Genomic DNA, 461373 nt, shown 5'->3' with positions numbered 1-461373 from the left:
TGTTATCTGGGCTAGACAAAACCCCAAACGGGTGCGAAGTATGGTGTTGGTTGACCCCATTTTTATTTGGAAAATGCCAGAATTCTTCAAAGCGACGTTTCCCTTTTTGTACCGCTTTTTATCTTTTCTTAAAGGTATGGGGCCATTTGCTAGTTATGAAGAAGCACAACAAATAGCCAAACAATTAAACCAATATCAAGGCTGGAACGAACTACAACAGCAAGTTTTTCAAGCGGGAATTGAACAAAAACCTGATAGTAGCTGGGGTAGCAAGTTCACTATAGCCGCCCGTGATGGCATTTTTGAAGATGTAATGCGTGTCCCTGGTTTTATCAGCCCCATCGATACTCCCGCCTTGTTTGTCAAGTCAGATAAAGGCCTAAACCGCCAAGAATGGCAACTCAAACCCTACAAAACTAACCTGAAAAACTTAAGCCTGTGTCAAGTTCCTGGAAACCATTGGCCTTTCCTGACCGAACCTGAGACATTTAACCGGACTGTGGCTACTTTTTTAGCAGAGTGTAAATGAGTCAGTAGTCAATGGTCAATTGTCATTAGTCATTTGTCAAAAACCTTTTGACTTCTGACTTCTGCCTTCTGACTTCTGACTTCCCATGAGCTTTTGTATAAATCCAGTTTGTCCCAAACCCGACAATCAAAACAACGAAAAACACCGCTTCTGTCAAAGTTGTGGTTCTCCGTTAGAATTACCGGGGCGTTACCGCGTCATTCGCTTGTTGAGTGATAAAACTGGCTTTGGCAAAGTTTATGAAGCACACACAAAAGATATACCAAAAATTCTCAAGGTGCTGCGAGAGGATCTGTCAGCCAACGCAGATGCAGTGGCAATTTTTCAACGAGAAGCAGCTGTGTTAGGACAATTGCATCATCCAGGTATTCCCAAAGTCGATGGTTATTTTCAATATCAAACACGAAATAATTTGATATTACACTGCACTGCAATGGAAAAAATCGATGGGTTGGATTTAGAACAGTGGATGAACCAGCAGCAATATCATCCGATTTCCCAGACCCAAGCTATTGCTTGGTTACAACAAATAACAGAAATTTTAAACTTAATCCATAGCAAGCAGTATCTTCATCAAAATATTAAACCAGCAAATATTAGACTGCGTGCTAATGGGCAATTAGTATTAGTTGATTTTGGGACATTAAAAGAAGTTGCTAGGCAGTATCTTGCACAATTTAGTAATAGTGGTGAAATGACATCAATTATTTCATCGGGCTACAGTGCGTTGGAACAAATGCAAGGTCAAGCCGTACCGCAATCAGATTTTTTTGCTTTGGGACGTACCTTAGTATTTTTGTTAACAGGGCGGCATCCTTTAGATATGTGTGATGCCCGCAAAAATTTACTGCAATGGCATAATTTTGCGTCTCATATTTCACCTGAATTATTGAATTTAATTGACTGGTTGATGGCAACAAAGGTAGAACAAAGACCAAATAATGCCCAAGAAATATTGCAGCGTTTGGGAGAAATTGAACAACAGCAAGTTAAGTTTAATATAGTAAATAATTTTCAACAACAGCAGTTTTCTCCGACTATTGCCAAAACCGAAATCGGAGAAAAGTTGCCTTTAATAGCATTATTAGTCGCATTATTAGTGTCATTGGGCTTAGTTGGATTCATGGCTTTGGGAATGCGATCGCCTCAACTTTCTTCCTTCATCACCCAAACACAAGCTCCTGTAAAAAAAGGTAAAATAGACTTTTTTTATTATCAAGAAGGCAAAGATAGTCGAGGTAAAACAGCAGAGTTTAGCATTGCTATTTTATCAACAGAATATAAATGGCTTTTGAATAGTAACTTTCAAATTAAACACAAAGATAAAATTGTGAGTATCGATTTTTTAAAATTAAATCTCGAACAAGATGGAATCCAAAAAATCATGGAATACCCTACAGAAATAATATCTGTAGGCACAACCGCGTGTAACGGCGATTTAGCAGTTGCCCAACGTCGTGCTTTAGAACGTGCCAAGCAAGTTCAAATCTTAGCTAAAAAACTATTTAAAAATGCATCTAGTGTTAAAGGTTATCGCTTATTAAATCTTGGTAAGTTTCAGCATGATAAATGTCAACCTAATCAAGATATAACTGATTATCAAAGCAGTATTATGATTATTGGTGTGAGAAAAAAATCCAAAGGCGTAATTTTAGATGAAGCTCTGCGCGATAGGTTAATAAATCAGCCATTTGCAGATTTCAAATTAGATGATTATTCCTTAGGTTCAATTGATAAATTTACAACCATTCCCCAACCTATATTGATACGTGGTAGGTAAAGATTTCTAAGTTTTGCTCCAGGTAACTTAAGGCTGCTAGATATGAACCAATAACCTGGTTCATATCTAGTTTTACTGACCGAACCAAGTAGGGGCGCAGGGGGCAAAGGGGAAAAGCAAAAACTCGAAAATGATTGTCCCCTGTATGCCTGCAATCTGGTCACAAGCCCCCGAATTTATTCGTGGAATCGCCCCTTTTCTCCCTATCCCCCACCAAGCACATCCATTCATGGATGGGGTCTTCTCACCTGCTAAGCGCTCCCTACCTCTCCGCCACGTCTTTGACTAACTAAAAATGCCCATTTAATTTTTCTACTTGACAGGTTTAGCAATATCACCAACTTTCAGTCCTGTACCAGAAATAATCTTGGCTACACTCGATTGAGCATCGGCTTCTGTAATTTCAATTGTGCCAATATCTTGGGTAATTTGACGAATAACTTTACCTGTAGTGGGGTCTTTAACTGTTCTGGTCACTCTTTGAATCGATAGTTTTAATCCTTGACGATAGCCATCACTTGTACCTTTATTTAAAATAATTGTACCTCCAGCAACATCAGCAACTACTGCGTTTACAGTTGGTGCTGTTGTCAGTGCAGTTGCGAGATTTAGCGATTTACTGCTAATTTCTTGTACTACTTGGTCAATAGCGGCAACTGTAGCATTCGTTAATAATTTTGCTTCTTTACTAGAACTTGTATCTACACTAACACCGCGTATACGAACAGCACCTTCACCATCGCTAGATTTACCATTTCCTTCAGCAATGGCCAGAATTTCGGCACTAGAAGTATTTACCAAACGCACATTTAATTTAACATTGGCGCTAGTTTTGCCACCTCCTACAGCTACTCCAAAAATACTCACACCTGCGCCACCACGTTCAATATTAAATTCAGTAATTGAGCCAATCAAGATTGTATCTACACCTAAAATGCGCCCTATTTTAGCTGCGGTGCTGGCATCAATTCTGCCAGAAGCACCTAAATTTTGTTCAGCCAGAATAGCTTCAAGTTTACTGCGTTCAATAACCCGAAAATTACCGCTTTCAAATAGTTTATTTACTAAAATATCGCTGACACCTTTAGCACTCGTGTTCCACCACCAAATCCAATTATTAGAAACGTTGCTATAGTCAAAGTCAAGGACAGCGATACGGGGCTTTTCTTTATTGTTATCTTTGAGGTTGGCAGTTAAATTTTTGGACAAATTAATTGATGATAATTGTTGATTTGCACTTGCTGGTTGAAGATGATTAAAATTGATACCTGCCAACAAAGCGGACGAAAATACGGACAGAACAAGTTTCTTCATAGAAAGCAATTGCCTGCTAAATGATCTAGATTTTTGATAGATTGAAATATTTAACTTGGTGTAATCATAATCACATTCTTGGTGATAATGAAGCTCAAACACACAAATTACATAAAATATTTATAGAAACTCTAAGTAAAAACCAGTAAAGTTAACTTGCTCTATATCAAATCATTATATTTGTCTAAGTGTAAATTACACTTGATTGCTGTACAGATGCAGCTAAGAATCTACTGAGAGATTGTTGAGCAAAAAGAGATGAGCATTAGGTAAATTCATCTATGCATTCCAGTAACAACCCAAAAGATTGGTCATGGCCGTTCTGGCCTGTTGTCCCGTTGTATCCCTACAACAAACGGCGGACACTTTGCCAAGAAATAGTTAAAGATACCATCTGGACATTTGAGCAGTTTCACGGCATTCTCTACACCATTGTGCCGATTCGGATGACTGTCATCAAGCTGACAGGTGGTGGTTTGCTTGTTTATGCACCAGTTGCACCAACAGTTGAATGTGTCCGTATGGTTAACGAGTTGGTAGCAACGCATGGTGAGGTGAAGTATATCATCCTACCAACCAGTTCTGGTCTAGAACACAAAGTTTTCGTCGGCCCCTTCGCTCGATGTTTTCCCCAAGCCCAGGTTTTTGTTGCGCCCCATCAATGGAGTTTTCCGTTCAACTTACCGCTGAGTTGGCTAGGTTTTCCCCAAAAACGGACTCAGGAATTACCTGAAGATTCGAGTCTTGCACCTTTTGCTGATGATTTTGAGTATGAGGTGTTAGATATCAATTTAGGAAGGGGTGCTTTTGTGGAAGTGGCATTTTTTCACAAGCGATCGCACACTCTACTCTTAACCGATACGATCATATCTGTACCCGAAAACCCACCCGCTATCTTTCAATTAGACCCATACCCCTTACTATTTCACGCCAGGGAAAATGCACTCCAGGGTATTGAAGATAACGTAGCAAACCGCAACAAGGGATGGCAGCGTATTTGCTTGTTTGCTATATATTTTCGTCCCAGTACGCTAGAAGTAACTAACCTGGGCGAAAGTTTGCGCGATGCAATTCAAGCACCAGACCATTCTCAAAAAGCATACCTTGGTTTATATCCATTTCGTTGGCAACCAAATTGGCAACAGTCTTTTCACGCCCTCAGTGGTAACGGTCGTCCATTTGTCGCCCCAATTTTGCAAACCCTGATTCTTCCCCAAGCACCAAAATCAGTCCTCGACTGGGCAGACAAAGTTGCAACTTGGGATTTTCAACAAATTATTTCCTGTCATTTTGATGCGCCTATTACCACTAGTCCAAGTCAATTCCGGCAAGCATTTAGTTTCTTAGAAAAGCAGCCATCAGTAAGTGCAGAAAGTCAGCCTTTGTTAGAAGAAGACTGTAAATTTATCAAGGAACTAGAAGCAAATCTATTGAAGCGCGGTATTGCTACACCACCTCAAGAAAAGGTCTAATATCGGAATCCGATTTGATTAAAGATTGTCCTAATCTAAAATCCAAAATTTAAAATCCAAAATTGATTCACTCAGCACTGTATATGGAGCAAATTTCTGTAATACAACGTCATATTGGGTAAATATCACTAAAGTTTAGGTTTTGCCCGATGCACAACAGTCTTAGGGGTAAGCTGCCACTCCTGCTGACATTTTGTTTATTTACTAGCTTGTTACCTGCTTCTGGTTCTATATTATGTCCAGCGATCGCTAATAATAAATACCTAGCTAATCGGGATTATGGCAGAGATGGTAGTGCTGGGACAAGTGGGCGATCGGGTAGAGATGGTCGCGACGGTCAAAACCAAATTATTTTTGTCAATGGTTCATCAGCCAACCTTGATTTATCAGGTCAAGACGGTGAGGATGGCGAAGACGGCGGACGCGGTTATCGACCTAACTGCGGTTATCAACCAGAGTACGTAAATCATGATATTCAAGCCCCCGATGGCGGCGCTGGTGGCAATGGTGGTAAAGGCGGAGATGGGGGAAATGGCGGTTCTCTCACGGCTTATTACACGAATTTAGAAGACCTACGAAAAATTCTTGTGTGTGCTACCCCAGGCGAAGGCGGACGCGGTGGCCGTGGTGGTTATGGTGCGACTGGTTGCAATTGTCGCCGGCGCAGTTGGGAAGTGGAAAGCTGTACAGGTACTCCCGGAAGTTCTAATTACAAATGTACTAAGAAGCGTTACAGATGTTACAACGGCAGGAATGGGCGGGATGGTAGCGATGGTAGAGATGGTAGTACCGGGCGCTTAGGAGTTTTGAGTATTGTAAAAAGTAAAGAACCCTTGGCTGCTGAGACTCCTAGTGTCAAGTTATCAGTTGCTGAACTAACTGGTAAACAGTTCACTCTCTCGAAAAATCAATGGAATCTTCGCACAGGTGCAACTTCGTTACTTGCGCCTGGTTCTATCATTGCCGATGAGTACCGCGAATTCGCCCAGCGTTTGGAAGAATCTTTTCAAATTGTTTGGCAGGAGAAACAATCTAGTGATAGTTTTGGTAACCAACCTGTGACAGTAACCTTAAATGACAGCAAGCAAGTAGAAGTTACTTTTCCTGAAGATTTGTGGGTTGCTGGTAGCAGTAAAAATGAGAATAATTTGACCACCTATACTGTTAACAATGCAATTCTCAAACAAGATGTTACCCGCTTAGCAGTAGCCGAATTTGCGGATGCGGGAGAAAATCTCAATTTAAAAATAGTTGATTTAGCAGCAAAATCTGACGTGCTTCAGACTAAATTTCGCGTCAAATTTCGGGCGCGAGATAACTTTGGCGGTTTTTCTGACTATCAAACTTTTTACGAAGGCGATATTCCTCCTGAATTTGTCACCCGTGACTATAATCGTTTTACTTTAGCTTTAGGCAAGCTAAAAATACCAGACGATGCCTTACGTCCTGGTGTGAATGTTGACATTGAAGTGATAGTAACGCGCTCATTAGGAGAACGTTCGGCAAAGCAAACTATTAACTGGCAGAGTGCAATTCGTAAGCCCAGATAAAAGTTTAACAACACAGAATTCATACTAAGTTGCGTTCAGACATAATATTTTTACTCCCTACTCACCACTCCCAGCCCAAATTACTATCTTTGATAGCAACTCGGTATGAATTCTTACTTTTAACTAGATTTTTTACTCTCAGAAACCATCTGTGCTAATAAAGCCCCCATGAAATCTAAAAACTGATCCAATAAAGTGCCAATAATCCCGATGTAAAGTAAAACCTGAATGATGTTATTAGTATTGCCAGCTTTATAAGCGTCCCAAAGAATAAAACCTAAACCTCTGGGGCCGATTAACATTTCTATGGCAATAACTGTAAACCATGCTACCCAAATCCCAACTTTCAGCGCATGAAATACATGAAATATGGCAGCGCGAAAGTTATTATTTTGCCTACGAAAATGTTGTAAACCTATTGCCACGTTAATGATAATTGTCCAGAGAGTGGCAATAAATATCACAATTACAGAAGCAGGTTCACTATCTTGAAACAGGATGAGGGCAACTGGTAGTAGGGCTAAAGGCGGAATGCTATGAGGTATCTGAAATATCCTTCTAAAAATTTGATACAGTGTGCCATTTATCCCAATGAAATATCCAATGAAGCTACCGAAAATAGCGGCCGGAATGTAACCTACAAACAGTTTTTGCAGGCTGGCTAAAAAGTCTAAAAATATAGTCTGTTCCATGCCTCAGTTGTTATTTGGAACGTTTAGATATTACTGCGGCAATCAACAACAAACAGTCAATAGATAACTCAAGCGAATGATATTATTATGGTTTGATTGAATTTACTTTATCAGCAAAATAAAAGTTAAACCCAAAAAATAAATAAAATCTCAATAATTCATTCGTGAATAACAAGATCCCCGACTTCTCAAAGAAGTCGGGGATCTAAAGCCCACTAATTTTTACTTGATGTCTCAAATATTATAGGCAATTGAAGGTTGTGCTACCTCTTGATGTGGTGCATGATCATCTGCTGATTGATTGACTCGATGTAGCCATTTTTCGGCTTTTGAGTAGTTATCTTTCTGCACTTGTTTGATGGCTTGTTTGTAATTCAGCGTTACACCCCAAACATCAGAAGTGAAGCGTTTTTCATGTTTCATTTTTTCAAAGAACTGGACAGCTTCTAAGTGGGATAAACCACCTTCATTGTTGGCGATCGCTAACATGACTTCATAAACATCATCCGCCATTTTGGCATCACCACAAACATAATAGTGGCATTTCGGATGACTCAGCAGTTGCCAAATTTCTTTTGGTCGTTGCTGCATTAAATGTTGCACGTAAACTTTTTCGTTGCTGAGGCGAGAAAATGCCACGTTTAATTCCGAAAGCACGCCCTGATTGTGCCATGTCTGCAATTGCTCTTGATAAAGGAAGTCATGGTGGTTGCGACAACCAAAGTATAAAATTGCATCTGCTAAGGATTGTCCTTGCTGCAACAGAACTTGTCGGTGTTGCAAAAAGCCAATCAAAGGCGAAACCCCAGTACCAGGCCCTACCATCAGCATAACTGCCTCTGGGTCACTGGGTGGACGGAAGGTAGAAGTGCGAACATCTATTCGGACTTTTGCGCCTGGTTGCAGTCCAGCTAGGTAGTTAGAACACAGTCCTTGACGGACTTTACCCGCATCGGTGGTAATTTGCAATACCCCAACTGTGATTTGAATTTCTTGAGGATGCAGCACCGGACAAGAGGAAATTGAGTACAGACGTGGTTTTTGTTTTGGAAGCAACTCTAGTAAGGCGGCGAGGGTAATTTTCGCTTCAGGAAATTCATCGAATAAATCAGCCACACTCATGAAATTGTCGGTGATGTTTTTGGTGAGCGCAATGCTGTCGGGATGATCTTCCCCTTGGCGGCGAATTTCTAACCAAGTTTCTAGGCGCTGTTTTTCTGCCAAGTTTTGCGTAGCGGAATGTAAATATGCCAACAAATCATTGAGTGGTTCCCGCAAAGCTAAATCTAGTTCCTCATACAGCAGATGACCGACTGTTGTGGGTACAGCTATCGGGGGTTGGTCTTCGGTTTCCGTACCATCGGCGTTGATGTAACTTGCACTAAAGTAGGTGTCTGGTGTGAGATTTAGGCGATCGCAAATTCGCTGGACTAATTCTGGAGGATTATTCGGATACACTGCTACATGATCGCCTGTTTCATAATTCAGGTGAGTATTGGCAATGTCGAAGCTCATAAACCGGGTGGAACGGCTACCAGGAATTACTTGTTGCAGTAGTTCTTGGTTGGCGACTACAGGCACTTCTATACCCCGCTCACCACTACTTACCGCTACAGCCAAGTTCTCTACGTCGCTATCACTCAAGAATTTTACTTGCAATTGCGGAGCATGGGCAGCAGTTGCATCAGCCGCAGTCGCATCTTCGCCCAAGACACGGCTAATTAATCTCTGCCATTGCTTGAAGGTATCAGCTTGGCCTTTGATTTCGTCAGCTTTATGTAAGGGGACGATACAGTTTGCACCGGCGCGAGCTAAGGCTTTATCCACTGCAATTGCCGCAGCACAGAATTGTTCATAAACAGTACTGCCCAGACCCAACACAGAATAATTTAAACTCATCAAAGAACCAGGTGGTTGCTTTTTCAACCACTGCAAGAATTGTTTGCCGTTCCCAGGCATTTCGCCTCTACCAAAAGTGGAGGTGACAATTAGTAAGAGTTTCTCTGAGCCTAAATGGTTTGTGTCGTACTCATCTAGTGCCATCACCTTGGGACGATAACGACTTAAGCGCCGCGCCGCATTCCTAGCAAAACCTTCGGCTGTCCCGGTTTCTGAGGCGTACAAAATCAAGATGCGGTCTTCTTTGTTGTCGTCTTCCTCCACAAATGTTGTGAATTTTTCTAAATCAATACCATCTTCCACTGCCCAGCGATCGGCGGCATGATGATAGGCAGGTTCTAAATAAAAGTCGCGGGTTTGGTGATGCCAAACTGGACAAACACTACCGCCAGCCGGTGGTACAACCCAACCCCACTCCGCTGGACATTCTCTGCCTGCTTTCTTTTCTCGCAAATCGTGGGCAAGGTATTGGCGCGAGGCAGATTGGTGATCTACCATTGTCACCTTGGCTTTTTGGAAGGAGTGCAGAACGGCAATATTCAGTTCTAAGGAGACGCGATCGCGCCATAAGGTATGCTCGGAACTAGTATCTAATTGCAGAACTTTGGCGATTTCTTCGAGTTTGTTGTAACGCCCTTCTTCTAAGAAATCGCGCATGATTTCTGTACCCATGTACCAGCCATTGAAGGGAACGCAACCGTATGTAATCCCACCAATATCCATGCGGAAATTACTGATAGCAGGGATGGCATACCAACGCAAACCTAAAGATTTAAATTCGGCAATGGTGGGATGTTCAATTTCGACTTCTAAAATATCTTCTTTGGGGAATTCATAAAGCTTTGGCTCCATTCCCGGCACTTCAATGACTATCGGTAAAATATCGTAGGGTGTACGCGGTTGGGGTGGTTGCCAACCAAGTTTGATGATAGCGTTGGTCAAATCTAAGTTAGCAGGATCGCCCATAACACTGCCATCTGGTTGTTCGTAGGCGGCATAACGCAGTAATTGGGAATTCCACAGTCGCGGCCCCCAGCGTTCTTTTGGTAGTTTGGGACGGAATGCGGTCATGGTCACTTGAATATTGCCGTCATTTGTTCCCAAACGCAAATGTTCGAGTAATTCTTTGAACATTTCATCGGGGTCGGTGATATGGCGGCAATCGCGCACTACCATATTATTCCACTGAATCCGACCAATACATTTGGAAGCATTCCGCCAAGCTAACTGTGCGCCATAAGCCAGTTCTTCGTAGGTATGATGATAAGTACCTGTAGCTATAACTTCTGCTTGAATTTCTGCCCAACGTCGCGCTTGATGTTCTGGTTCCCAACCTTGTTCACTGGCAATTACTTCTAAAAATTGCCGTGCTTTTTTCAGTAACCGTTCTTCATTCAACTTGGGCAGTTTCATGACATTGGTAACGCGATCGAACAATGTCTGCCATGCCAGCCGTAATTCTGGGGTAAAATTCGGCAAGTATTTTTCAAATAAGGTAAACATGGTGTCCGAAATCGCAGGATAGGCACAAGATGGCACTCCCACACTGCCGTGAATTTGTCCTAATAACCGCAATTCCAGCAACAGTTCGTCTGTACTTTCACTTCTCAAGCAACGCATGAGAAAATCTAATGATTGAAATAGGTGCAGCGACAAGTAATCAATATCTGCCCTGCCAAAAATTGGCAACACAAAGGGATATTTTTCAAACAAAGTTTGATAAAAGACCATCCCCATTTCTTGCTTGTTTTGGCTAAATACTTGCCAAGTATCTGCCATCTGCTTGAGTAATTCTGGTGGTAAGGCATCTTCGTAGCAGTGAACAGCCTCTACCATTGGCACAATAATATTAGTATTGAAAAACTTGTAGAGTGCAGAGTTGACACCTTTAGCTAAATCTTGGCGATCATATTCTTCTAAATATGGAATTGAGGGTAACATCCACATCCATACTTGTCGCGCCTTAACCCAGTGGTGCGGACGCATCCCAATATCTGCAAATAAAGCCCCGTAGTCTTCTACAGTATCGAAATCATCGCCTTTTTCGTAAGGTACACCTGTCAGTGGTTCGGAAATGATAGTTTGGGTGTGGGGCTGGAGTTGGTGAATACAGTAATCAAATAACTCATAAAAGTAATCGGGCATACTGTCGATCGCTTCCCCAAAAATATGCTCTAGTTCTGGTTCTTCTAGCAACAGTCGCTTAAAGAACTTTTCCATTTGCAGTTCTTTCCAAGCCCGCAGCTTATTCCAAACATCTTTGACAATGACTTCTTCGGTAGGGGTGAGGGGAATAGCTTCGGGAAGTTCGACTTCTTTATCTGTTGTTGCAGTTGGTTTGATCTGAAAGCGTGAATGACTGTGCTGATTTGCTAACAGTTTGATAGTACTGCTACTGGCTTCACCGATAGTCTGGGTGATACGTGCTTTCAGGGTTAAGTGGGGTGCCAAACTCCAGGTGGTAATCGGAAATTCTAGTTCAATTGAGTTGTGTCCATGCAGAAAATCTTGAGCTGCAAAGGTAACTGTCCCGGCATCGTGCCAAGGTTGTGTCATGTCGCCTTGACGGTAACATAGAGTAATGGCGATCGCGCAGTCCTTATAATTGGTGACATTCAACAACCAACTTGGCTGCATCCGCGAAAACAGATCCTTGGACAAAATAGACTGTCCATGCTCAGACAGTATCTGTACACGACATTTATATTTAAAATCTCTACCTGCGGGGAAATCGGTGGCGGAGATTTCTGTTAAATGAATAAGTTGTTGATTGTAATCCATGTTTAAAAATTACTGGGATGAATAGCAAGTTCAGGCTGAGGGTATTTTGATTGCCAACTTTGATACCAAAAGTTGCTGCAACATTGGTGTTACTGGAATTTCTGCGGAACGGACACATAAAAAAGAAACATCAATATCTGAGGCGGTTACGGTACAAACCACACTCCAACATGACGCATATTGTTGTGTAAGTCTTGCAGCAGGGAACAGGCTTGAAAGTCTTGTGTTACATACCTTTTTGGTAAAGACTTGTACCTCATTTACCCGCAATCTGCTGTATGTATTTGGTTAGAAACTGCTTTTTACAAGGTAATAGAAGTAAAATTTTTCAAAACAGAATCCAGTAGTTAGCCATCAAATTTCCGCAAAGATGGGAGTCCGCTTGATAAATTAGTTGTGTTGAAAACCTCTAATAATTGACTCTGACCCTTTAACTCTCAGCTTTGTATAATTTTTAAACAGGTATTTGCACATATACACTGACTCACAATTCTTGAAGTGGGCATTAACTAAGTTGAAGTTTGCGTGCTAGATGATACTTAAGGTTGTATTATACAGGTTTTTTAAGTGTAAATCACTACAATCTTGCTACCAAATTTTACTTTTTGTATCAATTAATAAATTAGTTCGCCTTGCAGGATGGTAACTGCTTGACCAGATAGGAGAACGCGATCGCCGCCATCATAATACAACTTCACTACACCGCCGCGACTAGATGCTTGATAAGCCAAGAAGGTATTTTTACCCAAGCGATCGCGCCAAAAAGGAGCTAAACAACAATGGGCGGCTCCTGTCACTGGGTCTTCATCAATGCCGAGGGCTGGTGCAAAAAAGCGAGAAATAAAATCATATTCCGAGCCTGGAGCAGTTTTGCTGGTGACAATTACGCCATCCACAGGGAATGTTTTGAGAATTGGAAAATTCGGCTGCATTTGTCGTACTACATCTTCCGATTCTACCTCTACGAGATAACCGAGGGAATTTTGGTAGACAGCTTTGTAATTTACACCTAAAGCAATACTGAATTCAGGAGGTGCGATCGCTGGTTGCGAGTGATTTGCCGGAAAATCTAGCTCAATCCATTCATCTCGCAGCTTGGCAATCAGTAACCCGCTTTTGGTATGAAATCGTGCCACTTCGTAGCTTGATAAATGCCCCTCCGACCACAGCACATGGGCGCTGGCTAGAGTTGCATGACCGCAAAGTGGTACTTCCACTGCTGGCGTAAACCAACGTAGATGGAAACCATCATCCTGTTTGACCAAAAAAGCCGTTTCAGACAAATTCATTTCCTGTGCAACCTGCTGCATCCAGCGATCGTTTTGTGGTGCAGGCAAAACACAGACAGCAGCAGGATTACCGCCAAAGCGTTTATCGGTAAAAGCATCGACCTGAGTAATGACTTGTCTCATAGAGTTACTCTAGAAGTTGGAGCTATATTATGTTTATCAAAAGTGCATGAGATATTTACGGATTATTACAATAGAATTTAGCAGTCAGAATTCAGTAGAAATTCTGTGCGACGGGTGGATAAATAAACGCTGAAACTTTTTCCCTCGCTTTCTGGTTCTAAATTCTGAATTAAGCGCGAATGTCTTCTTCTCTATGGTTATACACAATATCCCTAGTTCTCTCGCCGATACCCTACGTTACAGACGAGAAAAACTAGCTCAGTTAATTGATTTCCCTGTAATTCTCTGGTCAGGAAGTAGTAGCCCCCGCAACTTTCCTGCTAATCCATATCCATTCCGCGCCAGCAGTCATTTCCTTTACTTTGCTGGCTTACCTCTACACAACGCCGCCATTCGTCTAGAAGCAGGCAAACTTGAGTTATTTATCGATGATCCCCAACCAGGTAGCGCCCTATGGCATGGTGAAACACCCAAACGAGCAGAAATTGCCGAAAAGATAGGCGCAGATGTTGCCAGAACCATGTCTGAGTTGAAACATCGGGGAAGTGGTGCAGCCTCAATTCCGGTGTTGAATTATGGGATTAACCTTGTACAATCACAAATACTAAAAAGACCGATAGCTCCACTTAATGACCTTTATGGACTAGATTTAAAGTTAGCCAAAGCAATTGTCACCTTACGCCTCACCCACGATGCTGGGGCGTTAGCTGAATTACGCAAAGCTGCGGCTGTAAGTATTGCTGCACACATAGCTGGTATGGCAGCTACCCCAAAAGCAAAACAGGAGGCAGAAGTCCGGGCGGCAATGGAAGGAGTAATTATTGCCCAAAATATGACAACTTCTTACAACAGTATTGTCACTGTTCACGGCGAAGTTTTGCATAATGAGCAATATCATCACCCACTGCAACCAGGAGATTTATTACTTGCTGATGTGGGTGCAGAAACAGAAACTGGTTGGGCGGCTGATATTACTCGTACTTGGCCTGTTTCTGGTAAATTTTCGGCCACGCAACGAGATATTTATGATGTTGTATTAGCGGCTCATGATGCTTGCATTGCCAAAATTCGCCCAGGCGTAGAGTACAGAGATATTCATTTATTAGCGGCGACAATTATTGCTGAAGGTTTAGTAGATTTAGGTATTTTACAAGGCGATCCCCAAGATTTAGTCGAAATAGATGCTTATGCACTATTTTTCCCCCACGGCATTGGGCATTTACTTGGTTTAGATGTTCATGATATGGAAGACTTGGGAGATTTAGCGGGATATGAGGGAGAAAGAAAAAGAAGCGATCGCTTTGGCTTAAGTTACCTACGTCTCAATCGTCCCCTACGTCCTGGAATGTTAGTCACAATTGAGCCAGGATTTTATCAAGTCCCAGCTATTTTAAATGATTGGCAAAATCGCTCAAAATACCAAAATTTAGTGAATTGGGAGCGTTTATCACAATTTACTGATGTCCGAGGTATCCGCATTGAAGATGACGTTTTAGTTACCCCAGATGGTAGCGAAGTTTTAACAGCAGCATTACCAAATGATCCTGAGTCAATAGAAGATTTAGTTATAGCAAAGTGCTGAGTAAGAAAAAAATACTCAGCACTTTGGCACTATGGTAAATGCCCCGCCCAAGCGTGGGCAGAATCTTCTTATCGGGAGAAAATCGATACCCCACCCAAATGTGGGTGATCTTTTAACTCAGCACTCAGCACTTTCAACTCAGCACTCTTCATTAAGCTTTGAGGGCAAAAATCTTTTCAATCACGTCTTCGACGACTTTATCTGGTGTCGATGCACCAGAAGTTACGCCGACGACGATTTTACCTGCTGGTAGCCAATTTTCGGCGATCGCTAATTCCCCATTCAACTGTCGATGTTCGATCGCATCACCAGATTTAATCCGTTCTACAGAATCAATATGATAAGAAGGAATTCCCCTTTCAAAGGCAATTTGTTGCAATTGTGTGGTATTCGATGAGTTAAACCCACCAATTACCACCATTAAATCTAAATCATGCTGTACTAATTCCAACATGGCATCTTGGCGTTCTTGCGTAGCATCACAGATAGTATTAAAGCTTTGAAAATGCTGATTCAACTGGTCGGGTCCGTACTTCTGCATCATTGTTCGCTCAAACAGCTTACCAATTTGCTCGGTTTCACCTTTCAGCATGGTGGTTTGGTTAGCAATACCCACTCGTTCTAAATCTTTATCTGGATCAAATCCTGCGGAACAAGCTTTGGCAAATTTCTGTAAAAATTCTTCTCGATTACCACCGTTAAGTATGTAGTCGGCAACATACTGTGCTTCTTTTAAATTCAGAACAATTAAATATTTGCCTGCAAAAGAACTCGTAGCAACGGTTTCTTCGTGTTTATATTTACCGTGAATAATTGAGGTGTAATCGATTTTTTTGTGCTTTTCAACGGTATTCCAAACTTTAGAAACCCAAGGACAAGTTGTATCAACAATTTTGCAGCTTTTCTCATGCAATATCTGCATTTCCTGAACACTGGCTCCAAATGCAGGTAAGATAACTACATCATTGGTTTCTACCACAGAAAAATCTTTTTTGCCTGTTTCCACAGGAATGAATTTGACTTCCATCTCTTGCATTCGCTGGTTGACAGAAGGATTGTGGATAATTTCGTTAGTAATCCAAATGCGTTCTGTGGGGAAGTGCTGGCGAGTTTCATAAGCCATTGCGACAGCACGTTCTACACCCCAGCAAAAACCAAAGGCTTGGGCTAGTCGGATGGTGACATCACCGCGTTGGAGAATGTAATTGCGATCGCGGATTTCTTGAATCAAACTGCTTTGATACTCAGATTGCAACTGGGTTGTGACTTCGGCTTGATGACCAAACCCTTTGCGATTGTAATTTTCTGAATGTTGGAGTGTACGTTTAAAAGCTTTTGTATCCATGTTTAATTCTGTAGTGTCGCCTCTATCTGATTTTCGCCCCTGGAGACGCAATTTAGAAGTATGAAGTATGAAGTGTTGAATCAATAGTCAACAGTCAACCAATTCTGGATTTTAGATACTTCAACAAGCTCAGTACAAGTTTGCGATTTTGGATTGACCCCGACCACGAGGGTTCGGGGCTTAGGGATTTTAGATTTTAGATTTGTTCCACCCACCCTTTGACAAGCCCTTCGACTACCTCAGTAACGCCCTACTCCCTACCTGATTCCAATAATAATTATTTACACCATTTAATTGGTAGAGGGTGATAGATAAGTAGGTGGACGCGAAAATTTATAACTACGTCATTGCGAAGGTCGCGAAGTGGAGTGAAGCAATCATAAGGGTTTTGAAAAATTTACATCCTGTTACATAGTTGAGTTTATTCGTACCTACCTACTTGGTATAATTGATGTCTTTATTAAGAAAAATACTGATTATAGATTCATGTTTATTTTGAAATATTTATATTTTTTGTTTAAACTTTACTGTTTCTTGATGATAATTTTGTAAGTCTCTTTTAGGATGGTGAAAGCACATCCACTGTGTCACTATAAAGGCGTTTTAGCGAAGATGTAAATTCTCTGTGTACGTAATGATGAAAATAGCAGCAGACTCAAAAAACTGGCTGCAAGGAAGCCGTTATAGTAATCGAGGAAATATTTATTTATTTGCTCCAATGGTTAACTTCAATGTGATGGCTGAAGTTGGAGATACTCCCCCCTAATTTAACGTGCTTGTACTTGCTTGAAAATTATACGAGGAATTTGACAATTACATCTTGATTGCAGTGAGTAAATTCGATTCCGACTGCGGAACAGCGTAAACAGATGTAATTGAATTGAAATAACTACTTTGATATTTGATGATTGAATATCTAAATTATATGAGCTTGCCAAATTGCTAACTAGTATATATAGAGAGTTAGGTATTTGATGCTGTGGTAAAGCATTAAGCTTCAATATTCATCATTTCCAAATATAAAAAAGTATTTTCTCTAATTTTCAACTAGTACGCATACCAAATAATAAATACAGTATAATTCAACTTTTGCGAACTACTGTAACTACAAAATTTGCTTGTAAACAGATACAGTATTTTTTGTATAGCTATGTCTAATAATTAAATAATACTTGTATTTAATAGCTTGTAGTCCTAAAAGCTGCCTTGGTTTTTCAAAGATTTGAAAAGCCTATATTAGCTATCTTATTTTCATTAATTTGCAATCTCAAAATGCAGATATAAAAATATAGCTAGTAAATATCAAGCTGAAATACAATATGTCTTTTTTTAGGCATACTTCTACAAATTTCTAAATTCACAATTTAGCTGGGAATAATATAGCCATGAATAATTGAAAATATTTTTCAAAAAAAAGCGGTTTCAAAAAATTTTTTAGTATTTTTTTAGGAGATATTCCAACAATTATGGGAAAAATGAATTTATATAATTTGCTATGACTAAAACACCCAGCTTTTTAGCAGAAAATAGCCATCTTGGCTAAGTCATTCTTACAATGTTCTTCTTAAGGTTAAGCGTACCAAACAGAATTATTAAATATATTTTATTTTTATAATGAAATATATTTAATAATGAATATTTTTATTAATTAAATAATTATTTTTCTAATAATCTGGAGTGAAAGTATCTATCAGTAAAAAGATAATAGGAGATGAATTTTATGACGGAAATCACATCAACATCCTCTGAGAAAAGACTCCATCTTTCCTATTTGGATGGATTAAGGGGATTAGCATCTCTATATGTTGTACTTGTTCACGTTGACCCAGGCATCGAAGAACAATTACCTATACATTGGTTATTGTTTTTAAGAGCTATGAAATATGGCCCATTTAGTGTCATTGGCTTTATTGTAATTTCTGGCTATGTTTTAATGCTGTCAGTAGTCCGTTCTGAAAATGGTCATTTATCAGGAAGTTTAATTAATTATATCAATAGGCGATCGCGGCGAATTCTACCACCATACTACATGGCTTTATTCGTTTGCTTGCTAATAGGAGCAGTTGTCTTCATCTTAGAGAGATGTTCCAGTTTTCAATGGAATAAAGTAGCAGGTTTAGGCCCATTTGATCCTAAATTCTCTTTGATTGATGTCATATCTCATTTGCTATTAGTCCACAATCTAAGTGAGAGTACATACATGACTATAAATCCACCTATGTGGAGTATAGCCATAGAATGGCAAATTTACTTTTTGTTTCCGCTATTATTGTTGCCTATATGGCGACGTTTTGGATTATGGATGCTTGTCATCATCGCTTTTGCTATTGGTCTAACACCTATATACTTTTTCAATGGATTTCTGGAACAAGCTAATCCGTGGTTGTTAGGTATATTCTGTTTAGGAATAGCAGCCGCAGATATTGGATTTTCGCAAAAACCTCAGCTAGTAGCTATGAGAAATTCTCTACCTTGGAGTCGGTTGGCGATTATCTTTACTTGTATTGCCTTTATTACGGAATGGCGACCACTAGGATTGCATATATGGATTAATCAAAGTTTTGCTGGACTTGCCTTTGCTTGTCTATTTATTGGTTTAACCAAGTCAATCATTGACGGAAAAGAGCCACCATTAGCATTAAGGATATTACAACATCCTTGGGCGATCGCACTTGGGACATTTTCATATAGCCTCTATCTAACTCATGGGCCAGTCTTAGTCTTCGTGCGTTATTTCCTGTATTATCTGCCAATCTCACCAGATATGTTTGCTGCTGCATCCTATTTACTAGGCACAGTCTTGTCTCTCATCATTGCTTATTGGTTTTACTTATTCTTTGAGCGACCATTTATGTCGAATTTCTTAAAGAAGCGCAAGGTAAAAGATGCAGTGATGTCGTAACAACTTGAGAGATCACTACAGCATGAACAATATTTCTCTTGTGGTAGAAGATATAGCTACGCAAGTTTTAACAGCATAAATAGTGTAATCGCGGCTGATAATTTATCTTACCGCGATTACTAATGACTATATATTAGTAAGACAAGCTAAATTGTGAAATTTACCGGAATAGCAAGACAGGAATATGACTACTTCGCAATACTTGTGCTGTTGTGCTACCAATAACTAAATGACGAATCCGGCTGTGTCCGTAAGCACCCATAATTAGTAAATTGATGTTTTGGGCTTCTACGTAACTGGCTATTTCCTGTTCTGGATTCCCTTGTCTAATTTGACAAATTGGCGTAAAACCATCTGCTTCTACTTGGTGTTGGGCAGTTTTTAAGTAGGCTTGTGCTGCTTCATCCTGGGGTTTCTTCGCTACAGTCAGCAAATGTAACTCTAGTCCTTTAAAAGCGGGTGAGGTAGCTAAAAACTCCAGTGCTTTTTGACAACTCTTACCACCATCATCAGCTAAAAGAATGCGATTAATTGGTTGATAATTGCGTGATGTCACAAAACAAGGTTTACTACTAGAACGCAAAACCCGTTCTAAATTTGCACCTAAATGTCCTGAAGCGAACTCAGCATTTTCACCGCGTTTACCTAAGATTACCAAATCAGCCTGTGCTTCAAATTCATGGAAACTATCCACCAAAAAGCCAGTATGATGATTTAGTTGTACTTCCCTTACACCTTGTTGTGCAAAAAACTGTTCTGCGGATTGTAGGATTAGTTGGGCTTTGTGGTGGCTGATTTTGGCTTTTTCGTGTTCTAACTCTACTAATCGGTTGAGAAGTTCACGGGAAGCATCTATGCCTATACTGCCACTAAAATCTCCAGTAGAAACAGCTTTTTGGGCGCGAATATCGCTGACATGAAGGACTTCGATAGAAGCTTCTAAACGCGGTGCTAACCAAGCTGCATATTGATAGCTGCTTTGAGAGAATATGGAACCATCTGTACACAGAAGAATTTTTTTCATTGGTAATGCCCTGTATGAAGAATTTAGTGGCCAGCTAAGTCGTCCAAGCCTGCTGATTTATCATGAAGAGCTAATTTTTTTAGTAAGGTAGCACTGGCTTCATTGAGTCCTACTAGGTCTACTTCTGTGCCATTGCGCCGAAACTTAATCACGACCTTATCGATGGCTGTAACTGCTGCCTGATCCCAAATATGGGCATTGGTTAAATCAATCTTCACACGCTCCAAGTCTTCTTTAAAATCGAATGCTGCTAGAAAGTCTTCTACTGATAAAAAGAACAATTGTCCGGCTACATTATATATGCGGTAGTTTTGACCAGAATTCGGAACTTTGTCTACAAAGACAACTTTGGCAATTTTCCGTGAAAAGAAGACTGTACTCATTACTACGCCCACAACAACTCCCAGTGCCAAGTTGTGGCTAAGTACGGTGATGAAAACTGTTGTCACCATCACAGCTGTTTCACTTCTAGGCACTAGATGTAAAGTTTTTAGCGATGTCCAGCTAAAAGTGCCGATAGAAACCATAATCATAACTGCAACTAGGGATGCCATTGGGATTTGCTTCACCCAAGTGCCTAAAGCCAGAATAAAAAACAGTAAGAATACGCCTGCAACCAAGGTAGAAAGGCGAGTGCGTCCACCAGACTTAATGTTAATTACTGACTGTCCAATCATGGCACATCCCGCCATGCCACCAAAGAAACCAGTAATGATATTGGCAATTCCTTGACCTTGAGCTTCTGTGTTTTTATTACTGGATGTATCTGTGAGTTCGTCAACTAATGATGCTGTTAATAATGACTCTAACAAACCTACAATTGATAGAGTAACTGCATAGGGAAAGATAATCTGGAGTGTCTCTAGGTTTAGTGGTACTTGGGGAATTTTGAAAAAGGGTAAAGTTGTGGGTAATTCACCCATATCACCCACAGTTGGCACATCAATACCACCAATAATGGAAATGGCTGTCAGTACAATAATGGCCACTAATGGAGACGGTACGGCTTTGGTAAATCTAGGCAGAATATAAATGATAGCCAGACCGCCAGCTACCATCGGGTATACTTGCCAAGGAACATTCATTAACTGCGGTAACTGTGCCATGAATATGAGAATGGCTAGGGCATTCACAAAGCCAATCATCACGGCACGCGGGACGTACTTTAGTTTACTACCTAACTTCAGCCAGCCACAGATAATTTGAATGATGCCCGTCAAAATCGTGGCTGCGAAAAGATAATCAAGTCCGTGTTTTTTCACCAAAGTAATCATCAGTAGTGCCATTGCACCTGTAGCAGCCGAGATTAAACCAGGTCGTCCACCTACAAAAGCTGTGACTACAGCAATAATGAATGAGGCATATAGCCCAACTTTGGGATCTACACCTGCGATGATAGAAAAGGCGATCGCTTCTGGAATGAGTGCTAAAGCAACTAGTGTTCCTGCTAATATGTCTGTTTTGACATTGGATAACCACTCTCGCTGCAAAACTGTTGTATTCAAATCATCCTCCGCTTTGGTTCAATTTAGGACATAGGCAACTACACAGAGAACACTTTTTTATTCCATTGTTTGTCTAGTAAAAGTTTTACACTCTGAGCAATGTTTGCATGGCTTAAATTTCAATTACCACACACACAACTTCTAACTCACAAGTCAGATTTATATCTTGGTCTCTAGTAATAAATCAAGGACAAAATAACCCAAGATGGTTTTTATTTGAGGTTGTCAAAAGCTTCTAGTTCTTTTACCTGGTTTCTATAGCTTTTAAAGAAAAGTAATCTAAATTTTTACAATCGAGCTATCTTTTATCACCAGTAATGGTTGAATTCAGTTTGTCTAAAAAATTCCTGCTTTACATAAACTACTTAACAATGTCAGGTAAGCAAAGTTAGACCAAACTAATCACTTCAAAGCACACCAGAAGCTTGATGCGTTGAATTCCATCCTGAGATATTTAGCTAAATCTTTAGGGTGGACAGTTTCTTTGTGTAATAGTGACTAGAACCTTATTTGGTCTTAACATCTGACTTAATTTTACCAAGTATTAAAATGCTGAAAATATTTGTTGAAAACAAGTCTAAAATTAACTTTTACAATATCACATAAATCTTAACATTGGCAAGAAAAATATAAAAAACAACCTAAAACAGCAAAAAGCTTCCGGATTGCATATTTAGATACTGATAAAATTTAATATTTATGGCGATGAACCTAATCCAATAAATTGAAAAAAAGCGGCAGCTACTTTAAAAACAAATTCATCAGCACTCAGAGACCATTTATAAAGTACTGGCGTGTGTAAGGGTGTATATATCCAAAACCCTTACACCTCTGTACCCCTACTCCCTACTCCTTGATTGAGTATAAATCTGCAATGCTGTGCGCCAAACCAGATAGCCAGTGGGGTTGAGATGTAAGCCATCGGTAGAAAGTTCGGGGCGGAGATTGCCTTGTTGATTCGCAAACAAGGGATATAAATCCAAATATTTTGCACCACGTTTGGCAGCTATGCTTTGCAGTTGTTGATTCAATTGGCGAATTCGACTATTGGGAATAGCTAAAAGTTTATCTCGCCCTTCCCAAGAGGCTTCTTCTGCACCATGTGGCAAAATCGACTGGACAACAACTTGTGCTGTAGGATGAGCTTTGCGGAGGTATCGGATAATTTGCCGCTGATTATCAAGAATGACCCCATCGCTTTCTCCACGGATGAGGTCATTAATGCCAATCATGACGAAAATTACATCTGGTTTGGTTCTATCAAATATATCTAATCTTTTTAAAAGCCCAGTGCTGGTTTCGCCGGAAATACCTTGATTTAGCCAATGTCTGTCTTCCGGTAATAACTCTACAGGAAACCATAAACTGATAGAATCTCCCGCTAGGATGCTTAAATGCTCAGCATTTTGTTCAGTGGCGGCTTTAGCTTCTTGTTTGAGAATATCTAACCACTGCTGGTAATTGAGTTGATGGCGGCGGCCTAACTCAGGAGTGACAGCTTGGGATACACTGACTGTTTGTTGCGGAGGCGAACTACCAAAAACAGCGGTCAATCTCTGCCGTTGTAAAATCAGCAGGATGACCGCCAACATGAGTATGCAGTTGGTTGCCAACGATAACAATGCCCAAATAGGGAAGGTTTTTACAGAAGTGGTCACGACTAGCGAAATTTGCCAATAATTTGACTCAAATTTTATCCGCTAGTTCGCAAAAGTCACACTATCTTAAGTAATTACTTTGACACTCCCTACTCTCGGAGTAGCTTGTTAAGTTGCTGGCAAATTAAGTAATCGGCCGATCGCCGCCAAATTCTGAATTGTAGCCTTCTTCGCCGTGTTCGTTGATATCCAACCCTTGTACCTCGGCTTCTTCTTTAACCCGCAGACCAACTGTAGCATCGATAACTTTGAGAATAATAAAAGTACCAACTGCGGCGATCGCATAGGCAACCAAAATTGCTGCTAGTTCTACTCCTAATTCCCCAAAATTACCACGCAAGACTCCATCTTTACCGCCGCCGTTAACTTGGGTAGTAGCAAAGATGGCAGTTAAGATTGCCCCAACGGTACCGCCAACACCATGCACGGGATAGGTATCTAAGGCATCGTCAATTTGTAGCTTATGCTTGTAACTCACAGCATAAAAGCAGACAAAGGAGGTAATGAAACCAATTAAAATCGCTGCCAAAGGAGTAACAAATCCTGCGGCTGGGGTAATGCCCACCAAACCTGCAACTGCGCCTGTAGCTGCACCTACGGCAGTGGGTTTACCCCGTAGCGTTGCTTCTAAAATGAGCCACATCAAAGCAGCAGCAGCAGCAGCGGTGTTGGTAGCAACAAAGGCAGTGGTAGCAATGTTGGTTGCTACATCACCAGAAGTTCCACTAGCAACAGATAAAGCACTACCAGCATTGAAGCCAAACCATCCAAACCACAGCAAGCCAGCACCTAACAAGATAAAAGGTACGTTATGTGGAGGGCTGAGGCGGTCGGGATGAGTTTTGCGCGGGCCGAGAACGATTGCTGCTACTAACGCAGAAACACCAGAACTAATATGAACGACTGTACCACCAGCAAAGTCGAGAGCGCCTAAACCGCCATATAAGCCGAGGAATCCACCTTTGGCCCAGACCATGTGAGCTAAAGGGCTATAAATAAGAGTTGACCACAGTAAAACAAACAGACTGTAGGCGCGGAAACTCATACGTTCTGCGATCGCTCCAGAAATCAAAGCTGGAGTGATAATGGCAAACATGGCTTGATAAATCATGTATGCCTGATGAGGAATTGTTGCGGCATAAGAAACAACTTCTTTTGGTTCTGAACCTTGGAGATAATTAGTTGTTTCTAACCCAACACCGTTTAAACCCAGCCACTGTAAGCCGCCAATAATCGCATTCCCTGGGGCAAAAGCCAAGCTATAACCCCACAAAATCCAGGTAACGCCGACAATTGCCATCAACACAAAGCTCATCATCAAGGTGTTGAGGATGTTGCGCGATCGCACAAATCCACCGTAAAAGAATGCTAAGCCCGGTGTCATCAGCAAAACTAGTGCTGCTGAAACTAGCATAAATGCTGTATCGCCTGTATCAGCAGCAGGTGGAGCCGCTGCTGATGTTTGGGCAAAAGCATTGCCCACCAGCGGCCCTCCCAGAAGTAATAGCGTCATGGTCGCGATCGTGAAAACCTTCTTCAACACTTGTTTCTGCCCCCTTCTCCCACAAGTCAAAATTTTTGTATTCTAAAATACATTTCATTCTTTTTTGCTATTCATTATTGTCTTGAAAGTTACTCAACTGGATCTTTTTTCAAAAGATTAACAAAAATATAATCCTTATGACAGTTGCCAAGACATTAATGAATATGTGTTATGCAATTTTCGCATTTTTTGTTCGAGTAATCACATTTTATTTAGGTAAGAAAAATTTTCTGTATTTGAGTTATTTTGCAAACCCATATAAAAGGTTTATTCTGTATCCAAATAACCAAAAAAATCACAAGAGAAAATATACTTAATTTCGCGGTGCAAACATGATTACTAAGACACTAAGCAATGCTAAGAAAGTACCAATCAAGTCGTAATTATCTGGAGTAACTTTATCTACTTGCCAACCCCAAAGCATTGCCATTGCAATAAACACGCCACCATAAGCCGCATAGACTCTACCAAAATTTGCAGGTTGAAAAGTAGCAACTATGCCATAAAGCGCTAAAGTGATTCCACCAAAAATTCCTAACCAGACTGACTGCCCTTGACGCAACCATAACCAGATTAGATAACAGCCTCCCAGTTCAAATAAACCAGTCAACACAAAATAAATTAGGGACTTGAGCATTTAAAAAACCTGAGCTTACAACGTCTCTAGAAAGTTGATTTATTTAATTAAGAAAACCACCCTCTACATAAAAATCAAAATTTGTAGGGGCGGCTATTAGTCAGCAATAAAACTAGAGATTTACCAGCTTACAAGGTACTCGGTACATCACCACCTGATGAAATTCCTCCAGAACTTGTCCCTTCTGAAAATCCACTAGGACTAGCTTCTTTCATGAATCCACTGTAAGCTTCCATACCGTGTTCGCCGATATCTAAGCCTTCTAATTCTTCTTGTCTGGTAACTCTAATTCCTAAAGTCGCTTTCAGCACTAACCAGAAGATGCTGCTGAGCAGAACTGTCATTCCCCCGACTGCGGCCGCACCTAAAAATTGAGTAATCAACTGTCCTAAGCCACCACCTAAGAATAAACCCTTAGCAGGGCCAAGTCCTTCACCATACCAAGAGTAAACGCCAGGGCCAACAGCAAATAGACCAACAGCCAAAGTACCCCACACACCGCAAACTAGGTGAACTGAAGTAGCACCTACTGGGTCATCAATACCGATTTTGTCAAAAAATGGCACAGCGAAAACTACTAAAATACCAGCAATCAAGCCAATAACTATGGAACTAGGAATGCTGACATAAGCACAAGGTGCTGTGATACCAACCAAACCAGCCAAAATACCGTTAATAATCATGGACAAGTCTGGCTTACCCAAGTACAACCAAGCGGTAATTGTGGCTGCAATACCACCAACTGCACCAGCCATGTTGGTTGTTAAAGCAATGTGAGTAATTGCATTTGGGTCAGCAGCCATTACAGAACCAGGATTGAAACCAAACCAACCCAACCACAAAATCAAGCAACCTAAAGTGGCAATGCTCATGTTGTGGCCTGGTAGCGCCACCACTTGCTTGTCTTGATATTTTCCAATGCGTGGCCCAAGAAATGCGGCTCCCATCAATGCAGCCCAGCCACCAACTGAGTGAACTACGGTAGAACCAGCAAAATCCCAAAAACCTCGATCTGCCAGCCAACCAGCACCCCAAATCCAGTGTCCGGTAATGGGGTAAGCAATACCTACAAGTAACAGGCTGAAAATTAAGAAGTCAATAAACTTAATCCGTTCAGCAACTGCACCCGACACAATTGTGGCTGCGGTTCCAGCAAATACTAGTTGGAATAAGAACTTGGCAGCTAAGGGAACACCTGCCCAACTAATTGCGCTAAATACTCCTTGATAAGCATCTCCGGTAGCAGGACTGTTATCTGCGCCTGATAGGAACAAGCCACTGAATCCGATGAAGTCATTGCCATCGCCAAACATTAAGCCAAAGCCGATCGCCCAAAATGCTACGGTCGATAAGGCAAATACAATTAAGTTTTTGGCGAGAACGTTAACGGCGTTTTTCTGACGGCAAAACCCGGTTTCTAACATACCAAAACCGGCGTTCATGAAGAATACTAAAAAAGCAGCGATCGCCACCCACAAAGTATCAAGTGCAACTTTTAGCTCTGCTGTTGTTGGGCCTGCGGGTGTTGGTGTTTGAGCAACAGCTACATAACTCCAGCCTAATACAATTAGACACGCCAAAGGTAAGCAAGCTCGCCAACTTGGAGAAAGTTGCTTAATTGCTAAAGTAAATCGCTTGACTTTTGAGATAAATTGTGTGTTTTTAGCGGAATTTCTGGCGGATAATCGCCTAATTTTTGTTCTCGTTTTATTTCTTTGCATGAGTTTGAACTTCATCCTCCAAACCATCCTAAAAGGAAAAACATATCGAGCAAAAAAAAACTCATGCTCGAAGTTAAATGCAGTGGTTTTTGATATTTGTCTTAAAACCACTTGTTGCCACGCCAGAAAGCCAAATCACCCAGATAGGAGTTTAGAAAACTAAATGCGCTCCTGTAAATATTTTTTACTGTTATCCTTAAGAAATTATTATGTATTATCCGCAACAGTCAAGTCTCCTTCACCTAATCTTTAATCTTGAAATATTTAGCTTCAGTTGCTTAATTGCTGGCAATTGTCAATACAAAGCCGACAAAAAATTACGGATAAAGCAGCAAATCATTTGCACAATACATTAGGATTACCGCAAATTTACTACTGTGAAGTTACCAACAATTACATGACAGGAATTATTAAACAGCTTCCTGTTGTAAACATTAAGCAACTCATACATAAATTTGACTGATTTTCTATTTATCAAAACTGCAATTCTGTATCTTTAGATACGGTTTTTTAAAGTTTGTTTCTTTTACTACCCTGAAAGTGATTAGCTCACGAAACTACATCCTTTACAGGGAATGGATTTATCCTCATCCGTAAAGAAGAATAAAAAATATTATTAAATTTTTATAAAAAAAGTTAATTGATTTTTACTGGATAAATTCGGTAACAATAGTTACTTAAACACAGAAGCGTAAAGGTTGCGAGAAACACCAAATCATGACTTTTACACAAAGTTTAGTTGTAGAGACTGGGTGTAAGGGTTTTGATTACGCACACCTACCCCCAAGTCACTGCGGTTAAAGTTCCTCTTTTAAATATTGTTCATAGCCTAGCTGTTCTAGTTTTGTTTGCTTTGCCATTACCATTTCCGAGAGAGACTGGCGGTATTGCTGCACTTTTTGGAGTAACTCTGGTTGGTGAGTGGCCAGAATTTGCACTGCTAACAGCCCAGCATTTTTAGCATTACCAATCGCTACTGTTGCTACTGGAATACCTGCTGGCATCTGAACAATAGAATATAAAGAATCAACACCTTGTAAATTCCGGGTAGCTACAGGTACGCCAATTACTGGTAAGGGTGTGAGGGAGGCTACCATTCCAGGGAGATGAGCCGCACCACCTGCACCAGCGATAATCACCTTAATGCCACGTTGATGGGCTGTTTGGGCATATTGCACCATGCGTTCTGGGGTACGGTGGGCAGAAACGATCGCTACTTCTGTTTCTACACCAAACTCTGCACAAACTGCGATCGCATCTTTCATAGTGGGCAAATCAGAATCGCTGCCCATGATAATACCGACAAGAAAAGACATAGAATTTTAGATTTTGAATTTTGGATTTTGGATTAGAGGCTGATTGCTAGATTTACAATCGTGTCAGACTTAGACTTAGCTACTTTCAGTCCAAAGTGATGACCCAAGCAAGACAAAACCCCATCGCTTCAAACGTAGATATTATCAATGCGCGTGTACCTGGTTATCAAGATTTACAAATGCTCTTAGTGAACCATAAAGGTGTAATTGAGCAAATCTTGCCAATGGGTACGGTATTTAAGCGGGTTCCACCACCTGATTTACAAGTATGGGATGTAGCTGGTGACTGGATTTCCCTGGGTGGCGTTGATTTACAGATTAACGGCGCGTTAGGGTTGGCGTTTCCCGAATTAACCCAGAAAAATGCCTCGATGCTACCGAAAATTTCCCAATATTTGTGGGATTTAGGGGTTGATGCTTATTTACCAACATTAGTCACCACTTCAGTAGAAAATTTAGGGCGATCGCTTGCCATTATTGCTGATTTTGCTTCTAGTCAAACAGCAGGGGCAAAAATTTTAGGTGTACATCTCGAAGGCCCATTTTTGAATTACGGAAAGCGCGGCGCACATCCGGCTGAATATCTCTTACCTCTGACAATTGAGGAAGTTAAACGGGTGTTGGGAAATTATGCCTCTGTTGTCAAAATTATTACCCTAGCACCAGAATTAGACCCCACAGGGGAAGTCATAAAATATTTGTGTTCTTTGGGTATTATCGTCAGTTTAGGGCATTCTCAGGCAACAGCTGACCAAGCACAACAAGCTTTTGAGTTGGGTGCCACAATGGTTACTCATGCCTTTAATGCCATGCCGCCTTTACATCACCGTGAACCTGGATTACTAGGCGCAGCTATTACCAATCCAAATGTAATGTGTGGTTTGATTGCTGATGGACAGCACGTTGCACCGACAATGCTGCAAATTCTGCTGCGGGCTAAGCAAGAACTTTTCCTTGTCAGTGATGCCCTTGCACCATTAGGGCTACCTGATGGTGTGTATCCTTGGGATAGCCGACAAATTGAAGTAAAAAACGGTACAGCCAGGCTGCGAGATGGCACATTATCAGGCACAACTTTGTCGCTATTGATGGGAGTGCAAAACTTGGTAAAGTGGGGAATTTGTGACATAGAAAAAGCGATCGCTTTAGCGACAAATGCACCAAGACAGGCAATAAATTTACCTGTAATTTACCCAGGGCAAACAGCTAATTTATTACGGTGGCATTGGGATGAAGCAACCAAAGAATTAACCTGGCAAAGATTATGAAGCGAAAACACACTTTTATGGAGTTGTTAACTGTTAACAGTCAATAGTCAAAAGTGAACTATCAACACAATACAAATGCATAAAAAAAGAGTGGGAGTAGGCATACCAATCGCCTAGTTCTCCCACTCAACATTTGCTGCTGTAGCGTCCAGGAATATGTACTAACATTGCCCTTTTATTTAGGGGGCTAAGCTGTGCGAAAATGGCAACGTCTATACATATTGAATTTTCCTGTTGCAGCAAATGTAAAGCCTGATTAATTAATGCATTTTTCCCAATTAATTAGCTAAAATTTGAAATTAAATTTCTATTGTAATAAACTCGTATTTCGTCATTTGATTTTCTAGGTAGACCCTGATAACAAAACCCTTGAAGTCGTTTATCTTTCATAAATTTAACTCAGCTAATTTGAGTTGGGTTGCCATTTTGGCAGGTTTTTAAGATTGTGTTATCAAACAAAATTCAGAAGCGATACCCTGAATTCTGACTTCTGAATTCTTCAATACCCTGATAATTCTTAACTTGAAGGTGGAACGGGGAGTTGGGAAGAGGGAGTAGTGTAAAATTCTTTCATCATTGGTTGTGAAACTTGTTTTATCTGGCTGCTATATCCTCATGACAAATATTCACACCGATATAGTTATAAATATAATTTTGACACTAATAAGGGTACAGCAATGCTGTACCCCCACAATCTAAAGTTGTATTTCAAAAGTTTTTGTCTTAGGGCAACATTAATACTTTTGTAAAAGTGTAGACAAAGAATTGTCTTTGCGGATATCCATCAAGTCTGCTAGTGATTCTTTGCCTTTATCTAGGCGGTAGTGCTGTGCTGGCGGTAGAACTTCAACTAAAGGTTTGCTTTTAATTGGCAGTGGTTGGAAAGTTGCAAACCTTGGCAGATTCTGAGATGTTTGTGGTTGCCATCTGGGTTGCGGAATTGGTTTTAAAGCTTTCTGACGACTGCGAACAGGTTTGGGGATGTTGTGAGACTTGCTTGAACGGTTCAGCAACCGAAAAATTACGTAGCAACCACTACCACAACTGAGTGCGATCGCCATTACCATCCATAAAGGTGTAGGATTGCTACGTTCAGTGGTAATTGGCTGTTCAACTATTACTGGTATTGGCTCTTGTTCTGCCTGTTTTGCACCATCAATATGACTGAGGCTGTAAAATGCTACAGCAGCTGCACCGAGAATCATTGTAAAAACTCCACTTAACAACACCAGAGGGTGCTGCACCAGTAGAGAAAGAAGAATGTTTGAGCGACCTTTTGAACCCAATTTAGGATTTTTCGATTCCCGATTGGGTTCTATCAGTTGGGTTGGCTCATGGTTGAAATTTTGACTATTTTCCATGATCACTTTTAGATTTGTACCCCTTCAGTTCCATGATTGTACTTAAGGAGTAAGTTATCAAGTATCAATAGCCAGATTTTGGCATAAAGAGCCACTTGTTTAGATCATTAGTCACTAAATCTCATCTTTTCTTCAAAAATCAATTTTGTTGGCAAATCTATCAAAAAGCTAGTATTCACAACTTACTCAGCACTCAGCACTTTAACCAGAATGCCTTTCTAAAGCTAGTTGTACCAATCTATCCACTAATTCGGGAAAAGATACGCCGCTATGAGACCAAAGTTGGGGATACATACTAGTAGCAGTAAAGCCAGGTAAGGTATTGATTTCGTTAATTAATATTTCCCCTGTGGCTTCTACATAAAAGAAATCGACTCTGGCTAATCCTGCCGCATCAACTGCTGCAAAGGCTTGCAACGCCATATCCTGAATTTTACGGCTGATATCATCTGGTAGTGGCGCTGGAATAAGTAAATCTGCTCTACCTTCGGTGTATTTAGTTTCGTAATCGTAAAAATCACTGTCGAAGGTAATTTCACCAATAACAGAAGCTTGGGGTTGGTCGTTACCCAACACGGCACATTCTACTTCTCTGGCAACTACTCCTGCCTCAACAATGATGCGGCGGTCATAACTGGCGGCTTGGTCGAGTGCAGTTTCTAATTCTGAGCGCGATCGCACTTTGGCAATCCCTACTGATGAACCCAAGTTAGCAGGTTTGACAAAACAAGGATAGCCTAATGTCGCTTCTATCTCATCGCACAATTTCGGAAATACACAAGGATTTGACCAAATTTGCGCTCTTGTTAACGCTTTATATTTAACTTGGGGTAATCCTGCTTGCTCAAATGCCATTTTCATGGCTATTTTATCCATCCCCAGGGCTGAACCTAGTACCCCAGAACCGACAAAGGGGACTTGCATCAACGTCAGTAAACCTTGAATTGTGCCATCTTCCCCGTTGGGGCCGTGGAGAATGGGAAACCAAACATCCACTTCTGCAACTTGGGAAGGAGATTGCCAACGTTCTAGTGTTTGGCTTCGGGAATTGGTGAGTTGTGTTTCCTCGGAGTTTGGGGAAGTTTCGGATTCTAGTAAAGGCTTACCAGAAATTAATACTTTTTGGGGTGTGTCTCCGGCTAACCAACGTCCGTCTTTTTGAATGTAGAAAGGCAGGATTTCGTACTTACTAGTATTTTGCTCTGCACTTAAAGCTTTAGCGATCGCCCTTGCCGAACTAATTGACACTTCATGTTCCCCAGAACGTCCGCCAAATAACAATCCCACCCTTACCTTAGTCATTTTCGGTTCCTCTACATTCCTATCGCAGATAGCCTATCACAACCTGCTGAAGTTGCTATATTTTCCTTTACTCAGAATTTTCCGCGATTAAGGATGAGCCAAAAATGCCCCATATTTAGGTATGTTTGTTTTATAACTACAAAAAAAGTCTATTAAAAGGGCTTAGTCAGACTTTTATAAATACTGTTAAGATTTTTGAATGTTACAAAAGCCACAAAAATTGGAAAAAAAACTCGGTTGGTCTTTGGATGAGCGAGATCCAAATTTTATTAAATCGATGATGCCTTTATTGGGCTTTTTATATCGTTATTATTTTCGCGTGCAAACTAGTGGTTGGCATCATGTCTCACCTCAGCAAAAAGTTTTGTTTGTGGGTTCTCATAATGGTGGACTTTCGGCTCCCGATATGCTGATGATGATGTACGACTGGTTTCAGCGTTTTGGCGTGGAACAACCAGTATATGGTTTGATGCATCCCAGAGTTTGGGAAGTTGTTCCACCACTGGCACAACTGGCTGCCAAAATGGGAGCTATCATGGCTCATCCCAAAATGGCTTATGCGGCTTTGCGTTCTGGTGCGAGTGTGTTGGTTTATCCAGGTGGCGCAGAAGATGTCTTTCGACCTTATTATTTAAGAAATAAAATTTATTTTGCTGGCAGACAAGGATTTATTAAGCTGGCGTTACGAGAAAATGTGCCGATTGTGCCTGTAATTTCGACGGGGGCGCATGATACCTTAATTGTCTTGGCTGACATTTATAAAATTGTTCGTCAATTCCATGAATGGGGAATGCCTTGGCTGTTAGATATTGATCCGGTGGTATTTCCGATTTACTTAGGTTGGCCTTGGGGATTATCTATTGGGCCACTGCCTAATATTCCGTTTCCTGTATCTATTCACACACAGGTTTGTCCGCCAATTGTATTTGAACGTTATGGAAGAGAAGCTGCAAGCGATCGCGATTATGTTGATGAATGCTACGACTTAGTTGTTAGTAAAATGCAGTATCAGTTAGATCAGTTAGTTTTGCTCAGCGAAAAATCTTAATTGAGGAGACAACGGTATAATATTTGCTCAACTCTCTGTTGCTAACCAAGCGCGTAAAACTTCTGCTACTGTCCAGGCTTGGGCAATACATCCGCGTGGAGTCATCGGCGCATCTCCATCAAAAATTTCGCTGAGACTGCCAACACCATGTGCTGTGAGATGATTGGCCATTGGTTCGAGAAATTGCCGCGCCTGTTCAGGATTTTTGTAAACGCGCAGATGAGCAAAAACGAATGGCCCTAACAACCAACCCCAGACAGTGCCTTGGTGATAAGCTCCATCGCGTTGATACTGATTACCACCGTATATTCCCTGGTATTGGGGATGGTCGGGAGTGAGCGATCGCAATCCATAAGAAGTCAACAGCATTCTTCCACAAGTGTCTACTACACTCTTTTGTTGACTAGGTGTGAGGGGGCTTTCTGGCATTGATACAGTAAAAATTTGATTAGGACGCAACGCTGCATCATCCCCATCAGGGCTATCTATCACGTCATAGCAGTAACCTAGCCCTTCATTCCAGAAGCGAGAAAATCTAGCTAAAGCCCGGTCTGCCATTGCCTCATATTCTTGATGTGGTTTACCCAGTTGTCGGGCAAACTTTGCCATTGTGCGTAACGCATTATACCAAAGTGCATTAACTTCAATTGGTTTGCCAATTCGCGGTGTTACTACCCAATCTCCAACTTTGGCATCCATCCAAGTCAGTTGGACACCTGCAATGCCTGCGTACAATAAACCATCGGTGGGATCGAGGTGGATGTTATAACGTGTGCCGCGACAGTGCCAATAAATAATGTCTCCCAAAACAGGAAACAGTTCACTCAGCAAATGATCGTCTTCTGTGGCATTGTAATAAGCACGAATTGCTTCAAAGTACCACAGTGTGGCATCAACTGTATTGTATTCTGGTTGCTCCCCAGCATCAGGAAAGCGATTGGGCAGCATTCCTTGGTCTACATACCTAGCAAAGGTGCGGATAATTGAACGTGCTAACTCTGGGCGGCCAGTGGCAATTGTCAACCCAGGTAAACTAATCATTGTGTCTCGTCCCCAATCACTAAACCAGGGATAACCAGCGATGATAGTTTTGCCATGAGGTTCTTCTGGCACTGGGCGATCTACAATAAACTGCTCAGCTGCTAATAACAGATGGTTAATCCAGGTAGGAGATTCGGGCGCGTTCAGGGGTCGATTACTCAGCCAAAGTCCTATGAGTTTCTGCTCATGAGTTTGGCGTAACTTGAGGGCGCTTTCACCATGCAAATCTGCCGATTTTTCTGTGCTGGCGACAAAGGTGAGTGCTTCCCCTGGATGAAGTGTCACAGTAAACGTGGCAGCATGAAGATGATCTTCTTTGTCGTTTAAGCCGCGATAACGCTCAACTGCTAAGTCAAAGTTATAGTACCAATTATGAACTGGTGACACACTACCCTTGTCAGTCAACAAATAAAATGGTGTAGCACTTAGATCAGCAGTTACACAAATTCCCTGTTCTACCTGCTCAATAGACATCTGCCAACCGTTGCTGTGGGTATCGCTGTGATAATCGCGGTAGTTGACTATTGCTTTCAGGGTTAGTTGCAAAGGTTGGGTGGCACGACGCACCGTATATTGGATATATGTTGTGTTAGCTCCTTGCTGCATCCAAATTCGCTTTTCTAACAAAGCATCAGCTACAGCAAAACGCCAGATGGGAACTGTACCTTCTAAAGCAAAATGTTCGATATGTCGATAACCGTGGGGACTAACAATTTTATCTGCCCAACGATTTGTGTGTAGCGGATAAGAGCGATCGCCATACAAAACTGTTTCATCTAGTTTTGTCAGCAATAAAGTACGACCTAAAGGTGGATGTAATGCTGCTACTAGTAGGCCGTGATAGCGACGGGTGAGCAAACCTGCCACAGTCCCAGAAGCATAACCACCTATGCCATTGGTGACTAACCATTCTCGTGTTTCTGCGGTGTCGAGATTGCCGCAGATTTCCCGCCCAAATTCCATAAACATAAGGCAACACTCTTTCTAGCGATCGCTATTTTGGATGATCTGTTCTAAATCTTGGTTCTGCAACCGATTGTTACACCACTGGCTACAAAACAGGAGAGAAATCGAGATTGTTCTCCTGAGACTCGAATACAACCTTGTACAGACAGTCCCATAGCTGGTGATTGAATAATTAACTTATTTGATAAGTTTTCTGGAGTTTTTCGGGTGATAACTGAAGCCAACATTATAATAAACTGGCTTTTCAATATACTGGAAGTTTCTCTGCAACTGAGCTTGTTGCTACAAAGTACTTCTTCCGTTGTATCTTATCGTTATTTTGGCATATTAAATTTACTTAGATACTTGCATAATAAATTTCAATATTCATTTACGGCAAGGTTACCTTTTTAGGAGATACTCAAACTATATCTGGTGTTTTTGTAAGTGCGAATTAAAAGGATTCTATCTTTGGATTGGCAACTGCTGTCTGTGTCTAGTTTCTGTAATCTATCTGTCGCCAACATTTTTTCAGTTGGTATTTACCTGTTTTCTACGGTGAATCTGTTCTGACTCAGGTTAGGAAGCTTCCACATAACTGGATTGCATGGGGAGGCAACAGGCAACAGGCAACAGGAAAGCAGGAATAAAAGAATACTGAGTTTTTTTCCCAAATCAAATGTGAGTCTTATATAAGTATTTATTCACTGTGTTGAAAGTTACCTCTTAAGAAAAAAAATGTTGTTTTCAATATTTCAATTTAGGTTTAACTTATTTTTATGTTTATATAATTTGGCTTACTAAATCAGCATATTCAGTTAAGATTAAGCATGTTTTACTATTTAGTTGCTGGTTTTGGATTTCTAGACTCCTTGGATTAATTTCATCTTGTTATTCAATAGCTGTTAGCCCCTATCGCTCCCATGCTGACCTATCATCGCAAGCCTGTGTGCTTATCACTAATTTCCACTGACCTGCCGTTCTGGTCAGTGGTAGAAACTGCTGGAACACTGTATCAGAAAGATACTGAACGATTTCATTTACTGTTAACTGCACCACCTCTGATTACCTGTGAAGTAGAAACTTCTCCAAATACAGAGGAAATTTTGCCCCACAGGACAAACACTGCTTACGCTCCCAGTAGTCCTAGAATTTTGTGGCTGGAAATTTCTCCATATCGGGTAATTATGACTATGCAAGGTAATGGTCAAGTAAGTTACCGCCACTTCTGGGAACAAGGCGTATACGGTGTTAGCCGTTATTGGTTACCAACGGAATCAATACAACCGAATAATCCCATTCGCTTACGTAATTTTACGAAAACATTAACTCTCTCTGGTAAACAATTCCCAGAGCGCTTGCGCCTGGAGTATGAATTGTGGGCAGAAAAAGTTCAACTAGGGTGCTACATCCTCAATCTAGAAATTAAGCACTAATAATTCCATCATTTCTGTCTTGCCTTTCCCAACCAACAATTGGGGAAGGCATAATATTTATATTTTTTATTAAAATTTAACACTCAGGACAAATAACAAATGACCAATAACAAATGACACAAACATTGCAATTTTTTACTTTCCCCGTGTATTTTTGGTTAGGTTCATTACGAATTCATCCGCATATTTTATTTGAATCTTTAGCTTATACGATCGCCTTTCGTCTATTATTGCGCAATGTCCGTAAAGATGCGATCGCTCCTAGTCAACGTAGTGCTGTAATGCTTGGCGGGATGCTTGGGGCATTAATTGGTGCTAAGGCATTAGTCGCTTTACAACATATAGATTTAATTTGGCAAAATCCCCAGCAATTCGGCTTACTGCTGTTACAAGGCAAAACTGTCGTCGGCGCACTTTTAGGTGGATTAATTGGTGTAGAAATCACCAAAAAAATTATTGGCGTTCATCAATCTACTGGCGATGTTTTTGTCTATCCTTTAATTATCGGTACAGCCATTGGCAGGATAGGTTGCTTTCTCACAGGATTGAGCGATCGCACTTACGGAATTGCTACTAATTTACCTTGGGGTGTTGATTTTGGCGATGGCATTCCGCGTCATCCGACGCAATTATATGAAATAATATTTTGCATTAGTTTAATATTTTTATTAAAACTTCGCAGCCGTTATCAATATCACAATGGTGATTTATTTAAGTTTTATTTAATTTCTTATTTAAGTTTTCGGTTTTTCATTGATTTCATCAAGCCAGATTTTCATCTCTTACTTGGTTTAAGTGCAATTCAAATTGCTTGTTTATTTGGTCTCATATATTATTTGCCTAGCATTCCGCAGGTTTTTTCGATAAAAGTCAAAAAATAAGGAGCCAGTATTTTGTATTCTGACTCCTGAATTATTTTTTAAATTTTGGCAGTAACCGGAGTTGGTAAATTCACTTTTAACCGTTTAAACATGGCTTCTCGTGCTTGCATTGCGAGGTCATCATCTAGTGGTTTGAGGGTGATAGGTTGTTGATACTTCAGCCGCAATGCTGTTTGAATTAACCAGTCAGCGACAAAGGGATTTTTGGGTAACAAAGGGCCGTGAGAGTAAGTTGCGATCGCATTTTGATAAAATGCGCCTTCTGTACCATCTTCGCCATTATTGCCTAAACCGTACACCACACGCCCCAAAGTTTCCACTTTTCCTAACTTGGTGCGTCCGCCATGATTTTCAAACCCGACTAGATAAGGTTTGCTACCTGTCATCGCTTCTAAATCTTTTGCTAGGCGTGAAGCTGTCACTTCAATTACCAAGTTACCGATGCAACGTTTGGTATTTTCCCCAGGATGGATAGAAACTAAATCGAGGATACCTAAACCCTCTATCCGCTGTCCAAATCCTGGTTCGTAATAATGTCCTAACAGTTGGGGTGAACCGCAGGTAAAGACTCCTGGTGTACCATTTTCGATTTTTTCGCGCATTGCGTCGGCTTTTGCGCCTTGCAAGTCACGCATGACAATTTCTTGCTGACGGTCTTGTGCGCCTCCACCAACAATCACATCTACAGATTTAATATCTTCTGCGGTGGAGTTTTGGTCTAAAGGTAATACCTTGACACTGTATCCTCGCCATTGGGCGCGGCGTTCTATAGTGATAACATTACCGCGATCGCCATAGGTACTCATCAAAGTCGGATACAGCCAACCAATTGTTAATTCTAATTGTTGAGAACTCATAAACCCTCTCTAATAACTGATAACTCATAATTTTTTCTGGCTGTGTTTACACAATCAGGTGTATCGACAGTTTCTTTCTGCGTAAGCATATCTTATTTTGTGGCAGAAGGCTGTAATATTTATTGGACTCATAGGATTTTTCGTATTTTATGTAACAGTTTTTCGGTAGCAATTTCTCCATAATCCCAAAGGAAACGTAGAAAAGCTTAAATAAATATTTCATAATCAGTTTCTCGTTTCTACTTAACCGTAATATTACAGAGATAAAAAGTTTATTTCATGACCTAAGAAAAAACTAGGAGAGATTTCTTAGTAACGTTGAGTTGTCTTGTTTTGACTTTTAACTTTTAACTTTTGACTTGTTTATTATGGATTGTAAAACTGCTACTTTGGTCTACCTAAACGAAAACCACCTGGAGAAAATGCAAGAAATTTTCCCAGAAGCTTGGAAGTTTTTAGAAGAGCAAACTTTTGCTTATGTTCAGGGTAAAAAAGATGATTTCGATTCAGCAGTCAGAAATTTAGTTGGGGAACCCAAGTTTAAATTTAGAATGGTTCACCGCCAAGACGACCAACTCACACAAGACTTAGCTGATTTATTAGGAGATATTACTTCGCGGCTACTTTTAGAAAAGCATTTTTCGCAATTAGTTGGTCAGCCAATTTTCTTTAGCACAATTTGTTGTAAAAGCCATATTACTTCTGACCACGAACTAACTTTAGAGGAAGTTTTACCTCTGCAACGTGCAGCAGTGAAATTGCAATAGGAATGGGAGTGGTGAGTTGCTTTTGCTACCGTTGGCTGGGGTTGTACGATTAGCCAAGAGCATAGCATTACTATCAGTCAACGTATGTATCACAATTCAGCTTATCCCAAACTCAGGTTTGCAAAGCTAAAAGTTCCAAAATAACTCCATTAGTCCAACCAAAACCTATTTCGTTAGAACTATAGCCGAAGCAAATTTCGTCGGAAACTTGAGCAGAACAGCGTTCTACGTCGTACTTTTCTACGAAAAAGCCATATTTCGTAAATTCCTGAATAGCCATAGTTAGGAACTTGCGAGCAATTTCATTTGCTTCTGTATGATATCCATAGCGGTGGAGTCCCTGAACTGCAATTAATGTTAGTGGGGCCCATCCAAAAGGAGCGTCCCACTGATTTCCGGTAACGCGGGTACTGGTTAAGATTCCTCCTGGTGCTGTAAATAAGTCAAGATTCTGCACAACTTGTTTGGCTTGTACAGGAGAAGCAAGTCCTGTCCATAGAGGATAAAAGGTAGTGGCAAACTCATAATGACGACGTTTGCCACTGTGGAAGTGATAATCTAGATACAGCCCTTTTTCTTCATCCCAAAGGTATTGATTGATACGTTCACGGCGGATGCTGGCGCGATCGCTCCATTGTTGTCCAAATTCTGGATTACCTAAAATATCGTGAATTTGCGCCAAGTCTTGTTCCATTTGATACAACAGACTATTTAAGCAAACAGGCGCATAGTGAATGATATCAACACTGAAGGGGCCAAAGCGGTTGCTGATATCAAAACCAGACTCGCGCATGGAGCGATCGCCTTTGTAAAATAAGTCTGTGAGTTCGTCTTTTTCTTGGTCGTAAAACAGACTGACATCATAATCATCAATCTCAAATGCTTTGTAATATTCTTTGACACGTTCATAATGGCTGCGTCCTTCTTCATCCAGTTCGGAGAATAAGACTTCTGGTGCTGGGCCTTCGCCTAAAGCATAATATCGGGATAAGCCTGTTGCGGGATTCAAATGTGGTGGTACTACCCAGTAGTAATAAAATTGTTCTAGCAATGGCAAAGTTGATTTCAGCCATTCTTTATCTTGGGTGTGTTGGAACAACGCCAACACCATCATACTGAGGACAGGGGGTTGCGATCGCGTCAGCATATATGTACGGTTAGCATTGAGAATAGTCCCGTAATGCTGCACTTGATAAAGTAACTGATCAACTTGACTTTGGGCTAGTTCCCATTCTTCATCTTGCAGTAAGCCCAGCAAAATAAAATAGCTGTCCCAGCCATACATCTCGTTGAAACGTCCACCAGGGACAACATAAGCGCCTGGAAGGTATAACAAGCCGTGTTCTTGGATATCTGCAACTTCGTTAGGTAAGGTGCGAATTTCTATCTGCTGCATTTCTTTGGCAGATAGCGATCGCTCTAATACAGACTTGACTGTATTACAGTCTTCTTGGGGGGATATATAAACTAGCCAGGGGGTGTTGGGTTGGTGTTCTAGTTTGGTGTCTTGGGCGGATTCTAATAAGTGTTGGTGGGAACGGGTGAGGGTTTTCCAGGTTTGTTTGATGTAGGTGCGGATGGCTTGTGTTTGTGTGGTGAGTTGGATAGTCATGAGTTTTGTTTCACGCAGAGACGCAGAGGCGCAGAGAGGAGGGACTAGAGAGTTAGAGTTACTCAGCAATTAATAGGGCTACGGGGAAGTGAGAGAGGGCGGTGGCGATGGGTAGAGTGTTTTCAGTTTGTAGGGTTTGGTGGGTGAGGAGGTTTTGCCAAGTTTTGGCGGGGAGTTGTAGGTGTGTATCTTGCCATATTGACTCGCCTAGTGGGGGTTGTCCGGGTTGGGTGAGGGTGGTGAGGAAACGGGGGACAATGGCGATCGCGGTTTGATTGTGATGTTGTCTGGCAAAGGCGATAATATGGTTGGCGTGAGTTCCGTGAACTTCTAAAGGTAAATATTCGCCGTTTTGGAATAATGAAAGATATTTGGTTCTGGCTTTGAGTGCTTGCAGAGTTAAAAACAGTTTGATTCTACCGTCGGTTTTGTGCGTTAGGAGTTCGGGAATTAAGCTGAGAATATCTGTTTTGATGTTTTCTTGAATAGAGCTTAGGTACGCACGTCGTAATTCAAAATCTACAGGACGGCGATTATCGGGGTCAACTAAGCTTAAATCCCAAAGTTCTGTTCCTTGGTAGAAGTCGGGGACACCAGGAGCGGTAATCTTGAGTAGAGTTTGGGAAAGGGAATTAAATATGCCATATTCGGATATTTTTTGTTGAAAGGGGCGGAAGTTATCTAAAAATTGTCGTGATAAGTTGGGGTCAAGTACTTTTTGAATAAAGGCGGTACAAGCGGCTTCGTATTCGTTATCAGGACGCAACCATGCAGTATGAACCTTGGCTTCTCGGATGGCTTTAATCATGTATTCTTGCACCCGTTCGACAAAGGACGCTTGTTCGTGTTCTGCAAAAGGAAATGCGCCGACTAAAGTTTGATAGAGAAAATATTCATCGTTGCGATCGACTAGGCTACGATGTTCTTGATTAAGTTCACTCCAGTTATTTACCTGTTGTTCCCATTCTTGGGGAATTTCTGATAATACATTTAACCTAGCTCTAACATCTTCGCCGCGCTTGGTATCATGGGTGGCGGTGGCGTTCATGGTGTGAGGCCAGTTCTTTTGGTGTTGTTGGTTAAAGGTATGAAATTGGTTAATAGTAATCCCAAAATGGCTAGGATTTCCGCCAACTTCATTGAGTGAAACTAGACGGTTATAAACATATAAAGTAGTATCTTCCACACCTTTAGCCATGAGGGGGCCAGTGTATTGCTGCATTCGCAAGACAAAATATATCCACTGTTCTCTTTCTGTTTGGGTGAGAGATTCATCAAACTGCAACAGCATGACTTTTTCGATAAAGTTCATTTCATGCTGCAACAGAGGTACTTGTTTTCTCGCGGTCTTTATTACTTCTTGAATGCAGGCTTGATCACTATCTTGAATTCCATCGGGAGTGATATAAGTCCGGTAGATGGGGAAGAGGGTGAGAACTTCTGCGATCGCTCGTTTCAATCCGTTCAATGTAAAATCATTACCATAGCGATATTTGCTGGCAATATTCTTCAGCAAGCTGGCTAAATTATCCACATCACCCGCTAAATTCTTTTCTAGGATGAGATGTTTTTTCTCTCTTACTAGTGATGAATAATCAACCCGTGAGCCAATAAATGAATGGTAGATTTTATCACATGATGTGTGATTTTCAGATTGACAAAATACTCCATTGACATAATTTAGAAAATCATATCCCGAAGTACCTTGAATCTGCCAATTATTTGGTAGCTCTTCCGTTAGTTCTAAAATCTTCTCGACGGTGATATAAACATCACCCATTTTTTCCCGCAGCCTTTCTAAATACTGCGTAGGGTTATATAACCCATCAATATGATCAATTCTTAAGCCAGTGAATACACCCTCTTCTACTAACTTAGAAATTAAACTATGAGTATTGTTAAACACGCGCATTTCTTCCACTTTCACTGAGATAAGTTCGTTCACAGTAAAGAAACGGCGATAGTTCATTTCCTCCGCGCCAACTTTCCAGAAAGCAAGACGGTAAAATTGGTCTTTGAGTAAATCATCTAGTAAGTTAAAACTTTCAGCATTACCGGGTTCTCCATTAAAGATTTTGAGATTTTCGCTAATGAATTCCCGAATATCATCATTATTGCTGTAGAGTTCCCAAATTAAACCTTTGATAAAAGCAATTTGGTCTTGACGCTGTTTGCCAGCAACTTCCGAAGGTACATTTTTTAGAATGTAGAGAATACCTAAAAGTTTAATAAAATCAGGATGATTTCTGCCTAGAGTGCGGGTGAGTTTACCTAAATTGTAAGTCAGAAATTTGCTATAAGACTCCAAGCGCAATGGTAATTTTAAGCTGTAATAGTTAACAGTTAAACCACTCTGCTCATATTGCAGTTGAATATCTCCTTTTTCCAGAGCTTCACCATAAAAATCTCCCAACAAAGGCGCAAGAATTCGCTCTTGACTATTAGCAAAAGGTGAATTCCAACAAACATCAAAATAATCGGTGTAACTAGAATCTGCACCGTGTTCTAACACATCCATTAAGTATGGATTTTCGCTACTATAAGCCATATGATTCGGCACAATATCTTGTAGCCAACCCATACCCAGAGATTGTAATTCCGCCACTAAAGCCTCAAAATTCTCCGTAGTTCCTAATTGCGGATTTAACTGTGAAGCATCTACAACATCATAACCATGTGTACTACCAGTTCTCGCCTTAAAAATCGGCGAAGCATACAAATCAGAAATACCTAAATCTGATAAATAAGATGCGATCGCTCTAGCATCATCAAAACCAAACTGGGGTGTAAACTGAATTCTATAAGTAACTTTAGGAATTCGCATAACCTTTCACTTAATATTAATAAACCTCAAAAAACTCTCCGCGCACCTCAGCGTTAACCTCAGCGCACCTCTGCGTTAAAAAACTCTCAAACCTCATACAAAACCAAACTCATCGCCTCCAACACAACCTCATCCCCCGCAGACAAAAATTCCGCAGCGTCAGAACCAGAATCTAATAACTTCCGCGCCTGCTGCTGAATTGGTAAACTCACCCTCACAGCCGCAGAATTAAAATTCATTGCAAATATCACTTCTTTCGACTCACACCAACGCCGCACCACAACAACCTTTTTCTCTTCATCACTCGTCGCTTCAATACTGTCGCGGTCAAAATTCAACAACGCCGGATGAGTTTTGCGTAGATGAATTAACTGACGATACCAATTCCATAAAACCTTATGCTGACCTTCGTGACGTAATTCCCAGTTCAGTTTACACCGCAAAAATGTCTCCGCAGATTCCGGGTCTGGTGGGTCTTCTGCATAGTGGAATGGTTCAAATTCTTTTTTGCGTCCAGCACGTACAGCTTGAATCAAATCGGGGTCGGAGTGGCTAACAAAGTAGATAAAAGGTGAAGTTTCGCCATATTCTTCACCCATGAACAGCAGCGGTAAATAAGGTGACAACAACACCGCACCAGCCGCTAATTTCAAACCTGCAAATGAAATTCGCTCAGATAAGCGTTCCCCTTTCATTTGATTGCCGATTTGGTCATGATTTTGAATACATACTGAAAACCGAGATAATGGGCGATCGCGGCAAGATATCCCATGAAATCGGTTACGATGAGGTGCATAGCGCCAATCGTAAACAAAAGTATCTTGGTAAGCTTTGGCTAAATCGGCACACTTACCGAAGTCTTGATAATAACCCAAGCGATCGCCTGTTAACAATGTATGCAGTGCGTGGTGAAAGTCATCACTCCACTGTGCATCAATTCCATAGCCACCTAATTCTGGCGGACGCACAACTTGCGGGTTATTCAAGTCACTTTCCGCAATTAAATAACGTTTCCATGTTCCTCCACCAGAGAAGTTATGCACGTTTTCCGCCAATTCCCGTAAAAAATGCTTTGCACCCAAATCATAAATTGCTTGAATTGCATCTAGTCGCAACGCATCTATGTGAAATTCTCCCAACCAATACAAAGCATTTTGAATAAAATAATTGCGTACACCTTGGCTATAAGCATCATCGAAATTCATCGCGTTGCCCCAAGGTGTTTTATAAGTTTTAGTAAAATAAGGTGCGAACTGACCCATATAATTACCTTCTGGGCCAAAGTGGTTATAAACCACATCCAACACCACAGCAATACCATTTTCGTGGCAAGCATTGACAAATTGCTTTAAATCTGATGGGCTTCCGTAGGAATTTTGGACTGCATAAGGATAAACGCCATCATATCCCCAGTTGCGATGTGCCAAATCAGGCTGAATATGATCATCGCCTGGAAATTGGGCAATGGGCATGAGTTCAATGGCATTAATTCCTAATTCCCGCAGTTCTGGTAAACGGGGAATAATCGCAGTGAAAGTTCCTTCGGGTGTGAATGTCCCTACATGCAGTTCATAGAAAATCATTGATTCGAGAGGAACACCAGTCCAAGCTGCATCTGTCCATTCAAACTGATGATCGACAACTTGAGAAGGCCCGTGAACACCTTCGGGTTGAAATTGCGAAGCTGGGTCAGCAAAAGCTTCTTGGTCATTTAATTGATAACGATAAAGCGTACCAGGATAAACATCATTAACTTTTACTTGCCAATATCCGTCTGTTAGAGGTTTGAGAGGAATTAACTGCTTTTCTGGCTTGAGAATTTGCACTGCCAAACTGTTTAATGTTGGAGACCAAACAGTAAACTCACACTCTCCGTTACCCAAGTAGTGAGCGCCAATTTTCACGCAGTATCCTCCCGTTAAATAATTTTTTAAATAAAAGTTTGCTAACGACAAATGTCATCGATTACACACTTTTGAATCATGTGCCACATAGAATCATGGTCTGTTTCTCAGGCAATTTACTACAACCAAAAGGCAGATTTATGTATAGCTAAAAGTAGGAGAAATGCTGCGTTGATCAAATAGAATTCAGGCTTTGTAGGGACGAATAGCCGTTTGCCGATAAAGAGTTCAGTATAAATAACCTAAAGATAGATGTTAAAAAAAATTTTTTGGTTAGATAATACTTATGACTTATAAAAATACCGAATGCAAATTTATGGCATCCGGATAGTATATGCTTTATTGTGCATTAAAAATTGCATTTTATTATAGTAAAAACACTATAAATAAGAAAAAAAGATTTGACTAGGAAAAATCAGTTTAAAGCATTTTTTCTAAGAATTTCTGGGCGCGATCGCACTGCGGATTTTGAAAAAACTCAGATGGCGTGGTATCTTCTGCTAAAGTACCTTGATCGAGAAACATAATTCGACTAGCGACTTCTCTCGCAAATCCCATTTCGTGGGTGACAATCGCCATTGTAATTCCGGTTTGGGCTAAAGCTTGCATCACCAACAATACATCTTTGACCATTTCTGGATCTAAAGCTGAGGTGGGTTCATCAAATAAAATCATCTCTGGTTCCATCGCCAAAGCGCGAGCGATCGCTACACGTTGTTTCTGTCCGCCGGATAATTTGGATGGGTAAACATCGGCTTTTTCTTCTAACCCGACTTTTGTTAATAACTCTAAACCTTTTTGTTGGGCTAACCGATGATTCACTCCTTTAACTTTTATCGGTGCATAAGTCACATTTTCCATCACCGTCATGTGCGGAAACAAATTAAAATGCTGAAACACCATCACTAATTTTTGTCGCACTTTCGCAATATTCACCTTGGGATTGGTAATTTCTTCTGTGTGGAAATAGATTTTGCCTCTACTCGGCTTTTCTAGTAAGTTTAGACATCGCAGAAATGTAGATTTACCACTACCAGAAGGGCCAAGAATCGCCACTACTTCCCCTTGATGAATAGTTGTCGAAATATTTTTGAGTACATCCAAATTCCCAAAGGATTTATACAAAGACTCTGTACGAATGACAACTTCACTCACTTTGTCTCAACCTCCTTTCTAAAACTGATGCACTCTTAGTCAGACCCATAACTAAAACATAGTAAATTAAGCCAGCAAACAGCAGCGGTTCAAAGTAAATGTATTTATTTGCACCGACAATTTGAGCGCTACGTAAAATTTCTACTACCCCAATTGTGGAAACTAAAGCTGAATCTTTCAGCAATCCAATTGTTTCATTCACCAATGCAGGCAAAATGTTTTTCAATGCTTGCGGTAAAATAATATCCCACATCATCAATCTGTAAGGTACACCCATCGACATCGCCGCTTCAGTTTGTCCTTTATCGACTGCTTGAATTCCACCCCGGATAGTTTCTGACATATATGCACCAGAGTTGAGGGTAAATGTGAGTACTCCAGCTTCTAAAGCTGAGATGTCATAGCCTGTGAGTTGCGGTGTGGCGTAGTAAACTAAAGCCAACTGTAACAACAACGGTGTTCCGCGAAATATAGAAGTGTAAGCATTAGCAACCCAGACTAGAGGTTTGATTCCGGTAATTTTGCATAACGACAGAATTGTTCCCCAAATTAATCCGAGAAATACTGACAATAGGGTAAACAACAATGTTAGAGGAATGCCTTTGAGGATAAAGGGGATTTCTGGCAAAATTCTTGTAAAGTCGAGATTGAGTCCGCTTTTAGCAGGAGTGGATGTAGTTGGAGTAGCGGTAGTTTGGGAAAACCATTTAGTGGCTAATTTTTGCAGTTCGCCTTTGTCCTTCATTTGTTGGAGAACTTTGTTAAATGGTTCTACCAACTGAGAATTTTTCGGAAATGCGATGGCTGATCCACTTGTCTGTTGTGGCGGAATTACGTTAAATTCTAATTCTGGGTTAGCTTGGGCAAATCCCTTCGCCACAGTATCCTCAACAATAGCCCCATCAATTCGCCCTGATTTAATTTCCTGGATAATTTCTGGGACTCTATTCAGTTGTTTGAGTTCAATTCCTGGAACTTTTTCGCTAATTTTTTTGGCATTTTGCTCTTGAATAGTTCCTAATTGTACGCCAATTTTCTTACCTGCCAAATCTTGAATTTTTTTGAGATTACTAGTTTTAGGTGCAACGATAGTATCTTTAGCTTCGTAATAAATAATCGAAAAATCAACATTTTTCCGTCGTTCTGGGGTAGGAGTCATCCCCGCCATCACAAAGTCAGCCCGATTTGCTTGCAGTGCAGGAATTAAACCATTAAAATCAGACTCCATAATTTGGAGTTTAAACCCTAGTTGTTGCGCGATAGTATTGGCGATATCAATATCAAAGCCAACGATTTTACGTTCTCCACCTTGAGTATCATAAAACTCATAAGGCGGGTAATCGGGTGAAGTAATCATCGTCAGCGTTTCTTTACCCAAAGATGAAGTTACTTGTAGCGAATTGCTATGACCTGCCATCATGCTGATGATCAGCATTGCGGTAAATAGCATCGGAAATAACCAGACTTTTCGTTTTTTCATGGGGGTCTACCCTAGTTCTTCCCGATTTTTTTGTATCTATTAAATTACCTCAACGTAAACTTACTGGAGAAATATTAAGTTTTTGCTGAAATCTATGCTTGATTCTGCGGTTCCTACTGAAGTTGAGTTTTTGATTTCAGGAGGATAACTTTTCCCAGACGAATATCACTCACTATTGAGACAGCAAAGGAGTCATGATGCAAACTGTACCATTGAATTTTGAGGAGTGTAATGTTGTTATAGTCAAAAATTCAGTAAAACTGAACCAATGTTGGCACAAACGCCTAGCACAAGAATGTCCAGAACAAAGTACAACTACCAGAGAAAGTATTGTTCGTTGGCTTTTGGGAGATAACTTACAACGGTTGGAACTACTGGAACCATTAGAACTGGGGATGGTCAAACAAGCGATGGAATATCGCTGGAAAATTTTACGTCAACGCTACTTAGGGTTAGATAGAGAACAAGCTTATCGCAACTTAATCACACGATTGGGGAGTGTAGTTGTTTTACGCAGCCAGATGCAAACTTGGGTAGCTTCCAGCCGCGATCGCCAGCGTATTGTTATAGATTTATTACAAGAAGTTATCCAAGAATTACTACAAAACGATACTTACATGCAACAGCAAATGGCTGGGATCGCCGAATTGACTACCGACAGGCAACTGCGAGATACACTATTGTTTGCCAGTTTAGAAGAGTATGCTTTGCAACCCGTAGGTAATCAACCGTTGCTGGTGTATCGTTTTGTCAATTACCTACGTCGGACTCAGCCAGATGGTTTAAAGGAACTTAAAAGACTATAACTCTACTATGGCAGCTTTATCTCTTCAGACTTTTGTGATAACGAAGGTGTTGGTTTATTGAGCTTGACTAAACCTAATTAATTCAGATGTATTAAGTTTAAAAATTGCCCCACTAACTCAGCCCAAAGATCACTAACTGGTAGTATTTGGGTGAGGTTAAATTGCTCAAAAACGATTTTTTGAGGGGTACTTTTGGGGATAATGTTATGGGAAGCAAAGAGAACTCTATTTCCTCAGAACAGATAGAACTGATCAATAAAGTTCTGGCAGCTTCCACAGATCATATATATATTAGCGATCGCCAGCAACGTTATCTTTATGCCAGTCCAGCAGCCTTGGCAGCTTTAGGTTTACAACAAGAGCAAATACTGGGTAAAACTTGGCAAGAATTAGGATTCCCTGCTGACATTATGGAAGTATATGATACTCAGCGCCAATGGGTATTTCAGACGGGAAATTCTTTGAGAAGTGAAATGAGTTTCCCGACAGTTAATGGTATCAGGTACTACGAATACGTGGTTGCCCCCATCTGGGGAAATGATGGAGAAATTGAGGGAATCGTCAATACTGGCAGAGATACTACTGAACGCAAGCAGGCCGAAGAAGCATTACGTTTGCTAAACGAGGAACTGGAAGCGAGAGTTACCGCAAGAACTCAGGAGTTGACTGATATCAATGAATCTCTGCGTCTAGAAATTGCCCAACGCCAACAAGCCCAAGCAGCACTCAAGGAAAGTCAAATCCAACTTCAGCGCCAACTAGCAGAAATTGAAACTATCTACCAGTCAGCCCCAATTGGTTTGGCCGTTTTGGATACAGATCTGCGCTTTGTCCGCATTAACGAGCGCCTAGCCCAAATGAACGGTTTTTCCGTCGAGGCACATATCGGTCGTACAGTGCGGGAGTTGCTACCCAATTTTGGCGACACAGCCGAACAACTGTTGTGTCCTATATTGGCAACGGGTATACCTGTTCTCAATATAGAAATATCTGGGGAAACTCCGGCTCAACCTGGTGTGCAACGAACTTGGTTAGAAAGCTTTTTGCCGTTATTTGATGGGGAACGCATTATTGGCATCAGTGCCGTGTGCAAGGAAATTACCGAACGCAAACAGGCTGAGATTGCTTTGCGAGAAAGCGAACAACGGCTACAACTGGCACTTTTGGCTGGTAATGTTGGGACTTGGGACTGGAAGATCCCAACTAATGAAATCACTTGGTCTGAGAGTCTATTTAATTTATTTGGTCTAACTTGCGATACATTTGATGGCAAGTATGAATCTTTTTTAAATCTTGTTGATCCTGAAGACCGCGAATTAGTTGCAAATGTAGTTCAGCAAGCAATTAATTCACAGATACCCCAATTTTGGCTTGAGTTTCGGGTAGTGAGAGCTGATGGTGCAATACGTTGGCTAGAAAGCATTGGCAGCGTTTTCTACGATGAAGCTGGTCAACCCCTGCGGATGATGGGGGTAGAGATGGATATTACTGAGCGCAAGCAAGCACAAGAAAAGATTCGTGAACAGGCTGCCTTAATTGATGTTTCTACCGACGCTATTTTTGTCTGCGATTTGAACAACCATATTCTGTTTTGGAACCAAGGGGCTGAGAACTTGTATGCTTGGACAGCAGAGGAAAGGTTGGGAAAAACAGCCGATGAAATATTCTCTAGAGAAGCATTATCTCAACTTGAACTAGGTATTGCAGCTACTATCGAACATGGTTGTTGGCAAGGTGAGTTAGAGCAAATTACCAAAGCTAGTAGAAAAATTATTGTTAATAGTCGCTGGACACTATTAAGAAATCTATTCGGAAATACTCAATCAATTCTTGTCGTCAACACCGATATCACTGAGAAAAAACAACTAGAGCAACAATTTTATCGCGCTCAACGCCTGGAAAGTGTAGGAACTCTGGCAAGTGGTATTGCCCACGACCTGAATAACGTCTTTGCGCCCATGATGATGATTGCTCAATTGCTGCCTTCAAAATGCAACAATGTCGATGCACAGACTCAAGAACTGTTCCACACACTAGAAATCAGTTGTCAGCGTGGAGCAAATTTAGTCAAACAAATTCTCACCTTTGCTCGTGGTACAGAAGGTCAACGTATACTGCTACAACCTGAAAATTTATTTCAAGGATTAGTCAAAGTCATCAAACAAACATTTCCTAAATCAATTGAAATTATTGCCAATTTTCCTCAAAATCCCCTATGGATGTTGCAAGCCGATCCTACCCAATTGGAACAGGTGTTCATGAACTTGGTAGTGAATGCCCGTGATGCTATGCCTGATGGTGGTAAGCTGATCATCAGCGCCGAAAATCGCACGATTAACGAAAATTCTGCCCTAACTTACTTAGAGGCGAAGGCGGGAGAATATATTGTTGTCAGTGTTGCAGATACAGGGACGGGAATTCCTCCAGAATTTTTAGATCTCATATTCGATCCATTTTTTACTACGAAAGAAGTCGGTAAAGGTTCAGGTTTAGGACTGTCAACAGTTTTAGGTATCGTCAAGAATCACGGTGGCTTTGTGCAAGTATCAACTCAAATAGGCCAAGGTACACAATTTCAGGTCTTTTTACCCAGAACAGAAGGCGCACCAGCCCAGGTAATCACAGAGTTACAGTTATCGAGGAGTAATGGTGAGTTAATTTTAGTTGTTGATGATGAAGCAGCCTTCCGGCAAACTACTCAAGCAACCCTAGCAGATCATAATTATAAAATTCTTGTGGCTAAAGATGGTGTGGAGGCGATCGCTCTATACCTAGAACATCAATCGGAAATTAGCGCTGTTTTGCTAGATATGTCTATGCCCAACGTAGATGGATTAACAGCCATCTATATCCTGCGAAATCTCAACCCCAACGTGAAGATTATTGCGATGAGTGGTTTACCCGCTAACCAACAAAAGGCTCTTTCATCTGGTGCAGACAAATTTCTGTCTAAGCCTTACACGGTAATAGACTTATTGACTGCTTTATCAGAAGTGATTCAACATACTGATGATTGAATATCATAGGTTCTTGCAGCCACTGACAAAATCTAATTTTCGAGTCAGTTTCATGGTAAGTTATTCAAATTCTGGTGGCCACAGTTGCGCGATCGCTAATTCCCAGCCGGGAAGTAACTCTGGTAGTGTTAATTGGTCGTCATCTCTTAAAATGACTGGTTCCTGGTTATGGCGATAAACTGTTACCAAAAGTTTGTCAGGGTCGATGAGAATACCAACTATAGAACCAAGTTCGAGGAATAGTTTAATTTTTTCTTCCAATGGTTTGATGCGGTCACTTTTAGATTTGATTTCAACCGTGAGATCAGGTACTAACTCCACAAAGTCACGCGGAGTCTTTTTGAGTCGTTCTGCTCGAACAAAGGAAACATCAGGAGCGCGTAAGTTTCTTTTCTCAGGATCACCTGTCGTTTCATCAGTTTCAATGCTGGGCAAGATAAAGCCAGCACTAGAACCAGTAACTCTGCCTAACTTGCGCGGCATAACCCAAATATTCAAAAATGTTACCAAACGAGAACCTATTTCGTCTGATTCATAATCGGATGGCCCCATAACAATAATATTTCCCTCTACTAGCTCCATCCGCAAATCAGGATTTTGTGCTTGTAATTTTTCTAAGTCTTTGATTGTCAGCGACATAAGGCATAACTCGCTTACTAGGCGATTCCTTTCTATAATAGGCGATCGCTACTGATTCCATTTCACCAGCACTTTATTCGCTGCTACTCATCCCCACTTTTGAGAGTGGCGCAATCAACTGTTATTTGTAGATAAAAAATTAATTTGTGTTTCTCTGCCATCTTGATTTGTTTGAAAAGCAATAAATTCTTCAATATTATTTTGAATAGTTTGGCAAATTTTATCTAGTGGTAAATCATTATGATCGTAGCCAAAGGGATTTTCGATTTCCACCCCAATTTCTTCAATCCCAAACAAAGCAAAACTAACAAGTGCTACAAATAAACCTGTCCACCAACCTAAATCTTTAACAAATTGAAAAGGCAGAATTAAACAGTAAATGAGTACCAATTGGTTGAGATGAATTACGTAAGCTGGGGGAAGTGGAGTTTTCAAAATGCGTTCGCAACCGCCAACATTATCCATCAAATTATTCATCAAAGTGTGAATACTAGCCAATTGATAATTAGTTAAAATACCTCGCTTGTATTCCTGCTGTAAGTAATTTCCTAACAACCGAGAAATTTCTAACGGCATATTTTGAATATTTTGCAAACTGCTATATTGAGCGGGAGAAACCCAAGGTTTTAATTCTTCATTAGCTGGTTCATAACGCAGATATAGCTTTTTGGCGATCGCAAACGCTGGTAATAAACGTAATGCGGTAATTTTACGTTCTCTATCTCCTGGTTCAACTTCATCAACTGCAACCCAAATTTTCCAAGCTAAATTGCGGATTGTGTTAACTGTACTTCCCCAAAGTTTTCTTCCTTCCCAAAATCGCTCATAAGCTGTATTAGTACGAAAAACTAACAGTAAACCTAAAACAATACTGGGAATTACACTACCTAGAATGGGTTGAGAAACAGGTAATTGCTGGGAGTAAAGAAAAGCAATAAGTATAGCAAATGCACCACAGAAGAAAGAACGTTCCAAAACTCCTGGAATCACAGAACCTCGAAATCTAAATATATCTCTCAGCCAGATTTTTTTTACAGGTGTTTGCGCTTTTTTTACCATAAATTTCTATTTCCTCAAGTTATCATGTACAGATAATTAATGATGAAGCTTTTTGCTTTTCTCAAAGACGAAGCCAAAAATTATCTTGCTGGTATCCAGCCTTTTTCAGAACATACTCCTACTTCACTTCTGGGAGGAATACACCAATAATTCTGTCCATCAAATACTAAACCTGCTTGAATGGACTTTAACTCAGAAATTGGTCTCCATTCTTGATTTCCTTCCTCATCATAATATCGATATTGTTCTCCTTTGACTTCCAAACCTTGATCTGTTCCTCCAAGTATATAAAACCCGTCTGCAATTGGCACAGATGATGGTTCGCTCAAAGATGACTCACAAAGTGTTCCTTCACCTTTACAACCTGTTGCTATTTGTCCATCAGCTGATAAGCTGTAAATTTTTCCATCTTTGAAAAGTAATCCTAAGCCACTGCCATCTTGGAAGATGATGGGATTAGAGAATTTACCATTATATAAAACCGAAGTTTCAAATTTACCGTGAAGCTTAACTATAGTACTTCCGTTGGGTGCGATCGCAATCGATTGACCAGTGCCATTTCCACCGAGAAAATTAAAAAATCGAGTGCCAATAAATGGTGGTTTCTCTGACTGAGTAGAACCCAAGGTTTGTTGATTATTTGTCTTTTTCTCAATCGACCAACGCCAAACAACTCGTTCTTTATTACTGCGGTCAGCCATTGTTGCCGAAATCCACAATAATTCTCCAGCTTGGTTGGTAAACTCAAACAGACAAGCCCCGATTCCCGTCCCCGAACAATCTTTAACCTCTTCATACCCCAAATCATATAATTCTTTCACAGAGGTATCCCGGAGGTTGGGAGAATCGCCTTGTAAATTAGGTTGCCAACCTTGTTGAATCACCAATTCTCGCGCTTGTTGATATGGCATACCTTCTTTGATATCGAGCTTTGCAACTGAATTAGCAGAATTTTTCGTCCTAAACTCAATTTTCTGGGCTTGATTTGCTTTTGTTGAGGAGTTTTCTTGGCGTTCACTTCTAAAAGTTTGACTGGGAGCGTTAAGATTTCCACTGTTATCTGGCTGCACATTTGGAGTTGCAAAACTTGTACAACCACTGGTAATTGCTCCCATTAAACTTGTCAAAATAACTCCTGCGATCGCAGAGCCACAAAATTTCATGTTTTTCAACATACACTACAAACCTTGATAAAAAACTCCAAACTTTCAATCGACAACATCAATATTTAGTTAGAGTCATAACTATATTTCTATGAATAATTATTTATCGCACAAGAGTTTGTGTAATGTCGATTACAATTACTTTTGAATTAATTATCAAAATTAATCTCAACAACTAAATTACTATAGCTAATCAAGCTTACGTAACAAATCAGCCAGCTGATGCTCTCGATTAAATAGAACTAGAAAAGCCAAAATAACTACGCCCATTGTGGCGATCGCTGTGCCGGCTGCTTGTGCAAAAATAATCACAATCTGGTAGCGAATCGCATCACTAGGATTTGCCCCTGCTAGAATTTGACCAGTCATCATTCCGGGTAGGCTAACTACTCCCATCACCATCATGGAATTAATCGTCGGAATCATTCCTGTTCTCAAAGCTTCGCGAATTGGTTGATGTGCAGCTTCCCAACGCGAAGCACCCAGAGTCAATAATGCTTCTATTTCTTCCCGACGATTAGTTAAGTCTTCCATAAACCGATCTAAACACAAGGATGTACCGGTGAGGGCATTACCTAAAACCATACCTAACAAAGGAATCAGATATTGCGGTTCGTACCAAGGCTGAACACCTAAAATCCCACTAACTACAATTCCTGTGACTAAAAAAGAACCACTCAACAGCGAAATAAAATTACTCCAATAAATACTGGCAAATCTTCTGCGAGTGCGGTTAACACTCGATACACCAGCTATAACTGTCATCCCCAAAGCCAGCAATATTACTAATATAGGGTTACTGAGAGTAAATACCCACTGTAATATGTACCCTACCAACAACAGCTGTACAATCATCCTCAAAGCAGCTAGTCCCAGGCTTTGCTCTAATCCCAACCGCAAACCAAAGGACAGCCCCATATTAATTAAAATAAATAAACTTGCTAAAGCTACTTGTCCGTAACCAATTTGGATATAGCTGCTATTCATCAATCTTTTTCCTTCAAAGTAATTTGACGGTTGGTAATACGTTGCAATTGCTTGGGATCATGGCTTGTCCAAAGATAAGCGCGGCGTGAATCTGCATTTTGCCAAACTGCGACTAAAGCCTCTAAATTGTGGGCTGTTTCTGCATCTAATGAAGCGGTGGGTTCATCTAGTAGCAGGATAGAGGGCGAAAGTTGCAAAGCTCGTAAAAAAGCGACAATTTGCCCTTCTCCTCCCGAAATAGCTCTAATGGGACGCTGCAAAAAATCGATTGGTTTCTGCAAAATATGCAGATAATCAAGAATTAACTGGCGGTTGTAAATTTGATGGCGGTGAACTGCTAATTGATAAACTCGCTGGAGGTTTTGTTCTACAGTTCCTTCCCAAAGGGCTGGGCGTTGGTGCAAGTAAATGATTTGGGAACGATAGTTAGGCATAAACCAGGACTTTATTGGTTTTCCTTGAAAAGTGATTTGTCCTGCTTGTACTGCATCTAAACCTGCTAATGCTCGTAGTAGTAAGCTTTTGCCAGTTCCAGAAGCACCAACTACTGCTACTCGCTCCCCTGGAAATATTTGAAAATTGAGATTATTCCAAATCCACTGTTGCTCAATTTTACGACCTAAGTTTTGTACACAGAGGATTGGATGATTGGGAGATAGTTCAAGTTCAGCAGTCTGGCTTTGAGTAAATTTAGTGTTCATGACTGTCTGATTTTTAAGCTAAATTATCGGAAAAATCTGTTATTTTTGGCGATTACGAATTAACAAATAAAGAAAATAAGGTGCGCCGACAGCAGCCGTCACCACCCCACAAGGAATTTCGATGGGTGCAAACAAAGTTCTGCCAAGTAAGTCTGCCACTACAACCAGCATTCCTCCTAACAATGCAGAGATCGGAAGCAAACCTTCATGATTTGTACCTACTAACTGTCGTCCTAAATGAGGTGCAATTAATCCCACAAAACCAATCATTCCCGCCGTAGCAACTCCTGCACCTGCTAAGGCGACACCCACTAGCACCAGCAAACCTCGTTGCCATTCCACACGAGTACCTAAACCTTTAGCGACATCATCTCCCAAATTTAAGGCGTTCAAATGTCTTGCTAATGTCAACGCCATCGGTACGAAAATTATTAACCAAGGTAACAAGGAAAAGACTTGTTTCCAGGTGCGTCCGTAGACACTACCAGCTAACCAGACAAGAGCATCACTAACATTATAAATTTCGCCAAAGGTAATTAATAAGCTGGTGAAAGCACTGGCGATCGCAGACAACCCCACACCCATTAAAATAAACAAAACTGGGGAACTACCATTGTTCCAAGCCAAGGAGTAAATTAAACCAGCCATTAATAAAGCACCGACAAAGGCTGATAAAGGCAAAGTGTAGATGGGTGCTGATGGAAATAGCACAATTACTGTAACTGCGGCCAGACTTGCCCCAGCATTGATGCCAATAATACCAGGGTCAGCTAGTGGGTTACGTGTGAGGCCTTGAAAGATAGTCCCAGAAATTGCCAGTGCTATCCCCACCATCAAAGCAACAAGGGTACGAGGTAGACGCAGATTGTAAATCACGAATGCATGGTCTGGGTTGCCTGTATTTATTCCCAATACAGTTTTGAAGATATCTAAGGGTGAGATGGGATATTCACCCCGCCCTAAATTCATCACCATCGCTACCACAATCAAAATTGCCAAACATAGCAGCATTGGTGGTACACGTCTGTCTATACGAAAAGATATCACCTCGGAACGGATGACCAGCCAATCCAACTTCATTTTTTTACCTTTGATTTAGCCAAGTAGACAAAAAAGGGTGCGCCAACCAGTGCTGTCATCACACCTACAGGTAATTCCTGGGGTTTCAATAATGTCCGGGCGCTAATATCTGCAACTAAAAGTAAAGTTGCCCCCACTACGGCGGAGTAAGGCAAAATCCAACGGTAATCAGCTTTGATGAAAAATCTCACTATATGGGGAACAACTAAGCCAATAAACCCAATTGGCCCAGCCAAAGATACTGAACTTCCCGCCAGTAAAACAATACTGATTGCTGTCGTAATTTTTACCCAAGCTGTTTGTTGACCCAAACCTTTAGCTACATCTTCACCCAGATTCATGGTGGTAATTTGTCTACCAAGGGCAAAGGCCAGCACTAAACCAATCATGACGAATGGTAAGGCTGATAATAATATGTTGAAATCACGCCCAGTCAGGGAACCTGCTAACCAAAAGCGAATTTCTTCTAGTGTGCGTTGACTAACGATGAGAATACCTGTGGTGAAGGAAGAAATCAGCGCTGTGAGCGCCGCGCCTGCTATGGTGAGATTTAATGGTGTAGCACCTCCTCGCCCTAAAGAAGCCAGGAAGTAAACTAATATCGCTGTGGTTCCTGCACCTAAAAAGGCCGCAATGCTTAAAACATCCAAAGAGGAAGTGCCAAACATAAAAATTGTGGCTACTACAGCCAATGCTGCGCCTGATTCAATCCCTAAAATTCCTGGGTCTGCTAAGGGGTTGCGCGTCAAACCTTGCATTAAAGCCCCAGAGACTGCCAAGGCTGATCCTACTAAAATGGCGACGAGCGATCGCGGTAATCTCACTGTCTGAATAACTAAATGTTCATAAGAACCATCAAAGGTGATCAAGGATTCCAGAATCTTGTTTAACGGGATTTCTGCTGCACCCAAGGTAACGCTATATACCAAGCAAGTTAGCAGAATCACTATGCCCAGAATCAGACCCATTAATGGCGATATCTTTAGTTTGTTCCCGTTTCTGGGTGATGCTGTGGTCGCTCTTGTCATTATCTTCTAGTTAATTGAAAAATATAGTCATTAGTTAAAACTTCTTGGATATTTGCAATTTCAACAGCTTAATTGAGAATTTTTCTAAATTTATCCTGTATTTCAGCAAAATGTATTTTCATAACATTGAAACTTACAGCCCAATGTCAGCCGTAAGTTTCAAGATCATACTTTATACTTATTAGTAAAATTTTTCAACTATTGCCGACACATTGGTACACAAAAATCCGGCGTTGCTAAGTTGCAATACCTATCCCGCCTCGGAATGAATTCCGAGTCAATAGCGAAAGTCCTCTCAAGAGGACTCAAAGAGAAATTGATTTCAGTCCACTTGAGTGGACTTCTGCTATCAGCTTGGAACTTTAGTTCTAGGCGGGCTGTGATTTCTTTTAACTTTTGTTTAATATCATGTCCGGTTAATTGTTATGATTCCCACAATCATTAATCCAAAATCTTCAAGCTGTTTCTCCTGGTGGGCGCAGTCAATCTAAAATCTAAAATTGGCTGACTGTTAACCGTCAACAGTTAACAGTCAACAATCAACAATCAACACTACCCTTAATTAATTTGACTGCCTTGAACCTCGATAAATCCGCTCCATTTGCTCTGGAGAAAGGCGTGTCATAGGAACCCTTTCATGTGCTGCATGTGTAATGTCTACTGGCTGGGTTTGATGAGAACGAATTGCCATATCGCAATTTGGAAACGGATTGAGAATCGTATCTTCTGTGTCTGATTCTGTAAGTTGGCTTTGAGGTAACACATAGGCGTGTTTATGAGGATCGTATGCTAGAACTTCTCCTGACTCAATGTGATAAATCCAAGCATAAATTTTGAGTTGACCTTGGTAGAGTTTGGAGTGAATTACTGGATACGTCCGTAAATTCTCAATTTGCGTCAGAACATTTTCCGCAATCATAATTTCTAACAGTTCTTCAGACTGATAGTGGCTGTAGTGGTCTAAAACGAGCCTACGAGTTGCTTCTGCATATTTGAGCCAATCATAAACCAGGGGCAAATCTTCTCTGAGAGTTTGTAATTTCATTAATCCTTTCATTGCGCCGCAATGAGAGTGACCGCAGATAATAATTTGCTCAATATCTAAAGCTTGCACTGCATATTCAATAGTGGCACCTTCACCGCCATTAGTTGCCCCGTATGGTGGTATAATATTACCCGCGTTACGGATGACAAATAATTCGCCTACCTGGGCTTGTGTAATTAGATTTGGGTCAAGACGCGAATCGGAACAAGTGATAAATAATACCCTGGGTTTTTGACCTTGTGAAAGTTGCTCAAACAATTGTTGATGCGTGGAAAAATAGCTAGATTTAAATTCACGCAGACCTTTAATTAATTTCTTCATTACCAAGTTCCAGAAATACTTGTGGGTTAATTACCAAATCAGACCAAATATATACAGACCGATTGGTGTTAGCTTCTCTCTCAAAAAACAGCAGCAGTTTGTTGTCAGAAATCATTGAAAAATGATTTCTCTATCATAGGTTAACTTGGTGCATTGATGACTAGAGCGAATTGTCTTGATATAGCAGGAGACAGGAGGTAATACCGTTTGAATTCTTTTTTGATTAATCGCACCAGCAGGAACCGGGAACAGAGGGTAAAATCACCTGTTCGTCAAAAGTCAACACGTGATAGGTATTACAACCAACGTTGTTGTTTAGCAAATGCAATACTACAAATCACAATTAATACTATTACGCCAATCACAGCCGGATAAGCCCAAGGTTGTTCTAATTCTGGCATATATTTAAAGTTCATTCCATAAAAACCAGTAATGAAAGTAAGTGGTAAAAATATAGTAGACAGGATAGTTAAACGATTAATTCTTTCACTGGTTTTACTAGCAATGTTATCGCGTTGAATTTCCATTAATTCTGACATCCAAGCTCGTAATGCTTGATATTCTTGCCAGAGATTATCAACTTGATGAATTAATTCTTGATTGAATAATACTTTAACTGGCTGAGTAATCCATTGAAAATCTTCATAGTTCATGAGAGCTAGCAGTGTCTTGATATTTTGAAAATTACGCCTACCGGAGCGAGTAGATTGCCTCATTGCAGCAATTTTATGGTATGTTGTTTCATTACCAGAATTCGCTAAAACTTCATCTTCTAAATCATCAAGTTGTCTGGAAATATAATCAAATACACTATGGTAGTTGTTCAAAATATCTTTAAAGATTAAATATAAAATATAATCAACTCCCCATGCTTGAATATCTATATTTCGCTTGTGAATATTATTGATTAATACAGTTAAAACTTTGATTTCTGTGATTTCAAAAGTAATAATAAAATTACTACCTAATATAATACTGCCTCTAGCTACTTGAAACTCTCGATTTTTGATTTGATGAGTTAAGATTTCATAGCCATCAAATAAACAATCTTCCATGTCTTCATCAATTCCCGTAATGGAATGATTGAAAATCATTTCAATCCGAGATGGATCGAGTTTAAAGTGTTTAATAATTCTTGCGGTTCCAGTGCGATCGCGGAAGTGAATACAGCGCAACCAGATATTATGAGAACCATCAATTTTTTTTAGTACAGTATCAACATCTTTACTTGAAAATAATTCTAGGTGATTCTGAGAAAATTTCAAAAGAGTTAGCATATAGCAATCCTGATCGACAAGCGAAAAACCACAAAGGTGAAGGCGACACACTATACAGTATTGGCGATGCTGACTACAATCAAGCCAAATTTACCCATGTAACTGAGTTTTATGGGCAAAAATCTATTTGACCTTCGCCGTACTGCTATTGTTCATAATCCTCATATCTTTGCCAAAATTTTTACTCTCGCTACTGAGAAGGCTGCTACTTAATTCTGATTACTGAATCTGTGTTCTAGTCCGAGTTTTTGCATGGTTGGAGGAGATACCACAGGCTAAAACTCGCTGGTAAGTCATACTACAGTAAAAGCTCTGTAACTAAATCCAGTCAATGCGATCGCACCACTCTCATTTAAAAGTCATTAAAAATTTAACCATATTTTTCTGACTCCACCTCTTTGTTAAGAAAAATATGTGTTCTGCTAAACATAAAAAATAAATTAAATTTAATTTTGGATGAAAAACTTGTCTTATTATTTTCAAAATAATTAGAGTTGAGTTTAAAACTTTTAATTAACTTTTGAAACGGACGTATGTATAATCAACCTTTTTTGTAATAAAACAATCTAATTGTAAAGTGATATTACAAAGATTGCAAAAATATTTAGAAATTGTTTTATAGGCAAACATGGCTCTAACGTAGAACCTATAGGAGAGACTTGAGGCAACTGTGATGAAAATGGGCGATATAAAAAACTATCGGTTTGTCTGTACCCTGACCTTTGGTGATATCTATGGTCAAATCATTGTTTGGCTAATTACAATTGCAGTCAGTTTGGCATCGGCCTTGGCACTGATGGGTGCTAGACGGCCAGTCTATGCTTTAGCAACAGTAGGTCTAATTGTTCTGCTATCGCTGCCTTTCTTGCTGTTTGCTTTTGTGACTACATTGTTAAATCATATTGAACTAATTGCTATAGAACCGAAAACAAAGACTGAACCTATTCCTGGTAATGTCTCTCAGCAAAGACCTGTACAAGCTACGAGTTGATTAGTAGGGAATAGTGAATTTTAATAATGCTTAATTTTGCATCAATTAATTTCCCTGTCAGCAGACGGGGAATTTTTTTGTAAAGATAAGAAACTACGCAGTGAATCGCATCTTTACAATAGAACAGCAGCTTTTTGCAGTTGGGGACTAGTTTATGCTGGAACATGATGTAATTATTGTCGGGGGCGGATTGGCAGGATGTCGGGCGGCTGTGGAAATTGCCCGCACTGACCCCAGTTTAAATGTTGCTGTAGTCGCTAAAACTCACCCTATCCGTTCTCACTCGGTTGCAGCCCAAGGAGGGATGGCTGCGTCCCTGAAAAACGTTGATTCGGAAGACTCTTGGGAAGCACACGCTTTTGATACTGTCAAAGGTTCTGACTACTTAGCAGACCAAGATGCAGTAGCAATTCTTGCCCAAGAAGCACCGGATGTGGTGATTGACTTAGAACACATGGGTGTTTTGTTCTCGCGTTTACCCGACGGACGTATTGCCCAGCGGGCTTTTGGGGGACATTCTCACAACCGCACTTGCTACGCAGCAGATAAAACTGGTCATGCAATTCTGCATGAATTGGTCAATAATTTACGGCGTTACGGTGTGCATATTTATCAAGAGTGGTACGTAATGCGTCTGATTTTAGAAGAAGGTCAGGCTAAAGGTGTGGTGATGTATCACCTGTTAGATGGGCATATCGAGGTAGTCAGGGCAAAGGCTGTGATGTTTGCCACTGGTGGTTATGGTCGCGTTTATAACACCACCTCCAACGATTACGCTTCCACTGGCGATGGTTTAGCGATGACTGCACTTGCAGGTTTACCCCTGGAAGATATGGAGTTTGTGCAATTCCATCCCACAGGCTTATATCCAGTCGGGGTGCTAATTTCCGAAGCCGTGCGGGGAGAAGGAGCGTATTTAATTAATAGTGAAGGCGATCGCTTCATGGCAAACTATGCACCCAGTCGCATGGAACTAGCCCCTCGTGATATTACCTCACGGGCGATCGCTTACGAAATTCGTGCGGGGCGTGGTGTTCATCCCGATGGTAGTGCTGGCGGGCCTTTTGTCTATCTGGACTTGCGCCACATGGGCAAAGAAAAAATCATGAGTCGCGTCCCCTTCTGCTGGGAAGAAGCCCATCGCTTGGTCGGTGTTGATGCGGTGACTCAACCAATGCCAGTCCGCCCGACAATTCATTATTGTATGGGTGGTATACCTGTTAATACTAATGGTCAAGTCCGCAGTAGTGGCGATAATTTAGTTGAAAGCTTTTTTGCCGCAGGAGAAACCGCTTGTGTTTCTGTTCACGGGGCAAATCGTTTAGGTAGTAATTCCCTATTAGAATGTGTAGTTTATGGTAAACGAACTGGGGCGGCGATCGCTCAATATGTCCAAAAACGTAAGTTACCTTCCATAGATGAACAACGTTACATCACAGAAGCCCAAACAGAAATTCAAGCCTTACTAGAACAGCCAGGACAATATCGCATTAACCAAGTCCGCCAAGCTTTTCAAGATACCATGACCGAGTTCTGCGGCGTTTTCCGTACTCAAGAATTAATGAGTCAAGGTTGGGAAAAAATTACAGAAATCCAACAAAAATACTCTCAGGTTTACTTAGATGATAAAGGTAGTTGCTGGAATACCGAACTTGTAGAAGCTTTAGAACTGCGGAGTTTAATGGTAGTTGGGCAAACTATTTTAGCATCAGCCCTAAATCGCCAAGAAAGTCGCGGCGCACACTTCCGCGAAGATTTCCCTCAGCGAGATGATGTGAAATTTCTCCAACATACAATGGCATATTATTCACCCGCAGGGATTGATATTCAATATCGCCCAGTTGTAATTAATATGTTTGAACCACAGGAGAGAAAATATTAACTAGTTTTTGGAATGTTGCGAATATACAAATTTGTAGCACACGCAAAAACAGAGAATAGTATCGTGTCGGTGAAACAGGCTACAAGGGTGCAGAAAAGAAGGTTTTGCGGTTTCTGCACCCTTGCCTCAAATCATAAGCGATCGCCTGGACACGATATGAAACTTTTAGGCATTAACAGGCTGACGATGGTGAGCAGGCGGATAATGGCTAGTAGCCCCAGCATCATCAACAGCAGCCAAAGACAAAGAATCATCGCCAGTAATCAATCTGGCCCCGCGCTTGCAAGTCAGATAATTCCAAGCCCACTGAATCATCACCAACATTTTTTGATTAAACTCAATCAAGAAATAGATGTGAATAAACAGCCAGAACAACCAAGCAAAAAAGCCCTTCAACTTCAGCAAGCCCATATCCACAACCGCCGCATTTTGACCAATCATCGCCAAACTACCGTGATCAGTATATTTAAATGCCGGCAGAGTTTGACCACGCAAGCGTCGCTTAATCAAAGCCGCAACATATTCACCTTCTTGTTTAGCCACAGGAGCCACACCCGGCAGCGGTTGACCATTTTGATCGGCAAAATGCGCTAAATCGCCCACCACAAAAATATTGTTGTAACCCTTAATACTTAAATCAGGTTCCACAACCACCCGCAAAGAGCGATCGCATTCCACACCAGTACGTTCGGCTAACACCTTGCCCATTGGAGAACCTTGAACACCTGCTGCCCATAAAACCGTCTTCGCCGCGATTTCCTTAAATTCATCGCCTTGCTTGAGCGTCACAATATCATTTTCAATATTTGTTACCCGCGTTTTGGTATGTACAATCACACCCAACTGTTTTAAAGACGCTTCCGCCTCTTGTGATAACTCTGGAGCCAGCGTCGGCAGAATCCGCTCTCCGCCTTGCAACAAGATAATTCTGGTTTCAGAAGTATCGATATTGCGGAAATCTTCTTGGAGAGTTTTGTATGCCAACTCCGCCAGCGCCCCCGCTAACTCTACACCAGTCGGCCCTGCCCCTACAATCACAAAAGTCAACAAAGCACGACGTTTTTGCGGGTCAGTTTCGTGTTCTGCCGCTTCAAAAGCTTTAAAGATGCGGCGACGCATTTCAATCGCATCTTCCACCGTTTTCAAGCCAGGGGCAAATTCTTGCCAATTATCTTTCCCAAAATAAGAATGCTTCGCACCCGTAGCCACAATCAAGGTATCGTAGGGGATAACCTTATCACCGAGAATTACTTGTTGTGCTTGTGGATTAATATCATTGACTTCTCCCAGCACTACCTGAGTATTTTTGCTTTTGCTGAGAATTGAGCGCAGTGGAGAGGAAATATCGGAAGGTGAAAGCGCCCCTGTCGCAACTTGATATAAAAGCGGCTGAAATAAATGAAAGTTTCGTTTATCAATGAGAGTAACATTGACATTGGCGTTTTTCAGAGCTTTTGCTGCATACAGTCCACCAAAGCCACCACCAACAATAACAACTTGATGCTGTCGATGATTCTCAAGTGAGGCAACCATAATTAATATTTCCCTTTGTTAAGTCAATGTAACTATTCTTTACAAATATGTAACAAACTCATGATGTGAGTTGCCGTTTGTGTGGAACAGTTGACAAAATCAGGAAATTAATCAAAGTTACCGTTTGAGAATATTCAAGTGATATTTACTCAATTTATGAGTCAAGTAGATGTTATGCTAATTCAAAAAATGTTTGCAACAGATAGGGCATCCAAGATAAAGTCATAGCCAGTTAAAGAAGCAGCAATTTCAGGGGTCAATTGAGCCAGAAGTTGAGTAACTTGAGAGCGCAAATTTTCCAGATTCTCAAATAGCTCCCATTTCAAGTCTTGCTTGAGGTGTTTCCAAACTCGCTCTATGGGGTTGATTTCTGGAGAATGAGGAGGCTGGAACAAAAGAATGATATTCTCTGGAATTTGTAAACGTTTGGCTTTATGAAACAGTCCATTGTCCACTTGTAGTATGTTCAGTGAGTGAGGGTAACAAGCAGCGAACTCGTTCAAAAATTGTTGGTAGCACTCGCTATCAACATGAGAGAATTGCCAAAATAAGCTTTCACCAGTCAATGGTTCAACTGCTCCGTATAGCCAAAAAGCTTGAAATTGCCATTGCCACTTACCAATAGGCTTAACTCCGGGTAAAGTAATCTTGCGTCCCTCAATTGTTTTTAGCCCAAATCTACTTTCATCTTGTACAAAGTAACGAATATCTTCGTATTGAGGTAACATGACACTGGCATATTGGCTAATTAGTTGCAGGTCATCACCGAGGTTTTTTTAAAAGCCTCTAGTTTTTCTTCATCCTGCTTGAGGTTTTGTGGACGTGGCACTTTGAGCTTGGCTTTGAGCCTGTAGCGGAGCAAATGATGTACAGTTGCATACTCGGCTTGAACTCCCAAAGTTTTATCTAACCACTGTTGTATTTGCGTATACCTTTGAAATTTTGCTTCTGGTTGTTCAAGTTGTTTGCTTAGACTTGATACTGCCCAATCTGGTATTACTCTTGTGCGACCTGAACTCGTGCCAAATTCAAGTAATACCAATTTGAAAAATGTTTGCGATAGATGAATTGATAGAAGCTATACGCAGACAGCAATTCTCAATCCAAAATCCAAAATCCAAAATGGTATAACGCTTTAATTTTTCCTTCTCGGTAAGAAGCTAACCATCTCTGTACTGTACTTCGATGTTTTCCTAATATTTTGGCGATCGCACTCACACTCATTCCCTGCCCTTTAATCAGATATAGGGCTTGTATACGTTCTTTAAGCCGAGACTGCTTTTGATGTCTCAGCAAATTCTCTAGTTCTTCGACACTTTCTTCAATCTCGATCTGCGTTACTCCTGCCATCACATACCCTGAACGCTACTTCTGTATATATCTACCATCTGTCGCATTCTTTTTTCAAATTGGTATTATTCAAAAAAATCAAAAAATCTTATTTATGTGTAATAAACAGGTGTGTCTATTATGCAATGTCGTGTGTGTGATTCAGTTAACTTAGAACTTGCAATTGATCTTGGTTATCAGCCTTGGTGCAACCACTTTTTGAAAGCAGAAGAAATTGGTCAAGAACCTTTTTATCCTCTGCGTGTACTCTACTGCCATGATTGTGGGACTGTGCAGCTAGATTACACAGTAAAAAAAGAAATTATGTTTGGAGATCACACATATTTATCAGGTGTGACTCGCTCTTTAAGTGAACATTTCTGCAATGTAGCTGAGGAAGTTGATGGTCGCTTTTTTCAGGATACTCAAAATAAATCTGTGCTGGATATTGGTTCTAATGATGGAACTCAACTCAAGTATTTTAAAAACTTAGGATATGATGTTTTAGGTGTGGAATCTTCTAAAACAACGGCGAAAATAGCTAACGATGCTGGAATTACAACTCTCAACAATTTTTTTAATTTAGATGTAGTAGAGCGATTAAATCGAAAGTTTCATGTCATTAACGCGGCGGGAGTTTTTTTTCATCTGGAAGAACTACATTCTGTAACTGAAGGAATTCGGGAAGCTTTACGGGAAGATGGGGTATTTGTTGTGCAGTTTCTCTACATGAAACGCATTGTTGAGAATTTAGCCTTTGACCAGATTTACCATGAACATTTACTTTACTATAATCTCAATACGATTGAGGTCTTGTTAAACAGACATGGTTTATCGATGTTTGATGCTTATCTGTCGCCAATTCATGGTGGTTCTATTATTGGATTTGTAACACATAAAGGTCAAAAAAAACCAAGCGATCGCCTGCAATCTCTCCAACAATCAGAAGTCGATGAAAAAAGCAACGAACTATCGACTTATTTAAAGTTTGCCCAAAGAATTCAACAAATGAAAACAGAAAATCTTACCTATTTAGCAACAGCAAAACAACAAGGTAAGAAGATTTTCGGTTTTGGCGCACCCGTCAAAGGAAATACCATGTTGAATTACTTTGGAGTTGGGACTAATTATATAGATTGTTTGGTAGAAAAAAATGAATTGCGGCGTGGACTTTATTCGCCAGGAAGACATATTCCAATTGTGATTGAGAAAGAACTTCACGAATTACCAGATATTTATTACGTTTTGGCTTGGAACTTTAAAAAAGAGATTTTGTCGAATAACCAACACCTCATTGATCAAGGAGTTGAATTTTACTTTCCTGTGAATCCCAAGGATACTTAACTATGAAAATTCTAGTCACTGGTGCTACAGGCTTTTTAGGAACAATCCTTTGTTCGCAACTAGAATCTCAGGGACATGAATTAATTCGCTTGAATTCCAAAAATTGTGATCTGACACGGACTGATTCCTTGTGGAAATATAACCATGAAAGCTACGACCAGATTTATCATTTAGCAGCTTGGACACAAGCAGGAGATTTTTGTCTATATCATCCTGGTGAGCAGTGGATTATCAATCAGCAAATTAATACAAATGTGTTGGCTTGGTGGCAAAAATATCAACCGCAAGCTAAGTTAATTAGTATGGGAACTAGTTGTGCTTATGCTCCTGATTTAGCATTAGTAGAAGAAAACTATTTGACAGGAAGTCCAATAGATAGCTTGTTTACCTATGCAATGACTAAGCGGATGTTATATGCGGGTCAATTAGCATTACATAAACAGTATGGTTTAAAGTATCTTTGTTTAGTTCCCTCTACTCTTTATGGCCCAGACTACCATACAGATGGGCGACAAATGCACTTTATTTTTGATTTGATTCGCAAAATTATTCGGGGTAAAATCTATGAAGAATCAGTAATTCTTTGGGGTGATGGTTATCAATCCCGCGAACTGGTTTTTGTGGAAGATTTTGTCAAAATTATGATGCAATTGGCTTTGAGTGTGGATAACCAATTGATCAATATCGGTGCAGGTGAGGAATTTACAATTCGATACTTTGCTAAGTTAATTTGCGAAAAAGTAGATTATGACTTCAATTTAATTCAGTTTGATACGGAACGTTATGTTGGAGCCAAATCTAAGTGTTTAGATATCAGAAAACTGAAACAATATGTGCCTGATGTAAGTTTGACTTCCTTAGAAATTGGATTAAGTAAAACAATTGATTGGTTTGTAACAGAACAAGATAAACTATTACCAAACAACAAGTGAGGCAGGCATAACCTTGGATTATTGGGTGCAGGATAAACTCAAAAGCTTGGAAGCTGCTTTCACGGCAGAGTATTGCCAAGCGATAGATAAAGTAGTTAATTTAATTGTGCAAGGTTTTCAAAAAGGGAACACCTTGTTAATTTGTGGTAATGGTGGTTCGGCTTCTGATGCAGAGCATATAGCTGCTGAGTTTATTGGACGCTTCTTGATCAATCGTAAAGGATTACCAGCGATCGCACTCTCTACTAATTCCGCCACCCTCACAGCTTGGACAAATGATCACGAATTTGCCACCGTCTTTTCCAGACAGGTTGAATCTCTAGGTAAGTCAGGAGATATTCTCTGGGGAATTTCTACATCTGGGAAATCCCAAAATGTTATTCAAGCTTTAACGAAAGCGCGACAAATGGGAATTGTCACTATTGGTATGGCAGGCAATAACGGAGGTATGTTCAAAGAGATTACCGACTATCGCTTATTTGTTAAAGAACAACATACTCCGTTAGTACAAGAAATTCATGTCATGACCTACCATCGTATATGTGAACAGGTAGAACTGCAATTATTTACTAAAAAAAATTCATTAAATTACCATTATTCACCATAATTTTTATCAAAATTATATTTATATATAGGCTTTTTACTTATGAAACGAATTTTATATGGATGCTAATGATAATCATGATAAATATCCTCATATTATTACACCTAACAAAGCTTTATTTCTCGATAGAGATGGTGTTTTAATAAATTATATTCCCTACTTGAGATACCCAGAGCAGGTGAAACTTCTATCAGACGCAGGTGAAGTTTTCAAGAAATGGCAAGATTCAGGATATTTATTAATAGTCATTACCAATCAATCTGGTATTGCCAGAGGATATTTTACCACACATAATGTTGAGTCAGTTCATGCCAAGATGCTTCAAGAATATGAAAAATTTGGCGTGACTTTTCAAGATATTTTCATCTGTTCTCACCAACCCTCTGATAACTGCAAATGTCGTAAACCATCGCCCTATATGTTACTACAAGCCTCAGAAAAGTACTCTATAGACCTTTCGCAATCTTATTTTATTGGTGATGCCATTAGTGATGTTGAGTGTGCCATTAATGCTGGTTGTCATCCCATTTTTTTACTCTCAAGTAGAACTTTGGCTGATGCTCAAACTTTATCTCACAGACCAGAATCTATTGAGATTGTTAATGAATTAATCGAAACAATTAAATTTATCCAATATTGAGCTTTTGATAAGCTACTTATGAATCATAATGATATGGAAAAAAGTCTAATATTGATTTCCTTAATCCCTAATTTGATGGGAGGAGAAGGACATATCATTCCATACCATATATCGGTGAGTAAAGCAGCTCAGATTCTAGGTTGGCAGCATATAGTCATACTTGCACCAGACCAAAAAATTAGCAATTTACCAACCAATTGGTATCCTTGTCTTAGCAGCAAAGACTTAGAAGCAAAAATCAATCCTTTTATAAGAATATTAAAATTTACCGATATTTTGAAATTAAGTTATTCTCTTGCTAAGAAATTACGAAAATATGCTTCAATAAATGCAAAGCCTTCTATTATATTTCTAGAAAGGTTTATTCATGTACAACTTTTGGCGTTGCTGATAGCTATATATTTAATTCCTACACATAATCTATCAGTATGGCTACTTTACCGCAGAGATACACATAAAGATAAAACTGCTTGGCTCTATAAAATTTTAAATCAAGCGATTAAGAAGAAATTAAAACCTGGAAAATTTAAAATACTAACAGATAGTGAAATTTTAGGTAATTCTATATCCTATTATTTTCAGGAATCTGTAACTGTCATGCCAATACCGCACACAGAACTTATTGATCAGAAAGCGATTCCTCAGCAAAATGATGAAATTGTTTGCTGGTGGGCTGGTACGCCAAGATTAGAAAAAGGATGGAATATTATTAAATCTTTGGTTAATTGCACTACTGAAGAAGCAAAAAAAGTATGTATTGTAGCTGCTAAAAGTTCTCAAATTATGTCTATTGTCGGTAATGTTAAGATTAAACTAGTTGCAGATAATTTGAGTCAGCCAGAATATTTAAATTGCTTCAAACAATCAGATATTATATTACTACCTTATGATGCTAATGCGTATAAAGAGAGGACTTCTGGCATCTTTGCTGAATGTATTATGGCAGGCAAAATTCCTGTTGTCACCGCAGGTACTTGGATGGCTGAAGAACTAGCAAAATTTCATCTTCAAGAATTAATTATAGATGACTGGAGTCAATCTGACATTATTATTAGTCAAATTATTAAATTCGCTAATTCATTAGAATTAAAAGCCAAAATTCAAGAAATTCAGCAAATTTATCAAAATTTTCACACTGTCGAGAGTTTTGCGAGAAAAATGGAAACATTGTGGCTTTTCAGCATTGAAGATGCTAAACAATTACGACAGTTTGCCACTAAATAAAGTTCACGAACTATGAAAAATATAGCAATCCCAGATTATTTGGGATTGCTGTAGTTTTAGCTAACTTGGGCGATCGCTCATCATCACTAGACCTCTTGCAAAAGTCGCTTTTGCAAGAGGCAGGGAACAGGAAGAACTTGGGATATTCCCTGTTCCCGACTTCTGTAAGAAGTCTACTGGTCAATTTATCGCATGATTGTTGGTTCTACTGGTTGTGATGGTTGTACCAATTCATACAGTTTGGTTTCAAATTTTCTCATCCCTGCTGACCAATCAAATTCCGCAATTGAGGAACGGGCTTGGCGAGTCATTTCGGCTTTGAGTTCAGGATTTTCCAGGATAGCAATTACTTTGTTCGCCAAATCTACAGGGTTGTTCGCTTCACTTAAGAAACCATTAATTCCTGGAAAAACCTGTTCTGGGTTTCCACCAGCATTGGCTGCTACTACAGGAGTTCCCGATGCTAAAGCTTCCATATTGGTTGTACAGAAGTTCTCCGTAACAGAGGGATTGACAAATATATCGGCTCGTGCAAACCAACCTAACAGTTCTGTCCCGTGAGATTCTCCCCACACAGTAATTCCACTAGGAAACTTTGCAGCACGTTTACGGATTTCTTGATCTAAGGGGCCGCTACCAATAATTACTAAATGCACATCAGGAACTTTAGCCGCAATCAGAGGAAAAGCATCGATAAGTTGAGTAACATTCTTTTCAGCGGTAATGCGTCCGACAAACAACAATGTTGGTCGATTATCTTCAGGAATGGGGTTATGGATGATGTTTTGAGAGTTAAATTTTTCGCTATCAATCCCTTGATACGGAACGTAGTCACTACGTTGACATTTCATCTGATTATATTTAGCCATCAGTTCCCTAGATGGGAAGAGATTGACATCATAAGCTTCACTAAATTGCTTAACGATCAATGGAATGATCATACTAATCAGGTTAAAGAATTGATTGCCTAAATAATATTTAATGTAGGCAACAATATCAGTATGAAAAACCGAAATGATAGGTGTCTTAGTTTGTTTTGCATATTCCACACCCACAGGACGACCATAACCTTGTAAAAAGGCTGAATAAACTCCTCTCATTTGTGCGGCTTCTTCAACCACAATGATGTCAGGTTGGAATTGTGCAAGTAGTTTAGTATCGCTCCAATGGCGATAGTTTAATGGTTGGGGTAGAGACTTATAAAATATTAAAGGTTCTGTGGGAAATGTGTACGAAGAAAAAGTCGGAAAAGCTTTTAATTCATCTAGCCCTGGCATAGGGCGATCGCTAACATTTTTGGGATACTGATCATTGATTTCTGGATGGACAAGTAAAACTTGATGTCCCTGTTGTAGCAACCAGCGAACTCTTTGATGGACTGCAACGGAAACTCCTGTCAGGAACGGAGGGTACAATCCTGTAAACAGCGCAATGCGTAGCTGTTGCTTGTGCATGATTTTAGTTAGTTTGTTAATTTTTTCTGAGAGCCAACTTGCAAAAATGAACTACTTGCTCACACCGAAAAACTTTAATTTGAGGATTTACGCACTGCTATAGAGATTCCTGGAAGAAGAATTCAGAAGCCAGAATTGAGAATTTTAGAGTGAAACTTTGCGATCGCTTGGTTGATCTAGTAACTGATAAGGACGATATTCTACAAGCCGGATATTCCAAGGGCCTTGAACTTGATAAGTCACACCACGCCAATGGACTGTGGGCATTTGAAACGATGCTAACATAGCTAACCCATAAATCCATTGTGTGAAGGGAAGAGCGATCGCTATTTTGCCAATCACAGCTGTTGATAGTCTTGTTACTTGTTGACCTTGAGCGCGAATTTCTGGCTGTACCCCCAACTCTAAAAAGAGGATCAGCATAACTAAGGCCAACATATAAATGACATACCAACTGAGAGCTAAATTTGCACTATCTCCATCCCCAATCAATAAAGCTGCTAAAAACACTACTAGCAAGGTATTCGGCAGCAAGATAGTGAAAATTACATCAGTAGCTACAGCTAACCACAAAGGATGGTAAAGACGAGAAGATAACAATTGACGCTGAAACCAGTATCTTAAACTCGGTAAATCACACTCTTCCCGATTCAACATAATCAAAGAAGGCACAAACTTAACTTTAAGTTTATGCTTACCCAAGACGCTACGAATCATCGTATCTTCGCCAAAAGCTTTACCCCATTTATCTAGTAGTCCTGTTTGATGTAATACAGAAGTTTTGATAGCTAAAGTTCCACCCCAAGGAATGCCATATAAAAACATTTGTACGAGTGCAGAGACATTCCAGATGTACCGCACTAAAGTACCCCAATACCTACCTGTTGGGACATACCAACGATTACCTGTTGTTGCACCTATCTTAGGGTTATTGAGAGGCGACACTAATTCCCGCAACCAATTGGGATGCACCACTGTGTCGGCATCAACTAAAGCTACCACCTCATAGGACTCATCTAGTTCTAAAACAGCTTGGATAAGGGAACTACATTTGAGACTGCAACTATTGCGGACTATTTTGAGTGGCTTAATTTCAACGTTAGTTGCGCCTACTTCGTTGACAGTATCATGAGCTATCTGCCATGCAGGGTCTTCGATACTATCAACAACCAACTTCAAATCATACTGAGGGTAATTCTGATGAAGTAGCGATCGCAAGCAATTAGGTAAAAACGGATCAGCACCACGAAGGCAAAGAATAACTGCCGTTTTTGGCAGTTCTTCATCTGATAATGGGTTTTGTGGTCGTGAAGACAGACACCACAACAACGCCAGCACTGAACATACCTGAATACCTAACCAACTCAACAAACATCTAGACAGGAAGATTATCAACTCATTCATGTTTGATAAATTCTACATAATTGAATCTGAAAAATAAGCCACAAAAGCTTCTTTTGACTGAGCAAAATAAACAGTCAAATAACGCAGGATTTACACAGAGTTTGTCAGACAATTTTAGGGTTTCAAATCCTCGACTTTTCTAAGAATTCGGGGATATTGTCCTAGTCTCTATGGGCTTACAAAGATATTTTGCTATCTACTGGTTGATCCAAAAAATCGTATGCTTGATATTCAACTAATCGGATATTCCAAGGGCCTTGTACGCGATAAATGGCACCTCGCCATTTCACTGTTGATCTCAACAAAGAAGCAAGCATAGCTGAACCATATACCCATTGTGTCAATGGGATGGCAATCAACATTTTTAATATTGCGCCACCTGATAATTTTGTTGCTGTTTGACCTTGAGCTAAAATCACTGGTCTGACTCCTAACTCTAAGATAAGCATGAGCAAGAGTAGTCCCAGTGTATAGATGCTATAAGAGCGAAACAATAAAGCTGCTGTTTCCCATCTTTCATCCCACAACGACACCAGCAACAACACAACAGCTGTAGTCGGAAATAAAATGCTAGAAACCAAATCACCAACTACAGCTATCCATTGGGGATGATAAAGTCGAGAATATAAAAACAGTCGCTTGAGATGATCTATTAAGCCTAATAAATCGCATTCTTCATGATTGAGCATAATTAAAGAAGGCACAAACTTGATTTGCATTCCATGTTTTTTCAGAACTTTGTGCATTATCAAGTCTTCATTTAAGGCTTTACCCCACATATCTAGCATTCCTGTGTGGCGCAGTACTTCTGTTTTTACTGCTAAAGTTCCACCCCAAGGAATGCTAAATAAAAACATCTGCACAACTGTAGATACATTACCTGCATAGCGCACTAAAGAACCCCAATACCTACCTGTTGGTACATACCAACGATTTCCAGTTGTCGCGCCTACTTTGGGGTTTGATAAAGGACTGACTAATTCTCGCAACCAGTTGGGATGAACTACCGTATCAGCATCGACAAAGGCTACAACTTCGTAAGCATCATCTAATTCTGCAAAAACTTGCAAAAGGGCGCTGCACTTCAGGCTGCAATTGTGGCGAATTACCTTTAAATAGTTGATTTCAACGTTAGTTGCGCCTAGCTGATTAATAGTATTGTGGGCAATTTGCCACGCTGGATCTGTTTGACTATCAACAACTAATTTTAAATTGTATTGTGGATAATTTTGCGTGAGAAGCGATCGCAAACATTCAGGCAAAAACGGGTCGGCTCCACGTAGACAAAGAATTACGGCTGTTTTGGGTAGCTGCTCATCTGCTAATGAGCTTTTTCGGCTGAAGTGCAAGTAGAACAAAAAGACAAGTCCTAGACACACCTGAATAGCCAGCCAACTCAGCAAAGACTTAGACAGGAATATCGTCAACTCTTCCATGAAATTAGAGGGAAGGGGTATGGGAGTGTAAAAGGTCTAGGGGTGTAGGGGAGAATTATAATTTGTCTCCCCAGTTTTTCTTACGGATCAAGAGAGTATTTCATTACGATATTGATGCTGGTGTTTTTATTGACTACAAAGCTGGCATCACGAAACTTTGGTGTACCTGTTTGAACAGAAACAGTAGGATTTTTAGAAATTCCAAAGCCTTCTTTAGGGATACCAAAGAAGTCTGTATTTAATTTGCGATCGCCATTTTGATCATCAACAATAGCTACTGCATAAGTGCCATGTTTTAATCCAGCAAATTTCTTAACTACAGTAGAGCCTGTAATTTTAGCGCAGCCACTTTGTACTTCACTTTTATCGCTCATAGGAAAACCTTTTTCTCCAGCGTAAATCCGGAAGCACACATCACCTTTTTGATGACGAATATTTTTGACTACAACAGTGAGCGTTGCAGTTTGTTCTGCGGTTACGGGTTTAATACAATAAATGCTGACTAAAGAAGAAAGCACAAAGTAAGACCAACGTGCAATTTTACGCATGATGATTCATTAAGGGGTAATGTTCGTTGTTTTTAAACGCGGAGTATCGCTGAGGTTAACGCAGAGTTTTGGTTGAAATTTATCTGCGTTTATCCTCTTTCATCGGCGGTTAATTATTTTTTGCTGTACTTCTGAGTTTTGTTGATTAACTATTTGGCTAATTTCTGAATGTCGGTTTTTTGCACCCATTCGTGTGTCCGGCGTAAGCCTTCTTCGAGGTCAATTTTGGGTTTGTAATCTAACAAAGTTTGAGCTTTAGCAATAGAATAGGCGTAGGGACGAGTCATAAAATCAACTGATTCTGGCAGAATATCAGCTTTTTTCCGGAACAGTTTTTGTCCTTGACTGCGGATTTTGAGAAATAGCTTGATTTCATCTTTTGGTACAGACATCGGAGCCTGTAAACCTTCAGTTGCAGCCAAGCGCATAAAATACTCTTTCCAGGAAGTTTCTTGACCGTCGGTGATATTAAAAACTTCGCCGTAAGCTTCTTTTTTAATTGCTAAAAAGATGGCATCAATCAGATTATCTATGTATAAATGATTGATGACTCCTTTACCATCGTTAGCATAAGCAAATAGCTTTTGCCGCATCATCAAAAGCGGTCTAATTATCCAAGGGATACATCCAGGCCCGTAGACATCACCAGCACGAATCACAATAACGCCGAAGTCTGAAGAATTTAGGGGTAATAGTTCTGCTTCTGCTTCGATTTTAGTCTGACAGTAAGGATTATTATCGCCAGATAAAGGGCCAGATTCGGTTACATTATTCGGATAATCAAAGCCGTATACCATCGCGCTAGAGAGGTGGACGAAAGTTTTGACACCAGCACTTTTGGCGGCTTTCGCCATGTTGAGAGTACCGTTGACATTGATTTCCCGAAATTCTTTGATGGGGCCAGCTTCTTGGGTAAGTTGTGCTGTGTGGAGAACGATGTCTACTCCCTGACAAGCTTTTTGAGCAATTTTCGGGTCAGTAATGTTACCAACGATCGCTTCTACATTGAGATTTTGTGGTATTTTGCGATCGCTAGAACTTTGCAGTCCGCGCACCTTCATTCCCTGGGCTATGGCTAACTCGGCTGCACGCAACCCGATAAAATCATCAATCCCAGTAATGAGGAGAGTTTTGTTTTCTAGGTTCATCAGGGGTTATTATCTTACTAAAGTTTGAATTTGATATAGAAATATAAAGCCTAAAGTATGAATTAATTTTCATACTTCACCCTTCATACTTCATACTTCTTAGAAAATATCTGCTGGGTCAGCAGAGCGTAATTTGTTAATAGCAAGTGCGCCAGAGGTAATACACATTAAAACTGCTGAGATAAACACAATCAAGGCATTATTGGCATTCATCATGATGGGTAATTTTGTGGCTTCCATTGCAAAGTCGTACAAAATTATGGAAGTCAAAAATCCGGGAATATAAGCAAAAACTGCTAAGATTAAAGCTTGCTGAAATACCACATTTAACAGATAAGAATTGGGATAGCCAATGGCTTTTAAAGTTGCATAGGCTATAAATTGAGTAGCAATGTTACTGTAGAGAATTTGATAAACAATTACTACACCTACAACAGAAGCCATTGTCAACATCAGGTTAAGAATAAAACCAATTGGTGTTCTATCAGCCCAATATTGTTTCTCAAAATTGATAAAGCCTTGGCGATTAAAAACTAGGACATCATTAGGTAAATTGGCTTGCAAATTTTTTAAAACTTTTTCTTTATCAGCGCCAGGTTTGAGGGTAATTACACCAATATCAATTTTTTCGGCTGGACGAGTATTCGGATTTATCCGCAGAAAAGTTGAGTCGCTGACAATTAAGTTACCATCTACACCAAAGGAAGGGCCTAAGCTAAATAATCCTCCTACTCGCACGTTATAGCCAATTGGGCCATCAAAAGGAAAGATTTCAATTGTTTGTTCAGTATCTCCTTGGTCAAATTTGGCAGCAATTGGCCCAAACTCTGGACGAGAATTCCGGTCAAAAAGCATGACATCAGGAATTTTAAGTTTGTCCAAGTTTTGCTCAACTTCGGGAATATTCATCACAGGATTTCCTGGGTCGAAGCCAATTACATATATTGAATACTTCTCGCCAGTCACAGGATTTTTTAACTTGGCAAATTGCAAGTACATGGGGCTAACAGATTCAACACCTTCAAACCCCAAAGATTGATATAAACGAGTTCGAGAAAAGCTTTGATTGGATGTCAAAGATTTATATTGCGAACTAACTAAAAATAAATCTCCGCGTAAGCTTTGATGCACTGCGGTAGCGCTAGAATATAGTGCATCTTGAAAGCCTAGCTGCACAAACATTAGCAGCACAATAAAGGCAATGCCAGCTACAGCTACGACAAAACGAATCTTTTGTTGGGCTAACTGTAGCCATGCTAAAGGAATCTTGAAATTCATGGATTCACTTGTTATTTTTCATTTGTTATTTGCCATTAGTCATTCGCCATTAGTTATTTTTGCTTGTAACTATTGACCATTGACTAAATTTGAATAGATACATCCACTTGCAAGTTAGTCATCCGAGCTACTTTTTGGCTATCTGCGGGGTTATCGATAGATATTTTTACTTCAACAATTCTCCGGTCTGTATCAGATCTGGGATTAAGGCTAAAGATGCTTTGTTTGTCAATTTGCCAACCAATTTCTTTCACAGTTCCTTGCAATTTTCCAGCAAATGCAGCACTAGTAATTGTCGCTTTTTGGCCTACCCGCACTTTTTGGATATCGGTTTGATATACTTCTGCAATTACATACATTTGCGATATCTTACCGATTTCTGCAAAACCAGAAGTGTTGATGACTTCGCCTGTTTTGGCGTGAATTTTGAGAATTCTGCCGTCAATCGGAGCTTTAATGTAAGTTAAGTCTTGGTCGGCTTTGGCTTGTTTAATTGCGGTGACAGCACTTTTAACTTCAGTTTGTGCTGCTTCAACATCTACAGCGCGTACTTCACTGATACTGTTGAGTCTGGCTTTAGCTTCTTTAAGTTGGTCTTGCAGGGTGTTTTGGGTACGAGTAAGCCCAGCTTGAGCTTCTGTGAGTTGTTGTTGTGCTGTCTTAAGTTGTAAAGCTTTGCTGTCGGCAACAGAAGCCGCGATCGCACCTTGTTTGTATAATTGCTGATAGCGATCGTTTTCGGTTTGAGCATTATCAACTTCAGCTTGAATACGGTTAATTGTTGCTTGTTGTGCAGCAACTTCTCCTTTTAGTTGAGATTCTAATTGTGCAATGGTAGCTTTTTGTGCGTCGATATCTCCTGATTTCGCACCAGCTTTGACCTGTGCTAATTTAGCTTTGGCAACTTGCAGTTTATCTAAAGACTGTTGTAAAGCTGCTGTCGCACGTGCATAATCTTCTAAATATGCCAATACTTGCCCGGCTTTGACTTCATCACCTTCTTTCACGAACAATTTCTCGACACGTACACCGTTGATGGAATTAGGCGCAGACAAATAAGTAACTTTACCTTCCGGTTGCAAACGTCCCAAAGCAGTGATTGCAACTTTCACAGGTGCGGGTTTTGGTGTAGTCGCCTGAGTGGTTTGAACTGCGACACGGTTCAATTTTGGTGCAAAACTGTAGAAAGTTCCTAACCCAGCAGCAGCTACAGTGAGAGACGCTGCCAAAATTATTTGCCACCGACTTAAGGGTTTTGTAAATAACTGGCTGTATTTTTTTAGTGCCATATTTTTATTCCAATTGTGCTATGCCAGGAAACAGCCGAAATGACTGATAATTAAGGTGAAGAATGAAGTCTTAAAAATTACCTTTTACTTCATAATTCATACTTCACACTTCATAATTTTTGTACAGTTCTATGGGAATTGTTGTACGCCTTTACACAACGATTTATTACTAATTTTGCGGAGAAATAACAGAAGGCTTTACTCTAAATCTTTCTCAGTTTTATCCTAATTTCGGATCAAATCCAGTAGTTTAAAATACGATAGCGCTAACCAAAAAATTTAAATTTGCGAAAATGAAGCGTTTAGAAAATCTGGATAAACTGTGTCCAATTATTGCAAAGCGATTTACTATTGTCAACCAATTGACAGTGATTAAGTGAGCTTTTAATGACTATTGGGAGAGGTGATAGGTGACAGGTGACAAGTGATTGGTTATGGGCATAGGCATTATTTTTTTATTACCAAGAATGTGTAATGTAAAATACTTTTGATTTATTAGATAAACAAACATTCATATTTAACCTCACTCGTAAAGTCAATATATAAACGCAACAATTATTTTGTAACCTGTAACCTATAACCTATCACCTCAATTATGTAATCTTCATCACTTTTCATCTATTTCAGGAACAAAAATCTAGATTTAAACTCACTAAATAAAATGTTTCAAATTGACTTTGCGTGTTATCTTGGTTGTTTTAACTGAACTTATATAAAAACAGTAATTATGCCTGTTATTGCTATCAATCAAATTCATATAGGTGCTAACCGCCGTCCTGTGAATGCTCATAAAGTTAATGAGTTAAAAGAGTCAATTAAGGCTAATGGTTTACTCAACCCCATCACGGTAGATCAGAATTTGACTTTGGTTGCTGGTTTACATCGCCTCACAGCTTGTCAGCTTTTGGGGTTAGAAACCATCGAATGTAATGTTGTTAACTATCAAGATGCTGACCAAGCACGGCTGGCAGAAATCGACGAAAACCTGATTCGCAATGAATTAGAACCCTTGGAACGTTCAGAACTTTGGTTAGAGCGTGACCAGATTTTAGAGCGGATGGGGCTGCGGGCGAAACCAGGGGATAACCAACATACTCTTAAAGGTGGTGCAACCATTTCACCACCTAAAAGGACTATCGAGTTGGCAAAGGAAGTTGGATATTCTGAGCGTACTTTTCAACATGGAAAGCAAATTGCTAAAAGTATCCATCCAGATGTGAAACAAATGATTAAAGGTACATCTCTAGCTGACAGTCCTACAATACTACTGAAAATTGCCAGGGCTGGTAGCGAAGAACGCAATTTAGCCGAAGCTGCACAAAAAGCTTTGGAATTAGCCCAAAAACAGGGAGATGAACAAGCCGTCGCGCAGCAAACTCAATTAATTGCAGAAGCTAAGAAAAAGCAAAAAGAGTTACAGATATCAGCTTTTAAAAGTGCTATGGCGGAGAAAGAAGCGAAATTAGCCATCAAAAAAGTGCAACGCCAAGTAGAACAAGCAATTGAGCAACCAAAAGCCAATGCAGAACCAGCAGTAAAAGTTGGTGAAGAATGGATGCTGGGGAGACATTTGGTTTATTGTGGCGATACTTACACTTCACAATTTCGGAATTTGTTACCTTCAGATGCAGCACTGGCGATCGCTACTGTCTCCTCTACATGGCAACATAATTATTTAGTAGACGAAGCTAGAGTTGTGGCTGTCCTCCGTTCTGAAGGACAAATTTACGATTTTTACAAACATAACAAAATGCCATTTCAATATGAATTGTTAGTAAGTAACCTTTATATAGGCATTTTTTCACATCATGCAATTGTTAAACCCCAATCACCTATTCATATAGAGAGTATAGAAGGTGTTGTCAATTATTTAATAAATTTCTACACCAGTCCCAATAATTTTGTCATTGCGCCATTTATGGGGAATGGGGAAATATTGGCTGCTTGTGAAAGGTTGGGACGCATCTGTTTTATCGGCGATGAAAACCAGCAATTAGTTAATCGCGGCGTGATGCGTTGGCAGCAATTAACTGGCAAGTTAGCAAAAAAAATGGTGACTGTTTGATAAGTAGAAGGCAGGAGGAGACTTTTGATATTAAACAGTTTTCTTTGATTTACCTTACACTTAATTCTGTCTATTACTGAGCATGAAATACTAGTGAGAAGTTAGATCCCCGACTTCTTAAAGAAGTCGGGGATCTGGAACACATCTGCTTCTGTAACGTTTTTGGCAGATATTAATTTCAAGCCTTTAAATGTTTGTAATTTATGAAATGTCATCAAAATATTGTTTATGCTGTACTTCCTAAAATTTTAATATTTGCTGATTGCTAACTTCTTGGTGTTGTTTTTTGCCTTATTTTAAAAATTCATCAAAAAGTCGAATCAAATTATGCTGCTCTGTTGAAAATACCAGATATATACCCATGTATTTGTTCATGATTTTCCTACTGAATATGCTAATTTCGCTAATGGCTAGAAAATTAAGCTGTAGTTTGTATAGAGAAGGCGATCGCGTAAATTCACAATCACCAAACATGAGTTCGCAAATATACCTGATTGCTATATTGTGTTTAACATTGCCATCTGCTAAAAGCCAGATTTTTTTCTTAAAATCCCTTGAAGAAATGATTTAGTTTATGTGAAGTGTGCTATTCTTTTTATTAATTCAACTCTTCAAAGCCCAACGGAAACAAAACACATTTATTGCGCTTGAAGATGAGAAACATACTATACAAAGTCGCATCACTATCACCTTGTAAATGTTGGTTAATTTCTTCAAATTGCTGTGAAGTTTAAAGTAGAGGTGATGTTCTTTCAGTAACGAACTTGTCAGCTTTTCTGGGTCGAATTCCGTACAATATATTATCCTGGACGTTGAAACTGGCTATGGCATTTATCAAGATACAGAACGTTGTCATTAATACCAGCTACGTTGCTGCTGTTAAGCTAGATAATCAAACGAGCTTGGGAGAAAAAAGCGTTTCTGTCCTCATGGCTACTCCTAAGTTTCCATTGTTCCAGCAGGATACAATCACACAAAACTTCTACCATTACGAATGGCTTGAATTCACTGGTCAAGCTGCTAACGCGCTTCAAGATTATTTTACCAGTTTCAACAACGTTATTGACCTGCTACCGCAATATCAAGAGAAGTGTGAAGTGTGAAGTATGAAGTCTGAATTATGAAGTATGAAAGGCTTCATTCTTAATCTTTCATCTTGCATTTATTTTGAATTGTGTGGTGTTTGTTAGGAAAAAAGCATTTAGCCTTCATACATAGGATAGCTAGTTGCTTGTCACAACAGACAGATGATTTTTGATGGGTAACAAAGACTACTGTAGCTTCACAATCCACAGTAATTAAAAACTGTCTATGTCCTATGTCTGCTTATTCAATTGATGCTGCTTTGGCAGAGTTAGAAGCCCAGATCAACAGTTGTGAAAAAACTTTGATTCGGTATATAGAGGAAAAAAAGATGACGACAGACAAACCAATGTCGATTAACAAACTTAACAGACAATTGCAACAAAATCCTATAGCTATCGTTGGTATGGCTTCGCTATTTGCGAAAGCCAGAAATTTGCGGGAATATTGGCAAAATATCATTAACAAAATCGATTGTATTACTGATGTACCTCCTACTCACTGGAGCGTAGAAGATTATTACGACCCCAACCCCAGAACCCCAGAAGATAAAACTTATTGTAAACGCGGTGGCTTTATTCCAGAGGTTGATTTTAACCCGATGGAATTTGGTATTCCACCCAGCATTTTAGAAGTAACTGATGTTTCGCAATTACTAAGTTTAGTAGTTGCAAAAGAAGCAATGGAAGATGCTGGTTATAGTGAATCTCGTGAGTTTAGCCGCGAAACAACTGGGGTAGTTCTCGGTGTGGCGATGGCTAAACAATTGGGAATGCCACTGGCTGCACGGTTAGAATATCCGATTTGGGAAAAGGTTCTCAAAAGCAGTGGTTTATCTGACGAAGACACCAAAAAGATTGTTGACAAAATCAAAGCTGCCTACGTCAAGTGGGATGAAAACGCCTTCCCTGGTATGCTGGCTAACGTCGTGGCTGGACGCATTGCCAACCGCTTGAACTTTGGCGGGATTAACTGTGTAGTTGATGCGGCTTGTGCTAGTTCCTTCGGTGCGTTGAAATTAGCTATCAGCGAACTAGTCGAACATCGCGCCGACATGATGCTGACTGGTGGTGTGGATACAGATAACACCATCATGGCTTACATCTCCTTCAGCAAAACCCCTGCGGTTTCTCCTAGTGAGAATGTCAAACCATTCGATGCTAAATCTGACGGGATGATGCTGGGTGAAGGTATCGGGATGATTGTTCTGAAGCGTCTGGAAGATGCTGAAAGAGATAACGATAAAATTTATGCTGTCATCAAAGGTATCGGTACTTCTAGCGATGGACGCTACAAGAGTATTTATGCACCTCGCAAAGAAGGGCAAGTAACTGCTTTGCGTCGCGCTTACGAAGATGCTGGTTTCTCTCCTGCTACCGTTGGTCTGATGGAAGCCCACGGTACTGGGACAATGGCTGGCGATCCCACAGAGTTCGGTTCTTTAAGAGACTTCTTTGGCGAATACGACAACAAAAAGCAGCACATCGCTTTGGGTAGTGTGAAATCCCAAATCGGACACACTAAAGCAGCTGCGGGTGCGGCAAGTTTAATTAAAACTGCTTTGGCACTGCATCACAAAATTTTACCGCCAACCATTAACATTACCGAGCCGAACCCCAAACTCGACATTAACAACTCGGCATTTTATCTCAATACTGAAACCAGACCTTGGATTCGTCCAGAAGGCGAAGCACCAAGACGTGCAGGTGTAAGTTCCTTCGGGTTTGGTGGGACAAACTACCACGTCGTTCTAGAAGAATACGAAGCGGGACAAAATCAACCCTACCGGATACACAGCACACCCCAGGAAATCCTGCTGTTTGCTGATAACCCAGCACAACTACTCAGCAAGTGTGAAGCAGATTTATGGAAGTTGCAATCAGAAGGCGGCGACAGACACTTTTCTCAGTTGGTGCAAGATAGTCAATCATTAGAAATTCCTCAAACTGCGGCGAGAGTTGGCTTTGTCGCGGAGAATTTACAAGAAGCTTGCAAGTTGCTGCAAATCAGCATCGACTGGTTGAAACTCAAAGGTACAGCAGCATCCTGGGAACATCCCCAAGGTATTTACTACCGCGCCTCTGGTATGGAATTAGGCGGTAAAGTTGTCGCCCTGTTCTCTGGACAAGGTTCCCAATACCTAGAAATGGGTCGGGAATTGGTGATGAACTTCCCTGAGATGCAACGGTTACATGGCTACATGGATAGCTTGTTACTCAAAGATAACTTGCAGCCTCTCTCAGAAATCGTCTTCCCCCGCCCGACATTTGAAGAAGCAGAGAAAAATGCTCAAGTTGCAGCATTACAACGTACAGAATACGCTCAACCTGCAATTGGTGTATTCAGTGCTGGGTTGTATTCCATCCTGCAAAAAGCTGGCTTCAAATCTGATTTCGTAGCCGGACACAGCTTTGGTGAATTAACAGCATTGTGGGCTGCGGGTGTGTTAAGTGAGCAAGATTACTTGTTCTTGGTAAAAGCTAGGGGTCAAGCAATGGCTGCACCAGAAGACCCAGACCACGACGCAGGTACAATGTTGGCTGTCAAAGAAGACATCAACAAAATTGAACCAATACTGAAGCATTATCCGCAAGTATCAATTGCTAACTTTAATTCCCCGACTCAGGTAGTGTTGGCAGGGCCGACCGCAGAAATCGCTAAAGTTCGCCAGACTTTGCAAGAACAGGGATACGCTGCTGTACAGTTGCCTGTTTCCGCAGCCTTCCACACTTCACTGATTGCTTTTGCTCAGAAATCTTTTGCGATCGCTACAAAGTCAGTCAAATTCAATACTGCTCAAACTCCAGTTTTCAGCAATGTTACTGGTAAGCCTTATCCCCAAGACCCCACCGGAATGCAGCGCATCTTGGAAACTCACCTCGCAAGTTCGGTGTTGTTTAAACAGGAAATTGAAAATATTTACGCGGCTGGTGGTTCTTGCTTTGTGGAATTTGGGCCGAAAAGAATTCTGACTAATTTAGTTAAGGATATTTTAGGCGATCGCCCTCATATTACCATCGCATTGAATCCTAGCACTCAGAAGAACAGCGATCGTTCTTTGCGGGAAGCAGCAGTACAAATGCGAGTCATTGGGATGCAGTTGAAGAACCTTGACCCCTATCAAGTTCAACCTGCACTACCTGCTGAGAAGAAGAAAACCTTGAGTGTGCGTCTCAATGGTATTAACTACGTTTCGGAGAAAACTAGAAACGGCTTCAAGGAAGCGTTGGAGAGTGGACATAAGGTTTCGTTACCTGCTGCACCTGCACCAGTGGTTAGTGCTATTCCAGAATTTTCTGAAACGAACCTCCAAGAACGCCAAGAAATAAGAGTTTCGGAGAATTCAGGTGTAAGTCTTCAAGAAATAATCAAACCGGAACCAGCACCTGAAGTTACTTCCATAACAAGTATTACTGAACCAGAACCAGAAATGAATCCTGCGATCCTTTCTAATCAACTAGCCCAGGAAACTGATATGCCAACACCTGAAAACTTGGTAAATTACCAGCGGATGCTAGAAAGCTTAGAGTACCTGCTGACCCAATTCCAAAAGAATCAATCTGATAATTTACAAACTCACGGTCAGTATCTCAACCATCAGATGGAATACACGAAAGCATTCTTCCAACTGATGCAGCAGCAAAACGCTTTGTTCGCCAATGCCAAGTCTTCCCAAGAAGCAGCGCAACTGAAGCTAGTTGTGATGGAAGGTGTAGAACGCAGCATGATGCAGTTTCACGCTCAACAAGGTGAAACATTACGCATCCATGAACAATATCTTCTGGAACAGGTAGAATACGCCAAAAACTTTTTCAACCTCATTCAGCAACAATATTCACAGTTAATTGCTGGTGGTGTTGCAGTTGAACCAACCAATATCCCAGTCAGCGATACACACGTACCTACAACTACCAAAATTGTTGCACCAACTCCAGTAGTTGAGCCTGTAGCGAAAAACGGTAATGGTAACGGTCATGCTAAACCTGTTGAAACACCAGTCGCACCAGCACCTCAGCCTGTAGTGGTTGCGCCTGCACCTGTAATTGAAGCACCAGCACCTCAGCCTGTAGTGGTTGCGCCTGCACCTGTAATTGAAGCACCAGCACCTCAACCTGTAGCGGTTGCACCCGCACCCGTAATTGAAACACCAGTCGCACCAGCACCCCAGCCTGTAGCTGTAGTTAGCGCATCTGTTGTAGCTGCGCCTGCGGTTGATGTCTCCGACTTAGACAAAAATCTGCTGGCTATTATCAGCGATAAAACTGGCTACCCAGTCGAAATGCTCGAATTAGAGATGGACATGGAAGCCGACTTGGGTATTGACTCCATCAAACGAGTTGAAATCTTGGGTGGCTTACAAGAAATGTATCCTAACTTACCCAAGCCCAACTTAGAAGAACTAGCAGAAAAACGCAGCATAGGCGACATTATTACATATCTGCAATCTAATGCTTCGGGAAATCCTAGTGTCGGAGTTGCAGTGTTACCCGCACCAGTCGTACCAGAAATGCCAGTTGCGCCTGTAGTTCCTGTAGTAACTGCACCTGAACCAGTAGTAATTGCTGAAACTCCAGTTGTAGAAACTGTAGAAGATACCACCGATTACGCAGACATCGCTCAAACACTGCTAAATATTACCAGCGATAAAACTGGCTACCCAGTCGAGATGCTGGAACTGGAAATGGACATGGAAGCCGACTTAGGTATCGACTCCATCAAACGGGTAGAAATTCTGGGAGCAATGCAAGAAGCCTATCCCAACCTACCCAAGCCAAACGTCGAAGACTTAGGCGACTTACGAACCATCGGTCAAATAGTTGAGTATCTGCAACGCCTAGTTGCGGGTGAAAAAAAAAAGCCTGATTCTAACTGGGACTTCCAGCCAGTCCAAATAATCGAAAATGTTGCGCGTCGTCCCGCGCAACTGAAAATCCTCCCACTACCCGACAGCTTAGAGTTCAGTTTACCAGAGGGACACATCTGCTTAATTACAGATGATGGCTCCCTCACCACCTCCCACGTAGTCCAAACACTGTACGATCGCGGTTGGAAAGTAATAGTATTAAGCTTCCCCCAAGCTATCATCGCTCAACAAGCACCCTTACCTGCTGGTGTAGAACGTATCACCCTTGCAGATATGAGTGAAGAATTACTCCAACACAAATTATCCGCGATCGCAACTAATATTGGTACAATTGGTAGCTTCATTCACATCCATCCCCAGAGTGTAGAACAGGACAAAGCGATAGTTAAGCACATCTTCTTTGTAGCTAAACACCTGAAGAAATCCCTCACCGAAACCGCCAATTACACCCGCAGTTCCTTCCTAACAGTAGCGCGCTTAGATGGAGCCTTTGGGTTAGAGCATAACACCAATTATGGAGCGATCGCAGGTGGTTTATGCGGACTTACCAAAACCCTGAGATGGGAATGGCCAAAAGTATTTGCTCGCTCAATTGACTTGAGTCCAGCAATAGATCCGCAAAAATCGGCTGAACATATTATTGCGGAATTGTGCGACTCGAATCTTTATATCAATGAAGTCGCTTATGGTTCGCAAGGGCGAGTTACTTTGAAGGCTTCCGTAGTTAAGTAAAGTTTCGCGCAAAGGCGCAAAGGCGCAAATAAGAACGCAGAATAATTCTCTCAAACTCTTATCTCTTTGTGTCCTTCGCGCCCTTTGCGGTTCGTTTAAATAAATTCTCAACTTCAAAATAAATATGACAACAGCAACTCAGGTTCGTTCCTCATCAGTATTTCTCGTCAGTGGTGGTGCGAAAGGAATCACCTCCCTCTGTGTTAAAAAACTTGCACAACAACAACCTTGTACATTTATTCTTCTCGGTCGTTCCGAAATTTTAGAAAACGAACCAGACTTCGCCAAAGATTGTTTTGAAGATGCTGCATTAAAAAAACGCATCATGGAAAATCTTCTCACTCAAGGTGAGAAACCTACACCCATGAGTGTGCAGAAAATATATAACAAAATTGCTTCCAGCCGAGAAATTAAACAGACAATAGCAGAAATTAGAGCCACAGGCGCAAAAGTTGAATATCTGAGTGCTGATGTGACAAATGTTGCTGAATTACAACAAAAACTAGCAGCCACAGTTGCACGTACTGGCGCAATTACTGGCATTATTCATGGTGCTGGTAACTTAGCCGATAAATTAATTGAAAAGAAAACAGACCAAGACTTTGAAAAAGTTTATACAGCTAAAGTTCAAGGTTTAGAAAATCTACTGAATTGCGTTAACCCCAACCAACTAGAACAGTTAGTATTGTTCTCCTCCGTAACTGGATTTTATGGGAATATTGGGCAATCGGATTATGCGATCGCTAACGAAATTCTCAATAAATCAGCGCATCTATTCAAACAAAATCATCCCAATTGTCACGTAGTTGCAATCAACTGGGGCGGTTGGGATAGCGGGATGGTGACACCAGAACTCAAAAAAGCCTTTGCTGAGCGGGGAATTGATATTATCCCCGTAGATATCGGCGCACAAATGTTAGTTAATGAACTGCATCCTGCACACCATGACTCTACACAAGTTGTCATTGGTAGCCCCACAATTCGCCCACCCGCACCCTTAGATGCAGAACTCAAAAGCTACCGCATTCGTCGCCGCATTGTATTAGAAGCAAATCCCTTCTTATATGATCATGTCATCGCTGGTTCCCCCGTATTACCAGCAACCTGCGCCATGTCTTGGATGATTAATGCTTGTGAAGAATTACATCCAGGTTATCGCTATTTAAGTTGTAAAGAATTCAAAGTTCTCAAAGGAATTACCTTTGCTAACTCCAACGTCAGCGAACACATTCTCGAAATCCAAGAACTCGCCAAAAAAGAATCAGAATTTGTCGAATTACAAACCACAATCTTAAGTAAAACACCCGAAGGCAAAACCCATTATCACTTCCGCGCCCAAATCAAAATTGTGCGGAAAATGCCAGAAGCCCCAGTTTACGAATCAGTAAACCTCACAGAAGATAACATCATCACCGCCACTGGCACAGACTTTTATCAAAAAGATAGCTCCTCATTATTCCACGGCCCAGCATTTCAAAAAATTACCAGAGTCATCAACATTACTCCTGAAAAAATCACCACCGAATGCTATTGGGCTTCAATTTCTGCTCAAAAACAAGGACAATTTCCTATCAATTGGCATAACCCATACTGCAACGATTTAAGCACACAACCCCTATGGATTTGGCTCAACCATTTCCATCAAGAAATTTGCTTACCAGGACAACTAACCCACTCCGAACAATTCCGCGCCTTACCTTGCGATGAAATCTTCTACGTTTCCTGCGAAGTTAAAGCAAAAACAGCGACAGGCGTAACCGCCGACTATTACATCCACGACCGCGAAGGTAAAATATACTCCCGCATCCTTGGAGCCAAAGCAGTCATTTGGCCTATGAGAATGATGAATAAATAACAGCAGATAAACGCAGACCAACGCCGACCATCCTCCGCGTAACTCTGCGTTTAAAATAGCAATAGTAATACTCTTTCTTTGCGTCTTTGCGCCTTTGCGCGAAACAAATTTCCACTCCGGGGAACACCGTAAATCCAAAAGCCCACCCCAACGAGGACAACAACAGTGGAAAAAATAGCCATCATCGGTATATCCTGCCTATTTCCTGACGCGAATAATCCCGAACAATTTTGGCAGAATATCACCGAACAAAAAAACTCAACCTCAGAAGTTACACTCGCCGAAATTGGCGTTGATCCCACAATATTTTACGACTCTGCTAAAGGCAAACCGGAAAAAATTTACTTCCTCAAAGGTGGATTTATTCGCAACTTTCAATTCGATTCCAGCGAATATAATTTACCACCAACCTTAGTCAATAGCTTAGATAACACCTTTAAATGGTCACTCTACGCAGCTAAACAAGCAGTACAACATAGTGGCTATTTAGGTAATCAACAAGCCCTCGCCAAATGCGGCGTAATTTTAGGAACTTTATCTCTACCAACAAAACTTTCCAATCAATTATTATCCCCCATTTATCGCCGCACAATTGATGGTGCGATCGCGCAACTTCTCCAAGACCAAGATTTCCATTTAGCAGCCATCCCCCCAACCAGCAAACCATCACCCTACAACGCGATGATCTCTGGTTTACCAGCCGCCCTCATCGCTCAATCTCTCTCACTATCAGGCACTCATTTCTGTATAGATGCTGCTTGTTCCTCAGCCTTTTACTCCATCAAACTAGCATCGCATTACCTACAGACACGCAAAGCCGACTTAATGCTGGCTGGTGCAATTAGTTGTTCTGACCCTCTATTTTTAAGAATGCTCTTTTCTGGTATTCAAGGATATCCAGAAAACGGTATTAGCCGCCCTCTAGATAAAGCATCACGCGGCTTAATTACCTCCGAAGGCATCGGTATGGTAGTTCTTAAACGCTACAGTGATGCTGTCAAAGATGGCGATAATATCCTCGCTACTGTTTGCGGTAATGGACTCTCCAACGATGGTAGAGGCAAACACCTACTCAGCCCCAACGCTAAAGGACAAATCCTAGCTTACGAACGAGCTTATCAAGAAGCCCAACTCAGCCCCAAAGACATTGATTATCTAGAGTGTCACGCCACAGGCACACTCTTAGGTGATACCACCGAATGTAATTCTGTAGAAAGCTTTTTTGGTGAACATCAAGCATCACCATTAGTTGGTTCTGCTAAATCAAACGTCGGACATTTATTAGTAGGTGCTGGAATGGTTGGCTTAACCAAAGCAATTTACAGCATGAATCATGGTGTGATTCCACCCACTATTAATGTTGACGAACCCATAGGTACAGAAAATACAGTCATTTCACCCAAAAACATAGTCAAAACAACAATACTTTGGCCTAACAATAATTCAACTAAACGTGTAGCCTTAAGTGCCTTTGGGTTTGGTGGAACTAACTCACACATTATTTTGGAAAAAACCGCGAAGGACGCAAAGGACACAAAGTAAAGAGATTTTTGCATGAGTCTACAAAGTTATTTCTCTTCTCTTTGCGCGCTTTGCGCCTTTGCGCGAGACAAAAAAATATCTGTTTAGGTACTCAGTAATGACACAAGATAATAAAAACAAGATTGCCATTATTGGCATGGATGCCTTCTTTGGCGAATGCCATAACTTAGACGCTTTTGAACGCAGTATTTATGACGGCAAACAACATTTCATACCTCTACCCGAAAAAAGATGGTATGGCATTGACACCGAAAAAGACTTACTCCAAGACTACGGTTTAACTGAAGGCAAACCCCCCGTCGGAGCATATATCAAAGACTTTGAAATTGACACTTTAGCCTATAAAATTCCTCCCAACGAAGTCGAAAAACTCAACCCCCAACAACTATTACTGCTGAAGGTTGCAGAACGCGCCATCAAAGATGCAAACCTACCCGAAGGTGGTAATGTCGCGGTAATTATTGCAGCTGAAACAGAGTTATCTGTCCACCAGCTACAACAAAGATGGGATTTGTCTTGGCAAGTCAAAGATGGTCTGAACGCGGCGGAAATCACCTTACCATCGGAAAAGATTGCTCAATTAGAAACCATCGTTAAAGATAGCGTTCACCAACAAGTAGAAATTGGTGAGTATTTAAGCTATATCGCCAACATCATGGCGAGTCGTATTTCTTCGCTGTGGAACTTTACCGGGCCTGCTTTCACCCTCACGGCTGTAGAGACTTCGGCGTTCAAAGCTTTGGAAGTAGCGCAAATGCTATTGATGACTGGCGAAGCAGACGCAGCCATTGTTGGTGCTGTTGATTTAGCTGGTGGTGTAGAGAATGTGTTGTTACGCAATCAAACAGCCAAAATAAATACTGGTGTCAATACTTTGAGTTATGACCAAAAAGCCAACGGTTGGAATGTGGGTGAAGGTGCTGGTGTAGTTGTTCTCAAACGCTATGATGTGGCACAAGAGAATGGCGATCGCGTTTATGCCACCATTGATGCTATCAGTATCGGACAATCTCTTGTCAATTCAGCTAACGAAGCCTTCCATAGTGCAGGTGTACAACCTTCTCAGGTGAAATATGTAGAGGTTTGCGCCAGTGGTATTCCCCAAGAAGACGAAACCGAAATTACAGGTTTATTGCAAGCATACCCATCAGTAGGTCATGGTTTGCACTGTGCTATTGGTAGCGTCAAAGCCAATATCGGACACACTCAAGTAGCATCGGGAATTGCCAGCTTAATCAAAACAGCGTTGTGTCTTTACTACCGCTACATTCCTGGTACGCCTAACTGGTCTGGTGTGAAAGCACCACAACAATGGGAAGGTAGTCCTTTTTATGTCGCTACAGAATCTCGTCCTTGGTTCTTGGGTAAAGACTCTGACCGTCGGATAGCAGCAATTAACGGTCTTGGTTGTGATGGGACTTTTGCTCATGTGATTATTTCAGAAGACCCCACCCAAGAAGAACGCCCTAGCCGATATCTAGAACAAATGCCATATCATCTGTTCCCGATAACTGCTAACGACAGGGAGAGTATTTTTGCGGCTCTAAATAGTTTGCAAAAGAGCATTGAAGCTAGTTCTTCTTTATCAGAATGTGCGAGTCAAGCCTTTGCTGTATACAAAGCCAACTCCCAGGCGCAATACGCCATAGCCATTAACGGACGGAACAAAAAAGAACTCCTCAAAGAAATAGAGTCAGCGCGTAAAGGTGTTAAAACAGCGTTTGAAAAAGGTACAGACTGGCAAACACCTATAGGTAGTTATTTCACACCGAAACCTCTTGGAAAGCATGGCGAAATTGCCTATGTGTATCCGGCGGCAGTGAATTCATACGTCGGTATGGGTAGAAATCTCTTCCGCCTATTCCCTAGAATCTTCAACGACTACATGGTGAAGAGTCTAAACAAGCGGGTAGCGGATGTAGAACTACGAGTTTTTCCCAGAAGTTTGAGTAAGTTATCCCTCAGACAGCTAGAGACTCTAGAAAAGCAATTGCTAGATGATTCCCTAGCAATGTTTGAAGCGGAAATGTTCTTTACCAGACTGCTCACCACAGTTATTTGTGATGACTTTCAACTCAAGCCGAAGTATGTATTCGGTTACAGCTTGGGTGAAACAAGCATGATGGTAGCGCAAGGTATTTGGAATGATTTCTTCCAAGGTAGTAACTCTTTCAACTCCTCGGCGTTGTTTGGGAATAGGTTATCTGGCCCAAAAAATGCGGTGCGCGAATTTTGGGGTTTACCAAACGCAGATAATTCAGACAAGAACTTTTGGGGTAACTTCGTTTTGATGGCGAGTCCTGAACAGGTACAAGAAGCTATCAAGAACGAGCCACAAGTTTATCTCACACAAATTAATACACCGGAAGAAGTCTTAATTGCTGGTGAGCCAGCCGCGTGTAAGCGAGTTATTGCCGCTTTGGGTTGTAATTCTTTCGTGGCTCCTTTCGATCACGTTATCCACTGTGAAACGATGCGATCGGAGTATGGGGAGTTAGTTAAATTAAATACTCTACCATCCCAGAATTTAGCAGGTGTCACCTTCTATTCTGCGGCTGAATATCAGCCTATTGTACTAGAGAGTGGTGCGATCGCTCGCAGCATCGCCACCGGACTTTGCCAACAATTAGACTTCCCTCGCCTAGTTAACCGCCTCCACGACGATGGCGCGAGAATCTTTATCGAAGCTGGTGCTGGTGGTGTCTGTTCTCGTTGGATTGATAAAATTCTCGAAGATAAAGACCACATCACCGTATCCCTCAATCGTCGGGGTATGGATGACCACACTACTATTGTCAAAGCACTAGCAAAACTTCTCAGCCATCGCGTAGCTGTAGATTTATCACCACTCTATAATCTCACACCTGCACCTAAACAAAATAAAGCCACCTTACGCACTGTGACCGTTGGTGGTAAATCAATCACCGCCAGTATTTTGACAGAAGAAAACCGCAAACTTTTCCAATATTTGCCAGGGAAAGCGAAAGGTATTCAAGCAGAAAATCTGCATTCAAATATACCATTGCCAGATGAAATTGATATCATCAAATCGCTGCAAGATACTCATAAAATCTTAGGCAATGATATTTTGACTCAAAATACCGAAGTTTCAATGAAAAATATCATTGAACACGGTTTTGCAGCAGAAGAAAAAGTAGAATCTTCTGAGTTAATCGCCACACAGACACAAGCATCTGCTACCAATCAAGATTTAGATACCCTAATCAGAATGCTGGAGTTAAATACCTCTCACTGTCAAAAACTGAACGCTAATAATGCTCGGATAACTCAAGCACATACAGCTTTCTTACAAGCGCGGCAAGATTTTAGCAAGCAGATGCGTGAAATTATTCAATTGCAATTAGTTTGCGCTGAAGATTTGCTCAAAGAATAAGCTTGAATGCACGTTACCTCATGGTTTAAGGATAAAGATTTAACACTTTATTCTTAGACCTTTCCTAGATTTTTAATTCTCACGCAAAGGCGCAAAGATTTGCAACAAGTCTATTTTAAGATTCACAAGATATCAGACTTTTGCTAAATGAACAGTTAGTAATCAAATAGTTAACGATCCGAGGGATAACTACTGTGACTACCTTCGATATGCCACTCAGCACTCAAGATAATGGCTTAAGATTTCCCGCCTATACCTACAATCATAATCTTGTTTGGAAAGGTAATTTAGAAACAATATCTTTTGAACAGCAAGCTATCAAACATAAATTACTGCTATTAGATAAACCTTGCTATATTGTCAGAATTGCAGGTAAGGTTGGTGTCACTAATGAAGGATATTTATATCCTGTTGAAAATGGCACAACTTTGCAAGTAGAATTAATAAGTTCAATTGCACCAATTTCTCTACAACAGTTAGGCGACCCTAATTTTCTTTCTTATTATGGCGTGAAATATGCCTATATGACTGGCGCAATGGCTGGTGGTATCGCTTCCGAAGAACTGGTCATTGCTTTAGGAAAAGAGAAAATTTTAGGTTCATTTGGTGCAGGTGGTTTACCCCCAGAAAGAATAGAATCAGCAATTCAACAAATTCAACAAGCTTTACCCAATGGCCCTTATTCTTTTAATTTAATTCACAGCCCTAATGATATGGCGATTGAACGTCGGGCTGTGGATTTATATTTAAAATATGGGGTGAAAGTTGTAGAAGCTTCAGCATTTTTAGATTTAACACCCAACATTGTTTATTACCGTGTTGCTGGATTAAGTTTAAATGCTGCTAATCAAATTGAAATCAAAAATAAGGTCATCGCTAAAATTTCTCGCCGCGAAGTTGCGAGTAAATTTATGCAGCCAGCACCAGCTAAACTTGTAAAAGAATTAGTTGAACAAGGATTAATTACTGAATTACAAGCAAGATTGGCTGAAAAAGTGCCAATGGCTGATGATATTACTGTGGAAGCTGATTCTGGCGGACATACTGATAATCGTCCATTGATTTGTTTGCTTCCTTCACTAATTGCTTTAAAGGATGAAATTCAAGCTCAATATCATTATCCTCAACCAATTAGAGTTGGTGCAGCAGGTGGAATTGCTACCCCAGAATCAGCTTTAGCAGCTTTTATGATGGGTGCTGCTTATGTAGTTACAGGTTCAGTTAATCAAGCTTGTGTTGAATCTGGTGCTTGTGAGCATACTAAAAAACTATTAGCTCAGGCGGAAATGGCTGATGTTACTATGGCTCCCGCAGGCGATATGTTTGAAATGGGTGTGAAGGTACAAGTACTGAAACGGGGTACGATGTTCCCGATGCGAGCGCAAAAATTGTATGAATTGTACCGCACTTATAACTCAATTGAAGAAATCCCTGCGGCAGAAAGAGAGAAGTTAGAAAAACAAGTTTTTCGGAAAACTATTGCTGAAGCTTGGGAAGGAACGGCTGCTTATTTATCACAGAAAAATCCTGAAAAATTGGGTAAAGCTGTGAATAATCCTAAGTTGAAGATGGCTTTGATTTTCCGTTGGTATTTAGGCTTATCTTCTCGTTGGTCTACTGCTGGTGAAAAAGGTCGAGAAGTTGATTATCAAATTTGGTGCGGCCCGGCGATGGGTGGTTTTAATGACTGGGTGCGTGGTTCTTATTTAGCTGAACCTCAAAATCGCCGAGTTGTAGATGTTGCTGACCAGATTATGAAGGGCGCAGCATTTTTATATCGTATCCAAAATTTAAAAATTCAAGGTGTGCAAATACCCGATTACTACACTCAGTATCGTCCAGAAGTTTGTCAATAATTCAAGAGGTAACAATGTCTTATAGCGCAGCAGATATTCAAGCGTGGATGGTGTCTCACCTGGCTGAGTTACTGGGTGTAGAAACTGACGAAGTTGACATCCACGAAAATTTAGAAAACTACGGTTTAGACTCAGCGCAAGCGATGACTCTGGTAAGTAAATTAGAGGAATTGCTGGGTTTTCAACCATCTCCTTTGTTGTTGTGGCATTATCCCAATATTGCATCTTTATCAGAGCGATTAGCTGAGGAATTAGCAGAACAATCTGATGTGCAAGATACAGGGATTGTAAAGCAAACAAGTAGTAATGCGATCGCTGATATCCCCACTCTCGATTTACAAGCTGAAGTAGTCCTTGACCCCACAATTCATCCTGGTGGTGCTGTTTACACCTCTATAGACAAACCCAAGAAAATCTTCTTGACAGGTTCCACTGGCTTTTTAGGCGCGTTCATCATCCGGGAATTGCTAGAACAAACCGACGCAGAATTGTATTGCTTGGTACGCGCCAGCAGCCTCCAGGAAGGTAAAAACAAGCTACAAAAGAATCTGGAACAGTATGGAATTGGTCAGGATGAGTTAGATCCTCGCATTATTCCTGTCATTGGTGATTTGTCGCAACCAATGTTAGGACTTGGTGCAGAACTATTCCAAGCGTTAGCGACCAACATTGACACCATTTATCACAGTGGTGCTTTGTTGAACTACGTTTATCCCTACTCAGCACTGAAAGCAGCGAATGTTTTAGGTACTCAAGAAATATTGCGCTTGGCTTGTCAAATCAAAGTCAAGCCTGTACATTACGTTTCCAGTGTGGCTGTATTTGAATCACCTTATTACGCGGGTAAGGTGGTGAAAGAAGATGATGATTTTAGCCACTGGGAAGGTATTTTCCTCGGTTACTCCCAAACCAAATGGGTGGCTGAGAAGTTGGTGAAAATTGCCAGCGATCGCGGTTTACCTGTTACAATCCACAGACCACCATTAATTGCTGGAGACAGCAATACAGGTATTGGTAACACCCACGACTTCATCAACTTAATGGTGAAGGGTTGTCTACAAATGGGTAGCTTCCCAGATGTAGAGTATATGTTGGATATGTCTCCTGTAGACTATGTAAGTAAAGCGATCGTCTATCTGTCAATGCAGCCAGAATCGATAGGTAAAGCTTTCCACTTACAACATCCCAACCCTGTTTCTTTAAAAGTATTAGTTGATTGGGTTAGTTCTTTTGGTTATCCCGTGCAAATGCTACCCTACGATGAATGGCAAGCAGAGTTAATTAAAAATGCTGCTTCACCAGATAATCCTTTATATACTCTGCGCCCATTCTTGTTAGAACGTTGGTCTGAAGAACAAGTAACAATTCCCGATTTGTATCTGCAAGCTAGAAGACCAACAATTAGCTGTGAAGCAACCGTAAAAGCGTTAGCTGGTAGTTCTATTTCCTGTCCACCAATCGATTCTAAGTTGTTTATGACCTACACAGCTTATCTAATCGAAAGCGGTTTTTTAAGCATCGCTTTGTAAATTCATGAGAATCTAGAGGTTCAGATCCCCGACTTCTTAAATAAGTCGGGGATCTCGTTTTTCAAGGTATTAAATTGCAACATCTCTAAAATGATTTTTTATTTAATAGCCAGGTAGGTAGAAAGTTTCTCCTAATACCACATCGTAATAAGTGCCACGTGCGTCTGGGTTATATTTCAGACGAATAGATTCTTCTTTTTCATAATCTTTCTCTATATATTGTCCATATTCGCCTTCACAAAATTGATAAGCACCTTCTTGATAACACTCGACAATTGTTTTAATCATGTTAGCCAAATTAGTATATTTATACTTAGGTCTAATATCATCCCAATCTTTGTAATCATATAAAAATACAGGAGAAGATTGTTTCTGTTCTTCACTGCATCTAATAAAATAACATCCTTCTTCAATATTAAATATAGGAAACCAAAATTTATTCCACCAAGTGTCAGAACTATCTCTCCCTGATGTTATTGCTTGCTTTTTCGCTGCTTCTATGGTTTTGCAATAGCTTTCAATTGCTTCTTCTAAAGATAGAAAATACAATCCACCAAATGCTTTATAGCCAGCAAAATAAGCCCCATTACTCCAAGAGTACAATTCGTATATTTCTTGAGGTAGATAAAAGGGTAAACAGTTAGTAATTTCTTCTATTTGGGTTATGGTTATTCCTGGATTCAAAATTACATCGCTTTGTTCAAAAGAGCTATAGAAATAATAAGTAAGGCGTTCTAAAGCATCGGTTAAATCTGACATTTATAAATACTGTAATTATTGATAATAATTTATTAAATTGTAACTGATCGCTAGAAGCAGAGCGATCGCACAATATATTCTATACAAAAAAGCCCATCATTTCTAGTATAACAATGTGCTTGATAAGGTCAGGTTTTATTGATAAACGTTCATATCTGACATATCAATTAGTTAGTTGTATATAAGATAGTAATTGTTCGGCGTAAAATTTCATTTATATTATGTGAGTAATTGCTCACTTATTTATCAGTTATAAAATTTAATTGCAACTAATTTTGACCAAGCTTTAGGATATTTATTTCTTAAGTTGAGATAACTGTATTGCTTTGATTCTTTAAAGCAATATCTAAAGTATTCCTAGAGTTTCATTTGTCAAAATTATTGAATTGTTATTAAATAAAAACCTTTGTAACTCCATGACAAAATAGTCAACTTGAATTCACGAATTTTCTAATATGAACACAACAAACCAAACAAAGAGCAAAAAAACTGCTCTAATTACTGGGGCTGCCAGTGGAATTGGTTATGAGTTAGCCTGTATTTTTGCTCATAACAATTATAATCTGGTATTAGTAGATAGAAATGCAGTCAGACTTACAGAAGTTTCAGAAAAATTTCAACAAGAATCACCGATTACCGTTAAAAATATTGTCAAAGATTTAGCCATATCAACAGCGCCAGAGGAAATTTTTAGAGAATTGCAACAAGCAAGTATTCAAGTTGATGTGCTAGTCAATAATGCTGGATTTGGTACTTATGGATTATTCAGCGAAACAAGCTTGAATGCTGAACTAGAAATGCTCCAGGTTAATTTAGTATGTCTCACTCATTTAACTAAATTATTCCTGAAAGATATGCTCAAACAAGGTGAAGGCAAAATATTGAATGTAGCATCAACGGCTGCTTTTCAACCAGGGCCTTTAATGGCTGTTTACTTTGCTACCAAAGCTTATGTATTATCTTTGTCCTTGGCGATCGCTAATGAATTAGAAGGTACAGGTGTTACTGTTACAGTACTTTGTCCAGGTACAACAGCCTCAGCTTTTCACGAAAGAACTGGTATGGCAGATTCCCATCTGGTGAAGCGTAAGAAAATGATGGATGCAAAAACTGTAGCTCAAATTGGTTACGATGCTTTAATAGAAGGTAAAACCCTTGTGATTCCTGGTTTGATGAATAAATTCTTAGCTAAAATTGTCAGGTTTGTACCGAGAAAGGTATTACCAAAAATTGTCAGAAGTATGCAGGAAAATAAATAATAATTCCTCAAAAAATTCCTGTGAATTGCCAACACTTCATATCCCAGCCAGAACCCCCTACAGCCACAGCCGCACGATAATTCTCAGCAGGTGTAAATTCCACAAGACTCCAGTCTTCAGATGTGAGCAATTTAGCACCTTGTGTAGGTGTGAGGGCTATTTCTGCTTGCTCTAACTGCGATATTCCGTCACCTGTAGCTTTTAGATAAGCTTCCTTGCAAGTCCAATAGCGGAAAAATACTTCTTGTTGTTGATCACGAGGGAGCGATCGCACTAAATCATATTCTCGCGGTAAAAAGAACCTTTCGGCAAGAGCTTCTAAATCAGAGAGCGATCGTATATATTCCAAATCAATACCAATTTTGCGTGTGTAATTCACTGCACACAAAGCCAAATCCTGAGAATGCGACAAGTTAAACAATAAACCACTGTTAGCTAAAGTATCTGCTAAAAACGGTTTACCGCGAGGTTCATAATCAAATCGTACTTGTCGCGGCTCAATACCCAAGTAAAGACCTAAAATATTTCTCAAACTACCACGACCTGCAATAAAGCGATCGCAATGTTCCTGAAAACGAAATCGGTTAGCACGAGCGAGTTCATCACTAGAAAGAGTTGCGGCTAGATTTTCTAGCTGTGACTTAGGTATATCCAGAGTAATTCGCCAGACATGAACTTCATTCGGTAATAAAGTTAAATCTGTTGGTGCAGGTAGCCATAAATGATTTTTGCCAGTCATTTAAGTTACATCACCGAAAAAGTACTATCACTCTTCATTCTCAGCAGTTTCCTCCTTAAGTCCCAACCAAAAAAGTAATACTTCTTCTACTTCCACTAACTGTTCTGCGTTTAATTCCCCTAATTTTCGTAATAGCTTTGCATGAGGAATTGTAATGATGTTTTGTACATCAAATACCCCAGATCTAAGAAAGTTAACTTGAATTTCTACTTCAAATCTGGAACTGCGCCGACTAGTAGTGTGAGGAATTATCGTTACTAGTTACTAACGCACGCTCTTGATTTAGAGGAGGAATACTGATGACTAGGCATGGTCTGACTTTTGCTACATAGCCCAAATCGACTAGCCAAACTTCACCACGCTCAGGAATACTCATACATGGCTTCTTGTTCGTCTAATTCTAGAAAAAGTTCTTCAGCATTCACAACTAAATCTTCATCAGATAATGGCGGAAATTCCAAATCAACTGTCCGCTTTAAAATTTCTAATACCAACTCCAACCGCTCTGAATCTGTCAAGCGGTCAAATGTATTTAGAAGTTCTTTTACTATAGCAGTCATAGTTTTTTTCCTAGACCTAGAGAAAGCATAACATGAGCCTAGTTATGACTTAAATTGCTCATCTACCGGAATTTTGTAACCATTAGCCAAGCGATTAGTCATATTTGCCGTGCCAATAATTGCTATCAGTTCACCAAACATAGCTTCGTTCATACCCTTAGCGCGGGCAGCAGCTGTATGAGAAGATATGCAGTAATCACAGTTATTTGTCACGCTCACAGCAATGTAAATCAACTCGCGTACCAGTGGGTCGAGTTCACCAGGGCCAGTCATCACTTCCTTAAGTGTCTGCCAAGTGCGTTGCAGAGTGGGAGGATGATTAGCTAAAGCTTTCCAAAAGTTGTTAATGTAATCTGTTTGGCGTGTAGCACGAATATCATCATAGACTGCTCGTACTTCGTCGCTTGCTTCTTCGTATTCAATTAGCTTGGTCATAATAATTTAAGTATTTTGAGTTCTTGCCTCGTCCAAATTTCAAAATTTGGCATTTTGGCACACTCATATTAAAACGAATAGGTATTCTATGGAAGTGGGATATTTTTAGGTGAAAAGTACTAAATCAATATTATCCCTCGGCAAGCTACCGAGGGATTTTTTATTAAAACGAAAAGGAACATTATCACAGACTATACAAGCAGCTATTTAACATAACTGCTGATTTTGGCCGAGCGTTTTTTATAGATGAGTATACACAATACAGGTGTTAGTAATAGTATGCCAATCAGTGTTGACGGTTCATCTATTCTTTGTGGCGGGGTTGGGGTTGGTGTTGGGGTTGGTGTTGGGGTTGGTGTTGGTGTTGGGGTTGGGGTTACACCTGGAGAAACTTGAACTGGTGGAGCAACCGGAGGAATTGTCACTGCACGAGAGGAACTACCACCATCCCCGCCTAGTAGTAGTAATAGGAGTAAAAGCGAGGGAGTTAAATACAAAGGGTTAAAAGCAGCTCCACCTACAGTGCCAACATCTAAAGCAATGGCAGTATCCGGCTCTAGAAGTAATGACTCTCCATCTAACAGAGCTATATCTGGACTTAGTTCTTCTCCAGCTATTGGTATACCTTCGATATTGTTGAACTCTTGTGGTACGCCCAGAGGCACCCTTCCGTAGTCGCCCTCGGTTGTAGATGCCGATGAGTATGGAAAGGAAACTATTCTTAAGATGCTCTCTTGTAGAGCCTGATCATTTCCTGCCTTCAACGCATTTAACCCACGCGAGAGGTTATTCAAATAAAACTGCGTCATGTCAGGTGGCAGATCTAACCCACGAATTTGCTGTTCTAAATTGGGGATTTTGGAAACCTCAACTAAGAGTTCATGACCGAAAGCGTACTTAAAATCCAGTAACCCTTGGCGAGGACTGAGGGAGTTATCACCTCTGGAGATTGGCGACCAAGTAAAGTTCTTAGTAACTGCTCCCAAACCAGGAACAGGACTGCGGCTTACAGACTGACCTAGTACGTATTGATAACCATCGACAATTGATGGAGATTGCTTTTTCCAAAACGAGGCGAAAGGTATTTCTAAAAGTTTGTCATTATTACCGTAAAAAGTAGAAAAAGCTTTGAAATTTTGTTGCCCCCCTGCTGCTCGAATTGCTAAGTCGTAGTAACTAGGGCCACCATTAATTTCCAGTAATTTTTGTAGGACTGTTCCAGTTTTATTACAGCCAGTACCACTACCTACAATACATCCAGGAATAACTAGTGCATCGCTCAGATTACGGTTTTCAAGTTGATACTGGAGATACTCGCGCTCCAGCCCTCTTTGTACTTTGCGCTGTCCTACGTTTAGTTGTGCGTTAGCAGACTGGCAAACAGATACTACTACTGCCAAAGACGTTAACAAAACCGCAATGCTTTTGACAGTTGATTTTAGCAAGATACATCTCCTGGTCAATAAAATAAACACTACTCACACGCAATTAAACAATGGGTATCATTTTTGATTGGGTTAGATATTCTCCCTCACAGAAGTTAGGATTCCACTCTTTGTGGAGTTGAAATTGACTTTATTAGGTATTTGAATATTGAGAGTAATTGCTGTCCCTTTGAGTTCTCCTGCACCGAGGGTATGGTATATAACTAAAGCACGTTGGGGTTGGTCGAAGAGAAACCCACGACGGGAAGCTTTGATTTTTCCTTGTTTGACTAAAGATATAAAAGATTCTAAATATCTACGTATGCTTTGGCGATTTTCTTGATCTCCATCTAGATGATGCTCTACGAGTTTCATAAAAAAGTCTAGGGTGCGGTTTTCTTGACCTTCAATCAAGGTTCCACCGTCTAAAAAAGAACTGCCAATCAGCTTGCCATTTAGCTCTTGAACTTTAAACAAAGTATAGTAACGCCCTTCTTTTTTAGGGTCGTTCACATAGCATACCCACGAACCATCTTTGCTTTGAGTAAAACCTTCCTGTGCCAGGTATGACAATAGAGAATTACTAGTTTTTGCTTGTGGTGGTGGTAATAAATCTTCAACAGGATCTAAAGAGCAAATCCGCTGTGTTGTTGTTTGGGTATTTGTAGGAGTTTCTTGTGCGTAGGCGCGGAGGGAATTGTTGTTTAATGCTGTCACACTAGATATTGCAGCCAACGCTAGAAATTGCAGAGCAAATGACCTAGACAAACATGCAATTATCTTCATCTTTTTACCTTTTATTTTTGCTTAGGGTGTAATTAATAGAGCTTTTGAATAGATATAGGTTGAGATCTTAAATCATAGAACCAAAGTAACTTTTATTTCTTTGAAGTTTTATCGGTTTTTACTAGGTTTGCTTGTAGCAATTGATAAGATTTCATGAAGCCAAACAGCGATAATAATTTCTTTATGTTCTGTAGTTGTCGGACTTAACTAATAACTCACAAATATGCTCACATCCATCAACGGCTGATTTCAGGTCAGTTTTGCTGACAACATCTGTACAAAAACTTTGCTTACAAAACAAGGAAGTTGGTATTTGAGCGACAATGTTCGAGATTTGACTCTCTTTAGTTTTTTGTAATTTAAGAAAAGGTTATAGATGTTACATATTTATGTGATTTTAGTCAACAAAAAGTTTTAATAGTTACAATTTAACTTTTTGTATTATTAAGTTGATGCCACTGCATTGACAGCTTGTTAACTGCTTAATATCAAGTTAGCAGTATATTTACTTATAGCTAGTAAAGATTCGCTCTGTTTTCATGATTACCTAATTTTATGTGTATTTTTTTATTCATGTTTTTATTTCAGTATTCAATAGTTATGCCTGTATTTTTCGATAAAAAATTCTACCATTGGGTAGAGGTCATTACGACTTTATTGTAGGCAAGTTTAAGAAATTGAACACTGTAGCTTGAAGTTTAGCGGCTTTGTGCCTCAGAATTTTAGACACTTATTAAGAATAATAAGTATATACGTATACAAATATAAAGAAATATAAATGATAGGTTCTAGTTTTTTGGGTTGGCAGTTAAGTGTTGAGCGTTGACTGTTAACAATCAACGCTCAACACTAGTAAATATGCAAGTTTGATGTAGAATAGCTGCTCTGATTAACCCTAGATTGAGTAATACACGGGAAAAGATTTCGCATCTTTGGGTTTTACGTAAACCCGTTGTTGTGGTTCTAACTGCAATTCGTTGAAGCGATCGCGTGTGAGATGGGCTGTTACCACTTGTCCATCGTCTAAAGTTAATTCTACTTGAATTTCCCAACCTAAATGGATCAAGCGACTGACTTTAGCAGATGTAGTCGCGCCGTTGGCTTGCTTTTCAATCAGCACATCTTGGGGACGCAAAAATACTTCTGGGTGTGGTGCATCGAACCCAGCACTTTGAAAAATTCTGGAGGTGCTAGGTAAGACATTCACCGGGCCGATAAAACTCATGACAAATGCTGAGGCGGGATTGTCGTAAATATCAGCTGGTGTACCTATTTGTTCCACTCGTCCTTTATTCATGACTACAACTTCATCCGACACTTCCATTGCTTCTTCTTGGTCGTGAGTAACGAAAACAGTGGTAACATGAACTTCATCATGGAGGCGGCGTAACCATGCCCGTAAATCTTTACGAACTTTGGCATCTAATGCGCCAAAAGGTTCATCCAATAACAATACTTCCGGTTCTACAGCTAACGCCCTAGCTAAAGCAACCCGTTGTCTTTGACCACCAGACAATTGTGAAGGATAGCGATCGCCTAGCCCACTCAATTGTACTAGCTCAAGTAATTGTTCTACCCGTCCTTTAATCTTCTTGGCTGGCGCTTTGCGAATTTCTAAGCCAAAAGCAATGTTTTGCCGCACAGTCATATGCTTAAACAACGCATAGTGCTGAAAGACAAACCCAATATTTCGCTCTTGTACGCTTTGATAAGTAGAATCTTTACCTGTGAGAAAAATTTTGCCACTATCTGGCATTTCTAACCCGGCAATTAGCCGTAGCAAAGTAGATTTGCCAGATCCTGATGGCCCTAATAACGCCACTAATGATCCACTCTTGACTGTGAGATCAACCTGATCAACCGCTTTGAAACTTCCAAAGTTTTTGGATACATTCTCAACTACTATGCCCACCGACCCATACCTCTGCTATAAAAACTACGGCTTTTTGCTAGATTTACCGTGTTATATATATACCATACACAAATTTTTTACTCAAATACTTTTGAGCTAACTTTTCATCTTAATGATTGAAATTAATTAATGTTTTAGACAAATACTTTCAGGCTGATTTAAAACCAAGATATTTTAGTTATTATTAGCTACCACAACTACCACAATCAAGAAAGCTACAATCAGCACCACTACAATCGAGAGAACTACAATCTAAGACGCTGCAATCCATAGCGTGACAATGGGAGAAATCACAATCAGGCAATACATTAACCACCTCAACACAATTGCAACTTAAATCTGCACAATCTGAACAATCAGTACTATCTCCAACACTACAACTTGTATTAAAACACTGACAATTATTACTGCCATTTTGTTTTTTTGGTCGCTGTATATTTGCTTCATCTCCTGATTCGGTGGGTTCTGAATTATGAGATTGTGATTGCAAAATTAAATTAGCTTGTTTGCAAGCTTGAAATCGTATGCGTGACTTAATTAACGCTACCCTGAAACCTTCTTGAGCAATTACTTGCTTGATGTACTGGGAACATGACTCACCCCCATATAAAATCCTATGGGCGCAAACAAAGCCTTTGTGAGGGGAAATATGCTTTTGATACCCAGTAATAGCAGTAACGCTGACTCGTCTAGTTAGAGAGTCTAGTAAAGAAATCTGCATGATGAAGGACTAGAGGCTAGGGATGAAATATTAGATAAGTATTCCCAATCCTGATTCGCTATTCTTTATTACACACTTCACACTTCATACTTCACACTTTCCATTTGTATCGGAATGTTAAGGAATATTGCAGTTCTGTCAAAACTGAGAGGGAGAGCGCAAAATCAGCCAAAAGACCGTGGTAGGATGCTTTCGGTAAATGTCAAGATTGGGAGAAGACCTTTGACACTACGGGTTGCTGTTGTGGGGTCAGGCCCTGCTGGTTCATCTGCCGCCGAAACACTGGCAAAAGCTGGGATTGAAACCTACCTGTTTGAGCGGAAGCTAGATAATGCCAAGCCCTGCGGGGGCGCTATTCCCCTATGTATGGTGGGTGAATTTGACCTACCACCAGAGATTATCGATCGCCGGGTGCGGAAGATGAAAATGATTTCACCTTCCAATCGTGAAGTTGATATTAATCTGGTAAATGAAGAAGAATATATAGGAATGTGCCGCCGCGAAGTTTTAGATGGCTTTTTGCGGAATCGCGCGGCAAAATTAGGTGCAAATTTAATTAACGCCACTGTTCATAAAGTCGATATACCTACAAACAATACCGACCCTTATACAATTCATTACGTTGACCATGCTGATGGCAGCGTACAGGGAGTTGCTAAAACCCTGAAAGTAGATTTAATTATTGGGGCGGATGGGGCCAATTCCCGCATTGCCAAAGAAATGGATGCAGGGGATTATAATTATGCGATCGCATTCCAAGAGCGAATTCGCTTACCCGAAGACAAAATGGCGTTCTACAACGACTTAGCCGAAATGTACGTCGGCGATGACGTTTCCACCGACTTTTATGCTTGGGTATTCCCCAAATACGACCACGTAGCCGTTGGTACTGGCACAATGCACGTCAACAAAGCCAGTATCAAACAGTTGCAAGCAGGTATCCGCGCTCGTGCTGCCAAAAAACTCGAAGGCGGTCAAATTATCAAAGTCGAAGCGCACCCCATTCCCGAACATCCCCGTCCTCGTCGCGTTGTTGGTCGCATCGCCCTAGTAGGAGATGCTGCTGGCTACGTTACCAAATCTTCTGGTGAAGGGATTTACTTTGCAGCTAAATCTGGGCGGATGTGTGCTGAAACCATTGTCGAAACCTCCAACAACGGTAGCCGCATTCCCACAGAAAACGACCTCAAACTCTACATTAAGCGTTGGGATAAGAAATACGGACTCACCTACAAAGTGTTAGACATTTTGCAGACTGTGTTCTATCGTTCCGATGCTACCCGTGAAGCATTTGTCGAAATGTGTGCTGACATGGATGTACAGCGCCTCACATTCGATAGCTACCTGTACAAAACAGTTGTCCCCGCCAACCCCATTACCCAACTGAAAATCACTGCCAAAACCATTGGTAGTTTAATTCGCGGTAACGCCCTCGCTCCCTAAAAGCAGCGATAGACTCATCAATACAGCAGAGGAGGTGAGGTACAGATAATTCAAATGGCAATTAGTGCATTATGAATTAATTTGTGCCTCAACTCCTCTGTAATTTTTTGGTAAATAAGATGGAAATCTTATTTGAGAAGTCAAAAATCTAAGTTTTTCAATTTGTACAAATAATACTAATTGGCACTCTCTCAAAATTTTCTCAAGAGAATGCCAACTTTTCGCTGAGTACAGCGCTATTTTGACTTGTGGCGGTATCAGCGCAGTACTGCTGACAGAATTGCATCGCCTACTAAGCGTCTCCCTCCACAAAAGGATGTCTACTGGAGGGTAGCTTTTTGTAGAGTCAAGTAGGCAAAATTATAGCTTTCCTTGGTATTGCAATAGTCAAGGTAGTTAGGACATTGGTAAATGATACAACTTAGACAGCAAAAGACTTTTAACTCTGTCAGCTGTCACCTGTTACCTGTCCCCTGCTATAAAACCACTAAACCCCATTCCCCTCAGCAGGACACACAACATGATGTATGGAGTAAATTTAGGGCTGAGGTCAAGGAATGTAGTAAGTCACTCAACTGCTTATGCAGAAGCCCCTTCAGCAGAGGCAGGCAGACTGGGCAATTCTAGACAATATCCTGCACCGTATACTGTTTTGATGTAGCGAGGGTGGCGGGGATCGGGTTCGAGTTTAGTTCTTAAATGACGAATGTGGACTCGAATAGTCTCGATGTCATCATCAGGATCGTAACCCCAAACTTCCCGTAAGATTTCACTGGGAGAAACTGTCTGTCCGTGGCGTTGCAGCAAACAGTGCAGCAACTCAAACTCCAAGTGGGTCAGTTTCACCGTCTCACTAAACCATATCGCCTCAAACCGTTCGGGAACAAGGGTTAATGGGCCGTAGTTGAGAATTTCACTGTGTTTGGCGGCTTGAGGAATGCGGTCAGTCCGCCGCAATAAAGCCCGTACCCGCGCCAGCATCTCTTCTACTTCAAAAGGCTTGGTAAGGTAGTCGTCTGCGCCGGCGTTAAAGCCTTCCACTTTATCTTGAGTCTGACTTAAGGCGGTCAACATCAAAACAGGAATTTCCGCAGTACGTTCATCCCGGCGGAGGCGTTGGCAAACTGTAAATCCATCTACTCGTGGCAGCATTAAGTCAAGCATGATCAAGTCTGGTTGTAGCTGGAGCGCTAACGCTTGACCTTTGATACCATCTTCAGCTTGGCTGACATCATATCCAGCCATTTCTAAATTGACGGCAACAAGCTCGGAAATTGCTGGGTCATCGTCTATGACAAGAATCCTTGGCATTCTTAAAAAAATTATTGCTACTTATTAAGGAAAAATAAGAACCTTTGGTCGATACAAAGATTTCTGTCTTGATTATAAAAAAGATTTTAAATCTAACATAAATATTAAAACTAATTCATGAAAAACAAAACTTAAGATACACGAAATTTGCAAAATGATGTGTTATCCGCCCTACAATCCAGCTAAATTCTTAAAAAATGGTGTAGCTATGACAGTTTACACCGCTTATTGGGGAAAACGTTACTGGGAAAGTACAATTTCTCATCCAGAACCGCCCTATCATAAGAAAATATTGATGGGTGGGCAAGGTGTACCAATTTTTAGTTGGGTGGCAATTCCGCCAAATGCTCACAGCACGATTATTGCAACATACGGAATTACGGGCGAGTTAGAGCAAGAATGGTCTTTGAGATTGCTAGGACGCAAAGCTTATGCTCAAGGTTACGCTGTAGTTTTATTTGATTGGCGCGCTCATGGTAAAACAGCCCAATTGTCACCTACTTTAACCTCTGATGGATTGTATGAGGGTGAAGATTTTGTCCGTTTAGCAGCGGCTGCTTCGGCAATGGGATGTCCCAGTAAATTTTGGTTTATCGGGTTTTCTTTAGGGGGACAATTAGCGCTTTGGGGAGTAAAAGCAGCTGCGGAATTAACTCAGAACAATGAAAATTTAGGTATCAAATACAGTGATATTGGTGGTGGTGCAGTTATTTGTCCAAGTTTGGATTCGTTGCGATCGCTCACTTATCTCACAAAAGACCGCTTTGGTAGATTAATAGAAGCCAGTATTGTCCGTGAATTAAAAAAACTCGCTTGGCGAATTCACGATACCCATCCGGGAACTATTGACCCTGAAGCCATAAAAAGAACAAACACCATCTGGGATTTTGACCACGAACTGGTAATTGAAAGGCTAGGCTTTCCGAGTGTAGAGGCATACTACAAAGCCAGCAGCGCTCTGCAATTATTACCAGAACTGAGCAAACCAACCTTGATTGTCTACGCTGCTGATGATCCGTTATTTCATCCAGATATCATCCCCGATTTACAAGCCGCCTGCGACCAAAATTCAGCCATAGATTTGCTACTCACCCATTACGGTGGCCATGTCGGCTATTTAAGTAGCAAAGAGTGCCAGTATCAAGCAAAAGATCCTGACCCTTGGTGGGCTTGGAATCGGATTTTGCAATGGTTAGAACAACAACATACTGCTGTTGTTTAGCAGCCTTGCTATTGTCTATCTTCTAGGCAAAAGTGCGATCGCCCGGAAAATTCCTATCCTAAAATTCCGAAGCTCTCTTGCAAAGAGAGCTTCCGGCTTTTTGGTTAGACAATACCTGGGGAATGAAAGGTAGAATATTGGTCAATTACGATTTTAATCAAGCTGGCATCAACTATTCAGGTTTGCTGTTTAGATAGATGCTTGCTTTTTCTTGAACAATCGCCCCAAATAACCAGCTACTAACAAGCCTAAAACTGCACTAGGTTCAGGTACTGCTGTTGCTGTTAACTGACCACCAACATCTAAACGACAGTTGGGAAATGTAGAACAGACTTCTGGTGAAAGGTCATCTTTCAAAAATATCGTAGCGTTTGGCAATCCTTGGTCAGGATCTACGAAAGTATAAAAAGATAAACCAGTAGTTTCTGTGGCAAAATCAATGCCTAAATCGAAGCCATTGGGTGTATCGAAATTACCTGTTTGCAGAACAGTTCGAGAAACAGTATCAAAATTAAAATTAAAGCTGCTGTTGGGATTGGGAAAATCGTAGTTGAAACTTTGCAATAAAGTGCCAGTCGGGTCGAAAAAGGCAATTCTGAAATCACTTAGCTGATCTCTGGTGACAACGCTGCCTAAAAAACTGTCATCAAAAGAGAAGTTACCTCTAGCTGAATAACCTTGTCCTCCTAACCAAGATAGATCATAAGAAGCAGCATCAGCTTGGGGAATGTTCATCAAAGTAGCCATAGATGTGACAGCAGCCACAGCTACCGTAGCTTTCATTTGGGTAAAAAACTTGTTCATCTTCTTGATAGTCGTCAGATGTTGTGATTTTGGACTTGATCAGTAATTGCTTTTTCAGCATTCCAGGAAAATTTATTGTTCCTGAAAAACATGAAATCTAATCACTTAGTTCATGAGTGGAATGTAGGTGCATAAAAGTCAAGCAAAACTTACACCAAAAATTCAGTTTCCACTACAAACAGACTGATTGATATCTGTGTATTAGGAGAATAGTTGGCAATTTTTGCTTTTTATTAAGCCCTAAAACATTCTTTGTGGAATTTTATCATTAGATTTAATTTCATCCAGGTATCTGAAAATTATTTTTTTAAAATAATCAATAACAATTGCTATTTTTTGAAAAAAATATAATATTTCTATTTTTTAATCAAGAATTAATCTTACCTTAACCATATTTTGTCTGTCTACAGATGAATTGATTAGATGTAAGCAATATTAGCTAAAACCCTTGTATTGCAGGCATATACAGCGTATTAATGTTTAATCAATAAATTATTTATAACTGTTGTTTTATTTGTACTATTTCTGGTAAATGAGAATTTGGTGTAATTATTTCAAAACTTTTATATCTAACTTATATAGATATTTTATATAAACATTTTGCTTTTATGTATGCTCTTTTAGAGCATCATTTGCAGTGTTTTTAGACATCTGCTGATGAGTTTTTATAACTCTGTTTTAAATAAAGCATTACCTATGCTTAATCTACTGCTAATAGCTTTTCCTAGGTATTTCAACATAGTAACCAAATGCAATTATCAAGACGGAAATTCTTTACATTAGCCGGCGCAAGCGCAGCTGGCACTTTATTAGCATCTCCTTTAGAAGCTCTTTATGCCAGACAAGCTAATGGTCAATCGGTGTTTGGTACAGGTTATGGTGCGTTGGTTCCAGATCCTAATGGCTTACTAGATTTACCACCTGGATTTCAATACCGTACTTTCTCTCGTACAGGGGAACTAATGACCGATGGTAGTTTAGTACCAGGCGCTCATGACGGAATGGCAGCTTTTCCTGGCCCTAGAAATACGGTTATCTTGGTTCGCAACCACGAACTTAGCCCTGGTTTAGGTGGTTCACGCGCACAAGGGCCAAGACCTTACGATCCTATTGCTAGAGGTGGTACAACAACATTAGTGATTGGCCCTAATCGCCAGCTAATCAAACACTTCGTTTCTCTCAGTGGAACCATTCGTAACTGTGCAGGTGGCCCAACTCCTTGGGGTTCCTGGATTAGCTGTGAAGAAGATGTCACCATCCCAACCGCAACTAATGGAGTTACTAAACCACACGGTTATAACTTTGAGGTTCCAGCTAGTGCTACCTCTCCTGTAGAGCCAGTACCTCTAGTTGCTATGGGAAGATTTAACCATGAAGCTGTAGCTGTAGACCCTAAAACCGGAATTGTCTATCAGACTGAAGATTCAGGAAGTAGCCTTTTCTATCGTTTTATCCCAACAGTTCCTGGCCAGTTGCAAGCAGGCGGTGTTTTACAAGCTTTGAGAATCATCGACCAACCTGAAGTTAACACCACTACTGGCTTTGTACGGGGACAGAAATTGAGAGTAGACTGGGTGACAATTCCTGAGCCAAACCCCACCACTGTAGATAATGTTAGAGTGCAAGGCCGTACCTTAGGTGCAGCCAGATTTAACCGTGGAGAAGGCATCTGGTACACAGACAAAGGTGGTAAGAGCGAATTTTATTTTTGTGCTACCAGTGGTGGCCCTGTAGGCGGTGGTCAGGTTTGGCGCTATATTCCGGCTGATGAGACAATTGAATTGTTTGTTGAGTCTCAATCCAGAGATGTACTCGATATGCCTGACAATATAGTTGTGGCACCTTTTGGTGATCTTATTCTCTGTGAAGACGGAGGCGGCGACAATTTCTTAAGAGGTGTGACTCCCAACGGTGAAATTTATAATTTTGCCCGTAATGCGTTGAATGATAGTGAATTTTGTGGGGCTTGCTTCTCCCCTGATGGTAGAACAATGTTCGTTAACATTCAAACGCCTGGTATTACTTTTGCCATCTGGGGCCCTTGGACAAGAGCATAGAGATTAAGCTCAAGTTATGACAGCAACATTCCAGAGCTTTTTTAGGCTGGGAATATTGCTGTGATATTCAAAAAAATGATAAACCGGGTTTTAATTGGCTAATATGCCGAGGTTTGATAGCTCAAATCTTGAAAAAACCCGGTTTATATCTATATTTTGATTGATTTGCAAAATAGATTTTTAGCTGAAACTATAGGATTAAGTTACATTAGGCGATCGCTTCATTGAACTAAAGCCTAAAGATATAGTAGGGGACAGGGTACAAGTGACAGGTGACAGAGTTAAAAGTCTTTTGCTGCCCAAGTTTTATCATTAACCGATGTTCTAACTACCTTGGCTATTGCTATAGTTGTAAACTGAATCGTATTAACTTATAAAAAGAAATTAAATCTTAAGATTCAGTGCTAACTGACTTAATTAAAACAATATTTGGTACACCAGAAATGTCTACCATTGCGCTCAGCCAAACTTAAAGAGCGTCTGGTGCTATGAGTCAAGCTGTAGTGGTGTGACTAGTAGCAGCAAGATTTGTAGGTTGGTCAATCTCAATTTCTTTGCAATTATGCCACGTTTGTTGCAATTTGCTAGGGTTGCTCCCATACATCGACGGCTTTTGATTTTATCATTAGGGCTATTGGCCTTGGTGGCCGCACATGGGATGGCACTCATCTACCGCATTCAGCCAGGAGTTTCTTTGTGGTTTCCGCCATCTGGGGTAGCGATCGCCCTCAGTTTTTGGTTTGGCATTGATGGTATTATCCTCACAAGTATTGCATCTTTCCTCATGTCTCCGTTTTGGGGATTGCATGGTTGGGAGAAAGTTGTTGGTTTAGTGGATTTTGTAGAACCCTTAATTGCTTGGTTACTCTACCGTCGTCTCTGGAAAGGTTCCCTCACATTTAATAGTCTCAAAGATGCTGCTATTTTTACCTTAAGTGTGCCTTTAGTCGCCAGCGCTAGTTTAGCTGTGTTAGGCAGTTTTTCTTGGGTAGCCATAGGCAAAATGCCCATTACTAACCTAACTGACAGTATTACTCACTGGTGGTTAGGAAATGCGATCGGTGTTATGGGTATTACGCCTACCGCTTTGTTAGTGTTCACCCCTTATCTGCAATCTTGGGGTTGGTTATCTCATTCTCAAACATCAGATTCTGCTTCACAGACTTTCAGATTTCCAGCTTGTCGTCCTCTCTTACTAGAAGTTAGTACTATCTTATTTTTGTGTATTAGTATTGCCTCGGTGACTGTTTCGGAAGTTTCGGCAAATAGCGACACAGATTTTAGGTTTCAACAGTTATCTTTTTTGAGTTTTGTTCCTGTAATGTGGGCTGCTACTCGCTTCGGTGTGAATACAGGTATGCTTGTCGCTACATTTTCAATTTTAGTCACGCTCTTTTCTTATTTGGTAGCTTATCCTAATGCTATATTATTGCCTCGTTTCCCAGTTCCACCAGAAATTTTACACGTTCACAAATTAAGTTTACTAGTGCAATCTATTGTTACTTTATTAGTAGGAGTTGCTATTACCGAAAGAGCCAAAATCCAAGTAGAATTGGCTGTAGAAAAATTCCGCATCGGAGAGTATCAAGCTCGTGCTGAATTATCAGAAAAACTCATTCAACTCAATGATTCTCTGGTAGAAACAAACTTGCGTTTGGAAGAATCTAATCAAGATAAAGATAGATTGCTGAAAGCAGAAAAAGCTTTGCGTAATCGCCTCAGCAATATTTTAGAAAGCATGACTGATGCTTTTATTGCAGTTAATCAAAATTGGTTAATAACTTATGTTAATCAACAAGCAGCTAAAATCACAGGTTTAAAGCCAGAAACTATAGTGGCTCAAAATTATTGGGAACAGTGGCCAGGTATGAAGGGGACAAAATTTGAACAAGAATATTGTCGGGCGATCGCAGAATTAATACCTGTTCATTTTGAAGCCTTATATGTCCCGAAAAATATCTGGTTAGAAATTCATGCTTACCCTTTTGAAGATGGTCTAGGTATCTTTTTTCGGGATGTGACTGAACGCAAACAAGCAGAAGTAGAAAAAGAAAATCTTTTATCAAGAGAGCAGTCTGCCCGCAGTGAAGCTGAAAAGGCTAATAAAATTAAAGACGAATTTCTCGCAGTTCTTTCTCATGAATTACGAACTCCACTCAATCCTATTTTAGGTTGGGTAACACTACTCAGAAGGCGCAGTTATGAAGATGAAAAACTGAATCATGGATTAGAAACCATTGAACGCAACGCTAAATTACAAATTCAACTAATTGAAGATTTATTAGATGTTTCTCGGATTCAACAAAAAAAAGTAACTTTACATCTTCAGCCTGTAAATTTAATTGAGATTTTGAAAGCATCGCTCGATACTGTCTATCTAGCTGCTGAAGCCAAAAATATTCAAATTCAAAAAATAATTAATGTCGATAGCGCATGGGTTTCAGGTGATATTGATCGCCTACAGCAAATAGTTTGTAATTTACTTTCCAACGCTGTTAAATTTACTCCGTCCGCAGGTAAAGTAGAAATTCGTCTGGAGCGAGTTGATACCTTTGCTCAAATTCAAGTTCAAGACAATGGTAAAGGTATTAGTCCAGAGTTTTTGCCTTATGTATTTGATTATTTCCGGCAAGCTGATGGCACAATTACTCGTCAATTTGGTGGATTGGGATTAGGACTAGCAATTGTACGTCATCTCACAGAACTGCATGGTGGCACTGTACAAGCCGAAAGTACTGGGGAAGGAATGGGTGCAAGGTTTAGTGTCAGATTGCCATTAATGCCTGATTTCTTACCAAAAATTCAAGACAATTTAACCGTTGATGAAAAGCTAAATTTGGCAGGTTTACACATTTTGGTAGTAGACGATGATCTAGATACCGGAGATTTTTTGACTGTGGTATTAGAACAGTTCGGCACAAAGGTGACAGTGATCGCATCTGGCGGCGAAGCTTTAGAAGTTATGGCAACCACCAAAGTAGATTTACTGTTAAGTGATATTGGAATGCCAGGAATTGACGGTTATATGTTGATGCGTTTAATTCGCGCCTTACCACCCGAACAAGGCGGAAAAATCCCAGCGATCGCACTAACAGCCTACGCAGGTGAAATAAATCAAAAACAGGCTTTAGAAGCAGGGTTTCAAATCCATTTAGTTAAACCAGTCCAACAAGAGCAATTATTAAGTGCGATCGCTCAAGTTTTGAAGACTTCACAATAATTCCTAATTAACCCAATGTGTAACTTATTTTTAAAACCCCTCTCCAAACTTCTCCCCTGGAAGGACAGAGGCTTTGATTCTTACTCCCCTTCCCTCGTAGGGAAGGGGTTGGGGGTTAGGTTTGAGATAAATTTGCACACGGCGTTAATGAATACATTGACTTGATAATGGCTTAAATATACGAAAACGGCTGCAAATATTAATTAATGCACGGCATTATTTCCCAAAGGGAAGTTGTCGCCAACCCTCAGCCGTCGTGCGCTTTATCACTGCCAACAACTCATCCTGCGTCATAATTCCAAGCACAAGGGTAAAAGGAAATAAGACTGTTGAAGATGATTTTAGCGGATAAGGGCAAAATTCTATACCATTGCTTTGTAGCGATCGCTGTTTTAGCTATTTTTTGATTTAGGCGATCGCATTTATTTTCCCTTGACGAGCGATCGCTCAAATTTTGACTCCCATACACGCTTAATATATTAAGTATATGTAGCGTTTCTTAACATAATCAGAGATTCAAACTGAGCCAATTTCACACTTCATACTTTAGACTTCATACTTCAAATGACCAAAAAGCAAAAATTTCCTTACCTAGTAGGTTCCAAGTGGACAGCACAGAAAAAAGTAGACGGTTGGCGACACTTCCAAGTTGTTAACCGCAAAAATCAAGGCAAGTGGGTTTATGCCGAAATGGTTGCTTCCTGTGACCCCAATGTTCGTTTCTGGATTAACGCCAAACTTCTACAAGACCGTTCTCAATGGCTGGCTGGTTGGCAATCATTACAAGAAATGGAAGCAATTTATAGCGCTTCTGATTTTGTTGAGGCTAGAGACTAGAGACTAGGGGCTAGGAAGGTTATATGCTGAATTGAGTATAAGTACTTAAAAATAGTAAATTTTAAGCAAAAGCTTGAATTTTATAATTTTTCACAAATGAATTATTGAGCTTTAAAAATCAGTACTGAGACAGTCTGGTTAGTAGCTAACAAAGCCTAATTTGTGCTTTAAAAAACTTGCATTGCTACTTTTAGCATCGGGTTAGGGATTTCTCTCTTCACTGCCAACCCTATACCCATCCTGATTAGGCATCAGAATCAGCAGATTCTATAGAAACTATATACAAAGCCAGTTTTGATATTTTTGTTTATTGTTACTTTTTTTATATAAATAAATGTATAAAATTTATAAAAAAAGATTTTTAAAGCTATAAATGCTTTTTGCAAGGTATTTAGATACATAAAAACAAATTTAATATTTTATAACCTTATTATCTTTGTTTTTCATATTTTACTCCCCTTTCTTTTCTATGTAATTTCGACAATAATGACACTCAACTACCTCACACATTGCCATCGGCGGCTAGGTGAAGGCCAATGTTTGAGCCAAAAGTTTGACAAAAAACTATAAGAGGCAAATAACAGTGAAACTAGCAGTCTACGGAAAAGGCGGTATTGGCAAGTCAACAACTAGCTGTAACATCTCTGTCGCTTTAGCCAAACGGGGCAAAAAGGTGCTGCAAATTGGTTGTGACCCCAAACACGACAGCACTTTTACCCTCACAGGGTTTTTGATTCCTACAATTATCGACACCCTCCAGTCCAAGGATTATCACTACGAAGATGTTTGGCCAGAGGATGTAATTTACAAAGGCTATGGCGGTGTTGATTGCGTAGAAGCTGGCGGCCCACCTGCGGGTGCTGGGTGTGGTGGCTACGTAGTTGGCGAAACCGTAAAATTACTGAAAGAACTCAACGCCTTTGATGAATACGACGTTATTTTATTTGATGTCTTGGGTGACGTAGTTTGCGGTGGTTTTGCGGCTCCTTTGAACTATGCAGATTACTGCATGATCGTTACAGATAATGGTTTTGATGCTTTATTTGCTGCGAATCGGATTGCTGCTTCCGTCAGAGAAAAAGCCAGAACTCACCCATTGCGTTTAGCTGGGTTAATTGGCAATCGCACATCTAAGCGCGACTTGATCGAGAAATACGTAGAAGCAGTTCCCATGCCAGTTCTAGAGGTTTTACCTTTAATTGAAGATATTCGCGTATCTCGCGTTAAGGGTAAGACATTATTTGAAATGGCAGAGTCAGATCCTTCCCTGAACTACGTTTGCGACTATTATCTCAACATTGCTGACCAAATTTTAGCCAGACCAGAGGGAGTAGTGCCGAATGACTCCCCCGATCGCGAATTGTTCTCTTTGTTGTCCGATTTTTATCTAAATCCGCGTAAACCACAGGTTCCTAATTCAGAAGAGGAATTAGACTTGATGATTGTATAAATCACCAAGTTCTCAGGATGAGGAACAAATATGGCTTTCTTTAATAGCTTTACAGATTCAATAAGACAAAAGTGGTTGCAGTTCTTCCAGGCTAATCGTGACTGGATCACCTTGCACATGGAAGTAGAATCGGTGTACACCCCTGATGGCGGGAAGCGACCACCTTCTTACCTCATCCTGGGAGTCGTGAATGCGCTGGAACCAAAATTAGCGCAGTTGATGATGCCCTTTTCTAAATTGAATGCTGATGCTGACACTTTAATTGAAGTGTTGGAATTGCATTTTGACCCAGACATCGCCCTTGGTAATCGCTCAAGTCATCCACTAACAGAACCAGAGACAAGCCAATACGAGTCAACAGTTGTTGCAGATGATGTGATTGCAGATGACAATGTTGACGATGAAACTTTAGCAATTTCGCACACCAGCGGTTTTCCGTTAGATGCTAGTGAATCACAGGAAAACGCCAATGGTAATGGTGACATTTCCTTGTCCAATGGCCAGAATGGCAAACATGAGTCTCCAGTAGCGATGCCTTTGGCAACGTCTTCAACGAACGCACCACCAGAAATCGATGATTTTGGCGATGTTTCCTTTGATGGCGATACTACATCAGCAACCAAGCTGGATGAAGAAATTCTCGGTGATTTGGATACACCAGACGAAAACGCTTTTAGTGATGTTTTGTCTGATGTCTGGGGTGATGAAACCGGATTGCAAAAGGGTGAAGAAAATAATGACTTTTTAGGGGAAGAATTACCAACAGGTGTTTTTGATGACTCAGAAATTGCCCGTCTCTTCCCCAACGCTTAAATAGTTTAAGTTGAAAAAGTATGAAGTATGAAGGGTGAAGTATGAAGTGAAAATTTTCAACCTTCACCCCCTCAAACCTTCAGTAAAAGAAGTTTTGACTTTTGCCTTTATACTTTTAACTTTTGCCATTCAATAATATGGGGGAGAAAACCAAAATGACTGTCGCTCAACAACCAGAAGCTTTAAACTTTGAGTGCGAAACTGGGAATTACCACACTTTCTGCCCGATTAGCTGCGTGGCGTGGTTATACCAAAAAATTGAAGATAGCTTCTTTTTGGTGATTGGGACAAAAACCTGTGGCTACTTTCTCCAAAATGCAATGGGGGTAATGATTTTTGCAGAACCCCGTTATGCAATGGCAGAGTTAGAAGAAGGTGATATTTCAGCACAGTTAAATGACTACGAAGAATTAAAGCGATTGTGTGAACAAATAAAACGCGATCGCAATCCCAGTGTCATTGTCTGGATTGGCACTTGCACCACTGAAATCATCAAAATGGACTTGGAAGGTTTAGCACCCAAGTTAGAAGGTGAAATTGGCATTCCGATTGTTGTAGCCCGTGCCAACGGTTTAGATTACGCTTTTACCCAAGGTGAAGACACCGTTTTAGCTGCAATGGCAAATCGCTGTCCCAGCCAAGCGCCGGTGACAGAAAATGAAAAGAGCGATCGTAATGCCATTCAAAAGCTGCTCAACTTTGGTAAGAAAAAAGAAGAAGTAGTCCAAGAAGAATCAGAATACGTAGATCATCCGCCTTTAGTTCTCTTTGGCTCTCTCCCCGACCCTGTGGTGACGCAGTTAACCTTAGAATTGAAGAAACAAGGCATCAAAGTGTCTGGCTGGCTACCTGCGAAACGCTTCACTGAATTACCAGTGCTAGAAGAAGGATATTACGTTGCTGGTGTTAACCCCTTCCTCAGCCGCACTGCAACTACTTTAATGCGTCGCCGTAAGTGCAAATTAATTGGCGCACCCTTCCCCATTGGCCCTGATGGTACTCGCGCCTGGATAGAGAAAATTTGCTCGGTGTTTGGCATTACACCCAAAGGTTTAGAAGAACGAGAAGCACAAATCTGGGCGGGCTTGGAAGACTACGTAAAACTTATTCGTGGCAAGTCTGTATTCTTCATGGGCGACAACTTGCTAGAAGTCTCTTTAGCGCGGTTTTTGGTGCGCTGTGGAATGACTGTGCATGAAGTTGGCATTCCTTACATGGATAAGCGCTATCAAGCTGCGGAATTGGCAATGTTAGAGAAAGCTTGCCAAGAAATGGGTGTACCTTTACCGAAGATTGTCGAGAAGCCAGATAATTACAACCAAGTGCAGCGTATTTATGAGTTAAAACCAGACTTGGTAATTACTGGTATGGCTCATGCTAATCCATTAGAAGCGCGGGGTATTAATACCAAGTGGTCGGTAGAGTTTACCTTTGCTCAAATTCACGGCTTTAGCAATGCCCGTGACATTTTAGAATTGGTAACTCGCCCATTGCGTCGCAATAACAATTTGAAAGATTTAGGTTGGGATAAGTTGGTGCGAGAAGAAGCGAAGATTTAAGATTTGTGTTGTTAGTAAGTTTATATTTGAGGCGGACGTTAGTTCGCCTTTTTTATTTTTGTTTCACGCAAAGGCGCAAAGAATGTCTAATTTAACTATTCAATACAACACAATATCAGATGCTATTTGCAGAATCTAATTATCCCCATTTAAGTTTTTAGACATCTGCGATCGCTACCCAAAATTGGTAATTTTTATAAAAAATTAAGATAAAACTACGGTTACTTTATCGATTTATGGCTGTATTATTTAATCGTTTGATGTTAGAATTTTACCTGTAGTTAATATATCTAGGGATAGATGAGTAATCAAATTGGACACTCAGGCTACAATTGGGTGCAATCTCATAATCCTGCAAAGTTAGATTTGAAACTGCAACAAGAGTTACAAAAAGAGCCAACATTCTATTATTTTGCTTATGGCTCGTGCATGTGTCCGGTGGATTTAAAGCGATCGCTTGGGGAAAATACCCACCCTTACGTCATCGGCCCTGGAGTATTAAAAGGATATCGTCTGGGGTTTTATCTCTACTCGCCCAGTCGGAAATGTGGTGTTTTAGATGTAGTTAAAGACCCTAATGCCAATGTCAAAGGTGTACTTTATCAGCTACCCTGGCGATTAAGTGAATATTTAGATATACGTGAAGGTGTTGGTCAAGGACTATATCAACACGAAACAGTCGAGATTCACAGCCACAATTCCATATATAAAGATGTGCGTACTTATGTAGTTGTCAGCAAATTACCAGAAGAAGCCGCACCCAATGACTGGTATTTTAACGTGGTCTTGCGGGGTGCTGTTACTTGTGGTTTGCCAGAGGAATACTGCTGGCACTTGTTTAATCATATGTATAACTTACAACAGCGGCATCAAGCACAACCAATCAGGCGATCGGCTTAGCTTAATTAAAATAAATATAAAAATTTAGCAAAAATACTCATAACTAATAATCACTTCCATCCGATTCTACATACAGCTTAATGGCTGTGATATTATGGGAGACTGCTGCATATATTTAGAAAAACTAGAACTTAATCGATCATGGCACTGACGCAACAGCGCAAACAAGAAATAATTTCCAATTTCCAAGTTCACGAAACCGACACTGGTTCCGCTGATGTGCAAATTGCAATGCTGACCGAGCGGATTAACCGCCTTAGCCAACACCTCCAAGCTAATCAAAAAGACCATTCTTCCCGGCGCGGCTTGTTAAAGCTAATTGGTCATCGTAAGCGCCTGCTGGCTTATCTCCAACAGGAAAACCGGGAAAAGTATCAAGCTTTGATTGCTCGCCTTGGTATTCGTGGATAGGAACTACCGCTTATGTCTGCTGAAGAATCTGAACGTAGTCGCTTGCCTTTTGAACCGAACAAAAAACGCCAAAAACCTGTAAAAGTTCAAAAAACTCCCATCAAGTCTAATCCGCCAGAAAAATCAGCCAGCCAGAAGCCGCCATTTACCAAAGAAGAAATGGCTATCCCTCAAGTGGTGAGTCAGCGGATGATTCGGCGGGTAGCATTTTTTTGTGGTGTCCCCACAGCCTTGGGAATTACTACATTAGTAGTTAGCTATCTACTAGCTACCCAAGCCCATATCAAATTAGCTCCCATTGCGGTCTTGCTGGTCAATATGGGGTTATTTGGTTTAGGGGTGCTAGGCATTACTTACGGTGTTCTTTCAGCCTCATGGGATGAAGAACGACCGGGAGGTTTACTAGGAATGAGCGAGTTTACCACTAATTTTGGGCGTATGGTAGCGGTTTGGCGTGAAACTCGGCAAAAGAACGTCTAATAATTAGCGCTCAGGTTTTCAGATAACTTTGGTATTGGGTAATTTGACAGTAAATGTTGAAGTTAAAGTTATATAACTTCAACATTGCTAATTAAAAAATACAGTATTTAATTAAACCCAATATTCAGTAGATAAGTTGCTGAGCGCTCTATTTTCTTATACTGATAAATATTAATTTCACATTTTTGAAAATTACGCTAAATAATTAAAAGTACCAAATATAGTCCGGCTTATTCATTTGAGATTTCATTCAACTCATCAGGTAATTTAAAATGATCGTAGTCATGAAGATTGGTTCCCCAGAAGCGGAAATCAACCGCATTGACGAGGAACTAACTAGCTGGGGACTGACACCAGAAAAAATCATTGGTAAACACAAAGTCGTAATTGGTTTAGTAGGTGAGACTGCCGATTTAGATCCCTTACAAATTCAAGAAATTAGCCCGTGGATTGAGCAAGTATTACGGGTAGAACAACCTTACAAACGAGCTAGTCGTCAATTTCGTCATGGCGAAGCTTCGGAAGTAGTAGTAAATACCCCAGATGGTGCAGTTACATTTGGTGAACATTATCCCTTGGTGGTTGTGGCTGGCCCCTGCTCTGTAGAAAATGAAGAAATGATTGTGGAAACAGCACAACGCGTCAAAGCTGCGGGTGCTAGGTTTTTGCGCGGTGGTGCATACAAACCCCGGACTTCTCCCTACGCTTTTCAAGGACACGGTGAAAGTGCATTGGATTTACTCGCAAAGGCGCGAGAAGTTAGCGGGTTGGGCGTGATTACAGAAGTTATGGATGCGGCTGAACTGGATAAAATTGCCGAAGTTGCAGATGTTGTCCAAGTAGGTGCGAGAAATATGCAAAACTTCTCCCTGCTGAAAAAAGTAGGCGCACAACCAAAGCCTGTATTGTTGAAGCGGGGAATGTCATCCACAATTGAAGAGTGGTTGATGGCGGCTGAATATATTTTGGCAGCGGGAAATCCAAATGTGATTTTGTGTGAGCGAGGAATTCGCACCTTCGATCGCCAGTACACTCGCAACACTTTAGATTTATCGGTAGTACCAGTATTGCGGAAACTCACACACCTACCAATTATGATTGATCCCAGTCATGGTGTTGGTTGGGCGGAATTTGTGCCAGCAATGGCAATGGCTGCGATCGCAGTTGGTACTGATTCCCTGATGATTGAGGTTCATCCCAACCCTAAAAAAGCTTTATCAGACGGGCCGCAATCTTTGACACCAGAGCGTTTTGACCAATTAATGCAAGAATTATCTGTGGTTGGCAAAGCTATGGGACGCTGGCCGCAACCAGCAGTTGCTTTGACTTGAAGAAAAATTCAGGAAGCAGAACAAGTTTTGTAGGGTGGTCATTACAATGCCCACCCTACTTTAGTGTTATGAGATAACATGTTTTTGTATCGCTAGATAGAGTTATTCTGCATATATGGTGTGCTATGCTCCAATCTTGCATAAAAAAGATGCCTGCGATCGCTCAATGCTCATCATCAGAACTCACACAAAAAATTGTCTGTGGAAACAGGGTATCAAGTCTTAACAATTCTAGATTTGAAATTTTGGTTCAAAATTATGAGTAGCAAGCCAAACTAAATCTAATGCGCTCTTGGTTAAATAGCACACTTCGCATTCGCCTAATACTTCTCGTCCTGTTAGCTGTTGTTCCGGCACTGGGATTAATTCTTTACACTGCTTCTGAACAACGGCGTACCGCTACAGTAGAGGCAAAAGAACAGACACTACGACTGGCGAGATTGGCGGCTAATAACCAAAAGCAAGTTGTAGAAGCAAGTCATCAAATGCTGATGATATTGGCACAGCTGCCAGTTGTCCAGCAGGGGAATTCAGCAGAGTGTAATCAATTACTGGCCGATATTCTCAAACAACATTCAAATTACGCTAATTTTGCTGTAGTTGATGCTCAAGGAAACACGATTTGTACTGGGATTCCCTACTCTGGCTCAGCAAATGCAACAGACCGCAGTTATTTTCAACGTGCTGTGCAAACCAAGAAATTTGCCGTTGGTGAGTATCAAATAGGACGCGTCACAAAAAAAGCCACGATAAATTTCGCTTACCCAATTTTAAACAAGATAGGACAAGTGAAAACTGTGGTGATCGCTGCACTTGATTTAGCGCAGTTAAATCAGTTGGCGGCGCAAGTCAAAATGCCACAAGGCTCAGTGCTAAGCGTGATTGACCAAACAGGAACAGTTTTAGTCCGCTATCCTGATTCGCCAATTTGGGTAGGCAAATCTTTACTACCAGATGCTTTCACAAGAATGAAAAATGCTCAGGGTGAAGGTATTGATGAATTAACTAGTCTTGATGGCATATCACGTATCTTCGCTTTTGTTGCTTTGGGCGATAATCCACTCAACCCTGATGGATATATCAGAGTTGGTATGCCCAAGTCGGAAGTTTTGGCTGATGCTAATAGATTATTACTGAGAAATTTAATTAGTTTAGGTGCAGTTACTTTTTTAGCGATCGCAGCTGCTTGGATAGGTGGAGATATCTTTTTTCTTCAGCAGATAAAATCTTTAGTGCAAACAGCCAAGATTTTGGGTAGTGGTGAACTCAACACCCGTACAGGACTTTCTCATATATCGGGAGAATTTGGCGAACTGGCGCAAGCAATTGACGAAATGGCCGCAGCACTCCAAGCACGGGAGGAGGCGATCGCTTCTTTGAGTCAAAATATGCAAACTTTATTTGAGTTAATTCCCATTGGAATTCTGATTACCGAAGATATGGAATTTCAGGAGGTAAAATCTAATCCTGCATTTGCTGAGATTTTAGGTATTTCCCCTGGAGTTAATGTTTCAGCGACTTGCGTAAATGCGCTGCGTCCAGCTTACAAGATTTTGCGTGAGGGAAAAGAACTGTCACCAGAAGAATATCCCCTACGCTATGCAGCTATTCATAATACAGAACTTAAAGGTACAGAAGTTGATATTGTTCGTGGTGATGGCAGTATCTTTAATTTATTTGGTTACGCTGCTCCCCTCCTTAATGAGCAGGGTAATCCTAGAGGAGCGGTAGCTGCATTTTTGAATATTACTGAACGCAAGCAGACAGAAGAACGCACACATCAATTGATGAGACAGGTGCAACATCAAGCCAATATCTTAAATGCGATTCTTTCTGCCTCGGTAGATCATATTTATATTTTTGATCGGCATGGTCGTTATCTGTATGTCAGTGAAGGTGGTGCTGCTGTTTTAGGTTGGAAGCCAGAGGAAATAATCGGTAAGACTTGGCAAGAACTGCATTTTGCCCCAGAAATGTTTGCGACTATGGGGCGGGTAGACAGCCAACGAGAAACAGTAATGAAAACAAGACAACCTTTGAGGGCAGAGGCTGAGTATAATGCTGCTGATGGGCGACATTGTTACGAATATATTTTGGCTCCTCTGTATAGTCCAGAGCAAGCGATCGCAGGTGTTATTGCAGTATCCCGTGATATTAGTGATCGCAAGCAAGTCGAAGCAGAACGGGAAGAATTATTACAACGCGCACAAGCTGCACGAGAAGCAGCCGAAACTGCTAACCGCATTAAAGATGAATTTTTGGCAGTGTTGTCTCATGAATTGCGAACGCCGCTAAATCCCATACTTGGCTGGATAAAATTGCTGCGGACTCGCCAATTAGATGAAGAGAAAAAAGCGCTGGCTTTGGAAACAATCGAACGCAATGCTAAATTACAAACTCAACTAATTGGTGATTTGTTAGATATTTCTCGCATTCTGCAAGGCAAATTAACGCTGAATACTTCTCAGGTTGACTTAGCTGTAATAATTGCAGCTGCTAAAGAAACCGTCAGGTTAGCAGCAGAAGCTAAATCAATCCAGATTCATAGTGAGATAACACCAGATATCCCGCCTTGTATGGGTGATGCTAGTCGTCTGCAACAGGTGGTGTGGAATTTGCTTTCTAATGGGGTGAAGTTTACCCCAACGGGCGGCGAGATTAAAATTAAGCTTGAGTCTACTCCTAATTATGCACAGATTCAAGTCAGCGATACAGGTAAAGGCATTACACCAGAATTTTTACCTTACGTATTTGAAAGCTTCCGCCAAGCTGATAGTGCTACAACCAGAAAATTTGGCGGACTAGGATTAGGATTAGCAATTGTGTGTCACATTGTCGAAATGCATGGCGGTACAGTTCACGCCGAAAGTCTTGGAGAAGACAAAGGAGCCACCTTTACAGTTAAATTACCACTGATCACGACAGTTATACAATCACAGCACAATCAAACCTCAGCTAAAAAATCCTTTGATTTGCGTGGCTTGCGGGTGCTGACAGTTGACGATGAACAAGATACACGAGAACTGCTGGTGTTCACAATTGAGCAGTATGGGGCAGAAGTGACAGCCGCTGCATCTGCTCATGAAGCATTAAAGATATTAAAACAATCTCCGCCAGATATTTTGGTATGTGATATTGCCATGCCAGAAATGGACGGATATACACTCATCCGTCAGGTAAGAACTTGGTCAAAAGAAGGTGGACAAATAAAAGCGATCGCACTTACAGCTTATGCTGGAGAATCTGATCAAAAACAAGCACTCGCAGCAGGTTTTCAAACACACTTATCCAAACCAGTAGATCCCGAAGAATTAATCGAGGCGATCGCAAATTTAATTTCTTAACAGGGACAGAAAAACTATATAACAGTCGAAGCATAGATCGGGATTATTGTGATTACTGAAACTCCTGTAGAAGCGGAGTGGCTTCCCGTAGGGTAAATGCTGGATTTTTACTCAGCACTCAGCACTCAGCACTCAGTACTCAGCACTCAGCACTCAGCACTTTGCTATATTAATTGTTTTGCTACTCTATCAAGATTTTTGCGGATTTCTAAAGTGGCTACACCAGTTATCGCTCCTTCATCTTCAGAAGAATATTGCTCTGCAAACTTTTTAACGGCTGCTACTGTTTTTGGCCCATAAAAGGGATGATCTTTTGGTATGTCTGCTTTGACGACAACATTCAATTCATATTGCAGAATTCTCATGACTTCTTCGGCTTTCGCCATTGTTTTTGGCCCAACTACACCATCCGCTTGAAGTCCATAATCTGCCTGAAAGTTTTTGATTGCTTGTATAGTTTTAATCGTGGTTAACGGAGCATTATCTTTACTAACCGGAAACCCCTTCGATACAGCAGCAAAATCTTGAGCCAGATATCCTAATCCATGTAAGATAGAGCGGAATTGAGCGTTGGTGTAGGTAATCATATTGCTAAAGCTCCAAATCGTAAGGCTACAAAATTTCTAGGTAATTGGGTTTTGTTTGTTGACATTAGCTACACCAACAACTGATGAAATTCCTAATTGAACAAATCACGATTGGGTAGCAGCTGACACTCAAACCGACTGTAAACAAGTTCTGTTGTATACCAGGAAGAAAACCAGTATAAATCTTGAATGACTTTACTGGCAAGGCGTTCATCTGTCGGTTCAAACTGCACTAATGCTAAATTATTCACGCCTACTACTTCTTTTCCATCTTGAAACCATCTGGCTTTCCAAAACATTAAAAATTGTAGCGATCGCCATTTTGCTTTTTCTGGTCGGTTCCAAGGTGCGATAAAACTTAACACATCTGTTTTCAAGTTAGCAGGCCGAGTTTTTTGGCGAGGAACTAACTCTAGCGCACAACGCCAATCAGGTTGACGCAACTGTTGGCGTTGCCATTGTTTGGCGGAAACTTCTACCATATCAGCAGGATGACTCCAACCTAGCCAATATCGCACTTTTTCTGGTAACAGCCAATTTTTCAATTTGGTGTGAATTAACCGCGTGAGGAATTCTTCATTTTTTAAAGCACTACAAGTTAACTGCACTAAAACAGATGATGATGGCGAATTAATATCTTGATGAGATAAACGCACCACAGAACTATAGTGGATATCCCCAGATAAAACAATTACTTGTTGACGTTGGGCAAATAATGTGGTGAGAAACTCTGCCAATGCTTGTTTATGAATGTTCCACGCATCACCAACATCGGTAGAAAAAACTTTGTCGTTTTGTAAATGCCAATGGTGAACCCAATCAATGACTTTTAAGCCGAATACATTGGTGGGTGCGATGACAAATGTGGCGGGAATATTTATTTTTGCTTGTAAAGGAGTCAGGAGTTGTTGTTTTAAAGCTTGCGGCGATAATAATCTTGGTGGTGCGATGGGTTTTTCCTCAGCAGGATAACCCCGCCAAGTCCGGGTATCAAGAACAATCACTTCATGAATTGGGCTGCGAATTGTGTAATGCCAATGCAGGGCTTCGGGATGTCGTGCCAAGATTAATGTTGAATTATCTTCGGCAAAAGTAGGTAAGCCTGTGAGAGAATCTTTAGCTGGTAGACCAACATAAAGTGCGATCGCTTCTTCTGCATCAGTATTTGTTCCGTGAAAAGCTGACCAAATTTCCGCTGCCTTCAACAGTTTTTCACCAGATTGACCAGATGTAAATTGTTCAGGTGTATTTCCCCATGCTTGAAACACGGCGTAAGCTAACAAAGCATTCTGCACGACTCGCCGCCCTAAAGGTTTTTCCAGAACTCGCAAACACCAAGCTTGGTTGAGATTCCAGTCATCGCTGACATCGTGATCATCAAAAATGGTGTATGTGGGAATATTTGCCAAAGCGCGACGGACTTTCCCCAAGGTGTAAATGAATTGCTGTAAATCTTTAACTTCTTTATTCCAAGTTTTGATGGCGCGGCGGTTGCTAGTTACTTCTTTTCCTTGGGGAAATTTCTTCGGCCAGCATACAGGCGACCAAGTTAATAAATAAGCAGCGTAATATTCTCCCAAGCTGAGAAGATGACTGTTTACCTTAGAAAGTTTATTGTGTAATACGGCAGTAAAACCAGCTTGTTCGGTTGCAACTTCCGCACGTTGTCCAGGAAGTAATTGCTTGGGAGTGCAATAAATCGGACTTACGGGTAACTGTTCTTCCCATCCCAGTAAGATATCACCCAATTGAGTCGCCACCCATAACGCCGGATCTGCAACATCATCGCCGTAAATTTGATCTCCTGTGAGAAACAATTGATGGGGACGGTGTTCGGGTTGATTAGCTGTAGTTGCAATTAAAGCATCAAGAATTGGCAACGCATCTAACCCATGACCATGCGGTTTACGACAAGACGCGTGGACAATTTTTAAATCTTGCAGACGACTAGGAGGTAAAGCAAACGTTGGCTTTTGATGGTCAAAATAACTGATACTATCTGCTGCAAAACTAGAAGAACTTAATGCTTGTGATAGAGTTTGCTGTTCTGCACCACAGAAAAATTGTAAGTCATAAGCATAGATGCGATCGCTTACCAAATGATTGACATCTTCACACCGCGCCGTGACAGCTACAACATGCAGATATTGTCCCAAAGCAAATGTAGAACGTTGCCCTGCTAACAAACAATTGCCTAACGTTGCACCATTATTTGTTGTTTCATAAACCTTCAGTTCTACTTGACAAGACTGCTTTAATGCTATCCATACCGTCACTGCTGTTGGTTCAGTACGTTGTAGCATTGGCCCTGCCAAAATTAGCGGCAGTTCTTCAATAAACTCACTTTCAAAGGGGTAATTCATGGGTAACTTTTATTAGCGTGCATCGGCAGTTAATTTATCCCCCTCTTGCTTTTTCTCTGGGACGGGCAATACCAAATTGAAACATGATTGTGAAAGATTGATTGCTTGTTTGACCTCACCCCCAGCCCCTCTCCTACGAGGAGAGGGGTGTAAAACCCTCATTTTTCATTTTTCCTCCCTCACCTTTTAGGAGAGGGAAGAAGTGAGAGAGAGGTCTGTCAAATTCACGTTTATTTAACAATCCAAAATCCAAAATCTAAAATCCAAAATGTTACAGATGCCCATCCCAGAAGAATTATAATCAACTCTTGGCGATACCTTCTTCACGGGCTGCCCTTTGTACTGCTGCCGCTACCGCTGGGGCGACACGTACATCAAACACAGAAGGAATAATATGTTCTGGATTTAAGTCGGCTGGGTTGACTAAAGAAGCGATCGCACTTGCTGCTTCTAGATACATCGTGGTAGTAATTTCTTGAGCGCGACAATCTAAAGCACCCCGAAACACTCCCGGAAAAGCCAAAACATTATTGATTTGATTTGGGTAATCACTACGTCCAGTAGCCATCACTGCTACAGTTTTACTAACTAATTCTGGCTGAATTTCGGGAATCGGATTGGCCATTGCAAACACAATCGGGTCTTTAGCCATTGCTTGTACCATTTCCGGCGTTAATACTCCGGGGGCGCTAACACCAATAAATACATCTGCGCCTTGCATTGCGCCTGCTAAAGTACCTTGGGCTTTAACCGCAAATTCTAGCTTTTCTTCTGTCAAGTCAGTGCGGCTAGTTGAAAGAATACCTTTGGAGTCACACATTAAAATTGTTTGCGCCCCAGCTTTCCGCAGTAACCTGGCAATGGCAACTCCCGCTGCACCCGCACCATTTATTACAATGCGGATGTCAGCCATTGATTTGTGAACTAATTTTAGAGCATTGTATAACGCTGCTAATGTGACAATTGCTGTACCGTGTTGGTCATCATGGAATACGGGAATATCTAATTCCTGACGCAATCGCTGTTCAATTTCAAAGCAGCGTGGCGCAGCAATATCTTCTAAATTCACACCGCCAAACACAGGTGCGATTTGCTTCACAGCCTGAACAATCTCATCAGTGTTTTGCGTAGCTAAGCAAATGGGGAAAGCATCTATTCCTGCAAATTCTTTAAATAGCATTGCTTTACCTTCCATCACAGGTAAAGCCGCCGCCGGCCCAAGGTTGCCCAATCCTAAAACAGCACTACCGTCAGTAACAATAGCAACAGTGTTTTGTTTAATAGTTAGATTGTAAACTTCTTCTGGGTTGGCGGCGATCGCTTTACAAATCCTTCCCACGCCAGGAGTGTAAGCCATTGCTAAATCAGAAACACTCTTTAGGGCAATCCTGCTGGCAATGCTAATTTTGCCACCTCGGTGTAAATTGAAAGTGCGATCGTAAACATCTACAACCTTGATGTGCGGTAGGGCTTTGATAGCTTGCACAATTGTCTCAGCGTGTTCTGTACTAGCAGCATCAACAGTAATATCGCGTGTAGATTCTTGACGGGTTTGCTCAATTAAATCTATTTGACCAAGATTACCACCAGTTGTGGCGATCGCTTGAGTTACCGATGCCAACATCCCGATGCGGTTGGGAATCTGCAAACGTAAAGTCAAACTAAAACTAGAATTAGGAGTGAGGTCTGCCATTTTGATTTTGGAATTGTAAATCTTACATCTTATATTGAATCGCTAAGTAAAAATCTAGACTAAAACTAAAATCTATAAAGCCCTACCTTTCTAAAGCTACGCTGTACACACAAGTTTTATCATCTGCACTGTTAATGCATCGACTTGCACTGTTAATGCATCGACTTGCATTGTTAATGCATCGACTTGCATTGTTAATGCATCGCCTTGCACTGTTAATGCATCGACTTGCACTGTTAATGCATCGCCTTGCATTGTTAATGCATTGACTTGCATTGTTAATGCATCAACTTGTATAGCATTTATTGAGCAGTTTCACGACTCCCTACTCAGCACTTACAAACTAAGAAGCGATCGCATTGATGGGTGGTCAGTGCGATCGCTTTAATTTTGGTTCCGAATTTTTACATCAAAAATTTTACATCACGCAGCTAATTGATGGCTAGACAAACGCAACAGTAATTTACCGATGAGAAAATGGAGAATAATTAACTGATAAGGAGCGATCGCTCATAGTTGAAAGCGATCGCCACTACATTCCTAGGCTGATGAAGTTCTGTCTGCGAATCGCTGTTGATTTGGTTAAGTTGTGTAGTCGGCGTTGATTTTCACGTAGTCGTAACTTAAATCACAACCCCAAGCTTTACCTGTACCATGACCATTACCAACGCTGACGGCAATAATTACAGGATTATCTAAGCGTTGAGTTTTGATATTGCTAGGATAATCGGTGGCTGCTTGTTTTAAATATGCGCTGGCGGCGGTGCGGTCAAATTGCAGAGGTTGACCATTTTCTAATAGTAAGAAATCTCCTAACTTAATTTGCAAGTTATCTTGTTCAAAGGGTACACCTGCACGTCCGGCGGCGGCGGCGATGCGTCCCCAGTTGGGGTCACGCCCAAAGATTGCAGATTTAACTAAAGATGAACCTGCAATAGTTTTGGCGATTTGTCGTGCTGCGAGGTCATCATGAGTTCCGGTAACTTGCACTTCTATAAGACAGGTTGCACCTTCACCATCTCGTGCGATCGCTTTAGCTAAATGCTGGCATACTGCTGTTAGCATCGCCTCTAATTTCTCGGCTTCTGCACCCATCTCGGTAATTGCTGGGGTGCGAGATTGACCATTTGCCAAAGCTATTAAGCTGTCGTTGGTGCTAGTATCGCCATCTACGGTAATGGAATTAAAGCTTTTATCTGCGACTCTACTCAACATTTGCTGCCAAAGATGGGGAGAAACAGCCGCATCACAGGTGACAAATGCCAGCATAGTTGCCATGTTGGGGTGAATCATGCCGGAACCCTTGGCGATACCACCAATTCTGACTGGGCGGTCATGTAATGTTGTTTCTAGAGCAATTGATTTTGTCACTAAATCTGTGGTGATAATTGCCCCAGCCGCCGCATCAGAACCTGTCTCCGAGAGGCTGGCTACTAGTTTGGGAATCCCACTGCGTAAAGCATCCATCTTGATGCGTTGACCAATTACACCAGTAGAAGCGAGCAAAATCAATTCTGGGGAAATATTTAATTCCTTCGCTAACAACTCGGCACTTTCTTGGGCATCACGTACACCTTGACTACCTGTAGCGGCATTGGCTTGTCCGGCGTTGCAGAGAATAGCACGAATGCTAGGTTTGGCTTGTAAGCGTTGGCGACAATAATCTACACAGGCAGCTTTGACTTGAGATGTGGTAAATACACCAGCTGCGATCGCCTCTACATCCGATACTATCAAAGCTAAATCTGGCAATCCCGACGGTTTTAATCCTGCGGTGATTCCTGCGGCTCGATATCCTTTAGGAGCAGTCACACCACCAGTAATTTCTTGCCAGTCTGCCATTTCTACGTTCCCCCACAAAATTAGCGGCTTGACTGGCGATTATACCAATAGTCAATAGTCAATAGTCAATTGTCATTTGTACATTCCCCACTCCCTATATCTATTGAAAAAGGAGAGCTACTTGAGCAGCTCTCCAGATCATCAGGGTGCATCTACTTAACACAGCATATCATTTTTGCCATGAGGAGTATCACCCATTATTTGTTTTTTTGTATAAATATTGTTAAGAATTTAACCGTAGATTACTTAGATATAAAATTTTAAATGAAAACGGTAAATTTCATTACTAGCCTGTGTCACATTCAAAAATGCACATTGAGCTTTGATGGTTATGTTTGATTATTTTTAATTTGTTTTATGGAATGTGTGACTATCTCCTGAATATGAATCCAGTAAGTTAACTGTTCTGCTTACCAAATCAAGATTTTAAATGTGATAGAAACATAACTTCCTAGCTAAAAAATAAGGAGAGAAGCTGGGGCTACTCTCCGGATCATTAGGGTGCATCTACTAAGCACAGGATAACTTGTTATTTGTGAGGGGTATTACTTAGCAGACTGTGATTTTAGTAAATATACTGTAAAGAAATTACTGAGCGAACACAGCATAAAATGCTTGATTGCCAAGAATTTACTGTCAATCAATTTAGCCATTCAGCTTTTTCTCTACCAGTTCGTTAGTTAACTTCGGATCAGCACGTTTGCTGGTCTTTTTCAGCACTTGCCCAACAAAGAAGCCTTTGAGATTAATGTTACCGTTACGATATTTCTCTAGTTCTTTGGGGTTAGCAGCAATCACTTCATCGACAATCGGTTCTAGGATACTGGGGTCGGTAATTAGTTCTTGACCTGCAAAAGCTTTTTCTGGAGTCACACCTTGGAGTAAATCTGGCAATTTTTCTTTAGCTTGGGCGTTGCTAATTTTGCCCTTCTCAATGCGGGTGATGACTTCAGCCAAGTTAGCCGGAGTTAAAGCAATATCAGTAATACTGAGTTTTTGCTTGTTGAGATATGCGGCGATATCTTGAGTAATCCAGTTAGCTGCTGCTTTGGGATTTGCACCTGCGGCGATCGCTGCTTCAAAATATTCGGATACGTAACGCTCTTCTGTCAAGACTCGTGCATCATAAGCCGAAAGCCCTAATTCAGTTTCGTAACGATGACGCTTTTGGGCGGGGAGTTCTGGTAGTTCGCTACGCCATGCTTCTAATTGACTATCAGACACCTCAATAGGTGCTAAATCAGGTTCGGGGAAGTAGCGATAATCGCTGGAACCTTCCTTCGTCCGCATACTAATTGTGCGTTGTGAACCTTCTTCCCATAACCGCGTTTCTTGAATGATGCGTTCTCCGGCTTCCACAGCGGCAATTTGGCGTTCAATTTCGTATTCAATCGCGCGTTGAATGGCGTTGAAGGAGTTCATATTTTTAATTTCTACCTTCGTGCCGAATTTTTCTTGTCCGACGGGGCGCACGGAGATGTTAACATCACAACGCAACGATCCTTCCTGCATATTCCCGTCACTCACACCGAGATAACGCAAAATCCGGCGTAATTCTTGGGCGTATTCTGCCGCTTCTTGTCCCGAACGAATATGTGGTTCTGAGACAATTTCGACTAACGGCACACCTGCACGGTTGTAGTCTACCAAAGAATAGCTCGAACCAGACAGGCGATCGCTTCCCGCATGAACTAACTTACCCGCGTCTTCTTCCATGTGCAGGCGGGTAATACCAATGCGTTTCCGCACAGGATTTCCTTCAGCATCTACCAACTCAATTTCTAACCAACCATGTTCAGCAATGGGGAGGTCATATTGAGAAATTTGGTAATTTTTCGGTAAATCAGGATAAAAATACTGTTTACGGTCAAATTTGCTATATTTAGCGATTTGGCAATTCAATGCTAAACCTGCCTTCACCGCGTACTCTAGAACTTTTTGGTTGAGTACGGGTAAAACCCCTGGTAATCCCATACACACAGGGTCAATGTTAGTATTTGGATCAGCACCGAATGCCGTAGAGCTACTAGAGAAAATTTTGGTATTCGTACTGAGCTGACAATGGGTTTCTAGACCAATAATCGCTTCGTACTCAGTTTTGACCGGAGTAGCAGAAGTCATAAAATTAAAAGTTCGACCAATTTACACGTAAATTACTATTTTAGCTTCGCCTTGACTATTTCTTGCTGTGATGCGTAGACGCTTTGCGGCTTGTCGAGAGACATCGTTGCAGTATGCTCTATGGTAGGAAAAATTGCTACTATAGAGCAAAAAGTTAGTATTACTATGCCTAACGTCGAAAAAATCAGTGTTGCCCTGACCCCAGAAATGGCAGCTTTGGTTCGTAATGCTGTAGAGTCAGGGGAATATGCTAGTAGCAGTGAGGTAATTCGTGAAGCACTGCGCGAGTGGAAGCAAAAACGTTTACCTCAATTACAGAATGTTGAAAAGCTAATAACTAAACCACAATTAGATTTAACAGAAGAAGAGAAATTAGCTAAATTAAATAAATTATTTGGGGCGTGGAAAAATCAACCAGATTTAACAGAAATATTTGCAGAAGTTGACCAGCAACGCCATACCTATCAAGGTAGAATCATAGACTTAATTGATAATCGGGATAAAGACTAATGTATCTGTTAGACACTAACATTTGCATTGCGTTGCTCAAAGCAGACCCCCAAGTAGTAAAGAAATTTAATCTCTACTTTAGTCAATGTTATCTATCCACAATTGTAGTTGCAGAACTTTATAAAGGTGTTTACTATTCTCAACAATTAGCCAAAAATCAAGAAACTTTGCAGCAGTTTCTTGATTTATTACTAATAGAACCATTTTCTCTAAACACAGCTTGTGAATTTGGTAAAATTCAAAGTGAACTCAAAACAATTGGCAAACCAACTGGCGAAGTAGATGCTTTAATTGCTGCTGTTGCTCGTTCTTGCAACGATATTCTCGTGACTAATAACATCAAAGATTTTATTAATATTCCTAATTTACAGTTAGAAAACTGGCTGGACAATTAGAGGATTAACAACATAAAGATACAAACTATGACTCATCAAATATATACAGCTGATATCTTAGTTGTCGGCGGGGGAACTGGTGGAACTGCTGCGGCTATCCAAGCAGCGAGAATGGGAGTTAATACTATTTTGGTAAGTGAGTTTTCTTGGTTGGGAGGAATGCTGACTTCCGCTGGAGTGTCTGCACCGGATGGAAATGAATTAATTGCTTGGCAAACGGGGTTATGGGACGCGTTTTTACAAGAATTACGACAACGCCAACCAGGAGGTTTAGATAACAGTTGGGTAAGTTTTTTTAGTTACGATCCTGCTGTGGGGGCGGAGATTTTTGCCCATTGGGTGCAAGAATTACCAAATCTGCAATGGATTTCTGGATACGTACCATTGGAAGTTTTACAGCAGGAAAATTGTATTACTGGGGTGCGGTTTGCTGATTTTACTGTGCAAGCCAAGGTAATTCTCGACGGTACAGAATTGGGTGATTTATTGGCGTTGGCGGAAATACCTTACTGTTGGGGTTGGGAGTTGCAAAGTGAATGGGAAGAACCCAGCGCCCCAACTAGTTATAATGCTCTGACGGAGAGATATCCAGTGCAGTCACCAACTTGGGTAGTAGTTATGCAAGACTTTGGTGATGCTGTTGCACCTGAAATTCCGGCTGCGCCTAATTATAATCCGGCGCTGTTTGCTGGTGCTTGGGAAAACTATGGTGCAGAGAAATTTTTGAATTATGGACGCTTGCCAGGCGATCGCTTTATGATTAACTGGCCCATTAAAGGTAATGATTACGGTGAAGATGTCGCACGTTTGCTAGAGTCAGAAGCATCTAAAACTGAGTTTCTCCAAGAATGCCGTTGGCACAGTCAAAATTTTGCTCATTTTATCCAAAATCAGTTAGGTCGTCGCTACGGTTTAGCAGAGAAGGTGTTCCCTGGGACTGATACTGCTGTTGCATTACATCCTTATTACCGTGAAAGTCGCCGTTTAGTAGGACTTACAACAATTCGAGAACAAGATATTTTACCTGTAGCTGGAGGTAGAGTTGCATCTTTGTTTCCAGATGCAGTTGCTATTGGTAACTACGCCAACGACCATCATTATCCAGGGTTTGATTTACCACTACAACCAAAATCAATTCGCTGGGGGGGACGCTGGACGGGAACGCCGTTTACTATTCCTTACCGTTGTTTGGTTCCGGCGACTACAGACGGTTTATTAGTGTGTGAAAAAAATATTTCTGTATCGCACATAGCTAATGGTGCAACAAGATTGCAACCTGTGGTGATGGGTATCGGTCAAGCTGCTGGTATGGCTGCTGCTATGTGCGTTGAGTTGGGTTTACAACCGAGAGATTTATCAGTTAGGGCTTTACAGAAAGCATTATTACAAGATAAGCAAGCACCTGCTGCGATCGCACCTTTATTTAATCTAGATTTTTCTCCCAATCATCCACAATGGTTATCGACGCAACTAGATTATTTAAACCATCCTGAAGATTATCCTATCAGCGGTAATTGCCCTAAAATCTCATTGGTTGAGGAAGTATCAACCCAAAATTGTGACTGTTTAACAGGTATTTTCCAACGCATAGATCAGCAGAATTACCAACTTATAGTGACTGAACCATCTGCGTATCAAGGTCAAACTTGGCAACTAGTAACTTTGCGATCGCACGTAGATGATCAGCTACAAATTGCTTTAAATGAACAATTGATTACTGTTTGGGGAAGACTGAATTTCTCTGGTAATTGGTTATTAGTTGATAAAATCAACTGAAATATTGCAAAGTTGTTTGATTTTAAGCTAATCGTCATTTAGAATGCACCATTTTCATGGTAAAAAGCTGCAAACCTCTCCCCTGCTTCCTGCCCCCTTGCGGCCTCAATGTGCAAATTAAATTCTTAACAGCTTAGAAGGGTAAGAACTGAAGTAGAACTGAGCCAAGACCACTGACAAAGTCAAAGAAACTTGCTTTGCCTGTAGTAACATTTTCTTTGTAAGGTGTTTGTAATTCTTTGATAAAAGCCTGTGCTGTTTGGGTTCCAGTGCCATTTTGTTGGGTACTAAATAGTTTTTCGGCTATTTGGGCATCTTCAAACGCACCTTGACGATCAAATAGTTGGTATTTGGCAACACCACGAGCTAAGTAAGCACCTGCGTATTCTGGTTTAGCTGCGATCGCCTGACTGAAATACTTAATTGCTTGTTGGTGGTTGCCTTTTTGCCCTTCGGCTATTCCCCAAGCATAAAACTCTTCTGGTGTCGCGACTTGTAACGGGATACCAATTGCTCCTTGAAAGTTAGCTCCCTGAAGGTAAGCACTAGTAAATTCGGCATTTCCTAAATAAGCATTTCTTAAATCTGCACCTGCAAGATTTGCCCCATTGAATTTAGCTTCTGTTAAGTTAGCACCAAATAATCCCGCACCGCTTAAATTTGCACCTCGTAAATCAGCACCAGTTAAATTAGCACGGCTGAGGTTTGCACCTGTGAGATTAGCACCACTCAAATTAGCCCCAGATAAATCAGCTAAAACTAAACCTGCACCTGTTAAATCGCAGTTTTGGCATTGTTTGGTAGCTAATAACTGTCTGAGATGTTCGGAATTAGCTGCTTGGGCAGTTGTGTTCAGACTGAGGGCGCTGACAAATATGATTGTGGCTAAAATAGGGCTTTTCATACTCGATTTTGTAATATTTACTGCTCAAAACTCAAAATTAGGCTATAAATTTATACTTCAGCCTATGATATGAAGAGTTTGAGCAGTTTGCCCTCAGTATATGCCTAGATTACTTAATGAATTTGCGTGACAGCAAACTCTCTCGGCTGATAAAAATCGGTTTGTTGACTTGTCTTGGTTGGATAAGACCATCCTATCTCTGCAATTAAGCGTAAGACTAATGTTAAAATCGTTGCAAGTAAGAGTTTTTCTAGCATCGTCCTCACCCCACGTCCGCCAAGCAATAATCGCAACTTATACTAATATTAAGTATAATTTATATTTACCCCAAAGGCTAAGTCAGACTTGCTTGAGGCTCAATGATTCAGATCTAGTTTTTGAGTGATATTGATCACACATAAGCCCTAAATTCTTAACCCTCTTGTTGCTGAAACTGGCTCAATAACCAAGCACCAACTTCAGATTAATTCCTTTCATAGCTACGGAGTAAAACTTCTTTGTTACTTGGAAAAAAATTCAAATAAAACTTCCTTCTCTATGAGGAGATAGAGGTTAGGAAAGGTGGATTTTGTTAAACTCAGCTTTCTATTAAGATTATTTTTAGCTGTATTCTCAAATCTTAAAAAATGAGTTTTAGAGACTGGGCAACTAGGGTGCTATTAATTTCTCTAATGTTTACTGCTTTGAGTGTGGCACTCTTGATCGGCAAAATAAACCAATCACAGACTAATGTCATAACGCCATCAAATCAAGAAATTACTACAGATTGGAGTGAATACCCCCACGCACAATTGCAATTATCAAAAAACCAACCAGCAAAATCTCAAGATTTACCTAATTCTTCAATCAAGACGAACCAAAATCCTGGAAGGTATAGAACTACAGAGGCTTTTGCTAGATATAAGCCGAGATATGAAATTGCTGCGGTAGATCCAAGTAATTATGGCGATCGCTATGCTAAAGATATTAATGGTGTACCAGTTACCAATCAACCAATCATAGTACTACATGAAACTGGTTATTCTGCCGCCAGTGCAATTAATTTCTTTCAGACACCGCATGAAGATGAAAGTGTGCAAGCCAGCTATCATACAATAATTAAATTAGATGGAACTGTTGTTTATTTAGTACCACCAGAAAAGCGAGCTTTTGGGGCTGCTAACTCAGTATTTGAAAGTATTAATGGCGTTGAAACTGTACAGACTAATCCTAGTTTGCCACCATCTGTAAATAATTTTGCTTATCACGTTTCTTTAGAAACACCGCCCGATGGACGTGGTGATAATTATATCCAAGCTCATAGTGGCTATACGCAAGAGCAATATCATTCTCTAGCTTGGTTAATTGCTCAAAGTCAAATTCCAGAGGATCGCATTACTACCCATCAAGAAGTTGACCGTTCTAGTCAAAAAATTGATCCAGTAAGTTTTAATTTTGAGCAATTCTTGACTTTACTAAATACCTATCGTGAAATCAGCCCTGTTTATCGAGCGCAGAGATAATCAATAAGTCAAAAGTCAAAACTAGATATTGAGTTAAAGAAGCTTGTCAACAGCACCACTAAACTGCTCGTAGGGTGTAACTCCCACAATTTTTTCTGCTAACTCGCCATCTTTGAATATTAAAACTGCGGGAATGCTGCGAAGACCAAATTTTTTAAACAGTGGCTTATTATTATCTACATCTACTTTAACAACCTTGACGCGTCCTTTGTATTCCTCTGCAAGTTGCTCCATTAATGGACTGACAAGGCGACAGGGGCCGCACCAAGTAGCAGTAAAATCAACAACTAGCACTTTTTCTTGACTTAACAGAGCATCAAATTCACTTTCTTCAATATAAGTAACTATATCGGTTTCGGTAGACATTTTGAAATTCCTCAATATCAAACTAAAATTTCAAGAACTAGGTAACTATACAGAGTATATAGTAAGAGCGATCGCAAAACGGCATAAAAAAATCGCTGGTATGAGCGGGGTTAAATAAATATGCCTACAGATATCTTATTTAAACACTGGCAGCACACACTCCAAAAATTTGGAGTTGACCAATGCAATATTAAAGCCACTTTTGCACAATTAGTTGAGGCATATTCTGCGGCTGGTCGTCATTATCATACATTAAAACATATTCATTATGTTTTAAATAAAATTCAGAGTTTGCAAGCTTATGCCAAAAATTTCCCTGCTGTACAACTTGCAGCTTGGTTACATGATGTGGTTTATGATACTCAAGCTCAAGATAACGAAGAAAGAAGTGCAGAATATGCTTGCCAATTGTTAAATAGTTTGGCAATTCCTACTAAAGATATCATAACTGTTGAACATCTGATTTTGAATACCAAACATCACCAAGCTACTGCTGATGATATTGATAGTCAAATTTTATTAGATGCTGATTTAGCAATTTTAGCTGCTGCTCCAGTTGATTATCAAGAATATGCTAATGCTATCCGTCGAGAATATGCTTGGGTGAAAGAAACTGACTATATTCAAGGTCGCAAACAAGTCCTAGAAAATTTTTTGCAAAGACATCATATATATTTTACACCTCTGATGATTGAAGTGGCGGAAACATCTGCTAGAGCTAATCTGCAAGCAGAAATTCATAGACTTTCTTGTAGTCGGTAGGCTGTTCCACATAAAAATAACTAGCCCAAGAAAGCAAAAGCTAAAAGTCAAAATGCCAAAAAATCATTGGTATTTTGTTAGGTTATTTCCTATTTTTGGATGATGACCTTATTTATACTGCACTCTAATAATTAAGTTAAATTTGTTATTTATTCTTTGGTCTTACCTTAAAAATTAGAAAATTCAGTGGTTTGACAATTTCCACTAGGTTCAAGATGAGTCTTCAGAAAGACTACGGATGTATATTGAAACTTCAGCCATTACTTCCGTGATTTTATCATGGCATATTAAAGAGATACAAAATAAAATTGCGATTAAATACAGTCAATGCTTGCTATTAACTTTTAGTTGAATTATCAAACATTGTAACCTGTTATTCAAAATCATCAATCAACGGATGAGTATTTTAAAAAGTGCAAAATTAAACTTCAAGCTAAATCGGTTGCGCTTCCTGTCATACATAGCAATTGGTGGACTAATTTTTTATGTTAACTCTAATTTAGAATTTAATTATCTAGTTAAATGTTATTTAGCATTAATGGAATCTCAAGTATGTATACTTATATTTTATTTACTAAATTCTAAATATTTCAAATAAATAAAATCATTACAATTTTATCTAATTACTCAAGTCAACAATTTAGGAGACGATATGAAAAGTAAACCTACAGCAATTTTACTTTGTTTTTTCTTTGGTTGGTTAGGAGTTCATAAATTTTATTTAGGAGAAAATGTAGCAGGTATATTGTATTTGCTCTTTTGTTGGACTTTAATTCCTTCATTCATAGCTTTTATTGAGTTTTTCCTGCTAGTTTTTATGACAGATGCAGACTTTGATGCCAAATATAATCAAGGCAGATCAATTACAGTCGGTTCAGTAAAAGATACAACTACTGCATTAGCTGATTTGAAAAATCTGTATGATTCTGGTGTAATTACCGTAGAAGAATATGAAGAAAAACGCCAGAAACTTTTAAAAAATCTGTAATTAAAGATAAATTTTATTTAAGATTGTGATACAAGCTAATTCTTGGTTTCAAAAAACTCCAACTTGGTTATGGTTTACAATAATTCCTACATTTGGGGGTTTGGCTATTACTTATGCAGGCTACAAATCCAAAACTAAGATTTGGATGATACTGGGTATAAGTATAACTGGGATAGCTTTTGTTCTTTCTGGCAATAGCGTGATAGTTTCTTTGACATGGCTATTTCAAATTGCTACTGCTATCTATATCAAAAAAAGTTTTTTAGTTAAAACTTACCCCAAAAATTGGCTTTTGCCTGAGGATAACGAACTGGCTAAATCAATTGCTATTAATCGAGAGAAGATAGATATTAACCAATGCTCTAAACATCAACTAGTCAACTATTTGGGACTACCGATAGTTTATGCAAATAATATTGAATCGCTCCTCAACGAAGGATACATTTTTACCCATGCAGAAGAGTTAATAGAAATTGCCGGGATTCCAGAAAAACATATAAATCGGATTGCCTTGTTAATTACATTTAACTACGACTATAAAAAAGAAGCTGATTTTTCTTGGAGACGCTTAAATAGATATTCAACTTCAGAATTAGTTGCTTGTGGATTAGATTTAGCGATCGCTCAAAAAATTGTAGCTGAAAGAGAACTCCGAGGTGAGTACAAATCAATGATTGAAGTTACTCAACGCACTGGCTTACCCTTTAGTAGTTACTCTCATCTCGCCTAAACTTACCCATCTTTCCGTGTTCTTCATGCAAATTACCAAATTTTATGCCAAGGTTCTTGTTGAACCTTGGCATTTTTTTACGATTTTCTCTCACTCTAAGAGGATGTTTGAAAAGAGGCGATCGCCCCGATGTAAGCGTTCCGCAATTTGGTAAGTTTCTCCTTGAGAACGTATGGTGGGTGAATAAACTGCTAAATACCGTGACCTTTTGCATCTATCCTGGGGTTTAAGTTTTAGGAAGTGCTGAGATTTGTAAACTAATTTAGTCACTTTTTAAAACTTGAATAAAATTATGTTGCAGTCAGAACTGTAACAATGACTGACTCGAATATCATAATTTCCTAGACCGCATACAATCATTGAACAAAGTGGATAGCCATAAAGAAAAAATCTTGGTGGTAGACGACGAAGCAAGCATTCGCCGGATTTTAGAGACGCGCCTTTCTATGATTGGCTACGATGTGGTTACTGCTGGCGATGGCGAAGAAGCATTAGAAGCGTTTCGCTCCCATAACCCGGATTTAATTGTTTTGGATGTGATGATGCCAAAACTAGATGGTTATGGTGTCTGCCAAGAATTACGCAAACAATCAGATGTGCCAATCATCATGCTCACAGCCTTGGCAGATGTAGCAGACCGAATCACTGGTTTGGAATTAGGCGCAGATGATTACTTAACTAAACCATTTTCGCCAAAAGAGCTAGAGTCGCGGATTCGTTGCGTACTGCGGCGACGGGCCAGCAAAACAACTGCTGCTGGAATTCCCAGTTCAGGAATTGTTTCTGTAGGCAATCTCAAAATCGATACGAATAAACGACAAGTCTACAAAGGTGATGAGCGAATTCGATTAACAGGTGTTGAATTCGGCTTGTTAGAGTTATTGGTGAGTCACTCAGGGAAACCTTTTTCTCGTGGAGAACTATTGCAGCAAGTTTGGGGTTATGCGTCTGAACAACATGTAGATACGCGTGTGGTGGATGTGCATATCTCCCGATTACGGGGCAAGTTAGAAGATGATCCAAACAATCCAGAGCTAATTCTCACTGCTAGAGGCGCAGGCTATCTTTTTCAACGAATTACAGAATGAAAAATTGCTACAGTGTTCTCCCTGCCTTAGCTATTCGTGAGTTTAATGGCAAACTAGCTCAAGACGATCGCATAGATTTGAGTTTGATAGCCATTGCAGAGGGACTGACTTTAGCACGCAAGCATAATTAGAAAGTTTTTTCTCTTAAAAAATAAAAACCCGCCCTTGAAAGCGTTGCGACAAGCGGTGGGGTTTTTTCTCTGTCTTTTTATACGGAAATGGTATTAACACTAGAATAGAAATTAATGTGACGTTCTCTAATAGCCAAAGTGTCTGACTCTCTGCCATTGCGTGATCGCTACCTTGCTTTAATTGACGAAATTGTCCAACTCACCCTCCAGGGCAAAATTAGCTCTGTGGAGATGGTGTACCAAATGTTGCAAAAAAGTGTAACATCGGGAACTGGGGAAATTTTTGAGTTAGCGTTGAGCGATCGCTTGAGTACCATCCAAAGCCAAGTAGACAGCGAAACAGATGAACTCAAAAAAGCGAAAGCTAACCGCAGTCTCAGAGCAATTAAAACAATTCAAAGTCAATGGCAACGTTATTGGGAACAAAATAAAGCTATAGAAGCGATCGCTTTGGCAGTGCGAGAAATTACCACAGCCTCAGCCGATGAACGCCTCGCTACATTCTTACGCTTCACTGATCCCAATCAAAAGCAACCGCTCAATTCCTCACAATTGCAGCAGTTAGCCAAAGGTTTACAACAATTTGCCCAAGTAGATGCAGATATAGAACAAATATCACAAGGAATTACTCGCGGTTTAGCTGGTTGGCAAAAACTCCAAGATCATTTGATCAGTTGGATGTACGAGCAAAATCGCGAACTAGGATTTGGCGGCGTACCTGGAGAAAACGGCCCTTGGGCAACTTGGGCCAAGAAAGTTAACAGCGAGTTCCCCCAAGCATTCTTTCGGAGTCTAGCGTTAGAACAATCTCCCATTGAATTTGCCGAACAGCAACGTAGCATTACCCTGAGCGACTGGGTAGAAATAGCGTTGATTTTACAGTATTTGCAACGCGGATTAGTTAATTGGTTTGACCAACAACCATATAATGTGCAAGCAGGCTCAAAATTATCAATTTCGACATTTTTGACCTTTGCCGTCATTTGGAGTCAGTTAGCTAGTGGTTTTGGTAATACTGCGGCGGTATATGGTGATGCTGGTTCGCAAATCATGCTGCAAATTTTGCGAAACTTTGCTCAACGACCATATTTTCCCCTTTATGGCGGGATATTTGCTTCGTTTTCGGGCAGTTATTTAAGAAATGCCCTAGATTATTTAGATGAACCGTTGCGACAAGTGGAAGGAACTCAAGAAAAAGCGAGGATTTTGACACTTTTAGGTTATTCGCAACGTGCTTTAGGGCAATATCAGCGTTCGATTAATTTTCATCTGCAAGCATTAGAAATAGCCAGAAATGCAGGCGATCGCCCCTGTGAAATTGCCAATCTTAACCACCTCAGCCGGACTTATGTCCAAGAAAAAGATTATGGTGAGGCGATTAATTATAGCCAACGGGCATTAATTTTGAGTCGGCAAGCAGGCGATCGGACAGGCGAAGCCAACGCTTTAGTGAATTTAGGTTACAGCGAAGTTATGCAGGCGCAACAACTAGAACAAGTTGAACCTGAAACTTATGAAATGCCAATTAATTATTTAGAGCAAGGTTTAAAGTTATTAGACAGATTAGGCGATATCCAAAGTAAAGCCTTGTGTTTGAGTAGTTTAGGCCTTGCCTATCTTGTAATTGGCGAAGCACAAACCGCGATTAAATATTTAGAAGATGGTTTTAAAACAGCCCAAATTTGCGGCGACTTATATCTCCAAGGCAAAAATTTAGCATCTTTAGCCGAAGCTTATTATTATCTGCAAAATGCCGAAAAAGCCATTTATACTGGCAGTTTAGGAATGTATCTTTTAGAGCAAATTGCTTCTATTGAATGGCGACAACCAGCAGGTTTACTAACAATTTTACAAGGGCAAATAGGACAAGAAGCATTCCAAAATATGTTACAACAACACCGTTCTAAAATTATGGCGATTATTGGTGTTGATGGCTATGATCACATACCAGAATTATTAACGGCATATCAGCAAGATATGTAAAATAGGGAAGAATTCAAAAGTCATTTAGGGTTGATACCGATTCATTCTTACCCAATCTTGAGTCGAGCCGACATTTGGATTTTCACCATAGTCATTCGTACCATATATTTGTCCTTGACGATTTATCCAATAGTAGTTGTAGTTTGTTGGTAACTCGACGCTTGGATAGCCGTAAGGATTTGTCCAAGTTGTGACATTGCCCAGGTTTTCACGAAACTGGAAATTTTGACGCTCTATAGATTCATTGCGTTGGCGGGTTACTTCATCCCAGGTATGTTGAGACCATTCGCGGTATTCTCTGTACCTCTGCCCTTCAACTTGCGAGATTTCAATGTTCTGCGCCATAATTCCTTGCATTCCGAAAGCCGCTCCATTGGTTGCTGCAATTTGAGATGCTACCTGTGGCAACCATGAAACATAATTAGGCCACTGCAATTGGTGGGATGCTGCACAAGTCATCACCATCGTACATATATTGTAGCTATATGCCACACTGCACTTGGCTATCCCTTGACAGAAGATACCATTGGAAATGTATGTGTAATCAAATTCATAAGCCACTGAACATCCAGCAATTGGTTGAGCTTGGCGGGGCTGAATCATTTGCAGGTTATATGGCTGCATTGCCAAGAGCTTCTCGTAGACGAATTGCCAGGGGTTGTAGTTTACAGGCAGTCCAGAATTTCCTACCATGATTGTCAAAGCAGCATTGTCTGGAGAAACAAGGACAACAGCAAACTGGCCATCCTCAACTACTCGCCAACCACTTGGTACTACATAGTTAAAGTAATTTCCACGTCGGATTTCCAGTGAACCAGGGATAGGAAAAAAAGGCTGATTGTTGTTATACATTTGGCTTTGTAGTAAACGTTGGTACTAATGCTGAATACATCGTGAGTATGGAGTTTTACGTACTGGGCGTTAATTTTTCTATATGACAAAAGACCCTAGCTATTTGATATTTATTTCAAATGTAGTGCCTTTAAGTTTTGGATGAGGATAAGTTTCAACATAAGATTTGATGATTTGTTGAAATATATCTGCATAACTTAATGCTGCCGCTAACTGTTCCCAACTAGGAGTACGAGAAAATTTGATTCCTCGTTCTTTAGCTGCTTTACGACAAGCACGGTAAGAACCATACTGTTTGAGTAATTGAGCTTTATCAATTATCTTTGGCGTAGAAGGTAACGCTGCAATAGGCTGTTCTTCCATCTGCAAGCTTTGCTGTTGCAGTTCATTAACAGCAACCTGTGCAACTGTGTATATGGCTGCGGAATTATGCAACTCATAAAGCTGATTTTCTTTTAGCTCTTTTAGCAGTTGAGTAATTCGTTTTTTCCCCATGAGTTTTATTTATCTAAAAGAGAGCGTCCTTGTGAAGCAGAATCTGTATACATTTGTGGTTTTTCTATACGCTCCTGATCAGCATCAACTTCACCAGGAAGATAAGACTGGGAGACAGGTGTAAGTTTTAGCGTTTCTGTTTCTTCACCTTTATCTTCACGCCACCATAGCACAATTGCTTTGATTGCTCGTAGGAACTTGAAAAACCGATTAGGAGCCGATAAGTAACCCCAGTGAGCTTTTTCTGGATTATCAACATCTGAAACAGAATCAAATGCTGCTGAAAGTTGGTCTAAATATCCAGCCATTGAACTAATTTCGCGCTCTAGATCTGTGACAATCTGCCGATTATTAGAAGCAAGCTGTTCTTTTTCTAATTTGAGTTGGCTAATCATAACTTGTAGGCGTTCTACATCTGTTTTTAACCGCAACGCAGATTGTTTATGTTCTTCATTTCTGCGGAGCAGTTGTGAGCGACTACGATTTGTAAAAATTAGACAGTCTCGCATTTCTTTATACAATCTATCTGCCTCAGTATTGCTTAGGCTTTCAATTGTCTTGGGAAACTCTGTAGCAGAGCGAAAACGTTCAGACGGTTGATTCTGTCTAGTCATAGCATCATTAAATTAATCATGATATTGTTTTACAGCAAGCTTTGCTTTTATCCACTTTGGGGTAAAAGTCTTGATGAGATGTAAAAATTTTAACTTAACAGAACAGCATCAAATATGGGTAAATATATCATGTTTACGCAAATAAGGTGCTAAAAATATCACTAAAAAAGTTGTGACTTGAATACAAAATTAAAATGATGTTTGTGTGATCAAGCAGCGATCGCTAAAAGCTGCTACTTTTACCATCACTCTCATCTCTTCTCAGTAAGAAATCTACACGTTAAGATTTTTGCATAAATTAATAATTAACACTTAGAGTGCAGAACACCAATGGAAAAAGCAACTTTTGGGGCTGGCTGTTTTTGGGGCGTGGAGGCGGCGTTTCGCAAAGTAAAAGGAGTAGTATCAACTTCGGTTGGTTACATGGGCGGGCATTTTCCTAACCCTTGTTACCTTGATGTATTATCAAGGGTAACTGGTCATGCTGAGGTAGTGCAGGTAGAATATGACCCTCAAGTTGTTAGTTATGAAGACTTGTTAGCAGTTTTCTGGGATATTCATGACCCAACAACACTCAACCGCCAGGGGCCAGATAAAGGAGAACAATACAGGTCTGTGATATTTTTCCACAATGCCCAGCAGGCAGCAACTGCGAAACAGTCAAAGGCAAAGCTTCAAATATCCGGTAGGTTTGAACGGGATATAGTGACACAGATTCAGCCTGCGGGTGAATATTACTTAGCAAGTGAAGAACATCAACAGTATTTTGAGAAAAAGGGAAGACACTAAAGACTGTTTGGTTTATCCTTATAAGAAAGTGTGTGATTAAGTTTGTCTCAGAAAGTTTGCGGTATTAATTTACACAAATTAAGTTGATTTTTAAGATATCAAGCGCTCGCTTAGTCCAAAACTAAAACTATGAACTATCACATTTGCGACTTGGAAGCGACTCCAGAATGGCTGACAATTGAATCAATTGATTACATTGTCGAATGTTTAGAGGCTTGTAAAACTCTAGAAATGCTGGCTGACTTACGGAAAATATTTCCCAAGGCGGCGCTACGCTCAGCAAGCATTAAGGTATGTGAGGCGCAACGGCAAAGAATTGTTAATTGGTTGCAGGTGTTGAATAAAGAGCAGAAAGCTGCATAGAATTCTGAGAAGAGGAAAAGCGATCGCTTCTCGCCATTATCAGAAATCAAAACTGACTAATTGCAGATGTCAACATTTACATTACATGAAATTTCTACAAGCAAAAATCTAAATTACATTTAGCAAACATCAACACTCTTCTGCCAAGGACAAGAGACAATAAAGACACATATCCCTTAGTCTGCAACGCATGAGCTATTGCCTTAATCCCCGTTGTCCCAGGCCAGAAAATCCTACTGATGTTAAGTTCTGCACGACTTGTGGTTCTAAGTTGCTGCTTAAAGAACGCTATCGCGCCATTAGGCCACTAGGACAAGGAGGTTTTGGCAGAACCTTTTTGGCTGTAGATGAAGATAAACCCTCAAAACCAAGCTGTGTAATTAAGCAATTTTACCCCCAAGCCCAAGGTACAAACACAGTCAAAAAAGCTGTGGAGTTATTTAACCAAGAAGCAGTGCAGTTGGATGAATTAGGTAAACATCCGCAAATTCCCGAACTATTGGCATATTTTACGCAAGATGATCGGCAGTATTTAGTACAAGAATTTATCAATGGGCTAAATTTAGCGCAGGAATTAGCAAAGAATGGGGCTTTTAGTGAAACGCAGATTTATCAGTTATTAAATGATTTATTATTAGTCTTACAATTTTGTCATGCCAGACAAGTTATCCACCGTGATATTAAACCAGAAAATATTATTTTACGTGAGAGCGATCGCAAACTTGTTTTAGTCGATTTTGGGGCGGCTAAATCTGCAACTGGCGCAGCCTTAAATCAAACCGGTACTAGTATTGGCAGTCCTGAATATGTTGCTCCTGAACAAATTAGAGGAAGAGCAACATTTGCTAGTGATATCTATAGTTTGGGAGCTACTTGTATTAACTTATTAACTGGGCGATCGCCTTTCGACTCTTATGATACAAATAATGATACTTGGGTTTGGCAGCAATATTTAACAACTCCCGTCAGTAATCATCTGAGCCGCATTCTGAATAAAATGCTCGAAAGTATCCCCGCTAGACGCTACCAAACAGTAGATGAAGTTTTACATGACTTAAATACACAGTCGCCAGTACCTCATCAGCCACAAATCCCTACAAAACCTCATATTCAATCATCACCGACATTACCTCCTACAGTTGTCGGTAACACACCTAGCCAAATTGATTTAGAACTAGAAGAATTAAAAACTCAATTTATGGGTAAAAAATCTCAACCAAATCAAGTCCAGCCAACAAATCCCACATCTCAGCCTACTAGTAAAAGCGAAATAGAAAAAGAACTAGAAGAATTAAAAGCGAAATATTTAGGTAACAATAACTCTTGAATAAGAATGCAGAATTTAGCAGCATTAGTTGAATAAAAATATAAATTAAAAATCTATAAATCCATGTTTGATTATGTGTAATTTAACGTATAGCAATGCAGAATAGTTACTAATACTATTTCTCGATGAATATGCAATTAATTGTTGTTGTAGAGACGTTATACCTCTTGCATGAATCAGATTCTGCCTATTAAACAAGCGAACTTTCTGTAACTCTTTGCGTCTTTGCGCCTTTGCGTGAGATTTAAAATTAGTGTTTTATAACATTCGTGCAAGAAGTCTAATACCATACAACCGCAGAAATTCACTTATCTACTGGCATTTTCTTAGCATTTAATGTTGCTTTTGGTACTTTTATCAATGGAGTAACTAGCCTCAGCAGTACAGTTATAGAAGTTTTGCAAGTTCTGCCTTTGTGGGAACGGGCTAAACCAATTCTGCAAGCAGAACCAGAAATTACCTTCAACCAAGCAGATCCCGGAAAACTTTCAGGTAGATTAGCGCTAGAGCGTGTCAGTTTTCGCTACTGTGATGATTGCCCGTTGGTATTAGATAACGTTAGTATTCACGCTCAAGCTGGAGAATTCATTGCGATTGTCGGCCCTTCCGGTAGTGGTAAATCAACTTTATTCAGGCTACTTTTAGGTTTTGAAACTCCTAAATTAGGCAAAGTTTACTATGATGGACAAGATTTAGCCTCTGTTGATATTCATGCTGTACGCCGTCAATTAGGTGTTGTACTGCAAAATAGTCGGTTGATGTCAGCTTCTATTTTGAATAATATTACCAGTGGTGCAGCCCTCACAATTGACCAAGCTTGGGAAGCGGCTTGCATGGCAGGTTTAGCAGATGATATCGCTGCTATGCCGATGGGGATGCACACAGTCGTGAGTGAAGGCGGTAGTAATCTTTCCGGTGGACAAAGACAACGGCTATTGATTGCACGAGCTTTAGCATTAAAACCTAAAATTTTACTGTTTGATGAAGCCACTAGTGCGCTCGATAACACAACCCAAGCCATAGTTAGTCAAAGCTTGAATAAACTACAAGTCACTAGAATCGTTATTGCTCATCGGCTGAGTACTATCCGCAACGCTCACCGCATTTATGTACTTCAAGCAGGCCGAGTTGTGCAACAAGGAACTTTTCAAGAGTTGGCAACTACTGAAGGATTATTTGCCCAGTTGATGGCTCGGCAGATGGCATAACATTACGCAGATTAACGTACATTTGTCGTACTTGTTTTGGCATCTAGAAATGGCAATGCTGCTTCTGCAACTTCAGTCGCATATTCTTCATACATTCCTAATGTGCCAGGAAGGGTCAGTGATTCAATTCCCGGCAGTGCTGCCATCGCTGCCATTTCTTGTTTGGAATAGGGCGGCGCTTGCTCTGCCATAATGACCAGAACAGGAACAGGTGAAGATTGCAGCAATTGGAGAAATTGTTGGCGATCGCGCACAGGATCGAGTCCACCTGTGACAAACGCCGCTGGTGCAAATCGCGCACCAGGCTGTCGAGTAATTTGCTGCTTTTGCTCAATAAACTCTGGAGTTAGGCGTGACTGATCTGCATAAACATGCCGCCCATACATCAGACGCAGAAATCCCTTTGTCGTATTTGCTTGATAAAGCGCTTGACCCACAACCGGAAATCGCACCAATTGTCGTACTGCTGCTGCTAGTGGTTGAGGTACGCCCATTGTTGGTAAAGGGCCACGCCAAGTCGGAGCGACTAAAACAATTGCAGAAATAGCCTGGGGTTGTTGTTGAGCTAGTTGTAAAACATAGCCAGCGGTATGACCTGCTGCAATCACCGCCACGGGTTCTGAGAATGTCTGTTTGACAAATGCCTGAAGCATCTCATGCAACAGTGCAGGTTGATAGTCTAAAGCAGGGCGATCAGATTCACCAAATCCTAGCCAGTCGAGTGTCACTGCTTGGTAGCGATTGGCAATTCGCTCTGCAATCCCCTTCATTTCAGAACGGCTGGAAACCGTACTAAATGGAGGTAGCAGCAGGACAGTTTTACCCTGACCTATCGTGTCGTAAGCGATCGCATAACGCTGTTGATTCCACTCAAATAAATATTGATGGTTCGTTTTTCCAGTCATCTCTATCCCCTCCATCTGGAATTTATTAACCGGGGTAGCAGCAACCATTACCATGACATACCTGGGATTTTGGTTTCAGCCACACTGCTCAATAAGTCAACTTTAGCTAATTCAGGAGAAAAGATATCTCTGTATATAGAGTTAAAAGGGAACAGGGAACAGAGGGTTTGGGATGGGGATTTAGATCCCAACCCAAACTAGCAATCTGTAGAGGATGGGGTATTAGACCCGAATGCAGATTTTTACAAAAGAAAAATCTGCGGGGATTGTATTGAATTTTTTCCAATACGCTAGTGCTATCGGTTCTGTTCGGCGGTCACTTTACTCTTTATTGATTAAATAAATCCAGGTCTGTGACAGCACCAACACTGCTAGAGGAAACCAATTTAGCGTATTTTGCTAAAATGCCCTTGGTATAACGTGGTGGACGAGGTTTCCAGTTGGCACGGCGACGGGCTAATTCTTCGTCAGATACGTTTAACTGCAACAAACGAGCATGGGCATCAATGGTGATGCTATCACCTTCCTCGACTAGTGCGATCGCTCCCCCAACTGCGGCTTCTGGCGCAACGTGACCAACTACCATTCCGTAAGTACCGCCAGAGAAACGTCCATCGGTAATTAACCCCACAGCATCACCTAAACCAGCACCAATAATTGCTGAGGTAGGCGCTAACATTTCGCGCATCCCTGGGCCGCCTTTTGGCCCTTCGTAACGAATGACAAGAACATCACCAGCTTTGATTTTGCCAGCTAAAATCGCATCTAAAGATTCTTCTTCAGAATCAAATACTCTTGCTGGGCCTGTAATTATGGGCTTTTTCACACCAGTAATTTTAGCAACAGCACCTTCGGTTGCTAAGTTACCTTTGAGGATGGCTAAGTGACCTTGCGCATACATGGGGTTGTTCCAAGGACGAATCACATCTTGGTTTGCAGGTGGTTCGTCTGGGATGTCTGCTAAAACTTCGGCAATGGTTTTACCTGTGATGGTGAGACAGTCACCGTGCAGTAAATTATGCACTAATAACATTTTCATGACTTGGGGAATACCACCAACTCTGTGCAAATCTGTAGCAACGTAGCGTCCGCTGGGTTTTAAATCACACAGAACTGGCACACGTCCGCGAATAGTTTCAAAGTCATCTAATGTTAGTTCTACACCAGCTGCATTTGCGATCGCAAGAAAATGCAACACCGCATTTGTGGAACCACCCACCGCCATAATTACGGAAATAGCGTTTTCGATAGATTTGCGGGTGATAATCTGGCGCGGCAGAATTTGATTCCGAATCGCTTCTACTAATACTTTGGCTGATTCTTCTGTACTGTCGGCTTTTTCGTCATCTTCTGCTGACATTGTAGAAGAATAAGGTAAACTCATCCCCATTGCTTCAAATGCTGAAGACATGGTATTTGCTGTGTACATCCCACCGCAGGAACCAGCACCAGGACAAGCTTGACGTTCAACTGCTAATAGTTCTTCTTGGCCAATTTTGCCGGCACTGTATTCACCGACAGCTTCAAAGGAACTGACTACTGTCAAATCTTTGCCGTTGTAATGTCCGGGTTTAATTGTGCCACCATACACAAAGATAGCCGGAATATTCATCCGAGCGATCGCCAGCATTGCCCCAGGCATATTTTTATCACAGCCACCGATGGCAATCACACCATCCATACTCTGACCGTTACAGGCTGTTTCAATAGAGTCAGCAATGACTTCCCGTGATACGAGGGAATATTTCATCCCTTCAGTTCCCATCGAAATCCCATCACTGATAGTAATTGTGCCGAACATTTGCGGCATTGCTCCGGCTAGTTTAATTCCCGCTTCGGCTCTTTGTGCCAGTTTATTTATCCCCATGTTACAGGGAGTGATAGTACTGTAGGCATTGGAAATCCCCACAATAGGTTTGCTAAAGTCTTCGTCTTGAAAACCTACTGCCCGCAGCATAGCGCGATTAGGCGATCGCTGCACCCCTTGTGTCACAACCCGACTTCTCAAATTTGCTGGCATTGTATTTTCACTCATTACTTGCACCTTGCTCAAATCTCTGTATGAGTATCATATGTAGACTTTTTTGAGATGTCCAATATATATTTCTTTAAAATTGAGACTTATAAAGTATCAAAAAAAATGGAACTGCGACACCTGCGCTACTTTATTGCTGTAGCCGAGGAATTACATTTCAGTAAAGCCGCCGCAAGACTGCACATAGCTCAACCGCCTTTGAGTCAACAACTTCAGCAGCTAGAAGCCGAACTAGGAGTACAACTTTTTCATCGTAAAACTAAGCGACAAGTACAGCTAACAGAAGCAGGTAAAGTTTTTTTGCAAGAAGCTTATGGACTACTAAAGCAACTAGAAACAGCAGTAGCACTGACTCAAAAAATTGGCAGAGGGCAAACAGGTCAATTAAGAATAGGATTTACTAGTTTAGTAATTTACCATTTATTACCCTTAATTTTGCGAGAATTTCGCCAACAATTTTGGGAAGTAGAACTAGTCTTACTGGAATTAACGACAAGTCAACAGGAACAAGCACTCAGAGATTCTCGAATTCAAGTGGGTTTTGCTCATCCACCTTTAGAAGATCACACACTGTCTTATCAATGTATTTACTTTGAAACCTTAGTTGTAGCTTTGCCTTCAACTCATACATTAACTCAAAAAGAACGCATTCAGGTGCGATCGCTTCTCAGTGAACCTTTAATCATGTTTCCCCGTTATCTAGCACCAGGACTTTATGAGCGCATCATAAGTCTTTTTCAGCAGGCAGATTTCCAACCTAACATTACTCAAGAAGCGATTCAAATGCAAACAATTATTGGATTAGTATCGGCTGGAATGGGTGTGGCTGTTATCCCATCTTCTCTACAAAATCTTCAAAGGTCTGGTGTAGTTTATCGTCCTATTGTAGAAGAAGTACCTGTAATCGAAACTGCTGTCATTTGGCATCAAGACAATTTAACACCTGTTGTTGAGAATTTTGTACAATTTACTCAACAATTTAAAAATGAGAACATGACTATCTAATCCATCTTTAGCAAAAAATTAAAACATGAATGGAGAGAAATATGTCTGATAAATATGAAGGAAAAGGAAGCTGCTTGTGTGGAGCAACTCGTATCTTTGTCAAGACAATGAATCACAACATTGGCGGATGCCATTGTCAAATGTGTAGAAAATGGGGAGGTGGCCCCTTATTAGCGGTAGATTGCGGTAGTGAAGTTTTGTTTGAAGGTAATGAGAATATTAGTGTATTTAGTTCATCTGCGTGGGCTGAACGCGGCTTTTGCAATCAATGCGGCACTCACCTATTTTATAGATTGAAACAAAATAAGCAGTACTTTATGCCTATTGGGTTATTTGATCAACCGCAAGATTTTGTGTTTGATCATCAAATATTTATTGATGAAAAGCCTGCCTATTATTGCTTTGCAAATGAGACAAAAAATCTGACAGGAGCAGAAGTTTTTGCTGAATTTGCTCCACCAACAGCTTGATATTTTTTACTGGCGTGACCGGATTAAAACAATACAATAGAATTAAAAAATTAACTGCAAATAAATGCAGATAAACGCGGATATATTTCTATTATTGTACTATACTAATCTTGCCACGCCACTAAGTTGCATTCAGACATAATTTCTTACTTTCTACCCTTAGCCCAAACTACTATTTCTGAGTGCAACTCATTATCAATCAACATTTAGCATGATTTCGATGCACGATAAAGATGTTACGATTGCGCTCTCCAACTCGTTCATAAATAAATTGATCAACACTTTGCATAGTCAAGTAAATTCCCAAGCCTCCTTCTGACCTTTGTTCTAAAGGCTGATACAAATTTTTTGGGGCTGGTTTTTGAGTGGGATCGTAGAGTTCACCAGTATCTTCCAAAGAAATTTTTAAACATTGCTCGTCAAGATGTGCTTGCACAGTTAAGAAACCTGGGAGTGTTGCTTTTTGATAACCATAGACAATAGCATTGGTCGCAATTTCATCTACTGCCAAACGTAAGTTGTAAGCAGTTTTTTTATCCAACCCTGCGACAGATGCTGCTGTCATAACATATTCTGCGATCGCTTTTAATGATTCTAAAGTCCCAGATACAATTAAAGGTTCCATAGTGTGTAGTTAGTATACTAAAAAATACATTGGGCTGTGTAATCCTTAATACAGCCCAAATGATGAGTAGGGACTACTAATACCGTTGTACTTTGTCAGTATGTTACAAACTTTATTGATCAGTGATTCTTAGTTTGAGAATACTTGTTCATCAATATATTCATCTACAAGAATCACTGCTTGATCAAATCCTGTTTTCTTCAAAGTTTCGACTACCTGCTCTTGTAGTCCTACCATATATATATCAACATTAGCTCCCATTTTTTGCTTAGCAAAAAGCAGCACTCGTAAACCAGCACTGGACATATAATCCAACTTCTGCGTCATCAGAATCAGTTTTTCAGGATGTACCGCCGCAGCTTTCTCCACTTCCGTCTGGAAAAGTGGTGCAGAACTAGCATCCAATTCTCCAGAAACAGTGATTATAGCCGTAGGTTCTTTGATTTTTAATGTTGTGTTGAATGACATGATCTTTTCCTACTTTTTGAGAATTAAAATTTGAATTCTTGATTCCAAATCACTTGCCTACTAGAATAACTACGGAGCGATCGCCGATAAGTAATCCTTGCTGATTAGCCAAAATCTGCTCTGTACCAGGTTCCCAACTATCCTCTGGTGGAATGGCATTAGTATTAGCAAAGACATACCACTTCATTCCTGTTGGCAATTCTGGGATTTCAAACCAGTGTGTCTGCCAACTCATATTAATAGCGACATAAATATAGTTATCAACAACCTTTTCGTGCTGAGCATGTTTGCCGCACAGCATAAATGCGAGAATCCGACTATCATCAGACCAATCAGCATTCCAAGCTTGCGTTCCATGCCAAGTAATGTCAGCGTAGCCACTACCTACATAATCTTGGTTTTGGAAATAGTAACGATTTCGCAGCACAGGATGAAGTTTACGAAAAGCAATGCAATTTTGAAAAAAACGCAACAAATCGCTATTAATTTCTGACAATCTCCAATCCAACCAATTTAATTCATTGTCGTGGCAATAAGTATTGTTGTTACCATTCTGTGTGCGTCCCATTTCATCCCCCATCAAAATCATCGGCACACCTTGGCTAACCATTAACATCGCCACAGCATTTTTAATTTGCCGCTTTCGCAAAGCATTAATATCTAAATCATCAGTAGAACCTTCCCAACCACAGTTCCAACTGTAGTTATCGTTGCTACCGTCGTTATTATTCTCACCATTGGCTTCGTTGTGCTTACTGTTATACGAAACCAAATCCATCAAAGTAAAGCCATCATGGCAAGTAACAAAGTTAATCGATGTTGCTGGGCCGCGACCTTCCCAAGCATAAAGATCAGGTGAACCTTGCAGTCTTTGCGCCATCTCCCCTACTTGTCCCGCATCACCTTTGAGGAATTTGCGAATACAGTCACGATATTTGCCATTCCATTCTGCCCAACGACCAAAAGCCGGGAAAGAACCTACCTGATAAAGTCCGCCTGCATCCCAAGCCTCAGCAATAAGTTTACACTTACCTAAAATCGGGTCAAATGCTAGAGTTTCCAACAATGGTGGATTTTGTAGCGGCGCACCTGATGGATCTCGCCCTAAAATTGATGCCAAATCAAAACGGAAGCCATCAATGTGATATTCTGCCGCCCAGTACCGCAGACAATCTAAAACAATACTGCGAACAATAGGGTTGTTACAATTCAAGGTATTACCACAACCAGAAAAGTTCAAATAATACCCATCTGGAGTCAGCATATAGTAAGTTTTGTTGTCAATCCCACGAAACGAAATGTAAGGGCCATACTCGTTTCCTTCCGCAGTATGGTTAAAAACAACATCTAGAATTACTTCAATGCCATTTTTGTGCAATTCCTTAATTAAAGCTTTGAGTTCATCTACTTGCATCCCGAATTTACCTGTAGCTGCATAACCAGCCTTGGGCGCAAAAAAGCCAACAGTACTGTAACCCCAATAATTTAACAACATCTCTCCCGTTTGGGGATTGAGGCGGCTGTTTTCAAACTCATCAAATTCATAAATAGGCATCAATTCAATAGCGTTGATACCCAGTTGTTTCAGGTAAGTAATTTTTTCGCGGATACCTGCAAAGGTTCCTGGATGCTTGACTCCAGAAGAAGAATCATGGGTAAAACCACGAACATGCATTTCATAGATAATCTGATCCTCTGGTGGAATTTCTAGAGGATGGTCATCTTCCCAATCAAAATCGTCAACAGCAAGACGGGCGCGATGCTGGTAATTATCATCTTTATTTGGTGCTTTTCCCCAAATATCTCGACCGCCGATGACCTTGGCGTAAGGATCTACCAGGATTTTAGTTTTGTCAAACCAGTGACCTTCTTGGGGATTGAATAAACCATCCATCCTGTAACCGTATTCGATATTTTCATAATCTAAATCAAATACCACCATACTGTAGACGAAACCTATGCGAAATTCCTCTGCAAAGGGAATTTCTATCATTGGTTCAAGTGCGTGCTTTTTAAATAGCACTAACGTACAAGATTTGGCATGACTAGAAAAAATCGAAAAGTTAACGCCTCCTGGTACTAAAGTCGCACCAAAAGGAAACGGTCGCCCACGCCGCAGCTTAAAATTGCTGTAAGTATGGGTTGGATGTGTATCGATTCGCAGTTCCATAGAAGTACATGGTGGATTTTGGGGCTGGGAAAATGAGAAAGCGAGGAGAGATAAACAGCAGGAATGAAGTTTTTTTGTAATGGCTAATAATTAATAACCTGACGTGAGTTCGATGAACCTCTCCCCAACCCCTCTCCGAGGCGGAGAGGGGAAGAAATATTTTGATTTTTTACGAAAAAATTAGGGTTTCAAAGCCTCTCTCTGTGGGGGAGAGGTTTGGAGAGGGGTTTTTTATTTACGTCGTATTCACGTTAACCTGGAGGAGCTAGTTGTTGAACAGCTAAAATCGTGATGTCATCAAACGGATCTGCTTCTGATACGTGAGACTCTAGTTGCTTTTTAATCCGGTCTACAAGGGCAATGGCATTAGGAGCAGGTTCTTCTAGTAAGGATAATAATCGTCGCTCGGTGAAGAAATCACCTTGGGGAGACCGCGCATCGGGAACCCCATCTGAATAACCAAGAATGATGTCGCCTGGTTTGAGTTGGACTTGCTTTTCTTGAAAATTGACGTTGTATATTGGCCCCACACAAGGCCCTGTTGGTTTGAGTCGCTCTTTGACACCAGATGAACCCAGAATAATTGGTGGTTCATGCCCAGCATTCACGTAGGTTAATAAACCTGTGGTTGGGTCAAGCACTCCAAAAAAGATGGTGGCAAACATACATAACTCGCTGTGGTTTTGGGCTATGTAATTGTTAGTTAACATCACAGCTTGAGTAGGACTGATGTTGGCATTACTATAGGTTTGCTCAGAAAAAATTCTCAGTAAACTGCGGAACAAACCCATAAACAGCGCGGCTCCAACTCCTTTATCGCAGACATCGCCAATTACTAACCCAATACTGCCATTGGGTAGTAGAAAAGTATCGTAGAAATCGCCACCCAGTTGACGGGCAGGTTGGAAAAAGGAGGCGAATTCCCATCCTGTCAAACCCGGTAATGGTTGGGGGAGAAAATTTTGCTGTATCTGCCGACCTTGTTCTAAATCAAGTTTGAGAGCGTAGGAATAAGTTTCTAGTTGACCGTAAAATCGAGCATACTCTATGGCTAAAGCGATTTGTTTAGCCATCATTTGCATCATACTGACTGATGCGGCATTGAAGAACTCTGGTTGGGAGTGCATCAAGGTCAGAATACCGAGTAATTGTCCTTGTTTAAAGATTGGTACGCTGAGTATTGAGCGAGCAAACGGAGGACAATCAGGACAGATTTTTAAGCGTTGATCTTGAAGAGTATCTGAAATTGCTGTTACTACACGGTTGCTAACGACCCAGCTAAAATATACTTGCTCAAGCACACAATGAATCAAATGTTGTTGCTCTAATGAATCTAAATAAAGGTGTTTGAAAATTTTATCTTTAATGACCCCATTTTCATTGAGCAATACAAGGTAACTGCACTCAGCACCGGTCGCCTGAATAGAAATATCTACAACTTGCTCTAAAGTTACTTTAAGAACATGTTCTAGTTCTGGAGTTTCAGCCATTTCGATGAGCTTTTCTAGCATTTGTGTTTGGGCATCAAGTGCTATTTTGGCGATTCTCAGTTCGCTGATTTCTTGCTGCATCAGTGCTATTTTGCTGATTAATTCTTCTGTTGATTCATGTTGAACTTGCATAGCTATTTTAGTTGATAGTCATCAGGTAGGAATTTTTTAATTGTCAATTCAGATGCTGAAGACTGATCTTGACAATCAACTTCATAGAGAAAGTCTTTTTAGTAAATGACTCTCTTCTGTAGTAATACACTCAGCTACTATGTAAATTCGCAAAATACCTAATGATATCGAAATATATTTTGCTAAAATTGCCACGGTTAGCTCAGAGCCGCTAGTCCTGACTCTAAATTTTCGCAAGTTGCAAAAAAATTGAGAAATCCGGTCACAATCATAGTATCCCGAATCTCTTCAGAAAGTCCTACTAATACTAGCCGTCCGTCTTTAGCAGTTACCTGTCGATACAAACACAGCAGCAATCTAAAGCCTGCACTAGACATATAAGGAACTTTGGCCATATTCAGGAGAAGCTTAGTTCCAGGTTGAGCTAAGGGAATAATTTTTGTTTGTACAGTTGGTGCTGTACTGGCATCTACTTCACCCGTTATATCGATCACTGTCACATCTTTAACTGTATTGATATTTATGTCCATGAATTACTTATCCCGACTTAAGAACTTAGCCAATCCAAAATCTAAAATCTCAAATTAAATTACCTATTGAGGGCTAATTTGCACTTTAACTTTTACTCTGGTTTGTGTGTCTGGCAGTGTGACTGTCAAGGCCTCAGCATCAAAGTTTAAGTAAGGTTCGCCATCGATTTCGCATTGACTAATCTTGATGCTTCCTGGGGGTAAAATATCTGGCGAAACTCGCAAGATATTATCCCGAAAACCACCTGGTAAAGGCTGGAAGTAAAAATCCATTGGCTGTTTAGCTATTAACAAATTTGTGTAAACTGCCGATAGATAGCACAGTTCGGTTGAGTGATAACCACTCATAGAGTGGCTACCTTTAAATCTTTCAGTACCCATCAAAAATGGTAAACCACTGGCTAGGGTATTGAAGTAAATTCCGCCGTCATCGTGGTCGAGGAAATGGGCATTGTAGAATGCTGCTGCTTCATGGGCATGACGCAGATATTCAGAATTTTTAGTAATGCCGTGCAGGATGAGATAGGCCAAAATAGCTTGTTCTTGCTGCCACCAAGCTTTGCGATCGTGCCAGACTAAGCGATGTTGTTCTTCTCCTTTAGCTAAAATCCGTTCAACAACATCATACCAGCCACCTCGTTGAGTATCGCTACCAACTGTGGGCATAATTTGGGCAATTTTTTCTGCCAAATTCAGGTATTGTTCTTTAGGTTTGAGGCTTTGCATCCGCATCAAGTTCCAGGCAATTTTTAAGTTATGCCCAATTACGGCTCGGTTTTGCTGCCAACCCCAGGTTGTATCATGACTCCAATCTTCATAAAACTTCTCTTGAACAAAGGGGCTATTGTCGTAGTCTGGAAAGTATTTTTCGATGGTATCAAAGGTGTACTCCAGCATATCGGCATATTTTTGTTTGCCGGTTGCTAACCACAAGTTAATCAAATAGGCGGGAGCGTGATCTCCAACAGAGTTCCAATTTTTGCGCCCACGATTATGACCTAGAGATTCGGCTCGCGGATCTAAGGTGATGGGGTCGATATGAGAGAAATAGCCCCCAAATTTAGGATCTAAGAAGAATCTGTCAAACAAATCTATGGTCATGTCTGCATCTTTGAGAATGCGCGGATCACCAGTGATGCGGTAAGTTTGAATTGGCCCAGCCAAGGCATAGATTTGTTCGTAAGCAGGAATAGCATCGTAGTCGTCGTTAAATTCTGAGGTGAGGAGTTTTTGCTCTCGATTGCCTGTAACTTTGATGCCGTGATACCAGTAAATTAAATCTTCATCGGGATCGTAAAACCGCATGTGTTCACGCAGATATTCTGTACCTTTTTCTGCACCTTCGAGAAAGCGGTCTTCTCCGGTCATCAGGTAAGCAGAGGCAAAACCATATACTAAACGGGAAATGGTATCAGTTTCTTGTAAGTAGTCGTCAGCACGCTTTTTCACCCCAGTGACTCTCAAGAAGGTGCGATAATCTCGATAATCGATTTCATCTTGAGGATAATTAAACTGCCAATACAAGTAACTGTCAGCAATTGAACGGACTTGCTTAATCCACCAATCTGGTTCTTCATGACGATATTTACCAGGCGCATCACCTGGAAAAACCAAGGATTTAACTTCAAATTTATGACTATCATTTTGTGGGTAAAAAATGCCATAAGCAAAGATATGCTGACCAGAAGTGAGAATTTCGGCCAGCCTTTGGGTAGCGTCGATATAAGATTCTGCTAAATTTTGTGTAATCCGACCCCAAGTGGTAGGGGTGAGATATGCTTGATACTCCCGTCCATCTGATGTTTTGATGCCAAAGCTTTTTTCACTGCGATTAAAATGAGTGACATAGCCTGCGATCGCATCAGAAAAAGAAAAACTCATGCGTTCCATAATTTATCCCAACATAATTGGATAAAAACGTAGAAACTCATACTAGTTGTAGTTTCTATAGCGAGTATGGTTATGCTTTAGAAGCAACTGCTTGTCTAGGCGTATGTTTTTCAATCTCTGCGATAAATACCTCCATAAACTTATCAACCATTCCCGGATGTTTGCCTGTAATTAAATGGCCATCTATAACTAATTCCGCCGTTGCATCACCTTCATAGATAATTTCAGCACCTGCATTTTCGACATCACATATAATGTTATGCGCACAGGTTACTTGCCGATTTTTCAACAAACTAGAATCAGCACATAAAAGCCATAAACTATGGCAAATCGTGCCTATTTTTAAATTTTCTGTAGCCATAGCTTTTCTCAAAAAGACGACAGCAGGCGCTTGATTTTTCTGTCCTTTTTTTACAGAAACTTGATATCTTAAGCGATCCATAGCATAAGCACCAATACAAATTACGCCTTTGTAATCCCCTGGATGGATATCATTTATTTCTGTTGTGACTATTACGTGATCTTCAACTATACCCGTATCTGGGTTACTACCAAAAGTTAACTGCGGATTACCCCAAAGATGAGAAGCATACTCTACTTGATAGCCTTCTTGAGGAAAATATTCATTGAATTTACGAAATTCAGTTTGGTCAAAATGCTCTTCAATTAAAACAGCAATTTTGCCTTTGATTGGTTGCCCAATTTTACTATTTACTACACCTTGAAAAGGTTGAGATGTCATATCAATTACCTTGAATATTATTGTTGTTGGAATAGAATTCAGGAATCAGAAACCAGAACTCAGAATTTATGACTTTGCGACGGTGAATGAATAAACGAGGTTAAAACTTCCTCCAAATTGAAAATTTGGATGTCTTTAATTAGTATCGGGGATGAATCCACTACTATATTGATTCTGGATTCTGATGTCTGACTTCTGAATTCTTCTTCAAAGAGTAATCAGTTTTACTAACTCAGGTGCAGCAAATACATCTCGGTAGAAAGTTAATTGTTCACTCTTAAAATAACAACCACCACGATGTCCTCGTCTTACCCAACAAACCATACCTTTGGCAAGAGTTTCATTAGTTTCATCGTCTTCACATTTCCATTCAAAGTGAACGAATTCACCCCAAAACTGGACTATTGGCCAACACATTGTGACATTAGGTTGTGCGATTAAAGCCCACCAATGTTGTTCTCGTTCTTTTTGTTCTTCTAGTCCATAAAATGGGCCATCTTGACAGAAGTATACCAAGTCTTGGCGATATTCGTCGGTCAAAATATCACCTCTACCTTGTCGTAGTGCTTCACAATGAGTAGGCCACCATTCTTTATTTTCTTGTTCTATTTGTTCTAGTGGATAATCAATACCAATCTGTGGTACTACAGCTTCTTTCATCTGCGCAAACTTTTCACCTAGCTGAATCAGTTTTTGCTTGATGTCATCCGCAACTAACCCAGGACGTGAATAGTCGGCAGCTAGTTCTTTGTAGTAGTTAATCCGCTTAATCATGCTTTTTCTCCTTGAGAATAATTGGAATTTATTTATGCAAGTTATCCAAGCAATATTGATGGAAATTGATATTGACTTTTATCAGCTTTAATAAAAGTCCTCAAAGGTTTTTGCTGGTAGCAGTTTTGAGGATGCCTGGAGTAGCTAGGAATTACGACAAATAATTAGAGCAATTCCATTGAACGCTTATGTTTCAATACTGCTGGAACACCGAATGCTGCTAAAACTAACAAACCCACTAAATTCTTGGGTTCATCAACAGTAGCCGTAGCTTGGCTGGGGACGAAAGCTAGAGCCTGACCATTCAAATTCGGATATTGAGCGAAGACATCAATAAATTCTCCTGTAGTTCCATTGAAGCGGACAACACTTCCTGTACCAGTGCTACTAACGTAGAGGTTATTATCTGGCCCAAAGCCTATACCTCTGGGACGACTTAGCCTCGGTCTTCCTTGTTCGTCTACGCCAGCATCGAGGACAGCTAACAAGTCTCCGGTTTGGCTGTCATAACGGCGAACAGTACCAACAGAGTTATTATTGCCAAATGGGAATTCACTACTGACATAGATGTCGCCATCTGGGCCAGTTATGAGATCTAGTGGACTAAGCTCAGGGTCGTTAACAAAATTAGCGTTTAGTAGCTCTCCAGTTTGACCGTTGAATTGTAAAATCGTACCTCCACCAGTGCCGGTAGTGGGGTCGGCTCCATTTCCCAAATAAAGGTTACCATTTAGCCCAAATGTGAATCCTCTGGGAAATGCTACTAGATTTGGTGGGATAAAGTTATCAATGAATTCCCCTGTTTGTCCATTGAAGCGCACGATAGTACGCAGGGAACGAGCGCCTACATAATAATTACCGTCCGGGCCAAATACGGAACCACCAGGATTGAGATTAGGGAAAGAAGCGAATGTTCCTAAGAAAGCTCCTGTTGTGGAGTTGTAGGTCAGAACTCTGTTATCTCCGCTGTTAACATAAACAACCTCTCCTCCTGGTTCTCTTAAGAGAATATCTCTAGGGTCAGTTACCCCACCGCCAACGGTAAATTGCCCTAGTAATCTGCCAGTCTGCCCATCAAATCGCAGTACTTGATTATTCCCATTGTTAGCAGCACTAGTAACCACTAAGTCTGACCGGAGTACAGCTGCATGTGCTGGTAGTGTATTCAGAAAAATCGTTGTTGCTAAACAACTTACCCAACCTAAACAACCTTTCCAATGTGGCAACAAGGCATCTTTGTACAATGAGTAAAATCGGTCATTCGTCGAAGTGCGAGCATTAATCATGATATCTATCCTGACGATTTTTGGAAGGTTGAATATCGTGTCCGACCGCAGGGTGCAAGGATGAAAGATAGAGAGTTTTGTTGTTCCTACACAGATACATCGAATAACAACTGATTAGCCAGACATGGTGTCAAGAAATTTCTATAACTTCCTCAGTCTCCAGAGTCCGAAGCGTTACGAATGTTACTCACCTTTGTAGTTTTTACAAAGTGGCGAGAACCATCAAACAACAAAATGGTTCAGTATTGATTTAAAAGCCAAATGAGAGAAATCCTCCATCTACTGCAATGCACTGCCCGGTGATGTAAGTTGCGATGGGCATACACAGAAATGCTACTAAACCTGCAACTTCCTCTGGTTCACCAACTCGCTTTAAGGGAGTATTAGCTAGAACTGAAGTCAAAACTTCTGGGTTGTTCAATAAGGGTTCAGTGAGTGGTGTACGAATAAACCAGGGTGCAACGGTATTGACTCGGATGCGATCGCCTGCCCATTCTACAGCTAAGGATTTAGTTAGTTGTACAAGTGCTGCTTTAGTCATTCCATAAGGTGTGCCGGTGCGAATTGAGGTTAATCCAGCGACGGAACCCACATTCACAATGCTGCTGTTTTCGCCAGCTTTCAGCAATGGATGAACCAGTCGGCACATTTCAAACACAGAGGTCAAATTAGTCTCAAAGATGTAGTCATACTCATCAGATGTGTATTCCACCACTTTCTTCCGGATATTCGTCCCCACATTATTGATGAGAATATCCAGTCCGGACAACTTCTCGCCAACTTGGTCAATAATCATCTGACGACCAGTGGGTGTTGCCACATCAGCAGCAATGCCATGTGCTAACCATCCTTGAGATTGCCAGGACTTCAGCAATTCCTCAACTGCTTCCGAATTACGGGCAACAATCATCACCTCCGCACCCAGTCCGAGAAACTCAACTGCGATCGCCAGTCCAATCCCCTTGGTTGCTCCGGTAATCAAAGCTTTTTTTCCCTGTAGTGTCCAGCGATCGCGTAATGTCTGTGCAAAAGAGTTATTCATAGTTGTCCGCTCACAAATTCAACTTAGACCTTGTTAAAAAACAACCTTGGCTTGATTGCATGAGAAATGTTTTCTCATTCAGCTTCCTAGATAGGAAATACTAAAAGTTGTTTTTTGACAGGCTTTTAGGGTTGCATTGCTGAGTAAGGAAAAAAGTACTGAGTTCTTTTAACTCAACGTGAGTCCGATGAGGGCTTTTTTGACCTCACCCCCAGCCCCTTTCCTACAAAGAGAGGGGAGTAAAACCTCATTGTTCATTGCTCCTTCCTCTCCTGACGGAGACCCTATGCAAACGCCTTTTAGGAGAGAGAGAGGCTGGTAGGGAGAGGTCTGTCGAATTCACGTTAACTCAGCACTCAGCACTCTTTATTGTTGAGCGTAGCGGAGGTCAGTTGCAGTAATTCCTTCCATTGCTAGACCATATCCTATGCCTTCGTTGACTAGGCGCTTCAGTCGTTGGGTTAGGGCAACACGGGTGTAGCGCAAAGTCAGGGTTGGTTGTTTTGCTAATTGTCTAGCCAACTCCCACGCACGTTCCATAAGTCTAGAAGACGGCAGAACCTCATTGACAACTCCTAATTCATAGGCTTTTTGGGCAGTTAGCGTTTCTTGAGTCAGCAAGAAGTAACGTCCGCGAGAGGGGCCTAATACCAATGGCCACAGCACATGTACGCCATCACCTGGAACTATCCCTGCATTCAGGTGCGGCATATCCTGAAAGGTTGCATTCTCCGACGCGAGAATAATATCTGTCGTGAGGATGTATTCGCTGTGCAGGAGGGCAGGGCCATTGACTGCTGAGATCATGGGAACTTCAATATCGAGTAGGTTTTGCAATACTTTCTTGCCTTCCCAATAAGTCTTGTCCCACTCACGCGGATTGGTGACATCGCCTAGACTGTTGAAGTCAATTTGAGCCATCCAGGAATCTCCTGTACCAGTCAAAATGACGACTCGATTGTCGCGATCGCGGCTGATGTCATAGAAAGCATCGGGAAATTCTCTGTGAGTTTGTCCAGTAAAGACAAAAGGCCCATTATTGGTGTGCATTCTGACTTCCAGAATTCCATTTTCATCACGGTAGAAGTGTAGGTTTTCGTATTTGCTGAAATAAGCGGGTTGAGTTTGAGTTAAAGTCATCATTGTGGCAATTCTCCAAAGTATATATAAGCCAACACAATCTGCTGATTTTGGTCAATCACAAAGGCCTCCGTACCACATACTATGCGGGTTAACCAAAAATCTCATTGAGGGTGCCAAAACAACCAGCAGCTTTATTGAAGCCTGCATAAACACACATGAATAGCAGGATTTCCTCGATTTCCTCGCGAGTCGCCCCTTGCTTAATCGCCATATTGACATGAGCGGCAAAAGGGCTACCCGGCCCTACTTGATCCTGATTCACAACATCAACTGCGATCGTGATCAAAGCTTTGGTTTTTTGGTCAATTAACGGCAGACCCCACGCTTCACCTGCTACACGAGTGCAAAAATCACCAAATTTTGGATTGATGTTTTTTAAGGCCTTCTGAAGTTCTTTATCGTCTAGAACTGCATTTTTGTCAACCATAATATCCTCAAAATATTACATTAATTTGTAGTAGATGGCAGTGCATAATCTACTTTGTTAACTTCATATACTCTAATGTTTGGCTCTCCATTAATAAACTCAGGAAATTTTTGCATCAGTCTTTCTAAATAAGGAGTTTTAAGGTGAAACTCAAGTGCTTCTCGGCTCTTCCATTCTTCAAAAAATATAAAGTGATTTTTGAGATTTAAATCTTCATAGAAACTGTAGCTAATCACCCCTGTCTCTGCAATCGTCGGCTCTACAACAGAAAGCGAATGCTCGATAAATTCTTCTCTTTTATCAGGTTTTATCTTGAATCTTGCAGCCACTACTAGCGGCACTTCGATTTTTTGTATTGTAGTTTTTGCTTGTTGTTTACTCATCACATAATTTATCAAGATAGCGCTTAAAACAATAAAAGAAATAAACAATATTTCAACAAAAAATTTAACTATTTCCTCAGAATTGGCAAATATTTGATTCAACATAATTAACATCCTGTTAAGAATTGTTTTTGGAGCTATCTAGTCTGACAATTTCAACACTTATGTAGACATTGGTTCTCAATTACATTCCCTGCCTGATCTCCTGTTGCATTCTAGAAGTACAGGTAAGATAGGCTTTGTTGCATGAATGAAAAAAATGACACACCAATTCAATATGAAATTAGAAATGCGTCCAACTTGGGTCACCCGACGCAGATTTTCATTTTTGGGATAGGACTATTGTTTTATTGTTTGGATGTTGTTGAATTTGTGGCTAGGAGGTGGAATTATAGCGTTCACACCTCGTTATCGTGTTCGGTGAAAGACTTATGATTAAGTCGCCTTGGTACAGGGGTGAAGGTTTTACCTTTGCTGCATAGATACTCCTGATAATACCTGAGCAACCAAATTATGCTGATCAATCTCCTCTGGTAAGTTAGGCAGTACTGTGCGATCGCCCACAGTATTAGTAGGATTAACTCTGGAGACGAAAAATCAAGGGTTTGAGCAAGGGTGTAAGGGTGGAGGGGTGTATGTATCCAGAACCCTTTCACCCCTAAACCCAATCTCCACAGACAATCTTTGTGCGTTAGTTCTGATTAGTTTAGTAGTCACCATTGCCACCAAAATTTCACAGGTTTCCATATCCACACTGGTAAAGTAAGTTTTCTATTTGTCAGCACAGCAATGCCTTGTGAGAAGCTATTCTCAACTGATGGGAGTGGGAGCGGCGAGGAATCTACCTCATTTAAAGTGCCATCCTGATTCACCTTGAGTATATGTAGTCCATTGCCCTCAACTGTATTGGGTGAGTTGCGGCGGTCAACAACTTGCAGAAATGATTCTGTTTCGTCTAGAGCTAGTTGGACTGCACTACCAACTCCGTTAAGTCTCACTCTTTGAATCTGTACTGGTGTGGTTGGATCTGCAAGATTATAAACAGTCACACTGTTGTCAACACTGTTTGTTGTGTAAAGACGGGTTCCAGCTTTGTTAGTAATGATCCAGCAGGGTGCCTGGCCAGAATTCGGTACGGTCTTGAGAAAGTTTAGCGCCCCTGTAGTTGGATTGTAGCTGTAGACTCCTAATCTATTGATTGTCACAAAACCAACATACAAAATTGGCAGTCTGGGGTGAACTTGAAGTCCCAGTGGTACAGGCGGTCTGCCAGTTCCAACAAATTCTGATGCAGGAAGCGGTAGTGGTGAATTCGGGCTTTCTAACAAGCGACCCTGCGGCAAAATCCTAAAAGACCGAAGCACACCAGCAAATTGGTCTGCACCAAATAGCAGCTGTTTGTTTGTTGAAACCAGTGCTTGAGTTGGGTCAGAGCCTAGTGGAAGTGAGACAGTAGACCAAGGAACTGGAATGAGCCTGCCTCTGGGAGTGACACGGAAGACAGTATAGTTAGGCAGGGAAGAACTTGCTTCTTGAGATGGGTTCTGAGGATCTCGATTCTTATTGACCACAAAAAGCAAATCATTTGCCAGACCCACGCTGACTGGGTTTGTTCCACCTGAAGGGAATGGAGAACCAGGCACTGGAGAAAGACTGCCATCGGGATCAATGTCAAAAACAGCGATGGTGTTCGATCCGGAGTTGACAGCAAAAAGACGGGTATGTTCAGGATTGACGATAATATTCTGATCTGAGCTAAAGATTTGCAGAGTTGTAAATGCAGGATCAGGAGCGATACCCGCGCCCCCAGTAGGAAAGGGGGAAGTGGGTAATGGTTTTAGGTTGCCATTGACATCACGCAGAAAGCCAAGAATAGAATTACCATTTTCGGTTGGAATGTTGCTTTCTGTATAGACAATACTAGTCTGAGGAGGCCGATATATGTGGTATGCGTGGGCAGAGTAACTGAGAAATGCACCTACAAGTAAGGCAGCTGTGAAACCAGTGATAAAGCAAATTATGCGAAGCCAGTGTTTAGCTAGGCGAGTGCTTTGAACGGGCATCATGAATTTCTCCTAATTAATTATCGGCAAGAGGTGTTTTAGATATGGTGTTAACTCTGGTTTAAATCCAGATTATGGATTGGGCGTTTGACAAAAATTGTTCAACATTTCTAGAACACCTTTAAGTTTTCAGTCCCGATAGATACTGGCAAATAGAGTAGTGGAAAAATAGTATGTTCACTTGATAGAGATTTTAATTATCAAGCTTTATTTGCATAGCAATTATTCAGAGTTTCTTCTAAACTCATTAAATAAGCATTTACGGCAATTGCAAGAGTTTACGCAAATAGATTTTGCGTAAATATCGTTGTATATGCTTATCTCTATTGACAGAACAGTAGAAATCTTAAAGAAGCAGCACTCATACGCTTATTAAGCGCAGAAAAATTCTACCAGCATTTTCCTGATTTTTTTCATAAAAAAAATCTTAAGACTGGCAATAACCATAAATTTTTAATTAACTAAAAAACCGCTTGTTTAATAAAAGTAAACATTTAGTATTTAATATTAATATATAAATTTATATATGATACAATTCTTCTAAATTTATAAGTTAGATTTAGGATATGTAAACACTTATCAATCATTCTAGTCTGTGACTTTATTTCAACAACAGGGAGCTTTTTTAGCCAAACATCATGGTGTTTGCTTAAAAATAAAAGTAATGACCTTACCTAAGTTCAATCGGCTTCATTTCGGAACAATATTGAGGTAGAAAGAAGATATATAACCTCATGTCTTCTCACTTTGGCCATAATTGCTGTACCTCTTTAGACAGATATATCAGGACGTTGTCCTGTCCTGTAAAATTACTCGGATACGTCCTGTTTGTTGGGCTTGTGCGGCTTCAAGCTCCATCATCTGTATATTAAGATTTGCGTAAAATACATAGTTGCAATTACTGCCGTTGTGATTAAGTTACTAGCTGAATACTAACCATAGACTAAACCCACACATATCCATATTATTCTTATATGGAACTTGAGTTTAACTGCCATACATCACTCTGATATATTTCAGTAAATACCAAAGATTGAAAATTACTAAGTTACATCAATTAATTTATCTTTACCTTAAAGACACGATATGCTATTGAGCGATCGCGCCCTAAGGTAATGGAATTTAACTTGATTTGAAACACAGCAACTTAGTCTAAGTTTATTGTTGGGAGTGAGGTAGATTCATGAGCAGAATTAATGGATTTGTGGGGCGGCGTAATTTTTTGAAATTAGCAGGTGTAAGTAGTGTTGCTATTGGTGCGAGTGCCGCTAGTAGTGTAGTTTGGCCAGAAGAACAAGCTATTGCCCAAAAACCATCTAATCCTGAGCTAAAGCCTCAAGAAGTAGATCCCCAAGCCGCTTTAAAAAGATTAATAGAAGGTAATCAAAGATTTGTAGAAGATAAACGCATGAATCCAAATCAATCAAAATTGCGTTTACAAGAAATTGCCCAGGGACAGTATCCGTTTGCAGCAATACTAGGCTGTGGAGATTCTAGAGTTCCAGCCGAAATTGTTTTTGATCAGGGATTTGGAGACTTATTTATTGTACGGGTTGCTGGTAATATTGTTAGCCCAGAAGCTATTGGCAGCTTAGAATTTGCCACAGCTGTATTAGGTGCGCCATTAATAGTAGTTTTAGGACATACAAAATGTGGTGCAGTCACAGCTGCTGTTAAAGGTGATCCTCTTCCTGGGAGAATTGGTGCTTTTGTGGAAGAAATAAAACCAGCCGTAGAAATGGTGAGAAATAAACCAGGTAATTTAGAAGAGAATTCTGTAATCGCTAATGTTCAATATCAGGTAAAAAGGTTAGAAGAAAGCTCAACAATCTTAAAAGGCCTGATCAAAGAAAAGAAACTAAAAATTGCTGGTGGTCGTTATGAGATAGCAACAGGAAAAGTCACATTGGTAGCTTGATTTGTTCCTCTGCTTGTCAATAAAGATTGCAAAATTTTAACAGCTTCAGATTATAGTCAATTTGAGTTGCTGAGTGGACATAATTACAAAAAGAAGAGTAGATATTATTTAGGATGGGTACGACTATGGCTCACCCTATTCATTTAGATGAGATTAACTAGAAAATGACAGAGTTTAGAGAATTACCAGAGTGGGAAAAAGCCCATGAACTCACAGTCGCTATCTATGAAATTACGAGAACCTTTCCAGAAACAGAATTATTAGGAATAACACAGCAAATTCGTTTAGCCTGTGCAGCTATTCCGATTAAAATAGCCCAAGGATGCGATCGCGAAGATAAGACCGAACAAATAAACTTGCTTCAGTTGGCAAAGGATGCAGCCATTGAAGTCGAATATTATCTGCTGCTCTGTTATGAGTTAGATATGCTCAATTCATCTGATTACGATCGCCTGATTAGCAGTGTAGTCGAAGTCAAGCAACTTTTAGTGTCGTTTATTGACAAGCAGAGTCGAAATTTTTGAATAAAGCAGTTATTCATCTCCTCCCAGAACACATCTCAATTATCCGCAGCCACGCCGAAAGCGCCTACCCTGACGAATGCTGCGGTATTATCCTTGGTTATCTAGACAACCAAACCAAAACGGTCGTAGAAATCATCCCCGCAGAAAACGCTTGGAGTGCTGAGTCGGAAAACTTCGCCAGCAACGAAACCCAATACAGCGAAACACAACGATATGCGATCGCACCCCAAGTTATGTTACAAGTACAAAAAACAGCGCGGGATAAGGCTTTAAATATTATCGGTATTTATCACTCCCATCCTGACCACCCTGCGATTCCTTCAGAATGCGATCGCCAGTATGCTTGGCCAGCATACTCGTATATAATAGTTTCCGTTCAAAATGGCAAAGCTGGTGAACTCCTAAGTTGGAGTCTTGACGACAATCATCAGTTTCAACCAGAAGCAATTGATACCATAAATTTAACTACTTAAGTTAAATAAAGACATCGTTTTTCGATAGGATTAATGATCCGCTCGTCCACAGCAAAACTGCTATGTTAAATCCCAATCTGGAAGAAATCCAGCTGACTAAAGACGACTACGAACGTTATTCCCGCCACCTGATTTTGCCAGAAGTCGGGGTAGAGGGACAAAAACGCCTGAAAGCGGCTAGTGTACTGTGTATCGGTACAGGCGGTCTCGGTGCGCCACTGCTGTTATATTTAGCAGCCGCAGGTGTTGGACGCATCGGTATTGTGGATTTTGATGTTGTTGATACTTCTAACCTGCAACGTCAAGTTATTCACGGTACTTCTTGGGTAGGTAAACCCAAAATTGAATCAGCAAAAAACCGCATTCACGAAATTAACCCTCATTGTCAGGTTGATTTATACGAAACTCGCCTGAGTTCCGAAAACGCCCTCGATATTATTCGGCCTTACGATATCGTGGTGGATGGTACTGATAACTTCCCCACCAGATATCTAGTTAATGATGCTTGTGTGTTGCTGAACAAGCCCAATGTTTACGGTTCAATTTTCCGTTTTGAAGGCCAAGCAACGGTGTTTAACTACGAAGGCGGGCCAAACTACCGCGACTTGTATCCAGAACCACCACCACCAGGAATGGTTCCCTCCTGTGCAGAAGGCGGCGTGTTGGGAATTTTGCCGGGAATTATAGGTGTTATCCAAGCCACGGAAACTGTCAAAATCATTCTCGGAAATGGCAATACTTTAAGTGGACGACTGTTGCTGTACAACGCCTTGGATATGAAATTCCGGGAATTGAAACTGCGTCCTAACCCCATTCGCCCAGTTATTGAAAAGCTGATAGACTACGAACAATTCTGCGGTATTCCCCAAGCTAAGGCAGAGGAAGCAAAACAGCAGCAAGAAATTGCGGAAATGACCGTTACAGAGTTGAAAGCATTGCTAGATAGCGGTGCAAAAGATTTTGTATTGTTGGATGTGCGTAACCCTCACGAATACGACATTGCTAAGATTCCTGGTTCGGTTTTAGTACCATTACCAGATATCGAAAATGGCGATGGCGTAGCTAAGGTAAAAGAAATCCTCAACGGTCATCGTTTGATTGCTCATTGTAAGATGGGCGGTCGCTCTGCTAAAGCCCTCAGCATTCTGAAGGAAGCAGGTATTACTGGTACAAATGTCAAAGGCGGTATTACCGCATGGAGTCGGGAAGTCGATCCTTCAGTTCCTGAATATTAACAATTCACCGTAGAGAAGACAGAGAAGATGAGGGAAGTAATTTATGTTACTTCCCATTTTTATTTTTGGCGTTGCATAAATGTGGGATGAATTTTCTCACGCAGAGGCGCAGAGAGAATAAAGAGTTGAATAGTTGAGTACTGGAAATTTCATCCCCTAATTTAGCAATGCCTTATTTTTATATCCCAATACAGTTCAGATAAGTTTTTTTGTCTTTTACTATTCCCTGTTCCCTGTTCCCTTGTTTCTACAGGAAAATTTCTTAACTGAACCGTATTGTTTTATATCCCGTAAGAACGGGGATAGGGTTTGAGAAGTGTCTTGGCCTTGTAAACATAAACAACGTTAACAGCCACACCACCGCGTCGAATGACAATTTTTTCAATCTCATCCAAGCTGCGAAAATGATTGCGATAACTAGCCATTAAGTCTTGTCTCAAATTAAAAGGCGCAGTAGTAATATACAATGCGTCTTTTCCTACCCATTGTTCAGCCTTAGACCAAAAAGCAAAGCCACGTATATCGTTACCAATATCAAAGCAAGTGATGGGAATTTGCGCTAAAGGTTGTAAAGACATGGCAATTGGGCCAGCTAAATAATAGCGATTGGTGAAGATAAAACTAGAATTTTGTAGCGCAGTTTTCAAAATTGCAGATTCATTAAAACTACGTCGTAGTTGCTGAATATCAATTAATTCTGTAGAAGGATCATTATTAACAGGCAAGAATCCGCCCATCAAAGCATATTGACTAGGTTTTTGTAAAATTCCAAGTGTCAATTGCAGCAGTAAAATTAGAACGATACTAGCCACCATAATTCCCGAACCGAAGAGCCATCGCTTTACCCAACGCCGGGATTTCTGCTCCCAAATAACAGCTTGTTGTCCTAGTAATAATGTGATTCCCCAAAATCCTGGCATTGCCCAAGCTGGCAGAATTTGCCTATATCCTCCAATAAAGGTGAATCCTAAAATTAAGGGTAGGGAAACCCATAGAATTAACAGTTTTGCTGTATTTGAATCATCTTTGTAAGAAAGTATTTTCTTAGAAAAAATTTGATTAATTTTTCTTAGCACTGGTTGCAAACTTATATGCCACAGAGGAAATCCTATGCTTGGGAATAAGTAGGCTACCTGAGTTAAATAAACTAATAATACATTCAGGAAATTGTAGCCAGTTTTAGGTACGGCTCGTTCTGATTGAAAACTAAACGATACCCAATCATGCTGCATATTCCACAACACAATTGGGGAGATGGTGATCATAAATAATCCTAAACTTAGCCATGCCCAAGGCGATCGCACAATAACCCGATGCTGTGGGCTGCTTAAACAAAAACCAACTAACCCTAGCCCCAAAATAAACCCATGATACTTGCTATTGCAGGCTAAACCGACCAAAATACCTAAAATGGCTAAACGGTAACTAGGAATATATGAATTAGAGTGACAAGATTCACCTTTTAATGGCTGACGGAGAAATTCAGCTACGGCACAATATAAACTAGCCGACCAGAAAAAGATTAATGGACTATCGGGTAAACTCAGAATACCAAAGCCAATTTGAAAAATTGGGCTGATGGTGGCAATTGCCAAAGTAAAAGCAGCAGCCTTGGCAGAAAATATTTTCTTACTAGTCAGATATAAGAATACCAAACTGCCTGTATAGCAAAGTATCGCTCCTAGACGAATGGTAAATTGTGATACTTCTCCAGTTAACCAAGGCCCAAAGCCAGTAGTGAGAGCAACCATCGCTGGATGATCAAAATAGCTCCAGTTAAGATGCAAACTGTAAAGGTAATAGTATGCTTCATCAAAGGTAGGGTAAAGCCAAAAAGCAATTGTGGCTCGAAACAACAATCCTCCGACTAACAAAAAAAGTACTGATTGATGAGGTTTTCTAGTCAACCACTTTTGAGCTATGTGCATTTATTTATATTTTGTTTTTAAGTATGCACCCCAAATCATAAACTCCAGTTTGCTTAAATAAATACCAAATTCCAAGAATCTCTTAAAAAACTACTCAATCATTGATTCTGACTTCAGAATTCTGAATTCTAAGTTCTTTTTTAATGACCTTTACCTGCACCCAAATACAATTCACCCACTTTTGGGTCTGTTAATAATTGTTGACCAGGGCCAGAAATCGCATCGCGTCCCGACTCTAGGACATAACCACGATGAGCCATTTCTAGGGCTTTACGAGCATTTTGTTCTACAAGTACGATCGCAGTACCACTCTGATTAATTTGTTTAATCTGCTCAAATACTTGGGTGACAAGAATTGGGGATAAAGCCGCAGACGGTTCGTCTAACAGTAATAAACTGGGTTCTAACATTAATGCTTTGCCCATTGCCAGCATTTGTCGTTCCCCACCTGAGAGTGTACCCGCCCGTTGACGACGGCGATCGCTCAACTTCGGAAACATGGCAAATATTTTATCTTTGATGGGTTTGAGCGGCGCATTACTTACAAACGCCCCCATTTCTAAATTTTCTTCCACACTCAAAGAAGGGAAAACATTGGCAATTTGTGGTACATAGCACATACCTTTCTTGACGATTTGATTTGACTTCAGTCCAGCAATATTCTCGCCCTTAAAGGTAATTGTGCCTGTATGCGGTGTTAAAAGCCCAAAAATTGTCTTTGCCAAGGTAGATTTCCCCGCACCGTTGGGGCCAATCACTGTCACTAATTCTCCAGGTTCTACCCGAAAGTTGACACCTTGCAAAATATCGACATCTTTGATGTAACCAGCATGGACATTTTTGACTTCTAGTAATGGGGCAGAGTTATTAACTGAACCTGACATACAATCCTTAAATTAATCAAATTTTATAATGCGATGTCTTCTGTGCGGGACGCTGCGCGTAGCTTGCTTTTCCGTAAGGAGTACGACAAGCCGCAGACCGTCTACGCGTAAATTTTATTTACCATAACCCCTGGAAAGAAAAAAACATAGGTCTTTTACCTATGTTCACTCACAAATACCAGATATAACTCTATTGAAAATTATTTAGACTTGTTTTTTCTTTTGTAACGAACTGCCAAGTATATTCCTGCCAAAGATAAAGCTGCGAGATTACTAGGTTCTGGAACTGGGCTGAGTGGCTGTGAAACAATAACTTCGCCAGTTACAACCTCACCATTATCACCGACTTCACCAATGTAAAGGTATAGTGGATTATCTAAAGCAACAGGACGTAACAGATTAAATGTTACCTGACCACGGTCTCCTAAGCTGACAAACCCGAACATTGTCCTAGGGTTAGTAGTGGAATTACCATCAAAACTTCCCAGGGTAGCTACAGCATTATTGATGTTACTCCCTGTAGTCCCAAACAATGCTGGAGCCGTAGGCGGGCGCTGGGTTCCAGGCGTGAAACTTGTGCCTGCGGAACTAAAATCAAACACATCTAATGATGAGATGGCATTAACATCTGCTGCACGGTTGACAGAAACGTAACTTAGTTTGATTGCATCTAAATCAAAGCCACTTACGTTGCCAGCAGACCCACCAGTGCCATTACTGTTATCTGTAATCACAATGGAAGTAATATCACCGGAATTTGCAGCAGGAATTTCGGCACGGAAAACAGCAGTAGTTGTGGGAGAACCACCAGTCACACCTGTTAGCTTAGTAAAGCCAAGAGCTATTGTTGCTGCTGTAGCACTTTGACTTGAGATCAAACTGATGGTTAACGTAGCTATACTAGACGTTAAAAACTTAACACTAGGAAAACTACTTAGTTCTTTCATGAATTTTGAGATGTTGTTCTAGGTAAAGGTAAATATTATTTATTTTTCAGATTTAGCCTAGGTGCTACCTGAGGTAATCAACTAGATAGCCTACCAATTTTTGCAAAAAATTTGTCAAGATTATATAAATTTTTGATGCGATACTGATTGCAGTTTTATGCTTGAATTCAAAAACAGGCATTGGATAAAATTCTCCAATGCCTGTTTGTTAAATGATGTTAAGTAGAAAGATTAGACTTATTGCAGAAGTCGGGAACAGGGAACGGGGAACGGGGAACAGCTCCAAGTTCTTCCTGTCGCCTATTGCCTGTTCCCTGCAAGAGTGCAAAAGTTGCTTTTGCAAGAGGCCTACTGAGCGACTTTAAAGTCTGTTCCCTGTTGCCTGTTCCCTGTTGCCTGTTCCCTGCTATAGCTTCTGAATTCTTCAAGGTGTTTTTTGCAAATCAGGTCGTTCTTCTGGAACGATCGCACCTTCTACCGGACATACTTGAATACATATCCCACAATCAATGCAGGTAGCAAAGTCAATCCAGTACCAATCGGTTCCTTTAACATTTTTGCCAGGCCCGTCATGGATACAAGCTACAGGACAAGCATCTACGCAGTCGGCAACACCTTCACAGACATCAGTAACAATTGTGTGTGGCATTTGATAGATTCCCTCTCTTTAATTATCAATAGTCAATAGAGTCAATAGTCAATAGTCAATGGTTTTTACTTTTGACCATTAACTCTGAACTATTGACTAACACTTTCTATTGTGGGTGAGCCGTCGGCTTTAATCCAAGCAATTTGGGCAATCCGGCGATCGCGGGCATATTGGCGAATGGCTTGTGCATCTCTGCCTCCTAGTTCCATTTCTACTATTACTAGATGAGTAGAATCACGGAGTTTTTGTGCATAGGCAAAAGCAGCTGCCTCAGCGTCTTCTGCTTCTGGTACTACTAACCAATTGCTGGCTGGGATATCTTGCGGTAATTGCTGGCTAGGTAAAAGAATTTGGTATAAATCTTCAATGTTGAGGACAAAACCAATTCCAGGGATGTTTTCGCCTTGAGGATGATAAAGTCCTAAAAGTTTGTCGTAACGACCACCCCGCCCTAAAACTCTGGCTGGGTAATCGTTATTACTCACAATTTCAAAGACAATACCAGTGTAGTAATCGATGGTTTGGATCAAACTGAGATCCAAAATTACAGGAACATTTCTTTCTACTTCCAGCAAATCTACCAGAGATTTGAGGTTATTAACTGCCTCTTGCTGTTGAGCATCTAAACCTAGACTACTGACTTTTTGTAATACATCTTGACTTTTGCCGCGCAGGTCGAGCATGATTCTGGCGCGATCGCGTAGGTCTTCAGTCAAAGGCAAAGTATCAATAGTCACGCGGTCAAGGTGAGCGATCGCCTGACGCACTTTGGTTTGTAAATTAGCCGGAAAAGCCTGCAACAGCGAGCGAGTGATTCCCGCTTCGCCTAAGACTAGACACCAGTCCCGCAAACCCAGCGCATCTAAACAATCACCCACCAACAGCAGAACTTCAGCATTTGCCCGCAATCCACCCACGCCTAAAAGTTCTACACCAGCTTGATAAAATTCTTGCTGATGATTGTGGCGATTTTCCCAAATGCGCCGGAAGACGTTGGCATTATAGTAAAGTCGTTGCGGATAGGTGACACCTGCCATACGCGTCACTACAGCACGCGCAATGGAAGCGGTTAGTTCTGGACGCAGCCCTAATTCTTCATCTTCAGAATTTTGCAGTTGAATCACCATCTGGCGTTGAATTGCTTCTCCCGCCATCAAGGTGTCCATACGTTCCAGCGTTGAGGTAATAATCTTGTGATATCCCCAACGATGGAACACTTGCTGTAACCTGTCTTCAATCCAGCGTTTTTGAGCTACATCTAAAGGTAATAAATCCCTTGCTCCCGCTGCTGGTTGATACACCATTATTTTTTATTCCCACCAAACAAACCACCAAATAAACCTCCACCCCCAGATTTATCTGGTTGTTTATTCCCAGTTTTGGCAGATGGAGTCGCTTTAGCACCACTGGATTGTTGTCCCAAAGCTTTATCTATTTTAGGTTTCCATGACAACGCTATTTGGTCATTTGGGTCTAATTTTAAAGCATTGTCAAAATGAATCTTGGCCATTTTCAGCTGATTTTGCTTTAAGTAGACTAAACCAATCAAGCTATGACAGCGGCCACTCTTGGGTGCGAGTTTCAGCGCATCCTGTAACTCGACTTTGGCTTGAGCAAATTGGTTTTTATCAATTAAAGTTTGCGCCCGCCGAATATATTGTTCTGCTGCTGAGTCTTCTTTTGCTGCTGGCGGTGGTGGCGGTGCAGTGGCTGTAGTTGAGGGTGTGTTAGCAGTTGGAGCAGGTTTAGGTGCAGGCGGTGGGCTAGAGAAAGCTTTACCCGCACTCCGCATTAAATAAACTAAGTTCAACTCGCTAATGTGAGCAATGATAGGTATTACTTGCTGTAAGGAATTGAATTGAGTTTCAGCAATTTTAGCGATCGCACTTTTATAGGAATGATCAATATTAGGAGCAGCTGCCAGCTGTCTGGCTAAATCTGTGGTAAGTTCTATCGAAGCTGAATCTTGTACCAAACGCTTACCCATCTGCGACAAAATTATCATGTATTCTGTGCGGCTGCGATCGTTAGATAGCGCTTCATAAGCTGGGTTAACCAACTTAGATAATAATTCACTAGCCAGCTTTTTCTCCGCAGGAGTGGCAGAAGCGTTGCTGTCAGGATGCAGGCGACGAGCAATTTGCAGATAACGCTTACGGATATCTTTCACATCCGCATCCACTGAAACGCATAAAACTGCGTGATGATCTATAAAATCATATTTAAACAATCCACGATCTATCTTTAGCGACATAGGTCGGTTTTGCACCAAAAGAGTCATAAGATTCCTTCTAGTTTACTTCGCTAGATCAGTGGATCGTCAGTAGCAATTTTTCATTTATATGACTTATGCACAAAGATTATTTATGGAAATTAGATATCAGGCTGTGAGGATGATGAGGCGTAAGGATTTTATTCAATTATACTCTACATCCTGAGTATAAACACTGAATTTTTCGTATTACAGCGTCAATCCTGTGAATAGCGGTATGATTGTAGGGTGGATAATGCCTTCTCCGCAACAGGCTAAGCCAACGAGCTATGTACTTCATACACAAGAAAACTTTTGTATGTTCTTATGGAAGTGATGCAAGAGCGATATTACTAGCTTAAATATCGCATTACAATTGTTTCTAACTGAACTATCCGAATTGGCTGCAAAATATAGTCATATTTATCTGCTGTTAGCTTTTTAAATTCTGACAAGTCATCTTTTTTAACACCAATAAACACTACAGAAGTATTTGCTAATTCAGATTCTTGCCTCAAAGTTTGCAGCAAACCTAACCCGCTACTCAGTAAAAAGTATGCATCTAGCAAAATTAAATTTGGCTGAAAGTTTTTGACTCTTTCCAATATTTTATCTACATTATCTATCCACTCAACTTTGTAGCCAACTATTTGCAGATAATCTTGCAAAAATATAGCTGTGTTTTCTTCAGGCTCAGCCAAAAGAATACGTTTTTTATGTAAGTGAATTGGTGATGAAGCTAATTTATTGGCATCTTCATCTCTCACATTTATCTCTGTTATTAAATCTATTTGATCTGGTAGGAATAGAATAAAACGACTTCCTTCGCCCAATTTTGATTCAACTGTCACATCTCCACCATGCAGGCGTGCTAATTTTCGTGTTAATGCTAAGCCTAATCCCGTACCTTCATACTGACGATTTAATTGGCTGTCTAACTGTTGAAATGGTTCAAAGAGAAATTGAAATTGATTACTATCTATACCAATCCCAGTATCTGCAACAGTAAAAGTAATACCTTCAGGTACTTTTTTAATTTCTAAACTCACCTGACCGGCTGGTGTAAATTTAATAGCATTAGTCAGCAAGTTAATTAGCATTTGTTTGATCCGCCGTGTATCTCCAATACAGGTATCAGCCTGTGGATCAATTTCACTGATAAGTTTTAATCCTTTTTCTGTAGCCTGATCACGCACTGTTGAAAGAGCATAATTACATAAATCTACTACTGACACAGGCGATAAATTTAATTCTTCTTTGCCTGTTTCTACTTTCGATAAGTCAAGAATATCGTTAATAATTGCTAGTAGGTGTTCTCCACTACTATATATACAACTAATATATTCTTGTTGTTTCTCATTCAAAGAACCAACCATACCTTGTTGCAATAACTGTGATAAGCCCATAATTGCATTCAAAGGAGTTCGCAATTCATGGCTCATGGTGGCTAAAAATTCGCTTTTTGCTCTGTTACCTGCTTCTGCGGCGGCTTGAGATGTACGCAGTTGTAACTCTGCTTGTTTGCGGTTAGTAATATCTTCAATAATTGCCAGTAATAACTCTGGTGTACCATTACTCCCAGGAATCATCGAAATCGAGAGGTTAGTCCAAACTAACTGACCATTTTTGTGGCGGAAATGTCTTTCGATTTCAATGCGATCGCACATTCCTGATACTAGTTGTTTATAAACTTCTAAATCTTCTCTCTGGTGGGAGACATAATCGGTGAAGCACTTACCGTATAGTTCTTCTCTGGTGTATCCCAGCATTTGACACAGCGCCGGATTAATATCTACTATCTGGGCTTTCATATCTGCAAGTCCGATACCGATAGAAGAACGCTCAAAAATTGCTCGAAATTGTGCTTCACTTTTTCGGAGAGCTTCTTGTACAATGTGGCGATCGCTGGCTTCGATTGCTAGTGCTACAAAATCGGCAATTGAACTTGCAAAATTTTCTTCTTCTACAGTCCACTGGCGCATTTCACCAAAGTGTTCATGGCATACTACTCCTACCACACGCCCTCCCAGCCAAATTGGTGCATCTAATAATGATGTGATGCCAAATACTTTTAAATAAGATGACAATAATTCTTGGGTTCTCTGGTCATGAATTGCATCATTTACTGCCAGACTGCGCTCCATTTCCAAACTTTGGAAATAATTAGGATAACTTGCTTTTAATAAAGTCTGACCTGATGTGTGGGTGTGATTACTAAAATCATACAAATTAATACATTCAATTGCGGTGCAATCTTGAGTGTATAACCAGATTCCAACTCGCTCAACAGCAAGGGTTTTTGCTGCTACTTCGGTAATTTCTTGTAATGTTTCCTGAAGATTACCTTTTTGGAATGTCTTACTCCTTGCCAACTGCACTAGGGATTGAATTTGTTTGCGCTGCTCGTTGTGTATAATTTGCACAATTTCTGGTTTACTATCATTCACTACTGCCAACTGCATCTGTTACACCTGTTAAGTAATTACCATGTCCAGCGGAGCTATTATAGAAACATAACCGTCTTTCATAAATACAATTACTCCACAGGATTTTTCATACCCGGATAGTATATTTTTTTTCATCAAAATTTTTGGTATACGTGAAATACCTATCACTAAAATTACATCCTGATAAATTATCCACGTTTGCCAATCATCTAGTATGTAAGTAGGCGCGTAATGGCTGTTTGTTAAAAATTTAAGAATTTGCAGAGATAACTTCCATATAGCTACTATGCTATTGATAAGCTCATACACTTTTAAATTGCACCTTTTTCAGGAAATATTATTTATGCTTACAACCCAATAGCACAAAAGGCACGAAAATAGCATCAATCCTAAAGAAGATATAGTCATCCGATTTTATTCCTGAATTACTTGTAGAGGCAAGGAACAGAGAACGGGCAACAGGCAACAGGAAAGAAATAATCAAGGTCTACTTATTTTTTTTAAATTGAATATGAGTTCTATATTTTATTAAGGGATAGATAATAAACTGCGAGACTATATTGATTTATGTAAATTTCATAAATGTCAATTTACTAATTGAATCATGACTGTAATAACTTTAGGCATTCTCCTACAGAAAGATACCTAATTATTTAAAGTTTGTAAAAATTGAACTGGAAGCAGCTGTTGTGGAGATGCAGCAATGACCAACAACAATATTAGAATTGTTTCTTTGATACCAAGCGCAACGGAAATTTTAGCAACACTAGGTTTAGCTGATGCTATTGTAGGGCGATCGCACGAGTGTGACTATCCTCCAGATATCCAAAATCGTCCTGTCTGCACAGAAGCCCGTTTTAAAACTGATGTGCCTAGCAGCGACATTCACAATAAAGTCAATAATTTGTTGCAATCAGCACTTAGTATTTATCACATCAAAACCGATATATTAGAGCAGTTACAACCTACCCACATTCTTACTCAAGACCAGTGTGATGTCTGTGCGGTTAGCTTACAAGAAGTGGAAAAAGCAGTTGCTAATTTTGTCCCAACTTCACCAAAAATTATTTCTTTACAACCTAATCATCTTGAGAATGTCTGGGCTGATATTGAACGAGTAGCTCATGTTTTTGATGTAGACTCAGTAAAAATACTGGAAAATTTAGAAGCGCGAGTTAAAATTCCTCAGCAAAGAATTCAGGGACTTTCACTCACAGAATTACCCACAGTTGCTTGTATCGAGTGGACAGATCCTTTGATGACAGGCGCAAACTGGATTCCAGAATTAGTCAACTTGGCGGGTGGACAATCATTGTTTAGTGTTCCAGGCAAACCTTCGGTACCCTTGGAATGGGATGCACTCATAGCGAGAAATCCCGATGTGATTGTGTTTATGCCTTGTGGCTTTGATTTAACTCGCACTCGCCAAGAGGCTGAGTTATTAACTCAACGTTCAGAATGGCAAAAACTCCATGCCAGCCAATCTGGTAGAGTGTACATAACTGATGGCAATTCTTACTTCAACCGTCCAGGGCCACGACTGGTAGATTCTTTGGAAATTTTGGCAGAAATTTTGCATCCAGAAATCTTTGACTATGGTTACAAAGGCACAGGCTGGGAACCTTTGTAAAAAAATACTAGTTTTAGTCCCTCTGGTTATCTTTGCTTGGCTGCGTTATTTAACCATTCAATTAAAGGTCTTAAAGTTCCTGGTAAGGCTGCTTCACTAACAGTCACGGTGTGCTGTTTATCGTTGTCTTCTACAGTTAACCTATACTGAAAGCGATCGCTTTGGGGATTAGGAGAAGGAATTTGTGCAGGTAACTGAAATAAATCAGCAGCTTGAACTAATAATGGTAGTTCTTTAGCTTCCTTTGCTGGAAGAGTATTAGTATCAACGGTTGTTTTTCTTGTTATCCCAGCAAAGCCGCCTGTGCGTTCAAATGTGATTCGCATTGTTTTGCTCTTTGTTATATACAAAAACTGGGAGACATAACTATCATCTCCCAGTTTAGCAACAATGAAAAACACAGTAAAAATTCCCAATGATCAATCAGGAATCATCCAGCTATTGTTGATTCATAATTGATCATTACTACCAGCTAAATTACTCCTACCTTTTGCCAAGCATTCTGCACAGCTTTTTGTTCTAGACTATCAGTATCGTAGAGTTCTCCCGCCACTTGGATAGTGATGTTAGCTGCTGTTTTAAATTGTGCTTGGTTACGCAAGCGATCGCGCAAAGCAATATACCAGATTTTACCTGCTTTTTCCCAAGCATAACCCCCAATCTCAACAGCTGCTAAATAAAAAGCATAGTTAGGGATACCTGAATTAATATGCACACCAGCATTATCTTCCCAACCAGTATACTTATCACGCATATGTGCTGGTTGGGGATCTTTGCCCAAAACAGGATCATCATATGCTGTTCCTGGTGCTTTCATTGAACGAATACCAATGCCCTTAACATCAGGTGCTAAAAGACCTTCACCAATAATCCAGTCTGCCTGATCTGCTGTTTGGTTTTTTACCTTCTGCTTCACCAAAGAACCAAAAACATCCGAAAATGACTCATTTAGCGCCCCTGGTTCCCCATAATATTGCAAACCAGCTTCATATTGAGTCACCCCATGAGTTAACTCATGCCCAATAATATCAATACACTTAGTAAATCGCTGAAACAGTTCTCCATCACCATCTCCATAGACCATTTGGTCACCGTTCCAAAAGGCGTTATCATACTTCACGCCATAATGTACGGTAGAATCTAGACGTAAACCCTTGTCATCAATAGAGTTTCGTTCAAACACCTCATAATACAAGTCATAAGTCGCACCAGCAGCATCATAAGCTTCATTCACCGCTTCATCAGTGCTAGGAGGATCTCCCTCACCACGTACCAGAGTACCTGGAAGTTGTTGTCCATTTTTGGCATCGTAGATAGTACGCCGCTTCTCACCAGGAGAAGGAGAGAAGAAAATACTCCCTATAACATCACGCCGTCCTCGTAACTGTGCCGAAACATTTAATGTATGAAACGCCCATGCACGTTGCTGAGGATTACCATTCACCGCCACATGTTCCAACATATGCGGCGGGATAATACAACAGATAGGGCATCTAGTATGCAGTAAATCTTGAAATTTAGAACCAGATGATTTTTTCTTACGAGCCATCTGATATCTTCTCCTTAAAAACTAAGTGATGGTCAATGTTGGCATCAACTCCACGGTGAAAAGAAATAGACTAACTAATGCAAATAACATATCCTCTATCTACATTTTGATTGACTTTTCTACTAGTTCTTTTTGGATATGTTGATTCAGTATATATAATATTGAATCAAAAAAGCTTTAACCCCGTAATTTTAGGCGTAGTATTTGCATCAATCAATCAAAACTCCTTCATAGAGCTAACGAGTTTTCATAATAGTTCCAGTTAAGAAAAATTATGCTATTTTTCAGAGAGTTTTTACTATATATTTCCTAAATACTTTATTAAGTTTTTTCGTATACTTCTGGCATTTTTACAGGTTGTTAAAATTGTAATTAGTATTTTTTAAAGAAAATTTAAATCTAAATTAGTTTTTAAAATTAGTCTCTACAAAATATCTGCCAAATAAATTATCCACAGTTAGTGGATAGGACTAACTGTGGATAATTTATGACTAATTGTTAAGCAAAAGTTTTCTGGAAAATTTATACTAACTTACTCAGAATCAACTTCACTGCCACTGATATACTTCTGCCACATTTGCTCGTAAGCTTTTTCCATCTCACGGGTAAACTGCTTACCATTCCACAAAGGTGCTGTTTTTCTTGATTGTCTCAGTTTCCAAGCAATTTGTTGCCGCAAAGTCTCATCTTTCCCTAAACGCACACCCCATTCTACATATTCTTCATCAGTCCAGGCTATACCTTCTGTAATGCCTGCATTCATCATCATGGTGTAGCTGTTACGTGCTGCAAATTGCTCACCCACTCGCGTTACCATCGGGATGCACATCCACAGTGTTTCTAAGGTAGTTGTAGCACCGTTGTAAGGGTAAGTATCTAAAACTACATCAGCAATATCTAAATTAGCTCGATGAATTGCTTCTGAAGGAACTATAGGCAAAAATCGTAATTTGGAGGGATCTACTCCTTCTTTTTCAGCAATTTCGTAAAAGAAGGTTTTCGTAGTTTCTTCATTACCTAATCCCTTAATTAAAAAGTAGCTATTAGGAACTTCTTTGAGAATCCTTAATTGTAGTTGCGCAATATCTCTATGTCGCTTATAGCCTCGCTGTCCACAAAAATATACTATTGCATCACTAGGAATATCTAATTGCTCACGACTTACAGTAGGTACACTCACCTCAAAACCATCTACAGCCACGTAGGTTTGCGGTAAACGCCAAATTTTTTCTCTGTAATATTCTTGTGCTGATTTTGGCAGAACATAAGGGTCAGCAATAAAATAATCTACTGAGGGGCTACCAGAAGCATCCCAACCCAACCAAGAAACTTGAATAGGTGCTGGTTTTAAAGCTATAACTTCACAGGTAATATCTAGAGTGATGCTATCTAAATCAATTAAAATATCAATTTCATCTTGGTATATTTTTTCAGCTATTTCCCAAGTAGAATCAGCTTTATAAGATTGGTCAAATTTTCTAAAAAACCATTCATGTAAAGCATCACTTGGCGGATTAGTATTAATAAAATATCCATTTATTTGGAATTTATCTCTGTCATGATATTGAAATAACCACCGTGAAAGCCAGCCGACAGAATGACTTCTTAAACAGTAAGAAAGGTATCCTACCTTTAATTTTTTGTCAGCTTGTGCTGATTTTTTTCTTTCTAAATTTCCTTGGGAGTACTTTGCTATTTGTTCAGAAGCATAATTATTTACATTTGTTTGACAAAACTGCAATATTTGATTTTGAATCTTTCTGATTTTTCTAGGATTATCTTCAATATATGGTGCAAAAAAGTTAGCGTTAAATAATTTGGCTGTTTTACCTTCGCCTAGTTCTACATTATTCTCGGCGATGAGTTCTAACAATAATTGTTGATGTTTCTGATTTATAAAGCAAGATTCTTCCCAATACCCTCCTGGAGTCATTAAACCTCGCAGAATCTGGCGGCTGGCAAAAACTTTATCTGGCAGATTCTCTACTAAAGAATATAATAGCTTGGCTGTTTCTATACCTTTCTCAAATTCATTTATATTTTGATAGAAACTAGCTAAATGTCCTAGAACTTCTGGGTTTTTTGGAGTTAATCGTAAACATAGTTCGCATAATTTTGCTGCTACTGCATATTGTTGTTTAGAGTAGCCCATTTCAAAAGCTACTGGCAGTAACAGTATGAGAAACTCTTGAGTATTTTCTTGAAAATACCCTAAACAAGCTTCTAAAAAATCCCATATGGATGCTGAATATAAATAAGCCTCGTTTAAAATACTGCTGAGTACTAATATTAATAATTCTTCTTGAACTTCTACTTCTGTTTGTAGTTGAAGGATTTCAATTAATCCATATTCTTGTAAATCTTCTATATTGAAAGTATGTAGTTCTAGATTTAAATGAATTAAATGTAAAATATTATTAATGTTTTGAGGTGAGAATTCTCTAATATTTTGACGAATTTTTGCAGCAGATGAATATTCTTTCAGTTTTTCTCGGTGTTGTGCTTCTGTTTCTAAAATTTCAACTAATTCTGCATTCCAAGCTTCTAATTCCTCAGCTTCACCTTCCATCATTGCCATAAACCAAGTTGTTTGGGCTTCTACTTCTTGCCCTTGCAGCAGTAACATTAACCCTAAATACCAATAGTGAGATTTAAGATCTGGTTCTGCTTCTATTGCTTGTTCATAGCAATTAGCAGCTTGAGCATAATTACTAGATAGGAAGTAATTCTCTGCTTGGGAAAGCAATTCGTTGGAAGTCGTAAAAGTAATCATAGGATTTATATAAAATTGCTGAGACGAAATACTCGATATGGAAGAAATAATTAGATAGGGAATAAGCAGAAATTGGGTAATGTATTTGCACATTACCCAATTTCACAAAGTCTTTATGTAACACTAGTCAAAAGCATTACCCAGAAAAACTTGTTTATTTTTCTATCTAGCCAAAGAGGTGAAGTTAGTGTCACAAGCTGTACTAAATGTGGTAACGTTCACGACAGTACCGTTTGTAGCTTGAGGTATTTTTGACTCACACGCTATTGCTAGTGTTAGAGCTTCAGCAGTAGCCGAAGTAGATAGTTGTGTACCTACTAAACCATAGTATGTTTTTAAACCAGCTTTAATATTTTCTCCCTTAAATTGAGAGACGGCAGTGTTACCAGCAATAACATACTTGTAGTTATCACTTTGAGTTTTAATACCTACTTGTAATTCGTCGATGGAGGTTGCAAACTTTTGGTATTCTAGGAAGAAAGCTTGCTGAGAACGGTTAGCTGTACCTACGTAGTTTTTAGCTTCAGCTTGTTTAGCTTTGTTAACTTGACCAAGTAGCGAAGGTAGCGCGATCGCAGCCAATACACCGATAATAATTACTACAACTAGCAGTTCAATTAAGGTAAAACCTTCTTCTTCTTGCTTGTTCTTGCGGTTGCTGAGGTAGTGTAGATATTTAGCTTGTAATTCTGGCTTGAGCATGGGGTTTCTCCTGAAAGTTCGGGATGCGAACGTTGATTGGTGAGTTCTAGTTGTAACTTACCCACTTGTAATCTCCGATCTATCATCTCTGGTAAAAAATCTTTCTTCTTCTGGTTGTATCCCCGTTAAATTACGGGGTTGATAATTAGCTAGTTATTCGATGAACGTCAGCTAGACTTTACAGGATGAGGAAAAGTATTTCTTAAATAAGGGTTTGATTCCACTCTCTGGGTTTGCTATGCTATATTAAACGTAGTCGTTATGAGTTTAGTTAAGTTTATGACTAACCCGACTGTAGAAAATGTGGTGATTATCGGTTCTGGGCCAGCAGGATACACCGCTGCCATCTATGCGGGACGAGCTAACCTGAAGCCAGTTGTTTTTGAAGGTTTCCAAGCAGGAGGGTTGCCTGGTGGGCAACTGATGACAACGACAGAAGTAGAAAACTTTCCTGGCTTTCCTCAAGGGATTACAGGGCCGGAACTGATGGATCGGATGAAGGCACAGGCAGAGCGTTGGGGGGCTGAGTTATATACTGAAGATGTGATATCTGTAGATTTAAGTCAGCGTCCATTTACTGTGCGCTCTGAGGAAAGGGAAGTTAAAGCTCACAGCTTAATTATTGCAACTGGCGCAACCGCAAAGCGTTTGGGTTTAGAAAGCGAAAATCTATTTTGGAGTCGAGGAATTTCTGCTTGTGCGATTTGTGATGGTGCGACCCCAATTTTTCACGGTGCAGAGTTGGCGGTAATTGGTGCAGGTGACTCTGCGGCGGAAGAGTCGATTTACCTGACTAAATACGGTTCTAAGGTTAATCTGTTGGTGCGGTCTGATAAGATGCGGGCTTCTAAAGCTATGCAAGACCGAGTTTTGAGTAACCCGAAAATTCAAGTGCATTGGAACACAGAAGTTGTGGATGTGTTCGGCAATGGTCACATGGATGGGGTGAAAGTTCGCAATAATAAAACTGGTGAAGAAAGCAAAATTCATGCCAAGGGTTTATTTTATGCGATCGGTCACACTCCCAATACTTCTTTATTCAAGGGGCAACTAGAATTAGATGAAGTGGGCTACATTGTCACCAAAGACGGTTCAACAGAAACCAGTGTTGAAGGTGTGTATGCGGCTGGTGACGTGCAAGACCATGAGTATCGCCAAGCAATTACAGCTGCGGGTACAGGTTGTATGGCAGCATTGTTAGCAGAACGTTGGTTATCTTCTAATAATTTAATTCAAGAGTTTCATCAAGAACCAACAATTAATAATGAGTTAGAAACTCAGCCAGCACAAAAGAAAACGGAAGCTGAGGAAGCAGCAGGATTTAATTTGCAGGCGACACGCCATGAAGGTGGTTATGCTTTACGCAAATTATTCCATGAAAGCGATCGCTTACTCGTCGTCAAATACGTCGCTCCTGGTTGTGGCCCATGCCATACCCTCAAACCCATACTCAATAAAGTGGTTGACGAATTCGATGGCAAAATCCACTTTGTCGAAATTGACATCGATAAAGACCGCGAGATTGCCGAAAATGCTGGGGTAACAGGTACACCAACTGTACAGTTTTTCAAGGACAAAGAACTGTTGAAGGAAGTAAAAGGTGTGAAGCAAAAAAGCGAATACCGCCAGTTCATTGAAAGCAATCTTTAAAAGTCTGAAGTCTGTAGACGCGCTTTGCGCGGCTTCCCGAAGGGTAGGATGAAGTCTGAAATGCAAGAAAGATTTCATCTTTCATCGTTCTGAGACTTACCAAGCGCACTACATAAACCCATTTAAATAAGAGTTTGAGAGATTTTATGCGTAAGTCCTAACTTCCTTTCATACATCACACTTCAGACTTCACAGTTTATTTCATACTTCACACTTCACACTTCTATAATGGTCAGCGTATCTTGCTTGATGCAGGCGATCGCTCATGACCATAACTAAACGTCAGCTACCAACATTTTTTCGTTTTGCTAAAAGTCCTAACCTTTCCCAGAAGTTAATGATCATTGGGTTAGCCATCACCCTGTTTTTTATCTTCCTAGCATTCTTTACCCCGGTATTGCAGGCTTGGGGATGGCTACAAAACCCTAAAGATTTTCTTTCTAACCCAATTCAAGAAGCACCATCCGCCAAACATTGGTTTGGAACTAGTCGCTTAGGCCATGATGTCTTCTCTCGTACTTTGTTTGGCGCTCAAGCCGCATTGCAAGTGGTGATTTTAGCCACGGCGCTGAGTATGATTATTGGTGTGCCTCTGGGAATGGTAAGTGGTTATCTTGGCGGTAGGTTAGATAAAGTGCTGCTGTTTCTCATGGATAGCATCTACACCTTACCAGGACTACTGCTTTCTGTAACGCTGGCATTTGTTGTGGGTAGGGGGATATTAAACGCTGCGATCGCTATTAGTATTGCTTACATACCTCAATATTATCGAGTCGTTCGCAACCACACCGTAAGTGTAAAAACCGAAGTATTTATCGAAGCAGCCCAAGCAATGGGCGCTTCTACTTGGATTGTGCTGTCTCGCTATTTATTTTTCAACGTTATTCAAAGCGTGCCTGTATTATTTACCCTCAACGCCGCCGATGCAATTTTAGTATTGGGCGGTTTAGGCTTTTTGGGGCTGGGTCTGCCAGAAGAAGTGCCAGAATGGGGACACGACTTAAAACAAGCCCTCGAAGCACTACCTACAGGTGTTTGGTGGACTACACTGTTTCCTGGTTTAGCCATGACATTAATGGTGGTAGGGTTATCCCTACTTGGTGAGGGGTTAAATGAATTTGTCAATCCTCGTTTGCGGGGAGAAAATGGAATCCGAAAGTAGTCAACTGAAGTATGAAGTGTGAAGTATGAAGTATGAAATATTGATTTTTTTTAGATACTTAACGTGATGTGCGACTTATTTCTCAAACCCCTCTCCAAACCTCTCCCCTGAAAGGAGAGAGGCTTTAATTCTTGCTCCCCTTCCCTACGAGGGAAGGGGTTGGGGGTTAGGTTTAAGAGCAAGTTGCACACGACGTTACTTTTGACTTTTGACCATTGACTATTGACTAAGTTTGTAAATTTTACTGAGAGATTCGTGTGAAAGATAACCTTTCTTTAATTGCTGCCGCTGCTGGTGGATTTATGCTTTCTATAGCCTTGGCTGGAATTTTACGCGGTACACCAGTTACAGCTTTGCAGGGTAAATCAGGTGTTAATTATTACCCATCAACTAATTTGCAACTTGCTTCTGTACGTTCTGATGAGTCAACCGATTACATCTTAGAAAAACACAAGTAAAAATATTTCTGTTGAATGTATATCAAAAGCTATGTGATACATTTCTGTATCGCACCTTAAATGTGGGATATGCAGTTGTGGTTAAACCAGAAGTAATTGGGATTGATGTCGGGGGAACAGCAATTAAACTGGGGCGGTTCAGCCAAGATGGTACTTGCTTACAATCTTTAACGGTGGAAACTCCCCAACCAGCCACTCCAGAAGCTGTTTTGAGTGTGATGATAGATGCGATCGCTCAAGTTGACCCAGATAATCAAACTATTGCTATTGGTGTCGGTACTCCTGGCCCGGCGGATGCTACAGGACGCATTGCCCAAATCGCCATTAACTTACCCCAATGGCACAATGTCCCTTTAGCTGACTGGTTAGAAGCCAAAACAGGCAAACCGACTGTAATTGCTAATGATGCAAATTGTGCGGGAGTCGCAGAAGCTTGGTTGGGAGCCGGTCGTCGCTTTCAAAATTTCATTCTGTTGACGTTGGGGACAGGGGTTGGTGGCGCAATTATTCTCGATGGCAAATTGTTTGTGGGATATCGCGGCGCAGGTGGAGAACTAGGTTTAATCACCTTTAACCCTAACGGCCCAATGTGTAACAGTGGCAATCAAGGTTCTTTAGAACAGTATGCTTCGGTGATTGCAATTCGTCGCCGCACTGGTAAGGAACCTGCGGAATTGGGCGCTCTTGCTCAGGCGGGAGATAGTAATGCTTTAGCTTTTTGGCAAGAATATGGTCGAGATTTAGGAACAGGTTTAGCTAGTTTAATTTATGTTTTAACGCCAGAAGCGATCGTGATTGGTGGGGGTGTTAGTGCTAGTTTTGAATTTTTCTTACCAGCCGCTAAGGCAGAAATTGAACGGCGAGTTATGCCTACTTCGCGTTTTGGTTTACAAATTTTGCCAGCTGAATTGGGCAACTCTGCGGGAATGGTAGGTGCGGCAAAGTTAGCTTGGGAATGTTGTACAAAAATTTAGATTATCGTTTCCTGCGTTCTTTATTGACATATCAAGTTTTTTTGAAATAGTATTGCCAACAAATCAATTTTTTTTGAAATGTTAGGCACAAAAGTTCTGAGTAAGAGAATGAACTCAGGTTTACCAAAATTGCTGGCGCATTGCTGGCGAGAAGCTTTAGCTGAAGCAATAGGAACCTTTATTTTGGTGTTTGCAGGTACTGGTGCAGTGATGGTAAACAGCGTCAGTCAAAATGCTGTGTCACATTTAGGGATCAGTTTTGTGTTTGGTGCTGTGGTAACGGCGTTAATTTATGCTTTAGGACATTTAAGCGGCGCACATTTCAACCCAGCGGTGACACTAGCTTTTTGGACGAGTGGTTTTTTTCCCAAACGCCGAGTATTGCCGTATATTTTGGCACAGTTGGGAGGAGCGATCGCAGCCTCCGCTTTACTAGTAATTAGCTTAGGAAAAGTCGGCAATTTAGGTGCAACTTTACCCCTGAATGGTAATTGGTTGCAGTCTTTAGTGTTAGAGTTCGTTCTCACTTTTATTTTGATGCTGATTATTTTTGGTTCTGGACTAGATAGACGCGCACACATTGGTTTTGCTGGGTTAGCAATTGGGTTAACTGTAGCGGTAGAAGCTGCATTTATGGGGCCAATTACTGGTGCAAGTATGAACCCAGCGCGTTCCTTTGCACCAGCTTTGGTAGGAGGAATTTGGCAACATCATTGGGTTTATTGGATAGCACCAATTTTAGGAGCGCAATTAGCTGTAGTAGTATATCGGAACCTTTCCCAAGAGTTTCAGGATTGCCGGAAATAAAAGTTTTTACAGAGTTAAAAGCATTACATCCTACACCCTTGCACCCTTTTACCCAATCTTGACAAATAACCTTTGTGCGTAAGTCCTCAAATAAATGGTTTAATTTATCTCTGGTAAGAGTATAATCACATATTCTTCTTAGTTATTACCCAAAGCTGATGAATTGGTGTGTCATCTATCTAAAGTTTGAAAATAGCTAAATGTCATAATTCTCAACATTTAAGCAGAAAACTGAACTTTAGATAGGTACATTTACCAAAGCCAATTTTGGAGCATGGCTAAGGAAGTAATCAAAAATAGATTTCCCTCAAGGAGGTGTTGGAGTGCGTTTGCATTTTTTAGCAATTTTTGGCTCAATAACGGTTTCTGTGGTTGCTGTACTACCAGTGACAGCCCAGATTCCGTTGTTACCACTGTTGCAAACTCCCAGCAGTCCCAATAATGACTCAGATAATAGAAATGTTTCTGGCTGGATTTATCTAGATGGTCGTCGTTTATTTCAGATAAGCGCAACAAAAACTAATTTGCCAGAGCGTTTACAAAATATACAACGGAATTTGAACCAAATTAGTCAAAGTTATTTTCAATCACCTGAAAAAGAAGTCAATGTAGAGGTGAGCAAAGTTAACGAGATCCCTGTTATTCAGGTCAATGGCGAATACTTGATGACCGTCACCTCGGAGGATGCCCGACTACGACAAGAAGATCAGCTGATATCTGCAAATCAAATTGCCGATGCTTTGCAAGAAGACTTACAACGGGCAAAGCAAGAAAGACAAACTCAATATCTAATCAATCAAGGTAAAATTGCTGCTGGTATTGGACTATTGATGGTGGTCACAAGTTGGGGGGTATATTATTGGCAGCGTCGGTCTCGCAAAGAACCTGCACAATCAGTTCCACCAATCTCGCCGACAGCACAACCAATTACTACTCAGCTAAATCAACAGCAACATCGTCATTTTCAAGAAGTCAAGAAACGCTTGTTTCAACTAACCCAAGTAGGGATTTGGGGAGGTGGAAATTTTATTATTTTGGGTCTATTTCCCTACACACGACCGTTTCAAATCGCCATTCTCTCAGCTGCTCAAATTCCTGTGAAACTAGCTGTTGTGGTATTGGGGACTTATGTAGCTATCCGTTTCAGCTATGCTCTTATAGATCGCTTCACTTCTACACTCATCAGCAGTGGTGCTTTATTAACTTCAGATACTTCTGAACGTCTGCGTTTGCGAGTATCGACTTTTTCTGGTGTTACTAAAAGTATTGTCACTGTTATTTGGGTGGGAGTTGGTGTTTTACTCGCCTTAGTTTCCTTGGGTATTGATATCGTTCCTCTACTAGCAGGTGCAGGTTTAGTTGGTGTTGCTGTATCCTTGGCTTCTCAAAACCTGATTAAAGATGCAATTAACGGCTTTTTGATTATCTTAGAAGACCAGTATGCTTTGGGTGATGTGATTAATGTCGGCAATGTTGGCGGTTTAGTCGAAAATCTCAACTTGCGAATGACCCAGTTGCGAGATTCTGAAGGACGGTTAATCACAATTCCCAATAGTGAGATTAAAGTTGTAGCCAATCTTTCCAGCCGTTGGTCACGAGCCGATTTAACTATTCCCATTGCCTACGAAGCTGATGTTGACCATGCTTTGAACTTGATTAAAAAGGTAGCTTTAGAAATGAATCAAGATCTGCAATGGAAACATCAAATTATTGAAACCCCGCAAGTTTTGGGTATTGATAATTTTGGCGATCGCGGTTTAATCATCCGTGTTTGGATTAAAACCCAACCACTCAAACAATGGGATGTCGCACGCGAATACCGCCGCCGCCTCAAAATTACCCTCGACCAAGCAGGAATTAATATCCCTGTACCACAACAAGCAATTTGGGTGAATGATGTACAGCTATTGAATGCACAGATGAATGGTAAAGGTAATTAGTCCATAGTCAATAGCTAATATCTGATAGGGTGGGCATCTTGCCCGCCTAAATTAAATGGTAGGAGAGACAACCTCTGGGCAATACAGTACAAATGTACTATAATAGATATAGCGTCCACAACTCCTAGTGCAGTGCAACTATGATCAAGCATTACATTCTCAATCTCAATCCAACTGCCAAGCACGAATGGGATCGCTGTATTTTACGTGACCCACTGACGGCAAAACGTCCAGACTTCTCCAGATTAATTGCCGAAGCAGTTGGTGCAGATACAGGAAGTTATTTAATCAGTGTAAATATTGAAATACAGGTATTAGAACAAGCAGCCGTACCACAAGCCGAACAACTTTCACTTTCTTTTCCAGAGGTATCTGTGCCGTCGCCTATGAGAGAAGCAGCGTAGTGGACTGTTTCAGCTAAAATAGGGGAATAGAACAGTAAGATGGTCATTAAATCCAGTATCAATCACAAAATCTAAAGAGAAATTTGGCTGCAAAGGTAAACGAAAAACTACTGGAATTATGGCTTTACCATCAATTACTTTGCCATAAATCATTCAGCAGTACGCTCTATTGCACCACCAAAACTTACTGCAACATCATAACCAATCCGGATAGTAAACAATCTAGTATTCGGATTTTTTTGTTTTAACTTTAATGCTGTCTCTACACTCGTTGGATCGATGCCATATTCACCAGTTTCGGCATCAATCAAAATTATTTTACCGATGTTATCACCATGCTCGACATTTTGACGAATACCATTTTCGTAAAATTGTTGAGCGTGTGAGGCTACTTCTTCTACACTCCAAAAAATAGATTGCATCACAATCACACTACTTTGACTTTTTCAATTATTGTAGTATTTACATATTCACAAGCAATGCCCACCTTGAGAGAGCCTCATACTCTACACTAATTAATATCCTTACTGCAAACCTGCACTAGTTTGAAAGATACTGTCCATGCAGCTACTTAAAACAACCGATAAAGATTTTTATACCGCATTCCAAGCACTCGTCAATAATCGCCGGGAAGCCACGGTTGATGTTAGTGGTACAGTACGCGGTATTTTGGCTGATGTCAAGGTGCGGGGTGATGCCGCAGTCAAGGAGTATACTAGTCGTTTCGACCATTTCAGCCCGGAATCTTTGCATCTGGGTGCCGACTTTATTGCTGCACAAGCAGCCAAATGTCCTGCTGATGTGAAAGCCGCCCTAGAATTAGCAGCAGAACGCATTGGCAGCTTTCATCAAAAACAACTGCCCCAAGATATTGGCTACACTGACGCAACAGGCGTAAAACTTGGTTTAAATTGGGTTTCATTAGCGCAAGTCGGGATTTATGTTCCCGGTGGACGTGCCAGCTATCCCAGTTCTGTGCTGATGAATGCTTTACCCGCCAAAATTGCGGGGGTGGAACGTATTGTCATGACAGTACCCATGCCACGCGGTGAAATTAACCCCGCTGTTTTAGCGGCGGCGCAAGTTGCTGGCGTGACGGAAATATATAGTATTGGTGGGGCGCAAGCAGTAGCCGCCCTTGCCTACGGTACAGAAACTATTACTCCTGTAGATAAAATTGTTGGCCCTGGTAATGCTTATGTTGCAGAAGCCAAGCGTCAGGTATTCGGGACGGTGGGAATTGATAGTATTGCTGGGCCTTCCGAAATTTTGGTGGTAGCTGACGATAAAAACAACCCAGAATGGATAGCTTGGGATTTATTATCGCAAGCAGAACATGATCCCAGCGCTCAATCAATTTTAATTACTGATTCGGAAGTTTTCGCACAACAAATTGTCACAGCAGTTGAACAAGTTCTCACCAAGCTATCTACTAAAGAGGTGGCCAGCGCGAGTTGGCAAAATCATGGTGCAATTATTGTAGTTAGTGATTTAACAGAAAGTATGCCACTGCTGAATCAACTGGCTCCTGAACACGTAGAGTTGTGTGTCGATAACCCGCAATTACTCGCTAGTCAAATTAAATGCGCTGGTAGTTTGTTTTTAGGACGCTACACCCCAGAAGCTATCGGTGATTATTTGGGCGGCCCCAACCATGTCTTACCTACTTCCCGTTCTGCCCGTTTTGCTTCTGGCTTGAGTGTTTATGATTTTCTCAAACGAATTACTTATTTAGAGTGCAATCAAGCAGCATTGCAAGAAATTGGTAAAGCAGCAGTGACTTTAGCTGAGGCGGAAGGTTTACCTGCCCATGCGGGTAGTGTGGCTGTACGTTTGCAATCATAATTAGAAAAATTTCGCGCATAGACGCGGTAGTGGCTTCTCGTTCGCGTAGCGTCTCCGTCAGGAGAAGAGTAGGCGCAAAATCGCAAAAGTTGGTATGGATGCAGAGAAAAGGTCTGAAAATCAAAGTCGGAAACCTGTTTCTTTTATCAAAAATCTGCTGGTAGCTCGTTGGCGATCGCTATTACTCCTTTTTCTGGGAGTATATTTACCATTGCAGATATTTCAAATTCTGGCTGTCCAAGTTTGGCAATATCAAGCGGGTTTTCCTTGGGATGTACCAGTTCTTTTGGCGGTGCATTCTACAGCTAACCCACAGTTAGATACTCTGGCAGTGGTACTGACTAAGTTCGGGTCATTTTGGACTGTGTTGCCAATTTTAACGACGATCGCACTAATTCTACTTTGGCAAAAACGCTGGCGATCGCTAGTTTACTTGCTCATTACTGCCTTGGGAAGCGCCTTTATCAACCGCACAGCTAAAGAATTATGGCATCGTATCCGCCCAGATTTGTGGACATCCCTCGCCCCAGAGTTGGATTTTTCTTTTCCTAGTGGCCATGCAATGACAAGTACAACCCTGGCTATCATTTTGCTGATTTTAGCTTGGCAAAGTTCTTGGCGTTGGCTTGTCTTGACTTTTTGCAGCTTGTATGTATTAGCTATTGGCTGGACACGCCTGTATTTGGGGGTACATTTTCCCAGTGATATTCTCGCAGGTTGGATGGTGGCGATCGCTTGGGGAACTGGTGTGAGTATGATTATTAAACCTTATCTAGTAAAAGTTGTACCCGTCTCAGGTTTTGAACCTGCGGCTGAAACTACTTTGCTACCCGAAGAACAAGAAAAGTTAGCTACTAAAGAGTGAATCTTTCTATTTATCGATCGTACCTTTATTATTAACTCAAATACAAACAAGGCTAAGTTGATACTGGTCATCGCACAGGTAATTATTTACGCTTGTGGTTGTAGTTGGAAAACACGTCTTAGCCTCTCACCTCTACCCCTTTAATTTTCTGTGCCGTAGTGGGTACTCTGACTTATAGGATCTCACTACAAATACAGGCGGCCATTTATGTATAAACAGCATCGACTTCGTCAGTGGTATTGCTGCTTTTCTAGGGTGGCTTTTCACCAAGTGATTAATTGGCAGAAGTCGCAGCTGAGAATGATCTCAGCTGCCTCGGCGTTTTTGGTGTTGGCTGCACCATCAGTAATGGATTTACCAGGAAGCAGGTTATTGGCAGAGAATGTCATCTCTCAGGATTTAGACGCAGCTATTCTTTACCAAAAAGGAGTTACACTCTATAACCGCAAAGATTTAGCAGGTGCGGAATCTGCCTTTCGTCAAGCATTAGAGCATGACCCTAATATTGGCATGGCCAGAAATTATTTGGGGAATATTCTTTTAAGAGAGAATCGCCTAGATGCAGCCGTTCAAGAATATGGCGAGGCGATTAGAATGAACCCGAATCAGAGTGAGGTTTACTACAACTTAGGGTTGGCGTTACATCGACAAGGACAGAAAGAAGCTGCTGTTACTGCTTATCGCCAAGCTTTAGTTATAGATCCTAAAATGCCAGATGCTCAGTATAACTTGGGTGTAGCATTATATGAACTAGGACAACCGCAAGAAGCGATCGCAGCATATCAGCAAGCTGCTAATCTTGATAGCAGTAATGTTAGTACTTTCTTTAATTTAGCGATCGCCCTCCAAGAACAAGGAAAATTAGAAGAAGCGATCGCAGCTTACCGTCAAGTTATACAATTAGATCCAAAAAATACCGTCGCCTACAATAACATGGCTGGTTTGCTGGTAGTCCAAGGTCAGACAGCAGAGGCAATTTCTGTATACAAGCAAGCAGTTCGCCAAAACTCTAAAGATGCCACAGCCTACCATAACTTAGGCATCACTTTATACAATCAAGGCGACCTCAAAAAAGCTAACGAAGCCTTGAAACGTGCGCGTAATAACTACCGCGACCAAGGTAATACCGAGCAAACTGCGAAAGTTGAACAATTAATGCAGCAAATTACTCAGCAAATTGCTCAACAGAAATTACAAGAACAACAACAACGTCAAGCTGGCAAAACCCCCGCACCTGCTGAGAATGTGGCGACACCAGAACAACCAGCCACTCCAGAAGAAACGCCAGCAAAACCAGGAGATGTGCCAGTTTCTTTGGGACAACCAACTAAATAAAAGTATGAAGTGTGAAGTATGAATTATGAAATATAAATTTCAGCTTTCATACTTTATTCTTCATACTGATTATGTACCTGACTTTTCACGGGATCTGGAAAACCCCTCTCCAAACCTCTCCCCTACAAGGAGAGAGGCTTTAATTGCTCCCCCTTCCCTTGAAGGGAAGGGGGCTGGGGGGTTAGGTCTGGCGTTAACTTTTCCACATGACGTGAAAAGTCAGATTATGTACGCGTAAATATTTATAATTACGAATTGCTACAGATATAGGTTGGGTGTGGTTTCTCAACCAAACTTCTAAAAAACGTGTATTTGTTGGGTTTCACTGCATTCAACGCCACTTTGCTCAAGTCGGGAAACCCGCCCAAGCAAGTGGCTCCCCAACCTACTAAACCTAAATCTGGCTGATATTTCATACTTCATACTTCATACTTCACACTTTTTTCTGAACTAAACGGTATTTCCTCATTAATCTCCTCAATTTCTTGCTGTTCTAGTTGATTTACTTCTCTAATATAAGGAAGTAAAATTTGTGCCAGACGGTGGTTGTAAAAGCGATGCAAGCTGTGATTAGGTGCAGCAGGAAACCCACGCCGTTTTTTGTGTCGTCCACCAGCACCGGGATCGAATAATTGGATATTATTAGCGATCGCCCACTCAATTGGTGTGTAATAGCAAGCATCAAAATGCAGGCAATCGATTTCTTGAAAGCTTCCCCAATAGCGTCCGTATAATCTATCACCTTTGTAGAGGCAAAAAGACATACCCACAGGTTGGCAATTGTCGTGTTCGCTATAAGCTGCAAAAAATACCACGCGATGGCGATAGTCAGTATGAAGCTGTTCAAAAAATTGTTTTGTTAAGTATTTGCTGCCCCACCAGCCAAACTTATCACAAGTATCGGCGTAGAATTGATACATCAAGGGAAACAAATATTTGGGAATTTCATCACCAGTTAGTGGTTGAAGTCGTAAACCTGCTTTCTCTACAGCTTTGCGTTCCCGCTTGATGTTCCGGCGCTGATTGGCATTAAATACAGCTAAGTAATCATCAAAAGTATTAAATCCGAGATTTTCCCAGATGTAGCTGTGGTGCAACCAAGCACTAAACCCGTTGCGTTCGAGAATTGGCCGCCATTCGGGATCAACGTAGAGAAAGTGACACCCAGAAATTCGATACTTATTGCAGAAACTGTCAATTTCATGCACCATCATGGCTGTAATTTCATCTTCATCTTCGCCAGGAGCGATTAAGAATCGATAACCTTCAGCCGGAGTAAATGGAGCCATACCCAGTAGTTTGGGATAGTATTGTACACCGATGCGATCGGCTAATTCTGCCCATTGATGATCGAAGACAAATTCGCCATAACTATGTCCTTTCAAATAGAAAGGCGCAGCTGCAATCAAGGTTCTGTCTCGCCACAGCGTTAAGTGATTTGGCAACCAGCCAGTTTTGTCAGTAGCACTGTGGGAAGTTTCCAAATTTTTTAACCATTGCCACTCAAAAAAGGGAGTCTTCAAGGGCAGTGCTAAAGCATCCCAGGCACTTTCGGGGACTTCGGCAATTTTATTAATCCAAGCAACAGAATAGCGCGGCTTAATTTGTTCCACCATCTTTTTCAAGGATGAAGTATGAAGTGTGAAGGATGAAGTATGAAAGATGAAAAATAGAAATTACGCGCTCAAAAATAAGTTATGTCAGGCTATGGGTTGTTAGTTTTAGATCCAAGCGCGATCGCTGGCTAATGGTAAAAAATCAAACTTGAATGCCTGAAAACTCATACCCATATTTAATTATTTTTGTCAATGCACAAGTCTGAGGAAAAATTAATTTCATACTTTATACTTCACACTTCACACTTTTTTTAGTTTAATGTCGTTGTACCTGATAGTGTAAAAAGACTTCCTGCTCGACTTGTTCAACTTCCAGAAGTTTGAGCCGAGGAGCCAATTTCGCCAAAAATCCCTGTCCTTCTACTGGTGTGGGTGCTGTAGCACCGCCTAAAATTAATGGGCAGACGGTAAGCCAAAATTCGTCTATTAAATCTGAGGTCACCATAGAAGCTACTAATTGACCCCCACCTAAGACTGCTAGGCGTGTTATATCTAGAGATGCTAGTTGTTGCAAAGCAGCAACAGTGTCAATTTTTTTTGTTGAGGTTTCAAAAACTAAAATCTGATCAAATTCCGAGCGTCCTTGCCAAATATTTGCTCCCGCTGTTGTTGTTAACAACCAACGTGGGATAGGCTGTTTAAAAAACTTGATTTCCGGATTAAAATCCGCAGAGTGTGTAATGACTATATGAACCGGCTGGGGGGGCTTACCCTCTTTGATTCGATGTTGCAGCAGTGTTGGATGTGATACGGTAAGTGTTGTACCGTAAGCACGGAGAGTGCCAGCACCAAAGAGAACGGCATCAGAGGCAGCGATTTGTTTTTCTAGGTGTGCTTGATCAGCCCCTGAGCCAAATCGAGCAGGCGATCGCCTAAAATCTGCTATTTTGCCATCTGCACTCATTGCCAAAACTACTGTGGTATGAGGACGATGTTGCGCCATTGGGTTGGTTTGATAGTCTAAATGTTTTCCTTGCTAGTGTGTTGATTGTAAAAAATCTCTGTCCAGCAAGCTACTGTTTACCAATTTCGTAACTTGATCTTTATGCAACATAAGTCGCAATTACATCTAGCCCATAAGAGTTTTGGTATACCGTATTTCTTTTTGTGCTTTCAATGTTTGATACTGTTAGGGATTGTTAATAAAACTCTCATCACGTAACAAAATGTCTCATTTAGCTAATCTAATTGCATATCGATTGCTGTTGTGGTTTGCAGATGTGAAGTGAGACACGCGATGGCTAAGTTCCGTCAATCGTCATTTAGACGTATTTTAGTAACAAGAATTTTGCTGCTGTTTGTCCCAGTTTTATTGCTGGGAGAACTCGTAGCCCTCAATAAAGCGCGTTCTAGCTTGCTGAATACTGCGCGGCAAAACCTGACAGAAAGTGCTGTTCTCAAAGGTGAAAAAATAGTTAATGCGATCGCTACCCTCAAAAGCAGTTTATTAATTGCCAGTCAAACATCGGTGTTGCGATCGGGTTCTGAGACTGAAGTACAAGAATTTCTCAATCAGGTAGCACAAGAACTACCAACCTACATTGAGTGTTTACAATTAAGCAATCTGCAAACCGGCGACATCATTGCTAGTAGTTGTGGTGACAAAGCAATTAGAGAACCGAAATTGCCTTTGTTAGCTGAAAATGAAGTTGAAATCAATGCAATATTACCGCCAAAAGTAGGTAAAACTGGTCAAAGAGATACAGTAAATCAACTGCAAATTATACTTTCTGCCCCTGTCTACACTAACAGAGGTCAATTAAAGTATGTTTTAAGTATGCAGTCGGCACTGTACAAGCAAACCAAAAATCATCCCGGCTCACTCACAGGTTCCACGCTAGTGATTGCCGAAGATGGAACAATACTGGCACACCCAATCCCAGAGCGCGTCAGCAGTAATATTCAAGAATACCTTGATGCTGGGCGACTGCAAAGCATTATCAACAATGCAATGGCTGGGCAAAGTAATTCTGTCAACTTATCTTTTCAAGAAAGCGAAGAATTAGTCGCTGGCTATAGTGTCATTAACAATCCAATTACCAAACAGCCACAAAAATGGATTATTTTAGCTGTGACTAGTGTAGATAATGCGCTGTTTGGTTTAGAGGAAATTAAACTAATCTTAATTGTATTGACAGTTGGCTTGATTGGTGCAAGTTTATTAGCATCGCTGTACCTAGCTCCTTACTTGGCAGGCCCTGTAGAAGAATTGCGCGACTATGTGCTGAATATTCATAGTCATCATGTTGCCCAAACAGTACCGCAGAATTTTAAAATCCGCGAGTTTAACCAACTGGCGCAAGCCATCGACCAAATGTTTGAAAGGCTCAAAGCTTGGGCTGACGAACTAGAACTAGCTTGGAAAGAAGCCAAAACTGCCAACCAAATCAAAAGTCAGTTTTTGGCGACAACTTCCCATGAGTTGCGGAACCCACTCAATATCATTATTAATTGTGTGCGCCTCGTCAGAGAGGATATGTGTGATAACCGCGAAGAGGAAATAGAGTTTCTCAAACGCGCTGACGAAACCGCCATCCACTTGCTAGGCATTATTAACGATTTACTTGATATTTCCAAAATTGAAGCAGGTAAACTTTCCGTTGTTTCCGTACCAATGGATCTACGACAAACGCTGCTGGAGGTAATTAATATACAGTCAGTAACGGTGCAACAAAAAGGTTTACAGTTAAAAACAATTTTGGGGGATGAGCCGATTCCGGTGAAGGCAGATGCAGCAAAACTGCGGCAAGTACTAATTAATATTATTGGTAATGCTACTAAGTTTACCGATGAAGGCAGCATTGCGATCGCTACCAAAATTGAACATTACAATCACAATTCTCAAGTAATTGTTTCTGTAAAAGACACAGGTTTAGGTATTGACCCTGCCCAACAACACAAATTATTTCGTCCCTTTGTGCGAGTAGATGGTAGTTCTACACGTAAGTTTGATGGTACAGGATTAGGACTAGCAATTTCTCGCAATTTAATTGAACTCATGGGTGGTACTATTTCCCTAGAAAGTGCAGGGATAAATCAAGGGACAACTGTAAAAATTACTTTGCCGATCATTGATAGTTCAAGTTTGAATGCTGCTCTAGATAGTGAAAATGTGGATAATTTGAAAGTTGCCTCTGAAGACAAGAAAATCTCAGAGGTAAACGCTTATCCTCATGGTAAAGAAACAAAATCCCATGAAGAAAATTATCAACTACCATTAGTAGAAAAAATCTTCAAAAGTTGAATCTCAATTTTTGTACTACCAAAAATCTGCTTAACCAGTTGTTCTATTTTTCTTAACCTTGAGAAACAACTTCAAATTTCATGTCAGTGATATTGCCAAAATATCTACTTTTGAGCGTTGGAGCTTGATCTGATGAAAATAACCAAAAACTTTGCTACTTGGAAAATCCGGGAACCAGGATAACCTGCACCCAACGCTGCAAATTCTACGGAAGAAATTACAAAAGCAGGAATCGGGTTTGTGGGAGTATTTAAAAGTAACGGTATCCATGCACCCGTACCATCGGGATTGTAACGAGCTACTTATAAAGTACCTCGTTCCCGCAAATTACTATTGGCTTTACTGCTTGGCAAAGTCATAACGTAATCAACTCTTTTCAAAGCTGAAAAACAACTCAATCTATGTGAGTTTTTTTAATTTCATACTTCAGTTAACCTACTTCAACGTGCAGGCTAATACTGACATTTGCCGTTAAAGTGCCACAGCATATTCCAGATTTTAATTAACCTAATTATCAAGAATTATTGTTAGGTTATATAATGGTTAACTAAAAATTATCTCCTCATGGCAAGGTGACTGGTGACAGCATTGCCAAGCTATTAACAGCTAAGTAAGGTAGCCAAAAATACTCATTGTGGCTGAGATATTAGCACTAATAAAGAAATATCAGACATTTAAATTTTAAAAATTTTGTTGTATAGTTTTCAAAATTTGCTTAAGTTAAGATTCTCTACACTAAAAGTAAGTTGTATGGTCTGGAAAGGTTGTACAGCACTATTTACCTTGGTGACAGCAGAACACTTATCCAAAACTCATAACTAATTGAGCAATTAATAAGTCAAAAGCACAATTTACTCATTTCGTGTTTTGCATTATCCAATGAAATGGTAAAATTTATGAATTCAGCCAAGGAACCAGAAAAATTTGAACGAAGTAAACCAGTATTTCAAGAATTAAATTTTCAAATTGTTTGTGCAGTTACATTAATTGCTGTTATTGGAGTTTCTAGTGTAACTCCAGCTTTTCCTCTGTTAGCTAAAACCTTAGAAGTAGACCCAAAAAATCTTGGCTTGTTGGTGACAGTATTTACATTACCTGCTGTGATATTAGGGCCTGTGATTGGTGTCCTTGCTGATAGATTGGGCAGAAAGAAAATTATTGTTCCGTCACTATTATTATTCGGAATTGCTGGTACAGCTTGTGGTTTGGTGCGTGATTTTAATTTATTACTTTGGTTGCGGTTGCTGCAAGGGATTGGTGCAGCTTCTTTGCTATCTCTCAGCATTACTTTAATTGGAGATTTATATACCGGAGATCGACGGACTGAGGCGATGGGTTTAAATGCCAGTATCAGTAGTATTGGTACAGCTAGTTATCCGACGATTGGCGGTGCTTTGGCAACATTGGGTTGGTATTATCCCTTTATGCTGCCTATAATAGCTATTCCCATTGGTTTAGTTGTATTGTTTGGCTTAAATAATCCAGAACCTAAAGGCGATCGCAACCTCAAAGAATATTTAATCAATGCTGGGAAAGTCATCAGAAATCGTCGATTATTTGGACTATTTATTGCCAGTGCTGCTAACTTTGTGCTTCTGTATGGCGCTTATGTCACTTACTTACCACAACTAATTAATGATGTATTTAAAGCCCCACCCGCAACCATTGGCATATTACTTTCTAGTGTTTCTGTAGCCATTACAATTACATCGTCTCAGTTAGGTAAGTTAGCTAGAAAATATAAACCCACGACTTTAATTAAAACATCATTTATTTTGTATGCTGTGGCTTTATTTATTGTTCCTTTTATGCCAAGTATTTGGTTTTTGTTAATTCCTACCACAATTTTTGGCATAGGTTTAGGTCTTGGTTTCCCTAGTATTCAAACACTGTTAGCAGATTTAGCTCCTAGAGAATATTTAGCAACGATTTTATCAGTCAACGGCACATTTTTTGGACTTGGGCAAACACTGGGGCCGTTGTTGATGGGTATAGCTTTTGGTTTTGGGGGAATTAATAGTGTGTTTTATGCAGGAGTAAGCTTTGCAATTCTGATATTTTTTGTATTTAGATATTGTACTTGTATGTAGACTAGCGAATGGTAAGTAGAGACGTAGCATTGCTACGTCTCCATATCATTTTGACCCTTGAATTTTTCTTCAACGACTAGAAGCGGTAGTGGTATTTAGCTCAATCAAAGGTTGTTTAGAAATTGCTTCTAATCCCACCGATCGCAAAATATCATCCCAATCACGTACTAATGTCAAATCATTGGGATTGGCAGCTCGTAAATCAGCGAGAGTTTTTAGGGTATCATGCCAATAACCATTTTCTGCATAGATGAGGACACGCTGTTTATTAGTTGCTGTTTGTAACTTGTTAGCGACTGTTGTTGGTAGTTCTACACGTTCTATCCAGCCACTAGCAATTGGATCACCACTGCGATCGCCTCCTGTGGAATCGCACAGTAGAGAAAAGCGCCATCTGTATTTTTTCCCTACTTCTAACCCCGGAAAATCCGCAGGTAAGGTGTAGCTCATAATTCCGGTGCTGGCTGTTAAGGGCAAAGTTTTATCAAGTATCTCTTCTCCCGCTTCATCCCTGAGTAAAAATTCGGCTTGCTGTGCAGAGGTGCGCGGAACATTCACAAAAAATGTCGGGCGATCGCTAATTGTTAATTCTACAGGAATTTGATTGGTTGCAATCTCCGCAGATTTTGGTGGTAAAACTCCACTGATATCTTGCGGACTGCATTTTCCCCGTGCTGCGCCTGCTTCAAGATTGCGAGAACCACGAATTCCAGGGACTTTAAATCTTAATAGGGAACGACGACGTGGAAACAATCTTGGTGTTGAACGCGGAATAGTTAGCTGAGAAATACTATTAGTGGGTGCTGCTATTGTTGGAGGAGTCAGCAGCAAATCTGGAATTACAGTTAAGCCTAGTGTTATTAATAGTAATGTTTTTTTGAGCATATTTTTTACAATATGTATGTTTTTATTAATGACTATCTCATAGTATTTAAAGTTTCATTTTGTGAATCTCATCTGCCTCAATTTAGTGAGTTTTGCATAGCTCTAGCCTCAGTGAAATCACTATAGCACTCTTAAATCAGTTCAATAATCAGATACGATTTCACGAAAATCCTAATACAAATTCATTGGTTGTTTACTTTTTCCCCCTGCACCCTGCTTCCCTGCGGCCTATTTGTATCAAACTTAAAGTCAAACGGTATGAGTCTCTCGATTTTATTACATCCATTTCATTTAGATATATTAAATACCCAATGACAGACTTGAGAAAAACAGGTAATTTGGACGCACATTAACTATTTACAGCAAAGAAATTTATCAAATCTGAATTCCTTGGGTAAGCAGGCTATTTTTTAACATTTACACTTTAGCTAATCGATAAAGAGGTAACGTCAATGGTCGGTCAAGATTCCAGACTCCGCAATTTCCGTCAAACAGTGTTAACCATTGGAGGTACGGTAGTTGTTACCAGTGTAGCGATCGCTGGATTAGTTGTAGGATTGCGAGAACTAGGTAGCTTGCAGGGAATGGAATTGGCTGCATTTGATTGGTTAATGCGATCGCGTCCCGATGAAGGTGCAGATAATCGCTTTCTAGTCGTCGGTGTCGATGATACAGATATTCAAACACGCAAAGAATATCCCATTGAAGACGGCACAATGGCGCAGTTATTAACAAAACTAGAACAACATGAACCGCGAGTGATTGGTATAGATATTTTGCGAGATGTGAAGCAAGGTGCAGCCGCAGGTCGTGAAGAATTAATTCAAACATTATCAGAAAACGAGAATATCGTAGCAGTTTGCGCCTTGAGTAAAGCTGATTCTCCCGGTATCGCCGCCGCACCCGGTATTCCCGAAGATAGAGTCGGAGTAGCCGACTTTCCCGTAGATGCAGGTGGTACAGTCCGCCAAGGAATGCTGATTTCTGTTCCCAAAACCTCAAAATTGCCAAAGCCTAACGAACATATCTGCAATATCGCCGACCCAGAAAATCAACTACCATCTCTGAGTTTTCAAATGGTAGTGCGTTACTTAGCAGCACAGGGAATTGAACCACAACTGACAAAATCTGGTGAATTGCAATTAGGTTCCACAGTTCTCAAACGCTTAACCCCAAAATCGGGTGGATATCACAAAGTCGATACAGCAGATTATCAAATACTGTTGAATTATCGTTCTGCTAAAAATGCCGTCAAACAAGTATCCCTGAGTGATGTCCTTGCAGATAAAGTTGACCCAGCATTAATCAAAGACAAAATTGTCATGATTGGCTACACCGCACAAATTGTCAAAGATACCTTTTACACGCCTTATAGTGCGGGGTCAGCCGATAGCCAAAAAATGCCAGGGGTAGTAGTTCACGCCCAAAATGCTAGTCAAATATTAAGTGCAGTTTTGGATAAACGACCGCTATTTTGGTTCTGGAATGAATGGCAAGAAGGTTTGTGGGTTTTTGCTTGGTCACTAGTAGGCGGATTTTTAGCTTGGCAAATTCGCAAACCTTGGCTATTGATATTAGGTGGAGGAGTGGCGATCGCCATATTATTAGGTAGTACTTATATAATATTTCTCCAAGCTGGATGGATACCTTTAGTACCGCCAGTTTTAGGACTTTTAGGCAGCGCTGTTGCTGTTGTATTAATAGATAGATATGCCGCCACAATTGTCAAAACCGTCAAAGGTTTTCTCAAAATCAACATTGACATTGACGAAGACAAAAAAAATCAAGAAGTAGCTGCAATTACCGAAAGTGATTACTTTTTAGAATTACAGCAAAAAGCTAAAGATTTGCGAGTGCGAGATAATCAAGAAATCTCAACCATCATACCTGAGCCTATTGCCAATAGCTTAGATCCCAATAGTCTTGTACCTGAAACAATAATCACAGATTTCAAATATAGCGAAACTACAGAAGTAGATTATTTACAACAAGTACGTGACAGACGAAACAAAATTAATTCTCAGGAAAATGAGCTTGCCCAAGCTCAAACTAATAACTTAGAAATAACTACAACACCAGCAACAATTGAAGAACCAGACGAATTAGAATACTTAGCAGATTTACAACGTCGCAGTAAAAAATTGAAAGAAAATAAATAGTAATAATATGAATCCCCAAGAATCTCCCGAATTACCCCACCAAAAAAGTCTCATAGATGTTATGAACTTGCCTGACGAGGCGCGACAAATTGTTAACTGGATAATTCACCAGCAAAAAGTTACATTATCTGAAGTAGCAATTTATTTCCATCTTTCTGAAGAACTGGCGCAACAACAGCTACAAAATTTAATCACCCAAGGATTTATTCAAAAATTAGATGATAGTGAATCAATTTACTATCAACCGCTCTTTGCCACTCAAAAGAAAAGTAAGCTGACTCAAAATATATGGGATAAACTCTAGAACGATTATTCTGCTTTTTCTGTGTCTGGTTAATTATCAAAACTTTTCCCATGTCAAAAATTGTATCTATCCACTCATTTCGCGGCGGTACAGGCAAATCCAATTCTACCGCTAACCTAGCAGGAATAGTTGCACGTTACGGTTATCGGGTTGGTATTGTTGATACAGATATCCAATCTCCTGGTATTCATGTTTTGTTTGGTTTTGATGAGCAAAAAATGAAATATTCCCTCAATGATTATCTTTGGGGACGTTGCAATATTGAAGAATCTGCTTATGACGTTAGCTCAACATTAGGTCAACCAGCAGCTAAAGGACGTATTTATCTAATTCCTTCTAGTATTAAAGCCAGAGATATTACTAAAGTTTTGCGGGAAGGATTTGATTTTAATTTACTCAATGAAGGCTTTCAAAAACTGCTGAGTGCGTTGAAATTAGATTACTTATTTATTGATACTCACCCAGGACTGAACGAAGAAACCTTACTTTCAATTGCCATTTCTGATATCTTGGTTCTCATTTTACGCCCCGATCGCCAAGATTTTCAAGGTACAGCTGTCACAGTCGAAGTAGCCCGCAAACTTGAAGTTCCAAAGATGTTACTGTTAATTAATAAAGCACTAACAGCTCTAGATTTTGATGCTCTCAAGCAACAAGTAGAAAAAACATACAATGCACCTGTAGCCGGAATTCTGCCCCTAACAGAAGAATTAATTCAACTAGCTAGTAGCGATTTATTCTGCTTACGCCATCCAGAACATCCTTTTAGTCAAATTATGGATAAAGTTGCTCGAATGATTATGCAATAACCAACGTAACTCTGATTTTCCCCACTTTCTTTTTTGTTACCAAGGATTACCAATCATAGTAAAAGCCGACCAGAAAAAGGGATGACTCAACTTTCTGTCACCAAGTTCTAGTAGCACAGGTGGTAGAGGTACATCACCACGAGCAGTTCTGAGTCTACCCATTTCCAGCCGCACTTGACCTTTGAGCATTGCTACTTGCGCTCGTCGGAGGGCTTCGGCTTTGATCGGAGATATTTTCAACTTTTCATAAAACTGAGTCATCAATCCGAGAGTACCTTCATCAGAAACAGACCATAAACTCGCCAAAGCAGATTTTGTCCCTGCTTGTACCGCAAAGCCAGCAAAACCTAATTCTGCATCTTGATTACCCAAGGCTGTACGACACGCACTCAGCACCACTAGTTCTACTGGGGGGTGATTCCAGCCGAGTTGGCGTATCTGATCCATTCTCAGTTGGGTGTCCCACAATTGAATGAAAGAGTTATTCGGCGCACCTGAGTTGAATTCTCCGTGAGTGGCTAGGTGAACAATCCCGAAAGCTCTTTGTTGTCGTTGGGCTTTGAGATTATTTAAAGTAAAGGCTTCATTTAAAAAGGCTCGACCAGGCCAAAGCTGCTGAGTGATGGTAGTTAACTCCGACGGTACAGATGGTAGGGGTTCTAGGTTCATGAATTGAGATGCACCCATACCCAAAACTTCAGCTTTTTTTATATCAACATAGGTAGTATCTGTGAGGCTGAGACTGGGCATTAAGCCAACACTATAGTTTTCAATTAAATACTGTTGACCATCATAAAGGGCAGCTATGGGCATCGATCGCAAGCCTGCATCCATGATAAAAACTAAATTATTAATTTCTCGTGCTTGCAGGTTAGATTTAATTGGTGTAATTAACCAGTTGTATAGTTCTTTAGCTGGAGTAATATAGTTGTCCCCCAATACTGGTTTGGTTACACGCTCGGTAAACTGTTGATTAACTGCTAACACTTGCGATCGCGTCACATTTGTTAATACTTGTCGAATTGGCTCACCTTTACCTGTTACTACTACCAACTCTAAAACATCATCGTCTTGAGGCGTGATTTTTTGTTCTGGTAATATGTTACGTTTAAGTGTTTTAGGTATAAAAGAAACGTAAATTAAAGCAGGTTTAACACCTGTAGCATTTTCAATGTTTACTAAAATATCACTAGCTTCTTTAATACTTTTAATTTCAGGTACACCTGTACCCAAATAGTGTACAAATTGGTTAGTAAAATTTGCCTCAAGTCTAGATATTTCTTTATCTAGTTCTACATCTAAGAAAGATTTATCTTTTTCCAATATTGGTAAACTAGCAATTTTCTTTTTTTCTACTAAATTATCAAAGTTATTGAGGTCTATATTTAGCAGATTATTTGTTTCTGGATTGAAAAAATTATTTGTTTCTCTATTCGGGGGATTATTAGGGTTTATGTTAGGAGAATTATCCGTAACTCTTGGCTGTGGCGTAATGTTGATTTTGATTGATTGCGCTACAGAATCAGAAACACCATCATTAGCTCTAACAGTAAAAGCTGGTATTTGACCAACCGCGCCTTGTGGTGGAGTATAAACTAAAACTGTATTTGCATCCAGAATTGTCCCTTGGGTAACTGGTGTCCCATCTTGAAAATGAAGAGAACCAGACAATATGCCATCAAACTTGATGTAGCGAACATCATTATTAACATCATTTGTATTAAGATTTAATGAGCCAAAATTAAATGTAAAAGACTGATTTTGTCGAGTATTAAGTAAATTAGAATTACCTGAAAAAGTAGGTGGTGTGTTAACAGAAATTAGAGAGATGAGGCTGGGAGTATCATCTGCACGTCCCCCTAATGTTCTGACTGGGAAAGTATTAACTGTTGATGTAGAAGAAATTTGGGAATTTGTACTATCTAGAACTAGTTCTTTCTTAATTGGATCATAACTAACAATCCGAATCTGACTGACATTAATTGCCGCTGCTGTACCGTTAAAATTTGCATTGCCAACAATAAATGGTAAGTTATCTACTCCTCCATTATGTTGAATATTTACAGCACCAGGTTGATTAAATGCACTAGTAAAAATAGAATTGCCTGTAGGCTGATTATGCTCAAAAATTTCTCCTACTACCCTAACAGTTCCATTTGCCGAAATATTAACATCACCGCCTTGACCAAACAGTGGAATATTTTGCCACCACTTACCTTGATTACCTAGACGAGATTGACTGATTAACCTAAGTTGATCAAAATCAAAACTTATACCTCTGGTGTTGATACTTCCAACAGTAATATTGCCATCAGCGGTTAAAGTGACTGCACCTGCTGTAGCAGTTCCCCAGATTAAAGCTGCTGAAGTATCAATATTATTAGTTGTAATATTACCGCCTGCTGTTAAAGCGATCGCACCTGCTGTAGCAGTTCCAAAACGATTGAAAGCTGAAGCATCAATATTATTAGTTGTAATATTACCGCCTGCTGTTAAAGAAACCGAGCCAGCAGCACCATTAAATCTATCAGCAGTGGTGATATTTTGAGTTGTGATATTACCTGTCGCATTAATAGTGACAGCATCATGAGCAACAATATTACCTGTGCTAACAACATCACCATTTTCAATCTTCAAACCAGAACCAGTTAACTGCACCACACCATCATTCACCACCACACCAGTCGCATTACCGCCACCACCACCAGTTAGTAGCGATGCTAAGGTATTAGCTGGCAAATTACTATTAGTTGAACTTAAAGGTTGAATTTCCAAACTCAAAGGATTATGCGGCATACTCAACCGCAGTAAGCTACTACCAGGCACAGTCGCCACCGTGACATTGCCTTCTGGTGCTGACAAACTCCCAGTACTGACTACTGTGCCTGCAAATAAACTTAAATCCTTGCCTGATACTAGATTACCTTGATTAAAGATAGCACTAGCAACACTGCTATCAAAGGCAAAACTATTGGGTGTGCCGATAAGTTGACTGTAGTTGTTTGTACCAAAGGCATTCAACCAATTGTCATTGCCAAAACCAAGGCGCGTAGCAGTAGTAGCACTAAAAGATGCTGGCACATTCAAACTGGCATGAGAGCCAAAGATAATACCTGCGGGGTTGATTAAATATAAGTTGGAATTGCCGCCACTGACACGAATTAAGCCGTTGATGATGGATGCTTCCCCACCTGTGACTCTGCCTAAGATGTTTTGAATGGATGGTTGCGATAAAAAGTTGGCTGTTTGGTTGGCATCAAGACCAAATTTGCTGAAGCTATGAAACAGGTTGGTCTGATCGCTACTGAGGCTACCGCCACTAATATTGATATTGTTGCCTTGAGTGTTAACAACTGTGCCTGTGCCATCGTTGGCGGGGGTGATGTTTTGCGCTTGTACTGTTGTGGGTATGAGGTATAATCCTAAAATGATGTTAGTAGCTGTTAATATTTTGACTTGAGATGCAGAGAGTTGAAATACTTGCTTGTTATGTTGGAGAAGTATAGGAAAGTAAGATTTTATTTTGCCAAATTTAATATTCAAAAAAAAACTGATGGCATAATACTTTATACTAAAAACTCAATGTCAGCTTCACTTTTTATCATCTAGAGTATACATGAGTTAGTCAGCCATTAAAAATCTTTTAAATATGAAAATGTATAGTTTTTATAAAGGAATTGTAAACAAATCTATTATTTCATCTCTGTTCCCTGCATCCACAAGTAAGCCAACAAATCAAATAAAATTGTTAAGCTTTCCTATTATGAATTAGATTAATCGGTGAAGTATCAACGCCATACGTGCGTGTGTGAGTGTTGTGGCAATTTATAAGCAGCACAGTGGCTAGAAAATATCATCCTAGGACAAGATTTAGGATGGGCAAATAATTATGCACATATAACCCAATACGGTTCAGTTAAGAAAGTTTCTTTGTAGAGACAAGGGAACAGGGAACAGTAAAAGGCAAAAAAACTTATCTAAACTCTATTGATATCATGTCCGGCAAATCAGTTATGATTCAGCATATCTGAGCAGAAAGACAAAACCCTTCCTCGCCCTGCACCCCTTCGGGTTCGCAAGTCCCCCATCGTGACGGAGACCGCCAAGACGGGGGCTGGTCTCACCTGCACCCTGCCCCCTGCGGTCTTTATGATAAGTCTTTTACCGGACACGATATGACATATACCCTATGAAAAACTACCAAATGCGCGAGGGCAACTGAAAACGCTCACTACTATTTAATAAACATTATGTAATCTTCAATTTTAGTAGCCAAGCGAGATGATAGAAATGGGCTTGCTTCCTTCAAGGCTTCATAAATTTCCATACCTTCTTCTCGATATCGAACAATTTTGTCTTGATTCCAATAATGTGGAGGTACTTGTAGATTGCTAATTCTATCTGCTAGTTTTACCATCCATATTTCTCGTGGTTGCGCTTTTATCCTTCGTAAACTATCTGTCATTTGGAGATGTTTTTCTAGAGAATTATCTTTAGTCAATGCCAGTACACCATGAGCTACTGATTCACCAAATTCTGTTTTGATTTGCTCAAAAGTTGTATCAGTATCTTCGATTGTGTCATGTAAAATAGCACATTGAATTGCTAAGTCTCCATCATGTTCTTTTTCTACACTGAGATCTGCAATGATTTCCATGCTCACAAAACTCAAGTGCATGATGTAAGGTATATTTGACCCTGGCATTTTCTGACCTTGATGTGCGTGTGCCGCAAATCTATAGGCTTTGATATAACTTTCTTGTGACCAATTTTGTAAACTTTGATATATTTCCATTTTTACTTAAAATAACAATTAGTTTATAGTTATATTGTAAATTAGCAGATAATCCCCATTTTTAAGTATTGTAAATAGTAAAGATTCAGGTCTAAAATTGCGGAAGTAAAGATTGCAATAAAGGCATATTTAATTGTGTTGACTGTCAACTGTTGACAGTCAACGATCCCATGAAGTGATTAGGCAATGAATATGTGTTTTAGCTGATCTACCAAGGATTGCCAATCATGGTGAAAGCAGACCAAAAATAGGGATGAGTGAGATTTTTATCACCGAGTTCTACTAAAACTTCTGGCAGAGGTAAATCACCATGAGTAGTTTTTAGTTTACCGTTTTCAAGACGTACCTCTCCTTTGAGCATTGCTACTTGCGCTCGTCGGAGGGCTTCGGCTTTTATGGGCGCTTGTTTTAACTTTTCGTAAAATTCGGTCATCAAGCCAAAGGTGCCTTCATCGGAGACATACCACAAACTTGCTAATGCAGATTTAGCACCAGCTTGCACCGCAAAGCCAGCAAAACCTAATTCTGCATCTTCGTCACCCAAGGCTGTGCGACACGCACTCAGCACCACTAGTTCCACAGGTGGGTTATTCCAACCGAGTTGGCGCATCTGATCCATTCTCAGCTGAGTATCCCACAATTGAATATAAGAATTACTGGGCGCACCTTTTCTAAATTCGCCGTGGGTAGCGAGGTGAACAATACCGTAGGGTGTTTCTTGTCGTTGTCCTTTGAGATTTTTCAAAGTGAAGGCTTCATTTAAAAAGGCTCTACCTTGCCAAAGTTTCTGAGTGATGGTGTTGAGTTCTGTGGGAACTGCTGGTAGTGGGTCTTGATTCATAAATTGAGATGCACCCATACCCAAAACTTTGGCTGTTTTAATGTCAACATATTTGGTATCTGTCAGGCTGAGACTGGGCATTAAACCGACGCTATAGCGTTCAACCAGAAATTGTTGACCATCATACAATGCGGCTACAGGCATAGCTCGTAATCCTGTGTCCATCAGAAAAACTAGATTATTAATTTCTCTGGCTTTTAGGTTAGATTCAATGGGTGCAATCAGCCAACTGTAGAGTTGTTTGGCAGGATTAATATAGGTGCGTCGTAGTGCTGGGTCAGTTATGGAACTGGTGAATTGGCGGTTAGCTGTGAGAACTTGCGATCGCGTCACATTTGGTAATACTTTCCGAATGGGTTCACCCTTAGCCGTCACCACTACCAATTCTAGAACGTCGTTATCTTGCGCAATGATCGGTAGTTGAGCCGTTGGTTTGATAGTTGCAGGTACAAAAGAAACGTAAATCAAAGCTGGTTTAGCACCTGTGGAAGATTCGATGTTAGTCAGAATCTCCTGCGCTTCTTTGATACCTTTAATTGGCTGTTTGCCTTCTCCTAAGTATGTTCCAACCTGATCTGTAAACTTTTCATCAATTTTAGATGTGGGATCTTTTACAATTGGTGGTGTTGGATCAGTGATTATCGGTGGGCCTGATGGTAGTGGATCATCAACATTGGTTTGTGGAACGATGGTGACATTTACCTGTTGAGGTGCTGAAACAGAAACACCATCACTAGATCTGACAGTAAAGGCCGGAATTTGACCACCTGCTCCTGATGGTGGTGTATATAATAATACTGTACTAGCAGTTAGAACACTGCCTGAAGTGACTGGTGTACCATCTTGGAAAGTTAAACTACCGGATGAAATCGCATCAAAAATAAAGGTGAGATTGTCATTGTTAACATCAGTGGCGCTCGGATTTAGAGACCCAAAGGTAAAAGTTATAGGTTGATTTGGTATTGTTGAAAAAAGTGCATTTGTAACCGTTAAAGTGGGTGGTGTGTTAATCGAATTAATTGTAATTCCAGCCGGAGTCCCAGATGCAGTACCGCCATTTGGCAGGACGGGAAAAGAATTAATCGGTGAAGCGGCTGTGATAGATGTAGTGCCAGTAGTAATTGCTCCAAATGTACCATTTGTACTGGCATTACCCACAATAAATGGCACATTATTCGGCCCACCATCATGTTGAATTGTAATAGTACCTGATTGGGTATTTCCCTCAGTAGAAATTGTATTGCCAGTGGGTGTTAAAACACCGTCACCATTTATAAATATTTGTCCTAATCCTCTAACAAGACCATTTGCTAAAACGCTGACATTACCACCTTGGCCTATCCCTCCACCTTCTCCAGCAAAACTAATAGCTTGAGTATTGATACTGTTAAAAGTAATATTGCTCCCAAAGGTGGTACGAGTAGCATTGAGTGTAACTGCACCTGCTATTGCAGCATCACCAAAATTTGTTGCTGATGTGTCAATATCATTGGTTATAATACTGCCTCCTGTATTTAACTCTACTTGACCACCATTACCTGATTCACTAGAGGTATTAATATTATTTGTAGTAATGCCACCTCCAGCGCTTAATTGTACTGCACCAGCATTGCCGTTACTATCACCAGAAACTGATGTATTAATATTATTGGTGCTGATGTTACCTCCTGCTGTTATTTGAACTTGACCTCCTGTACCAGAATTATCAACAATGGAAGTATCAATATTATTAGTGCTGACGTTTCCTCCCGCAGTCAATTGAACTTGGCTACTGTCGCCGAAAACATTAGAGGCTGTTTGAATGTCTTGAGTAGTAATATTACCTGTAGCGCTGATAATTACTGGGCCATTAACTACCGGAGTTCCATATCCGGTGAATGTGGGAACTATGGATATATTGCCTGTAATGACATTTGCAAGTGAAGATGGCCCACCTGTTTGACTGAAAGTGATTGGTAGAGGGTCACTAGAAGTTCCTATTTCTTGCAAGCTAGTCACGCCTGCTCTTAAAATCAAAGATGCTCCATTAGCTAATGTTTGCTGGTCTGTAGAACAAGTATTCGCACTACAAAAACTAGCAAGTGTATTATCTCTATTGTTAATTGTGATATTGCCAGTGGTAATACTACCAAGAGATTCTACTTTTAAAGATGGCCCTGTATAATCACCAAAGCTAACGTCTTGAGTAGAACTAATAATTGGGTCAACTAAACTGCTAAAGTTACTTCTGTTTCCTTGAATATTGAGAATTGAAAACTTACCACCACTGATAAAGTGAGCATCTAAAGAAATCTGTCCATCACTAACTAACTTGAAGTCACCACCACTCACAAAAGGTGTTTTATCTGAATGATTAATCGCAAAAATATCAATGCCTTGATTGCCTTGAATAGTGAGTTTGTTCCCTGCAACAGCAGAAAAATCTTTTGCAGCGCTATCACGAACTCTGACTGTATCTTTGGCAAGTAAATTTAAGTTATTAGTGGCTGAAAGTTGACTTTCTGGTAGTGTCAAATTGTTATTAGCTGCAAGGGTAACATTTTTACCAGATGCTTGAGTGACGACAATATCACCTTCTTTAACAGCCAAACCAGAACCAGTTAACTGCACCACACCATCATTCACCACCACACCAGTAGCATTACCACCACCACCACCAGTTAGTAGTGATGCTAGGGTATTCGCTGGCAAATTACTATTAGTTGAACTTAAAGGTTGAATTTCCAAACTCAAAGGATTATGCGGCATACTCAACCGCAGTAAGCTACTACCAGGCACAGTCGCCACCGTGACATTGCCTTCTGGTGCTGACAAACTCCCAGTACTGACTACTGTGCCTGCAAATAAATTTAAATCCTTGCCTGATACTAGATTACCTTGATTAAAGATAGCACTAGCAACACTGCTATCAAAGGCAAAACTATGAGGTGTGCCGATAAGTTGGCTGTAGTCGTTTGTACCAACAGCATTTAACCAGTTACCATTGCCAAAACCAAGGCGCGTAGCAGTAGTAGCACTAAAAGATGCTGGCACATTTAAACTGGCATGAGATCCAAAGATAATACCTGCGGGGTTGATTAAATATAAGTTGGAATTGCCGCCACTGACACGTATTAAGCCGTTGATGATGGATGCTTCCCCACCTGTGACTCTGCCTAAGATGTTTTGAATGGATGGTTGCGATAAGAAGTTGGCTGTTTGGTTGGCATCAAGACCAAATTTGCTGAAGCTATGAAACAGGTTGGTCTGATCGCTACTGAGGCTACCGCCACTAATATTGATATTGTTGCCTTGAGTGTTAATTACTGTGCCTGTGCCATCGTTGGCGGGGGTGATGTTTTGCGCTTGTACTGTTGTGGGTATGAGGTATAATAGCAACGCGATATTGCTAACTGCTAATGTTTTGATGTGCTGTATTAGACTAGTAGACTTCGGGAAAGTTTGCTTCTTGGCGCTAGAGATAGCGGTAAAGTTTACCTTACTGCCAGGAATCAGGGTTTTATTTTGTAAGTCTGGTTTATGATGCTGTCTGCGTTGTCGTGCTTTGATAATTGCTTTATGCGAGTTTCTGATTTGCTCATGTTGCCGTTGCCGCGATATTGTTTCTGGATGGGTGCGGTAGTAGTATAACGGCTTATATATATGCTCTACTTCTGCAACTTCTGAAAGTCGTAGACATAAATCGTAATCTTCTGCGGTTGCAAGTGAATCATCAATTCCCGCTGCTAAGTCCAATACTTCCCGTCTAATTAGCCGGAATTGAAATGTTATAAATCTATTTAACAGTTCTTCACGGCTATAGGGTACAAGACAACGATAGCCATAACTGAGGATTGTATCGTTCTCGTCAATATCTAAATAGTCGGTGTAAACCCAGCCAATATGGGGTTTAGCATCTAACACTGCTGTTGTTTCTGCCAATGCTGTTGGTGCCAGCAAATCATCACTATCTACCCAACCGATATATTTACCACGAGTTTGCGCGATCGCAGCTTTTAAGGCTTTTGCTACTCCCATATTATCTTTGCTTGCTATTACCCGCACACGGCGATCGCGTTTTTCATACTCACGGGCAATTTCTAGGGAATTATCTGTCGAACCATCATCCCAAATCAGCAGTTCAAAGTCTTGCCTTGTTTGTAACAAAACACTTTCTATCGCAGATTTAAGATAATTTTTACGATTGTAAACTGTGATGATTAATGAAATCACTGGCAGCATAAAAATTAGATTTTTTTAATTTTATAGAGCTTAAAGCTTTTAGTTATCGTTGTATCAATAGAATATACATTAACTTATGAGTTTTTCTACAATTATACAAATCTGAATTTTGTTCTTGCTCAAGATGTTAATTTTTGCGAATGTTTGCAAAATTAACTCGGTTGAGATGATTTTGCTAAATTTGATTCGGGCTGAAGTTCATCGCGATCGCCAAGTTAAATATTATTGACAAATTTTAAAAATTATGCGATATTTCCATGCCAAGCCACGACAACTAGCTGTTAATAGCTGGTTTGGTAAAGCAATCACATCAAGTACTATCATCTCAGGACTAACAGCAATTTTTTTATTAGCAAATTCGTTAGTTCCTCCAACTTTGTTTGCTCAAGAAAAGTTAGAAATTAAAGATTTTGACTACTGGGCAAATTTTTGTAAATTGTTGGGAGAGGAAAAGAAATATGAAGAAGCGATCGCTGCTTGTAATCAAGGAATAGCTATTAAGCCAGATGAATCAGAAATTTGGGTAACACGCACAGAAATTTTACTCAAACAAACAAAGTATAGTGAAGCGTTAGTGTCAGCTGATCGCACCTTACGCCTCCAGCCAAAATATTCTTTAGCTTTAGCGCAAAGATGTGAAGCATTATTAAGTTTAAACAAATATGCCGAAGCGATCGCTGCTTGTGATTTAGCTTTGCGTTCTGATAGCAACTGGGGCAATAGTACAGCAGTGGTGGCATGGTACAATCGTGGTTTAGGACAAAGTAAATTAGGACAAATAGAAGCAGCGATCGCTTCATTTAATCGCGCCTTAGAAATTAATCCGGAGAATTCTTTAGCATTAGTCGGTAATTGTCAAGCATTATCAAATTTAAGCAGGTTCGGAGAAGCGATCGCTGCCTGTGACTCAGCAATTAAAATTAATAGTAATTGGGGTGATAGTAACCCTGCGATCGCTTGGTACACTAAAGGTTTAGCACAGAAAAAAAACAGACAATTAGAAGCAGCGATCGCCTCATTTGATCAAGCTGTAGCGATGAATCCCAAAGATGCAGATATTTGGTTAGAACATGGTAGATCATTAGCGGCAATTGGCAAACCAGAACAAGCCGCAGTTTCTTATGAATTTGCTGTGAAACTGAGTCCTAATTATGCTTTAGCTTTAGCAAGTCAAAGTGCCAGCTTCAACAAATTAGGTAAATTTAAAGAAGCACAAACAGCCGCCGAACAAGCACTCCAAGGCGATAATCGCTGGGGTGATGCAAGTCCCGCCTTAGCTTGGGAAGAGAGAGGAATTGCCTTAGCTGGTTTAGGAAATTACGAAGAAGGATTAGCCTCTATAGAAAGAGCGATCGCCCTTAATCCCAACTATGCTGAAGCTTGGAATAATCGTGCAGTAACTCAGTGGTATTTAGGCAGATATTCTGATGCAATAACTAGTAGCGATCGCGCCACAGAAATTAATCCTAAATATGCTCAAGCTTGGTTTAATAAAGGCAGAATTCTCAAAACATTAGAACGCTATTCAGAATCACTGGCAGCGTATAATAAAGCATTAGAAAATGTGGGCAAATTTGCTGATAAATCACTCTTAGCAAATATTTGGGCTAACCGTAGTGTTGTATTGTGGCATTTATCAAGAAATCAAGAAGCTTTAGTTTCAGCAGATAGAGCCATTGGTCTCAATCCTCAATTATCACAAGGATGGTATAACCGAGGCGTAGTACTATTTAATTTAGCCAGATATGATGAAGCAATTAATGCTTACAATCAAGCAAATATTCTTGCTCCTACCGATGCTAATATTTTAGCTGGTAAAGGAGTTGCTTTATTGCAATTAGGTAAATTAGAAGAAGCTGTAACTACTTTTGCCGCCACCTTACAACTTGATCCAAAAAACTCATTAGCATTGACTAATCAAACTATTGCTCAACAAAGATTACAAGCACAACAAGAACAACAAAAACCCAAGCTACCGGCACTACCAAATAGTAGTAAAGTGCGTTAGTTATGTAGCCTGTTTTAAATATTGTTCAGTATGAATTGAAAATAAGATGAGTATAGATAGAATTTTCAAAAGTTCTGATTTTTTTCAACCAACAGATGGTGAACCGATTCGTTCCGTAGTGACGGATTCATCTAATGCTGTTGTTGTTGCTTGGTACATCAAACCTGGACAAGAAATTGCCGCCCACATCCATCCCAATGGCCAGGATACTTGGACAATCTTATCGGGTAGTGGTGAATATTATTTAGATACAGTTGGTAATCGCCAAACAATTACAGCAGGCGATGTCGTTGTCGCACCAATCAAATCTGTTCATGGGGTTTTCAATCATGGTGATGAACCTTTGATGTTTATCTCCGTAGTCACACCTTACGATGCAGGATATGAACCTGTCATTATAGAATCGTCATCACCTAATCAATAAAATTCCCCACATAGCCATTGTTTGTGATGAAAAAAAGAGGAGTTGAATTAGCTACCTGAAACTTTTCAAAACCCTAATTCACCACCCCTCTATCCTTTTCGTGTAACGTGAGTTCGATAAACCTCTCCCTCCCAGGTTCCCTTTCCTAAAAGGCGAGTGAGGAGCAACGGCAAAATAGGGTTTTTACTCCCCTCTCCTCGTAGGAGAGGGGTAGGGGGAGAGGTCAAAACTGCTCTTAATTACTGACCACGACTAGCTGGGTCTACACCAGCAAAGGTCAGGAAATCGATCATGCGGAAATCTTTAGCTTTGCCTGTCTTGGTAGGTACGGTTGGTACCCAATTAGGATTCACATTCAGGTAGGAATTTGAGTCTAGCTGAAGCAGACCGATAATTACCTCACCCACAATGCGACCGCCTACTTGACCTAGATGCAAGCCTTTTTCCCGAAGTTCAGCTTCTTTGAGAATGTAGTACCAGAGTGGTGTAGATCTGTCAAAGGTCGAGTAAATACTCCGAAGCTCGGCCAAGTCGTACCTACTCAGTACTGGTACACCCATCTGTTGGGCGATGTCTTGGCCGGATGGTAGTAGCCAAGTCAGGTGTCGGAGCAGGTTGCGTTGGATGAGTGAAGTCGGAGGAGTACCCGAACCGATAGTTTGGAGCGGCAAGTTAAACAGTGGGCTAGAAATTTTTGTATCGATTAACTTATTTGGTCTGACTTGAGTATCTCCAAAGTCGAAGAATGTCTGCCATCCAATAAAGCGTCGTGGCGCTCTAGCTCGACCGCGCAGGTCATTCGGATCAGGTTTTCCCTCTTGAGAAGGATCGAAAATGAACGCAAAGAAGGGCTGGCCATTGTCACCTGCCAAGTTTGCCCGGTAGGAAGGCCGGATCATACTGTGACCAATACGAAAACCGATTTGGAACTCAACTGGGATGAACGCTCTGTCTGGCAATGGATTATAAAACCTACGCCCATTCTTTAAAATGTCGTTCACCATATCCTGCCCGACAAGAAGTGGTAGAAATTCATGGAGGATTGTCCACTGGTAGTGCCAGGTAGTCAATTGGCGAGCCTTGCGAAAAGCCTCATCGTTGGAGATACCAGGAGAGTTGGATCTAACTAAATCCACCGCATGGTTGTGGAAACGATAGAACGCAGATAACAGTCCAGCGATAATCAAATGTTGATCGCAACGTGGGTCAGCAATTATCGCTCGATTGTTCGCGTCGCGCGGCAGATCCTCGAATAAGCCGCCAGTTTCAAGTCTCAGTTTGATTGGGTCTTTAAGGTCGTATAGGTTTGGCGATCCGATTGGCCCATCACCGTAGACATTATCAAGGTCAAAAGCTGCTGTGCGAGAATTTGGTGCAGTGATTGGGGGTGTGACCTCGCCTAGTCGAGAGGTAGTATCGTGGGTGATGTCAAGATCCATAAACTGGGACATAAACGTCGTACCAGCTGTATGGGTAGGATTATTGGGATTGTTAACGTTGAGGGCAGGATCAGCAATAAGAGCTATTGGCCCTGCGGCTAAATTGTCTTTAGCATCTAAAATACCCCCAGGTTTACCCATTTCCATGAGAGCAGCTCTAACGTTAGAGCTGGGTGGCGCAAAGGGTGGCAAATTATTAAACATGCGTCCGAATTTACCGGGCAGAGTCCGATCAACAAACTGTGCTTTCGCTTGCATGTCGAGAAAACCACCAACCATCACAACGACGGTGATAATGGCAGTAAGTGCGATCGCTAACAGGTAAAAAACCCGATTTTTCCAGCTTTTCGCTTTTTTATAATTCAAAAATTTCATCAGGATTCCTTAACAAAAAACAAAGTATGCGGTATCGTTGCAAGTTCGCCGATAGAGCTACATCGGGTTAACTTGCAAATACCTTTGGCAAAATATATAGGAATAGGTATGCTAATATTTTTACCTTTGTAAAAAAACCACAAAGGTACTTTTAATTTTTCCAGAACAGCCTAACACAATCCTGCACCAAGCTATCAGTTAAAAGACAATACGGTTCAGTTAAGAAAGTTACTCTGTAGAGATAAGGGAACAGATAATAGAGAACGGGTAACAGAACGCTTATCTGAACTATATTGACTAAAAAGGTAGAACTTGGACACAACTTGCAGGGTAGTTAAGGTTACTTATATAAAAACTATACAAGTTTTTATTGATTAAATTCAAAATTTAAACTTAAAGTTACATTGAAGAAAAATACAGAAGTCAAAATTCAGCATCCACAATCAATATAGTGGGAAATTCAGACCAGCCACTAATTGTAGGTGTAGCCTTCCCAAAGGGTAGACCTCTAAATTTTCAATTTGGAGGAAGTTTTAAACCCGTTTACTCATTTATCACTATGCACACAAACCTTGCTGGTACTGCTTTTGGATAATTTGTCTGAATACTATATCCGCGTCTACATAATGAATTCTGCCAACTGACTCCTGAATGCTATTGCGATAACTACTGGAAAATTAATTAATTGATGAAGTGATTATTTTGATTTTAAAATTTAAACGTAGGTAAATACTTTTAAACTCGCTTTGGTAGAATTGAACACAAAAATTAACTACCTAGATTGACAAAAGTTAAAATCTACTGTATTTACTTAAGTATGCTATAAATAAAAACACGGTTTTCTAGCCAGTAATTAGTTAACAAAAAGCAAAACTCTATCGCAGCTAATTTGCGCCTACTGCGACAGAGAATGAAGAAATTGAAACACCAAGGTAAAGCACAAGCGAAAAGTTTATGCTTCAAAGATTAAAGATGAAGCAAAAGTTTAGGAAATAACCGATTTTTTTGCCTATTCTCTCCCTTGGTGCTTCCTACTGTGCTAGACATGCTCAATATATAGTGTTTAATTTCTGGGAACAGTATTCTATCGATCAATTTTCAGGTATCGTAATCAAGGGTAGCGATCGCTGGCTTAGAGAAGAAAGTCGTTAGTAATAATGTTCAGTTGATACAGTTTTTTCTGTTCTCTTTTGCTTACCTAGATACATTATATTTCAAGTAAGTGAAGTACACTATTTAAGTCTCAAAGCTAGGTAAGATATTTTACCTTTATAAGCTCCTTATATTACCTTATATTAACCCATTGCACAGGGTCTATTTGATAATAGCGTTGCAATAACTCATAAAGTTTTGAATGCTTATCTAACAATTGCTGTGGCTTTTCAAAAAAAGTTTCAGTCACCACCGCAAAAAATTCTGCGGGACTAGTTGCCCCGTAACTATCAATTACAGTCGTGATATCTTGTTGAATATCATTGCAGAGTTGTTGATATTCTGCTGTCATAACCTGCGCCCAAACGAAATAATCTGATTTTTTGGGTAAAATAGGTACACCTTCAGCCTTACCATCTTCTTGGTCTAATTGATGGGCAAATTCATGCAGCACAACATTATGTCCATCGCGCCAATTTTTTGTATCTCGTTGCACATGTTCCCAGGATAATATTACTTGGTCTTTCACCCATGATTATCCCAGTCTGGCATCGCGTCTTTCTTCCACAACATAATCACTCACTGCCACAGTTTGATTCACAAAATAAGTGCTAGGATAAATCAAAATTGAACGCAGTTTTGGAAAGTATTCACCGCGTTCATTTAGCAAAAGTAAACAAGCAACAGCAGCAATAGTTAGTTTCATTTCTTCTGTTACTTGCAATCCTTGACAGCCAATGAATTGTTTCTCTGCTAAAAATACTTGAATATGTCCTTGAAGTCGTCGGCGTTCTTCGGGAGTTAGACATAAGTAAATCGGTAGATTATTTTCAATAACAGCACTCCACAGTGGCGGAAAAGGACACTTTTTAATGCGATCGCGCCGTTTTTTAGCCAGAATAGGACTGATGAGAATCGCAGTTACAATTAGCCCCAGAATGAGAAAAATAATAATTGTTGCACCCATTGATTTTGTATGATGCTATGCCATTGCTAGTTAGTATAGCGATCGCACCACACTATTAACCATCAAATTAACTACACTAGACACATACCCAGATCACTTCATCCCCGCCATATCTATCAGTGTATAAGTCCTGAAATTGCTCTTTGATATGCAGTTATATCCCCGATTTATTGAATAAATCAGGGATATAGTAAGTAGTCAAAAAATTAATGACACAGGATACTAACGGAAAAAACTGCAATCAATTTACTAACTTTCGTAAGATAAGTATTGATTTAGTAAGGTAACCCGTTAGGAAATAGAACTGCTAGACGTTTTTCACGAAGTTTAACTGTCTCAAAATAGATTTCTTCAATCTTTTTCAACTCGTCTTCAGAAATCTTGAGTATCTTGGCTGCTTTGAGGACAATAGCCCGTTCTTTTTCGCTATATTCGCCATCAGCAGCACAAGTTTGTATAGCATCAAGAAGTAAGGAACGTCTTGTTTCAGTGATGACAGGATCTCCTTTAAATACTGTCTCTAAATCTTCGTCAGCTTTGTAAACTTTGAGTTTTTCAATAACTTCAGAATCGCGGTTATAGGCAGAGGCATATCCAATCACCCAATCTCTTTCTGCATCTGCCAATGTGCCATCACCATTAGCACAAATAAGCATCGATTTAAAGTAAGCTTCATAAGATGCATTTAATGGAATTTGCGAGAAACCAAACTGTTCGTTGAACAACCATTTAATGCCTAAATCTGTTTCTTTTGCTGTGATATTTGTTGCCATTATTTTCACCTAAAATTACTTGGTTTGATTTATTGTTGACATTTTTATTATTGCATAAGCAACTATTTTTAATTATTAAAAAACCATTGTTTTTCTTATTTAACTATTTTAAAAAACAGCGCTACAAATAGTAGCTTTCAATCTTTAAAAGCTACTATCCAACTAACTAGATATTTATTTTTTGAGATAAATAAAATTCTAATTTTGAGAAAATAAAAAGCTTTGGCTAGGCACATTAGGCAATAAAGTTGCCTCAATACCAGCTTTTTCCATTATGTCTAAAGCATACTCATATTTAACTTTGTAACGTTTTTGTTTACTGTAAATAGCATACTGGTCTTGATAGTTGGAAGGCGTAAAATTCACGGTAATTGTATTTGCCCCTGCTTTCAGTCCTTTTAACTGACCATCTTGACCTAATAAAACATTAAAAGCACTTACACTAGGTATTAAAACTTTTGGCATCATAATTCTAGCTAAAGCCATCCAATTTAAAGTCATATTGGCGTTACCAGGACTCATTTGAGCTAGTGGAGTACCTTTACCAGGGATAAAAGGAGATGCACTACACATATGAATTTTCTTCTTCATGGCAAGTAGGAGATCGTTCGCCAGCATCTTTGGAGTTTGTTCAATTTCGATTTTTCCATCAGCATTTACTGCTTTTAAACCAACAATTGTTCCGCTTCCTACTTCATACCCTAAACTTAACAAATCATCGATTCTATCTAGGCGATCGCCTAAACTATATCCTCTAGCTTGTTGGTGTAAATTCCAATCGCTAGTTTCAAATTTAATAATGTATTGATTTGCGCCAGCTTCTTTGAGTATTTTGTAATCTTCTTTGGGTTTATCACCAAGATTTAACAGGATGATGACGTTATTATCAAAAAGTTGTTTAATTTGAGATATAGCTTTAGATACAGTTCTAGTCGTTGCTCTAATTTCACCAGCTTGAATAAATACAATAGGAACTCTCGATTCTTTGATTTCTGCGGCGGTTTCTAAGATTTTTTCACTTGTAAAGTTATAACGCTCTCCTAATTCTTCATTTTCAATTCTCATTGGACAATAATTACAACTTCTTTCACAAGCATTTGTAATCTCGATTACACCTCTTAAAATTCCTTTATTGCCAAAATACTTCTGACGCACAGAGTTTGCTATTTCAAAAAGTAGTTGCTGATCGTTGTCTTCAAAATGAAGTACTTCTTGGAAGGTTGATTGAAAAAATTGTCTGTATTCTTGGGATTCTCTTGATTCATTTTCTCGATATGGGCTTTCAGTAATAGCATCAATTTGGATGGCTGCTAAAAGCCGCTCTTTTTCCTGTTCTGAAATGTCTAGTAAAGTTTCAATCAAATTTTGCTTCATTTTATTTACCTGAAAACTATGAATGTTGTGCCAAAAAATGATTTACCAAGCCTCTTAGTAGTAAGAACAGACATTTAGACATTTCTTACTTTTCTGTTCCCCATTCCCTGTTCCCCGTTCCCTTTTATAAACGAATAGCTTCAATCACACTGATTGGAGGTGCTACGGGATAAATTTTTGTCAATGAGAAGCCTGCTGTTTCTAGTAGGACTTGATACTCAGCTTCAGTCCGTTCACATCCGCCATAATTGACGAGCATCTGCAAGTCGAGGAGTTTGCCAAAGAATGCTTCGTTGCCTGGAGGGATAACCATTTCAACTAGCAGCAATTTGCTGTTAGGCTGCATCGCTTGATAGCAATTTTTGAGGATGGCGATCGCTCTTTCATCATTCCAATCGTGGATAATATACCGCAGCAAGTAAGCATCTCCACCTTTGGGTACTGACTCAAAGAAGTTCCCGCCGACTAGTTGACAACGATCTTGTAGTCCCAAGTCTTCTATCAAAGGCTTGGCTTGTACAACTACGTGGGGTAAATCAAATAAAATCCCCTGCATTGTCAAATTTTCTTTGAGAATCGAGGTCATTAAAGTACCATTTCCACCTCCAACCTCAACTAAGTTCTGGATGGATGAAAAGTCATAACCAGATGCGATCGCTGCATCTTGTTCGCCAGATATACTACTTATGGCTTGAGTGTATATTTTAGAAGCATCAGGATCAGTAGCTAGGTAATCAAATCTCTCCACCCCGAAGATGTCTTTAAATACAGGCTTTCCAGTTTTAATACTTTCAAGTAAGTTTCCCCAAGGTTGCCATTCCCAAGGTTGACCAGACTTGATCGCATAACCACGTAGGGAATCGGTGCGATCACTTTGCAACCCTTCCGCAAGTGGAGTCAATTCAAAGTAACCTGGACTACCTTCAGCAAATATACCAACACTGGCTAAGGCGCGTAGTAGTCGATAGAGCGATCGCGCATCTACACCAGTTGTTGTTGCTAATTCATCGTAACTTTTAGAACCATCCTTGAGTAAATCTGCAATACCCAATTGAGCAATTACATAAATACCTTGGGTAATCCAAGCACCAGCGATCATTTGCTTTAATGTTTTTGTCGTCTGCATCTTGTTTTGACTTGTAGGTTTTTGTAATTTTGTTTGCAGCATAAAAGCGTTATCTATAGTCTACAAATGGGCAAATCTGACATATTAAAAAATACTTTTTATTTATTTGTCATTTCATTATTCGTATAATTTTACTATCTCTAACTCTGGTGGTTGTGGAAAGCCAAATTTTTCATGATAATGAGGAAACTTAATTAAGAAAAGGCATAAAGGTTGATTTCGATAAAAGGCAGTTAAATGAAATAATCGAATTGCACAATTTTCTCCTTCACCTTCCTCTGACATAGAGAAATTACCAGGAAAAATCTCGTCAAAGTAAACTTCAAACTCTCTTGCTGTTGCTAGAAAATATTTGCCAATTAGTTTAGCAGCATTATCATAAGCTGGATTCGGAATATATTTTCTGTAGCGACTTTCATCAAATCCCACTTGTACAAGAAATTCAAAAAAATCTTGAAATAACTTTTGTTCTTCACTGCTATTAAAATCTTCCCAGCCTTTTTTAAGGCTATCGTATAGTTTTGGATATATCTTTAAAGCTAACATTTTCTCTTTCAATTGAATCTCTGCAATTATCTCCTATCAACTATTTATCAAAGAAAAATAGCATTGCTAAATTCAGACATGAAAAACTTTTTATGTGATTTTCAAGCTCTTATATAGATATGCTATTTCAAGCATATCTATATTCAGATTCCAATCAGCAACACCAGATTGTTAGTATGGGCTTTCTTGAGGATATAAGAGCTTGAGGCGTTTTTGTCGTATTGCTGATTCTTCTTGATATAGCTGCTCTAACTGCTCTACTACGTCTTCTGTTACTCCTAAAATAGAAGCCATTTTTCGGATTTTTGCTTTTTCCTGTTCATGATATTCTCCATCAGCAGCAGAAACCCAAATTGCAGAGAAAATTATGTCTCTCTGTGCCATAGATACTTGAGGAGAGCGAGAAATTACTTCTTCTATGGGTTCATTAGCTTCATAGGTTTTTAAATCTTCAATCACCCAATCTTCTACTCCCCACGATGCACAAAATCCCAGCGCCCATTCCTTCTCTTCTGGTGAAAGAACTCCATCGGCTTTAGCGCAATTTAAAACAGCTTTCATATAAATGTTACTGTCTTCGTTTGTAGGAATCTGGTTAAAACCAAAAAACCAATTCATGATCCAAGATGAGCCAATTTTTCTGATGTCAGACATGAGGTTTACTCCTGTTTACTAATTTGGCGTGAGTTCGATGAGTGCTTTTTTGTCCTCACCCCTAGTCCCTCTCTTTGTAGGAGAGGGAGGCTAGGAGGGAGAAGTCTGTCGAATTCACGTTAATTTGCTGTAGGTTTGTTTAAATGTGACGTGTGAATCCTATTTCAAATTGCTTGATTGGTAACAGTCAAGCCTATTTGTTAGAGGGTGGTGGTATATCCAGCCAACTACTACTAAGAAAATAGGAAAAATAAGTATTAAGTAATTGAGTATTCACTGGAGGACACCTAATTGAACTTCCTATAAGAGCATTTTGTGTTGTCAAACAAGTAATTCTAGGTTCCTTTGATTGCTGATATTGTCTTTGATAAAAAGGCAAGAGATGATACAAAGGATTTTCCCTAGACTGGACAGCATTATTTAGTTGTGCTTGCCAATCTTGATAAGTAATATGCTCTATCTGATAGCCGATAGAGGAGATAAAATCAGTGAGTTCTCTCCAAGAAATAGAGTGAGGATTATTTAAATGAAAAGCCTTACCTAGAGAATCTTTTTGTTGTGATAAATACACAATACTTTGGCTGAGGTAATCTACGGGAGCTAAATCTAACCTGTCAGTGATATCTGTCATGCTCCCCATTTGTATGCAGCCTTTGATGGTGCGACAAATTACATCATCTTTATACCAAGCACCTGTTTGACTATGACCGGAAATAAATGGTGGTCTATAAATCGTAACTGGAAGACCGCGATCGCGTGCTAACATTACTAACTTTTCTGCTACCCATTTACTCTGAGAGTAAGCAAGTTTCATCCCCTCACTATGAGCAAGTGGATCGGATTCAGTTACTACTTTTCCCCAATAAGCTGATGACTCAAAAACTGCGATCGTAGAAATGTAATGTACAGGCTTGACTTTTACACGACTCGCTAATCTTAAAATTTCCTGAGTCCCTAAAATATTAGTTGGCTTTAATGCTGAATAGGGATAAACATAGTTAATCCAAGCAGCATTGTGATAAATCACATCGATAATGCTGCTCATTTTATGAAATTCTTCAGATGATAAACCTAACAGTGGTTGAGATAAATCACCCAACACAGTAAAAATTCTCTCAGCAAAATCATCATGCCAAATATTATATAATTCTAAGTTATTTTTAATCCTGATTTTTCCTGAATTAATATCAGTAGAACGTACTAAGCAATAAATATTTGCCTGGGTTTTTAACAGCAATTCTTGCAGTAAGAAAGCTCCTAAAAAGCCTGTAGATCCAGTCAAAAAAACGGCAGTAGGCTCAGTTATAAATGTCTCACTTGGATATTCGGGAAATATAGTAGAGTCTAAAACAACCTCTGAATTTAAATCTGTTGCTAACTCAGCCGATGATTTTTGTAAGATGGTTGTTTTCTTGGCTGTTATTTGCTGAAGCAATAAATTTACCAATTGCTTGATATTGGCATTACCAAGAAACATTTCTATGGGTATGTCTACCCCTAATTCAGTATCAATACGATTCTTTAAATCAATATTCATGAGAGAATCAAGCCTCAATTCCTGCAAAGGCTTCTCTATATCCAGATTTTGAGATGAATCGATACCTAAAACCTTGACAAATTGCTCTCTAACGTCAGCTATTAATAGCTCTTGACGTTGATCCGAAGAAGCATTATCTAACTGTTGTAGAAACTCCAATCGTTGCTGCAATGGCTGCTTATCAGAAGATGCTTCTTTGATATTTGTCAGTTCTTGTTGTGCTAGTATGCGGCGCAAAATTTTGCCAGAAGGTGATTTGGGAATTTTGTCCACAAATTCAAGTCTGCGGATCATTTTCTGCGGTGCAACTTTTTCAGCGACAAACTCCATAATTTGCTGTGCAGTAACAGCAGTTTTCAGCACAATAAAAGCTTTAGGAACTTCGCCGCTACTGGGATGAGGACTCTTGACTACACAAGCATCGGCAATAGCCGGATGACTCAACAATACTGCTTCTAGTTCGGCTGGTGCGATGGAGTAGCCATTGCACTTAATCAATTCTTTGATGCGATCGACGATATAAAAGTAGCCGTCTTCGTCCATATAGACAATATCACCAGTGTGATACCAACCATCTTGATCAATTGCTCTGATAGTTGCGTCAGGATTATGCAAATAGCCTTTCATCATCTGCGTCCCACGTACCCACAACTCCCCTGGCTGATTCAAACCTAATGGTTCTTGGGTATCAACATCTACGATTTGACATTCCACATAAGGTAGACATTGACCTACTGAACCCGGCTTGATTTTGTCTCGTTCATCTGGCGTGTAGGTAGTTACAAAGGTTTCTGACGTTCCATAGGCTTGCTTGATAACGCAATTAGGAAGACGCTGTTCAAACTCTTCGATTAATTGATGGCTGAGTGGTGCTGCACCAGAAGTCAGCACCCGCAAGCTTGAAAGATTGTACTTATCTACTATTGGTTGCTTTGCTAAGGCCAGTAAAATAGGTGGAACGACGTGGATACGGGTGATTTTATGCTTTTCAATCAGACTCAGAAAGGCCTCTAAATCGAAGCGTGGCATTGTCACAACAGTAGCACCACAAGCCAAGCTGTAATTCAGCATGACCAGGCCGTAGGCATGAAAAAAAGGTAAAACTCCCAAGATTGCATCAGCCTCGCTGACTGGTTCGCAGTTCTGGAATTGGTGAAAGTTCGCTACAAATGAATGATGGGTGTGCATTACGCCTTTAGGCATACCAGTAGTGCCGCTGGAGTAGAGCAAGGCTACCAAATCTGCTTGTGGATTAATCTGTACTTTTGATGTCTCTCCTGCACTTTCCAAAAGCACAGAAAATGGGGTAGTTCCAGCTGCTTCACCAAATACAAATACTTCCTCTACCTTTGACTGACCAACGGCTTCTAATGCTTGTCCTAAAAGCTCAGGGATGGTGATGAGATACTTTGCACCAGCATCATTGAGTTGATATGCAAGTTCTTCTGTTGTGTAGGATGGGTTGACTGTAGTAACAATCCCACCCAAAGTTGCTACAGCATGAAAAGCGATCGCATACTCAGGAAGATTAGGGCTGTAAATAGCTAAAACATCACCTTTGGAGCAGCCACGCGCCGCTAAACCGATAGCAGCTCTATAAATGTAATCTGCTAGTTGTTTATATGTTATTATACTGTTAGTTAGTCCTTCAATAAAAGCTGGTTTTTCACCTAGCTCTACTGCTCGTTGTAGTACAAATTCTGTCAACGGCTGTTCAGAAATATGAATGTCAGGATATGGACTGCCAAAAATCATAGAATTTCTTGATTCGAGCAAATTATTGATAGGACAAAACTGTTCATACTGAAATTGCAGGAAGCCGAAGTAACAAAAGCTTCCTTAATTTCTCCTAGTGCTGATTGCCATTTAGAGATAGAATCTCTTTTGCTTATTGTTGTCGTTTTTACTCCAAATTGCTTGGAATGTATAACACTTTAGTTTTTTAAAAATCTCAGACTTTTAATAACAATGCAAGGACAGTTAAGACAGTTAAGACAGTTAAAATTTTTGATAATAAAATAATAATATTATTTTATTTATTATAATATTATCTTATGTAAGCCACATTCCGCAGATCTATAAGGCTTTGAGAAATCAACACTGTCCTAAGAGGATGTTTGGAAAGTCTCGTGAAAGATACTAAAAACCCCTCTCCAAACCTCTCCCCTTCGAGGAGAGAGGCTTTGAAACCCCTATTCCCTCGTGAGTGTTGGGGGGCTTATCGAAGGGTGGGTGGAACAAATCTAAAATCTACAATCCCTAAGCCCCGAACTCTCGTGGTCGGGGTCAATCTAAAATTGATTGACAGAAATCAAGGTAACAATTTCATCTGGAGAATGAGCAATAAAATCTGCACCGTGAGTTTTTAACTCTTGCTCAGTTCCATAGCCATAAGTTACACCAATTGTCGTAATATGATTATGCTTGGCTCCAATCATATCGTGTAGGCGATCGCCTACCATAATCATAGTTGCAGGTAAAAGATTTTCTGTTACTAAAATATGATGAATTAAGTCTGCTTTAATACTCAGCGTTCCATCAAGTTCACTCCCATACACACCATCGAATAGCGGTGATAAGCCAAAATATTCAATAATCCGCGTTGCGTAAATATAAGGCTTGGAAGTTGCCACAAAAGTTTTATAACCAGCAAAACGAATAGCTTTCAGAGTTTCTTTAATCTGCGGATAAAGAGTATTCTCAAATAATCCAATCGTGGAAAAACGACTACGATACAGTGAAATTGCTTGTCCCAGTATTATGTCATCTGATGTTTTCAGTAGCTGAGAAAAACTGTCTTTGATGGGAGGGCCAATACACCAATCTAATTCATCAGCCTCCGGTGGTATATGACCGAGTTCAGACAGCGCATACTGAAAACAGCGCGTAATTCCAAGTTTAGGGTCTGTTAGTGTTCCATCTAGGTCAAAAAGGATAGTATTAGCAGATATATCTAATAAATAATTGGGCATAAATTCATTGGTGACGATAGGGAACAGCTAACAAGAAAAAAATGTGTAATTAATTCTGTCAGATATAGTAATCCAATTATCTGTAGCATCTCTACAACAACCATTGCCAAACAAGACATTAAATCTTGACAGAAATAAAGAGTACAAAAGTGACGTAAAATTATCATTTATCTGGCATCTGCTACCCTTTGACACCCATGCTTTGTGACTATCTAGTACAAATTCTGACCGCCCGTGTGTACGATGTTGCCCAAGAAACCCCTCTGGAGTATGCCCCAAATCTTTCCACCAGACTGAATAATAAGCTGCTATTAAAGCGGGAAGATATGCAGTCGGTGTTTTCTTTCAAACTGCGGGGTGCGTACAACAAAATGGCAAACTTACCACCAGATTTGTTAGCGCAGGGTGTCATTGCTGCTTCTGCGGGTAATCATGCCCAAGGTGTGGCTTTAGCAGCTAGTCGCTTGGGAACAACTGCCATTATTGTTATGCCTGTAACTACACCCCAGGTGAAAGTAGATGCAGTTAAAGCTAGGGGTGGGCAAGTTGTATTGCATGGCAATACCTACGATGATGCCTATGCTTATGCCCGACAATTAGAAGCAGAAAAAGGTTTAACTTTTATTCATCCTTTTGATGACCCCGATGTAATTGCTGGCCAGGGAACCATCGGCATGGAAATTTTGCGACAATATCAGCAACCCATTCATGCAATTTTTGTTGCTATTGGTGGCGGTGGTTTAATTTCGGGAATTGGGGCGTATGTGAAACGGTTGCGTCCAGAAATTAAGATTATTGGTGTGGAACCTGTAGATGCGGATGCCATGCACCAATCTTTAAAAGCTGGACATCGGGTGCGTTTATCGCAAGTAGGCTTGTTTGCGGATGGGGTAGCGGTGCGCGAAGTGGGAGAAGAAACCTTCCGCCTGTGTCAAGAATATGTGGATGAAATCATTTTGGTGGATACAGATGATACCTGTGCCGCAATTAAAGATGTGTTTGAAGATACGCGTTCTATTTTAGAACCTGCGGGGGCATTGGCGATCGCAGCTGCCAAAGCTTATGTCGAACGCGAACAAATTCAAGGGCAAACTTTAGTTGCCGTTGCTTGCGGCGCTAATATGAATTTTGACCGTCTGCGGTTTGTAGCTGAACGCGCCGAGTTAGGTGAACGCCGAGAAGCAATATTTGCAGTAGCAATTCCCGAAGAACGCGGTAGTTTGCGGAAGTTTTGCGAATGTATTGGTCAACGCAACTTAACTGAGTTTAACTATCGCATCGCCGATGAACAAGAAGCCCACATTTTTGTTGGTGTGCAAATTCAAAACCGCGCCGACCGAGCCAAGATGGTAGAAACCTTTGAAAATTGCGGGTTTAAAACCATCGATTTAACCGATGATGAACTCACAAAATTACATTTACGCCACATGGTTGGCGGACACTCGCCTCTCGCCGGCAATGAATTGCTTTATCGGTTTGAGTTTCCCGAACGTCCCGGTGCGTTGATGAAGTTTGTCGGTTCCATGAGTCCTAACTGGAACATCAGTATGTTCCACTATCGTAATAATGGCGCAGACTACGGGCGCATTGTTGTAGGTATGCAAGTACCTCCTCATGAAATGCAGGAATGGCAAGCCTTTCTGGATACCCTTGGTTATCGTTATTGGGATGAAAGCCAGAATCTTGCTTACAAACTGTTCTTGGGATAGTGCTACAAGGCAAAAGTTAAAAGGCAAAAGTCAAAAGGCAAAAGGAAGAATTTTTAGCTAGAGGTTTACGGTGCGTTACGCTGGCGCGATAATACACCCTACAAAACGAGATTTGCTGGCTTCCTAATAGAAATTTTTCTTTTGCCCGTTGCCTGTTCCCTGTTGCCTTGTTGTTACGATAAACGAAAGTTTCGCTAAAATCAGGGTGTCTACTTATTGTGGTCAAGTTGTGGCTACTGTATCTTGTCCTCGTTGCCATCAACTCGTTGAGAGTCAGGCTATTACCTGTCCTTATTGCCGAACAACACTTAAAGCTTTCGGTCATCCCGGTATTCCATTGCATCGTGCTACCGGGAAAGAGTATTTGTGTGATAGCTGCACCTACCACGCAGACGACACTTGCAACTTTCCGCAGCGTCCCTACGCCAAAGATTGTACCCTTTATCAAAATATTGCCGAATACAAGTTACGGCAAGAACAACAGCGTCAAGACAAAAGTTTTGGGACAACTTTTCAAAGTTGGGTAAAACACAATCAGGCTTGGCTATTATTACTTTGTTTATTACTTATTTGTTTATTTATTGCTTTATCAACATCTTGACAAAAAAGTAATACATTTGAGGTTTAAAGAAGCCATATCCTGCCTTGAACTGAAGTTCAAGGCTCATAGTCAAAGTCCACTCAAGTGGACTGGAATAAATTTCTCGTGATTCATCTTAAGATGACTTGCGCTAGTCGGCGTACTCCTTCTTGAATTTTCTCTTCGCTGAGTTCAGCATATCCTAAGATAAATTCACTACCAGGGCTATGTTTTAAATATTGAGGATATGCTGCTCCAATACTTACGCCTGCAAGATCTGCACGCCGGACTATTTCATCATCACTGAGTTGAGTATGGAATCTTACCATAACGTGCATTCCAGCGTTTTCCCCTAGAATTTCAACTTTATTACCGAAATAAGACAACAAGGACTGCACTAAAGTTTGTCTGCGTTTATCGTAGAGCGATCGCATCTTTCTAATATGCCGTTCTAAATGCCCTTCGGTATATATTCACGGTTCACCTGCTAGTCGAATGTTGAAAACGCTCCAGCAAGGTGTTGATGTCTGCGTAACCGTAACTTTAATTGATGGGTTAATAACCATTCAATGATTCCCATTTACAACCTGATATTCAAATACCTGCACATTTGAGGAATTACAACAGACCACAGAAATTTTATTAAGATGAGTTTTTCTGGCTCAAGCATAAAAGCTCAGATGTTATCAGATTTGCGTAATTACTAATTACGAAATAGTCTGATTCTTCCATCAGAGGGATGTTTTATTAATTCAAAATGAATAATCTAAAATTAACATTTGATTCATAAACATTAGAATTATGCCATCTCCAAAACCATTGTATGGCACAGATTTAGTAGATTGTGCCAGAGCAAATGCCAAGCAAGGAATTGAAACTGCTGCTTATCAATGTGGCTATGGTGATGATCTCAACACATTTGCACAACAACTCCGCGAAGCTTGTGAAAAAATGAATTTACAAGTAAAGGAACTTAGTGAATTAATTACTGAGCAAGATATGATGTTAGAAATAGGTACTGGAGAAATTATTGCTCCGGATACAGCTTCAGAATTGTAGGAAATGCTGATGATTTAAATAGTCAATAGTCGATTGACTATTGACTTATAGTTTTAAGATTATCCGAGCTAAATTGAAATAAATTAAAACACCTAAAACATCGACTGCGGTAGTAATAAATGGTGCAGACATCAAAGCAGGGTCTAAACGCAACAAACGAAATAAAAACGGTAGTGCTGAACCAGAGACTGAAGCTAAAAGCGAAATAGCAATCAAACTAGTACCAACAGCGATCGCAACTTCGATGCGTCCTTGCAAAAAGTAAGCCCAGATAGTAGCGATGATCCCCAGCATACCGCCTAACAATAAACCAGCGATCGCTTCTCTGCCAATTACTTGCAAAGGGCCGAGCGATCGGATTTCTTCTGTATTCATCCCGCGAATCACAACCGTAGAAGATTGAGCGCCGACGTTACCTCCCGTACCTGTCAATAAAGGAATAAAAGCCGTCAGCGTCACCACTCTAGTTAAAATATCTTCTTGGGATTTAATAATTGTGCCTGTAACAGTATTAGTTATTAATAAAACAAATAACCACACCACTCGTTTGCGGGCTACATCCATTAAATTCATCTGGAAATAATTGTCGCCACTCGACTGTACACCACCACCCAAAGCGTAAATATCTTTGGTGGTTTCTTCTTGCAAAATATCAATTACATCATCAACCGTTACAATACCAACTAAAAGCTGTTGTTTATCTACTACAGGCACAGCCAAAAAGTCGTATCTTTGAATTACCCTAGCCACTTCTTCTTGATCTGTATCTGTGCGGACAAACACAACATCACGAGTCATAATATCGCCAATGATTTGTTCCGGCTGAGATGTTACCAAATCTCGCAAAGATACAATCCCTGTTAACCGCCTTTCCGCATCCGTGACGTAGAGGTAGTAAATTATTTCACTAGCATTAGCCAAGCGACGAATCCGCTCTAGAGCTTGAGTAACAGTAATATTCTCCTTCAAGGAAATAAACTCTAGGGTCATAATTCGCCCTGCTGTATTCGGCTCATAACCCAACAGCAAAGCCGTAGCTTGACGTTCTACAGGACTTAATTGTTCTAGCAGGCGGTTGACAACTTTTGCAGGTAACTCATCAAATAACCTAGCTCTGTCATCCGACGACATTTGATCGACAATATCACGGACTTCCTGACTTCTTAATTCCTCAATCAGCCGTTCTTGTACACTGTAGTCAAGATATTCATAAACTTCTATCGCCTCATCCTTAGAAAGCAAGCGAAAAGCCAAAGCGTGCATTGCTTCTGGCAACCCTTCAATTGCTTCGGCAATGTCCGCAGGCTGTACAGGTACAAGAATTGATTTTGCTGCTTGTAAATCGGCTGCTTCTAGCAGCATTTGTAGTTGAGTCCTGACTAAATCGCGCAATTCTCTACGGGACACATCCGAAAAGGAAGAGTTAAAGTTGTTCGTCTCAGTCAATTTCCACGTTCCTCTGCCAGTTTGAATAAAGTTGCTGCCCCTAGTCTATGAGACAATGCGGGAATATGAAACCTTAAATAATGTAATTTTTTTGACATAAAGTTAAGTTCTAATTGATCCCGCGCTATAAATGCAGCGAATAGAGTGTTAATTTTAAGTTCTAAGTTATGGAAATCCCTCTCCAAACCTCTCCCCTGCAAGGAGGAGCCACTGCGTTGCGCGGGTTCCCCGCGTTGTAGCAAGTGGCGTTAGAGACTTTGATTCTTGCTCCCCTTCCCTCGTAGGGAAGGGGTTGGGGGTTAGGTTTAAGGGAAAGTGGCACACGACGTTAAATTATCTATGAACAACAAGATCCCCGACTTTTTTGAAAAGTCGGGGATCTGAGCCTCTCATTTCTTGCCTACTTTTTACTCAACGGTGTCCAATTACCAGAAGGAACAAACGCCGCCCAATATTGCGGATGCTGGTACTCCTGAGAATTGAGCATTTCTAACTGTGCAGTACGCAAAGCTTCATGTCTGCCTTTACCCGCCTGCAAATTTTGGTAATACTTCACCATTAATTCTTTCGTCGCCGCATCATCCACTAGCCACAGACTTAAAACTTGAGTTTGCGAACCAGCAATTACCAAAGCACGGCGTAAACCATAAACACCATCACCGACTTTTACATCGCCCTTACCAGTTTCACAAGCCGACAGCACAACTAATTGATTAGAACGCAAATCTAAGCCAGCAACTTCCAAAGCCGTCAACACACCATCATCATTATTGTTTGTCGCTTGTTTGCGTTTATTAAACCCAGCCAACGCCAACCCAGAACGTAACAAAGGATGTTCAACTTGTAAAATCTTGGGTTGACGCGATGTTAATTCTAAATCTGGTGAAGCGTTGAGATTTTGTTCCACATCAGCAATGAAGAAACCGTGAGTAGCTAAGTGTAAAATACTCGGACTTTGTAGTTGTTTAACTGCTGTTTCTGTAGCATCTTTACTTAAAAGTAATTTGGCATTGGGTAAAACCTTTTTAATCCCTGCGGCTTCATCTTTGGTAGTAGGTAGTGAGTCAAATTCTAGGTTAGCCAAATCACCAGAACGGCGATTTTGAAAACCTCGCACACCAGATGCTTTAGCAGAAGCTACAGTTTGTGTTTGGTTGTTATAGTCAATATCTGCCAGTACCACAGGTGCAGAAGCATTGTTAACATTTGACTGAAAACGCAATAAATCCCGTCCACTGGTGAGGTAAGAAAAAGCATAACGCTGAATCAGAAATTTATCTTGTTCATCTTTTAGAGCTTCAAAGGGAATTAATGTTAATTGCCCATCGGGAGAAATTAAAATATGACGCGCATCGCCCAATAAAGGACGGATGGGTGCAATTAATTTTTCGTCTAAAGTGCGGGCGAGTTTTTTAAATGGTCTTCCTGTGGCTAACTCTGCTCTAAAATCTATGGCTAACTTATCAATTTCTGCCGTTTCACCTAAATCAAGCCACTTCGGTTCGCCAGATGAGCGCAACACCGCCGCCGCATAACGGGGGTTACCCCATTTTTGAGCATCCGTTTTGACTTTGGCGTTGAATGGTTGATACTGGACAATTTCTACCAAGGCTGCATCTGTGGGTATTTTGGCTTGAATAGCTGCTAACTCTACTGGTTGAGTTTGCTGACGGAATTCGGCACTTTTAGCACTAATAGCTGCTTCTAATTTTTCTTTTTCTGCTTCGAGTTGCTCAAGTTGAGTTTTTAGATTAGCAGTTTGTTTTTCTGACTGAGAGTATATTAATGCTGAAAGTTGCTGTTGTACTTGTAGCCATTGAGTAAATAACTCTTGAGTTTCAGGGTTTTTGTCTAGTTGAGCGCGTAGTATTTGGATGCTGTCGGCTACGGCATCTAACACCAGCCCTTTGCGGCGAACTACGGTAGTTAGAGCTAGAGATGCGGCTATTTTTTGATTGCGGGCTTCTTGCAGAGAAAGGGAAATAACAGCGTTAGTTCTCCCTGTAAAAGTTTTAACGTAGTTCTGTTTTCTTTGTTCTGAGCCAACAGCAAAAATCAGATTGAGGTTTTGTGCTTCAACTTCTAACCCACGACGTAAGATATCGGTAGCACGAGTGATATTTCCCTGAGTTTGGTAAAATGCAGCTAAATTATTCAAGCTTTGAGCGACATCAGGATGAAAATTACCCAGCACTTTTTCTCTGATAGCCAGAGAGCGTTGATATAGTGGTTCCGCCTGTTGATATTTCCCCTGTGCATGGTACAGCAAAGCCAAATTGTTCAAGCTTTGGGCGACATCAGGATGAAAATTACCCAACACTTTCTCTCCAATAATTAAAGAGCGTTGATATAGTGGTTCCGCCTGTTGATATTTCCCCTGTGCATGGTACAGCAAAGCCAAATTGTTCAAGCTTTGGGCAACAGCAGGATGAAAATTACCCAGCACTTTCTCTCTAATAGTCAGAGAACGGAGATACAATGGTTCCGCTTGTTGATATTTTCCCTGTTGCCGATACAGTAAAGCTAAATTGTTTAAGCTAGTAGCGACATTGGGATGAAAATTACCCAGCGCCTTTTCTAAAATAGCCAAGGAACGGGCAAATAATGGTTCCGCCTTTTGATAATTACCCTGTGCGCGATAAAGTTCTGCTAAATTATTCAAGCTAGTCGCAACAAAGGGATCTTCTTGACCCAGCGCCTTTTCTAAAATAGCCAAGGAACGGGCAAATAATGGTTCCGCCTTTTGATAATTACCCTGTGCGCGATAAAGTTCTGCTAAATTGTTTAAGCTAGTCGCAACAAAGGGATCTTCTTGACCCAGTGCTTTTTCTCTAATAGCTAGGGAGCGGACAAATAATAATTCTGCTTGTTGATATTTTCCCTGTTCTCGATAAAGTTGTGCTAAATTGTTCAAGCTAGTGGCGACGGCAGGATGTTCTTTACCCAACACCTTTTCTTTAATAGCTAGGGAGCGGACAAATAATGGTTCTGCTTGTTGATAATTACCCTGTGCGCGATAAATTTCTGCCAAATTATTCAAGCTATTAGCGACAAGTGGATCTTCTTTCCCTAAAATTTTCTCTTTGATAGCTAGTGCGCGTTCTGCTAAGGGGAGAGCGATACTGTATTTCCCTTCTTGATACAACTGTAATGCCTGTTGATACAGTTCTGCTGCTTCCTTTAAAGCTGCTTTTTGCTCTGCTGAATATTTAGGTGGCCGCTGTTGCGCTATTCCTGTGACTGGCGTACTTAAAACTAACCCTGTTGTCATTGCACCAGCCATCATCCAAGGTGCTAAACACATACCCGCAGCATTAATTGCACTGAATAGCTTTTTCACAGTCAACTCACAAGCTTGTAGGTTTGGCTATGAAGTAAATCATGCCGTCTTCAGCACTTTCCGCAAAGCACTTGTGATAAAAATCAAAAACTCTCTTCTTTCTCTCCGCGCCTCTGCGCACGCCAGTCGCCTCAACGGGGGGAACCCCCGCACAGCGCTGGCTCCTCTGCGTGAGATAAAACCCCATCCCACAACACCCAACGCAGAAAATTTCCTGACACTTCCACCTCAAAGGCTCAACTTTCACCCTCTGAACCTCAACGTTCAAGCAAAAAGGCTGAAATTTCACCTTCAGAACTTGAGTGTTCACCCTTTGAACTTTAACGTTCAAGTAAAAAGGCTGAAACTTCACCTTCAGAACTCGAAGTTTCGGTCTTTGAACAGCAAACTTGAGCTTCAGAACTTGTAAATTACTTTGGAGATACAAAACATAGGATTTTGGATGTTGGGTTTCGCTATCGCTGCACCCAACCTACTTGCTTACTTTCATGACAGCTTGGTCAAAAATCCGAGAATGCGTTTGGTATTCGCAGTCAAGAGTGTGCGACGGTAAGCATCGGCGGCTTTTTTAATTGCTTCGGCTTGGGTGGGGTAGGGATGAATGACACTGCTTAATTTACTCAAACCTATCTTGTTAACGATCGCAGTTGTAACTTCCGAAATCATCTCACCTGCATGACTGGCAACAATGGTAGCACCAAGAATTTCATCTGAGCCTTTTTTGTGCAGGATTTTGAGAAATCCATCTTCTTCACCATCGGCGATCGCTCGGTCTACACTACTAAAAGGAATCTTAATTGTCGCTATTTCAATACCTTTTGTCCGCGCTTCATGTTCATACATCCCCACATGGGCAATTTCTGGGGATGTGTACGTTACCCACGGCATGATTAAACTACTAAGTTTAGAACGCCCTAACCCAAAAGGCGAAAACAGCGTATTCTTAATCACAATTCGCGCCGCCGCATCAGCAGCATGAGTAAATTTCCAGTCCATGCAGATATCGCCAGCTGCATATATCTTAGGATTTGTTGTTTGCAGATAATCATTTACCTTGACACCGCGCCGCGTGTCGTATTCTACGCCGACACCTTCTAAATTTAAACCTTCTACGTTGGGCGATCGCCCTGCACCTGCTAAAATTTCATCGACTGTCACGGAATCTCGGTAACCGTTAACAGAAAAGTAAAGCCGCTTACCTTCGGTAACAGAAACAACTTCTTCTAACTGGCAATTTAATACAACGCGAATGCCTTCTTGAATTAAAACATTCTGCACAATTTCCGCTGCATCAGCATCTTCTTTATTTAACAGGTGAGAACCGTTATGAAACAGCGTCACTTCACAACCCAAACGCCTAAATGTTTGTGCTAATTCACACCCAATTGGCCCTCCACCAATTACAGCTAACTTATCTGGGCGCTGAATTAAAGAAAAAACTGTTTCATTGGTTAAATAACCAGCTTGTTCAATGCCAGGAATGGACGGACGCACAGCCTTTGCACCTGTAGCAATTACAGCTTTTTTGAACCGCAGAGTTTTGCCTGCAACTTCTACAGTATTATTGCTGGCAAATCGACCACTACCTAAAAAAACATCAACACCAATATTTTTAAAACGTTCTGCTGAATCATGATGGCTAATACCCGCCCGCACTCGCCGCATCCGTTCCATAACTGCGGGAAAATCAACTTCAACTTGTTGTTTAGGAACATTAATTCCCAAATTTTTGGCGTGCCAAATTTCACCAATTACCCGCGAAGACCGAATAATACACTTTGATGGTATACAACCTACATTCAAGCAATCTCCACCCATGAGATGCTTTTCAATTAAGGCGACTTTCAAACCTAAATCTAAACCAGCTGCACCTGCGGCTACTACTAACCCTGCTGTTCCTGCACCAATAACTACCAAGTCATAACAATCAGCAGGCTGTGGATTTACCCAATTTGGCGGATGTACATAAGATACTAATTTTTGGTTGTATTCATCGACTGGGCGAACGATGACTCTTTCTAATTCCATAATGAAGTGTGAAGTGTGAATTATGAAGTATGAAGTGTGAAGTATGAAATGTGAAATGTAAATTATGAATTATAGAATGTTAAGTACTAAAGTTTATCTTTCAGACTTTAGACTTCAGACTTCATACTTCATACTTTGTACTTTCTTCTGCTAAAGCTTTCCGGGCTATGCGGGTAACATAAACTGTAACTGCAACTGTGGCAATAAAACCAATTATGCGAATTGCCCATTGTAGAGTTGGGTTACTTGGTTGACCTTCAGTACCAATTAGTGCCAAATTCCCAGCTAAGGAACCAATATAAACATACATAATTGTGCCAGGAATCATGCCTACAGAACCAATAAAGTAATCTTTTAATGAAACTCCTGTGACACCAAAGGCATAGTTTAATAAATTGAACGGAAATACAGGAGAAAGCCTAGTTAATAAAACAATTTTTAATCCTTCTCTACCTACGGCTCGGTCAATTGCTGCGAAGTTTTGATTATCTGCTATTTTACTAGCAACCCAACCTCTGGCTAAATAACGTCCGACTAAAAATGCTGCTGTAGCGCCAATAGTTGCACCAACAAACACATACAAAGACCCCCAAACTACACCAAAAACAACACCAGCACCCAAGGTAAGAATTGAACCAGGTAAGAAAGCAACGGTAGCAATAATATAAAGTCCAATAAAGGCTAATGCGCCTACTGTTCCTAGGTTATCAATCCATTGCAAAGCATTACGTAATATTGCTTGCGGGTTGAAGGAAGTTGTTGGTGCTGCTGTTTGTGCTAGGGCAGATTCTGGGTGAAATGATATGGCGATCGCCACAGCTATCAGAGCTAATATTGGTAACTGGCACAATTTAATTAATGTTGGCAAATTTCCAAATTTTAATAAAAATATGTTGTTCATTTTATAGTTTAAATAAACTGCCGATAATTAATCATTTAATGTTTTTTGTTTTGTTCTTGAACTGTTTCTGCCACTGCCATACTTTGAGCTAAAGCTTTTTGCGCTACTTTAGTAATATAAATAGTTACAGCCACAGTAGCGATTAATCCAATTCCTTGCATAATTAGTTGATAAGTTCGGGCTTCTGGTGTGAGTGCTTGACTTGGCATATTCGTCATGGCTAAATTTTTAGCGAGTGTCCCAGTATAGACATACATGACTGTCCCTGGAATAATCCCGAAAGAACCTAGTATATAATCTTTGAGAGAAACTTGCGTTACACCAAAAGCATAATTTAATAAGTTGAATGGAAACAGCGGACATAACCGCGTTAACAAAACAATTTTCCATCCTTCTTTGGCAACTGCTAAATCAATGGCTTTTAATTTAGGATGCTTCTCAATTTGCCGTGATACCCAATCTCGTGATAAATAACGTCCAATGAGAAATGCTAACGTTGCACCGATAATCGCCGCAATGAGTACGTAAATTGAACCCCAAACTAAGCCAAATAAACAACCAGCTTTTAAAGTTAAAACCGAACCTGGAATAAATAGTAATGTTGCTAAATTATAAATACCTATGTAAGCAACAGCACCCCAAACTCCAAGACTGTTGACTTGGGTAACCAAAGCATGAAAAATTGTTTGAAAGTTGAAGAATCTACCAGCAATGATTAATGCAGCGACAAACACACTTAATAGTAAAAATTTGAGTTTACCATCAAATCTTGACTTTGATTTTGTCATCATGATATTTACTCAGTAAATCCTATAGGAATCCGATTTGATTACTGAAAATCCTTGTGTAGGTAGGGAACAGGGAACGGGGAACAGATAATAGGAAATTTATTTATGTACTGATTTTTTTCACTAATCAAATATGCGTCCTATAGAACTATATTGTGTATTCTCTAGATAAGTTATCAATTCATTCGCGTTCTATTATCCTACACATAATCTTGCATGAATCAATACTCTTTAAATGAGAAATAGCTTAAATCCTGGTAAATTTTTCCCGGCGATACCAATTACGAATTCGCGTTGGTGAAACTCCAAATAAGTAAGCAAAAACAATAATTTGATTCAGTATTGTAGTTTTCAAAATTCCTTTCTGCAACCATCGCCGTGCAGAAGTAACTACTGGTGTGTTGATAATTGTAATGCAACCAGTAGATTTTAACCGCTGAATTAATTCAAAGTCTTCCATGATGGGTAATTCAGGAAAACCACCAATTTGCTGGAATATTTCTTGAGTTACAAATATTGCTTGATCACCGTAGGGCATTTGCCAAAAGCGCGATCGCCATTTTACCCCCAATTCCACCAATCTTAAACCAAAAGCTGAAGCATCAATCTGCAAATCAAACGCACCAGCTATACTTCCAGGCTGTTGCAGTGCTGTGCGTATCAAAGCATCAAACCCAACTGGTAAACGAGTATCTGCATGAAGAAACAACAATATCTCGCCACTCGCCACCGCCCCACCCGCATTCATTTGCACCGCACGACCGGGAGATGATGAAATAACTTTAGCACCTAATGATTGAGCAATTGCTATTGTGTCATCACTAGAGCCACCATCAACTATAATCACTTCTATATTTGTACTAGATTGAGTGCTGGCGATCGCTCCTTTTATATTCCCGGCTTCGTTGAGAGTGGGAATAATAATTGAAACTTTAGCAGTAGTCAGGTTTACCAAACTCATTAGTATGATTTACACGCTTCATGTAAGCATACTACAGTTATTTAAGATGAAATTATCATCATAGCGATCGCCTACTGCAAAACCATCGCACCTTGATTATTGATGAAACTAGATCCCCGACTTCTTTAAGAAGTCAGAGATCTGAATTTCTCACGTTGTAAACATCACATAATTACAAAGTACAAATTAAGAATTAATTAATACCACAGGTGCTGGCGTAGTTAAATTAGTCTTCAACGCTAATTCATCCGCTACAAAGTCTGGAACTCCGGCTTCTTTACCTTTTGCTAAACAACAATCTCGCACAGCTAACAGAAAACCTTTAATTAATTCCACATCTGATATAGCGTTAACTTGTGTAAGAAAATCTTGCCAAGATGTTGTATCTGAAGCGTAGGTATCTATTAAATATAAACCAGCGAGATATTCTGCTAATGGATCTAATGCCAAGCGAATTTTATCTTGTGCTGCACCGATTGTTTGAATTAATTGCAAACGTTTTTCTAAATATTGTAAACGTTCTGGTGCTGTGTCGCTGTCATCAAGGGCTGTTAAAATATCTTCTAATTTAGCAGATGTAGGACGAAAAGTTGTTTTTAAACATTGCCAAGCAATTACCTTAGCGTCTCTTTGTACAGTGCGATTATTTGGTTCAGTTTCTAATTTATCTCGATTTAGTTCGTTGAGATATGCCAACATTAAATCAGGAATATTGTCTGGTAAATCAATCGCTGTTCCTTCTTTTGTGGCAATCATTTGTTCAGCATAAAGTTTCGCCAGCAATACGGTAATATTGCGTTGTCCTACCATCAATGAAAGACGACGACAAGCATCAAAATATTCCACATCGGTAAACAAATCACGTTTGCAACGTTGGGTTAAATACGCTTCCATAAAAGATGAGAGTTTATCACCTGCAACACGCAACGGTTGAATTGTGGTTTTGGGTACTTCGTCTAGTTTTTCTTCTAAGCGAGAAGTGACAATGAGGGCGTTTACCGGGAAATCTGTTTCGGCTGGATGAATTTTGTTACGTGTCGCTTCACCCATTTCTGAAAAGTGATCTATTATGACTAAAATCCGGCGTTGGCGGAGTAAGTTGGTTAATAATTCATTGTCGATTGCTTGAGCTTCACTAATTAGTGCTTGCAATTGTCCGCCGATAGTTTCTTTTAAGGGATGATCTAATTCTTGTTCAATTAATACTGGTAACATCCGGTGTTTAGCAAGGCGATGAGTTTCATTGTCATTCATTGCCCATTGCGCCAAAGTACAAGCCAGACTCGTTTTACCTGCGCCACCTTCTCCCCAAATTAACAATGTTGCGCGTTTTTGGTTAAATATTGGTTGTAAATCTGTGGCTGTCAGTTGCGCGAGATTGTTATTATCTAAAATTACGGGAATGGGGACATAAACAGAACGTTCTGTAACTGTTTTCTTTTTGTTAAATCCTTGCTTGGCAGAGTCGAGGCGTTTTTCTACCCAAGCATCCAGCACTCTGGGGTGATAGTTAAAAAATTCGATAAATAATAATGTGCGGATAGGGAAAGTTAAACCGCCAAAAACATCGGGTAATTTGAAGTTAGATAAAGGTTTGAGGGCGTTGTTGACGTGTAATATCCACAAAGGACGCACTCGTAATAAGATGAGCCAGAGGGAAGGGAAGAAGATAATGTAAATTAATCCTCCTGTTACCCAAGGATGTTTCACCATCCATTCTAAAGTTCTATCGAGAAGGCGAGTTTGTCTTTTGGTTTTTAAGGCATCAAGGGAACGATTGACATAAGTGATGCTGCCATCTAAATTTTTATCTTTGCTATCCTTTAAAGTTTTGAGTATTGTTTCTAAGTCTGCTATAGCTTTGTCTAAATCGGCAAAAGACATAGTACCTGTTTTGTCTTGAAAGCTTTCACCTATGCGCCCTAAAGCATAAGCAGTATTGACACGAACATTTGGATCTTTGTCGAACTGCAAAGTCTTAATTAACACAGGAATTATCGCCTTTGTTTCCTCTCCTATATTCACTAGTGCATTAGCTGCATAGGAGCGAACACTAGCATTTTTGTCGGACTGCAAAGCCTTAATCAAAGCGGGAATTGCCGCCTTTGCTTTTCCTCTCATGCTTCCCAAGACAGCAGCAGCAGAAGAGCGAATCTTTGCATCTTTATCAGACTGCAAAGCCTTAATCAACACAGGAATTGCTGCCTTTGTTTCCTCTCCTATATTCACTAGTGCATTAGCTGCATAATAGCGAACAGTTGCATTTTTATCAGACTGCAAAGCAGTAATCAAAGCAGGAATTGCCGCTTTTGCTTCTTGTCCCATATTTCCCAAAGCATTAGCAGCAACTTTGCGAATTTCTACATCCTTATCTTTTAACTGTTGAATATAAGTAGAAATCTCTGCATCTTTGTTAGTCTGCGCCCATCCTTCACCCATTGGCACTAGCGACAACCACAGGCAAGAGAAAGAAACTGCACCTACAGCTAATAATCTTTTAACTGTTTTCTTACCCGTTTTTTGTAAGGTTTTAGTGCTGACTACAGAGCCAAGAGCGTAGACGCAAGGCGGCTTGTCGTCAGATATGGCAGCAGTAGTTAACGGTTCCATGTGCTACTTTGTTTAGGTGCATCCTATTTAGGAATACAGTGTTTTAGCGTTAAATTACGCAATTTAACTTAAATAATTTAGATTCAGACAAATAAACCTACAGCATCCTCAGAATAATTTACTCTTAAGGCAATGGACGCTGACGCAATTGTGTACGCTCAAAAACTGTAAAATACCCTTCTAAAACTAATCCTGTAACATTCAATAAATCTAATAAAAGTTGTGCTGGCTCTTCTGGTGTTGCAGGAAAGAAACGAAAATAAACCACACCTTTTGGTACAGGCATCCGCAACCTATATAACGGTTTGCAGTTGAGTAGAATATAGACCTAACCCCCAACCCCTTCTCTACAAGGGAAGGGGAGTAAGACTTAAAGCCTCTACGCCACTTGCTACAACGGAGGGAACCTCCGCAACGCAGTGGCTCCTCCTTGTAGGAGAGAGGTTTGGAGAGAGGTCAAAACTGTACTGCACCCAACCAAGAATTGCTATAAATTAATTCGCCATAATCTCTATCAAAAGTTAGGATAATTCTTTCTTCACGTACAGCCCGTTCTAAAACTAGCAAGTCTTCAGCGCCAGGAGCATCTTCGCTACCATAAGCTACATCATAACCACCATCCCGCAACCTTACCACACTCATCATTGGGATATTTTCATTGGCTAAAAATCGCATCATGCTGACTCAGATACAAAAGGTAGCATATACAAAGATTCCTCTCGCATACACTCAGCTACAAAGACAAACACAGCCTGCACCGCTTGTGGTGTCAAAGTTGGATAGTTCTCTAAAACTTGCTGTACCGTCCAACCATTAGCAAGTAAACCAAGTATAAATTCTACAGATAATCGCGTACCTTTTACTGTAGGTTTGCCTAATAATACTTTGGGGTCAGAATGAATATATTGTCGCCAGTCCATAATCAAAAATTGTTTAAAGCCAAGCCAATAATTTAGATTTTATAGCAGTAAATCTGTAAAGGCGGTGCGTTACGGCTAATTTTGATTTTCTTAAACACTCAAATTTTGACGTAGCCGTAACACACCCTACTATAAAGTGCGATCGCTCGTACACAAAAAGCTCCTTAAATTATTAGATAAGTCTGAGATCTAAATTTTTCCAGAACACAAAACCCTGTCGTTAGTAATCAGAACCCTGTCGTCACGACACGAAACCTTGTCGTTAGTAATCAGAACCTTGTCGTCACGACACGGAACTCTGTCGTTAGTAATCAGAACCTTGTCGTCACAACACAGAACCTTGTCGTTAGTAATCAATCCAAAATTCTATATTCACTTAGTAGTTGTACTTAGCCAAATTCTCAATTTTTTCTAAATTAAATAACTGTTCATAATTGCAGTAATTCTGTTAGGTAGTCTTACTAGGATTACTCTGATGCAACATAATTTTTCTCTGTAAAAACTAGCAAATTGTTAACAAAAATCTTTGCTTTATTGGTTGACAGGTATAAAATTATACATTATATTGAAAGACATGATAAAAGCGATCGCCCAATCCCGCGAAGAAGAAAGCGATCGCCCTAATCAAAACCCTAACATCGATAAAAGCGATCGCCCAATCCCGCGAAGAAGAAAGCGATCGCCTTTATACAAACCCCAACAACGGAGTATAAATATCATGATGGCACAATTACCAAATTTCGCCCAATCAAAATTAGCGCAGTTCTTAGGCGAAGATTGCAATTCCTCCATCCTCAATCAAATTTCTCAACAGCCATTTCCCCACCGAGAACCAATCAAACATTTATTAATTGGTTCACCCAAAGCCGTCACCAGTACAATTCACTATTTGCAAGTAATTGGCTACGCTAATGTCGGAGATTGGAGTCCACTACTCCCAACCGCTAATCCAGCCGAGGTGATGATTATTTTAACTAGGCAAATTTTGATGCAGTAAGCAAAATGTAGAGACGTTGCAATGCAACGTCTTTTAAATTTAAGCAAAAACACCAGTTTTCAGCTAAAAAATCAGATAATAAATATTACATATTGGTGAATTTTGCTGACGCGGAATGCCGTTAGCTTAAGACAAACTAGCTATATATGACTCATATTTGATTGAAGAAAAAACTGAGTATACCTTAGAGAGCCTTATTTCTTCTTCCCTGTTCCCTGTTCCCTGTTCCCTGACTACGTAGATCGTTTCAGAAATCAAACCGGATTCCGATAGAAGTATTATTAGGAGAATAGCTATGTCTTTGAAAAAACGCACACCCCGCGTTTTAGAAAAAGCTGAATTAAGAGTCTCTGGACTGAAAGCAATTGATCCAAATATGGATTTTGGTGACGAGCGCAATTTGCAAAATATGACACAACTAATTGAGCAGTATCGTAGCAAAATTGAGGCTTATAATACTGCTCTAGCTGTGATTGACTCTTCCAAAATGGCAATGAAAGAGTTAGAAAAAAAATTAGGCGCTCTCAATGAAAAAATGCTAATTGGCGTTGCTTTTAAATATGGTAACGACAGTCCTGAATATGAGATGGCTGGTGGTGTTCGCAAAAGCGATCGCATCCGCAAAAGTTCAGCCACTCGCTTGAAAGGAAGCACAGAATAAATTTCTACTAAGACTCAAAATATATAACTCTACACCATACAAGATTTTCGGTGCGTTAGGACTACACTCTTAACGCACCTTACTATTTTTGTACTAAAATCCAAAATGGTATAGTAATTTAAATAGGAAAAATATCAAATGTCAACGAATGCTTCTTTAGAAGAACGCCTCGCAAGAGTGGAAGCGACAATTAAAGAATTGCAAAAACAAATAGCAACTTCTCAATCAACAAATTGGCTGCAACAAATTACAGGTTCATTCAAAGATGAGCCTGCGTTTGAAGAAATACTCATTTATGGACGCGAGATTCGTCAAGCCAACGAGCCAATAATAGAAATTGAAGATTAGCTATGAAATATTTGTTGGATACAGATCATCTCAGCATTATCCAGCGACAAACAGCACCAGCTTACCTCAATCTTTCAACTCGGATAGCTCAATATCCGCTATCTGATTTTGCAATTTCAATTGTGACATTTCATGAGCAGCTTCTTGGCAGTCATACATATATTAGTCGCGCCCGGAACAAAAATGAACTTGTTAAGGGTTATGAAATGATGGTACGTCTGGTAAACGATTTTAAAATTTTACCGCTGTTAACATTTGATGCTGGGGCGGCTACTGCATTGAGTCAATTACAAGCTCAACGTATTCAACTTGCAAGCATGGATGCACGGATTGCAGCGATCGCTCTATCTCGTAAATTAATTTTATTAACTCGCAATCACCGGGATTTTAGCAAAGTACCAGGATTGTTAATTGAAGATTGGACTGTTTAAATAGCTTATTGAATAATAAGGGCGATCGCTCAGATAATATAGTAGAACGTTTACTAGGGCGTTTCATTCATTAAATCTAGCAAGCGGAGTGCGTTGGTTAAACAAAGACTCGATACATTATTAGTAGAGTTAAATTTATGTGCTTCTCGCGCTTTAGCCCAAAGACTAATTCAAGCGGGAGAAGTGACTGTTAATGAACAGATAATTGATAAGCCAGGTACAGAAGTAGATATTGCAGCGCAAATCAAAGTTAAAGAGCGATCGCGCTTTGTTTCTCGTGGTGGCGATAAACTAGCAAAAGCATTAGAAATATTTGCCATTCCTACCGTTGGACGGGTTTGTTTAGATGGCGGAATTTCTACAGGCGGCTTTACTGATTGTTTGCTACAAGCTGGAGCCAGTTTAGTTTATGGTATTGATGTCGGTTATGGGCAAGTTGATTGGCGGTTGCGGAATGATTCTAGAGTAATTTTGCGAGAGCGTACAAATCTGCGACAACTACAACCCGAACAATTGTATAGTGAAGGCGATCGCATTCCTGATTTGGCGGTGGTGGATGTATCGTTTATTTCCTTAACCAAGATTTTGCCTGCACTGTGGCAATTAACTCAACCTCTACGTGAAGCGGTGTTGCTAGTAAAGCCACAATTTGAAGTGGGAAAATCCCGTGTTGGCAAAAAAGGCGTTGTACGTGATCCTGACGACCAAGCAGATGCTATCTTTCAGGTATTACAAGCCGCAAATCAATTAGGCTGGAAATACAAAGGCTTAACTTGGTCGCCAATTACAGGCCCGGCTGGGAATGTCGAATATCTTTTATGGTTAGGAATGGAAAGTGAAACACCACCGCCAAATTTAGATGCTATTAAGCAATTGACGAAATCAGCCATTGCTGATTTCCGCGAGAATTAAACATCGTAGATGAGACACTCTAGCGCGTCTGGGTGGCTGTCACAGAAGGATTCTAGAGAAGTTTTGCGTTGTTTTGCTTGTTGTTGATGAGACTTTTCGGCTTGTAATTCTTCAACGATATCCCAAGCTACAGCACAGTTAGGAGAACCATCGCCGTTCATTTCACAAGTTGAGCGAGCGTCTGCGATCGCTTCTAAAATTGCTTGCTCAATGGTTTTAGTTCCATTTTGCTCAGAGTGATTTACAGTGTCGAATCTGTCGTAGGTTGCTGTCATGAAAAATTTACCTTTGTTTACTGAGATAGAGATTAGTGTGCGCTGCTGATTCATACAGAAGCTAACACTTCTAGTTTAGATAAGCTAAAAAAAGATTGCGGTGGTGAAAACCGCTTTTAATAAACTAAATTGATTGGGATTTCCCTCTTGTCACTTTTGATGCAAAAAGGTAAGCAATCTGAAGTGTGAAGTCTGAAGGCTGAAAGTGTAAAACCTATAGCTGTGTACGAGGCTGAATGTTAGAAACAATTATTTTTCTAGCTTCAACATAGCTGCACCCAACTATAAATTTCATACTAGCTTGCGGCAAGCCGCTAAGAGGTTGTTTGAAAAGTATTATTGTTAACATCAAAATCTGAAAAACCTAACCCCCCAAGCCCCCCTTCCCTACAAGGGAAGGGGGGTTTTAAAGCCTCTCTCCTTGCAAGGGAGCCAGTGCGTTGCGGGGGTTCCCCCCGTTGTAGCAACTGGCGTGAGAGGTTTGGAGAGGGGTTTTTAGTATCTTTCATGACTTTCCAAACATCCTCTAAAAGCGTCTACACACTTCATACTTCAGACTTTACACTTCATACTTTAATGTTGCCGTCTAAATTGGCAATCAAACGGAATTATCAGCAGAATTTGATACAAGTTGACGAAGGCTTATGAACAGCAACAATTAGGTAAATAATTCTTAGAAATTCTCAATATTTCAGTCCTAATTCTTGTTGCAAACGATACAGAATTGTATTTTGGTCAACTTCCGAAAGAATTTCTTGAATCACAGTACTAGCGCCTAATTGTCCCCAAGTGCAGCCTTTTTCAAGATAAACCTGCGCGGCTTTTCCCACAGCGTAAGCACCATAACCAGCAATTCCAGCTTGAGCGATCGCACTACCAGCAAAGCCAGTAATATTAGCTGGGTTATCACCACTTGCGATCGCCGCAGTACTTTTACCTAATCCTAATACAAAACTACTGCCTAATTCTCCTAGTAATAAACCACCAGAACTCAACAAAATAGTTTTGAAAATTTTTCCTGCTTCATAGCTAGTCATTGGTAAACCATACAACCGCGCCAAAGCCCGAATCAATGCTAAATCGGCAAAAGTTCCACCAAGAATATCTAAAAAAGCGATCGGGTTGAGGGCGACAGCTAAAGCTTTATACTTAGTAAATTGCCAAATAATTGCTTCTGCTTCTTGTTCGCGTATATCAAGAGTTTTTTGGGCGATAGTAGCTTCAGCTTCCCGTGCTTGCACAAGTGCATTTAAAGCCAAAAGCGATCGACCTTCACGATTAAGAATATTCAAAATTGTCTGCTGAAGTTCTTCAATTTGTGGTGGTGGTGTTTCCCATTCATAACTAACACGCCCATCCGGCCATTCCACCCGCACTTCCATCGGTGCAGGTTCCGCCGCTACCATCACAATTTCATCAGGTAACAAAGGCTTTGCTTGATGATGTCCTGCACCAAGTTGTTTTAAATTTTGATAAATTGTGGCGCGGTCTGTATCTGGGTAAAGGTCAATTTTGTTAAATACCAAAATCAAAGGTTTTTGTGCTTGGCGTAATTCCAGTAATGCTTGATATTCAGTTCGAGTAATATCACCAGACACAACAAATAAAATTAAATCTGCCTGACGCGCCACCTCTCGCGCCATTTGCGCCCGTGATTCCCCAGCAATTTCATCCAATCCGGGAGTATCAATTAACTCTACGACTATCTTGCCGCCTGGTGGTTGCCATCTCACAGAACGCGGCCATTGAGTTACCCCATTTAAAGGCCCAGTTTGTAAAATCTTCTCTCCCAGCAAAGCATTCAATACTGCTGATTTGCCACGACTGACTAAACCAAAGGCAGCAATGTTAATTAAATTAGAATCAAGTTTATTGAGTGTGGCATTCAGCGTCTCTAATTCCGGCTTCACCAAACCTGCCAATTCTGGGTTGGATGATAACTGCCCTGACTTGCGAAGATATCCATACCAAGATAACGCCTGTCGGAGACTGGCGCGGGCGCGGTTTAAATGTGTTTCTTCCAGATTACGCACAAAGTTAGCTTGATTAAAGGTTGAACAAATAACACGCTATATCTCTATTCTGCTTTAATTTCCAGCTTGTCTGTGTTATTTGTCAACTTCTGAAATCTACTTATGCGGCAATAAGCTTTAGATAAGAATATAGCAGTTCTCGGTTGGATGCAGTAAATTTTTGACCTCTCTCCAAACCTCTCTCCTTGTAGGAGAGAGGCTTTGAGTCTTACTCCCCTCTCCGCCTCGGAGAGGGGTTGGGGGAGAGGTTCTTCCACTATTACTGAATTGGTATTCTAAACGAAAAGTATAGATGCACAATAACTAATCATCCCAAAACCTCTTGATAATATTCCTCAAGTTGATGTGGTAAATAGCTAGTCATTTGTAAACCTTTGTAAACCTTGCTGTTTCACTTGCATACTTTGGTTAATATTGATGCGACTAAGGAAATCAATATCATGGGAAATTACCAATAAAGCGCTTTGATATTCATTGATGCCGATGACCATTTGTTCTACAGTTTCAATATCTAAATTATTCGTCGGCTCATCGAGAATTAGCAAATCAATTTCTGAGATACTAATAATTGCGATCGCAAGTCTAGCCAATTCACCGCCACTTAACACCGATGCCGATTTGTGAACGTCATCATATTTAAATAAGAAGTGTCCTAATTGTTGCCGCAATAACTGATAGCTAAGATTAGGATTGGCAGATTGCATATTTTCCAGAATTGTCTGCTGGCGATTGATCAGTTGATAAGTTTGGTCGAGATATACAGCTTTCATCGCTGGTGCAATCAAAATCTCACCCGACTCTAAAACTACTGTTTCCTTATCCATCCCCAGAATGGCTTTGGCTAAAGTCGATTTACCAGAACCATTTGCCCCAACAATGGCAATACGTTCACCTGAAGAAATATGCAGCTGAATGTTTTTAACTAGTAAGTGATTAGCTACCCAAAGATTTGCACCTTGAATATCAATCAAATTCCGGTGTTTGTGATTTCTTTCCTCTAAATTAATACTCGTGACTTTGGTAGTTTTAATCTTTGTCTCGGTAACTTTTTGAGTAGCTTTAGCAACAGATGCTTCATGCTTTTTTTTAGCTGTTCCAGATGAAGCTTCGGCTTTGGTTTTAATTAATCCCGCAGCCATTCTGTCAATACTACCATTGAGAAACTTCGCTCGACCGTTGCGTTGAGTTTGGGCGGCGCGTTGCTGTTCTTGCATCGCCGCTGTTTGGGTGCGCTTGAGTTCCTTTCTAGCAACTTCGTGCGATCGCATTGCTGCTTCTAATTCTAGTTCTTTTTGTTGGCGATAGTCAGAGAAATTTCCTCCATATACCTTTAATTTATTAGGAGTCAGTTCCCAGGTAACAGAAGTTACCTGATCTAAGAAAAAAGGTTTGTGAGAAACAATTACATAAGCCCCAGAAAATTCTAAAAGAAACTGTCTCAAGCTTTCTAATGCTGGTAAATCTAGATGATTTGTTGGTTCATCGAGTAACAGCAAATTTGGTTGTTGCAATAAACCAATTGCCAAAAATAATTTTGTCAGTTCTCCGCCACTTAAATTAGCTATTGGCAATGATAAATCAATGTTTGTGTTGAATTGTGTTTGTAAAATTTCTTCAATCTGCCACCACTCATCAGAGATAGAAATTAAATAATTCAACACTGTATCTGCATTAATTGTTTGTTGAATAGTGCTAATTTGCGGTAAATAGTAAACAGCACCATGCCGCAATACAGAACCAGCATTAGGATGAATTTGTCCTGTCAGTATTTTTAAAAGTGTTGATTTTCCAATACCATTTCGACCAACAAGGGCAATATGATCTCCTACTGCAATACTTCCTTGAATTCCTTGAAACAAGGGCTGCATCTCGCTGAATTCATAACTTAAATTCTCAGCGATTAATATTGATTTTTTCTGCATTCTTACCAAACCTCAATACATCAGCTTTCACCCGTTTAGGCACGAAGATTACGGGTGAAATAAATACAGCCGTTTGCAGTTGAGTCTAATACAAACCTAACCCCCAACCCCTTCCCTACAAGGGAAGGGGAGTCAGACTCAAAGCCTCTCTCCTTGTAGGAGAGAGGTTTGGAGAGAGGTAAAAAATGTACTTTACCCAACCAATAACCGATATAAACAAAAAATTCAGACGTAGTAAATCACTACGCATCTGCATGAAGAATTAACCGCAGATGGATGCGGATAAATTCAAATTATCTAGGATAAAAACAATATTTTTAGCTCATGACTATTGTGAAGTAACCCTGTCAAACTTGGCGTATCTATTTTTTTGACAATTCTTGTATGGTACTACTTCATTTCAGCTATCTCGATAATGACGTGATGCGGTTTAATATAGACTACAGTGTAGCACAAAATGATTTCGGAAAGATAACGATTAGTTAAGTTATATTTTCACCAATACAATAGTCAATGCGGCAAACCTCAGCCAAGCTTAAACTTGTTCTCCTACTGCTGGCAAATTTACGCCTTCATAAATATCATTTATAGAAATTTCAAACTCTATTGTCTGGAGTAATAACATCGCATCTCGTGATTCGTGTTCTGTTAATACCCATTGACTATTAGCATTTTTAGCATACTGCTCAACCAAGTATTCATATTGGTCAACAATAATATATTCTTTGAATGTGGGAATAGAACGATAAAATCTAAATTTATTGGTTCTGTCATGATTCTCTGTTGATTTAGATAATACTTCTATAATTATTGAAGGGTTGGTAACTGTAGTCGTGCCAGTTCCTTCATATATTGGTTCTCCTTCAATGATCATGACATCGGGATAAGTATATATTCGGTAACGAGGTATCCACAATCTAACATCACCCATGTAGATTTTGTAATTTTTTCCTCGCATCTTCAGTTTAAAATTGGCGTAAAAATTACCTGCTATTTCGTTATGGTTAGTAGTCCCGCCTGCCATTGGTACAATTTCTCCATCGTAGTATTCATTTTTAATTTCAGAGGTTTCTTCTAGTTGGAGGTATTCTTCTGGAGTGAAGTGTTTTTTTGGTGTTTGGATTTGCATAATTTGATATGGAAAATAACTGGTTATTTGGGATAATTTGTAGTTAAAAATTCTTCTGCTTCTGTTTTATTTGTAATTACCCTATCTAATGTAGCTGCAAGGATAGCATCAAGGATTTGGCGATATTGGGGGCCTGGTTTGTAGCCTAATTTCTTCAGGTCATTACCGTTTAAAATTGGTTGGATGTGAGACAGTACTGTTAAGTAATGCCAGATTTTTCTTCTGAGCGATCGCGGACTTTGCAAAGCAATTAAAATTAGCATTGGCAAGTCATACTTTTTCAGCAACTGCACAACTTGACTGGGACGCTGCAACTGAGGCAACAATTCCATAACCTCTGCTTGGGCTGGGGCTAAATTTTGCAAGCGATGAATGCTATCTTCTTGTAATTGCAAATTTTTTGCTACTTTTGTCCTATATTTTGGTGCTAAATGAGCAATTAAAGCTTCTAGGCGCATTTGCCAATGGACAAGTGTTAGTTGTGGGTCAAATCTTTGCAAACACCGTTCTAATAACCGCAGTTGACGCAGGAGTTCTGCATCTAAGGTAAGGGTAGGATGAATGCACTGCAAAGCTTGCAAGTTATCGAGTAATTGCAAAGCCGATTTCCAATAAGGTGCTTCTAAGATATGTTTTAATTCTGTTTTCAGCCGCGTTTGCAAAGCTGGAGTTCTGCTATTGTTTTGAGAAGTGCGATCGTAAACACCACTGTTAATGGCATAGCGGATATATTGTTCTGTTTGTGGTTCAAAATCAAATCCGAAGCGGACGGCAAAGCGCACACCGCGATAAATTCGGGTAGGATCTTCAATAAAACTGTTGGCGTGTAAAACCCGAATTTGCTTTGCTTGTAAATCCAGTAAACCACCAAAGAAATCGAGTAATTCCCCAGCGCGGGGGGAAGTCAGCCGCAGTGCCATTGCGTTGATGGTAAAATCTCGACGATACAAGTCTTGGCGAATAGAACTCGCCTCAACTTCTGGGTTAGCTGCCGGGTAAGGATAAAATTCTGTTCTAGCAGTGGCAATATCCACCCACAATGAATCTAATTCTGGGTCTTTGTGCCACAATAAAGCCGCTGTTTGAAAAGCACCGTGAATTTCTAAACGTGCATCTGGGTAAATATCTTGTAAGGCTTTCGCAAGTTCCACCCCAGCACCAACATCTGCTGATTTGTGGAAGCCATCTACGACTAAATCAATATCCTTAATCATTAATTTGTCGGCTGTTTGGGCTAACAGCAAGTCCCGCACAGCGCCACCAACAAGATAAAGATGCCAACCGCGTTTTTCTGCTGCTTGGGATGCTTTGGTTAGTAATTGCCACAGTTGAGGTGCAAGACGTGACGCGATGTTAAGTGCTGAGTGCTGAGTGCTGAGTGCTGAGTTTTGAGGAGTTAAACTTTGAAACTCCTCACTGTTTTGATGTAACTCGCGTAAGACATCGGTACGGGTGACGATACCAACTAATTGCCCGTCTTCTAATACTGGTAAGCGTCCGATATCATAAGTCACCATCAGCGACTCGATTTGTGGCAGGGTAGTATCTGGGGTGATGGTTTTAAGATTGATAGTCATGTAACCTTTGACGGGTGCATGACTAAAGCCGTGATGAAAGGCAATATCCAAATCTCGCCGCGAAATAATACCTACTAACTGTCCTTGGGCATCGACTACAGATAAACCAGAATGTCCGTAACGTAATAAAATCCGCTGTGCTTCTTCAATAGTAGTTTCGGGGCGAATGGTGCGGACTGGGGAGGACATTAAATCTCTGGCGGTGAGAGGATGGGGAATAGAGGCTTTTAAATTATCTAAAAGTTGTTCTAAGGTTGCTTGTATATCGACTCCCCGCATGTTCAGCGATGCAGCTTGAGAATGTCCACCACCGCCGTAAGGTTGAAATAACAAGTTAAGATTGACACCAGGAATTTGCGATCGCCCAATCACTGTCAATCGTGAATCATCGTCCCCTAATGGATATACATTGGCTAACAATAAAGCATCAATTTCGCTTAACTCTACCAGTTGTGATGCTAAACTTGATAACCCTGGGACAAATTCAACAGTTTTTAAAGTTACCCAAGCAATGGTATAACCGCGTAAACAAAGATATTCTAAGTTTTGCAGCGCTGTCGTTAATAACTGTTGCAACTGCGGCGATAAACCAGGGTCGCGGTAAGTAGAAATTACTGGTAAACTTGCGCCTTGTTCCATCAACCAAGCCAAAGCTAAAGCATCCCTGGCTGTTGATAAATCGTAAGTTAAAGAACCTGTATCAACATGGATACCCAAAGCCATAACTGTAGCTTGGGCTGGTGTGAGAGAAATTTGCTGTTGTTGCAACTGCTCCACCATTAAAGTTGTGCAAGCTCCCACCGGGGCAATATGCACTTGCGTCGCCGGAATATCACCCTCTTGCCCTAAATGATGGTCATAAACTACAATTTCTTTCACACTGGGTAAATCTAACCACTCAGCGGCCTTACCCAGGCGATCGCGATGTTGTGTATCCACCACAGTAATTGAACGAATTGTTTGCGGATTCACTGAACGTCGTTCAATTAACGGATACTCATCCCGATGTAACGCTAAAAAATCTCTTACAGGTGGATGTGCGCCGCCTGTCAATACAATCTTACTTCCCGGTAGCAAGCACGTTAAACCTACCGCCGCCCCTAGGGCATCAAAATCAGCTGTTGTGTGGCAAAGAATTAAGTCCATAGTTAAAAGTCAAAAGTCAAGAGTCAAGAATCAAAAGTCAACATTTGGACTATGGACTATTGACCTTGGACTATTGACCAAAGTGTAGCAATTTCTGCTAGGTTAACAAATAAGGAAAAACTGTCAGTGTCGCCCTTTAGGATATTCTATCTTTAGTATTACGCTGTCTTGGGAGAAGTAAAAATGACCATAGTATTCCAGTTCGCTTTAGTAGCTCTCGTTTTGATGTCCTTTGTATTGGTTGTTGGCGTTCCCGTTGCCTATGCTACCCCTCAAAACTGGGTTGAATCTAAAAGATTATTATGGCTAGGTTCTGGAGTCTGGATTGCCTTAGTACTTTTGGTTGGTATATTAAACTTTTTTGTGGTCTAAGCGCTTGACAATAGTCTAAGAAAATAGCATAAACCTGATGGCAAAAGAAAAAGGTAAATTGATCAATTTACCTTTTTTCTTATTTTTTGTGGTTGTAGCTGCCGTGAAATATGTTAGGACAGCATTGATGGCTCAAAATCTTAAATAAACTAGCTCTATACTCAATACTCAGCACTCAGCACTTTCCCATAATTGTGTGCTTCATCTCAGCCATCTGCAAAGAAGGAATGTATATTGGCAAGAGTATAGTTGATTAAGAGGCAGTCATGGCAGTTTTTGAGGGAACTTTTACTCAAACTGAACCCTTGCGTTTCGCATTGGTTATTGGTCGATTTAATGACCTTGTTACTGCAAAGCTGCTGGAAGGATGTCAAGATTGCTTAAAACGTCATGGTGTAGACCCCAACCCCCACGGTAATCAAGTAGATTATGTTTGGGTTCCGGGAAGTTTTGAAGTGCCAATTGTTGCACGTCAACTAGCACTTTCCCAGCGTTATGATGCGATCATTTGTTTAGGTGCAGTTATCCGAGGACAAACGCCCCATTTTGATTACGTATCTTCGGAAGTAGCCAAAGGCATTGCCGCCGCCAGCTTTCAAACCGGAGTTCCGGTGATTTTTGGTATTTTGACAGTAGACACAATGCAGCAAGCCCTAGAACGGGCAGGGATTAAAGCTAATCATGGTTGGGATTATGCTATGAACGCCTTAGAAATGGCAAGTCTCATGCGGAAATTACGCTCTAACCTCGCAGAACCGTACACTTTAAATCCCCAATCTTTGCCTGCTGCTCACGGTCAAGAGTCAATCATCAACAGTCAGTAGTCAAGAGTCAAGAGTCAATGGTCAATAGTGAGCCAGCGCGGTCTTGGGGGTTTCCCTCATGAGCGACTGGCGAACCCCGAAGGGGTCAATGGTCTAATGAACAAGGGCAAAAGACAAATGACTATTGACTAAAAATTAGGGGTTGACAAATCAAAAAATATCTGACAATATAAATAATGTCAGGTTTGCGGGTATAGCTCAGTGGTAGAGCGCAACCTTGCCAAGGTTGATGTCGCGCGTTCGAATCGCGTTACCCGCTCTTCAAAAAAGAGTTCAGTTCTGATGACTAAAGCAAGTACATTTGCCACCCAAGCAGTTAGCGTTTGACTTTAGCACACTATTTTTTGGGTAGATTACACTAGATTCAGAATTAGCTGGTTGAATAGCAGCGTGATTAGGTAAATCGCACCTGTTGGTAATGAAGTTAGCCTTGCTTGTTGACTTCCAGGTAATAATTAGATGAATGAAAATCAGGTGAAAAAGTCTCCGGCTTTTTGTCTAATGCTCGGTAGGTAGAAATTAGGAAGTGTTGGCAAAAAATCACAGGCTTGTGAAAGCAGCCTTCCCAAATCGTTTGTTTTCGGAGTAGTTGCGGCGTAAGCTTAGAATTGTATTAGATATGTAAGCAAATAAATGCCTAAAAAACTAAACTACATTACCTTAAAAGCTACAGAAGCAGCGCCGGAAATCTTTAAACAAGATTGCCAGCTACAGAACAAGACAACAGACAGATATACCAATTTTCTGAAACTTGGTGATTAATGCTGTTGTTAATGATGGCAGTATTTGCCTAACTTCGCTATTTATATAAACAGTTGATTGATTCTGAGATGACCCAACACCCAACGCATTCAGCAGAGGAGGGAAATCTCCAACTTATGAAAAACACGCTCAAGTTAGTAGAACGCTTGTGCATCCTCAAAAACCCGAAAAAATTGACTTTAACCAGGAATATCCCTGTCCCTGTCGCCGTCGGGGACGGTTAGTTCCGATTACCCTTACAGAAGCATTTGGCTGCGATCGCTGTCAGCAAATCTTTGTTGTCCAAGATAATGGGCATGTCCTAGAACAACTTTCAACTACTTATCCCTACAAGCGAGCTTGGCGCTGGACAGGTAATGGTTGGAATGTTGTCCATCCACGCCTAGGAGAAAGCTATCTGCCAATAGCCCTGGGCATTATTTTTGTGCTAGTGATTATTTGGCTACCATTAGCATTGAAATTAGCCAAGGGTTCCAGCATTATTGCTTGGGCAATGGTGGCAGTGCTATTAGCTATCCTGCCAGCACTTATGGTCTGGCTTACCTACCGACGTTAACCCCATGACTGTTGAAGTTTTGTATGATTACCCCGAACCAATGAAAAGCGCTAAACGCGCTTATCAGGCTTCCCTGAAGTTGGGGTTGACCAAGGGAGTAGACCGCAGTCGTGCTGTGTTGGCAATGGCACAGGCTCTGGAACAATCTTTTGATGATATTTTAGAAGCAAATACTCTGGATTTAGAAGCCAGTAAAGAAATGGCAGTGCCAGAGTTAATTTTAGACTGGCTGAAACTCACCCCGAAACGACTAGAAAATACAGTAGAAATTCTCCGACGCTTGGGTGAACTTTCAGATCCCCTGCGGCGAGTGCGGAACGCTGACTATCAACCAGAAGACTCTCAAAGTTACACTCAATTAATGGCTTTGGGTGTTATTGCTTTCATTTATGAGGCGTTTCCTGATTTAGGGGCGATCGCCGCAGGTTTGTGTATTAAAACTGGCAATAGTATCATTCTTAAAGGTAGTGCAGAAGCCAGTCATTCTAACGCGGCGATCGCAGAGGTACTGCAAAATGCCATTGAAGAAGTCGGACTACCAACAGGTTGTGTCGAACTAGTGACTGCCGAACATGGGGCTTCTCTCCGAGATTTAGTTACCCAAGACCAATACATAAATTTAGTCATTCCCTACGGACGTTCCAGTCTGGCGCAACAGGTGATGCGACAAGCAACTTGTCCAGTGTTAAAGTCCGCAATGGGCAACTGTTACCTTTACTGGTCGCTGAATGGCAGCTTAGAGATGGTACGCTGGATGATTCTCGACAGCCATCAAAGCGAACCAGACCCGGTGAATGCTATCGAAAAGGTATTAATTCACCGTCAAGCTATGCCATCATCTTTGTCTGTACTGTGGAATAGTTTGAAAGAGAAAGGCTTTGAAATCAAAGGTGATGCAGAGTTAGTTGAAGCCTTCCCCCAATTACAACTAGCCAAAGAAAGCGAATGGAGCAGTCCCTACTTAACTAAGACAGTAGCCTTTAAACTAGTGGATAGCTTAGAAGTTGCGATCGCTTGGATTAATCAACACAGTAGCGGTCATGCTGACTGTATCGTGACTGAATCTTATCAAGAAAGTCGGCAGTTTGCTTTAGGGGTCAACAGCGCTTCTACCTACATCAACACTACCCCGCGTTTCTCCCGTAACCCTTCGCGCGGAGACTCAGTTTTTTTAGGGATGTCTAACCAAAAAGGCCACCGACGCGGATTTATTAGCCTAGAAACCTTGACTACGGTCAAGCATATCGTACAAGGCAATGGCAGGTTTTAGAAAATTGCTGGGCCTATTCGTAAGGCTAAAAAAAGTCCGCCTAGGCGGACTTTTTTGTATAATCTCAGAATTTTAAATCTAGGGATTATTTATTGTTAGATGTGTAATACACCTTCCCGCCAGTATCAGGGACAAAATGGCAGCTAACGCAAGAACGCCATAAAGCTTGCCAAATTGGTTCCTCAGACTTGCGGTAGTACTCACCCATAACAGGTTTTATCGACTCAGTCGCCTTCAACAAATTGTAGTGAGGAATATTTAAGAAGATGTGGTGTGCAACGTGAGTCCCAATATCGTGATGGATGTGATTGAACAACCCATAATTGCGATCAATACTAGAAATTGCACCTTTAAGGAAAGTCCAATCTTCACCACGATACCAAGGAATATCAGTGTCGGTGTGATGCAGAAATGTCACCAAATCTAACCAAATCACAAACACGATGTAGGGTGCAGCATAGTATTTCAACAACCACATCCAACCCCACTGATAAGTAAGGAAACCCAACAACCCTACCATACCAATCCAGAGTACGGTACTAGTAATTACATCCCATTTCTCTGATGGTTTGAAGAGTGGGCTATTAGGTGAAAAGTGAGAGCCTTCTTTATTAGGAGAACGCTTAAATAAATACACTGGATAAGCCAATAAAAATAAATAATATCGGCCTATTTTTTGTACCAGAGGCATTTCCTTGTATTGCGATTCCGTCACAGGATACCAGCTTTCATCATTATCGATATTGCCAGTATTTTTATGATGTGTCCTATGGCTGATGCGCCAACCGTGATAAGGCACTAATATCGGTGTATGAGATAAATGTCCAATCAAGTCATTCAGCCATTTATGCTTAGAAAAAGATTGGTGACCGCAGTCATGTCCGACGACAAACAAAGCCCAAAACATTGTACCTTGCATTAACCAAAAAACAGGCCAGAAATACCAAGAATCAAGGTAATGAGCTACTGCATATAGCGCACCAATAATCAGAATGTCACGAAAATAATAAAACAGTGATTTGCTGACATTCGGTTGAAAACATTCATCTGGGATAGCAGTTTTTAAATCCTGAAGAGTAAATGGCAGTTTAGTTGTATCCTCAGAAGCTTCACTGACACGAGAACTGTCAAAAGGGATGGTAGTTGATTGCACTTGATTCTTTGATGAAATATAAATCGGACTTTGTTTGAGGTTAAATTCACCTCTGCAATACCTGCGATGCTTGTATACACGCAAGATAAAAATATCTGGCAATTCACGTAGCAATAATTAATCAGTTAAGAATTGCCAGATCATAATTGAATTTGCAGACGAATAATCTCATCGCTCTAATATATGAGCTTAATTTTGCTCATAGCGAGTTTACTCAGATTTTGACTTATTTACCTGCGTAATATTCGTTAAAAGTTTGATACCCAACATCAGTGACATACAGTTGACATTGGTCTGTAATTTGCTTCATTAAAGACCAAGAGAACTTGGCTTCATCATGCAAATAATTTCCCCAATTGTCTTTAATGCTGCTGTAAGCCAGACGTAAATTATAAGAGGGGATAGCAGTAGAAAGGTGATGAGGTACGTGGACGTTAATATCGTGGCAAAGGAATTCTATCCAACGTGGATAATCGCAATGAATAGTGCCGAATAGCTGCGCCATTGCTTCGTTCCACTTGCTTTTTTCTTCAAACGGAACATCTGGGAATGTGTGGTGAACAATGGTGAAGGTACTCATCCAGAAATGATAAACCAACCAAGGCACAAGCCAGAATTTAACAAATCCCCAAATACCAGTTGTAGCGAGTAGAGTGGGGAAAACAACTGCGGCAAAAATGACAACTACAGCCACAGAAAGTTTAATACTTCCTTGCTCTTTAGTTTTAAATTTGCGCCAATCAAAATGCACAACTGCCCAATGTCCAATGGAACCTACCCACCAAAGACGCTTTTTCATGAACAATTCAAAAGCAGATTGACGAGTTTTATCCCAACTGGCAAAAACTTCTGGTCGGATGGGATGCCAAGCATTATCCTCATCCAACTTGTTGGTATGTTTGTGATGATGATTATGCTTAATTCGCCAACTATGAAAAGGGTAAATTAGCGGCATCATAAAGATATGCCCAACTAAATCATTAACCCACCGCCGATTGGCAAATGAACGATGACCGCAGTCATGACCAATAACAAAAAAACCTGTTAAAGCAGTCCCTGTAAAAATCCAAGCAATAGGCAATAAAAACCAGGGAGAAATTGCCAAACTATAGTAGCCTAAACCCACCATCAAAACATTGATGAAAACTTGTGTCCAAGCTTTGCGACGATTTTTTTGAAAACATTCTTTTGGCAACGTTTTGATAATATCTTTGAGCCTCAGTTGGGAAGTACTAAGGTCTGTGCTTATTTCTTGCGTCTTGATTATTGATGTAGTCATGAAAAACCGAAAAACAACAAACTCCTCCACCAAGTCACCCAAAAGTAACTTGCTGCAAAATTTCTTTACATTAACGCTCTGGATTATAGCAACTTTGGCTACCTCAGCATACCTGAAAGTAGTTTTTGTGGCTATTTGAAAACTGACGAATGGATATTTTGATTACTCAGTAATTCCTTTGTCATTAATCATTGGTCGTCCAATGATTAATGACAAATGATAAACGACTTAGTGTTTTTTGTCTGCAAGTTTCACATTAGTGGCTAAACCAAGTGCTTGCAAAAATTGAATAGTCATCCAAGTTAAATCAATTTCCCACCATTCCAGTCCATGACGAGCAGAGTACTGAAAAGCATGGTGGTTGTTGTGCCAGCCTTCGCCAAACACTAATAAAGCTACCCACCAGCAGTTAGTTGATTTATCACCAGATTCATAGCTGCGATAACCAAATTTGTGGGTAGCACTGTTCACTAACCAAGTGCAGTGATAAACCCAAACAATACGCACAAAAATTCCCCAAATAACAAAAGGCCAGCCACCCAAAAAGAGTAACAATAAGCCTAGAGCTACCTGGATTAAAATGAAATATTTTTGTAAAAACTGATAAACTGGGTCTTCGGCAATATCTTTGGTGAAACGAGGAATGTCAGCGTGAGCAGGACACTTATAAATCAGCCAACCAATATGGCTCCACCAGAAACCTTTATTGGAATCATGGGGATCGGGATCAGTATCGGAATGTAAATGATGAATGCGGTGTGTCCCTACCCACTCGATTGGCCCTCCTTGACAGGCTAGGGTTCCGAAGAAAACTAAGATATATTCCAACCACTTGGGCGTTTGGAAACTGCGGTGAGTCACCAGGCGGTGAAAGCCTAAAGTAATGCCTAAACCACCAGTTACCCAGTATAGGAATAACGCCACGCCAACTGCCGTCCAGCTAAAGTTGCTAGGAACAAAGGCAAATAGAGCGCCGATGTGTAGACCAACGAAAAAGAGGGTATTGACCCAATTGATTTGAGGTTTAGTTGAAGTAGCAATTGTCATGCAGTAACCTGTATTGAAATTGTTCAGCCTAATCTGCGCGATCGCAAAATCCGCACATTTATAATTTTTTATTAATGAGGAAGTAATGAACAGCTTGGAACAGCTGCGGCAAGCAGAACAGGCACTGTTAGAGATTTTTTCTGGAATTGACGCTCAGGTCAAGCATAATCTAAAAAGAGTGCTAGATGCCTTTCGTAATCAGCGTGTTGGAGCGCACCACTTTGCTGGTGTGAGTGGTTACGGTCACGATGATTTAGGACGAGAAACTTTAGACAAAGTTTTTGCGGAAGTAATGGGTGCGGAAGCGGCGGCCGTGCGAGTGCAGTTTGTGTCGGGAACTCACGCGATCGCTTGCGCCCTTTTTGGTGTACTCCGTCCTGGTGATGAGATGTTAGCAGTAGTCGGCTCTCCCTACGATACGCTCGAAGAAGTTATTGGTTTGCGGGGACAAGGCCAAGGCTCCCTTATTGAGTTTGGCATAAAATACCGCCAATTGGAGCTAACTCATGAAGGAACTGTAGATTGGCAAGCTCTAAGTCATGCTGTAGATGACAAAACGCGTTTAGTGTTAATTCAGCGTTCCTGCGGCTATTCTTGGCGGCCTAGCTTATCAATTGCGGATATCGAAAAGATTGTGCATCTAGTCAAACAGCAAAATCCCGATACTGTTTGCTTCGTTGATAACTGCTACGGCGAATTTATCGAAACTCAAGAACCCACCCACGTCGGTGCTGATTTGATGGCGGGTTCCTTAATTAAAAACCCTGGCGGTACTATCGTTACTGCTGGCGGTTACGTAGCTGGTCGCGCTGACTTGGTAGAAGCAGCTGCCTGTCGCCTAACTGCGCCTGGTATTGGTAGCTATGGTGGTGCGACCTTTGACCAAAATCGCTTGTTATTCCAAGGCTTATTTTTATCGCCGCAGATGGTGGGTGAGGCGATGAAGGGAACTTTCCTTACTGGTTATGTTTTTGACAAGCTTGGTTATCCAGTTAATCCTGCGCCCCTTGCGCCGCGTGGTGATGTAATTCAGGCAATTAAACTCGGTTCTGCGAAAAAGTTAATTGCTTTTTGTAAGGCTGTACAACAGAACTCTCCGGTGGGTTCTTATCTTGACCCGGTTCCTGATGCTATGCCGGGGTATGAAAGCCAAGTGGTGATGGCTGGTGGAACGTTTATTGAGGGGAGTACGTTGGAATTCTCGGCGGATGGGCCTTTGCGTGAGCCTTATATAGTTTATTGCCAAGGGGGGACTCATTGGACTCATGTGGCGATCGCATTAGAGGCGGCGATTGATGCTGTAGGCCAGGCTTAGAATTGTTTCGCGCAAAGGCGCAAAGGCGCAAAGAGGTTTTTGCGTCCTTGCGCGAAGTTTTTTTACAGTCCGTTTACGAGACGTGTAATACCGTTTTTAATCAGTTCTTCACCAAAGTTGATAAGTAGTCCGAGACGTTTGCTCGTGAGGCGAAGGTAGGTAAGTAGTTGTTTCTTGTGTACTGGATGTAATGTTTCCAAAGACTTGATTTCGATAATCACTTTGTCTTCGACAATTAGGTCAGCCCGAAACCCTTCTTCCAAGCGTACACCTTCGTAAACAACAGGAATAGCTTGTTGCCTTGCTATCCAAAGACCCTGACTTCCTAACTCGTAAGCTAGAACCGTCTCATATACAGATTCAAATAACCCAGGCCCCAACCTTGTGTGAATCTTGTAAGCAGCATCAACAATCACCTTAGCAATCTCGTTCTCATTCATCTTTCTTTGCGCCTTTGCGCCTTTGCGCGAAAAATCAATCCGGTAACTTATACTGCCCAACAATCCGTTTAGCATAATCCGGCACATGCGCCTCCAACTTCTCCCTATGATTCCGCTTCACATACAAATAATTCCTTGTAAAGTGCGAATCAATCGAGAACCGCGCATATTCCAAACCTTTGGGGCCGATTTTATCAATGACTACGCCCATCATTTTCGCCACCCACATCGGTAAGGTTACGCCTTTGTCATAAGCCGGAATCCCCTGCTGTACAGCTTCTTTGCGGTTTCCTTGGGACATTACAGGTTGCGTGTCTATCTGGTCTTTCACCAAGTCCAGCATTTCTTTGCCTGTATCATTTCTGACTACTATCCACTGCCAGCCGAAGGGTGCGCCCATGTAGCCGACGACTAAATCGGCTAGGGAGTTGACGTAATCAAAGCAACTCATACAGGAGGGAGCAAAGACATCTTTAAGTTGGTTGGTTTTTAAGCCAAAGAATGGTACTTTCTCGATTGAGCCGTCTTCATGCTTGAAGTGAATACGGAAGTCTTGCATGAATTCGTAGTGTACTACTGTCTCAGGCGATCGGCTGGTGGTTTCTAAGAATTTTTGCAATCCGTCGCGGGTAACGTTATCTACGCAAGGTGTGCCTAAAACGTATAACTTTTCTAGACCGAGTTTCTTTTCTACCGCCCTAAGTGCCTGAATTTGGCAACCAACACCAATTACCAATAGTCGCTTCATTCCCGATTTTTCTACCTGTTCCAAGATGGAAAGGTTAGGGGAGAGTGTTGGTTTATTTACCCGTGCTGCCAGTATTTCTTCTGGGGTGCGAGCAATCACAGGCATGGGTTGGAAGCGGTCTTCTTTGGTATTTTGGACGCAGACAACGCCTTCAACTATGCCGCGATTTAACATTTCGATGGCAATGGTGCTGACTATACCTGTCCATTGTGCGCCTTCGATGGGCTGTTGTTTCCGCGCTGCCATCATGTCTTGATGCACACCAAAGTAAAGTTCATCGGGGTCGTCGAGATTCCGAGAACGGCTGTGGGCTTGTGCTTCGAGGGTGTCTATCTGCTGGTTGATAAAAGCACAGGCTTCCTTGACATAGTGAATATAGTATGTATCACATAGTCCGCATTCGCTGCACAGTTCTTTGGCAGGGCGACGGCTACCGGGTTTTAAGGCTTTGGCTTTTGTATGCTTGCTAGAATCAACAGAGGTCATATAAATGTTTGTTTTATCCAGGAATCCTTTTACTACAATACCTTTACAGCTTATGAACTTAAACTATATAGGTTGAAAAATCTGATGACTGCGCCTCAATCAAAAGTTTTTACCAACTTGCGTCTTTATGACCAAGATTTTTATTTGTGGATAGAGACAACTGCTAAACAACTAAAAGAAGGCAGATTTTCTGAGATTGATTTAGAAAATCTTATCGAAGAGATTGAAAGCATAGGGAGAAATGAAAAACGCGCACTTGAGAGTAATTTAGTTACAGCACTTTCGAGGTAAATGAGGTACACATAGTATTGGTGCATCAAGACTTAAAATGAAAGCATACTCAATCGATTTACGAGAAAAAATAGTAAATACTTACGAAAAGGGTGGTACTTCAATAAGAAAGGTTGCTGTGCAATTTGGTGTAGCAAAAAGCTATGTGCAAAAGCTAATCCAACTTCATAGAGTGCAAGGACATCTAGAACCCAAAAAGCAAGGTGGAGCCATGAAGGGTAGGCTAGATGATTTCGCGAGCGAATTAGCCGAAATGGTTCAAATTTACCCAGATGCAACTTTATTGGAATATTGCGAATATTTTGGAGAAAAATACAACGTTTGGGTGTGTGCAAGTGTGATGTGTTGTGCATTACAAAAACAAAAATTAACTCGAAAAAAAAGACTTTGCGTAGCAGCCAAGGAAAAACAGAAAGAGTCCAAAAACTGAGAATAGAGTATTGGGAGAAAGTAAAGCAAGTAGACCCAGAAAACCTTGTATTTATAGATGAAATGGGTGTTTTACTTGGCTTAACTAGGACTCATCAAAGAAGCGAGCGCGGCACTAGAGCGTATAATTTTAAACCATATTACCGGGGAGCAAAAATAAGTGTAATCGGAGGAATTAGCTTAAAGAAAGTTTTAGCGGTGATGACTTTAAACGGCTCAATGGATGGAGATGCATATAAAGTTTTTGTAGAACATTTTTTACTTCCGCAATTATGGGTTGGTGCAGTCGTTGTAATGGATAATCTACCTGCTCATAAAGTCGAAGAGATTCAGCTTTTGATTGAAGGAGTGGGAGCAAGTGTTCTTTATCTATCTCCTTATTCTCCTGAATTCAATCCAATTGAACATTGGTGGTCACAATTAAAAGCTTTTCTGAAACAATTTTCTCCCAAGAGTGCATCTGTCGTTGATGGTTTAATTAAAATTGCGCTGAAACTAGTTGATCCAAAGCATCTAAAAAATTGGTTTACTAATTGCTGCTACTGTACCTCATGAACCTCAAATCTGCTGTATTCTATTAATGCACCTATTAAAATACAAATATCAGACAGAAAAACGTTCTAATAGCTGGAAAGGTACTATCAGAGAACATCGCCGCAGATTGACAAGGACTTTTAAGGACAGTCCTAGTTTACAACCCTATTTTCAGGAAGTTTTTACTGATTGTTATCAAGATGCCAGAAAGCAAGCCAGTGATGAAACTGGTTTATCTGTTGATACTTTTCCCGTAGACTCTCCATTTACTACTGATGAATGTTTAGATGAAGATTTTTTACCTGATTAGTTAAGTATTAATACTTTCCTCACAGCATAATCTTTAACTTGGCGCTCTGTGGTTTTTTGTTCAAATCTCTACAATTACTGGGAAAACTTAGAAATATAATCAGCAATTTCTAAGTTAACTTAAAGCCAATGACACAAAACTCTAAAACGGGTGCAGCATTCATCGCTGGAGGAAGCCTAGCAGGTGCGGGTGTTTCCGCAACAGTTGGCGGAATGGGGTTAGCAGGCGGATTTGGTGCAGTGGGTATTGGAACTGCGCCTGTTGTTGGTGCTGGTGCTTTGGCGGGTGCGGCTGTTTATGGTACTTTTCAAGCCGTAGCTGCGGGAGATGCGGCGGCTTTTGGTGCAATGGGAATTGGTGCTGTTGGTGGTGCTGGCTTTTCTAGTGTTGTTGGTGGTATGGGAATAGTTGCACCTAAAATTGGCCTGGCGTTTGGTATTGGTATTGTACCAATGGCGGGTGTGGGTGCAGTTTTAGGACTGGCGGCTTATGGTTTTGCTAAGTTATTAGATGAGTCTGAGGTTAAGGAAACTCCTGCACAGCTTTTTGAACGGATGGAAGAAAAAGTTTTGCAGATGGATTACTATAACGCTGCCGTTATAGAGTTAGGTTTATTTTTATCTGGTGATGACCTCAACCAAAAATTTGCTGCTTTGGAAGTTGAGGAGGAGTTACAAGCACTTAAGGCTGAATTTTCTAGTGAGAAGACTGAATCTGAAACTGCAACTTCTAATCTTCAGCTTCCTGAAACTTGGAAATGTGTCAAAACTCTTATGGGACATACTGCAAAAGTTAATGCGATCGCAATCACTCCTGATGGTAATACTTTAGTTAGTGGCAGTAATGACACACAAATTAATCTGTGGAATCTGAAAACAGGAAAATGGTTTCATACTTTCTCTGGTCAAGCAGAGGCTGTTCTATCTCTTGCTATCAGTCCTGATGGAAAACAAATTGCTAGTGGCTGTGTTGACCGTAAAATTAGCACTTGGAAATTAGATAAAAAACAATTTCTGCGGACATTTTTTTATTCAAACTCTCCCTACAGCCATAATGGATTTGTAAATTCAGTTGCATTTAGTCCTGATGGCAGATTTCTTGCAAGTGGTAGTGCTGATAAAACTATCAAAATTTGGGGAGGCTATACAGGCAATTTAAAACTTGCTTTGATTGGGCATACAGATGCAGTTTTATCTGTTGCTATTAGTCCTGATAGTAAAATTTTGGCTAGTGGGAGTGTTGATAGAACTATCAGGCTGTGGGACTGCACAACTTGGAAACCTCTTGAGATTTTTACTCAACATTTAGCTGCAATCAATACAGTTGTTATTAGTCCTGATGGTCATACTCTGATTAGTGGTAGTACAGACACTACCATTAAACTTTGGAATCTCTATACAAAAGAATTAATTTGCACTTTGACTGGTCATTCAGAAGCAGTTTCATCTGTTGCTATCAGTCCTGATGGAACAATCTTAGCTGGTAGCAGTCGCAGCACTATCAAACTTTGGCATATCCCGACTAGGAATTTATTACATACTCTTGTTGGTTGTAGCCCTGTCGCCTTTACTCCTGATGGCAAGATGTTGGTAAGTGGTGGTAACGGCGGTACTATTAAAATTTGGAGCCTGCAAGGTCTGAATGAGTTGAATCTCGATTCTTTACTGCATCAGGAATGGTGGGAAGTTTTAGGTGTAGATCCAACTGCACATTCTCAAGATGTCAAGTTTGCCTACCTGCAACTAGCTAGACAATATCATCCTGATATTAATAGGTCTGCAAATGCTAAAGTGTCGATGCAAATGATTAACGAAGCTTATCAACAATTTCAAGCACAACAGAAATTGAGATGAGTGTGCGATCGCTCTCCTTCTTGTAAAAAATTAATTATTATTTACAATACTTAAGATTATGGTAAAAAAGTTACTGTAATCCTTAAAAGAGTGTGAGTATATATGGTTAACTTTAGCGAAGTGCTAGAACCCCTTGCGGCTTGGTTTCGTTCGTTGGGAATACCTGAACCTATTGTGCATTGGGGACATCCCTTGATGATGGGGATCGTAATTTTTGTGATGGGTAGTTATGTTGGCTGGACTGGCTGGCGAGGTAGGCTGGCTGAAGATAAAGATGTGTCGGTTAAAAACCGGATGGGGCATCGTTTACTTGCACCTTGGATGTTTTTCTTTATGGCGGCTGGTTACACAGGTGGAGTTTTGTCTTTGGTGATGCAGCGTCAGCCAATTTTTGAAAGTCCTCATTTTTGGACAGGTTCTGTGTTACTGATATTGCTATTGATTAACAGTGTGATTTCTTTCACTGGCTTTGCTGGTGGTAAAACTGCTTTACGTGCTACTCATGCTTATTTAGGCACTGTGGCACTTGGTCTTATGCTTCTCCATGCTGTATTAGGGTTTAACCTGGGTATATCTTTGTAATCTGAATTACGCATATAATTTGTCTATTGAGACTGGGTATAGGGTGTAAGGTTTGTGAATACCTACACCCATACACCCTCTTTTCTACTCCCTGTTTTCAACTCAGTACTCAGCACTTTGCTATATACTTCACCAAAAGCATCAATATTTTTCTTGAATGCTTCCCAGTTGAGTATTGTAGTTGTCTTATGATTCAGACGAGCGGCGTGATTATTTGCTTAGGTTATATTTTCGGGTTGTTGTTTACAGCCGTTCCTTGGGGTGGGGTATGGATTTTAATTTTGGCGATACTGGGAGCAGTCTTTTTGAGACAACGCAAAACTCCACCTCAGCCAAAAGAAAGCACTGGAAGCAAAAATAAAGTTACAGCAAATATTTGGCAATCATTTCCGCATCCGCGAGTTTGGCTGGCTGCTGGTTTGGTAGGATTGCTGGCAACTATGTATTTTCAATTGCGATCGCCTCAACCAAGTGTAAAAGATATTAGTCAATTCATTCCAGCAGAAAATGTTGCGAATCAAGAACAACTCGTTATTGTTCGCGGCGTAGTAGAAAGTAATCCTCGGTTAACTCGCAGTCAACGCGGACAATTTTGGTTAACAGCAACTCAATTAGATGAAGTTAAAAATGGCAAAGGCCCCGCAAGTGTATCAAAAGGTGTCACGGGTAAGTTATATGTGACTTTACCTTTACTTCAAGCTACTGGGTTACATCCTGGTCAAGAAATTGCTGTCACAGGAATTTTATATAAACCAAAAGCAGCTTCTAACCCTGGTGCTTTTGATTTTCAAAAGTATCTCAAGCAGGAAGGAGCATTTGCTGGTTTGATAGGAAGGCAGATAAATATTATTAATGATGAAAATAAATGGGGATGGTGGCAAATTCGGGAGCGAATTTTAAAATCGCAAGTTCGGAGTTTAGGAATTCCTGAAGGGCCGCTGGTAAGTGCAATGGTTTTGGGTAGTAAAGCTGTTGATTTACCCTACGATATTCGTGATTTGTTTGTCAAAGCTGGTATGGCTCATGCTTTGGCTGCATCTGGGTTTCAAACTTCGTTAATTTTGGGCGTAATCTTACAGCTAACAAAACGTACAAATAAGGCTATTCAATTCACTCTCGGTTTTTTAGGTTTAATTATTTTCCTCAGCTTGTCAGGATTCCAACCTGCGGTACTGCGAGCAGTAATTATGGGTAGTGCTGCATTAATTGGTTTGTTATTAGATAGAAAGGTAAAACAATTTGGTTCACTATTATTAGCAGCAACATTAATATTATTATTTAACCCTTTGTGGATTTGGGATTTAGGATTTCAACTGAGTTTTTTAGCAACATTGGGATTAATTGTAACTGTACCAGCTATAACTGAAAAACTGAATTGGTTGCCGCCTGCGATCGCTTCTTTAATTGCTGTACCTTTAGCGGCCACAATTTGGACTTTACCTGTGCAACTTTCGGTGTTTGGAGTTGTACCTGCTTACAGTTTACTGCTGAATATGATTACTACACCATTTATTTCAGTTATTAGTATTGGGGGAATTATTAGTGCGATCGCCACATTAGCATCCCCCACTATTGGCAGTACAATAGCTGGTTTACTGCATTATCCTAGTGATTGGCTAATTCAATTAGTCGAATTTTTTAGTAATTTGCCAGGAAACTCATTAGTTGTCGGGAGTATTTCAACTTGGCAGATGTTAGCAGTTTATGCTTTAATTCTGTTGATTTGCTTAGTTAAATGGTGGCAGCAACGTTGGTGGTTTGCTGGTTTAATAGCATTTGGTTTAGTACTTGTACCCGCTTGGCATTCGGCAAATACATTATTTCGGGTAACCGTCTTAGAAGCTGGTGCAGAACCAGTTGTAGTGATTCAAGACAAAGGCAATGTCACCTTAATTAACAGTGGCGATGAAGGTACAGGACGCTACACAATTGTACCGTTTTTACAACAGCAAGGTGTGAATAAAATTGAATGGGCGATCGCTAGTGATTTTGACAATAGTGAAAGTAATGCTTGGCTGGAAGTGATGCAAAGCTTACCTATCAAAAATTTCTTTAAATATTCTCTCAAACCAGAAACTAGCATTGCTAGTCAGGAAATTCAACAAGAAATCCAAAAGCATAAAGGTATCTACCAACCTGTTGTCCCAGGACAACAAATTGTTACAGGGTTAACAGTTGCCCAATTAATTAAAGAGCAATTACCTCTGTTATACTTACAAATTCAAAATCAAACTTGGTTATTAGTAGGTGATGTTGAACCTCAAGAAATAGCAAGATTAGCTAAAGCGGGAAGTTTACCAAGTCCGCAAGTTTTATGGTGTAGTCCAGAATCTTTGAAAGACTTGATTAAATTGTTTCAACCAAAAGTTGCGATCGCAACTTCTACTAACCTTGATCTAAAAATCACTAATGAACTCAGTAAAAACACAACACAAGTGTTTTTAACAGGACGAGATGGTGCAATTCAATGGACACCGAATAATCAGTTTGAATCATTTATTCAAGAAACAGAAAATAAATCATCTGTCTTGTAAAATGATTCAACACCATCAGCGTTTGATGTGTCAAAAATTAGCAGAAAGCAAACAAATATTCTGGTTGAATGTAGAACTGTAACATTTCTAAATCATTCGTGAATCAAAAGATCCCCGACTGCTTCAAGAAGTCGGGGATCTGAATTATTTCAGTTTTGACAGTATTTATGATGAGGCTGAAAAAATGCAACAAAGTTATAAGAAAAAGAGTAGTTATTCAAAATCTATTCTAAACTAGTTAAAAAATATAAAGAATATGCAGAAATATCACTTAGGCAAAGTAGTGGTTTTCTTTGGCAATTTCCCTTTAACGATTAAATTACCCGCAGCACCACGGGAAGAGCAGTTAAATTTTTTGCGCGATCGCATAATTTTTCATGCTAATAATCTTGTGGAAGAAGGGCTTTGGGAAGAACCACTGAGTGATTTTGAACTCGAAAGAATTATGTTAGATGTAGAAATTGAGCCAGTATTATTTTCTAGCTTTTGTGATGTTTTTTCTTTATTAGGTTATCCTTGGCAGATTTTCAGAACATTATTTAGACGTTAAAACATTTAGATCATAAAACTGATTCTGCCAAAGCCACAGCGCCCCACAGTGGTGCATCATCACCCAAAGCCGCAGGGACAATTTCAAAATCGATTTCTGGTAACGCTGTCTCACGCGCTGTTTTTTGTACAGTATTCCACCAATTTTCTCCAGCTTTCGTCACACTGCCACCTAAAATAAATCGTTGTGGGTTAATTAAATTCGCTACATTACCAATACCTACACCTAAAGCCCAAGCACCATTTTGCAAAATATTGATTGCTAAATCGTCTCCTTGCGCCGCAGCTTCACTGATGATTTTTCCCGTAATCAAATCTAAATTGTCATTAACTAAGGTGCGCAATTTTTGTCCTAGAAATTGATTTGCTGGTTTTAATAAATACTCTTTTGCATCTTGCGCCATGTAAGGGCCTGATGCCAACCGTTCTACGCATCCTCGCTTACCACATAAACACACTGCCCCCGCAGGATTAACAACCATGTGTCCAATTTCACCAGCTATACCTGCGTTCCCACGCCAAGGTTGACCATTGAGTATCCAGCCACCCCCTACACCAGTGCTGATGGTAATGTAAAACAAGCTATCATATCCTTGACCAGCACCGAAGCGATGTTCACCTAAAGCAGCAACGTTAGCATCGTTATCTATACTGGCAGATACACCATATTCTTTCTCTAGTAAGTCTTTGAGAGGAATATTTTCCCAGCCAGGGACGTGATGGGAGAGTCGGACTGTTCCGGTAGTAAAGTCTACAGGGCCTCCAAAACTGACACCAATGGCATCTGGGGTTTCATCTTGAAGTAAATTATGGATGAGCGATCGCATAATTTCTAAATCAGTGGTAGCATTACCATCTATTGGTGATAGACGACGTTCATAACGCAACCATTCACGAGAACCAAGTTTAGTTATTGCTGCTGCTAACTTAGTGCCACCAAAATCTAAGGCTAGGATTAATGTCATTTATCTGAAGAATACTTAGAGGATGTCTAAAAAGTCGAAAATTATACTAATAACCCCTCTCCAAACCTCTCCCCGAAACGGAGAGAGGCTTTGAAACCCCCATTCCCTTGTAGGGAAGGGGGGCTAGGGGGGTTAGGTTTTTACAACTTTGATGTTAACAAGAATACTTCTTAGACATCCTCTTAGTCTAAAAGCGATCGCTTACTTATTCAGCTTACTAGGCATTCATCTTTGAGTTAACAATTTCTGCAAATATTTAGTCAATTTTTGGTTCGTTTGGCAGATGCACTTACTGTTTTCTTCGGCAAAAAGATATAACTGAACTTTTTCATGTGATGATCACATATTTTTTGATCACAATGAAAAGTACAGCTAAAGCTAATTTGAGCAGATGTTTGATAAACCTAAAGTACTTTTGGACTGTAGATTTTATTAGGATACATACTTTCAAAATAATTAATAGCAACTTCGCCCAATGCCTTAACCGCAGCAGCGCCAATTGCAGGTTGAACCACTAGTCCAATACCAGGAATACATCCTGCTATGAGACTGCCCATTCTGAAAAGTAATTGTCCCCCACCCATTGCAATTATTGCTGCGGCTGTTGCTCCTGCACCACTAGCAGGTATTAAATTAATATCATAAACTTGAGCAATCCGAGTTATTACAACTGCCTGTACACTAGCTAAACCAGTTTGAAAAGTTAACGCACCAATCATAGAAACTCCACCTGCAACTCCTGCTGTTGCTCCTGCTCCCATCATTAACCAAAGTTCATCTCTGGCTTGGTCACGACAATATTTAGTCATAGAAAAGGTTACTGTCCCAAAAATATTGCTGTATACTCAGGAAATTTCAGAGCCATGACTGTGTAGATGCAGCGAACAGTATTGGCTCTCAGAATGCTTTCTATTTCTAGCTTTTAAGAGGTTAAATTTGGTGATTCAATTTCATCTTTATTTAATCTAAACCAAAGATTACCTCATTTGCGAACCCTAATAAGTAAGTAAGTTCCTTATCGAAACTATCTGAACATTATTATAATCAAAAGCCTTGTAATTCTGTTTTTTCTTCTGTCGGCAATGTTTAATTTTCTTGCCATGTTCTTGTCTCCAATTATGTCTAAATATTATGAAAAAGCTACGAATAAAACATCTTTTTCATACAAGACTTTTTTGCTGCGCCACAATTTATGTAACTAACTAGAGCATCGATTCAGTAATCAAAAACCTAACCACCCAGCTCCCTTCCCTACAAGGGAAGGGAGAGCCAAGCTCCCCTCTCTTACGAGGAGAGTGGTAAGGAGAGAGGTTCTTTCAAGATTACTGAATTGGTGTTCTAATTTCCATACAAAAGTATCTGCATATATAGCTTGTCCAGTGAAAATATCTTAAGAATTTAGAAGCTGCCATTCATCATATTCATATTTTTTTTAGAGACAATCCATCCAAAGATATGGTAATTAAGGAAATTAAAGCATTTTTGATACAGTCAACTGGATGCACAGGGTAATCAGTCAACTAATAGCTGTACGCATTTATACTAATTCGTAACTTGTAATTAAGAAAATTTAAATATGTTTTTGATTTTGGGTTTTGAATATATTAATGTTATATAATTCGTATCTTTACAAGAGACGTGAATATTCACGCCTCTATAATCTTGAAGTTGTTGACAGTTTTGTTTACCGATTTCTTGTTTCTAAGTCTCTAGAGCGCACTTCATTTTCATCCTTACCAGTTTTGATGGAATCTTCGTATTTTCTGGTAGCTTGTGGCTGTTGGCGTTCTTTAGTGGTGTAATAAGGTTTGCTAGGCTCAGTTCTGATTATTCTACGGTCTTTAGCGGTGTAATAAGGTGGTACTTTTTCTACTCTGTGACTTTTATCAGAATAATAACCATCAGCCATAACAGAATTAGTAGGTAAGCTAATTAGTATGACTAACCCAGCTAGGATGAATACAGCAATTTTGCGACTTAATTGATGAAGAACGCTTTGAATGTTTAACATGGGAAAATTTTCTCCTATGTTTGAAACAAATGCCTAAATGCTAAAAAATACTCATTAGGCTAACGTCTTCCTCTAGGCTAGTTATGTATATATAAAAAGGAAGGTGAATATTGATCACCTTCCTTTATTGATTATTTAATTGTCCAAGTTTAAGCTATGGTGACATCTGCTGATAAATAAACATCTTGAATGGCATGAAATAGTTTCACTCCTTCTTCAAACGGACGTTGAAAAGCTTTACGTCCAGAAATTAATCCTGTACCACCAGCCCGTTTATTAATGACAGCGGTGCGTACTGCTTCAGCAAAATCATTTTTACCAGATGCGCCACCAGAATTAATTAATCCTGCCCTTCCAGCGTAGCAATTTAGTACTTGATAACGAGTTAAATCGATTGGGTGATCAGTTGTTAATTCTGTATAAACTCGCTCATCTGTTTTACCGTAACTTTTACCTGCGGCTTTGGCAACTGCACCATAACCATTGTTACATTCAGGTAATTTTTGTTTAATAATGTCAGCTTCAATGGTCACGCCCAAATGATTAGCCTGTCCAGTTAGGTCAGCCGCAAGATGATAATCTTTGTCTTGTTTGAACGCATTATTCCGCAAATAGCACCACAGAATTGTGACCATTCCTAATTCATGGGCGCGTTCAAAAGCATGACTAATTTCTTGGATTTGTCTGGTTGATTGTTCTGAACCAAAGTAAATTGTTGCACCTATTGCTACTGCACCTAAATTCCAAGCTTGCTCGACACTTGCAAATAATACTTGATCAAATTGATTGGGAAAGGTTAAGAGTTCGTTATGGTTGATTTTGACAATAAAAGGAATTTTGTGAGCATATTTGCGTGAGACAATACCTAAAACTCCTAAAGTTGTCGCAACAGCATTACAACCACCTGCTATTGCTAATTTGACGATATTTTCTGGGTCAAAGTATATGGGATTTGGTGCAAAAGATGCACCAGCCGAGTGTTCAATACCTTGGTCTACAGGAAGAATCGAGAGATAGCCAGTATTTGCCAAACGACCCGTAGAATAAAGTTGTTGAAGATTACGCAAAACTTGAGGATTGCGATCGCTATTAAGCCAGACTCGATCTACAAAGTCTGGCCCTGGTAAATGCAATAAATCTTGAGAAACCTTGGCTTTGTAATTCAGCAGGTCTTCCGCTTCTTTACCCAACCATGACTCGATAGAATTCGCCTCTATCAAAGTAGTAGTCATAGTACTTTCCTCAAACTTGAGAAAATAAATTTGCCTTTACGATAGCATTCTGACATTTTATCTTTCAGACGACTTACTATCTCAGCAAAAACTTATTTTATACTTCTATTAAATAATGTTTATATTTATTTGAAGAAAATTTACTTTAAGTAACCAGATAAACACAGATAAAATATCGGTGTTTACCCGTGAGTTGTAATAACTTAAGTAGGATTCTAGCCGATAAAGTAATATTATATTTGTTTGGCGAATTAGTAATATACCAAAAGATACAAATACTGATGGCTAAAACTGTATGAGCTTTACAATTAATAAAATCTGCATCTATCAAAAGTAGTATTTAGTTGTAAATGATGAATATTCATCTCTCCAAAATATTTAAGAAGTATGATATGAATGATTCAGGACTGTTATGGCAAAAACTCAACACTAAAATCTATAATAAAAGTTCATCAAGTATACATAATTTCTGTGCTTTAATTTGACGAACTAGTTTTATAAAGTTCACTGTCAACTATCAACTACCCTATGTATTGATTATGCAATGAATATATTTTTTAGCTAATAACTTACGATTGTTGGTTTGAGCATTGCCCAAACCAACAATTTTTTCATCGACTAACTGAATATGATTGATATTTTCAGACATCACTGCCTGATTATAATGGCTTAGTTACCACCAGAAGTCACTGCTTTATTGTGTACAGCTGTGTCTTCAGACTTTCTGTACCATGCACCATCTTTGCCTTGTTCGTATTCGTTTCTTACACTATTCCAAGCAACATTAGTAGCACCTTCTTCGCTCAAGCCATCGCGTTGCGAAGCATTGAAAGCTGCAAAGAAAATTTGCTGAGCGTGTTGAGGAAGTTTTTCTTGAATATCTTGAGGTAATTCTTCTATTTTGTTATAAGGCATAAACTAACTCCAGTAACCTTGACCTGGGTACATACTAAAAAATTTATGAATAAAACTTCCTCTTACTTTCAGCAGAAATAGATAATAAATATAAATAAGTCAACAGAAATATTTACCTTTCATCAAATAGCGATCGCTGTACTGCAAAACTTAAGCCACTAATAAAGCACAAAGCATGGACAGTGCCGTTAACTCTGCCGCCTTGAGCGTTATATGTATTGTATCGTTAGAGTTACTGAGTGGAATATCTCCATTAATTGAGCCTCTGTCATGAACTGTAACGCTGCGTACAGTTCGAGTAATAGCGATCGCTAGTTGTCCATCGCCATTAATTACGCCACTATTGATAATCGAACTAATTAAGATATTTAGCTTCTCTTGGGAAATGATGTAAATACCAATAATAGATGAAATGTAAAATCAAACTACTACAAAGTGACATAATCACGCCATTTATCCAGCATCTTTGTACTCACACCCGAAACTCGTTCTAAATCTTGTAGAGATGTAAACTTTTGTTGTTGACGAGCAATAATTATCTTCTGTGCTAACTTCTTCCCCACCCCAGGAAGAGTTGCTAATTCTTCCAAACTGGCTGTATTGAGATTGACTTTTTGAATGATTTGATTTTGAATAGATGTTGGCGTGCTTATCTTAGGACATTTTTTCGTTTCTGCTTGGATTTTGGCTTGAATTTCTGAAGGTAAACCAAGTTGAGCTTTAGCATAAAGACGGGCAAATTCCCGGACATAGTGAGCAGCTACTTTAGGATTTTCAATAATTATCAATGTTTCATCGTTACCATTGTTAGCAGCATCTGACCAATTATGCGAACCTGTGATAACTCTTGCGTTATCAACAACAGCAAATTTATGGTGTAATAAATCGCCTTTTCCTAAAACAGGTACACCAACACTACTAATTGAATTTGACCAAGGTTGATTATCAATTTCATATTTACATTGATTACTCAAAGCTACTCCCATCATATCCAAGGCTTCACTGTAAGACCGATAGGCAAATTGAGAATCAATTAAAGCGCGAATAGCAACATTTTGTTGATGACGCTGTTCTAAAATTTTGGCAAGCTGCTGTTCAGAAAATACAAATAATGCTAAATCAATAGATTTAGTGGCGGAATTTAATATTTCACCAATTAAGCCATTACTAGTTTTACTCCAAGGTTGAGTGGGAGAAGTCGGAGAAAACTGAACTGTAATTGTACTTTCACCTAAAGTGATTTTTTTCGGAGAACGCAGTGGTTTTTTCAAGCCAAATTGACTATCTGGCTTACCTCCTGGGCCATCACCCCACATAATGTTAAACTCTTGGTTAAACACAGATGCTAATTCTGGACTGTCAATTTTTAGCAAATTATTGGCATTACCTAAACTACTCCGATTGGTAAAATCGCCTGAAGTATCGCTTAAGGTGAAGTTTGCCGAAGTGACAATTACAATCCGATTATCTACAATTACAAATTTGTGATGCATCAAACTACTGCCTGCGGAACCATCAGCTTGATCATCAATTAAAGGAATTTTAGCATTTTGTAAAATTACTAATGCGTCTCTTTGATTAATTTCTTCTGAACTGAGTTTTTTATCTTTATTTAAATCGATAAATTGATGAAATTCATTGTATCTTTCTCGTTCTCTAGGGGCTAGTTTTTTGACTTCATCTGGTGTAAAGCTACTCCAAGGGCGACTGTATGTATTTTCTATAATTACTCGAACTTTCACCCCGGCTTTTTGTCTGTCTACTAATGCTTGGGCAACCTTGGGTAAGCGTAATTCTTGCACAGCTACATCCACTGTAGATTTAGCTTGATAAATAACATCGGCAATAATTTTTTCTAAGTCATCGCCCAGTCGGGTTTGCTGACGGTAAGATTCTTGATATTCTGAAGATTCAGACTGATTAAAATAAACTTGGACTAATGGATCTTGAGGTAAAGGTGATAAACGCTTATTGGATGATTTAGCTTGTTGACAAGCAGTGATAAAAAATATTAAGAAAAATATCAAAAAATGCTTTTGTTTACGAAAAATTTGCACGGTAATCTGCTAAAAGTGGATTGGTAGTGAACATAGTTATAGTTCCCAAAATGAACTACGCCAATTTAAAGAGTTAAACAGCTTAATCAGCAGACCAAAAATCCCTCTATTGATGCACATTAATTCACGTTTTCTCAAGATTTAATGAGAGAACTGTCTATGGTGAAAATAGTGGGTAGCCCATTGTCCGAGTCTTTCCGCTCAAGTGTTGTGATATGCAAATATACTTAGATTACAGTGCTACTACTCCAACTCGCCCAGAAGCGATCGCAGCGATGCAAGCAGTCCTCACTCAACAGTGGGGTAATCCTTCTAGTTTGCATGAGTGGGGACAACGGGCTGCAATAGTTCTCGAACAAGCCAGAGTTCAAGTTGCAGACTTAATTAATGCTGCTAATCCAGAATCAATTATTTTTACGGCTGGTGGTACAGAAGCAAATAATTTGGCAATTGTTGGTGTCGCCCGATTGTTTGCTGTGCCTCAACACATCATTATTTCTAGTGTGGAACATTCCGCAATTTCGGAAACGGTGCGAATGCTAGAAATGTGGGGTTGGGAAGTCACACGCTTGGGAGTGGATGACAAAGGCAGAGTTAGCCCCTTAGCTTTAAAAGCTGCATTGCGACATAACACCGTTTTAGTATCAATAATTTACGGACAAAGTGAAGTAGGCACAATTCAACCGATTACCGAATTGGGCAATATTGCGCGATCGCACGGTGCTATCTTCCATACCGATGCAGTGCAAGTGGCTGGACGTTTATCAATAGATGTGCAGACATTACCAGTCGATTTACTCAGCATTTCCAGCCACAAAATCTACGGGCCACAAGGTGCAGGAGCATTATATATTCGTCCTGGTGTAAAAATTATGCCTCTGTTAACTGGCGGTGGGCAAGAAATGGGGATGCGTTCTGGAACGCAAGCTGTACCAATAATTGCTGGGTTTGGTGTCGCCGCAGAATTAGCAGCGCAAGAACTAGCAACGGAAACACCAAGATTAATTGATTTGCGCGATCGCTTGTTTGCCTTGTTAGCAGATGTTCCTGGTTTAATTCCTACAGGCGATCGCATCCATCGTCTACCACATCATGTTAGTTTCTGCCTAGAATACGCCGACGGCGAAAAACTCAGTGGTAAAACTTTAGTACGGCAATTGAATTTAGCTGGTATTGGTATTAGTGCTGGTGCAGCCTGTCATAGTGGTAAACTCAGCCCTAGTCCGATACTTTTAGCAATGGGCTATTCCCAAAAAGCAGCCTTGGGCGGAATTCGGATGACATTAGGGCGTGACACCACCGAAGCAGATATTGATTGGACTGCAATGGTGTTGAAGCAGGTTTTACAGAGGCTAACACCAGATGTTACTTTAGCTACACGCTGAGATGAACTAAACTTCTGGTTCAACGCCGAGCGATCGCAATTGGGCAATCAGGCGTTCATTTCTTTGGCGTTCCTGTTCGGCTCTTTCTTCACCCGTCAACAACAAATTACCTTGCGAATCCCACCAGCGTAGCCAGGGTAATTCCATATTCTGATATTCTCCCTGCCAGATACCTAACTCAACTGCCAAGGGAGTAATTGCATAATGTCCTCGTTCATTGGCTGGCAATAATTGGTACTGTCCACCAATTAATTCATACACTTCCACACTAGCTTTATTGACTTCATAAATGCCATAAAAAGCCGGATGAATTACTTGTTCATAAATCCAAAATTTACCTTTCAAAGGAGTTTTGTCGCGCTCCTCACTACCATCTCCAGACACAAATTCTAAAGCAATTAATGGGGAAATATACTCTCGCCACAGTACATAAGACAGTCGCGTTTGTCCATCCAGCAAGGGCGGTACATTCGGAACATAAAACCAATCCGGTGCTTCTGCACCTTTTTCTGGTGGTTCAGTCATCCGCCAGTAAATACCGCTATCTTGACCAATACAGTACTGCCCATCAGGATGACGTTTTTGCAATATTGGTTTAATTGAGTCTGTTAGTAGAATGCTTTGGGGATGTTCCTGGAAGTTTTTCACGAAAGTACCATCAGACTCAGGTAGCTGCGTATGGTCTGGAAAAGGCGTGAGTTCTTCAGTAGTTGGATTGGTTGCAGAGGTCATAAAACACCTTTGCAGGAGTGAGGGTTGTTTTGTAGTGTAGCAGTGAAAAGATAGAAGGTGCGATCGCTCCCAAAAGTAAAATCTTAATTTCTAGCTTCTAGTCCCTAGTCTCTTTTTCATTAAATATTTACCACTTCAAAAATGAAGCTTCTATTCCTTGTTCGCGTCTAATTTTGCTATCTTTTTCAAACCAACTAATTATTTGCTGTGTTGTTAAATCTTCAATAGTAACGTTGTAATCTTGAGCAATTTGCTTCAAGAGTTTATGTGATGAAATAGTCAATCTTGTTAAAAACTTTTCTGGTGAGGATAGCAAAGCAGCGTCAACTTTTGCTGACTCTTCTAAGGTTAAAAACTGTGTTGATGGTTGCTGTGATGGTAAATCCATAAAAAGTGTGAAGTGTGAAGTATGAAGTATGGAATTATCTTAATTTAACCATCAACAGATAGTTTACGTACTGTTTTTTATCTTTTAGCCTTTAGAATTCTTGAGTCATTGGTGCTAAGTAAATATTTTTCTGAATATTTCAGACTTCAGACTTCATACTTTATAAATTAATTTCGCTCTGGTTTACGAGCTTGAACTAAATAGCCACAGCGATGTTCACCGTTGATAATCCAATGGGTACGTTCTACTGTACAGTCTGGCAAGACAGCCGCAAACATTTCCAATTCATGGCCGCAGATGCTAGGAAAAGACTCCGCAACGTTGGAAATAGCACAATTATGCTCTATTAAAACAAAGCGATCACTTAACTTATCCGCAGAACTTTCTTTTTTTAAAGAATCATCTGGTTCCACAGAGTGATATTCTGCCATAAAACCTTCGGCTTTTCGCAGTTCGACTAAAGTTTCCACCCGTTCTTTTAAGGAACCGTTACCTAAGCGATCGCGGTACTCTTGGGCTTTGCGTTCCCATTGCTTTTGTAAAATCGTTTTCACTTTGTCGTGGCCGACGGTTTCGGCTAAGGTATCCAGCAGCGAAACTGCAAATTCTTCGTAACCATCACCGAAGCGATCACTCACTGTTCGATGCAGGCGATCGCGTCCTTGACGACTAAGTTGATAGATATGCTGCGGTCGTCCCATTCCCGCCTGTGCAGTGGAGGAATAGATAATCAATTCTTCCGCCTCCAAATCTTTGAGATGACGACGAATCGCTTGGGGGCTAACATTTAAAACTTCAGAAAGCTCAAAAGCCGTTGCTTGAGAGTGTTTCAGCAGATATTCGAGTATCTCTTGCTTCGTTGAGGACTGGTGGGTAGTCGCCATCGTCGTCCCAAATTTTTTTTGAAAATTTGACTTTAACAACATTGTTGTTGTTAATTTAGCGTAAAATGAAGATACATTAAACAACATAGATGTTGTTTTAATCTCTATCCTTATTCTAACAGGCGTGTGAACCGCTCGGTAAAACAAGACCGATATTGGTTAACCCAGCCCGTCTCCCATCCTTAAAGAGAAACCATTTCGGAACACGAGAGATTATTACAGATGAGTGCCACTGTCAAATCCCTAGTCAACCAACCATATAAGTACGGCTTCGTTACTGAAATCGAAGCCGATACAATCCCGCGTGGACTAAGTGAAGACGTTGTCCGCTTAATTTCTGCGAAGAAGAACGAGCCGGAATTCATGCTGGAGTTTCGTCTGAGAGCCTATCGCCAGTGGCAAAAAATGACAGAACCAACCTGGCCTAGCGTTAAGTATCCGCCAATTAACTATCAGGATATCATTTACTACTCTGCGCCGAAGCAAAAGAAAGAAAAACTCAACAGCTTAGAAGAAGTAGATCCTACACTCCTTGAAACCTTCGAGAAATTGGGTATTCCCCTGTCAGAACAAAAGCGGCTGGCTAACGTCGCGGTAGATGCAATTTTCGATAGCGTTTCTGTAGCTACAACCTTCAAAGAAAAACTAGCTAAAGATGGCGTTATCTTCTGCTCAATTTCCGAAGCACTACGCGAACATCCAGAATTAGTGAAAAAATATCTGGGTAGCGTTGTCCCCATCGCTGACAACTACTTTGCAGCGTTAAACTCTGCTGTCTTCAGTGATGGTTCCTTTGTCTACATTCCCAAAGGCGTAAAATGCCCAATGGAACTGTCTACCTACTTCCGCATCAACTCTGGCGATACGGGACAATTCGAGCGGACTTTGATTGTCGCTGAAGAAGGTAGCTACGTTTCCTACTTGGAAGGTTGCACTGCGCCGATGTATGACAGCAACCAACTCCACGCCGCAGTAGTCGAACTTGTGGCTTTGGATAACGCTGAAATCAAATACTCTACCGTGCAGAACTGGTACGCTGGCGATGCTAACGGTAAAGGCGGTATTTACAACTTCGTTACCAAGCGCGGCTTGTGTCAAGGTGTTAATTCCAAAATTTCCTGGACACAGGTAGAAACTGGTTCAGCTATTACTTGGAAGTATCCTAGCTGTGTGTTGGTTGGTGATAATTCCGTAGGTGAATTTTACTCGGTGGCGTTAACCAACAATATGCAGCAAGCCGACACCGGGACGAAGATGATTCACATCGGCAAAAATACTCGCAGTACGATTATTTCTAAGGGTATTTCCGCAGGTAATTCTAGTAATAGTTATCGCGGTTTGGTGAAAATTAGCCCAAAGGCTGAAGGCGCAAGAAATTATTCTCAGTGCGACTCGATGTTAATTGGGGATAATGCCCACGCTAATACTTTCCCTTATATTCAAGTCCAAAATAAAGCGGCGAAAGTGGAGCATGAAGCTTCGACTTCTAAAATTGGGGAAGATCAGCTATTCTTCTTTGCTCAACGTGGCATTTCTTCAGAAGATGCGATTTCAATGATGATTAGCGGCTTCTGTAAGGATGTGTTTAATCAGCTACCAATGGAGTTTGCGGTGGAGGCTGATAAGTTGTTGAGTCTGAAGTTGGAAGGTAGTGTGGGTTAAAAGTGCTGAGTGCTGAGTGCTGAGTGCTGAGTGCTGAGTAGAAAGACACGCGAAGAAGAAAGAGAAGAGAGAGAACATGATTATTGAAAATAGTGATGTTATTTTGTCGGTGAGAGATTTGACTGCTGAGGTTGATGGTACACCGATTCTGAAGGGTGTGAATTTGGAAGTTCGCGCTGGTGAAATCCATGCAATTATGGGGCCGAATGGTTCTGGTAAAAGTACTTTTTCTAAGGTGTTGTCAGGACATCCGGCGTATACAGTGACTGGCGGTGAGGTGATTTTCCAAGGGCAAAATTTGTTGGAAATGGAGCCTGAGGAACGCGCTAGGGCTGGGGTGTTTTTGGCGTTTCAGTATCCGTTAGAGATTCCTGGTGTAAGCAATTTGGATTTCTTGCGGGTAGCTTACAATTCTCGGCGTAAGGCGCAAGGGTTGGAAGAGGTAGACGCGTTTGATTTTGATGATTTGATTGAGGAAAAGCTGGAAGTTGTGAAGATGGATGCAGCTTTCCTCAGCCGGAGTGTAAATGAAGGTTTCTCTGGTGGTGAGAAAAAGCGGAATGAAATTCTGCAAATGGCGTTATTAGAGCCAAAGTTGGCAATTCTGGATGAGACAGACTCTGGTTTGGATATTGACGCGCTAAAGATTGTCGCTCATGGGGTGAATCAGTTGACTAGCCCAGACAATGCGACGATTATGATTACGCATTATCAACGGTTACTCGACTATATTGTCCCGGATTTCGTCCATGTGATGGCACGAGGCAGAATTCTCACCAGTGGTGGTAAGGAACTGGCTCTAGAGTTAGAGTCTCGCGGTTATGACTGGATTTTGGAGGAAACTGCTGTTGAGGTGGGTGTGTAATGTCTATTCAAGTTTCTCCTAGTGCTATTCCTAACTCGGATGCAGTCAATTTGGCTTCTTCTTTGCTGGATAGAGATGCTTACTTAAGCCAGTTGTTAAATCAAGTAACTGTATCTCAAGCTGATGGGTTAGAAGAATTACGCCAAAAAGCTGCAAATTGGGTATGTCACTCAACTATCCCCACCGCCCGCGAGGAAGAATGGCGGTTTACTGATTTGTCAGATTTGCGGGGTGTGGAATTCCGCAAGGCGCAGCCAGTTAATAATGTAGAGGTGTTAAATTTAACGTCTCTAACTGATAATCGACTGGTGTTTGTTAACGGTGTTTATGCGCCGGAGTTATCTGCTGTAAATTTACCGGATGGTATTGTAGTTGGTAATTTAACTGGTTTACCTGTAGCGAACCGTGAGGGGATTACTAAACATCTCGCTCAAGCTGAGGGAGCTTTGGAAGTATTCACGGCTCTCAACACTGCTGGGTTGACGGATGCAGCAGTTGTATGGGTGGGGAAAAATGTCGTAGTTGATACACCTATTCATCTGCTGTTTATTTCGGTTGCTGGCGAGACAGCGACAATTTCCCAACCACGTTGTTTGGTGGTGGCGGAAAGTGGTGCGCAGGTAACTTTGGTAGAGGAATATGTGGCTAATCCACAAGCAGACAAGGTTTACTTTACTAATGCAGTAACAGAAATTTGGATTGCTGACAATGCAGCGGTAAATCATACTAGGGTGGAGCGAGAAGGCGCAGAGGCGTTTCACATTGGTAAGACTGCGGTTAACCAAGCTCGTTATAGTCGTTATACCTGTAATGCTTTTACTTTAGGCGCAAAGTTATCGCGGCACAATTTAGAGATTTTGCAAACTGGTGAGCAAACTGAAACTACGCTCAACGGTTTGGCGATGATAGCTGGGAAGCAAGTGGCGGATACTCATAGTGCGATCGCTCTCAATCATCCTTATGGTACAAGTAAGCAATTGCACAAATGTATTGTTGGCGATCGCGCTCATGCTGTGTTCAATGGTAAAGTTTTTGTACCTAAACCAGCACAGTTAACTGATGCCGCCCAGCTAAATCGCAATTTGCTACTATCTTCAAAGGCACGAGTCGATACTAAGCCCCAATTAGAAATTACCGCCGATAACGTCAAATGCGCTCACGGTGCAACTGTGAGTCAGTTAGAAGATGATGAAATCTTCTATTTACAAAGTCGAGGAATTGATGAAAACGCTGCGCGGAATTTATTAATTAACGCCTTCGCCGCCGAAATCATCAACAAAGTTCCAGTTGCTTCCCTTAGAGACATATTGCTAAACACAGTCACTAGCTTTAAGTCTTTGACTATTGACTAATGACTATTGACTAATGACTATTGACTAATAACAATGACTTTTACAGCTACCAAAACTCTTGCCGATAAAGTCCGTGCTGACTTCCCGATATTACATCAAGAAGTCAACGGTAAACCCTTGGTTTATCTGGATAATGCGGCGACATCGCAAAAACCTTTGCTTGTATTAAACACCCTGCGGGATTATTACGAGCAATACAATTCTAACGTCCATCGTGGCGCTCATACCCTCAGTGCAAAAGCTACTGATGCTTATGAAGCAGCACGAGATAAAGTTGCTAAATTTATTAATGCTGCATCTCGTCAGGAAATTGTCTACACCCGCAACGCCAGCGAAGCGATTAACTTAGTAGCTTATAGCTGGGGCATGAACAATTTGCAGCCAGGTGATGAAATTATTCTGTCGGTAATGGAACACCACAGTAATATTGTGCCTTGGCAATTTGTGGCGCAAAAAACGGGTGCTGTTTTGAAATTTGTTGGACTCACACCAGAAGAAACTTTTGATTTGGAACAGTTTAAAAAACTGATTTCTGAGAAAACAAAACTGGTGTCAATTGTTCATGTTTCTAACACTTTGGGTTGTATTAACCCAGTGAAAGAAATCGCTGATATTGCTCACAGATACGGTGCGAAATTCTTAGTTGATGCTTGCCAAAGCGTTCCTCATATGCCTGTAGATGTGCAAGAAATAGGCTGTGATTGGTTAGTAGCTTCGGGACACAAAATGTGCGCTCCCACTGGCATAGGCTTTTTATATGGCAGGCTGGAATTATTAGAAGCCATGCCGCCATTTTTTGGCGGTGGCGAGATGATTGCCGAGGTGTATTTAGATCATTCTACTTATGCTGAATTACCCCATAAATTTGAAGCCGGGACACCTGCAATTGGGGAAGCGATCGCTCTTGGTGCTGCGGTAGACTATCTATCAAGTATTGGTATGGATAAAATTCATGCCTACGAAGCCGAGTTAACTGCTTATTTGTTCCACGAATTAGAGAAAATTCCCCAAATTCGGATTTACGGCCCCAAACCGGATGCTAATGGAGAAGGGAGAGCCGCGTTAGCTGCATTTACAGCCACAGAAGTTCACGCTAACGACTTATCTACATTATTAGATCAAGAAGGCGTTGCCGTCCGTTCTGGACACCACTGCACCCAACCATTACACCGCTATTTAGGTTTGCCAGCAACCGCACGGGTAAGTTTATCTTTCTACAATACCCGTGAAGAAATTGACGTATTCATCAAAGCATTAAAGGAAACCCTTGATTTCTTTGCTGGTATCTTCGGTTAAACTGAGTAAATATTTCCAGAATAATTGTGTCAACTGTCAGTCTTATACATGGCTGATAATTGGCACAATTTGTCTTAATATACTCTACTATTGAAAATTTTATAATTTAGTTAGCATCAAGAATTGAATAGTTCGTTAAGTGGTGGGAGATTTTGTTGAATTGCTTTAGCTAAGTAGTTTCTAATTAAGTCAACAGTTTCTACAGGAAAATTTCCTCCTAAAAAGACGAAAGCTAAACTAGCAACCCCAATAAATAATGCTAATAATCTTCCAAAACAACCTGGATTAATTTCAATAAATCCCAACTTTGATTGTCCTAAGACAGCAATCACTAGGAAAACAATACCTAGAGTTAAAAAGATATTTGTTAAAGGAAAGTTTATCATTTTAATTAGGCTAATTACTGTTTAATAAATACTTTTATTATAGTCAATTATTAATGTAAGTTGCTGTTATGAATACTTGCAAAAGTTAGAAATTAATCTGCTTCATACTTACACCTAAAGATTTCCATTGGGAAGCGATCGCAACACTAAAACATTTTTCTACGGACATAAATAAGTTGTATGCTAACCATTTATTAACCGCTTATCAAGCGTCTAGCACATTAATATTTCGACGATATCAGGATTTTACTAGACTTTATGCCCAATTTGAGTTTAAAATACGCCAAGCCGATAGGAATAGTGTGTTTGTATGGAAAGCGCCCAAAAAGTTAGTCAAGAGATGAGTTTAGCAGTAAACATAGCCCCAGAGCGATCGCTACAGACTGTTCCTCAGGAATCCTCAAAAAATATTTTCAAAAAGCTCAGAGGCGGATTCTTGCTAGTTCTGGGATACTTACTATCCCCGTTATGTTGGTGGAATGACCTTTTATTCAATCTACCCATTGCTTACTTTTTTGGGTACTTATGTAGTTTACTTTCGCCAAAATTGCTAATACCTTGTTCCATTGTAGGTTATTGGCTTTCCAATGTTGTGGGAATTCTCTTGATGCAATATGGTTCTAAAGATATTTTTCAAAAAGATTCCCAAGAACGTAACCTCAAAAAAGAACTTTTATCAGGTTTAGTTTCTTCAACAATTTATACTCTAGTGATTATTTTATTGATTCAGTTGAAAATTCTTGACGCGCCTGTATTATTTGCCAAGAGTTAATAGTTGGTTAACGTAAATTCGATGAATGTAAAAAAACCCCTCTCCCATAAAAGGCTACCGTATACAAGCAAGTCGAGAATTCTCACGTTAAAACCATATCCCGCCTAGAACTTTAGTTCTAGGCTAATAGCGAAAGTCCACTTAAGTGGACTGAATTTTTCTTTGAGTCCTCTTGAGAGGACTTGCACTATGAGACTGGGAATTTATTCCGAGACGGGACAGATGCACTACACCAAGATTTGTGTATACACCGTAGCCCCTCAAAGGAGGGAGGCTTGAAAAGCTCAATTTTCGTCGATATTTAAGCCCCTCTCCGCTTCGGAGAGGGGTTGGGGAGAGGTTCATCAAACTCACTTTTGGTTACACTTTAACACTCAGGAATCAAATTCAAAATTCTGAATTCTAACTTCTGACTTTCTACTTATAAGCTTTAAGAAGTTCACTAAAATCCCAAAATTTAGGATTGTCTTTACCCATAACTAATGGTAGCTTACCATTCCACTTTTCAATTGCTTGCTTTTGCAATAATTCAGTTGTTAAACCATCGCGTAGTAATCTATAAGTTTCAGCTTCTCCTCTAGCCAAATTCACTTTAGCCTCGGCTTCTTTCGCAGCTTTTAAAGCTACAAATTCTGCTTTTTTTGCTTCTTGTTCAGCAATTTGCTTGGCTTCTACCGCCTCACCAAAACGCACAGAAAAATGAACATGAACTAAAGAAATATCATCTACAGCAATGTGATAACTAAGCAACCGAGTCGTTAATGCTTCGTCCAAGCCTAATTTTACTGCTCCTCGTTTAGTAATAATTTCTTCCGCAGTATATTGGGCAATAATTGCTTTGAGTGCTTCTTCAACTGCTGGATTAATAATTCGAGAGATTACATTTTCTTTGTTGCCAATTTGTTGAAATAGAATGTTAACTTCTTCAGGAATTATATGCCAATTCAGAGCAAGATCAGTGAACACGTCTTGTAAATCTTTAGAAGAAGCTTCAGTGTATATTTCCTGTTTCTGCACACGAACACTTAACTTTTCAACTGTATTCACAATCGGGATAATTAAATGAAGTCCTTCGCCTAGTATTTGCTCTTGCACCTCGCCAAACTTCATTAATACACCACGCTCACCTGCGTTCACTATTACACAAGGTGTGAGAAAGAGAGTAATTAAAAATAAAAGTGCAGTCAATTTACCAGCACTATTAAAAGCTTTATTGTTTTTCATTGTCTTCTTTCAAATCCACTAATCTGGATTAGAGTTAAAAGGCTCTTTTTTTGCATGAAAACAGGTTTTCTGTGCTGCCAACTAGTGGCTAATTAATAAATACGGTAAATTGATAGGAGAATAGTTATTAATAATGGCTGAACAAAAGTATGCCATAGCCGTGTCTGCGAAACAAGCCAAGGCCAGTACATCTGACTTCTTTTTAGAGGATATCTGCGATCGCAACAGCAAGAGCCATGAATATGTGTATCAGTCAACCTCAGTTATCATATAATCCGTCTACCCTATTAGTACATTAGTAGAGTTGTTTGATTGCAAGGGAAGGAAAAATGAGAATTTGGCTGGCTTGCTTTGTAGTACTGTTCGCTTTGGCAGAACTATTTGACTGGTTACAAGAATTTTCTCTGCCATTGCCGATTTATATTTTAGGTGGGGCGTTTTTAGCCGTTGCTTCTAACTATGACAAGATTGTGGGTTCTTACTTCAGTGACACATCAATCGCTGCATCACTGGAAACGCCACAGCTAGATGTGCCAAATCAACCCCTAGCCTCGATTTCTCATGCTGTTGAGGATGTGCAGAAATCGGAAACACAGGCTTAGTCAGTTTCGATGAGGACTGTTACAGCTGCGATCGCAATTAACATTTCATCGTTTTTATCATTGAGAGAGGGAATCGCCCGTCCTTGAACCACCATTCCCCCAGACTCGACAGTGATACTTTTGCGTCCAAAAGGTAGTACTGCTAGAACCTCGTCGGTTCTCACTTGTTCAGGATAGGGTACTGCTACTTGCACTTCTACAATCATCTCATTCGGGTCATTTAAACCAGCAACTTCCCAGACTCCTGGTAAAGCATTATGAGCGATCGCATTTCGTACTGCTCTTGCAGCTGCTACAGTTGGTTCCTGTCCATGCTGATCTACACCCATCCCCATCTCAATCACTAAACGTTTACGCGCCACAGCCAACTCCTGGAAAATAACTAATACTAAATTGAACAAGAATTACGCTTGGGGGAGGGTGAAGGGGCAGAATCAAGTCAAAAGTTAAAAGTTAAAAGTCAAAAATTATCTTACTTTTGAATTTTGATTTTTGAATTTTGACTTCCCTGCAAGGGTGTAGGTGTTCAAAACCCTTACACCCCCACACCCTTACACCCATTCTCAACCAAAAACCTTTGTGTGTAAGTCTTGTTAAGGACAAAACAAAGTATCACGGGTGTCTCTTCCTGTAGTGGGATTAGTACCTTTAGCCACCTTGCACAACTTTTTTTGTTCATCTGGACGCAGCAGTACATCCGTAAAATCTGCGCCGTCAATAATTGCGCCATCAAACTTGGCGTTAGCAGCAAACGCACCTTCTAAAACAGCATTAGTCAAATCTGCTTTAATCAGACGCGCTGAGTCTAAAGTGGCATTTGTCAGGTCAGATCCCTGTAAATTTGCTGACTCCAAATTAGCAGCAAAGAAGCTGACACCACGCAAGTTACTATTGCTAAAGTTACTTTGACGAAGATTAGCTTTAGTAAAGCTAGAATCTGTTAAATCACGTCCTGAAAAATCAGCTTCTACTAATATTTCTTTGTTGTATTCGAGTGCTAAAGCTGTTGGAGTATAGCTAAAAGTTGCTGTGATGCTAAAAACTGCCCACAGCAATAAACTGAGTATGCTTGCCCAAATGCGATCGCTTAACCTAGAATTCATGGTACTTTTAACCAATGGCGAATCATCCTCCATCTCATTATCCCGATATTGGTCAAATAGGTGAAGATCTAGTTGCCCAATGGTTACAGTCCATCGGTTGGTTGATTCTACATCGGCGCTTTTCTTGCCGTTGGGGAGAGATTGATATTATTGCTGAATATCAAGGAGATGAGACAGGGGTGCAAGGGTGCAGGGGTGCAGGGGTGCAAGGGAAAAATATGTTACCCAAAACTCAGCACTCAGTACTAGCTTTTGTCGAGGTGAAAACCCGTAGTCCAGGTAATTGGGATGCAGGCGGAAGAAGCGCTATCACCCCACAAAAACAGGCCAAACTCTGGCGAACAGCAGAAATGTTTTTAGCTCAATATCCCGAAAAAGCTGATTATCCCTGTCGCTTTGATGTGGCTATTGTCTGTTGTCAGCAAATCTCAAAGTTACAAACTAAACTTACATCAGTCCCAGATGCTGTATTTAGTTCATCAGTTGCTGGATACGAATTTCATCTTCAAGAATATATCCCGGCAGCTTTCGATGCTTAAATTGATTAATTAAAGCGAGGGCGAATAGCAATTGATAACAACTCCAATATTTTTGTCAGCAATTACCAATTACAAGCTCTTTGCAGCCGCCCTCACAGTGAACAGTTTCACGCTAGAGTTTCTGGACAGTAACCTAATCCCCGAACAAACTGTTGGCGAAATGCTTCAATTTCTTCTTTCTCTGGGCTACCATGAGAAACGATCGCTACTTGATAGCGGCGCATTACGTCTACAGGACACTGACCTGCTTCCAAACTCCAAAGTGCCATTTGTACCCGCATAGGTGGCTCATAGCAAATTCCTAGTTCATTTAGGAAAGCCCGAAAGTCTCCATCCTGTTGGGCTGAGACTTGACCTTTAAGTTTGATCCTAACCACCCAGCCATCAATTTGATGAATCACGGTAACGAATGAGACGGGGATCTGGGGTGTTGCGTGGAGATGTTGAACGACCCTCAAAGTTAGACTGGCATTTGCCAGGTAATACAAATATTCCATGTTGGTGCTTGGGATCAAAGCCAATCCTACATCTCTATAATCCTCAAATTATTACTTTCCCGGTAGGGTAGAAGCCCCCGTCTTTATATGGGGAGTTTTACCCATATTGATAGGGCATCATTAGGTAATACCTAATGATACTAATTGGAAAACTTTATGTATGAAATTGTGGTTTTCTTTAGAAAATATCAAATAAACGCGTAAAACTTAGCATAACTTTCAATGGAGTCAGCAAGAACAAAAGGAAATTTTAATAAAGTGACTGTTACAAGTGTAGAAAACGCACAGTTAGATGGTTCATTAGCTGGGTATGATTACGTACTTCCTCCAGAACTGATTGCCCAAAATCCGGTAGTTCCGAGAGATAGTTCGCGCTTATTAGTCGTTAATTCTCCTAGCACAGGTAACGATTCCGCACCACTACACCACATCTTCCGCGATTTACCCGAACTCCTGCGCCCTGGTGATTTGTTGGTGATGAATAATACAAAAGTTATCCCCGCACGACTTTACGGTTCTAAATCTACCGGAGCGGAAATTGAGGTATTGCTGTTAGAAGAACGGCAACATAACTGTTGGTTAGCTTTAGTCAAGCCAGGAAAGCGGTTTAAATCAGGCTCCAAGATTATTTTTTCTGGTAAAGGATTAGGAAATGATTCCCCCACGCCCCAACTCACAGCTACAGTTTTAGAAACCGATGCGGCGACTGGCGGGCGTTTGTTGCAATTTGATGTGCCGCCAGGAAAATCTTTGGTAGAACTGTTAGATAAATTTGGTGAAATTCCTTTACCGCCTTACATCACCACAACAGCAGCGGCTGATGAACAGTATCAGACAGTGTATGCCGAGCAACCAGGTGCGATCGCAGCACCCACAGCTGGGTTACACTTTACTCCAGAGTTACTGGAAAAGTTGCGCGATCGCAATATCTATCAAGCATTTGTAACACTGCATGTTGGTGTCGGCACATTTCGTCCTGTAGAAGTAGAAGATGTCACCACCCACGAAATGCACGAAGAATGGATTGAAGTTCCTGCTGCTACAGTAGAACAAATCCGCGCTACTAAAGCCGCTGGTGGTCGAGTTATTGCTGTTGGCACAACAGTAGTACGATCCTTAGAAGGTGCAGCACAATCTGGAGAATTGCAACCTTTTTGTGGTAAGACCAACTTATTTATTTATCCTGGCTATCAATGGCGGGTGGTAGATGGGTTGATTACTAATTTTCACTTGCCGCGTTCTAGTTTGCTGATGCTAGTCAGTGCATTAATTGGCAGACAAAGATTATTGAAAATATACCAAGAAGCGATCGCCTCTCGGTATCGTTTTTACTCTTTTGGTGATGCCATGCTAATTTTGCCAGAAGGGAGAGAAAAGTATGAAGTATGAAGTGTGAAGTATGAAGTGTGAAATTTCATCGTTTTGTCTCTAGGGTCTAGGGGATGTTTTCAAACTAGTGAAATTCTGAAAAATTAGGGGAGTGCATTGTTGTAGTCGTGAACAGAGGAGACTTAATATCAATTAGTTCTCATTCAAGTTCTTGTGTCACCCCTCCCCTACCCTATTTATTCTGAAGCGGGATAGTGGGAATTCATCAAATTTCAAAACTTCTGCATCAGGTTTGCGGGTATCAAAACGGTAGCTGCTGACCTTACCTGTGCCTGTATCGAAGATACTAAACACAGTAATCTTATTACTAGCTATATAAGGCATTGGTTTACCATCTTCACCTAATATAGGCGCAATGCTTGGCACTACTGGTTCTAAATCATTGGGGTCGCCAAGGGCAACATATTTCTCTTGATAACCTGTGGGGATTTCTCGCTTTCTTTCACCCCAAGCTGCACCATAAGTATTACCAACATTTGATGTTTCTAAAAAGTGCATTCCACTGGAACTAACAAAGCGATTCCATAAATGAGAGTGTCCATAAAATACTAATTGCACATTAGCTGCTTCTAGTAAGGGGACAACATCACGAATAATATAGTCGGCATTTTTAGGATATTCGTAACGCACAGATGTAATTTTGTCTTGCTGATTGCGTTCGATGATTTGCACTGGGTCAGTGTAGGCGGGAACAATGTTATCACCCAAAGTGTGGGGCGGATGATGAAACATCACCACTTTATATTTTGCTTGTTGAAATTCGGGACTGTTGAGTTCTGCTGCTAACCAATTGTACTGTGTACTACCTTTGGCAAGTGGCTCATAAATAAGTTGTCCATAGCCCCAATTTTCAGGATTATTTAAATCTTTTTCTGCTTCTCGATATCTACCTATATATTTTCCATCTAATTTGGGAGTACGCCACATATTTGTAATGTACAAAACTACCAAACGCACATCACCAAAACTAACTGCATAATACTTTTTTCCGCCTTCTTTACTTTGAGGTAAACTTAAAATTTCTTCGTAGGTAATCGTATTAAAAGAATTATCAATTAGAGATTTGCCGCTATACAGTTTTTGAGCGACAGCACGGGGAAATGTATCATCAAATTCATCGTTTAAATTATTCTTTCTGGCAAAGCGTCCCATAACTTCATGATTGCCAATGCAACTATACATGGGTGCGTGTTGAATAATTTGCCCGCCAGTGTAAGTGACTTTAACGCCATCATGCTGCATTTCGTATTTAGCACGACCTTGCAAACCAGGAAATAAAGCATTTCCCCGATTATCATCAAACCATTCCGAGGCGCGATCGCTCACATTAATCAAATCACCAGCAAACCACACCGCATCCACTCGTCCTACTGTCTCCACTACCTTTTGCAGATTTGCGGCGGTCATTGGTTTGAGTTGATGGTCGGAAGTTAACAAAATTTTTAGTGGTGTACCTGGTTCAGGTTTGGCCGCAAGGGTAAAAACATCACTGCTGACAGTTGCACCGTCTTCTCTTTCACTCGTAACTCGATAATTCACCCGCACTCTTGGGGTTAACCCTGTCACCTCAGCTTCGTGTCGCCAGATATTACGTTTTGTCGGTTGTTGATAAACTTGTCCGTCTTCGGTTTGGTTACCAACTCTGGATTTTTGGTCTTCTCGCGTGCGGCTGAGTTTAGTAGTAGTCGCTTTCACAGTTTGCTGCAAATCTTCACCGTAGGCAACTGTATGTTTAGTACCCACAAACTCAGTAAACCACACTACTCTGACTGAGTTTGCAGTTGGCAGTTGCAAAAATGGATCTGTCAACAGTTGAGGTGCTGCGGTCATAGTGGTTTGCCCAAATGAATGCACGCTTACCAAGGTAAAGCATAGAACAAACAGAAGTACAGACGTTAGGAATTTCATGATTTGTCCTGGCTGGGATGCTTGTATAATTTTTAGTTCTACTACCGTATGAGCCGAGCGATCGCAGTAGTGAGGCAAGGGCGGTTAAGCTTACAGGTTAAAATCAAGCGATAACAGATTAGATAAATGCTGGTGCGCGTTTATTAGCTTTGTGATGATACATCTGTGCAAGTTGCTCAATACGCTCAATGTGATGTGATTTTAGCGAGTAAAAACAAGCGTTATGAATAATCTGTTTTAATTCTTCTGCCCACTGACCATAATAAGAACAGCCAATAGTTCCTTGGGATGATTGGATATAATTCACTAAAACTTGAGGGTTGAGTTGAAATTTACTACTTCCATATCTTTTAGTGCATTGAAGTAAAAATTCATAGTCAGCAAATATTCGGTAGTTAGGATTCCATTTCAGAGTGTCATCATCATAATGAGTAAAGCCATTACTATCAAAAATCTCTTGTTGAGTAATTAATTGATCAAGTGTACAGTTTGGGTCACTAGGAGAAAGAAAAACTTTACTCGTGCGCATAGTTTTGTCTTGATGAATAACATCACGGCGGCGCTTCTGTACAGCCATACTGTATTGGACAAACTTGTGTTGTTTAAAGAAATGCTTTGTTGCCGCAATAAACTCTGGCTCGAAGCTATTATCGTCATCTAAGTATGTAATTAAATTTCCTGTGGCTAGATTTCGTCCAGCGTTACGTGCATGGCATAATCCAAAACCAATGGATGAATGTTCTATTTCCTCATAAACGACGGGAAACGGCACTTGCAGCGCAGCAATAATTTCTCTAGTTTGTTGGTTGCCCCCATCGTTAATTACTACCCACTCAAAATTATGATCAGTTTGGTTGATTAAACTATGAAGTGCAACTGTATAGAGTTTGTCTGGTCTATTATACGTAGCAGTAATAATTGATATTGTCATATAGGAATCCGGTTTGATTTCCGAATTTACTTGTGTAGACAGGGAGTAGGGAGTGGGGAATAAGAATACTACTTCTGAACGCAACTTAGTATGAATTCTAAATCCTGAACGACAGTTGCGCGACTGTCGGGAGACCATGCGCGGCAGTCTGGTCTTGGGGAACCCCGTCCACCGCAATGCCTCCTCCTGAATTCTATAAAATTAAATTTCTATTAAAATGTGTCAATTACTAGCAGATGTAACAAACTCTACTAAATTTTGGAGGAAAAACCGTTAACTTAATGAGAGCCATAAATGTAATTCAGGCTACATTGACATGCGACTAGAGCAGTTGCAAGCTTTTTTAGCGATCGCGGATACTGGCAGCTTCCAACAAGCAGCCCGACAATGTGGTGTCACTCAATCAACTATCAGTCGCCAAATTCAAGCTTTAGAAGCTGATTTGGGTGTGGAACTGTTTCACAGAAACAGCCATGCTAAATTAACTTTGGGCGGTGAACGTTTATTACCACGTGTCCGCAAGATTTGCCAAGAGTGGCAAATTGCCACACAAGAATTAGCAGATTTAATGGCAGGAAAGCAGCCAGAACTGTGCATTGCCTCAATTCATTCACTCTGCGCTTCTTACCTACCACCAGTATTACAAAAGTTCTGTCATGATTATCCCGAAGTGCAATTGCGGGTAACATCCTTGGGAAGCGATCGCGCCCTCAAAGTTCTCAAAGATGGTTTAGTAGATTTAGCGATCGTGATGAATAATCGCTTTTTAACCACCGGCAGAGAAATGGTGGTGGAAGTTTTATACGATGAACCAATAGAAGTCCTCACCGCAGCTAATCATCCTCTAGCACAATATGAGCGCATCCCTTGGTCAGAATTGGTGCGTTATCCCCAAGTTGTGTTTAAAGATGGTTATGGAATGCAGCGATTAGTACAAGATAAATTTGAGCGCTTAGAAGCTACACTTAATGCTGCTTTAGAAGTCAATACCTTAGATGCGTTTCGTGGAGTGGTGCGTCAAGGCGAATTAATTGCCTTATTGCCTACTTCTGCATTAGTAGAATCACGTCACGACCCCACCTTAGCAGTGCGTTCCTTAGCGAATAATCCTTTAGATAATTCTGGATTAACTCGGCGTGTAGTCATGGTGACAACTCAAGACCGCCTGCAAATTCCCCCGATTAAGCACTTTTGGGAACTTGTATTAGAAAATATTCCCCTGCAATCGCAAGAACAGCGATCAGCTTCCTAAAGTATGATTAGTCAAATGTCCATAGTCAATGGTCAATAGTCTGCACCAATGACAAATGACCAATGACAAATGACCAATGACTAATATGAGCAATATCTTCAGGGAACTACTAAAAAAGGTAGGCAGTGGCAACCACACAGGAGAAAATTTAACTCGTGGTGAAGCTGCGATCGCGACTAAAATGATGCTGCTACAAGAAGCAACACCAGCCCAAATTGGCGCATTTTTAATTGCCCACCGCATCAAACGCCCAACAGGCGAAGAGTTGGCAGGAATGTTAGATGCTTATGATGAACTAGGGCCAAAACTCCAACCAATTACCACTGCACGTCCAGTCATAGTCCTGGGAATACCTTATGATGGCAGAACACGCACCGCTCCCATTAGCCCCGTTACAGCTTTACTCCTCGCTGCTGCTGGACAACCTGTGGTGATGCACGGTGGCGATCGCTTGCCCACAAAATATGGTTTACCTTTAATAGAAGTTTGGCAAAGTTTAGGTGTAGATTGGACTGGTTTATCGTTGCCTAAAACCCAGGAAGTATTTGAACAAACAAAAATTGGTTTTATTTACACACCCAATCATTTTCCGTTAACACAAAGTATTTGGGAATACCGCGACCAACTCGGTAAGCGTCCACCCTTTGCCACAATGGAATTAATTTGGTGTCCTTATGCAGGTGACACTCACTTGATTGCTGGGTTTGTGCATCCACCCACAGAAGCCATGTTTCAATCTGCATTAGAACTAAGAGGGGAAAAAAATTATACCTTAGTTAAAGGTTTAGAAGGTAGTTGTGATTTACCACGCGATCGCACTGCAATTATCGGTTTATCAGCAACTCCGAATTTAGAAAGGTTGCTGTTATCTCATCATGATTACGGCTTCACTAGCAAAAATGTACTTTTGGGAACTACAGAAGAACTCATTAACCAAATTCAAGACGTTCTAGCAGGAAAACCAGGGGAATTAATGCAATCAGCCTTGTGGAATGGGGGATTGTATCTGTGGCGGAGTGGTATTTGTTCAGATATGCGATCGGGTATAGCCAAAGCAGAAGAACTACTAACTAATGGTGCAGTCGCCGCCAAACTTCAAGAACTAAGCCAAATAGTCAATTCCTCTTCCAAGAATACCTTTCAGCATATTTAGTTTGGATGCGATCGCCAACTCTTTGCGTCTTTGCGCGACATAAAAAAAGATGAGACGGTAGAGAAATGATACAAACGGCAATTACAGAAGTAATCACTACTTTAAAAGATGTCCAAACTCGATTTGGTTTAGTCAGGATTGAGGATGAGCCGTTTTTTACAGAGTGGTACGAAAAATTACCAGAAATTACCGAATCCGAAAAAGCATCATTGGATGTTTTGCGGCGGAGATACCTTTACCATCGTGGCGAAGGAGATTTGTTAGAAGGGACAGTAATGTTGCTAGTTGTGTCTCCCTTACTAGCGCTGGCAGGATTTTATGATCCGCCTTTTAAAATTAAGGCTGAACCTTCAGTTGAACTGATTTTAAATGATGGAGAAGAAGTTCTGCGGGTACGAATTGACGTATTAGTGCTGCAAAATCAGTTTTGGGTAGTAGTGCTAGAGTCTAAAAAAACTACACTTTCGGTTTGGTCAGCTTTACCCCAAGCATTGACTTATTTGATAGCTAACCCACACCCTGCTCAAACTGTCTTTGGGATGGTAACTAATGGCGACGATATTTTGTTTATCAAATTGACCCAAGCAGGCATACCTCAATATGACATATCACGAGTTTTTGCTTTGTTAACATCCAAAAAAGAAACATCGGAAATTTTGCAAATTCTCAAGCGTATGGGTCAGGCTATTTCTACCGAACAATAACAACCTATAAATCATGTAGAGACGTTGCAATGCAACGTCTCTTTCAGCTAACGTGATTTTTCACTATATCTTTGTAATCTTCCACAAAGCAAGGTTGTAGTAATTGGCATCAGCACCAACAACATTCGGACTTTCAAAACCGCTGGATGCTAACCAGCCACCTTCATCACCTCGCTGTCCTTTGATTGGCTCTCCAGTGGCAAACAGATATCGTTTTGTCTCTTGATTTTCAATCAGAAAACTATCACCACTGGGGATGATCTTCCATATAGCACGGTTGTAGTAATTAGCATCAGCACCAACGACTTTCGGACTTTCAAAGCCGCTGGATGCTAACCAGCCGCCTTCATCACCTCGCTGTCCTTTGATTGGCTCTCCAGTGGCAAACAGATACCGTTTTGTTTCTTGATTTTCAATCAGAAAACTATCACCACTGGGGATGATCTTCCATATAGCACGGTTGTAGTAATTAGCATCAGCACCAACGACTTTCGGACTTTCAAAGCCGCTGGATGCTAACCAGCCGCCTTCATCACCTCGCTGTCCTTTGATTGGCTCTCCAGTGGCAAACAGATATCGTTTTGTTTCTTGACTTTCAATAAAAACAGGTTTGTTTAGTAAGTCATTGATACTTGCATCTGTGCTTTGATTTGTAACTGTGGTAACTGTGTCCACAGCTGATGCCTTGCCGTTAGCAGTGGTTGTTTTTGTGAAATTGCCTTGGCTGTCGTATGCTAAACCCGATACTACATTGCCTTGAGCATCTAATAGTCTGGCCTCATCTCCTGAATCTTTCCAAAGGGATACACCGCTACCGCAACTAAAACCGCCGGACTCTGGATGTATTTCGTTGGTGTAAACGCGCACGCTTTGTCCAGGAGCTAATGTTGTTCCTTCGGGAAAAGTGAACGCTTTATTGCGTCCTACCCCGGAAGCAAGTTGCCAACCCGATACATCAATGGGAGTCTTTTCCTGATTGGTAATCTCAACGTATTCGTCAGATTGAGTTCTCTTGACCTGATTCTTGTAGATAAGATTGGTAATTTCTACCTGTGGAATTTGCTGGGTCGTCATAATTTTTACTTAAAACTCATGGTAATAGTCAACTGATGACTAACGCACTAATCTCTATGTATGAAGTGCGTAAACATTTAAGTATTTTTTGTATGAAAATATTCTCAACCTCAAAGCAAAAATGCAAGGACAGTTAAGACAGTTAAGAAAATAATTGTAGACAGTTAAGACAGTTAGTAAAAAATTATCTTAAACTGACAATATTTCATCGCTAAAGGTTTTGATATTAAACATTTATAGCAATCCTGTTTGATTTATCAACTACTTGTGAAGACAGGAAATAAGGAATAAGGAGTAGATTTGTTTGTATCTCATTCTAGGATTGCTATATGAATTAGAAGTGATCAGTTGGAATTAAAAAGCTATGTCCAGTTTAGAAGAAGCGATCGCTTGTCCTGTTTGTTATAAAACTCTCACCTCTGCACCACAAGATTGCAATCAGTGCCACAATTACTTTCGTAATGAAGTAGCAAAAATGCCCTCTTGTTTGGTAGATTTAACTCCTGCGCGAGTCAAAGGTGAGATTGATGATGCTGTTGATGCAAAACCTTTACGCACAGAGTTATTTCGCTTACCAATCATTTCCTTTTTATACGAGCGCATCTTACCGCCAGTTTGGGCGATGGGGTTACGTAATTTTGGTGGTATTGATATTGAATTTCAGCAGTGTGTCGAATTTTTTGGTCAAAACTTAAAAGTTGTAGCAGATATTAGTTGCGGTACAGGAATTATTGCCCGACGCTTAGCATTATTGCAGCAATATGAGCAAATTATCGCACTAGATTACTCAGAAGCAATGCTAGGGCAATTACAACAACAAATGCAACTAGATGGGATATCACCATCCCAAATAACCATTATTCGTGGCGATGTAGGAACGTTACCTTTCGCACCAAATTCTCTAGATGCGGTTTATAGTGGCGCTGCTATGCACTGCTGGCCTGATGCTACACAAGGACTACGCAATATTTATCAAGCATTGCGTAGTGGCGGTAAGCTGTTTGCAACTACATTCTTGCAACCATTACCTAGTATAGTCTTTCGCTTTTTCACTCCAGATGAATTGCAACAGATTGCGATCGCCGCAGGTTTTGCTCCAGACTGTGTTCAGGTAGAAACTCACGGAGTATATGCAACTATCCGTTGTATTAAGTAAATCAATGTCCAACCGATAACACTAAACCTTCACAGGCTAGTAAAGCTTGAGGATAGACAGATTGCACATCTGTTTGCACTTTATCTAAAAAATCATCATCGTCGTCTGGATGATGATGGGAGATGACTAACTTCTGCACTGCTGCACTTTGAGCTAATTCTACAGCCGCTTGCCAGTGTAAATCAGATGATTCGTGGTTGTTCGCTGTCGGTGGAATGTAAGTAGCATTAGCAATCAGCAGATCAACACCTTTTACCAGTTGTAAAATCTGTTCTTGATCAACAGGATCAGCATTTTTAGTTAAATCGGTAACATAGGCAATGCTTTTGTTCTGCCAAGAAACGCGGTAGCCAACAGAACGCTGAGTTTGATTGATCAATGCTGTAGCGATCGCCACATCATCTAGCTGCACCTCGTTACCTGGAATTAAATTATAGAACTGCAATTCAGACTGCATCACTTGGAGCGGATAGGGAAAGTGCGGCTGTAGCATTTGATCGCACAGGCATTGTTTAATAGAAGCACTATTAGAAGCAGCCGAACCGTAAATATGAAAGCGGTTTTCTGGGACAAATGCTGGTGCAAAAAAAGGAAAGCCTTGAATGCGATTGGATTGGGAATTGGTAAAAAATAAATACGCTTCTATAGGCTGTTGCAGTTGTCGTAAAAATTTACCGAGTGTGCGTAAGCCAGTTCCACCATCAAAAATCAAGCGTTTACCTGCTACTTGTATTTCTACACAAGCAGTGTTACCGCCATAACGATTAGCATTACTAGCTGGGGTAGCAATCAAACCCCTAACCCCCCAAAATTGCACAAAAAATTCACCCGCTGAACTACTAGGGGATGTAGTTGCGGTTTCAGTTACGGAGCTTTGGGAATCCGACGGCGCAAAATTTGACATTTTTTTGAAAATTAGACCTTACTGAGCAGGTCATCGTAGTGCCGCACTTCTAATAGTCGGTTTTTTTCGTCCACAATGACTACCGTAGGAGAGTAATTTTTTAACTCTTCCAAAGAGAACTGCCCGTAAGCCATTATAATCAAGCGATCGCCTACAATGCCTAGACGTGCCGCTGCCCCATTTAACTCAATGATTCCCGAATTAGCTGGAGCCGTGATTGCATAAGTAATGAAGCGCTCACCATTGGCAACGTTTACTACTTGCACTTGCTCGTAGGGTAAAATCCCAGCTTTTTCTAACAACATTTCATCAATGCTGATACTTCCTACATAGTTGATATTCGCCCCTGTGAGGGTGCAGTTGTGTATTTTTGCCAAAAGGACTGTACGCTGCATTTGGTTTTTAAGTTTTGTGATTGCCTGAGTCTAGTATAAGAAGGCAAGGGTGTAGAGGTGCAGGGGTGTAGGGGTGCAAGTACTTTTTTTAATCAAGAGTTAGGAGTTGAAAATAAACACTCCTAACTCAGCGATGATTATTTAGCAGCTTTGACGCATTTCTCTACTAAGGCTGAGACTGTACCGACATCTTGCCAACCGAGAATTTCTGTGACTTTCTTTTCCAAGTTTTTGTAAGTGCGGAAAAATTCAGCAATTTCGTCTAAACGGTGCGGCGCTACGTCGTTGAGGGATTTGACATGGGAATAGCGTGGGTCTTTGTCTGGTACACAAAGAATTTTTTCATCGCGATCGCCACCATCGATCATCTCCAGCATACCTATTGGTCGCGCAGCAATGATACAACCTGGGAAAGTTGGCTCATCAATAATTACCATTCCATCTAGTGGGTCGCCATCATCAGCCAAAGTATTCGGCACAAAACCGTAGTCGTAGGGATATCTTACCGAAGAATAAAGCACTCGGTCTAAGGCAAAAGCTTCCAGTTCTTTGTCATACTCGTATTTATTCTTGCTCCCGCCTGGGATTTCAATCAGAACGTTAAGAATACCCGGTTTTGGTTGAGCAGGAATACGGGATAAGTCCACAACAAAACTCCTTGGCTAACAGTGAATTGGGGATGCACTCTGTTTAGTTCCCCGTGTAGAATTTTATGGCCAAGATGCACATCTTCCCAAAGTATTCTGCTCTAAAACAAGTATCAAGACGATTAGATGCTTAAGTATCTATCTAAAATGCTTCTGACTCTATTTTGTGACGAAAGCGCAACTGATACCTCCAACTTACTGGGGGTTATTTTTTTGGCAATTAGGCTAAAAAGTGCGATCGCATTTTTCCCTACTCCGGCTTTGTCTAAAGTCCATCGTTGATAAGTCAACTTTATAAAAGCCATCAAACTTTTTTTGTCAAGCCCTGTTGACTATTTGTAACAATATTGTTAAATTTAGTTACATAAGTTAACAAATAAGGAAAAAAACTATGTATACCACTGTTAATGAAGATGGCGTTCTGAACAACTACGCAACTGAACCCCAGATGTACTACGCTGAGTACCCAGCAATTTGGGAACAGCGCCGCTACGTTGTCCAAGGTGCAGTTGCAACTGCACTTGTGACCGCTTTAGTTTTGTTTGCTTTTGTAGTTAGCTAAGATTTTTTGACTTCGGTATCGGTATCTCCCATCAACATTTGGATTTCTCCTTTGACCTCGGTGAGTTTCGCCGAGGTTTTTGTTGTTGAGTTAATATTAAGACTTTCCTCAAAAGTAAAAGATTGACGCAACCGTTCCCAGACTTGTGACCAGCGCTTTTTCATTCACAGAGGCTCGCCTAAAATTTTCGATAACGACACTCTGCGGTTCTCTGCGTCAACCTTTGCGTTACTTTGCGTTGAAAAATTTCAGAACTTCAAATTCCAAGCAGCAATAGCTAAAGCAGCCCAGCCAGCAATAAAAGCTGCACCGCCAAATGGTGTAATAGCACCTAAATATTTCACACCAGTTAAACTCAAAGCGTATAAACTGCCAGAGAAAATCGCAATGCCGATAATAAATAGCCATCCACTAGCAATTAAAGTAGTTGGAGGTGATTCGAGGCGACTGATGAGGAGAGCAACTACTAAAAGTGCAAGGGCATGATACATTTGGTAGCGAGCGCCAGTTTCAAAAATTGTAAGTGATCGCTCGCTAATATGATCTCGCAAAGCATGGGAAGCAAAAGCCCCAGCCGCAACTGACAAACCACCTAAAACGGCAGCTATACTCAAAAAAATCTGCGTCATGAGACTTACTTGTCAACAGATTTAGACATCAAAATGATATGATACAGCCCCTTCTTCATTCACCTTAAAATTCGCATTGAATTCTTTAGCTTTTTCGTCTAAATATTCCCGCGCAATCGATGCAGGTAGCTGTGACTGCATAGCAAAGCCTAAGACAGTAACTCTGCCATGATTTTCTTGTAACATTTGATAGAAAACTGATTGTAGGCGATCGCTTGCTTGTTGCTGAAGTGCTTTTCGTTCAGTTTTACTGCGACGGTATAAAGATAAACTTAACCAACCACCCAAAATTATTGTTGGCACACCATACATCAAACCTTGGCTTGCCGTATTATCAAGTACATAAAGAGCTTCTTTATTGACAAAATCCTTGCTTGAATCTGCCTCATCCCCTGATGGAATTGGCTTAAGCATAGTATTTCTCTGAATTACCGCCGAGACTGATAGTGTTAAAAACATGAATCCGAGTGTCAGTAGCCAACCCGCCGCCAATTTTTCAGCAGTCTTCATAACTCGATTTTAAAATTTAGACTTTGCTTGTGATTTTAACTTCACTTTCATCAACGTTCCAGTCTATCAGTCTGCTTTTGATGACGGTTATTGAATGCATACTTTGTTGGGTTTCGCTGTCGCTCCACCCAACCTACTGTTCTTTACTCAGCACTCAGTACTCAGCACTCATTACTTCCGTGTAGCTTCGAGTAAACGGGAGAAATAGAAGCGAGTTTTAGTCATTTCTTGACGCTGGACTGCAAAGCCATTTTTTTCGATAATCTTTACCACATCAGCTTCTCGGTGCAGATATGCACGAGTTGTCTTGCTTGCACCAGGGAAGAAACTGCCAATTTTCTTGAGTAGGCTGAGGGCGCAAGTTTTGGGTGCAAAACTGATAATTATCCGTGATTCTGCCAAAGAACAAAGGTGAGAAATCATTTCATCGGCTTTGTCTTGGGGGTAGTGGATAAGAACATCCAAACAAATCACGGTGTGGTAACTTCCACTCAAAGATTCTAAATCTTGCACTGCAAAACTAGGATTGGTGGAATTTCCCAAAGCTTCTAAGGCTCGTTGTTTGCCTTCTTCCACCATTTTTTCGGAAATATCGCTGGCATAAACCTTAGCACCTTCTGTTGCTAAGGGAATGCTGAGACTACCTACACCGCAGCCAGCATCGCAGATTGATAGCTGGGATAAATTGCCATCACTTTTCAGCCAGCCGATAACTTTATCCACAGTTTGTTGATGGCCATAGCGGATGTCTAGCTGAACTTTATTGACTTCGCCATCACCATAAATTCGCTTCCAGCGGTCAAACCCTGTGGAATTGAAATACTCACGAACAATCGTTTTATCGTCGGCTGCGTTCATAAACTTCGATTTTTAAGGGTTCCCAATCCTTAAAATTATCATTGTTGGCAGCAAGAGCGATCGCTTTGAGGAGAAAAATCAACTTCCTGCGGAAAAAGGAACAGGAAACAGTGGCTTATTCTTGTCCCTGTTACGAATCTTTGCATTCGTGCGTAAGCGCAAAACTTTGAGGCGACTAGATTTATACTCAGCACTTTCAACTCAGCACTCAGCACTGTACTTGGCACAGTCTGGCTTACTGTTGACTTTTGACTCAGAAATAATCCAAAATCCAAAGTCCGCATATCCTAAAGGGATTTACCAAATATCTGGAAATCTTCTTTAATCTCAGCCGATCAAGTCGCTGAAAAGCCTATGCTAACGGTTAGGTTAATCCACTGGACTTTAGGCACTCAACAGTAAGAACGCACTCGAACAAAGGACAAAGCACAGATGAGTAACATTGTAGATACTGCCATAGAAGCGATCGTGGCACGAGAAATTCTCGATTCCAGAGGTAAACCCACAGTTGAAGCCGAAGTGCATTTGCTAAATGGGGCTGTGGGAGTGGCGCAGGTTCCTAGTGGAGCCTCTACAGGCACTTTTGAAGCCCACGAACTGCGGGACGATGATAAAAGTCGCTACGGAGGTAAAGGGGTTCTGAAGGCGGTGCAGAACATCAAAGAAGTCTTAGCCCCAAAATTGTTAAACTTGGATGCTCTCAACCAAGAACTCATCGACCGAACCATGATTGCGGTGGATGGTTCCGCAAACAAATCGAACTTAGGCGCAAATGCGATTTTGGCTGTTTCCCTAGCAACTGCAAAAGCAGGGGCTGAATCTTTGGGTATTCCTCTATATCGCTATTTGGGCGGGCCTTTGGCGAATTTGTTACCAGTCCCGTTGATGAATGTGATTAATGGTGGCGCACACGCAGCCAACAACGTGGATTTTCAAGAATTTATGATTGTCCCCTTTGGTGCATCTTCCTTCCGGGAAGCTTTACGTTGGGGTGCAGAGGTATTTGCAACTCTGAGTCAGGTTTTGGATGAGAAGGGTTTGTTGACTGGCGTGGGTGATGAAGGCGGTTTTGCTCCTAACCTAGAGTCTAACCAAGTAGCATTGGAATTGTTGGTAGCCGCTATTGAAAAGGCTGGTTACAAGCCAGGGGAACAAGTTGGTCTAGCTTTAGATGTGGCAGCTAGTGAGTTTTACAAAGATGGACAGTATGTTTATGATGGTAAACCTCACTCTCCCGCCGAGTTCATTGATTATTTAGGACAACTGGTTGATAGGTATCCTATTATATCAATTGAAGATGGCTTGCACGAAGAAGATTGGCAAAATTGGCAATTGCTCACCGAAAAATTAGGTTCACGGGTGCAATTGGTGGGGGATGACTTGTTTGTAACTAATCCTACCCGCTTGCGTAAAGGGATTCTGGAAAAAGCTGGTAATGCCATTTTGATTAAACTCAATCAAATTGGTTCTCTGACCGAAACCTTAGAAACCATCGATATGGCAACTCGTAACAGTTTCCGCTCAGTAATTAGCCATCGTTCTGGTGAAACTGAAGACACTACAATTGCCGACCTAGCAGTAGCTACCCGTGCAGGTCAAATCAAAACAGGTTCGCTGTGTCGCAGCGAACGAGTAGCTAAATACAACCGCTTGCTGAGGATTGAGGATGAATTAGGCGATCGCGCCATTTATGCTGGTACTTATCGATAAAGTATGAAGTGTGAAGTATGAAGTATGAAATTTATAACTTCATACTTCACACTTCTGACTTTACACTTCAAGGATAAAATCCCAACTTCGGCAACCCCAAGGTTTCATCCCAGCCCATCATTAAGTTCAAACATTGAATTGCTTGACCCGCTTGTCCTTTAATCAGGTTGTCAATTGCTGACATCACAATTACACGGCCTGTACGCGGGTCAGCTTCTACACCGATGTAACAAAGATTGCTACCACAAGCCCACTTAGTTTGTGGATAAACACCACTTTCGCAGACTTTCACCCAGGGAGAATTGCGGTAGAACGCGTTGTAAATTGTAATTAAATCATCTCTAGCCAAGCCAGGATCGCGCAGTGTGGCATATACAGTCGCCAAAATGCCGCGCACCATTGGTATGAGGTGGGGTGTAAATTGTACAGTCACTTCATGACCCGCTAATTCGCTACAAATTTGCTCAATTTCTGGGGTATGACGGTGACGGACTACTCCGTATGCAGCTAAGGAATTATCAGCCTCAGCCAGTAACAAGTTGATTTTAGCTTGCCGTCCACCGCCAGATGTGCCAGACTTGGCATCGATAATGGCGGTTTCTGGGACAATTAAGCCTTGCTTTAAAAGTGGTGACAACGCTAACAAACTGGCAGTGGGATAGCACCCAGGACAACCAATTAATTGGGCTTCGGCAATGCGATCGCGGTACAGTTCCGGTAAGCCATAAACTGCTGTAGCCGCAGCAGTGCGATCGCTTCTTTCTTGTCCATACCAACTGGTGTAAGTTGCCAGATCGCTAAACCGATAATCTGCGCTGAGATCAAGTACTTTACAGCCTTTTTCTAATAATTGCGGTGCAATTTGGCAAGCCAGACCATTTGGGAGAGACAAAAACACAACTTCACAGCGGTGAGCAATAATTTCTGGCTCTACCGCCTCTATTGGCAAGTTAACTGTATGAGCTAGATGTGGGTAAAGATCCCCAAAAGATTTCCCCGCACTGCTCTCACCGCCTAAATAAACTAGTTCAACTTCTGGATGTTCCATGAGTAATCGAACTAGCTGCACTCCACCATAGCCTGACGCGCCAACAATCCCAACGGGTACGCGTCTAAAATTGCCCATGATTTTGAAATCCTTATCCGCTTTTGATTAATTTATCAGTCAATGGTCATTGGTCAAGAGTCAATGGTCATTTGTCCTTTGTTACGCTTTACGTTTCCATTACTATGACTGTTTCACTATGATTGCACTTTTGTACTAAACCCCAATTTTAACGGCAGAGACTAGGCCATGTTATCGAATCATTGCTAGTGTATTCTCTGTCGTATAAACGAGTTACAATCAAAATATAGAAATTGTTAAAAAAAATTTACTATCACTAACTGGAAGTCTTTTGTGTCAACGCCTAAACCTACACGGCAGTCTTATGACACTCCTGCTGAGAGCGGAAACTCTCAAATGAGTGTAGCTCCTCAAGCAGGTGAAACCACTGATCATACTGCTGCCTCTCACCAAGCTTTTAAATTTGATTCGATTGATGCTGCTTTGGCCGATCTCAAAGCAGGCCGCGTCATTGTTGTGGTAGATGACGAAAATCGGGAAAATGAAGGTGATTTAATTTGTGCTGCCCAATTTGCCACACCGGACATGATCAATTTCATGGCAGTGGAAGCAAGAGGGTTGATATGTCTAGCGATGACAGGCGATCGCCTAGACGAGCTAGACTTGCCGTTGATGGTGACTAACATTACAGATACTAACCAAACTGCTTTTACTGTTAGTATTGACGCTGGTTCCCATTTAGGTGTGACTACAGGTATTTCTGCCGAAGACCGCGCCCGGACTATTCAAGTTGCTCTCAACCCAGCGACAAAACCTTCAGATTTACGCCGTCCTGGACATATTTTCCCAATTCGTGCCAAAGCAGGCGGTGTCCTCAAACGAGCAGGACATACAGAAGCCGCAGTGGATTTGTCTCGATTAGCAGGACTTTACCCGGCTGGGGTGATTTGTGAAATTCAAAACTCTGATGGTTCAATGGCGCGGCTACCCCAGTTAATTGAGTACGCGAGAAACCACAATTTAAAAATTATCAGTATTGCGGACTTAATCAGTTATCGCTTGCAACACGATCGCCTCGTTGTCCGCGAAAGTATTGCCGATTTACCAACTCAGTTCGGTCATTTCAAAATCTACGCTTATCGCCACACCCTAGATAATTGTGAACACGTTGCCATTGTCAAAGGTGATCCCACTACTTTTAAAGATGAGCCAGTTATGGTGCGGATGCACTCAGAATGTTTAACTGGCGACGCTTTGGGGTCTTTGCGTTGCGACTGTCGGATGCAGTTGCAAGCTGCTTTGAAAATGATTGAATCTGCTGGCCAAGGTATCGTTGTTTACCTGCGTCAAGAAGGTCGGGGTATCGGCTTGATTAATAAGCTCAAAGCCTACTCGCTACAGGACATGGGACTTGATACAGTAGAAGCCAACGAGCGTTTAGGATTTCCCGCTGACCTGCGCGACTACGGTATGGGAGCGCAAATGCTCATGGATTTAGGCGTTAAAAAAATCCGCCTGATTACCAATAATCCTCGGAAAATTGCTGGCGTTAAAGGCTATGGCTTGGAAGTTGTAGATCGTGTGCCGTTATTAATTGAGGCAAATGACTACAATTCTTATTACTTAGCAACCAAGGCGAAAAAGCTAGGTCATATGCTGTTGCAGACCTACCTAGTAACGATCGCAATTCACTGGCAAGATGACCCCCAATCAATCACAAAACGTTATGAACGTTTAGAAAAATTGCGGCATTTAGCCAGAACTAATGATTTATTATTGCAGGAAGAAGCCCGTCCTTTGGCGATCGCTTTATTTGACGAGCCATCTTTGACAGTACACTTAGGTTTTGACCAACCAAAAGTAGCCAGCTGTGATTGGTACAAGCAAACAAGTCATCCTTATTTGCAAGCGGTCTTCCAAATTCTAGATAATCTAGCAACCTTACCTTACATTCAGAAACTAGAATTTCTAATTTCTTCTGGTAGCGATCCCTTAACTAATTTGCAAATTCAACTTGACCGCCAAATATTATCTTTAGATACTTTGCCTTCATCTATTAGCGATAGTCTCGAAAAGCAGAAAATTTATAGCTTTACCAAGCAATCTTAATAACGCTTTTTCTTCTCCTCCAAAGGCTTAGATCCCTGACTTCTTTGAGAAGTCAGGGATATTTTTATTCTAAAAAATTTATATCTGCCAGAATAGAGTCAAATTTAACTAAACTTTAGCTATGTAATTTAAACTTAATAATTTTTATAAATTTGAGGTAATAGTTATAAATTTGATGATAAGTAGGTGGACGCAATTATTTACAAGACGCATTTCGACTACGCTCAATGCTCAATAAGCTGGCTAGAAGAGGGTTGAGCGTAGTCGAAACCCAGTAATCTCAAGTTAGGTTTAATTTAGTCCTTCTACTTATATGAATCTGTTTTTTAAAAATCATATAAAAATGATTGACAGTAAATTTATGTATTAAATAAAATACAGCCAGAATTAGATTATATCTAATAGCAAAATTTAAGTAAATTCTTTGCTGAAAGAATAATAACAAGCAACACAAAAGAATTGGGATAAAATTTATGAAAGCTCAAATCATCGCTGCTTTAACAATTGTGGCAGCTATTGTCAGCTTAAAAAGCCCGGTTCACGCTCAGTCACTAGATACTCTCAGCGCCAACGATACAAGCTACAAAACAACTAGTGATTCTCTAGAAGGAATTGGTAATAGAACAGCAGAAGATGACTTCATGAAATTCTTTGAAGGAGGAAATATAAACGTCACCTCCAACAATAATCAAAGAAATCAACTATCATCTGATAGACTGCGCTTTAATCAATCAATACTATTACCCAGTACTCCCATTTTTTTACAGCCAGCTTTGTCTACAAATGGTAATGATGGGTTAGAAGTGCAGTTAGATTTAGGGAGTTAAGCACATAAAGTGCTGGTCGAGATAACCCTAATTTCCATATATTAGATGAACATTGCAAGAGTTCAAAACCTCAGTCTCTTTTGAGAAACTGGGGTTTCTTTGTGTTAATTTTGCCAGCAATTATAGGACTCATATTTGATTAATGAAAAAACTCAGTATACCTTAGAGAGCCTTCTTTCCTGTTCCCTGTTCCCTGTTCCCTGTTCCCTGACTACGTAGATCGTTTCAGAAATCAAACCGGATTCCTATATCTAAATTGGACAAGGAAGTATACTTTTAAACTGTAAGAACCGCTTGGAAGCCAAGATTTTTAATTTAAAATCCAAAATTGCCGTTATAAGTATTTAGCCTGGCTTATGGTAGTTTAAAGTTACGTCCATATATTACAATATGTGAACTTTACCTTATGACTGGAGAGCAAAACCTTGGGTATAGAACTACGCAGTTTCGTATTTCTTGACAGCTTGCAACCGCAACACGCAGCATATATGGGAACAGTAGCTCAAGGTTTCTTGCCATTACCAGGAGATACATCACTGTGGATTGAAATCTCTCCTGGTATTGAAATCAATAAAATTACTGACGTAGCATTGAAAGCCGCCTCTGTTCGTCCGGGAGTGCAAGTAGTTGAGCGATTATATGGTTTATTAGAAGTTCATTCTGGTTCTCAAGGGGAAACACGCACAGCTGGTCAAGCTATTTTGGATATGCTGGGAGTCAAGCGAGAAGAATGTCTCAAACCGCGTGTTGTTTCTAGCCAAATTATTCGTAACATTGATGCTTACCAAACACAACTAATAAATCGCACCCGGCGAGGACAGCTGTTACTAGCAGGACAAACCTTGTACGTATTAGAAGTTGAACCAGCTGCTTACGCTGCACTCGCAGCTAATGAAGCAGAAAAAGCTGCTGCAATCAATATTCTTGAGGTACAAGCTGTAGGTAGTTTTGGCAGACTCTATTTAGGTGGGCAAGAACGAGATATTCTAGCAGGTGCAAGGGGAGCCTTAACCGCAATTGAAAGTGTAGCTGGTCGGACAAATCCCAATAGTGGCCGCCAGGAGTAAAGGAGAGAAAATGGCAAATCAAGAGCATCTGGTTTTACTGAAAGCAGGTGCAGTTACCTGGAGTGAATGGAGACAGAAAAATCCTGACCTTCAACCAGACCTCAGCGCTGCAAATTTGCAAGGAGATAACCTCAGAGGTGCGAATCTCCAAAAAGTCAACTTGGCCAAAGCAGATTTAAGCCAGGCTTTACTCGTGCGTGCTAATCTCAACGGTACAGACTTTAGTGGCGCAAATCTTTACCAAGCCAAGCTAATTGAAGCAAATTTAAGTACAGCTAATTTTAGTGTGGCTAACTTGAGAGGTGCATCTCTTATACAAGCAGATTTAACAGGGGCTAACTTCATTGGTGCTGATTTGAGTGAAGCAAATTTGAAACAAGCGGCGATCGCAAATGCTATCCTCATAGGTACAGATTTGAAAGATGCTAACCTCAGAGATGCTGATTTAGGTGCAGCCAAACTTATTCGTGCTAACCTTGCCTACGCAAACCTGATTGAAGCTAACTTAATTACAGCCGACCTCAGTAAAGCCAATCTCTACAAAGCTGACTTAATTGGAGCTTACCTTTACAAAACAGATTTGTGCAATGCCAATCTCAGTCATGCTTACCTAAGTAGTGCATATATGTTACAAGCTAATCTCAGTGAAGCTGATTTAACAGGCGCTAACTTGAGTTATGCTCACCTCCAAGGAGCAAACTTGGCAGGAACTAACCTGACTGGCGCTAACTTGACTGGTGCTAAACTTCGCGGTGCTAATCTCATTGGCGCAAATCTTCAGGATGCAATCATACCTGAAGTGTGTAATTAAATCTCACCCTTCGCGCAATGGAGGATGAGTTTGGTGAAACAGATGAAATAAGGGAGAGTATCAAAGCAGGCGATCTTTGTCAGCATCCCTGATGCCAGGTTTCCTTCAACAAGTGTTTTAGTGAATCCGTTAATTGTATAGACACCTTTATCTACCGAAAAATCGAATTATTCTTGAATTTACTACAAAAAGGGGAAGGGAGCAGGGAAAACGCACCTTATTTCCTAACAAAAACTAATAAGGATTTCAAAATCATTTTCATAAGTGCAAAACTTGACCAAAATATAAATAGAACAAATCGATTTTTTTGCTAACAAGTAAATTAGCTTATCGCTAATGAAATAACTCTTGTTTAAAGATAAATTAGCTAACTATTCAGCTATAAATAAGTAAGCTTACCCTTAAAAATAAGCAACAATCTTAACCAAATTATTGACAAGCTAGTTTACGCTAAAGCTAAAACTCTTTCTAAATAGTTATTATCCATTGCTGCCAAAAACTGTTTATTTTTGATTCCCCGCTTCACACGTTTCTCTTTACCTAAAAGATTTACTGCTATCTGCCGCATCACTGCAAAATTTTGTGGAGCATTATCTTTCCTAATCCGGCAGTCATCTTCTTTTAAAGCTACATCTAATACCCAATGTAACGAATTTTCTATGCCCCAATGACTGCGAACACAATTAGCAAATTTTTTCGCATCATTCTCAAGACTGCTAATATAATAACGAGTCTCCACTGTTGTTTTACCATCTATTTGTCGAACAGACTCTACCATCCCAACACTTTTTAAGTTTGACCAAACTGAATCTGGGTCAAGCTGAGATTCAATTCCAGATAACATCACATAATTGCGGATTTCATCACGACCATGCCCCGTTTCTTCTGTTTTATATGTGCTATGGTGAAGCCCTTCAAACCCTGTGCTTATTCCTGTTCTTAATAGTTCTTCTACTAACTCATATAGATTACCCTGATTCTTTTTTAAGGTGATTACATAATCTGCGTTTTGTTGCGTAATTAACTTCACAATTTCTTTTTGGCAACCGATTGCATCAATTGTCACGATACAACCATTCAACTCTAAAACATTCAGTAGTTCTGGGATAGCTGTAATTTCATTAGATGCTTCGTTTACTTTTACCTGTCCCAACACTAATTTATTCGTAGTTGCCCATGCACTTACCATTTGAATCGCACTCTGACCACTACTTTTATCATAAGAACCACATAAAGTTTTACCGTCAATTGCTACAACTTCACCATTTGTTATCTTCTGAGTTGATTTTATCCAGTTTAAGAAACATGACTGAAATTGCTGTGGATTCAATTGTGCAAACACTCTTGCAAATGTATCGTGTGATGGTATTCCGTTTGGTAACTCCAAAAATGTTTTTAACCACTCATACTTTGTGCAGCCATACAATTCTATTGCCACCCAACTATCTGCTCCACAGATTACTGCACAAATCGCAATTGTCAAAATATCAATTAGCTTATGTAATCTTGTGCGGTCTACTCTTGGATCTGACATCTGTGCAAAATGGTCAGCTATTGTGATTTTGGGCTTGAGCTTCATCCAAACGTCAGTGTAGCGTGCTTTTTTTCTTGAGGATACTTTTTGACAATACCATACCGAGTTTATGTTCTGTATCCCTACTCTCTTCTCAACCGATCAGTTCTTATTGTTACTGATGGCTTACGGTTGTACTTCCAAGCCTCTTCTTTCGTTCTGTGCATCAATATTTAGATGCGTTTGCCCTGGGGAAGGGAGAGGCTGCCTGCGGCAGCCTCTCCCTTCTTACCATCGGAATGATTATTATTCTTATACACTGTATATTTTAATTTCTGGAAGTCCCTAATTAGTGTTGCATAAGAACTAGACATAATACCTGTATGTTTGTATTCTAAATAGCACATTCTCAATACGATTCGGATAATAAATTTCCTAGCGAAGGCAAGCAGTGCTAAAAGAATGCACAAATTCAGGGAAGAGAACTTGCTGTAAGATTTTTCCTCTGCTGCCAGGCGAAGATAAGTCTTAACTGAACGTCATTGTGACTACTGCCACTACAATTATCTGTTAACAGTAAATTCTCAACTTTTCAGAGTTTTGCTTCATTAGCCATCTTCCACCACTCTGAAATAAGAAGAATTCAGAAGCTAGAATTCAGAATCTATAAGTTGGAGTAAAACACCAACCATTGTCTGGAAGAGTTTGCTCCAGTCGGGCCACTGCCTTGCCGAGGTTCTCTCCGTTGTAACAAGTGCCTTGGCAAAGCTACCCACGCAAATTTTTGCTTTCTTGTTGATCACCAAATTTCTAATTTGGTGTAGTATTTCAGGATTGATTCATCTACCATTCCCACAGAATTAAGTATGAATTGTGGCTTTTGATTCTTGAATTCTATTCAAATAAATTACTCATTTTCTGCATACAGAAAAACTATCAGATTCTTCTTTTTCTACTAAATATCAATTATTCGCAGCTAAATCCTTTTCCTACTTTTACTAAATGTATAAACCTGTACTAACGATTTTTTACCAGTTCAATCCTTGGCATAGTACTATTGGCGGAATTCAAACGCTAGTTAGCTTGTTTATCAAGTATGCACCTAGTGAATTTGATCTGCGGCTGGTAGGAACAGGACATGATAGATGTCAGCCAAATCTGAAGTGGCAAAAAGCAGAATTTGCTGGTAGAGAAATTAGTTTTCTGCCTTTATTTACTTTAGAAAATGATAATGTTCGGAGTTTAATACCAACCACGGTTAAGTATACGAATGGACTTTTAGGGCGTTGCTTTGCTTCAGATTTTATGCATTTTCATCGGTTGGAACCAACTTTAGCTGCATTGAATTGGCAGGGAGAGAAAACCCTGTTTATTCACAATGACATTCATCAACAAATGCAACCTAAGGGTGACAAAAAATCAATTCTATGGCGTAGATTTCCGGCTGCATATTTTGCTTTGGAAAGTTTGTTAATTCGTCAGTTTAACCAGATTTTATCGTGTAATAGTGATTCTGTTAAATTCTATAGTCAACGTTATCCTACTTTGAGCGATCGCATTTCTTACATCAAAAATTCATTTGACAACGAAATTTTCTATCCGTTGAGTCATCAAGAAAGGGAAGCAAAAAGGTGCGAACTAGCTTTGAGATTGGGTTTGGTTCCCGAAACACGTTTTATTCTTTTTGCTGGTCGCTTGCATCCACAAAAAGATCCACTTTTGTTAGTACGTGCATTTGCGGCTTTAAATGAATCTCATACTCATCTACTCATAGCTGGAGATGGAGAATTAGCCACAAAAATTCGTGCTGAAATTGGTCGTCTTGGTTTAACTGAACGAGTGACAATGCTGGGAGCAGTTAACCAAACAGAACTATCAAAGTTGCATCGGATTTGCAATGTCTTTGTTCTTACTAGTGCCTACGAAGGTTTACCTTTGGTGGTTCTAGAAGCACTTGCTAGTGGGACTCCAGTAGTTACAACTCGCACTGGTGAAACTCCAAAATTGCTGACAGATGATAGTGGAATTGTGTGTTCTCAACGTACTCCAGAATCCATAGCAGACAGCATACGCCAAGTACTATTACATCCAGAAGATTATCCTAGTGTTTCTTGTGCGCAAACTGCACGTCCCTATGCTGCTTGCAATGTGATCAGGGATATCTATAGTGAAATGCTAAATCGCTGGGAATTACGTACTTTCTCAGCAGTGAGTTCATAAATAAAACTAATATTTTTGGGAAAAATTCATGAAGATTGCTGTTATTGGTGTCAAAGGTCTACCACCCAGACAGGGAGGCATTGAACATTACTGTGCAGAAGTGTATCCTCGGATGGTACAGCAGGGTCATAGTGTTGATTTATTTGCCCGGTCTTCCTACACTGATTGCCGTTGGTTTGATCATTATGACTTTCAGGGTGTTCAAGTTATTTCTTTGCCTGGTTTTGATTTTAGAGGTATAGATGCTTTTATTAGCTCTGCTTTGGGAGCGATCGCTGCTTCTGGTACGCAGTACGATATCATTCATTTTCATGCCCTTGGCCCATCTCTTTTTACTTGGTTACCAAGACTGACCGCCAAAAAGGCAAAAATTGTTGTTACCTGTCAAGGTTTAGATTGGCAACGGGCTAAGTGGGGTCACTTTTCTAGTCGCCTAATTCTCACAGGAGAAAAGACAGCCGTGCGCTTTGCTCACGGGCTAATAGTAGTTTCAAAAGCTTTACAATCTTATTTTTTGCAAACTTACGGTCGGCAGACAGTCTACATCCCTAACGCAGCTGCCAACTATGCTGAATCAGATCCTAATTTTTCTTATGGCACTTCTCTCAATTTAATCCAAGGGCGCTATATTCTATTTTTAGGCAGACTTGTACCAGAAAAGCGCCCTGACTTACTGATCGAAGCTTTCTGTAAACTCAAACCGCCAGGATGGAAACTGGTTTTAGCTGGTGGCATTAGCGATACTAAGCCTTATGTCTCCAAGTTATTAAATACTATTGCCGAGCATCGAGAAGTCATATTTGTCGGCGAACTGCGCGGAGAACGTCTAGCAGAGATTGTTCGGGGAGCCGGGTTATTCGTCTTACCCTCTGATGTGGAAGGATTACCTTTAGCGATGCTAGAGGCAATGCGAGAAGGTATTGCGGTAATGGCAAGTGATATTCCGCCCCATCAGCAGTTGTTAAGTGAGCAACGTGGCATCCTCTTTCAAGCGGGAAACCAAGACTCTTGTATTAGTTGCTTAAACTGGGCGATTAATCATCCCCAGGAATTAGCAATCATGGCTCATAATGCCCAAAAGTATGTAGAACTCAATTATAGTTGGGAACAAATTACCACTGAAAATTTGAAATTATATAGAACACTGTTGAATTCCCCTGCAACTATCAATACATCCGAATCTCATGCTATGAGAATAGGTGGAGTTAACTCAATACCACAAACTCCAAGTGCAGTTATTGCACATAAAGCTGTAATTTCTGAACATGCCACAGTCTCAGAAAAATAATTATTTTGTGTAATTAAATTCAAAAATATCTAGATTTCTGCACAGAGAAAATCAAGTTGAATTCCAGGATGTATCAGCCTGTTATTTCCTACAAAGTAGTTGAGGTAGCAAAAGCTAATGGGAAAAGAAATTTCATCTTTAGCAAAGGTGTTGAAACGGCGTAGTATACCTGCCATAACTACATTTACTTCAGTCATTGGTGGGTCAGTTGTCTACTTGGCTGTTGCCCCAAGATTGTATGAAACTTCCGGGCGGCTAATACTAGACGAAAAACAAGTAAGCGTCTCTCAATTAGGACGTGACCTTAGCCAAGTGCCTTTAACTACACCTGGAGGTTCTAACCCACTAGCTACGCAAGCAGAATTAATTAAGTCGCAACAGGTTTTGCAAAAAGCGATCGCACAAATTTCTCCTCCAGAAAGCATCTCAACCGGCGAACTGAGTGCGAATTTGAAAGTCAAAATTATTCCAGCAACCAACATTCTGGAACTAAGCTACCGCTCGCCAGATCCTGTTTTAGCTGCCAAGGTTCTGAATGCTGTGTCAGAAACAATGGTCAAGGAAAGTGCGGATACAATTAGTTCCGAAGCTCGTTCTGTGAGGCAATTTTTAGAAGTTGAAGTTCCCAAACAGCGATCGCGGCTGAAAATAGCAGAAGCATCTGAAAATATCTACAGAAAAAAAAGTGGTATTGTCTCTATAGAAGAACAAACAAAAACTTTAGTAGAAAGCCTAGCAACAGTCGAAAATCAAGAGCGGACTCTTGTAGGTGAACTGCAACAAACTTTGTCTCGTATTGCTAACTTAGAACAAATTACCAAAGCTGGCAATCTCAACAATGCTTATTCAGCAGTACGTGGTGGTGGGGATGAAGAACTGAGAAATTTACGGGCTAAATTGGCAGATTTAGAAGCACAGGTAGTTGAAGCTCGTGTGCGTTTTACCGAGAATCATCCTAGCTTGCTCAACTTGATCGAACGACGGGATGTCTTACGTCAGTTGTATCTACAAAAACTGGCTCTGGTTTCACCTAATAATAGGGCGATCGCACCAGAAAAAGTCGCTAATGATCAGCTTTCCCAGAACTTGACATCTCAACTGATTACCCAAAAAATCGAGCGATCGGCCTTGGAAAATAAACTCAAGACTGTTCAAGTCCAGCGTGCTAAACTCCAGGCTAATCTAGTACAACTGCCAATTAGACAAGAAACTCTCAACACTCTAGTTCGCCAACGACAAGAAGCGGCAGATTCTCTGAAATTACTACAAAGCAAATTGGAAGAAGCACGGATCGCTGAGGCTCAACTAGTCAGTAATATCCGTATTATTGCTAAAGCGACAGTACCTGATACACCTGCATCACCCAAGCAGTCAGTAGTACTAGTAATTGCTAGTTTCTTTGGGATGATTTTAGCCGTTGGGGTTGTGTTGTTATTGGAGGTGTTGGATAACACCTTGAGAGATGCGTCGCAGGCAGAAGAGTTACTCAAGTTGCCATTGCTAGGAGTATTGCCACGTCTGACAGCTACCACCCTGAAGCTAGATTCCGTAGACAGTTTCTTAAATGATGCGGGTTTGGTTGAGCCTTATCGAATGCTTCTCAAGACCCTAGAATTTCGCTGCCGTGAGAACTTGCGACTGATAGTTGTTAGTAGCGCCCTCTCTGGTGAAGGTAAATCAATTGTCGTTTCACACCTAGCTACTGTCTCTGCTATGTTGTCACGCCGCACATTGATTATTGATGCCGACTTGCATAAACCAATACAACATCAATTATTTGATTTAACTGCAACACCAGGAATCAGCGAGGTTCTAGAAAAAAATCAATCTCTACTGGAAGTGATACGCCCAACAGCAATTGAAAATCTTTCAATTTTAACTTGTGGTGAATTACACCAACATCCTTCTCAGTTGCTAGAGTCTACAGCCATGAAATCCTTAATGGCAGAAGCCGCCGCACATTTTGATTTAGTAATTATAGATACTGCACCTTTATGTGCAAGCATTGATGCTGCTACATTGACTCAGCAAAGCCACGGAATGGTTTTGGTCACCCGTCCCAACTTGACTCGTAAGGAGGTTCTGCAAAAGACAGTATCAGAATTAACTGAAAATGGCATACCCATATTGGGAGGCGTGGTGAATGACATGACTACTGATGTGGAAAAATATTACCGCCATTCCGTTTATACATACCAATCTGAAAGACGTTTGACCACTCAAAAAGTGTCTCACACTTCTAGCGATCGCTTGGAGTCGGAAGATGTTAAATAATCAAAGCACAAATCGCTCTGTGGCTTTAGCAATCTTGTTTGGGTTGGCAGGTATAGGGGCTGCTATATTTGCAGGATTCTTGGCAGGAACTAGCCCCAAGCTATTGGGTTTAGCCATAGTTGCAGTCGGGATGATTTACTACTTCTTTACCAAGTTTGAGCAAACCGTATTGGGACTACTAATATTGCGTAGTTCTTTGGATGTCTTCTCAGATCAACAGATACCAGCCGCCTTTGCTATTGGGCTAGATGCTCTGACTTTGTTGTATGTAATAGTTTCGTTGTTGACAGGACGCATTGTCCGCACAGATAAATTTTGGTGGTTCTTTGCTGGCTGGGTCACATTACAAGGGCTATGGCTAATACTATTACCTTTAGGTGGGTTAGCGTTAGAGCCTTCACTTACATCAAACGCATTATTAGTTGGTATGCGTGAGTGGGTACGCCTATTCTCCTGGCTGATGGCTTATCTATTAGTAATGCAACTTCAGGAGCGGATTCCTCCTGAAAAAATGATTGCAACTTTGTTCTTCAGTCTGGTCATACCACTGACAATAGCATTAATCCAGGTATTGATACCTCCTTCGCTTCTTCCCCCTTTTCTTGTGTTTGACACTCATGGGCAATTTGAAGTGGGTTCTCGGATTAATGGTACTCTCGGTCATCCAGCTACCTTTGCATCATTCTTATTGCTATTTATTGGCTTAACTTGTTGGCAAATAGGACGGACATACCAACGTTTGCCGTGGATACTACTGCTGGCTACACTTGCTTTTTTCATAGTTAGCACTAAGGCTCTAACTATTTTATTCATGCTATTGGTTTTTTTACTAGTGTTAATTATTCCTAAATTGAACTTACTCAATTTACTCACCGGCATATTACTCTTTGTAGTAATAATCAGCTTATTCACTAGTACTGAATTTGGACAAGAGCGTTTAAATTCTATCTTAGCAACTCCACTTTTGAATCCAGACATTGATATATCACGGGCTATTTTATTGTCAAATTCAGATGGAAACAGTTTTAATTGGCGGATTGCTCAATGGACTTTCTTACTGCAAGCTTGGCAAAATTCACCAATTTTTGGTTACGGTTTGGGTACTACTCCTTACTTAACTGTATTTACTGGCTATTATGCACACAACGATTATATTCGTGCCTTAGCTGAAGGAGGAATAGTTGGTTTAGGAGCTTTTATCACATTTCTTGGGGCGCAGTTTGTTCGTCTTGCTCAGTTAATGCGGTCTTCACCTCCCAAAAGCTCTCAGCGAGATCTCTGCTTAACCCTGATGGCTATTTTGTCTGGACTACTCGTGGGAATGTGTACAGACAACATATTGACTCACACCACTCTCTTCTTCTATTGGTGGCTTTTATTGGCAGTAGCTGGTTGGAACTGGAATGAACGACAGCCTGAAGAAGGTCTACTTTAATGCCATTTATCTTGTAACTTAATAGGTTCACTGTTTGAGGAGTTAATCAATGATTTCACAGCAAATTTATACAGATGGCGAATATCTACAGAACAATCCAAATTGGCACGTCGAAGATTCACCTTGGAAATCACAGCAAATTATCAAAATTATCACGCAGAATAAACTTTCACCAAACACAATATGCGAAGTAGGATGTGGTGCTGGAGGAATACTTCAGCAATTACAAAAAAACATGAGTAATGAGTGCAAGTTTTGGGGATATGATATTTCTCCACAAGCAATTGAGTTTTGTAAAATTCACTCTAATGAAAATCTTCAATTTGAAATAGCAGATATTACACAAAAAAATGCTGTTTTTTTTGATATGATTTTAGTAATTGATTTACTAGAGCATTTAGAAGACTACTTCAGTTTTTTGAGAAATATCAAATCTAAGAGTCAATATAAAATTTTTCACATACCCTTAGATATTTCAGTACAATCAGTCTTGCGCCAACATCCAATTATTGAATTAAGAAAATCCGTAGGACATATCCATTATTTTACAAAAGAAACTGCTTTAGAATTCTTGAAAGATTCTGGTTATGAATTGCTAGATTACTTCTATACTGCTGGATACGTTGAACTACCAGCTAAATCAATCAGAAATCATATCGCCAGAATACCAAGGAAAGTTTTTTATTCTATTCATCAGGATTTAGCTGTCCGTGTCCTTGGTGGTTATTCTCTAATGATATTAGCAAGGTAAATGATTTTATTTCATCAAACTTTTTTATTACAGGTTAATTGAGTTAAAATCTTGTCGAATGTTTTAACTCTTTTATCCATCAAAATTTATTTGCCTTTTCTAAAAAACAAGCATTGTTAAGACCAATAATTCTGAAAAATAGCATAGCTAGATAAATAAACTTCAATGACTAATTCTTTAAAATTTAAGAAAAAAATCACTCTCATCCAAGCTTTGCGCGGAGTGGCAGCACTTCTTGTAGTTTTGGCACATACGGATTTAATATTTAATCAGAATTTCCATCAAGATTTTTTGTTTTCTCTATTCAATTTTGGTGGTTCAGGTGTAGATTTGTTTTTTGTAATCAGCGGTTTCATTATCTTTTATAATCATCATCATGATATTGGTGATAAATCTAAAACTAAATTATTTTTTATCAAACGAATTATACGTATTTATCCCCTTTACTGGATAATTTTATCCACAAAATTAATTTCTTCTTTTTTATTTAATTACGATGTCGATACTAGTCAGCGTAATTTTGTCGAAATTGTTAAAGCTTTTCTTTTATTTCCTCAAGATAGAAATATACTTTCTAGTAGTTTTTTAGGAGTAAGTTGGACATTAAGCTTTGAGATGCTTTTTTATATTTTATTTGGGTTATCCATATGGTTTAAACCAAAGTTTTATTTTCTGATTATCATGTTTTGGTTGTGTGGAATAATTCTCAATTTTCTAGCTATAACTGATATCTCAAATAACTTGATTTTAGATTTTGTTTTTAATTTACACAATCTACAGTTTTTTTTAGGTTGTTTGACAGCTTATATATTTTTGAAAAGCGTCATAAAAAATGAAAAGAAAATAATTTTAAGTGCATTATTATTGTATGGTTTATCAATAGGAAATTTTTCCTACCTTTTGAAATATCAAGAATTACGAGTAATAGTTTTCGGAATAGTATCAGCATTATTAATTATAGGTTTGGTTAATTTAGAATTTAAAAATCAAATTAATATACACAATGCCTTTATTTATTTAGGTAATGCTTCCTATTCTATTTATTTAACTCACGGCTTTTTTATAAACAATATAACTAAATTTGTTTATTCAGTAAAACCTGATATTATTGAAAATATTATGGAAATAAACTTTTTGGGTTTAATAATTATTAGTATATCTTTAGTCTGTGGTTGTTTTATTTATAAATATTTGGAAAAGCCTTTAGTAGTAATTACAAAACTAATAGTAGCTAAAATAGAATAGTTTAATTGAAGATAAAAAGGAATATATAAAAGAAAATAAGCAATAAAGTAAAAATATGATGACACAACAATTTGTCGGCTGGAAGAATAATCAAAAAGAGAGCAGGAAGTCTCAAAAGACTTACAAAGTTGCCATAGTTCATCCCAGTGCAGGAGTTAATTGGAGTGGTGGTACAGAAAACTTTGCGATTGAGATTGCTCATCGCCTTGGTTCGGATTTTGAGATAGAACTACTCGCAGGATCTCCTTGCAGTCCTTTTTACTACCCGGCTGGTGGTATTACGCGTGTAAAGGCTCGTCAGATATTACAAAATCCTTTGATTAACTCAGCAATGAGTAAATTTTGTACCCATCCTGATATAGTCATTGAGCATTTAACTAGTTTTTTACCCTGTGCTTTGCGACTTTTAAAGCAGCCAGCTGATTTGATTTTTCCCTGCAATGACTATGGCGGTTTGGCAATGGCTGCTTTTGTCAGGAGACTGACTGGTACACCAATTCTATTCAAAGCACATACTGGCTTGACTAATGGTGGAAGCTCACTAGCGCGAAGTCTAAGATTTCGTCCAAATCATCTGGTTGTTTTCTCTCAAAAGATGGCGGAATTTGTTACAGGTTTACATCCAAATCAGGCTGTCACAATCATTCCCAACGGTGTAGATATGGGATGGTTTAAGCCAGAAGGTACTTATATTGATGTGGGGCTGAAAAAGCCTATAGCTTTGTGTGTTGCTAGTTTGAATCGTAGTGATCACAAACGAGTTGAATTGGCAATTCGCGCGATCGCCCGTTTGCCTGAAGTTAGTCTTTTACTTTGTGGAGATGGCCCTGATCACAATTATTTTCAAATGCTAGGTGAAGAATTACTGGGAATTAAGCGCTTTGTAATCAAGAAATTTCCTTTCCATCAAATGCCTGATGTCTATCGATGTGCAGATATATTTACCCTTCCTTCCATAGATGAACCATTCGGACAAGCCTACATACAAGCAATGGCTTGTGGTTTACCAGTAGTAGCAACTAATGATGAGATGCGGCGTTACATTGTTGCTGATGGTGGCATCTTATGCGATGTAACTGATGTAGATGCTTATGCTGCCACCATTGCAGAAGCTTTGAGTAGAAATTGGAAAATGCAGCCTAGACAGAATGCTATGCGTTTTAGCTGGGATATTGTTGCCCTACGCTATCGCGATTTAATCATGCAAATGATTAACCAATCTCAACAACTTGCTTTAAAGAGTTGAATATGCCAAAAGTTACTGTAGTTATTCCCGCATACAATGCTATGCAATTCCTTCCAGAAACGGTAGAAAGTGTTTTAGCGCAAACCTTTTCTGATTTGGAATTGCTAATTGTCAATGATGGCAGTTCAGACAATATTGTGCAATGGGCTAATAATATTACAGATGAGCGAGTCAAACTGATTTCACAGGAAAATCAGGGGGTTTCTGCTGCACGGAATACAGGTATCATGCAGTCAAACGGAGAGTATTTAGCGTTCTTAGATGCAGACGATTTGTGGAAACCAACTAAACTGGAAAAACAAATACGTCGTTTTGAGGAATATCCAGAAGCAGGTCTGGTCTATACTTGGACACATCTGGTTGATGCTTTTGGTAAGCCTATAAATAGAGTACTTGCATCCCGACTCGAAGGAAATGTCTGGAAGCAAATTCTCGTGGCTAACATGATTGGCAATGGTAGTTCAGCGATGGTTCGTCGGAGTTGCTTTGAAACAGTTGGACTGTTTGACCCAGAACTCTCAGGTGCAGCTGATCGAGATATGTGGATTCGGATTGCAGTTCATTACCCATTTGCAGTGGTCAAAGAACCATTAACTTTATGGCGACAGCACACAAATAGTATGTCTAAAAAGCGCCAGGAGATGGTAAAAGATTTACGCCGAACCATAGATAAAAACTTCCAATCAGTTTCTTTAGATTTGTTGTACTTGCAAAACCGAAGTTATAGCTACATGAACCTCTACCAAGCATGGAACTCAATAGATGAAGGAAATATTGAAGAAGCAATATCTTTCCGCCAGCAAGCTTACAGTAATTATCCACAAATATGCCTTACTAATAACTATATACGGCTCAGTCTAGCAATCTTATTAATACGTTTTTTTGGGCCAAATGGCTACGATGGAGTGCGAAGTGTAACCCGTTTTTTGCACGGGCAAATTTTAAATTTTTCACGATGATTTTTGTTGTATTCTCTCTACTTTTTAAAATGTATTGAAATCTAGAAAAATTATGAGTAATATTACAGTATGTAGTTATGAGTAGATCGATAAGTAAACTACCTCATCAAATACAACAAGCAGAATTAGGAACAACTAGATCTGTATACACATCTGAGAGCCGGATAAGGCATCCCTTTAAATTATTCAAAGAAATGTGGCGAGATTTATTAGCCTCGCGAGAATTAGCTTGGCGGCTTTTAGTCAGAGATATTAGCGCTCAATACCGTCAATCATTTTTAGGTATTTTTTGGGCATTTATTCCGCCAATAATTACGGCAGCAGGTTTCACTTTTGCTAAAAGTAATGGCGTTGTCAATATTGGTAATACAGAGTTACCGTATCCCGCCTATGTCATGTTCAGTATGACACTTTGGCAAACCTTCACAGAAGCACTAAACGGCCCACCCCAAGCAATCACAAATGCCAAGTCAATGCTGGCAAGAATTAACTTTCCTCGTGAAGCACTAATTCTTGCCAAATTAGGAGAAGTATTTTTTAACTTTGGCATCAAGCTCATATTAATTTTAGGATTATTTATCTGGTTTCAAATACCCGTAACTTGGAGCATAATTTTAGCACCAGTTGCATTAATTCATTTAGTGTTACTAGGAACATTTATCGGTTTATTGTTAGCCCCAATGGGTGCTTTATATCAAGATTTTTCTAGGGCATTAACCTTAATTACTGGATTTTGGTTGTTTCTTACCCCAGTAGTTTATCCAGTTCCTAGTAATGGAGTATTTGGCAGTATTGTGAAGCTAAATCCAGTTACACCTTTATTGGTAACAACGAGAGAATTAGCAACAACAGGCGTTATATCAGATCCGCAGGGTTTTTGGTTAGCGAGTTTAATGGCAATTTTAGGATTGCTATTAGCGTGGATTATCTATCGTCTAGCAATGCCCTTTGTAATTGAGAGGATTAGTTCATAATTATGACAATTATTAATCAAGAAGAAATAGCTACAAAGTCTCATAATAAAGAAAGTGATATTGTCCTTTCAGTCAAGGGAGTTTCTAAAAAGTTTTGTCGAGATTTAAAGCGGTCTTTGATGTATGGTGTTCAGGATATAACCTCGGAATTATTAGGGCTACGGGAAAAGAGTGATAAACTGCGAGAACAAGAATTTTGGGCGCTAAATAATGTCAGTTTTGAATTGCGTCGAGGAGAAGCATTAGGCTTAGTTGGTAAAAATGGTAGTGGAAAATCAACACTACTAAGGATTATTGCTGGTTTAATTAAACCTGATAGCGGTTGTGTAGAAGTTAATGGTCGAGTAGCACCATTAATTGCTTTGGGAGCAGGGTTTAATCCGATTTTGACAGGGCGAGAAAATATTTATGCCAATATGGCTATTTTAGGATTGTCTAAAAAAGAAATTAATGAGAGATTTGATGAAGTTATAGAGTTTGCAGAAATTGGAGATGCAATTGATGCACCTGTGCAGACTTACAGTTCTGGGATGGCAGCACGGTTAGGTTTTGCGAGTGCAATTCATACTGAACCCGATATTTTGTTAATTGATGAAGTTCTGGCTGTTGGAGATATGCGATTTCGAGCCAAATGCTATCGTCAGCTTGCAAAACTAAGGGAAAAGAAAACCTCATTTATTTTAGTTTCTCATGATCCTAATGCGATTCTAGCTGTTTGTGAATCAGCTATTTATCTGTCTCAGGGCGACATAACTTCAACAGGTGAAATTCATGAGGTGATGCGTAAGTATGAGGAAGGACTTTTCTCGAACGATGTTAGCTCCCAAACAGGATCGCTATTTCTAACTGAAAAAAATATAGATAAGAGTACAGGATTAGACATAATCTATGTCTATTTTAAAGATGAAAGTAATAAAATTCTTGAAACTCCTTTCAGTAGCAGCAGCATTTATTTATGTATCGGTATTAAAGCAAAAATGAATTTTAAGAAGGTTGATATTGTTATATTGGTGCATGACAAAGCAAGAGACGGAGAACGCATTCTTCGTTTAAGTAGTTCTAGTGATAGAAATTTGTTTGACTTTTCTCCTGGGCAGCATGAAATAAAACTTAAAATGCCGTTTCTTTGTTTGAAACCTGGATCATATGTGGCTAAAATTTACGTAACATTGCCTTTACTTTTTATGCTTGACATGGTTGAAGCCTTTCACTTTAAAGTTGATGGAATTGTAGATATGAGTGAATGTTCATTTTATCAACCTAGAAGTTGGCATTATGAAAGTTCAAGTATACGCCTTTAAAGCTGACAGACATCCAACAGATATTGCCAAAGGGAACATCAGTCATTCATAGATTTTAATAAAAATCATATTTTAATACTTTTTATCCATTGATTCCCTTTGAAAAAAAATGATGAAATGTGTTTATATACTTTTAAATTAACTGAGGTTATTACAATGAATCACAGTATAGTGAAATCAGTTATACGTGACTTGACACCTCCAGTATTTCGCCAAGCTTTAAATAAGTTAAGAAATAGGGAGAAAGTTAAAATAAATAATTCAGGAATGTTATCCAATACTTATCTGACTAATGAATTACAACGACTTTCAGTATTACCTCGCAGAGTTCCAACTAAGACTTCAATTTTTGGACATGAGCTTCTAACAGTTGATGCTGCGACAGTACTTCAGGTTTATAATTACTATTTTCAAAAGAGAAGTTGCGATTTTATTACTTCATTAAAAAAGCCCAGAATTATAGACTGTGGAGCTAATGTTGGAGCAACTGTTTTGTATTGGAAAAACATTTATCCTGATTCAGAAATTGTTGCATTTGAACCTGATCCAGAAATATTTAAGCTGCTAACTATTAATTGCAAAAACTTGTCCTCTGTGAAGCTTATTCAAGCTGGCTTATGGACTTTTGATGGTGAGCTTGAGTTCTTAGCTAATGGCGCTGATGGTGGTCATATTGCTGAATTTGCTGATGAAGTAACAAATGAAAAAGTGAAAATTGTTGTTCCTGTCAAGCGTCTTCGCAATTATCTACATGAGCCTTGCAGTATGTTAAAACTTGATATTGAAGGCGCTGAGACAAATGTTCTTCAAGATTGTGCAGACTTATTGCACAATGTTGAAAACATTTTTGTTGAACATCATTCATTTATTGACCAACCACAAAGACTAAGTGATTTTTTTGCTGTCTTGGAAAATGCAGGATTTAGAATACACATTCAAGGTGAAAATCCAGCAGAACAACCGTTTATCCATCGTCCTGTTTATAATGCTAAAGATCTGCGTATTGATGTTTTTGCATTTCGTTAGTAGCTTTAATATTTCACACATACATGAATTTAATCGCATTTGTATAAGGTGAATTTTATATTTACATAAAATTTGTAAAAAATAATATTTATACGTTTCTAATAACAATAAATATGCGTATTGGATTTGCTACGACAGAATATGTCACTGAAAAATATTTTAGTGGTGGTTTGGCGAACTATTTACATCGAGTAGCTAAAGCATTAGTTTCTTTAGGTCATGAGGTTCATATTGTAGTTCTTTCAGAAATTGCTCAAGGTGAATTTGAATATGAAGGTATTCAAATTCATCGCCTAACTTCAGGAAAAATACGACAAAGGCTAAATAAAGTAACTCGATACCGCCTTCCCCAAACAGCACAATGTTTGGACTTTAGCTTTCAGGTTTATCGCAAGCTTTTAGAATTACACAAGCAACAGCCTTTCGATATTGTTCAATTCCCTGATTGGGATGCGTGTGGTTTTGTATCAAGCCTTCTTTTGCCTATTCCACAAGTAACACGTATTTCTGCATATCGTCCGGTCTGGTATGAAAGCTTTAAGGAGCAGCGCAGTCACGATGATAGAATTGTAGAATACTTAGAGTGGCTACAGATGCGCCAGGTAAAGCATATATATGCACCAAGTTATACTCTTAAACAAATATTAGCCGAAAAAGCAAAAATAAATCATGTTCGGGTCATTCGTACACCTTTTTATTTAGAAACGACGGATTGGGATTTATCTGTTTTTAATAACTACTTACAAGGCAAAATATATCTACTATTCTTCGGTCGATTTCAACTCCATAAAGGATTTCATATATTAGCTCAAGCGCTACCTCAAGTCTTTAAGAAGTATCCAGACTGTCATGCTGTGTTTGTAGGGAAAGATGTATCATCTTCTCTGGCACCTTCCATGAAGAAATATGCTTTTTCATTGTGTAACCAGTATACAGACCGCCTCACATTTATAGATCAGATACGTCATACCCAGTTATATCCTGTCATCGCTGGAGCTAAGCTCGTTGTTTTACCCTCTTTGATTGATAACTTACCTAATGCTTGTTTAGAAGCTATGGCATTGGGTAAACCTATTATTGGGACAATTGGCGCTAGTTTTGACGAACTGCTAACTGAGGGAGAGACAGGCTTTCTCGTACCTGCGGGTGAAGTAAATGCACTAGCTACCAAAATAAATGAAGTATGGATGCACCCTAGTTTGAATGAAATTGGTCAAGCAGCAAAGTGGAAAGTTCAAGAATTGGCTATTGAAAATACAGTACAAGAACTCTTAAGATACTATGAAAATGTGATTAAAAAGATTAAATATGCTTAAATTTTATGAGGTAATAATCAATGCCTAAAATTACAGTTTTAATGCCAGTTTATAATGGAGAATTCTACCTTCGGGAATCGATAGATAGTATTCTTGGCCAAACCTTCCAAGACTTTGAGTTATTAATTATTAATGACGGCTCTACAGATAGCACGCGAGAAATTATTTGTTCCTATAACGATCTACGTATCCGGTTGATAGATAACGAGTACAACCTTGGCTTAACGCGAAGCCTAAATAAGGGACTGAAATTAGCTGAAGGTGAATTTATTGCTCGTCAAGATGCAGATGACATTTCAGAACCTGAAAGGTTAACCAAGCAAGTTGCTTTTCTGGAAACACACCCCGACGTAGCATTAGTAGGTACATGGTATAAAGATATTGATCCACAAGGAAACTTAATTGGAAAGCGCAGTTTACCCTGTAACAGCACACAAATTCGTTGGGAAATTTTGTTTTATTGTCCTTTTGTACACAGTGCTGTAATGTTTCGTAAATACACTATTACGGAGCAGATAGGGTTATATAATGAAGCTTATTCTTATGCTCAAGATTATGATTTGTGGTGGAGAATCGTCCGCAGCTTAAAAGTGGCAAACCTAGATGAATATCTAGTGAATTTGCGGATAAATCCTTCATCGATGACAGCTACTTATGGAAATATAGTAGATGATGAACCACTGCAAATCAAGGCTACTAATATAGGATATTTACTTGAATGGGAAGCATATGATACATGGAATGATAGTGTATTCCTTCAAGAAATGACTTCGTTATGCCTTGGTGAGTTAGAGGAGCTAAAGAATCTGAATATACAACAAATTAATCAAGTTATAAAACAAATATTTCATTTACATCATGCTTTTTGCAATTACTACAAACTTGATCGGGCAGAATCTAAAAAACATTTTAATAAAGTTTTGCGCCATTTTAGCTATCAGCTATTAAAGCTAAATTACTACTTTTTTAAAAAAAATAAATACACCGCTTTGCAGCTTTTTAATAGAGCTTGTAGTCTGAAATTATTCATTTTGCTAAATAATAAGATAACTATGAATTTTCAAAAAAAATACAAAGATTTGTTAAAATCTATCCATAAACATTATAATTTGCAATTATTAAAAAATTTATTTCTGAATCATCAACACAATCCAGAAATAGAAAAAGTTAACTATCATACATCTTTACCCAGTTGTGCTGAGAGTTACTTACAGCCAAACAACGAAAGGCTTAAAGATTTAAAGAGGAAATATTCGCAAGTAGATTCTGCTGTTGTAAAATCTCTAATTTGGACAGATGATTATATAAAGCCTGAGGAAATAAAATATTTCCGAGGCGATAATGGCTACATTTGGCAAATTTTAGATGGTAATTTAGAAATTAATTATGTTTTAACTACATATTATATTAAAACAATAGACTGCTTGCATCTTTTAGATAAGCTGGAAGAAGATAACCAATTTGGTGTTTTGACTTATTCAGTAGATGACAAAATAGTCAGCCGTGATCTCTTAGATTCTATCCTTGAAATATATTTCCTAGAAAAGGAATTAAATATTTCAAAATTCCCTAATTTAAATATATTGGATATAGGTGCAGGTTATGGCAGATTAGCACACCGTATGACAAAAGCTTTGCCAAATATAAATAATTATTTTTGTACAGATGCTGTACCAGTATCAACTTTTATTTGTGAATACTATATTCGTTTTCGCAGTCTTCAAGAAAAAGCGAAAGTTATTCCTCTTTATGAAGTAGAAAATACTCTCTTAACTCAGCCTATCGATTTAGCTATAAATGTTCATAGCTTCTCAGAATGTACTATTTCAGCTATTAAATGGTGGATAAATATTTTAAGAAAAATACAGGTTAGATATATTATGATAGTTCCTAATGTTATAAAAGATGGAGGTCGTGAACTATTGACAAATGATGGTCAAGACTTCCTTCAGATACTTGAAATGCAAGGATATAAATTAATTGCAAAGTCACTAAAATATAGAGATGTAAATGTGCAAAAATATGGTTTAAGTCCTACATCCTATTACCTTTTTGAAATGCTGTAAACTTGCAAATTTTTATTTTAGCAAGCATAAAAAATAGATTTCTTAAAATTTATATTGGAATAATAAATGTTAAAAATTTGAATGTGTATGAAAAATATTCCAATTATTTATTATCTCAATAAAGCTTGAAATCAAATGAGTAATAAGTTATTGATTTCCATTATTACCCCATTCTTCAATACCGAAAATTTCTTACAAGAAGCAATAGAGAGCGTAATTTATCAAACTTATGAAAATTGGGAGCTTTTATTAATAGATGATGGCTCTACTGATAACAGTACTACAGTTGCTCAAGAATATGTCGCAAAATATCCTGATAAAATTCGCTATTTAGAACACGATAAGCATCAGAATAGAGGTAAAAGTACTTCACGTAACCTAGGCATAAATTATGCTAAAGGAGAATATATTTGTTTTCTAGATGCTGATGATGTTTTCTTGCCACTCAAGCTAGAAAAACAGTTAGCAATTTTAGCGGCTTATCCAGAGGCTGCTATGGTTTATGGTAGTACCTTGTATTGGCATAGCTGGACAGGCAATCCTGAAGCTCGTCAACGAGACTATATGCCAGAACTAGGTATTCAGTCCAATAGGTTGGTTCAGCCTCCATCATTGCTAAAACTTTTGCTCGGACATGGGGGAGCTGTTCCTTGCATCTGTAGTTTTTTAGTGAAGCGTAAGTTTGTCGAAAAGATTGGTGGATTTGAAGAAAGTATTCAGAACCTCTATGAAGATCAAGTCTTTTTAGCCAAAATCTTTCTTACAGTCCCTGTATTTGTTGAGGATGGATCCTGGGAAAAGTATCGGCAACGTTATGATTCTAGCTGGTATCTTTCAATGTACACAGGCGAAGATGAAAAGGCACACTTAATTTTTCTTAACTGGTTAGAGAAGTATTTGACTGAACAGAAAGTCGAAGATACAGAAGTCTGGCAGGCTCTTCAAAGACAGTTATGGGCTTATCACTATCCAATTTTGTCAAAACTAACAAAGCGTGTCCAACATTTTGTAGAGCAGATAAATTTTAATTTGATAAACCTAATTCTCATGAATAACAAACAATTGAAACAAATCGCACAACAAACATTACCATCACCTCTCCACCGTTGGTTAGGTTCTCAATTCCTTGGAGAGAAATATCGTCCACCAACGGGAATGCTAGATTTTGGCTCTCTGCGACGGTTAACTCCTATCAGTAGGGGGTTTGGTTATGACAGAGGTCTTCCCATCGATCGCTACTATATAGAGAATTTTCTTGAGCGTCAGGCTAAGGATGTGCAAGGACGAGTATTAGAGATTGGTGACGCATCATATACACGCCGATTTGGTGGTGATCGCGTTACTCAACGTGATGTACTACATATAGTAGAAGGAAACCCAGAGGCAACTATTATAGGTGACTTAACTAACGCCCATAATATTCCTTCAGATGCCTTCGATTGTTTTATTCTCACTCAGACAATTCATCTAATCTACGATCTGCGAACTGCCTTACAAACTATTTACCGTATTCTCAAACCTGGTGGAGTATTACTAGCAACCGTTCCTGGTATTAGCCAGAGGAGTGCTGACGTATGGGCTGATTACTGGTGCTGGAGTTTCACAACTCTATCAATGCAGCGATTGTTTGAAGAAGTTTTCCCAAAAACACATCTTGAAGTTGAAAGTTTTGGAAATGTGCTGGCTGCGATCGCTTTTTTGCATGGGGTAGCCACAGAAGAATTAACTCCAGAAGAACTGAATTATAGTGATCCTCAGTATCAAGTTTTAATCACAGTCAGATCTGTTAAACCTCAGTAACGCGATAACTATGCTTGCAAATAGGAAATTGCAGCGAGCTATTCAGCGAGTGAGGAAACTGTTTAAACCCAAGGGATTGATATTGATGTACCACCGGATAGCTGAGGTAGATACAGATCCTTGGTCGTTATGTGTAACACAGCACAACTTCGCTGAACATCTAGAAGTGTTGCAAAAATACTTCCAGCCTATTGGATTACAGGAATTAGCCCAAGTACATCGGGATGGAAATATTCCACATAAATCAGTAGCTATCACCTTTGACGATGGTTATGCTGATAATCTTCATCTTGCTAAACCACTGCTGGAGCAATACAACATTCCAGCAACAGTTTTTATCACTACTGGTCATTTGGGACGGAAACGAGAGTTTTGGTGGGACGAACTAGAGCGGTTATTGTTACAACCGGGAAGTCTACCTGAGAAACTTTCCCTGAGTGTTAAAAATACTAACCAGCAGTGGGAGTTAGGTGAAGCAGTCTATTACAGTGAAAAAGAATATCAACGCGATCGCCAAGTTAAAGCTTGGGAAGGTAAGCCAAACTCTAGACTGTTTTTCTATTACTCAGTTTGGCAGAGATTGCAACCTTTACCAGAACAAGAGCAACTAAAGGCACTAGATCAAATACTCACTTGGAGTAATACCAAACTAGAAATTCGCTCGAATTATCGCTCCCTTTTGCCAGAAGAAGTATGTGTTTTAGGGCAAGGAGAACTTGTGAAAATTGGCGCTCACACAGTTACACACCCATTTCTTTCTGCCCACTCAATCGCCTTTCAGCAAGAGGAAATTCAGCGCAGCAAAGCTTATTTAGAAGAGCTTTTAAACTACCCAGTAACGAGTTTTTCCTATCCATTTGGAAACTATACAGCCCAAACAGTTCGCCTAATTCAAGAAGCTGGGTTTACTTGCGGCTGCTCTACGATACCCGGTACAGTCTGGCAAGGTAGCGACTGTTTTCAGTTTCCTCGCTTTCAAGTCGAAAACTGGGATGGAGAAGAGTTTGTCAAGCGACTTCTGAGGTGGTTTAATGACTGAACAGATAAATAAAAAATCCTTAGTCTCTGCCATTATTATTTTTTTGAATGCTGAGAAGTTTATTGAAGAAGCGATAGAAAGCGTATTTGCTCAAACTTATGACAAATGGGAACTGTTGCTAGTAGATGACGGTTCTACTGATGGTAGCACAGCGATCGCCTTGCAATATGCCGAAAAGTATCCAGAAAAAGTCCGCTATCTAGAACATAAGCACCATCAAAACCTTGGTATGAGTGCAACGCGCAATGTGGGCATCCGTAATGCTAAAGGTGAATATATAGCCTTCTTAGATGCTGATGATGTTTGGTTACCGCAGAAACTAAAACGGCAACTAGCAATCATGGAATCTAATCCTCAAGCAAAAGTAGTTTTTGGCTCAACTCAGTTTTGGTACAGTTGGACGGGGAATCCTAAAGATAGCAAACGTGACTGCATTAGAGAACTTGGTATTCCGAGCAATGGTTTGTTCCATCCACCAAAACTGCTAGTACTTTTATTGCAAAAAAAAGTTAAAACACCGGCTACTTGTAGTGTATTGATCCGACGTGAATTATTTCAAGAGATTGGGGGATTTGAAGAGCGCTTTCGAGGTATGTATGAAGATCAAGCCTTTTTTGCTAAGGTTTATCTCAAAGCATCTATATTTGTAGAGACTAATTATTGGGATAGATATCGACAACATCCTGGTTCTAGTTGTTCTATTGCTAAAACAATAGGGCAATACCATCCTATTAAGACAAATCCCTCACACCTAGCATTCTTAAACTGGGTAGCGGAGTATTTATCTCAAGAAAATGTCAAGAATGCTGAAGTTTGGCAGGCTCTACAGAAAGGGTTGTGGCCATATCATCATCCGAGACTATACTTCCTTTTATACCCCTTCCAACGAATTAAATCTAGATTATATCGTATAGAGCGGAAAATTCTGCCCTTTCTCGCCCGTCAGTAAGTACGGACTTAATCAATACCTCTGCTTGCACTCATAGAAAATAGGAGTAATGCAGAGATGGACTTAGGTTTATCTCCAATCTTGATGAAAATATTTGTTTTTAAACTAACAACTTGCAAAAAATTATGCATTTTATTGTCACTGGTGGAGCCGGCTTTATCGGCTCTCATCTGACAGAACAGCTTTTGTCAGATGGTCATGATGTCACAGTAGTTGATAACCTATCGACAGGTAATTTGCAAAACTTACCTAAGCATCCTCAACTCAAACTACTAATAAAAGATATATCCAAATGCCAACCACAGGATTTTACTGAGCCGATTGATGGAATTGCCCATCTAGCAGCTACTCCGTCGGTGACGCAATCTTGGCTGCAACCATTAAAGGCACATCACAATAATCTTTCTGCAACCATCGCTGTATTTCAACTTTGCCAAGCCTTAAACATTCCCAGACTAGTTTTTGCCAGTTCAGCAGCTGTATATGGCAATCCAACGCAACTACCAATTTCCGAAAATCAACTAACTTATCCCATTTCTCCTTATGGCTTACAAAAACTGGTGTGCGAACAATATGCCAAATTATTTGCCAAACAATTAGGTTTTTCATTTGTAGGATTACGCCTTTTTAATGTATTTGGCCCTAGACAGCAACCTAATTCTCCATACTCTGGTGTAATTTCAATTTTTGTAGATGCTATGCAGCAAGGTCTACCTTTAACTATTTATGGAGATGGGACTCAAACACGAGATTTTATATATGTTAAAGATGTGGCAAATGGATTTGCAAAAGCTTTAACTACTCCTCTAAAACCAGGTTCTTCTTTAATTTGTAATTTGGGTAATGGAAAAAATATATCTCTGATTGAGTTAGTTGATATTCTCAAAACTTGTTTTCCTCAGCACTCATCAGTAACTAATTTTATGCCTGCCCGTCCAGGAGATATTCAGCATTCACATGCTGATATCTCAAATGCGTTTTTAATGTTAGGTTTTACGCCTCAGTGGTCGCTAAAATCAGGTCTACAGACTTTAATTGACCAAGATATAAAGTTTTATCCCTTTGCTTGCCCAGCTTAATGACTTTTAAAACTGATTTACAGAAATTGTAATCAACCACTACGCTCTTAGACGTCTTGAGAAAAGCCTTCAATTAGTGGGGAGACGCGCATCGTTGCGAAAATCTAATTACGGATGTAGTTGATTACTACAAGACCATACCTCACCTGTAGTAAGCAAATTATAGGGATGAGACTTAGCCCAAGCTCCACCAAAGACCTGGATCGGAGCATAATTGCGAATTGCGACTATTGAAGTCCGTGGTCAGCGTTTTGACTATGTTCCTCACTCCAGCCGCCTCAAGTCGGGAAAACCGTGTTGTAGCAAGTGGCGTAGAGGCTTCAAAAGCTTACTTTTTCGTGAATAATTAATTCTCTTCAAGCCATTTACTACAAAAAGAGTAAGGGAGAGGCGGCCGCAGTCCGCCTCTCCCTTACTCTTTTCCCATCGGAATGATTATTATTCTTATACACTGTATATTTTATTTTCTAGAAGTCCCTTAATAGTGATGAGGGTACAGACGTGTAATGGTTTTGCTCATAGAAAATTATTGAATGCGAGCGCCTGTATCTCTGCAATCATTTGATGTTCTTAAATCACTTCACATTAAATTTAGACTTAAGTAATATTACTGTATTATATATATTACTTATGAGTACTATTTGACATAGTATAAGAACATAACATTATATAAAGCAGAACACAAGTTACAGAGGCATAAATATCAAATAAATCCAAAAAATGTAAAACTTCAATAAAGATACTTAGAAATTAGCAATTTTTTTTTCTACTGACACTAAGATTTACCAAGTAAATAGAAAAACTTCTATGTTTCAAAAACTACTATTTTTACTGAGCAAAGCAACTCTGTGATTATAAAGATACGATACCGTCTAAGTAAACAAAACTGTAAGAATTACGTATTTACTTGCTAAATTATACATGCGTTTTTAACAAAATTTATTTAACATAAAAAAATCAGGTCGTATTATGAGTCATCAAAGTACTACTACCAAGCATGTAACTTATTACAATAATTTGCGTAATTCTGCCTTAGATTTACGTGCTTCTGCATTCTTGAAGCTTAGCAAAGGGTCTTGGTGGCTGCGGATACTAACATTAGTACTAGTAGATTGCTTTGCTTTGTTTTTATCATGGACATTAGCACAATATCATATTTTACCTGTAAATGCTGCTGGCTACGCAAAAAACTATTACATACCTCAGGTAATTTTGATACAAATAGGAGTATTAGTTCTCCAAGGTACATATCAATCAGGGCGGCAACGTTGTGATTATTTTAATATTATTAAAAGCCTAACTTTTGCCCACGGATTAATATTACTGGTTAGTGTTTTATATCAACCAATTATAGAATCTGCTAAGCAGACATTAATTATATCTTGGTTGCTGAGTACAACTTTAGTAATCACTGGTAGATCACTCATTGAATTATCTCTTAAATATTTGCGTCAGCGAAAAATACTAGGTTGTAACTCCGTTTTTATAATTTGCGAACCTGAGCATTATGAACAAGTTAGTAAATTTATCAAAAACGAAAAACGTTACATAATTCGTGGTAATGATACAGCTAAATCATTAGACAGATATAATCGTGAAGCAACTTTGGAAAGACTAAACCGACTGGGAATAACAGAAGTTTTTATAGCTTGGGATGCTATAAAAAATAGAATGTTTTTATGCTGGCTATTTCAAGCATCGGGCATAACAGTAAACATTCTGCCCATGCAATTAAAACCAATACACAGACAAGTGTACATTCAAAAAGTTGGCGGAATGCCCTGTTTAAGTGTTAGTTGTCCAACAATTATTGGTAGAGACTTCTGGTTAAAGCGGATTTTTGACTTCTGTTTTACTGCTTTGTTTTTAATACTTACCTCCCCAATTTATCTAGCGATCGCCATTGCCATCAAACTAGATTCTCCAGGGCCAGTATTTTATAAGCAAACCCGTATTGGTCTACGTGGACGGCCATTCCAGGTATGGAAATTTCGGACAATGAGACCTGATGCTGATAAACTTCAAAAAGAATTAGAAGCTTTAAACGAAACCAAAGATGGCATAATTTTCAAAATCAAAGATGATCCTCGCATTACCAGAATAGGAAAATTTCTCCGCCGTTACAGCTTGGATGAGTTACCACAACTGTTTAACGTTTTGTTAGGAGAAATGAGTCTTGTTGGCCCTCGTCCACTGCCGACTAGAGATGTAGAAAAATTTTTAGACCATCATTTTTTGCGTCAAGAAGTATTACCTGGTGTTACAGGTCTTTGGCAAGTCTCAGGACGGTCAAACATCTTAGATTTTGAACAAGTAATCAATCTGGATATGAACTACATTGAAAATTGGTCACTAAAATTAGATTTTGAAATTCTATTTAGAACAGTTAAAGTTGTTTTGAAAAAAGAGGGCGCGTACTAAAAGCAAAATTACATTCATTTTTACTAGAAAATTTAACTGCTTAAATTCAAGATTTGACCAATTTTCATCAGGGTAATAGATAGGAAATTGTAATGAAAAATCAAGTAATTGTTATTGGTCTGGACGCTGGCGATCCTTGGTTATTAGAAAAATGGATGAATCAAGGACACCTGAAAACGTTCAGTTACTTACGTGAACAGGGAATATACGGCCGCTTAAATAATACAGTTGAATATTGTGGTAAACAAGAAGAACTGACCTCAACAGAAGCATTATGGCCTGCATTCATTACTGGCCGCAAAGCCGATAAAACAGGATACTGGGATATCGTGAAATACTATCCCCATCGTTACGAAATCTCCTGTGAACTTTGCGATAGCGGGTATGACTATGAAAAACATCCGCCCTTCTATGCCTTGGGAGATAAATACAAGGTAGCAGTCTTCGATCAACCTTACACAAATATTAGCGATCGCGTTAATGGCGTGCAAATTTTGGGCTGGGGAGGAACTTACCCTTATACCCCTAATGCTTCTCAACCTTCCGCGATCCTTCCAGAAATTATTCAAAAGCATGGCAAAAATCCCATTCTTTACAATGACAATGGAATTTGGTGGGATAAAGCTTACATTGACTGGGAAAAGCAAGCACTAAAGCAAAGTATTGCAGGCCGTTCTGCAATCTGCCGTGATTTATTGCGTCGTGAATCTTGGGACTTGTTTTTAACAAATTTCAACGAAACACACACAGCAGGTCACGACCTTTATGCCTTCAGTGACCCTGAACATCCATTGTATGAGCATCTAACCAAGGGCAACAATGATCCCGACCCACTCTTAGAAACTTACAAAGACATTGACCGAGCCATAGGCGAAATTTTAACTGAAGTTGCCGATAATGCTTACGTCTTATGTTTCTCACCGCATGGTATGGGACTTAACTTTAGCGATTTGTTAAGTCAAACTTTTCTACCAGAAATACTCTATCGTTATAGTTTCCCAGGAAAAGTGGCGATCGCTCCAGGTCAAGTAGGAACTACCCCACCACCAGTAATTACTAATCCTGTCAGAAATACTTGGGCTGGAAATGTTTGGGTTAATTTATCTGAGCCTAATCCCATCGTTAAATTATTCAAAACCTGGACTCATAAAACATTTCTCAAATCTAGTCAGTTTGGTTTACGTTCTCCTTACTCAGATGAAGCGCAAAACATCGCAATGGGCTGGATGCCAGTCATGTGGTTCCAACCCCTTTGGCCACAAATGAAAGCCTTTGCCCTCCCTGGCTTTGCTGACGGACACATCCGCATTAATCTCAAAGGCAGAGAACGAGATGGCATCGTCACTGCTGATGAATACACAACAGTTTGCGATGAAATCTCACAAATTCTTTATCGCCTCAAAGATGCTCGTACAGGCAAGCATCTTGTTAAAAAAGTTATCCGTACCCGTAGATCAGCTACCGACAACGATCCCACACTCCCAGATTCCGATCTCGTTGTTTTGTGGAACGAACAAATCACAGATGTTGTTGACAGCCCTGACTTAGGTAGAATCGGCCCCATCCCCTACTTCCGAGCAGGTTCACATTGGGAACGAGGATTTTTACTAGCCAAAGGCCCTGGCATTAACCCTAACTCCGAGTTGACAAACGCTGAAGTTGTAGATCTACCGCCAACAATTTTGGGTTTAATGGGTGCGCCAATTCCTGCACACTTTGATGGCAAGCCCCTAGTTACCGCCTCAGTTTCTCAGATTAGTTAATACCAGTGAAAGTTAGCCTGAAATACTTGCAAGATTTATATTTCAAGAAACACACAAACTAATTTGAGATATATGGAAACCAAACAACTGAGTAATAAAGAAGTGCCGATTAGTGGAATTGGACTTGGTACAATGCCAATGTCCTTGAGTGGTAGGCCTCCTGAATCGCAAGCAATTGAAACAATCCATCATGCCTTAAAGCTTGGTATTACACTCCTTGATACTGCCGATTCCTACTGTTTGGATGAGTCAGACAAACATCACAACGAACGACTCATCTGCAAAGCTTTGCAACAGTATGATGGCGATACTAGCCAAATCTTCACAATTACCAAGGGTGGGTTGATGCGACCTAATGGTGAGTGGGTTCCTAACGGTAATCCTAATCATTTGCGGCAGACCATTCAGGAAAGTTTTACAGCATTGGGTGGAGAAAAACCCATTGATTTGTGGCTGTACCACAGCCCCGATCCTAACTACTCCATCAAAGAATCCTTGACACCTGCAAAAGAAGCCGTAGCCGCAGGACTAATTCGGTTTGTTGGTGTTTCCAATTTTTCCGTCAACCAAATCAAGCAAGCTCGTGAAGTCGTTGATATTGTAGCAGTTGAGAACCAGTACCATCTCTGGCATCGCAACCCTGAATTTGATGGGGTACTGGAATACTGCGAACAAGAAGCACTCACTTTTCTCGCCTGGAGTCCTCTAGGTGGAGTTGGCGGTAAACGTCGGACTAGTAATTTAGATGCCATCCCAGTCGTAACTGAACTAGCCGCAGCTAAAGGTGTATCAATTTACTGTATTCTTCTGGCTTGGCTGCGAGCAAAATCACCTGTTGTCGTGCCTGTTGTGGGAGCGAGAAAGCCTGCCAGTATTGAAGACTCGGCGAACTCAGTAGCTGTGCAACTATCAGATACAGAAGTTAAACAAATTGATAACTCTGTTTCTTCCACAACCAGCATAGCTCGCAAAGGGTTGAACTGGGTGAAGCGGCAATTAGAAAGGCTACCCCTGCCACGCTGAGCTATATATTCATGAACTAACCAAGATTTAGCTGGTAACAAAAGACTACTGACATGAATCCCGAAGTATCAATCATCATTCCGGCTCATAACACAGAAAAATATATAGCGCGGGCTATAGAATCAGCTTTAGGGCAAACCCTTACCAATGTGGAAGTGATTGTAGTCGATGACGCATCTACTGATTCTACTTTAGAAATCATTAACAGCTTTGCGGATTCACGCCTCAGAGTCTTTGTTAACCAACAAAATTTGGGTGTGGGTGGCGCACGTAACCGGGCGCTGAAAGAAGCTAAGGGAAAATGGATTGCCGTCTTAGACTCTGATGACTGGTATGCACCAGACAGGTTAGAAAAACTTTTGCAAGTAGCGATCGCCCAAAACGCAGATATCGTGATTGATGACTTAAACTTTATTCAAAGCAGTGAACAGCAGCCTTGGAGTACCTTACTGCGAGAAAGTGGCGAGCAAATTCAAACTATTAAACAAATTGACCCAGTATATTTTGTCAAAACAGATTTATACGGGCAAGTAGGATTACATCTCGGTTTTGCCAAACCTTTCTTTAAAAGAACCTTTTTACTAGAGCATGGCATTACCTATAACGAAACAATGCAAGTTGCTGAAGATTTCCAGTTGACTCTGCAATGTTTAATTGATGGTGCTTACTGTGTATTTGTCCCACACCCCTACTATTTTTATTACTTTCGTCCAGGCTCTCTCGTTACCCAAAACAAACTCAGACAAATTAATCAGACTAGCAAAGCCATCCAAAACTTTTTACAACAAGAAAAGGTGCAAAATAATCCAAACTTAGTTGAGGTGCTATCTCAAAGCTTGGCAATTTTACAAAAAAATAAAGCCTATTATAGTGTTGTCGAACCTATCAAACAACAAAAGTTATTAACAGCTTTATTGGAGCTAATACGTAATCCTTATTTCTTTGTACATTTCCTGAGCAAACTTAAAGTAATATTGCTGCGCCGTTTTAGATATTACATTCTTGGAGATAAATTAGTCTACGAAGTAGCATATCGTAGAAATAATTAATATATAAGTTTTTTTAAGTCTTTCATTTGTTCAGCACTAATATTGCCTCTAATTCCTAATGGTAGAAAAACGCAAGTTAATCAGTAATTCTCTCGCAATGCTCATTAATCGGTTAACACAAAGCATTGCAACATTTGTATTAACCGCCGCTATAGCTCGGATTTTAGGTGCTGAAGCTTTAGGTCAATATCTACTAGCATTTAGTTATTACTTTATCTTTGTCAATATTGCCTCACAAGGGTTAAAAGTTTTGTTCACAAGAGAACTAGCTCGTGAGCCAGAAAAAACACCAATTTTTCTCACGAATGGTACCTTGTTACAATTCGTTTTTGGTCTTATTGGTTATGTAGCATTGTGTATTGTCGTGTTTTTATTGCCTTATAGCACTGAAACCTCGAAAATTTGCTACATCATGGGTTTAACCATTATTCCATTCTCGTTGTCCAATATCACTGAAGCAATTTTTCAGGCTCAAGAAAGGATGCATTTGATTGCTCTTTCTACAGTACCTGTTTATATTGTTCGCTTATTGGTGATGATATGGGCAATGCAAATGAAGTACGGAGTAGCTACTTTAGCAGAACTTCTATTAGTTTCAGAAGCAATAATTTTAGTTATTCAATGGCTATTACTTATAGGTACAGTTCAACTTAAATGGCAAATTGATCGAGATTTTATTTGGAATAGTATCAAAGCTGCACGTACATTTTTTGCAATTGAAGGAATAGCTGTAGTTAATAGCAGACTGCAAATTTTAATTCTTTCACTTTTAGGAAATGAGTTTTTAGTCGGAATTTATGGTGGAATTGTTCAATTAATGCAGCCATTTGTTATTATTGCTAATAGTATGGCAACAGCCATATTTCCGAGTTTATCTAAAGCAGTAACTCAAGGACAAGAAAATCAGCGTCAAATCACAGAAAATTTTATTGAAATACTCTTGGCTATTGCTTTACCTTTATTAATTAGCTGTTTATTTCTTAGCAAAGATTTATTGATTTTTTTATATAACCCTAGTTTTGCCCAAGGTAGCCTAGCCCTGAATATTATTACCCTAACTTTGCTGTTTTTACCATTCAATCGCGCATTATCTTATCTTCTGGTTGCTAATGGTTTTGAGAGATTTAATTTGCGCGAAGTAGTAGTTACCACAACATTAGGAAGTTTTGCAGGTGTCGTATTAGTATCCCAATTTCAATTAATGGGTGCAGCAACCACAGATTTATTCATCAAGCTGTTTGCCTTTGGTCAGTATGTTTACTACACATATAGCCGTTTATTTTCATTAAATTTGTGGCAGATTCTGCGTCGTCCTCTACTGGTTAGTACTTTGATGCTACCTGTATTAATAGTCTTACAAAAAGTTAATTTCAATTTCCTGCTAACGCTGATTATCTCAACTTCTTATTATGTATTGATTATTGGATGTTTAGGTGTCTATACTTTGGGCGGGCCACGTGCTGTATGGTTAAAACTTTTAAAAAAGGCGTAAACAGATTAAATCAAAAAATGATCAAGCTAAATTTAAAGTATCAAACAAATTAGAGAGATGAAAACAGCATTATTACAATCAGAAGAAATAATAAGTAACGACAATAACCAAGAAATGGTTAGTGTCGTTATTCCTACCAGAAACAGACCACAAGTTGTTAGCAGGGCGGTGAAAAGCGCATTAGCCCAAACCTTAGCAACCATTGAAGTGATTGTAGTGGTAGATGGGCCTGATGGCGAAACAGTCAAAGCGCTCTCTGAAATAGGAGACTCCAGACTAAAAATTCTGGAATTAGTCAACAATATTGGCCCATCAGGAGCCAGAAATGCGGGAGTTAAAGAAGCTAAAGGTTATTGGATAGCCTTTCTTGATGATGATGATGAATGGCTACCACAAAAATTAGAACGTCAACTAGAATTAGCCAAAAATTCTAGTTATGATTATCCGGTGGTTGCTAGTCGTTTTATTTCTCTAACTCCCAAGGGCAAATTCATTTGGCCTAGAAGATTACCTAAACCCTCAGAACCTTTAAGTGAGTACTTATTTGTGCGTAATTCTTTTTTTCAAGGAGAGGGATTTATGCAAACCTCTACTTTTTTTACTAAAAAAGAATTATTACAAAAAATGCCTTTGGATGAAAAATTTTATCGCCATGAAGATTGGGAATGGTTACTGCGAGTTAGTGCAACCGAAGGTGTGGGGGTAGAATTTGTCCTTGAACCTATGGCAATTTGGTATTCAGAAATCGGGAGAAAACGCTTAAGTAACATTAAAGATTGGCAATATTCTCTAGATTGGCTGCATTATATCCGCAATTTAGTGACACCCAAAGCTTATGCTGGCTTTATAGTGACGGTTATTACACCTTCTGCATCTTTAATGAGAGATTGGAAAGCTTTTTGGCCTCTATTGTGGGAAGCTCTACGTTGGGGTCATATGAGACCGATAGATTTATTTTTATATTTAACAATGTGGCTAATACCACAACAACTTAGACAGCAAATTCGTGCTGTTATTTCTGGGAAATTCAAGTCATCTTGATTATCAGGCGATCGCACTTCTGTAAAGTTAAGTTAGTATCTCACTATTTTTCTAGCTTGGTATTACTATTAACAATTTTGATGAAGCTATATGGGTGCTTTGATGAGAAAACTACTAGCATTTGCAGAATATGCCTTTACAGTAGTGTCTTTACTACACTATTCAGGAGGCCCATTAGTTGTGATCCTTTCGGGAGGGGTAAGTGAAGGAGATGGTGCAGAAGGTTTACCAAACTATCCCTTAATTCAGTTGATCTTTATGGTGATCTACATAATTACCTTTTGTTTACTTGTTTTACGGTGGAAAAAAGTTATTTATGTACTCAGCAAAGATAAATTCATTTGGTTATTAGTAGTACTGGCTGCCATCTCAGTCTTTTGGTCTTCTATTCCTGAGTTAACCAGATCCAGAAGTATAGCTTTATTTGGAACAACAATTTTTGGTCTTTATTTAGCTACACGTTACACATTAAAAGAACAGCTACAGCTATTTGCTTGGATGTTTGGTATAGCAATTATCTCTAGTTGTTTATTTGCTGTAGCTTTACCCAAATATGGAATTATGGCAGGATTACATGCAGGATCTTGGCGTGGAATCTACAGCCATAAAAATGTTCTGGGGAAAATTATGGTGCCAAGTATATTTGTATTTTTATGTCTTGCTTTTAATCAGAAAAAAAATAGTTTACTTTTGTGGTGCGGCTGTATATTATCGATAATTTTATTAATACTTTCAACCTCAAAAAGTGCTTTATTAAATTTTGCATTGCTTTTAGTCGCATTAGTAATTTATCAAGTTTTTAGATGGCAATTAAATTTCATGATTCCTGGAATTACTGGTCTAGCAACTATCGGCTTTGGAATCAAGATATGGTTAACAGCTAATGCAGATAAACTTCTAGCTTCAGTTGGTAAAGATGCAACATTAACAGGTCGTACAGACTTATGGCCACTTGTGCTGGATAAGATCTGGGAAAGACCTTTGTTGGGTTATGGATTTGGTAGTTTTTGGTATGGATGGGAGAGTGAGGCTGCTTCTATTTGGTATGCAACTGGCTGGTCTCCACCTAATGCACATAACGGTTTGTTAGATTTATTTCTTGATTTAGGTATTGTCGGAGTAACAATTTATTTATTGGCATTTTGTATAAATTTTTTTAAAGCATTAATTTATTTACGTTTAAATCACGATTCACTAAATCTTTGGCCAATAACTTATCTAACATATATAGTCTTAGCAAATCTTACTGAAAGTACAATGCTAATTCAAAATAATATATTTTTTATATTTTATTTAAGTGTAATTTTTTCGTTAAGTGCAGTCTCTAAAAACCAAAACAAGGTTTTTGCTTGAGTTATAAATTTGCAAAACTGATAACAATCAACTATTAGATATTTAATAAAAATAAATATCTCATATCAATTGCTGATTTTATTGAGTAGGAGAAATGTGGATATTATGAATCAAACAGAAATTGTCATGCTAGGAGATAGCTTAGAACATCATGGAGGTATAGTTACAGTTGAAAAACTGATTCTGAAAAACATATCCACTAATGTTAAAATTCAACACATTACTACTCGAGAAGATGGCTCAGCAATACATAAAATAAGTGTTTTTGTTAAAGGTTTATTTACTCTTTTGTTGAGATTATTGACTAAAAAAACAGATGTTGTACATATTCACATGGCTGATTGGGGAAGTGTTTTCCGCAAAGCAGTGATTACTACTATTAGTTTAGTATTTCGTAAGCCAGTATTAATTCATGCTCATGGCCCTGAATTTCATTTAACTTTTAATTCATTGCCTAAATGGGTACAAAAGTTATTAAGTTTGATATTTAGTAAATGTCAAGGATTTATTGTTCTATCTAATAGCTGGAAAGATTTTTATATACCTAACTTATGTTTAAAAACAGAGCGAGTTTTTGTATTGCCTAACCCTGTATCTATTCCAGATAAAATTCCAGAACACCTAGATATTAGTAAAGTAAGAATAGTATTTTCAGGGCGTATTGGTCAGCGTAAAGGTGCATTTGACTTAATTAAAGCATTTGCTAATTTGCCTGCTGAGCTAAAAGAGCGAGCAGAATTAATTTTCGCTGGAGATGGAGAAATAGAGCAAGGGCTAGATTTAGTCAAAAATTTAAATTTAGCAGGTTATGTTACTTTTATGGGATGGCTTAGTTCCGATAAAAGAGATGAATTACTAGCGAATTCTCACATCTTTGTTTTGCCATCTTATAACGAAGCTTTGCCAATGGCATTATTAGAAGCTATGGCTTGGGGATTACCAGTAGTTACATCACCAGTAGGAGGTATCCCTGAAATTGTTACTTCTTATCAAAATGGTTTGTTAGTAACTCCAGGTGATATTCAACAATTAACAGAAGCTATTCAATCTTTAATTGAAAATCACAATTTAAGAAAGAAACTAGGAAATAATGCGAGAAGCAGTATTTTAAGTTTTGATGTCAAAGTTTATTGTGATAATCTGTTGAATATCTATCAGTTAATATCCAAAAATTATCAAGAGGTCAATACAAAATGAGTGTCGTCATTATTACTGGTTCGGCTGGTTTAATTGGGTCTGAAGCAGTGCGTTTTTTCGGCAATTTAGGAATGCATGTCGTCGGTATTGATAATGATATGCGGAAGTTCTTTTTTGGTGAAGAAGCTTCAACTGACTGGAACCGCAAACGCTTAGAAGCAGAAGTAGAAAAATACGAACACTACGACGTTGATATTAGAGATTTTCCCAAAATCAAAGAAATTTTTGAACGCTTCGGTAAGTCAATATCATTAGTTATTCACACAGCGGCTCAACCTTCTCACGACTGGGCAGCTAGAGATCCATTTTCTGATTTCTCAGTGAATGCTAACGGTACTTTGAACTTATTGCAAGCAACACGAGAAAACTGCCCTGATAGCCCGTTTATTTTTACATCTACTAATAAGGTATATGGTGACTTACCTAATTATTTGCCTTTAGTAGAATTAGAAAAACGTTGGGAAATAGACTCCTCTCATCGTTATTATGCCGGTATTTCTGAAGATATGAGTATTGATAACAGCAAACATTCTCTTTTTGGCGCATCTAAAGTTGCTGCTGATGTACTTGTCCAAGAATACGGCCGTTATTTTGATATGAAAACAGTCTCGTTTCGTGGTGGATGTCTGACAGGGCCAAGCCACTCTGGAACTCAACTGCATGGTTTTTTAGCTTATTTAATGAAATGCACTGTAACAGGTAATCCATACAGTGTTTTTGGTTATAAAGGTAAGCAAGTACGGGACAACATTCATTCTTCTGACTTAATTGCTGCCTTTTATGAATTTTATAAAAATCCTGGAAGTGCAGAAATATATAACATCGGTGGTGGTCGTGAAAGTAACTGCTCAATGTTAGAAGCTATTGAAATCTGCCAAGAAATATCAGGGCGAGAATTACAATATTCTTACAAAGAAGATAATAGAATCGGAGACCATATTTGGTATATCAGTGACCTATCTAAATTCAAAAATAAATACCCAAATTGGTCAATAAAATATAACGTTAACCAAATACTCCAAGAAATTTACGATAAGAATGTTGATAGGTGGTTATAATCATGATTAATTATGGCAAGCACTCCATTTTAGGAGTCAATATTCATGCGGTAGATTATGAGTTTGCTGTTGCTAAAATTGTTGCAGCAGCAGAACAAAAACAGCCTTGTTCTGTGAGTGCGTTGGCTGTTCATGGGGTGATGACAGGATTTATGGATTCTACGCATTTAAGAAGATTAAATGGTTTGGATCTTGTAGTTCCTGACGGACAACCTGTGCGTATGGCTTTAAAAGTACTTCACAACAAGAAGCTACCAGATCGTGTCTATGGCCCTAACCTAACTTTAAAAGTTGCTGAAGCTTTTGCCGAGCGGGGATTAAAGCTTTATTTGTATGGCAGCAAACAAGAAGTTTTAGAGAGACTTGTTGTCAACTTAAAGCGGCGTTTTCCTAAGCTGTTGATAGTAGGACAAGAACCTTCAAAATTCCGCAGGTTGAGTGAAGCAGAACGTCTAGAAGTAGCAAACCGAATCAAGTCATCGGGTGCTGATGCTGTTTTTTTAGGCTTGGGTTGTCCAAGACAAGAAGTTTGGGCTTATGAATATCGAGACTTGCTAAATATGCCGATTTTGGCTGTTGGTGCAGCTTTCGATTTCATTGCAGGCAACTTACCTCAAGCACCAAAACTATTACAGGATTATAGCCTCGAATGGCTCTATCGCTTGATTCAAGAACCTCAACGTTTGTGGCGACGTTATTTGATCCTTAACCCTATTTATGTGTGGAATATATTTCTACAGTATGTAGGATGGAGAAGGTTTAATCCCGCTATGCCTGATGGTAAAGAGCATATCGAATCTTTTGGCTAATCACTCTGCTGTGATAACCAAGGTAATACAGCAATCCTAAAATAGAATATGAATAAATCTAAATTGGGATTGCTGTATGGTTACAATAAAAAACCATATGCGGTTAAAAAATCAGCGATCGCATATGAGCATTTTTTTATAGTTTTTAGGAAGTATATACTTTGTGCTTGATAATTTCTTACCAAAAAATTATTCAAGAGCTTCGTCTATTGCCATGTTATATCTGCAAACTATATACCTACTATGATATGACTTGGCTAGTTTATACTATAGTTTAATCTGCTGTACGTAAATTAGCGTTTGAGCAGCAAAATTATTTAATATTTTACCTTTGACAGTTGGTGTCAGAAACTTCTATGGAAGCTAGAGAATCTATTGACCTAGACCTGCGTCGTTACTTATCTGCCTTAAAAAGACGATGGATACCAGCAACTAGTATATTGGTAGGCACGATCGCACTGAGTGCATTAGCAACAATCTATATCAAGCCCTCCTACCAAGCAGAAGGGAAATTATTATTTAGAATTCCCTCTTTTAAGGTCGTAGGCTCTAGTCTCTTACCTAGTAATTCTGACGGAGAAGAACCAAGTGATTTAAGATCATTGGTAGCAACTCAAAATCCGATCACCACTCAAATAGAAGTTATATCTTCCCATCCTTTGTTACAACGTACTATCGATAAACTACAACTCAAAAATGCAGAAGGTGAACCATTAAAAGTCGAAGACTTACAAAAGAACCTGACATTAAAGATTGTTGGTGGTACAGATATACTGAATATTACTTATAAAAGTCGTAATCCTGAAGAAGCAGCGGCAGTAGTTAATACTGTCATGAATTTGTATTTAGAAAATGATGTTCTGACAAATCGCGCAGAAGCAGAAGCGACAAGGAAATTTATCGCCAAACAGTTACCGCAAAGTGAAGCTGCTGTTCAAAAAACAGAAGTAGCGCTACGGATATTTAGACAAAAGAATAATATTGCTGATTTAACAGAAGAAACAAGGTCAGCCGTTGCGATTATCGGCGACTTAAATAACCAAATCAATACTGTGCGATCGCAACTAGAAGATGTCAACGCGCAAACAAATCAACTGCGGCAAAAACTTAACCTCAACTCCCAACAGGCGCTCGCAGTCAGTTCTCTCAGTCAATCACCCGCTGTACAAGGAGTACTAACACAACTTCAAGACGTAGAACGACAGTTAGCCAACGAACGCAGCCGTTTCCAAGATGAAAACCCTATAATTGTTAACCTAGAAGCTAGGAAAGCGAGTTTAACGGCTCTCCTCCAACAGGAAATTGGCAACACTTTGGGTACACCAGCACAAGTACCGCAGCGGCTATTGCAGATTGGAGAGCTAAGACAAACACTAATCGCAAACTTTCTGCAATTAGAATTGCAACGTATTGGCTTGATAAATAGGCTTACCTCTTTGTACAACTCCCGCTCCACCTACGAACGGCGGACGAAAATTATTCCCCAGTTAGTACAAACTCAGCGCCAGTTAGAGCGAAATGTTGAAGTTGCCGAATCTACTTACCAAAGTCTCTTAAGGAAAGTTCAAGAACTACAAGTTGCAGAAAACAGAAGTGCGCCTAATGCTCGCATCGTTGCTCAAGCTATAGTTCCGGACAAACCAGAATCCGGGAAAAAATTGATTTTGGTGGCATTAGGAGTAATATTCGGTACTTTTTTAGCCACAACCGCGATTCTCTTGCTAGAAATAAAAGATAAATCGCTAAAAACCCTCAAAGAAGTTAGGGAAGCATTTGATTACACATTATTGGGTACAATTCCTTTAACTTCCACCAAAGCACGCTCTCGCGATCGCAATATCGAATCAACCCCTACGGAAATAGCTGTGAGAGATTTGCCACACTCTCTAACCAGTGAAATGTATCGGATGATTCAAGCAAATTTAAAATTTCTCAGTTCTGATAAAGTGCTGAAAACCATAGTAGTTACTAGTGCCGTACCTAAAGAAGGTAAATCTACAGTTTCAGCAAATTTGGCAGCTGCGATCGCCCAACTAGGACGTACAGTTTTACTCATTGATGCAGATATGCGAGTCCCTTCGCAGCATCATCTTTGGCAACTTACCAATGCCGCAGGTTTGAGTGAGGTTCTTGTTGGTCAGGCAGAATTTCACACCGCTGCATGTCCAGTCATGGATAATCTTGATGTTTTAACAGCAGGAGTTCGACCTCCCAACCCATTAGCTTTGCTAGATTCAAAGCGGATGGCCTCATTAATTAAAGATTTTTCCGAGCAATATGACTTTGTAATTATCGATGCTCCTCCCTTGCTTCTGGCTGCCGATGCTTTAACTTTAAGTCAAATGTCGGATGGAATTTTGTTAGTTAGTCGTCCTGGTGTAATCGACTCCAGCAGTGCTGCTGCTGCTCAAGAAATGTTATCAAGATCCAGTCACAATGTCTTAGGTTTAGTAGTGAATGGCATTATCGATCAAAATGAATCAAGCCACTACTTTTATCATGCTCAGAAATATTTTACGCCTCCAGAATCAACAAAAGAAGTTGTGTTACAAAAACGTATTAGAGAATAAGATTCTGTGGAAATCAAAGTTTTGGTAACACAACCTAAGAGCGATCGCTCTTACTAGAACTGGTATTCGTAAGCCCCGATATCAAACCTCGTACCAGATGGACGAGGGTTACCAGCAAAATCAGTTGTTAACATATTCCACTTCAAACCCTTGTCAATTCCTGGACTGTCTGCTTGAAGCCGAAAGTCACCACTTGCTGGATTGACAAACTGTGGATCAGCAACAATATCGTTAGGCCCCTTCACAGCTATATTAGAACTGTTGGCATAGATATTATAGTCATAAGTGACATTAATGTTTTGGTAGTTGTTGTTCACCTTCTTGTCAGGGAATGCATACAAAATATTATTAACAATGTTCACATCTTCTGAAATGTTAGCAATGATTTGCCCATGTGTAATTTCTGGACTTTGGTTATTGAGATAAGAAACATTGTTCACAATATCAACATGGTCACTTCGATGTGCAATAATGCCTGAGCCACCATTTTTATATGTAATATTGTTGGCAATAAAAGTACGCCCTTTATAGGCTGCTGAAGTTAAGCCACTTTGAAAATGGTCAAAATCGTCAATAATCAATCCATGACCATCTTGGATAGACCCTTTTAAATACCAGGGAATGTACTGTCGATTGTTGTAGATTTTATTGTTAGTTATGAAGATTTTGTATCCTTGGTTGTTGTCAGAATTCCAACTCTGATACAAGGAAATACCACTGTTACCTAAAGCAGAGTACCAACAATTATTAAACACTTCATTGCCATCTATCTTTATATAATCAGATTTCATAATGGCAATGCCTGCTCCTCCACACCCATGTATTTTATTATTCAGAATCCGAATGTGATGGGTATACCCATTTTTACTTCCATCAACAGTAATGCAATTACCGTTAGTCAATGGGGTTGATGTGTTTGTCTTTTGGCTTAACGCATACTCAAGAGTGATATTGGCATTGTTGCCTTCTATTTCCAACCCATCTATCTCGATATAAGACACTCCATCTCTAATCAAAATGCCATTCCAGGCATTGTGCTTAATTTTTGGTTTATGTCCTGGATAAGCTTTGTAGGTAATCCAAGCATTAGGCGCACCAGATCGTCTAATACCAAGTGCGAATCCAGAATGCGGATTAGTGTACACCCCATTCATAATGAATACTCTATCGCCAGGGTTAGTCAGGTCTGAGGCTTTCTGAATCGTTCTAAATGGAGATGCTGTGGATAGTCCATTATTAGTATCGCTACCACTGCCACTGACATAGTATGTTTTCGGACTCGTTGTTTGGCTAATAACTTGACGACGGGGAATTGAAACTTCTGGAACAGTAGATAAAACACGAGCATCTTTTACTAAAGCTGCTGTAATACTTTGTACATCCACAAGCGTACATAGCACTGAAGGCAGTACCAACAAAGCACTGAAACTTGAACTCTTCATCATTAAAGGAAACACTTTGATCTTCGATACTGTTACTGAAAGATATCTGCTAACGTAACAAGCAAGCTGTGCTTTGTTGATTTTTGGTAAATCAACTCAGATTGGCAAATTTATTGACAATCAATCCAACTTAACTGATACTTGACTGATAAATTCAAGTAACCCATCTAGTATCCAGAGTGTTGGAGAAATTGTCAAATATATTAAACTTACCAAAGTAAATATTTTTTGATGGTAAAAAGTCTTTATTAAATATCAAAAATATGATATCTAAAGGAGTAAAATGAGTATAAAACAATTTTTGAGAAGCAAAAAAGCATCTCAAAGTATAAGCATGTTCTTTTCATAAACTTAGCCTGTTTTAAAATTTTAAATATAAAATTCAGATTTTATAGATCTTTTATAAGCAAAACTTAATATATAACTATTAAAAATAGTTTATGTAATAGTTAATAAATCCTTTGTTTTCTTAATTTTTAAAATTTTAATTATTATAAACACTCTATCAAATATCATTTGAATAACTGAAATTTATAATTTCTTATGGCTTTTACTTGTGGTTATTTGTTGCAAAAAAATCTAACAATCAACCCTTTTTCCAAAGAAGAAAAAAGGGTTCCTGATTTTATAAAGTTGTGCGGTATCTTCTATAACATCTGCCGCTGAGCAAGGCTAGTACTCATACACCCCAATATCATAACCTGCACCTGTTGGGCGAGCTTTACCGACAAAATCTATTGTTAGCATACTCCACACTAAACCTTTATCAATAGCTGGACTTGTTGACTGAAGTCGAAAATCAGCATTTTCCGGATTAACAAACTGGGGATTAGCTATAATATCTTTACCTCCCTGTGCAGCTATAAGAGAACCATTAGCGTAAACATTATTGTTATAAAAAACATTGGCATTTAGGGTGTTACTATTTACCCGCTTGTTAGGAAAGGCATAAAGAATGTTATTAAAAATTTTGACATCAGATGCCTCATTAGCAAATATTTGCCCATCATCAATTTCGGGGCTTTGGTTATTCATATAAGCTGTGTTGTTGATCATATCAACATGTTCACTCCTATAAGCATGAATGCCAGAACCTCCATTCTTATAGGAAATATTATTAGCAATAAAAGTTCGTCCTTTATATGCTCCTAACGTTGAGTTATTCTGAGTATTTTTTGAATCATCCACGATGATACCATTACCGTCGTCAACTTTCCCCGTAGCAATCCAAGGAATATATTGCCGATTGTTATAGACTTTGTTATTTGTCACATACATCTTGTATCCCTGGTTGGTGTCAAAATTCCAATTTTGATACAAGGAAATACCACTATTGCCGTAAACCGAGTACCAAGCATTATTGAACACTTCATTGCGGTCTATTTTTATATAGTCAGATTGAATAACAGCAATGCCTCCACCTCCACATCCATGTATTTTGTTGTTGAGAATTCGGATGTGATGGGTATGACCATTTTTACGTCCATCAATAGTAATGCAGTTGCCGTTAGTTAATTGATTTGATGTGTTGGTCTTCTGGCTTAAAGCATAATCAAGAGTAATATTGGCATTGTTGCCTTCTATTTCCAAACCATTAACCTCAATATACGACGCTCCATCTCTGATTAAAATGCCATTCCAGGCATTGTGCTTAATTTTTGGTTGGTGTCCTGGATAAGCTTTGTAGGTAATCCAGGCACTGGCAGTACCTGAGCGCATAATGCCTAGTGCATATCCAGAGTGTGGATTGGTGTACAAACCATTCATGATGAGTACTGTATCTCCGGGTTTGGTAAGATCTGCCGCTTTTTGAATCGTTCTAAAGGGAGATGCTGTAGAAAGTCCATTATTGGTGTCGCTACCACTGCCACTGACATAATATGTTTTCGGACTTGTTGTTTGGCTAAGTAAATAACGATTTGGGATGGCGACTTCTTGAACAGCCGATGAAGGACTGACTTGTTTGGCTATGGCGGCTGTAAGACTTTGTACATCCATTAAACTGCATAGCACTGTAGGCAGTACGAAAAAAGCACTGAAACTCAAGCTCTTTTTCATTACAGGGAACACTTCTATCTGCGAGATTGTTATTCAAAAGTACTTTGAAGTTCTCAGTGTCGCCTCTGTAAAATTACTAACTAAGAATATGCAAATTATATGTAAACTGATTTAAAAAATTGGTATAAATTAAAACTATACTGGCAACAGAAATCCCAAAATTAGTTGCTGTATCCTCACAAGTTCCTCAAATTATCTTTCTATAAACAAAAGTGTGAGACCTAAGAGCCAAACAAGTGACTACAAATTTTTGCAGAAGCACTTACTAGTTAGTTTTGAGTGTTTGTTAAATTTACACAAACACTGCTACTGTGCCAATACTTGGAGGCTCTGAAATATCTCCATCTATTATGGAAAACTCTACTATGCTAGATACATTGTTATATTCAGAAACCTCTAACCCAACTTCTAAAGAACAAGCTGTAGTTTTACCTTTAAATAATGTCGGAATTGCAGATATCTCCTTAGTCGGTGGCAAAAACGCATCTTTAGGAGAGATGATTCAGCAACTGCGCCGCAAAGGAGTAAAAGTCCCTACAGGCTTTGCTACAACTGCGTTTGCTTATCGCTACTTTATTTCTGCGGCAGGAATAGAAACACAACTGCGAGAGATATTTGCAGATTTAAATGTGGAGGATGTGCAGAATTTGCGGCAATGCGGTAAAAAAGCGCGAATGCTGATGCTACAAACTCCCTTTCCGCCAGAATTACAAGCTGCGATCGCTCAATCTTACCAAAATCTTTGCCAAGAATATGGTGCTGATACTGATGTTGCTGTTCGTTCTAGCGCTACTGCCGAAGATTTACCGGATGCCAGCTTTGCTGGTCAACAAGAAACTTACTTAAATGTCCACGGACTACAAGCAGTTCTAGAAGCTTGTCATAAGTGTTTCGCTTCAATTTTTACTGACCGTGCTATTTCCTACCGCCAAATCAAAGGCTTTGACCACTTCAATATTGCCTTATCTGTCGGTGTGCAGAAAATGGTACGTTCTGATTTAGCTGTTTCTGGCGTGATGTTTTCTATCGATACAGAAACAGGTTTTAAAGATGCGGCCTTGATTAACGCAGCTTATGGTTTAGGTGAAAACGTTGTTCAAGGTGCAGTGAATCCTGATGAATATTTAGTTTTCAAACCGACTTTAAAACAAGGATATCGCCCGATTATTCAAAAGCGCCTAGGTACAAAAGAAATTAAGATGGTTTATGACCTAGAAGGCTTGAAATTAACCAAAAATATCTCTGTCCCGCCAGCCGAACGGAATCAATACGCCCTCAACGATGACGAAATTTTACAACTAGCAAACTGGGCTTGCATCATTGAAGAACATTATTCCCAAGTGCGTGGAACTTACACGCCGATGGATATTGAATGGGCGAAAGATGGTTTGACTAATGAATTATTTATTGTGCAAGCACGTCCAGAAACAGTCCAGTCCCAAAAAATTAAAAATGTTCTGAAACAGTACCAATTAAAAGAAAAGGGTGAGGTACTGCTAACAGGTCGCAGCGTCGGCGAAATGATTGGCCAAGGTAAAGCCAGAGTAATTCTTGACGTGCGCCAAATTCACCAGTTTCAACCGGGCGAAGTACTGATTACCAACCGCACTGACCCTGATTGGGAACCGATTATGAAACAGGCAAGTGCAATTGTCACCAATTCTGGTGGACGAACTTGTCACGCAGCGATTATTGCCAGAGAACTAGGAATTCCGGCGATTGTTGGTAGCGGTAATGCGACGACTGTATTAAAAACTGGCGAAGAAATTACCGTTAGTTGTGCTGAAGGTGAAACGGGGAAAGTATATCAAGGTTTATTACCTTATGAAGTGCAAGAATTGCCTTTAGAAAAATTGCCCCGTACCCGCACTCAAATCATGATGAATTTGGCTAATCCTGAAGAAGCTTTGGGTTTAACTGCCATTCCTAATGATGGTGTGGGATTAGCCAGGATGGAATTTATTATTAACAACCACATCAAAGCCCATCCACTAGCTTTAATTCACTTTGATCAGTTAGAAGACGAACTAGCGAGATACAAAATCGCCGAATTAACTGCCCAGTACGAAGATAAAGCAAAGTTCTTCGTTGATAAACTAGCGCAAGGCATTGGCACGATCGCAGCTGCTTTTTATCCTAAACCAGTAATTGTCCGGCTATCGGATTTCAAGAGTAATGAATATGCCAATCTCTTGGGTGGTAAGCAGTTTGAACCCAAAGAAGAAAACCCGATGATTGGTTGGCGTGGTGCTTCTCGCTATTATGACCCCCGCTACAGTGAAGGTTTTGCCCTAGAGTGTCAAGCCATGAAGCGGGTACGGGATGAAATGGGTTTAACCAATGTAATTCTCATGATTCCATTCTGCCGTACTCCTCAAGAAGGTCGGCGCGTGTTAGCAGAAATGGCGCAACATGGTTTAGTACGAGGAGTCAACGGATTGCAAGTTTATGTGATGTGTGAATTGCCGAGTAATGTGCAACTTGCAGATAAATTTAGTGAAATCTTTGACGGTTTCTCCATTGGCTCGAATGATTTAACCCAATTGACATTAGGACTCGACCGAGATTCAGAGTTAGTCGCTCATTTATTTGATGAACGTGATGAAGCAGTAACAAGAACCATAGCTAATGCGATCGCTACTGTTAAACAGTATGGACGCAAAATTGGGATTTGTGGACAAGCACCTAGTGATTATCCAGAATTTGCTCGCTTTTTAGTCGAACAGGGAATTGATTCTATTAGTCTCAACCCCGACTCAGTACTCAAGACACTGTTAGAAATTGCCGCTGCTGAAGAAAGTAAGCGTTAGGAGAAGTGTGAAGTCTGAAATTTCATGCTTTAGCCTTCTGTCTCCTACCTTGTGATAAATAACAAATGATTCAGGATTTGTACTTATGTTTAGGAAAATATTAGTAGCAGTTAATGATACAGAAATTGGTCGCCATGTTTTTGAACAAGCTCTATCTTTAGCAACATTAACTAATGCTGAATTGATGTTGCTACAAGTTATCTCACCTTTCAATGACGACTATTTGAATGCGTCCGAGATGGAAACACATAGTCGCTATGCTACTTCTCAAATTCATAATGTGGAATATTATTTAAAGCAATGGGAAGCACTGAAGCAAAAAGGAGTTGAATTTTTAACATTACTTACTAATGAGGCGATCGCTAAGGGTATAGCAGCAGAATTTACCCAAGAATTAGGCGACCCTGGTCGCGTGATTTGTGAAGTAGCTAGGAATTGGAACGCTGATGTAATAGTTATCGGTCGTCGTGGTTTGAGTGGAATTAGTGAGTTATTCCTCGGTAGCGTTAGTAATTACGTATTGCATCATGCACCTTGTTCAGTTCTGACAGTTCAAGGTGTAATTACTGCAACTACAGATACCCCAATAACAACCTCAACAGTTGCTAATTAAGCAGAATTTAGGCACAAAAGTTGATTGTTATGATTGGATGAAAGGGTTCAGGATATATGGGTTTTGACTACTCATACCATAGACCCATATACCCTTCTCCCAACTGTTGATTTTTAGTTTCCATACTCCAGTTTTATCAACATCAAGTATTGCAAAGATCTTTAACTAACTGCCTCACAGTTGCTCAGATTTTTTCTAAAATTAAAGTAGCAAAAAAGTTGACTGTTTAATATCATTAATCCCTAGCTAAGATAGGCATTTTACAAATTCAATTAACAGATTTAATTGTTCAAGCATTAAGAAGAATATTTTTGTAATTAATGTCTATCTATTTCTGTCAATTCGCCAACTTGGGTCATACAAGTAAAGCAAGGATTTTTATTGGCAACTTATTGGAATATTTTTTATAACCTAAACAATAATTAGGATGCTTTTACAAAAGTAGTTAGAAAATTTTGAACTTGGAATTGCTTAGGAGCTACAGACCATGAGTACCATTGTTCAACGGCAAAAAGAGTTTAATTTCTTCGATTTATGGGATAGGTTTTGTGCTTGGATTACTAGTACAAATAATCGGATTTACATTGGTTGGTTTGGTGTGTTAATGATTCCCACTCTTTTAGCAGCCACCACCTGTTTTATTTTGGCTTTTATTGCTGCTCCATCTGTAGATATGGATGGCATTCGTGAACCAATTATGGGTTCACTAATGGATGGTAATAACTTAATTACAGCCGCAGTTGTGCCGACCTCAGCTGCTATTGGTTTGCACTTTTACCCTATTTGGGAAGCTGCATCAATTGATGAGTGGTTATATAATGGCGGGCCTTATCAATTAATTGTGTTGCATTTTCTGATTGGGATTTGGTGCTATTTAGGGCTACTGTGGGAACTTAGCTATCGCTTAGGTATGCGTCCTTGGATAGCAATTGCTTATTCTGCACCTGTGATTGCAGCTACTTCAGTTTTGCTCGTTTATCCCATCGGTCAAGGTAGTTTTTCTGATGGTTTACCTTTAGGAATTGCTGGCACTTTCCACTTTATGTTGGCTTTCCAAGGCGACCATAATATTCTGATGCATCCGTTCCATATGTTGGGTGTAGCGGGTGTTTTTGGTGGTGCATTCTTGAGTTCTTTACATGGGTCTTTGGTGACTTCAACCTTACTTCGGAATACTGATGAAAATGAATCAATCAATGTTAAATATAAGTTAGGTCAGCATAAACGTACCTACAATTATTTGGCAGGACATTATGGTTTTTTAGGACGGTTATTGATTCCTACCTTTGGGAGTAAAAATCATCGCTCTTTTCATTTCTTATTAGCAGCATTACCAACAGTAGGTATTTGGTTTGCAGCGATGGGAATTTGTTCAATGGCTTTCAACTTGAATGGATTTAACTTTAATCATTCAATTTTAGATAGCCGAGGTAACGTGATTAAAACTGACGCAGATATTCTCAACCGTGCCAACCTGGGTATTACTGCAATGCACGCTCCTAATGTGCATAATTTCCCCTTAGTTTTGTCTAGTGGTCAGCCTATTCCTGTGAGTTAAAGGTTTTAGTACCTTTTATTTCCTGAATCAAAACTATCTCTAATGCTCAATCAAGCAGGTGGAAATCTAAGATTTCCACCTGCTTTACACTATATATCGATATTGTGTCTGATATCAAGAGTTCAGTGTTTCAGAAGCATCTACACTTTTATTAGAATTATCTGTAACTTTGCCTAAGTTAATTTTGATAACTCGATTACGAACTTCTTCAACTTTGGGCAGAGTTAATGTCAGAATACCATCGTTAAAATCAGCTTTTACTTTGTCATTTTGCACTGCAACAGGTAAGTTAACGACTCTTTGGAATTTACCGTAGCGGAATTCGGAATGTAGATAGTTGGCATTTTGATTTTGGCGCTGGCGATCGCCTATAATTGCAACAGCATCACGAGTTACTTGCACATCCAAATTTTGAGCAGCAACACCAGGCAATTGTGTGTGGAGAATCAAACTATCACCTGCATCAATTAACTCTATAGCAGGACTCCAAGCTGCTGATGTTTCAGTTGCTTGAGTAGTTTGTACAGATAGTTCATCAAATACTAAATCCATTTGCCGTCGTAAGCTTTCGAGTTCGCGGATTGGTTGCAAGTAGCGAATCATCATAGTATTTTACCTCTGCATTGATAACTAATTAAATTGCTGTTTTTTTAGTGTCAGCAGAATCTGTTTGCTGCTGACACTTGTAATATTGCCTTAATCCTCAAGAACCTGAAAATACAGAGAACACAACTTTGCTGGTAGGGTTTTGCACACCTATTAATATAATTGCGGAGTAAGTGCATTTTCACCGATTATTACTTGATAGAATTTTTAAATCTGTTCTTACTTGTTCAAAATTCAAAGCAAAGCTTTTAGTTAAAACTCAACATCCTATAAAATTATTTTTTTAAATCAAGTACGGTTATTTCTACCTAATATGTAGTGCTTATTGGTATTTACGAGTAAATTAAGTATTTTGACTAAATTTTAAACATTAAGTGATTCTGTAGAATATTACTCAATCAATTATTTGAGCTATTTCTTATTAGTTAGGATATTAATCAGATAAATTGCAGATTTCACCTTTCATAGGTGTATTTTCATTTTCAGGTTAAATCACTCTAAAACCGTGTAACAAGGTACTCTTACATCTAATTAAAATTTGCTATCCTCCTGCCAACAACGAAAATGTTGTCAGGGAGATGAATGAGTCGAATTAATGGATTTATCGGTCGTCGTGATTTTTTTAAGTTAGCAGGTACGGGTGGTTTAGCGATCGCCGCTACAACTTTTGGTGGTAGTCTGATAGCAGGTACGCCTAAAACCTCGATCGCTGATGTTAGTCCAGCTAATTTTCATCCAATTGGCGCAAACCAAGCTTTAAAACTTTTGTTGGATGGTAATCAAAGGTTTAGCCAACAAAAACGTCAATATCCTCATCAATCATTGGCACGTTTGCAATTAGTAGCGAAAGCACAATATCCTTTTGCCGCCATTTTAGGTTGTGCAGACTCTAGAGTACCTGCGGAAATTATTTTCGACCAAGGACTAGGAGATTTATTCGTTGTGCGAGTTGCTGGTAATGTTGCTAGTGATATGGCGATCGGTAGCTTGGAATATACTACATCTGTATTAGGAACACAACTAATAGTCGTGTTGGGTCATAAAAACTGTGGTGCGGTAACAGCAGCAGTTAAAAACCAACCGCTTCCCGGTAGAATTAGCTATGTTGCTGAAAGCATAAAACCCGCATTAACTCAGTTAAATTCCACAGATGCAGTTATTGCTAATGTGCAATATCAAGTAAAACAATTGCAACAAACTTCGACAATGTTAGCCCAGTTGATACAAACAGACAAACTGAAAATTGTTGGTGCTTGTTACGATATCGATACTGGCAAAGTAACTGTAATTACTTGATTTATAGATTGTGTAGACACAAGAAATTGTGTCTATACAGTCCTATTTCATTTGTAAAAAAGCAACATCATCGGTGAGAGATTAAGATAATCTTTTTTTGTCAATGAGAAATTATGCTGAAAATTTGGGAATAACCAAAAATCAAACCGGATTACTATACAAGTTCTCAATCTCACGTATGAGGGAATTTTCGTACTTGATATTCTCCTGATTCTATCAACTGATAAGTATTTCCCAATGCTTGGGCGAATTTACTATCAATAGCTGCTAAATCTACTTGGGAAATAGCTTTCCACTGCTCTTGTGTTGCCCAACGAATAATTAAAGTTACTTCTGAATGGTTATTGGGATTAATCCAGACTTCTTTACCGAGAAATCCTGGATACTCAGCCAATGCTGCTGTCCAAATTTCAGCATCCTTCTGGATAAAACTTTCTCGCAGATTTGGGTCAACCTGAAATTTCAGCAGTTCTATAACCACACCTATTCATTCCTTGTGTTTGCCAATTTGCCAAAATAGAGATGTAGGCTAGAATAACACGCTTCCAGCATAGCTTGATTGCATACACTCAAGAGCAAGGAGGCTGGTTTGAAATAAATAACAGGATGGCAGTATGGATAGCAACAACTGGTTGCAACAGCTAATGATGGTCGGTATTGGTACAACGTCTTTGGTAGCAGAAAAGTTACGGCAAGTCAGTGATGAATTAGTCAAAGACGGCAAGTTGAATCCTGAGCAAGCTAAAGCGGTAATGGATGATATTGTACAGCAGTTAAAGTCGGAGCAAGGAAACTGGGACGCTCAAATGCAACGACAAATGCGGAATATGATGCAGGATTTGGGAGTGGCGCGTCAGTCTGAGGTAGATGAACTACGAGGTAGAATTGACCGTTTAGAACGTCAAGTACGCGATTTAGAAAACAAGCTTTGGCGTTAATCTGGCCTTTCTGATTTAAACTAAATGTGTCCTGTTGGTATTGCTTTTGCCAAACGACCTCAGTAGGGAGGACTAATTTTGAAAGCAATTTTACTCAGCGTGGGTGTCATGCTGGTTTGTGTTGTGGTTTTAGTGTTAGCCCAAGTCGGCGGTAAACCAGATACTGCCATTGCTGCTAATTTGAGCCAATCGCAATCATCACCCACCACCATTACCGAAAACAATACTCTGATAGCGAACAAAACTATGTCTGATAAAAATGTTGTCACTACTCCCTCTGGACTGAAATATGTTGAAATCAAAGAGGGAACTGGGGCAACTCCTCAGCCTGGCCAAACTGTTGTAGTTCACTACACTGGCACTTTAGAAAATGGTACTAAGTTTGATAGTTCTCGTGATCGCAATCGTCCTTTTAGCTTTACCATCGGCGTAGGACAAGTGATCAAAGGTTGGGACGAAGGACTTAGCACAATGAAAGTTGGCGGTCAGCGTGAGTTGATTATCCCTTCAGAGTTAGGCTATGGTTCCCGTGGTGCAGGTGGTGTGATTCCACCTAACGCTACCCTAATTTTTGATGTGGAACTGTTGGATGTTAAATAAAGTATAAAGTGTGAAGTATGAAGTATAAAATTTTCAGACTTCATACTTCACACCTAATAATTTGGTCTTGCTAGATTTTTAAACTTTGTATATTGCGGGTCGAATAAAAGTTTGACTGTACCTGTTGGGCCGTTGCGGTGTTTTGCTACTATGACTTCGGCGATGCCGCGATCAGGGGTATCTGGTGAATAATATTCATCGCGGTATAACATAATTACTAAATCCGCGTCTTGTTCAATACTGCCGCTTTCTCTCAAGTCAGATAACATAGGGCGCTTGTTTGTCCGGGCTTCTACGCCGCGACTTAACTGTGATAAAGCAATTACAGGCACAGATAATTCACGGGCTAAACCTTTGAGACTTCGCGTAATACGAGATAATTCTTGTACGCGGTTATCACCTGCTCCTTCCATGAGTTGCAAGTAATCTATCACAATCAACCCTAAATCTGCGCCTTGTTCTGCTTGTAGTCGTCTGGCTTGACTCCGCATTTCGTTGACTGTCATATTCGGCGTATCGTCGATATAAATTGGTATCTCGGAAAGCATACCAATTGCCCGACTTAACGGTTCCCACTGGGTTTGGCTGATGCGTCCACTCCGCAAATAACCAGATTCAATTCCTGCTTCACTTGCCAATAGTCGCTGTACTAGCTGTTCTTTGGACATTTCTAAGCTAAACACGGCGACTGGTAATTTATATAAAGCAGCAATATTGTGGGCTAGATTCAAGCAAAAGGCTGTATTGTGAACACAGATATCATTAGCAACAAAATTGTGTGTTTCAGGAATTGTTAAGTCATAGACTTGTTTATAACCTACTGACTCAATAGAAACAATTTCATCCCAGTATATATCGCTAGTAGCCAACTGTTGTAGTTGTACATTTTCTAAAGCTGTAGCTAAAATCCAGAGCCGTTCTCTTTTTAAAGCACGTTTACCGACGTGTATATTTGTATAGCTTTGAATCCCAGCACGCTTGGCTAAACTATTCCAAGATTCACTGCCTTTAGCTACTGCTATCTGTTCCCAAATCTCTATAGGAATGAGGTCACAATTAGTTTGATATCGCTTTTGTGATATTGCTTCTGCAACTTTTTCTAAGGCTGCTTCTTTGCCAAAAATCCCAATTTCTGAGATGAATATTTTGATACTTTGAGCATCAGTAATATCTAATTGCCAAGCTTGCCTGTCAGTGTCTTTATATTTCACAGAACGTTTTTTCAGTCTAGCAATAATCCCAAATCGTAATAACAAATGTTGTATTTGTCTCGCTAGTTTTTCGCTGACAGTACAGTAACCTAATTGCGATTGACCGCTTGTAAGTAAAGTCGCCCATCCATCTGTAGCAAACAGACGATTGAGAAATATAGCTATTTGCGATCGCTCTAATTGAAATACAATTGCTGGTACTGTTTTAGCATGAGCATCTTTACCCCATAACCCTAACTTTTCTAACCAATTTGTGAGAGAATTTCGGCTAACCTTGCTAATGCTAGTAAATCCATGCGGTGCAAATTCTTCTGATTCAGTTTCAAGAAGTGTACACAGTTGTTTAAATTTATTAGCATTTGGTACACACTGCCCTTGCTGCCAAATACTTAACAAAGATGGACTAACATTTAACTCACAACTCAATTGTCTAGCAGTTAAATTGTGAGCCTGAACTAAAGTTTTTAAGCGTTGAGCAAACAACTGTCTCTGAATAGCAATAAATTCTAAATCGCTTCTCACACTAAGCGATGGTGTGCGTTGTCCTTGAGAAGTTTCCCACCGGATAGCTAAACCACCAAAATCCGCTACTGCTTGAGAAAACTCTGCTTGCAGTAACGGATTACTATTTGTAAATCTTGGATTGCTATTAGTTAAACCACCATCACCTATTAAATAGGCTAGTAATTTCACCTCACACTCACGTAGAGTTTTTCTACCGAATACGTCTATTTTACGGGGTACAGCAATCTGATCACCGACTTGGAGATTTGCTAATCTTTGCCAACCTTGAATAGTTAGGAATGGATGGGTAATTGTAGTTTCAATGGTTCTTCCTAATCGAGTTATCACCCGAAAAACAGGTTTTATGCCATCATCTACAAATGCTGATGGTTGGGTAAAGCTAAATTTCCAGTTATCATTTAACGTCAATAACGAGCCGTGACGTTGTTTATACAATTCTTCAATTGTCGTAATTTGTCCATCTGCCAAGACTATTTCAGAATCAAAGCTGAGGCATTTCCCCATTGACGGCCTGCCAGCGACAATAATTAAATCAGAACGCTGGAAACCGCTGGTCATGGCATCTAAATCATAAAACCCGCAAGGAATCCCAGGTAAAGCGATGCCTTGATGGCGCGTTTCAATATCTTGAAAAGTATTGACTAAAGTATCAGAAATATGCACTAAACCTGATTGGGGGCGTTCTTGAGTGACACCGAATACTTTTTGTTCTGCTTTGTCTAAAACTAGTGGTAACTCGGTTTCTGTTTCGTAGCCTAAATGGACAATTTCGTTGCCAGCTTTAATTAACTGTCGCCGCAGGTATTTTTCCATGACTAAGCCTGCTAAAGCGTCGATGTTAACAGCAGAAACTGTTCGGTCTACAAGGGTGGCTAGTTTATTTCTCCCACCAATCCGCGCTAATAAATCATTATCTGCTAACCAACTGGTAATAGAAAGTAAATCTGTGGGTTTACCTTGGGCGTGGAGGCGCAAGGCTGCTTGATAAATATCTTTATGGGCGCTAATGTAAAATGCTTCAGGAACTAAGCGATCGCTAACTCGACCAATCGCTTCTGGATCTAGTAAAATTCCACCCAGAATCGCTTCTTCTGCTTCGATATTTTGGGGTGGTAGGCGATCGCTACCATCGCCTTGAAAACTTAATTCTTCCGCCATAATGCGATTTTGGATGAGTAATGAGGATGTCTCTATTACCCTTATAGTCCAAAATCTGCGAGAGAACACTGTGATGGTTCACTGATTACCAACAACTTACCGAAGAAATGAGCAACCACAGATTTAACACCGATAAAACATCTGTGTTCATCTGTGGCAGAATCTTAACCAATTGTTAGCTGGCGACAACTTCAACGTCGATTTGCGCTGTTACTTCAGAGTGCAGCTTAATTTCAGCTTTGTAAGTACCCAGTTTGCCAATATCAGGAATTGTGATACCACGACGGTCAACTTCTAGGTTAGCAGCTGCTTGAATTGCATCTGCCACGTCTTGGGTGGTGACAGTACCGAAGATGGCTTCGTTTTCACCAACTTGCTTGGCAATTTTTAAGCTGCCAACTTTTTCTAAAGCGGCTTTTTGTTCTAAGGCTTGTTGTTTGAGTTCTAATTGCCGTTGACGCTCTTGTTCACGACGGCGTTCTACTTGCTTGAGAATACCAGGAGTTGCATGGGTTGCCAAACTCTTGGGAATGAGGTAATTTCGAGCATAGCCAGGAGCTACTTCTACTAAGTCGCCTAATTTGCCTAACTTGCTGACATCTTGAGTTAAAACTAACTGAACGCGTTTCGCCATTGTTTTTTGTTTTTCCTGTAAAATCTCAATAACTTGGGTTGCAGCCGGATAGCCTACATGAGTGTAGCTGTATCCCAAGCAGCTTTGTCTATACCCTAAAGCTTACAGATCCTAGCGAAAGGCAGGGGGCGATCGCAACTGTTTAGTCAAAAGTCAATGGTCAATTGTCAAAAGTCAATGGTCAGTGGTTTCATTTCACAGTTTAATTAAAGATTTTGCGAACTTGTTTTTTGACTGTCCGTAATGTTGTTTCCCATTGATTTGGTTTCGGCGGTGCGGGAATTGCGGCTGGTGGTATTGCTGAATTTAAATTGCGGTAATGTTCCCAAATTTCCCAGTAGGGACAGCCTGGTTGAATGTGAATTCCAGCCCAGTGCAGAAATTGCAGAGGTTGATTAACTGTCGGGTCAATGAGAATATGGCCTTGTTGCTGGAACTGGGGGCTACCTGCCCAATTTCCTGGGGCTTTCTCGGCGCGACGCACAATGTTAAAGCGACGCGGAATTCGCTTCAGCAGTATATAGTTGAGAATTGGTTGATCAGAAACCTTTTCGCTAAAGTCAAAATACTCTGGATGGGCGGCACACTCCGCGAAGGTATCGTACAAATCTTGTTCGGAAAAGATATTTTTCTTGGAACCCCAAAAACCACTGTTGAAAATATCTTTAGTGTCAGCTTCAGTAAAAACTTTTGCTTCTACAACATGGGGGCTAAAAACATTTTTAATCCCACCTAAATGTTGATAATCGCAACAAATAAAGTCGTGTTCAGCTAAATACTTGAAGTTATTGCTGAGTTTTTCAAATACAACAACATCGGTATCGATGTACAAAAATTCATCAAAGGGGCCAAACCAACAAGCTGGTTTCCGCAGTTTATTGGGACTTGCAAAAAACTGTCCGCCAAAAATGTCGAATAGTTTTTGAGAAAGGTGATTGATAAAATCTAAATCTTCATATACCTGCACGCCATAGTGTTGGTTCAACAGTGCAGCTATGTTGTGATAGTTTTCATCATAAGGAATCATGACAATCGGGATATCGGGGTCTGTTAAGCGGATACTATTCAAAAGAGCGATCGCATGATCTGTTACCTTATCATTGGCAAAAATATAAATTCCCTGACTCATCTTATTTACCTCCTACTGCCAAGCCTAATTTTTTGAGAATTCGTTTACCTAAACTCGGAGGCGCATTATAAGCTTTGGGTTTAGTTGTAAATACTGGGCGTTTTTCTGGTTCTTTTAAGTAGCGATAATGCAAGAAAATATCTCTGTAAGGAAAATCAATATTTTCACCAGCACAAAGGCGATTAAATAGTTTAGAAGATAAGCCGATATAATGCAGAAAAGTTAATTTATTCCCTTTGTCGTAAAGCACGTTACCCTGATTTACAAAATGTGGTGAATTGGCACAACAACCAGTTAATTGATTTTCTGGTAAATTGAGAGAAAAGTTGTAATAAGAGACATTGCTTTTCATTCTCATATAATTCAATACGGACTGGTTAGGAGCGCCCATATACAGAATTTCTGAGTCGCCATTATTTAACTGAGTGAGCAACCACTCTCTTTGTTCTGGCGGAAATACACCGCGCTTAGAAGCATAAAAACCAGAGCAGAAAATTTCTGACTCAATTCTCTCTTTGCTAAATACTTCATACAGCTTGGGAGATGAGACTTTAAAAATATGAGCAGGGTCTTTATATTGAAAATCGTATGCTACAAAGTCATACTCATCCAACTTGTCAAACACAAAATCTAATGGCTGCATTACTAATGTGTCAGCATCCAAATAGATAAACTTTTCAAAATAACTATCTGGATCAAAAGCACAGTAACGGCGATTTTCACCAACTCGATAAAATTTCTTAATTCCTTTAGCTTGCCAAGTTTCAATAGCTGTAGGATGAGATTGCCAAACGCGATGAGAAAATTCTTCCCAGCGAGCAAAAATTTCTGGATCTTCTAAAAGAGTGACATTTTTTCTAGATGTAACTTCGGCACGAACTAAATCTATTTGATCGTTGTAAGCAATTACACATACTGGCACATCGCCAGCATTCACTTCAATACTATTGAGTAAGGCTACCAGTTGGTTATAAACATAATCATTAGCCAACGTATAGATGCCATTTGACATAAGTTTTATCCGTTATTTTTCACAAAATTTGCCAGCCAATTGAGCAGATTTAATTCATGTAAAATTATCTGACGAGCTTCTGCGATCGCATCTTTGGCTGCATACCAAGCATCAGGAGTTGCAGTCACTTCTTGAATGTAAGCGATGCCTTTTTCATCCATACTGGGTAATCTTAAAAAACTCCCAGGTGGTAATAATTTATCCGCAGCAGGCCCGCCATAATAAATTGGCAAACACCATGCAAGTAGAGCATCCCAAAGTTTTTCACTTACATACCAATTATTATCTGCATAGTTTTCAATTGCCAGATTGTAATAATACGGAGCCATGCCATACCATTTATTACCAAGCTCACCCTGGGATTTCGCGGTTGCTGGTAAGTCGCGGCCATACAAATCAAATTTAATTTCACTATTCTGCATCAATTGCAAAAAACTCAACCGCTGACGATGATTTGCTGTGCGGCTAATTCCAGAAGTAATCCAACTACAAGGCGCAACTTTTTCTGGAGGTGGCATTTCATTTAATTCTTTAAATGAGTTGCTGTGATACCAAATCGCTGGCATATATTCTGGCACTAGTGCAAAGTCATCGGGACCAGATACATAGCCACAATATTGTTGGGCTACTTGATAAACTTTTTTATGTTTTTCTACTACCTCATCTAAGGGCGGTTCGCGCATGAGGTAGATGATTTTTTCTTTGCTGACTCCCCTAAGTACAGAGTCAATATTTAAATCTGGTGATGGCTGTTTTTTTTGCAGACGACTTAACCAAGTTTGCTTTGGCTTTTTGAGTATATGCGGAAAATCAAACTGATACATTAATAAAAAATCAGGCTTAGAAGCTAGTGCCTGCATTTGAATGTTTTGCCAAACTCCAAAAGGATGTGGTGTTTGTTGCCACATCCAATCACCTTGCGTTTTTAAAGCTTTATAGCTGCTAATCATGCCAACGGTTGTTATCTGCATTTGATTTATTTTTGAATTAAGCTACAAGTTGGGGACGGTAAGATTCATCAACGTAACTGAGAATTTTGGCAGCGCGATTTTCCCAAGAAAATTGTTTGACAAATTCGATAGTTTCTGAGTAACCATCAATTTTTTTCGGATGAGTTTCTAAAGCTTGTTGAAGGGCGGCGGCAAATTTGATGGGGTTATCTGGTTCGCACCAAGCTGCGATCGCTACAGTATTTTTAAATTCCATTAATGAGGGAATTTCAGTTGCAACAATGGGAGTTCCTGAAGCTAAATAGTCAAATAATTTCAACGGAGAAGTAAAAGTAGCTGCCTTTCCAGAACAATGGGGATGAGCCAAAATATCGGCAGCTTGTAACAAAGATGCCAGTTCATTTTGTAAAACAAACCCTAAAAAAGTAATATTATCGACTTGTTTTGCTTGGGCTAGTTGTTGATAATGTTCTACTTCTGTTGGTTTACCACCTGCACAAACAAATTGCACATAAGGCATTTCTTTAGCTACATCAATTAAGATATCTATTCCTTTAAATTGTTGTAACGCTCCAGCATAAACCACTAATTGCGATCGCTGATTTTGCAAAAGTTTTTCTCGCCATTCTGCTGCTTTTTCTGGCTGTCTTTGCATGAATAAGCGATTGAATCCATTATGGATTTTAATCAGTTTTTCTGGTGGCATCCCATGTTCAATCATGCTTTCTTTGACTGTATCTACAACTGTCACCGCCAGTTGAAACAATGGGTGATTAACTATTTCGGGTTCAAATTGCTTATCTTCGTGGTGGTGATGCTCATAAATTGCGGGGATGCCATTTTTGATTGCTGCTTTGACAAAATTCCAATTCCAAGCATGAACAATTTTTGTCGTTGCCCGAATATGAAAAGGAAAATAATACTTTGTAGCGATGGTTTTAGAGTTAGTAAATTTATTTTTAAAATAATCGATAGGCCAAGGCATTGGTAGCCTTGCTACTTTTAAATTATCTTGGAGGTTGTAATATTTAATCACACTTTCTGGCGGCTTTTCTGGTTGGAAAGGATGCAATAAATGCACTGGATTCATTGCTGCCCATCCCCTCTGCGGATAAATCAAAACTGTGGGACAACCTAAGTTTGCGGCTCCGTTGGCGGCGTTAGCAGCCTGCACATAATAAGCTTCTGGCTTGGGTAATTCTTCTGTGAGAAAGAAGTTATAGTTTTTTTGCAAACTATGTTTTTTCATACTGCTGTAATTTTATCTTCAAATTTTTCTAGTTTATCTAGTAAGTCAATAGCAGAATTATAAGCATCTATAATATATTGATGTTGTTCTTCAGGAGTGTAAATTGCATTGTCTGCTAAAGAGCGAAGACTATTAAAGATGATATCTAAGCAATCACGAAACTCAGAAAACATCAAATTAAAGTGTTGATATTGATGATTCAGGTTTTGATTTGCTTCTGTGGAAGGCAAAAATCGCTCTTGAATTTGCAGTTTTAAAATATCTTGAAAGATATCTATTGTGGTGATAATTCTTAAGGCGGATTTATATGATTCTTCGATTAATTCTTGCTGTTCTTGAGAATTATCGATTAAATCATCTATGAGTAAACCCAAAACCCCAATCATTGAGTTGAGACGGGTGCGAATTTCGTGAGAAATGCGAGTTAAACTTTGATGCTGTTTTGTAGTAGCTTCGGTGCGATCGCCAAATTGCATTGCATACAGGCGAGAATAGTAACCACCTTTTTGTAAAAGTTCGTCGTGGGTTCCGACTTCCATCACTCGTCCTTGATCGAGGACGGCGATTTGGTCGGCTTTTTGGACTGTGGATAAGCGGTGGGCGATGACTAAGGTGGTGCGATCGCGGCTTAAATCGTCTAGCGCTTCTTGGACTAAGCGTTCAGAAACTGTATCTAAGGCGCTGGTGGCTTCATCTAAAATCAGAATTTCGGGATTTTGTAGCAAGGCGCGGGCGATGGCTAATCTTTGTCTTTGTCCCCCCGATAACATTACGCCGCGATCGCCAATTAAAGTGTCAAATCCTTGGGGTAATTTGCTGATAAACTCGTAGGCATTCGCCCGCTTGGCAGCACTGATAATTTCGTCTTGAGTTGCTTCTGGTCGTCCGTAGGCAATGTTATTTGCGACAGAATTATTAAAGAGAAAGGTATCTTGACTGACAATTCCCATTCTCTTACGTACAGTTGTAATATCAAATTCCCGCAAATCTTTACCATCCAGGGTAATACAGCCGGCGATCGGGTCATAAAATCTGGGTAAGAGGTCGGCTACGGTTGATTTACCCGCACCAGAACCACCGACTAACGCCAAAGTTGTACCACGTGGTAAATATAAATCCACATCCCTGAGAACTAACTTTTCGTGACCAGGGTAAGCAAAGGAAATGCAATTAAAATGGATTCCTTCTTTTAACTCTGTATAGATAACTTCGCCTTCGGGCATAAACGGCTTATTATCTAACCTTAAAAAGTCTGTGACTGCTTCTACACTGGCGCTGGTGCTGGCAAAACTACTCCGCAGGCCATTTAATTGGGAAATTAAGGGTAATAATCGCAACAATATTAATAAATATGTCAGCAATACTGCGGAAAGAGAAGCAACTTGGTGAGCAAAGAAAGTTTTACTTAAAAATACAATTAAAATTAAGGCTGTAATTCCCATGACTTCACTCAAAGGTGCAATCACTTCTGAATTAGCCTGAGATTGGAAATCTGCTTTTTCCCGTTCCCGAATTAATTTTTGAATTCTTTGATATTCTCTGCCTTCATTACCTGTTGATTTCACTAACCGAATGCCGTTCAGTGTCTCCAGCATAGAAATCGAATAAGCTTTCGACATTTCAGTTAGCTGCTTACCAAATTTTTTGGCACGGGCAATGGCATACTGATTTACCAAGGTAACTAAAGACAGCAAAACTGTAGAAGCTAAGGTTAACTGCCAAGAAATTGACAGCAGTAAACCAATAAAGACTAAAATCGTAATTCCTAAAATAACTAATTTGAATGTATTCCCAATAGCAGTTGCAGAGCGCCCAATTTCGCCGCCAAGACGGTTAATTAAATCACCAACTTTCATCTTGGCGTAATAATCTATATCAATTTCTAGTAATAACTTTAATCCAGCTTCGCGCATATCTGACATCAACATACGCGTCAAAGAATTTGATACTAGTGAGCTTAAATAGGTAGCTACGTTCTTGAAAACAATTACTAATATAATTGCCCCAGCCATGACTACTATGCGGTAATTCTCTGGTACACCGTCAAAAGGAGTCATGATTTTTTTCAAAATTACTGGAGCTTTGGTTAAATCAACATCCTGCCCGACAATTTTTAAAATTACTGGCACAATTAAAGCTGTGCTGACACCATTAAATAAAGCTCCAGAAAATCCCAAGATTATAGTCAGTAGAATTAAACCTGGATAGGGTTTGGCAAATCTTACTAGTAGCTGCTTGGTAGACATTGCTGATTTATCAAAATTTACCTCAATACATTATTATTCATCAATTAATTAACAAACCAGCTAATCCTCAAATAAATATTTATTTTTAAATTTGCTTTTTGTAATTACAAATTAGGATGCGACGGGCATTAGCCTATCATTTAAAACTCATGCTTACAACCGCGCAATTACTGACTTGAGCGTGGCTGCCATCGCTTCAATGCTATATTTTTCCACACATCTTTCTCTTGATTTTCTGCCGCGTTCATTGGCTACATCTAAATCTTGAAAAATCAATTGAATTTGCTCGGCAATTTGGTCTGGACAAGCAGGTTCAACTAAATAGCCTGTGTCACCTAAAATTTCAGGAATATCGCCAACTCTTGTGGATAATACAGGTTTGGCCATTGCCATCCCATCTGTTAATTTCAGTGGGAATTGGGCGCGAGTTTCGGGAGTGTCTCTTTGGGGAACAACCACAACATGCGCCGCTGCAACCACATCAGGCATGACATCTGCGGGATAATTTGGCAATTTAATTATCCAGCGTCCCCATTTTTGTCGTAGTTCTTCATCATAATTGTCGTAGGGACTGCCACCAACAATCACTAATCTCAGGTCTGGTTGATTAAGTTTATCTAAGGCAATTAAAACATCTTCTAAACCTTTATAAGGTCTGGGCGCACCAGGAAACATTAAAATACGATATTCCGATAAACCATAACGGTTTCTACTTTCTTCGGGATGATATCGATCCGGATCAAATAAAGTAGTATCTTTGCCGTTAGGAACAGAGATACCACCAAAACGCTTTTGCAAGAAGCTCGTATGTGTTGTTACCACATCGGCACGATTGACCCAATTTTCCATCCATTTAATATATAAAGGATGATGCGGAATTCTTAAAACACCGTCTTTTTTAAAGATGTCTTTGACTAACTGTTTTATTGTTGGTTTATAATGCCAAGCATCGCCACCATACCAGCTAAGTTCCCAGTCATCAATGTCAACAATTACTGGTTTTTTACTAGCTAATTTTTTTATTAGTGCTACACCATAGCTGGCTGGCTGTGGTTTAATTGCATAAATAATATCGCCATCAATCAATTTTAAAAGTTTACCAACTGATTTAAAAAAATCTGGATAATTGCCACCTTCTACAGTTTTTAATTTTGCTTCTGGTGGGATAGCACGATACAATTCTTTGTCAAATAAGAAGCCGATAATTTCTACTTCCCAGCCTAATTTGTGCAAGGCTTTTTCTAAAAGGGAAGCTCGAATAAAACCATCGTTAGTTGATAAGTTCCAAACAATTATAGATATTTTTGGTTTATCTTTCATTATTTAATATATTCCTATGTATAGGACTCATATTTGATTTAAAAAACAGTAGACCTTAATTCCTTCTTTGCTATTCCCCGTTTCCTGTTCCCTGTCTCTACGAATGATTCAGAAATCAAGTGCTATATAAATTATTTTATCCGCCAGGGATTTGTGACTTGGTTAGGCAAAAAGAACTGAGCGAACTTGTCAAACAGTCTTGTATATAAAGAACGGGTAATATTTTTAGCATACTGCGGTCTGTAAGGATAAGTACAATGTAGTACTTTAATTTCCTGACTAATGTTGTAAGCATCTTTCCACTTACTCAAGAAATTATAGGTAGGTGGTAGGACTTTCATGTTAGGTTTAACAGTAGCGATCGCCGCAGCAAAAGCTCCTTGATCTCGCAATAACAATTTATCTTGATTTTCCGTAATAATTGCAAAATTTATTTGAAATTCAGTAAATAGTTTCTTACTGTCTTCTGTTTTCCGAAACGCGATTAAGCCGCTATTATACTGAATATCATTTTCCTGGAGTGGTAAGCCTACAGATTGGAGGGTTAGCAAAACTTTATCTAAGTTTTCTTGTTGACTGCCTCGCAGTAAATTGGTAGCTTTAGAGATATCTGGTTGGACATCTTCAGTTAACAATAAATCAAATTCATCCAACGCCTCAAATACATCGTTAATATCGGTTAGTAAGCAAATATCTGAATCTAAAAAAATCGTTTTATCAAATTCAGAAGCGTCGTATAAAGAGATTTTGGCAAGCCTTGATGCTAACACCGTATTTTCATGTTTTGGTGCTGGCTTGAGAATTACATTTTTAAATGCTTTGAGAAAAGGATATAAAATCGGCGGAACCTGATCAATTAAAACAATAATTGGTTCTTCATGGAACTTTCGGATTGCTGCTAAAAAATGAATACAATCTTGAAAAGAATACAATCCAGTTAATATAGTGATGAATCCTCTAGTTTCTTTCATAAATTTAATTAATCTATATCTTAATAAAGAATACTCTGGTATTTTTGGCTATAAAAAATCCATACTATTGGTAAAAATATACAAAATATTGCTAAGCTCAAGTCTTAGTTACATCTCTTATCATATACAGAGTAAATTTTTTAGAGATGAAGCCAGCCATATTTGGTTGCAATTTTTCAGGGTGAAAGTAGCGACGGATTTTTAGGTGATGCTTGCAGAGAGTTTCTAGGTTGATTAGGCGCTACCAGTCGATCAATTTTAACTGCCCTGTTTGAATTTGATCTAGTATGCGGTTAATTTGGCGGCGGACTCTATCGCTGATGTTACCATTGGCAAATATGTGCGAAAGCAGTAAATTATGATCGTTACGACTCAACTTTCCCGATGAAATTATTTTGTCTACAATTTTTTTAATAGCAATTTCTGATTGACTATCAACACTAATGTAGATAGACGGGCGATCGCTCATTATTTCTCCTGAAAATGCAAAGAATCATGGCAATATTTGCTCACTGACTCATAGGCAAACGCAACCCTAATCAATATTAATTTTGGTAGTCAACCAATTTTAGGTTTTGGATTTTAGATTTTAGATTTAATACGCCACAAGGGGATACAGCTTGCAGAGATTTTTGATTTTAGATTGAAAAATTACCTAATCCAAAATCATTAATCCAAAATCCAAAATTTAAAATCTAAAATTTGGATGGTCAATAGCAAATAATTACAACTGTTAATAACCGCCTTTTTAGCCATTTTTAGAACTAAAAAGAACAGAATAAATCTAACTTCGTATTTACTGATACTCCCAGAGGATTTTTACTGATAAAATAAGTAGATTTTTAGGAGTTTTTACGATGTTTTCAGTGTAAGCACGGTTGTAGATTAGCATGGTTCATGCGGTTTACCAGCTAGAATAAATAAAATCAAAATTTTCCGGTATCTCAGAAAATACCAATAATTCATTTGTAAGGGAGTTCAGAGGAAATGCGGGTATTCCGTCTTGAGGCACTCTCAGATAACTACATATTCTTACTGCACAATAGCCAAGAAAATATCGCCGCTGTCGTCGATCCAGCGGAAGCTGAACCAGTGTTCAGCAAACTGGCAGAACTCAACGCCGAGTTAGTAGCAATTTTCAACACCCATCATCATCATGATCATGTAGGCGGCAATCAACAACTAATGCAGCGCTTCCCCAAGCTAACAGTGTATGGTGGGGCTGAGGATAAAGGAAGAATTCCCGGACAACAGGTGTTTCTGCAACAAGGCGATCGCGTTTTTTTTGGCGATCGCACTGCTGAAGTTATCTTCGTTCCTGGACATACCCGCGCCCATATCGCCTACTACTTTCCACCCAACGCAGCCGATGAACCTGGAGAATTGTTCTGTGGGGATACTCTTTTTGCTGGTGGTTGTGGTCGCTTATTTGAAGGCACACCTACACAAATGGTGTCATCCTTAGAAAAACTCCGTTCGCTCCCAGATAATACCCGTGTCTGGTGCGCCCACGAATATACCTTAAAAAATTTACAATTTGCCCTCACCGTAGATAGTGAGAATACTGACTTACAACAGCGCTATGCAGAAGCAAAAACTTTTCGCACTCAAGGCAAAGCTACTGTCCCTTCCTTGCTAGGAGTAGAAAAACGTACCAATCCATTTTTGCGTTGGGAACAACCATCCCTACAACTAGCTGCTAAAAGTAACGATGCAGTGCAAACATTCGCCCGCATTCGGGGAATGAAAGATAGATTTTAGTCAATGGTCAATAGTCCATAGTTATTCACCCCTGCACCCTTGCCCCCTGCCCCCCTGCTTTCCCCCACTCATGTCTTACGTTTCTGCTTTTAGTCCAAACTATGCTGCTGCACGATATCGTTTTTGTGCGGCGGCGCAAGCGTTGGGTTGCCAATTAGACACATATTCTATTGACCAAATTGGCCCGGATGACGAGGACTTAACTATTGATGTGGGGATATTAGGAACCTCGCAACCTGAGCAAATTTTAGTTGTTTCTAGTGGCTTGCATGGGGTTGAGGGTTTTTTTGGTTCGGCTGTTCAATGTGCTTTGTTAGAAGAACGTTTGATTGGTTGGTGTCCCAGCCCAGGAACAGCCTTGGTACTGTTACATGCTTTAAATCCCTATGGTTTTGCTTGGGGGCGGCGTTGGAATGAGGATAATATCGACCTTAACCGTAATTTCCTGCTACCAAATGAGGAATATACAGGTAGTCCTGAAAAGTACGGGGAGTTGAATGAGTTCTTTAACCCTACTTCACCACCATCGGCTTTTGAACCGTTTTTTATCAAAGCGATCGCTACTATTTTCCGTCACGGAATTACTTCTTTAATCAATACCTTACCTGTAGGACAATACGACTATCCCCAAGGATTATTTTTTGGTGGACATAGGCCATCTAAAACTTATGAAATCTTAGCCGCTAATCTTCCGCGATGGATTGGTGATGCCAAAAACGTTCTGCATATTGATTTACACACTGGTTTAGGTAAAAAAGGGACTTATAAATTGTTTATTGATGATCCCCCAGATTCAGCATCAGCCCAGTGGTTAATCGAAAAGTTTGGTGCTGATGTCGTAGAACCCTACCAACCAGAGGGAAAAATTTATAAAATTCGTGGGGGTTTAGGAACTTGGTGTCAAGCGATGTTTCCTCAGTGTGATTACAAATTTCTCACGGCTGAATTTGGTACTTACCCAGTTATCCAAGTGGTAGAAGCTTTACGGGCAGAAAATCGCGCTTATTTCTATTCTCCACCCGAACACCCCTCCAGAACATGGACACGCCAACGACTAGAAGAAGTTTTTGCACCCGCAGATATTACTTGGCGGAATACTGTAGTGTCCCAAGGTCTTGATTTAATAGAAAAAGCAATTGAGGTTTGTTTCCCTACAGAAATAATTTAGAACTCAGCGTACCTTTGCGTTTACCTCAGCACTCAAAACTCGCAATATCATAATTTGAAAGATATTTTTGATTGCATTCAGGAAACCGCTTATGGCAGATATTGGTTTAACTCATATTGCATTGGGAGTAACCGACATCAATAAAAGCATCTCGTTTTATGAGAAGTATGCTGGAATGAAAGTAGTGCATCGTCGCACCGATGAAACTAATAAATTTGAAGTTGCTTGGATCAGTGATTTAACTCGACCATTTGTAATTGTGCTACTGCAATTAGATAAAGCACAATGCCAACCTTCATCTGGTTTTCATCTTGGCGTAGCCTGTAAAAGCCGCGAAGAAGTAGACCATCTCTGTAATGAAGCGCAGTTAGAGGGTTTGTCGGTATCAGGGCCTAACGATTATGGTTCTCCTGTTGGTTACTGGGCTTTTATCCATGATCCTGATGGTTATCAACTTGAGGTTGCCTATGGTCAGGAGGTTAATTTCACAATCGCCCAAGCACAACAACAGAGAAGTATCTCATAGATTAAGTGCGATCGCTATTATAGAGAATTTTAATGATTAGCGATCGCCTCACCCAACCTTTAGTTTCCTATGCTCAATAAATTACAACAACTTAAAGCGATTTGGAACTATAAAAACTCAGGTAATTTTGGTGATTTTGCTATTCTTAAGTCTGATTTTTTTGGTGCAAAAGTTAACCCAGAATTAGCCACTAAATTACAACCAGTAATCGGCTATTATCCCCCAATTAATCTAGAAAAATTAAGCCAATATCCTCCAGGTTCTTTTGGTAGAGAATATGCCGACCACATGCAAGCCAATCACCTCAAACCACTCAATATCAGCCCTGAACTAGATGATGTCGCTCAACGCAATGTATTTGCTTTGCGCTACATTGTTACCCACGATATTTTTCATGTGTTACTGGGCTTTGATACGACCTACGCCGGAGAAATTGGTGTATTAGCCTTTGCCGCTGCCCAAAATTATAGCAATTCCCTCAAAATCAGCTTATGGTTAGCTAAATTCCTCTATCCAATCTTCGCACCGCACCAAATTAAAGAAATTTTTGCTAACGTAAAACAAGGAAAAGAATTAGGAAAAAAAGCAGATTTTCTGCTTGCATATCGCTTTGAAGAAAACTGGTTAGAACCCATTAATGAATTGAAAAAAAGCTTAGGATTACTAGCAAAATCGATAACAAACTCAAATAATTAAAAGAAATAGTTGCCTACTCACCACTCAGCACTTGCCAATAAAACTCTGCGTAATTTTGCGCTTACCTCCCTATTCCTCTGCGTTCCAAACTTCCTAAATAGGAGCATAACTAATGATTACTCTCCAAAAAAATTCCCAAACCAGTCATAATCTTCCAAATAAAACGACCGAGCCTAAATGGTTTCAGACATTGCGAGCAATTCTACAACCAATCGAAAACTTAGATTGGCATCAAAAAAAATACGGAGATATTTTTATCTCTACATTGGCTGGGTTGCCCACACAGGTACTTATTAGTCATCCACAAGCAATTCAAGAACTTTTTACTGCTGATGCTAAGTTGTTTGAATCAGGTTCAGGGAACAACATTATTCAACCTTTGGTAGGAACAAATTCATTAATATTACTTGATGGCGATCGCCACTTACAACAACGTAAACTGTTAATGCCTCCTTTTCATGGAGAACGCATGAAAGCTTATGGTAATTTGATTTGTGAAATTGCCAATCAAGTCACTAGTCAGTGGAAGGTAGGACAACCATTTATCGCGCGTCCCTGGATGCAGGAAATTTCCCTGAAAGTGATTTTACGTGCTGTTTTTGGACTGCAAGAAGGAGAACGTTACCAACAAATTCAACAAATCTTAGTTGAGATGTTGGATACTTTTAATGCACCTTTGAGTGCTGTCTTCTTATTTTTCAAAATATTACAAAAGGATTTAGGTGCTTGGAGTCCTTGGGGTAAATTTCTCCGTAGCAGACAGCAGCTTGATGAATTAATTTACCAAGAAATTCGGGAACGTCGCCATCAAAGCGCATCTCAAGGTGAAGATATCTTGAGTTTGCTACTATCTGCACGCGATGAAAATGGTCAACCCATGAGTGATGAGGAGTTGCGCGATGAGTTGATGACTATGTTGTTTGCAGGTCATGAAACTACTGCGATCGCCTTAGCTTGGGCTTTATATTGGATTCATTATCAACCAGAAGTCCGCGAAAAATTACTGCAAGAACTCAACTCCATTGATATAGCCAGTGCAGACCCTATAACAATTGCTCAACTACCATATCTAAATGCTGTTTGTTCTGAAACACTGCGAATTTATCCAGTTGTTTTCTTTAGTTTGCCGCGAATTTTACAAGCTCCTATGCAATTAATGGGTTACGATTTACCCAAAGGTATGACAATATCTGCTTGTATTTATTTAACTCACCAACGTCCAGATATTTATCCAGAACCCCAGCGTTTTCGACCAGAACGTTTTCTCGAACGCCAATTTTCGCCTTATGAATTTTTACCTTTTGGCGGTGGAAATCGTCGTTGTTTAGGAATGGCGTTTGCTTTATTTGAAATGAAATTAGTTCTAGCGACTATCCTTTCGCACTACTCACTAGAATTGTTAGAAAAAGCTCCACTTAAACCTGTACGGCGTGGCATAGTATTTACACCTGCTGGCGGTGTGCGTTTGATGGTGAAGGATAAGTTTTAAAAGTCGCTAATTGTACAACAAGACTCTTTATTGTGGAGGGTGTAGAGATGTCAGAATTTTGGACACCTACACCCATGAGTTTTCACTGCATCAAGGTAAAATTATTAATTATATAAAGTTAGAAAGTAGGTACATCCAAATCAAACCAGAACTAGAGCAATTTATTCAAGCACAGCTTGCTAGTGGTAGATTCGCTAGTGCAGATGATGTGATAAATGAAGCCTTTAAACTGCTACAAGAAAGAGAACAGCGAATTGAAAAATTAAGGCAAAAAATTGCTATAGGAACTGAAGAAGTTGCTCAAGGAAAAGTAACTGATGGCGAAGTTGTGTTTACTAAGTTACAAGAAAAAATTCGTCAAATTGCTGAGGAGTCATCTGAATGAGTAATTATTCATTTGCAGATGCAGCAATTCAGGACTTAGATGAAATTTGTGAATATATTGCTCATCATAACCCAAAAGCAGCCAGCAAGCTTTTTGATGACATTCGCCAAAATGTAAATTGGTAGCTAGTTTTCCTAATATGGGTAAAAGTTATGGAAGGCTTGTACCAAATTTACGCGGGTTTGCTGTCGATGATTAGATTATGTTGTATTTTAGTATCCCAAAGAAGATGGAATTACTATTACTCATGTTGTGAGTGGTTATCGAGATTTAGAAGCTTTGTTTACAGACGAATAATAAAACTTTAAAATTGAGAATTGACTGATTTTCGTTTAAATTCAAAGCGATGCTATTTTTGTTTTGCTTTGAATTTAGGCTGGGTCGAGTTGTGTAGGTATGCTAATCACAAACTCAGTTCCTTCTCCAGGTGTGGAAATACAATCTAATTCCCCCCGGTGTTTTTTGACAACAACTTGATAGCTAATTGATAATCCCATTCCTGTACCTTTGCCTACAGGTTTGGTAGTAAAGAAAGGGTCAAAGATGCGATCGCGGATTTTTTCGTCGATTCCTGTCCCATTGTCTGTAATACTAATTGTGATGCGATCGTCTGCTTGTAGTTGGGTGCGAATCTGAATTTGCGGGTTGGGAATAGCCACTTCTTCAAGAGCATCAATGGCATTTGTCAACAAATTCATAAATACCTGATTCATTTGTCCAGGATGACACATTACCCTTGGTAAATCGCCATAATCTTTAATCACCTCGATTTCTGGAGCATCTTTTTGAGCTTTCAGGCGATTTTGCAAGAGTAACAAAGCATTATCAATGCCTTCGTGGATATTCACCAACTTCATGCCATCTTCGTCAACCCGTGAGAAATTGCGTAAAGATAAAACGATTTGGCGAATGCGTTCTGCGCCTGTATTCATCGAATCTAAGACTTTTGGCAAATCTTGCCGGATAAAATCTAAATCAATTGCATAAATTTGCTGGTGAATTTCTGGTGCTGGCGGGTAAAAGTGTTGCTGATAAAGTTCAATCAAGTGCAACAAATCTTGTACATAATCGGTGGCATATTTCACATTGCCATAGATAAAATTCACCGGGTTGTTAATTTCGTGAGCAATACCTGCGACTAACTGTCCCAAACTGGACATTTTTTCTGATTGGATGAGCTGAGCTTGGGTTTGTTGCAGTTTTCGCAGCGCTTCTTCTAGTTGCTGAGTTTTAGCGCGAAACTTGGCTTCTGATTTTCTTAAAGCTGTTTCTATACGCTGTCGTCGTAGTTCTTCGCGTTTACGAACTGTAATATCTTGGCAAATACCAACAAAGTAGACAACATTGCCACTAGCATCTTTGATGGCGGATGAGTAGCAACTATGCCATCGCCAATTGCCATTTTTGTGTTTAATGCGATATTCGATCGCGTCTTGCTGTTGTCCTGTAATTAAAATTTTAGTGAAGTAATTTGTATAGGTCGATAAATCTTCGTGATGTAAAAAGGAAACAAAGGATTTCCCTTCAACTTCTGTGACATCATGCCCTAAAATCTCACTCCAGTTAGAAGACACATAAGAAAATAAACCATCAGGGGTGAGTGCAAAAATAATATTGTTAGCTTTTTCAACAATCGTCCGAAACTGATCACCACCTTCGATAAAAGCTCCTTGTACTATGTGAGTGATATCACGCACTAGCACGATAATTTCTTGTGATGCTAATGGTAATAATCGGACTTCAAAATGTGCCTTACCTTCTTCTAAGGTTAAAGTATATTCAAAACTAACTAAAGATTGAGTTTGCAGAACTTGATTGATGGCTTGATGAAAGCGGATAACGATAGATGTTGGTAAGCACTCTAGTAATTGCTGACCTGGAACTGCTTTTGATTGGTTAGTTAAATTATATGTTTTGCTTGATTGGTATTCTAAGATAATCCCATTGGGATCAATACGAAAGTATGTATCTGCCAGCAGCTGCCACATTGCTTGCATTTGGGAGGTTGTCTGAACTAACTTGGCTTCTGTTGCTTGCAGTTGCTGGAGTGCATTATTTAATTCTGTTGTTTGGTTCTCAATTTCTGTTTCTAATTCATGATTGGCAGCTGCTAGTGCCATATTTCTTATCTTGCGATCGCTAGTATTTTTTTTACCGCGCTTCTGCACTAGTTTTATGCTTTCATCAATTTTGTGAGTTAAATTTTGCACCCTTTCAGAAAACACTTTTACCTGCCTATCCTGCGGAGACTAGTATTATATAAAATCTGAAAAATTATGCTGAAATTTCTCAAATAATATTTATTTTTCACTTGTCTTAAATTTACCCAATAACTCAAAGAAAAACTCAAAACATCATACTGTGATGTTATTACGATCATCCAGTAAGTACATCTATCTTAAGAGAGTTTCATAAATTTGCAAATATTCTTTTGAATAAAAAAGAATTTAACACAATTTTTAGATTCTCAAAATCAATTGTGCTTAAACTTTGAATTATTAATATTGAATTTTTTGTAAATTAAAATATTCCCTGATGCTATGAAAAAATTTGTAGCATAACCCTTGACTTTATTAAGTAATTTTAATTTCAAGGTTGAAATTTGTAATTAATCTTCAAAGATATATTTTATTTTTTAGAAAAAATAAAAACCGTCAAAAAATCATTGCTGAGGATCAGACATTTGTGTATCCCTACTCATGAGTATGAGAATCTTTGTCAGCTAAACCACATATCGATTGCATCATCACTTCATGGGTCGTTCACCGTTAACTGTCAACACTATATTAAATATGCAAATCAAATCTGAAACAGCTAAATAAAGTTAAATTTTGATTAAAAATGACTGTAATTAAGTTTTTATACTGAATAAATATCTATTTACTTTAGAAAACGGCGGATATGACTAGATGCGGCACAATGTTCAACAAATAAATTAAAACCAACCCAGCAAAATATTCTGTTGAAACTGGGTGTAAGGATTTTGACTCACTAAAATGGGAAACACCATAAAATCAAAACTTTGAGCTAACGGCTGCTGTTTGCAACTTTTATGTTATAAAACTCACATAAATTTTATTTTTAACGGTAACTATTGTATGGAGTCTGAAAAGTTAGCATATTTTAAAGAGTACGGCGAATTTATACTTCAAAAAATCAACTCTGTACCACAGTATCCTTCTAAACAAGAAGATTGGGTACCAGCCAGTCTGGATGAATGTCTGGAACGCTTGCGAGAAACTGCTGAGAAAACCGTAGAACTTGCCACTTCACCTGTCAAAATCGGAGTGATGGGAGAATTCAGTAGTGGAAAAACTCTACTCTTAGGCAGCTTAATTGGATATGCCGATGCATTACCAGTCAACGAAAACCCAACTACTGGTAATGTTACAGCCATTCACCTCGTAGCACAAGATGAATTTGCTACTACCCAAGTAGGGAATTTTACTGTCGAGTATCTTTCGCACGAAGGAGTGAAAGAATGCTTGCGTTTTATGTTAGCAGAAGCCAGCCGCAGATCAGCTGCCGCCGGGCTTGTGCCTGTACAACTTTCGCAGTTAAACTCTGGCAAAGATATTATTGCTTGGTGTGAGCAAGCATGGAATCAAAGTAATAATTTAGAGTTACGCTATCTGCTGCGTGAATTGGTGTTGTTCGTGCGTGCTTATACTTCTTACGGCGAAGCGATGTGTGGCGGACGCTATCAAATTGATCATGCCACAGCGCGTGAAGGTTTACAGCTGGCAGAACAACCAATGGCTATTCAAACTCTGAGGTTTGAAGATTTACCGCCAGCACATATCCGCTTACCCAGTCCACCCCAAAGACTACCCACAAAGTTATTGCAAAACAGCTTTCCATTAATTCGCCGCGTTGATATTGAAGTGAAAATCTCGCGGGAAATTTGGGATGTGACAGACGCTTCCGAATTTATTCTTTTAGATTTTCCTGGGTTGGGTGCGGCTAACTCCGGCGCGAGGGATACCTTTTTATCGCTGCGAGAATTAGCGGAAGTCCAAACAATATTAATCTTGCTCAATGGTAAATCGCCAGGGAGCGATCGCGCTAACAAAATATTTACCATGATGCAGCAACAGCGACCCGGACAAGACCTCAAAGATTTAATTCTTGTCGGTGTCGGTCGTTTTGACCAGCTACCCCTAGAAAGTGAAGGTGGCGAAAGAGAACTCGACCAACTCATTGAAGACAGTACAGCTAACACTCCTTTGTATGAGGAAACTGTTGTCAAAAAACTGAAAGTTCTGCAAACAACTATTGATGGCGCAAGTGCATTCACCACTCAAAAAGACCGCATCGTTTTGTTATCACCCTTATTAGGACTAGCGGAATTAGCCAAACGTTCGAGTAGTGTGAAAGCAGGTTCACCAGAATTTTTATCTAACTTAGATTACCCTGATTACCTGGAGCGCTCAAAACGTTTGCAACAAAAATGGACACGCCTCAGCGAAAGACTGCTAGAATCTGACGCACGTAGCCACCTTGGTAGAAAACTAGGTTACTTTGCTCAAGATGGCGGTATTGCCAAACTGCGAGAATTAATTCAAAATCACGTTGCAGCGCATGGACTAAAGCAACTGTATGAAGATACTCGCCGCGCGGCGGAGAATGTGCGTCAACAACAAGAAAACCTGAAAAATATCATCGCAGAAATTCATGAACAAGGCATACCAACTCTTGATAGTCCCACATTAATTGAGTTAAGAAATGCCATTGATAGTTTAGATAAAACTTACCGCAATTTTCAAAAAGAATTAGGCAAAGAACCACTCAAAGACCGCCGGGGAATAGTTGTCAGCGAAGTAGTAAAAGACGAACTCACATTTAAAATTCTCAACTGGAACCAATGGACTTTGTTATTTAACAAAGCCAACAATGGCGCTATCACTATAGCAGAAACCAAAGGTGCAGCCGGGAAGTTATTTGACAGAGGAAGTAAAGTTAATAATGCTTTACCAACTAAGAGTGATGACTTTTATCCAACCTTTGAAAAAACTGTCCAAGAAGTCGAGATATTTGCCCGCGATCGCATTCGTCAAGCAGTGGTAGATTTATTAAACAAACTATCCAATCAAGTAGCCGAAGCAAGAGACTATCTCAAAACACTTCTCACCACCGAAATGGAACAAGAAATTGAGATAGGTTTTGGTAGTGAAGAAGCCGATTTATTTTATAAATTACTGTTAGGCTGCGATCCTAATCAATGGAAAGAAGCGATTCTCGCAGAAATTGACAGTAAAGACAAAGAAATTGCGTCTGAAATGATGTTTCCCTTGGCACGTCAAGACGAAAAACACAACATTGGTCAAATATTTGATTGGTCACCAGAAAGAAGCCAAAATTCACCCAAAGCCAGCCATCATCAAATGTTAGTCTTGCGTCTGCGCGATGAAATTACCGCTAGTGCTAGTCTCCATCTGGTGCAGTATGTCAGTGAAGTAAATCAACAAGTAAATTCAGAAATAGAAGGAATTTTAGATCAAATTATTCCCACACTGCAAAATATTTCTAAAAAAGAAGCATTGTTGAGATATCTAGCTGCTGGGGACTCGCCGCCAAAACTTGCTATTCCCACCTGGCTAAATATCCTCTCTGAAATCGCCACCATTTCTTATTCAGATATTGCTATTTAATAGCTGAGTATACTTGCAGTCTTCTTTGCGCCTTTGCGCCTACTCTTCGAGAAGCCGCTTTGCGTCTATGCGTGAGATAAAAAAGGAAAATAAAAATGCCAGTAGAAATTCGTCTCCCACCACGCTTTCAAGTCCAAATAAACGAAAACGAATATTTAGAACTTCCCAGCATTCAACTAGTTGCTATTGGAAACAATGTACCGCACATTGCCCGCATCAATTTCTCCGTAAAAGGTACTCCCAGTGAACTAACAAACCAAATTCAAAAAGCATATAAACCATTTGATGCTGTCACACCAAAAATTTCACAAATCGGGCAATTAGAACAATATCCTTGTAAATTAGAAAAACCTTTAACAGAACCTATCAACTGTACATTGCAGGTAATTGTTGAGTATTTTGATTCCGACTTTTCGGGAGAACCGCTATTATCTGAACCTAGACAAGTTCAAGCTGTTTGCTATTTATGGACACCATCAACTTCTGAAGCACAAATTATGAATTCTGTGTCACTACCAAACTCTGCTGAACAACCAGTTCATCATCAACCACAAAAAAGATTTCCAGGATGGTTTGCTTTAGATTTTGGTACGTCGAATTCTACCGTGACACTTTTCGACCCTATAGAAGTACCAATTGCTGAAATTTTACCACGAGAACAAGAATTAAGACTGCGCGATCGCCTGGCACAATGGCTTAATTCTCCTGCTTCCGAAGCGCTTCCAGATATCAGCGAAGCTGAGTGGGAGAAATTTATTATTGATATTAGTAAAAATTTAGAAATTGACCCTAGCCGCTTAAGCGAAATTTTTGAAAGTGATAACAAAGAAAAATTTTTAGAAGCAATTCGCCAAATCGAATTATCTTTAGGTAATAGCGAAAAATTTCAACGAGCAGCTAGTAAGAAATTATATCAAATTTATCATGAAGTCTTTCGCGTTCCGACATTAGAATCACAAAATTTAATTCCAGTAGTTCTCGATATTGACCGCCGCGATACAGAAATTCCTAGCGAGTTAGAAATTTCTAATTTAGAAGTATTAAAACTGAGAATGGGACGAGAAGCCAGAGATAATAGAAAAAGAGCGATCGCACAAGGAACAAGCAGTTCTTTAAAAGAAATTATCAGCCGTTTTCACCATTCACCCAAGCGTTATTTTGGACAGAATAGAACATTCCCCGTAATCTTAGAAGATACAGAAGCAAGTATTAATGTTAATCAATTAATTCAAGCAGCTTGGGCGCATTTAATTGAATTAACTGAAGACTATCGCCAACGCGCTAGACGTAGATTTTCTGAAGGTGAATTTTTAAGCGCAGTTGTTACCTATCCTACTGTTGCACCGCCAGTTGTTCGCAAAGAAGTTAAGCAATTAGTTGAACAATTAGGAATTGATGATGTTCAAACTGCTTATGATGAAGCTGTTTCTGTAGCAATATTTTTCCTGTGGCGAGAATTTGGTGGGAATCTCAACATTGGTATTGAATCTTTCAAAACTCGTTGTCGCCGCGATGGCAATAAATGGTCACAAAATGTATTAGTTTTAGATATTGGTGGCGGCACAACAGACTTAGCATTAATTGAATTAACCTTAGAAGATAAAACACCTTTCTTTGCCAGTAACGAAGACCGAGGTTTAGGTGGACGTTACTATAAATTGACTCCGAAACTATTAGGTTCATCGGGACATTTGCAATTGGGTGGTGAATTAATTACCCTGCGAGTATTTCGGTTATTAAAAGTTGCGATCGCAGATTTTCTCTTAACAGCAGTTACCAGAGGTGATATCGACAGCGAAAAACTAGAAGACTTTATTAGTTCTGAATTAAACGAGCGTTTTTTAGAACAAGGTAAATTCAAAACAGGCAGCTTATTAAAATGCTTAGATAGAGAAAATCCCGAAGGTGATGCAGCTTATAAAGATGCCTTAGATACAGCCGAAAAAGTATTACCGACCCGTTGGCAGCAAGCACCCCAACGCCTACAAACTTTCTATACTCTTTGGGAACATGCAGAAGCAGCCAAACTCAAACTCGGACAAAAACCACCAGCCGATAATTCACTTTTAACCTTTACAATCTCTGAACAACAAATTGCCGAACTTCTCACCCAAAGCGCAATCAAATATCAAATCCACAACCCAGATACTATTTCTGTCACCTTAGATAATCAACAATTTGAACGCGTCGCCACATCCGCAATTAAAGAAGCAATTGGTATTGCTAAAGGCTTAATGGAAAGCCGCTTGCGTTCAGAAGATAACACCATAGATTCTTGGAACACACACAAAGTTGACTGGCTAATTCTGTCAGGAAAAACTTGCAATCTCGACTTAGTACAACGTCATATTTATCAAGAATTTAGCAAGTCTCCCTACTTCGTTTGGAACCCAGAAAGAATTACCTTTGTTTTAGAATTTACCAAACTAGCTACCTCAGCAGGCGCGTGTTATGCCGAAAAGCTACGCAGGTTAAGATTCGACCCAGAAGAATCAAAAGCACTGCTACAAAAAGGCGCGAATCAATTAGAAATTGATGTAAAAAACCTATTTTATTATTTACCTTGCAACTTCAAACGTAAAACCCAAAGCAACGAACTCTTACCAATATTCAAAGCCGGACAAGAACTCTATCAACTTGCATCTTGGGAAACCGTTGCAAAAGTGCGCACAACTTGGCAAGGAATACAGTTAACCAATATCATTTATCGCCAAGACTACGAAGACGGTGATTTACGGCTTTGGGGAAGCTTCGACGGTAAACATCTCATGGAAAAATTGGGAATGGATGAAGCAGAGTTCCTCAAAAAAATCAAAGTTCAATTTGAAATTGACCAGACACTACAATTTAGCGTCTTACTGTGTCAAGGTAATCCACATTATTTAATAGATGTTCCCGGTATTGATGTTGGTTCAGCAATATCAGCAGCCTCTGAAACAACACTATTTGCTGATGGTAAATTAAAATGGAACATCGCCGTAGAACGACCAAATAAAGACTTAACCGATGGTGATATAGCAGTCAATGTCATCGAGTCAGCAACCGTTGATCAACCCAATGCCTATCATTTAGTCTTTGAAATAGACCAAAACGATCACAAATCTCTGCACGAATTTCATTATCTCCGCGATGGTTCGCCGCAACCAGGAAAAGGTTTAATTAGTAATCCCTTACCTCCATTTCCTTACACTGGTCAACATACATTTTACGTTTATCAAACAGACACAGAAACTAACAGAAAAAAATGGATACGTATCGGTTCACTCAGTAAACCATCTGTCACCACAGACTACCCTTGCCAATATCGCGTCACCCTTGACAACAAAGGTATCCTGCGGATGCACCCTGGCGAAGTTCCCTACTGGACATCCACAAGTCAAGAATGTTTAAAACAAGAAGGCTGTGTTTACCGTGCTGAGTTAGAGTTACAACCTAACGAAGTAGATAAAGAACGCGATCCCTTCTGTGGCATACATTAATAATTAATTGTTTCGCGCAAAGGCGCAAAGACGCTAACGAAACTCTGCGTCTCTGCGCGAGATAAAAAAAGGTGATATTCATGCAGCATCTACGTCAGCTATTACAAATAGAAAACTCCGAGATAGCCAAGTTACTGCGGTATAGCTTGCATGGACTAGAGGCTGCATTAAATCAAGCGCGTACAGAATTACCCCAAGATCCCGGCGCTGAAGTATGCGCAGAACTGCTGCAAGAAATCGAAAGTTTGTTGCAACCTGTACCGCCAGAAATTGAACAAGAAAAAACGCTTATTATCCAATCTTCAGATGAGTTAAAACTAAATCATCTCCGGGATGCTTGGAATGCTGACTCAGAACTAAGTTTATATTTAGGAGATTCACAATTACAAAGCCAAACTGATGCTGATTTATGGAATGAAATTCACCGGAAAGTGCTGCGAATTCCCGATGATTTAGCTGCCTTTTGGCAACAACGTGCTTTAGATTTAGCTCAAGAAATTGGTGCAATAGAAGATAATTATAACCTCTATCAACTTCCCTTCATCAGAGATGAAATAATTTATCCTGGACTCAAAGGTAGTGTTAGTGTTCAGGGTTTATGTTTATCTCCAAAAGAATTTTTAAAGTCAAAATTTACTCCAACTAGTGGTTCAGAAGATTTATACTTACTAGCTAGTTTCGTAAGTTTATATCTAAAATTTATCGAAATAGAACCAGATTTACATCACGCCTTAAAAAGTGTTTTTAGTTTTGATATTATTTCTTTAAACTCCAAACCAGAACAGCAACAACAATATATAGAAGCTTTAACAGCCCGCTTCAACCGTACCCAAAAAGTAGAAGAAAATAACGAAATATTAGCTATTGTACGTGCATGGATTGATATGGATGAAGCAATACATTCATTAGTATTTATCCCACCCGTTGAACGTTATTCATGGTGGGGAAAATTACAGCAAGAATCACGACGAACCCTCAAAAAAATTGCTGACAAAGCCAATAAGTCAGGTCACAATGTGAGAATTCGCCAACTCTCAGGACTCTATGCTGATATATGTGCTTTTTCCAAAGATGATTTGCAACTAAATTGTGGCGGTATTCCTGGAGAAGTGTTAACTTGTCTGCGAGTGTATGCACGCATTAATCAAGAAGAATTTCCCGGGCGTGTAATATTTCGTTCACTACGTTAATAGAATTATTTCAACGCACCACAGAGGCACAGAGAACATAGAGAGTAAAGAAATAAACACTCTTTGCGCCTTTGCGCGGCAGTCGCTACAAGTCGGGAAACCCACCCAACGCGCTGCCTTGCCTTTGCGTGAGATTTAACAGTTTTATTATTCACAATCTATTAAGTAAATCTTACTATTCCGAGAAAAATAGAGGTAAGAGAAATGCAACAATAACTCCAATCAATACAAACGCCTCAATAATTCTCAGGGTTAAATTATTATCTAACAATTGATTAATTCCTTCCCCAAAGTTAGTTTGCAAGCTACTCCACCAAATACGGTAACGATTAACCCATTGACTAGGACTATCTTCTGAGCGAACTTGCAAAGAAAAAATAGACAATAATAATGGCACACCACCCACTTTAATAGACATTAAAAGATGAATAGCTAAACAGCCAACTATCACACACCAAGCGATAAGATGTAACTCATACCAAATATGATCAATTTTTCCAGCAGGAAGCCATTCTTCTTTCATCATCCTGCCAGAAACTACGGAAAAAACTGAAGCAACTAGCATGAGAGTGTTAGCTAGTCTTTGCAAACTCACCCACCAAATTGGTTTACCAACTTGGCTGAGTTGTTTCCAGGAATTTTGTTGAATGAGTCGCTTATTCCCAGCATGAAAGCTGTAAAGTGCAAATGCTGGTAGCACAATCAAGAAAAATAAGGCAAAAGTGCCATGAATCCCTTGAATATCGCCCAGTTGTGGAAATGGGATTTTACCAAATCGCCCATCGTAGGTATTGTAAACTAGGAATCCGGTAATGATTGCTGCGATCGCTAAAATTCCACTCACGCCATGCAGCATTCGCAACAATAACGGTTGATAGGGAACAGAACGAGGCATAAAAGTAGCTATGCTAAACAAAAACTATAAAGATATTTTAAGAGAAAGTGCGATCGCCTAAATCATTGATCATGCTCAAAAGTCCGCTACGTTACCCCGGAGGTAAATCCAAAGCGATAAAACAAATTTCTGAATACTTACCAGATAATTTCTCAGAATTTCGAGAACCTTTTGTCGGCGGTGGTTCTGTATTTATTTACTTAAAACAAAAATATCCAAATTTAAAAATTTGGATTAATGATTTAAATACTGAGCTATTCTTATTTTGGAAAATAGCTCAATCTGATATATCTTTGTTAGTTCAAGAAATACACCAAATTAAAACTCAATATACAAATGGTAAATTATTATTTACAGAATTAAATAATGTGGACGTAAAAAGCTTATCTGATTTAGAAAGGGCAGTGCGCTTTTTTGTCCTCAACAGAATCACTTTTTCAGGCACCATAGAATCTGGTGGTTTTTCTCAAGAAGCTTTTGCTAAAAGATTTACATATTCATCAATAGAACGACTAGAAAAACTAGAGTCAATCTTAACAGCAGATATCAAAATTACCAACTTAGACTATAGTTACCTGCTGAATGAAAAAGGTGAAAATGTATTTTTATTTTTAGATCCACCTTATTTTAGTGCTACCAAATCTAAGCTATATGGTAAAGACGGTGACTTGCACACATCTTTTGATCATCAAAGATTTGCTGAAAGTTTAAAACAATGTCATCATCGTTGGCTCATTACTTACGATGATTCTTCGCAAATACGGAATAATTTTAAATGGGCAAATATTTTTGAGTGGGAATTGCAGTATGGCATGAATAACTATAAGCAGAATGGTGCAGCTAAAGGAAAAGAATTATTTATTACTAACTATGAACTTCTCAAGAATTGAGAAACAAAATTTATGTAACTCCTCCGATAAAACTTAGACACCACCAAGCTTGCATTCCTGTAACCCATAACCTTTCACCTGCTATAGCTGCTCATTTTCCGGTACGATAGCTGCCATGTATCCTTTTCAGTCAGCTTCGGCGATCGCATTTCATCACTTAAAACCCTAGCTATGACAACTTCCCCAGAACTTTCTACAAGTTGGTATATTCTGCTACAGCAATTAATAGATGGTCAATCTTTGACTCGCCCCCAAGCAGCGGAATTAATGCAAGGGTGGCTGAGTGAAGCCGTTCCTCCAGAGTTATCAGGAGCAATTTTAACAGCCCTCAATTTTAAAGGCGTTTCCGCCGAAGAATTAACTGGTATGGCTGAAGTCCTACAATCTCAGAGTAGACCACTCAGCACTCAATCCTCAGCACTCAGCACTGTCATAGACACCTGCGGTACTGGTGGCGACGGTTCATCGACTTTTAATATTTCTACGGCGGTAGCTTTTGTGGTGGCGGCTTACGGTGTACCCGTAGCTAAACATGGTAATCGTTCCGCTTCTAGTTTGACAGGTAGCGCGGATGTGTTAGAAGCATTGGGTGTCAACTTAAGCGCTCCTAGCGAAAAAGTCCAAGCAGCATTACAAGAAGTCGGGATCACCTTTTTGTTTGCCCCTGGTTGGCATCCAGCTTTGAAATCAGTAGCGCAATTGCGCCGGAATCTCAGAATTCGGACTGTTTTCAACTTACTGGGGCCGTTAGTCAATCCCTTGCGTCCGACTGGGCAAGTAGTGGGGTTATTCACACCCAAACTTTTAGAAACTGTCGCTCAAGCATTACATAATCTGGGCAAACAAAAAGCGATCGTTTTGCATGGGCGCGAAAGAATTGATGAAGTAAGTTTAGGAGATTTAACTGACTTAGCTGTGTTATCTGATGGTAAAGTGCAGTTAACTACGATCAATCCCCAAGAAGTCGGTGTAACACCTGTCTCTATAGACGCGTTGAAAGGTGGAGATGTGCAGGAAAATGCCGAAATTCTCAAGGCTGTGCTGCAAGGTAAAGGAACAACAGCACAACAAGATGCCGTAGCGTTAAATGCTTCGTTAGCGCTACAAGTTGCAGGTGCGATCCCATTGCTAGATCATGCGCAAGGTGTGAGTGTCGCTAAGGAAATTCTACAGAGCGGGAGTTCTTGGGCGAAGTTGGAGGAACTGGTTCAATTTCTATCGAATTGACTTCTGAATGCGATTGGGGACGGAACTCAACAACATTACGTTTAATGGTGACATCGTAGTTACCAAAAAAGTCATGTCCTAACAAACCAGTTTCTAATTCTGTCCCTGCGATCGCAACTGGCACTCGATTCACTTTTACCCCACTAATTGCCATTGAATCCACATAACCCACAGGAAATTCTACGGCTCTGGAACTGGCAGTATTAGCTTTGGCTTTACCTACAGGAATGATCCCCAAGTCGTTAGCCATTTGCTGAGTAATGACAGTACCACTGGCTCCTGTATCCACAATCATGTCGAATTTCTGCTGACCGTTGAAAGTGACTTCAACAATCGGTGTCCCACCAACTCGCCGTTTAATTGGCACAACAAACACATCTTTTTCTGGAGGTATAATTTCTGCTGAGGAAAAAACGCGCTGTTGTGGTGGTTGTCTGGTTGGGATCGGTTGTGGCACAAATTTGGCCGCAGTTTTTGGCTGAGGAACCGCCACTACTATCTTTTGATTGTCGGCTGATGGCGGCTGCAAATTAGGATTTGCCTTTTGCAATGCGTACTTAACCTTGCGCTGGTATTCGACAATTTTTCCTTGAGCAGTAACAAAATCAGGACTTTGGCGACTGACTTGCTCCATAAGGGCGATCGCCTCCTGAAACTGATGTGCCACCAAATTCCAATCTTGAACCGATTGAGCCGATTGGCTAATACTCACGGCTCCTGCGGCTTTGTCTAATCCCAACTCAAAAGAACTTGGCTCAAGTTCCGACGGCGGCAGTGCTTCAGGTTTTGGGCTGGTTAATGGGGCTGCTGATTCGACAGGTGGCTGTACTGATAAATTGTCAGTAACCACAGATTGTTGATTACCAACAGTCTCAGTAGTTTGTTTGTCTTCACTACAGGCAACACCCAAAACGGCTAAAGCGCTTGAGAGAAAAATCAGGGCTGCACGAGATAAAAAAGACTGACGCATAATTGATATCTATTTTACCTACCCAAACAACTGCAAAACCACTTCTGCCAACGATTACCCTGAAAAAATTATGAAGTATGAATTATGAAGTATGAAGTGTAAGACTTTGCATTTGATGATTTACACTTTTTTAGGATGAAGACGCAGTGCCGAAGTAAAAATCTCATATTTCAAACTTCACACTTCAGACTTCATGCTTACCCCATCCCTAATCTATCGCCTATGTCCCTGTCTGACGCAATACCTGCTTTACTTGTCTTGGCAGATGGCACTGCTTACCGTGGTTGGTCTTTCGGTGCGACGGGAACCACCATCGGGGAAGTGGTGTTTAACACTGGCATGACCGGATATCAAGAAGTATTAACCGACCCTAGTTACTGCGGTCAAATTGTGATTTTTACCTATCCTGAATTAGGGAACACAGGCGTTAATCCTGAAGATGAAGAATCGCTGCGGCCGCAAGTGCGGGGAGCGATCGCTCGCAATATTTGTCATAAACCGAGTAACTGGCGATCGACACAATCTTTACCTGACTATCTCAAACAACACCAAATTCCCGGTATCTACGGCATTGATACCCGCGCCCTTACCCGCAAAATTCGGATGTTCGGCGCAATGAACGGTGGGATTTCTACAGAAATTCTCGATGAAGCCGAATTACTAGAACAAGTCCAAGCATTTCCGAATATGGCTGGCTTAAATCTAGCCAAGGAAGTCACCACTTCCCAAGTGTATGAATGGTCAGAACCAACAATCCCTGATTGGGAATTCAACCCAGAAAACATTACCAATGGCGAAGAAACCTTCACCGTTGTTGCCATTGACTTTGGCGTGAAGCGCAATATTTTGCGCCGTTTGGCTAGTTATGGTTGTCGCGTGATAGTTGTTCCGGTAAATACCCCACCAGAAGAAATTCTCAGCTATAACCCAGATGGCATCTTTCTTTCCAACGGCCCTGGCGATCCAGCCGCCGTCACAGAAGGTATTGAAACCGTCAAAGCACTGTTAGACAGCCAAAAACCCATGTTTGGTATTTGTATGGGACACCAAATTTTGGGACACGCCCTAGGCGCAGAAACTTTTAAACTCAAATTCGGCCATCGGGGTTTAAATCAGCCTGCGGGTTTACAACGCCGGATAGAAATTACCAGTCAAAACCACAGTTTTGCAATTAACCCAGATACTTTACCTGAGACCGTTGTTGAAATCAGCCACCTGAACTTGAACGATCGCACCGTCGCTGGTGTCCGTCATAAGACTTTGCCCATATTCTCGGTACAGTATCACCCTGAAGCCAGCCCCGGCCCCCATGATGCTGATTACTTATTTGAGCAATTTGTACAAGCAATGCGATCACTACGCACAGTTACTAACGCTGAGGTTAAGTAAAAATATAAAAAGTGCTAGATGGGAGACTGCCAAACTCAAAAGTTAAAAGGCAAAAGTCAAAAGATTTTTTACTTTTTACTTTTTACTTTTTACTTTGCCTATACTCTGCTATCTCAGCAGGTTGTAGACAACGTGCATAAAAACCATCTATACTTGAGCGTTCACTTTAATGATTGAGGAGGGAATTATTGCTGAGCCACTTAATCTAACCGTAAGCCTGAGAGGCACTCGTGAAGCCCGGGATAACTATCAGCTCTTCCGCCTCACAGGTTTGTTAGATGCCTTTTCTGAACCGACATTTCGCAAGGTACTAGGTAGTAAAATTGACGAGGGGCCAAAGCACATTATTCTGGATCTCTCACAAATTGACTTTGTTGATAGCTCTGGCTTGGGAGCCTTGGTACAGCTGGCCAAGCAGGCTCAAAACGCTGAAGGCACCTTGCAAATTGTCACTAATGCCCGTGTCACCCAAACGGTCAAACTTGTTCGCTTAGAGAAGTTTCTCTCTCTGCAAACCACAGTGGACGCGGCTCTAGAAAACATCAAGGAGTCTTGATAGTTTGACCTGAGGGTGAAATTCAGCTATCCGATGTTTATCTGGATAGCTTAATTTTTATAAAAGCTGGACGCTAACCTCTCTCCTTGTGAGAGAGGTATAAAAACCAGCCATCTTGATATACCAATATTTAAATAATTAATAAATTTCTTCGAGATAGGAAATAGAGAACAAAGAACGGAGAATAACAAGGAAAACCGAAAAGTTAGTTAACATCCCCCTTCGGTTTAGGATCAGTCCAAAGAACTCTTACTGTTCCCTGTTCCCTGTTCCCTGTTTCCTAAATATGCAAACTAGCAACGGAAAAGATAGAATTAATTGGGCAATCCTGATAGTATATATTGTGCTACGTAAGATATTCTCAGCATTTTAAAGAAAAATCAAACATCCAAGAGTATTCTGTTAAGGAATGATGAATTTGTGAACTCCCAGGCGGCAGAGCCAACAGATAGACAAGATGAACCTCCGACATCTGATTCATCTTGGATTCAAGCCTGTTTAGCAAACACAGTGCAACTACACCAAGAAATTTCCCCAACACAAGTGCAGCAAATTTCTCCTGCTGCTTTAGCATATGTAGGAGACGCAATTTACGAGCTTTATGCTAGGATATTCTATCTATTGCCATTACAGCGGCTAGAAACTTACCACCGTTTGGTAGTGGCCCAGGTGAGAGCGGAGACACAAGCCCTACATTTGCGATCGCTGATTCCTCATCTGAGGGAAGCCGAACTAGAAATTGTCCGCAGGGGGCGTAATGCTTCTACAGGACGACCTAAGCGCCTTGCTCCCGAAATTTATCAACAGGCAACCAGCTTAGAAACTTTGATTGGTTATTTGTATCTTACCGATATCCCACGCTTAACCGAATTGTTGCAGAAACTTTATCTCGAACAAGAGTGAGAAATCTAACCTGGTGAGTAAAAAAAATTGGTGTGTTCGGGTTAGCACCTTTAAGAATTTCAGGATGCCTACTTTTAAGTTAATAAATTGAAACTCATTATGACTAGTAAACCAAAAAAACTCCAGACCTCTGGTGAACCCAATCGTGGGCGAACTGTGAAAATTAAAAGCAAGCGTTTTATTGGTAATCCTATTCGGAAAGCCAAACCAGGAGATCGAGAAAATAATCTTGTTGGTAGTCCCATCCGCAAAGCCAAACTGGAAGAGCGGGATAATCATCCTACTCCGAAGAATTCGCACTCAAAGCCTCACTTCTCTTTGCCATCTCCTATTGTTAAAAATACAGAAGATAGCGATCTCATCTACGGTCGTCATCCAGTCTTAAGTGCTTTAGAAAATCAACGGGAACTGAATCGCATTTGGGTGACACCTCGGTTACGCTACGATCCCCGATTTCACAATTTGCTGCTCCAAGCAAAAGAGCATGGCACAGTTATCGATGAAGTAGACCCTAAGCGCTTAGACCAAATTACCGAAGGCGCTAATCACCAAGGTATTGCAGCCCAAATTGCACCTTACTCTTACCTGGAACTACCAGACTTAATAGCCAAAGCAAAATCTGTCGCCAACGATCCCGTGATTGTCGTAGCTGAAGGGATCACTGACCCCCACAACTTGGGAGCTATTATCCGTACAGCTGAAGCAATTGGCGCTCAGGGTTTAGTCATCCCCCAAAGGAGGGCTGTTGGTATCACCTCAACAGTGGTAAAAGTAGCAGCAGGAGCTTTAGAAAACTTTGCCGTAGCTAGAGTAATTAACCTGAGCCGTGCTTTGGAAGAGCTTAAAGAAGCTGGTTTTTGGATTTATGGTACCGCTGCTACAGGTAGCGAACCTATACATACAGTGCGATTAACCGGGCCTGTAGTTTTAGTTATCGGTTCAGAAGGTGAAGGTTTAAGCTTGCTAACTCAACGTGCATGTGATGTTTTGGTGTCAATTCCCTTACAAGGAAAAACCCCTAGTCTAAATGCCTCAGTTGCCGCTGGGATGGCACTTTATGAGGTTTATCGCCAACGTTCTTTGAACACTTTGTATCTAGATAAGTTACAAAAACCTCTTTGAAAAAAAAGAGCAAAAGAGTATAAAGAAATGTAAATCAAACAAAATAGCAGCGTAGTATCTAACAACCACTACCAGTTTGATCAACCAGCAACTACCATGAAAACCATCGGGTACAACATGAAAGAAGCTTTAATCAACACATTTAATAGTCTCGGATTAGCTTGGTGGGTAGAGATTGTCACACAAAGCCCCCGTTGCACTTACTATTTTGGGCCATTTCTCACTTCTGCTGATGCCAAATTAGCTCTGAAAGGCTACGTAGAAGATTTAGAGCTTGAAGGCGCACAAGGAATACAAGTGAATGTGAAACGCTGCAAACCAAATAATTTGACAATTGCCGAAGACCTGGGGGAACGGATTGACCGCAAAGTAAAGCCTGCCTTTAGCGGTCAGATGTAATTTAGGCTCAATTGAAGTATGAAGTATGAAGGATGAAGTATGAAATTACCTTAACTATCAGGTGATGGGGCTGGCAAATAAAAATTCTTCGCTTCATTCTTCATTCTTTTTAGGTCATGGGTTAAAAGACCACAAACTGTGAACTAGAAACTATTGACTCCTAACTATTTGGGGATGGGCTTCTAGCCATTGGTCAATGTCGCTCAGTACTTGATGCGGAATTTCCCAGGGGAAAAGATGCGCTGTATTGGGATAACATTGCCACTGACTATTCTTGAGATGTTTGGCAGTTTCTAAGCTAGATTCGGCTGTGATGTGGCGGTCTTGAGCGCCTGCTAGTACTAGGCTAGGGCAATTTATCTGCTCTAGTTCTGTTAAGCGGTTGTATTTAGACCGTAGGGCAGTGGATAAGGCACGAGTCGCAGCAGCCGAGGTTTGCCAATAAGCTGGTACAGCTTCTTTGGCGATGTATTTATAGGCAGTAGCGTTATGTTGCTGAATCAGGTAACGAAATAGCGATCGCTTGCCAAATGTATCAATATTCCACTGCCAACTAGGCTTAATTAAATTCAATATAGCGGCAATTCCTGTATATAGGTTATCCTGCCAAGTTACTGGGGGATGGTTGCCATAAGGTCTAGCAGCTGTGGCTACCAAAATTAGCCCAGTGATGCGCTGTGGCATTCTTAAGGCTAACTCCATTGCTAAAATGCCTCCGAGTGACCAACCCAATACCAGGCATTTTTCAATTTGAAAGTGGTCTAAAAGCGCCTCTAGGTCAGTTAAATGATCTGGCATGACAAAATTACCTTGATAGCGACTTTTGCCGTAGCCACGCAAATCAGGGGCAAAAGTTTGAAAGCGTTTTGATAAGTGATTGGTAAATACTGAAAGACTACGAGCAGAACCAGGATGACCATGTATCGCTAAAATAGGAAATCCTTGACCTTGAACGTAGGTGTTCAGACTGGCAGCACCCACAGTTTGAATCATACAATTTTAGATTTTGGATTTTAGATTTTGGATTGATTGATGAGTTTTGGCTATGCTATCAGCTTAATTTTTTTTACAGGAAATTAATTTCATACTTCACCTTTCACACTTTATTAGCTGACTTGAAAATTAAAATTAAAACTAGCCCAATTCTTCACATCTAAGATGTAGGAATCGGTAGCTGTACCATTCATTTCGGCTGTAGAGATAGTGGCGTTATGTAAATCTTTCAATACAGCTTGGGCTATTTCCCCAGGATTTACCAATGCACCAATGGGTTGTTGGTCACCGGTGGGATATTTAGCAGTTTCTAAAGTTTTGAGAGTGGCGCTGAAGGGTGCAGTACTAAGAATTAATTGGTGTTCGCACTCGTAAGCTGGCCCTGAAATCGTCCATCCAGATGTAGCAGCACTTTTTGGCAAGGTGATAGTTTCACCAGCAGGGATCACCACTTGTTGCAGTAGAGGTTTAGTTTCCGAAGAGTTTGGTTCTTCCGAGGTTTGCCAAGGATAAAAAGCGATCGCAGTTCTATAGTTTTTCAAACCTAATAGCATTAAATATACTGGGCGATCGCTTTTATTTTGTATTCGGTATTGAATGCGACTACCAATCGGTATAACTGGAGTGCTGAGTGCTGAGTGCTGAGTGCTGAGTGATTTTTTAGTTAGCGTTTTTGTGTCAAGAATGCGTAAGGTTTCGCGTTGTACAATTATCTTGGGCGAGATTCCATTAACTATCTCTAAACTGCCCTTGATTGATAGACGGGAAGAACCTTCATTTTCTGTGAGTCGCCATAACTTTGCTGCTAATAGATGGGGTATTTTGGCTGCTAGTCGCGTTACTGCTACTTTCACTGCTTCTCCAACTTCGCCAGCACTGTTGGTAATTAACTGTCCACCAGCAGCAAATAAACCGTAGCGGCTAGGAGTTTGCGAAAGTTTACCAAACACGTAATCTGCTGGTTGTTCTCCAGTGACAATAGTAACCATAGATGCCATTGCAGCAAAGGCGCTGGTAGCATCTACTCGTTCAATTCTTTCCAGCCCAGAATCTAAGGCTATATTTAAACTAATATTTCGGGGTAAAACCCGGACTGCTTCTTGGATAAGTTGCCCAACTTGTGGGGGATTTGCTGATTCTAAACTAGAGATTTGCGCTTTTGCCGTTAACCCTGTACGCGATCGCAATATTAGCGATTCTCCATTCCCAGATGTTAATTGAGAATTCGCACTGTAGTATTCCAGTACTTGTGGTGGTATTCCTCCTAACCACAATTGAACAGTTTTACCGTCTTCTTCTGTAGCAATAATTGCTCCTTCTGCACCGATATTTTGGTCTAACAGCAAATTCTCGTTAGTCAGTACTTTTTTATCAGTAACTAAATTGGGCTGCTGTTTACTACCCCATTTGTACATTGCGCTATCCACATGGGAGAGGCTGAATTGCAGCGTTGTGGCTGGAGTAGTTTCCCAGAGATACTGGGTTAAAGCATAAGTAAATAAGCCAGCACTAAAACCAGAAAACAGTCCTTCCTTTGCTACCTGTTTGGCATCAGAAGTTGCAGATAAGATGACAGCGGTGCTGAGAGAAGTTTTAGTTTTGAGTTGCTGGAGAAATTCGATTTCTGCGGTTGCTAACTTTGCGGCTAACTCTTGACGAGCGCGAATTCGCAGTCCTGTTGGTTGAATTGTACTAGGAGCATCATAACTAGTATCTAATACTGCTGTGACGCGTTCTGTAGGCAGCGATCGCAATAATAAAAACAGAGTTTCTTCTAACAGATAAGTGGCTATCTTTTCATCTTGAATTTCTAAATTTTCGTTCGTTGGCACTAAAGCGTTTTGTAGCGTATCTGCGGAATCATTTAATTTGATGCGAGTGCCATAACCGCTAAAGTGAAAGACGACTACATCATCAGATTTAACTTGTTTACCAAGATGATCTAAAAAAGCTGCCTCAATAAATTCACGGCTGGCTTGTTCATCAGTTAACGTCAAAATATTTGTAGGTAAAAAGCCAAACCGATGAATCAACAATTCTTTTTGCAGTTCAACATCAGTGAGACAACCACTGAGCGAGGGACTTTTGCGGTATTGATTAATGCCGATTAATAATGCTAATTTCCGGGGAGTGGGTTGTGCTAAAGCTTGGGAATAGCGATCGCTCCAAGTTAGCAATTCAGCTTCAGTTACACCCAACACCGCGAGTATTGAGCCAATCCTTTGTAAAAAAGTCCGACGCTTCATAAATTAGCTATCAGTCCTCAACCTGTCAGCTAACAGCTTAAAGGGCTGAAGTCTTGACTGTAAAGTTAAAGTTTTTACTATTTACCCCTTGACAAACTACACCAGTAGTTAATTCAGCCAAAATCTCTGAGTTAATTACCAGACGTGGGGAAATAATTCCCCTTGTCTCATGACTATGTTAATGCTGGAATTGGAACTCGCATTGCACGAGCCAATTCTGCTGCAACTTCTGGACGGGAGAATTCTGGTGGTGGTAACTCACCACGACGCAGCATTTCTCTCACCTTAGTTCCTGATAAGTGAATGCGTTCTTCAGGTTTGCTAGGACTAGTTTTAGTCGTCGCCATTTGCTTGGTGCGTGTGCAGTAGAACGCGTGTTCAAACTTCATTGGTACAATACCGATTTCATTTGGCTCAAATTCATCAAAGATATATTGAGCATCATAAGTACCGTAGTAATCACCAACACCAGCATGATCACGTCCGACAATGAAGTGAGTACAGCCGTAGTTTTTACGAACTAAAGCATGGAAAATTGCTTCACGGGGGCCAGCATAACGCATGGCGGCTGGGTTGATGGCTAAAATCACCCGGTCTAAGGGGTAATAATGTTCTAGCAAGATTTCATAGCAACGCATCCGCACATCAGCTGGGATATCATCTTCTTTGGTTGCGCCAACTAGCGGATGTAAAAATAGACCATCCACAGTTTCTAAAGCGCACTTTTGAATATATTCATGAGCGCGGTGGATGGGGTTACGAGTTTGAAAACCTACAATTGTTTTCCAGCCTTTTTCTTTAAATAACTGGCGTGATGCGGCAGGATCAATTTGATATTTGGGGAAGTGGGGGTGTTCTTCACGTTGTAGTAACCAGATATCACCAGCAAGATGAACTGAACCTTGGTTATAAAGTACCTTTACCCCTGGATGTTTTGCTTCATCGGTGCGGTAAACATTAATCGCTTCACGGGTTTTGTCGTAGTGATATTTTTGCGTGAGTTGCAAAACACCAATATACTCACCTTGGGGGTTATCCAGACGGATGTAATCGCCTTCCTTCAGGGGAGCAGCGACTTCCTCGGTTACCGAAAGTGTAACTGGGATAGACCATACCAGACCGTTAGCGAGACGCATTTCTGTAACCACGCGATCGTAGTCTGACTGATTCATAAAACCAGTGAGTGGACTAAAAGCACCGATCGCAATCATTTCGACATCCGAAACCGCACGCTCATCTAATTGCACGCGAGGCAAAAATTCCGCCTTAGAAAGAAATTCTTCTCTTTGTTCCGGCGTAGCGATGCGATTAACTAACTCTCCACCGTGCGGCGCAATAGCATCTTGATGGTGACTCAACGTAATCCCCTCTTCGAGTTAATGTAATTGTTGCAAACTATGTACTAACTAACTTATCAAATGCTGGTACAGAGAGAAAAAATAGTTCTGTGAATTGCCAATAAGAACTCAAAGTTAAACAGCTAAGTTTAAAGCCAGATTGGACTCATATTTGATTTTTGAACTAGAGTGGTAGGCAATCTCACCCTATGTTCCCTAAATTTAAGGGCGAACCGCCGTTCGCCCCTACTCATATCAATTTCCTTTAAAGGTGAAACAGATTTTTTTGTAGAGACGTTGCATTGCAACGTCTCTACAGAATAAGAAGCAGCGATCGCTATCAATCCAAAGTTACGAAAGTGAACAACAGCGTGAACAATTTGGATGATGAGATCGCCTGTTCTGCCCCACATTCAGCTAATAAGCTAAAGATTCCGGTCATTGTTGATCTCCTATGAATTGATTGGACTCATTCAACTCTCTGCCAATCATCCTGAGTTTTCGCAAATGCGGCTTCATACTTTTCTAACAGCAAGGCATTATTTTTATAAAAGTGTTGATGCTCATTTATTTGATTAGTTGGAGCTTCCCGACTGTACCTTGGTCGTATCGCAAGTTTAGCGCAGGTGCAATTATACACCTATAGCCAGTCTTGGGATCTGGATCACAAGAACCAAGTCCGCCACCACGAAATAGGTTGTCCCAAATACTATACGGCTGTGTATAGATGCGGCTGATGGCGTTGCCTTGTCGGAATGGCTGATCGATGAAATTCAGCACTGCTCTACCTTTTCGACCATCGTACCAGAAGACAGCGTTAAAAGCACCAGGTACAGGCATATAACCCTGAGCCGAGCTAAACGTGCGAAACGGCGAATTTCTGAATGGAACGCTCACACTCAAATCACCTACCCCAGTCTCATCATTGATATTGCGTTGATAGTTGATTTTGTTGACAAACTCCACCGGGATATCAGCACGGCGTAGGCTGGCGGCGTATCGGGCATCATTTGTATAAATAGCCAGTGTATAAAGATGAAAGGCTCCAGGGATGTTCACTCCAGCTTGCAGCGCATCGCTTGGTTCAGACACAAGGATAGCTATATCAATCGCTACTTGATTCTGCTCCAGTGGCTCTCGGTTGTCCACAACCGGAGCAATGCCTCGAAAGTTGGCGATCGCTATAATTCCTTGGCTATCGTTGCCAAATCCGAGTTGTGATGCAGGTACGATGTTGTATCCGGGGGGCAAAAGAGGAAGCAGTTTAGACTTATCAACCGCAATCACATTGACAATTTCTTGTCCTAGTGAATTGCCATAGGTATGCAGAACTTCCACATCTGCACGAGCCGAAGGAGTCAGGCACAGCATAACTGAAAGCGGAGTGATTGACAGGGCTGTAATTGTTGATAATTCAAAACCGAGTTTTTTGATGTTCATAAAATTTCCTGATTAAAAAAGCTTTGGGATAGTGCGTGGAACAGTTTGGACAATCACTAGCTCATCATGGTATCCCGAATTGTAGATACAAATTGTATATATGAGCTAAAATGCAATTTGAATGGGATAAAAATAAAAATCAGCAAAATTTAAAAAAACATGGCATCAGCTTTGAGGAAGCTATAGAAATATTTGATGGCATTGTATTCACCAACATTGATGACCGTTTTGATTACGGAGAAATCAGAGAAATTAGTATAGGAGCAATACAAAATGTGGTGATTATTACTGTTGCTCATACCGACAGAGCCGGAGTTATCCGCATTATTTCAGCTAGAAAAGCAACTCTAAAAGAAAGGAAAACATACTATGAATATCTCAGCCAAACGACTTGAAGAAATTCAGAATATTCCCGATGAAGATATCGATACTTCTGATATCCCTGAATTAGATTCTCATTTTTGGGAAAATGTCCAACTTGTTCAACCTATTACTAAACAAGCAATCTCATTAAGAATTGATAGTGACGTTTTGCAATGGTTTAAAAATCAAGGTAAAGGCTATCAGTCTTTAATGAATGCGGTATTACGAACTTACGTTGAACATCAGAGTAAGATTCAAAACGGAACCCAACATTAAATTAGTATCTTGGTAGACTGGGTGTATCTTACTAATAAAACATCGCAATTTTCATTTTTACAGCATAAAATTAACTGAGTTACAATATCTGCAAATCTCAACAGAGGTGCTACAAACAAAGATGGCAACCCTTCATCTCAATACTGAGCAAGTCATCACACTAGTCAAGCAACTAGCAATTTCAGAGCAGCGTATGATCTTGCAAGCCATCAAAGCAGAGCAAGATATTTGGTGGCAAAATAGGCTTGATCAAGGAGAATTACAGATGCGCTCTTTGAGTACAACACGTGGACTCAACTGGGATATTATGACTGAACAAGAGCGAGAAGAATTCATAGACAGTATCTTGCACGAAAAGTAATGATATCTTATGTCGTTGTGTTCGATACAAATACACTCTTTTCAGGTTTAGGTTGGCGAGGTAGTCCCTATCGCTGTTTAGAACTTGCAAGAAATGGGCAGATAGAATCTGTAACTTGTCGAGAGATTTTATTAGAATTACGCGAAAAGTTACAAACAAAGCAAAATCGCTCTCCGATGGATGCAGCCATTGATATTGAGCAAATTCTTGCTTTTTCCCGCTTGGTAGAAATTCCTAATAGCTTGAAAGTTGTTGTGGATGATCCTGATGACGATATGGTAATTGAATGTGCAGTTGTGGGAAAAGCAACACATATTATCACAGGTGATAAGCATCTACTGGCATTCAACAAGTATCAAGACATTCATATTCTCAAAGCTGCTGCTTTCCTAGAATTGCTTGCTTGATATAACTACAAAAGATAGCTAATTCTTCACGAGTAGTGTGAGAGGACGAAGTTATATCCTGCGCCTTCATGAGTACCACTCGCAGCACAAGCTCCTTTATTGTCATAACCGTTGTAAAACATTACCTTACACTTCTGACAGTAGCGCCATTCCTCCTGTGCTGTTGATGTTGGTGGAACATCATGTGGGAGAACAAAATTAAATCCGGCAGCTTTATGAGTACCGCCCGCAGGACAAGCTCCTTTAGCGGCTTCTCTATTGAAAAACATTGCTTGACACTTATGGCAGAAACGCCAATCACGCTGTGCATTTGCTGTTTCTGCGCCACCATAGGGAAGAGTAAACTCATAGCCTGCTGGTTCATGAACACCACCGCCAGCACAGGCTCCCTTATTGTCATAACCGTTGAAAAACATTGCCTGACACTTACGACAAAAGCGCCACCTATCTTGTACTCCACTAGATTCAGCTAAAACAGTAGCAAAATCATTAAACACAACTGCACCTGTTGCTGCTCCAATGAAACCAACGCCTGCCTTTAAAAATTGGCGACGGGAAAACTCATCGTACATAATATTCGTTCCTTTTCAATACTTTATATCTGTTCTGTCTAATACCTTAGATTTTGAATTTTTTAGTATTGTGTAAGTTGGGTTAGACGCATGAAAAATATTTGATACTAAACAGACAATTCTATTTTGTGTCGTAACCCAACATTAATAATTTTGGGCAAAGAGAAATTATTGTCGAGAAATTTCAAGAGGTAAATTACCTACAGGATGATGTTGGGTTCTACTCCGTTTCACCCAAACTACTATCTACTAGGCTGTAGGTGGATCGCCAAATTTTACGCTAGAACAGTTATCAACACGATAATTATTTGATTTTCTTTTCCCCTCAAAAATCTTGCTTACTCCATCTCCTGAGATTCTACCTCCTATGATAAGTTCTAAAATTGCATCCCAATCTAGCCGAGCTTTAGGACTTTTAAAAAGTATCCACTTATATTTACCAGAATTTTCACCAAAGAAAACTCCGCTTCCTACTTCTTCATCACTTTGCACAAAGTTTTGACTGATGAAAACTTCTATTGGCGCATCTGTAAGTTTCTCTATGTAAACGCTATTTTCAGTTGTCCTAAACTGTTTATCATCATAAAATGTTACCCCTGATCCTGCTGAACCGAAAATTTTTACTGATGTTGCTTCACCTTCATAATTACCATTAGGGCCTAGCCTACCATTCAAGCTACCTGCATCTGAATCAGTAAGCTGTAACTTGAGTATTCCTTTTTCATAAATTTCTACTTTTTGTGGCTTTGTACTCATCTACACCAGGAATAACAGTTCCAGTTTTGGCGACGAGGCTTAACCTTCCTTTTGACCAGATATACACTCCAGTCTCATTGACACCATTGTTCTCAATCTGGGCGCTAAAAGCGACATCTCCTGAGTTGTTGAGGTGATAAGTGGAATCACTGTTGGCTGCTGTGACTAATGTTCCACCACCGGGCAGGCGATCGCCAGGACAAGCTACTGCGGTGGTTGTGCCTTTTGAATAAAGGAAAACACCAGTGCTTTGCAAAATATCATCAGTTGCTGGTGTCAAATCACCGATAAAGACGATATCTCGGCGATTATTTATGACTCCTCCAAAGGCAAGGCGGTACTTACCATCACAGCGAGTATTAGTATTTTCGCCTTGGTAAGCAATTGATTGGATTCTGCCAGTTGCAGCATTTTTCCAATACACACTCTCACCACAGATATAAGGACTCTGACTAATAGTGATACATTCTTCGCCCTTGATGTGACCACCAAAAGCGACATCACCCCGATCATTTATCCAGCCATTGGTTGCTGCATCAAATGTGCCACCATCAGGAGCGAAGTCACCGGGTTTCACCACAGCAGAAATTTTGCCTTTTTTGTTGGCTAAGTAAAGGCCTGCACCAATTCCACCATTACCTGTTCGACCGGAGTTAGTATTCACCAAACCAGTGAATAAAGCTTCACCTTGGTTATTGATGCTGGTATGAAAAAAAGTCCCTAAAAATTTTCCCCCTTCAGGCGCGGGAGTTGTACCAGGTACTAATAATGGCTGCACTTTACGTTCGCTATTTAAAAAGCGATAGACACCAGAGTTAGAGTCAAAACCATCAGGTGCATAAGGTTCTATAAAAGGCTCAAGTAAAGAAGTGAACACCGCATCACCACTGTCATTCAAGCCCACACGACCCAATATTCCCAGTGTAAATGTGCTACCACCAGGAGCAGTTTGGCCTGAACAAGCAAGTGCTTTGAGATTTCCAGGACGACCGATAAACACTCCTTGACCTTGCACTGATAAATCAGCAACAAAAGCTACTTCACCACGATTATTGAGTGCAGAGGTTTCAAAATCACCAGTGTAGCTGCCACAATTTTGTGAATCAGGAGATTGTTCACCTTGAGTTGCTACTGCTGTGAAAGTGTATCCACCTGCCAAAGCAAAACCGGAATTAATGCCAATAAATCCTGATGTTAGGAAGACACCCGCAGCTATTTTCAAAGCTTTTTGCCCATATCTGTGACTTTTTATGGGCAGTGGAGCAGTGTAAACTTGATGGTTGTCGATACGGTTATGTCCATTCTGTATTTGTTGACTAATACTCACATTAGCCATGTTTATTCCCTTCCAAATAATTATGATGTGGTTTTAACAACACAGAACCATTACCAAGCTCATATAAGCGTTGATAGTACTCTAAGGGATTTCCGCAGTTAAGTCGCACATATTCTTGCGACTTTGAACAAAATCTTGCTATGACTTGCGAAATTGTGTCGGACTCATGCCAGTGTATTGGCGAAAACACCTAGCAAAATGGCTCGGATTAGCAAAACCGCAATCTAATGCTATTGATGTCACTGTTAGTTTTGACTGCCTGAGCAAATTTTTTGCCTGTTCTACTCGTTGGTGAATTAAGTATTTATGGGGTGACATTCCTGTTGATTGCTTGAACAGGCAACAGAAATAATACTGGCTCATGTCAAGTTCACTGGCAATTTCACTCAGGGAAATATTTTCACTTAAATGTTCCTGGATATACTCAATGGCTTGCTTGAGCTTTCGTTTAGACAAGCCATCCTCATATTCTCGAAACTGATGGTTGCGGGTGGAGTAATAGCGTAACAGATGAGCCGCAAGTGCCGTAGCTAATGAATCGGCATACCAACAACTGCCAATCCCATCTTCTTCTAAACTTGATTTGAGTGCTAGAGCAATTTGGTGAATTAATAAATCAACTTTTTTTGGTATTAGTAAAAGTTCGATGTGATCGGGGTTCACCGATTCATAAGCAATCTGAGCCACAAATTTTGGCTCTAGGCAACATTGAATCCACTCCATTGTTTGAGTACTGGAGTTAGAACGGAGTTCATAAGGTAAATCAGCTGGAAAAACTTCAATACAGCCACTTGTATATTCTTTTTCTTGATAAGAAACTTTTTGCAAGTGACCTTCTGAGACCACTTCTAAATCAATTGCCTGATGCCCTAGTGGAACAATGATGATGTGTTGAAAGTTAGATGCTTCAGGTAAATTGATCGATGTTTGGCGGTAATGGGCAAGCTGAATGCTACTCCAACCCGATTGGAAACTTGCTACAAGAGGCGGATTGGGCAGGAATTTTGGCCAATCAACATTATCAATCACCAAAGATTGCTTGACAGACATCATCGCTTCCTTTTTTCTAGCTGTTTTGGGTGATGCGATCGCCACTGAAATTTAGCAATGTTGTAGATAGATATTGTTCACGGCAGATAAGCAGCAGATTGCAGGGTTAATATATAAACTCTTCCTTGTGGAATTTTTACAACTGTTGCTTTTTTAGGAGAAAGTAGCCCGACTACAATACCTAATCCATTTCCGGCGAGTGCGCCTTGTTTGATTGCATCGACATTGTTTACATTAGTTGCACCGATGACAGTTCCAGCGACTGTTTGTCCCAGTAGGCTGGCTTCACGCGCCTGATCAATACCCGATTGCAGCGTCACCGTTTCTCCAGGAATGAAGATGTTCGATGCTTGTATGGGGATGGTTTTGCCACGGACAACTAGGAAATCTGCCTCTAGTGTCATACCCTTTTTACCAGGTTTGAGACGGACGCTAATCAGGGAGTTCTTGGGTGCGACTTCATTACCTGCGTCGTCAAAAATCGGTTCGGCTAGGGAAAGTGTGGTTATTTGTTCGGTGTTGGCATTGATGATGAGATCGGAAGGAAAAGCAATGGCGATCGCAGTCGATTCAGGAATTTTACGTGAAGCAGGTGGAAGTTCAGCAGAAGGCGCGGGTTGAACTGATTGGGTTTGATCTTCAGAGTGCTTCGTTCCTTGATCAGAGGTTTCAGCATAAACAGGAATATAAGGAGTTATGCAAGTTAAAGCTGCAATTAAGATTACTGGTAAGTCCGTTAATTTCATAGTTGTTTCCTATAGTCTTGGAAATGCAGGGCAAACGTATCTAAAGTACTCTTGATCGCAACCAAGATTAAGAACCAAAGAAAAAATCGGTATTTCTCGTTTGATTGATTTTTCAAACCTCAAAGCTATCGCCTAAAATCTTGCTCAATAAACTTGACTGAATGCGATTAATCTGAGCTTTGTTAAGAATAGAATTTCTTTGTTGACAAGATGCGTCTGCCCTGACAATTTCACAGTAGTATTGAAGCTATGAGATTTAGCAATTTGCTCAGAATTTTGGGAATAAGTCTTGCGAGTCTATAGCTTTCGTTTCGTTCTCATAATCGCCTGGTTCAACGCAATTGTCAGGTGGTGTTACAGTTTTGTCTTCGCATTGAATACAAGCACCATTATGGATCAGCGTCCAACCAATACGATTCAAACCGTAATCTCTTTTAGTGTCATAAACTCCAGAAAAATTTTCTCGGAAACAGCCTTTTTCAAAAAGCGCATTTTCTTCGCTACCGGTTGCTTCGTTCGCTTTAGCAGAAAAACTGATCGTTGGAAAAAACAGTAGAGACAGTGCAGATGCAACAAGGAACTGAGTATTCATGACATTTACTCTACATATAAATTTTTTGCTGATTTTAAAAGAGGCTTACCATTTCAACAGGTTTTCTATAAACTTATTGTTTGATTCGATTTTCAAGCCTTCTATTTTGCCTTCCGTGATAATTCTGACGGATTGAACTTGTGCATCGGCTTGAAAAGCAGCTTGGTCTCTTGCAGCAGCAGCTTTGACTAATTCGCTACATTTTTGCCCAGCTGTGGTGGGTGTAGAGATTTTGGAATACTCGTCATCTCGACTACTGTTGTGGGATGAGTTTGAGCGATCGCGTTTGCCTTCATCCGAACTTGCAGAATTACGTGATGAAGTTCCTTCATAAGCTCCATTTAAGCCTATGCCCATGTAACTCGCTCCACCAGAGATTTTTTTGCCATTCGTACTAGATTGATTCTCGGTTATCTTCCAAGCATCGCTCGAACCGGATTGATATGCGCTATCCCTTGCTGATGCACTCCGATGTTCAGCCTCGGCCTTTTCCACTATGTCATCACATAACAAACGTGGATCGGAAGATAAAGTGCTACTATTGGGATCTAGAATTGAGCCACTATATGTATCTAAAGGCCCTGCAAAGGCGGGGACTAAAGGAATAAAACAGGTTGCGGTAGTGATTATAGTTGCTGCAATTTGAATTGGTTTCATAGTTGCGCTCCACTTAATGTTGTAGTGCGTAGTTACGTGTACTTTTGACACTAATCTAAGGGATTTCCGCAGTTAAGTCGCACATATTCTTGCGACTTAGAACAAAATCTTGCTATAACTTGCGAAATTCTGTCGGACTCATACCTATGTATTTGTGAAAATACTTAGCCAAATGACTTTGATTGGCAAAACCGCAATCTAGTGCTATTGATGTCACTGTTCTTTCTGACTGTCTAAGCAAATGTTTGGCTTTTTCTATTCGCTGGCGAATTAAGTATTTATGAGGTGATATTCCCGTTGATTGCTTGAACAGGCGACAGAAGTAATACTGGCTCATGTCGAGTTCATTGGCAATTTCATTCAAGGATAAGTTCTTACCTAAATGTTCTTGGATATACTCAGTAGCTTGCTTGAGCTTTGGTTTAGACAAGCCATCTTCATATTCTCGAAACTGATGATTGCGCGTAGAGTAATAACGTAATAGATGCGCGGACAATGCGGTAGCCATTGAATCGGCGTAAAAACAACTACCAACTTTATCTTGTTCTAAACTTGACTTGAGTGCTAAACCAATCTGTGCAATCAATGGATCAGCTGTTTTCCGAGTAAGTAAAAGTTCAACGTGATCGGGGTTCACCGACTCATAAGCAATTTGAGCTACAAATTTTGGCTCTAGATAGCAGTTAATCCACTCTATTATTAGAAAAGTGGAAATAGAACGGGCGCTAAAAGGTAAATCAGCAGGAACGACTTCAATACAGCCACTTGCATAATCTTTTTCTCGATATGAAATCGTCTGCAAACGACCCTCATAGACGTATTCCAAGTCGATTGCCTGATGTCCTAGTTGCAATAAAGATCATGTGCCGAGGGCTGGATACTTCAGGCAAATCGATCGATGGTTGGCGATAATGAGCAAGCTGAATACTACTCCAACCCGACTGAAAACTGGTTAGAATTGCTGGACTCAGCAGAAACTTCGGCCATTCAAGATAGTCAATCACCAAAGGTTGTCTGACAGACATCATGGCTTTCTTTTTTCTACGCCTGGGGGATTATACGGGCTTTTAAGATGTAAAATTACACTTAATAAGCAGTATATCTTCTTGGGTGCCACGAAAGTGATAGCGAGCTATTTGGATAACATTCTTGTGTGAAAACTTCCTGGCATTGCCTAGTTACAGCATGAATTAAGACTTTTGCAGAGAGCTAAAGATAGATTCTTTGGCCTACTGTGAAGGTTTGAGCGATCGCACCCTGAAAAAACAGTACCTTAGAATAAAATCTTGCTATAACTTGCGAAATTCTGTCGGACTCATACCTATGTATTTCTGAAAACACTTAGCCAAATGGCTTTGATTGGCAAAACCGCAATCTAGGGCGATTGATGTAATGGTTCGCCCTGGCTGTCTGAGTAAATGCTTGGCTTTTTCTATTCGCTGGCGAATCAAGTATTGATGCGGTGATATTCCTGTTGATTGCTTGAACAGGCGACAGAAGTAATACTGGCTCATATCGAGTTCATTGGCAATTTCACTCAGGGATAAGTTCTTACCTAAATGTTCTTGGATATACTCAGTAGCTTGCTTGAGCTTTGGTTTAGACAAACCATCTTCATATTCTCGAAACTGATGATTGCGCGTGGAGTAATAGCGTAACAAATGAGCCGCAAGTGCCTTAGCCATCGCATCGGCGTAAAAACGACTACCAATCCTATCAGCTAAACTTGATTGAAGTGCTATACCAATCTGGTGGATAAATAAATCGGGTTTTTTCAGTGTCAGCAACAGTTAGACTTGATCAGGATTCACCGATTCATAAGCAATTTGAGCTACAAATATCGGCTCTAAATATAGCTTAATCAACTCCATTGATTTAACAGTCGGAAGAGAATGGAGACTTATCGGTAAGTCAGCAGGATAGATTTCAATGCAGTAATTAGCATAGTCTTGTTCTCGATACGAAACTGTCTGTGGATGTCCTTCAGCGACAAATTCCAAATCAATTTTGTGATTCCCGATGGGAATAAGGACAACGTGTTGATAATTGGATATTTCAGGTACATCAAGCGAAGGGTGACAGTAATGAGCAAGCTGAATGCTATTCCAGCCTGATTGAAAACTGGTTAAGAGGGGCGGATTTATGAGAAACTTCGGCCAATCAAGATAGTCAATCACCAAAGGTTGCTGGATAGACATCGCCGCTTCCATTTTTCTACGCCTGGGGGATTATACTGAATTTTAAGATGTATAATTACACCTAGTAAGTAGCATAACTTCTTGGGTGACATCAAAGCGAAGATGATTTGTATTAAAGTCGAATGAAGTTTTGGGATGTGCTATGTTCTACGGAACTGTTTCGGACTCATACCTGTATATTTGTGAAAATACTTAGCAAGATGACTGGGATTGGCAAAGCCGCAATCTAGGGCGATTGATGTCACTGTTCTTTCTGGCTGTCTGAGCAAATGTTTTGCTTTTTCTAATCGCTGGCGAATTAAGTATTTATGAGGTGATATTCCCGTTGATTGCTTGAACAAGCGACAGAAGTAATACTGGCTCATGTCGAGTTCATTGGCAATTTCATTCAAGGATAAGTTCTTACCTAAATGTTCTTGGATATACTCAGTAGCTTGTTTGAGCTTTTGTTTAGATAACCCATCCTCATATTCTCGAAATTGATGGTTGTGCGTGGAGTAATAGCGTAATAGATGAGCCGCAAGTGCCTTAGCCATTGAATCTGCGTAGAAATGACTGCCAGCCCCATCTTGTTCTAAACTTGACTTGAGTGCTAGACCAATCTGGTGAATCAATAAGTCAGGTTTTTTAGGTGTCAGTAAAAGTTCAACGCGATCAGGATTCACTGATTCATAAGCAATCTGAGCTACAAATGTCGGCTCTAGATAGCACTGAATCCATTCCATTGTTTTAAAAGTTGAATGAGAACAGAATCCATAAGATAAACTAGAGGGAAAGACTTCAATACAACCACTGGCATAGTCTTTTTCTTGATACGAAACCGCATACTCCCGATCCTCACAGATAACTTCAAAATCAACTGCATGATGCCCTATGGGAATCATGATGAGGTGTTGAGAGTTGAATACTTCAGGCACATAGATCAAGGGTTGGCGGAAATGAATAAGCTGAATGCTACTCCAACCCGATTGAAAACTTGTCAGCAGGGGCTGTTGTGGAAAAAACTTTAGCCAATCAACACAGTCAATCACCAAAGGTTGCTTGACAGACATCATCGCTTCCATTTTTCTACGCCGGGGGGATTATACTGAAGCTTAAGATGTATAATTACACCTACTAAGAAGCATATCTTCTTCAGTGACACAAAAGCGACGATGATCTGTATTACACTTTTTTGCCAAATGAGACTTTGGGAGAGTTCTTGAACTCTGCGATGTTGTAATTCCCAGTCGGAGGTGATCGCATTTTCCCAAAAATTATTGAAAAACTAGAGCCTTAGAACTCGAAAGGCCAAGTTCTGAGGCTCAAATGTCGCGTTCAGAAACTGAAAAGTTTATTTAACTAAACTGCTCAATTATGCCGCCGCCTAAGACTTTTTCCCCATCGTACCAAACTGCCGCTTGTCCAGGGGTGACGCTGAACTGTGGTTCATCAAACACCAAACGGACGCGGGAATTTTCCAGAGGAATTACCGTAACTGGTACAGGGTGAGAACGATAGCGGACTTGCACTTCGGCGTGAATTGGGGTGGCTGGTTCAGCGATGGAAACCCAGTTTACTCGCCCGACTGTACATTCTGGTTGAGTTACCTTGGTGCGATCGCCTACCACTACACGATTATTCACAGCATCTAATTCCACGACATACAACGGTTCCGCCGCCGCAATTCCCAAACCTTTACGTTGACCAATGGTGTAATGATGGACACCATCATGCTGTCCCAACACTTTGCCTGTGGTATCCACAATATCGCCTTTTTTGGGAGCAAGATACTTATCCAAAAATGCCCGCATGGAACCGTTGCTTTCGACTAAGCACAGGTCTTGACTTTCTGGCTTGTCTGCGGTTTTCAAACCATATTCAGCAGCAATCCGACGCGTATCTGCTTTTTCCAGTTCTCCTAAAGGAAATACGGAAGCTGCGAGTAAATCTTGAGACAAATCATACAAAAAGTAAGACTGGTCTTTGTTGCGGTCAACTGCTCTTACTAATTGATAACGCCCAGTTGCTGCGTCATAATTAATCCGGGCATAATGACCAGTAGCAATGCGATCGCATCCCAATTTTTCATGGGCATACTCCACCATTGGCCCAAACTTTACCGTTTTATTACACTGCGAACAAGGCAACGGTGTAATTCCCGCACTGTAACCAGATACTAAATAATCAACAATATTTGTCTGAAAGACATCACGAATATCTACAACTTCATGGGGAATTCCCAGTTGTTCGCAAATATAAGCCGCGTCGATCATTCCCTCAGAGCAACATTGCCCTTTGCCTTTCATTAGCCAAAGGGTTAAACCAATCACTTCATAGCCCTGATTGTGCAAAATAGCAGCAGCAGTGGAACTGTCAACACCACCGGAAAGACCAACGACAACTTTTTTCATATCTCTAATTGTTTTTAGACTAGCAGCTACTGGCGACAGAGATTAAAACTAATAATTCCATTACTCAAGGTGCAAGTAGAGGCTGTTCATACAAGCACAACACGGCAGCTGCGCGACTGCTCAATTGTAGCATATATATCTCAAACCCTTGCTGGTCAAGCACTTGAGTTCCTAACTAAAAATCTTTCAAACCCGTTACCCGTTACCCGTTCCCCATTCCCTGTCCCCTGTTCTTTGTCCCCTGTTCTTTGTCCCCTGTTCCCCGTTCCCTAATATGTATCCATTGCCACCTAGCTCTGCTGATTTTATGCTTAGACTATATAGTTTGAAAAATCTTGTAACTACTATGTCCATGCAGTTATCAGGTCAGTTTATTTCATCGCCAATAATACCCTTATTTTTGGGAAGTTGCTTAGCATTTATTTCCCATCATCAGCCAGTCCAAGCGCAAATCAACAGAAATCATATTTTGTTATCGCAACAAACAGTAATTGAGACATTACCACCACCGCCAGATACTTCAGTAATTCCAGATAATCAACAACCTTTACCTCAAATACAACCAGGGCAAATTGAGCAATATGACCCTAATCCTCTGGTTTATCCATCAACAGAAAATCAATCTCAGCAAAATCCTGTAATTTTTCAACCAAGCCAGCCAAATCAATATAGCCAGAACTTTGAACGTTACTTTGTATATGTTGATAGCGATAATTACCAAACGCTACAACAAGTCCGCCAAGTTGAACCAGGGGCTTACATCCGTCAATATCAAGGACGTTCTATTATCCAGTCAGGAGTTTTTAACAGACAATCTAATGCCCAACAGCGTGTGAGGCAATTAGAATCTTATGGTATTCGTGGCGCACGGATTGTCACCTTTGCTAACGGGCAAGAAATACAGACTTTTAATAGTCGAGGATATTCTGAAAACACAAATAATAAATACTATGTTGTCATTCCTGGTAAAGTACAAGATTTACCTGCAATCACAGACAAAATTATCCGCAATGTGGGAAATTCTAACTTAATCCAAGAAAGACAAAAACCGCTTGGCCCTCATGTAGCCGTAGGGCCTTTTGCTGAACGTGGTGAAGCAGACAGATGGAATAAATATATGCAAGAGTTGGGATTTGGTAATTCTAGAGTTTACTACAACAGATAAGTGCTGAGTGCTGAGTAAGGAGTTAAAAGTAAAGAATGAGCAATATCAATTGAAGAGTTTATTCAAATCTCATAACTTTTAGCTCAAATCCTATCATTCCATAGCTTTGGGAATTCAGACTCATGCAAAATCTACCACCAATTAACATCAGCACATCCAATCTAATTACTCAGCACTCAGCACTTTCAACTCAGCACTCGCAATACAGGCAAGAACACATTTCACAAATCGTAGTCACTGCTGGGCAAATGCGAGATATTGAAGGGCGTATCTTTGCTGCCGGAATGCCTGTAGCAGCTTTAATGGAAAAGGTGGCGGGACTAATAGCCCTTCGTATCCAAGGGATGTTTCCATTGTCGGGGAACTCATGCTGTGTGGGAATTTTAGTCGGCCCCGGTCATAATGGTGGCGATGCTTTGGTTGTAGCCCGTGAATTACACTTTCGCGGCTATAAAGTTTGGATATATTCGCCTTTTTCTAAGTTAAAGGAATTAACTGCACAACATTTGCTGTACGCCCAAAGTTTGGGTGTTTCTTGCTATGACAATATTGAACAATTACCGAATTGTGATTTTTTAATCGATGGGTTGTTCGGATTTGGGTTAGAAAGACCACTGACTGATCCCATCGCTTCAGCAATTAATCAGTTTAATGAATGGAATCAGCCAATTATTAGTATTGATATACCTTCAGGGTTGCACACCGATACAGGCGAGGTTTTGGGAACGGCGATTCGCGCTACTTGCACTTTATGTCTAGGTTTGTGGAAGCTGGGTCTATTGCAGGATCATGCTTTAGAGTATGTTGGCAAGGCGGAGTTAATTGATTTTGATATTCCTTGGGTAAGTGTGGAAGCTGTATTAGTAGATACACCGAGAATTAAACGGATGACTAGAAAAACATCACTTTCTACTCTACCTTTGCCGCGTCCAGCAGTAACCCACAAGTATAAAGAAGGACATTTATTACTAATTTGTGGTTCGCGGCGTTATGCTGGCGGTGCAATTTTAACAGGTTTAGGGGCGCGGGCTAGTGGTGTGGGAATGCTTTCTATGGCGGTTCCTGAATCATTGAAATTGACTTTAGTGTCGCATTTACCAGAAGCACTCATTATTGGCTGTCCGGAAACAGAGACAGGCGCGATTTCTCAACTAAAATTACCTGAGAACGCTGATTTAAGTTCTTTTAGTGCGATCGCTTGTGGACCCGGTTTAACCCGCGAAGCTACTCCGATTGTCAGAGAAGTGATTGAGAGCGATCGCACCTTAATTCTTGATGCAGATGGTTTAAATATTTTGGCACAGCTAGGAACTATCCCCACTTTACAACAACGGCAAGCCGCCACTGTACTTACACCCCATACAGGTGAATTCCAAAGATTATTTCCGGATGTGTCTGATGCCAAACATGACAGAATCAAAGCTGTCAAGGAAGCAGCAGCCATCAGTGACGCAGTAGTATTGTTAAAAGGAGCTAGAACTGCTATTGCCAATTCTCAAGGTACAGTTTGGATTACTCCTGAAAGCACTCCAGCTTTAGCCCGTGGTGGTAGCGGTGATGTGTTAACTGGGTTAATTGGTGGATTATTAGCACAAGCCGCTACAAAACAAATTCCTGTAGAAGACATTGTAGCTACTGCTGCTTGGTGGCATTCGCAAGCAGGCATTCTAGCAGCCCATAAACGTACAGAACTGGGTGTAGATGCCTTTACATTGACACAATACTTAATGCCAGCACTCAGCACTTAAAATGCTACCCTACTCATAAAGTTTGAGGTTGTTTCATGCTGACGCTATATCACAATCACCTCTCAATGAATTCTCGGAGAGTGTGGATTGCGCTACTAGAAAAAAAACTAGAGTTTAACCTAGTAGATATAAAACTGGATGGCGACCAACTGCAACCAGAATTTTTAGCGATGAATCCTTTCCACCACATTCCAGTTTTAGTTGATGATGGCTTGAATGTAATCGAATCATTGGCTATTTTGGATTATTTAGAAGCGAAACATCCTAGCCCTAGCTTACTACCGACCAATGCTCAAGATTTAGCAATTGTGCGGATGGTAGAAATGACAACAGTCAATGAATTAGTAGCTGCAATGAACCCGTTAATTTATCGGATGATGGGTTTTCCTGGCGGTGAAGATGAGCAGAAATTAGAACAGGCAAAGCACAAAATATCTACAGGGCTAGAATTTTTAGAAAAATTATTAGGAGATAAGCCATATTTTGGTAGTCACGAGTTAACCCTAGCCGATATTGTGGCTGGATGTGCAGTACCTTTATTACCTATGATGAATTTTCCTTTAACTGACTACCAAAAATTAAATGCTTGGGCTGAAAGGTTAACACAGCGTTCATCTTGGCAAACTACCCAAGCCACCCCAGAATTAATCGAAGCTTTTAAATCTCGAATGCAATCTTTGATGGCACAACGTTAATCTTACACATCATTACTAAGTAAGTCGGCACTGATCTTTCAAGCTATGTCAATAAAAAAAGTAGGGTGTGTTGTCGCACAGCGCAACGCACTGTCAAGAATTCAAGGTGCGTTAGCCTACGGCATAACATAGCTTACAAACAATTGATATTTTATATACATTGAATTTCTCTCAGCCACTTAACTTAACTCGTAATTCGTAATTAAATTTGGAACTAAACATTACGAATTACGAATTAGAAATCACAACTTAACTTGTTGTAAATGACTGCGGGGATTATATGTACGTATCGCCCTAATTTTTTCATAATACTCCCGCTCTTGTTGGCTGAGGTCTTTTGGTGGTGCGATCGCCACTTTCACCAACTGATCACCACGTCCACCTTTAGGTAAAGGCCAGCCTTTGCCTCTCAAACGCAATGATTGACCAGAACGTACTCCCGCAGGTAGCTTCACATTCACATTGCCATCGGGAGTAGGCACATCAATAGAAGCACCTAAAGTTGCTTCATCCGGTGTAATTGGCACTTCGCAAACCAAATTATCGCCTTCAATTTGGAAGAACGAGTGAGGTTGCAGTTCAACTTTTAAATACAAATCTCCCCGTTGTTGTGTCATTGGATTAACTTGACCTTTGCCCCGCACCCGCAGGCGAGTACCGGGTTTAGCACCAGCAGGAATGCGAACGTCAATTGTTTCGTTACCCAAACTAAAGCGCTTTTGCACACCAGCAAATGCTTCAGAAAAAGTCAAGGTAATTGTCGCTTCCGTATCTTGAGCAGCACCCGCGCCTGCACCCATATCTTGGAAGCCAAAATCGTTAAAGCCACCGCCAAAACCGCTGCCTGGTCTACCTGTGGCTGTGCGATAAGAGTAGCTTTGTCTGCCAGTCCGAGGGCCAGCTGCACCACCGAAGCGGCCTAACAACTCATTAATAAATTCATCAAAACTGCCGTATTGACTGAAGTCGAAGCCGCCCATATCAACGCCAGCACCGCCGCCAGGGAAGCCTTCGCCAACTTGTTTCCAATATTGACCAAATTGGTCGTACTTTTTACGTTTATCTGGGTCAGATAATACTTCGTAAGCTTCGTTTACTTCTTTGAAGCGTGCTTCTGCTTGCTTGTTGCCTGGATTAACATCAGGGTGATACTTTCGGGCTAATTTACGAAAGGCTTGTTTAATTTCCTCTGGACTGGCAGTTTTACTAACTCCCAAAAGTGAATAATAGTCTTTGAAGTCGGTTGCAGCCATCTACCAGCCTCCTGTAAAAATTTACTTTAAGTTTTTTTGTAAGATGGGAGATTTATATTTTGCTAGGTATAATGCCAAGCAATTAGATTCTGATTTTAAATTAACAAACAATACACAAAATCAAGTGGGGTTCTTGCTCACTGTACCAGCGCAATTTCCGTACTCTGGGAAAAGGGGAGTGGGGTAATAATTTCCCTACGCCCTTACACCCCTACACCCCCACACCCTATCTTCATCAAGTCGTCTAATCCTTCTTCTAAACTGGGGGGAGCATCTCGGAGTTGGCGGTGCATCCGGAAGATGACTTCTTCGGGAACTCGACGGATGCGTTGTTTATTGCGTGCTAGACATAGCCAAACTGGTGTAGTCAGCCAAATTCCGGCAACTTGAGTAAAGCCTAAGTCACGGGCAAGGGCGATGACTTCGCGGCGATCGCGTCTTCGCACATTGGTAGCATCAAAAATAGCTGATTTATTTGTCGTCACTGTTTGCTGGAGTTGCCGTTCAACTTCCTGCCAAATCAGGAACCACGGCCCTTGAATTATTTCATCACCAAATAATTGCCCCCGGATAGCATCTGTAGAAATTAGCTGCATCTGGGGGCATTCAGTGATTAATTGTTTTGCCAAAGTTGACTTACCGCTACCCGGAAGACCGATGAGTAATAGTAATTTAGTCATTTGTCCATTGTCCTTGGTCAATAGTCAATAGCCAATAACTATTGACTATTGACTATTGACTAATAACTAAATTATCGTTCCATCGGGAATCACAGCGCCTTTGAGGACGACTACAATACCGCTACGGATGTAGAAACCTTGATTTTCGCGCTCAGCTTCTTGCACGTTATCTTTGTTGATGATTTTGACATCGTGACCGATACGAGCATTTTTATCAATAATTGCCCGACGAATGATCGTATCTGTGCCAATACCTACGGGGATGTCACCTTTATCGATGCTGCATTGCCGTTCAACTGAAGCTTGATAAAAATCTGCCCCCATGAGCAAGGATTCTTCGATGATACAGCCAGATTCAATCCGCGATCGCACGCCCAAAACTGAATGTTGAATGCGGCAGTTTTTCAAAATACAGCCTTCACCAATAATTGATTCGGTGACGTGGCAATCTAACAGCTTGGTAGGTGGTAGATAACGCGGCCGAGTGTAGATTGGTGCTTCTTCATCGTAGAAGCTAAAAGGTGGTTGTGGTTGCTGGGTCAGGGCTAAATTAGCATTATAAAATGCCTCAATTGTTCCGATATCTTCCCAGTAGTCATCAAATAAATAAGCTTGAATGTTATAATCTTTGGCTGCATCGGGAATAATTTCTTTACCAAAATCGGTTCTTTCTAATTTTTCCCGCAACAACTTGATTAAAACTTCTCTTTTGAAAACATAAATCCCCATTGAGGCGATGTAGGGTTGTTGTTGGGCTTGTTCTTTGGTTAAACCCAATATTGTGGTATCAACCCGCATGTTAGCTAAAGCTTCACCTTTGGGCTTTTCACTAAAATCAATCACCCTACCGGAGTCATTAATTTTCATTAAGCCAAAGTCAGAAGCCCGCCGATCGTCAATGGGAATTACTGAGAGAGTAATATCAGCATTGGTATCTCTATGGCGCTGGATGAATTGACGGTAATCCATCCGGTAGAGATGATCCCCTGAGAGAATCAGGTACTCATCTACATCCCATTCTTCCAACAGCCATATGTACTGACGCACAGCATCGGCTGTACCTTGGAACCAGTTCGGGTTTTCTGGAGTTTGTTGTGCAGCTAACACTTCCACAAACCCTTCACTGAATCCACTAAAGTTGTAGGTACGGGCAATGTGACGGTTCAGAGAAGCTGAGTTGAATTGTGTCAGGACGTAGATTTTAAAAATTTCCGAATTAATACAGTTACTGACAGGAATATCGATTAAACGGTATTTGCCTGCCACGGGTACTGCTGGTTTTGCACGGAGTTTGGTTAAAGGGTAAAGGCGGGTGCCTGCGCCACCACCGAGAATGATTGCTAAAACTTTTTTCACAAAATTTCTCCCGACTGCCTTTCAACTCTCACTTTCAGTTTATGACTGTATGTAGCCTCTGATAAGGGGGGATCGAATTTTCTCAGGGATGAATTTTCTCAAATCCTAGTAGTGATAATAGATAATGCTTGTCTAGATCAGTAAAAAGTTTTGAGTATCGCTACTGATGCACCCAGTAATACCAGCATTCTCAGATATTAATCTCTTGTTAACCCAAAAAAGTACATCAGCGTAGTAACTACCCTGCGTTACTTTGCGCTGACTTTGCTTACCTTTGCGTTTAAAAAAGCTTTGACTTTACACCAAGCTGGACTCAAATATAAGTTTGATATAGCTTTGATGAACTTTTCAAATTTTAAAACTCTGCATTCTTTTTCCGCCATTCAGCAGCCGTAACTGTTGTGATAGTTGCAAAGATTTCACCCAAGGTTGTTCAGACAACTGGGAAATTGCATTTGCTGATAATGTAGCGGTAAAGGTATCTTTATCCTGAGTAACACCACTAACACCGCAACTTTGTAAAACTGCGATCGCAGCATCCGAAATTGTTTCAGTATGGATGAATACAGTTAAACTCGGTGTTGCTGGGTCTTGAATATCATTGAGTGCCATCGCCAAGGCTGCGCCTAGCTTCTCATAGTTCATAACTATTTCCTTGGTATAAGGGTAGGCAAGTTGGAAACTATCCTATGATTAACCTATCAAATTTTTCAGTTTTGCTTACCTACCCTTATACAGACGTAATACACTAGTCTCTACGTCTGATTACAGATTCTCAGTATTAATTAGTCCATAACCCCATTTATTATCAAAGGTTCCGGCTGGTTTGCCAGGAATAGAACTGTTTTTGCGGAGTAACTCTTTGACGGCATCGGGATCTAAATTGCGATCGCGCTGCAATAATAACGCTACTAACCCTGTAACAAAGGGAGTCGCCATACTAGTGCCAGCCATCGCTACAAATTTAGAATTAACTGTCATCGAACGGTCAAAATTGGCATTAGCAGAAAGTGCCGAAACAATCATCGCCCCTGGTGCAGCCACATCCGGCTTTTGGGCATCATTGCGTAGCGGCCCTTCACTACTGAACTCAGAAATAGTGTTCAATTCCATGCCCATTTCTCGCACTTGGTTATCAATATCTGTGTACTTACATTTGGTAGTATAAGCAGCAACTGTGACTGCACTGTTAGCACATCCTGGCGCACCAATTTTCACCGCATCTTTCATACTAGTACCTGTAAAAAACACTGATGAGGTATCGTCTAACGTCCATACATCTAAGCGGGCATCCTTAGAAGATGTGTTGCGGACTCGTAGTTGCCAAACACCACCCATCACTGGCGAGGGGCCATTACCCCGAATCTGCACGAAGAAATTATAGTCACCGTTGGCAGGGTCTGGGCCGGGCGTAACAATTTGTACGCGGGCATCGGGGAGTTGATGATCTACTGCGGGGTTTCCGTCAGTAATAATTTTTTGGAAGGGAGTTACAAACCCATTAGGACTGCGTAAGGAAACTTCTAGTTGGCTATCTTTGGAATACCAAGCATTTAACCAGACAATGCCTACTTGATTTAAAGGCACATTAAAACGCATTCCCTTCATCCGTCCACTGGCTATCTTGGCTTGACCATGAATATTGTCGTTGCCTTCGTTACCTGCTGCACAACAAACAATTCTGCCAGGGCCAGTTTCTGAGTCAATTATTTTGGAAAGGGAGTCGCTACCATCGTGGGCATCGGCGTGTCCACCCAAGCTGAGATTAACTACGGCTGGCTTTCCTAACTCACCAGCTACCCGAAAAACATAACAGACAGCATCGGCAATATGGGCATCCTGTAAGTCAGATTTGACAATTACTAATTCTGCCTCTGGTGCAACACCACAGTATGTAGCATCAGCACCAGAGGCGATACCAGCAACGTGAGTACCATGACCGTCAGTATCTTGGGAAACGGTTAACAGGGAATCTTTTAATTCAGCCCCATAAGCACCTTCTTTGACTCCTGGCCCTGGCAGGGTTTGATCCCAAATACTCAAAATCCGCCCAGCAAAGGCAGGATGTTTCGGGTCAATACCACTGTCAATCACACCGATGATTACACCTTTGCCAGTTAATCCAGTTTTATTTTTAAATTCAGGTAACTTCACTGCTTGGGGTGCAACATCCATCCGCAGTTTGAGTTTGCGTGATGGTTTAATCCGCTGAATGGCAGGTTCTTCTGATAAAGGATCTAAACTTTCAATTGGGAGGAAAGCTGTACGTACATGGCCTGCATTTTGATTAACTTCTATGCCATATTGTGCTAAGTGGCTTAAGTCTGCGTCAGCGTCACAGTAGATAAAAACCAGACTCTTGGTAGGCTTAACAATACTTTTGGGGGCCATGATACCAAGCGATCGCTTGTGTGTCATTAAAGCTTGTAGCCCTTCATGTTGATAATCTTCCACTGCCAACAGCAGCCCCGGTGAAAGTTTTTCGTGTCTCATTTTAGTTTCTACCTCTATTCTTAGTGAACAATAAAAGTAATTTTGTTAACAAGTTAATTCACTCTCAATTAGTAATAGCTCAACGATTTTTGCTACTTTACTTCTTGAGGATTTTATGGTTATCTATAGTTTTTATAGATAGCCGTAATCAGTTTATGAGTGAGTCAATAACTCATAAATTTTAAGGCTAATTTTTTTGATGACAACTAATTTTTATGAATTATTTCTCTTTTCATCTGAGTTGTTGTAGCTGCTGAAATATCCTGATGTCAAGAAATTTAGTAGAGATTTTTAGCCGGAGTCATTAGTAATGAACATTTCAATTCACTGTTTTTTCAGAAATACTTTTTATTGATTCAGCACCAGTGCCAATGATTACGGAAAATGAGGTACCTCTTGTTGAGATCAGTGGCTAGAAGTTACCTCTTGTAACTTGTAATTGTTATAAATAAAAATCAAGAATTATGAAGTTAGAAAATTTAATTGATATCATATCCGGCGAATCAGTTATGATTCAGCCCATTTGTGCAGAAAGATAAAAACTGTTTATCCCCCTGCTCCCAGCCCCCTTGCGGTCTATATGACAAGTTTTTTATCAGAAACGAGATGAAGCCGAATTCAGAATCAAGAGCAGGGGGGATTCATACCTGCCACTAATAATCTAAAAAGTAGTGTAAAGACTGCTTTTCCAACTATCAAGTGCCAATAATTTACCCATAGATAGTCATTTTCTCGTCATATTTGTGGCTAATAGTAAAAACAAATCCAGCAAAGAGAAAAAGTTTGGGGGACAAAATGGCTTCAGATCAACACCAACACGCTATTGGCATATTTCGCGATCGCCAAATTGCACTACAGGCACTCGACGAATTAAAAAATACTGGCTTTTCGATGAATAAGATTTCTGTAATTACTCGCAAGCTGGAACTTGACCATACCAATACAACAGAAAGTCATATTACTCAATCTGAAGGTGCAGCGATCGCTGCATTAGCAAGTGCTAAAACAGCAGGTTTACTTACCTTAGTCGCTGGTTTTGGCATTTTGCTCATTCCTGGGTTTGGCCCTGCACTGGCTGTAGAGTCTGCTTTAGCCACACTATTAGGAAGTGGTGCTAGTGCAGCTGCGGGGGGAATGATTGGTGCGCTACGAGGTTGGTTTCTTCCAGAAGAAGCAGCGCAAATTTATCATGACCAAGTATTTCAAGGCAATTATTTAGTAGCGATAGAAGGTACAGAAGAAGATATCCTTCTTGCTGAACCAATTCTTCAACGTTGGGGTATTCAGGAATGGCGTGTTGTCAACATTCCTCAGAATTAAAATTGTTGGATGTCTCATTCAGACTAAGTTGCACACAAAAATAATATTTTTACTTTCAACTCCCATCCCAAGTGACTATCTTTGAGCAAAACTTGCTATCACTACCTTGTTACCCTGTAAAGTAAAGGAGAAAGTTTTTGAGTATCAGGAGCGGCTATGTACGTGCTAGTTGGTGGAGCAGGCTTAGTAGGACTTTCTTTAGCTCAAAAATTGGTAGAACTAGGGCATACGGTTGCCGTTATTGATATTGATCCTAATGCTTGCCGCTATGCCCGTGAACAAGTAGGGGCAATGGCTTTTGAAGGTAGCGCCGTAAGTACAGAAGTATTGTTAGAAGCAGGAATTCGCAAAGCAGATTCCTTAGTAGCTGTTCTTAGAAGTGATGCCTTGAACTTAGCGATGGTGACTTTGTCCAAGCACTACGGTGTGCCGCATATTTTGAGCCGGATGCGCCATTCTGATTTTGCTGAACCACTGCGTTTAGCAGGAGCTAACCATGTTATTAGCACCGTTGACCTAGCAGTTTCCACAATGGTAAATGCCATTGAATATCCGCAGGTAGAATCAATGATGCATTTTGAGCAAGGACAGATTGAAGTTTTAAAACTTGCTATTCCTAACAATTGCTATGTAGTGAATCGTAGCGTTGCCGAAATTGCTCAAGATTCTCGATTTCCTACTGGTTCTCTCATTATTGGCTATCAACCTCACCCTCACGAAGATTTGACGATTCCTAATGGTAGTACAGTCCTAGAACCAGGTTCGACTGTCTTGATTGTGACTAAACCAGGATCTTTACATCAAGTCATTGATTTTATCGAAGGTTGTAAATAGTTTTCATGAAGCTTTATCCACATATCTATTTAGCAATTGCAGTTATTTTGTTGGCTGCTTGTCAATCATCGGAAACTTCTCTAAAATCGCAACCCAAGCCGACTCAAATTACTCAGGCGCACAAAATAGTAACTTTGGATAAGAATTTTAAGATAGCAATGGGTCAGACTATTTATGTTCCCATTTATTCCGAGATATACCATCACAATCGACAGGAAATTTTTAATTTAGCAGCAACACTCAGTATTCGGAACACAGATTTGGTTAATTCGATAATTATTACTTCTGTGCGTTATTTTGACTCCAATGGCAAATTAATTGAGCAATATTTAAAGCAACCAATTCAAATTGATGCGCTGGCTTCTACAGAATTTTTTGTAAATCGCAATGATAGTAGAGGCGGTGTCGGGGCAAATTTTATTGTAGAGTGGGTGTCACAAACAGAAATATCTGAGCCAATAGTAGAAGCAGTAATGATTGGTACTGACTTTCAGCAAGGAATTTCTTTTATTAGTCCTGGCAAAGTGATCAAAAATTACAAAAAATAAGCAGTCTTAAAAATACAGCAGATTGCAGGTGAATAAGGTACAAGTTTTAATCAAAAAGTTATGTAAAAAAAACTTTCAAGCCTGTTCCCTGCTGTAAATCAATCATCATCAAGTTGGAGCAATTGTTCATCAAGAGATTGTATCCGTCCACGTACAATTTCTTCTGAGAGAATTCGCTTACGCAATGCTTCGTTAAGAACTCCTTTTTCTGCTAACAGCAAGCGGCGACGAATAGCATCCAATTTGCTCAAATCACTATTTTTGGCATCTAATTTGTCAAGACGGCGATTATACAAGTCTCTTAAAGCCTTTTCCGCCCCAGCCACTCGTACTTGATAAGTCGATCGCATTTCTTCGTAAACTGATTTTGGTAATACTCCTGACTTTAACAAGCTATCTAATTCATCCTGTGCCGCTTTACCTGCCATCAGTTGAGCTTGCAATTCTTCAATTTGCTGCTGAGTCTGTGAAAATTTAGATAATTTTAGGCGTTTGACTAGCCAAGGCAAGCTTAAACCCTGTCCAACTAATGACACCAACACACTACCAAAAACTAAAGCAATTAAAACATCTCGACCTGGTAAAGTAGTTGGTAAGCTCAAAGCCAGAGCCATCGACAGTGAGCCTTTGATATTGCCTAAAAACAGTAAATGTTGCCAACGCAGCGGAATAGGGCGGTCAAACCAACGAACCGTTGCCAGCAGTGGATAAACTGTCAGTACTCGTCCGGCTTGATAAGCTAAAACTGCCAGTAGCACAGCAGGCAAAGTTTTCCAGAATGTTACTAAATCTATTTCTAGACCAATTAGCAGAAAAATAAAGGTATTTACGGTAAAACTGGCATATTCCCAGAAACTAAATAATGTGATGCGACTAGAAGCAGAAGTATTGCGCGAAATGCCAAGATTGCCAAAAATTAAACCAGCTACCACTACCGCCACAGCACCAGAAACACCGATAAATTGCCCAGCCTGAAAAGTCCCTAGGGCAACTGCAACTGTTAGTAACAGACTACTCAAAGGATCATCTAAACGAGCAAATACAGGTATGCTCAAATAACCTAATACTAAGCCCACAACGCAACCACCTAGAGAGATAAATAGCAGTTGTTGGATTCCCTCGATGATTGTGAGTGAACCTGTTGAATATACTTGCACAATCAAGTTGAATGAAACTAAAGCCGCTGCATCGTTGAATAAAGTTTCTCCTTCAACGATTGTAGAAAGTCGAGAAGGTACTGGTATTTCCTTGAATACGGCAATCATGGAAACTGTGTCCGTGTTTGCCAGAATTACGCCGACAAGTAAAGCTGGTATCCAACTTAATCCCAGCCCTAGTTTTAACACGATCGCAATAATCGCGCTAGAAAGTACAGCCCCAGGCAAAGCTAAAAGGGCAATTGGTTTAAATGTGCTGCGTAGCCGACTAACATCTGTATTGATACCAGCTTCAAAAATGAGAATTGGCAGAAACAGATTTAAAACTAAAGCAGGTTCTAAACCAATGGGACGCGATAATAATTCAGTTATCGGCAATCCTGCTAAAACTAAGCCCGTCACATAAGGGACGCGAAACCGCCGGGATATCAAGGCTACACCAGTGGCAACTAGCAAAAGAATAATTGAAATCTTGACTAATTCTGTAATATTCACTACGGATATTGAAAATTCACTGGTATGTCATTGATAAATATTGCCAAAAAAGTAATACACATATCAACTTACTTTGAATTTTGAATTGAATAATCTTCTATAGCGGTTCTCATCTAGGTAAGTAGAGGAAAAATTAATTAGCCGCAGATGAATGCAGATGAGAAAACTCTAAAATCAAAAATCTAAAATTCCCAATAAACCTCTTTGGCATTTTTCCATCATAGGTGAGAGTCATAACTGTAGAACTATTTGCAACAATCTTTGCTGAAGGTACAAATAATTACCTATGCAAATTCAAACACCAAACTGGGTTAAGCACGCTGTTTTTTACCAAATCTTTCCAGACCGTTTTGCTAGAAGCAAACAGCCCCGTAAACGGTTGCTACACGAAGCCCGTTGGGAAGATTGGGAAGCTATGCCCACACTCCAAGGTTATAAGGGGGGTGATTTGTGGGGCATTATGGAGGAATTAGACTACATCCAAGGTTTAGGAATTAACGCTATTTATTTCACGCCCATTTTTCAGTCGGCTAGTAATCACCGATATCACACTCACGATTATTACCAAGTTGATCCTTTGTTGGGGGGGAATGAAGCGTTCAAAGAATTGCTAGATGCAGCCCACCAACGGAATATTAAAGTAGTTTTGGATGGGGTATTTAATCATTCGAGTCGCGGATTTTTCTTTTTCCATGATGTTTTAGAAAATGGCCCTCATTCCCCTTGGGTGAATTGGTTCAAAATTCACGGCTGGCCACTTTCTCCTTATAATGGGGAGTTTCCAGCTAATTACGAAGGTTGGGCGGATAATCGAGCTTTGCCAGTGTTTAACCACGACAACCCAGAAGTGAAAGAATATATTATGGAAATTGCCGAATATTGGATTAAATTCGGCATTGATGGCTGGCGGTTGGATGTGCCATTTGAAATTAAAACTCCTGGCTTTTGGCAAGAATTTCGAGAACGAGTTAAAGCTATTAACCCCGAAGCTTATATTGTGGGCGAAGTGTGGGGAGATTCGCGTCAGTGGTTGGATGGTAAACAATTTGATGGCGTGATGAATTATTTATTCGCCGGGCCGACAATTGCCTTTACCGCAGGCGATCGCGTAGTCTTAGAACAAGTCCAGAGTCGAGACTATCAACCTTATCCACCTTTGTTTGCGGCTGAGTACGCCACTAAAATCCAAGAACTATTGCAACTATATCCTTGGGAAATTCAGCTAACGCAACTCAACTTACTGGCTAGTCACGATACAGCACGTTTGATGACTATTGCTGGTGGCGATAAAGCCAGCATAGAATTATCAACCTTACTATTACTTACCTTTCCTGGTGCGCCCAGCATCTATTATGGTGATGAAGTGGGTTTACCTGGTGCAATAGATCCCGACTCCCGACGTGGTTTTCCTTTAGAAGCTAATTGGGATCAAGAAATTCTGCAAACTCACCGCCAATTAATTGACATTCGCCATGCTTACCAAGCTTTGCGGATAGGAAATTATCAAGTTCTCTATGCCCAAGGAACACTTTACGTTTTTGCCCGCACTTTAGGCACAGAAGAATTAATGATTGCTGTGAATACTGGTACAGCATCAGCCAAAGCCAACATCGACATTGCTAGTTTGCAAACTCAACCCAGCAAGCTTTTATTTGGCTATGCAGAATTTGAGTGGAATAACGCCGGAGAAAAACAACTTTCTCTAACAGTTCCTCCACGCACTGGTTGCATTTTCGCTTGAGAATAAATCATTATCCAAACAAGGTGTAGAAAAAAGTAGGTTGGGTGAAGCGATAGCGAAACCCAACAAAATCTTTTGGATGTTGGGTTCCGTTCCTCCACTCAACCTACGCCACTTGATATTAGTAGTGGTTGTAGGGTGTATTCCCTACTCCCAATTCCCCACTCCCTTATTTTCTAATGTCCAGCAACCATTGCAGGTATGAGGACTGCATCAATTACATGAATCACACCATTGTCTGCCAGAATATCTGTTTTTAGGACATGGGCATCATTCACTTTAATATCCCCGTTAGCAGACTCAATTGCTAAAACAGATCCTTCTAGGGTCTGTGCTTCTCCAATTTGCACCAAGTCATCAGACCGGACATCGCCAAAAGTAACATGATAGCCAACAATTTTCTTTAGTTTGTCAGTATCTTGCAGGAGTTCATCTAAGGTTCCCTCTGGTAGTTGGGCAAAAGCTTCATCAGTAGGTGCAAAGAGTGTAAAAAAATTAGGACTTTGAAGAGTATCTGTGATTTGTGCAGCCTTAGCAGCTTTAATGAGAGTGTTAAAATTGCCTGCATTAACAGCAGTTTCTAAAAGATTAGCCATGTGATATAAATGTAGTCTTACAAACTTAGTTATAAATTGATACAAAGCTATCAACCTCTATCAACGGAAAGGTCAAAACATTTTAGATTTTAGATTTTGGATTTTGAATTGATTTCACTTATAGAATTTGGGGAGTTCTACCATTTAGAAATTACTATTGCTGATAATTATATACAGAGCCGTATCTAGTCCAGTACTGCTAAACTGGGGAATGTCCCCAAGAACCATTAATTATGCTCAAGCGTTCCAAGTTCGAGACAACCCAAACTCAAATTATGCACCGTGCCGAGGATTTAATTAGTGCAGCCTCGAATCGCTACCGCATTACGGTTCAGGTGGCAAATCGTGCCAAGCGTCGGCGTTATGAAGATTTTGAAAGTTCCGAAGATGCAATGATGAAGCCTGTATTAAGAGCAATCATCGAAATGTCTGATGAACTGACTCAGCCAGAAATTATTGGTGAAATGTAAAACTAGTCATACGGTAAAGGTGCAATCTTACGTTAAGTACTCGTAAGATTGCACCTTTATCTTAAATTCTTTGCTGATTAAAAAAGAGAATAATTCTGCGTTGCTCTATTATCCCGCTGATGGTTGTGAAGTTTAATTCAGCATTAATCATTGCTTTGGTTGTGAGTGGACTTGTTGTGAGTTTAGGCACAAGTCAATTATCCCACTCTAGTTTACTTGGCATTCAGCCTGCTGTCGCTCAAAGAATCAGTCCATCTGATGTTTGGCAGTTAGTATATCAGCAATTACCCGACCTGCCCAAAGAAAACCAGTACGTTAGCAAAGAATCTGGCAAAGTTGCGGAAAGTAACACTTTAGCTAATCGTCTCATTCGCTATCACGTTTATGTGAAAGAGCGATCGCCAATTTATCGCTTCGACTGGAAACTAACAATGGCTGATTACCTGGGAGCGAATGAGATTATGTATGACAGCACCTATCCAGGTAATGATACATTACGGCAGAATCCGATAGAGGGCGATCGCAAAGCTATTGCCAGCCTCAGTCGTCGTCAACGAGATGCTTTAGTCCAAACTTTAGTTAACATCTTTAATCCCAATTCCCAAAATACTCGCAACCAACCTAGCCCTGGCACTTCCACTACCCCCCAGAAACCCCAAACAGGCGGTGCTGACCTCCTAAAGTGATTTTGAATTTACAATCCAAAATCTAAAATCCAAAATCTAAAATTTGAAGATGGAACGTTTAATTAAAAGTGGTTCTGGTTGGCGTATTGGCTGGAATCCTAATGCACCTGAATATAAAGGTTTAGTGGGTACGGATGATTGGGCTATTGAGTTAACTGAAGCTGAGTTGAATGAATTTTGCCGTCTGTTAGCACAGTTAGCAGACACCATGAAACAACTCACTGCCGAATTAATGGATGAAGAAAAGATTGCTTGTGAGGCCGAAAGCGATTTATTATGGATGGAAGTGGAAGGTTATCCCCATGAGTATAGTCTGCGCTTCATCCTGAATACAGGGCGCTGTGCAGAAGGTAAATGGAATGCTTCTGCTATACCTGGTTTGTTGCAAGCTGCTGGGACACTCAAAGTTTTTTAAACTTGCCCCTTGATTCTCCTAGAGCTTTGCGATACAATAAGAATTCTGACCGGGGCGTAGCGCAGCTTGGTAGCGCGCCACTTTGGGGTAGTGGAGGTCGTGGGTTCGAATCCCGCCGCTCCGATTGATAAAATCCCTAGCCTGCTAATCTTGATGTAAGATTAGCAGGTTTTTTAGTAAAGCAGACTTTTAAAGTGTCTGTATATCAACAGTTCCCGGCAATTTGCATCACTGAGGTGTACTCTAGCAGCATTATGCACTCTCCATCAATGAGATCTGTTCAGATGGAAGTCGAACAGATTCCCTGAGATAAATGGTATAAAAATTGCAGGGTAAATTGGTGACTGGGATGATAGGTCAAATTCTCGGTGGAAACTACCAAATTCAGGCACAACTTGGCAAAGGAGGATTTGGCATTACTTTTACAGCCATTGACCTAAGACGACCTGGAAACCCTCTATGTATTGTTAAGCAATTTAAGCCCATATCCACCGACCCAAATACTTTAGCAGTTGGCAAAAGGTTGTTTGATACCGAAGCCGAAAAGTTAGAACGGTTAGGACATCATGACCAAATACCTCGTTTGCTGGCATTCTTTCAAGAAAATCAAGAATTTTATTTAGTACAAGAATATATAGAAGGTCACGATTTATCTCAAGAATTGATTCCAGGAGAAAAACTGAAAGAACGTGAATTAATTAAACTTTTAGAGGCTATTTTAGAAGTTTTAACTTTTGTTCATCAACAGAAATTAATTCATCGGGATCTTAAACCCTCAAATATTCGTCGTCGGTCTGATGGCAAAATTGTGTTAATTGATTTTGGTGCAGTTAAAGAAGTTACCACGCAGGTTGTAAGTCCTGGGGGAATAACGAGTCTGACTGTGGCAATAGGAACTCCTGGTTATATGCCTAGTGAACAGGCAAAAGGACAACCAACATTTCACAGTGATATTTATGCAGTGGGAATTATTGCCATTCAAGCTTTAACGGGGATCAATCCTTGTGCAGGCGGTATACCCACAAACCCCCAAACTGGAGAACTTGTTTGGCGCGATCGCGCTCAAGTTAGTTCTAAACTAGCAAATATCATCGATAAAATGGTGCGCTACGACTACCGTCAACGTTACGCCTCAGCCGCAGAAGCATTACAAGCTATCAAAGCATTAACTCCCAAATCTCCACCTTGGAAAATTTGGCTGAGTGTGGGAATAGTCTTAGCCATTACTCCTTTGATATTCTGGATTTTCTCTCAGGCTCTTAATTTTAAACCAAATTTTGTTAGTTACGCAAATCGCAGTAAAACTATCAAAATTCAATATCCCCAAGACTGGAATTTACAAGAACAAGGTGGTTTTGAAGGCGACGAAATTAAAATTGTGCCTAATGATAACAAACAAAATAATTCTTGCTTGATAAATCTCATTGTCAACGTCAGCGATTTAAGCCCGCAACTCTTATCACGTGATGAATATAAAAATATAGTTTTAAAAAGACTGAAAAATAACGATGTAAATCAACAAATCATCGACGAAACACAACCACAAACAACCTTATCAAAACAAGCAGCTTATAAATTAACTTACACTCGCCAAGAAGAAGCCTGTAAATATCAAGTAATGGAAATTGGCACAGTCCGCAACGGCAAAGCTTATTATATTACTTATACCGCCCCAGTTGAGCAATATTCACAATCTTTACCAGTTGCACAATCAATAATTAATTCCTTTGAAATTACAGAACTACAATAATAATCATGAAATCTTAGTTTGAGATTTTTGATGTAGTTTAACCTAGCTTCTTTATTTCTTAATTAAAGATTACCAATTAGCAATTACTATTACTAATTAATTGTTGGTAGATAGATTCCAAATTTTGATAGTGTTATCTAAGTTACCACTAGCTAGATTCTTAGAATCTGGGCTATATGCGACAGACAGAACTCCAGATAAAGTGCGAATTACTTCGCCAGTAGACAAGTTCCAAACTTGGGCAGTGTTGTCGAGATTATCACTAGCCAATGTTTTAGCATTTGGGCTGTATACGATACTTGAAACACCATAAAAATTTCCAAGTAAAGTACGAATCACTTCGCCTGTAGATAGATTCCAAATTTTGATAGTTTTGTCGGAACTTCCACTAGCTAAAGTTTTGCCATCAGGACTATATGCCACACAATTAACAGACAAAGAATGACCAGACAAAGTGCGAATTACTTTGCCTGTAGATAAATTCCATATTTTGATAGTGATCTCATCACCATTACTAGCTAAAGTTTTGCCATCTGGGCTATATACTACAACATCAACCCTGTTAGTATTACCAGATAAAGTACGAATCACTTCACCAGTAGACAGATTCCAAATTTTGATAGTTTTGTCCGTACTACCACTAGCTAAGGTTTTACCATCCGGGCTATATGCCACAGCATAAACCCCGTCAGAATGGCCAGATAAAGTACGAATTACTTGCCCAGTAGATAAATTCCAGATTTTGATAGTTTTGTCGAAACTGCCACTAGCTAAGGTTTTGCCATCCGGGCTATATGCTATGGAATTAACCCTTTTAGAATGACCAGACAAAGTGTGAATTACTTGCCCAGTAGACAGATTCCAAATTTTGATAGTTTTGTCGAAACTGCCACTAGCTAAGGTTTTGCCATCCGGGCTATATACTATGGAATTAACCACATCAGAATGACCAGATAAAGTTCTAACTGTGTCACCAGCAACTGATGATACAGATTTTGATGGCTGTACCACTACCGACTGTGATTGTTTAACTGGTTGCACTGCTGCCAGTTTTCTATAAGTATTAATCGGAATTCCTAAAAAATCTGTTGTCTCGGTTCTCTCGTCTCTCCTGGCTTGTCCATGAATTCCCACCAAGCGCCCCTGTTCATCTAACACAGGGCCACCACTCATTCCCGGTTTAGTGGCATTGCTAAACACCAAAGCATACTCGTCTCTCGGTTTTTGAACTACTCTGGTAAGCAACTGCTGTAAAATCACATACTCGCGACTAACACTGACAGCATCCGGGTCAGCCCAGCCAACAGTATAGACTGTTGTTCCTGCAACTAATTGTTCAGTCGATAAATCAGCTTGCCGATAATTTTCCGTACTGGTGAATTGAACTTCTGCTATGTCGATATTACCAATACGTTTAATATTATTAACTTGGTGAGTTCTACTATCATAAGTCTGAAGATAATAATCTTTCGCCTTGGCAACGACGTGCCAACTAGTTAATACAGTATAAGTATTACCTTCACGGCGAATAATCACCCCAGAACCAGTATTAGGCCCATCAATACGTACAGTTACCTGCTGGGCTATATTAATTACTGTTGCTGGTAAAGCAATTGTGATTTGTGTTTGTACTAATGGCATCACAACTGCACCCATCAAACCAACAAGCACATACAAACGAGATGGTAAATTCATATATTTAAATAGCAGGTTGCAGAAAGTAGTATTGTTAATTGATAGTTAAAAATAGTTATAAATCAGAAGGTATCATCTTTTAAAGAATTAATTTAATTATTTCTTATTTAAAGATTGTAGAAATTTTTTAGTGTCTGCAAGTAAGCGATCACCCCAGAGATTTTCTTTCAAAAAAGCTACATCAGCTAAACGTTTATCCATGCGGAGTGCGGCTTCTCCCATTGTGCGGCTTTGTTGGCGATCGCCTTTAGCGTATAATGCCACTGCTAAGGTTAACAAAGGTTCTGCGGCTTGCTTATCGAGAGAGACAGCAGTTTGCCATTGCTTAATTGCACTTGTAGTGTCACCTTGCTCGTATTTAATTAAACCAATATTGTTGACGGCTGGCCAGAATTTTGGGTTTTGGGATAAGGCTTTATTGTATTGGGCGATCGCATCTGTTAGTTTACTCTGTTTATAGTAAGCATTACCTAAATCAAATAATGCTTCTGCGTCATTCGGTTTGAATGCTAAACCCAGTTCATATAATTCAGCCGATCTTAAGTATTGTTGAATTTGGAAATAAGCTGAACCTAAAGCAAAGTAAACATCTGCATTTCGAGGATTGATTTCACTTGCTTTATCTAAAGCAATAATAGCTGTACCAATTTCTTTTTTTTGCAGGTATAAACCACCTAACAGAAACCATACTTTGTCATTTTTAGGTGCTAATTGAGTCGCTAAACGAGCGCGTGGTAAAGCTAAATCAAACTGCTGTTTTTGTGCTAATTGCGCTGCTTGTTGGGCTACAGTTAAACCTGCTTTTTCAGTAGCACTAGAATCGAGCTTTTGAGCTTGGCTAATATCTGCGATCGCTCCTTGTTCATCTTTATTTAACCAACGTTCTACACCTCTTGCTAAATAAGCCTGTGCGTTTGGTAGAGGTTGTCCAATTCTATTTGCTGGTTTACTAGATTCAGTAGAGTTATTAATAGCCTGTATCAACAATTCTATTTGTTCACTAATTTGCTGTTCAATAGTTGTTGTTATTGCTACATTTAGGTAAGTTTTTAATGGAATTCCTAATACTAAATTGGCAGTTTTAGTTATCTCATTAACTTCTGCACGGCCATTTATACCAACAACTTTTCCCTCTTCATTTAGCACCGGGCCGCCACTCATTCCCACTAAAGCATTTACAGAATAAGAAAAAGCATAGCCATCTTTAGGTTTTGGTAACCGACTACTAGTTACCTGTCCAGTTAAAAATTGTGGACTACGTTCTGTAATCTGCGGGCCTGGATCTGCCCAACCAAATACATAAATTGTTTGACCTGTTGTAATTTGATCAGAATTTCCTTGTTCAGCAACTCTATGGTTACGGTTACTGGTAAATTTTACCGTTGCTAAATCAACACCTGAAAATCGTTGAACTTGGCTAGAGTTAAATGTGTATTTTTGACCGTCACTTGTCTGAAGTGTGTAATTTCCTGGTTTTTGTACTACGTGCCAGTTAGTAATAACAGTATACGTGTTTCCTTGACGCTCAATAATAGTTCCCGAACCAGTATTTGCTCCATCAATTCGCACAGTAATTTCTGAGGCGATCGCACTGATTTGTGTTGCTGTTAATCCTGTTGCGATTTGCGGCTGAATAACAACAATTACTGCACCAGTTACAACCGCGAAAAGCCCAACAGAAAACTTGCTCATCTTATCTCAAGATTAAATATTAACCTGATATCAAATAATAACCTGATCCTTGCCTAACAGATACTCGCAACTGCGAAAAGTAACGGAGAATTAAGTTAATTTTTTAATCGGCACTGCCATACTAGATTGATTAATCATATCCTGTAGTGCTTTACTTGGTTGAGTTCCGTCTTGATAGTATTCTAGACTTTCCCACACAGGATCTTTACGCCAGCCGTTAATTCCCACAACTTCACCCCGAACATTCAATAATGGTGCGCCACTCATCCCTTTACGCACATCATTGGTATAAGCAATTTGATATCCTCCCTCTAGAGCTTTATCCAGCAATAGTGAAACGTGACCTTCAGTAAAAATGAATTTATCTTGTTTTGCTTGACTATTGGGGTATTGTATAAATCCTCCAACAAATACCTTTTCCTGAATTTGCAAGGTTGATGAGTTACCTAATGTTGCTACTGCATACTCTGCATTCTGACTGTGAAACTGCAAAACCGCTAAATCATCATTTTCTAATTGCTGAGTTTTGCTGACAGTTGCTTGATAAATCTGTCCATCTGGAGTTTGAATTTTATAAGGAAAAGACGCAGCACGCAGTACGTGAGCATTGGTCATAACAGTATAAATTTGACCATTACGTGCTATCAAAGTTCCTGAACCAATGAATTCTTGAGACAAGACTTTGACCGTAACATTTTTAGCAATTGTTTGTATTTGTTTTGGTGAAAGTGCAGATGATTTAGTATATGTATCATTACCTAAAATAAATTGTTGTCTTGGTAGTATAAGAAACAGTCCACCAAGACATACTACAACACAAATTAATTGACCAAGCTGATACCTTAGCCATAACCCTTTCATCTGAACTAACTCCACAGTGGATGAGGATTAAAACCGAGGTTCTACAGTGGGTGAACTCTGGTTACTATTAGTTCTTAGAGGCTGATCAGCACTGCCACTATCAGCAGAGTCTACCAATTCTTTGATATCAAGATATAACTCGCCATTAAAATAAGAGAGAGGTTGATTACCACCTAAATTAATTGGTTGATCACCAACATTTACACCACGACGAAAATCATGGATTTGTTTCAACATTGCTTGTGCATTTGTTCCTGGCTGGAGGGTTACAAGAATGTTGTCTGATGTGCAAGGAATACCTTTGTAATTGGCAATACAAATTACTGGGTAGCCATTAACTTTTTCACGACTGGTAAAAAAGAGATTGCCATTATCATAGTAACGTTGCAGACGTGCTGAAACAGCCTGACAGCGCTTTTTAGGATTGAACCCAGAACTGGCAAAGCGTTTGTTCACCCAGCGCAAAAATGTTTCTGGGCCGCGTGAGGTGCGTACCTTCGTAACTGGTACACCTTTTTCTTGTGTACAGAAGAATTTTTCTCCACCAGCGTAACTTGGGCGATTATCAGCAATTGTGGAGGCTAAAGCTAGAGCTAAAATTACTGAAGCTTTTGCCACGACTGTTAATTTGTGAGCAAATAACCTCAACTGCATATATATTCTCTATTGAACAAAAATATTTGCATTTGCACTAAATACAAATGCAGATATTCTATAGCAGTTTTGAGTTGGCTTCAACAGATATACAGATATTTATAAGGTTGCAACTTATACCAAATTATTGTGAAGCTGCATAAAACTTTAAAAAACCGGAATGCTTACTATGCAAGGTTTTTAGCCATTTTATTCTATGCAACTTCATACAAAATTGGTATTAGTAAGCTATTACTTTTTTAAATTACACAATTACTCAAGAGGTTTGTTGATGGTTGACAGTTGACTGTTAACCATCAACTGTCAATATAAACACAAAAAATGTACAAGTTTAGATGCGTTTTACTTGTAAGTCCGCTCCATTCTTATTACTGGCTTCTACAGGCAGGAATCCACCAGCCT

393 protein-coding genes, 2 tRNA genes and 5 pseudogenes (2 of these 400 running past the window's edge) are annotated in these 461373 nt (G+C 40.1%); 193 read left to right on the top strand and 207 right to left on the bottom strand.

Annotated features, from left to right (window positions below; all coding sequences use genetic code 11):
- Both ACMX3D_RS02325 and ACMX3D_RS02320 read left to right on the top strand, forming a co-directional pair.
- Positions 1–529: the 3' portion of an alpha/beta fold hydrolase gene (locus ACMX3D_RS02325; RefSeq protein WP_482749885.1), read on the top strand. It extends 311 nt beyond the left edge of the window; 529 of the gene's 840 nt are visible here — the last part of the coding sequence; its start codon lies off the left edge, out of view; it ends in the stop codon at positions 527–529.
- A gap of 85 nt (positions 530–614) precedes the next feature.
- Complete coding sequence (locus tag ACMX3D_RS02320; protein ID WP_482749884.1) at positions 615–2309, top strand: serine/threonine protein kinase; 1695 nt, start codon at positions 615–617, stop codon at positions 2307–2309.
- 312 nt (positions 2310–2621) lie between these two features.
- Here ACMX3D_RS02320 and ACMX3D_RS02315 read toward each other — a convergent pair whose 3' ends face one another.
- Positions 2622–3623, bottom strand: coding sequence for a CsgG/HfaB family protein (locus ACMX3D_RS02315; protein ID WP_482749883.1), 1002 nt, complete (start codon positions 3621–3623; stop codon positions 2622–2624).
- Positions 3624–3904: 281 nt separating this feature from the next.
- Here ACMX3D_RS02315 and ACMX3D_RS02310 point away from each other — a divergent pair, with 281 nt between their 5' ends.
- Both ACMX3D_RS02310 and ACMX3D_RS02305 read left to right on the top strand, forming a co-directional pair.
- On the top strand, positions 3905–5095 hold the full coding sequence (locus ACMX3D_RS02310; protein ID WP_482749882.1) for a DUF4336 domain-containing protein: 1191 nt from the start codon (positions 3905–3907) through the stop codon (positions 5093–5095).
- Between the two features lie 149 nt (positions 5096–5244).
- On the top strand, positions 5245–6645 hold the full coding sequence (locus ACMX3D_RS02305; RefSeq protein WP_482749881.1) for a collagen-like protein: 1401 nt from the start codon (positions 5245–5247) through the stop codon (positions 6643–6645).
- 119 nt (positions 6646–6764) lie between these two features.
- Here the strand turns inward: ACMX3D_RS02305 and ACMX3D_RS02300 are convergent, their stop codons facing one another.
- From ACMX3D_RS02300 to ACMX3D_RS02290, 3 genes are all read right to left on the bottom strand, one after another.
- Positions 6765–7337: an ABC transporter permease gene (locus tag ACMX3D_RS02300; RefSeq protein ID WP_482749880.1), complete on the bottom strand. Its 573-nt coding sequence runs from the start codon at positions 7335–7337 to the stop codon at positions 6765–6767.
- Between the two features lie 234 nt (positions 7338–7571).
- Entirely contained in the window at positions 7572–12017 is a 4446-nt protein-coding gene (locus ACMX3D_RS02295) for a nitric oxide synthase oxygenase (RefSeq protein ID WP_482749879.1), read from the bottom strand.
- Positions 12018–12631: 614 nt separating this feature from the next.
- Positions 12632–13429, bottom strand: a complete 798-nt coding sequence (locus tag ACMX3D_RS02290; protein ID WP_482749878.1) for a PhzF family phenazine biosynthesis protein — start codon at positions 13427–13429, stop codon at positions 12632–12634.
- A gap of 193 nt (positions 13430–13622) precedes the next feature.
- On the opposite strand from ACMX3D_RS02290, the gene ACMX3D_RS02285 reads away from it, so the two are divergent.
- Positions 13623–15011 carry an aminopeptidase P family protein gene (locus ACMX3D_RS02285; protein ID WP_482749877.1) on the top strand — a complete coding sequence of 463 codons (1389 nt, stop codon included), beginning with the start codon at positions 13623–13625 and terminating at the stop codon, positions 15009–15011.
- A 151-nt stretch (positions 15012–15162) separates the two neighbouring features.
- Here ACMX3D_RS02285 and ACMX3D_RS02280 read toward each other — a convergent pair whose 3' ends face one another.
- A complete protein-coding gene (locus ACMX3D_RS02280; protein ID WP_482749876.1) occupies positions 15163–16356 on the bottom strand; it encodes a 4-hydroxy-3-methylbut-2-enyl diphosphate reductase in 1194 nt (397 codons plus the stop codon).
- A gap of 634 nt (positions 16357–16990) precedes the next feature.
- On the opposite strand from ACMX3D_RS02280, the gene ACMX3D_RS02275 reads away from it, so the two are divergent.
- Both ACMX3D_RS02275 and ACMX3D_RS02270 read left to right on the top strand, forming a co-directional pair.
- Positions 16991–17122, top strand: a complete 132-nt coding sequence (locus tag ACMX3D_RS02275) for a hypothetical protein (protein WP_482749875.1) — start codon at positions 16991–16993, stop codon at positions 17120–17122.
- 954 nt (positions 17123–18076) lie between these two features.
- Entirely contained in the window at positions 18077–19258 is a 1182-nt protein-coding gene (locus tag ACMX3D_RS02270; protein WP_482749874.1) for an acyltransferase family protein, read from the top strand.
- Between the two features lie 160 nt (positions 19259–19418).
- Here the strand turns inward: ACMX3D_RS02270 and ACMX3D_RS02265 are convergent, their stop codons facing one another.
- The 7 genes from ACMX3D_RS02265 to purE all read right to left on the bottom strand — a co-directional run bounded on the left by ACMX3D_RS02265 (position 19419) and on the right by purE (position 28662).
- Complete coding sequence (locus ACMX3D_RS02265; RefSeq protein ID WP_482749873.1) at positions 19419–20282, bottom strand: universal stress protein; 864 nt, start codon at positions 20280–20282, stop codon at positions 19419–19421.
- A gap of 23 nt (positions 20283–20305) precedes the next feature.
- A complete protein-coding gene (locus tag ACMX3D_RS02260) occupies positions 20306–21787 on the bottom strand; it encodes a SulP family inorganic anion transporter (protein ID WP_482749872.1) in 1482 nt (493 codons plus the stop codon).
- A gap of 839 nt (positions 21788–22626) precedes the next feature.
- Positions 22627–23445, bottom strand: a complete 819-nt coding sequence (locus ACMX3D_RS02255) for an SGNH/GDSL hydrolase family protein (protein ID WP_482749871.1) — start codon at positions 23443–23445, stop codon at positions 22627–22629.
- 124 nt (positions 23446–23569) lie between these two features.
- Complete coding sequence (locus ACMX3D_RS02250; protein ID WP_482749870.1) at positions 23570–24958, bottom strand: ammonium transporter; 1389 nt, start codon at positions 24956–24958, stop codon at positions 23570–23572.
- Between the two features lie 343 nt (positions 24959–25301).
- Positions 25302–25625: a YnfA family protein gene (locus ACMX3D_RS02245; RefSeq protein ID WP_482749869.1), complete on the bottom strand. Its 324-nt coding sequence runs from the start codon at positions 25623–25625 to the stop codon at positions 25302–25304.
- Positions 25626–25753: 128 nt separating this feature from the next.
- A complete protein-coding gene (locus tag ACMX3D_RS02240; protein ID WP_482749868.1) occupies positions 25754–27346 on the bottom strand; it encodes an ammonium transporter in 1593 nt (530 codons plus the stop codon).
- A gap of 797 nt (positions 27347–28143) precedes the next feature.
- Positions 28144–28662 carry a 5-(carboxyamino)imidazole ribonucleotide mutase gene (gene purE, locus ACMX3D_RS02235; protein ID WP_482749867.1) on the bottom strand — a complete coding sequence of 173 codons (519 nt, stop codon included), beginning with the start codon at positions 28660–28662 and terminating at the stop codon, positions 28144–28146.
- A gap of 98 nt (positions 28663–28760) precedes the next feature.
- Here purE and nagA point away from each other — a divergent pair, with 98 nt between their 5' ends.
- Positions 28761–29930: an N-acetylglucosamine-6-phosphate deacetylase gene (gene nagA, locus ACMX3D_RS02230; protein WP_482749866.1), complete on the top strand. Its 1170-nt coding sequence runs from the start codon at positions 28761–28763 to the stop codon at positions 29928–29930.
- 734 nt (positions 29931–30664) lie between these two features.
- Here the strand turns inward: nagA and ACMX3D_RS02225 are convergent.
- On the bottom strand, positions 30665–31291 hold the full coding sequence (locus ACMX3D_RS02225) for a hypothetical protein (RefSeq protein ID WP_482749865.1): 627 nt from the start codon (positions 31289–31291) through the stop codon (positions 30665–30667).
- A 201-nt stretch (positions 31292–31492) separates the two neighbouring features.
- Positions 31493–32593 (bottom strand): D-alanine--D-alanine ligase family protein, encoded by a 1101-nt coding sequence (locus ACMX3D_RS02220; RefSeq protein ID WP_482749864.1) that lies wholly within the window; start codon positions 32591–32593, stop codon positions 31493–31495.
- A 199-nt stretch (positions 32594–32792) separates the two neighbouring features.
- Here ACMX3D_RS02220 and ACMX3D_RS02215 point away from each other — a divergent pair, with 199 nt between their 5' ends.
- Complete coding sequence (locus ACMX3D_RS02215) at positions 32793–33641, top strand: lysophospholipid acyltransferase family protein (protein WP_482749863.1); 849 nt, start codon at positions 32793–32795, stop codon at positions 33639–33641.
- Positions 33642–33668: 27 nt separating this feature from the next.
- Here ACMX3D_RS02215 and ACMX3D_RS02210 read toward each other — a convergent pair whose 3' ends face one another.
- Together ACMX3D_RS02210 and ACMX3D_RS02205 are read right to left on the bottom strand one after the other, a co-directional pair.
- Entirely contained in the window at positions 33669–35651 is a 1983-nt protein-coding gene (locus ACMX3D_RS02210) for an amylo-alpha-1,6-glucosidase (protein ID WP_482749862.1), read from the bottom strand.
- A 44-nt stretch (positions 35652–35695) separates the two neighbouring features.
- Entirely contained in the window at positions 35696–35875 is a 180-nt protein-coding gene (locus ACMX3D_RS02205) for a hypothetical protein (RefSeq protein ID WP_482749861.1), read from the bottom strand.
- 675 nt (positions 35876–36550) lie between these two features.
- On the opposite strand from ACMX3D_RS02205, the gene ACMX3D_RS02200 reads away from it, so the two are divergent.
- On the top strand, positions 36551–37063 hold the full coding sequence (locus tag ACMX3D_RS02200) for a hypothetical protein (RefSeq protein WP_482749860.1): 513 nt from the start codon (positions 36551–36553) through the stop codon (positions 37061–37063).
- Between the two features lie 113 nt (positions 37064–37176).
- Positions 37177–37944 (top strand): prolipoprotein diacylglyceryl transferase, encoded by a 768-nt coding sequence (locus ACMX3D_RS02195; RefSeq protein WP_482749859.1) that lies wholly within the window; start codon positions 37177–37179, stop codon positions 37942–37944.
- A 38-nt stretch (positions 37945–37982) separates the two neighbouring features.
- On the opposite strand, the gene ACMX3D_RS02190 is transcribed toward ACMX3D_RS02195, so the two are convergent.
- The gene (locus tag ACMX3D_RS02190; protein ID WP_482749858.1) at positions 37983–38801 is read right to left on the bottom strand and encodes a type 1 glutamine amidotransferase; all 819 of its coding nucleotides are present in this window, start codon (positions 38799–38801) and stop codon (positions 37983–37985) included.
- A gap of 368 nt (positions 38802–39169) precedes the next feature.
- Between ACMX3D_RS02190 and ACMX3D_RS02185 the strand changes: the two genes are divergently transcribed.
- Entirely contained in the window at positions 39170–39568 is a 399-nt protein-coding gene (locus ACMX3D_RS02185) for a hypothetical protein (RefSeq protein ID WP_482749857.1), read from the top strand.
- A gap of 112 nt (positions 39569–39680) precedes the next feature.
- On the opposite strand, the gene ACMX3D_RS02180 is transcribed toward ACMX3D_RS02185, so the two are convergent.
- From ACMX3D_RS02180 to ACMX3D_RS02160, 5 genes are all read right to left on the bottom strand, one after another.
- On the bottom strand, positions 39681–41180 hold the full coding sequence (locus ACMX3D_RS02180; protein ID WP_482749856.1) for a trehalase family glycosidase: 1500 nt from the start codon (positions 41178–41180) through the stop codon (positions 39681–39683).
- Positions 41181–41238: 58 nt separating this feature from the next.
- Positions 41239–44004 carry a malto-oligosyltrehalose synthase gene (gene treY / locus ACMX3D_RS02175; protein WP_482749855.1) on the bottom strand — a complete coding sequence of 922 codons (2766 nt, stop codon included), beginning with the start codon at positions 44002–44004 and terminating at the stop codon, positions 41239–41241.
- A gap of 86 nt (positions 44005–44090) precedes the next feature.
- Positions 44091–45908, bottom strand: coding sequence for a malto-oligosyltrehalose trehalohydrolase (treZ, locus tag ACMX3D_RS02170; RefSeq protein ID WP_482749854.1), 1818 nt, complete (start codon positions 45906–45908; stop codon positions 44091–44093).
- Positions 45909–46328: 420 nt separating this feature from the next.
- Complete coding sequence (locus ACMX3D_RS02165) at positions 46329–47063, bottom strand: amino acid ABC transporter ATP-binding protein (protein ID WP_482749853.1); 735 nt, start codon at positions 47061–47063, stop codon at positions 46329–46331.
- Entirely contained in the window at positions 47056–48543 is a 1488-nt protein-coding gene (locus tag ACMX3D_RS02160) for an ABC transporter permease subunit (RefSeq protein WP_482749852.1), read from the bottom strand. The genes ACMX3D_RS02165 and ACMX3D_RS02160 overlap by 8 nt, the downstream gene beginning before the upstream one ends.
- 194 nt (positions 48544–48737) lie before the next feature.
- Between ACMX3D_RS02160 and ACMX3D_RS02155 the strand changes: the two are divergent.
- A pseudogene (locus ACMX3D_RS02155) lies at positions 48738–49337 on the top strand (HetZ-related protein 2); the annotation flags it as partial.
- 218 nt (positions 49338–49555) lie between these two features.
- Positions 49556–52366: a PAS domain-containing hybrid sensor histidine kinase/response regulator gene (locus ACMX3D_RS02150; RefSeq protein ID WP_482749851.1), complete on the top strand. Its 2811-nt coding sequence runs from the start codon at positions 49556–49558 to the stop codon at positions 52364–52366.
- 60 nt (positions 52367–52426) lie between these two features.
- Here the strand turns inward: ACMX3D_RS02150 and ACMX3D_RS02145 are convergent, their stop codons facing one another.
- From ACMX3D_RS02145 to ACMX3D_RS02100, 10 genes are all read right to left on the bottom strand, one after another.
- On the bottom strand, positions 52427–53005 hold the full coding sequence (locus ACMX3D_RS02145) for a Uma2 family endonuclease (RefSeq protein ID WP_482749850.1): 579 nt from the start codon (positions 53003–53005) through the stop codon (positions 52427–52429).
- 114 nt (positions 53006–53119) lie between these two features.
- Positions 53120–54064, bottom strand: coding sequence for a bestrophin family protein (locus ACMX3D_RS02140; protein ID WP_482749849.1), 945 nt, complete (start codon positions 54062–54064; stop codon positions 53120–53122).
- 80 nt (positions 54065–54144) lie between these two features.
- Complete coding sequence (locus tag ACMX3D_RS02135) at positions 54145–55239, bottom strand: hypothetical protein (protein WP_482749848.1); 1095 nt, start codon at positions 55237–55239, stop codon at positions 54145–54147.
- Positions 55240–55416: 177 nt separating this feature from the next.
- Positions 55417–56214: an ABC transporter permease gene (locus ACMX3D_RS02130; protein ID WP_482749847.1), complete on the bottom strand. Its 798-nt coding sequence runs from the start codon at positions 56212–56214 to the stop codon at positions 55417–55419.
- A complete protein-coding gene (locus tag ACMX3D_RS02125; RefSeq protein ID WP_482749846.1) occupies positions 56214–56915 on the bottom strand; it encodes an ABC transporter ATP-binding protein in 702 nt (233 codons plus the stop codon). Before ACMX3D_RS02125 ends, ACMX3D_RS02130 begins: the two co-directional genes overlap by 1 nt.
- A gap of 39 nt (positions 56916–56954) precedes the next feature.
- A complete protein-coding gene (locus ACMX3D_RS02120; RefSeq protein WP_482749845.1) occupies positions 56955–57995 on the bottom strand; it encodes a FecCD family ABC transporter permease in 1041 nt (346 codons plus the stop codon).
- The gene (locus ACMX3D_RS02115; protein ID WP_482749844.1) at positions 57992–59023 is read right to left on the bottom strand and encodes a FecCD family ABC transporter permease; all 1032 of its coding nucleotides are present in this window, start codon (positions 59021–59023) and stop codon (positions 57992–57994) included. Before ACMX3D_RS02115 ends, ACMX3D_RS02120 begins: the two co-directional genes overlap by 4 nt.
- A 562-nt stretch (positions 59024–59585) precedes the next feature.
- On the bottom strand, positions 59586–60389 hold the full coding sequence (locus tag ACMX3D_RS02110) for a carbonic anhydrase (RefSeq protein WP_482749843.1): 804 nt from the start codon (positions 60387–60389) through the stop codon (positions 59586–59588).
- The gene (locus ACMX3D_RS02105; RefSeq protein ID WP_482749842.1) at positions 60373–60504 is read right to left on the bottom strand and encodes a hypothetical protein; all 132 of its coding nucleotides are present in this window, start codon (positions 60502–60504) and stop codon (positions 60373–60375) included. The genes ACMX3D_RS02110 and ACMX3D_RS02105 overlap by 17 nt, the downstream gene beginning before the upstream one ends.
- Positions 60505–60685: 181 nt before the next feature.
- Positions 60686–61666, bottom strand: coding sequence for a magnesium transporter CorA family protein (locus ACMX3D_RS02100; protein WP_482749841.1), 981 nt, complete (start codon positions 61664–61666; stop codon positions 60686–60688).
- Positions 61667–62345: 679 nt separating this feature from the next.
- Here ACMX3D_RS02100 and ACMX3D_RS02095 point away from each other — a divergent pair.
- Positions 62346–62657 (top strand): hypothetical protein, encoded by a 312-nt coding sequence (locus ACMX3D_RS02095; RefSeq protein ID WP_482752264.1) that lies wholly within the window; start codon positions 62346–62348, stop codon positions 62655–62657.
- Positions 62658–62811: 154 nt separating this feature from the next.
- Positions 62812–64539, top strand: a complete 1728-nt coding sequence (locus ACMX3D_RS02090) for a succinate dehydrogenase/fumarate reductase flavoprotein subunit (protein WP_482749840.1) — start codon at positions 62812–62814, stop codon at positions 64537–64539.
- Positions 64540–64704: 165 nt separating this feature from the next.
- On the opposite strand, the gene ACMX3D_RS02085 is transcribed toward ACMX3D_RS02090, so the two are convergent.
- The 4 genes from ACMX3D_RS02085 to ACMX3D_RS02070 form a co-directional block, all read right to left on the bottom strand.
- Positions 64705–66072, bottom strand: coding sequence for an NAD(P)/FAD-dependent oxidoreductase (locus ACMX3D_RS02085; RefSeq protein WP_482749839.1), 1368 nt, complete (start codon positions 66070–66072; stop codon positions 64705–64707).
- 182 nt (positions 66073–66254) lie between these two features.
- Entirely contained in the window at positions 66255–66800 is a 546-nt protein-coding gene (locus ACMX3D_RS02080) for an IS630 family transposase (RefSeq protein ID WP_482749838.1), read from the bottom strand.
- A 20-nt stretch (positions 66801–66820) separates the two neighbouring features.
- Complete coding sequence (locus ACMX3D_RS02075) at positions 66821–67114, bottom strand: helix-turn-helix domain-containing protein (protein WP_482749837.1); 294 nt, start codon at positions 67112–67114, stop codon at positions 66821–66823.
- A gap of 56 nt (positions 67115–67170) precedes the next feature.
- The gene (locus ACMX3D_RS02070) at positions 67171–67422 is read right to left on the bottom strand and encodes a helix-turn-helix domain-containing protein (protein WP_482749836.1); all 252 of its coding nucleotides are present in this window, start codon (positions 67420–67422) and stop codon (positions 67171–67173) included.
- Positions 67423–67542: 120 nt separating this feature from the next.
- On the opposite strand from ACMX3D_RS02070, the gene ACMX3D_RS02065 reads away from it, so the two are divergent.
- The 5 genes from ACMX3D_RS02065 to ACMX3D_RS02045 are packed head-to-tail and all read left to right on the top strand — an operon-like array spanning position 67543 to position 72145.
- Complete coding sequence (locus ACMX3D_RS02065) at positions 67543–68745, top strand: methyltransferase domain-containing protein (RefSeq protein WP_482752263.1); 1203 nt, start codon at positions 67543–67545, stop codon at positions 68743–68745.
- Positions 68746–68747: 2 nt separating this feature from the next.
- Positions 68748–69677, top strand: a complete 930-nt coding sequence (locus ACMX3D_RS02060; protein ID WP_482749835.1) for an NAD-dependent epimerase/dehydratase family protein — start codon at positions 68748–68750, stop codon at positions 69675–69677.
- Positions 69678–69690: 13 nt separating this feature from the next.
- Entirely contained in the window at positions 69691–70284 is a 594-nt protein-coding gene (gene gmhA, locus ACMX3D_RS02055) for a D-sedoheptulose 7-phosphate isomerase (RefSeq protein WP_482749834.1), read from the top strand.
- Between the two features lie 55 nt (positions 70285–70339).
- The gene (locus tag ACMX3D_RS02050) at positions 70340–70921 is read left to right on the top strand and encodes a D-glycero-alpha-D-manno-heptose-1,7-bisphosphate 7-phosphatase (RefSeq protein ID WP_482749833.1); all 582 of its coding nucleotides are present in this window, start codon (positions 70340–70342) and stop codon (positions 70919–70921) included.
- Between the two features lie 18 nt (positions 70922–70939).
- Positions 70940–72145 carry a hypothetical protein gene (locus ACMX3D_RS02045; protein ID WP_482749832.1) on the top strand — a complete coding sequence of 402 codons (1206 nt, stop codon included), beginning with the start codon at positions 70940–70942 and terminating at the stop codon, positions 72143–72145.
- 185 nt (positions 72146–72330) lie between these two features.
- On the opposite strand, the gene ACMX3D_RS02040 is transcribed toward ACMX3D_RS02045, so the two are convergent.
- The 7 genes from ACMX3D_RS02040 to ACMX3D_RS02010 form a co-directional block, all read right to left on the bottom strand.
- Entirely contained in the window at positions 72331–73599 is a 1269-nt protein-coding gene (locus ACMX3D_RS02040; protein ID WP_482749831.1) for a glycosyltransferase, read from the bottom strand.
- Between the two features lie 144 nt (positions 73600–73743).
- The gene (locus tag ACMX3D_RS02035) at positions 73744–75003 is read right to left on the bottom strand and encodes a glycosyltransferase family 2 protein (protein ID WP_482749830.1); all 1260 of its coding nucleotides are present in this window, start codon (positions 75001–75003) and stop codon (positions 73744–73746) included.
- 176 nt (positions 75004–75179) lie between these two features.
- The gene (locus ACMX3D_RS02030) at positions 75180–76439 is read right to left on the bottom strand and encodes a glycosyltransferase family 2 protein (protein ID WP_482749829.1); all 1260 of its coding nucleotides are present in this window, start codon (positions 76437–76439) and stop codon (positions 75180–75182) included.
- Between the two features lie 80 nt (positions 76440–76519).
- Positions 76520–76987: a DUF2141 domain-containing protein gene (locus tag ACMX3D_RS02025; RefSeq protein ID WP_482749828.1), complete on the bottom strand. Its 468-nt coding sequence runs from the start codon at positions 76985–76987 to the stop codon at positions 76520–76522.
- Between the two features lie 149 nt (positions 76988–77136).
- Entirely contained in the window at positions 77137–78135 is a 999-nt protein-coding gene (locus ACMX3D_RS02020) for an NAD-dependent epimerase/dehydratase family protein (protein ID WP_482749827.1), read from the bottom strand.
- A gap of 99 nt (positions 78136–78234) precedes the next feature.
- Positions 78235–79413 carry an ABC transporter permease DevC gene (gene devC, locus ACMX3D_RS02015; RefSeq protein ID WP_482749826.1) on the bottom strand — a complete coding sequence of 393 codons (1179 nt, stop codon included), beginning with the start codon at positions 79411–79413 and terminating at the stop codon, positions 78235–78237.
- A gap of 83 nt (positions 79414–79496) precedes the next feature.
- Positions 79497–80702, bottom strand: coding sequence for an ABC exporter membrane fusion protein (locus ACMX3D_RS02010; protein ID WP_482749825.1), 1206 nt, complete (start codon positions 80700–80702; stop codon positions 79497–79499).
- 727 nt (positions 80703–81429) lie between these two features.
- Between ACMX3D_RS02010 and ACMX3D_RS02005 the strand changes: the two genes are divergently transcribed.
- From ACMX3D_RS02005 to ACMX3D_RS01970, 8 genes are all read left to right on the top strand, one after another.
- The gene (locus ACMX3D_RS02005; RefSeq protein WP_482749824.1) at positions 81430–82767 is read left to right on the top strand and encodes a ParB/RepB/Spo0J family partition protein; all 1338 of its coding nucleotides are present in this window, start codon (positions 81430–81432) and stop codon (positions 82765–82767) included.
- Positions 82768–83591: 824 nt separating this feature from the next.
- A complete protein-coding gene (locus ACMX3D_RS02000) occupies positions 83592–83870 on the top strand; it encodes a hypothetical protein (RefSeq protein ID WP_482749823.1) in 279 nt (92 codons plus the stop codon).
- Positions 83871–84085: 215 nt separating this feature from the next.
- Complete coding sequence (locus ACMX3D_RS01995; RefSeq protein ID WP_482749822.1) at positions 84086–89446, top strand: beta-ketoacyl synthase N-terminal-like domain-containing protein; 5361 nt, start codon at positions 84086–84088, stop codon at positions 89444–89446.
- 124 nt (positions 89447–89570) lie between these two features.
- On the top strand, positions 89571–91301 hold the full coding sequence (locus tag ACMX3D_RS01990; protein ID WP_482749821.1) for an SDR family NAD(P)-dependent oxidoreductase: 1731 nt from the start codon (positions 89571–89573) through the stop codon (positions 91299–91301).
- 165 nt (positions 91302–91466) lie between these two features.
- Positions 91467–92843, top strand: coding sequence for a beta-ketoacyl [acyl carrier protein] synthase domain-containing protein (locus tag ACMX3D_RS01985; RefSeq protein WP_482749820.1), 1377 nt, complete (start codon positions 91467–91469; stop codon positions 92841–92843).
- 97 nt (positions 92844–92940) lie between these two features.
- Positions 92941–96237, top strand: coding sequence for a PfaB family protein (locus ACMX3D_RS01980; RefSeq protein ID WP_482749819.1), 3297 nt, complete (start codon positions 92941–92943; stop codon positions 96235–96237).
- Positions 96238–96446: 209 nt separating this feature from the next.
- Positions 96447–98093, top strand: coding sequence for a PfaD family polyunsaturated fatty acid/polyketide biosynthesis protein (locus tag ACMX3D_RS01975; RefSeq protein WP_482752262.1), 1647 nt, complete (start codon positions 96447–96449; stop codon positions 98091–98093).
- A gap of 14 nt (positions 98094–98107) precedes the next feature.
- Positions 98108–99622, top strand: coding sequence for a thioester reductase domain-containing protein (locus ACMX3D_RS01970; protein ID WP_482749818.1), 1515 nt, complete (start codon positions 98108–98110; stop codon positions 99620–99622).
- A 102-nt stretch (positions 99623–99724) separates the two neighbouring features.
- On the opposite strand, the gene ACMX3D_RS01965 is transcribed toward ACMX3D_RS01970, so the two are convergent.
- Complete coding sequence (locus ACMX3D_RS01965; RefSeq protein WP_482749817.1) at positions 99725–100381, bottom strand: SMI1/KNR4 family protein; 657 nt, start codon at positions 100379–100381, stop codon at positions 99725–99727.
- Between the two features lie 455 nt (positions 100382–100836).
- Between ACMX3D_RS01965 and ACMX3D_RS01960 the strand changes: the two genes are divergently transcribed.
- Complete coding sequence (locus ACMX3D_RS01960; protein WP_482749816.1) at positions 100837–101640, top strand: SDR family NAD(P)-dependent oxidoreductase; 804 nt, start codon at positions 100837–100839, stop codon at positions 101638–101640.
- 7 nt (positions 101641–101647) lie between these two features.
- On the opposite strand, the gene hetI is transcribed toward ACMX3D_RS01960, so the two are convergent.
- From hetI to yidD, 9 genes are all read right to left on the bottom strand, one after another.
- A complete protein-coding gene (gene hetI / locus ACMX3D_RS01955; protein ID WP_482749815.1) occupies positions 101648–102379 on the bottom strand; it encodes a 4'-phosphopantetheinyl transferase HetI in 732 nt (243 codons plus the stop codon).
- 27 nt (positions 102380–102406) lie between these two features.
- Complete coding sequence (locus tag ACMX3D_RS01950; RefSeq protein ID WP_482752261.1) at positions 102407–102583, bottom strand: hypothetical protein; 177 nt, start codon at positions 102581–102583, stop codon at positions 102407–102409.
- Positions 102584–102611: 28 nt separating this feature from the next.
- A complete protein-coding gene (locus tag ACMX3D_RS01945; RefSeq protein ID WP_482749814.1) occupies positions 102612–102755 on the bottom strand; it encodes a type II toxin-antitoxin system PemK/MazF family toxin in 144 nt (47 codons plus the stop codon).
- Entirely contained in the window at positions 102742–102939 is a 198-nt protein-coding gene (locus ACMX3D_RS01940; RefSeq protein ID WP_482749813.1) for a hypothetical protein, read from the bottom strand. The genes ACMX3D_RS01945 and ACMX3D_RS01940 overlap by 14 nt, the downstream gene beginning before the upstream one ends.
- A 42-nt stretch (positions 102940–102981) precedes the next feature.
- Positions 102982–103374 (bottom strand): carboxymuconolactone decarboxylase family protein, encoded by a 393-nt coding sequence (locus tag ACMX3D_RS01935; protein WP_482749812.1) that lies wholly within the window; start codon positions 103372–103374, stop codon positions 102982–102984.
- A gap of 203 nt (positions 103375–103577) precedes the next feature.
- Complete coding sequence (locus tag ACMX3D_RS01930) at positions 103578–104819, bottom strand: hypothetical protein (protein WP_482749811.1); 1242 nt, start codon at positions 104817–104819, stop codon at positions 103578–103580.
- A 72-nt stretch (positions 104820–104891) separates the two neighbouring features.
- Positions 104892–105584, bottom strand: coding sequence for a hypothetical protein (locus ACMX3D_RS01925; RefSeq protein WP_482749810.1), 693 nt, complete (start codon positions 105582–105584; stop codon positions 104892–104894).
- Positions 105585–106479: 895 nt separating this feature from the next.
- Positions 106480–107496: a sulfate/molybdate ABC transporter ATP-binding protein gene (locus ACMX3D_RS01920; protein WP_482749809.1), complete on the bottom strand. Its 1017-nt coding sequence runs from the start codon at positions 107494–107496 to the stop codon at positions 106480–106482.
- Positions 107497–107680: 184 nt separating this feature from the next.
- On the bottom strand, positions 107681–108217 hold the full coding sequence (yidD, locus tag ACMX3D_RS01915; protein WP_482749808.1) for a membrane protein insertion efficiency factor YidD: 537 nt from the start codon (positions 108215–108217) through the stop codon (positions 107681–107683).
- Positions 108218–108403: 186 nt separating this feature from the next.
- On the opposite strand from yidD, the gene chlP reads away from it, so the two are divergent.
- The gene (gene chlP / locus ACMX3D_RS01910) at positions 108404–109660 is read left to right on the top strand and encodes a geranylgeranyl reductase (RefSeq protein ID WP_482752260.1); all 1257 of its coding nucleotides are present in this window, start codon (positions 108404–108406) and stop codon (positions 109658–109660) included.
- 579 nt (positions 109661–110239) lie between these two features.
- Here chlP and ACMX3D_RS01905 read toward each other — a convergent pair.
- On the bottom strand, positions 110240–110971 hold the full coding sequence (locus ACMX3D_RS01905; protein WP_062294471.1) for a response regulator transcription factor: 732 nt from the start codon (positions 110969–110971) through the stop codon (positions 110240–110242).
- Between the two features lie 154 nt (positions 110972–111125).
- Here ACMX3D_RS01905 and ACMX3D_RS01900 point away from each other — a divergent pair, with 154 nt between their 5' ends.
- A complete protein-coding gene (locus ACMX3D_RS01900; protein WP_482749807.1) occupies positions 111126–112193 on the top strand; it encodes a YheT family hydrolase in 1068 nt (355 codons plus the stop codon).
- A 189-nt stretch (positions 112194–112382) separates the two neighbouring features.
- Here the strand turns inward: ACMX3D_RS01900 and ACMX3D_RS01895 are convergent, their stop codons facing one another.
- Positions 112383–112997: a PEP-CTERM sorting domain-containing protein gene (locus ACMX3D_RS01895; protein ID WP_482749806.1), complete on the bottom strand. Its 615-nt coding sequence runs from the start codon at positions 112995–112997 to the stop codon at positions 112383–112385.
- Positions 112998–113746: 749 nt separating this feature from the next.
- Here ACMX3D_RS01895 and ACMX3D_RS01890 point away from each other — a divergent pair.
- Both ACMX3D_RS01890 and ACMX3D_RS01885 read left to right on the top strand, forming a co-directional pair.
- Positions 113747–115054: an alkaline phosphatase PhoX gene (locus ACMX3D_RS01890; protein WP_482749805.1), complete on the top strand. Its 1308-nt coding sequence runs from the start codon at positions 113747–113749 to the stop codon at positions 115052–115054.
- Positions 115055–115616: 562 nt separating this feature from the next.
- Entirely contained in the window at positions 115617–118274 is a 2658-nt protein-coding gene (locus ACMX3D_RS01885) for an MASE1 domain-containing protein (protein ID WP_482749804.1), read from the top strand.
- Between the two features lie 280 nt (positions 118275–118554).
- Here the strand turns inward: ACMX3D_RS01885 and ACMX3D_RS01880 are convergent, their stop codons facing one another.
- Complete coding sequence (locus ACMX3D_RS01880; protein WP_482749803.1) at positions 118555–118743, bottom strand: hypothetical protein; 189 nt, start codon at positions 118741–118743, stop codon at positions 118555–118557.
- A gap of 95 nt (positions 118744–118838) precedes the next feature.
- Here ACMX3D_RS01880 and ACMX3D_RS01875 point away from each other — a divergent pair, with 95 nt between their 5' ends.
- The 9 genes from ACMX3D_RS01875 to ACMX3D_RS01835 all read left to right on the top strand — a co-directional run bounded on the left by ACMX3D_RS01875 (position 118839) and on the right by ACMX3D_RS01835 (position 129399).
- Positions 118839–119111, top strand: a complete 273-nt coding sequence (locus tag ACMX3D_RS01875; protein WP_482749802.1) for a TIGR02450 family Trp-rich protein — start codon at positions 118839–118841, stop codon at positions 119109–119111.
- Between the two features lie 583 nt (positions 119112–119694).
- On the top strand, positions 119695–120561 hold the full coding sequence (gene bchL, locus ACMX3D_RS01870; protein ID WP_482749801.1) for a ferredoxin:protochlorophyllide reductase (ATP-dependent) iron-sulfur ATP-binding protein: 867 nt from the start codon (positions 119695–119697) through the stop codon (positions 120559–120561).
- Positions 120562–120591: 30 nt separating this feature from the next.
- Positions 120592–121374 (top strand): DUF5331 domain-containing protein, encoded by a 783-nt coding sequence (locus ACMX3D_RS01865; protein WP_482749800.1) that lies wholly within the window; start codon positions 120592–120594, stop codon positions 121372–121374.
- Positions 121375–121529: 155 nt separating this feature from the next.
- The gene (locus ACMX3D_RS01860) at positions 121530–122933 is read left to right on the top strand and encodes a ferredoxin:protochlorophyllide reductase (ATP-dependent) subunit N (protein WP_482749799.1); all 1404 of its coding nucleotides are present in this window, start codon (positions 121530–121532) and stop codon (positions 122931–122933) included.
- 300 nt (positions 122934–123233) lie between these two features.
- Positions 123234–123833: a gamma-glutamylcyclotransferase family protein gene (locus ACMX3D_RS01855; protein WP_482749798.1), complete on the top strand. Its 600-nt coding sequence runs from the start codon at positions 123234–123236 to the stop codon at positions 123831–123833.
- Between the two features lie 141 nt (positions 123834–123974).
- A complete protein-coding gene (gene rpsO / locus ACMX3D_RS01850; protein WP_482749797.1) occupies positions 123975–124244 on the top strand; it encodes a 30S ribosomal protein S15 in 270 nt (89 codons plus the stop codon).
- A gap of 12 nt (positions 124245–124256) precedes the next feature.
- Positions 124257–124724, top strand: coding sequence for a photosystem II biosynthesis protein (locus ACMX3D_RS01845; protein ID WP_482749796.1), 468 nt, complete (start codon positions 124257–124259; stop codon positions 124722–124724).
- Positions 124725–124996: 272 nt separating this feature from the next.
- Positions 124997–126055 carry a 3-deoxy-7-phosphoheptulonate synthase gene (gene aroF, locus ACMX3D_RS01840; protein WP_482749795.1) on the top strand — a complete coding sequence of 353 codons (1059 nt, stop codon included), beginning with the start codon at positions 124997–124999 and terminating at the stop codon, positions 126053–126055.
- A 284-nt stretch (positions 126056–126339) separates the two neighbouring features.
- A complete protein-coding gene (locus ACMX3D_RS01835; protein ID WP_482749794.1) occupies positions 126340–129399 on the top strand; it encodes an ATP-binding protein in 3060 nt (1019 codons plus the stop codon).
- A gap of 164 nt (positions 129400–129563) precedes the next feature.
- On the opposite strand, the gene ACMX3D_RS01830 is transcribed toward ACMX3D_RS01835, so the two are convergent.
- The 4 genes from ACMX3D_RS01830 to ACMX3D_RS01815 all read right to left on the bottom strand — a co-directional run bounded on the left by ACMX3D_RS01830 (position 129564) and on the right by ACMX3D_RS01815 (position 134318).
- A complete protein-coding gene (locus ACMX3D_RS01830) occupies positions 129564–129986 on the bottom strand; it encodes a peptidoglycan-binding protein (RefSeq protein WP_482749793.1) in 423 nt (140 codons plus the stop codon).
- A gap of 92 nt (positions 129987–130078) precedes the next feature.
- The gene (locus ACMX3D_RS01825; protein ID WP_482749792.1) at positions 130079–132349 is read right to left on the bottom strand and encodes an alkaline phosphatase D family protein; all 2271 of its coding nucleotides are present in this window, start codon (positions 132347–132349) and stop codon (positions 130079–130081) included.
- A gap of 301 nt (positions 132350–132650) precedes the next feature.
- Positions 132651–134042 (bottom strand): malic enzyme-like NAD(P)-binding protein, encoded by a 1392-nt coding sequence (locus tag ACMX3D_RS01820; RefSeq protein WP_482749791.1) that lies wholly within the window; start codon positions 134040–134042, stop codon positions 132651–132653.
- Between the two features lie 96 nt (positions 134043–134138).
- Complete coding sequence (locus tag ACMX3D_RS01815) at positions 134139–134318, bottom strand: hypothetical protein (RefSeq protein ID WP_482749790.1); 180 nt, start codon at positions 134316–134318, stop codon at positions 134139–134141.
- Between ACMX3D_RS01815 and ACMX3D_RS01810 the strand changes: the two genes are divergently transcribed.
- Entirely contained in the window at positions 134308–134430 is a 123-nt protein-coding gene (locus tag ACMX3D_RS01810; RefSeq protein WP_482749789.1) for a hypothetical protein, read from the top strand. The two genes, ACMX3D_RS01815 and ACMX3D_RS01810, sit on opposite strands and share 11 nt — an antisense overlap.
- Before the next feature lie 194 nt (positions 134431–134624).
- On the opposite strand, the gene argJ is transcribed toward ACMX3D_RS01810, so the two are convergent.
- Positions 134625–135884 (bottom strand): bifunctional ornithine acetyltransferase/N-acetylglutamate synthase, encoded by a 1260-nt coding sequence (gene argJ, locus ACMX3D_RS01805; protein WP_482749788.1) that lies wholly within the window; start codon positions 135882–135884, stop codon positions 134625–134627.
- Positions 135885–136529: 645 nt separating this feature from the next.
- Positions 136530–138005 (bottom strand): Asp-tRNA(Asn)/Glu-tRNA(Gln) amidotransferase subunit GatB, encoded by a 1476-nt coding sequence (gene gatB, locus ACMX3D_RS01800; RefSeq protein ID WP_482749787.1) that lies wholly within the window; start codon positions 138003–138005, stop codon positions 136530–136532.
- A gap of 165 nt (positions 138006–138170) precedes the next feature.
- Here gatB and ACMX3D_RS01795 point away from each other — a divergent pair, with 165 nt between their 5' ends.
- The 3 genes from ACMX3D_RS01795 to ACMX3D_RS01785 are packed head-to-tail and all read left to right on the top strand — an operon-like array spanning position 138171 to position 140686.
- Positions 138171–138515 carry a ribbon-helix-helix domain-containing protein gene (locus ACMX3D_RS01795; protein WP_482752259.1) on the top strand — a complete coding sequence of 115 codons (345 nt, stop codon included), beginning with the start codon at positions 138171–138173 and terminating at the stop codon, positions 138513–138515.
- On the top strand, positions 138515–138910 hold the full coding sequence (locus tag ACMX3D_RS01790) for a type II toxin-antitoxin system VapC family toxin (RefSeq protein ID WP_482749786.1): 396 nt from the start codon (positions 138515–138517) through the stop codon (positions 138908–138910). The genes ACMX3D_RS01795 and ACMX3D_RS01790 overlap by 1 nt, the downstream gene beginning before the upstream one ends.
- A 27-nt stretch (positions 138911–138937) precedes the next feature.
- Complete coding sequence (locus ACMX3D_RS01785; protein ID WP_482749785.1) at positions 138938–140686, top strand: FAD-dependent oxidoreductase; 1749 nt, start codon at positions 138938–138940, stop codon at positions 140684–140686.
- A 133-nt stretch (positions 140687–140819) separates the two neighbouring features.
- Here ACMX3D_RS01785 and ACMX3D_RS01780 read toward each other — a convergent pair whose 3' ends face one another.
- Both ACMX3D_RS01780 and ACMX3D_RS01775 read right to left on the bottom strand, forming a co-directional pair.
- The gene (locus tag ACMX3D_RS01780; RefSeq protein ID WP_482749784.1) at positions 140820–141590 is read right to left on the bottom strand and encodes a pentapeptide repeat-containing protein; all 771 of its coding nucleotides are present in this window, start codon (positions 141588–141590) and stop codon (positions 140820–140822) included.
- A 113-nt stretch (positions 141591–141703) separates the two neighbouring features.
- Entirely contained in the window at positions 141704–141847 is a 144-nt protein-coding gene (locus ACMX3D_RS01775) for a hypothetical protein (protein WP_482749783.1), read from the bottom strand.
- A 369-nt stretch (positions 141848–142216) separates the two neighbouring features.
- On the opposite strand from ACMX3D_RS01775, the gene ACMX3D_RS01770 reads away from it, so the two are divergent.
- Positions 142217–143092, top strand: coding sequence for an N-acetylmuramoyl-L-alanine amidase (locus ACMX3D_RS01770; protein WP_482749782.1), 876 nt, complete (start codon positions 142217–142219; stop codon positions 143090–143092).
- Between the two features lie 33 nt (positions 143093–143125).
- Here the strand turns inward: ACMX3D_RS01770 and trxA are convergent, their stop codons facing one another.
- A complete protein-coding gene (trxA, locus tag ACMX3D_RS01765) occupies positions 143126–143458 on the bottom strand; it encodes a thioredoxin (RefSeq protein WP_482749781.1) in 333 nt (110 codons plus the stop codon).
- A 120-nt stretch (positions 143459–143578) separates the two neighbouring features.
- Here trxA and ACMX3D_RS01760 point away from each other — a divergent pair, with 120 nt between their 5' ends.
- From ACMX3D_RS01760 to ACMX3D_RS01750, 3 genes are all read left to right on the top strand, one after another.
- The gene (locus tag ACMX3D_RS01760; RefSeq protein WP_482749780.1) at positions 143579–144220 is read left to right on the top strand and encodes an HD domain-containing protein; all 642 of its coding nucleotides are present in this window, start codon (positions 143579–143581) and stop codon (positions 144218–144220) included.
- 652 nt (positions 144221–144872) lie between these two features.
- Entirely contained in the window at positions 144873–145208 is a 336-nt protein-coding gene (locus ACMX3D_RS01755) for an NINE protein (protein WP_482749779.1), read from the top strand.
- Between the two features lie 25 nt (positions 145209–145233).
- Positions 145234–145938: a helix-hairpin-helix domain-containing protein gene (locus tag ACMX3D_RS01750; RefSeq protein WP_482749778.1), complete on the top strand. Its 705-nt coding sequence runs from the start codon at positions 145234–145236 to the stop codon at positions 145936–145938.
- Positions 145939–146028: 90 nt separating this feature from the next.
- On the opposite strand, the gene ACMX3D_RS01745 is transcribed toward ACMX3D_RS01750, so the two are convergent.
- On the bottom strand, positions 146029–146208 hold the full coding sequence (locus ACMX3D_RS01745; RefSeq protein WP_482749777.1) for a hypothetical protein: 180 nt from the start codon (positions 146206–146208) through the stop codon (positions 146029–146031).
- Positions 146209–146306: 98 nt separating this feature from the next.
- Here ACMX3D_RS01745 and rpaB point away from each other — a divergent pair, with 98 nt between their 5' ends.
- The 3 genes from rpaB to ACMX3D_RS01730 all read left to right on the top strand — a co-directional run bounded on the left by rpaB (position 146307) and on the right by ACMX3D_RS01730 (position 149140).
- A complete protein-coding gene (gene rpaB / locus ACMX3D_RS01740; RefSeq protein ID WP_482749776.1) occupies positions 146307–147026 on the top strand; it encodes a response regulator transcription factor RpaB in 720 nt (239 codons plus the stop codon).
- Complete coding sequence (locus ACMX3D_RS01735) at positions 147023–147157, top strand: hypothetical protein (protein ID WP_482749775.1); 135 nt, start codon at positions 147023–147025, stop codon at positions 147155–147157. Before rpaB ends, ACMX3D_RS01735 begins: the two co-directional genes overlap by 4 nt.
- A gap of 138 nt (positions 147158–147295) precedes the next feature.
- Positions 147296–149140, top strand: a complete 1845-nt coding sequence (locus ACMX3D_RS01730) for a tetratricopeptide repeat protein (RefSeq protein WP_482749774.1) — start codon at positions 147296–147298, stop codon at positions 149138–149140.
- Between the two features lie 24 nt (positions 149141–149164).
- On the opposite strand, the gene ACMX3D_RS01725 is transcribed toward ACMX3D_RS01730, so the two are convergent.
- From ACMX3D_RS01725 to ACMX3D_RS01715, 3 genes are all read right to left on the bottom strand, one after another.
- On the bottom strand, positions 149165–149992 hold the full coding sequence (locus tag ACMX3D_RS01725; RefSeq protein WP_482749773.1) for a hypothetical protein: 828 nt from the start codon (positions 149990–149992) through the stop codon (positions 149165–149167).
- 99 nt (positions 149993–150091) lie between these two features.
- Complete coding sequence (locus ACMX3D_RS01720) at positions 150092–150487, bottom strand: hypothetical protein (RefSeq protein WP_482749772.1); 396 nt, start codon at positions 150485–150487, stop codon at positions 150092–150094.
- A 5-nt stretch (positions 150488–150492) separates the two neighbouring features.
- On the bottom strand, positions 150493–151101 hold the full coding sequence (locus ACMX3D_RS01715) for a hypothetical protein (protein ID WP_482749771.1): 609 nt from the start codon (positions 151099–151101) through the stop codon (positions 150493–150495).
- A gap of 330 nt (positions 151102–151431) precedes the next feature.
- Between ACMX3D_RS01715 and msrA the strand changes: the two genes are divergently transcribed.
- The 4 genes and pseudogenes from msrA to ACMX3D_RS01695 all read left to right on the top strand — a co-directional run.
- A complete protein-coding gene (gene msrA / locus ACMX3D_RS01710; protein ID WP_482749770.1) occupies positions 151432–151890 on the top strand; it encodes a peptide-methionine (S)-S-oxide reductase MsrA in 459 nt (152 codons plus the stop codon).
- Positions 151891–152019: 129 nt separating this feature from the next.
- Positions 152020–152253 carry a hypothetical protein gene (locus ACMX3D_RS01705; protein WP_482749769.1) on the top strand — a complete coding sequence of 78 codons (234 nt, stop codon included), beginning with the start codon at positions 152020–152022 and terminating at the stop codon, positions 152251–152253.
- 190 nt (positions 152254–152443) lie between these two features.
- The gene (locus ACMX3D_RS01700) at positions 152444–153580 is read left to right on the top strand and encodes a protein kinase domain-containing protein (protein WP_482749768.1); all 1137 of its coding nucleotides are present in this window, start codon (positions 152444–152446) and stop codon (positions 153578–153580) included.
- A gap of 308 nt (positions 153581–153888) precedes the next feature.
- Positions 153889–154788, top strand: a pseudogene (locus ACMX3D_RS01695) (ATP-binding cassette domain-containing protein); the annotation flags it as partial.
- Between the two features lie 11 nt (positions 154789–154799).
- Here ACMX3D_RS01695 and ACMX3D_RS01690 read toward each other — a convergent pair.
- Positions 154800–155693, bottom strand: a complete 894-nt coding sequence (locus ACMX3D_RS01690; RefSeq protein ID WP_482749767.1) for an alpha/beta fold hydrolase — start codon at positions 155691–155693, stop codon at positions 154800–154802.
- A 328-nt stretch (positions 155694–156021) separates the two neighbouring features.
- Positions 156022–157713 carry a dihydroxy-acid dehydratase gene (ilvD, locus tag ACMX3D_RS01685; protein ID WP_482752258.1) on the bottom strand — a complete coding sequence of 564 codons (1692 nt, stop codon included), beginning with the start codon at positions 157711–157713 and terminating at the stop codon, positions 156022–156024.
- A gap of 120 nt (positions 157714–157833) precedes the next feature.
- Here ilvD and ACMX3D_RS01680 point away from each other — a divergent pair, with 120 nt between their 5' ends.
- Together ACMX3D_RS01680 and ACMX3D_RS01675 are read left to right on the top strand one after the other, a co-directional pair.
- Entirely contained in the window at positions 157834–158733 is a 900-nt protein-coding gene (locus tag ACMX3D_RS01680; RefSeq protein ID WP_482749766.1) for a LysR family transcriptional regulator, read from the top strand.
- A gap of 41 nt (positions 158734–158774) precedes the next feature.
- Positions 158775–159203, top strand: coding sequence for a GFA family protein (locus ACMX3D_RS01675; protein ID WP_482749765.1), 429 nt, complete (start codon positions 158775–158777; stop codon positions 159201–159203).
- Between the two features lie 199 nt (positions 159204–159402).
- On the opposite strand, the gene ACMX3D_RS01670 is transcribed toward ACMX3D_RS01675, so the two are convergent.
- The 14 genes from ACMX3D_RS01670 to ACMX3D_RS01605 all read right to left on the bottom strand — a co-directional run bounded on the left by ACMX3D_RS01670 (position 159403) and on the right by ACMX3D_RS01605 (position 174371).
- On the bottom strand, positions 159403–159828 hold the full coding sequence (locus ACMX3D_RS01670; RefSeq protein WP_482749764.1) for an ATP-binding protein: 426 nt from the start codon (positions 159826–159828) through the stop codon (positions 159403–159405).
- 129 nt (positions 159829–159957) lie between these two features.
- Positions 159958–160296 carry an anti-sigma factor antagonist gene (locus tag ACMX3D_RS01665; RefSeq protein ID WP_482749763.1) on the bottom strand — a complete coding sequence of 113 codons (339 nt, stop codon included), beginning with the start codon at positions 160294–160296 and terminating at the stop codon, positions 159958–159960.
- 49 nt (positions 160297–160345) lie between these two features.
- Complete coding sequence (gene glgX / locus ACMX3D_RS01660; protein ID WP_482749762.1) at positions 160346–162466, bottom strand: glycogen debranching protein GlgX; 2121 nt, start codon at positions 162464–162466, stop codon at positions 160346–160348.
- A 251-nt stretch (positions 162467–162717) separates the two neighbouring features.
- On the bottom strand, positions 162718–164088 hold the full coding sequence (locus ACMX3D_RS01655; RefSeq protein WP_482749761.1) for a PP2C family protein-serine/threonine phosphatase: 1371 nt from the start codon (positions 164086–164088) through the stop codon (positions 162718–162720).
- Between the two features lie 197 nt (positions 164089–164285).
- Entirely contained in the window at positions 164286–164618 is a 333-nt protein-coding gene (locus ACMX3D_RS01650; protein ID WP_482749760.1) for an anti-sigma factor antagonist, read from the bottom strand.
- A 63-nt stretch (positions 164619–164681) separates the two neighbouring features.
- The gene (locus ACMX3D_RS01645) at positions 164682–166508 is read right to left on the bottom strand and encodes an AGE family epimerase/isomerase (protein ID WP_482749759.1); all 1827 of its coding nucleotides are present in this window, start codon (positions 166506–166508) and stop codon (positions 164682–164684) included.
- A 70-nt stretch (positions 166509–166578) separates the two neighbouring features.
- Positions 166579–167250 (bottom strand): DJ-1/PfpI family protein, encoded by a 672-nt coding sequence (locus ACMX3D_RS01640; protein WP_482749758.1) that lies wholly within the window; start codon positions 167248–167250, stop codon positions 166579–166581.
- Positions 167251–167457: 207 nt separating this feature from the next.
- The gene (locus ACMX3D_RS01635; protein ID WP_482749757.1) at positions 167458–168024 is read right to left on the bottom strand and encodes a hypothetical protein; all 567 of its coding nucleotides are present in this window, start codon (positions 168022–168024) and stop codon (positions 167458–167460) included.
- Between the two features lie 164 nt (positions 168025–168188).
- Entirely contained in the window at positions 168189–169310 is a 1122-nt protein-coding gene (locus ACMX3D_RS01630; protein WP_482749756.1) for a Vgb family protein, read from the bottom strand.
- A gap of 250 nt (positions 169311–169560) precedes the next feature.
- Positions 169561–170352, bottom strand: coding sequence for an SDR family oxidoreductase (locus ACMX3D_RS01625; RefSeq protein ID WP_482749755.1), 792 nt, complete (start codon positions 170350–170352; stop codon positions 169561–169563).
- A 366-nt stretch (positions 170353–170718) separates the two neighbouring features.
- Complete coding sequence (locus tag ACMX3D_RS01620; protein WP_482749754.1) at positions 170719–171495, bottom strand: enoyl-CoA hydratase/isomerase family protein; 777 nt, start codon at positions 171493–171495, stop codon at positions 170719–170721.
- Positions 171496–171583: 88 nt separating this feature from the next.
- Positions 171584–171922: a carboxymuconolactone decarboxylase family protein gene (locus ACMX3D_RS01615; RefSeq protein ID WP_482749753.1), complete on the bottom strand. Its 339-nt coding sequence runs from the start codon at positions 171920–171922 to the stop codon at positions 171584–171586.
- A 20-nt stretch (positions 171923–171942) separates the two neighbouring features.
- Positions 171943–172410 (bottom strand): putative quinol monooxygenase, encoded by a 468-nt coding sequence (locus ACMX3D_RS01610; protein ID WP_482749752.1) that lies wholly within the window; start codon positions 172408–172410, stop codon positions 171943–171945.
- Positions 172411–173018: 608 nt separating this feature from the next.
- Positions 173019–174371, bottom strand: coding sequence for a lactonase family protein (locus ACMX3D_RS01605; protein WP_482749751.1), 1353 nt, complete (start codon positions 174369–174371; stop codon positions 173019–173021).
- Positions 174372–175551: 1180 nt separating this feature from the next.
- Here ACMX3D_RS01605 and ACMX3D_RS01600 point away from each other — a divergent pair.
- The 4 genes from ACMX3D_RS01600 to moeB all read left to right on the top strand — a co-directional run bounded on the left by ACMX3D_RS01600 (position 175552) and on the right by moeB (position 178518).
- Positions 175552–176286, top strand: a complete 735-nt coding sequence (locus ACMX3D_RS01600) for a carbonic anhydrase (protein ID WP_482749750.1) — start codon at positions 175552–175554, stop codon at positions 176284–176286.
- Between the two features lie 164 nt (positions 176287–176450).
- Complete coding sequence (locus tag ACMX3D_RS01595; protein WP_482749749.1) at positions 176451–176810, top strand: four helix bundle protein; 360 nt, start codon at positions 176451–176453, stop codon at positions 176808–176810.
- Positions 176807–177283 (top strand): M67 family metallopeptidase, encoded by a 477-nt coding sequence (locus ACMX3D_RS01590; protein WP_482749748.1) that lies wholly within the window; start codon positions 176807–176809, stop codon positions 177281–177283. Before ACMX3D_RS01595 ends, ACMX3D_RS01590 begins: the two co-directional genes overlap by 4 nt.
- A gap of 62 nt (positions 177284–177345) precedes the next feature.
- Complete coding sequence (gene moeB, locus ACMX3D_RS01585) at positions 177346–178518, top strand: molybdopterin-synthase adenylyltransferase MoeB (RefSeq protein WP_482749747.1); 1173 nt, start codon at positions 177346–177348, stop codon at positions 178516–178518.
- 281 nt (positions 178519–178799) lie between these two features.
- Here moeB and ACMX3D_RS01580 read toward each other — a convergent pair whose 3' ends face one another.
- The 7 genes from ACMX3D_RS01580 to ACMX3D_RS01550 form a co-directional block, all read right to left on the bottom strand.
- On the bottom strand, positions 178800–180446 hold the full coding sequence (locus ACMX3D_RS01580; protein WP_482749746.1) for an ArnT family glycosyltransferase: 1647 nt from the start codon (positions 180444–180446) through the stop codon (positions 178800–178802).
- Positions 180447–180586: 140 nt separating this feature from the next.
- Complete coding sequence (locus ACMX3D_RS01575; protein ID WP_482749745.1) at positions 180587–181330, bottom strand: ABC transporter ATP-binding protein; 744 nt, start codon at positions 181328–181330, stop codon at positions 180587–180589.
- Positions 181331–181530: 200 nt separating this feature from the next.
- Positions 181531–182277: a PEP-CTERM sorting domain-containing protein gene (locus tag ACMX3D_RS01570; RefSeq protein WP_482749744.1), complete on the bottom strand. Its 747-nt coding sequence runs from the start codon at positions 182275–182277 to the stop codon at positions 181531–181533.
- 424 nt (positions 182278–182701) lie between these two features.
- Entirely contained in the window at positions 182702–182926 is a 225-nt protein-coding gene (locus ACMX3D_RS01565; RefSeq protein WP_169217168.1) for an indolepyruvate ferredoxin oxidoreductase subunit alpha, read from the bottom strand.
- A gap of 89 nt (positions 182927–183015) precedes the next feature.
- The gene (locus ACMX3D_RS01560; RefSeq protein WP_482749743.1) at positions 183016–184230 is read right to left on the bottom strand and encodes an ATP phosphoribosyltransferase regulatory subunit; all 1215 of its coding nucleotides are present in this window, start codon (positions 184228–184230) and stop codon (positions 183016–183018) included.
- Positions 184230–185180, bottom strand: coding sequence for a J domain-containing protein (locus tag ACMX3D_RS01555; protein WP_482749742.1), 951 nt, complete (start codon positions 185178–185180; stop codon positions 184230–184232). Before ACMX3D_RS01555 ends, ACMX3D_RS01560 begins: the two co-directional genes overlap by 1 nt.
- A 350-nt stretch (positions 185181–185530) precedes the next feature.
- Positions 185531–187639: an ATP-binding protein gene (locus ACMX3D_RS01550; RefSeq protein WP_482749741.1), complete on the bottom strand. Its 2109-nt coding sequence runs from the start codon at positions 187637–187639 to the stop codon at positions 185531–185533.
- A 688-nt stretch (positions 187640–188327) separates the two neighbouring features.
- Between ACMX3D_RS01550 and ACMX3D_RS01545 the strand changes: the two genes are divergently transcribed.
- Complete coding sequence (locus ACMX3D_RS01545; RefSeq protein WP_482749740.1) at positions 188328–189254, top strand: cobalamin-binding protein; 927 nt, start codon at positions 188328–188330, stop codon at positions 189252–189254.
- Between the two features lie 26 nt (positions 189255–189280).
- Here the strand turns inward: ACMX3D_RS01545 and ACMX3D_RS01540 are convergent, their stop codons facing one another.
- The 4 genes from ACMX3D_RS01540 to ACMX3D_RS01525 form a co-directional block, all read right to left on the bottom strand.
- Positions 189281–189580 carry a protealysin inhibitor emfourin gene (locus ACMX3D_RS01540; RefSeq protein WP_482749739.1) on the bottom strand — a complete coding sequence of 100 codons (300 nt, stop codon included), beginning with the start codon at positions 189578–189580 and terminating at the stop codon, positions 189281–189283.
- A gap of 146 nt (positions 189581–189726) precedes the next feature.
- On the bottom strand, positions 189727–190803 hold the full coding sequence (locus tag ACMX3D_RS01535) for a M4 family metallopeptidase (protein ID WP_482749738.1): 1077 nt from the start codon (positions 190801–190803) through the stop codon (positions 189727–189729).
- 532 nt (positions 190804–191335) lie between these two features.
- Entirely contained in the window at positions 191336–193576 is a 2241-nt protein-coding gene (locus tag ACMX3D_RS01530) for an O-linked N-acetylglucosamine transferase, SPINDLY family protein (RefSeq protein WP_482749737.1), read from the bottom strand.
- A 162-nt stretch (positions 193577–193738) separates the two neighbouring features.
- Positions 193739–194278, bottom strand: coding sequence for a type IV pilin-like G/H family protein (locus tag ACMX3D_RS01525; RefSeq protein WP_482749736.1), 540 nt, complete (start codon positions 194276–194278; stop codon positions 193739–193741).
- 279 nt (positions 194279–194557) lie between these two features.
- Between ACMX3D_RS01525 and trxB the strand changes: the two genes are divergently transcribed.
- From trxB to ACMX3D_RS01490, 7 genes are all read left to right on the top strand, one after another.
- On the top strand, positions 194558–195928 hold the full coding sequence (gene trxB, locus ACMX3D_RS01520; protein ID WP_482752257.1) for a thioredoxin-disulfide reductase: 1371 nt from the start codon (positions 194558–194560) through the stop codon (positions 195926–195928).
- 265 nt (positions 195929–196193) lie between these two features.
- Positions 196194–197090 carry an ABC transporter permease gene (locus ACMX3D_RS01515; RefSeq protein ID WP_482749735.1) on the top strand — a complete coding sequence of 299 codons (897 nt, stop codon included), beginning with the start codon at positions 196194–196196 and terminating at the stop codon, positions 197088–197090.
- Positions 197091–197347: 257 nt separating this feature from the next.
- Positions 197348–197548 (top strand): hypothetical protein, encoded by a 201-nt coding sequence (locus tag ACMX3D_RS01510; RefSeq protein WP_482749734.1) that lies wholly within the window; start codon positions 197348–197350, stop codon positions 197546–197548.
- A 77-nt stretch (positions 197549–197625) separates the two neighbouring features.
- Positions 197626–198522 carry an ROK family protein gene (locus ACMX3D_RS01505; protein WP_482752256.1) on the top strand — a complete coding sequence of 299 codons (897 nt, stop codon included), beginning with the start codon at positions 197626–197628 and terminating at the stop codon, positions 198520–198522.
- 108 nt (positions 198523–198630) lie between these two features.
- Entirely contained in the window at positions 198631–199329 is a 699-nt protein-coding gene (locus ACMX3D_RS01500; protein WP_482749733.1) for an MIP/aquaporin family protein, read from the top strand.
- 323 nt (positions 199330–199652) lie between these two features.
- Positions 199653–201269, top strand: a complete 1617-nt coding sequence (locus ACMX3D_RS01495) for a mechanosensitive ion channel family protein (protein ID WP_482749732.1) — start codon at positions 199653–199655, stop codon at positions 201267–201269.
- Between the two features lie 140 nt (positions 201270–201409).
- Complete coding sequence (locus ACMX3D_RS01490; protein ID WP_482749731.1) at positions 201410–201673, top strand: hypothetical protein; 264 nt, start codon at positions 201410–201412, stop codon at positions 201671–201673.
- A 149-nt stretch (positions 201674–201822) separates the two neighbouring features.
- Here ACMX3D_RS01490 and ACMX3D_RS01485 read toward each other — a convergent pair whose 3' ends face one another.
- Positions 201823–202095: a hypothetical protein gene (locus ACMX3D_RS01485; RefSeq protein WP_482749730.1), complete on the bottom strand. Its 273-nt coding sequence runs from the start codon at positions 202093–202095 to the stop codon at positions 201823–201825.
- A gap of 139 nt (positions 202096–202234) precedes the next feature.
- Between ACMX3D_RS01485 and hisD the strand changes: the two genes are divergently transcribed.
- The 3 genes from hisD (at position 202235) to ACMX3D_RS01470 (ending at position 205718) form a co-directional block, all read left to right on the top strand.
- Positions 202235–203518, top strand: coding sequence for a histidinol dehydrogenase (gene hisD, locus ACMX3D_RS01480; protein ID WP_482749729.1), 1284 nt, complete (start codon positions 202235–202237; stop codon positions 203516–203518).
- A gap of 94 nt (positions 203519–203612) precedes the next feature.
- Positions 203613–204383 carry a phosphatase PAP2 family protein gene (locus tag ACMX3D_RS01475; protein ID WP_482749728.1) on the top strand — a complete coding sequence of 257 codons (771 nt, stop codon included), beginning with the start codon at positions 203613–203615 and terminating at the stop codon, positions 204381–204383.
- Positions 204384–204590: 207 nt separating this feature from the next.
- Positions 204591–205718 carry a tetratricopeptide repeat protein gene (locus ACMX3D_RS01470; protein ID WP_482749727.1) on the top strand — a complete coding sequence of 376 codons (1128 nt, stop codon included), beginning with the start codon at positions 204591–204593 and terminating at the stop codon, positions 205716–205718.
- A 248-nt stretch (positions 205719–205966) separates the two neighbouring features.
- Here ACMX3D_RS01470 and ACMX3D_RS01465 read toward each other — a convergent pair whose 3' ends face one another.
- From ACMX3D_RS01465 to ACMX3D_RS01455, 3 genes are all read right to left on the bottom strand, one after another.
- A complete protein-coding gene (locus tag ACMX3D_RS01465; protein ID WP_482749726.1) occupies positions 205967–206134 on the bottom strand; it encodes a hypothetical protein in 168 nt (55 codons plus the stop codon).
- Between the two features lie 3 nt (positions 206135–206137).
- Positions 206138–207334, bottom strand: a complete 1197-nt coding sequence (locus ACMX3D_RS01460) for a GNAT family N-acetyltransferase (protein ID WP_482749725.1) — start codon at positions 207332–207334, stop codon at positions 206138–206140.
- Between the two features lie 256 nt (positions 207335–207590).
- Complete coding sequence (locus ACMX3D_RS01455; protein WP_482749724.1) at positions 207591–208277, bottom strand: RibD family protein; 687 nt, start codon at positions 208275–208277, stop codon at positions 207591–207593.
- Between the two features lie 294 nt (positions 208278–208571).
- On the opposite strand from ACMX3D_RS01455, the gene ACMX3D_RS01450 reads away from it, so the two are divergent.
- Complete coding sequence (locus ACMX3D_RS01450) at positions 208572–210578, top strand: sensor histidine kinase (RefSeq protein ID WP_482749723.1); 2007 nt, start codon at positions 208572–208574, stop codon at positions 210576–210578.
- 884 nt (positions 210579–211462) lie between these two features.
- The gene (locus ACMX3D_RS01445; RefSeq protein ID WP_482749722.1) at positions 211463–212668 is read left to right on the top strand and encodes an MFS transporter; all 1206 of its coding nucleotides are present in this window, start codon (positions 211463–211465) and stop codon (positions 212666–212668) included.
- 69 nt (positions 212669–212737) lie between these two features.
- On the opposite strand, the gene ACMX3D_RS01440 is transcribed toward ACMX3D_RS01445, so the two are convergent.
- Positions 212738–213553: a DUF928 domain-containing protein gene (locus ACMX3D_RS01440; protein WP_482749721.1), complete on the bottom strand. Its 816-nt coding sequence runs from the start codon at positions 213551–213553 to the stop codon at positions 212738–212740.
- A gap of 452 nt (positions 213554–214005) precedes the next feature.
- Between ACMX3D_RS01440 and ACMX3D_RS01435 the strand changes: the two genes are divergently transcribed.
- From ACMX3D_RS01435 to ACMX3D_RS01425, 3 genes are read left to right on the top strand one after another with little or no spacing between them, the layout of a single operon-like run.
- Entirely contained in the window at positions 214006–215712 is a 1707-nt protein-coding gene (locus ACMX3D_RS01435) for a CHASE2 domain-containing protein (RefSeq protein ID WP_482749720.1), read from the top strand.
- A 7-nt stretch (positions 215713–215719) separates the two neighbouring features.
- Positions 215720–216016, top strand: coding sequence for an ArsR family transcriptional regulator (locus ACMX3D_RS01430; RefSeq protein ID WP_482749719.1), 297 nt, complete (start codon positions 215720–215722; stop codon positions 216014–216016).
- Positions 216017–216066: 50 nt separating this feature from the next.
- The gene (locus ACMX3D_RS01425; protein WP_482749718.1) at positions 216067–216825 is read left to right on the top strand and encodes a MinD/ParA family ATP-binding protein; all 759 of its coding nucleotides are present in this window, start codon (positions 216067–216069) and stop codon (positions 216823–216825) included.
- Positions 216826–216861: 36 nt separating this feature from the next.
- Here the strand turns inward: ACMX3D_RS01425 and ACMX3D_RS01420 are convergent, their stop codons facing one another.
- The 3 genes from ACMX3D_RS01420 to ACMX3D_RS01410 all read right to left on the bottom strand — a co-directional run bounded on the left by ACMX3D_RS01420 (position 216862) and on the right by ACMX3D_RS01410 (position 226682).
- Complete coding sequence (locus ACMX3D_RS01420; protein WP_482749717.1) at positions 216862–220368, bottom strand: CHAT domain-containing protein; 3507 nt, start codon at positions 220366–220368, stop codon at positions 216862–216864.
- Between the two features lie 691 nt (positions 220369–221059).
- Positions 221060–221620, bottom strand: a complete 561-nt coding sequence (locus ACMX3D_RS01415) for an HD domain-containing protein (protein WP_482749716.1) — start codon at positions 221618–221620, stop codon at positions 221060–221062.
- Positions 221621–221828: 208 nt separating this feature from the next.
- A complete protein-coding gene (locus tag ACMX3D_RS01410) occupies positions 221829–226682 on the bottom strand; it encodes a CHAT domain-containing protein (protein WP_482749715.1) in 4854 nt (1617 codons plus the stop codon).
- Positions 226683–226926: 244 nt separating this feature from the next.
- Here ACMX3D_RS01410 and ACMX3D_RS01405 point away from each other — a divergent pair, with 244 nt between their 5' ends.
- Both ACMX3D_RS01405 and ACMX3D_RS01400 read left to right on the top strand, forming a co-directional pair.
- Positions 226927–228690, top strand: coding sequence for a tetratricopeptide repeat protein (locus tag ACMX3D_RS01405; RefSeq protein ID WP_482749714.1), 1764 nt, complete (start codon positions 226927–226929; stop codon positions 228688–228690).
- 46 nt (positions 228691–228736) lie between these two features.
- Positions 228737–229114 carry a cupin domain-containing protein gene (locus ACMX3D_RS01400; protein ID WP_482749713.1) on the top strand — a complete coding sequence of 126 codons (378 nt, stop codon included), beginning with the start codon at positions 228737–228739 and terminating at the stop codon, positions 229112–229114.
- Positions 229115–229353: 239 nt separating this feature from the next.
- On the opposite strand, the gene ACMX3D_RS01395 is transcribed toward ACMX3D_RS01400, so the two are convergent.
- From ACMX3D_RS01395 to ACMX3D_RS01355, 9 genes and pseudogenes are all read right to left on the bottom strand, one after another.
- Complete coding sequence (locus ACMX3D_RS01395; RefSeq protein ID WP_482749712.1) at positions 229354–230700, bottom strand: peroxidase family protein; 1347 nt, start codon at positions 230698–230700, stop codon at positions 229354–229356.
- Between the two features lie 1513 nt (positions 230701–232213).
- Positions 232214–233047, bottom strand: a pseudogene (locus ACMX3D_RS01390) (M90 family metallopeptidase).
- A 275-nt stretch (positions 233048–233322) separates the two neighbouring features.
- On the bottom strand, positions 233323–233820 hold the full coding sequence (locus ACMX3D_RS01385; protein ID WP_482749711.1) for a TerB family tellurite resistance protein: 498 nt from the start codon (positions 233818–233820) through the stop codon (positions 233323–233325).
- Positions 233821–234018: 198 nt separating this feature from the next.
- Complete coding sequence (locus ACMX3D_RS01380) at positions 234019–235194, bottom strand: biotin synthase BioB (RefSeq protein ID WP_482749710.1); 1176 nt, start codon at positions 235192–235194, stop codon at positions 234019–234021.
- Between the two features lie 124 nt (positions 235195–235318).
- On the bottom strand, positions 235319–236362 hold the full coding sequence (locus ACMX3D_RS01375) for a methyltransferase (protein WP_482749709.1): 1044 nt from the start codon (positions 236360–236362) through the stop codon (positions 235319–235321).
- 75 nt (positions 236363–236437) lie between these two features.
- On the bottom strand, positions 236438–236866 hold the full coding sequence (locus tag ACMX3D_RS01370) for a hypothetical protein (protein ID WP_482749708.1): 429 nt from the start codon (positions 236864–236866) through the stop codon (positions 236438–236440).
- Positions 236867–237037: 171 nt separating this feature from the next.
- Complete coding sequence (locus tag ACMX3D_RS01365) at positions 237038–237520, bottom strand: TerB family tellurite resistance protein (RefSeq protein WP_482749707.1); 483 nt, start codon at positions 237518–237520, stop codon at positions 237038–237040.
- A gap of 193 nt (positions 237521–237713) precedes the next feature.
- Positions 237714–240812, bottom strand: a complete 3099-nt coding sequence (locus ACMX3D_RS01360) for a thioester reductase domain-containing protein (RefSeq protein WP_482749706.1) — start codon at positions 240810–240812, stop codon at positions 237714–237716.
- Positions 240813–241348: 536 nt separating this feature from the next.
- Positions 241349–242029, bottom strand: a complete 681-nt coding sequence (locus ACMX3D_RS01355; RefSeq protein WP_482749705.1) for an HAD family hydrolase — start codon at positions 242027–242029, stop codon at positions 241349–241351.
- A 197-nt stretch (positions 242030–242226) separates the two neighbouring features.
- On the opposite strand from ACMX3D_RS01355, the gene ilvA reads away from it, so the two are divergent.
- Positions 242227–243738, top strand: a complete 1512-nt coding sequence (gene ilvA / locus ACMX3D_RS01350) for a threonine ammonia-lyase, biosynthetic (RefSeq protein ID WP_482749704.1) — start codon at positions 242227–242229, stop codon at positions 243736–243738.
- A 229-nt stretch (positions 243739–243967) separates the two neighbouring features.
- The gene (locus ACMX3D_RS01345; RefSeq protein WP_482749703.1) at positions 243968–244339 is read left to right on the top strand and encodes a hypothetical protein; all 372 of its coding nucleotides are present in this window, start codon (positions 243968–243970) and stop codon (positions 244337–244339) included.
- Positions 244340–244449: 110 nt separating this feature from the next.
- Here ACMX3D_RS01345 and ACMX3D_RS01340 read toward each other — a convergent pair whose 3' ends face one another.
- On the bottom strand, positions 244450–244752 hold the full coding sequence (locus tag ACMX3D_RS01340; protein ID WP_482749702.1) for a hypothetical protein: 303 nt from the start codon (positions 244750–244752) through the stop codon (positions 244450–244452).
- Between the two features lie 28 nt (positions 244753–244780).
- Here ACMX3D_RS01340 and ACMX3D_RS01335 point away from each other — a divergent pair.
- Both ACMX3D_RS01335 and ACMX3D_RS01330 read left to right on the top strand, forming a co-directional pair.
- Positions 244781–244879 (top strand): annotated as a pseudogene (locus tag ACMX3D_RS01335) (pyridoxamine 5'-phosphate oxidase family protein); the annotation flags it as partial.
- Positions 244880–245119: 240 nt separating this feature from the next.
- Positions 245120–245377 (top strand): hypothetical protein, encoded by a 258-nt coding sequence (locus ACMX3D_RS01330; RefSeq protein WP_482749701.1) that lies wholly within the window; start codon positions 245120–245122, stop codon positions 245375–245377.
- A gap of 45 nt (positions 245378–245422) precedes the next feature.
- Here ACMX3D_RS01330 and mgtE read toward each other — a convergent pair whose 3' ends face one another.
- The 10 genes from mgtE to ACMX3D_RS01280 form a co-directional block, all read right to left on the bottom strand.
- A complete protein-coding gene (mgtE, locus tag ACMX3D_RS01325) occupies positions 245423–246823 on the bottom strand; it encodes a magnesium transporter (RefSeq protein ID WP_482749700.1) in 1401 nt (466 codons plus the stop codon).
- Positions 246824–247223: 400 nt separating this feature from the next.
- Positions 247224–250163 carry a CHAT domain-containing tetratricopeptide repeat protein gene (locus ACMX3D_RS01320; RefSeq protein ID WP_482749699.1) on the bottom strand — a complete coding sequence of 980 codons (2940 nt, stop codon included), beginning with the start codon at positions 250161–250163 and terminating at the stop codon, positions 247224–247226.
- Between the two features lie 486 nt (positions 250164–250649).
- On the bottom strand, positions 250650–252191 hold the full coding sequence (locus ACMX3D_RS01315) for a mercuric reductase (protein WP_482749698.1): 1542 nt from the start codon (positions 252189–252191) through the stop codon (positions 250650–250652).
- Between the two features lie 121 nt (positions 252192–252312).
- Positions 252313–253092, bottom strand: a complete 780-nt coding sequence (locus ACMX3D_RS01310) for a TVP38/TMEM64 family protein (RefSeq protein WP_482749697.1) — start codon at positions 253090–253092, stop codon at positions 252313–252315.
- Positions 253093–253127: 35 nt separating this feature from the next.
- A complete protein-coding gene (locus tag ACMX3D_RS01305; protein WP_482749696.1) occupies positions 253128–253883 on the bottom strand; it encodes a TVP38/TMEM64 family protein in 756 nt (251 codons plus the stop codon).
- 244 nt (positions 253884–254127) lie between these two features.
- Entirely contained in the window at positions 254128–254841 is a 714-nt protein-coding gene (locus tag ACMX3D_RS01300; protein ID WP_482749695.1) for a TIGR04283 family arsenosugar biosynthesis glycosyltransferase, read from the bottom strand.
- 186 nt (positions 254842–255027) lie between these two features.
- Positions 255028–257451 (bottom strand): HEAT repeat domain-containing protein, encoded by a 2424-nt coding sequence (locus ACMX3D_RS01295; protein ID WP_482749694.1) that lies wholly within the window; start codon positions 257449–257451, stop codon positions 255028–255030.
- Between the two features lie 124 nt (positions 257452–257575).
- Positions 257576–257737, bottom strand: coding sequence for a hypothetical protein (locus ACMX3D_RS01290; protein ID WP_482749693.1), 162 nt, complete (start codon positions 257735–257737; stop codon positions 257576–257578).
- 170 nt (positions 257738–257907) lie between these two features.
- Positions 257908–258129 carry a DUF5615 family PIN-like protein gene (locus ACMX3D_RS01285; RefSeq protein ID WP_482749692.1) on the bottom strand — a complete coding sequence of 74 codons (222 nt, stop codon included), beginning with the start codon at positions 258127–258129 and terminating at the stop codon, positions 257908–257910.
- Positions 258126–258371: a DUF433 domain-containing protein gene (locus ACMX3D_RS01280; RefSeq protein WP_482749691.1), complete on the bottom strand. Its 246-nt coding sequence runs from the start codon at positions 258369–258371 to the stop codon at positions 258126–258128. Before ACMX3D_RS01280 ends, ACMX3D_RS01285 begins: the two co-directional genes overlap by 4 nt.
- A 718-nt stretch (positions 258372–259089) precedes the next feature.
- On the opposite strand from ACMX3D_RS01280, the gene ACMX3D_RS01275 reads away from it, so the two are divergent.
- The 5 genes from ACMX3D_RS01275 to ACMX3D_RS01255 all read left to right on the top strand — a co-directional run bounded on the left by ACMX3D_RS01275 (position 259090) and on the right by ACMX3D_RS01255 (position 261720).
- Positions 259090–259368, top strand: coding sequence for a hypothetical protein (locus tag ACMX3D_RS01275; RefSeq protein WP_482752255.1), 279 nt, complete (start codon positions 259090–259092; stop codon positions 259366–259368).
- Between the two features lie 295 nt (positions 259369–259663).
- Complete coding sequence (locus tag ACMX3D_RS01270; RefSeq protein ID WP_482749690.1) at positions 259664–260029, top strand: hypothetical protein; 366 nt, start codon at positions 259664–259666, stop codon at positions 260027–260029.
- A 138-nt stretch (positions 260030–260167) separates the two neighbouring features.
- Positions 260168–260377, top strand: coding sequence for a hypothetical protein (locus ACMX3D_RS01265; RefSeq protein WP_482749689.1), 210 nt, complete (start codon positions 260168–260170; stop codon positions 260375–260377).
- Positions 260378–260379: 2 nt separating this feature from the next.
- Positions 260380–260808: a type II toxin-antitoxin system VapC family toxin gene (locus tag ACMX3D_RS01260; protein ID WP_482749688.1), complete on the top strand. Its 429-nt coding sequence runs from the start codon at positions 260380–260382 to the stop codon at positions 260806–260808.
- 93 nt (positions 260809–260901) lie between these two features.
- Positions 260902–261720 (top strand): TlyA family RNA methyltransferase, encoded by an 819-nt coding sequence (locus ACMX3D_RS01255; protein WP_482749687.1) that lies wholly within the window; start codon positions 260902–260904, stop codon positions 261718–261720.
- On the opposite strand, the gene ACMX3D_RS01250 is transcribed toward ACMX3D_RS01255, so the two are convergent.
- The 5 genes from ACMX3D_RS01250 to ACMX3D_RS01230 all read right to left on the bottom strand — a co-directional run bounded on the left by ACMX3D_RS01250 (position 261717) and on the right by ACMX3D_RS01230 (position 269802).
- Entirely contained in the window at positions 261717–261995 is a 279-nt protein-coding gene (locus ACMX3D_RS01250) for a CP12 domain-containing protein (protein WP_482749686.1), read from the bottom strand. The two genes, ACMX3D_RS01255 and ACMX3D_RS01250, sit on opposite strands and share 4 nt — an antisense overlap.
- A gap of 683 nt (positions 261996–262678) precedes the next feature.
- Entirely contained in the window at positions 262679–264028 is a 1350-nt protein-coding gene (locus ACMX3D_RS01245; RefSeq protein WP_482749685.1) for a GTP-binding protein, read from the bottom strand.
- A 356-nt stretch (positions 264029–264384) separates the two neighbouring features.
- A complete protein-coding gene (gene abc-f / locus ACMX3D_RS01240; protein WP_482749684.1) occupies positions 264385–265950 on the bottom strand; it encodes a ribosomal protection-like ABC-F family protein in 1566 nt (521 codons plus the stop codon).
- A 535-nt stretch (positions 265951–266485) separates the two neighbouring features.
- On the bottom strand, positions 266486–267079 hold the full coding sequence (locus ACMX3D_RS01235) for a Uma2 family endonuclease (protein ID WP_482749683.1): 594 nt from the start codon (positions 267077–267079) through the stop codon (positions 266486–266488).
- A 23-nt stretch (positions 267080–267102) separates the two neighbouring features.
- Positions 267103–269802, bottom strand: coding sequence for a CBS domain-containing protein (locus ACMX3D_RS01230; RefSeq protein WP_482749682.1), 2700 nt, complete (start codon positions 269800–269802; stop codon positions 267103–267105).
- A gap of 183 nt (positions 269803–269985) precedes the next feature.
- On the opposite strand from ACMX3D_RS01230, the gene psbZ reads away from it, so the two are divergent.
- The 6 genes from psbZ to ACMX3D_RS01200 all read left to right on the top strand — a co-directional run bounded on the left by psbZ (position 269986) and on the right by ACMX3D_RS01200 (position 273586).
- Positions 269986–270174: a photosystem II reaction center protein PsbZ gene (psbZ, locus tag ACMX3D_RS01225; protein ID WP_482749681.1), complete on the top strand. Its 189-nt coding sequence runs from the start codon at positions 269986–269988 to the stop codon at positions 270172–270174.
- A 266-nt stretch (positions 270175–270440) separates the two neighbouring features.
- A complete protein-coding gene (gene ribH / locus ACMX3D_RS01220; RefSeq protein WP_482749680.1) occupies positions 270441–270998 on the top strand; it encodes a 6,7-dimethyl-8-ribityllumazine synthase in 558 nt (185 codons plus the stop codon).
- 187 nt (positions 270999–271185) lie between these two features.
- Positions 271186–271257 (top strand) — tRNA-Gly (locus ACMX3D_RS01215).
- A 374-nt stretch (positions 271258–271631) separates the two neighbouring features.
- Complete coding sequence (locus ACMX3D_RS01210; protein WP_482749679.1) at positions 271632–271760, top strand: hypothetical protein; 129 nt, start codon at positions 271632–271634, stop codon at positions 271758–271760.
- 148 nt (positions 271761–271908) lie between these two features.
- Positions 271909–272316, top strand: coding sequence for a hypothetical protein (locus ACMX3D_RS01205; RefSeq protein WP_482749678.1), 408 nt, complete (start codon positions 271909–271911; stop codon positions 272314–272316).
- Positions 272317–272320: 4 nt separating this feature from the next.
- Positions 272321–273586, top strand: a complete 1266-nt coding sequence (locus ACMX3D_RS01200) for a glutamate-5-semialdehyde dehydrogenase (RefSeq protein ID WP_482749677.1) — start codon at positions 272321–272323, stop codon at positions 273584–273586.
- A gap of 85 nt (positions 273587–273671) precedes the next feature.
- Here the strand turns inward: ACMX3D_RS01200 and ACMX3D_RS01195 are convergent, their stop codons facing one another.
- The 3 genes from ACMX3D_RS01195 to ACMX3D_RS01185 form a co-directional block, all read right to left on the bottom strand.
- Positions 273672–274739 carry a fatty acid desaturase gene (locus tag ACMX3D_RS01195; RefSeq protein WP_482749676.1) on the bottom strand — a complete coding sequence of 356 codons (1068 nt, stop codon included), beginning with the start codon at positions 274737–274739 and terminating at the stop codon, positions 273672–273674.
- Positions 274740–274965: 226 nt separating this feature from the next.
- A complete protein-coding gene (locus tag ACMX3D_RS01190; protein ID WP_482749675.1) occupies positions 274966–276018 on the bottom strand; it encodes a fatty acid desaturase in 1053 nt (350 codons plus the stop codon).
- Between the two features lie 228 nt (positions 276019–276246).
- The gene (locus ACMX3D_RS01185; protein WP_482749674.1) at positions 276247–277065 is read right to left on the bottom strand and encodes an acyl-CoA desaturase; all 819 of its coding nucleotides are present in this window, start codon (positions 277063–277065) and stop codon (positions 276247–276249) included.
- A gap of 85 nt (positions 277066–277150) precedes the next feature.
- Here ACMX3D_RS01185 and ACMX3D_RS01180 point away from each other — a divergent pair, with 85 nt between their 5' ends.
- Positions 277151–278380, top strand: coding sequence for a methionine gamma-lyase family protein (locus ACMX3D_RS01180; protein WP_482749673.1), 1230 nt, complete (start codon positions 277151–277153; stop codon positions 278378–278380).
- A 62-nt stretch (positions 278381–278442) separates the two neighbouring features.
- Here the strand turns inward: ACMX3D_RS01180 and ACMX3D_RS01175 are convergent, their stop codons facing one another.
- Together ACMX3D_RS01175 and ACMX3D_RS01170 are read right to left on the bottom strand one after the other, a co-directional pair.
- Positions 278443–278820 (bottom strand): GxxExxY protein, encoded by a 378-nt coding sequence (locus ACMX3D_RS01175; RefSeq protein ID WP_482749672.1) that lies wholly within the window; start codon positions 278818–278820, stop codon positions 278443–278445.
- 34 nt (positions 278821–278854) lie between these two features.
- Positions 278855–280054: a Coenzyme F420 hydrogenase/dehydrogenase, beta subunit C-terminal domain gene (locus tag ACMX3D_RS01170; RefSeq protein WP_482749671.1), complete on the bottom strand. Its 1200-nt coding sequence runs from the start codon at positions 280052–280054 to the stop codon at positions 278855–278857.
- A gap of 84 nt (positions 280055–280138) precedes the next feature.
- On the opposite strand from ACMX3D_RS01170, the gene ACMX3D_RS01165 reads away from it, so the two are divergent.
- The 8 genes from ACMX3D_RS01165 to ACMX3D_RS01130 all read left to right on the top strand — a co-directional run bounded on the left by ACMX3D_RS01165 (position 280139) and on the right by ACMX3D_RS01130 (position 287137).
- Positions 280139–280345, top strand: coding sequence for a DUF29 domain-containing protein (locus ACMX3D_RS01165; protein ID WP_482749670.1), 207 nt, complete (start codon positions 280139–280141; stop codon positions 280343–280345).
- A 37-nt stretch (positions 280346–280382) separates the two neighbouring features.
- A complete protein-coding gene (locus ACMX3D_RS01160; RefSeq protein ID WP_482747409.1) occupies positions 280383–280775 on the top strand; it encodes a helix-turn-helix domain-containing protein in 393 nt (130 codons plus the stop codon).
- Positions 280733–281329, top strand: coding sequence for a transposase (locus ACMX3D_RS01155; RefSeq protein ID WP_482747408.1), 597 nt, complete (start codon positions 280733–280735; stop codon positions 281327–281329). The genes ACMX3D_RS01160 and ACMX3D_RS01155 overlap by 43 nt, the downstream gene beginning before the upstream one ends.
- Positions 281330–281354: 25 nt before the next feature.
- On the top strand, positions 281355–281618 hold the full coding sequence (locus tag ACMX3D_RS01150) for a DUF29 domain-containing protein (protein ID WP_482749669.1): 264 nt from the start codon (positions 281355–281357) through the stop codon (positions 281616–281618).
- A gap of 128 nt (positions 281619–281746) precedes the next feature.
- On the top strand, positions 281747–283471 hold the full coding sequence (locus tag ACMX3D_RS01145) for a DnaJ domain-containing protein (RefSeq protein WP_482749668.1): 1725 nt from the start codon (positions 281747–281749) through the stop codon (positions 283469–283471).
- A gap of 102 nt (positions 283472–283573) precedes the next feature.
- The gene (locus ACMX3D_RS01140) at positions 283574–284053 is read left to right on the top strand and encodes a DUF4079 domain-containing protein (RefSeq protein ID WP_482749667.1); all 480 of its coding nucleotides are present in this window, start codon (positions 283574–283576) and stop codon (positions 284051–284053) included.
- Between the two features lie 188 nt (positions 284054–284241).
- A complete protein-coding gene (locus tag ACMX3D_RS01135; protein WP_482749666.1) occupies positions 284242–286587 on the top strand; it encodes a ComEC/Rec2 family competence protein in 2346 nt (781 codons plus the stop codon).
- A gap of 256 nt (positions 286588–286843) precedes the next feature.
- Positions 286844–287137, top strand: a complete 294-nt coding sequence (locus tag ACMX3D_RS01130) for a hypothetical protein (protein ID WP_482749665.1) — start codon at positions 286844–286846, stop codon at positions 287135–287137.
- 10 nt (positions 287138–287147) lie between these two features.
- On the opposite strand, the gene ACMX3D_RS01125 is transcribed toward ACMX3D_RS01130, so the two are convergent.
- The 6 genes from ACMX3D_RS01125 to ACMX3D_RS01100 form a co-directional block, all read right to left on the bottom strand.
- On the bottom strand, positions 287148–288101 hold the full coding sequence (locus ACMX3D_RS01125) for an ROK family protein (protein ID WP_482749664.1): 954 nt from the start codon (positions 288099–288101) through the stop codon (positions 287148–287150).
- 404 nt (positions 288102–288505) lie between these two features.
- Positions 288506–288910 (bottom strand): hypothetical protein, encoded by a 405-nt coding sequence (locus tag ACMX3D_RS01120; RefSeq protein ID WP_482749663.1) that lies wholly within the window; start codon positions 288908–288910, stop codon positions 288506–288508.
- A gap of 875 nt (positions 288911–289785) precedes the next feature.
- A complete protein-coding gene (locus tag ACMX3D_RS01115) occupies positions 289786–290112 on the bottom strand; it encodes a hypothetical protein (RefSeq protein ID WP_482749662.1) in 327 nt (108 codons plus the stop codon).
- Positions 290113–290261: 149 nt separating this feature from the next.
- Positions 290262–291344: a class I fructose-bisphosphate aldolase gene (locus ACMX3D_RS01110; protein ID WP_482749661.1), complete on the bottom strand. Its 1083-nt coding sequence runs from the start codon at positions 291342–291344 to the stop codon at positions 290262–290264.
- Positions 291345–292013: 669 nt separating this feature from the next.
- Positions 292014–292259 carry a ChaB family protein gene (locus tag ACMX3D_RS01105; protein ID WP_482749660.1) on the bottom strand — a complete coding sequence of 82 codons (246 nt, stop codon included), beginning with the start codon at positions 292257–292259 and terminating at the stop codon, positions 292014–292016.
- A 428-nt stretch (positions 292260–292687) separates the two neighbouring features.
- On the bottom strand, positions 292688–294316 hold the full coding sequence (locus ACMX3D_RS01100) for a DUF655 domain-containing protein (protein WP_482749659.1): 1629 nt from the start codon (positions 294314–294316) through the stop codon (positions 292688–292690).
- A gap of 215 nt (positions 294317–294531) precedes the next feature.
- On the opposite strand from ACMX3D_RS01100, the gene ACMX3D_RS01095 reads away from it, so the two are divergent.
- Positions 294532–295701, top strand: coding sequence for a cysteine desulfurase family protein (locus tag ACMX3D_RS01095; RefSeq protein ID WP_482749658.1), 1170 nt, complete (start codon positions 294532–294534; stop codon positions 295699–295701).
- Positions 295702–295707: 6 nt separating this feature from the next.
- On the opposite strand, the gene ACMX3D_RS01090 is transcribed toward ACMX3D_RS01095, so the two are convergent.
- The 3 genes from ACMX3D_RS01090 to sufR all read right to left on the bottom strand — a co-directional run bounded on the left by ACMX3D_RS01090 (position 295708) and on the right by sufR (position 297705).
- Positions 295708–296433 (bottom strand): Uma2 family endonuclease, encoded by a 726-nt coding sequence (locus tag ACMX3D_RS01090; protein ID WP_482749657.1) that lies wholly within the window; start codon positions 296431–296433, stop codon positions 295708–295710.
- A gap of 127 nt (positions 296434–296560) precedes the next feature.
- Entirely contained in the window at positions 296561–296821 is a 261-nt protein-coding gene (locus ACMX3D_RS01085) for a hypothetical protein (RefSeq protein ID WP_482749656.1), read from the bottom strand.
- Between the two features lie 167 nt (positions 296822–296988).
- On the bottom strand, positions 296989–297705 hold the full coding sequence (gene sufR, locus ACMX3D_RS01080) for an iron-sulfur cluster biosynthesis transcriptional regulator SufR (RefSeq protein ID WP_482749655.1): 717 nt from the start codon (positions 297703–297705) through the stop codon (positions 296989–296991).
- Positions 297706–297927: 222 nt separating this feature from the next.
- Between sufR and sufB the strand changes: the two genes are divergently transcribed.
- The 4 genes from sufB (at position 297928) to ACMX3D_RS01060 (ending at position 302880) form a co-directional block, all read left to right on the top strand.
- Positions 297928–299367: a Fe-S cluster assembly protein SufB gene (sufB, locus tag ACMX3D_RS01075; RefSeq protein ID WP_482749654.1), complete on the top strand. Its 1440-nt coding sequence runs from the start codon at positions 297928–297930 to the stop codon at positions 299365–299367.
- 76 nt (positions 299368–299443) lie between these two features.
- The gene (gene sufC, locus ACMX3D_RS01070) at positions 299444–300232 is read left to right on the top strand and encodes a Fe-S cluster assembly ATPase SufC (RefSeq protein ID WP_482749653.1); all 789 of its coding nucleotides are present in this window, start codon (positions 299444–299446) and stop codon (positions 300230–300232) included.
- On the top strand, positions 300232–301584 hold the full coding sequence (gene sufD, locus ACMX3D_RS01065) for a Fe-S cluster assembly protein SufD (RefSeq protein ID WP_482749652.1): 1353 nt from the start codon (positions 300232–300234) through the stop codon (positions 301582–301584). The genes sufC and sufD overlap by 1 nt, the downstream gene beginning before the upstream one ends.
- Positions 301585–301617: 33 nt before the next feature.
- Positions 301618–302880, top strand: coding sequence for a cysteine desulfurase (locus ACMX3D_RS01060; protein ID WP_482749651.1), 1263 nt, complete (start codon positions 301618–301620; stop codon positions 302878–302880).
- 116 nt (positions 302881–302996) lie between these two features.
- Here ACMX3D_RS01060 and ACMX3D_RS01055 read toward each other — a convergent pair whose 3' ends face one another.
- A complete protein-coding gene (locus ACMX3D_RS01055; protein ID WP_482749650.1) occupies positions 302997–303266 on the bottom strand; it encodes a hypothetical protein in 270 nt (89 codons plus the stop codon).
- Positions 303267–303576: 310 nt separating this feature from the next.
- Here ACMX3D_RS01055 and ACMX3D_RS01050 point away from each other — a divergent pair, with 310 nt between their 5' ends.
- Positions 303577–304038, top strand: a complete 462-nt coding sequence (locus tag ACMX3D_RS01050) for a DUF7980 family protein (protein WP_482749649.1) — start codon at positions 303577–303579, stop codon at positions 304036–304038.
- Between the two features lie 417 nt (positions 304039–304455).
- On the opposite strand, the gene ACMX3D_RS01045 is transcribed toward ACMX3D_RS01050, so the two are convergent.
- Entirely contained in the window at positions 304456–305262 is an 807-nt protein-coding gene (locus tag ACMX3D_RS01045) for a prohibitin family protein (protein WP_482749648.1), read from the bottom strand.
- Positions 305263–305395: 133 nt separating this feature from the next.
- Here ACMX3D_RS01045 and ACMX3D_RS01040 point away from each other — a divergent pair, with 133 nt between their 5' ends.
- Positions 305396–305536: a hypothetical protein gene (locus ACMX3D_RS01040; protein WP_482749647.1), complete on the top strand. Its 141-nt coding sequence runs from the start codon at positions 305396–305398 to the stop codon at positions 305534–305536.
- A gap of 55 nt (positions 305537–305591) precedes the next feature.
- Positions 305592–305864 carry a hypothetical protein gene (locus ACMX3D_RS01035; RefSeq protein WP_482749646.1) on the top strand — a complete coding sequence of 91 codons (273 nt, stop codon included), beginning with the start codon at positions 305592–305594 and terminating at the stop codon, positions 305862–305864.
- Here the strand turns inward: ACMX3D_RS01035 and ACMX3D_RS01030 are convergent.
- A complete protein-coding gene (locus tag ACMX3D_RS01030; protein ID WP_482749645.1) occupies positions 305861–306226 on the bottom strand; it encodes a Lin0512 family protein in 366 nt (121 codons plus the stop codon). The genes ACMX3D_RS01035 and ACMX3D_RS01030 overlap by 4 nt on opposite strands.
- A 231-nt stretch (positions 306227–306457) precedes the next feature.
- The gene (locus ACMX3D_RS01025) at positions 306458–306967 is read right to left on the bottom strand and encodes a pentapeptide repeat-containing protein (RefSeq protein ID WP_482749644.1); all 510 of its coding nucleotides are present in this window, start codon (positions 306965–306967) and stop codon (positions 306458–306460) included.
- A 14-nt stretch (positions 306968–306981) separates the two neighbouring features.
- Between ACMX3D_RS01025 and ACMX3D_RS01020 the strand changes: the two genes are divergently transcribed.
- A complete protein-coding gene (locus ACMX3D_RS01020; RefSeq protein ID WP_482749643.1) occupies positions 306982–307506 on the top strand; it encodes a YraN family protein in 525 nt (174 codons plus the stop codon).
- A 107-nt stretch (positions 307507–307613) separates the two neighbouring features.
- Here the strand turns inward: ACMX3D_RS01020 and ACMX3D_RS01015 are convergent, their stop codons facing one another.
- Positions 307614–308003 (bottom strand): hypothetical protein, encoded by a 390-nt coding sequence (locus ACMX3D_RS01015; RefSeq protein ID WP_482752254.1) that lies wholly within the window; start codon positions 308001–308003, stop codon positions 307614–307616.
- 222 nt (positions 308004–308225) lie between these two features.
- On the opposite strand from ACMX3D_RS01015, the gene queA reads away from it, so the two are divergent.
- The gene (gene queA / locus ACMX3D_RS01010) at positions 308226–309392 is read left to right on the top strand and encodes a tRNA preQ1(34) S-adenosylmethionine ribosyltransferase-isomerase QueA (protein WP_482749642.1); all 1167 of its coding nucleotides are present in this window, start codon (positions 308226–308228) and stop codon (positions 309390–309392) included.
- Positions 309393–309548: 156 nt separating this feature from the next.
- Here the strand turns inward: queA and ACMX3D_RS01005 are convergent, their stop codons facing one another.
- Both ACMX3D_RS01005 and ACMX3D_RS01000 read right to left on the bottom strand, forming a co-directional pair.
- Positions 309549–311222, bottom strand: a complete 1674-nt coding sequence (locus ACMX3D_RS01005) for a purple acid phosphatase family protein (protein WP_482749641.1) — start codon at positions 311220–311222, stop codon at positions 309549–309551.
- Between the two features lie 196 nt (positions 311223–311418).
- On the bottom strand, positions 311419–312231 hold the full coding sequence (locus ACMX3D_RS01000) for a glycosyltransferase family 2 protein (protein ID WP_482749640.1): 813 nt from the start codon (positions 312229–312231) through the stop codon (positions 311419–311421).
- Positions 312232–312547: 316 nt separating this feature from the next.
- Between ACMX3D_RS01000 and ACMX3D_RS00995 the strand changes: the two genes are divergently transcribed.
- The 3 genes from ACMX3D_RS00995 (at position 312548) to ACMX3D_RS00985 (ending at position 315340) form a co-directional block, all read left to right on the top strand.
- Positions 312548–313483, top strand: a complete 936-nt coding sequence (locus tag ACMX3D_RS00995) for a LysR family transcriptional regulator (RefSeq protein ID WP_482749639.1) — start codon at positions 312548–312550, stop codon at positions 313481–313483.
- 85 nt (positions 313484–313568) lie between these two features.
- Positions 313569–314636 (top strand): anthranilate phosphoribosyltransferase family protein, encoded by a 1068-nt coding sequence (locus tag ACMX3D_RS00990; protein WP_482752253.1) that lies wholly within the window; start codon positions 313569–313571, stop codon positions 314634–314636.
- Between the two features lie 65 nt (positions 314637–314701).
- Positions 314702–315340 (top strand): type I restriction endonuclease, encoded by a 639-nt coding sequence (locus ACMX3D_RS00985; protein ID WP_482749638.1) that lies wholly within the window; start codon positions 314702–314704, stop codon positions 315338–315340.
- Positions 315341–315403: 63 nt separating this feature from the next.
- On the opposite strand, the gene ACMX3D_RS00980 is transcribed toward ACMX3D_RS00985, so the two are convergent.
- Positions 315404–316414, bottom strand: coding sequence for a lamin tail domain-containing protein (locus tag ACMX3D_RS00980; protein ID WP_482749637.1), 1011 nt, complete (start codon positions 316412–316414; stop codon positions 315404–315406).
- Positions 316415–316778: 364 nt separating this feature from the next.
- Between ACMX3D_RS00980 and ACMX3D_RS00975 the strand changes: the two genes are divergently transcribed.
- Entirely contained in the window at positions 316779–317570 is a 792-nt protein-coding gene (locus ACMX3D_RS00975; protein WP_482749636.1) for a class I SAM-dependent methyltransferase, read from the top strand.
- A 1-nt stretch (position 317571) separates the two neighbouring features.
- On the opposite strand, the gene ACMX3D_RS00970 is transcribed toward ACMX3D_RS00975, so the two are convergent.
- The 4 genes from ACMX3D_RS00970 to ACMX3D_RS00955 form a co-directional block, all read right to left on the bottom strand.
- Positions 317572–318474 (bottom strand): MBL fold metallo-hydrolase, encoded by a 903-nt coding sequence (locus ACMX3D_RS00970; RefSeq protein ID WP_482749635.1) that lies wholly within the window; start codon positions 318472–318474, stop codon positions 317572–317574.
- Positions 318475–318485: 11 nt separating this feature from the next.
- Complete coding sequence (panD, locus tag ACMX3D_RS00965) at positions 318486–318869, bottom strand: aspartate 1-decarboxylase (RefSeq protein ID WP_482749634.1); 384 nt, start codon at positions 318867–318869, stop codon at positions 318486–318488.
- 137 nt (positions 318870–319006) lie between these two features.
- On the bottom strand, positions 319007–319516 hold the full coding sequence (locus ACMX3D_RS00960; protein ID WP_482749633.1) for an inorganic diphosphatase: 510 nt from the start codon (positions 319514–319516) through the stop codon (positions 319007–319009).
- Between the two features lie 122 nt (positions 319517–319638).
- Positions 319639–319821 (bottom strand): hypothetical protein, encoded by a 183-nt coding sequence (locus tag ACMX3D_RS00955; protein WP_482749632.1) that lies wholly within the window; start codon positions 319819–319821, stop codon positions 319639–319641.
- Positions 319822–319907: 86 nt separating this feature from the next.
- On the opposite strand from ACMX3D_RS00955, the gene psb34 reads away from it, so the two are divergent.
- Entirely contained in the window at positions 319908–320078 is a 171-nt protein-coding gene (psb34, locus tag ACMX3D_RS00950; protein ID WP_482749631.1) for a photosystem II assembly protein Psb34, read from the top strand.
- Here the strand turns inward: psb34 and ACMX3D_RS00945 are convergent.
- The 4 genes from ACMX3D_RS00945 to bchM all read right to left on the bottom strand — a co-directional run bounded on the left by ACMX3D_RS00945 (position 320075) and on the right by bchM (position 322075).
- Positions 320075–320242 (bottom strand): hypothetical protein, encoded by a 168-nt coding sequence (locus ACMX3D_RS00945; protein ID WP_482749630.1) that lies wholly within the window; start codon positions 320240–320242, stop codon positions 320075–320077. The genes psb34 and ACMX3D_RS00945 overlap by 4 nt on opposite strands.
- 84 nt (positions 320243–320326) lie before the next feature.
- Positions 320327–320707 (bottom strand): DUF423 domain-containing protein, encoded by a 381-nt coding sequence (locus ACMX3D_RS00940; RefSeq protein WP_482749629.1) that lies wholly within the window; start codon positions 320705–320707, stop codon positions 320327–320329.
- Positions 320708–320728: 21 nt separating this feature from the next.
- On the bottom strand, positions 320729–321217 hold the full coding sequence (locus ACMX3D_RS00935) for a hypothetical protein (RefSeq protein WP_482749628.1): 489 nt from the start codon (positions 321215–321217) through the stop codon (positions 320729–320731).
- 171 nt (positions 321218–321388) lie between these two features.
- Positions 321389–322075, bottom strand: coding sequence for a magnesium protoporphyrin IX methyltransferase (bchM, locus tag ACMX3D_RS00930; RefSeq protein WP_482749627.1), 687 nt, complete (start codon positions 322073–322075; stop codon positions 321389–321391).
- Positions 322076–322507: 432 nt separating this feature from the next.
- Between bchM and eno the strand changes: the two genes are divergently transcribed.
- The gene (gene eno, locus ACMX3D_RS00925) at positions 322508–323785 is read left to right on the top strand and encodes a phosphopyruvate hydratase (RefSeq protein ID WP_482749626.1); all 1278 of its coding nucleotides are present in this window, start codon (positions 322508–322510) and stop codon (positions 323783–323785) included.
- 67 nt (positions 323786–323852) lie between these two features.
- Here the strand turns inward: eno and argC are convergent, their stop codons facing one another.
- Entirely contained in the window at positions 323853–324911 is a 1059-nt protein-coding gene (gene argC / locus ACMX3D_RS00920; RefSeq protein ID WP_482749625.1) for an N-acetyl-gamma-glutamyl-phosphate reductase, read from the bottom strand.
- A 336-nt stretch (positions 324912–325247) separates the two neighbouring features.
- On the opposite strand from argC, the gene ribBA reads away from it, so the two are divergent.
- From ribBA to ACMX3D_RS00900, 4 genes are all read left to right on the top strand, one after another.
- Positions 325248–326960, top strand: a complete 1713-nt coding sequence (gene ribBA / locus ACMX3D_RS00915) for a bifunctional 3,4-dihydroxy-2-butanone-4-phosphate synthase/GTP cyclohydrolase II (RefSeq protein WP_482749624.1) — start codon at positions 325248–325250, stop codon at positions 326958–326960.
- A gap of 473 nt (positions 326961–327433) precedes the next feature.
- Positions 327434–327787: a hypothetical protein gene (locus tag ACMX3D_RS00910; RefSeq protein ID WP_482749623.1), complete on the top strand. Its 354-nt coding sequence runs from the start codon at positions 327434–327436 to the stop codon at positions 327785–327787.
- A gap of 425 nt (positions 327788–328212) precedes the next feature.
- A complete protein-coding gene (gene ccmP / locus ACMX3D_RS00905; RefSeq protein ID WP_482749622.1) occupies positions 328213–328854 on the top strand; it encodes a beta-carboxysome protein CcmP in 642 nt (213 codons plus the stop codon).
- Between the two features lie 10 nt (positions 328855–328864).
- Positions 328865–329665 carry a pentapeptide repeat-containing protein gene (locus tag ACMX3D_RS00900; RefSeq protein WP_482749621.1) on the top strand — a complete coding sequence of 267 codons (801 nt, stop codon included), beginning with the start codon at positions 328865–328867 and terminating at the stop codon, positions 329663–329665.
- A 445-nt stretch (positions 329666–330110) separates the two neighbouring features.
- Here the strand turns inward: ACMX3D_RS00900 and ACMX3D_RS00895 are convergent, their stop codons facing one another.
- A complete protein-coding gene (locus ACMX3D_RS00895) occupies positions 330111–331244 on the bottom strand; it encodes an ISAs1 family transposase (RefSeq protein WP_482747696.1) in 1134 nt (377 codons plus the stop codon).
- 936 nt (positions 331245–332180) lie between these two features.
- Here ACMX3D_RS00895 and ACMX3D_RS00890 point away from each other — a divergent pair.
- From ACMX3D_RS00890 to ACMX3D_RS00755, 28 genes are all read left to right on the top strand, one after another.
- Positions 332181–333398, top strand: coding sequence for a glycosyltransferase (locus ACMX3D_RS00890; protein ID WP_482749620.1), 1218 nt, complete (start codon positions 332181–332183; stop codon positions 333396–333398).
- Positions 333399–333426: 28 nt separating this feature from the next.
- The gene (locus ACMX3D_RS00885) at positions 333427–334686 is read left to right on the top strand and encodes a glycosyltransferase family 4 protein (RefSeq protein WP_482749619.1); all 1260 of its coding nucleotides are present in this window, start codon (positions 333427–333429) and stop codon (positions 334684–334686) included.
- 117 nt (positions 334687–334803) lie between these two features.
- Positions 334804–336960 carry a GumC family protein gene (locus ACMX3D_RS00880; protein WP_482749618.1) on the top strand — a complete coding sequence of 719 codons (2157 nt, stop codon included), beginning with the start codon at positions 334804–334806 and terminating at the stop codon, positions 336958–336960.
- Positions 336950–338395 (top strand): O-antigen ligase family protein, encoded by a 1446-nt coding sequence (locus ACMX3D_RS00875; RefSeq protein WP_482749617.1) that lies wholly within the window; start codon positions 336950–336952, stop codon positions 338393–338395. The genes ACMX3D_RS00880 and ACMX3D_RS00875 overlap by 11 nt, the downstream gene beginning before the upstream one ends.
- Positions 338396–338444: 49 nt before the next feature.
- The gene (locus ACMX3D_RS00870) at positions 338445–339146 is read left to right on the top strand and encodes a class I SAM-dependent methyltransferase (protein ID WP_482749616.1); all 702 of its coding nucleotides are present in this window, start codon (positions 338445–338447) and stop codon (positions 339144–339146) included.
- 165 nt (positions 339147–339311) lie between these two features.
- Complete coding sequence (locus ACMX3D_RS00865; RefSeq protein WP_482749615.1) at positions 339312–340391, top strand: acyltransferase family protein; 1080 nt, start codon at positions 339312–339314, stop codon at positions 340389–340391.
- 55 nt (positions 340392–340446) lie between these two features.
- Positions 340447–341637 carry a glycosyltransferase gene (locus tag ACMX3D_RS00860; protein WP_482749614.1) on the top strand — a complete coding sequence of 397 codons (1191 nt, stop codon included), beginning with the start codon at positions 340447–340449 and terminating at the stop codon, positions 341635–341637.
- 2 nt (positions 341638–341639) lie between these two features.
- Positions 341640–342596 (top strand): glycosyltransferase family 2 protein, encoded by a 957-nt coding sequence (locus ACMX3D_RS00855; protein WP_482749613.1) that lies wholly within the window; start codon positions 341640–341642, stop codon positions 342594–342596.
- Positions 342597–342673: 77 nt separating this feature from the next.
- Positions 342674–343570: an ABC transporter permease gene (locus tag ACMX3D_RS00850; RefSeq protein ID WP_482749612.1), complete on the top strand. Its 897-nt coding sequence runs from the start codon at positions 342674–342676 to the stop codon at positions 343568–343570.
- A gap of 2 nt (positions 343571–343572) precedes the next feature.
- Positions 343573–344871, top strand: a complete 1299-nt coding sequence (locus ACMX3D_RS00845; protein ID WP_482749611.1) for an ABC transporter ATP-binding protein — start codon at positions 343573–343575, stop codon at positions 344869–344871.
- Between the two features lie 99 nt (positions 344872–344970).
- Complete coding sequence (locus ACMX3D_RS00840) at positions 344971–345897, top strand: FkbM family methyltransferase (protein WP_482749610.1); 927 nt, start codon at positions 344971–344973, stop codon at positions 345895–345897.
- Positions 345898–346010: 113 nt separating this feature from the next.
- Positions 346011–347213 carry a glycosyltransferase family 4 protein gene (locus tag ACMX3D_RS00835; RefSeq protein WP_482749609.1) on the top strand — a complete coding sequence of 401 codons (1203 nt, stop codon included), beginning with the start codon at positions 346011–346013 and terminating at the stop codon, positions 347211–347213.
- 20 nt (positions 347214–347233) lie between these two features.
- On the top strand, positions 347234–349279 hold the full coding sequence (locus tag ACMX3D_RS00830; protein WP_482749608.1) for a putative sugar O-methyltransferase: 2046 nt from the start codon (positions 347234–347236) through the stop codon (positions 349277–349279).
- A gap of 135 nt (positions 349280–349414) precedes the next feature.
- Positions 349415–351079, top strand: a complete 1665-nt coding sequence (locus tag ACMX3D_RS00825) for a glycosyltransferase (RefSeq protein ID WP_482749607.1) — start codon at positions 349415–349417, stop codon at positions 351077–351079.
- Between the two features lie 85 nt (positions 351080–351164).
- Positions 351165–352118, top strand: coding sequence for a polysaccharide deacetylase family protein (locus tag ACMX3D_RS00820; RefSeq protein WP_482749606.1), 954 nt, complete (start codon positions 351165–351167; stop codon positions 352116–352118).
- Positions 352111–353067: a glycosyltransferase family 2 protein gene (locus ACMX3D_RS00815; RefSeq protein WP_482749605.1), complete on the top strand. Its 957-nt coding sequence runs from the start codon at positions 352111–352113 to the stop codon at positions 353065–353067. The genes ACMX3D_RS00820 and ACMX3D_RS00815 overlap by 8 nt, the downstream gene beginning before the upstream one ends.
- Positions 353068–353192: 125 nt before the next feature.
- On the top strand, positions 353193–354146 hold the full coding sequence (locus ACMX3D_RS00810) for an NAD-dependent epimerase/dehydratase family protein (protein ID WP_482749604.1): 954 nt from the start codon (positions 353193–353195) through the stop codon (positions 354144–354146).
- A gap of 969 nt (positions 354147–355115) precedes the next feature.
- Positions 355116–356567, top strand: a complete 1452-nt coding sequence (locus ACMX3D_RS00805; RefSeq protein ID WP_482749603.1) for a sugar transferase — start codon at positions 355116–355118, stop codon at positions 356565–356567.
- 92 nt (positions 356568–356659) lie between these two features.
- A complete protein-coding gene (locus tag ACMX3D_RS00800) occupies positions 356660–358330 on the top strand; it encodes an alkaline phosphatase family protein (RefSeq protein WP_482749602.1) in 1671 nt (556 codons plus the stop codon).
- A gap of 72 nt (positions 358331–358402) precedes the next feature.
- Positions 358403–359353, top strand: a complete 951-nt coding sequence (locus tag ACMX3D_RS00795) for an aldo/keto reductase (RefSeq protein ID WP_482749601.1) — start codon at positions 358403–358405, stop codon at positions 359351–359353.
- Positions 359354–359406: 53 nt separating this feature from the next.
- Positions 359407–360402, top strand: coding sequence for a glycosyltransferase family 2 protein (locus ACMX3D_RS00790; RefSeq protein ID WP_482749600.1), 996 nt, complete (start codon positions 359407–359409; stop codon positions 360400–360402).
- Positions 360403–360460: 58 nt separating this feature from the next.
- Positions 360461–361894: an oligosaccharide flippase family protein gene (locus ACMX3D_RS00785; RefSeq protein WP_482749599.1), complete on the top strand. Its 1434-nt coding sequence runs from the start codon at positions 360461–360463 to the stop codon at positions 361892–361894.
- A 57-nt stretch (positions 361895–361951) separates the two neighbouring features.
- Positions 361952–362935 (top strand): glycosyltransferase family 2 protein, encoded by a 984-nt coding sequence (locus ACMX3D_RS00780; RefSeq protein ID WP_482749598.1) that lies wholly within the window; start codon positions 361952–361954, stop codon positions 362933–362935.
- Positions 362936–363025: 90 nt separating this feature from the next.
- On the top strand, positions 363026–364288 hold the full coding sequence (locus ACMX3D_RS00775) for an O-antigen ligase family protein (protein ID WP_482749597.1): 1263 nt from the start codon (positions 363026–363028) through the stop codon (positions 364286–364288).
- 105 nt (positions 364289–364393) lie between these two features.
- Positions 364394–365485 carry a glycosyltransferase family 4 protein gene (locus ACMX3D_RS00770; RefSeq protein WP_482749596.1) on the top strand — a complete coding sequence of 364 codons (1092 nt, stop codon included), beginning with the start codon at positions 364394–364396 and terminating at the stop codon, positions 365483–365485.
- Positions 365482–366543 (top strand): NAD-dependent epimerase/dehydratase family protein, encoded by a 1062-nt coding sequence (locus ACMX3D_RS00765; protein WP_482749595.1) that lies wholly within the window; start codon positions 365482–365484, stop codon positions 366541–366543. Before ACMX3D_RS00770 ends, ACMX3D_RS00765 begins: the two co-directional genes overlap by 4 nt.
- A gap of 2 nt (positions 366544–366545) precedes the next feature.
- Complete coding sequence (locus ACMX3D_RS00760; RefSeq protein ID WP_482749594.1) at positions 366546–367352, top strand: WecB/TagA/CpsF family glycosyltransferase; 807 nt, start codon at positions 366546–366548, stop codon at positions 367350–367352.
- Between the two features lie 341 nt (positions 367353–367693).
- The gene (locus ACMX3D_RS00755; RefSeq protein WP_482749593.1) at positions 367694–369922 is read left to right on the top strand and encodes a GumC family protein; all 2229 of its coding nucleotides are present in this window, start codon (positions 367694–367696) and stop codon (positions 369920–369922) included.
- 53 nt (positions 369923–369975) lie between these two features.
- Here ACMX3D_RS00755 and ACMX3D_RS00750 read toward each other — a convergent pair whose 3' ends face one another.
- Positions 369976–371322, bottom strand: coding sequence for a choice-of-anchor Q domain-containing protein (locus ACMX3D_RS00750; protein ID WP_482749592.1), 1347 nt, complete (start codon positions 371320–371322; stop codon positions 369976–369978).
- A gap of 714 nt (positions 371323–372036) precedes the next feature.
- A complete protein-coding gene (locus ACMX3D_RS00745) occupies positions 372037–373362 on the bottom strand; it encodes a choice-of-anchor Q domain-containing protein (protein ID WP_482749591.1) in 1326 nt (441 codons plus the stop codon).
- Between the two features lie 425 nt (positions 373363–373787).
- Between ACMX3D_RS00745 and ppsA the strand changes: the two genes are divergently transcribed.
- The 3 genes from ppsA (at position 373788) to psbA (ending at position 378403) form a co-directional block, all read left to right on the top strand.
- Positions 373788–376232: a phosphoenolpyruvate synthase gene (ppsA, locus tag ACMX3D_RS00740; RefSeq protein WP_482749590.1), complete on the top strand. Its 2445-nt coding sequence runs from the start codon at positions 373788–373790 to the stop codon at positions 376230–376232.
- Between the two features lie 85 nt (positions 376233–376317).
- Complete coding sequence (locus tag ACMX3D_RS00735) at positions 376318–376845, top strand: universal stress protein (RefSeq protein WP_482749589.1); 528 nt, start codon at positions 376318–376320, stop codon at positions 376843–376845.
- A 487-nt stretch (positions 376846–377332) separates the two neighbouring features.
- The gene (gene psbA, locus ACMX3D_RS00730) at positions 377333–378403 is read left to right on the top strand and encodes a photosystem II q(b) protein (RefSeq protein ID WP_482749588.1); all 1071 of its coding nucleotides are present in this window, start codon (positions 377333–377335) and stop codon (positions 378401–378403) included.
- A gap of 114 nt (positions 378404–378517) precedes the next feature.
- Here the strand turns inward: psbA and ACMX3D_RS00725 are convergent, their stop codons facing one another.
- Positions 378518–379009, bottom strand: coding sequence for an Hsp20/alpha crystallin family protein (locus ACMX3D_RS00725; protein WP_482749587.1), 492 nt, complete (start codon positions 379007–379009; stop codon positions 378518–378520).
- A gap of 582 nt (positions 379010–379591) precedes the next feature.
- Between ACMX3D_RS00725 and ACMX3D_RS00720 the strand changes: the two genes are divergently transcribed.
- Complete coding sequence (locus ACMX3D_RS00720; protein ID WP_482749586.1) at positions 379592–380305, top strand: carbonic anhydrase; 714 nt, start codon at positions 379592–379594, stop codon at positions 380303–380305.
- A 172-nt stretch (positions 380306–380477) separates the two neighbouring features.
- Here ACMX3D_RS00720 and ACMX3D_RS00715 read toward each other — a convergent pair whose 3' ends face one another.
- Positions 380478–380786, bottom strand: coding sequence for a TIGR03792 family protein (locus ACMX3D_RS00715; protein ID WP_482749585.1), 309 nt, complete (start codon positions 380784–380786; stop codon positions 380478–380480).
- Between the two features lie 133 nt (positions 380787–380919).
- On the opposite strand from ACMX3D_RS00715, the gene ACMX3D_RS00710 reads away from it, so the two are divergent.
- Positions 380920–381243 carry a phasin family protein gene (locus tag ACMX3D_RS00710; protein ID WP_229539156.1) on the top strand — a complete coding sequence of 108 codons (324 nt, stop codon included), beginning with the start codon at positions 380920–380922 and terminating at the stop codon, positions 381241–381243.
- A gap of 78 nt (positions 381244–381321) precedes the next feature.
- Positions 381322–381843, top strand: a complete 522-nt coding sequence (locus ACMX3D_RS00705; protein ID WP_482749584.1) for an FKBP-type peptidyl-prolyl cis-trans isomerase — start codon at positions 381322–381324, stop codon at positions 381841–381843.
- A 53-nt stretch (positions 381844–381896) separates the two neighbouring features.
- Here the strand turns inward: ACMX3D_RS00705 and dnaB are convergent, their stop codons facing one another.
- The 10 genes from dnaB to ACMX3D_RS00655 form a co-directional block, all read right to left on the bottom strand.
- Entirely contained in the window at positions 381897–384737 is a 2841-nt protein-coding gene (gene dnaB, locus ACMX3D_RS00700) for a replicative DNA helicase (protein WP_482749583.1), read from the bottom strand.
- Between the two features lie 175 nt (positions 384738–384912).
- Positions 384913–385371, bottom strand: a complete 459-nt coding sequence (gene rplI / locus ACMX3D_RS00695) for a 50S ribosomal protein L9 (RefSeq protein ID WP_482749582.1) — start codon at positions 385369–385371, stop codon at positions 384913–384915.
- A 202-nt stretch (positions 385372–385573) separates the two neighbouring features.
- A complete protein-coding gene (locus tag ACMX3D_RS00690) occupies positions 385574–386500 on the bottom strand; it encodes an Npun_R2821/Npun_R2822 family protein (protein ID WP_482749581.1) in 927 nt (308 codons plus the stop codon).
- A 1-nt stretch (position 386501) separates the two neighbouring features.
- The gene (locus ACMX3D_RS00685) at positions 386502–387512 is read right to left on the bottom strand and encodes an Npun_R2821/Npun_R2822 family protein (protein WP_482749580.1); all 1011 of its coding nucleotides are present in this window, start codon (positions 387510–387512) and stop codon (positions 386502–386504) included.
- A 5-nt stretch (positions 387513–387517) separates the two neighbouring features.
- Entirely contained in the window at positions 387518–388483 is a 966-nt protein-coding gene (locus tag ACMX3D_RS00680; RefSeq protein WP_482749579.1) for a glycosyltransferase family 10 domain-containing protein, read from the bottom strand.
- Positions 388484–388499: 16 nt separating this feature from the next.
- The gene (locus ACMX3D_RS00675) at positions 388500–389711 is read right to left on the bottom strand and encodes a glycosyltransferase family 4 protein (protein WP_482749578.1); all 1212 of its coding nucleotides are present in this window, start codon (positions 389709–389711) and stop codon (positions 388500–388502) included.
- Positions 389708–391957 (bottom strand): ATP-binding cassette domain-containing protein, encoded by a 2250-nt coding sequence (locus ACMX3D_RS00670; protein ID WP_482749577.1) that lies wholly within the window; start codon positions 391955–391957, stop codon positions 389708–389710. The genes ACMX3D_RS00675 and ACMX3D_RS00670 overlap by 4 nt, the downstream gene beginning before the upstream one ends.
- A 153-nt stretch (positions 391958–392110) precedes the next feature.
- Positions 392111–393277 (bottom strand): glycosyltransferase family 4 protein, encoded by a 1167-nt coding sequence (locus ACMX3D_RS00665; protein WP_482749576.1) that lies wholly within the window; start codon positions 393275–393277, stop codon positions 392111–392113.
- A gap of 131 nt (positions 393278–393408) precedes the next feature.
- Positions 393409–394248 (bottom strand): glycosyltransferase, encoded by an 840-nt coding sequence (locus ACMX3D_RS00660; protein ID WP_482749575.1) that lies wholly within the window; start codon positions 394246–394248, stop codon positions 393409–393411.
- Between the two features lie 241 nt (positions 394249–394489).
- Positions 394490–394717: a hypothetical protein gene (locus ACMX3D_RS00655; protein WP_482749574.1), complete on the bottom strand. Its 228-nt coding sequence runs from the start codon at positions 394715–394717 to the stop codon at positions 394490–394492.
- Positions 394718–395235: 518 nt separating this feature from the next.
- Between ACMX3D_RS00655 and gloB the strand changes: the two genes are divergently transcribed.
- The 7 genes from gloB to ACMX3D_RS00620 all read left to right on the top strand — a co-directional run bounded on the left by gloB (position 395236) and on the right by ACMX3D_RS00620 (position 400398).
- A complete protein-coding gene (gloB, locus tag ACMX3D_RS00650) occupies positions 395236–396009 on the top strand; it encodes a hydroxyacylglutathione hydrolase (RefSeq protein ID WP_482749573.1) in 774 nt (257 codons plus the stop codon).
- A 70-nt stretch (positions 396010–396079) separates the two neighbouring features.
- A complete protein-coding gene (locus tag ACMX3D_RS00645) occupies positions 396080–397177 on the top strand; it encodes a DUF2817 domain-containing protein (protein WP_482749572.1) in 1098 nt (365 codons plus the stop codon).
- A 91-nt stretch (positions 397178–397268) separates the two neighbouring features.
- The gene (locus ACMX3D_RS00640) at positions 397269–397703 is read left to right on the top strand and encodes a VOC family protein (protein WP_482749571.1); all 435 of its coding nucleotides are present in this window, start codon (positions 397269–397271) and stop codon (positions 397701–397703) included.
- A 69-nt stretch (positions 397704–397772) separates the two neighbouring features.
- Complete coding sequence (locus ACMX3D_RS00635) at positions 397773–398399, top strand: Coq4 family protein (RefSeq protein WP_482749570.1); 627 nt, start codon at positions 397773–397775, stop codon at positions 398397–398399.
- Between the two features lie 112 nt (positions 398400–398511).
- A complete protein-coding gene (locus ACMX3D_RS00630) occupies positions 398512–399888 on the top strand; it encodes a cytochrome P450 (RefSeq protein ID WP_482749569.1) in 1377 nt (458 codons plus the stop codon).
- A gap of 58 nt (positions 399889–399946) precedes the next feature.
- On the top strand, positions 399947–400273 hold the full coding sequence (locus ACMX3D_RS00625) for a type II toxin-antitoxin system ParD family antitoxin (protein WP_482749568.1): 327 nt from the start codon (positions 399947–399949) through the stop codon (positions 400271–400273).
- Positions 400270–400398, top strand: a complete 129-nt coding sequence (locus tag ACMX3D_RS00620; RefSeq protein WP_482749567.1) for a type II toxin-antitoxin system RelE/ParE family toxin — start codon at positions 400270–400272, stop codon at positions 400396–400398. The genes ACMX3D_RS00625 and ACMX3D_RS00620 overlap by 4 nt, the downstream gene beginning before the upstream one ends.
- A 246-nt stretch (positions 400399–400644) precedes the next feature.
- Here ACMX3D_RS00620 and ACMX3D_RS00615 read toward each other — a convergent pair whose 3' ends face one another.
- Positions 400645–402498: an ATP-binding protein gene (locus ACMX3D_RS00615; RefSeq protein WP_482749566.1), complete on the bottom strand. Its 1854-nt coding sequence runs from the start codon at positions 402496–402498 to the stop codon at positions 400645–400647.
- Between the two features lie 873 nt (positions 402499–403371).
- On the opposite strand from ACMX3D_RS00615, the gene ACMX3D_RS00610 reads away from it, so the two are divergent.
- The 3 genes from ACMX3D_RS00610 (at position 403372) to ACMX3D_RS00600 (ending at position 410593) form a co-directional block, all read left to right on the top strand.
- Positions 403372–405924 carry a proteasome protein gene (locus ACMX3D_RS00610; RefSeq protein ID WP_482749565.1) on the top strand — a complete coding sequence of 851 codons (2553 nt, stop codon included), beginning with the start codon at positions 403372–403374 and terminating at the stop codon, positions 405922–405924.
- A 95-nt stretch (positions 405925–406019) separates the two neighbouring features.
- Positions 406020–409403, top strand: a complete 3384-nt coding sequence (locus ACMX3D_RS00605) for a molecular chaperone (RefSeq protein WP_482749564.1) — start codon at positions 406020–406022, stop codon at positions 409401–409403.
- Positions 409404–409483: 80 nt separating this feature from the next.
- Positions 409484–410593, top strand: coding sequence for a hypothetical protein (locus ACMX3D_RS00600; RefSeq protein ID WP_482749563.1), 1110 nt, complete (start codon positions 409484–409486; stop codon positions 410591–410593).
- A 175-nt stretch (positions 410594–410768) separates the two neighbouring features.
- Here the strand turns inward: ACMX3D_RS00600 and ACMX3D_RS00595 are convergent, their stop codons facing one another.
- Entirely contained in the window at positions 410769–411488 is a 720-nt protein-coding gene (locus ACMX3D_RS00595) for a cytochrome b/b6 domain-containing protein (RefSeq protein ID WP_482749562.1), read from the bottom strand.
- Positions 411489–411559: 71 nt separating this feature from the next.
- Between ACMX3D_RS00595 and ACMX3D_RS00590 the strand changes: the two genes are divergently transcribed.
- Positions 411560–412378, top strand: coding sequence for a DNA adenine methylase (locus ACMX3D_RS00590; RefSeq protein ID WP_482749561.1), 819 nt, complete (start codon positions 411560–411562; stop codon positions 412376–412378).
- A 171-nt stretch (positions 412379–412549) separates the two neighbouring features.
- Positions 412550–413605 (top strand): anthranilate phosphoribosyltransferase, encoded by a 1056-nt coding sequence (gene trpD / locus ACMX3D_RS00585; RefSeq protein WP_482749560.1) that lies wholly within the window; start codon positions 412550–412552, stop codon positions 413603–413605.
- Here the strand turns inward: trpD and ACMX3D_RS00580 are convergent.
- Complete coding sequence (locus tag ACMX3D_RS00580) at positions 413535–414575, bottom strand: retroviral-like aspartic protease family protein (protein WP_482749559.1); 1041 nt, start codon at positions 414573–414575, stop codon at positions 413535–413537. The genes trpD and ACMX3D_RS00580 overlap by 71 nt on opposite strands.
- Positions 414576–414797: 222 nt before the next feature.
- On the opposite strand from ACMX3D_RS00580, the gene carA reads away from it, so the two are divergent.
- The 5 genes from carA to ACMX3D_RS00555 all read left to right on the top strand — a co-directional run bounded on the left by carA (position 414798) and on the right by ACMX3D_RS00555 (position 418944).
- Positions 414798–415964, top strand: a complete 1167-nt coding sequence (gene carA / locus ACMX3D_RS00575) for a glutamine-hydrolyzing carbamoyl-phosphate synthase small subunit (RefSeq protein ID WP_482749558.1) — start codon at positions 414798–414800, stop codon at positions 415962–415964.
- A gap of 169 nt (positions 415965–416133) precedes the next feature.
- Complete coding sequence (locus ACMX3D_RS00570) at positions 416134–416520, top strand: STAS domain-containing protein (RefSeq protein WP_482749557.1); 387 nt, start codon at positions 416134–416136, stop codon at positions 416518–416520.
- 420 nt (positions 416521–416940) lie between these two features.
- Positions 416941–417423 (top strand): Mini-ribonuclease 3, encoded by a 483-nt coding sequence (locus ACMX3D_RS00565; RefSeq protein WP_482749556.1) that lies wholly within the window; start codon positions 416941–416943, stop codon positions 417421–417423.
- Between the two features lie 99 nt (positions 417424–417522).
- Positions 417523–418545: a 23S rRNA (guanosine(2251)-2'-O)-methyltransferase RlmB gene (gene rlmB / locus ACMX3D_RS00560; RefSeq protein WP_482749555.1), complete on the top strand. Its 1023-nt coding sequence runs from the start codon at positions 417523–417525 to the stop codon at positions 418543–418545.
- 96 nt (positions 418546–418641) lie between these two features.
- Positions 418642–418944 carry a DUF1816 domain-containing protein gene (locus ACMX3D_RS00555; protein ID WP_482749554.1) on the top strand — a complete coding sequence of 101 codons (303 nt, stop codon included), beginning with the start codon at positions 418642–418644 and terminating at the stop codon, positions 418942–418944.
- Between the two features lie 150 nt (positions 418945–419094).
- Here the strand turns inward: ACMX3D_RS00555 and ACMX3D_RS00550 are convergent, their stop codons facing one another.
- From ACMX3D_RS00550 to ACMX3D_RS00535, 4 genes are all read right to left on the bottom strand, one after another.
- Positions 419095–419937, bottom strand: a complete 843-nt coding sequence (locus tag ACMX3D_RS00550; protein WP_482749553.1) for an alpha/beta fold hydrolase — start codon at positions 419935–419937, stop codon at positions 419095–419097.
- 113 nt (positions 419938–420050) lie between these two features.
- Entirely contained in the window at positions 420051–422183 is a 2133-nt protein-coding gene (locus ACMX3D_RS00545; protein ID WP_482749552.1) for a caspase family protein, read from the bottom strand.
- A 173-nt stretch (positions 422184–422356) separates the two neighbouring features.
- Entirely contained in the window at positions 422357–423541 is a 1185-nt protein-coding gene (sat, locus tag ACMX3D_RS00540) for a sulfate adenylyltransferase (protein ID WP_482749551.1), read from the bottom strand.
- A gap of 546 nt (positions 423542–424087) precedes the next feature.
- Positions 424088–424960 carry a hypothetical protein gene (locus tag ACMX3D_RS00535; RefSeq protein WP_482749550.1) on the bottom strand — a complete coding sequence of 291 codons (873 nt, stop codon included), beginning with the start codon at positions 424958–424960 and terminating at the stop codon, positions 424088–424090.
- A gap of 110 nt (positions 424961–425070) precedes the next feature.
- Here ACMX3D_RS00535 and ACMX3D_RS00530 point away from each other — a divergent pair, with 110 nt between their 5' ends.
- The 4 genes from ACMX3D_RS00530 to ACMX3D_RS00515 all read left to right on the top strand — a co-directional run bounded on the left by ACMX3D_RS00530 (position 425071) and on the right by ACMX3D_RS00515 (position 426367).
- Entirely contained in the window at positions 425071–425355 is a 285-nt protein-coding gene (locus ACMX3D_RS00530; protein WP_482749549.1) for a BrnT family toxin, read from the top strand.
- A complete protein-coding gene (locus tag ACMX3D_RS00525; protein ID WP_482749548.1) occupies positions 425330–425599 on the top strand; it encodes a BrnA antitoxin family protein in 270 nt (89 codons plus the stop codon). Before ACMX3D_RS00530 ends, ACMX3D_RS00525 begins: the two co-directional genes overlap by 26 nt.
- 121 nt (positions 425600–425720) lie before the next feature.
- Positions 425721–425960: a hypothetical protein gene (locus ACMX3D_RS00520; RefSeq protein WP_482749547.1), complete on the top strand. Its 240-nt coding sequence runs from the start codon at positions 425721–425723 to the stop codon at positions 425958–425960.
- Positions 425960–426367 carry a putative toxin-antitoxin system toxin component, PIN family gene (locus ACMX3D_RS00515; protein WP_482749546.1) on the top strand — a complete coding sequence of 136 codons (408 nt, stop codon included), beginning with the start codon at positions 425960–425962 and terminating at the stop codon, positions 426365–426367. The genes ACMX3D_RS00520 and ACMX3D_RS00515 overlap by 1 nt, the downstream gene beginning before the upstream one ends.
- Before the next feature lie 26 nt (positions 426368–426393).
- Here the strand turns inward: ACMX3D_RS00515 and ACMX3D_RS00510 are convergent, their stop codons facing one another.
- From ACMX3D_RS00510 to mnmA, 12 genes are all read right to left on the bottom strand, one after another.
- On the bottom strand, positions 426394–426939 hold the full coding sequence (locus ACMX3D_RS00510) for a hypothetical protein (protein WP_482749545.1): 546 nt from the start codon (positions 426937–426939) through the stop codon (positions 426394–426396).
- Positions 426940–427188: 249 nt separating this feature from the next.
- The gene (locus ACMX3D_RS00505; RefSeq protein ID WP_482749544.1) at positions 427189–427695 is read right to left on the bottom strand and encodes a hypothetical protein; all 507 of its coding nucleotides are present in this window, start codon (positions 427693–427695) and stop codon (positions 427189–427191) included.
- Entirely contained in the window at positions 427661–429031 is a 1371-nt protein-coding gene (locus ACMX3D_RS00500; RefSeq protein WP_482749543.1) for a DUF7453 family protein, read from the bottom strand. Before ACMX3D_RS00500 ends, ACMX3D_RS00505 begins: the two co-directional genes overlap by 35 nt.
- 138 nt (positions 429032–429169) lie before the next feature.
- Positions 429170–430126: an AraC family transcriptional regulator gene (locus tag ACMX3D_RS00495; RefSeq protein ID WP_482749542.1), complete on the bottom strand. Its 957-nt coding sequence runs from the start codon at positions 430124–430126 to the stop codon at positions 429170–429172.
- Between the two features lie 32 nt (positions 430127–430158).
- Positions 430159–430827 carry a hypothetical protein gene (locus ACMX3D_RS00490; RefSeq protein WP_482749541.1) on the bottom strand — a complete coding sequence of 223 codons (669 nt, stop codon included), beginning with the start codon at positions 430825–430827 and terminating at the stop codon, positions 430159–430161.
- Between the two features lie 268 nt (positions 430828–431095).
- Complete coding sequence (locus tag ACMX3D_RS00485) at positions 431096–431419, bottom strand: hypothetical protein (RefSeq protein WP_482749540.1); 324 nt, start codon at positions 431417–431419, stop codon at positions 431096–431098.
- A gap of 45 nt (positions 431420–431464) precedes the next feature.
- Positions 431465–432076, bottom strand: coding sequence for a hypothetical protein (locus ACMX3D_RS00480; protein ID WP_482749539.1), 612 nt, complete (start codon positions 432074–432076; stop codon positions 431465–431467).
- A gap of 112 nt (positions 432077–432188) precedes the next feature.
- Complete coding sequence (locus ACMX3D_RS00475) at positions 432189–432902, bottom strand: helix-turn-helix domain-containing protein (protein ID WP_482749538.1); 714 nt, start codon at positions 432900–432902, stop codon at positions 432189–432191.
- 463 nt (positions 432903–433365) lie between these two features.
- A complete protein-coding gene (locus ACMX3D_RS00470; protein WP_482749537.1) occupies positions 433366–433863 on the bottom strand; it encodes an AraC family transcriptional regulator in 498 nt (165 codons plus the stop codon).
- 3 nt (positions 433864–433866) lie between these two features.
- Positions 433867–434274, bottom strand: coding sequence for a hypothetical protein (locus tag ACMX3D_RS00465; RefSeq protein WP_482749536.1), 408 nt, complete (start codon positions 434272–434274; stop codon positions 433867–433869).
- Between the two features lie 140 nt (positions 434275–434414).
- Positions 434415–435338 (bottom strand): helix-turn-helix domain-containing protein, encoded by a 924-nt coding sequence (locus ACMX3D_RS00460; protein WP_482749535.1) that lies wholly within the window; start codon positions 435336–435338, stop codon positions 434415–434417.
- A 273-nt stretch (positions 435339–435611) separates the two neighbouring features.
- Positions 435612–436667 carry a tRNA 2-thiouridine(34) synthase MnmA gene (gene mnmA / locus ACMX3D_RS00455; protein ID WP_482749534.1) on the bottom strand — a complete coding sequence of 352 codons (1056 nt, stop codon included), beginning with the start codon at positions 436665–436667 and terminating at the stop codon, positions 435612–435614.
- A gap of 346 nt (positions 436668–437013) precedes the next feature.
- On the opposite strand from mnmA, the gene ACMX3D_RS00450 reads away from it, so the two are divergent.
- From ACMX3D_RS00450 to ACMX3D_RS00440, 3 genes are all read left to right on the top strand, one after another.
- On the top strand, positions 437014–437832 hold the full coding sequence (locus ACMX3D_RS00450) for a hypothetical protein (RefSeq protein WP_482749533.1): 819 nt from the start codon (positions 437014–437016) through the stop codon (positions 437830–437832).
- A 122-nt stretch (positions 437833–437954) separates the two neighbouring features.
- On the top strand, positions 437955–439580 hold the full coding sequence (locus ACMX3D_RS00445; RefSeq protein WP_482749532.1) for an NAD(P)H-hydrate dehydratase: 1626 nt from the start codon (positions 437955–437957) through the stop codon (positions 439578–439580).
- A gap of 35 nt (positions 439581–439615) precedes the next feature.
- Positions 439616–440275: a glutathione S-transferase family protein gene (locus ACMX3D_RS00440; protein WP_482749531.1), complete on the top strand. Its 660-nt coding sequence runs from the start codon at positions 439616–439618 to the stop codon at positions 440273–440275.
- Positions 440276–440517: 242 nt separating this feature from the next.
- On the opposite strand, the gene ACMX3D_RS00435 is transcribed toward ACMX3D_RS00440, so the two are convergent.
- The 5 genes from ACMX3D_RS00435 to ACMX3D_RS00415 all read right to left on the bottom strand — a co-directional run bounded on the left by ACMX3D_RS00435 (position 440518) and on the right by ACMX3D_RS00415 (position 446057).
- The gene (locus ACMX3D_RS00435; protein WP_482749530.1) at positions 440518–441528 is read right to left on the bottom strand and encodes a DnaJ C-terminal domain-containing protein; all 1011 of its coding nucleotides are present in this window, start codon (positions 441526–441528) and stop codon (positions 440518–440520) included.
- Between the two features lie 203 nt (positions 441529–441731).
- Positions 441732–442208 carry an AAA family ATPase gene (locus tag ACMX3D_RS00430; RefSeq protein WP_482749529.1) on the bottom strand — a complete coding sequence of 159 codons (477 nt, stop codon included), beginning with the start codon at positions 442206–442208 and terminating at the stop codon, positions 441732–441734.
- A gap of 66 nt (positions 442209–442274) precedes the next feature.
- A complete protein-coding gene (locus ACMX3D_RS00425) occupies positions 442275–443564 on the bottom strand; it encodes a glucose-1-phosphate adenylyltransferase (RefSeq protein WP_482749528.1) in 1290 nt (429 codons plus the stop codon).
- A 348-nt stretch (positions 443565–443912) separates the two neighbouring features.
- Positions 443913–444209, bottom strand: a complete 297-nt coding sequence (locus ACMX3D_RS00420; RefSeq protein ID WP_482749527.1) for a hypothetical protein — start codon at positions 444207–444209, stop codon at positions 443913–443915.
- Positions 444210–444329: 120 nt separating this feature from the next.
- A complete protein-coding gene (locus ACMX3D_RS00415) occupies positions 444330–446057 on the bottom strand; it encodes a S8 family peptidase (RefSeq protein WP_482749526.1) in 1728 nt (575 codons plus the stop codon).
- 795 nt (positions 446058–446852) lie between these two features.
- Between ACMX3D_RS00415 and ACMX3D_RS00410 the strand changes: the two genes are divergently transcribed.
- The 3 genes from ACMX3D_RS00410 (at position 446853) to ACMX3D_RS00400 (ending at position 448759) form a co-directional block, all read left to right on the top strand.
- Complete coding sequence (locus ACMX3D_RS00410) at positions 446853–447377, top strand: hypothetical protein (RefSeq protein WP_482749525.1); 525 nt, start codon at positions 446853–446855, stop codon at positions 447375–447377.
- 156 nt (positions 447378–447533) lie between these two features.
- Positions 447534–448211, top strand: coding sequence for a potassium channel family protein (locus ACMX3D_RS00405; protein WP_482749524.1), 678 nt, complete (start codon positions 447534–447536; stop codon positions 448209–448211).
- A 5-nt stretch (positions 448212–448216) separates the two neighbouring features.
- Complete coding sequence (locus ACMX3D_RS00400) at positions 448217–448759, top strand: DUF3124 domain-containing protein (protein ID WP_482749523.1); 543 nt, start codon at positions 448217–448219, stop codon at positions 448757–448759.
- A 98-nt stretch (positions 448760–448857) separates the two neighbouring features.
- On the opposite strand, the gene ACMX3D_RS00395 is transcribed toward ACMX3D_RS00400, so the two are convergent.
- Positions 448858–450411 (bottom strand): cation:proton antiporter, encoded by a 1554-nt coding sequence (locus ACMX3D_RS00395; protein ID WP_482749522.1) that lies wholly within the window; start codon positions 450409–450411, stop codon positions 448858–448860.
- A gap of 286 nt (positions 450412–450697) precedes the next feature.
- Here ACMX3D_RS00395 and ACMX3D_RS00390 point away from each other — a divergent pair, with 286 nt between their 5' ends.
- Positions 450698–452152 carry a glycoside hydrolase family 13 protein gene (locus ACMX3D_RS00390; protein WP_482749521.1) on the top strand — a complete coding sequence of 485 codons (1455 nt, stop codon included), beginning with the start codon at positions 450698–450700 and terminating at the stop codon, positions 452150–452152.
- Between the two features lie 176 nt (positions 452153–452328).
- On the opposite strand, the gene ACMX3D_RS00385 is transcribed toward ACMX3D_RS00390, so the two are convergent.
- Complete coding sequence (locus ACMX3D_RS00385; protein ID WP_482749520.1) at positions 452329–452748, bottom strand: fasciclin domain-containing protein; 420 nt, start codon at positions 452746–452748, stop codon at positions 452329–452331.
- Between the two features lie 233 nt (positions 452749–452981).
- Between ACMX3D_RS00385 and ACMX3D_RS00380 the strand changes: the two genes are divergently transcribed.
- From ACMX3D_RS00380 to ACMX3D_RS00360, 5 genes are all read left to right on the top strand, one after another.
- A complete protein-coding gene (locus ACMX3D_RS00380; RefSeq protein ID WP_482749519.1) occupies positions 452982–453218 on the top strand; it encodes a DNA-directed RNA polymerase subunit omega in 237 nt (78 codons plus the stop codon).
- A 119-nt stretch (positions 453219–453337) separates the two neighbouring features.
- Positions 453338–453904, top strand: coding sequence for a hypothetical protein (locus ACMX3D_RS00375; RefSeq protein ID WP_482749518.1), 567 nt, complete (start codon positions 453338–453340; stop codon positions 453902–453904).
- A gap of 49 nt (positions 453905–453953) precedes the next feature.
- A complete protein-coding gene (locus ACMX3D_RS00370; RefSeq protein ID WP_482749517.1) occupies positions 453954–454319 on the top strand; it encodes a DUF1818 family protein in 366 nt (121 codons plus the stop codon).
- Between the two features lie 50 nt (positions 454320–454369).
- Positions 454370–454443, top strand: a tRNA-Pro gene (locus tag ACMX3D_RS00365).
- 225 nt (positions 454444–454668) lie between these two features.
- Complete coding sequence (locus ACMX3D_RS00360; protein ID WP_482752252.1) at positions 454669–456069, top strand: protein kinase domain-containing protein; 1401 nt, start codon at positions 454669–454671, stop codon at positions 456067–456069.
- A gap of 96 nt (positions 456070–456165) precedes the next feature.
- Here ACMX3D_RS00360 and ACMX3D_RS00355 read toward each other — a convergent pair whose 3' ends face one another.
- From ACMX3D_RS00355 to ACMX3D_RS00330, 6 genes and pseudogenes are all read right to left on the bottom strand, one after another.
- On the bottom strand, positions 456166–457764 hold the full coding sequence (locus ACMX3D_RS00355; protein WP_482749516.1) for a WD40 domain-containing protein: 1599 nt from the start codon (positions 457762–457764) through the stop codon (positions 456166–456168).
- 96 nt (positions 457765–457860) lie between these two features.
- Positions 457861–458823 carry a tetratricopeptide repeat protein gene (locus tag ACMX3D_RS00350; protein WP_482752251.1) on the bottom strand — a complete coding sequence of 321 codons (963 nt, stop codon included), beginning with the start codon at positions 458821–458823 and terminating at the stop codon, positions 457861–457863.
- 48 nt (positions 458824–458871) lie between these two features.
- Positions 458872–459456: pseudogene (locus ACMX3D_RS00345) on the bottom strand (S1 family peptidase); the annotation flags it as partial.
- Positions 459457–459546: 90 nt separating this feature from the next.
- Positions 459547–460317 carry a S1 family peptidase gene (locus ACMX3D_RS00340; RefSeq protein WP_482749515.1) on the bottom strand — a complete coding sequence of 257 codons (771 nt, stop codon included), beginning with the start codon at positions 460315–460317 and terminating at the stop codon, positions 459547–459549.
- 27 nt (positions 460318–460344) lie between these two features.
- On the bottom strand, positions 460345–460971 hold the full coding sequence (locus tag ACMX3D_RS00335; RefSeq protein ID WP_482749514.1) for a COP23 domain-containing protein: 627 nt from the start codon (positions 460969–460971) through the stop codon (positions 460345–460347).
- Between the two features lie 331 nt (positions 460972–461302).
- On the bottom strand, positions 461303–461373 hold the 3' end of the coding sequence (locus ACMX3D_RS00330) for an ABC transporter ATP-binding protein (protein ID WP_482749513.1). The gene runs 1786 nt beyond the window's last position; the window shows 71 of its 1857 coding nt (coding positions 1787–1857); the start codon falls outside the window, past its right edge; the stop codon is at positions 461303–461305.

The organism is Anabaena sp. TISTR 8404 (assembly GCF_056847745.1).
The sequence above is the reverse complement of the archived record's forward strand: the minus strand, read 5'-3'. Positions and strand labels throughout refer to the sequence as shown.

Excerpts from the sequence above, each read along its gene's own strand:
- ACMX3D_RS02320 (WP_482749884.1), top strand. The coding sequence starts at position 615 with ATGAGCTTTTGTATAAATCCAGTTTGTCCCAAACCCGACAATCAAAAC.
- ACMX3D_RS02315 (WP_482749883.1), bottom strand. The coding sequence starts at position 3,623 with ATGAAGAAACTTGTTCTGTCCGTATTTTCGTCCGCTTTGTTGGCAGGT.
- ACMX3D_RS02310 (WP_482749882.1), top strand. The coding sequence starts at position 3,905 with ATGCATTCCAGTAACAACCCAAAAGATTGGTCATGGCCGTTCTGGCCT.
- ACMX3D_RS02305 (WP_482749881.1), top strand. The coding sequence starts at position 5,245 with ATGCACAACAGTCTTAGGGGTAAGCTGCCACTCCTGCTGACATTTTGT.
- ACMX3D_RS02300 (WP_482749880.1), bottom strand. The coding sequence starts at position 7,337 with ATGGAACAGACTATATTTTTAGACTTTTTAGCCAGCCTGCAAAAACTG.
- ACMX3D_RS02295 (WP_482749879.1), bottom strand. The coding sequence starts at position 12,017 with ATGGATTACAATCAACAACTTATTCATTTAACAGAAATCTCCGCCACC.
- ACMX3D_RS02290 (WP_482749878.1), bottom strand. The coding sequence starts at position 13,429 with ATGAGACAAGTCATTACTCAGGTCGATGCTTTTACCGATAAACGCTTT.
- ACMX3D_RS02285 (WP_482749877.1), top strand. The coding sequence starts at position 13,623 with ATGGTTATACACAATATCCCTAGTTCTCTCGCCGATACCCTACGTTAC.
- ACMX3D_RS02280 (WP_482749876.1), bottom strand. The coding sequence starts at position 16,356 with ATGGATACAAAAGCTTTTAAACGTACACTCCAACATTCAGAAAATTAC.
- ACMX3D_RS02275 (WP_482749875.1), top strand. The coding sequence starts at position 16,991 with ATGATGAAAATAGCAGCAGACTCAAAAAACTGGCTGCAAGGAAGCCGT.
- ACMX3D_RS02270 (WP_482749874.1), top strand. The coding sequence starts at position 18,077 with ATGACGGAAATCACATCAACATCCTCTGAGAAAAGACTCCATCTTTCC.
- ACMX3D_RS02265 (WP_482749873.1), bottom strand. The coding sequence starts at position 20,282 with ATGAAAAAAATTCTTCTGTGTACAGATGGTTCCATATTCTCTCAAAGC.
- ACMX3D_RS02250 (WP_482749870.1), bottom strand. The coding sequence starts at position 24,958 with ATGACGCTATTACTTCTGGGAGGGCCGCTGGTGGGCAATGCTTTTGCC.
- ACMX3D_RS02245 (WP_482749869.1), bottom strand. The coding sequence starts at position 25,625 with ATGCTCAAGTCCCTAATTTATTTTGTGTTGACTGGTTTATTTGAACTG.
- ACMX3D_RS02240 (WP_482749868.1), bottom strand. The coding sequence starts at position 27,346 with ATGCAAAGAAATAAAACGAGAACAAAAATTAGGCGATTATCCGCCAGA.
- purE (WP_482749867.1), bottom strand. The coding sequence starts at position 28,662 with ATGTCTTTTCTTGTCGGTATTATCATGGGCAGCGATTCTGATTTGCCC.
- nagA (WP_482749866.1), top strand. The coding sequence starts at position 28,761 with ATGACCCAAGCAAGACAAAACCCCATCGCTTCAAACGTAGATATTATC.
- ACMX3D_RS02225 (WP_482749865.1), bottom strand. The coding sequence starts at position 31,291 with ATGGAAAATAGTCAAAATTTCAACCATGAGCCAACCCAACTGATAGAA.
- ACMX3D_RS02220 (WP_482749864.1), bottom strand. The coding sequence starts at position 32,593 with ATGACTAAGGTAAGGGTGGGATTGTTATTTGGCGGACGTTCTGGGGAA.
- ACMX3D_RS02215 (WP_482749863.1), top strand. The coding sequence starts at position 32,793 with ATGTTACAAAAGCCACAAAAATTGGAAAAAAAACTCGGTTGGTCTTTG.
- ACMX3D_RS02210 (WP_482749862.1), bottom strand. The coding sequence starts at position 35,651 with ATGTTTATGGAATTTGGGCGGGAAATCTGCGGCAATCTCGACACCGCA.
- ACMX3D_RS02205 (WP_482749861.1), bottom strand. The coding sequence starts at position 35,875 with ATGTTGGCTTCAGTTATCACCCGAAAAACTCCAGAAAACTTATCAAAT.
- ACMX3D_RS02200 (WP_482749860.1), top strand. The coding sequence starts at position 36,551 with ATGCTGACCTATCATCGCAAGCCTGTGTGCTTATCACTAATTTCCACT.
- ACMX3D_RS02195 (WP_482749859.1), top strand. The coding sequence starts at position 37,177 with ATGACACAAACATTGCAATTTTTTACTTTCCCCGTGTATTTTTGGTTA.
- ACMX3D_RS02190 (WP_482749858.1), bottom strand. The coding sequence starts at position 38,801 with ATGAGTTCTCAACAATTAGAATTAACAATTGGTTGGCTGTATCCGACT.
- ACMX3D_RS02185 (WP_482749857.1), top strand. The coding sequence starts at position 39,170 with ATGGATTGTAAAACTGCTACTTTGGTCTACCTAAACGAAAACCACCTG.
- ACMX3D_RS02180 (WP_482749856.1), bottom strand. The coding sequence starts at position 41,180 with ATGACTATCCAACTCACCACACAAACACAAGCCATCCGCACCTACATC.
- treY (WP_482749855.1), bottom strand. The coding sequence starts at position 44,004 with ATGCGAATTCCTAAAGTTACTTATAGAATTCAGTTTACACCCCAGTTT.
- ACMX3D_RS02160 (WP_482749852.1), bottom strand. The coding sequence starts at position 48,543 with ATGAAAAAACGAAAAGTCTGGTTATTTCCGATGCTATTTACCGCAATG.
- ACMX3D_RS02150 (WP_482749851.1), top strand. The coding sequence starts at position 49,556 with ATGGGAAGCAAAGAGAACTCTATTTCCTCAGAACAGATAGAACTGATC.
- ACMX3D_RS02145 (WP_482749850.1), bottom strand. The coding sequence starts at position 53,005 with ATGTCGCTGACAATCAAAGACTTAGAAAAATTACAAGCACAAAATCCT.
- ACMX3D_RS02140 (WP_482749849.1), bottom strand. The coding sequence starts at position 54,064 with ATGGTAAAAAAAGCGCAAACACCTGTAAAAAAAATCTGGCTGAGAGAT.
- ACMX3D_RS02135 (WP_482749848.1), bottom strand. The coding sequence starts at position 55,239 with ATGTTGAAAAACATGAAATTTTGTGGCTCTGCGATCGCAGGAGTTATT.
- ACMX3D_RS02130 (WP_482749847.1), bottom strand. The coding sequence starts at position 56,214 with ATGAATAGCAGCTATATCCAAATTGGTTACGGACAAGTAGCTTTAGCA.
- ACMX3D_RS02125 (WP_482749846.1), bottom strand. The coding sequence starts at position 56,915 with ATGAACACTAAATTTACTCAAAGCCAGACTGCTGAACTTGAACTATCT.
- ACMX3D_RS02120 (WP_482749845.1), bottom strand. The coding sequence starts at position 57,995 with ATGAAGTTGGATTGGCTGGTCATCCGTTCCGAGGTGATATCTTTTCGT.
- ACMX3D_RS02115 (WP_482749844.1), bottom strand. The coding sequence starts at position 59,023 with ATGACAAGAGCGACCACAGCATCACCCAGAAACGGGAACAAACTAAAG.
- ACMX3D_RS02110 (WP_482749843.1), bottom strand. The coding sequence starts at position 60,389 with ATGAAGAAATTAATTAAAGGTCTGCGTGAATTTAAATCTAGCTATTTT.
- ACMX3D_RS02105 (WP_482749842.1), bottom strand. The coding sequence starts at position 60,504 with ATGATTTCTGACAACAAACTGCTGCTGTTTTTTGAGAGAGAAGCTAAC.
- ACMX3D_RS02100 (WP_482749841.1), bottom strand. The coding sequence starts at position 61,666 with ATGCTAACTCTTTTGAAATTTTCTCAGAATCACCTAGAATTATTTTCA.
- ACMX3D_RS02095 (WP_482752264.1), top strand. The coding sequence starts at position 62,346 with ATGGGCGATATAAAAAACTATCGGTTTGTCTGTACCCTGACCTTTGGT.
- ACMX3D_RS02090 (WP_482749840.1), top strand. The coding sequence starts at position 62,812 with ATGCTGGAACATGATGTAATTATTGTCGGGGGCGGATTGGCAGGATGT.
- ACMX3D_RS02085 (WP_482749839.1), bottom strand. The coding sequence starts at position 66,072 with ATGGTTGCCTCACTTGAGAATCATCGACAGCATCAAGTTGTTATTGTT.
- ACMX3D_RS02080 (WP_482749838.1), bottom strand. The coding sequence starts at position 66,800 with ATGTTACCTCAATACGAAGATATTCGTTACTTTGTACAAGATGAAAGT.
- ACMX3D_RS02070 (WP_482749836.1), bottom strand. The coding sequence starts at position 67,422 with ATGGCAGGAGTAACGCAGATCGAGATTGAAGAAAGTGTCGAAGAACTA.
- ACMX3D_RS02065 (WP_482752263.1), top strand. The coding sequence starts at position 67,543 with ATGCAATGTCGTGTGTGTGATTCAGTTAACTTAGAACTTGCAATTGAT.
- ACMX3D_RS02060 (WP_482749835.1), top strand. The coding sequence starts at position 68,748 with ATGAAAATTCTAGTCACTGGTGCTACAGGCTTTTTAGGAACAATCCTT.
- ACMX3D_RS02050 (WP_482749833.1), top strand. The coding sequence starts at position 70,340 with ATGGATGCTAATGATAATCATGATAAATATCCTCATATTATTACACCT.
- ACMX3D_RS02045 (WP_482749832.1), top strand. The coding sequence starts at position 70,940 with ATGAATCATAATGATATGGAAAAAAGTCTAATATTGATTTCCTTAATC.
- ACMX3D_RS02040 (WP_482749831.1), bottom strand. The coding sequence starts at position 73,599 with ATGCACAAGCAACAGCTACGCATTGCGCTGTTTACAGGATTGTACCCT.
- ACMX3D_RS02035 (WP_482749830.1), bottom strand. The coding sequence starts at position 75,003 with ATGAATGAGTTGATAATCTTCCTGTCTAGATGTTTGTTGAGTTGGTTA.
- ACMX3D_RS02030 (WP_482749829.1), bottom strand. The coding sequence starts at position 76,439 with ATGGAAGAGTTGACGATATTCCTGTCTAAGTCTTTGCTGAGTTGGCTG.
- ACMX3D_RS02025 (WP_482749828.1), bottom strand. The coding sequence starts at position 76,987 with ATGCGTAAAATTGCACGTTGGTCTTACTTTGTGCTTTCTTCTTTAGTC.
- ACMX3D_RS02020 (WP_482749827.1), bottom strand. The coding sequence starts at position 78,135 with ATGAACCTAGAAAACAAAACTCTCCTCATTACTGGGATTGATGATTTT.
- devC (WP_482749826.1), bottom strand. The coding sequence starts at position 79,413 with ATGAATTTCAAGATTCCTTTAGCATGGCTACAGTTAGCCCAACAAAAG.
- ACMX3D_RS02010 (WP_482749825.1), bottom strand. The coding sequence starts at position 80,702 with ATGGCACTAAAAAAATACAGCCAGTTATTTACAAAACCCTTAAGTCGG.
- ACMX3D_RS02005 (WP_482749824.1), top strand. The coding sequence starts at position 81,430 with ATGCCTGTTATTGCTATCAATCAAATTCATATAGGTGCTAACCGCCGT.
- ACMX3D_RS02000 (WP_482749823.1), top strand. The coding sequence starts at position 83,592 with ATGGCATTTATCAAGATACAGAACGTTGTCATTAATACCAGCTACGTT.
- ACMX3D_RS01995 (WP_482749822.1), top strand. The coding sequence starts at position 84,086 with ATGTCTGCTTATTCAATTGATGCTGCTTTGGCAGAGTTAGAAGCCCAG.
- ACMX3D_RS01990 (WP_482749821.1), top strand. The coding sequence starts at position 89,571 with ATGACAACAGCAACTCAGGTTCGTTCCTCATCAGTATTTCTCGTCAGT.
- ACMX3D_RS01980 (WP_482749819.1), top strand. The coding sequence starts at position 92,941 with ATGACACAAGATAATAAAAACAAGATTGCCATTATTGGCATGGATGCC.
- ACMX3D_RS01975 (WP_482752262.1), top strand. The coding sequence starts at position 96,447 with ATGCCACTCAGCACTCAAGATAATGGCTTAAGATTTCCCGCCTATACC.
- ACMX3D_RS01970 (WP_482749818.1), top strand. The coding sequence starts at position 98,108 with ATGTCTTATAGCGCAGCAGATATTCAAGCGTGGATGGTGTCTCACCTG.
- ACMX3D_RS01965 (WP_482749817.1), bottom strand. The coding sequence starts at position 100,381 with ATGTCAGATTTAACCGATGCTTTAGAACGCCTTACTTATTATTTCTAT.
- ACMX3D_RS01960 (WP_482749816.1), top strand. The coding sequence starts at position 100,837 with ATGAACACAACAAACCAAACAAAGAGCAAAAAAACTGCTCTAATTACT.
- hetI (WP_482749815.1), bottom strand. The coding sequence starts at position 102,379 with ATGACTGGCAAAAATCATTTATGGCTACCTGCACCAACAGATTTAACT.
- ACMX3D_RS01945 (WP_482749814.1), bottom strand. The coding sequence starts at position 102,755 with ATGAGTATTCCTGAGCGTGGTGAAGTTTGGCTAGTCGATTTGGGCTAT.
- ACMX3D_RS01940 (WP_482749813.1), bottom strand. The coding sequence starts at position 102,939 with ATGACTGCTATAGTAAAAGAACTTCTAAATACATTTGACCGCTTGACA.
- ACMX3D_RS01935 (WP_482749812.1), bottom strand. The coding sequence starts at position 103,374 with ATGACCAAGCTAATTGAATACGAAGAAGCAAGCGACGAAGTACGAGCA.
- ACMX3D_RS01925 (WP_482749810.1), bottom strand. The coding sequence starts at position 105,584 with ATGAAGATAATTGCATGTTTGTCTAGGTCATTTGCTCTGCAATTTCTA.
- yidD (WP_482749808.1), bottom strand. The coding sequence starts at position 108,217 with ATGCAGATTTCTTTACTAGACTCTCTAACTAGACGAGTCAGCGTTACT.
- chlP (WP_482752260.1), top strand. The coding sequence starts at position 108,404 with ATGCTTTCGGTAAATGTCAAGATTGGGAGAAGACCTTTGACACTACGG.
- ACMX3D_RS01905 (WP_062294471.1), bottom strand. The coding sequence starts at position 110,971 with ATGCCAAGGATTCTTGTCATAGACGATGACCCAGCAATTTCCGAGCTT.
- ACMX3D_RS01900 (WP_482749807.1), top strand. The coding sequence starts at position 111,126 with ATGATGTGTTATCCGCCCTACAATCCAGCTAAATTCTTAAAAAATGGT.
- ACMX3D_RS01895 (WP_482749806.1), bottom strand. The coding sequence starts at position 112,997 with ATGAACAAGTTTTTTACCCAAATGAAAGCTACGGTAGCTGTGGCTGCT.
- ACMX3D_RS01890 (WP_482749805.1), top strand. The coding sequence starts at position 113,747 with ATGCAATTATCAAGACGGAAATTCTTTACATTAGCCGGCGCAAGCGCA.
- ACMX3D_RS01885 (WP_482749804.1), top strand. The coding sequence starts at position 115,617 with ATGCCACGTTTGTTGCAATTTGCTAGGGTTGCTCCCATACATCGACGG.
- ACMX3D_RS01875 (WP_482749802.1), top strand. The coding sequence starts at position 118,839 with ATGACCAAAAAGCAAAAATTTCCTTACCTAGTAGGTTCCAAGTGGACA.
- ACMX3D_RS01865 (WP_482749800.1), top strand. The coding sequence starts at position 120,592 with ATGGCTTTCTTTAATAGCTTTACAGATTCAATAAGACAAAAGTGGTTG.
- ACMX3D_RS01860 (WP_482749799.1), top strand. The coding sequence starts at position 121,530 with ATGACTGTCGCTCAACAACCAGAAGCTTTAAACTTTGAGTGCGAAACT.
- ACMX3D_RS01855 (WP_482749798.1), top strand. The coding sequence starts at position 123,234 with ATGAGTAATCAAATTGGACACTCAGGCTACAATTGGGTGCAATCTCAT.
- rpsO (WP_482749797.1), top strand. The coding sequence starts at position 123,975 with ATGGCACTGACGCAACAGCGCAAACAAGAAATAATTTCCAATTTCCAA.
- ACMX3D_RS01845 (WP_482749796.1), top strand. The coding sequence starts at position 124,257 with ATGTCTGCTGAAGAATCTGAACGTAGTCGCTTGCCTTTTGAACCGAAC.
- aroF (WP_482749795.1), top strand. The coding sequence starts at position 124,997 with ATGATCGTAGTCATGAAGATTGGTTCCCCAGAAGCGGAAATCAACCGC.
- ACMX3D_RS01835 (WP_482749794.1), top strand. The coding sequence starts at position 126,340 with ATGCGCTCTTGGTTAAATAGCACACTTCGCATTCGCCTAATACTTCTC.
- ACMX3D_RS01830 (WP_482749793.1), bottom strand. The coding sequence starts at position 129,986 with ATGATTACCTACACCAACGCTCAATTCCGCTCTATCTTACATGGATTA.
- ACMX3D_RS01825 (WP_482749792.1), bottom strand. The coding sequence starts at position 132,349 with ATGAATTACCCCTTTGAAAGTGAGTTTATTGAAGAACTGCCGCTAATT.
- ACMX3D_RS01820 (WP_482749791.1), bottom strand. The coding sequence starts at position 134,042 with ATGGCAGACCTCACTCCTAATTCTAGTTTTAGTTTGACTTTACGTTTG.
- ACMX3D_RS01815 (WP_482749790.1), bottom strand. The coding sequence starts at position 134,318 with ATGCAAGTCAATGCATTAACAATGCAAGGCGATGCATTAACAGTGCAA.
- argJ (WP_482749788.1), bottom strand. The coding sequence starts at position 135,884 with ATGGCAGACTGGCAAGAAATTACTGGTGGTGTGACTGCTCCTAAAGGA.
- gatB (WP_482749787.1), bottom strand. The coding sequence starts at position 138,005 with ATGACTTCTGCTACTCCGGTCAAAACTGAGTACGAAGCGATTATTGGT.
- ACMX3D_RS01795 (WP_482752259.1), top strand. The coding sequence starts at position 138,171 with ATGCCTAACGTCGAAAAAATCAGTGTTGCCCTGACCCCAGAAATGGCA.
- ACMX3D_RS01790 (WP_482749786.1), top strand. The coding sequence starts at position 138,515 with ATGTATCTGTTAGACACTAACATTTGCATTGCGTTGCTCAAAGCAGAC.
- ACMX3D_RS01785 (WP_482749785.1), top strand. The coding sequence starts at position 138,938 with ATGACTCATCAAATATATACAGCTGATATCTTAGTTGTCGGCGGGGGA.
- ACMX3D_RS01780 (WP_482749784.1), bottom strand. The coding sequence starts at position 141,590 with ATGAAAAGCCCTATTTTAGCCACAATCATATTTGTCAGCGCCCTCAGT.
- ACMX3D_RS01775 (WP_482749783.1), bottom strand. The coding sequence starts at position 141,847 with ATGCTAGAAAAACTCTTACTTGCAACGATTTTAACATTAGTCTTACGC.
- ACMX3D_RS01770 (WP_482749782.1), top strand. The coding sequence starts at position 142,217 with ATGAGTTTTAGAGACTGGGCAACTAGGGTGCTATTAATTTCTCTAATG.
- trxA (WP_482749781.1), bottom strand. The coding sequence starts at position 143,458 with ATGTCTACCGAAACCGATATAGTTACTTATATTGAAGAAAGTGAATTT.
- ACMX3D_RS01760 (WP_482749780.1), top strand. The coding sequence starts at position 143,579 with ATGCCTACAGATATCTTATTTAAACACTGGCAGCACACACTCCAAAAA.
- ACMX3D_RS01755 (WP_482749779.1), top strand. The coding sequence starts at position 144,873 with ATGAAAAGTAAACCTACAGCAATTTTACTTTGTTTTTTCTTTGGTTGG.
- ACMX3D_RS01735 (WP_482749775.1), top strand. The coding sequence starts at position 147,023 with ATGAAAAATTGCTACAGTGTTCTCCCTGCCTTAGCTATTCGTGAGTTT.
- ACMX3D_RS01725 (WP_482749773.1), bottom strand. The coding sequence starts at position 149,992 with ATGTATAACAACAATCAGCCTTTTTTTCCTATCCCTGGTTCACTGGAA.
- ACMX3D_RS01720 (WP_482749772.1), bottom strand. The coding sequence starts at position 150,487 with ATGGGGAAAAAACGAATTACTCAACTGCTAAAAGAGCTAAAAGAAAAT.
- ACMX3D_RS01715 (WP_482749771.1), bottom strand. The coding sequence starts at position 151,101 with ATGACTAGACAGAATCAACCGTCTGAACGTTTTCGCTCTGCTACAGAG.
- msrA (WP_482749770.1), top strand. The coding sequence starts at position 151,432 with ATGGAAAAAGCAACTTTTGGGGCTGGCTGTTTTTGGGGCGTGGAGGCG.
- ACMX3D_RS01705 (WP_482749769.1), top strand. The coding sequence starts at position 152,020 with ATGAACTATCACATTTGCGACTTGGAAGCGACTCCAGAATGGCTGACA.
- ACMX3D_RS01700 (WP_482749768.1), top strand. The coding sequence starts at position 152,444 with ATGAGCTATTGCCTTAATCCCCGTTGTCCCAGGCCAGAAAATCCTACT.
- ACMX3D_RS01690 (WP_482749767.1), bottom strand. The coding sequence starts at position 155,693 with ATGACTGGAAAAACGAACCATCAATATTTATTTGAGTGGAATCAACAG.
- ilvD (WP_482752258.1), bottom strand. The coding sequence starts at position 157,713 with ATGCCAGCAAATTTGAGAAGTCGGGTTGTGACACAAGGGGTGCAGCGA.
- ACMX3D_RS01680 (WP_482749766.1), top strand. The coding sequence starts at position 157,834 with ATGGAACTGCGACACCTGCGCTACTTTATTGCTGTAGCCGAGGAATTA.
- ACMX3D_RS01675 (WP_482749765.1), top strand. The coding sequence starts at position 158,775 with ATGTCTGATAAATATGAAGGAAAAGGAAGCTGCTTGTGTGGAGCAACT.
- ACMX3D_RS01670 (WP_482749764.1), bottom strand. The coding sequence starts at position 159,828 with ATGGAACCTTTAATTGTATCTGGGACTTTAGAATCATTAAAAGCGATC.
- ACMX3D_RS01665 (WP_482749763.1), bottom strand. The coding sequence starts at position 160,296 with ATGTCATTCAACACAACATTAAAAATCAAAGAACCTACGGCTATAATC.
- glgX (WP_482749762.1), bottom strand. The coding sequence starts at position 162,466 with ATGGAACTGCGAATCGATACACATCCAACCCATACTTACAGCAATTTT.
- ACMX3D_RS01655 (WP_482749761.1), bottom strand. The coding sequence starts at position 164,088 with ATGCAAGTTCAACATGAATCAACAGAAGAATTAATCAGCAAAATAGCA.
- ACMX3D_RS01650 (WP_482749760.1), bottom strand. The coding sequence starts at position 164,618 with ATGGACATAAATATCAATACAGTTAAAGATGTGACAGTGATCGATATA.
- ACMX3D_RS01645 (WP_482749759.1), bottom strand. The coding sequence starts at position 166,508 with ATGGAACGCATGAGTTTTTCTTTTTCTGATGCGATCGCAGGCTATGTC.
- ACMX3D_RS01640 (WP_482749758.1), bottom strand. The coding sequence starts at position 167,250 with ATGACATCTCAACCTTTTCAAGGTGTAGTAAATAGTAAAATTGGGCAA.
- ACMX3D_RS01635 (WP_482749757.1), bottom strand. The coding sequence starts at position 168,024 with ATGATTAAGCGGATTAACTACTACAAAGAACTAGCTGCCGACTATTCA.
- ACMX3D_RS01630 (WP_482749756.1), bottom strand. The coding sequence starts at position 169,310 with ATGATTAATGCTCGCACTTCGACGAATGACCGATTTTACTCATTGTAC.
- ACMX3D_RS01625 (WP_482749755.1), bottom strand. The coding sequence starts at position 170,352 with ATGAATAACTCTTTTGCACAGACATTACGCGATCGCTGGACACTACAG.
- ACMX3D_RS01620 (WP_482749754.1), bottom strand. The coding sequence starts at position 171,495 with ATGATGACTTTAACTCAAACTCAACCCGCTTATTTCAGCAAATACGAA.
- ACMX3D_RS01615 (WP_482749753.1), bottom strand. The coding sequence starts at position 171,922 with ATGGTTGACAAAAATGCAGTTCTAGACGATAAAGAACTTCAGAAGGCC.
- ACMX3D_RS01610 (WP_482749752.1), bottom strand. The coding sequence starts at position 172,410 with ATGTTGAATCAAATATTTGCCAATTCTGAGGAAATAGTTAAATTTTTT.
- ACMX3D_RS01605 (WP_482749751.1), bottom strand. The coding sequence starts at position 174,371 with ATGATGCCCGTTCAAAGCACTCGCCTAGCTAAACACTGGCTTCGCATA.
- ACMX3D_RS01600 (WP_482749750.1), top strand. The coding sequence starts at position 175,552 with ATGAGCAGAATTAATGGATTTGTGGGGCGGCGTAATTTTTTGAAATTA.
- ACMX3D_RS01595 (WP_482749749.1), top strand. The coding sequence starts at position 176,451 with ATGACAGAGTTTAGAGAATTACCAGAGTGGGAAAAAGCCCATGAACTC.
- moeB (WP_482749747.1), top strand. The coding sequence starts at position 177,346 with ATGTTAAATCCCAATCTGGAAGAAATCCAGCTGACTAAAGACGACTAC.
- ACMX3D_RS01580 (WP_482749746.1), bottom strand. The coding sequence starts at position 180,446 with ATGCACATAGCTCAAAAGTGGTTGACTAGAAAACCTCATCAATCAGTA.
- ACMX3D_RS01575 (WP_482749745.1), bottom strand. The coding sequence starts at position 181,330 with ATGTCAGGTTCAGTTAATAACTCTGCCCCATTACTAGAAGTCAAAAAT.
- ACMX3D_RS01570 (WP_482749744.1), bottom strand. The coding sequence starts at position 182,277 with ATGAAAGAACTAAGTAGTTTTCCTAGTGTTAAGTTTTTAACGTCTAGT.
- ACMX3D_RS01565 (WP_169217168.1), bottom strand. The coding sequence starts at position 182,926 with ATGCCACACACAATTGTTACTGATGTCTGTGAAGGTGTTGCCGACTGC.
- ACMX3D_RS01560 (WP_482749743.1), bottom strand. The coding sequence starts at position 184,230 with ATGGTGTATCAACCAGCAGCGGGAGCAAGGGATTTATTACCTTTAGAT.
- ACMX3D_RS01555 (WP_482749742.1), bottom strand. The coding sequence starts at position 185,180 with ATGTCGCTAAAGATAGATCGTGGATTGTTTAAATATGATTTTATAGAT.
- ACMX3D_RS01550 (WP_482749741.1), bottom strand. The coding sequence starts at position 187,639 with ATGCAGTTGGCAGTAGTGAATGATAGTAAACCAGAAATTGTGCAAATT.
- ACMX3D_RS01545 (WP_482749740.1), top strand. The coding sequence starts at position 188,328 with ATGACCAACAACAATATTAGAATTGTTTCTTTGATACCAAGCGCAACG.
- ACMX3D_RS01540 (WP_482749739.1), bottom strand. The coding sequence starts at position 189,580 with ATGCGAATCACATTTGAACGCACAGGCGGCTTTGCTGGGATAACAAGA.
- ACMX3D_RS01535 (WP_482749738.1), bottom strand. The coding sequence starts at position 190,803 with ATGGCTCGTAAGAAAAAATCATCTGGTTCTAAATTTCAAGATTTACTG.
- ACMX3D_RS01530 (WP_482749737.1), bottom strand. The coding sequence starts at position 193,576 with ATGATTACTTTTACGACTTCCAACGAATTGCTTTCCCAAGCAGAGAAT.
- ACMX3D_RS01525 (WP_482749736.1), bottom strand. The coding sequence starts at position 194,278 with ATGCTCAAGCCAGAATTACAAGCTAAATATCTACACTACCTCAGCAAC.
- trxB (WP_482752257.1), top strand. The coding sequence starts at position 194,558 with ATGACTAACCCGACTGTAGAAAATGTGGTGATTATCGGTTCTGGGCCA.
- ACMX3D_RS01515 (WP_482749735.1), top strand. The coding sequence starts at position 196,194 with ATGACCATAACTAAACGTCAGCTACCAACATTTTTTCGTTTTGCTAAA.
- ACMX3D_RS01500 (WP_482749733.1), top strand. The coding sequence starts at position 198,631 with ATGAACTCAGGTTTACCAAAATTGCTGGCGCATTGCTGGCGAGAAGCT.
- ACMX3D_RS01490 (WP_482749731.1), top strand. The coding sequence starts at position 201,410 with ATGATCAAGCATTACATTCTCAATCTCAATCCAACTGCCAAGCACGAA.
- ACMX3D_RS01485 (WP_482749730.1), bottom strand. The coding sequence starts at position 202,095 with ATGCAATCTATTTTTTGGAGTGTAGAAGAAGTAGCCTCACACGCTCAA.
- hisD (WP_482749729.1), top strand. The coding sequence starts at position 202,235 with ATGCAGCTACTTAAAACAACCGATAAAGATTTTTATACCGCATTCCAA.
- ACMX3D_RS01475 (WP_482749728.1), top strand. The coding sequence starts at position 203,613 with ATGGATGCAGAGAAAAGGTCTGAAAATCAAAGTCGGAAACCTGTTTCT.
- ACMX3D_RS01470 (WP_482749727.1), top strand. The coding sequence starts at position 204,591 with ATGTATAAACAGCATCGACTTCGTCAGTGGTATTGCTGCTTTTCTAGG.
- ACMX3D_RS01465 (WP_482749726.1), bottom strand. The coding sequence starts at position 206,134 with ATGAAATATCAGCCAGATTTAGGTTTAGTAGGTTGGGGAGCCACTTGC.
- ACMX3D_RS01460 (WP_482749725.1), bottom strand. The coding sequence starts at position 207,334 with ATGGTGGAACAAATTAAGCCGCGCTATTCTGTTGCTTGGATTAATAAA.
- ACMX3D_RS01455 (WP_482749724.1), bottom strand. The coding sequence starts at position 208,277 with ATGGCGCAACATCGTCCTCATACCACAGTAGTTTTGGCAATGAGTGCA.
- ACMX3D_RS01450 (WP_482749723.1), top strand. The coding sequence starts at position 208,572 with ATGGCTAAGTTCCGTCAATCGTCATTTAGACGTATTTTAGTAACAAGA.
- ACMX3D_RS01445 (WP_482749722.1), top strand. The coding sequence starts at position 211,463 with ATGGTAAAATTTATGAATTCAGCCAAGGAACCAGAAAAATTTGAACGA.
- ACMX3D_RS01440 (WP_482749721.1), bottom strand. The coding sequence starts at position 213,553 with ATGCTCAAAAAAACATTACTATTAATAACACTAGGCTTAACTGTAATT.
- ACMX3D_RS01435 (WP_482749720.1), top strand. The coding sequence starts at position 214,006 with ATGGTCGGTCAAGATTCCAGACTCCGCAATTTCCGTCAAACAGTGTTA.
- ACMX3D_RS01430 (WP_482749719.1), top strand. The coding sequence starts at position 215,720 with ATGAATCCCCAAGAATCTCCCGAATTACCCCACCAAAAAAGTCTCATA.
- ACMX3D_RS01425 (WP_482749718.1), top strand. The coding sequence starts at position 216,067 with ATGTCAAAAATTGTATCTATCCACTCATTTCGCGGCGGTACAGGCAAA.
- ACMX3D_RS01415 (WP_482749716.1), bottom strand. The coding sequence starts at position 221,620 with ATGGAAATATATCAAAGTTTACAAAATTGGTCACAAGAAAGTTATATC.
- ACMX3D_RS01410 (WP_482749715.1), bottom strand. The coding sequence starts at position 226,682 with ATGCTGCCAGTGATTTCATTAATCATCACAGTTTACAATCGTAAAAAT.
- ACMX3D_RS01405 (WP_482749714.1), top strand. The coding sequence starts at position 226,927 with ATGCGATATTTCCATGCCAAGCCACGACAACTAGCTGTTAATAGCTGG.
- ACMX3D_RS01400 (WP_482749713.1), top strand. The coding sequence starts at position 228,737 with ATGAGTATAGATAGAATTTTCAAAAGTTCTGATTTTTTTCAACCAACA.
- ACMX3D_RS01395 (WP_482749712.1), bottom strand. The coding sequence starts at position 230,700 with ATGGAAATGGGTAAACCTGGGGGTATTTTAGATGCTAAAGACAATTTA.
- ACMX3D_RS01385 (WP_482749711.1), bottom strand. The coding sequence starts at position 233,820 with ATGGCAACAAATATCACAGCAAAAGAAACAGATTTAGGCATTAAATGG.
- ACMX3D_RS01380 (WP_482749710.1), bottom strand. The coding sequence starts at position 235,194 with ATGAAGCAAAATTTGATTGAAACTTTACTAGACATTTCAGAACAGGAA.
- ACMX3D_RS01375 (WP_482749709.1), bottom strand. The coding sequence starts at position 236,362 with ATGCTGCAAACAAAATTACAAAAACCTACAAGTCAAAACAAGATGCAG.
- ACMX3D_RS01370 (WP_482749708.1), bottom strand. The coding sequence starts at position 236,866 with ATGTTAGCTTTAAAGATATATCCAAAACTATACGATAGCCTTAAAAAA.
- ACMX3D_RS01365 (WP_482749707.1), bottom strand. The coding sequence starts at position 237,520 with ATGTCTGACATCAGAAAAATTGGCTCATCTTGGATCATGAATTGGTTT.
- ACMX3D_RS01360 (WP_482749706.1), bottom strand. The coding sequence starts at position 240,812 with ATGATTTTTGGCAGTCCATATCCTGACATTCATATTTCTGAACAGCCG.
- ACMX3D_RS01355 (WP_482749705.1), bottom strand. The coding sequence starts at position 242,029 with ATGCCCAATTATTTATTAGATATATCTGCTAATACTATCCTTTTTGAC.
- ilvA (WP_482749704.1), top strand. The coding sequence starts at position 242,227 with ATGCTTTGTGACTATCTAGTACAAATTCTGACCGCCCGTGTGTACGAT.
- ACMX3D_RS01340 (WP_482749702.1), bottom strand. The coding sequence starts at position 244,752 with ATGCGATCGCTCTACGATAAACGCAGACAAACTTTAGTGCAGTCCTTG.
- ACMX3D_RS01330 (WP_482749701.1), top strand. The coding sequence starts at position 245,120 with ATGCCATCTCCAAAACCATTGTATGGCACAGATTTAGTAGATTGTGCC.
- ACMX3D_RS01315 (WP_482749698.1), bottom strand. The coding sequence starts at position 252,191 with ATGGAATTAGAAAGAGTCATCGTTCGCCCAGTCGATGAATACAACCAA.
- ACMX3D_RS01310 (WP_482749697.1), bottom strand. The coding sequence starts at position 253,092 with ATGAACAACATATTTTTATTAAAATTTGGAAATTTGCCAACATTAATT.
- ACMX3D_RS01305 (WP_482749696.1), bottom strand. The coding sequence starts at position 253,883 with ATGATGACAAAATCAAAGTCAAGATTTGATGGTAAACTCAAATTTTTA.
- ACMX3D_RS01300 (WP_482749695.1), bottom strand. The coding sequence starts at position 254,841 with ATGAGTTTGGTAAACCTGACTACTGCTAAAGTTTCAATTATTATTCCC.
- ACMX3D_RS01295 (WP_482749694.1), bottom strand. The coding sequence starts at position 257,451 with ATGGAACCGTTAACTACTGCTGCCATATCTGACGACAAGCCGCCTTGC.
- ACMX3D_RS01290 (WP_482749693.1), bottom strand. The coding sequence starts at position 257,737 with ATGCCTGTACCAAAAGGTGTGGTTTATTTTCGTTTCTTTCCTGCAACA.
- ACMX3D_RS01285 (WP_482749692.1), bottom strand. The coding sequence starts at position 258,129 with ATGATGCGATTTTTAGCCAATGAAAATATCCCAATGATGAGTGTGGTA.
- ACMX3D_RS01280 (WP_482749691.1), bottom strand. The coding sequence starts at position 258,371 with ATGGACTGGCGACAATATATTCATTCTGACCCCAAAGTATTATTAGGC.
- ACMX3D_RS01275 (WP_482752255.1), top strand. The coding sequence starts at position 259,090 with ATGATGGCACAATTACCAAATTTCGCCCAATCAAAATTAGCGCAGTTC.
- ACMX3D_RS01270 (WP_482749690.1), top strand. The coding sequence starts at position 259,664 with ATGTCTTTGAAAAAACGCACACCCCGCGTTTTAGAAAAAGCTGAATTA.
- ACMX3D_RS01265 (WP_482749689.1), top strand. The coding sequence starts at position 260,168 with ATGTCAACGAATGCTTCTTTAGAAGAACGCCTCGCAAGAGTGGAAGCG.
- ACMX3D_RS01260 (WP_482749688.1), top strand. The coding sequence starts at position 260,380 with ATGAAATATTTGTTGGATACAGATCATCTCAGCATTATCCAGCGACAA.
- ACMX3D_RS01250 (WP_482749686.1), bottom strand. The coding sequence starts at position 261,995 with ATGACAGCAACCTACGACAGATTCGACACTGTAAATCACTCTGAGCAA.
- abc-f (WP_482749684.1), bottom strand. The coding sequence starts at position 265,950 with ATGCAGAAAAAATCAATATTAATCGCTGAGAATTTAAGTTATGAATTC.
- ACMX3D_RS01235 (WP_482749683.1), bottom strand. The coding sequence starts at position 267,079 with ATGCAAATCCAAACACCAAAAAAACACTTCACTCCAGAAGAATACCTC.
- ACMX3D_RS01230 (WP_482749682.1), bottom strand. The coding sequence starts at position 269,802 with ATGGACTTAATTCTTTGCCACACAACAGCTGATTTTGATGCCCTAGGG.
- psbZ (WP_482749681.1), top strand. The coding sequence starts at position 269,986 with ATGACCATAGTATTCCAGTTCGCTTTAGTAGCTCTCGTTTTGATGTCC.
- ribH (WP_482749680.1), top strand. The coding sequence starts at position 270,441 with ATGGCAGTTTTTGAGGGAACTTTTACTCAAACTGAACCCTTGCGTTTC.
- ACMX3D_RS01210 (WP_482749679.1), top strand. The coding sequence starts at position 271,632 with ATGCCTAAAAAACTAAACTACATTACCTTAAAAGCTACAGAAGCAGCG.
- ACMX3D_RS01200 (WP_482749677.1), top strand. The coding sequence starts at position 272,321 with ATGACTGTTGAAGTTTTGTATGATTACCCCGAACCAATGAAAAGCGCT.
- ACMX3D_RS01190 (WP_482749675.1), bottom strand. The coding sequence starts at position 276,018 with ATGACTACATCAATAATCAAGACGCAAGAAATAAGCACAGACCTTAGT.
- ACMX3D_RS01185 (WP_482749674.1), bottom strand. The coding sequence starts at position 277,065 with ATGACAATTGCTACTTCAACTAAACCTCAAATCAATTGGGTCAATACC.
- ACMX3D_RS01180 (WP_482749673.1), top strand. The coding sequence starts at position 277,151 with ATGAACAGCTTGGAACAGCTGCGGCAAGCAGAACAGGCACTGTTAGAG.
- ACMX3D_RS01175 (WP_482749672.1), bottom strand. The coding sequence starts at position 278,820 with ATGAATGAGAACGAGATTGCTAAGGTGATTGTTGATGCTGCTTACAAG.
- ACMX3D_RS01170 (WP_482749671.1), bottom strand. The coding sequence starts at position 280,054 with ATGACCTCTGTTGATTCTAGCAAGCATACAAAAGCCAAAGCCTTAAAA.
- ACMX3D_RS01165 (WP_482749670.1), top strand. The coding sequence starts at position 280,139 with ATGACTGCGCCTCAATCAAAAGTTTTTACCAACTTGCGTCTTTATGAC.
- ACMX3D_RS01160 (WP_482747409.1), top strand. The coding sequence starts at position 280,383 with ATGAAAGCATACTCAATCGATTTACGAGAAAAAATAGTAAATACTTAC.
- ACMX3D_RS01150 (WP_482749669.1), top strand. The coding sequence starts at position 281,355 with ATGCACCTATTAAAATACAAATATCAGACAGAAAAACGTTCTAATAGC.
- ACMX3D_RS01145 (WP_482749668.1), top strand. The coding sequence starts at position 281,747 with ATGACACAAAACTCTAAAACGGGTGCAGCATTCATCGCTGGAGGAAGC.
- ACMX3D_RS01140 (WP_482749667.1), top strand. The coding sequence starts at position 283,574 with ATGGTTAACTTTAGCGAAGTGCTAGAACCCCTTGCGGCTTGGTTTCGT.
- ACMX3D_RS01135 (WP_482749666.1), top strand. The coding sequence starts at position 284,242 with ATGATTCAGACGAGCGGCGTGATTATTTGCTTAGGTTATATTTTCGGG.
- ACMX3D_RS01130 (WP_482749665.1), top strand. The coding sequence starts at position 286,844 with ATGCAGAAATATCACTTAGGCAAAGTAGTGGTTTTCTTTGGCAATTTC.
- ACMX3D_RS01125 (WP_482749664.1), bottom strand. The coding sequence starts at position 288,101 with ATGACATTAATCCTAGCCTTAGATTTTGGTGGCACTAAGTTAGCAGCA.
- ACMX3D_RS01120 (WP_482749663.1), bottom strand. The coding sequence starts at position 288,910 with ATGACTAAATATTGTCGTGACCAAGCCAGAGATGAACTTTGGTTAATG.
- ACMX3D_RS01115 (WP_482749662.1), bottom strand. The coding sequence starts at position 290,112 with ATGTTAAACATTCAAAGCGTTCTTCATCAATTAAGTCGCAAAATTGCT.
- ACMX3D_RS01110 (WP_482749661.1), bottom strand. The coding sequence starts at position 291,344 with ATGACTACTACTTTGATAGAGGCGAATTCTATCGAGTCATGGTTGGGT.
- ACMX3D_RS01105 (WP_482749660.1), bottom strand. The coding sequence starts at position 292,259 with ATGCCTTATAACAAAATAGAAGAATTACCTCAAGATATTCAAGAAAAA.
- ACMX3D_RS01095 (WP_482749658.1), top strand. The coding sequence starts at position 294,532 with ATGCAAATATACTTAGATTACAGTGCTACTACTCCAACTCGCCCAGAA.
- ACMX3D_RS01090 (WP_482749657.1), bottom strand. The coding sequence starts at position 296,433 with ATGACCTCTGCAACCAATCCAACTACTGAAGAACTCACGCCTTTTCCA.
- ACMX3D_RS01085 (WP_482749656.1), bottom strand. The coding sequence starts at position 296,821 with ATGGATTTACCATCACAGCAACCATCAACACAGTTTTTAACCTTAGAA.
- sufR (WP_482749655.1), bottom strand. The coding sequence starts at position 297,705 with ATGGCGACTACCCACCAGTCCTCAACGAAGCAAGAGATACTCGAATAT.
- sufB (WP_482749654.1), top strand. The coding sequence starts at position 297,928 with ATGAGTGCCACTGTCAAATCCCTAGTCAACCAACCATATAAGTACGGC.
- sufC (WP_482749653.1), top strand. The coding sequence starts at position 299,444 with ATGATTATTGAAAATAGTGATGTTATTTTGTCGGTGAGAGATTTGACT.
- sufD (WP_482749652.1), top strand. The coding sequence starts at position 300,232 with ATGTCTATTCAAGTTTCTCCTAGTGCTATTCCTAACTCGGATGCAGTC.
- ACMX3D_RS01060 (WP_482749651.1), top strand. The coding sequence starts at position 301,618 with ATGACTTTTACAGCTACCAAAACTCTTGCCGATAAAGTCCGTGCTGAC.
- ACMX3D_RS01055 (WP_482749650.1), bottom strand. The coding sequence starts at position 303,266 with ATGATAAACTTTCCTTTAACAAATATCTTTTTAACTCTAGGTATTGTT.
- ACMX3D_RS01050 (WP_482749649.1), top strand. The coding sequence starts at position 303,577 with ATGGAAAGCGCCCAAAAAGTTAGTCAAGAGATGAGTTTAGCAGTAAAC.
- ACMX3D_RS01045 (WP_482749648.1), bottom strand. The coding sequence starts at position 305,262 with ATGAAAAACAATAAAGCTTTTAATAGTGCTGGTAAATTGACTGCACTT.
- ACMX3D_RS01040 (WP_482749647.1), top strand. The coding sequence starts at position 305,396 with ATGGCTGAACAAAAGTATGCCATAGCCGTGTCTGCGAAACAAGCCAAG.
- ACMX3D_RS01035 (WP_482749646.1), top strand. The coding sequence starts at position 305,592 with ATGAGAATTTGGCTGGCTTGCTTTGTAGTACTGTTCGCTTTGGCAGAA.
- ACMX3D_RS01025 (WP_482749644.1), bottom strand. The coding sequence starts at position 306,967 with ATGAATTCTAGGTTAAGCGATCGCATTTGGGCAAGCATACTCAGTTTA.
- ACMX3D_RS01020 (WP_482749643.1), top strand. The coding sequence starts at position 306,982 with ATGGCGAATCATCCTCCATCTCATTATCCCGATATTGGTCAAATAGGT.
- ACMX3D_RS01015 (WP_482752254.1), bottom strand. The coding sequence starts at position 308,003 with ATGGAATATTTGTATTACCTGGCAAATGCCAGTCTAACTTTGAGGGTC.
- queA (WP_482749642.1), top strand. The coding sequence starts at position 308,226 with ATGGAGTCAGCAAGAACAAAAGGAAATTTTAATAAAGTGACTGTTACA.
- ACMX3D_RS01005 (WP_482749641.1), bottom strand. The coding sequence starts at position 311,222 with ATGACCGCAGCACCTCAACTGTTGACAGATCCATTTTTGCAACTGCCA.
- ACMX3D_RS01000 (WP_482749640.1), bottom strand. The coding sequence starts at position 312,231 with ATGACAATATCAATTATTACTGCTACGTATAATAGACCAGACAAACTC.
- ACMX3D_RS00995 (WP_482749639.1), top strand. The coding sequence starts at position 312,548 with ATGCGACTAGAGCAGTTGCAAGCTTTTTTAGCGATCGCGGATACTGGC.
- ACMX3D_RS00990 (WP_482752253.1), top strand. The coding sequence starts at position 313,569 with ATGAGCAATATCTTCAGGGAACTACTAAAAAAGGTAGGCAGTGGCAAC.
- ACMX3D_RS00985 (WP_482749638.1), top strand. The coding sequence starts at position 314,702 with ATGATACAAACGGCAATTACAGAAGTAATCACTACTTTAAAAGATGTC.
- ACMX3D_RS00980 (WP_482749637.1), bottom strand. The coding sequence starts at position 316,414 with ATGACGACCCAGCAAATTCCACAGGTAGAAATTACCAATCTTATCTAC.
- ACMX3D_RS00975 (WP_482749636.1), top strand. The coding sequence starts at position 316,779 with ATGTCCAGTTTAGAAGAAGCGATCGCTTGTCCTGTTTGTTATAAAACT.
- ACMX3D_RS00970 (WP_482749635.1), bottom strand. The coding sequence starts at position 318,474 with ATGTCAAATTTTGCGCCGTCGGATTCCCAAAGCTCCGTAACTGAAACC.
- panD (WP_482749634.1), bottom strand. The coding sequence starts at position 318,869 with ATGCAGCGTACAGTCCTTTTGGCAAAAATACACAACTGCACCCTCACA.
- ACMX3D_RS00955 (WP_482749632.1), bottom strand. The coding sequence starts at position 319,821 with ATGGCTTTTATAAAGTTGACTTATCAACGATGGACTTTAGACAAAGCC.
- psb34 (WP_482749631.1), top strand. The coding sequence starts at position 319,908 with ATGTATACCACTGTTAATGAAGATGGCGTTCTGAACAACTACGCAACT.
- ACMX3D_RS00945 (WP_482749630.1), bottom strand. The coding sequence starts at position 320,242 with ATGAAAAAGCGCTGGTCACAAGTCTGGGAACGGTTGCGTCAATCTTTT.
- ACMX3D_RS00940 (WP_482749629.1), bottom strand. The coding sequence starts at position 320,707 with ATGACGCAGATTTTTTTGAGTATAGCTGCCGTTTTAGGTGGTTTGTCA.
- ACMX3D_RS00935 (WP_482749628.1), bottom strand. The coding sequence starts at position 321,217 with ATGAAGACTGCTGAAAAATTGGCGGCGGGTTGGCTACTGACACTCGGA.
- bchM (WP_482749627.1), bottom strand. The coding sequence starts at position 322,075 with ATGAACGCAGCCGACGATAAAACGATTGTTCGTGAGTATTTCAATTCC.
- eno (WP_482749626.1), top strand. The coding sequence starts at position 322,508 with ATGAGTAACATTGTAGATACTGCCATAGAAGCGATCGTGGCACGAGAA.
- argC (WP_482749625.1), bottom strand. The coding sequence starts at position 324,911 with ATGGGCAATTTTAGACGCGTACCCGTTGGGATTGTTGGCGCGTCAGGC.
- ribBA (WP_482749624.1), top strand. The coding sequence starts at position 325,248 with ATGAGTGTAGCTCCTCAAGCAGGTGAAACCACTGATCATACTGCTGCC.
- ACMX3D_RS00910 (WP_482749623.1), top strand. The coding sequence starts at position 327,434 with ATGAAAGCTCAAATCATCGCTGCTTTAACAATTGTGGCAGCTATTGTC.
- ACMX3D_RS00900 (WP_482749621.1), top strand. The coding sequence starts at position 328,865 with ATGGCAAATCAAGAGCATCTGGTTTTACTGAAAGCAGGTGCAGTTACC.
- ACMX3D_RS00895 (WP_482747696.1), bottom strand. The coding sequence starts at position 331,244 with ATGAAGCTCAAGCCCAAAATCACAATAGCTGACCATTTTGCACAGATG.
- ACMX3D_RS00890 (WP_482749620.1), top strand. The coding sequence starts at position 332,181 with ATGTATAAACCTGTACTAACGATTTTTTACCAGTTCAATCCTTGGCAT.
- ACMX3D_RS00885 (WP_482749619.1), top strand. The coding sequence starts at position 333,427 with ATGAAGATTGCTGTTATTGGTGTCAAAGGTCTACCACCCAGACAGGGA.
- ACMX3D_RS00880 (WP_482749618.1), top strand. The coding sequence starts at position 334,804 with ATGGGAAAAGAAATTTCATCTTTAGCAAAGGTGTTGAAACGGCGTAGT.
- ACMX3D_RS00875 (WP_482749617.1), top strand. The coding sequence starts at position 336,950 with ATGTTAAATAATCAAAGCACAAATCGCTCTGTGGCTTTAGCAATCTTG.
- ACMX3D_RS00870 (WP_482749616.1), top strand. The coding sequence starts at position 338,445 with ATGATTTCACAGCAAATTTATACAGATGGCGAATATCTACAGAACAAT.
- ACMX3D_RS00865 (WP_482749615.1), top strand. The coding sequence starts at position 339,312 with ATGACTAATTCTTTAAAATTTAAGAAAAAAATCACTCTCATCCAAGCT.
- ACMX3D_RS00860 (WP_482749614.1), top strand. The coding sequence starts at position 340,447 with ATGATGACACAACAATTTGTCGGCTGGAAGAATAATCAAAAAGAGAGC.
- ACMX3D_RS00855 (WP_482749613.1), top strand. The coding sequence starts at position 341,640 with ATGCCAAAAGTTACTGTAGTTATTCCCGCATACAATGCTATGCAATTC.
- ACMX3D_RS00850 (WP_482749612.1), top strand. The coding sequence starts at position 342,674 with ATGAGTAGATCGATAAGTAAACTACCTCATCAAATACAACAAGCAGAA.
- ACMX3D_RS00845 (WP_482749611.1), top strand. The coding sequence starts at position 343,573 with ATGACAATTATTAATCAAGAAGAAATAGCTACAAAGTCTCATAATAAA.
- ACMX3D_RS00835 (WP_482749609.1), top strand. The coding sequence starts at position 346,011 with ATGCGTATTGGATTTGCTACGACAGAATATGTCACTGAAAAATATTTT.
- ACMX3D_RS00830 (WP_482749608.1), top strand. The coding sequence starts at position 347,234 with ATGCCTAAAATTACAGTTTTAATGCCAGTTTATAATGGAGAATTCTAC.
- ACMX3D_RS00825 (WP_482749607.1), top strand. The coding sequence starts at position 349,415 with ATGAGTAATAAGTTATTGATTTCCATTATTACCCCATTCTTCAATACC.
- ACMX3D_RS00820 (WP_482749606.1), top strand. The coding sequence starts at position 351,165 with ATGTACCACCGGATAGCTGAGGTAGATACAGATCCTTGGTCGTTATGT.
- ACMX3D_RS00815 (WP_482749605.1), top strand. The coding sequence starts at position 352,111 with ATGACTGAACAGATAAATAAAAAATCCTTAGTCTCTGCCATTATTATT.
- ACMX3D_RS00810 (WP_482749604.1), top strand. The coding sequence starts at position 353,193 with ATGCATTTTATTGTCACTGGTGGAGCCGGCTTTATCGGCTCTCATCTG.
- ACMX3D_RS00805 (WP_482749603.1), top strand. The coding sequence starts at position 355,116 with ATGAGTCATCAAAGTACTACTACCAAGCATGTAACTTATTACAATAAT.
- ACMX3D_RS00800 (WP_482749602.1), top strand. The coding sequence starts at position 356,660 with ATGAAAAATCAAGTAATTGTTATTGGTCTGGACGCTGGCGATCCTTGG.
- ACMX3D_RS00795 (WP_482749601.1), top strand. The coding sequence starts at position 358,403 with ATGGAAACCAAACAACTGAGTAATAAAGAAGTGCCGATTAGTGGAATT.
- ACMX3D_RS00790 (WP_482749600.1), top strand. The coding sequence starts at position 359,407 with ATGAATCCCGAAGTATCAATCATCATTCCGGCTCATAACACAGAAAAA.
- ACMX3D_RS00785 (WP_482749599.1), top strand. The coding sequence starts at position 360,461 with ATGGTAGAAAAACGCAAGTTAATCAGTAATTCTCTCGCAATGCTCATT.
- ACMX3D_RS00780 (WP_482749598.1), top strand. The coding sequence starts at position 361,952 with ATGAAAACAGCATTATTACAATCAGAAGAAATAATAAGTAACGACAAT.
- ACMX3D_RS00775 (WP_482749597.1), top strand. The coding sequence starts at position 363,026 with ATGGGTGCTTTGATGAGAAAACTACTAGCATTTGCAGAATATGCCTTT.
- ACMX3D_RS00770 (WP_482749596.1), top strand. The coding sequence starts at position 364,394 with ATGAATCAAACAGAAATTGTCATGCTAGGAGATAGCTTAGAACATCAT.
- ACMX3D_RS00765 (WP_482749595.1), top strand. The coding sequence starts at position 365,482 with ATGAGTGTCGTCATTATTACTGGTTCGGCTGGTTTAATTGGGTCTGAA.
- ACMX3D_RS00760 (WP_482749594.1), top strand. The coding sequence starts at position 366,546 with ATGATTAATTATGGCAAGCACTCCATTTTAGGAGTCAATATTCATGCG.
- ACMX3D_RS00745 (WP_482749591.1), bottom strand. The coding sequence starts at position 373,362 with ATGGATGTACAAAGTCTTACAGCCGCCATAGCCAAACAAGTCAGTCCT.
- ppsA (WP_482749590.1), top strand. The coding sequence starts at position 373,788 with ATGCTAGATACATTGTTATATTCAGAAACCTCTAACCCAACTTCTAAA.
- ACMX3D_RS00735 (WP_482749589.1), top strand. The coding sequence starts at position 376,318 with ATGTTTAGGAAAATATTAGTAGCAGTTAATGATACAGAAATTGGTCGC.
- psbA (WP_482749588.1), top strand. The coding sequence starts at position 377,333 with ATGAGTACCATTGTTCAACGGCAAAAAGAGTTTAATTTCTTCGATTTA.
- ACMX3D_RS00725 (WP_482749587.1), bottom strand. The coding sequence starts at position 379,009 with ATGATGATTCGCTACTTGCAACCAATCCGCGAACTCGAAAGCTTACGA.
- ACMX3D_RS00720 (WP_482749586.1), top strand. The coding sequence starts at position 379,592 with ATGAGTCGAATTAATGGATTTATCGGTCGTCGTGATTTTTTTAAGTTA.
- ACMX3D_RS00710 (WP_229539156.1), top strand. The coding sequence starts at position 380,920 with ATGGATAGCAACAACTGGTTGCAACAGCTAATGATGGTCGGTATTGGT.
- dnaB (WP_482749583.1), bottom strand. The coding sequence starts at position 384,737 with ATGGCGGAAGAATTAAGTTTTCAAGGCGATGGTAGCGATCGCCTACCA.
- rplI (WP_482749582.1), bottom strand. The coding sequence starts at position 385,371 with ATGGCGAAACGCGTTCAGTTAGTTTTAACTCAAGATGTCAGCAAGTTA.
- ACMX3D_RS00690 (WP_482749581.1), bottom strand. The coding sequence starts at position 386,500 with ATGAGTCAGGGAATTTATATTTTTGCCAATGATAAGGTAACAGATCAT.
- ACMX3D_RS00685 (WP_482749580.1), bottom strand. The coding sequence starts at position 387,512 with ATGTCAAATGGCATCTATACGTTGGCTAATGATTATGTTTATAACCAA.
- ACMX3D_RS00680 (WP_482749579.1), bottom strand. The coding sequence starts at position 388,483 with ATGCAGATAACAACCGTTGGCATGATTAGCAGCTATAAAGCTTTAAAA.
- ACMX3D_RS00675 (WP_482749578.1), bottom strand. The coding sequence starts at position 389,711 with ATGAAAAAACATAGTTTGCAAAAAAACTATAACTTCTTTCTCACAGAA.
- ACMX3D_RS00670 (WP_482749577.1), bottom strand. The coding sequence starts at position 391,957 with ATGTCTACCAAGCAGCTACTAGTAAGATTTGCCAAACCCTATCCAGGT.
- ACMX3D_RS00665 (WP_482749576.1), bottom strand. The coding sequence starts at position 393,277 with ATGAAAGATAAACCAAAAATATCTATAATTGTTTGGAACTTATCAACT.
- ACMX3D_RS00660 (WP_482749575.1), bottom strand. The coding sequence starts at position 394,248 with ATGAAAGAAACTAGAGGATTCATCACTATATTAACTGGATTGTATTCT.
- ACMX3D_RS00655 (WP_482749574.1), bottom strand. The coding sequence starts at position 394,717 with ATGAGCGATCGCCCGTCTATCTACATTAGTGTTGATAGTCAATCAGAA.
- gloB (WP_482749573.1), top strand. The coding sequence starts at position 395,236 with ATGCGGGTATTCCGTCTTGAGGCACTCTCAGATAACTACATATTCTTA.
- ACMX3D_RS00645 (WP_482749572.1), top strand. The coding sequence starts at position 396,080 with ATGTCTTACGTTTCTGCTTTTAGTCCAAACTATGCTGCTGCACGATAT.
- ACMX3D_RS00640 (WP_482749571.1), top strand. The coding sequence starts at position 397,269 with ATGGCAGATATTGGTTTAACTCATATTGCATTGGGAGTAACCGACATC.
- ACMX3D_RS00635 (WP_482749570.1), top strand. The coding sequence starts at position 397,773 with ATGCTCAATAAATTACAACAACTTAAAGCGATTTGGAACTATAAAAAC.
- ACMX3D_RS00630 (WP_482749569.1), top strand. The coding sequence starts at position 398,512 with ATGATTACTCTCCAAAAAAATTCCCAAACCAGTCATAATCTTCCAAAT.
- ACMX3D_RS00620 (WP_482749567.1), top strand. The coding sequence starts at position 400,270 with ATGAGTAATTATTCATTTGCAGATGCAGCAATTCAGGACTTAGATGAA.
- ACMX3D_RS00610 (WP_482749565.1), top strand. The coding sequence starts at position 403,372 with ATGGAGTCTGAAAAGTTAGCATATTTTAAAGAGTACGGCGAATTTATA.
- ACMX3D_RS00605 (WP_482749564.1), top strand. The coding sequence starts at position 406,020 with ATGCCAGTAGAAATTCGTCTCCCACCACGCTTTCAAGTCCAAATAAAC.
- ACMX3D_RS00600 (WP_482749563.1), top strand. The coding sequence starts at position 409,484 with ATGCAGCATCTACGTCAGCTATTACAAATAGAAAACTCCGAGATAGCC.
- ACMX3D_RS00595 (WP_482749562.1), bottom strand. The coding sequence starts at position 411,488 with ATGCCTCGTTCTGTTCCCTATCAACCGTTATTGTTGCGAATGCTGCAT.
- ACMX3D_RS00590 (WP_482749561.1), top strand. The coding sequence starts at position 411,560 with ATGCTCAAAAGTCCGCTACGTTACCCCGGAGGTAAATCCAAAGCGATA.
- trpD (WP_482749560.1), top strand. The coding sequence starts at position 412,550 with ATGACAACTTCCCCAGAACTTTCTACAAGTTGGTATATTCTGCTACAG.
- ACMX3D_RS00580 (WP_482749559.1), bottom strand. The coding sequence starts at position 414,575 with ATGCGTCAGTCTTTTTTATCTCGTGCAGCCCTGATTTTTCTCTCAAGC.
- carA (WP_482749558.1), top strand. The coding sequence starts at position 414,798 with ATGTCCCTGTCTGACGCAATACCTGCTTTACTTGTCTTGGCAGATGGC.
- ACMX3D_RS00570 (WP_482749557.1), top strand. The coding sequence starts at position 416,134 with ATGATTGAGGAGGGAATTATTGCTGAGCCACTTAATCTAACCGTAAGC.
- rlmB (WP_482749555.1), top strand. The coding sequence starts at position 417,523 with ATGACTAGTAAACCAAAAAAACTCCAGACCTCTGGTGAACCCAATCGT.
- ACMX3D_RS00555 (WP_482749554.1), top strand. The coding sequence starts at position 418,642 with ATGAAAACCATCGGGTACAACATGAAAGAAGCTTTAATCAACACATTT.
- ACMX3D_RS00550 (WP_482749553.1), bottom strand. The coding sequence starts at position 419,937 with ATGATTCAAACTGTGGGTGCTGCCAGTCTGAACACCTACGTTCAAGGT.
- ACMX3D_RS00545 (WP_482749552.1), bottom strand. The coding sequence starts at position 422,183 with ATGAAGCGTCGGACTTTTTTACAAAGGATTGGCTCAATACTCGCGGTG.
- ACMX3D_RS00535 (WP_482749550.1), bottom strand. The coding sequence starts at position 424,960 with ATGAACATCAAAAAACTCGGTTTTGAATTATCAACAATTACAGCCCTG.
- ACMX3D_RS00530 (WP_482749549.1), top strand. The coding sequence starts at position 425,071 with ATGCAATTTGAATGGGATAAAAATAAAAATCAGCAAAATTTAAAAAAA.
- ACMX3D_RS00525 (WP_482749548.1), top strand. The coding sequence starts at position 425,330 with ATGAATATCTCAGCCAAACGACTTGAAGAAATTCAGAATATTCCCGAT.
- ACMX3D_RS00520 (WP_482749547.1), top strand. The coding sequence starts at position 425,721 with ATGGCAACCCTTCATCTCAATACTGAGCAAGTCATCACACTAGTCAAG.
- ACMX3D_RS00515 (WP_482749546.1), top strand. The coding sequence starts at position 425,960 with ATGATATCTTATGTCGTTGTGTTCGATACAAATACACTCTTTTCAGGT.
- ACMX3D_RS00510 (WP_482749545.1), bottom strand. The coding sequence starts at position 426,939 with ATGTACGATGAGTTTTCCCGTCGCCAATTTTTAAAGGCAGGCGTTGGT.
- ACMX3D_RS00505 (WP_482749544.1), bottom strand. The coding sequence starts at position 427,695 with ATGAGTACAAAGCCACAAAAAGTAGAAATTTATGAAAAAGGAATACTC.
- ACMX3D_RS00500 (WP_482749543.1), bottom strand. The coding sequence starts at position 429,031 with ATGGCTAATGTGAGTATTAGTCAACAAATACAGAATGGACATAACCGT.
- ACMX3D_RS00490 (WP_482749541.1), bottom strand. The coding sequence starts at position 430,827 with ATGAAATTAACGGACTTACCAGTAATCTTAATTGCAGCTTTAACTTGC.
- ACMX3D_RS00485 (WP_482749540.1), bottom strand. The coding sequence starts at position 431,419 with ATGAATACTCAGTTCCTTGTTGCATCTGCACTGTCTCTACTGTTTTTT.
- ACMX3D_RS00480 (WP_482749539.1), bottom strand. The coding sequence starts at position 432,076 with ATGAAACCAATTCAAATTGCAGCAACTATAATCACTACCGCAACCTGT.
- ACMX3D_RS00465 (WP_482749536.1), bottom strand. The coding sequence starts at position 434,274 with ATGTCTATCCAGCAACCTTTGGTGATTGACTATCTTGATTGGCCGAAG.
- ACMX3D_RS00460 (WP_482749535.1), bottom strand. The coding sequence starts at position 435,338 with ATGGAAGCGATGATGTCTGTCAAGCAACCTTTGGTGATTGACTGTGTT.
- mnmA (WP_482749534.1), bottom strand. The coding sequence starts at position 436,667 with ATGAAAAAAGTTGTCGTTGGTCTTTCCGGTGGTGTTGACAGTTCCACT.
- ACMX3D_RS00450 (WP_482749533.1), top strand. The coding sequence starts at position 437,014 with ATGTCCATGCAGTTATCAGGTCAGTTTATTTCATCGCCAATAATACCC.
- ACMX3D_RS00445 (WP_482749532.1), top strand. The coding sequence starts at position 437,955 with ATGCAAAATCTACCACCAATTAACATCAGCACATCCAATCTAATTACT.
- ACMX3D_RS00440 (WP_482749531.1), top strand. The coding sequence starts at position 439,616 with ATGCTGACGCTATATCACAATCACCTCTCAATGAATTCTCGGAGAGTG.
- ACMX3D_RS00435 (WP_482749530.1), bottom strand. The coding sequence starts at position 441,528 with ATGGCTGCAACCGACTTCAAAGACTATTATTCACTTTTGGGAGTTAGT.
- ACMX3D_RS00430 (WP_482749529.1), bottom strand. The coding sequence starts at position 442,208 with ATGACTAAATTACTATTACTCATCGGTCTTCCGGGTAGCGGTAAGTCA.
- ACMX3D_RS00420 (WP_482749527.1), bottom strand. The coding sequence starts at position 444,209 with ATGAACTATGAGAAGCTAGGCGCAGCCTTGGCGATGGCACTCAATGAT.
- ACMX3D_RS00415 (WP_482749526.1), bottom strand. The coding sequence starts at position 446,057 with ATGAGACACGAAAAACTTTCACCGGGGCTGCTGTTGGCAGTGGAAGAT.
- ACMX3D_RS00410 (WP_482749525.1), top strand. The coding sequence starts at position 446,853 with ATGGCTTCAGATCAACACCAACACGCTATTGGCATATTTCGCGATCGC.
- ACMX3D_RS00405 (WP_482749524.1), top strand. The coding sequence starts at position 447,534 with ATGTACGTGCTAGTTGGTGGAGCAGGCTTAGTAGGACTTTCTTTAGCT.
- ACMX3D_RS00400 (WP_482749523.1), top strand. The coding sequence starts at position 448,217 with ATGAAGCTTTATCCACATATCTATTTAGCAATTGCAGTTATTTTGTTG.
- ACMX3D_RS00390 (WP_482749521.1), top strand. The coding sequence starts at position 450,698 with ATGCAAATTCAAACACCAAACTGGGTTAAGCACGCTGTTTTTTACCAA.
- ACMX3D_RS00385 (WP_482749520.1), bottom strand. The coding sequence starts at position 452,748 with ATGGCTAATCTTTTAGAAACTGCTGTTAATGCAGGCAATTTTAACACT.
- ACMX3D_RS00380 (WP_482749519.1), top strand. The coding sequence starts at position 452,982 with ATGCTCAAGCGTTCCAAGTTCGAGACAACCCAAACTCAAATTATGCAC.
- ACMX3D_RS00375 (WP_482749518.1), top strand. The coding sequence starts at position 453,338 with ATGGTTGTGAAGTTTAATTCAGCATTAATCATTGCTTTGGTTGTGAGT.
- ACMX3D_RS00370 (WP_482749517.1), top strand. The coding sequence starts at position 453,954 with ATGGAACGTTTAATTAAAAGTGGTTCTGGTTGGCGTATTGGCTGGAAT.
- ACMX3D_RS00360 (WP_482752252.1), top strand. The coding sequence starts at position 454,669 with ATGATAGGTCAAATTCTCGGTGGAAACTACCAAATTCAGGCACAACTT.
- ACMX3D_RS00355 (WP_482749516.1), bottom strand. The coding sequence starts at position 457,764 with ATGAATTTACCATCTCGTTTGTATGTGCTTGTTGGTTTGATGGGTGCA.
- ACMX3D_RS00340 (WP_482749515.1), bottom strand. The coding sequence starts at position 460,317 with ATGAAAGGGTTATGGCTAAGGTATCAGCTTGGTCAATTAATTTGTGTT.
- ACMX3D_RS00335 (WP_482749514.1), bottom strand. The coding sequence starts at position 460,971 with ATGCAGTTGAGGTTATTTGCTCACAAATTAACAGTCGTGGCAAAAGCT.